The organism is Koromonas soli, assembly GCF_059726265.1.
On record NZ_AP040872.1, the window covers coordinates 1,436,542 to 1,897,914 of the forward strand.

The 461,373-nt window shown below is 56.6% G+C and carries 401 protein-coding genes, 7 tRNA genes, 1 other RNA gene, 1 pseudogene and 1 riboswitch (2 of these 411 cut by a window edge); of the genes and pseudogenes, 207 read left to right on the forward strand and 203 right to left on the reverse strand.

The window, feature by feature from the left end; translation table 11 throughout:
• The 3 genes from AC6IY8_RS06210 to AC6IY8_RS06220 form a co-directional block, all read right to left on the reverse strand.
• A protein-coding gene (locus tag AC6IY8_RS06210; protein ID WP_497777873.1) for a tetratricopeptide repeat protein crosses the window boundary here: on the reverse strand, positions 1-1,036 show its 5' portion. Its footprint begins 260 nt before the window's first position; 1,036 of the gene's 1,296 nt are visible here — the first part of the coding sequence; its start codon is at positions 1,034-1,036; its stop codon lies beyond the left edge, outside the window.
• The gene (gene uvrA / locus AC6IY8_RS06215; RefSeq protein ID WP_497777874.1) at positions 1,033-3,942 is read right to left on the reverse strand and encodes an excinuclease ABC subunit UvrA; all 2,910 of its coding nucleotides are present in this window, start codon (positions 3,940-3,942) and stop codon (positions 1,033-1,035) included. The genes AC6IY8_RS06210 and uvrA overlap by 4 nt, the downstream gene beginning before the upstream one ends.
• Positions 3,943-4,062: 120 nt before the next feature.
• A complete protein-coding gene (locus tag AC6IY8_RS06220) occupies positions 4,063-4,809 on the reverse strand; it encodes a cytochrome c oxidase subunit 3 (protein ID WP_497777875.1) in 747 nt (248 codons plus the stop codon).
• Positions 4,810-4,965: 156 nt separating this feature from the next.
• Between AC6IY8_RS06220 and AC6IY8_RS06225 the strand changes: the two genes are divergently transcribed.
• A complete protein-coding gene (locus tag AC6IY8_RS06225; protein WP_497777876.1) occupies positions 4,966-5,448 on the forward strand; it encodes a PaaI family thioesterase in 483 nt (160 codons plus the stop codon).
• On the opposite strand, the gene rdgB is transcribed toward AC6IY8_RS06225, so the two are convergent.
• From rdgB to AC6IY8_RS06240, 3 genes are all read right to left on the reverse strand, one after another.
• The gene (rdgB, locus tag AC6IY8_RS06230; RefSeq protein WP_497777877.1) at positions 5,445-6,074 is read right to left on the reverse strand and encodes an RdgB/HAM1 family non-canonical purine NTP pyrophosphatase; all 630 of its coding nucleotides are present in this window, start codon (positions 6,072-6,074) and stop codon (positions 5,445-5,447) included. The two genes, AC6IY8_RS06225 and rdgB, sit on opposite strands and share 4 nt — an antisense overlap.
• 80 nt (positions 6,075-6,154) lie before the next feature.
• Positions 6,155-6,231 (reverse strand) — tRNA-Arg (locus tag AC6IY8_RS06235).
• A 313-nt stretch (positions 6,232-6,544) separates the two neighbouring features.
• The gene (locus AC6IY8_RS06240) at positions 6,545-6,763 is read right to left on the reverse strand and encodes a hypothetical protein (protein ID WP_497777878.1); all 219 of its coding nucleotides are present in this window, start codon (positions 6,761-6,763) and stop codon (positions 6,545-6,547) included.
• Between the two features lie 131 nt (positions 6,764-6,894).
• Here AC6IY8_RS06240 and AC6IY8_RS06245 point away from each other — a divergent pair, with 131 nt between their 5' ends.
• Both AC6IY8_RS06245 and AC6IY8_RS06250 read left to right on the forward strand, forming a co-directional pair.
• Positions 6,895-9,681, forward strand: a complete 2,787-nt coding sequence (locus AC6IY8_RS06245) for a heavy metal translocating P-type ATPase (RefSeq protein WP_497777879.1) — start codon at positions 6,895-6,897, stop codon at positions 9,679-9,681.
• Between the two features lie 124 nt (positions 9,682-9,805).
• Positions 9,806-10,756, forward strand: coding sequence for a TraB/GumN family protein (locus AC6IY8_RS06250; RefSeq protein WP_497777880.1), 951 nt, complete (start codon positions 9,806-9,808; stop codon positions 10,754-10,756).
• Positions 10,757-10,825: 69 nt separating this feature from the next.
• On the opposite strand, the gene AC6IY8_RS06255 is transcribed toward AC6IY8_RS06250, so the two are convergent.
• Positions 10,826-11,368: a TlpA family protein disulfide reductase gene (locus AC6IY8_RS06255; RefSeq protein WP_497777881.1), complete on the reverse strand. Its 543-nt coding sequence runs from the start codon at positions 11,366-11,368 to the stop codon at positions 10,826-10,828.
• Here AC6IY8_RS06255 and AC6IY8_RS06260 point away from each other — a divergent pair.
• Genes AC6IY8_RS06260 through folE form a run of 4 tightly spaced genes read left to right on the forward strand, consistent with a single transcriptional unit; the run spans position 11,355 to position 14,026 of the window.
• Positions 11,355-12,494, forward strand: a complete 1,140-nt coding sequence (locus AC6IY8_RS06260) for a glycosyltransferase family 2 protein (protein WP_497777882.1) — start codon at positions 11,355-11,357, stop codon at positions 12,492-12,494. The two genes, AC6IY8_RS06255 and AC6IY8_RS06260, sit on opposite strands and share 14 nt — an antisense overlap.
• A 37-nt stretch (positions 12,495-12,531) precedes the next feature.
• The gene (locus AC6IY8_RS06265) at positions 12,532-12,939 is read left to right on the forward strand and encodes a 6-pyruvoyl trahydropterin synthase family protein (protein ID WP_497777883.1); all 408 of its coding nucleotides are present in this window, start codon (positions 12,532-12,534) and stop codon (positions 12,937-12,939) included.
• 2 nt (positions 12,940-12,941) lie between these two features.
• Positions 12,942-13,364, forward strand: a complete 423-nt coding sequence (locus AC6IY8_RS06270; RefSeq protein WP_497777884.1) for a 6-carboxytetrahydropterin synthase — start codon at positions 12,942-12,944, stop codon at positions 13,362-13,364.
• A 29-nt stretch (positions 13,365-13,393) separates the two neighbouring features.
• Positions 13,394-14,026, forward strand: a complete 633-nt coding sequence (folE, locus tag AC6IY8_RS06275; protein WP_497777885.1) for a GTP cyclohydrolase I FolE — start codon at positions 13,394-13,396, stop codon at positions 14,024-14,026.
• Between the two features lie 95 nt (positions 14,027-14,121).
• On the opposite strand, the gene AC6IY8_RS06280 is transcribed toward folE, so the two are convergent.
• From AC6IY8_RS06280 to truB, 3 genes are all read right to left on the reverse strand, one after another.
• On the reverse strand, positions 14,122-14,286 hold the full coding sequence (locus tag AC6IY8_RS06280; protein ID WP_497777886.1) for a hypothetical protein: 165 nt from the start codon (positions 14,284-14,286) through the stop codon (positions 14,122-14,124).
• Positions 14,287-14,368: 82 nt separating this feature from the next.
• A complete protein-coding gene (locus AC6IY8_RS06285; RefSeq protein ID WP_497777887.1) occupies positions 14,369-15,088 on the reverse strand; it encodes a rhomboid family intramembrane serine protease in 720 nt (239 codons plus the stop codon).
• A gap of 1,887 nt (positions 15,089-16,975) precedes the next feature.
• On the reverse strand, positions 16,976-17,875 hold the full coding sequence (truB, locus tag AC6IY8_RS06290) for a tRNA pseudouridine(55) synthase TruB (RefSeq protein WP_497777889.1): 900 nt from the start codon (positions 17,873-17,875) through the stop codon (positions 16,976-16,978).
• A gap of 215 nt (positions 17,876-18,090) precedes the next feature.
• Here truB and AC6IY8_RS06295 point away from each other — a divergent pair, with 215 nt between their 5' ends.
• Positions 18,091-18,660: a hypothetical protein gene (locus tag AC6IY8_RS06295; RefSeq protein WP_497777890.1), complete on the forward strand. Its 570-nt coding sequence runs from the start codon at positions 18,091-18,093 to the stop codon at positions 18,658-18,660.
• A gap of 46 nt (positions 18,661-18,706) precedes the next feature.
• Here the strand turns inward: AC6IY8_RS06295 and AC6IY8_RS06300 are convergent, their stop codons facing one another.
• The 5 genes from AC6IY8_RS06300 to AC6IY8_RS06320 form a co-directional block, all read right to left on the reverse strand.
• Positions 18,707-19,021 (reverse strand): hypothetical protein, encoded by a 315-nt coding sequence (locus tag AC6IY8_RS06300; protein ID WP_497777892.1) that lies wholly within the window; start codon positions 19,019-19,021, stop codon positions 18,707-18,709.
• 11 nt (positions 19,022-19,032) lie between these two features.
• A complete protein-coding gene (locus tag AC6IY8_RS06305) occupies positions 19,033-20,001 on the reverse strand; it encodes a GNAT family N-acetyltransferase (protein WP_497777893.1) in 969 nt (322 codons plus the stop codon).
• 66 nt (positions 20,002-20,067) lie between these two features.
• On the reverse strand, positions 20,068-21,864 hold the full coding sequence (locus AC6IY8_RS06310; RefSeq protein WP_497777895.1) for a chloride channel protein: 1,797 nt from the start codon (positions 21,862-21,864) through the stop codon (positions 20,068-20,070).
• Positions 21,861-23,126 carry a tetratricopeptide repeat protein gene (locus AC6IY8_RS06315; protein ID WP_497777896.1) on the reverse strand — a complete coding sequence of 422 codons (1,266 nt, stop codon included), beginning with the start codon at positions 23,124-23,126 and terminating at the stop codon, positions 21,861-21,863. Before AC6IY8_RS06315 ends, AC6IY8_RS06310 begins: the two co-directional genes overlap by 4 nt.
• Before the next feature lie 156 nt (positions 23,127-23,282).
• On the reverse strand, positions 23,283-24,272 hold the full coding sequence (locus AC6IY8_RS06320; protein ID WP_497777897.1) for an energy transducer TonB: 990 nt from the start codon (positions 24,270-24,272) through the stop codon (positions 23,283-23,285).
• A 464-nt stretch (positions 24,273-24,736) separates the two neighbouring features.
• Between AC6IY8_RS06320 and ileS the strand changes: the two genes are divergently transcribed.
• From ileS to AC6IY8_RS06345, 5 genes are all read left to right on the forward strand, one after another.
• Positions 24,737-27,598 (forward strand): isoleucine--tRNA ligase, encoded by a 2,862-nt coding sequence (gene ileS / locus AC6IY8_RS06325; protein ID WP_497777898.1) that lies wholly within the window; start codon positions 24,737-24,739, stop codon positions 27,596-27,598.
• On the forward strand, positions 27,598-28,092 hold the full coding sequence (lspA, locus tag AC6IY8_RS06330; RefSeq protein WP_497777899.1) for a signal peptidase II: 495 nt from the start codon (positions 27,598-27,600) through the stop codon (positions 28,090-28,092). Before ileS ends, lspA begins: the two co-directional genes overlap by 1 nt.
• A gap of 17 nt (positions 28,093-28,109) precedes the next feature.
• Entirely contained in the window at positions 28,110-28,685 is a 576-nt protein-coding gene (locus AC6IY8_RS06335) for an ROK family protein (protein WP_497777900.1), read from the forward strand.
• Positions 28,652-29,002, forward strand: coding sequence for an ROK family protein (locus tag AC6IY8_RS06340; RefSeq protein ID WP_497777901.1), 351 nt, complete (start codon positions 28,652-28,654; stop codon positions 29,000-29,002). The genes AC6IY8_RS06335 and AC6IY8_RS06340 overlap by 34 nt, the downstream gene beginning before the upstream one ends.
• Before the next feature lie 434 nt (positions 29,003-29,436).
• Complete coding sequence (locus tag AC6IY8_RS06345; protein ID WP_497777902.1) at positions 29,437-31,905, forward strand: CehA/McbA family metallohydrolase; 2,469 nt, start codon at positions 29,437-29,439, stop codon at positions 31,903-31,905.
• A gap of 47 nt (positions 31,906-31,952) precedes the next feature.
• Here AC6IY8_RS06345 and AC6IY8_RS06350 read toward each other — a convergent pair whose 3' ends face one another.
• Both AC6IY8_RS06350 and AC6IY8_RS06355 read right to left on the reverse strand, forming a co-directional pair.
• On the reverse strand, positions 31,953-34,355 hold the full coding sequence (locus AC6IY8_RS06350; RefSeq protein ID WP_497777903.1) for a lytic transglycosylase domain-containing protein: 2,403 nt from the start codon (positions 34,353-34,355) through the stop codon (positions 31,953-31,955).
• A gap of 15 nt (positions 34,356-34,370) precedes the next feature.
• Positions 34,371-35,453, reverse strand: coding sequence for a hypothetical protein (locus AC6IY8_RS06355; protein WP_497777904.1), 1,083 nt, complete (start codon positions 35,451-35,453; stop codon positions 34,371-34,373).
• A gap of 224 nt (positions 35,454-35,677) precedes the next feature.
• On the opposite strand from AC6IY8_RS06355, the gene AC6IY8_RS06360 reads away from it, so the two are divergent.
• On the forward strand, positions 35,678-36,304 hold the full coding sequence (locus AC6IY8_RS06360) for an RNA polymerase sigma factor (protein WP_497777906.1): 627 nt from the start codon (positions 35,678-35,680) through the stop codon (positions 36,302-36,304).
• Positions 36,301-36,585: an anti-sigma factor family protein gene (locus tag AC6IY8_RS06365; protein ID WP_497777908.1), complete on the forward strand. Its 285-nt coding sequence runs from the start codon at positions 36,301-36,303 to the stop codon at positions 36,583-36,585. The genes AC6IY8_RS06360 and AC6IY8_RS06365 overlap by 4 nt, the downstream gene beginning before the upstream one ends.
• A gap of 156 nt (positions 36,586-36,741) precedes the next feature.
• Here the strand turns inward: AC6IY8_RS06365 and AC6IY8_RS06370 are convergent, their stop codons facing one another.
• Positions 36,742-38,580 carry a tRNA nucleotidyltransferase/poly(A) polymerase family protein gene (locus AC6IY8_RS06370; protein ID WP_497777909.1) on the reverse strand — a complete coding sequence of 613 codons (1,839 nt, stop codon included), beginning with the start codon at positions 38,578-38,580 and terminating at the stop codon, positions 36,742-36,744.
• 335 nt (positions 38,581-38,915) lie between these two features.
• On the opposite strand from AC6IY8_RS06370, the gene AC6IY8_RS06375 reads away from it, so the two are divergent.
• From AC6IY8_RS06375 to AC6IY8_RS06390, 4 genes are all read left to right on the forward strand, one after another.
• Positions 38,916-39,422 (forward strand): DUF6982 domain-containing protein, encoded by a 507-nt coding sequence (locus AC6IY8_RS06375; protein WP_497777910.1) that lies wholly within the window; start codon positions 38,916-38,918, stop codon positions 39,420-39,422.
• Between the two features lie 52 nt (positions 39,423-39,474).
• Entirely contained in the window at positions 39,475-40,482 is a 1,008-nt protein-coding gene (gene lpxD, locus AC6IY8_RS06380) for a UDP-3-O-(3-hydroxymyristoyl)glucosamine N-acyltransferase (protein ID WP_497777911.1), read from the forward strand.
• A 68-nt stretch (positions 40,483-40,550) separates the two neighbouring features.
• A complete protein-coding gene (locus tag AC6IY8_RS06385) occupies positions 40,551-41,348 on the forward strand; it encodes a response regulator (protein ID WP_497777912.1) in 798 nt (265 codons plus the stop codon).
• Positions 41,349-41,398: 50 nt separating this feature from the next.
• Positions 41,399-41,758, forward strand: a complete 360-nt coding sequence (locus tag AC6IY8_RS06390) for a hypothetical protein (protein ID WP_497777913.1) — start codon at positions 41,399-41,401, stop codon at positions 41,756-41,758.
• Here AC6IY8_RS06390 and AC6IY8_RS06395 read toward each other — a convergent pair.
• The 10 genes from AC6IY8_RS06395 to pdxS all read right to left on the reverse strand — a co-directional run bounded on the left by AC6IY8_RS06395 (position 41,733) and on the right by pdxS (position 53,059).
• Positions 41,733-42,464: a lysophospholipid acyltransferase family protein gene (locus AC6IY8_RS06395; RefSeq protein WP_497777915.1), complete on the reverse strand. Its 732-nt coding sequence runs from the start codon at positions 42,462-42,464 to the stop codon at positions 41,733-41,735. The two genes, AC6IY8_RS06390 and AC6IY8_RS06395, sit on opposite strands and share 26 nt — an antisense overlap.
• Positions 42,461-44,320 carry a M61 family metallopeptidase gene (locus tag AC6IY8_RS06400; RefSeq protein ID WP_497777916.1) on the reverse strand — a complete coding sequence of 620 codons (1,860 nt, stop codon included), beginning with the start codon at positions 44,318-44,320 and terminating at the stop codon, positions 42,461-42,463. The genes AC6IY8_RS06395 and AC6IY8_RS06400 overlap by 4 nt, the downstream gene beginning before the upstream one ends.
• Before the next feature lie 2 nt (positions 44,321-44,322).
• Positions 44,323-45,738: a UDP-N-acetylmuramate:L-alanyl-gamma-D-glutamyl-meso-diaminopimelate ligase gene (gene mpl, locus AC6IY8_RS06405; protein ID WP_497777917.1), complete on the reverse strand. Its 1,416-nt coding sequence runs from the start codon at positions 45,736-45,738 to the stop codon at positions 44,323-44,325.
• A gap of 15 nt (positions 45,739-45,753) precedes the next feature.
• Positions 45,754-46,722, reverse strand: coding sequence for a S66 peptidase family protein (locus tag AC6IY8_RS06410; RefSeq protein ID WP_497777918.1), 969 nt, complete (start codon positions 46,720-46,722; stop codon positions 45,754-45,756).
• A gap of 23 nt (positions 46,723-46,745) precedes the next feature.
• Positions 46,746-47,546: a diaminopimelate epimerase gene (dapF, locus tag AC6IY8_RS06415; RefSeq protein ID WP_497777919.1), complete on the reverse strand. Its 801-nt coding sequence runs from the start codon at positions 47,544-47,546 to the stop codon at positions 46,746-46,748.
• 71 nt (positions 47,547-47,617) lie between these two features.
• The gene (locus tag AC6IY8_RS06420; RefSeq protein ID WP_497777920.1) at positions 47,618-48,256 is read right to left on the reverse strand and encodes an MgtC/SapB family protein; all 639 of its coding nucleotides are present in this window, start codon (positions 48,254-48,256) and stop codon (positions 47,618-47,620) included.
• Between the two features lie 87 nt (positions 48,257-48,343).
• The gene (pnp, locus tag AC6IY8_RS06425) at positions 48,344-50,701 is read right to left on the reverse strand and encodes a polyribonucleotide nucleotidyltransferase (protein ID WP_497777921.1); all 2,358 of its coding nucleotides are present in this window, start codon (positions 50,699-50,701) and stop codon (positions 48,344-48,346) included.
• A 257-nt stretch (positions 50,702-50,958) separates the two neighbouring features.
• On the reverse strand, positions 50,959-51,225 hold the full coding sequence (gene rpsO / locus AC6IY8_RS06430) for a 30S ribosomal protein S15 (protein WP_497777922.1): 267 nt from the start codon (positions 51,223-51,225) through the stop codon (positions 50,959-50,961).
• Positions 51,226-51,404: 179 nt separating this feature from the next.
• Positions 51,405-51,986, reverse strand: a complete 582-nt coding sequence (gene pdxT, locus AC6IY8_RS06435) for a pyridoxal 5'-phosphate synthase glutaminase subunit PdxT (RefSeq protein WP_497777923.1) — start codon at positions 51,984-51,986, stop codon at positions 51,405-51,407.
• A 143-nt stretch (positions 51,987-52,129) separates the two neighbouring features.
• The gene (pdxS, locus tag AC6IY8_RS06440; RefSeq protein ID WP_497777924.1) at positions 52,130-53,059 is read right to left on the reverse strand and encodes a pyridoxal 5'-phosphate synthase lyase subunit PdxS; all 930 of its coding nucleotides are present in this window, start codon (positions 53,057-53,059) and stop codon (positions 52,130-52,132) included.
• Between the two features lie 321 nt (positions 53,060-53,380).
• Between pdxS and AC6IY8_RS06445 the strand changes: the two genes are divergently transcribed.
• The 4 genes from AC6IY8_RS06445 to AC6IY8_RS06460 all read left to right on the forward strand — a co-directional run bounded on the left by AC6IY8_RS06445 (position 53,381) and on the right by AC6IY8_RS06460 (position 57,246).
• Complete coding sequence (locus AC6IY8_RS06445) at positions 53,381-54,172, forward strand: succinate dehydrogenase/fumarate reductase transmembrane subunit (protein WP_497777925.1); 792 nt, start codon at positions 53,381-53,383, stop codon at positions 54,170-54,172.
• 21 nt (positions 54,173-54,193) lie between these two features.
• Complete coding sequence (gene sdhA / locus AC6IY8_RS06450) at positions 54,194-55,978, forward strand: succinate dehydrogenase flavoprotein subunit (protein WP_497777926.1); 1,785 nt, start codon at positions 54,194-54,196, stop codon at positions 55,976-55,978.
• Positions 55,979-56,031: 53 nt separating this feature from the next.
• Entirely contained in the window at positions 56,032-56,781 is a 750-nt protein-coding gene (gene sdhB / locus AC6IY8_RS06455) for a succinate dehydrogenase iron-sulfur subunit (protein WP_497777927.1), read from the forward strand.
• 264 nt (positions 56,782-57,045) lie between these two features.
• Positions 57,046-57,246 carry a cold-shock protein gene (locus tag AC6IY8_RS06460; protein ID WP_497777928.1) on the forward strand — a complete coding sequence of 67 codons (201 nt, stop codon included), beginning with the start codon at positions 57,046-57,048 and terminating at the stop codon, positions 57,244-57,246.
• A gap of 51 nt (positions 57,247-57,297) precedes the next feature.
• Here the strand turns inward: AC6IY8_RS06460 and AC6IY8_RS06465 are convergent, their stop codons facing one another.
• Entirely contained in the window at positions 57,298-58,269 is a 972-nt protein-coding gene (locus AC6IY8_RS06465) for an NmrA/HSCARG family protein (RefSeq protein ID WP_497777929.1), read from the reverse strand.
• A 193-nt stretch (positions 58,270-58,462) separates the two neighbouring features.
• Here AC6IY8_RS06465 and AC6IY8_RS06470 point away from each other — a divergent pair, with 193 nt between their 5' ends.
• The 10 genes from AC6IY8_RS06470 to AC6IY8_RS06515 all read left to right on the forward strand — a co-directional run bounded on the left by AC6IY8_RS06470 (position 58,463) and on the right by AC6IY8_RS06515 (position 72,503).
• A complete protein-coding gene (locus AC6IY8_RS06470) occupies positions 58,463-62,110 on the forward strand; it encodes a DUF3683 domain-containing protein (RefSeq protein ID WP_497777930.1) in 3,648 nt (1,215 codons plus the stop codon).
• A gap of 89 nt (positions 62,111-62,199) precedes the next feature.
• On the forward strand, positions 62,200-62,400 hold the full coding sequence (locus AC6IY8_RS06475) for a hypothetical protein (protein WP_497777931.1): 201 nt from the start codon (positions 62,200-62,202) through the stop codon (positions 62,398-62,400).
• A gap of 152 nt (positions 62,401-62,552) precedes the next feature.
• Positions 62,553-63,695, forward strand: coding sequence for an aspartate--ammonia ligase (gene asnA, locus AC6IY8_RS06480; RefSeq protein ID WP_497777932.1), 1,143 nt, complete (start codon positions 62,553-62,555; stop codon positions 63,693-63,695).
• A gap of 971 nt (positions 63,696-64,666) precedes the next feature.
• On the forward strand, positions 64,667-66,877 hold the full coding sequence (locus tag AC6IY8_RS06485; RefSeq protein ID WP_497777933.1) for an acyl-CoA dehydrogenase family protein: 2,211 nt from the start codon (positions 64,667-64,669) through the stop codon (positions 66,875-66,877).
• The gene (locus AC6IY8_RS06490) at positions 66,874-68,751 is read left to right on the forward strand and encodes a hypothetical protein (protein ID WP_497777934.1); all 1,878 of its coding nucleotides are present in this window, start codon (positions 66,874-66,876) and stop codon (positions 68,749-68,751) included. The genes AC6IY8_RS06485 and AC6IY8_RS06490 overlap by 4 nt, the downstream gene beginning before the upstream one ends.
• 51 nt (positions 68,752-68,802) lie before the next feature.
• A complete protein-coding gene (locus AC6IY8_RS06495) occupies positions 68,803-69,612 on the forward strand; it encodes a hypothetical protein (RefSeq protein WP_497777935.1) in 810 nt (269 codons plus the stop codon).
• Between the two features lie 2 nt (positions 69,613-69,614).
• Positions 69,615-70,640, forward strand: a complete 1,026-nt coding sequence (locus AC6IY8_RS06500; RefSeq protein ID WP_497777936.1) for an electron transfer flavoprotein subunit alpha/FixB family protein — start codon at positions 69,615-69,617, stop codon at positions 70,638-70,640.
• 95 nt (positions 70,641-70,735) lie between these two features.
• Positions 70,736-71,044: a thiamine-binding protein gene (locus tag AC6IY8_RS06505; RefSeq protein ID WP_497777937.1), complete on the forward strand. Its 309-nt coding sequence runs from the start codon at positions 70,736-70,738 to the stop codon at positions 71,042-71,044.
• A gap of 182 nt (positions 71,045-71,226) precedes the next feature.
• On the forward strand, positions 71,227-72,120 hold the full coding sequence (locus tag AC6IY8_RS06510; RefSeq protein ID WP_497777938.1) for a hypothetical protein: 894 nt from the start codon (positions 71,227-71,229) through the stop codon (positions 72,118-72,120).
• Entirely contained in the window at positions 72,117-72,503 is a 387-nt protein-coding gene (locus AC6IY8_RS06515; RefSeq protein WP_497777939.1) for a c-type cytochrome, read from the forward strand. The genes AC6IY8_RS06510 and AC6IY8_RS06515 overlap by 4 nt, the downstream gene beginning before the upstream one ends.
• A gap of 117 nt (positions 72,504-72,620) precedes the next feature.
• On the opposite strand, the gene AC6IY8_RS06520 is transcribed toward AC6IY8_RS06515, so the two are convergent.
• Positions 72,621-72,697 (reverse strand) — tRNA-Asp (locus tag AC6IY8_RS06520).
• A gap of 63 nt (positions 72,698-72,760) precedes the next feature.
• Positions 72,761-72,837, reverse strand: a tRNA-Val gene (locus AC6IY8_RS06525).
• Between the two features lie 220 nt (positions 72,838-73,057).
• Here AC6IY8_RS06525 and AC6IY8_RS06530 point away from each other — a divergent pair.
• The 3 genes from AC6IY8_RS06530 (at position 73,058) to bshA (ending at position 75,579) form a co-directional block, all read left to right on the forward strand.
• Positions 73,058-73,432, forward strand: coding sequence for a response regulator (locus AC6IY8_RS06530; RefSeq protein ID WP_497777940.1), 375 nt, complete (start codon positions 73,058-73,060; stop codon positions 73,430-73,432).
• A 72-nt stretch (positions 73,433-73,504) separates the two neighbouring features.
• Complete coding sequence (locus AC6IY8_RS06535; protein WP_497777941.1) at positions 73,505-74,419, forward strand: ChbG/HpnK family deacetylase; 915 nt, start codon at positions 73,505-73,507, stop codon at positions 74,417-74,419.
• 11 nt (positions 74,420-74,430) lie between these two features.
• Positions 74,431-75,579 (forward strand): N-acetyl-alpha-D-glucosaminyl L-malate synthase BshA, encoded by a 1,149-nt coding sequence (gene bshA / locus AC6IY8_RS06540; protein WP_497777942.1) that lies wholly within the window; start codon positions 74,431-74,433, stop codon positions 75,577-75,579.
• Between the two features lie 13 nt (positions 75,580-75,592).
• On the opposite strand, the gene AC6IY8_RS06545 is transcribed toward bshA, so the two are convergent.
• From AC6IY8_RS06545 to AC6IY8_RS06555, 3 genes are read right to left on the reverse strand one after another with little or no spacing between them, the layout of a single operon-like run.
• Entirely contained in the window at positions 75,593-76,948 is a 1,356-nt protein-coding gene (locus tag AC6IY8_RS06545; RefSeq protein WP_497777943.1) for a sensor histidine kinase, read from the reverse strand.
• Positions 76,941-78,230 (reverse strand): alanyl-tRNA editing protein, encoded by a 1,290-nt coding sequence (locus AC6IY8_RS06550; protein ID WP_497777944.1) that lies wholly within the window; start codon positions 78,228-78,230, stop codon positions 76,941-76,943. Before AC6IY8_RS06550 ends, AC6IY8_RS06545 begins: the two co-directional genes overlap by 8 nt.
• A gap of 51 nt (positions 78,231-78,281) precedes the next feature.
• Entirely contained in the window at positions 78,282-79,010 is a 729-nt protein-coding gene (locus AC6IY8_RS06555) for a tetratricopeptide repeat protein (protein WP_497777945.1), read from the reverse strand.
• 53 nt (positions 79,011-79,063) lie between these two features.
• Here AC6IY8_RS06555 and AC6IY8_RS06560 point away from each other — a divergent pair, with 53 nt between their 5' ends.
• The 10 genes from AC6IY8_RS06560 to AC6IY8_RS06605 all read left to right on the forward strand — a co-directional run bounded on the left by AC6IY8_RS06560 (position 79,064) and on the right by AC6IY8_RS06605 (position 87,955).
• Positions 79,064-79,906, forward strand: coding sequence for a Cof-type HAD-IIB family hydrolase (locus AC6IY8_RS06560; protein WP_497777946.1), 843 nt, complete (start codon positions 79,064-79,066; stop codon positions 79,904-79,906).
• A 3-nt stretch (positions 79,907-79,909) separates the two neighbouring features.
• The gene (locus tag AC6IY8_RS06565; protein WP_497777947.1) at positions 79,910-80,614 is read left to right on the forward strand and encodes a lytic transglycosylase domain-containing protein; all 705 of its coding nucleotides are present in this window, start codon (positions 79,910-79,912) and stop codon (positions 80,612-80,614) included.
• 156 nt (positions 80,615-80,770) lie between these two features.
• Positions 80,771-81,880, forward strand: coding sequence for a lysylphosphatidylglycerol synthase transmembrane domain-containing protein (locus AC6IY8_RS06570; protein WP_497777948.1), 1,110 nt, complete (start codon positions 80,771-80,773; stop codon positions 81,878-81,880).
• A gap of 90 nt (positions 81,881-81,970) precedes the next feature.
• Positions 81,971-82,480 carry a transcriptional regulator NrdR gene (gene nrdR, locus AC6IY8_RS06575; RefSeq protein ID WP_497777949.1) on the forward strand — a complete coding sequence of 170 codons (510 nt, stop codon included), beginning with the start codon at positions 81,971-81,973 and terminating at the stop codon, positions 82,478-82,480.
• 38 nt (positions 82,481-82,518) lie between these two features.
• A complete protein-coding gene (locus AC6IY8_RS06580; RefSeq protein WP_497777950.1) occupies positions 82,519-83,565 on the forward strand; it encodes an isocitrate dehydrogenase (NAD(+)) in 1,047 nt (348 codons plus the stop codon).
• Positions 83,566-83,662: 97 nt separating this feature from the next.
• Positions 83,663-84,670, forward strand: coding sequence for a COX15/CtaA family protein (locus AC6IY8_RS06585; protein WP_497777952.1), 1,008 nt, complete (start codon positions 83,663-83,665; stop codon positions 84,668-84,670).
• Positions 84,667-85,602 (forward strand): heme o synthase, encoded by a 936-nt coding sequence (gene cyoE / locus AC6IY8_RS06590; RefSeq protein WP_497777953.1) that lies wholly within the window; start codon positions 84,667-84,669, stop codon positions 85,600-85,602. The genes AC6IY8_RS06585 and cyoE overlap by 4 nt, the downstream gene beginning before the upstream one ends.
• Positions 85,603-85,644: 42 nt before the next feature.
• Positions 85,645-86,661 (forward strand): ATP-binding cassette domain-containing protein, encoded by a 1,017-nt coding sequence (locus AC6IY8_RS06595; RefSeq protein WP_497777954.1) that lies wholly within the window; start codon positions 85,645-85,647, stop codon positions 86,659-86,661.
• Between the two features lie 10 nt (positions 86,662-86,671).
• Positions 86,672-87,514 carry an ABC transporter permease gene (locus tag AC6IY8_RS06600; protein ID WP_497777955.1) on the forward strand — a complete coding sequence of 281 codons (843 nt, stop codon included), beginning with the start codon at positions 86,672-86,674 and terminating at the stop codon, positions 87,512-87,514.
• 9 nt (positions 87,515-87,523) lie between these two features.
• On the forward strand, positions 87,524-87,955 hold the full coding sequence (locus AC6IY8_RS06605) for a DUF420 domain-containing protein (RefSeq protein WP_497777956.1): 432 nt from the start codon (positions 87,524-87,526) through the stop codon (positions 87,953-87,955).
• Between the two features lie 18 nt (positions 87,956-87,973).
• Here the strand turns inward: AC6IY8_RS06605 and AC6IY8_RS06610 are convergent, their stop codons facing one another.
• On the reverse strand, positions 87,974-89,299 hold the full coding sequence (locus AC6IY8_RS06610; protein WP_497777957.1) for a flavin monoamine oxidase family protein: 1,326 nt from the start codon (positions 89,297-89,299) through the stop codon (positions 87,974-87,976).
• Positions 89,300-89,605: 306 nt separating this feature from the next.
• Here AC6IY8_RS06610 and AC6IY8_RS06615 point away from each other — a divergent pair, with 306 nt between their 5' ends.
• On the forward strand, positions 89,606-89,968 hold the full coding sequence (locus AC6IY8_RS06615) for a hypothetical protein (RefSeq protein ID WP_497777958.1): 363 nt from the start codon (positions 89,606-89,608) through the stop codon (positions 89,966-89,968).
• A 34-nt stretch (positions 89,969-90,002) separates the two neighbouring features.
• Here AC6IY8_RS06615 and AC6IY8_RS06620 read toward each other — a convergent pair whose 3' ends face one another.
• On the reverse strand, positions 90,003-90,665 hold the full coding sequence (locus AC6IY8_RS06620) for an HAD family hydrolase (RefSeq protein WP_497777959.1): 663 nt from the start codon (positions 90,663-90,665) through the stop codon (positions 90,003-90,005).
• A gap of 125 nt (positions 90,666-90,790) precedes the next feature.
• Between AC6IY8_RS06620 and AC6IY8_RS06625 the strand changes: the two genes are divergently transcribed.
• From AC6IY8_RS06625 to AC6IY8_RS06635, 3 genes are all read left to right on the forward strand, one after another.
• A complete protein-coding gene (locus AC6IY8_RS06625; protein ID WP_497777960.1) occupies positions 90,791-91,087 on the forward strand; it encodes a GlsB/YeaQ/YmgE family stress response membrane protein in 297 nt (98 codons plus the stop codon).
• A gap of 131 nt (positions 91,088-91,218) precedes the next feature.
• Positions 91,219-91,545 (forward strand): ComEA family DNA-binding protein, encoded by a 327-nt coding sequence (locus tag AC6IY8_RS06630; protein ID WP_497777961.1) that lies wholly within the window; start codon positions 91,219-91,221, stop codon positions 91,543-91,545.
• 2 nt (positions 91,546-91,547) lie between these two features.
• Positions 91,548-92,342, forward strand: coding sequence for a dienelactone hydrolase family protein (locus AC6IY8_RS06635; protein WP_497777962.1), 795 nt, complete (start codon positions 91,548-91,550; stop codon positions 92,340-92,342).
• A 6-nt stretch (positions 92,343-92,348) separates the two neighbouring features.
• Here the strand turns inward: AC6IY8_RS06635 and AC6IY8_RS06640 are convergent, their stop codons facing one another.
• Both AC6IY8_RS06640 and AC6IY8_RS06645 read right to left on the reverse strand, forming a co-directional pair.
• Positions 92,349-92,537, reverse strand: coding sequence for a hypothetical protein (locus AC6IY8_RS06640; RefSeq protein ID WP_497777963.1), 189 nt, complete (start codon positions 92,535-92,537; stop codon positions 92,349-92,351).
• Between the two features lie 210 nt (positions 92,538-92,747).
• The gene (locus AC6IY8_RS06645) at positions 92,748-93,035 is read right to left on the reverse strand and encodes a hypothetical protein (RefSeq protein WP_497777964.1); all 288 of its coding nucleotides are present in this window, start codon (positions 93,033-93,035) and stop codon (positions 92,748-92,750) included.
• Between the two features lie 343 nt (positions 93,036-93,378).
• On the opposite strand from AC6IY8_RS06645, the gene AC6IY8_RS06650 reads away from it, so the two are divergent.
• The 4 genes from AC6IY8_RS06650 to AC6IY8_RS06665 all read left to right on the forward strand — a co-directional run bounded on the left by AC6IY8_RS06650 (position 93,379) and on the right by AC6IY8_RS06665 (position 100,529).
• Positions 93,379-95,121 (forward strand): hypothetical protein, encoded by a 1,743-nt coding sequence (locus AC6IY8_RS06650; protein ID WP_497777965.1) that lies wholly within the window; start codon positions 93,379-93,381, stop codon positions 95,119-95,121.
• Positions 95,122-95,231: 110 nt separating this feature from the next.
• Positions 95,232-95,789, forward strand: a complete 558-nt coding sequence (locus AC6IY8_RS06655) for a DUF2760 domain-containing protein (RefSeq protein WP_497777966.1) — start codon at positions 95,232-95,234, stop codon at positions 95,787-95,789.
• 38 nt (positions 95,790-95,827) lie between these two features.
• Positions 95,828-97,663, forward strand: coding sequence for an Hsp70 family protein (locus AC6IY8_RS06660; protein ID WP_497777967.1), 1,836 nt, complete (start codon positions 95,828-95,830; stop codon positions 97,661-97,663).
• Positions 97,596-100,529 (forward strand): hsp70 family protein, encoded by a 2,934-nt coding sequence (locus AC6IY8_RS06665; protein WP_497777968.1) that lies wholly within the window; start codon positions 97,596-97,598, stop codon positions 100,527-100,529. Before AC6IY8_RS06660 ends, AC6IY8_RS06665 begins: the two co-directional genes overlap by 68 nt.
• Before the next feature lie 8 nt (positions 100,530-100,537).
• On the opposite strand, the gene AC6IY8_RS06670 is transcribed toward AC6IY8_RS06665, so the two are convergent.
• Positions 100,538-101,593: a helicase-related protein gene (locus AC6IY8_RS06670; RefSeq protein ID WP_497777969.1), complete on the reverse strand. Its 1,056-nt coding sequence runs from the start codon at positions 101,591-101,593 to the stop codon at positions 100,538-100,540.
• A gap of 16 nt (positions 101,594-101,609) precedes the next feature.
• Complete coding sequence (locus tag AC6IY8_RS06675) at positions 101,610-102,299, reverse strand: RecQ family ATP-dependent DNA helicase (protein ID WP_497777970.1); 690 nt, start codon at positions 102,297-102,299, stop codon at positions 101,610-101,612.
• A 53-nt stretch (positions 102,300-102,352) separates the two neighbouring features.
• On the opposite strand from AC6IY8_RS06675, the gene AC6IY8_RS06680 reads away from it, so the two are divergent.
• Positions 102,353-103,489, forward strand: coding sequence for an ATP-dependent DNA ligase (locus tag AC6IY8_RS06680; protein WP_497777971.1), 1,137 nt, complete (start codon positions 102,353-102,355; stop codon positions 103,487-103,489).
• Here the strand turns inward: AC6IY8_RS06680 and AC6IY8_RS06685 are convergent.
• Positions 103,486-103,944 carry a hypothetical protein gene (locus AC6IY8_RS06685; protein ID WP_497777972.1) on the reverse strand — a complete coding sequence of 153 codons (459 nt, stop codon included), beginning with the start codon at positions 103,942-103,944 and terminating at the stop codon, positions 103,486-103,488. The two genes, AC6IY8_RS06680 and AC6IY8_RS06685, sit on opposite strands and share 4 nt — an antisense overlap.
• Before the next feature lie 45 nt (positions 103,945-103,989).
• Between AC6IY8_RS06685 and AC6IY8_RS06690 the strand changes: the two genes are divergently transcribed.
• The gene (locus AC6IY8_RS06690) at positions 103,990-104,919 is read left to right on the forward strand and encodes an NADP-dependent oxidoreductase (RefSeq protein ID WP_497777973.1); all 930 of its coding nucleotides are present in this window, start codon (positions 103,990-103,992) and stop codon (positions 104,917-104,919) included.
• A 268-nt stretch (positions 104,920-105,187) separates the two neighbouring features.
• Positions 105,188-105,874 carry a haloacid dehalogenase type II gene (locus tag AC6IY8_RS06695; RefSeq protein WP_497777974.1) on the forward strand — a complete coding sequence of 229 codons (687 nt, stop codon included), beginning with the start codon at positions 105,188-105,190 and terminating at the stop codon, positions 105,872-105,874.
• 6 nt (positions 105,875-105,880) lie between these two features.
• Here AC6IY8_RS06695 and AC6IY8_RS06700 read toward each other — a convergent pair whose 3' ends face one another.
• Positions 105,881-106,882, reverse strand: coding sequence for an aldo/keto reductase (locus tag AC6IY8_RS06700; protein WP_497777975.1), 1,002 nt, complete (start codon positions 106,880-106,882; stop codon positions 105,881-105,883).
• A 253-nt stretch (positions 106,883-107,135) separates the two neighbouring features.
• Here AC6IY8_RS06700 and bglX point away from each other — a divergent pair, with 253 nt between their 5' ends.
• Entirely contained in the window at positions 107,136-109,439 is a 2,304-nt protein-coding gene (bglX, locus tag AC6IY8_RS06705) for a beta-glucosidase BglX (protein ID WP_497777977.1), read from the forward strand.
• 53 nt (positions 109,440-109,492) lie between these two features.
• Here bglX and AC6IY8_RS06710 read toward each other — a convergent pair whose 3' ends face one another.
• Positions 109,493-110,656 (reverse strand): MFS transporter, encoded by a 1,164-nt coding sequence (locus AC6IY8_RS06710; RefSeq protein ID WP_497777978.1) that lies wholly within the window; start codon positions 110,654-110,656, stop codon positions 109,493-109,495.
• 121 nt (positions 110,657-110,777) lie between these two features.
• Between AC6IY8_RS06710 and AC6IY8_RS06715 the strand changes: the two genes are divergently transcribed.
• The 10 genes and pseudogenes from AC6IY8_RS06715 to AC6IY8_RS06760 all read left to right on the forward strand — a co-directional run bounded on the left by AC6IY8_RS06715 (position 110,778) and on the right by AC6IY8_RS06760 (position 121,897).
• On the forward strand, positions 110,778-111,827 hold the full coding sequence (locus tag AC6IY8_RS06715; protein WP_497777979.1) for a hypothetical protein: 1,050 nt from the start codon (positions 110,778-110,780) through the stop codon (positions 111,825-111,827).
• Positions 111,828-111,829: 2 nt separating this feature from the next.
• The gene (locus AC6IY8_RS06720) at positions 111,830-114,130 is read left to right on the forward strand and encodes a molybdopterin oxidoreductase family protein (RefSeq protein WP_497777980.1); all 2,301 of its coding nucleotides are present in this window, start codon (positions 111,830-111,832) and stop codon (positions 114,128-114,130) included.
• A gap of 6 nt (positions 114,131-114,136) precedes the next feature.
• Positions 114,137-114,205, forward strand: a pseudogene (locus AC6IY8_RS06725) (4Fe-4S binding protein); the annotation flags it as partial.
• A gap of 36 nt (positions 114,206-114,241) precedes the next feature.
• A complete protein-coding gene (locus AC6IY8_RS06730) occupies positions 114,242-114,754 on the forward strand; it encodes a 4Fe-4S dicluster domain-containing protein (protein WP_497778607.1) in 513 nt (170 codons plus the stop codon).
• The gene (locus AC6IY8_RS06735) at positions 114,742-115,281 is read left to right on the forward strand and encodes a QcrA and Rieske domain-containing protein (protein WP_497777981.1); all 540 of its coding nucleotides are present in this window, start codon (positions 114,742-114,744) and stop codon (positions 115,279-115,281) included. The genes AC6IY8_RS06730 and AC6IY8_RS06735 overlap by 13 nt, the downstream gene beginning before the upstream one ends.
• Entirely contained in the window at positions 115,278-115,589 is a 312-nt protein-coding gene (locus tag AC6IY8_RS06740) for a DUF6755 family protein (protein WP_497777982.1), read from the forward strand. Before AC6IY8_RS06735 ends, AC6IY8_RS06740 begins: the two co-directional genes overlap by 4 nt.
• Positions 115,590-115,912: 323 nt before the next feature.
• On the forward strand, positions 115,913-117,940 hold the full coding sequence (locus AC6IY8_RS06745; protein ID WP_497777983.1) for an ATP-binding protein: 2,028 nt from the start codon (positions 115,913-115,915) through the stop codon (positions 117,938-117,940).
• Positions 117,941-118,189: 249 nt separating this feature from the next.
• Positions 118,190-119,551, forward strand: a complete 1,362-nt coding sequence (locus tag AC6IY8_RS06750; protein ID WP_497777984.1) for a sensor histidine kinase — start codon at positions 118,190-118,192, stop codon at positions 119,549-119,551.
• A gap of 347 nt (positions 119,552-119,898) precedes the next feature.
• Positions 119,899-121,068: a hypothetical protein gene (locus tag AC6IY8_RS06755; RefSeq protein WP_497777985.1), complete on the forward strand. Its 1,170-nt coding sequence runs from the start codon at positions 119,899-119,901 to the stop codon at positions 121,066-121,068.
• A gap of 361 nt (positions 121,069-121,429) precedes the next feature.
• Positions 121,430-121,897, forward strand: coding sequence for a single-stranded DNA-binding protein (locus AC6IY8_RS06760; protein WP_497777987.1), 468 nt, complete (start codon positions 121,430-121,432; stop codon positions 121,895-121,897).
• A gap of 70 nt (positions 121,898-121,967) precedes the next feature.
• On the opposite strand, the gene AC6IY8_RS06765 is transcribed toward AC6IY8_RS06760, so the two are convergent.
• From AC6IY8_RS06765 to treS, 3 genes are all read right to left on the reverse strand, one after another.
• Positions 121,968-122,774, reverse strand: a complete 807-nt coding sequence (locus tag AC6IY8_RS06765) for a flagellar motor protein MotB (protein WP_497777988.1) — start codon at positions 122,772-122,774, stop codon at positions 121,968-121,970.
• Positions 122,775-122,777: 3 nt separating this feature from the next.
• Positions 122,778-123,656 carry a flagellar motor stator protein MotA gene (motA, locus tag AC6IY8_RS06770; RefSeq protein WP_497777989.1) on the reverse strand — a complete coding sequence of 293 codons (879 nt, stop codon included), beginning with the start codon at positions 123,654-123,656 and terminating at the stop codon, positions 122,778-122,780.
• A 293-nt stretch (positions 123,657-123,949) separates the two neighbouring features.
• Positions 123,950-127,276 (reverse strand): maltose alpha-D-glucosyltransferase, encoded by a 3,327-nt coding sequence (gene treS, locus AC6IY8_RS06775; protein WP_497777990.1) that lies wholly within the window; start codon positions 127,274-127,276, stop codon positions 123,950-123,952.
• A 310-nt stretch (positions 127,277-127,586) separates the two neighbouring features.
• On the opposite strand from treS, the gene AC6IY8_RS06780 reads away from it, so the two are divergent.
• The 5 genes from AC6IY8_RS06780 to AC6IY8_RS06800 all read left to right on the forward strand — a co-directional run bounded on the left by AC6IY8_RS06780 (position 127,587) and on the right by AC6IY8_RS06800 (position 133,005).
• Entirely contained in the window at positions 127,587-128,222 is a 636-nt protein-coding gene (locus AC6IY8_RS06780) for a TetR/AcrR family transcriptional regulator (RefSeq protein ID WP_497777991.1), read from the forward strand.
• A 25-nt stretch (positions 128,223-128,247) separates the two neighbouring features.
• On the forward strand, positions 128,248-130,047 hold the full coding sequence (locus tag AC6IY8_RS06785; RefSeq protein WP_497777993.1) for an AMP-dependent synthetase/ligase: 1,800 nt from the start codon (positions 128,248-128,250) through the stop codon (positions 130,045-130,047).
• Between the two features lie 174 nt (positions 130,048-130,221).
• A complete protein-coding gene (locus AC6IY8_RS06790; RefSeq protein WP_497777994.1) occupies positions 130,222-130,992 on the forward strand; it encodes a thiazole synthase in 771 nt (256 codons plus the stop codon).
• Positions 130,992-132,113, forward strand: a complete 1,122-nt coding sequence (locus AC6IY8_RS06795) for an acyltransferase family protein (protein ID WP_497777995.1) — start codon at positions 130,992-130,994, stop codon at positions 132,111-132,113. Before AC6IY8_RS06790 ends, AC6IY8_RS06795 begins: the two co-directional genes overlap by 1 nt.
• Positions 132,114-132,219: 106 nt before the next feature.
• The gene (locus AC6IY8_RS06800; protein WP_497777996.1) at positions 132,220-133,005 is read left to right on the forward strand and encodes a carbon-nitrogen hydrolase family protein; all 786 of its coding nucleotides are present in this window, start codon (positions 132,220-132,222) and stop codon (positions 133,003-133,005) included.
• An 87-nt stretch (positions 133,006-133,092) separates the two neighbouring features.
• Here AC6IY8_RS06800 and AC6IY8_RS06805 read toward each other — a convergent pair whose 3' ends face one another.
• Together AC6IY8_RS06805 and AC6IY8_RS06810 are read right to left on the reverse strand one after the other, a co-directional pair.
• Positions 133,093-133,461: an FtsB family cell division protein gene (locus AC6IY8_RS06805; protein ID WP_497777997.1), complete on the reverse strand. Its 369-nt coding sequence runs from the start codon at positions 133,459-133,461 to the stop codon at positions 133,093-133,095.
• A gap of 25 nt (positions 133,462-133,486) precedes the next feature.
• Entirely contained in the window at positions 133,487-134,896 is a 1,410-nt protein-coding gene (locus AC6IY8_RS06810; RefSeq protein ID WP_497777998.1) for a phosphoglucomutase/phosphomannomutase family protein, read from the reverse strand.
• A gap of 171 nt (positions 134,897-135,067) precedes the next feature.
• Between AC6IY8_RS06810 and cutA the strand changes: the two genes are divergently transcribed.
• Positions 135,068-135,388 carry a divalent-cation tolerance protein CutA gene (gene cutA, locus AC6IY8_RS06815; RefSeq protein ID WP_497778000.1) on the forward strand — a complete coding sequence of 107 codons (321 nt, stop codon included), beginning with the start codon at positions 135,068-135,070 and terminating at the stop codon, positions 135,386-135,388.
• A 60-nt stretch (positions 135,389-135,448) separates the two neighbouring features.
• Complete coding sequence (locus AC6IY8_RS06820; protein WP_497778001.1) at positions 135,449-135,844, forward strand: bacteriohemerythrin; 396 nt, start codon at positions 135,449-135,451, stop codon at positions 135,842-135,844.
• A gap of 6 nt (positions 135,845-135,850) precedes the next feature.
• Here AC6IY8_RS06820 and AC6IY8_RS06825 read toward each other — a convergent pair whose 3' ends face one another.
• From AC6IY8_RS06825 to AC6IY8_RS06875, 11 genes are all read right to left on the reverse strand, one after another.
• Positions 135,851-136,633, reverse strand: a complete 783-nt coding sequence (locus AC6IY8_RS06825) for a class I SAM-dependent methyltransferase (protein WP_497778608.1) — start codon at positions 136,631-136,633, stop codon at positions 135,851-135,853.
• Positions 136,634-136,871: 238 nt separating this feature from the next.
• Entirely contained in the window at positions 136,872-138,029 is a 1,158-nt protein-coding gene (locus tag AC6IY8_RS06830; protein WP_497778003.1) for a trans-sulfuration enzyme family protein, read from the reverse strand.
• A 3-nt stretch (positions 138,030-138,032) separates the two neighbouring features.
• Positions 138,033-138,989: a cysteine synthase A gene (cysK, locus tag AC6IY8_RS06835; protein WP_497778004.1), complete on the reverse strand. Its 957-nt coding sequence runs from the start codon at positions 138,987-138,989 to the stop codon at positions 138,033-138,035.
• 298 nt (positions 138,990-139,287) lie between these two features.
• The gene (locus tag AC6IY8_RS06840; RefSeq protein ID WP_497778005.1) at positions 139,288-140,469 is read right to left on the reverse strand and encodes a VWA domain-containing protein; all 1,182 of its coding nucleotides are present in this window, start codon (positions 140,467-140,469) and stop codon (positions 139,288-139,290) included.
• On the reverse strand, positions 140,462-141,880 hold the full coding sequence (locus AC6IY8_RS06845; RefSeq protein ID WP_497778006.1) for a VWA domain-containing protein: 1,419 nt from the start codon (positions 141,878-141,880) through the stop codon (positions 140,462-140,464). The genes AC6IY8_RS06840 and AC6IY8_RS06845 overlap by 8 nt, the downstream gene beginning before the upstream one ends.
• Before the next feature lie 266 nt (positions 141,881-142,146).
• Positions 142,147-142,551, reverse strand: coding sequence for a CoA-binding protein (locus AC6IY8_RS06850; protein ID WP_497778007.1), 405 nt, complete (start codon positions 142,549-142,551; stop codon positions 142,147-142,149).
• A 21-nt stretch (positions 142,552-142,572) separates the two neighbouring features.
• Complete coding sequence (locus AC6IY8_RS06855) at positions 142,573-143,643, reverse strand: hypothetical protein (protein WP_497778008.1); 1,071 nt, start codon at positions 143,641-143,643, stop codon at positions 142,573-142,575.
• A 1-nt stretch (position 143,644) separates the two neighbouring features.
• The gene (locus tag AC6IY8_RS06860; RefSeq protein WP_497778009.1) at positions 143,645-144,253 is read right to left on the reverse strand and encodes an HD domain-containing protein; all 609 of its coding nucleotides are present in this window, start codon (positions 144,251-144,253) and stop codon (positions 143,645-143,647) included.
• 4 nt (positions 144,254-144,257) lie between these two features.
• Positions 144,258-145,359, reverse strand: a protein-coding gene (gene prfB, locus AC6IY8_RS06865; RefSeq protein ID WP_497778609.1) for a peptide chain release factor 2 whose coding sequence is annotated in 2 segments (ribosomal slippage) — positions 144,258-145,289 and positions 145,291-145,359 — 1,101 coding nt in all. Because the reading frame shifts where the segments join, the coding sequence is not laid out codon by codon here.
• A 17-nt stretch (positions 145,360-145,376) separates the two neighbouring features.
• Positions 145,377-146,990, reverse strand: a complete 1,614-nt coding sequence (lnt, locus tag AC6IY8_RS06870; protein ID WP_497778011.1) for an apolipoprotein N-acyltransferase — start codon at positions 146,988-146,990, stop codon at positions 145,377-145,379.
• Positions 146,987-147,925: a RibD family protein gene (locus tag AC6IY8_RS06875; RefSeq protein WP_497778012.1), complete on the reverse strand. Its 939-nt coding sequence runs from the start codon at positions 147,923-147,925 to the stop codon at positions 146,987-146,989. Before AC6IY8_RS06875 ends, lnt begins: the two co-directional genes overlap by 4 nt.
• Before the next feature lie 58 nt (positions 147,926-147,983).
• Between AC6IY8_RS06875 and AC6IY8_RS06880 the strand changes: the two genes are divergently transcribed.
• Positions 147,984-148,889, forward strand: a complete 906-nt coding sequence (locus AC6IY8_RS06880; RefSeq protein ID WP_497778013.1) for a halocarboxylic acid dehydrogenase DehI family protein — start codon at positions 147,984-147,986, stop codon at positions 148,887-148,889.
• Positions 148,890-149,028: 139 nt separating this feature from the next.
• On the opposite strand, the gene lpxD (AC6IY8_RS06885) is transcribed toward AC6IY8_RS06880, so the two are convergent.
• Positions 149,029-150,021 carry a UDP-3-O-(3-hydroxymyristoyl)glucosamine N-acyltransferase gene (gene lpxD / locus AC6IY8_RS06885; RefSeq protein ID WP_497778014.1) on the reverse strand — a complete coding sequence of 331 codons (993 nt, stop codon included), beginning with the start codon at positions 150,019-150,021 and terminating at the stop codon, positions 149,029-149,031.
• Between the two features lie 78 nt (positions 150,022-150,099).
• On the opposite strand from lpxD (AC6IY8_RS06885), the gene ligD reads away from it, so the two are divergent.
• Together ligD and AC6IY8_RS06895 are read left to right on the forward strand one after the other, a co-directional pair.
• Positions 150,100-151,116 carry a non-homologous end-joining DNA ligase gene (gene ligD, locus AC6IY8_RS06890; protein WP_497778015.1) on the forward strand — a complete coding sequence of 339 codons (1,017 nt, stop codon included), beginning with the start codon at positions 150,100-150,102 and terminating at the stop codon, positions 151,114-151,116.
• Positions 151,117-151,259: 143 nt separating this feature from the next.
• Positions 151,260-151,550, forward strand: coding sequence for a hypothetical protein (locus AC6IY8_RS06895; protein WP_497778016.1), 291 nt, complete (start codon positions 151,260-151,262; stop codon positions 151,548-151,550).
• Positions 151,551-151,749: 199 nt separating this feature from the next.
• Here the strand turns inward: AC6IY8_RS06895 and AC6IY8_RS06900 are convergent, their stop codons facing one another.
• Both AC6IY8_RS06900 and AC6IY8_RS06905 read right to left on the reverse strand, forming a co-directional pair.
• Positions 151,750-152,406 (reverse strand): hypothetical protein, encoded by a 657-nt coding sequence (locus tag AC6IY8_RS06900; protein ID WP_497778017.1) that lies wholly within the window; start codon positions 152,404-152,406, stop codon positions 151,750-151,752.
• The gene (locus AC6IY8_RS06905; RefSeq protein ID WP_497778018.1) at positions 152,403-154,580 is read right to left on the reverse strand and encodes a DUF3857 domain-containing protein; all 2,178 of its coding nucleotides are present in this window, start codon (positions 154,578-154,580) and stop codon (positions 152,403-152,405) included. Before AC6IY8_RS06905 ends, AC6IY8_RS06900 begins: the two co-directional genes overlap by 4 nt.
• Positions 154,581-155,169: 589 nt before the next feature.
• On the opposite strand from AC6IY8_RS06905, the gene AC6IY8_RS06910 reads away from it, so the two are divergent.
• The 8 genes from AC6IY8_RS06910 (at position 155,170) to AC6IY8_RS06945 (ending at position 164,752) form a co-directional block, all read left to right on the forward strand.
• The gene (locus AC6IY8_RS06910) at positions 155,170-155,838 is read left to right on the forward strand and encodes a LuxR C-terminal-related transcriptional regulator (RefSeq protein WP_497778019.1); all 669 of its coding nucleotides are present in this window, start codon (positions 155,170-155,172) and stop codon (positions 155,836-155,838) included.
• 340 nt (positions 155,839-156,178) lie between these two features.
• Complete coding sequence (locus AC6IY8_RS06915; protein WP_497778020.1) at positions 156,179-156,868, forward strand: lipid-binding SYLF domain-containing protein; 690 nt, start codon at positions 156,179-156,181, stop codon at positions 156,866-156,868.
• A 121-nt stretch (positions 156,869-156,989) separates the two neighbouring features.
• Positions 156,990-157,889, forward strand: a complete 900-nt coding sequence (locus AC6IY8_RS06920) for a lysophospholipid acyltransferase family protein (protein ID WP_497778021.1) — start codon at positions 156,990-156,992, stop codon at positions 157,887-157,889.
• Positions 157,890-158,075: 186 nt separating this feature from the next.
• On the forward strand, positions 158,076-158,861 hold the full coding sequence (locus AC6IY8_RS06925) for a nucleotidyltransferase family protein (protein ID WP_497778022.1): 786 nt from the start codon (positions 158,076-158,078) through the stop codon (positions 158,859-158,861).
• 20 nt (positions 158,862-158,881) lie between these two features.
• Positions 158,882-159,589: a metallophosphoesterase family protein gene (locus AC6IY8_RS06930; protein ID WP_497778023.1), complete on the forward strand. Its 708-nt coding sequence runs from the start codon at positions 158,882-158,884 to the stop codon at positions 159,587-159,589.
• A 93-nt stretch (positions 159,590-159,682) separates the two neighbouring features.
• Complete coding sequence (locus tag AC6IY8_RS06935) at positions 159,683-161,197, forward strand: M16 family metallopeptidase (protein WP_497778024.1); 1,515 nt, start codon at positions 159,683-159,685, stop codon at positions 161,195-161,197.
• A complete protein-coding gene (locus AC6IY8_RS06940) occupies positions 161,194-163,380 on the forward strand; it encodes an insulinase family protein (RefSeq protein WP_497778025.1) in 2,187 nt (728 codons plus the stop codon). The genes AC6IY8_RS06935 and AC6IY8_RS06940 overlap by 4 nt, the downstream gene beginning before the upstream one ends.
• Positions 163,381-163,570: 190 nt before the next feature.
• The gene (locus AC6IY8_RS06945) at positions 163,571-164,752 is read left to right on the forward strand and encodes a hypothetical protein (protein WP_497778026.1); all 1,182 of its coding nucleotides are present in this window, start codon (positions 163,571-163,573) and stop codon (positions 164,750-164,752) included.
• A 68-nt stretch (positions 164,753-164,820) separates the two neighbouring features.
• Here AC6IY8_RS06945 and AC6IY8_RS06950 read toward each other — a convergent pair whose 3' ends face one another.
• The 7 genes from AC6IY8_RS06950 to AC6IY8_RS06980 form a co-directional block, all read right to left on the reverse strand.
• Positions 164,821-166,068, reverse strand: coding sequence for a radical SAM protein (locus tag AC6IY8_RS06950; RefSeq protein ID WP_497778027.1), 1,248 nt, complete (start codon positions 166,066-166,068; stop codon positions 164,821-164,823).
• Positions 166,069-166,239: 171 nt separating this feature from the next.
• Positions 166,240-167,772: a NapC/NirT family cytochrome c gene (locus AC6IY8_RS06955; protein WP_497778028.1), complete on the reverse strand. Its 1,533-nt coding sequence runs from the start codon at positions 167,770-167,772 to the stop codon at positions 166,240-166,242.
• A 106-nt stretch (positions 167,773-167,878) separates the two neighbouring features.
• On the reverse strand, positions 167,879-169,837 hold the full coding sequence (locus AC6IY8_RS06960; protein WP_497778029.1) for a cytochrome b/b6 domain-containing protein: 1,959 nt from the start codon (positions 169,835-169,837) through the stop codon (positions 167,879-167,881).
• A 91-nt stretch (positions 169,838-169,928) separates the two neighbouring features.
• The gene (locus AC6IY8_RS06965; protein ID WP_497778030.1) at positions 169,929-170,216 is read right to left on the reverse strand and encodes a c-type cytochrome; all 288 of its coding nucleotides are present in this window, start codon (positions 170,214-170,216) and stop codon (positions 169,929-169,931) included.
• A 441-nt stretch (positions 170,217-170,657) separates the two neighbouring features.
• On the reverse strand, positions 170,658-171,152 hold the full coding sequence (locus AC6IY8_RS06970) for a Crp/Fnr family transcriptional regulator (protein ID WP_497778031.1): 495 nt from the start codon (positions 171,150-171,152) through the stop codon (positions 170,658-170,660).
• A gap of 203 nt (positions 171,153-171,355) precedes the next feature.
• Positions 171,356-171,997 carry a Crp/Fnr family transcriptional regulator gene (locus AC6IY8_RS06975; RefSeq protein WP_497778032.1) on the reverse strand — a complete coding sequence of 214 codons (642 nt, stop codon included), beginning with the start codon at positions 171,995-171,997 and terminating at the stop codon, positions 171,356-171,358.
• Positions 171,998-172,412: 415 nt separating this feature from the next.
• Positions 172,413-173,159: a class I SAM-dependent methyltransferase gene (locus tag AC6IY8_RS06980; RefSeq protein WP_497778033.1), complete on the reverse strand. Its 747-nt coding sequence runs from the start codon at positions 173,157-173,159 to the stop codon at positions 172,413-172,415.
• Positions 173,160-173,270: 111 nt separating this feature from the next.
• Here AC6IY8_RS06980 and AC6IY8_RS06985 point away from each other — a divergent pair, with 111 nt between their 5' ends.
• Positions 173,271-174,554 (forward strand): MFS transporter, encoded by a 1,284-nt coding sequence (locus AC6IY8_RS06985; protein ID WP_497778035.1) that lies wholly within the window; start codon positions 173,271-173,273, stop codon positions 174,552-174,554.
• A 59-nt stretch (positions 174,555-174,613) separates the two neighbouring features.
• On the opposite strand, the gene AC6IY8_RS06990 is transcribed toward AC6IY8_RS06985, so the two are convergent.
• Genes AC6IY8_RS06990 through AC6IY8_RS07010 form a run of 5 tightly spaced genes read right to left on the reverse strand, consistent with a single transcriptional unit; the run spans position 174,614 to position 180,251 of the window.
• Positions 174,614-175,153 (reverse strand): hydrogenase maturation protease, encoded by a 540-nt coding sequence (locus tag AC6IY8_RS06990; RefSeq protein WP_497778036.1) that lies wholly within the window; start codon positions 175,151-175,153, stop codon positions 174,614-174,616.
• Between the two features lie 4 nt (positions 175,154-175,157).
• Positions 175,158-176,858 (reverse strand): nickel-dependent hydrogenase large subunit, encoded by a 1,701-nt coding sequence (locus tag AC6IY8_RS06995; protein WP_497778037.1) that lies wholly within the window; start codon positions 176,856-176,858, stop codon positions 175,158-175,160.
• A 29-nt stretch (positions 176,859-176,887) separates the two neighbouring features.
• Positions 176,888-178,153 carry an NrfD/PsrC family molybdoenzyme membrane anchor subunit gene (gene nrfD / locus AC6IY8_RS07000; protein ID WP_497778038.1) on the reverse strand — a complete coding sequence of 422 codons (1,266 nt, stop codon included), beginning with the start codon at positions 178,151-178,153 and terminating at the stop codon, positions 176,888-176,890.
• Entirely contained in the window at positions 178,150-179,082 is a 933-nt protein-coding gene (gene hybA / locus AC6IY8_RS07005) for a hydrogenase 2 operon protein HybA (RefSeq protein WP_497778039.1), read from the reverse strand. Before hybA ends, nrfD begins: the two co-directional genes overlap by 4 nt.
• 2 nt (positions 179,083-179,084) lie before the next feature.
• The gene (locus AC6IY8_RS07010; RefSeq protein ID WP_497778040.1) at positions 179,085-180,251 is read right to left on the reverse strand and encodes a hydrogenase small subunit; all 1,167 of its coding nucleotides are present in this window, start codon (positions 180,249-180,251) and stop codon (positions 179,085-179,087) included.
• A gap of 496 nt (positions 180,252-180,747) precedes the next feature.
• On the opposite strand from AC6IY8_RS07010, the gene AC6IY8_RS07015 reads away from it, so the two are divergent.
• The 3 genes from AC6IY8_RS07015 to AC6IY8_RS07025 all read left to right on the forward strand — a co-directional run bounded on the left by AC6IY8_RS07015 (position 180,748) and on the right by AC6IY8_RS07025 (position 182,152).
• Positions 180,748-181,311, forward strand: a complete 564-nt coding sequence (locus tag AC6IY8_RS07015; protein ID WP_497778042.1) for a L,D-transpeptidase — start codon at positions 180,748-180,750, stop codon at positions 181,309-181,311.
• An 11-nt stretch (positions 181,312-181,322) separates the two neighbouring features.
• A complete protein-coding gene (locus AC6IY8_RS07020; RefSeq protein ID WP_497778043.1) occupies positions 181,323-181,487 on the forward strand; it encodes a hypothetical protein in 165 nt (54 codons plus the stop codon).
• A gap of 221 nt (positions 181,488-181,708) precedes the next feature.
• The gene (locus AC6IY8_RS07025) at positions 181,709-182,152 is read left to right on the forward strand and encodes an SET domain-containing protein (RefSeq protein ID WP_497778044.1); all 444 of its coding nucleotides are present in this window, start codon (positions 181,709-181,711) and stop codon (positions 182,150-182,152) included.
• Positions 182,153-182,358: 206 nt separating this feature from the next.
• Here AC6IY8_RS07025 and AC6IY8_RS07030 read toward each other — a convergent pair whose 3' ends face one another.
• The 4 genes from AC6IY8_RS07030 to AC6IY8_RS07045 all read right to left on the reverse strand — a co-directional run bounded on the left by AC6IY8_RS07030 (position 182,359) and on the right by AC6IY8_RS07045 (position 183,978).
• Positions 182,359-182,628, reverse strand: coding sequence for a hypothetical protein (locus tag AC6IY8_RS07030; RefSeq protein WP_497778045.1), 270 nt, complete (start codon positions 182,626-182,628; stop codon positions 182,359-182,361).
• A gap of 102 nt (positions 182,629-182,730) precedes the next feature.
• A complete protein-coding gene (locus AC6IY8_RS07035) occupies positions 182,731-183,285 on the reverse strand; it encodes an NUDIX domain-containing protein (RefSeq protein ID WP_497778046.1) in 555 nt (184 codons plus the stop codon).
• Positions 183,286-183,420: 135 nt separating this feature from the next.
• Entirely contained in the window at positions 183,421-183,708 is a 288-nt protein-coding gene (locus AC6IY8_RS07040; protein ID WP_497778047.1) for a carboxymuconolactone decarboxylase family protein, read from the reverse strand.
• A 27-nt stretch (positions 183,709-183,735) separates the two neighbouring features.
• Complete coding sequence (locus AC6IY8_RS07045) at positions 183,736-183,978, reverse strand: hypothetical protein (RefSeq protein WP_497778048.1); 243 nt, start codon at positions 183,976-183,978, stop codon at positions 183,736-183,738.
• 611 nt (positions 183,979-184,589) lie between these two features.
• Here AC6IY8_RS07045 and dnaX point away from each other — a divergent pair.
• The 3 genes from dnaX (at position 184,590) to recR (ending at position 187,666) form a co-directional block, all read left to right on the forward strand.
• On the forward strand, positions 184,590-186,593 hold the full coding sequence (gene dnaX / locus AC6IY8_RS07050) for a DNA polymerase III subunit gamma/tau (RefSeq protein ID WP_497778049.1): 2,004 nt from the start codon (positions 184,590-184,592) through the stop codon (positions 186,591-186,593).
• Between the two features lie 5 nt (positions 186,594-186,598).
• Positions 186,599-186,904 carry a YbaB/EbfC family nucleoid-associated protein gene (locus AC6IY8_RS07055; RefSeq protein ID WP_497778050.1) on the forward strand — a complete coding sequence of 102 codons (306 nt, stop codon included), beginning with the start codon at positions 186,599-186,601 and terminating at the stop codon, positions 186,902-186,904.
• Positions 186,905-187,066: 162 nt separating this feature from the next.
• Positions 187,067-187,666, forward strand: a complete 600-nt coding sequence (recR, locus tag AC6IY8_RS07060) for a recombination mediator RecR (RefSeq protein ID WP_497778051.1) — start codon at positions 187,067-187,069, stop codon at positions 187,664-187,666.
• Between the two features lie 66 nt (positions 187,667-187,732).
• On the opposite strand, the gene AC6IY8_RS07065 is transcribed toward recR, so the two are convergent.
• Entirely contained in the window at positions 187,733-188,104 is a 372-nt protein-coding gene (locus AC6IY8_RS07065; protein WP_497778053.1) for a response regulator, read from the reverse strand.
• 241 nt (positions 188,105-188,345) lie between these two features.
• Between AC6IY8_RS07065 and AC6IY8_RS07070 the strand changes: the two genes are divergently transcribed.
• Both AC6IY8_RS07070 and cyaY read left to right on the forward strand, forming a co-directional pair.
• Positions 188,346-189,296 (forward strand): endo-1,3-alpha-glucanase family glycosylhydrolase, encoded by a 951-nt coding sequence (locus AC6IY8_RS07070; protein ID WP_497778054.1) that lies wholly within the window; start codon positions 188,346-188,348, stop codon positions 189,294-189,296.
• Between the two features lie 30 nt (positions 189,297-189,326).
• Positions 189,327-189,656, forward strand: coding sequence for an iron donor protein CyaY (cyaY, locus tag AC6IY8_RS07075; protein WP_497778055.1), 330 nt, complete (start codon positions 189,327-189,329; stop codon positions 189,654-189,656).
• A 270-nt stretch (positions 189,657-189,926) separates the two neighbouring features.
• Here the strand turns inward: cyaY and AC6IY8_RS07080 are convergent, their stop codons facing one another.
• From AC6IY8_RS07080 to AC6IY8_RS07090, 3 genes are all read right to left on the reverse strand, one after another.
• Entirely contained in the window at positions 189,927-190,997 is a 1,071-nt protein-coding gene (locus tag AC6IY8_RS07080; protein ID WP_497778057.1) for a YpdA family putative bacillithiol disulfide reductase, read from the reverse strand.
• A gap of 133 nt (positions 190,998-191,130) precedes the next feature.
• Complete coding sequence (locus tag AC6IY8_RS07085) at positions 191,131-192,696, reverse strand: MFS transporter (RefSeq protein ID WP_497778059.1); 1,566 nt, start codon at positions 192,694-192,696, stop codon at positions 191,131-191,133.
• Positions 192,697-192,827: 131 nt separating this feature from the next.
• On the reverse strand, positions 192,828-193,802 hold the full coding sequence (locus AC6IY8_RS07090; protein ID WP_497778060.1) for a hypothetical protein: 975 nt from the start codon (positions 193,800-193,802) through the stop codon (positions 192,828-192,830).
• A gap of 242 nt (positions 193,803-194,044) precedes the next feature.
• Here AC6IY8_RS07090 and AC6IY8_RS07095 point away from each other — a divergent pair, with 242 nt between their 5' ends.
• From AC6IY8_RS07095 to AC6IY8_RS07120, 6 genes are all read left to right on the forward strand, one after another.
• Positions 194,045-194,446 carry a GntR family transcriptional regulator gene (locus tag AC6IY8_RS07095; RefSeq protein ID WP_497778061.1) on the forward strand — a complete coding sequence of 134 codons (402 nt, stop codon included), beginning with the start codon at positions 194,045-194,047 and terminating at the stop codon, positions 194,444-194,446.
• Positions 194,427-195,332 carry an ABC transporter ATP-binding protein gene (locus tag AC6IY8_RS07100; RefSeq protein ID WP_497778062.1) on the forward strand — a complete coding sequence of 302 codons (906 nt, stop codon included), beginning with the start codon at positions 194,427-194,429 and terminating at the stop codon, positions 195,330-195,332. The genes AC6IY8_RS07095 and AC6IY8_RS07100 overlap by 20 nt, the downstream gene beginning before the upstream one ends.
• Entirely contained in the window at positions 195,307-196,056 is a 750-nt protein-coding gene (locus tag AC6IY8_RS07105) for an ABC transporter permease (RefSeq protein ID WP_497778063.1), read from the forward strand. The genes AC6IY8_RS07100 and AC6IY8_RS07105 overlap by 26 nt, the downstream gene beginning before the upstream one ends.
• 29 nt (positions 196,057-196,085) lie before the next feature.
• Entirely contained in the window at positions 196,086-196,793 is a 708-nt protein-coding gene (locus AC6IY8_RS07110) for an HAD hydrolase-like protein (RefSeq protein ID WP_497778064.1), read from the forward strand.
• A gap of 523 nt (positions 196,794-197,316) precedes the next feature.
• A complete protein-coding gene (locus tag AC6IY8_RS07115) occupies positions 197,317-197,547 on the forward strand; it encodes a hypothetical protein (protein ID WP_497778065.1) in 231 nt (76 codons plus the stop codon).
• A 134-nt stretch (positions 197,548-197,681) separates the two neighbouring features.
• Positions 197,682-198,122, forward strand: coding sequence for a zinc ribbon domain-containing protein (locus AC6IY8_RS07120; RefSeq protein WP_497778066.1), 441 nt, complete (start codon positions 197,682-197,684; stop codon positions 198,120-198,122).
• 70 nt (positions 198,123-198,192) lie between these two features.
• On the opposite strand, the gene AC6IY8_RS07125 is transcribed toward AC6IY8_RS07120, so the two are convergent.
• Complete coding sequence (locus tag AC6IY8_RS07125; RefSeq protein WP_497778067.1) at positions 198,193-198,549, reverse strand: PAS domain-containing protein; 357 nt, start codon at positions 198,547-198,549, stop codon at positions 198,193-198,195.
• Positions 198,550-198,754: 205 nt separating this feature from the next.
• Here AC6IY8_RS07125 and AC6IY8_RS07130 point away from each other — a divergent pair.
• A tRNA-Lys gene (locus tag AC6IY8_RS07130) sits at positions 198,755-198,830 on the forward strand.
• A 55-nt stretch (positions 198,831-198,885) separates the two neighbouring features.
• Here the strand turns inward: AC6IY8_RS07130 and AC6IY8_RS07135 are convergent.
• A complete protein-coding gene (locus AC6IY8_RS07135) occupies positions 198,886-200,019 on the reverse strand; it encodes a tyrosine-type recombinase/integrase (protein ID WP_497778069.1) in 1,134 nt (377 codons plus the stop codon).
• Between the two features lie 9 nt (positions 200,020-200,028).
• On the opposite strand from AC6IY8_RS07135, the gene AC6IY8_RS07140 reads away from it, so the two are divergent.
• The 9 genes from AC6IY8_RS07140 to AC6IY8_RS07180 all read left to right on the forward strand — a co-directional run bounded on the left by AC6IY8_RS07140 (position 200,029) and on the right by AC6IY8_RS07180 (position 206,289).
• Complete coding sequence (locus AC6IY8_RS07140; protein ID WP_497778070.1) at positions 200,029-201,117, forward strand: phage tail protein; 1,089 nt, start codon at positions 200,029-200,031, stop codon at positions 201,115-201,117.
• Positions 201,117-201,404, forward strand: coding sequence for a hypothetical protein (locus AC6IY8_RS07145; RefSeq protein ID WP_497778071.1), 288 nt, complete (start codon positions 201,117-201,119; stop codon positions 201,402-201,404). Before AC6IY8_RS07140 ends, AC6IY8_RS07145 begins: the two co-directional genes overlap by 1 nt.
• The gene (locus tag AC6IY8_RS07150; protein ID WP_497778072.1) at positions 201,397-203,730 is read left to right on the forward strand and encodes a hypothetical protein; all 2,334 of its coding nucleotides are present in this window, start codon (positions 201,397-201,399) and stop codon (positions 203,728-203,730) included. Before AC6IY8_RS07145 ends, AC6IY8_RS07150 begins: the two co-directional genes overlap by 8 nt.
• 5 nt (positions 203,731-203,735) lie before the next feature.
• Positions 203,736-204,050: a hypothetical protein gene (locus AC6IY8_RS07155; RefSeq protein WP_497778073.1), complete on the forward strand. Its 315-nt coding sequence runs from the start codon at positions 203,736-203,738 to the stop codon at positions 204,048-204,050.
• A gap of 10 nt (positions 204,051-204,060) precedes the next feature.
• Positions 204,061-204,402, forward strand: a complete 342-nt coding sequence (locus AC6IY8_RS07160) for a hypothetical protein (RefSeq protein WP_497778074.1) — start codon at positions 204,061-204,063, stop codon at positions 204,400-204,402.
• A gap of 9 nt (positions 204,403-204,411) precedes the next feature.
• The gene (locus AC6IY8_RS07165; RefSeq protein ID WP_497778075.1) at positions 204,412-204,867 is read left to right on the forward strand and encodes a D-Ala-D-Ala carboxypeptidase family metallohydrolase; all 456 of its coding nucleotides are present in this window, start codon (positions 204,412-204,414) and stop codon (positions 204,865-204,867) included.
• A 145-nt stretch (positions 204,868-205,012) separates the two neighbouring features.
• Positions 205,013-205,696 (forward strand): hypothetical protein, encoded by a 684-nt coding sequence (locus AC6IY8_RS07170; protein ID WP_497778076.1) that lies wholly within the window; start codon positions 205,013-205,015, stop codon positions 205,694-205,696.
• Between the two features lie 11 nt (positions 205,697-205,707).
• The gene (locus AC6IY8_RS07175) at positions 205,708-206,004 is read left to right on the forward strand and encodes a hypothetical protein (protein ID WP_497778077.1); all 297 of its coding nucleotides are present in this window, start codon (positions 205,708-205,710) and stop codon (positions 206,002-206,004) included.
• A gap of 90 nt (positions 206,005-206,094) precedes the next feature.
• On the forward strand, positions 206,095-206,289 hold the full coding sequence (locus AC6IY8_RS07180; RefSeq protein ID WP_497778078.1) for a hypothetical protein: 195 nt from the start codon (positions 206,095-206,097) through the stop codon (positions 206,287-206,289).
• Between the two features lie 124 nt (positions 206,290-206,413).
• Here AC6IY8_RS07180 and AC6IY8_RS07185 read toward each other — a convergent pair whose 3' ends face one another.
• From AC6IY8_RS07185 to AC6IY8_RS07205, 5 genes are all read right to left on the reverse strand, one after another.
• A complete protein-coding gene (locus AC6IY8_RS07185; RefSeq protein ID WP_497778079.1) occupies positions 206,414-206,761 on the reverse strand; it encodes a hypothetical protein in 348 nt (115 codons plus the stop codon).
• Between the two features lie 7 nt (positions 206,762-206,768).
• On the reverse strand, positions 206,769-207,146 hold the full coding sequence (locus AC6IY8_RS07190; RefSeq protein WP_497778080.1) for a hypothetical protein: 378 nt from the start codon (positions 207,144-207,146) through the stop codon (positions 206,769-206,771).
• A complete protein-coding gene (locus AC6IY8_RS07195; RefSeq protein WP_497778081.1) occupies positions 207,143-207,913 on the reverse strand; it encodes a hypothetical protein in 771 nt (256 codons plus the stop codon). The genes AC6IY8_RS07190 and AC6IY8_RS07195 overlap by 4 nt, the downstream gene beginning before the upstream one ends.
• Before the next feature lie 19 nt (positions 207,914-207,932).
• Positions 207,933-208,115: a hypothetical protein gene (locus AC6IY8_RS07200; protein ID WP_497778082.1), complete on the reverse strand. Its 183-nt coding sequence runs from the start codon at positions 208,113-208,115 to the stop codon at positions 207,933-207,935.
• Positions 208,116-208,731: 616 nt separating this feature from the next.
• Positions 208,732-209,544: a 3-oxoacyl-ACP reductase family protein gene (locus AC6IY8_RS07205; RefSeq protein ID WP_497778083.1), complete on the reverse strand. Its 813-nt coding sequence runs from the start codon at positions 209,542-209,544 to the stop codon at positions 208,732-208,734.
• A 680-nt stretch (positions 209,545-210,224) separates the two neighbouring features.
• On the opposite strand from AC6IY8_RS07205, the gene AC6IY8_RS07210 reads away from it, so the two are divergent.
• Positions 210,225-211,682, forward strand: a complete 1,458-nt coding sequence (locus AC6IY8_RS07210) for an NAD-dependent malic enzyme (RefSeq protein ID WP_497778084.1) — start codon at positions 210,225-210,227, stop codon at positions 211,680-211,682.
• A gap of 79 nt (positions 211,683-211,761) precedes the next feature.
• Here the strand turns inward: AC6IY8_RS07210 and AC6IY8_RS07215 are convergent, their stop codons facing one another.
• The 7 genes from AC6IY8_RS07215 to AC6IY8_RS07245 all read right to left on the reverse strand — a co-directional run bounded on the left by AC6IY8_RS07215 (position 211,762) and on the right by AC6IY8_RS07245 (position 219,591).
• A complete protein-coding gene (locus AC6IY8_RS07215) occupies positions 211,762-212,760 on the reverse strand; it encodes a quinone oxidoreductase family protein (protein ID WP_497778085.1) in 999 nt (332 codons plus the stop codon).
• Positions 212,761-213,062: 302 nt separating this feature from the next.
• Positions 213,063-214,502 (reverse strand): short-chain fatty acid transporter, encoded by a 1,440-nt coding sequence (locus AC6IY8_RS07220; protein ID WP_497778086.1) that lies wholly within the window; start codon positions 214,500-214,502, stop codon positions 213,063-213,065.
• A gap of 137 nt (positions 214,503-214,639) precedes the next feature.
• Positions 214,640-215,821, reverse strand: a complete 1,182-nt coding sequence (locus AC6IY8_RS07225) for an acetyl-CoA C-acetyltransferase (protein WP_497778087.1) — start codon at positions 215,819-215,821, stop codon at positions 214,640-214,642.
• Positions 215,822-215,889: 68 nt separating this feature from the next.
• Positions 215,890-216,570, reverse strand: coding sequence for a 3-oxoacid CoA-transferase subunit B (locus tag AC6IY8_RS07230; RefSeq protein WP_497778088.1), 681 nt, complete (start codon positions 216,568-216,570; stop codon positions 215,890-215,892).
• A gap of 1 nt (position 216,571) precedes the next feature.
• A complete protein-coding gene (locus AC6IY8_RS07235; protein WP_497778089.1) occupies positions 216,572-217,225 on the reverse strand; it encodes a CoA transferase subunit A in 654 nt (217 codons plus the stop codon).
• Positions 217,226-217,636: 411 nt separating this feature from the next.
• A complete protein-coding gene (locus AC6IY8_RS07240; RefSeq protein WP_497778090.1) occupies positions 217,637-218,413 on the reverse strand; it encodes a lipase family alpha/beta hydrolase in 777 nt (258 codons plus the stop codon).
• Positions 218,414-218,637: 224 nt separating this feature from the next.
• Positions 218,638-219,591 (reverse strand): hypothetical protein, encoded by a 954-nt coding sequence (locus AC6IY8_RS07245; protein WP_497778091.1) that lies wholly within the window; start codon positions 219,589-219,591, stop codon positions 218,638-218,640.
• Between the two features lie 108 nt (positions 219,592-219,699).
• On the opposite strand from AC6IY8_RS07245, the gene AC6IY8_RS07250 reads away from it, so the two are divergent.
• The gene (locus AC6IY8_RS07250; RefSeq protein ID WP_497778092.1) at positions 219,700-220,257 is read left to right on the forward strand and encodes a polyhydroxyalkanoate synthesis regulator DNA-binding domain-containing protein; all 558 of its coding nucleotides are present in this window, start codon (positions 219,700-219,702) and stop codon (positions 220,255-220,257) included.
• On the opposite strand, the gene AC6IY8_RS07255 is transcribed toward AC6IY8_RS07250, so the two are convergent.
• From AC6IY8_RS07255 to AC6IY8_RS07265, 3 genes are read right to left on the reverse strand one after another with little or no spacing between them, the layout of a single operon-like run.
• Entirely contained in the window at positions 220,254-221,024 is a 771-nt protein-coding gene (locus tag AC6IY8_RS07255) for an alpha/beta fold hydrolase (protein ID WP_497778093.1), read from the reverse strand. The genes AC6IY8_RS07250 and AC6IY8_RS07255 overlap by 4 nt on opposite strands.
• Positions 221,025-221,049: 25 nt before the next feature.
• Complete coding sequence (locus tag AC6IY8_RS07260; RefSeq protein WP_497778094.1) at positions 221,050-222,780, reverse strand: wax ester/triacylglycerol synthase domain-containing protein; 1,731 nt, start codon at positions 222,778-222,780, stop codon at positions 221,050-221,052.
• 21 nt (positions 222,781-222,801) lie between these two features.
• Entirely contained in the window at positions 222,802-223,992 is a 1,191-nt protein-coding gene (locus AC6IY8_RS07265; RefSeq protein WP_497778095.1) for a hydroxymethylglutaryl-CoA reductase, read from the reverse strand.
• Positions 223,993-224,392: 400 nt separating this feature from the next.
• Between AC6IY8_RS07265 and AC6IY8_RS07270 the strand changes: the two genes are divergently transcribed.
• A complete protein-coding gene (locus AC6IY8_RS07270) occupies positions 224,393-224,842 on the forward strand; it encodes a hypothetical protein (RefSeq protein WP_497778096.1) in 450 nt (149 codons plus the stop codon).
• On the opposite strand, the gene AC6IY8_RS07275 is transcribed toward AC6IY8_RS07270, so the two are convergent.
• The 5 genes from AC6IY8_RS07275 to AC6IY8_RS07295 form a co-directional block, all read right to left on the reverse strand.
• Positions 224,835-225,869 (reverse strand): alpha/beta hydrolase, encoded by a 1,035-nt coding sequence (locus tag AC6IY8_RS07275; protein ID WP_497778097.1) that lies wholly within the window; start codon positions 225,867-225,869, stop codon positions 224,835-224,837. The two genes, AC6IY8_RS07270 and AC6IY8_RS07275, sit on opposite strands and share 8 nt — an antisense overlap.
• 52 nt (positions 225,870-225,921) lie before the next feature.
• Complete coding sequence (locus tag AC6IY8_RS07280) at positions 225,922-227,592, reverse strand: energy transducer TonB (RefSeq protein WP_497778098.1); 1,671 nt, start codon at positions 227,590-227,592, stop codon at positions 225,922-225,924.
• 103 nt (positions 227,593-227,695) lie between these two features.
• Complete coding sequence (locus AC6IY8_RS07285) at positions 227,696-229,432, reverse strand: pilus assembly protein TadG-related protein (RefSeq protein WP_497778099.1); 1,737 nt, start codon at positions 229,430-229,432, stop codon at positions 227,696-227,698.
• A 14-nt stretch (positions 229,433-229,446) separates the two neighbouring features.
• Positions 229,447-229,908 carry a TadE/TadG family type IV pilus assembly protein gene (locus tag AC6IY8_RS07290; protein ID WP_497778100.1) on the reverse strand — a complete coding sequence of 154 codons (462 nt, stop codon included), beginning with the start codon at positions 229,906-229,908 and terminating at the stop codon, positions 229,447-229,449.
• A 9-nt stretch (positions 229,909-229,917) separates the two neighbouring features.
• Positions 229,918-230,523: a TadE/TadG family type IV pilus assembly protein gene (locus tag AC6IY8_RS07295; protein WP_497778101.1), complete on the reverse strand. Its 606-nt coding sequence runs from the start codon at positions 230,521-230,523 to the stop codon at positions 229,918-229,920.
• A 1,089-nt stretch (positions 230,524-231,612) separates the two neighbouring features.
• Here AC6IY8_RS07295 and AC6IY8_RS07300 point away from each other — a divergent pair.
• Positions 231,613-232,659, forward strand: a complete 1,047-nt coding sequence (locus AC6IY8_RS07300) for a hypothetical protein (protein ID WP_497778102.1) — start codon at positions 231,613-231,615, stop codon at positions 232,657-232,659.
• A gap of 43 nt (positions 232,660-232,702) precedes the next feature.
• Here AC6IY8_RS07300 and AC6IY8_RS07305 read toward each other — a convergent pair whose 3' ends face one another.
• The 12 genes from AC6IY8_RS07305 to AC6IY8_RS07360 form a co-directional block, all read right to left on the reverse strand.
• Positions 232,703-233,113 carry a DUF192 domain-containing protein gene (locus tag AC6IY8_RS07305; protein WP_497778610.1) on the reverse strand — a complete coding sequence of 137 codons (411 nt, stop codon included), beginning with the start codon at positions 233,111-233,113 and terminating at the stop codon, positions 232,703-232,705.
• A gap of 145 nt (positions 233,114-233,258) precedes the next feature.
• Positions 233,259-234,167 carry a type II secretion system F family protein gene (locus tag AC6IY8_RS07310; protein WP_497778103.1) on the reverse strand — a complete coding sequence of 303 codons (909 nt, stop codon included), beginning with the start codon at positions 234,165-234,167 and terminating at the stop codon, positions 233,259-233,261.
• Between the two features lie 2 nt (positions 234,168-234,169).
• Complete coding sequence (locus AC6IY8_RS07315; RefSeq protein WP_497778104.1) at positions 234,170-235,129, reverse strand: type II secretion system F family protein; 960 nt, start codon at positions 235,127-235,129, stop codon at positions 234,170-234,172.
• 23 nt (positions 235,130-235,152) lie between these two features.
• Positions 235,153-236,496 carry a TadA family conjugal transfer-associated ATPase gene (locus tag AC6IY8_RS07320; RefSeq protein ID WP_497778105.1) on the reverse strand — a complete coding sequence of 448 codons (1,344 nt, stop codon included), beginning with the start codon at positions 236,494-236,496 and terminating at the stop codon, positions 235,153-235,155.
• A gap of 24 nt (positions 236,497-236,520) precedes the next feature.
• Positions 236,521-237,729 carry a CpaE/TadZ family protein gene (locus AC6IY8_RS07325; protein WP_497778611.1) on the reverse strand — a complete coding sequence of 403 codons (1,209 nt, stop codon included), beginning with the start codon at positions 237,727-237,729 and terminating at the stop codon, positions 236,521-236,523.
• 26 nt (positions 237,730-237,755) lie between these two features.
• Complete coding sequence (locus AC6IY8_RS07330) at positions 237,756-239,231, reverse strand: type II and III secretion system protein family protein (RefSeq protein WP_497778106.1); 1,476 nt, start codon at positions 239,229-239,231, stop codon at positions 237,756-237,758.
• A 26-nt stretch (positions 239,232-239,257) separates the two neighbouring features.
• On the reverse strand, positions 239,258-240,094 hold the full coding sequence (cpaB, locus tag AC6IY8_RS07335) for a Flp pilus assembly protein CpaB (RefSeq protein WP_497778107.1): 837 nt from the start codon (positions 240,092-240,094) through the stop codon (positions 239,258-239,260).
• Positions 240,091-240,630: an A24 family peptidase gene (locus AC6IY8_RS07340; RefSeq protein ID WP_497778108.1), complete on the reverse strand. Its 540-nt coding sequence runs from the start codon at positions 240,628-240,630 to the stop codon at positions 240,091-240,093. Before AC6IY8_RS07340 ends, cpaB begins: the two co-directional genes overlap by 4 nt.
• A 194-nt stretch (positions 240,631-240,824) precedes the next feature.
• Complete coding sequence (locus tag AC6IY8_RS07345) at positions 240,825-241,016, reverse strand: Flp family type IVb pilin (protein WP_497778109.1); 192 nt, start codon at positions 241,014-241,016, stop codon at positions 240,825-240,827.
• Between the two features lie 95 nt (positions 241,017-241,111).
• Complete coding sequence (locus AC6IY8_RS07350; RefSeq protein WP_497778110.1) at positions 241,112-241,303, reverse strand: Flp family type IVb pilin; 192 nt, start codon at positions 241,301-241,303, stop codon at positions 241,112-241,114.
• A 419-nt stretch (positions 241,304-241,722) separates the two neighbouring features.
• On the reverse strand, positions 241,723-243,339 hold the full coding sequence (locus AC6IY8_RS07355; protein WP_497778111.1) for a hypothetical protein: 1,617 nt from the start codon (positions 243,337-243,339) through the stop codon (positions 241,723-241,725).
• A gap of 66 nt (positions 243,340-243,405) precedes the next feature.
• Positions 243,406-244,728 (reverse strand): ArnT family glycosyltransferase, encoded by a 1,323-nt coding sequence (locus AC6IY8_RS07360; RefSeq protein ID WP_497778113.1) that lies wholly within the window; start codon positions 244,726-244,728, stop codon positions 243,406-243,408.
• 283 nt (positions 244,729-245,011) lie between these two features.
• Between AC6IY8_RS07360 and AC6IY8_RS07365 the strand changes: the two genes are divergently transcribed.
• Positions 245,012-246,832: a glycosyltransferase family protein gene (locus AC6IY8_RS07365; protein ID WP_497778114.1), complete on the forward strand. Its 1,821-nt coding sequence runs from the start codon at positions 245,012-245,014 to the stop codon at positions 246,830-246,832.
• A gap of 65 nt (positions 246,833-246,897) precedes the next feature.
• On the opposite strand, the gene AC6IY8_RS07370 is transcribed toward AC6IY8_RS07365, so the two are convergent.
• Both AC6IY8_RS07370 and AC6IY8_RS07375 read right to left on the reverse strand, forming a co-directional pair.
• Positions 246,898-248,412, reverse strand: coding sequence for a hypothetical protein (locus AC6IY8_RS07370; RefSeq protein WP_497778115.1), 1,515 nt, complete (start codon positions 248,410-248,412; stop codon positions 246,898-246,900).
• Positions 248,413-248,457: 45 nt separating this feature from the next.
• On the reverse strand, positions 248,458-249,246 hold the full coding sequence (locus AC6IY8_RS07375) for a FadR/GntR family transcriptional regulator (RefSeq protein ID WP_497778117.1): 789 nt from the start codon (positions 249,244-249,246) through the stop codon (positions 248,458-248,460).
• A gap of 125 nt (positions 249,247-249,371) precedes the next feature.
• Between AC6IY8_RS07375 and AC6IY8_RS07380 the strand changes: the two genes are divergently transcribed.
• From AC6IY8_RS07380 to AC6IY8_RS07400, 5 genes are all read left to right on the forward strand, one after another.
• Entirely contained in the window at positions 249,372-251,222 is a 1,851-nt protein-coding gene (locus tag AC6IY8_RS07380; RefSeq protein WP_497778119.1) for an L-lactate permease, read from the forward strand.
• Positions 251,223-251,325: 103 nt separating this feature from the next.
• Positions 251,326-251,904 (forward strand): lactate utilization protein, encoded by a 579-nt coding sequence (locus tag AC6IY8_RS07385; RefSeq protein ID WP_497778121.1) that lies wholly within the window; start codon positions 251,326-251,328, stop codon positions 251,902-251,904.
• Positions 251,901-254,033 (forward strand): L-lactate dehydrogenase (quinone) large subunit LdhH, encoded by a 2,133-nt coding sequence (gene ldhH / locus AC6IY8_RS07390; protein ID WP_497778122.1) that lies wholly within the window; start codon positions 251,901-251,903, stop codon positions 254,031-254,033. Before AC6IY8_RS07385 ends, ldhH begins: the two co-directional genes overlap by 4 nt.
• Before the next feature lie 109 nt (positions 254,034-254,142).
• Positions 254,143-255,558, forward strand: coding sequence for an FAD-binding oxidoreductase (locus tag AC6IY8_RS07395; RefSeq protein ID WP_497778123.1), 1,416 nt, complete (start codon positions 254,143-254,145; stop codon positions 255,556-255,558).
• Entirely contained in the window at positions 255,545-256,879 is a 1,335-nt protein-coding gene (locus AC6IY8_RS07400) for a (Fe-S)-binding protein (protein WP_497778124.1), read from the forward strand. The genes AC6IY8_RS07395 and AC6IY8_RS07400 overlap by 14 nt, the downstream gene beginning before the upstream one ends.
• Before the next feature lie 98 nt (positions 256,880-256,977).
• Here AC6IY8_RS07400 and fdhD read toward each other — a convergent pair whose 3' ends face one another.
• Positions 256,978-257,793 carry a formate dehydrogenase accessory sulfurtransferase FdhD gene (gene fdhD, locus AC6IY8_RS07405; protein WP_497778126.1) on the reverse strand — a complete coding sequence of 272 codons (816 nt, stop codon included), beginning with the start codon at positions 257,791-257,793 and terminating at the stop codon, positions 256,978-256,980.
• Positions 257,794-257,967: 174 nt separating this feature from the next.
• Between fdhD and AC6IY8_RS07410 the strand changes: the two genes are divergently transcribed.
• Entirely contained in the window at positions 257,968-258,648 is a 681-nt protein-coding gene (locus AC6IY8_RS07410) for a phosphoribosyltransferase (RefSeq protein ID WP_497778127.1), read from the forward strand.
• Positions 258,649-258,830: 182 nt separating this feature from the next.
• On the opposite strand, the gene AC6IY8_RS07415 is transcribed toward AC6IY8_RS07410, so the two are convergent.
• Complete coding sequence (locus tag AC6IY8_RS07415) at positions 258,831-259,868, reverse strand: aldo/keto reductase (protein ID WP_497778129.1); 1,038 nt, start codon at positions 259,866-259,868, stop codon at positions 258,831-258,833.
• 285 nt (positions 259,869-260,153) lie between these two features.
• On the opposite strand from AC6IY8_RS07415, the gene AC6IY8_RS07420 reads away from it, so the two are divergent.
• Positions 260,154-261,140, forward strand: a complete 987-nt coding sequence (locus tag AC6IY8_RS07420; protein WP_497778132.1) for a BMP family protein — start codon at positions 260,154-260,156, stop codon at positions 261,138-261,140.
• A gap of 41 nt (positions 261,141-261,181) precedes the next feature.
• Here the strand turns inward: AC6IY8_RS07420 and AC6IY8_RS07425 are convergent, their stop codons facing one another.
• Positions 261,182-262,375: an alpha-hydroxy acid oxidase gene (locus AC6IY8_RS07425; RefSeq protein ID WP_497778134.1), complete on the reverse strand. Its 1,194-nt coding sequence runs from the start codon at positions 262,373-262,375 to the stop codon at positions 261,182-261,184.
• A gap of 181 nt (positions 262,376-262,556) precedes the next feature.
• Between AC6IY8_RS07425 and AC6IY8_RS07430 the strand changes: the two genes are divergently transcribed.
• Positions 262,557-263,321 carry a Mut7-C RNAse domain-containing protein gene (locus AC6IY8_RS07430; RefSeq protein WP_497778136.1) on the forward strand — a complete coding sequence of 255 codons (765 nt, stop codon included), beginning with the start codon at positions 262,557-262,559 and terminating at the stop codon, positions 263,319-263,321.
• Between the two features lie 10 nt (positions 263,322-263,331).
• Here the strand turns inward: AC6IY8_RS07430 and AC6IY8_RS07435 are convergent, their stop codons facing one another.
• Positions 263,332-263,568 carry a metallothionein gene (locus AC6IY8_RS07435; protein ID WP_497778137.1) on the reverse strand — a complete coding sequence of 79 codons (237 nt, stop codon included), beginning with the start codon at positions 263,566-263,568 and terminating at the stop codon, positions 263,332-263,334.
• Between the two features lie 347 nt (positions 263,569-263,915).
• Here AC6IY8_RS07435 and AC6IY8_RS07440 point away from each other — a divergent pair, with 347 nt between their 5' ends.
• The 14 genes from AC6IY8_RS07440 (at position 263,916) to AC6IY8_RS07505 (ending at position 276,402) form a co-directional block, all read left to right on the forward strand.
• Positions 263,916-264,443 carry an NADH-quinone oxidoreductase subunit J family protein gene (locus AC6IY8_RS07440; protein WP_497778138.1) on the forward strand — a complete coding sequence of 176 codons (528 nt, stop codon included), beginning with the start codon at positions 263,916-263,918 and terminating at the stop codon, positions 264,441-264,443.
• Positions 264,440-264,748 (forward strand): NADH-quinone oxidoreductase subunit NuoK, encoded by a 309-nt coding sequence (gene nuoK, locus AC6IY8_RS07445; RefSeq protein WP_497778139.1) that lies wholly within the window; start codon positions 264,440-264,442, stop codon positions 264,746-264,748. The genes AC6IY8_RS07440 and nuoK overlap by 4 nt, the downstream gene beginning before the upstream one ends.
• A 2-nt stretch (positions 264,749-264,750) precedes the next feature.
• Positions 264,751-266,241 carry a monovalent cation/H+ antiporter subunit D family protein gene (locus AC6IY8_RS07450; RefSeq protein WP_497778140.1) on the forward strand — a complete coding sequence of 497 codons (1,491 nt, stop codon included), beginning with the start codon at positions 264,751-264,753 and terminating at the stop codon, positions 266,239-266,241.
• A gap of 9 nt (positions 266,242-266,250) precedes the next feature.
• Positions 266,251-266,511 (forward strand): hypothetical protein, encoded by a 261-nt coding sequence (locus tag AC6IY8_RS07455; RefSeq protein ID WP_497778141.1) that lies wholly within the window; start codon positions 266,251-266,253, stop codon positions 266,509-266,511.
• A complete protein-coding gene (locus tag AC6IY8_RS07460) occupies positions 266,508-268,322 on the forward strand; it encodes a Na(+)/H(+) antiporter subunit D (protein ID WP_497778142.1) in 1,815 nt (604 codons plus the stop codon). Before AC6IY8_RS07455 ends, AC6IY8_RS07460 begins: the two co-directional genes overlap by 4 nt.
• Before the next feature lie 29 nt (positions 268,323-268,351).
• Entirely contained in the window at positions 268,352-269,920 is a 1,569-nt protein-coding gene (locus tag AC6IY8_RS07465; RefSeq protein ID WP_497778143.1) for a complex I subunit 4 family protein, read from the forward strand.
• Positions 269,921-269,922: 2 nt separating this feature from the next.
• Positions 269,923-271,326 carry an NADH-quinone oxidoreductase subunit N gene (locus AC6IY8_RS07470; protein ID WP_497778144.1) on the forward strand — a complete coding sequence of 468 codons (1,404 nt, stop codon included), beginning with the start codon at positions 269,923-269,925 and terminating at the stop codon, positions 271,324-271,326.
• 163 nt (positions 271,327-271,489) lie between these two features.
• Complete coding sequence (locus AC6IY8_RS07475; RefSeq protein WP_497778145.1) at positions 271,490-271,882, forward strand: NADH-quinone oxidoreductase subunit A; 393 nt, start codon at positions 271,490-271,492, stop codon at positions 271,880-271,882.
• Positions 271,846-272,376: an NADH-quinone oxidoreductase subunit B gene (locus AC6IY8_RS07480; protein WP_497778146.1), complete on the forward strand. Its 531-nt coding sequence runs from the start codon at positions 271,846-271,848 to the stop codon at positions 272,374-272,376. The genes AC6IY8_RS07475 and AC6IY8_RS07480 overlap by 37 nt, the downstream gene beginning before the upstream one ends.
• On the forward strand, positions 272,373-272,921 hold the full coding sequence (locus AC6IY8_RS07485) for an NADH-quinone oxidoreductase subunit C (protein ID WP_497778147.1): 549 nt from the start codon (positions 272,373-272,375) through the stop codon (positions 272,919-272,921). The genes AC6IY8_RS07480 and AC6IY8_RS07485 overlap by 4 nt, the downstream gene beginning before the upstream one ends.
• A 2-nt stretch (positions 272,922-272,923) precedes the next feature.
• The gene (locus AC6IY8_RS07490; RefSeq protein WP_497778148.1) at positions 272,924-274,081 is read left to right on the forward strand and encodes an NADH-quinone oxidoreductase subunit D; all 1,158 of its coding nucleotides are present in this window, start codon (positions 272,924-272,926) and stop codon (positions 274,079-274,081) included.
• Positions 274,078-275,064 carry an NADH-quinone oxidoreductase subunit NuoH gene (nuoH, locus tag AC6IY8_RS07495; RefSeq protein WP_497778149.1) on the forward strand — a complete coding sequence of 329 codons (987 nt, stop codon included), beginning with the start codon at positions 274,078-274,080 and terminating at the stop codon, positions 275,062-275,064. Before AC6IY8_RS07490 ends, nuoH begins: the two co-directional genes overlap by 4 nt.
• 1 nt (position 275,065) lies before the next feature.
• Positions 275,066-275,608, forward strand: coding sequence for a 4Fe-4S binding protein (locus AC6IY8_RS07500; protein ID WP_497778150.1), 543 nt, complete (start codon positions 275,066-275,068; stop codon positions 275,606-275,608).
• A 317-nt stretch (positions 275,609-275,925) separates the two neighbouring features.
• Entirely contained in the window at positions 275,926-276,402 is a 477-nt protein-coding gene (locus AC6IY8_RS07505) for a VOC family protein (RefSeq protein WP_497778151.1), read from the forward strand.
• Between the two features lie 115 nt (positions 276,403-276,517).
• Here the strand turns inward: AC6IY8_RS07505 and AC6IY8_RS07510 are convergent.
• The 8 genes from AC6IY8_RS07510 to AC6IY8_RS07545 all read right to left on the reverse strand — a co-directional run bounded on the left by AC6IY8_RS07510 (position 276,518) and on the right by AC6IY8_RS07545 (position 292,564).
• Positions 276,518-276,592, reverse strand: a tRNA-Asn gene (locus AC6IY8_RS07510).
• 134 nt (positions 276,593-276,726) lie between these two features.
• Positions 276,727-277,527, reverse strand: coding sequence for a 6-phosphogluconolactonase (gene pgl / locus AC6IY8_RS07515; protein WP_497778152.1), 801 nt, complete (start codon positions 277,525-277,527; stop codon positions 276,727-276,729).
• Positions 277,517-279,088, reverse strand: a complete 1,572-nt coding sequence (zwf, locus tag AC6IY8_RS07520) for a glucose-6-phosphate dehydrogenase (protein ID WP_497778154.1) — start codon at positions 279,086-279,088, stop codon at positions 277,517-277,519. The genes pgl and zwf overlap by 11 nt, the downstream gene beginning before the upstream one ends.
• A complete protein-coding gene (gene gnd / locus AC6IY8_RS07525; RefSeq protein ID WP_497778155.1) occupies positions 279,085-280,536 on the reverse strand; it encodes an NADP-dependent phosphogluconate dehydrogenase in 1,452 nt (483 codons plus the stop codon). The genes zwf and gnd overlap by 4 nt, the downstream gene beginning before the upstream one ends.
• Positions 280,537-280,661: 125 nt before the next feature.
• Positions 280,662-285,311 carry a DNA glycosylase AlkZ-like family protein gene (locus tag AC6IY8_RS07530; protein ID WP_497778157.1) on the reverse strand — a complete coding sequence of 1,550 codons (4,650 nt, stop codon included), beginning with the start codon at positions 285,309-285,311 and terminating at the stop codon, positions 280,662-280,664.
• An 89-nt stretch (positions 285,312-285,400) separates the two neighbouring features.
• Entirely contained in the window at positions 285,401-287,983 is a 2,583-nt protein-coding gene (glnD, locus tag AC6IY8_RS07535) for a [protein-PII] uridylyltransferase (RefSeq protein ID WP_497778158.1), read from the reverse strand.
• 327 nt (positions 287,984-288,310) lie between these two features.
• Entirely contained in the window at positions 288,311-289,594 is a 1,284-nt protein-coding gene (locus AC6IY8_RS07540; RefSeq protein WP_497778159.1) for a sugar MFS transporter, read from the reverse strand.
• Positions 289,595-289,888: 294 nt separating this feature from the next.
• Entirely contained in the window at positions 289,889-292,564 is a 2,676-nt protein-coding gene (locus tag AC6IY8_RS07545) for a PAS domain S-box protein (RefSeq protein WP_497778160.1), read from the reverse strand.
• A 400-nt stretch (positions 292,565-292,964) separates the two neighbouring features.
• Between AC6IY8_RS07545 and AC6IY8_RS07550 the strand changes: the two genes are divergently transcribed.
• On the forward strand, positions 292,965-293,765 hold the full coding sequence (locus AC6IY8_RS07550; protein ID WP_497778161.1) for a phosphatase PAP2 family protein: 801 nt from the start codon (positions 292,965-292,967) through the stop codon (positions 293,763-293,765).
• Between the two features lie 26 nt (positions 293,766-293,791).
• Here AC6IY8_RS07550 and AC6IY8_RS07555 read toward each other — a convergent pair.
• A tRNA-Glu gene (locus AC6IY8_RS07555) sits at positions 293,792-293,869 on the reverse strand.
• Between the two features lie 244 nt (positions 293,870-294,113).
• Here AC6IY8_RS07555 and AC6IY8_RS07560 point away from each other — a divergent pair.
• Positions 294,114-294,707, forward strand: a complete 594-nt coding sequence (locus AC6IY8_RS07560) for a hypothetical protein (protein WP_497778162.1) — start codon at positions 294,114-294,116, stop codon at positions 294,705-294,707.
• 199 nt (positions 294,708-294,906) lie between these two features.
• On the opposite strand, the gene AC6IY8_RS07565 is transcribed toward AC6IY8_RS07560, so the two are convergent.
• The 3 genes from AC6IY8_RS07565 to AC6IY8_RS07575 all read right to left on the reverse strand — a co-directional run bounded on the left by AC6IY8_RS07565 (position 294,907) and on the right by AC6IY8_RS07575 (position 298,039).
• Positions 294,907-295,620, reverse strand: a complete 714-nt coding sequence (locus AC6IY8_RS07565) for an MBL fold metallo-hydrolase (protein ID WP_497778163.1) — start codon at positions 295,618-295,620, stop codon at positions 294,907-294,909.
• Between the two features lie 334 nt (positions 295,621-295,954).
• Positions 295,955-297,127, reverse strand: coding sequence for an acyltransferase family protein (locus tag AC6IY8_RS07570; protein ID WP_497778164.1), 1,173 nt, complete (start codon positions 297,125-297,127; stop codon positions 295,955-295,957).
• A gap of 426 nt (positions 297,128-297,553) precedes the next feature.
• Positions 297,554-298,039: a hypothetical protein gene (locus AC6IY8_RS07575; protein ID WP_497778166.1), complete on the reverse strand. Its 486-nt coding sequence runs from the start codon at positions 298,037-298,039 to the stop codon at positions 297,554-297,556.
• Between the two features lies 1 nt (position 298,040).
• Between AC6IY8_RS07575 and AC6IY8_RS07580 the strand changes: the two genes are divergently transcribed.
• Entirely contained in the window at positions 298,041-298,586 is a 546-nt protein-coding gene (locus AC6IY8_RS07580; protein ID WP_497778169.1) for a hypothetical protein, read from the forward strand.
• Between the two features lie 185 nt (positions 298,587-298,771).
• Here the strand turns inward: AC6IY8_RS07580 and AC6IY8_RS07585 are convergent.
• From AC6IY8_RS07585 to AC6IY8_RS07600, 4 genes are all read right to left on the reverse strand, one after another.
• Positions 298,772-300,012 (reverse strand): IS3 family transposase gene (locus tag AC6IY8_RS07585; RefSeq protein WP_497775837.1). Its coding sequence is split into 2 segments (ribosomal slippage): positions 298,772-299,754 and positions 299,754-300,012, totalling 1,242 coding nucleotides; the frame shifts between segments, so codons are not numbered across the junction.
• 210 nt (positions 300,013-300,222) lie between these two features.
• Positions 300,223-302,922, reverse strand: a complete 2,700-nt coding sequence (ppdK, locus tag AC6IY8_RS07590) for a pyruvate, phosphate dikinase (protein ID WP_497778173.1) — start codon at positions 302,920-302,922, stop codon at positions 300,223-300,225.
• Positions 302,923-303,041: 119 nt separating this feature from the next.
• A complete protein-coding gene (gene glyS, locus AC6IY8_RS07595; protein ID WP_497778176.1) occupies positions 303,042-305,225 on the reverse strand; it encodes a glycine--tRNA ligase subunit beta in 2,184 nt (727 codons plus the stop codon).
• Between the two features lie 187 nt (positions 305,226-305,412).
• Positions 305,413-306,411, reverse strand: coding sequence for a glycine--tRNA ligase subunit alpha (locus tag AC6IY8_RS07600; RefSeq protein WP_497778178.1), 999 nt, complete (start codon positions 306,409-306,411; stop codon positions 305,413-305,415).
• A gap of 173 nt (positions 306,412-306,584) precedes the next feature.
• Between AC6IY8_RS07600 and ypfJ the strand changes: the two genes are divergently transcribed.
• The 3 genes from ypfJ to AC6IY8_RS07615 are packed head-to-tail and all read left to right on the forward strand — an operon-like array spanning position 306,585 to position 308,346.
• On the forward strand, positions 306,585-307,463 hold the full coding sequence (gene ypfJ / locus AC6IY8_RS07605; protein ID WP_497778180.1) for a KPN_02809 family neutral zinc metallopeptidase: 879 nt from the start codon (positions 306,585-306,587) through the stop codon (positions 307,461-307,463).
• Between the two features lie 15 nt (positions 307,464-307,478).
• A complete protein-coding gene (locus AC6IY8_RS07610) occupies positions 307,479-307,874 on the forward strand; it encodes a hypothetical protein (protein ID WP_497778182.1) in 396 nt (131 codons plus the stop codon).
• Between the two features lie 43 nt (positions 307,875-307,917).
• Entirely contained in the window at positions 307,918-308,346 is a 429-nt protein-coding gene (locus AC6IY8_RS07615; RefSeq protein WP_497778183.1) for a hypothetical protein, read from the forward strand.
• 38 nt (positions 308,347-308,384) lie between these two features.
• On the opposite strand, the gene recO is transcribed toward AC6IY8_RS07615, so the two are convergent.
• The 4 genes from recO to dprA all read right to left on the reverse strand — a co-directional run bounded on the left by recO (position 308,385) and on the right by dprA (position 313,745).
• Positions 308,385-309,125, reverse strand: a complete 741-nt coding sequence (recO, locus tag AC6IY8_RS07620; protein WP_497778184.1) for a DNA repair protein RecO — start codon at positions 309,123-309,125, stop codon at positions 308,385-308,387.
• Positions 309,126-309,159: 34 nt separating this feature from the next.
• Positions 309,160-309,648 (reverse strand): hypothetical protein, encoded by a 489-nt coding sequence (locus AC6IY8_RS07625; protein WP_497778185.1) that lies wholly within the window; start codon positions 309,646-309,648, stop codon positions 309,160-309,162.
• Positions 309,649-309,798: 150 nt separating this feature from the next.
• A complete protein-coding gene (gene topA, locus AC6IY8_RS07630) occupies positions 309,799-312,402 on the reverse strand; it encodes a type I DNA topoisomerase (protein ID WP_497778186.1) in 2,604 nt (867 codons plus the stop codon).
• Between the two features lie 170 nt (positions 312,403-312,572).
• Positions 312,573-313,745 (reverse strand): DNA-processing protein DprA, encoded by a 1,173-nt coding sequence (dprA, locus tag AC6IY8_RS07635; protein WP_497778187.1) that lies wholly within the window; start codon positions 313,743-313,745, stop codon positions 312,573-312,575.
• Between the two features lie 156 nt (positions 313,746-313,901).
• On the opposite strand from dprA, the gene AC6IY8_RS07640 reads away from it, so the two are divergent.
• The 3 genes from AC6IY8_RS07640 (at position 313,902) to AC6IY8_RS07650 (ending at position 316,595) form a co-directional block, all read left to right on the forward strand.
• Positions 313,902-314,756 (forward strand): menaquinone biosynthetic enzyme MqnA/MqnD family protein, encoded by an 855-nt coding sequence (locus AC6IY8_RS07640; protein WP_497778188.1) that lies wholly within the window; start codon positions 313,902-313,904, stop codon positions 314,754-314,756.
• 286 nt (positions 314,757-315,042) lie between these two features.
• Positions 315,043-315,410: a transfer-messenger RNA gene (ssrA, locus tag AC6IY8_RS07645) on the forward strand.
• Between the two features lie 111 nt (positions 315,411-315,521).
• Complete coding sequence (locus AC6IY8_RS07650; RefSeq protein ID WP_497778190.1) at positions 315,522-316,595, forward strand: tyrosine-type recombinase/integrase; 1,074 nt, start codon at positions 315,522-315,524, stop codon at positions 316,593-316,595.
• A gap of 3 nt (positions 316,596-316,598) precedes the next feature.
• On the opposite strand, the gene AC6IY8_RS07655 is transcribed toward AC6IY8_RS07650, so the two are convergent.
• Positions 316,599-316,919, reverse strand: coding sequence for a hypothetical protein (locus tag AC6IY8_RS07655; RefSeq protein ID WP_497778192.1), 321 nt, complete (start codon positions 316,917-316,919; stop codon positions 316,599-316,601).
• A gap of 1,167 nt (positions 316,920-318,086) precedes the next feature.
• Here AC6IY8_RS07655 and AC6IY8_RS07660 point away from each other — a divergent pair.
• On the forward strand, positions 318,087-318,761 hold the full coding sequence (locus AC6IY8_RS07660; RefSeq protein WP_497778193.1) for a recombinase family protein: 675 nt from the start codon (positions 318,087-318,089) through the stop codon (positions 318,759-318,761).
• A 116-nt stretch (positions 318,762-318,877) separates the two neighbouring features.
• Here the strand turns inward: AC6IY8_RS07660 and AC6IY8_RS07665 are convergent, their stop codons facing one another.
• Complete coding sequence (locus tag AC6IY8_RS07665; protein WP_497778194.1) at positions 318,878-319,375, reverse strand: hypothetical protein; 498 nt, start codon at positions 319,373-319,375, stop codon at positions 318,878-318,880.
• Complete coding sequence (locus AC6IY8_RS07670; RefSeq protein WP_497778198.1) at positions 319,375-319,587, reverse strand: helix-turn-helix domain-containing protein; 213 nt, start codon at positions 319,585-319,587, stop codon at positions 319,375-319,377. Before AC6IY8_RS07670 ends, AC6IY8_RS07665 begins: the two co-directional genes overlap by 1 nt.
• Before the next feature lie 563 nt (positions 319,588-320,150).
• On the opposite strand from AC6IY8_RS07670, the gene AC6IY8_RS07675 reads away from it, so the two are divergent.
• Positions 320,151-320,873 carry a hypothetical protein gene (locus tag AC6IY8_RS07675; RefSeq protein ID WP_497778200.1) on the forward strand — a complete coding sequence of 241 codons (723 nt, stop codon included), beginning with the start codon at positions 320,151-320,153 and terminating at the stop codon, positions 320,871-320,873.
• Positions 320,874-320,929: 56 nt separating this feature from the next.
• Here the strand turns inward: AC6IY8_RS07675 and AC6IY8_RS07680 are convergent, their stop codons facing one another.
• A complete protein-coding gene (locus tag AC6IY8_RS07680; RefSeq protein WP_497778202.1) occupies positions 320,930-322,144 on the reverse strand; it encodes a hypothetical protein in 1,215 nt (404 codons plus the stop codon).
• Positions 322,145-323,406: 1,262 nt separating this feature from the next.
• On the opposite strand from AC6IY8_RS07680, the gene AC6IY8_RS07685 reads away from it, so the two are divergent.
• The 7 genes from AC6IY8_RS07685 to AC6IY8_RS07715 all read left to right on the forward strand — a co-directional run bounded on the left by AC6IY8_RS07685 (position 323,407) and on the right by AC6IY8_RS07715 (position 329,726).
• Complete coding sequence (locus tag AC6IY8_RS07685) at positions 323,407-323,739, forward strand: thioredoxin family protein (protein ID WP_497778204.1); 333 nt, start codon at positions 323,407-323,409, stop codon at positions 323,737-323,739.
• A 43-nt stretch (positions 323,740-323,782) separates the two neighbouring features.
• Positions 323,783-324,373: a hypothetical protein gene (locus AC6IY8_RS07690; protein ID WP_497778205.1), complete on the forward strand. Its 591-nt coding sequence runs from the start codon at positions 323,783-323,785 to the stop codon at positions 324,371-324,373.
• A 385-nt stretch (positions 324,374-324,758) separates the two neighbouring features.
• Positions 324,759-325,685: a universal stress protein gene (locus tag AC6IY8_RS07695; protein ID WP_497778206.1), complete on the forward strand. Its 927-nt coding sequence runs from the start codon at positions 324,759-324,761 to the stop codon at positions 325,683-325,685.
• A gap of 56 nt (positions 325,686-325,741) precedes the next feature.
• Positions 325,742-325,938: riboswitch (cobalamin riboswitch) on the forward strand.
• A gap of 155 nt (positions 325,939-326,093) precedes the next feature.
• Entirely contained in the window at positions 326,094-326,975 is an 882-nt protein-coding gene (locus AC6IY8_RS07700) for an ABC transporter substrate-binding protein (protein WP_497778207.1), read from the forward strand.
• Positions 326,972-328,069 (forward strand): FecCD family ABC transporter permease, encoded by a 1,098-nt coding sequence (locus AC6IY8_RS07705; RefSeq protein ID WP_497778208.1) that lies wholly within the window; start codon positions 326,972-326,974, stop codon positions 328,067-328,069. The genes AC6IY8_RS07700 and AC6IY8_RS07705 overlap by 4 nt, the downstream gene beginning before the upstream one ends.
• Positions 328,069-328,947, forward strand: a complete 879-nt coding sequence (locus AC6IY8_RS07710) for an ABC transporter ATP-binding protein (protein WP_497778209.1) — start codon at positions 328,069-328,071, stop codon at positions 328,945-328,947. The genes AC6IY8_RS07705 and AC6IY8_RS07710 overlap by 1 nt, the downstream gene beginning before the upstream one ends.
• A 113-nt stretch (positions 328,948-329,060) precedes the next feature.
• Positions 329,061-329,726 (forward strand): dienelactone hydrolase family protein, encoded by a 666-nt coding sequence (locus AC6IY8_RS07715; RefSeq protein ID WP_497778210.1) that lies wholly within the window; start codon positions 329,061-329,063, stop codon positions 329,724-329,726.
• Positions 329,727-329,769: 43 nt separating this feature from the next.
• Here AC6IY8_RS07715 and AC6IY8_RS07720 read toward each other — a convergent pair whose 3' ends face one another.
• From AC6IY8_RS07720 to AC6IY8_RS07730, 3 genes are all read right to left on the reverse strand, one after another.
• Positions 329,770-330,609: an alpha/beta fold hydrolase gene (locus tag AC6IY8_RS07720; protein ID WP_497778211.1), complete on the reverse strand. Its 840-nt coding sequence runs from the start codon at positions 330,607-330,609 to the stop codon at positions 329,770-329,772.
• Between the two features lie 434 nt (positions 330,610-331,043).
• Positions 331,044-332,201, reverse strand: coding sequence for a cysteine desulfurase family protein (locus AC6IY8_RS07725; protein WP_497778212.1), 1,158 nt, complete (start codon positions 332,199-332,201; stop codon positions 331,044-331,046).
• Positions 332,176-332,829 carry a nucleotidyltransferase family protein gene (locus AC6IY8_RS07730; protein WP_497778213.1) on the reverse strand — a complete coding sequence of 218 codons (654 nt, stop codon included), beginning with the start codon at positions 332,827-332,829 and terminating at the stop codon, positions 332,176-332,178. The genes AC6IY8_RS07725 and AC6IY8_RS07730 overlap by 26 nt, the downstream gene beginning before the upstream one ends.
• A 317-nt stretch (positions 332,830-333,146) precedes the next feature.
• Between AC6IY8_RS07730 and AC6IY8_RS07735 the strand changes: the two genes are divergently transcribed.
• The 4 genes from AC6IY8_RS07735 to AC6IY8_RS07750 all read left to right on the forward strand — a co-directional run bounded on the left by AC6IY8_RS07735 (position 333,147) and on the right by AC6IY8_RS07750 (position 338,058).
• Positions 333,147-334,301: an ABC transporter permease gene (locus tag AC6IY8_RS07735; protein ID WP_497778214.1), complete on the forward strand. Its 1,155-nt coding sequence runs from the start codon at positions 333,147-333,149 to the stop codon at positions 334,299-334,301.
• Positions 334,301-335,254, forward strand: a complete 954-nt coding sequence (locus tag AC6IY8_RS07740) for an ABC transporter permease (RefSeq protein ID WP_497778215.1) — start codon at positions 334,301-334,303, stop codon at positions 335,252-335,254. The genes AC6IY8_RS07735 and AC6IY8_RS07740 overlap by 1 nt, the downstream gene beginning before the upstream one ends.
• A 94-nt stretch (positions 335,255-335,348) precedes the next feature.
• Positions 335,349-336,335: a BMP family protein gene (locus AC6IY8_RS07745; protein WP_497778216.1), complete on the forward strand. Its 987-nt coding sequence runs from the start codon at positions 335,349-335,351 to the stop codon at positions 336,333-336,335.
• Between the two features lie 103 nt (positions 336,336-336,438).
• On the forward strand, positions 336,439-338,058 hold the full coding sequence (locus tag AC6IY8_RS07750) for an ABC transporter ATP-binding protein (protein ID WP_497778217.1): 1,620 nt from the start codon (positions 336,439-336,441) through the stop codon (positions 338,056-338,058).
• 300 nt (positions 338,059-338,358) lie between these two features.
• Here AC6IY8_RS07750 and AC6IY8_RS07755 read toward each other — a convergent pair whose 3' ends face one another.
• The gene (locus tag AC6IY8_RS07755; protein ID WP_497778218.1) at positions 338,359-339,219 is read right to left on the reverse strand and encodes a hypothetical protein; all 861 of its coding nucleotides are present in this window, start codon (positions 339,217-339,219) and stop codon (positions 338,359-338,361) included.
• A gap of 360 nt (positions 339,220-339,579) precedes the next feature.
• On the opposite strand from AC6IY8_RS07755, the gene xdhA reads away from it, so the two are divergent.
• Both xdhA and xdhB read left to right on the forward strand, forming a co-directional pair.
• The gene (gene xdhA, locus AC6IY8_RS07760; RefSeq protein ID WP_497778219.1) at positions 339,580-341,031 is read left to right on the forward strand and encodes a xanthine dehydrogenase small subunit; all 1,452 of its coding nucleotides are present in this window, start codon (positions 339,580-339,582) and stop codon (positions 341,029-341,031) included.
• 13 nt (positions 341,032-341,044) lie between these two features.
• The gene (gene xdhB, locus AC6IY8_RS07765; protein ID WP_497778220.1) at positions 341,045-343,378 is read left to right on the forward strand and encodes a xanthine dehydrogenase molybdopterin binding subunit; all 2,334 of its coding nucleotides are present in this window, start codon (positions 341,045-341,047) and stop codon (positions 343,376-343,378) included.
• Between the two features lie 6 nt (positions 343,379-343,384).
• On the opposite strand, the gene AC6IY8_RS07770 is transcribed toward xdhB, so the two are convergent.
• The 7 genes from AC6IY8_RS07770 to AC6IY8_RS07800 are packed head-to-tail and all read right to left on the reverse strand — an operon-like array spanning position 343,385 to position 354,023.
• Positions 343,385-344,977, reverse strand: coding sequence for an N-acyl-D-amino-acid deacylase family protein (locus AC6IY8_RS07770; protein WP_497778221.1), 1,593 nt, complete (start codon positions 344,975-344,977; stop codon positions 343,385-343,387).
• Between the two features lie 2 nt (positions 344,978-344,979).
• The gene (locus AC6IY8_RS07775; protein WP_497778222.1) at positions 344,980-346,170 is read right to left on the reverse strand and encodes a YgeY family selenium metabolism-linked hydrolase; all 1,191 of its coding nucleotides are present in this window, start codon (positions 346,168-346,170) and stop codon (positions 344,980-344,982) included.
• Between the two features lie 28 nt (positions 346,171-346,198).
• On the reverse strand, positions 346,199-348,802 hold the full coding sequence (xdh, locus tag AC6IY8_RS07780) for a selenium-dependent xanthine dehydrogenase (protein WP_497778223.1): 2,604 nt from the start codon (positions 348,800-348,802) through the stop codon (positions 346,199-346,201).
• Complete coding sequence (hydA, locus tag AC6IY8_RS07785) at positions 348,784-350,184, reverse strand: dihydropyrimidinase (RefSeq protein ID WP_497778612.1); 1,401 nt, start codon at positions 350,182-350,184, stop codon at positions 348,784-348,786. Before hydA ends, xdh begins: the two co-directional genes overlap by 19 nt.
• A 39-nt stretch (positions 350,185-350,223) precedes the next feature.
• Positions 350,224-351,597, reverse strand: coding sequence for a PLP-dependent cysteine synthase family protein (locus tag AC6IY8_RS07790; protein WP_497778224.1), 1,374 nt, complete (start codon positions 351,595-351,597; stop codon positions 350,224-350,226).
• A 38-nt stretch (positions 351,598-351,635) separates the two neighbouring features.
• Positions 351,636-352,892, reverse strand: coding sequence for a threonine synthase (locus AC6IY8_RS07795; protein WP_497778225.1), 1,257 nt, complete (start codon positions 352,890-352,892; stop codon positions 351,636-351,638).
• 30 nt (positions 352,893-352,922) lie between these two features.
• Positions 352,923-354,023 (reverse strand): 4Fe-4S binding protein, encoded by a 1,101-nt coding sequence (locus AC6IY8_RS07800; RefSeq protein ID WP_497778226.1) that lies wholly within the window; start codon positions 354,021-354,023, stop codon positions 352,923-352,925.
• A gap of 292 nt (positions 354,024-354,315) precedes the next feature.
• Here AC6IY8_RS07800 and ssnA point away from each other — a divergent pair, with 292 nt between their 5' ends.
• The 3 genes from ssnA to AC6IY8_RS07815 all read left to right on the forward strand — a co-directional run bounded on the left by ssnA (position 354,316) and on the right by AC6IY8_RS07815 (position 358,525).
• On the forward strand, positions 354,316-355,644 hold the full coding sequence (gene ssnA, locus AC6IY8_RS07805; RefSeq protein ID WP_497778227.1) for a putative aminohydrolase SsnA: 1,329 nt from the start codon (positions 354,316-354,318) through the stop codon (positions 355,642-355,644).
• A gap of 61 nt (positions 355,645-355,705) precedes the next feature.
• Entirely contained in the window at positions 355,706-357,094 is a 1,389-nt protein-coding gene (gene uraA / locus AC6IY8_RS07810; RefSeq protein ID WP_497778228.1) for a uracil permease, read from the forward strand.
• A 69-nt stretch (positions 357,095-357,163) separates the two neighbouring features.
• Complete coding sequence (locus tag AC6IY8_RS07815) at positions 357,164-358,525, forward strand: L-serine ammonia-lyase (RefSeq protein WP_497778229.1); 1,362 nt, start codon at positions 357,164-357,166, stop codon at positions 358,523-358,525.
• Between the two features lie 5 nt (positions 358,526-358,530).
• Here the strand turns inward: AC6IY8_RS07815 and AC6IY8_RS07820 are convergent, their stop codons facing one another.
• Positions 358,531-360,435 (reverse strand): glycoside hydrolase family 3 protein, encoded by a 1,905-nt coding sequence (locus AC6IY8_RS07820; protein WP_497778230.1) that lies wholly within the window; start codon positions 360,433-360,435, stop codon positions 358,531-358,533.
• An 87-nt stretch (positions 360,436-360,522) separates the two neighbouring features.
• On the opposite strand from AC6IY8_RS07820, the gene AC6IY8_RS07825 reads away from it, so the two are divergent.
• Genes AC6IY8_RS07825 through AC6IY8_RS07840 form a run of 4 tightly spaced genes read left to right on the forward strand, consistent with a single transcriptional unit; the run spans position 360,523 to position 366,638 of the window.
• Positions 360,523-362,922: a serine hydrolase gene (locus tag AC6IY8_RS07825; RefSeq protein ID WP_497778231.1), complete on the forward strand. Its 2,400-nt coding sequence runs from the start codon at positions 360,523-360,525 to the stop codon at positions 362,920-362,922.
• 26 nt (positions 362,923-362,948) lie between these two features.
• Complete coding sequence (locus tag AC6IY8_RS07830; RefSeq protein WP_497778232.1) at positions 362,949-364,448, forward strand: sodium:solute symporter; 1,500 nt, start codon at positions 362,949-362,951, stop codon at positions 364,446-364,448.
• Between the two features lie 8 nt (positions 364,449-364,456).
• Positions 364,457-365,356: an N-acetylmuramic acid 6-phosphate etherase gene (gene murQ / locus AC6IY8_RS07835; protein ID WP_497778233.1), complete on the forward strand. Its 900-nt coding sequence runs from the start codon at positions 364,457-364,459 to the stop codon at positions 365,354-365,356.
• 52 nt (positions 365,357-365,408) lie between these two features.
• Positions 365,409-366,638: an MFS transporter gene (locus AC6IY8_RS07840; RefSeq protein WP_497778234.1), complete on the forward strand. Its 1,230-nt coding sequence runs from the start codon at positions 365,409-365,411 to the stop codon at positions 366,636-366,638.
• Positions 366,639-366,640: 2 nt separating this feature from the next.
• Here the strand turns inward: AC6IY8_RS07840 and AC6IY8_RS07845 are convergent, their stop codons facing one another.
• The 3 genes from AC6IY8_RS07845 to rlmN all read right to left on the reverse strand — a co-directional run bounded on the left by AC6IY8_RS07845 (position 366,641) and on the right by rlmN (position 369,078).
• Complete coding sequence (locus tag AC6IY8_RS07845) at positions 366,641-367,183, reverse strand: GNAT family N-acetyltransferase (protein WP_497778235.1); 543 nt, start codon at positions 367,181-367,183, stop codon at positions 366,641-366,643.
• 105 nt (positions 367,184-367,288) lie between these two features.
• The gene (locus AC6IY8_RS07850) at positions 367,289-367,858 is read right to left on the reverse strand and encodes a type 1 glutamine amidotransferase domain-containing protein (RefSeq protein ID WP_497778236.1); all 570 of its coding nucleotides are present in this window, start codon (positions 367,856-367,858) and stop codon (positions 367,289-367,291) included.
• A 92-nt stretch (positions 367,859-367,950) separates the two neighbouring features.
• Positions 367,951-369,078 (reverse strand): dual-specificity RNA methyltransferase RlmN, encoded by a 1,128-nt coding sequence (gene rlmN, locus AC6IY8_RS07855; protein ID WP_497778237.1) that lies wholly within the window; start codon positions 369,076-369,078, stop codon positions 367,951-367,953.
• Between the two features lie 178 nt (positions 369,079-369,256).
• On the opposite strand from rlmN, the gene AC6IY8_RS07860 reads away from it, so the two are divergent.
• From AC6IY8_RS07860 to AC6IY8_RS07925, 14 genes are all read left to right on the forward strand, one after another.
• Positions 369,257-370,534: a M16 family metallopeptidase gene (locus tag AC6IY8_RS07860; protein WP_497778238.1), complete on the forward strand. Its 1,278-nt coding sequence runs from the start codon at positions 369,257-369,259 to the stop codon at positions 370,532-370,534.
• A gap of 307 nt (positions 370,535-370,841) precedes the next feature.
• Entirely contained in the window at positions 370,842-371,333 is a 492-nt protein-coding gene (locus AC6IY8_RS07865; protein WP_497778239.1) for a prepilin-type N-terminal cleavage/methylation domain-containing protein, read from the forward strand.
• 216 nt (positions 371,334-371,549) lie between these two features.
• Entirely contained in the window at positions 371,550-372,041 is a 492-nt protein-coding gene (locus tag AC6IY8_RS07870) for a prepilin-type N-terminal cleavage/methylation domain-containing protein (protein ID WP_497778240.1), read from the forward strand.
• A gap of 175 nt (positions 372,042-372,216) precedes the next feature.
• On the forward strand, positions 372,217-373,080 hold the full coding sequence (locus AC6IY8_RS07875) for an ABC transporter ATP-binding protein (RefSeq protein WP_497778241.1): 864 nt from the start codon (positions 372,217-372,219) through the stop codon (positions 373,078-373,080).
• Positions 373,077-373,856 carry an ABC transporter permease gene (locus AC6IY8_RS07880; protein ID WP_497778242.1) on the forward strand — a complete coding sequence of 260 codons (780 nt, stop codon included), beginning with the start codon at positions 373,077-373,079 and terminating at the stop codon, positions 373,854-373,856. Before AC6IY8_RS07875 ends, AC6IY8_RS07880 begins: the two co-directional genes overlap by 4 nt.
• A complete protein-coding gene (locus tag AC6IY8_RS07885) occupies positions 373,853-374,794 on the forward strand; it encodes a tetratricopeptide repeat protein (protein WP_497778243.1) in 942 nt (313 codons plus the stop codon). The genes AC6IY8_RS07880 and AC6IY8_RS07885 overlap by 4 nt, the downstream gene beginning before the upstream one ends.
• Positions 374,791-375,462, forward strand: coding sequence for a LolA family protein (locus AC6IY8_RS07890; protein WP_497778244.1), 672 nt, complete (start codon positions 374,791-374,793; stop codon positions 375,460-375,462). The genes AC6IY8_RS07885 and AC6IY8_RS07890 overlap by 4 nt, the downstream gene beginning before the upstream one ends.
• Before the next feature lie 143 nt (positions 375,463-375,605).
• On the forward strand, positions 375,606-376,808 hold the full coding sequence (locus AC6IY8_RS07895) for a type II secretion system F family protein (protein ID WP_497778245.1): 1,203 nt from the start codon (positions 375,606-375,608) through the stop codon (positions 376,806-376,808).
• A gap of 76 nt (positions 376,809-376,884) precedes the next feature.
• On the forward strand, positions 376,885-378,525 hold the full coding sequence (locus AC6IY8_RS07900) for a GspE/PulE family protein (RefSeq protein WP_497778246.1): 1,641 nt from the start codon (positions 376,885-376,887) through the stop codon (positions 378,523-378,525).
• Positions 378,525-379,406 carry a type IV pilus biogenesis protein PilM gene (gene pilM / locus AC6IY8_RS07905; RefSeq protein ID WP_497778247.1) on the forward strand — a complete coding sequence of 294 codons (882 nt, stop codon included), beginning with the start codon at positions 378,525-378,527 and terminating at the stop codon, positions 379,404-379,406. Before AC6IY8_RS07900 ends, pilM begins: the two co-directional genes overlap by 1 nt.
• A 19-nt stretch (positions 379,407-379,425) precedes the next feature.
• Positions 379,426-380,088 (forward strand): PilN domain-containing protein, encoded by a 663-nt coding sequence (locus AC6IY8_RS07910; protein WP_497778248.1) that lies wholly within the window; start codon positions 379,426-379,428, stop codon positions 380,086-380,088.
• Positions 380,085-380,636: a GspMb/PilO family protein gene (locus AC6IY8_RS07915; RefSeq protein ID WP_497778249.1), complete on the forward strand. Its 552-nt coding sequence runs from the start codon at positions 380,085-380,087 to the stop codon at positions 380,634-380,636. The genes AC6IY8_RS07910 and AC6IY8_RS07915 overlap by 4 nt, the downstream gene beginning before the upstream one ends.
• Positions 380,633-381,202, forward strand: coding sequence for a hypothetical protein (locus tag AC6IY8_RS07920; protein WP_497778250.1), 570 nt, complete (start codon positions 380,633-380,635; stop codon positions 381,200-381,202). The genes AC6IY8_RS07915 and AC6IY8_RS07920 overlap by 4 nt, the downstream gene beginning before the upstream one ends.
• A gap of 6 nt (positions 381,203-381,208) precedes the next feature.
• On the forward strand, positions 381,209-382,117 hold the full coding sequence (locus tag AC6IY8_RS07925; RefSeq protein ID WP_497778251.1) for a pilus assembly FimT family protein: 909 nt from the start codon (positions 381,209-381,211) through the stop codon (positions 382,115-382,117).
• A gap of 64 nt (positions 382,118-382,181) precedes the next feature.
• On the opposite strand, the gene AC6IY8_RS07930 is transcribed toward AC6IY8_RS07925, so the two are convergent.
• Positions 382,182-382,544 (reverse strand): HesB/IscA family protein, encoded by a 363-nt coding sequence (locus AC6IY8_RS07930; protein WP_497778252.1) that lies wholly within the window; start codon positions 382,542-382,544, stop codon positions 382,182-382,184.
• Positions 382,545-382,846: 302 nt separating this feature from the next.
• Here AC6IY8_RS07930 and AC6IY8_RS07935 point away from each other — a divergent pair, with 302 nt between their 5' ends.
• The gene (locus AC6IY8_RS07935; protein ID WP_497778253.1) at positions 382,847-383,116 is read left to right on the forward strand and encodes a hypothetical protein; all 270 of its coding nucleotides are present in this window, start codon (positions 382,847-382,849) and stop codon (positions 383,114-383,116) included.
• A gap of 28 nt (positions 383,117-383,144) precedes the next feature.
• On the opposite strand, the gene AC6IY8_RS07940 is transcribed toward AC6IY8_RS07935, so the two are convergent.
• The 3 genes from AC6IY8_RS07940 to AC6IY8_RS07950 form a co-directional block, all read right to left on the reverse strand.
• On the reverse strand, positions 383,145-384,326 hold the full coding sequence (locus tag AC6IY8_RS07940; RefSeq protein ID WP_497778254.1) for a ribonuclease D: 1,182 nt from the start codon (positions 384,324-384,326) through the stop codon (positions 383,145-383,147).
• 116 nt (positions 384,327-384,442) lie between these two features.
• Positions 384,443-386,011, reverse strand: a complete 1,569-nt coding sequence (gene serA, locus AC6IY8_RS07945) for a phosphoglycerate dehydrogenase (protein WP_497778255.1) — start codon at positions 386,009-386,011, stop codon at positions 384,443-384,445.
• Positions 386,008-387,186: a pyridoxal-phosphate-dependent aminotransferase family protein gene (locus AC6IY8_RS07950; RefSeq protein WP_497778256.1), complete on the reverse strand. Its 1,179-nt coding sequence runs from the start codon at positions 387,184-387,186 to the stop codon at positions 386,008-386,010. The genes serA and AC6IY8_RS07950 overlap by 4 nt, the downstream gene beginning before the upstream one ends.
• A 447-nt stretch (positions 387,187-387,633) precedes the next feature.
• Between AC6IY8_RS07950 and serB the strand changes: the two genes are divergently transcribed.
• Positions 387,634-388,389, forward strand: coding sequence for a phosphoserine phosphatase SerB (gene serB, locus AC6IY8_RS07955; protein ID WP_497778257.1), 756 nt, complete (start codon positions 387,634-387,636; stop codon positions 388,387-388,389).
• 53 nt (positions 388,390-388,442) lie between these two features.
• On the opposite strand, the gene AC6IY8_RS07960 is transcribed toward serB, so the two are convergent.
• The 8 genes from AC6IY8_RS07960 to mobB form a co-directional block, all read right to left on the reverse strand.
• Positions 388,443-389,969: a DUF7305 domain-containing protein gene (locus AC6IY8_RS07960; RefSeq protein ID WP_497778258.1), complete on the reverse strand. Its 1,527-nt coding sequence runs from the start codon at positions 389,967-389,969 to the stop codon at positions 388,443-388,445.
• Positions 389,970-389,992: 23 nt separating this feature from the next.
• A complete protein-coding gene (locus tag AC6IY8_RS07965) occupies positions 389,993-391,048 on the reverse strand; it encodes a PilW family protein (RefSeq protein ID WP_497778259.1) in 1,056 nt (351 codons plus the stop codon).
• A gap of 19 nt (positions 391,049-391,067) precedes the next feature.
• Complete coding sequence (locus tag AC6IY8_RS07970) at positions 391,068-391,652, reverse strand: type IV pilus modification PilV family protein (RefSeq protein WP_497778260.1); 585 nt, start codon at positions 391,650-391,652, stop codon at positions 391,068-391,070.
• Between the two features lie 4 nt (positions 391,653-391,656).
• Positions 391,657-392,244: a prepilin-type N-terminal cleavage/methylation domain-containing protein gene (locus AC6IY8_RS07975; protein ID WP_497778261.1), complete on the reverse strand. Its 588-nt coding sequence runs from the start codon at positions 392,242-392,244 to the stop codon at positions 391,657-391,659.
• Between the two features lie 217 nt (positions 392,245-392,461).
• Positions 392,462-392,545 (reverse strand) — tRNA-Leu (locus AC6IY8_RS07980).
• A 70-nt stretch (positions 392,546-392,615) separates the two neighbouring features.
• A complete protein-coding gene (locus tag AC6IY8_RS07985; RefSeq protein WP_497778262.1) occupies positions 392,616-393,929 on the reverse strand; it encodes an MFS transporter in 1,314 nt (437 codons plus the stop codon).
• A gap of 225 nt (positions 393,930-394,154) precedes the next feature.
• Positions 394,155-395,369 (reverse strand): molybdopterin molybdotransferase MoeA, encoded by a 1,215-nt coding sequence (locus tag AC6IY8_RS07990; protein WP_497778263.1) that lies wholly within the window; start codon positions 395,367-395,369, stop codon positions 394,155-394,157.
• The gene (gene mobB / locus AC6IY8_RS07995; RefSeq protein ID WP_497778264.1) at positions 395,366-396,481 is read right to left on the reverse strand and encodes a molybdopterin-guanine dinucleotide biosynthesis protein B; all 1,116 of its coding nucleotides are present in this window, start codon (positions 396,479-396,481) and stop codon (positions 395,366-395,368) included. Before mobB ends, AC6IY8_RS07990 begins: the two co-directional genes overlap by 4 nt.
• Before the next feature lie 158 nt (positions 396,482-396,639).
• Between mobB and AC6IY8_RS08000 the strand changes: the two genes are divergently transcribed.
• A complete protein-coding gene (locus AC6IY8_RS08000; RefSeq protein WP_497778265.1) occupies positions 396,640-397,518 on the forward strand; it encodes a hypothetical protein in 879 nt (292 codons plus the stop codon).
• Positions 397,519-397,576: 58 nt separating this feature from the next.
• Here the strand turns inward: AC6IY8_RS08000 and AC6IY8_RS08005 are convergent, their stop codons facing one another.
• The 5 genes from AC6IY8_RS08005 to aceE all read right to left on the reverse strand — a co-directional run bounded on the left by AC6IY8_RS08005 (position 397,577) and on the right by aceE (position 405,655).
• The gene (locus AC6IY8_RS08005; protein WP_497778266.1) at positions 397,577-398,821 is read right to left on the reverse strand and encodes a DUF3443 family protein; all 1,245 of its coding nucleotides are present in this window, start codon (positions 398,819-398,821) and stop codon (positions 397,577-397,579) included.
• Positions 398,818-399,291 (reverse strand): DUF2844 domain-containing protein, encoded by a 474-nt coding sequence (locus AC6IY8_RS08010; RefSeq protein WP_497778267.1) that lies wholly within the window; start codon positions 399,289-399,291, stop codon positions 398,818-398,820. The genes AC6IY8_RS08005 and AC6IY8_RS08010 overlap by 4 nt, the downstream gene beginning before the upstream one ends.
• A gap of 187 nt (positions 399,292-399,478) precedes the next feature.
• Positions 399,479-400,900 carry a dihydrolipoyl dehydrogenase gene (lpdA, locus tag AC6IY8_RS08015; RefSeq protein WP_497778268.1) on the reverse strand — a complete coding sequence of 474 codons (1,422 nt, stop codon included), beginning with the start codon at positions 400,898-400,900 and terminating at the stop codon, positions 399,479-399,481.
• A gap of 169 nt (positions 400,901-401,069) precedes the next feature.
• Positions 401,070-402,872, reverse strand: coding sequence for a dihydrolipoyllysine-residue acetyltransferase (gene aceF / locus AC6IY8_RS08020; protein ID WP_497778269.1), 1,803 nt, complete (start codon positions 402,870-402,872; stop codon positions 401,070-401,072).
• 107 nt (positions 402,873-402,979) lie between these two features.
• Positions 402,980-405,655 carry a pyruvate dehydrogenase (acetyl-transferring), homodimeric type gene (gene aceE / locus AC6IY8_RS08025; protein ID WP_497778270.1) on the reverse strand — a complete coding sequence of 892 codons (2,676 nt, stop codon included), beginning with the start codon at positions 405,653-405,655 and terminating at the stop codon, positions 402,980-402,982.
• A gap of 295 nt (positions 405,656-405,950) precedes the next feature.
• On the opposite strand from aceE, the gene AC6IY8_RS08030 reads away from it, so the two are divergent.
• Both AC6IY8_RS08030 and AC6IY8_RS08035 read left to right on the forward strand, forming a co-directional pair.
• Positions 405,951-406,622 carry a hypothetical protein gene (locus tag AC6IY8_RS08030; protein WP_497778271.1) on the forward strand — a complete coding sequence of 224 codons (672 nt, stop codon included), beginning with the start codon at positions 405,951-405,953 and terminating at the stop codon, positions 406,620-406,622.
• Between the two features lie 296 nt (positions 406,623-406,918).
• Positions 406,919-407,734, forward strand: coding sequence for a sigma-70 family RNA polymerase sigma factor (locus AC6IY8_RS08035; protein ID WP_497778272.1), 816 nt, complete (start codon positions 406,919-406,921; stop codon positions 407,732-407,734).
• A gap of 110 nt (positions 407,735-407,844) precedes the next feature.
• Here AC6IY8_RS08035 and AC6IY8_RS08040 read toward each other — a convergent pair whose 3' ends face one another.
• The 4 genes from AC6IY8_RS08040 to AC6IY8_RS08055 form a co-directional block, all read right to left on the reverse strand.
• Positions 407,845-408,894, reverse strand: a complete 1,050-nt coding sequence (locus tag AC6IY8_RS08040; protein ID WP_497778273.1) for an HPF/RaiA family ribosome-associated protein — start codon at positions 408,892-408,894, stop codon at positions 407,845-407,847.
• Positions 408,895-409,127: 233 nt separating this feature from the next.
• Positions 409,128-410,282: an aminofutalosine synthase MqnE gene (mqnE, locus tag AC6IY8_RS08045; protein ID WP_497778274.1), complete on the reverse strand. Its 1,155-nt coding sequence runs from the start codon at positions 410,280-410,282 to the stop codon at positions 409,128-409,130.
• 117 nt (positions 410,283-410,399) lie between these two features.
• Positions 410,400-410,546, reverse strand: a complete 147-nt coding sequence (locus AC6IY8_RS08050; RefSeq protein WP_497778275.1) for a hypothetical protein — start codon at positions 410,544-410,546, stop codon at positions 410,400-410,402.
• A gap of 149 nt (positions 410,547-410,695) precedes the next feature.
• Positions 410,696-411,658, reverse strand: a complete 963-nt coding sequence (locus AC6IY8_RS08055) for an aldo/keto reductase (RefSeq protein WP_497778276.1) — start codon at positions 411,656-411,658, stop codon at positions 410,696-410,698.
• Positions 411,659-411,774: 116 nt separating this feature from the next.
• Here AC6IY8_RS08055 and AC6IY8_RS08060 point away from each other — a divergent pair, with 116 nt between their 5' ends.
• The 3 genes from AC6IY8_RS08060 to AC6IY8_RS08070 all read left to right on the forward strand — a co-directional run bounded on the left by AC6IY8_RS08060 (position 411,775) and on the right by AC6IY8_RS08070 (position 415,066).
• Positions 411,775-412,647, forward strand: a complete 873-nt coding sequence (locus AC6IY8_RS08060) for a UbiA-like polyprenyltransferase (RefSeq protein WP_497778277.1) — start codon at positions 411,775-411,777, stop codon at positions 412,645-412,647.
• Between the two features lie 211 nt (positions 412,648-412,858).
• Positions 412,859-413,437 carry a class IV adenylate cyclase gene (locus tag AC6IY8_RS08065; protein ID WP_497778278.1) on the forward strand — a complete coding sequence of 193 codons (579 nt, stop codon included), beginning with the start codon at positions 412,859-412,861 and terminating at the stop codon, positions 413,435-413,437.
• Between the two features lie 69 nt (positions 413,438-413,506).
• The gene (locus AC6IY8_RS08070; RefSeq protein WP_497778279.1) at positions 413,507-415,066 is read left to right on the forward strand and encodes an ArnT family glycosyltransferase; all 1,560 of its coding nucleotides are present in this window, start codon (positions 413,507-413,509) and stop codon (positions 415,064-415,066) included.
• 63 nt (positions 415,067-415,129) lie between these two features.
• On the opposite strand, the gene AC6IY8_RS08075 is transcribed toward AC6IY8_RS08070, so the two are convergent.
• A complete protein-coding gene (locus AC6IY8_RS08075; RefSeq protein ID WP_497778280.1) occupies positions 415,130-417,634 on the reverse strand; it encodes a DUF6600 domain-containing protein in 2,505 nt (834 codons plus the stop codon).
• Between the two features lie 151 nt (positions 417,635-417,785).
• Positions 417,786-418,247 carry an RsbRD N-terminal domain-containing protein gene (locus AC6IY8_RS08080; protein WP_497778281.1) on the reverse strand — a complete coding sequence of 154 codons (462 nt, stop codon included), beginning with the start codon at positions 418,245-418,247 and terminating at the stop codon, positions 417,786-417,788.
• Between the two features lie 202 nt (positions 418,248-418,449).
• Here AC6IY8_RS08080 and AC6IY8_RS08085 point away from each other — a divergent pair, with 202 nt between their 5' ends.
• On the forward strand, positions 418,450-419,028 hold the full coding sequence (locus AC6IY8_RS08085; protein ID WP_497778282.1) for a hypothetical protein: 579 nt from the start codon (positions 418,450-418,452) through the stop codon (positions 419,026-419,028).
• 18 nt (positions 419,029-419,046) lie between these two features.
• Here AC6IY8_RS08085 and AC6IY8_RS08090 read toward each other — a convergent pair whose 3' ends face one another.
• Positions 419,047-419,559, reverse strand: a complete 513-nt coding sequence (locus AC6IY8_RS08090; RefSeq protein ID WP_497778283.1) for a DinB family protein — start codon at positions 419,557-419,559, stop codon at positions 419,047-419,049.
• Positions 419,560-420,258: 699 nt separating this feature from the next.
• Here AC6IY8_RS08090 and AC6IY8_RS08095 point away from each other — a divergent pair.
• A complete protein-coding gene (locus tag AC6IY8_RS08095) occupies positions 420,259-420,702 on the forward strand; it encodes a hypothetical protein (RefSeq protein WP_497778284.1) in 444 nt (147 codons plus the stop codon).
• Positions 420,703-421,383: 681 nt separating this feature from the next.
• Here AC6IY8_RS08095 and secA read toward each other — a convergent pair.
• The gene (secA, locus tag AC6IY8_RS08100; protein WP_497778285.1) at positions 421,384-424,410 is read right to left on the reverse strand and encodes a preprotein translocase subunit SecA; all 3,027 of its coding nucleotides are present in this window, start codon (positions 424,408-424,410) and stop codon (positions 421,384-421,386) included.
• 204 nt (positions 424,411-424,614) lie between these two features.
• On the opposite strand from secA, the gene ald reads away from it, so the two are divergent.
• Positions 424,615-425,727, forward strand: a complete 1,113-nt coding sequence (ald, locus tag AC6IY8_RS08105) for an alanine dehydrogenase (protein WP_497778286.1) — start codon at positions 424,615-424,617, stop codon at positions 425,725-425,727.
• Positions 425,728-426,034: 307 nt separating this feature from the next.
• Here the strand turns inward: ald and AC6IY8_RS08110 are convergent, their stop codons facing one another.
• On the reverse strand, positions 426,035-427,054 hold the full coding sequence (locus AC6IY8_RS08110) for an ROK family protein (RefSeq protein ID WP_497778287.1): 1,020 nt from the start codon (positions 427,052-427,054) through the stop codon (positions 426,035-426,037).
• Positions 427,055-427,273: 219 nt separating this feature from the next.
• Between AC6IY8_RS08110 and rfbB the strand changes: the two genes are divergently transcribed.
• The 4 genes from rfbB to AC6IY8_RS08130 all read left to right on the forward strand — a co-directional run bounded on the left by rfbB (position 427,274) and on the right by AC6IY8_RS08130 (position 432,098).
• Positions 427,274-428,344 carry a dTDP-glucose 4,6-dehydratase gene (gene rfbB, locus AC6IY8_RS08115; RefSeq protein WP_497778288.1) on the forward strand — a complete coding sequence of 357 codons (1,071 nt, stop codon included), beginning with the start codon at positions 427,274-427,276 and terminating at the stop codon, positions 428,342-428,344.
• Positions 428,344-429,210, forward strand: coding sequence for a glucose-1-phosphate thymidylyltransferase RfbA (gene rfbA / locus AC6IY8_RS08120; RefSeq protein WP_497778289.1), 867 nt, complete (start codon positions 428,344-428,346; stop codon positions 429,208-429,210). The genes rfbB and rfbA overlap by 1 nt, the downstream gene beginning before the upstream one ends.
• A gap of 114 nt (positions 429,211-429,324) precedes the next feature.
• On the forward strand, positions 429,325-430,014 hold the full coding sequence (gene msrA / locus AC6IY8_RS08125; protein WP_497778290.1) for a peptide-methionine (S)-S-oxide reductase MsrA: 690 nt from the start codon (positions 429,325-429,327) through the stop codon (positions 430,012-430,014).
• A gap of 170 nt (positions 430,015-430,184) precedes the next feature.
• Positions 430,185-432,098 (forward strand): hypothetical protein, encoded by a 1,914-nt coding sequence (locus AC6IY8_RS08130; RefSeq protein ID WP_497778291.1) that lies wholly within the window; start codon positions 430,185-430,187, stop codon positions 432,096-432,098.
• A gap of 173 nt (positions 432,099-432,271) precedes the next feature.
• Here AC6IY8_RS08130 and AC6IY8_RS08135 read toward each other — a convergent pair whose 3' ends face one another.
• Positions 432,272-432,907 (reverse strand): acetate uptake transporter, encoded by a 636-nt coding sequence (locus AC6IY8_RS08135; protein ID WP_497778292.1) that lies wholly within the window; start codon positions 432,905-432,907, stop codon positions 432,272-432,274.
• A gap of 812 nt (positions 432,908-433,719) precedes the next feature.
• Between AC6IY8_RS08135 and AC6IY8_RS08140 the strand changes: the two genes are divergently transcribed.
• Positions 433,720-434,169, forward strand: coding sequence for a hypothetical protein (locus tag AC6IY8_RS08140; RefSeq protein ID WP_497778293.1), 450 nt, complete (start codon positions 433,720-433,722; stop codon positions 434,167-434,169).
• Positions 434,170-434,238: 69 nt separating this feature from the next.
• Here AC6IY8_RS08140 and AC6IY8_RS08145 read toward each other — a convergent pair whose 3' ends face one another.
• The gene (locus AC6IY8_RS08145) at positions 434,239-434,793 is read right to left on the reverse strand and encodes an RNA polymerase sigma factor (RefSeq protein ID WP_497778294.1); all 555 of its coding nucleotides are present in this window, start codon (positions 434,791-434,793) and stop codon (positions 434,239-434,241) included.
• A gap of 503 nt (positions 434,794-435,296) precedes the next feature.
• Between AC6IY8_RS08145 and AC6IY8_RS08150 the strand changes: the two genes are divergently transcribed.
• Together AC6IY8_RS08150 and AC6IY8_RS08155 are read left to right on the forward strand one after the other, a co-directional pair.
• Positions 435,297-436,394: an HD domain-containing phosphohydrolase gene (locus AC6IY8_RS08150; RefSeq protein ID WP_497778295.1), complete on the forward strand. Its 1,098-nt coding sequence runs from the start codon at positions 435,297-435,299 to the stop codon at positions 436,392-436,394.
• A gap of 8 nt (positions 436,395-436,402) precedes the next feature.
• Positions 436,403-436,687, forward strand: a complete 285-nt coding sequence (locus AC6IY8_RS08155; protein ID WP_497778296.1) for a 4a-hydroxytetrahydrobiopterin dehydratase — start codon at positions 436,403-436,405, stop codon at positions 436,685-436,687.
• Positions 436,688-436,752: 65 nt separating this feature from the next.
• On the opposite strand, the gene AC6IY8_RS08160 is transcribed toward AC6IY8_RS08155, so the two are convergent.
• Entirely contained in the window at positions 436,753-436,974 is a 222-nt protein-coding gene (locus AC6IY8_RS08160; RefSeq protein ID WP_497778297.1) for a hypothetical protein, read from the reverse strand.
• A gap of 140 nt (positions 436,975-437,114) precedes the next feature.
• Positions 437,115-437,900 carry an NUDIX hydrolase gene (locus AC6IY8_RS08165; RefSeq protein WP_497778298.1) on the reverse strand — a complete coding sequence of 262 codons (786 nt, stop codon included), beginning with the start codon at positions 437,898-437,900 and terminating at the stop codon, positions 437,115-437,117.
• Between the two features lie 152 nt (positions 437,901-438,052).
• Between AC6IY8_RS08165 and AC6IY8_RS08170 the strand changes: the two genes are divergently transcribed.
• Together AC6IY8_RS08170 and AC6IY8_RS08175 are read left to right on the forward strand one after the other, a co-directional pair.
• On the forward strand, positions 438,053-438,955 hold the full coding sequence (locus tag AC6IY8_RS08170; protein WP_497778299.1) for a histone deacetylase family protein: 903 nt from the start codon (positions 438,053-438,055) through the stop codon (positions 438,953-438,955).
• Between the two features lie 121 nt (positions 438,956-439,076).
• Complete coding sequence (locus AC6IY8_RS08175) at positions 439,077-440,009, forward strand: patatin-like phospholipase family protein (RefSeq protein WP_497778300.1); 933 nt, start codon at positions 439,077-439,079, stop codon at positions 440,007-440,009.
• 12 nt (positions 440,010-440,021) lie between these two features.
• Here AC6IY8_RS08175 and AC6IY8_RS08180 read toward each other — a convergent pair whose 3' ends face one another.
• From AC6IY8_RS08180 to AC6IY8_RS08190, 3 genes are all read right to left on the reverse strand, one after another.
• Positions 440,022-441,359 carry an MFS transporter gene (locus AC6IY8_RS08180; protein WP_497778301.1) on the reverse strand — a complete coding sequence of 446 codons (1,338 nt, stop codon included), beginning with the start codon at positions 441,357-441,359 and terminating at the stop codon, positions 440,022-440,024.
• 77 nt (positions 441,360-441,436) lie between these two features.
• Entirely contained in the window at positions 441,437-442,468 is a 1,032-nt protein-coding gene (gene galT, locus AC6IY8_RS08185) for a galactose-1-phosphate uridylyltransferase (protein ID WP_497778302.1), read from the reverse strand.
• Positions 442,469-442,488: 20 nt separating this feature from the next.
• Positions 442,489-442,959: a YraN family protein gene (locus AC6IY8_RS08190; RefSeq protein WP_497778303.1), complete on the reverse strand. Its 471-nt coding sequence runs from the start codon at positions 442,957-442,959 to the stop codon at positions 442,489-442,491.
• Between the two features lie 117 nt (positions 442,960-443,076).
• On the opposite strand from AC6IY8_RS08190, the gene AC6IY8_RS08195 reads away from it, so the two are divergent.
• Positions 443,077-443,829, forward strand: coding sequence for an HAD-IIB family hydrolase (locus AC6IY8_RS08195; protein WP_497778304.1), 753 nt, complete (start codon positions 443,077-443,079; stop codon positions 443,827-443,829).
• 66 nt (positions 443,830-443,895) lie between these two features.
• Here the strand turns inward: AC6IY8_RS08195 and AC6IY8_RS08200 are convergent, their stop codons facing one another.
• From AC6IY8_RS08200 to ilvD, 4 genes are all read right to left on the reverse strand, one after another.
• Entirely contained in the window at positions 443,896-445,038 is a 1,143-nt protein-coding gene (locus AC6IY8_RS08200; protein WP_497778305.1) for an aldo/keto reductase, read from the reverse strand.
• Positions 445,039-445,071: 33 nt separating this feature from the next.
• The gene (locus AC6IY8_RS08205; RefSeq protein ID WP_497778306.1) at positions 445,072-446,418 is read right to left on the reverse strand and encodes a hypothetical protein; all 1,347 of its coding nucleotides are present in this window, start codon (positions 446,416-446,418) and stop codon (positions 445,072-445,074) included.
• A gap of 10 nt (positions 446,419-446,428) precedes the next feature.
• Entirely contained in the window at positions 446,429-448,426 is a 1,998-nt protein-coding gene (locus AC6IY8_RS08210; protein ID WP_497778307.1) for an OPT family oligopeptide transporter, read from the reverse strand.
• A gap of 169 nt (positions 448,427-448,595) precedes the next feature.
• Positions 448,596-450,323, reverse strand: a complete 1,728-nt coding sequence (gene ilvD / locus AC6IY8_RS08215; RefSeq protein ID WP_497778308.1) for a dihydroxy-acid dehydratase — start codon at positions 450,321-450,323, stop codon at positions 448,596-448,598.
• 177 nt (positions 450,324-450,500) lie between these two features.
• Here ilvD and AC6IY8_RS08220 point away from each other — a divergent pair, with 177 nt between their 5' ends.
• The 3 genes from AC6IY8_RS08220 (at position 450,501) to AC6IY8_RS08230 (ending at position 453,130) form a co-directional block, all read left to right on the forward strand.
• On the forward strand, positions 450,501-451,001 hold the full coding sequence (locus AC6IY8_RS08220) for a peroxiredoxin (RefSeq protein WP_497778309.1): 501 nt from the start codon (positions 450,501-450,503) through the stop codon (positions 450,999-451,001).
• Between the two features lie 7 nt (positions 451,002-451,008).
• Positions 451,009-451,551 carry a DsbA family protein gene (locus AC6IY8_RS08225; RefSeq protein ID WP_497778310.1) on the forward strand — a complete coding sequence of 181 codons (543 nt, stop codon included), beginning with the start codon at positions 451,009-451,011 and terminating at the stop codon, positions 451,549-451,551.
• A gap of 295 nt (positions 451,552-451,846) precedes the next feature.
• Entirely contained in the window at positions 451,847-453,130 is a 1,284-nt protein-coding gene (locus AC6IY8_RS08230; protein WP_497778311.1) for a hypothetical protein, read from the forward strand.
• A 180-nt stretch (positions 453,131-453,310) separates the two neighbouring features.
• Here AC6IY8_RS08230 and AC6IY8_RS08235 read toward each other — a convergent pair whose 3' ends face one another.
• From AC6IY8_RS08235 to AC6IY8_RS08255, 5 genes are all read right to left on the reverse strand, one after another.
• Positions 453,311-453,475, reverse strand: a complete 165-nt coding sequence (locus AC6IY8_RS08235) for a hypothetical protein (protein ID WP_497778312.1) — start codon at positions 453,473-453,475, stop codon at positions 453,311-453,313.
• Between the two features lie 137 nt (positions 453,476-453,612).
• Positions 453,613-456,069 (reverse strand): SLBB domain-containing protein, encoded by a 2,457-nt coding sequence (locus AC6IY8_RS08240; protein ID WP_497778313.1) that lies wholly within the window; start codon positions 456,067-456,069, stop codon positions 453,613-453,615.
• Between the two features lie 110 nt (positions 456,070-456,179).
• The gene (locus AC6IY8_RS08245; RefSeq protein ID WP_497778314.1) at positions 456,180-458,549 is read right to left on the reverse strand and encodes a capsule assembly Wzi family protein; all 2,370 of its coding nucleotides are present in this window, start codon (positions 458,547-458,549) and stop codon (positions 456,180-456,182) included.
• 80 nt (positions 458,550-458,629) lie between these two features.
• On the reverse strand, positions 458,630-460,276 hold the full coding sequence (locus AC6IY8_RS08250) for a glycosyltransferase family 4 protein (protein ID WP_497778315.1): 1,647 nt from the start codon (positions 460,274-460,276) through the stop codon (positions 458,630-458,632).
• Between the two features lie 620 nt (positions 460,277-460,896).
• Positions 460,897-461,373 carry the 3' portion of an alpha/beta hydrolase family protein gene (locus AC6IY8_RS08255; protein WP_497778316.1) on the reverse strand. 192 nt of this gene lie beyond the right edge of the window, so 477 of the gene's 669 nt are visible here — the last part of the coding sequence; the start codon falls outside the window, past its right edge; the stop codon is at positions 460,897-460,899.

Sequence of the window (461,373 nt, forward strand, 5' to 3'; positions counted from 1 at the left end):
GTCCATAGGCTTCGCCCCAGTTCGGTTTCAGGCGAATACAGATCAGAAACTCGTTCTCTGCCTCTGCATATTTCAACTGCCTCAGCAGCACCGACCCGAGCCCATTGTGTACCTCCGGGTCGTTTGGAAAATGAGCGAGCAGAGCGCGGTAATTCTTTTCTGCGGCAGTCCAGTCCTTTGCGCGCTCCTGAACGAAGGCAAGTTCCCGCACCGCATCCCAATCGTCGGGCCGAAGCACGACGGCCTTCTGCAATTCAGCCGCGGCCTCTGAGTCTTTCTTTTCCGCACTGAGCACGCGTCCAAGTTGAAGGTGCGTCGCCTCGTCCTGAGGTGTTCGCGCAGCAAGTTTTCTCAAGCTCTCTTCCGCCTGAGCCAAGCGCTGCGTACGCATAAACAGGTTTGACAGTGCCGCGACAGGCTCCATCGAGTCGGGAGCCAGTTCCTCTGCCTTGCGAAATTCCCGCTCAGCTCCCGCATTGTCGCCAGCCTTCTCGAGGGCGGAGCCATACTCCAAACGTATCTGAACGTTGTTTGGCGCAAGTTGAAGAGCATGCGACCAGGAATCCAATGCGCTCTGAGGAGACTTCGCCGCCTGCAACTCCGCCAGCGCGGACCATGCGCGCGAAAGCGATTGCTGAGGATGCTCGCCTGTGGGCTTCAAGTGTGTTGCCGCCTCCAGGTACTTAGATGCATCCGGCTGCTTTTCGTGTGCCAGCATAAGCCCAAGGTTCAGATTGCATTCGAAACTATCAGGCTGGGCTGCTACAGCACCTCGATAGGCAGCAATCGCCTCAGAGTAGTTTTGCTGGGCGTGCATGACGTAGCCAAGGTCAAACCATGCGCGGGCGTCTTTGGGATTGGCCGCTACCAACTTCCTCAAGACTGCCTCTGCTTCGGGCCATCGCTGCTGGTCCATCGCGGCCTCGGCCTGAACGATGGGAGCAGCCTCTTTCGTGCCGCTGTGCTGCGCCTTTTGCGCGAACAGGGAAGTGGCAATCAGCAAAGTCGCTGCGGCAACCGCAACCCGCCTTCTCACGACATCACCGCCGGCAAGGGAAGCACCTTGCGCAGCCACTGTCCGGTATAGGAGCGGGGATTGGCCGCAATCTCTTCCGGTGTTCCGGTTGCCACAATCTCTCCGCCTCGCTCGCCACCTTCGGGTCCGAGATCGATCACCCAATCCGCGACTTTGATGACGTCAAGATTGTGTTCGATCACGATAATCGAACCGCCGGCGTCGATCAGCTTCTTGAATGCGGCCAGCAGCTTGCTTACATCGTCGAAATGTAGCCCAGTCGTAGGTTCGTCGAATATGTATAACGTGTGCGATTTCCGCTTGGCCGTAGTGCCGTCAGGATTCTTATGCAGAGTGTCGCGCGACTGTGGTTGCAGATGGGCCGCCAGCTTCATTCGTTGCGCTTCGCCGCCGCTCAGTGTGGTGGCCGACTGCCCCAGGCGCAGGTATCCAAGTCCCACTTCCTCCAGAACACGCAACTTGTCCATCAGCTTCGGCACGCCGCTGAAGAACCCGAGCGCCTCTTTCACCGTCAGGTTCAAGACTTCGTGTATGTTCTTTCCGCGGTACTTGATGGCAAGTATTTCCGGCTTATAGCGCGTGCCTTTGCAGTCTTCGCAGATTAGCTCTACGTCTGCCAGGAACTGCATCTCGACCGTGACCGTTCCATCGCCCGAGCAGGTTTCGCAGCGTCCCCCCGGAATGTTGAACGAAAAGTGTCCTGCCGTGTAGCCATGCTTCACCGATTCGGGCAGGGAAGCAAAGAGCTCTCGAATGGGATCAAATGCTTTGATGTAGGTAACCGGATTCGAACGTGGAGTGCGCCCAATTGGTGACTGATCCACCAATTGCACGCCGTCGACCCACTGCTCGCCATCGAGTTCCGCACCCGCGCCTTCACTTGGAGTGCCCGTCGGCTGCCGTTTCATCTCAGCCAGGCGCTGATAGAGCACATCGTGTACGAGCGTGCTCTTTCCCGATCCCGAGACGCCTGTGATAGCCACCAGCATGTTGAGCGGGATCGTCACATCCACCCCCTTCAGGTTGTGTCCGCGAGCATCACGCAAATGCAGTGCTTGCTTGCCGCGCTGCCTGCGCTGCTGAGGAATCTGTATCTGCAAATCGCCACTCAGATATCTGCCGGTGAGCGACTTGTGGTTGGCCAGAATATGTTCATAGCTGCCGTTCGCGATGAGCCTTCCGCCATGCTCGCCCGCTCCCGGCCCGAGGTCGAGAATTTCATCGGCCGCCGTCATCACCTCGGGGTCGTGCTCCACCACCAGGATCGTGTTTCCGAGGTCGCGCAGGCTTTTGAGAATGTGAACCAGGCGCGCCGTATCGCGGCTGTGCAGACCGATGGAAGGCTCATCCAGCACGTACAGTGTGCCAACGAGGCGTGAGCCAAGCGAAGTCGCGAGTTGAATCCTCTGGGCCTCGCCTCCGCTTAGCGTTGAGGACAGGCGATCCAGCGTCAAGTACTCAAGCCCAACTTCGTTCAGGAAACGCAGCCGGTCGCGGATCTCCTCAAGCAGTTTGCCGCCTATGTCGGACTCTTCGCGGGTAAGCTTTAGCTCCTCAAAGAATCGCGCTGCTTCCTCGACCGTTTTGCAGCACACCTGGCAAATGTCCAGCCCTCCGATCTTTACCAAGCGCGCATCCTTTCGCAGTCTCGCCCCTCCGCACTCGCCGCAAAGAGAGTAACCACGATATCGGCTGAGAAACACGCGCACATGCAGCTTGTACTTCTTCTTTTCCAGCATCTCGAAGAAGCCGCGGACGCCGTACCAGGTTCCATCTCCTTCGAGAATGAACCTCTGCTGATCCTTGCGAAGATTCGACCAGGGCACGTCCAGAGGAATCCCGGCCGCACGCGCTACCCGGCGCAACTCAGTGCCTAGAGGCCGATACTTCGGCTTCGTCCAGGGCTCTACCGCGCCTTCGGCCAGTGTCTTCGACTTGTCTGGAATCACTAGTTCCATGTCGAAGTCGATGGTGTTTCCAAATCCCTGGCAACGAGGACAGGCGCCGAAAGGGTTGTTGAACGAGAACAGCCTAGGCTCGGGATGCTCGAACCGCAGATGACAGTCCTTGCACTCGAAACGCTGCGAGAACCGCATTCTCTGAGGCTCGCCCTCGCTCGGTGCGGTCTCGAAGATGACCTCGCCAGCCTCGCGGTATCCGCTTTCGATGGCATCTACAATGCGCGAGCGGGATTCAGCATCGACCACGATACGATCCAGCAGAATGTACACCGGCTTGCTGAAATCAATATCCAGCAGCGACTCTGGAGTTGAAAATTCAAAGACCTCGCCATTCTGGAACAGGCGGTTGAAGCCGCGCTTCCTCAACTCGAACAATCTCTCTTTGAGACCCGCAATCGGATCGACTTCCGGCTGTTTCTTCTTTCTGCCGCGAGTTTTCTTCTCGCCCTCTTCTGGCTTCTTCGGTGCCATTTGCAGCAGTGGAAAGAGCGCTTGAATGCGAGCGCCATCACCCAGTGCGAGAATGCGATCTGCGACCTCATCCACCGTGTCGTTCTTTACCTCTTGCCCACACTGCGGACAAAAAGTCCTTCCGATTCGGGCAAAGAGCAGGCGCAGGTAGTCGTAGATCTCTGTCGCGGTCGCGACCGTAGAACGAGGATTGCGTGTCTGGTTTTTCTGGCGGATCGCCACTGCGGGCGCGATGCCATCAATCAGGTCGGCCTCTGGCTTCTCGATCCGTTCCAGGAACTGGCGTGCGTAAGCCGAGAGGGACTCGACGTAACGCCGCTGTCCCTCGGCATAGATCGTATCGAATGCGAGCGAAGACTTGCCGCTTCCGGACACTCCGGTCACAACCGTAAGGCAGTTGTGGGGAATATCGAAGTCGATGTTCTTGAGATTATGAACCCGCGCACCGCGGACTACGATTGCTTCCTTGGACATAGTGGGAACGGTCCGTCGTGCCGAATGCGACGACACATCCCATAGTCGCAATCCGCCGTATACCGAATCTCACTATTATAGTTCGCGCCTTGCAGCCGCTCCAAATTCCGCGCCCAAGTCTTAATCCATCAGTTTCAGAACCAGCAATACGTACATCCACATAGCGGTCATGAAGTGCCAGTACCACGCGGTCACGTCCAGCGTGATGCATCGTCGTTCAAGAGAATGGCGCGGTCCCGAGGCGAGACACGCGTACAGCAGAACAGCCAAGCCGGCCGTCAAGTGCAGAGCGTGCGTCCCCGTGAGCAGGAAGAAGAATGTGCTCGCCGGCCCACTGTCAAGAAATGCTCCGTGTGTATGCAGCGTCTGCCATGCAACATATTGGCCGACGAGGAAGAGGAACCCCGCCGCCGTCGTACCCCAAACCCACATCAGCGATGTTTGCTTGATGGGTTGGACGCCGGGGATGGTGCTCATAGGCACCAGGATGGATTCAATCCGTGCCGCTCGTCTCGCGATTTCCACTGCGAAGCTGCTCAGCAGCAACACAGCGGTGTTGATCAATAAAATCTTCATCGGGAGCGACACGGGATTCCAATCGCTCTGGAAACCTCCGGTCAGCGGATCGAATTTTCCCGCACCCCGGCGCGCCACGAAAAGGGTGGTAAACGAGATAAATAACATCACGATCGAGGCGATCGTGAACAGCAACCCGAGTCTGTAACGCTTCAGTTGCTGCCTGAAACCATGGAAACCATCACCGTCGCCGCGACCGCCACCGCCGCCTCCACCACCAGAAGGCTCAGGAGGAAACGGACCCCGATTGCCGCCACCGGGAACGGGCTTGTTTGAAGAGCGCGAAACCATGCCAGCCATCTCCTTCCTAGATGCTGAAAAAGGCTCCCGCCGCTGAAAATAAATTCAGCCCCGGACAGTTTTCCTCAGTGATTACTGGATCAGAATCCAAACTCGTCTGCGCTGAATCGAATTGTTACACTCTGATCGCGGAGCTTGACGCAAGAGATGAACGCCCATGATCACGACGTACCCACGGTAACCTGGCAGCGAGATGGATGCTTTGGCTGCGGCCCAGGTAATCCCGATGGCCTCCAGCTAAAGTTTGCGCTGGCGCCTGATGGCCAGAGCTATCTTTGCGAGTTCCAACTCGACAGCAGATTTGTCGGGCCTCCCGGCCATGCGCACGGCGGCATTATTGCCACGATTCTCGACGAGGCGATGGGCAAAGCAAATAAGCTGAAGCGCAAGGTCGCACTCACGCGTCGCATGGAGGTGGAATATTTCCGTCCAGTTCCGCTCGATGTTCCTCTCGTAGCCGAGGGGCGCAACCTTCGCGAAGAAGGGCGTGAACTCCATAACACAGGAGAGATCCGCGATTCAAACGGCGCTGTTCTGGCGCGCAGCCGCGGAACCTTCATCGTGATCGATGCGAGCAAAATGTTTGCGCGCGAATTGGAAAGGGAACGCACTCAAGCGCGGCAGGGCTAATTCTGCGGCTGTCGTGCCCACTCGAGGAAAGTTCGCAGCGCAGCTCCTCGATGGCTGTAGTGCGATTTCTCATCTGGCGAGAGTTCCGCAAACGTCTTCCCAATGGAAGGGAAGTAGAACAGCGGGTCATAGCCGAATCCCATGTGGCCTCGGGGCTCGCGCAGGATGACACCTTCAGCTTCGCCCCGGAAATGTTGCACCTCGTGCCCGTCCCGCGCGGCAGAGATCACGCATACGAATCGTCCGCTGCGATCTCCGTCGGACACTGCATCCAGTTCGCGCAGCAGGCGGGCATTGTTTGCCTCGTCCTTGCTGTTGCCATCGAGTTCTTCAGGACCGGAACCGCCAGCCAAAGCAGCGTAACGCGCTGAATGTACCCCCGGTTCGCCCTTCAGAGCATCGACTGCGAGTCCTGAATCGTCGGCCAGCACCAGTTCACCGGGTGCAAACCGGCTGTAGTATTCGGCCTTCTTCCGAGCATTCTCCTCAAACGTAAGGCCGTCCTCGATCGGTTCGGGAATGTTGTCGAGGTTCGCCAGCGCTTCCACCACGATTCCATAGACGGACGTTGCTCCTGCAAAATCACGCAGCTTACCTTTGTTCGACGTCGCGATCAAAACCTTCATTTCGATTTGAATCCAAACCCTCTTCGGGTGATTTTCTTCGCAAAAGCGAAAAGGCCCTCGCGGGCCTAAGCAAACTTAAATGGTGCGCCCTGAGAGATTCGAACTCCCGGCCTACTGATTCGTAGTCAGTCGCTCTATCCAGCTGAGCTAAGGGCGCATCCTGTTTGGCTGCGTCGTTGTTGCCAACGACCAAACTCAATATAACAATACCTTAGCTGCCTTCGCAACCTGCAGGGCCCCCGCTCTGTGGATAACCTTTCAGAGTTGTCTGGCTCGCGAATCTGTAGTCCGGGTATGTCGAATCTACGCAACCGGGCAAAGTTTTCCGGCCAGGAGTTGTACGACCGGCTCTAAGCCATTCATTTTGGGCGCAGCAGGGTTTGGCATGGGGCGTGCAATTACAGAAGGCAAGACGAAGTGGCGCATGAAAGGGCCCTTGCCAACGTTTCAGGCAGGGCCCTTTCTAATTGCTACGAGGGATACTTCAAATCCAGCCCGGAACGACGCAGCAGGTTCGCGATGGTAGCTGGATTCAAGCGCGTCGCATCGTATTCCACGCAGACGGTTCGCGCTTCCTCATTGAACTTCAAACGACGAATCCCATACACCTCGCGGATGGTGTCAATACCCCGCATCACTGCCTCATCGGGCGACATCCCATAGCTATAGTTGACTTCGACGTTGGTCATCCTGATTCCTCGGCATCTTTGCCAGACGATATTCGTCTGGTGTGCTTACGATCTATCATACATTCAGTGAGTAGCGCCGTGTATTGGCTCCAATTCCGGTCCTTACGCGCGTACTGAAAGGGAATTTATCCTTGCACGACATTCATGCAAAAGACCCGGTATGCGGGATGACGGTGGATACCACCTCTCCTCGCGGTGGCTCTTACGTCTATAACGGCACCGAGTATTTTTTCTGTAATCCGAGGTGCAATGAACGCTTCCGGTCAGAGCCTGAGAAGTTCCTTGCGAAGCCCGCATTCAGTCTCGCCCAAATCAATCTTGGAGCAATGAGAGCATCCTCCGACGTGCCCCGTCCTGTTACCCCGAGCGGCAATCCATCTCAGCCGCAGACGAAAGCGAAAGATCCAGTATGCGGGATGATGGTGGACACAGCCTCTCCTCGCGGTGGCTCCTACGTATATAACGGCACCGAATACTTCTTCTGCAATCCGAAGTGCAACGAACGTTTCCGCTCTGATCCGGAGAAGTATCTCGCCCCCAAATCCGATCTCTCGCATATCAATCTCGGCCCCATGAAGGGATCAGGGAACCCGCCCGACATCATGCTCGGCGGAATCCGTCCGGCATCGCAGACCGCCGCACCGGCATTTGCCACGGCCACCATCGCCGCTGCGCCCGGGCCGAAGAAGCAGCAGGAAGCCACCGCATACATTTGCCCAATGTGTCCCGAGGTGCGGTCGCCGGTACCAGCCGCATGTCCCTCCTGCGGCATGGCTCTCGAGCCGGAAACTCTGCAGCCGACATCCACCACCGAGTACGTCTGCCCCATGCATCCAGAGGTCGTTCAAGACCACCCCGGCCAGTGCCCCAAGTGTGGCATGGATCTAGAACCGCGCACGGTGACCGGTGTCGATACTCCCAACCCCGAGATGTTGGACATGACTCGCCGCTTGCGGGTGAGCATCGCCTTCGGAGTGCCTCTGCTCGTGCTTGCAATGCTGCACATGGCGACGCCGCTTCAGCATGCGCTCAACGAAAATAAAGTCGCGTGGGTGCAACTACTGTTGGCTTCTCCGGTTGTGCTTTGGGGAGGACTGCCGTTTTTCCAGCGTGCAATCGCCTCCATCAAATTCCGCAGCCCCAACATGTTTACCCTGATCGGAATCGGCGTAGGCGCGAGCTACTTCTACAGCGCCATCGCAACATTCTGGCCCGAGATGTTTCCGCACCAGGCGCATCATTCGCAGCCTGCCGTGTATTTCGAGTCAGCCGCTGCCATCATCATCCTCGTGCTCGTCGGTCAGGTGATGGAACTGCGTGCGCGTGGACGAACTTCCAGTGCCATTCGTGCGCTGCTCGATCTCTCGCCCAAGATGGCCCGTGTTGTCGAGTCCGATGGACGCGAGCACGACATCCCACTCGATCAGGTCACCGTCGGTCAGTCGCTTCGAGTACGCCCCGGCGAGAAAATTCCTGTCGATGGACGCGTGCTAGACGGGCGCACCATTGTGGATGAATCGCTCGTCACCGGCGAATCGCTACCCGTCGAGAAGAATGTGGGCGATAGTGTCATAGGAGCGAGTGTCAACGGTAATGGCTCCATCCTGATGCGCGCCGAGCACGTCGGCAGCGAAACCGTGCTGGCGCAAATTGTAAAGCTTGTCAGCGAAGCACAACGAAGCCGCGCTCCGATTCAGCGGCTGGCCGACAAGGTTTCGGCTGTGTTTGTCCCTGTCGTTGTTGCCATTTCTCTCATCACGTTCATCGCCTGGCTTGCCTTCGGCCCCGCTCCCGCATTGCCGCATGCGCTGGTGAACGCCGTAGCGGTGCTCATCATCGCCTGCCCTTGCGCGCTTGGACTTGCCACGCCAATGGCGATCATGGTCGGCACCGGACGTGGCGCCCGTGCCGGCGTGCTCGTTAAGAACGCCGAAGCATTGGAAGCTATGGAGCGCGTCAACACCATCGTAGTCGACAAGACGGGCACGCTTACTCAGGGCCGTCCCACGCTCGAGTCGGTCGTTGTTCTCACTCGCCACAACAATGAAGAAGACCTCGTTCAGTGGGCTTCCAGTATCGAGAGCATGAGTGAGCATCCTCTCGGAGCGGCCATTGTTCATGCCGCGGAAGCCGCGCAGCTCCGCCCGCATCGTGTCGAGCGCTTCGAGTCGCGGCCCGGGCGCGGTGTCCTTGGCGATGTCGATGCACGCTACATCGCGATTGGGAACATCACGCTTATGCAGGAACTGGGCGTGACCATCTCTCCAGAGGCTGCCTCCCGTGCCGAAGCCATGCGTAATAATGGGCAGACGGTGCTCTACCTGTCTTCTGATCGTGTGCTGGTCGGCCTTTTCGGAGTGTCCGATCCGCTCAAGCCCACGTCCGCGATCGCACTCGAAGACCTCACACGCGAAGGCCTGCATGTGGTCATGCTTACAGGTGACAGCCACACGACGGCCGAAGCCATCGCGCGCAAGTTAGGCATCCGCGAGTTCGAAGCCGAGGTGCTTCCGGAGCGCAAGGCTGAGGTCATCCAACGCCTGCAAAAGCAGGGAAGAGTCGTCGCCATGGCCGGAGACGGCATCAACGATGCACCTGCGCTTGCTCAGGCAAATGTTGGAATTGCCATGAGCACCGGCACCGATATTGCCATGCAAACCTCCGGCATCACGCTGTTGCGGGGTGATCTGCGCGGAATCCTGCGTGCGCGCCGCCTGAGCCAGGCGACCATGCGCAACATCCGGCAGAACCTGTTCTTCGCCTTCATCTACAATGCGCTGGGCGTACCACTAGCAGCCGGCATCCTCTATCCCGTGACGGGCTGGATGTTGCATCCGGTCTTCGCTGCCGCCGCCATGAGTTTCAGCTCCGTGTCGGTTATCAGCAATGCGTTGCGCTTGCGGCAGATCAAGCTCTAGCCACCGCTGAAGCAGATCTCACGCCATCCGGTCTATTTCTCGGATGGCGTTTTGATTGCGAAAACATTGAGAGGTATACATCCAACTCACAAATGCTAGACTCACACTTCATAGAAGGGATGTTATGAAGCGCTCGATTTCAGCACGCTCAATCATTCTTGTATTTGTTTGCGTGCTCGTTTCTATTGCGGCGTCCGCACAGTCCAGCCCTTACACGCCGGGCGCTCCGTTCATGATGTGGAAGATATCGTCGAAGACGAATAGCGCTTACATCGTCGGCTCCGTTCACGTTGGTGAGAAGTCAATGTATCCGCTGCCCACAGTGGTCGAGAACGCGTTCAACGCGGCCTCCGTACTGATCGTGGAGGTGGACATGACCAAGATCGATCCGCAGAAGATGCAGCAAATGATGGCAACAACCGCCATTTACCCTGATGGAGATGACCTGTTCAAGCACATCGCGCCGGAAACACGCGAAAAGCTTGCCACCTTCCTTGTCCCCTATGGAATGCCCCTGGAGTTTCTCGCACGCTTCCGGCCATGGGCGGTTGGAGTTACCGTTTCGATGCTCCCGATGCTTCGCTCCGGACTCGATCCCAAGGCTGGTGTCGATATGTATTTTCTTCAGAAAGCGAGCGGCAAGCGCATTGAAGAATTGGAGGACGCCTCGTGGCAGTTGAACCTGCTCGCCTCCGAAGTGACTGACAAGGAGGCCGATGCGTTCTTGCTTTCCTCAATTAAAGAGGCCGGAAATTCCAGCGGAATGGCTGCGAAAATCTCCAGCGTCTGGAGCCAAGGCTCCGCCGATAAGCTGGATGAACTCCTGAGTCGCGAAAACGCGGGCGAGAAGAAGCTGTCGCGGCGTCTTCGCGAAGATCGCAATCCGCATATGACCGATCGCTTGGAGAAATGCCTCCAGTCCTCGGATTCATGTTTCATGGTTGTCGGCGCGGCCCACGTGGTCGGCAGCGAAGGCATTGTCAACCAACTCAAGGCGCGTGGTTATCGAGTAGAGCAGGCCATAGTGGACGGGCCAGTGCACAGTGCGCTCGCATCCGGCGCGCAGAAGAATTGACCACTTCTTCCTGCAATAGCAAAAGGCGCGGATCAAACCGCGCCTTTCTATCTTCCAATCTTCTCGCCCTTACAGCTTGCTGAAATACTCGATCATCTCCGGCGAGTTCCACTCCACCGCGCCGATGAATTTCCGCTGGATCTTTCCGTCTCTACCGATCAGGAAGCTCTCGGGATACGCATACGTCCCATAGAGAGAGCTCGACTTGTGATCGGGATCGCGCACAGTCAGCAGGCCCGGCATCCTCTTCGTGGTGAAGTTCTTGTAGGCATCTTCGTCCACGTCCATGCTTACCGCCAGAATCGTAACTTTGTCGCCCATCTTCTGCTGTAGCGCGACCAGCGCAGGAACTTCCTGGACACACGGCGGGCACCACGTCGCCCAGAAATTGAGCAGCACAGGCTTGCCGCGGAACTGGCTAAGCTGTACCGTTTTTTGGCCATCGGTCACCGTAAAGTCCGGTGCCACGGACCCAATCTTTGAGGGCTCCGAACTGCGGCACGAAGCAATGTCGAGCATCAGTCCCAATCCCAGGACGAAAATTGCGAATCGTTTGCTGAATTTCACGTCACTTATAATAAACCGGAAGTAAACATTTATGGACTCCGCCATTTCGCCTAAGCCCGGTCCGAAGGTCTCCGTGATCATTCCGGCTCGCAACGAAGAGGCGAATCTGGAGCGCTGCCTCCGCTCTTTGGTCGTGCAAAAGGGTATCCCCTTCGAGATCATCGTGGTCGATGACGGTTCCACCGACCGCACCCGCAACATCGCCGAGACCTTCACGCGTGTACGGCAGTGCCCCTACATTGCACTCAACGAATTCCTATTGGACGTCCACGTCCTGGATACGTCGGCTCTACCTGACGGCTGGACGGGCAAGACGAACGCTCTTGTTGCCGGGGAGCGGGTTGCAAGAGGCCAGTGGTTCCTGTTCACCGATGCCGACACTGAACACCACGAAGGCTCTCTCTCCGCGGCCGTATGCGAAGCCGAGGAGCAGAGTGCCGACCTGCTCTCGTATTCACCTGGGCAAATACTCACGGGAGTTCGGCAGCAACTTGTCATGCCGCTCATTTTTGGCGAATTGGCCCTGCGCTACAGTCCTCGGCGGGTCAGCGATCCGTCTCTGCCCGATGCCGCTGCCAATGGTCAATATCTGCTTGTCCGCCGAACCGCCCAAGCCAAAATAGGCGGATTCACCTCTGTCGCAACCGAATTGCTCGACGACGTTGCCCTCGCTCGCCTTTACAAGCAGCATGGTTTGAAGATCCGCTTCCGCCACGCAGGCGAAGCCGTACGAACGCGCATGTACAACTCGTGGGACGACCTTCGGATCGGCTGGATCAAAAACCTTGCCATCCTCTTTCCCAATGCTGGCGAGCTCGCAAAGAAGCGCTCCGGAGAATTCATCCGCCTTCTGCTATCACTTTTTCTCGCCATCATGTGGACCACGTTCTACGCCTCACGACGGCAACTTGCCGGCGACTGGTTCTGGCCGGTGATGATCGCGCTATTCTGGTTCTTCGCCATCGTCAACTTTGCTGCCTTCTATGGGCGTGTAGCGCGTGCCCATTTTCCACTCTGGAATACGCTCGCCTCCATTTTGGGCCTGCCTCTGTTTGCGGGCTTGCTGCGCCAGTCAGCAGAGGCGCATGCGAAGGGAACTGTCAGTTGGCGGGGACGTGACTACAGCACAACTGGAGCTTCCCGCCGCTCCAAGGCATCCAATTCAAAGTAGCCGTACAATGATTTCGCCCGAAAATCAGGGAGCTGCAATGATTTATCTCACCCGAAAGGCCGAGTTCTCGGCGGCGCACTACTACCACAACCCGGAGTGGACTCTGCAGGAGAATGAGCGTGTCTTCGGCAAATGTGCCAATCTCAACGGGCACGGACACAACTACACGCTCGAGGTCACAGTCGCCGGAGAGGTGGATTCCGTCACCGGTTTCGTCATTGATCTCAAACTGCTCAAGGACATCCTCAATCGCGAGGTCCTCGAACATCTCGACCATCGACACCTCAACAAGGAAGTCCCGGAGTTCTCCCACGCCCAGCCCACTACCGAAAACATTGCCGTCGCCGTCTGGAATCGCCTTCACGCAAAGCTCGGTTCCGTAAAGCTGCATCGAGTGCGCCTCTATGAACTTCCCGACCTTTTCGTGGACTATTACGGGGAATGACGATGAAGGTCTATCTCACTCGTCGCTACCCGTTCTCGGCCTCGCATCGACTGCATCATTCGGCCTTATCTGACCTCGAGAATCGCGAAACCTACGGCAAGTGCAATAATCCCCATGGCCACGGTCACACTTACTATCTCGAAGTCACCGTCAGCGGCCTGATTGCACCCGAAACCGGAATGGTCTGCGACTTGGCCCTGCTCGATGCAGCCGTTCAACGTGAGGTACTGAGTCGCTTCGATCACCAGAACCTCAACAATCTGCAGGAGTTCCGCGCAGCCGTTCCGACCACTGAGAACCTCACCATCTGCATCCAGCAGATTCTGAGCCAGATCGCGCTTCCGGCTCATCTTGAAAGTGTTCGCGTCGAAGAGACTGCAAACAATTCCTTCGAATACGCGGGAGTCGCCGCGCTCAGGCGCTAGCAAGACGCTCGACTTAAGAAAGAGAGATAATGAAAGCAGTATCTTTCGATAATCCGATGAGTCAAACACAAGAACACGAACTCAGCGCGCTGCAGCAGGCCAGTTTCGAGGACCTCGTGCGCGAAATGATCTCCCGCGTGGGCGACGATCCCACACGCGAAGGACTGCTGGCAACGCCTGCCCGCGTAGTGAAGTCCATGCAGTTCCTCACCAGCGGCTATAGCAAGAAGCCTGCAGACGTCCTCAACGGCGCGTTGTTTACGGTCGATTACGACGAGATGGTGATCGTCAAGGACATCGAGATGTTCAGCATGTGCGAGCACCACATGCTTCCATTCTTCGGCAAGGTGCACATCGCCTACATTCCGCAAGGGAAGGTCATCGGGCTGAGTAAGCTTCCGCGCCTTGTCGAGGTCTTCGCGCGTCGCCTACAGGTGCAGGAGCGACTGACCACGCAGTTGGCCGAAGCCGTACAGGAAACCATTCAGCCGCAGGGTGTCGGCGTCGTCATTGAAGCCCGCCATCTGTGCATGATGATGCGCGGCGTCGAAAAGCAGCACTCTGCCGCCGTCACTTCAGCCATGCTCGGAGTCTTCCGGCAACACGAAACTACTCGCAACGAGTTCCTCTCGCTCGTCCGGCAGAAGTCCAACGGCCTCTGAATGCCATAGCAGGCCTCAAAACGATTCGCCGACACACAAAAGGCCCCACGCCATGTTTGTATGTGTGGGGCCTTCTTATTTCCAGTGAAATGAGGCTAGACCTCGTCCTCGTCTAACTCTTCTTCGTCGTAGAGGTCGGTTTCATCCTCGTCAACCAGGTCTGGATCGAACTTATCTGGCTTCGGTCCATCATATTCTTCGTCGGGTTCGGCTCGGGCGTACACGAACGGGGAGTCGCAGAATTCTCTGGGGTCAGTCATTGTGGACACCTCGGGGATTTGGTTCCTCAGTTTGAGTTACCGCTCCTCCTGTGCGATGCCTGACCTGCGCGATTAGTTCCAGCTACCAGTCGTAACGATAACGCCGCGTCCGGACAGGGAAGAGTCGTACCAGGAAAACGCCAGCCACAAATCCCCCCACGTGAGCCCAGAAAGCCACGCCTCCTCCGGTCGGACCGACCAGCACGCTTCCCACTCCGCTCAGGAACTGCATCACGAACCAGTAGCTCAGAACCAGCCATGCCGGAAGCCACAGGAAAAACACGAACAGAAACGGCACCAGCATCAAAACCCGTGCGCGAGGATATAGGACAAAATACCCGCCCATCACTCCAGCAATCGCCCCGCTGGCGCCCAGCATAGGGACGGATGAGTAGAAGTTCAGAGCCGTCTGCGTGAGGGCGGCTAGAAACCCGCATGCCAGGTAGAAAACCAAGTACCCGAAATGTCCAAGTGCATCTTCAAGGTTTTTCCCGAACACCCACAGAAACCACATGTTAAAGATTAGGTGGAGCCATCCCCCATGCATGAACATGCTGGTCAGAACCGGCAGGAATGCATATCCCGGCGAGAGCGCATAGCCGTGCGGGTGGCCCTGCATCGGAACCCCCTGGAGCGCAGCAAACAACCGTGCTGGAATCAAGGCAAAGGTCCGAATGAAATCTACCTGGGAACGCGAATCAAGCGAAATCTGAAAGAAAAAGACCAGCACACACGCTGCGATCAGAAAGGAGTTGACCAGCGGCGTGGAGAGCCTCGGCGTATCGTCTTTCAGTGGAAACATCGTTCCTCAACTTGCAAACTGCTACTTGGGAGTTTGATGCGGACATGCGAACCGAAGGGCAGCTACTTGCGCCTTCTCAGAAACTAACATCATACACGCGGGGAGTCGTTGCTTTTCACAAACTAATGGGCAAGAGCCGAGCCCGCCAGAGAAATGGCGAGCACGGCAACCGGGCTGGGTAATCTCATTTACGCAAGACCTCCGTCTTCCTATTGATCTTAAAAATGCCCACAGGATAGGCGAGAGCAGTGTTCTGAGCTCTTGAGATAGTACGTCCGATAATGTGTATTCTGTTAAACATGGAGCAAGTGGATGTCACCTTCTCGTGAACCGATAAATTGTCGGAAATCGCATATCTTGGCACCTACTCGAATATCCTGGCACCGGTCTCGCGCGGGTTCCCTTCGGCCTCGAATATCGCCGTTTTAAGCGCCCGACGGATGGGGCCTTCTTCTGGCGGGATTAACTCGTGAAATCCACGTTGAAGGTTTGTCGCCATTCGCAATATCAATGTGGCGGTGCGGTGCGCGGACTCTTGTGTTTCCCGCAACGCCTGTTTGGGGCGGACAGATGTATCACCGCTGTCCTCGATGTACTTCTCGTCCGCTTCGCCACCCTTATGTTCGCACACATGCCGGGATGGAACATGAGTTTGGCAAACTCGACATCTCCTGCGGATAAGCCCTCGAGGATGTCAATATCGAAGATCTCTTTCAAATCGGCGGCCACCGCCTCTAGGTTGTGAAAGCGTCGGTTCTCAAACCGTCCGCGCCTTCTGCTCGTCATCGGTACGAACCGAATCAGTTCAGAAAGTAGCGGATTGTCGGGCTTTAGTTCCAAGCTGAAGGTTGTACCATAGGTCATCCCCAATCGCGAGTCTTATGGCTATAAGGCGTGGATTCGACGCAACCCGAAGAAATCGCAACATCGGCACGGCAAAGCAGGGACACGGTCGAAACAATCGCATGGTCGTCCCGTCCATCTGCAATGCAGAGCGTGTTTGGTGGGAGCAGTTAGGTGAGGCGGAATTTGTGCGCCGCGCAGTCAATGGTCGCGACTTGCTCTTCATACTTGAGAAGACCCGACCAAGTTTCATATATCCCGTCAGCGTGGGTGACGTTTGTGAAGTGCTGCGTAGAATCCCAGACGAACATTGGATAGGATTGGAAACCTTTATCTTCCGCCAATCCACTAGGAAGCAACTGATCTTGAGTCCTTCTTGGGGCCGTATCGCGTTCTCCGCTGACGTCGGGCATCCTGGCAAGAGAAACCTGTACTCCGGCACGGCTGTGCTTCTGGAGGCGGTAAACGTTGGCGCGAGATGGCACTGGAGCAAGTCGCTCACCCCCTCAGACGCACTGGAACTTGAGCGACTACGGCAGGATGGTCATTCGGTGCGGGACATCGGTAACTGCTTCGAGATCATTAGCAGTCCAGAGTCAGCGAGATCAACACAACTGTACAGAACTCTTCTACACGAAATCGGACACTGGGTTGATTGGCAGGATCACGTTGAACGACCTTCTGAGGGAGGGAAGGACTATGGTGACTTGGTGCAGTCGTACTGGTCGCGGCCTAAAGACGAGCGGGAGGCATTCGCTCACAGGTACGCCGAGGAGGCCCGATCGAGACTTGCCGCAGACGGTGCCATTCCCTTCAAGAGGATCGACGTAGCGCAAACCGCGCAGCCATAAAGTTCAGACGGTTGCGGATGGTGCCAGCATTTGCGCGCTTTTCAACGGATGATGCCAAGATATTCGACTCAGCAGTGCCAGCGACTTCGGCTCACGTTATTTCGGATGGTGCCAACTTATTCGACTTCCGACATAAATCGCACACTTTCAACGATGTAGCCGCATCCCTCTCAGGCTCTTCTTCCTCTTTTTGTCACTGCAGGGATTCATTACTTCCCCACAACACGACCTTCGGCTTGAAGAGCGTTCCAGCGATGCGCTGACATATCGCGAGTAACTGCACCTGCCCCGCGAACACTTTTACCAACGGAGCATCTGAGAATTCCGGCAGGTTCACGGCTCGTCCGTTTCGCAGATAGCTAACCGTCTCCGGCATCGCAGTAACTGACGGTAACGCAGCCAACACTCGTCTCGGATGGACGAAGAGTTTTTCCGCCTCCGCTCCTGCCGCTTCGATATCCTCCAGCGTTCGCGCATCCGCCTCTGCGAATTCCGCAAACCTCGTCCGTCGCAACAACGACAAATGAGCCCCAACGCCGATTGCCGCTCCCAGTTCGTGTGCGATGGACCGGATGTACGTTCCGGATGAAACTTCCACCTCGAACGCCACGCTTTGTCCATCCCAATCGTCTAGCGAGAACCTGCGCACCGTTATCCCCACCGGTTTCAGCTCGACTGATTTCTGTTGCCGAGCGAGTTTGTACGCTGGCACTCCGCCAATCTTTTTTGCCGAAAACGGCGGCGGCGCCTGCTGGATCGTGCCAACGAACCCTCTCGCTGCTTCCTTGATGGTGTCCAGCATGAGCCCTGAGACATCGCATTCCGCGCTTGTGGGTTCTCCTTCTGCGTCGTAGGTAGTAGTGGCGAAGCCGAACCTGATTCGCCCGGTGTAGGTCTTTTCAGCGCCGCCATAAAACTGCGCAATGCGAGTCCATTTTCCCAAGACCAGAGGCAGCAACCCCGTCGCCATCGGATCCAGCGTCCCCAGATGCCCAATGCTCTTCTCACCTAGAATCCGGCGCAGGCGTCCCACGACATCGTGCGACGTCCACCCTGCGGGCTTGTCGATCACTATCAATCCATTTCGTTCCATCTACTAACATGCTCATCCGGCGGCAGTGGCCAGGTCAACTCCTTGAATTTTCCGCAGGCCATCCATCAGCGCTTCTGGTTGTTTCGGCCCTCGGGTTACACGTTACAAACGATTGGCATCCCAACTGTAGATCTACAGCCAGGCCAGCCCATTGGGTAAGAGCGACGTTTGTCGTCATGGAACGCTTTTGGCCTTGGTTCTTCGGGAGACAGATTATGAGAATCTTCAGCCGTCGGTTCCTAGCTCCATTCAGCGCAGCAGTGTTGCTCTGCCTTGCGCTTCCGGCGTATTCCAGTCCTCAGACGCAAATTGGCACTCCGGTACTGGCTTCAGATCAGCTTGGGGATGCCTATCAGAACGGGTTCAACCACGGACAGGCCGATGCAGGCAGCGGAGTTCCCCGCAGCGATCAACCCGGTGATAAGTGGACCACAGAGGGAGCTCGTCGCGCCTATCGTGAAGGCTACAACGCCGGTTACGCCAGCGTGCCCGTAGGAAGCACTTCTGCGGCTGCCGCCAGAACCAGCGGTTCTGCCATGGCGAGTGCCGTTGACAGCACAGTTCCTGGTCCCGCCCGCTTTGGATTTGACGACGGCATGGCTGCTGGACGCAAGGATCGTGACCATGGACACTCTTTCAAGCCAACGGACAGCGACATGTATAAGAATGGCGATCATGGCTGGTCCTCGGACTTTGGCGACAAGGATCATTACAAGCAGCTCTATCGTCAGGCTTACACACAGGGATATCAGGACGGATACGGGGCTGTTCAGCCTCAACAGTAACAGCGGCGGGACACGGTGCGCGGCCATTGAGGCGCGCACCGCTGTTTCAAGCTTGCGGAGCCATCAAAGTTTCCAACTCGCGCCGGAAGTGTTCCAATTCATCCAAGCGTTCCTGAGTGGCTTCGATTAGTTCATTCTTGGCTTGGAAAACCTTTTTGCCACCTTTTTCGACCAAAACTCCGAGCACCTCGCCCATATGCCACCCCGGCTGGCCGATCAGCTTTAGTCCATTTGGCAAAGGCTGCACCAAGGCGATGCAGCTTCCCTTCATCAGTCCAACTGTGTTTGGGAACCGCTCAAACGTTTCAATCTCGAATCCTGCCATGTAAAGCGCTCTTAACTGCTGCGCTGGATCAGCCACTATGTCTCCATTCATGCCGCCGGGAGCACTAACCCCAGCGCTCCATTCCATGATGCCATCTGATCTGCCGTCGCCGCCACCCTATATAGAGGAACCATGGCCGTCGCGAGCCGATTCTTGTACGGATACTCTCCGGTCATGAAATCGGTATCCAAACCCTCTTCGAGCGAATGCCGCGCCGCCTCAAAGATGATGACCTGTCCCGGCGAGAATCTCTCCCAACGCGCATCATGGTGAATCGTATAGAGATGCCGCGTCGTGCTATGACGAAAAGTCACCAATGCTGCGGCGATTTCGTCGTCGCGCGTCTCGTAAGTCAAAACGGTTGTATCGAGTACGCGATCACAGACAATGCTTAACATGAAGTTTTGTCTCTGCCTGTCCTGGAACAGGTTCTCGCTGGTTCCGTTCCATTCGGCTTTGCGGCGATAGAGCCATTCCGCCACCCCGCGCAGCCCGCTCTCCCTGCGTACCAGCCGCAGCCCTTCTCGCACAATCCTTCGGCTGGCCTTGGCGGCTTTCTTATGCTCGGTGACGAATTCCGCAGGGTTGATATCCGCTCTGCGCACAATTGGGGCGTTGCAAAAATCTGAAGTAGGAAGAGCCTGCCAGCGCCTCCTGGCTGCGTCTCCTCTCAATGCTGTGATTTGTAGTGAAACTTTCAGCAGCGCCAGTTCGCGCCAGGCTGCATCCAGCACCGCAGGATCTCCCGCGCTCAGAACATCGCGATAATCGAAGAGCGTTTCGCCGATGAAGCCCAGTTCCCTTTTTCGACGTACCGCTGGAATGATCGCGAGCCCGGAGTCGCTCTCCGCCACTACCACGTTCGGAGTTTCACGCGCGGAGAACCACTCCGCTGCACGCCTGTTCAGCTCATATCCCTGAAACAAAGTGAATTCCGGCTGCTTGGCAAGATGTTCCCATCGCGATTTCAGCCGATCGAGTTCTTGGGCGGTACGCAAAGTTTCCAGCTTCAGCAAAGGTCTCTCCCATCACGTGCAGCTCTGCTCATTGGAAGCGACAAAACGCGGCTGGGTTCGCTGATCTCAGGAAACTTCTGCAGTCTCGGGTTCGGCCAAGCCTGCTTTGCGGTACGCCCGCAGGATGTCTTCAAGGCCGACAACTCCGACCAGCAGATCGGTGTTGCCCCGATGCACAACCGGCAGCATCGGACGGTCCTTCATGAACCGCAATGCGACATCCAGTGACTGATCCTGATACAGACGAGGTACACGAGCTTTTACCAACACTCGCACGCACGCTCCCTCGTCGCACGTCGGGTCCATCAACTGTTCGCGCGCAACTACGCTCCAACGGCCTTCGCCCAGCGACACAAGGAAGTTCGCCTCCTGCGTGCTCAAGGCGATGGCTCGTGCTGAAGAGATTGTCTCGTCACCCAGGAGTGCCCTCCCCATCGTGGGATGCATGGCGTCCTCGATCCGCAGAATCGATTGCTCTCGTTCTTCTTCCAGCGAAGGAAGATCGAGTCCATCCTGCCGCGACAGCAGGTCGAAGAGAGGAATCTCCTGGAATCCGCGCGAAATCAAGTACGAAATCGTATTGCAGATGATGACCGGAAGAATGATCGAGTAATTGCCACTGACCTCGAGAATCATGAACACCGAGGTCATCGGAGCCCGCAAAATTCCGGCGAACAGCGCTCCCATTCCCACCAGTGCGTAAGCTCCCACTGGCACCGTCAACGCTGGAAACAACTGCTGCTCCAGCATTGCAACCGACCCACCCAGCATTGCGCCCAAAAACAGCACAGGAGCAAACAATCCACCCGGAGTTCCCGTTGCGAAGCTCAAGGCCGTCGAGATCAGTTTCAATCCGGCGATGATCCCCAGCACTTGCCACGAGAAGCGGTTGTGCATCGCGAGATCGATCCACTCATATCCGGCGCCCATCACCTGCGGAAACCAGATCGCAATGAAGCCGATGAGCAGCCCTGCCACTCCGGGCTGCAGATATTGCGACCAGCTTGGCAGCCGTCGCAATCGTGGCCGCAGGTTCTTGATCACCTTCACGAAGACCAGCGAAGCCACGCCACCCACAATGCCGAGCACAGCATACGCCAGCAGCTCGCCCGGATGATCCAGATGGTATTGAGGCACCCGGAACAGCGGCTCGTCGCCCATGAACCAGCGCTCCACCACCACGCTCGAGATGGCGGACAGAACGACCGCGCCGAGAGTGCCTGCGCTCCATCGCCCAATCACTTCCTCGATGACGAACAGCACAGCAGTGATCGGTGCATTGAACGCCGCCGCCACGCCTGCCGCGGCTCCCACCGGAGCTACTAACCGCAGTCGCTCCTTCGAGAGCTTCAGCCATCGTCCCAGTGCCGAGGCCAACCCTGCGCCGATTTGCAGTGATGGATCTTCGGGACCCAGCGACTGGCCGCTGCCAATAGCGAGCGCACTCAGTACAAATTTCCCGATGACGGTGTCTGCTCCGATATATCCGTCGTAGATATACAGCGCGCCCTTGGTCTGGTTGACTCCACTTCCTCGCACACGCGGAAAGAAGTGAATCACCATCGCCGCTATCACAACACCTGTGATCGCCGGCACCAGCACGACTCGCGGCGCGCTTGGATGCATGGAGCTGCCAAGCAGCCATAGCCGCGCCGTCGCAATCGCAACCCTGAAGATCACCACGCTGAAGCCGGCCAGAACGCCAATGGCTATCGCCAGAACCAGGAAGAACTGTTCCTCGCGAATCGAGATCAGCCCCGAGGAACCCAGCATCCGGCGCAGCGTCTCGAAGTATTTCCTGCGCACCGGAGTCGCCATTTTCTCCAGCAGCGATTCTCGAATTCGGTCGCTACGCGGCTTCATTCGCTAGCCCCCATTCGCTCACGGGCCAGCAACAACAAAGCCTCGTCGTTCAGAGTCGGGGTTCCGCAGGCCTTCTGCGCCGCGGTTTCTGCTTGGAATGCAAATCGCATTGTGCTTTCGATGACGTCGTCTCGACCGCGAAGCTTTTTCTCCGACATCCACGGATCGATTTGCTCTGCCCACTTCGCAAAGCCGCTCCATTGCGCAGGGTCCTTCGGAGTGGCATTTGTCGGCGTGTGACTCATCGATTGAGCAAACGGGACCCCGCAGGCCGCAAGGCGGTCAATTGCAATCCGGAAGACAGCGATCGTCCTCTCCGATCGAATTCTCGGGCTCACATTCTCCGCAAAGGGATCCAGCACCTCCATGCGATCCAGTTGCCTTAGGAGCGACCGCGAATCCGCTGTGGGCGGCTTCACTTCTTCCAGATAGTGTCGCGCCAGCAAGTAGTTCCCTATTGCATAGCTCGCTTTTGCAGCTCCCATCACTGCAGCAGGATTCCGCTGCTTGTGCTGGTTCAACATCAGTTGATACGTATTCAGAGCGTGCGCAGCATCGCCGTTATCCATGAACAATTCCGCGAGTCGCAGATGCTCTGGCGCCCCAGCGGGCAACACCGCCGCGAGCGCCATCAAAGCCGCAGTAGCCTCGTCGTGGCGGCCCTGCTTTACAAGATAGTCCGCCACCTCGAAGCGCACGCCAATGCGCTTAGGAACCGGATCTGTTCCCGCGGGCCATACTCCCTCGATAGCGTTCTGGTAGTAACGCAACGTATCGTCTACGTGGTTGCGCCTGGCTTCCAGCCTCGCCAACTGCAGATTGATCTGCGCATCTCCCGGCCTCTGTTCCCAGAATGTATGCAACTGCCCCAAGGCCTCGCCCGTTCCGCCAGCCGCCACCAGCGCGTCGGTAAGTCGCAGTCGATACTCAAAGTTGTCGTGCGAATACACGAGCGCGGTTTCGAAGTCATCCACCGCTTCGACCGTGCGTTTCGCCTCCATCGCCCGAACTCCAGCGGCGTGATATTCGGAGGCGAGCGCGTTTTGCTTGTCCTTGAAAGTGGTCACAACGAGGCTGGTGAATGAGAATCCTAGTACAGTGATCAGCGCAAGCGTCAGCAGGGGGCGCCAGTCGTGGATCGTCCAGACGTGCGCATCTTCGTCGCAATGCGGACAGCGGCCATCAGCGCTCAGAGGCTGCTTGCAAATCGAGCATGTGGCCGTCTCTTCGTTCATTTGCACGTTCTGTTTCTCGCCGGGCATCTCGCGAGACAACTCCCGACCAAACTGATAATTCCACTACTTACTTGATATCACGCGAGCGGCGTGCGAAATCATTGTTGCAAAGAAAAAGAGAGAGGAATGTTCCTCTCTCTTTCCCTTTCAGCGAAATTTCTCTGGGGCGACCGCCCCAGCACGCTAGTACAGGCGGAAGTTCACTTCCACGTTGATTTGCACCGCCACAGGAGTCCCATCCTTCATCGCGGGCTGGAACTTCCACTGACGAACCGCTTCCATTGCCTTCTGATCGAGTCCCATTCCAAGGCTGCGCGCTACCTTTACATCGCGCGGCTTACCGTTTGAGTCAACGATCAGCCACAGCACCACCGTTCCCTGGTACTTTGCCTTGCGAGCTTCCTCACTGTAGTCCGGGTCCGGTTTTTCAAGTACGCGAGGCGCGCTCACGCCTCCGCCTACGCGGAAGATGCCGCCACCGAGTCCGCCGCCACGTCCCGGACCAACGCCTGGCCCGGTACCGCTTCCAATGCCGCCTCCGCTACCAGAACCGATACCGCCGCCCATGCCGGTGCCATTCGACGCCGGACCCGACGGGAGAACCGATTTCGGATCGCCGAGGTTCAACGCGGCTGCCGAAGCCATCTTCACCTGCGGAGGCACGACCACCGTTGGCTCCACTGCAAGCTTCGGATTGTCGTTGCGCACCACGATTGCAGGAGGCGTAATCTGCTGCATCGAGAATTTTGGCAGCTTGCCTTTTGGTGCGACGAGTTTGTCATGATCGCCGCCGCCGCCACCGCCGCCGATCTGGTCAATCTTCTTTTGCGAGAGCGGCATGTATTCGCTAACGTCCGGTGCGACCAGCGTTACGTGCTCCTGCGGCTTCATCATCACCTTGGCGCCTTTAATCGACAGCACAATCACCGTCGCCAGCACCGCGCCGTGAATGATGAGTGAAACCGATGCGCTCTTCTTGCGATAGTTATACTCGCCCCAGATGTCGTTGACCTTCACCGGGCGAGAAGTCAGTTGCAGAGGTGGGAGCTTTTTCGGAAACAGGCGCTCCCGAACGCTCTCAGCCAGAGACTTCCATAGCGGTGGATTGAGATCCTCCCGCATCAGCAGATTCAGTTCTGGCTCGTCCTTCTTTGGCATTTGTCCATCATTCATTCGGTTCTGCATTGACTCGCCCCTCACCCTCGGGCTACTTCAGCTCCCATCCGTGTCGCAATTCGTTTGCTCGGACTCCCCCCACGGGATCCGTGCAATGATTTTTGCGCCACGGCTCTCGCTTACGTGAGCCGAATTTGTACTACCTGTGATACGCGCTTACGTCCGACAAGTTGTATTGTGCAGCTTACTAACTATGGTTCCCGGAACTCAGATCCCCACAATCTGGCCGGGCCAAGGAGCACCCACACATTCACCTAATGAGATGCCTCAATGCCCTCTAACGAATGTCCAGCTTTCACGTCTTCTCAAAGTATTCACAGTGGAATAAGCATCTCCACGCTTACTTCCACTGTTGCCCTGCCCCACTCGCATCCGAATCTCGGCTTATAATAAGAAATTCAAGCACTTTCTAGAGGCGGAGCAACCTCCCGCTGACTTGCTGATCGGAGACATAGACCCGAGTGGAACTAAAGGCAACCGTAAATCTGCCCAGTACCGAATTCCCCATGAAGGCGAACCTGCCACAGAATGAGCCTAAGATGCTCGATCACTGGCAGAAGATTCGTATTTACGACCTGATCAGAAAGGCGCGAACCGGCGCTCCTACTTACGTTTTGCACGACGGCCCACCCTACGCCAACGGAGCCATTCACCTCGGCCACGCGCTGAACAAGTGCCTCAAGGATTTTATTGTCAAGTCCCGCACCATGGCTGGGCTTGATTCGCCCTACATCCCCGGCTGGGACTGCCACGGCCTGCCCATCGAGATCAAAGTAGATGAAGCTCTCGGCCGCAAGAAGCTCGAGATGGACCCGCTTGAGGTTCGGAATGCCTGCCGCAAGTACGCCGAAAAATGGGTAAAAACTCAGAGCGATCAGTTCCAGCGCATCGGCGTCCTGGGGGACTTCGACGAGCCGTACTCCACGATGAACAAGGAGTACGAAGCCCGCGTCATTGAGAACTTCTACGCCTTCTTCGAGAAGGGCCTGGTGTACAAAGGTCTCAAGCCCGTGTACTGGTGCATTAACGATCGCACCGCGCTAGCCGAAGCCGAGGTCGAATACGCCAATCACACCAGCCCCAGCGTTTATGTCAAATACGCGCTCAAGAGCGATCCAGCGGCCATAGCGCCCGAGCTAGCCGCTTACGCTGGCAAGGTCAGCACAATCATCTGGACGACCACTCCCTGGACGCTGCCCGCCTCGCTGGCCGTGGCCTTCCACCCTCGCGCCGAGTACCAGGCGCTCGAAGATATCGCCACCGGGCAGGTGTACATCCTTGCTACCGAATTGGTCGCGACCGTTCTGCCGAAGCTGGGCCTTGACACTGCGGGCATGAAAATCGTCGCGCGCTTCCCCGGCGAGAAGCTTGAACGCGCCATTTTTGCCCATCCGTTCCTCGATCGCGACGTCCTCGGAGTGCTTGCTGACTACGTCACCATGGACACCGGCACCGGCGCCGTTCACACGGCGCCTTCGCATGGTGCTGATGACTTCTACACCGGCGTCAAGTACGGACTCGATCCCACCACGCACGTCGATGCAGGCGGTCACCTGTTCGATGGACTTCCCGAATACGACGGCTTAAAGGTCTTTGCCGCCAACGAGCCCATTATCGAGTTGCTCAAGTCTCGCGGCGTGCTCCTCGGGCGTGAAAACATCGAACACTCCTACCCGCACTGCTGGCGCTGTCACAAGCCTGTCATCTTCCGCGCTACCGAGCAATGGTTCATCTCCATGGAAGGCAAGATCAACGACGGCACCCTGCGCAGCGAAGCTCTCAAGGCCATTGCAGGCGTCAAGTGGGATCCTGCCTGGGGTGAGGAGCGCATTGCCAACATGGTTGCCACGCGTCCCGACTGGTGCATTTCACGCCAACGCATCTGGGGCGTGCCCATCGCTGTCTTCTTCTGCGAATCCTGCGGCAAGTTGCACGAGGACCCCGCCACCAATCGCGCCGTCGTCAAGTTGTTCGAGCGCGAGGGGGCGGATGCCTGGTACGCGCATCCCGCGTCTGAAATTGTCCCCGCCGGAACCAAGTGCGCCTCCTGTGGCGGCACCGCATTCCGCAAGGAGATGGACATCATCGACGTCTGGTTCGAGTCCGGAGCTTCGCAAGCTTCCGTCCTTCCGCGCATCTTCGGTTCCTGGAAGCCCGCTGACATGTATCTCGAGGGTGGCGACCAGTACCGCGGGTGGTTCCACTCATCCCTGCTCTGTTCCATCGGACTCAATGGCGAGTCGCCATACAAGGCCGTAGCCACCAATGGCTGGACACTCGACGAAAACGGGCGCGCCATGTCGAAATCGCTTGGCAACACGGTTGACCCGGTCGATATCGCCAAGCGCATGGGTGGCGATATCGTTCGCTTCTGGGTCGCTTCCGTGGACTTCCGCGAAGACGTGCGCGCCAGCGAAAACCTGATGAACCGAGTCGCGGAAAATTATCGCAAGATCCGCAACACCTTCCGCTACATCCTCGGCAACCTGCACGGCTTCTCGCCCACTCAGGATGCGATTGCGTTCGAGCAGATGGAGCCGCTCGATCAGTACATGCTTTTGCGCACCGCCGACGTTGCCGGCGAGGTTCGTGGCTGGTACGACCAGATGCTGTTCCATCGCATCTACCAACGCCTCAACGAATTCTTCGCCGTAGATCTCAGCGCGCAGTACTTTGACATTCTCAAGGATCGCCTTTACACGTTCCCGCGCAGCTCGCGCGAGCGCAAGTCAGCGCAGACCGCCCTATGGCGCATCGGTGAGGCGCTACTGCGACTCATCGCTCCCATCCTCAGCTTCACTGCCGATGAAGCCTGGACCTTCATGCCGAAGTTGCTCTCGCGTCCTGAAAGCGTGCACCTTTCGCTGCTTCCAAACGCGTCCGACATCACCGGCCAGATCCGCGATCGCGAACAGGCCGCTCAGGTTCGCGACGACTGGAATTTCCTGTTCTCCGTGCGTGAGCAGGCTCTTCGTCATCTCGAGGAACTGCGCAACAACAAGACGATCAAGGCCAATCTCGAAGCTCGCGTCGCAATCACCGCCTCGGGCGATGATTACAAACGCCTCGCGCAATACTCCGACAAACTGCCCGCCCTGTTTGTCGTATCTCAAGTTGAACTCAAGGCCGGCGAAAAGAAGTCCGAGCTCGCCTTCGAAGTGGGCAAGGCTCTAGGAGAAAAGTGCGAACGCTGCTGGAACTACTCGATCCACGTCGGTGAGGATAAGAAGTACCCCACCATCTGTGAACGTTGCAGTGCCAACGTGGCCATCATCGAACGCGAACAGGCCGAAAGTAGTGCGTCCGGGAGCACCAACGCATAATGTCGCGTGCAAGTCTGCGATTGTTCTATCTCAGCGTGGCGGCGGTCGTAATCATCATCGACCGCCTCACCAAAATCATTGTCGCCCACCGCGTCGAGTTAAATTTCGGCAATGTGCAGGTCATTCCGAACTTCTTCTCCATCACGCACGTCGAGAACACCGGAGCCGCTTTCAGCCTCTTTGCTGACTGGTCGCCCCGAGTGCGCGTCCCCTTGCTGGTTGGCTTTTCCTCGGTTGCAATGATTGTTGTTTGCTACCTGCTCTGGAAGTCTGCCGCCAAATTCACCGCCACCGGGCTGGCTCTCGCGCTCATTCTCGGCGGCGCCATCGGAAACCTCTACGACCGTATCCTGTTTGGCCGTGTAACGGACTTCCTGCACTTCTACATCGGCAATCACATGTGGCCTGACTTCAACATGGCGGACAGTGCAATCGTCTGTGGTGCCACGCTCCTGTTCTTCGACCTACTCTTCGGCCCTAAGACCGCGAGTTAAAACGGACCGGCGACCCTATGCAAATCGGCATCGATCTTGGCGGTACAAAAATAGAAGTAATCGCACTCGACGATTCAGGCTCAACGCTCCTTCGCCACCGCGTCCCCACTCCTGCCGGAGACTACGCCGCCATCGTTGAGGCCATCGCTGGCTTGGTTGAACTCGCGGAGAATACAACAGGTCAATCCGGCACCGTAGGCGTTGCCACACCCGGAGCCATCTCGCCCGCCACCGGTCTGCTGAAGAACTCCAACAGCACGGCCCTGAATGGCAAGCCTCTCGACTGCGATCTTGAAACGCGTCTGCAACGCCCCATTCGCATGCAGAACGATGCCAACTGCATGGTTTTATCCGAGGCTGTTGATGGAGCAGCGGCAGGCGCCCACGTCGTCTTTGGCGTGATTCTCGGCACCGGTGTCGGCGGTGGGCTCGTGGTGGATCATCAAGTCCACGTCGGTCGGAACCGCGTCGCCGGAGAGTGGGGACATAACCCTCTTCCGTGGCCCAATGAGGCAGAACTACCTGGTATTGCGGCAAGCACGGGTGCATCGAAACCTTCGTGTCCGGACCGGGCCTCACCCGCGACTACCTGACCCGCACCACTCAGGAGACGCCCGCAATCGACATAGCCGCACTTGCCGAATCCGGCGATCCTGTCGCACGCGAATGCCTCGACCTCTATCACGACCGACTTGCACGCAGCCTAGCTACTGTCATTGACGTCCTTGACCCCGACGTCATCGTCCTCGCGGGCGGTCTCTCCAACGTCCCCAGTCTCTACACCGCCGTTCCCGCACTACTCAGCTGCTACACCTTCTCCGCCGACCTCGGAACGCCCATCGTCCGCGCCGTGCACGGAGACTCCAGCGGAGTGCGCGGTGCCGCCTGGCTCTGGCCTCGATCACGATAACTCCGCCCCGTCGCCTTTGTCCCGATCTTCGGGACTGCGAACATCTCTAAGGTTTCTGCCATCCCAGTTCGGGAAGTCTCGCAATTTACCGCCAGCCGTCCCCGCCATCTCTCCTCAAAGGTGCAAACATTATGCCCTTCGTTTTCGGGCTGAGACGCGCACTTCTACGACATCGATTGGCTGAATGCTGAGGAGGTAATGCGATGAAACGTCGTCCGACTCAGGGATCTTTGAATAGACTCTCATTATCTGCAGCGCTCACCTTCGTCCTTGTATTCTTCTGCTTAAGCGCAAACGCAGTCGGCAATCCTGTCAAGGGCGACCGATCAGCTCCTACCGTAACTGCTTTCTCGCTCCCGGCAACCTCTACAACGCTCAATGTGCCTATTCTCAATTTTACTGCCACGGACAATATCGGAGTGGCCGGCTATTCTGTGACTGAAACTCAGACTGCGCCTTCCGCGTCCGCAAATGGATGGTCTTCTGCGCCTCCTACCTCTCACACTTTTGCAAGCGCTGGGACTAGAACGCTCTACGCTTGGGCCAAGGATGCCGCCGGAAACCTTTCATCCAAGAAATCCGCAACGGTCGTCATAACACTTCCAGACACTACTCCACCGGTCGTGACTTCCTTCACTGTGCCAACGACGAGTGCTAACCTCACCATCTCCATTTCGCGTTTCACCGCCTCTGATAACTTCGGCGTCAACGGATATCTGATAACCGAGACCTCAACCGTTCCCTCAACGACAAATTCTGCATGGACCGTCAGCGCTCCAACCGCGTACACGTTCTCTACCGAGGGCAGCAAGACCCTTTACGCCTGGGCCAAGGATGCCGCAGGAAACGTATCGGTCAGCAAGTCCGCGTCAACGGTGATAACTCTGGCGGATACCGTTCCGCCTGTACTCACCGCCTTTTCTATCCCATCCACCGCTTCTTCACTCACTGTGGCGATCAGTAGCTTCACTGCATCTGACAACATCGGTGTAACCGGCTATGCCGTAACCGAATCTTCTGCCGCGCCCACCGCATCGTCCAACGGATGGTCCACCCAGCCCCCCACCTCCTACACATTTGCAAGCGCCGGGAGTAAAGCTCTCTACGCTTGGGCCAAGGATGCGGCCGGAAATGTATCTGTCAGCATGATGGCGTCTGTGGTCATCACGCTTCAGGCGTCAGGTCCCGAACCCTCAGGCTGGTACGCGGGAGACATGCATGTTCACCGCAGTTGTGGCGGATCGCCGGAAACTGTCTCGGCCATGTATAACCGAATGTCCCCCCAGAACTTGTCCGTAATTTCTCTTCTCGCTGATATGGGCAACGGTGAGGTTCAAAACGCAACAACAGATCTGCCGCTCGTGAATGGGGTGGATGACCCCATCTCAACGCCCGGACGAATTCTTCACTGGGATGCCGAATGGCATTGGGACGCCCTTTACAGCCAATACCCTCACCAGGCGCTAGGTGGACACATCGTTGCGCTCGGACTCTCTGATGCTCAGCAGATGTGGGACGAATCAACGTATCCGATCATCGACTGGGCACACCGGCAAAATGGCATCGCCGGCTTTGCTCACATGCAGTACCTAGACGGGACCATTCCGCAAACACTCACCTGCTGCACTCCAATCGAATACCCCGTTGAGGTCGCGTTAGGATCGGCTGACTTCATTTCCGAAGATGTTGATGACGTCACTTATACCGGCGGAAACATGTATCCGGAGAATGCTATTCAGGCATACTATCGGCTGCTGAATACCGGCTTCCGTCCCGGCTTCGCTGCTGGCACCGACTATCCCTGCAACTCCGGTGCGTCACTCGGGTCTTTGCTTACCTACGTTCAGGTTTCCGGCGATATGTCTTACCGCAACTGGATCCTCGGTATAGCCAGAGGCAGGACCGTTGTTTCCCGCAACGGACATAACGAGTTTCTTAGCCTCACCGTGAACGGAATTGCTACGCCGGGTGATGAAATCAAATTGCCTGCGGCCGGCAATGTCCAGGTAGCAATTCAGTGGACTGCGAACCAAAGCTACACTGGCACGATTCAGTTGGTGAAAAACGGAGTTGTCGTGGCCAGCACCCAAGGCGCGGTGAATGCTGGTGTTCCTGCCAACCTCAATGCCACAGTCGATATTTCAGCAAGCGGATGGTTAGCTGCGCGCAGGATGGACACTAAAGGACATGTCGTGCACACCGCAGCCATATTTGTAACCGTGAACGCTGCGCCCGTGCGCGCGAGTGCCGTTGATGCTCAGTATTTCGTCGATTGGATGGATAACCTGCTGCAGAAGACCTCGCCCGGCGGCGCTTGGAATTCGTTCTTCGCCACTAGTCTCAGCGCAGTGCAAACGCGATACCAAAACGCCAAGGCCATCTTCCAGCTGATCGAAAAAGAAGCGGCAGCAAACAGCGGCACTGCCTCGGGGCAGTCAATCTTCACTTGGCAGGTCCCCGGCACCTTCGAGAACGATTCGCCTTATGAGCTTGGCACTAAGTTCTGGGCTGATATTCCTGGGCAAGTCACGATGGTGCGGTTGTTCACGGCTCCTGCTGAAGGTGGAAATCATACCGTACGGATCTGGCAAGCCAGCAACGGAGCGCTCTTAGCCGGGCCCTACACGTGGAACATCGCCTCCGGCGTATCGGAATGGAAGACCTTCTCGCTTCCCACGCCGCTCACGATATCCGCGAATATCGACTACATCGTTTCGATATCGAACAGTAGTGATCAGTATTACGCTGGCGAGAACAACGGCTTTTCCAGCCCAATCTCGAACGGCAATCTCCACACCTATGTCGGGAGTGGCGTCTGGACTTCCTCAATGGGAACCATGCCCACCAACACATGGGAAAACAGCAATTACTACCGTGACATAGTATTCGTTCCCGCGAGATAAGTTCCGTGAGAGAAGAGCACGACATTCAACCGTGCTCTTTTCTAGACCTATTGAGAAACCTTGATTGCCCCGGCAGTTGTAGGATACAAGCGCTCGTACACTTTCGCGTTGCGCACAATCGCCTGCACATATTCGCGTGTCTCGGTGAACGGAATCGATTCTACGAATTCCGGCACATCGCGATAGTGTCCCGCCTGCAGCCAGTCGTCCACGCGATTTGAGCCTGCGTTATATGCTGCGAGCGCGTACTCTACCTGCCCGTGGTATTGCGTCACCATCTCCTTGAAGTAGCGCGTCCCAAGCTGAATATTCACCGTCGGTACCAGCAGCGAAGCAGTTGAGAAGTGCTTGATCCGTGCGGCTTTTGCTTCGCCCTTGCCCACTTGGGCCAGCAGTTGCATCAAGCCATACGCTTTCGCATTTGATACCGCTCCCGGATTGAACTCGCTCTCCTGCCTTATCAGCGATGCCACCAGATACGGGTCCAGCGAATTCGCCAACGCGTTCTTCTGCAAGTCCGTCCAGTACGGACGCGGGAACAAAATTTCCCAGTAAGCCCGCGGCAGGTCCGCCAAGTCCACAGAGTAATACCCCGGTAGCGACTTCTTCAGGAACTGCAGTGCGCGATGGCTTTGTCCGCCGTCCTGGTAAATACGCGCAATTTGCAGAGTTGCCCACCGCGCTCCCTGCCCACCTTGTTCGGCCTGCAGTTCGCGAATCGCAAACTCATTCAGTCCCGCATTCAGCAGCAGCTTGCTCTTTTCAGCCCTCAACTGGTTCGGCGGAGGCTCCAATTCCAGCGCTTCGGGCCCCGGCACCTTCACCACGGGAATCTTCGCGAGCCGCGCATCTTCCGTCAGCGCTACGTTCTGCACTGCCGCCGGAAGCTTCTCCAGCCGCTCTCGGCCGAGGTAGCCGTAGTAGTAATTCCGATAGCGTTCACCCAGCTTCGAATACCACGCCCGAGCCATCGCGTAATCATGCTCATCTTCGGCAATTCGCGCGCGCCAGTACAACGCAGCCGGCACCTCGGTGCGTTCGGGATAATACGCAACCTGATCTTCGAAATCTTTCTTGGCGTTCTCCGTCCGTCCCTGACGGTAAGTCAGCCACGCTGCCTTCCAGTGCGCATAGCTCGCCCGAGAACTCGACGGGAACCGCTGCTGCATCTCGCGGAACAGATCAATTGCTCGGTCGTAGTTCTTCTGCAGCAGGTACATGTTCCCTGCCGACAGCAGTGCCTGCTCCAGCCACGGACTTGAGCTAGCTTCCTGCCTCATACGTTGCAGGTTCTGCACCACCGCGCTCTCGTTGTTTTGGCTGCGAGCAATCTCCCCCATCAGGTACAGCCGTTGCGCGTTCGCCTCTCCCGTTGCATTCAACTGCTCCAGCAGTTGCTGCCCTTCCTTGATATCGATGTGCCGCAACGTCGCCGCCAGCGCCACCTGGATGCCAGGAATCTCATTCAGCGGAGCCTTTTCCTCCAACTGGCGATACTCGCGCGCAGCATCGGCCCACCGTCCGGCCTTTGCCAGCAAATCGGCTCGCGTCTTTTCCTCGGTGTACGTTCCTTCCAGCGCCGATCCCGCCGTAGTCAGTTGCGCCGCAGCCTGTGTGGCCTCCGCGCTCGCCGGCATCGTGAAGTACAGGTGCTTCAATATCTGCATCCCCTTTTCGGGATGCTCCGTGTGCATGTATGCCTTGCCCAACGCAAGCTCTACCGAGGCGCGCGTCGGTTCGCGATGCGCCTCAAGGTAAGTAATCGCCTCCTGCGTTTTACCTTGCGCCATCAGCGACGACGCATAGACATCTACTACGTCCTTCAGAAAGATCGATTCCGGAGAATCCTGCTCGAAGTTCTTCAGAGCATCCAGCACCTTGGCGCTGTCGCCTTGTCCCCCATAGGAAATAGCTTCCAGATACCGCACATAATCGTGCAGCTCTCCAATATGCGGTTTCGCCTTGTCCAACGCGGTGATTGCCTGCGGATACTGCTGATCCAGAACGTGGGCGTATCCCACGGCCAGCCACGCCAACGCTCCTGCATCGGTCCCGGCATGCCGACGCGCGTAACCCTCCACGCCCGCGTATGCGGTTGGCGTGCGGTTCTCCACCAGTTGACGCGCCATCACCTTCAGGTCGGCAGACGCCACGAATGCCCGCGTCATGCGACGCATCTTCGCCGGTGAAACCTTCTTTGACTTCGAAGCCGCTGCAGTGACGCGTCCTTTTCCCGCCTTCTTGCTCGTGGCAGTCTTTCCGGCAGCCCCCTTGGCCGAGGAAGAACTCTTTGCGGCAGAGCTCTTCGCAGCGCTCTTCTTTTTAGCGCTCTTCGTCTGTGCCTGGGTCTTGTGCGTTGAGGATTTTGTCGCATCCGCGGCGGGGCGCGCCGCAGCCAAGGTGGTAAGCGTCAGGAGGAGTATTGCGATAGAACGAGACTTTTTAAGCATGACCGCTAATTCAGTTTACCCCGGAAAACCTGGTCCCATGACCGCTCGGTTGTTATCCGCAAGGATTCTTATGAGCTCCTGAGTGAAGAAATCAACATCTCTCACGGATTCACCGTAGCGTTTTTGATAAGCGGCACGGCTCTTTTCGATATCCTCGTGCAGCCTGCTGTAGAGATCGCCTCGTGCGCGTCCCTCTGCGACTTTGTTCTGGTTGTACAACTTGATTTCGTCCACCAGCAATTTCGCAAATCGCCGCGCTTTCTCGTGAGCCTCATCCAGCGCAGGCGTCGCGGCAACCGCCGCCACCCTTTCACTTTCGCCGCCCGCTGCTGATAGTGTATTGGGCGTCGCGTAAGCACTTGCATGCCTCACGCCGTGCATTCCAGGAGAATCCTGTCCCTCCCCTGCTGCATACGAAGCATTCTGCTGCTGTGCCGTTGCCACCTGCGGCTCGGGTGCCCGCGCAGCTTCCGCCTGAGGATGGGGCGGCGCTCCCGCCGGTGAAGCTTTTCGATACACCAACAGATCCAGAGTAAGTTGCGCGACCTGCGCCAGTACTTCCAGCTTCGCGACATCCTCGCTACGTTCCGAAACGCCCAGCAGTATTGCTGCAATCCTTTCCTTCAGAGATACAGGAACAAGCAGCACCCGTGCGCCGCTGCCCAATCGAAGCCTCTGCGAAAATGACGGCTCGAATTCCGAAGCATTTGCCACTACCGCTGCTCCCGAAGCCATAACCTTCGCCACAGGCCCGTGAGCGGGGTCAATCGTTACTTGTCGGAACTCCTCCGCGCTCGCAAGCCCATGACAATTCCAACCTACCGCCTGTGCTCCTCGAAGAATCAAAAGACCGCACCCGGACATGATCTTCGAACTTGCTGCGAGCAACGCCTCCAGTGCCTCGGTCTGTGTGCGGGCTCTGGAAATCAGGGCTGTTCCGTCACGCAACTCGCCTGACCGATCACTTTGCTGAGGAGTGCCACTTTCCAATGCGGATCTCATCCGCCGCGCGACATCCTCCGCGAGCTCTTCTAAATAGTCCTGTAGCGCCTCGCGGCAGGCCTTTGTGGCAATCTCGCGGATCAGGTCGTTTTCCATGGCGTCGTTCGGGGGTCTCTCCCGGCAAAATATGGGTAAATGAGCTCTGCTCGGATTATGGTGGCCCACCTGGGCCATGTCAATGTGCTGGCCTCAACTTCAGCATGAGCCCGGAATCTCAAGGGCTACGTCCTCTGCAACTCACGCTTTGTCATCTGCTCCCGCACCTTATACAATGAGCCACGCAGCATATTTAAACGCGGAATTTCTGAATCGACGAACGAATGGAAGCCATCGAAAACAAAGTAGGAGAACCACCGAGCGAAGAAAGCACCCTCGTTGAAGCTGCTCGCTCTGGCGACATCGGTGCCTTTGAATCGCTTGTACGGCGGTACGATCGGAACGTATTCCGCATCGCTCAGCACATCACTCAAAATCGTGAGGATGCTGAGGACGTAGTCCAGGACGCGTTTCTGAAGGCGTACCAGAACCTTGGCCAGTTCCAGGGGCAGTCGAAGTTCTACACCTGGCTGGTGCGAATTGCGGTGAACGAAGCCCTCATGAGACTCAGGCGGCGACGCCCGGAGCGGATGGTTTCGATCGACGAAGATGTAAAGACGGAAGAGGATTCCATGCCGCGTGAGATCGCGGATTGGTCTCCGAATCCCGAACAGCAGTACACGCAGGCGGAACTGAAGGAAATTCTTAGTAAGACAATTCAAGGATTGCCCCCCAGTTTTCGAACGGTGTTCGTCCTGCGTGATGTGGAAGGGCTCTCAACCGAAGAGACGGCATCTGCTCTCGATTTGAGCGTCCCGGCTGTGAAGTCGAGATTGCTTCGCGCGCGTCTGCAATTGCGTGAGCGTCTCAACAAGTATTTCAAACGACGCGATGGAGACACCCGACCGTGAAATGCTCTGATTTCCTCAAAGAGCTGACTGACTATCTCGACAACACCATGGACTCACGAACCAAGGCTGAACTCGAGGAACACTTACAGTGGTGCCATAACTGTTACGTCGTCTGCAATACAACCAAGAGCACGATCGAAATCTATCGGGATTCCAAGCTCTACGAACTGCCTGACGAACTTCGAACCCGCCTTCATTCCGCCATCATGACCAAATGTCAATGTCATCAGGATGACGTCGAAGCCGCCGGCACCACCTCCGAAGACAAGCCCTCGAAATAGCGAAAGAGTATCCAATAACTTCAAGGAGGCCCCTTATTGGGGGCCTCTTCGTTTGCTTGAAATCATCACGCTCGCCGACACACGCAGAAGCAAGTACAACAGGGTGGCCCAGAGTTGGCGTTTTTCCAACTCTGGGTTCCGGAACTGATCTTAGAACTACCGTTTCTTCGCCAATTTCTTTACCGCCACCTTCTTCACAGGCTTGGCGATCTTCTTCGCCACGGGCTTTGATTTCGGCACAGCCTTCGCGGCTACTTTCTTATGCGCAACCTTCGCCAACGGTTTAGCCGATTTCGCGACAGGTTTTCCTTTAGCCGCGACTTTCTTCACCGGCTTGGCAGATTTTTTTACCACTGGTAGCGGCTTCCCTTTCGCAACCTGCTTGACTGGAGCTTTCGGCTCTGGCTTCGCAACTTTTGCGGACTTCTTTGCTGGGGCCGCCATCGTGACTTTCTTGGCTGGCGGGGCTGCCTGCTTCACAGGCTTCTTCTCCACAACCGCAACTTTCTTCTGCGCGGATGCCTTACTTCCGGCGTTCGCTGCTGCCGCAGCCGCAACCTGCTTCTCTGCCGGATGCTTCTCCTCTACAGCCTTTTCGGCGGGAGCTGGCGCCTCGGCAACGGCCGCCGGAGGAGTTGCAGGAACTTTTACTGCTGCCCCCGCCGCGGCTTTCTTCGCTGCAGCCCTTCCCCGGCGCACCGGCGTCGGAGGCGGTGGCGGAGGAGGTGGCTCATAAGGAGCCAGAAACTTCATGATTTCGGTTTCGGAACGCAGCTTTCCATCTAGGATCAGCATGAAAGCTTCCTGACAAATCTGCTGATATTCCGGCAACTGCGGAGTAATCCGCAGTGACGCCATCTCTGTTACAGGAATCTTTTCCTGCAGTTGACGCCACTTTCCAAAGAAGTTCTTGATCTTGTCGTCAACCGTCTTGTTCTTGCCGGTCACGTCAAGATACAGCAGCGCCTCAGGCTTTGCCTCAGCCAGAGTCTTCCAGGCCCCTGAATTTGACGCAGCTTCCTTCGACAGCAACTTCTTCGAGAGTTCCTTAGCATCGCTGTCCAGCCGCTTCCACGATTCCACAAACTCACGGTGTGGAATCAGTTTCTGGATCTCGGCAATCTCATCATGCCCGAGCCTGTGCGTCAGAAAGTGCATTACTGCTGGAGCCGCATCCACATTGATATTGAAATCCGCCATAGTGGCGCGCGTTTTTAGCAGCTTTGCCAGTTCAGGATCGTCTGCCTTAGCGGCCGTCCACTTCGAGCACAGAACCTTCAGCCAGCCCTCGCGCTCCAGCGCGTACATAACGGCCACCGGGCTCTCTTCGTGTGCAATCTGCTCGATTTCGTATCCGATTGCACGTTGCCCAAGGTACTGAATATACTCACCTTCTTTGGCAGACTCGTAACGTGCGCGGGTTCGCTCTTCCAGTTCCCAGCCAAAACGGGCGGCAAAACGTGTCGCGCGAATCAATCGCGAAGGGTCTTCCAGGAACGAGTAGCTGTGCAGCACTCGAATCAGCCGTGCTTCGATGTCGGCAGCGCCATTGAACGGGTCGAGCAGCAAGCCTCTGGAGCCGTCATTCAGCGACAACGCCATGGCGTTAAAGGTGAAATCGCGTCGCTTTAAGTCCTCATTGATCGTCGCAGGTGTGATGGCTGGCGGTTTGCCGGGCTTGTCAAACACCTCTGACCGCGCCATCGCAATCTCCACAGGAGTCCCCTGGAAGACGGCATGCAGCATCCTGAACGTGTTATCGACCATGTCGATAATCGCCCCTGCTTCTTCCAAGTCCTTCTTGAGTTCTAGTGGATTCCCCTGAACTGTAAGATCAAGGTCGCGGATGGTGAATCCAGTGAGGATGTCGCGGGTCGCCCCTCCGGTCAAATACACATTCATGCCGTGAGACCGGGCTATCTGCTGAACCGTGTTGACCGTCCGCAACTGGTCGGGGGTCAGCCGGCTCTCCATTGTGTAGATGTAATCGGCCATGGTGTTTAACGCACTGCTATCAGATACTTAAATGCACAGAGTTACAAAAACACTTGAAACAATTAAGAATTCTGTGACCCAAAACATCCAGTCATTAACTCGTTCACGGCAAGCTACTTACAGCGAACTGCAACATTCCCGCTACAAACTCCAGACAATATCACAAGCGCGATACGCTTGGCTACTCTGAATGCCAGACGGCTGTTGATATTCTAGTGAATATGAAACTAAGGCGTTCCACGGTAACTCTTCAATTACCTCTTCGGTGGATTTTGTTTCCTCCTGAACCAAGGGAGTGCGACAATCAATCGAGGATTAGGTACTCTCTCTGAGAATTGGTATCTAAGAAGATGGCGTCCACGCACAAGAAGGTCATCGTCCGCAAGGTGGACCGCGACAGCGTACAAGGCTACGTTGCGTCCGAAGACTTTCTTGTCGGGCAAAAGTTCGAGCTGCTCAACACCGCCGGAAACGTTGTTCTCATCGATCTCAACGAGATCAAGGGAGTGTACTTCGTCCGCGACTTTGCCGACGCCAACTCTTTGCAGCGCAAGACGTTCACCACTCGGCCTCGCATCGAAGGGCTCTGGATCCGCCTGCGTTTCCGCGACGCTGAGACGCTTGAGGGTCTCATGCCCAACGATCTCACCCAGGTACGCGCTGAAGGCTACTTCCTTAATCCTCCAGACACACGCGGCAACATCCAGCGAATCTTTGTTCCGCGTTCCGCACTCTCCGAAATCACCGTATTAGCCGTGATTGGCTCAGCTGCCCGTAAACGTCGGCAACCGGAGCCGGAACAGCAAACTCCGCTTCTTTTCACCGAGGCTCCAACCGAGTAGCGTTTTGTTTCTGCTGACTTCTGAGGTGCTGCTCCTGTAGGCTAGACCCAAGATGAAACTGTCAGATATTGCCCAGCGCCTGGGCGCAACCCTTGAAAACGCCTCGCCTGAAGTTGAGATCACCGGTGTCGCCGGAATCGAAGAAGCTGGCCCCCAGCAAATTACCTTCATCTCCAACCCCAAGTACACTCCGATGGCGAACACCACCAAGGCTGCCGCGATTCTCGTGCCACCCGACTTCCCTGCTTCGCAGCATCCGGTATTGCGCATCGCTAATCCCTACCTGGCGTTCGCACGCGCGCTCGAGTTCTTCTACCAGCCACCTAGATACTCTCCGGGTATTCACCCCACTGCCGTCATCGACCCTTCAGCCAAAATCGCAGCGGGGACTCATATTGGTCCTTATGTCGTCATCGACGCTGATGTGGTCATCGGCGAGAATGCCGTGCTACTGGCGCATGTCGTCATCTACCGCGGAGTGAAAGTCGGCAACCGGTTCTTCGCGCATTCCCATGTTCAGGTTCGCGAATTCTGCGAGTTAGGCGACGATGTCACGCTCCAGAATGGAGTTGTGATTGGAGCCGACGGTTTCGGCTTCGCCCGGGATGGCGCCCGCGGATGGCACAAGATCGTGCAGTCCGGCACCACTCGCCTTGCCAACCGCGTTGAAGTGCAGGCAAACTCGTGCGTGGACCGCGCCAGCATCGGTGTCACCAGCGTGGCAGCCGACACGAAGATAGACAACCTGGTGCAAGTTGGTCACGGCTGCAAAGTTGGCGAACACACCATGCTCTGCTCGCAGGTGGGACTCGGTGGCTCCTCTCACGTAGGAGACAATGTAATTCTGGCGGGTCAGGTAGGTGTTGCCGGACATCTGACTATAGGAGATGGCGCCATCGCCACGGCGCAAACCGGTATTCCCCACGACGTCGCGCCGGGAACCATGGTCAGCGGCTATCCGGCGATTGAAAATCGTCAATGGTTGCGGGCCGTCGCAGTATTCAACAAGCTTCCCGAGCTCGCTAAGGCGCTCCGAAAGTTAAGTCGCGGTACCGAATAGCGCAATTTGTGCCCCAAAGTTCTAGTTTGCATCCGATATCAACAGGTTCGAAAAGGTGGAGACAGCGGATGGATGAATCGAAGCAGTTCGAACTGGTAGAAGGTGGCAAGTCCGAAGATCAGAAACCGATTTGCGTGTTGCTCCTGGATGATCGCGAAGAGAACCTGCTGTTGCGCTCCACCATTCTTCGGCAGAAGGGCTACAAAGTCGTTACCGCAATTTCGATCGAAGAAGCTGAAACCAAGCTGAACGACATCGACATCGCTGTCCTCGACTACCACCTCGGCGCGGGCAAATTTGGTACCGAGGTCGCTAATTCCCTTCGCGTCAAGCGCCCCGAAGTGCCCATCATCATTCTTTCCGCGACGCTCGAGCGCAAGTTCGGCGGCATTGCGGACATGCATCTGCTCAAAGGCAACAGTTCCGTCGAAGAATTGGTGCAGGCCCTTCGCAGCTTCGAAGCCAAGCGCCGTGGGCGTCCTGTCGTGGTTGATTCGCGTGACTTTTACTATTCGCGCATCATCCTGGCCATGGGCGACGACATGGTCATCGAGATTCTCGATCGCGAGGGCAACTGGCAATACGTCAATGACTATTTTGCCGCCCTCAGTCACCAGCGCCGTGGATGGTACGTCGGCCGCAACATCTTCGACCATTTTCCCGAAATGCGCGACGAGTGGGGAGAAATCATCCGCACCGTTGCCGACACCCGCGAAACCTACATCGACCGCCGCAACAACCGAGCCATGCCCCACCTCCCTGCCGAGTCGCAGCACTGGCAGTGGAACGTGCTGGTCTTCCCCATCAAGTTGCATGACGGGCGCGATGGTGTCGTCCTCAGTGCGCGGCTAATTGAGAGAAAGTAAGCACGCTGGTGGCGTGCAGATTCGCCGCTTTCCAGCGTAGAATGTCAGCCATGAAGAGTGCTGCTCGCGTGGTTCTCGGCTGTCTCTCGTCGATGGCGCTGTTTTCCGCTGGGTGCAACTATTCCAAGCCGGTGATGTATGTGGATATTTTCAATCACTCCGGCCATACCATGCAGAACGTCGAGATCAAGCACCCCACTGGCATCTTTGGGCTGCCCGAACTGCGTAACGAGCAGACACATCGCCACATGGTAGTGCTCGGCGCGCCCTGCAAGTTCAACATTGCTTTCGAAGACGAGACTGGCCGCAAATACTCCAGCGCCTACGACCTCGGCTCCAAGTGTCCTACCGAGGTTGCGTTTGAGGTCGGTGTCGGCATGTCGATCAGTGAGAGGCGGGTTCGACCGTAGTCGAGTCGCGATACTGTTCTGGAAGCCCGCTGTAGATTGACGCCCGAACAGCCGCAAGCAGTTCTTCTTTGCTCGCAAACAGATGCGGGTCAACCGGCTGGTGTATCTTGACTGTGACCTCGCCTTTGCGCATCACCATCGCCCCCTTCGGCCACGCCTCGTGACTGCCGACAATGGTGATTGGCACTACCGGAACGCCTGCCTCCATCGCAAGGTGAAACGGTCCTTTTTTGAATGGCAGCAAGCGCCCATCACGTGAACGAGTGCCCTCCGGAAACACCAGCATCGGCGTGCCCGATTGCAGTACGCGTGCCGCGCCACGAACGCCTTCGATCGCCGACTTTCGGCTTGCCCTATCCACTGCGACGAAATTCGCAGCCCGCATCCCCCGCCCAAACAGCGGAATCTTGAAGAGTTCCTGCTTTGCAATGATTGAGATTCGCCGGTTCAGCGCCCGCGTAATAATCGGAGGGTCCAGGTTCGAAACATGGTTTGCCATGAAAAGATAGGCGCGATCTTCCAGCCGCTCCATACCCTCCGTGCGCACTCCTATCCCCGCCAGACGATAACCAGTCGTCGCCGCCCACAGCGAGATATTCCAGAGCACGTCGATTCGCCCGGTGATATACAGCGCCGGAAATCCAATCAGCGCTGCTACTATCGCCAGCACGACCCAGCACAAGACACAAAAAAACAAACGGATCACTGCGCCACTCCCGCGTCCGCTTCACCGCGCAGGAATGCCGTACGGCGGCTCCTAATCTGCTGCGAGAGATTCGGCAAATCCTCAAATTGATATTCGTCGATCTTCTTTGTGCTTACAGGCAAGTCAAGCTCTCTTACTTCTCCCGAAGCTGCTCTCACCTTCAGATGAACCGGCTTCTTCGGCTCGCGCTTTTGGAGTACCTGGTTGAAGTCGCCCGTGACTTCAACGCCATCCGCCTCCATGATCGCATCTCCGACGGCCAAATGCATCCGCCCCGCAGCCGAATTCTCATCGACACGCGTAATCGTCGTTGGCCGCCCCAGCCCACGTGAACTCGTGAATCCCACATAAGGCTGCTCGCCTTGCCGATGGCCGAGGTTCAGTCCCACGTAAGCGAATGCCTGCTGATACGGAAGTTCGTCCGTGCCTGAGATATATTTTCCAAAGAAATCCCTGAAGTCACTTCCCGTCAAAACCTCCAGTGCCAGCCGCACGCCTTCCGAATCGTCGAAGTACGTTCCCGGCTTCGCGTAGCGCTGATTCATGTACTGGAACAGGTCACGTAAGCAACGCCGCCCATTGGTCAGCCTGCGCATCTCAAGATCAATCAGGAAACCAAGTATCTCGCCCTTCGTGTAATAAGAGATGCTGCGGTCAGGACGATGATATGCGGCATACACATCGAACCACGTATCCAGGCTCGACTCCTCCGCCGATTGTGTCAGCCGTGCGCTGCGAGCCTGCAACGTTCCAATTACTCCCGCCAAATGCGTCAGTGCTCGCTTCTCGTCCTGCAACCCAGCGCGGACCAGCAGAATATCTGCCGCTGTGCTCGTCATGCCCTCGCTGAACCACAATGCCCGCGTGTACTGTTCTTTCGTGTAGTCGATCGGCTCCAGCGACTGCGGTCTGATTCGCTTCACGTTCCAGAGATGAAAAAACTCGTGCGCCGAAACCCCGGCCGCGCTGGTCACGTCCTGTTTCATGCGGTCGCCAGCCACATCGATTGCGGTTGAGTAGGCGTGCTCCATGCCGCCGCTCCCCGAACCATGAGCCACCATGTAGAGAAAAGTGTACTGGTCATACGGACGGTCCTGCATCCAGTCCACGCCCGCCGCAGTAATCTTCTTCAGCATCACGCGAAGAGCAGCAAGATCGACATCTGGCGAATCCACCACAATCTCGTACTTCGCACCACCCTGCTCAAATCCGCTCTCGTACAACTTCCCCACCATCACCGGTGAATCCACCAGCCGGTCGTATTTCGGCGCGGTCGCAGCATTGGCGAGTTCGTCGCCGGTTCGTGCTCCCAGCACACCACCGTCATGCAGTCTCCACCCGGAAGGAAGATCCATCAGCCGAATCGATACCGGAGCCGCGCGATCTTCGGGTCGATACACCAGCACCTGCGCCCAGTTAAAGAAACCATGCTGCGCATCAAGCGCCGCTCCAAACGTTCCTTCATCATTCGTTAGCACGTCATAACTGAAAGTCACGCAGGGATGGTTGCCAGAGGTCGTCAGCTTCCAGGTCGTCTTGTCTGATTTCTCTGCACGTGCGTCTTTCGTATCGCAGCGGTCACACATCCACTCCGGAACGCCCTCGTATGCTCTTACATGATTCACGTTCACCGCGAAATCGCGAACCTGGTACAGCGCATTCCACACAGGAAGCTGGAATTGTCCGACTGGTTGATGCGCCACTGCGTCCACATGCACCATGTGCTCGCTCGTCCGCTTCAGCGAAACGCCATACGCTACGCCCTGTGCCGGGCACCAGTAAGGAGAATCCTGTGCTGCGAGCGAACCCGCCAGCACTGTGAGAGCTGCGATCAGTAGTCCACGTCTTGCTAGCATCGTCACCTTGACTGCACCTGCAGCGCCGCCGGCAACTTCTCGTAAATTCCGCCAAAACCACCATTGGAAAGAATGGCGACGACATCTCCGGACGCCAGCTCTGGCGCCACCTCGCGCACGATTGCGTCCACATCCGGCAGCTGCCGTGCCATCACTCCACGCGCCTTCAGCTCGCCGACCACAGCATCAACGTCGAGTCGCTCTTCCGGCTTGAGCGCGTCAGTAGTCTTGAAAAACACACTGGCGATCACAACCTGATCCGCCTGCGACAGGCTCCCCACCAACTCATGCTGAAAGACATTCCGCCGTAGCGTGTTCGAGCGCGGCTCCAGAATTGCCCATAGCTTGCGGCCTGCATAGCGGTCTCGCAGCGCTCTCAACGTAGCTGCAATCGCCGTTGGATGATGCGCGAAATCGTCAATCACCGTAATGCCGTCAATCTCCGCGCGCACCTCCAGCCGCCGCTTCACACTCCGGAACCCGCGCAGCGCTCCCGCGATGGTCTCTGCTGGAATGCCATACGAATATGACAGTGCCGCTGCCGCTGTTGCGTTCAGCACGTTGTACTCACCCGCCAGTGCAAACTCAAAATCCGCGAAGTGTTCGTCTCCGCGATGTACCGTCCACTTCGTGCTGCTCGCTCCATAGTTCACGTTGCTGATGTGCCAGTACGAGTCCGCGCCAAAGCCATAACGTTCTACCGGACAGAACGCGCGCTCCACGCACTCCGAAACATTCGCGCTTCCGTCCCAGGCGATCACTTTCCCGCGCCGCGGCACAAGGTTCACCAGCCGTTTGAATGCGAACTTCACCGCCTCGAGGTCGCGATATATGTCGGCGTGGTCAAACTCAACCGATGTCAGAATCACCGCATCCGGAAAGTAATGCAGGAACTTCGGCCCCTTGTCGAAGAACGCCGTATCGTATTCATCGCCTTCGATGATGAATTCCTTGCCGTCCGTCACCGCAAAGCTGGAGCCGAAATTCTCCGCAATCCCTCCCACTAGAAACGACGGATTGCGCCCAGCATATTCGAATATCCACGCGGTCATACTCGTCGTAGTGGTCTTGCCATGCGTTCCGGCAATCACCAGCGAATTGTGTCCGCGAATAAACTCCTGATGAATCACCTCAGGCATCGACACAAACGGCAGTCGCTGATCCAGCAGATACTCCAATTCAGGATTGCCACGCGAAATCGCGTTCCCTACAACTACGACATCCGGAGCCGGCGTCAGATTCTCCTCTGCAAACGGCTGCATTACGGGAATTCCCAGCGACTCCAGGAACGTTGACATCGGCGGATATGCTGCCGCGTCCGAGCCGCGCACATCGAGCCCACGTGCTTTCAGCATCCCCGCCAGTGACGCCATCGCCGTGCCGCAAATTCCAATCAAGTGAATCGAGCGAGCTTTCATCAATGCCACTAATCCTTATAAATTTCCAACTGTCGCTTCGAGCTGCGAAGACGCCTCTACCCGCAACCGCGCACCACGCTCGGAGCTCTCCAGCATCGACGGCACACCAAACGGCATTGTGAGATTCCTTGCCTCGACGTGCCCTGACGGAACGCCAAACACCACTGGCACCCGCAGAGGTGCAACGATGTGCTCGACCACCTCGCGTACCGACTCGTCCTCCGCGCAACCCGAAGAACACTTCAGCATCTCGCCGAACACAAATCCGCGGACGCCTTTCAATTTCCCAGCCAGTGAAAGCTGCATCAGCATTCGATCGATGCGATACGGCTTCTCGTTCACATCTTCCAGAAAGAGTATCTTTCCCTCAGTATCGATTTCCCACGGTGTTCCCAGCGAAGCCACTACAACCGACAGACACCCACCGATAATCTTTCCCTCGGCGGTTCCGCTTACGATCGTGCTCACGCCCGAGCCCACTGCAAATTCAAACCCAAGCGCCTCACCGCGCAAAGCCGCGCCGAACGAAGCCACATCAGCGCGGCCGCACGCAAAATCGCTGGCCACCATCGGCCCATGGAAGGAGACGATGCCAGCGCGATCCAATGCGAGCAATAATGACGTGTTGTCGCTATACCCTACAAACGGCTTTGGCTTCTGTTTAAGAAATTCGAAGTCCAGCAGTGGCAGCAGATAATTCGATCCATATCCGCCCCTGGAGCAGACAATCGCATCCACGTCATCGCGCCGCCACATCTCCATCAGCGCTGCCGCTCGCGCTCCATGAGCACCGGCAAAATCGCCGTCGCGTTCCAGCGCTATCGGAGAGATCTCAACCTCGACCCCGAGCGCAGCACTTAACTCTGCCGCACCTGTTTTCAGCGCATCGCCATCCACACAACTCGCCGCGCTCACTACGCCAATCTTGCGCAGCTTCCGCAATACGGCAGGACGATTGCCAAACTGAATGGGCTCTGACTTCATGCCATGATGTTAAACGAAAACCGCTACAGGAAGTATTCTCCCGAGCAGATTAGAATCGCCGACCCTTCCAGCATCAGCGAACTGCCCGATTTCCACTGCACGCGCTGTGCGCCTCCGGGGGCAACCACCATCAAGTTCTCCGAAGCTCCCCGCATTGCGATGGCCGCCGAAGCCGTAGCCGAGCTCCCGGTACCCGACGACTGGGTCTCGCCCGCGCCACGCTCGTAAATGCGAATAGCGATCTTCCCGGCGCTCTTCACCTGCACCCACTCCACGTTCACGCCCTCGGGAAACAAATCTGAGCGGGCCTGAATCGCCTGCGAATCCTTCTGCCATTCCGCCGGAAACTCCTCGACGAAAATCACAAAGTGCGGATTCCCCATCGACACAGGCACACCCTCATAACGAGCGTTGCCAGCGTCAACACGAAATGGCTGCTCTACCTTCGGCGATCCCATGTCGGTCAGGAAGTCATACTTATTCCCGCTCTGCCCAGTGAGCTTGCAGCGTTTCGAACCCGCATCAGTGGCGATCAGCAGATCGTTTGCGCCCCCGCTTGCAACCAGGTGAGCCGCAACGCACCGCGTGCCATTTCCCGATAGTTCCGCAAACGAGCCATCCGCGTTAATCAGATGAATACGCGCGTCATGACCTTGCTCGTCGCTCAACCACTCCACGCCATCTGCACCCACGCCATTGTGACGGTCGCAAATTGCCCGAGTCAGCGCAGCTGCGTCTTCTCCCTGCAATTCTTTGCGCACGATCAGGAAATCGTTCCCGTACGCGCTTGCTTTGACGAATGGAACTCCAGTTCCCCTCTGCAATGCTTACTCCCGTTCGCTTGAACTGAATGAAATAATCTTGCGGCTGGCGAAGCCATCCCGCAGCGTCTTCTCTAAATCGGCGTGCGTCTTCGGCTGTGCCTCCAGCGTGAATCAACCTGAGCTAACGTACGGTCGTGTGACATCTTTAGTTGTTCAATCCTGCTGGCATTATCCGCACGTCCCTGATTCACCAGCCGATAGAGTTCATCCGTGTCCATCGCCTCTACTCTGTACGTAGCCGGATACGGTCGCACGAATACCCTCTTCTCCAGGATTCCCAGAATCAGCAGCCCGAAGATGACAAGCACTGTCGCCATCGCAGCTGGAAACATCAGCCCTGCACCTGCGCACATCCCAATCGCAGCTACAACGAAGATCGTCGCCGCCGTCGTTACACCCTGCACACCCGCTCGATGATGCAGAATCGAACCTGCACCAATGAATCCAATGCCTGCAATGATCTGAGCCGCAATTCGCGTCTGATCCTGCCCGCTTCCGGCCAGCAACGAAGACAGAATGGTAAACATTGCCGAGCCGAAGCACATGAACATGTTGGTGCGCAGTCCTGCTGGCCGATGCTTCACCTCTCGCTCGAGCCCGATTGCACCGCCCAGCACGGCGGCGACCGCCAGGCGAACCAACACAGTGCCCACCGTATCTGCAGGAGTGGCCTGCAACGTTCTCTCCAGAAACGGAAGCGATTCCAGCATTTACACCTCGCATCAGGAGCTTCGCAGGATTGTACACCGCAAAAAGGCCACGGCATCGAACCGTGGCCTCCTTACAAACCAACTTCCTTACTGACGGGGACCGCGGGGCCCGCGAGGACCACGACGGCGGCGGCGGCGTGGATCTCCGGCTCCCGCCGGTTTTCCGCCCGCTACTGCATGCGTCGGAGCTTCATTCGGAGTGTCTTCCCGATTGAAGTTCTCGTCGCTCTCCTCTTCCCCTTCTTCAAAGCCTCCCTCGAAGGTCACTGCCGAACCTTCCAGCGAGCGCTCAGGCGCGGGTGCTGCCGCTACTTCCGGAGCGGGACTAACTCCACCACCCTGTGCTTCCAACTTCGCGCGCTGCTCTTTCAGAATTGCCTTGCGCGACAGCTTGATGCGATTACCTTCGACGGCCAGCACTTTCACCAGCACCTGGTCGCCTTCCTTCAGTTCGTCCTTAATGTCTTTAATGCGGTGCTCAGCCACTTCGCTGATGTGCAACAGACCGTCAGTGCCCGGGATGATCTCAACAAACGCTCCGAACTCGGCCAACCGCGTGACCGTGCCCAGATACGTCCGGCCAACTTCCGGCACAGCCGTGATGTCGTTGATCATCTGCAAAGCTTTCTCGGCCGCAACAGAGTCACTCGAAGCCACGCGAACCTGCCCGCTGTCTTCCACGTCGATCTTCACGCCGGTGGCATCCACGATGCCGCGAATCACCTTTCCGCCCGGTCCAATCAGGTCGCGAATCTTGTCCGTCGGAATCTGCAGCGTGTAGAACCGCGGAGCGTGAGTGCTCACAGTCTCGCGGCCCGAAACAATGGACTCAGACATTCTGTCCAGGATGAACAGGCGTCCACGCTTGGCCTGGGCCAGCGCTTCACGCATGATCTGCGGCGTGATGCCCATGATCTTGATGTCCATCTGCAGAGCGGTAATGCCCTCGCTCGTTCCGGCCACCTTGAAGTCCATATCGCCGTAGTGGTCTTCCGCGCCTGCGATGTCCGTCAGGATGGCGTAATCCTCGCCTTCCTTCACCAGTCCCATCGCGACGCCTGCAACCGGAGCGCGCAGCGGCACGCCGGCATCCATCAAGCTCAGCGATCCACCGCACACGGTCGCCATCGAAGACGAACCGTTCGACTCAAGAATGTCGCTCACCACGCGCATCGCGTAGGGAAAATCATCTTCGCTCGGCAGTACGGCGGTCAGTGCGCGCTCGGCCAACGCTCCGTGGCCAATCTCGCGGCGGCCCGCTCCGCGCAGGAATCCAACTTCGCCCACCGAGAACGGCGGGAAATTGTAGTGCAACATGAAGCGCTTCTTGGTCTCGCCTTCGAAGCGTTCCAAACGCTGCATGTCATCGCTCGTGCCCAGCGTGGTCGTAACCAGCGCCTGGGTCTCGCCGCGCGTAAATACCGCTGAGCCGTGAGTGCGCGACAGCACGCCCACTTCGGTCCAGATCGGGCGAATCTGATCGAATGCACGGCCATCAGGACGGCGGCGGTCCTTCGTCACCTGCTCGCGGAACACAATCTCGCGCAGAATATCGAAGTACTTGCCAGCCTTCGTACGCTCTTCCGGTTGGTCTTCCGGAATTTCAGCCTTCAGACCATCTTTCAGCGCCTTGATTTTGGCGTAGCTTTCAAGCTTTGGATACTTCTCGGTATTCACAGCATCTGCCAGCGCCTCGCCGACCTTCGAACGAATGCTGTTCAGGTATTCCTGATCGATCACCGGAGCCTCGAACGCACGCTTCGGCTTTCCAATCTTCTGCGCAAACTCGCTGATCGTAGCGCAGATCTTCTTAATCTCGGCGTGGGCGAATTCGATAGCATCCACCACGCGCTCTTCGTCCACTTCGTTCGCGCCCGCTTCGATCATCACGATGCCTTCAGCGGTTCCCACCACCATGATGTTCAGCTTGCTCTCGCGCTGTTCGTTGTAGGTAGGATTGATCACGAACTGATCGTTCACCAGGCCCACGCGCACAGCGCCAACCGGACCGGCAAACGGAATATCGGAAATCGTCAGTGCGACCGAAGCGCCGTTGATTCCAGCAACGTCCGGATCATTTTCGGTATCAGCCGACAGAACAAAAGCGATGACCTGCGTTTCGCAGCGGAAGCCATCGGGGAACAGAGGGCGAATTGGACGGTCAATCTGGCGGCTCGTCAGAATTTCGCGCTCGCTCGGGCGTCCTTCACGCTTGATAAAGCCGCCAGGAATGCGGCCGCCAGCATACGTGTATTCGCGGTAGTCCACCGTCAAGGGGAAGAAGTCGATTCCGGCGCGAGGCTCTGTGTTCGCGCAGGCCGTCGCGAGAACTACGGTCTCGCCGATCCGGACAACGCACGATCCGTGAGCCTGCTTGGCCCAGTGACCTGTCTCAAATGAAATGGTTTTGTTGCCGGAGAGGATAACGCTTGTTTCTTGTTTCATTGAATCCTTTCGCCAAGGGGCGCGTCCACGATAGGAGCACTCCACCGCAACAAGCGCGAGCAGTACGCGACAAGTCGCAGTAAGAATGCGAAGAGGAACAGTTCCAGCCGCAACGATTTCGCCAATCACTCCCCACGTAGCACGACATCGTGCTCCAATGCGACAAATTGGGAGTGCGCTGTACGCACCGTTTACGCGAATACGTACAGCGGATTACACGCAAAAACCGGCCATTGAAGCCGGTCTCAGGCGAAAGTTTACTTGCGGATACCCACCTTCTGAATCACAGCCTTGTAGCGCTCGGTGTCGTACTTCTTCAGATAATCGAGCAAGCTACGACGCTTGCTGACCATCATCAGGAGGCCGCGACGCGATGCGTGATCCTTCTTGTGCGTGCGGAAGTGCTCGTTCAACTGACCGATGCGCTCGCTAAGAAGGGCAATCTGTACTTCGGGGCTGCCGGTGTCATTGGTGTGGGTCTTGTACTTTTCGATGATGTTGGTTTTCTGCTCTCGTGCTAACACTGGGAACTGACGCGCTCCTGCTTCTACTTATTCATTGTTGTAACTACATCAAAATACCATGTTTAAGTTGACAGTGCAAAAACGCCCACTACGCACAGCGTCACTCGTTACGCAAAGCCGGATATCTAGTGGCTCCGCGGGTCACAGGCCGCAATATTTGCCCTTCGATGTTTCTGCACTCATGACTGTGCTTTTTTGTTCTGCTCAACGACTTTCAGGAATTCCGCATGCACTCGCGGATCATCGCTCAGCTCGGGATGAAAAGTCGCGGCGATCAATCTCCCCTGCCTGATCAGCACCGGGTAGCCGTCGCGTTCGGCCAGAACTTCCACGGCCTCGCCCACGCGCTCAATCCGCGGCGCCCTGATATAAACCTGCTCAAGTGCTCCGCCAGCGAGTTTGCTTGCGCCCTCCACGATCGTCGAATCAATCTGCCGTCCGTAAGCGTTGCGCCGCACCGTGATATCGAGCGCTCCGATTCCCTTTTGCGACGGATTCTCGATCTCTTTCGCCAGCAGAATGCAACCCGCGCAAGTCCCAAACGCAGGCTTGTTCATCACGAAGTTAGCGAGTTTCTGAAAGCCTTCCTCGCCAAGCAGATTCAAGAACACCGATGACTCGCCGCCCGGAATAATCAGGCCATCGATTTCTTCGAGTTGCTCTGGCTTCCGCACCAGTATCGGTTCCGCGCCCAGCTCCGATATGCGCCGACTGTGCGCCTCAAAATCCCCTTGCAGGGCAAGTATTCCAATCTTCAGCATTGTTCTTTTACTCTACCGCAAAAAGAAGAAGCGCAGCCCGCAAGCTGCGCCCTCCAGTTGGTGGCCCACATACGCTCTCTTTCGGCGAATGTGGGTAAGCAGAACTATCACCCCGCATCATCTAGCGAATACGGGAGAGACTCTTACCAGCCGCGCGTTTGCAGCATCTCGGCTTCAGGGATTCCGGCCACAGCCAGGCCCTTCATCGATCCCGTCATTTGTTCGCTCACTTCGGCCAGCACCTTCGGATCCTTGTAGTGAGTGGTGGCGATCACGATGGCCTTTGCCCTCGACTCAGCTTCCGCGCGTTCCTTGGGGTCTTTCAGATCCAGCGGCGTTGCTCCCTGCTTCATAAAGATGCCGCTGCCCACGAACACCGCTTCTGCGCCCAATTGCATAACGAGCGAAGCGTCTGCCGGGGTCGCAATTCCGCCCGCGCTGAAATTCGGCACCGGAAGCTTCCCAGCCTTTGCCACCATGCGCACTAACTCGTAAGGAGCCTGATGCGTCTTCGCCGCCAGGTAGAGTTCCTGCTCATCCATCACGGTGAGCTGCTTCATCTCTTTGACGATCTGGCGCATATGCTTGACCGCGTGAACGACGTCTCCCGTACCCGCTTCGCCCTTGGTGCGGATCATGGCCGCGCCTTCCGCAATGCGGCGCAAAGCCTCGCCCAAGTTGCGCGCGCCACACACAAACGGAGTCTTGAACGCGTGTTTGTCGATATGATTCTCTTCATCGGCAGGTGTCAGCACTTCGGACTCGTCTATGTAGTCCACGCCGAGTTCCTGCAGTATCTGAGCTTCCGCAAAGTGGCCGATGCGCGCCTTCGCCATCACGGGAATGTTCACCGTTTTCATCACTTCTTTAATGGTCTTTGGCGATGCCATGCGAGCCACTCCGCCTTCGGCTCTGATCATTGCCGGGACACGCTCCAGCGCCATTACCGCGGCCGCTCCGGCTTTTTCGGCGATCTCCGCCTGTTCCGCGCTCATGACATCCATGATCACGCCACCCTTGAGCATTTCCGCGAGGCCGATCTTTAACCGCAGCCCGTTGCCATTCGTGTCCATTTGCTTCTCCGCTAATCGCTTATTTGTTGATCTTGGCCACAGGACAAAGGAGGTGCGCACGCAATGCGTTACGCTGAGCCTGTGCGTCGATGAAAGTATTCTATCGCGTTCCGAGAAACCCTGCCCACGCTCTCTGAACTTGTCTTTCGCCTGCGAAACTCGAAATCGGCTCCCCTCCGCCTCCATTGACATTCCCGCCCGGCACCTCGGTCAAAAACTTTACTCTTGCTTCGCTGTTGAATCTGAGGCATGGTTGACTCAACTTCAGCGCGAAACTATAGTTTTTAGTTCTCGTTACCTACCGGGGTCTAAGGAGATAATGTGGCTTCTACCGCTCCCACAACTACTAGCACTACCCTGCGCCGGGGTGTTCCGCCCTTGCGGGCTGGCGTCGGGCATTCTTTCCTGTGGCGTCGTCTTCAATCGCTGACAGGCATCGTGCCTGTTGGCCTTTTCTTGCTCGAACATTTCATTTCAAACGCCGAGGCGACCAATGGTGTCGCCGCTTACAACTCACAGGTAAAGTTCCTCACCGGCCTGCCCTTCCGCTTATGGCTTGAGATCTTCGGAATCTTTGTTCCGCTGGCGTTCCATGCCCTCTACGGTATCTACATCTGGTGGCGTGGCGAGAATAATGTGATCGACTACCCCTGGGCCGGAAACTGGATGTACACGTTGCAGCGCTACTCCGGCATTCTCGTTTTCCTTTATGTCGGTTACCACATCTGGTACATGCGTTTCGCCGGAGTTCACCTCGTAGATCACTACGACGCCTCGTTTTGGAAGGTACAAAACGAGCTCTCGCATCCATTAGCCTTGGCCGTCTATGTCGTCGGCGTAGTCGCCGCTTCGTGGCATTTCGGTTATGGACTCTTCCTGTTTGCCGCGAAGTGGGGGCTCATCACCGGAGCCAAGGCTCAGAAGCGCGCGCAGGCCGCCGGAGTTGGTCTCTCCGTCCTGCTCATCGTGATCGGACTGATTACCATCTACGCTTTCGTAGCCAAGTTCCCGACCCAGCAGCGCAATCCGGCATGGGATCGCCCCGCTGAGAGCACTCAGGAGCAAAGCGTCATCGTCCCCCAGTATCTTCCCAGCAGCAGACAGGCAAGCTAGGCGAGGCCGAAGAGAAAATCTATGGCAACAACGACTCCTAAGATCATCATCGTTGGCGGCGGACTGGCAGGACTCTCCGCTGCAATCAAAGTTGCGGAATCGGGCGGTCACGTTGATCTGTTCTCGCTCGTTCCGGTAAAGCGTTCGCACTCCGTATGCGCGCAAGGCGGCATCAACGCCGCCAAGAATCTCAAGGGCGAGGGCGATTCCACCTGGTCGCACTTCGATGACACTGTTTACGGTGGCGACTTCCTCGCCAACCAGGCGCCCGTCAAAGCCATGTGCGAAATGGGCCCCGGCATCATCGATCTTCTCGACCGTATGGGCGTGCCCTTCAACCGCACTCCCGAAGGCCTCCTCGACTTCCGCCGTTTCGGCGGCACGCTCTTCCATCGCACGGCGTTTGCCGGAGCCACCACCGGGCAGCAGCTTCTCTATGCTCTCGATGAGCAGGTGCGACGCTACGAGTCCGAAGGCAAGGTCAAGAAGTACGAGTACTGGGAGTTCCTCTCGGCCGTCGTCGATCCTCAGGGTGTTTGCCGTGGTATTTGCGCCATGGATCTGCGCTCGATGGACGTAGTTACATTCCCCGCCGACGCCGTCATCATGGCCACCGGCGGCATCGGAGCCATCTTCGGCAAATCGACCAACTCTGTCGTATGCACCGGCTCTGCACAGGGCGCTCTTTATCAGCAGGGTGCGGCCTACGCCAATGGTGAAATGATCCAGGTTCACCCCACCTCGATTCCGGGCGAAGACAAGCTCCGTCTCATGTCCGAGTCAGCTCGCGGTGAAGGTGGACGCGTCTGGGTTCCCAAGAATCCCAACGAAACCCGCCAGGGAAAGGACGTTCCCGAGGCCGACCGCTGGTACTTCCTCGAGGAGTGGTATCCCAAGTACGGCAACCTCGTTCCTCGTGACGTTGCCACGCGCGCCATTCACAAGGTGGTGCACGAGCATCATCTCGGCATCAACGGCCAGCCGATGGTTTATCTCGACCTGTCTCACATTGACAGTGCCACCCTCGATCGCAAGCTCGGCGGCATTCTCGAGATTTACGAGAAGTTCGTCGGCGATGACCCGCGCAAGGTGCCGATGAAGATTTTCCCGGGCATGCACTACACCATGGGCGGCCTCTGGGTTGACAACGACCAGATGACCAACATCCCCGGCCTCTACGCCGTGGGCGAGTGCGACTACTCCATTCACGGAGCCAATCGTCTCGGTGCCAATTCCCTGCTGAGCTGCATCTATGCCGGATTCGTCGCCGGTCCCAACGCGACAAAGTACGCCAAGAATGGCGCAGCTTCGGGCGATGGTGCCGCTGCGTTTGAAAATGAGCGGAAGCGGCAAGTCGAAGCCAACAATCTGCTCATCAATAACCCGGGCACGGAAAATCCGTTCAAGCTATGGCGTGAGCTCGGCGACGAGATGTCGCGCAACGTAACCGTTTCGCGCTACAACAACAAGTTGCAGGAGACTGATGCCAAGCTGGTAGAGCTGCTTGAGCGCTATCGTAACGTCAACCTCAGCGACAAGACGATGTGGTCCAACCAGTCGTTTATGTTCACCCGGCAGCTATATAACATGCTGCAGTTGGCTCGTGTCATCACCCAGGGTGCCTTCCTGCGCAATGAATCGCGCGGATCGCACTACAAGCCGGACTTCCCTGAGCGTGATGATGCGAACTTCCTGAAGACCACCAAGGCGTTCTTTGCTCCCGATGCTGACGAGCCGCGCTTTGAATGGGAACCGGTCGATGTTTCGCTGATTAAGCCGCGCCCACGGCGTTACGACACCAAGTAGCAACGAGCTAGGCTCCCTGCCTTGGAAGCGGGAGCCAGAGGATTTACAAACTCATGGCGAATAAGAGCGTACTTTTCAAGATCAAGCGTCAGATAAATGCAACCAGCGAGCCCTTCTGGGAAGAGTTCGAACTGGCCTGGAAGCCTGGCTTGAACGTGATCTCGTTGTTCATGGAGGTCGCGCTCAATCCTGTGACGCGCGATGGCAAAGCCACGACCCCAATCAACTACGATTCCAATTGCCTCGAAGAGGTCTGCGGTTCCTGTGCCATGCTCATCAATGGCCGCGCCCGCATGGCCTGCTCGGCATTGGTTGACAATCTCGAACATCCCATCACCATCGAGCCGTTCTCGAAGTTCCCTGTCATCCGCGATCTCGTTGTGGATCGCTCGGTGCTCTTCGAGAACCTCAAGGCCGTAAAAGCCTGGGTGCCCATCGATGGCACCTATGCTCTCGGCGATGGTCCGCGCATCATGCCCCAGGTGCAGGAACAGGCGTACCAGCTCTCGCAATGTATGAGCTGCTGCTGCTGCATGGAGGCCTGCCCGCAGTTCAACGAGAGCACCGGTTTCGTCGGCGCGGCGACCATTGCGCAGGCGCGGTTGTTCAACATGCATCCCACCGGCAAGGTTCTAAAGGACGAGCGCCTTGACGCCCTGATGGGTGACGGTGGCATCCAGGAATGCGGCTACGCGCAGAATTGCGTCGAGGTTTGCCCCAAGGACATTCCTCTCACCAAGTCGATCAGCGATGTTGGTGGAGATGTCATGAAGAAGGCAATCCTCGACTTCTTCCGCCTGTAGTAGTTGGTTTTACTTAGAAAAAATCGAATTGTCCTTGATGCGCGTGGAATTCAGATTTCACGCGCATTTTCATTATCTCAGGGCAAAACTTTAGGCTTGCGTTTCTTTCGAAGTTAGATATACTAAAGCCAATCGAAATCTCGGCTAAGTTTGAACGACGCGATTTTGAGCTGGTACCGCCGAACAACCCTTCCGCGTTCCACCTCAGTAGCATCCGATCTTCTCAGCAGGAAATTTCAATACAAAAGAAAAAGGTACAACACAGTGGAACAAGGAACAGTGAAGTGGTTTAACGACGCAAAGGGATTTGGATTCATCAGCCGCCAGAACGGAGAGGACGTTTTCGTCCACTTCTCCGCGATTCAGTCGAACGGCTTCCGCAGCCTTCAGGAAGGCCAGGCGGTTCAGTTCAATGTCGTGAAGGGCCCCAAGGGCTTTCAGGCAGAGAACGTTACCGTTCTGTAAGAGCTCAAGCTCACAGAGATGCCCGGGGATTATCTCCGGGCATTTCTGCGTTTAGGCAATTGCTTCACCTTGTCCCGACTCAAGCGGAATCCTGCTCTTGTTTACCTTTAGCCACATTTCAAAATCCTGAAGTTCGGGATTCAGTTCTCGTGCTCGCTCCACATTGCGAACCCCACAGAAGTATTCGTTGAAGTCACACTTGAACTGGAATATGTTGCCCAGGTCGTCGGCACCCGGAAACCCGAAGCTGCGATACACCTCTGGCGGAACATCGTTGTAGTGCACCGGAACTCCGAGTGCCTGCGTGAATCGCGCCGCCATCTCCTGGCCCGTCAGAAGTTCCCCTGCGATTCCTACCTTCTTTCCAATGCAATCGTCCCCGCGCTGGAAGATCCCATACGCGCACTTCCCAATATCCTCGGCGGCAATCCCTGGAAGCTTGCGGTCTCCCATCGGCAGCGTTAGCGCCAATTGCCCATCCGGCCCCTTCTTCGGACCCATGCCGAAGCCTATGAAATTATCCCAGTAGAACGAGGTCAGCAAAAACGTCGTTCGCACGCCCGCATCGGCGAAGAATTGATCTGCCTCACCCTTCGCGTCAAAGTGAGGAACCTTGTACTTGCCCATCAGCGTCGGCATGCGCTGATCATTCAGACGGACCCACTTCCGCGTGTCTTCCAGCGTGGACCAGATCACATGAGCCACGTCCTCACTCTTCGCCGCTCGAGCCAGATTCTGCGCCTGTGCCAGTTCCTTCTCCGGCGAGAAATGTTCCCAGTAATTCGTTACGCAGAACGCGCCGTAAGCGCCGTCGAATTCGCGTTTTAAGCTTTCTTCGTTATCCAGGTCGGCGCTCACCACTTCTGCGCCCGCAGCGGCGAGTTCCTTCCCCTTTTTTGAATCCGCCTTCCGCGTAATGGCCCGCACTGCAAACCCTTTACCGCGTCCATTGAGTATCGCGCGAGCCAACCCTCCGCCCTGGGAGCCTGTTGCGCCCACAACAGCGATAATCCTGTCCGACATATGAACCTCCAAATTGTGAGAAGACGGCCATGAGAGAGATGCCGGAAAGGCACTCTCGGCTGTCTGCCGCTGCCTTTGGAAGAATGAGCTGAGTCACCTACGCGCCTGACATACTCGCCTTACACGGTCGTTGCTGCTTCACCGCCGCCCTTCACTTTTGCTACTCTGAACCATGGCGCATCACTCCAGCACAGTGGAAACGGCCCTGTCCCGGCCGCGCGAGATTCCCTACAACTACACCTCCGCCGGCGACCGTCAGGCTGTCTCCTTCCTGCTCGGCGAAGAGATCGTTCGCACCCTCGACGATCTTCGTAGCGTGCGCGTCACCGGACGCTCCGCTCGCATTCTCATGCGCCTTCTCGGCGAGATTCTCATCCATCGCCGCAATCCCTATCTGTTCGAGGAACTGGTCACCTCGGCTCCGCGCCGCAAGCGCTTTTTCGACAACGCCGCTCGCGATCTCGAGACCATCGCTTCCAAGGCCGAAGGAGACACCCGCGTCCTGAACGTGCTTCGGCACTGCCATGCGCTCATCGACTCTTTCCGCGACGAAGTTCATCGCACGCCTGAAGTTCGCGACCGTATCCGCCGCGAACTGGCCCCGATCATTGGCGCGCAAAACGTCCTCTTCGATCCTTTCACGCTCGTCTCGCATGCCACCGACGCAACCGACTGGCGGCTTCACCTGCCGCTCGCCGTTGTCACTCCCGATGATGAAAACACCATTGCGCCGCTACTCCAGGCTATCGCTGGCCTCCAACTGAAAGTTGTTCCGCGAGGTGCCGGAACCGGACTCACCGGCGGGGCTGTTCCGTTGCGCCCCAACTGTGTTGTCATCAACACCGAAAAGCTGAATCACATCCGCACCATCACCCAGCGGGAGTTCCATCTCGCTGACGGCAATTCCAGCAGCGCTTCCGTTATGGAAGTCGAAGCCGGAGTGATCACCGAAAAAGCGATGGAGCATGCGGCAGAGCACGGCCTTGTCTTTGCCACCGACCCCACCAGTTCCTGGGCCTGCACCATCGGCGGCAACATCGCTGAGAACGCCGGAGGCAATCTTGCCGTTCGCTGGGGCACCTGCATCGACAACCTGATCGAGTGGCGCATGGCCATGCCCTCCGGTGAGAACTGGATCATCCGCCGCGCCAATCACCAGCTCCGCAAGATCCTCCCGCAGGACACCGTGATCTTCGACGTCCTCCAGGCCGATGGCACCCCCATCCGTCGCATTTCCCTGCGCGGCACCGAGATCCGTAAGAATGGCCTCTGGAAGGACATCACCAACAAAGCTCTGGGCGGACTCCCCGGCCTGCAAAAGGAAGGCACCGACGGCATCATCACCTCGGCCGTCTTCATCCTCTACCCCGCCTACGCAGCCAAGAAGACGATCTGTCTCGAGTTCTTCGGCCCCGATTTCGACGAAGCCAGCCGCGTCATTCTCGAACTCTCGCGCGACTTCCCCTTGCCCACCGAAAACACAGAAGCCCTGCTCGCCCTCGAGCATTTCGATGACGAATACATTCGCGCCATCAACTACAAGGTGAAAGCGCCTCGCGCCGAAACTCCGAAGGCCGCGCTACTGATCGATATCGCCGGCAACTCCCCAGAGCAGGCCTCTATCGGCGTTGAGCGCATCCGCACGCTCCTCGAGCGTCACCCCAACACGCTCATGTTTGTCGCCGCCGACCCTGTGGAGGCCAAGCGCTTCTGGGCGGACCGCAAGAAACTCGGTGCCATCGCCCGCCGCACCAACGCTTTCAAGATGAACGAGGACATCGTCCTCCCGCTCGACACTCTCGCCGAGTTCGCGCGCTTCATCAACGACCTCAATATTGAAGAAGAGCGCCATACCCAAACGCGCTTCGCCCAGCGCGCTCTCGAAATCTTCAACGGAGCCCACGACCGCGACGACCGCGACCAGATCGCCGCCAAAATTCCCGCCGCCATCGCTCTCTGCGCCGAGTTCACCGCGGAAGTCCAGCATCTCGACTCACGCACGCTCCGCAGCCTCACTCATCTTCAAGAGTTCCGCCACGGACTCGACAAGCTTGTCCGAGGCTATCCCGCGGTCCTGGAATCTCTCGACCGAGCTTTCCAGGAAGTGCGCGACCGCCGCATCGTTCTCGCCACCCACATGCATGCCGGTGACGGAAACGTTCACGTCAATGTTCCCGTGCTCTCCAACGACCGCCCCATGCTCGAGCGTGCCGATCACGTCATCGACCGCGTCATGGAGAAGGTCATCTCTCTCGGAGGCGTCGTCTCCGGCGAACACGGCATCGGCCTCACGAAGCTCAAGTATCTGGAACCCGAGCGCATCGCCGAGCTCTCAGCCTACCGCCGCCAGGTCGATCCCGACGGACTTATGAATCCCGGCAAGCTCGAGGATTACCAGGCGCTCGGACACATCTTCACCCCGTCCTTCAACCTGCTCGAACTCGAAGCCCGCATCCTGCAACACGGCCAGCTCCAGGAGCTCTCGCGCAAGATCGCTCATTGCGTCCGCTGCGGCAAATGCAAGGTGGATTGCTGTGTGTATCACCCGGCCCGCGGCATGTTCTATCACCCTCGCAATAAGAACCTCGCCATCGGCTCCCTCATCGAAGCCCTGCTCTATGACGCCCAGCGCGAGCGTTCCACTCACTTCGAACTCCTGCGCTGGCTCGAGGAAGTTGCCGATCATTGCACCATCTGCCACAAATGCCTCACCCCTTGCCCGGTTGATATCGACACCGGCGAGGTCTCCGTGCTCGAGCGCGAAATCCTCTCCAGTTGGGGATACAAGCACACACCTCTCGCCACGCAGCTCACGCTAAAGTACCTCGACAGCCGTTCCCCTGCGCTCAACTCCGTCTTCCGCACCGCTGTCGTCCAGATCGGCGGAGCTGCCCAGCGCATCGGCAGCAAACTAACCGCTCCTCTCCAGCACTCCGAAGCCGCATCGCAGATCTATCCTCTGCGCCTCCTGCGTTCGTCTGTAGCCCCGGTCCCGTCGGAAACACTTCGCGATGTCCTGCCCTCCTGCGAAGCCGACCAGGCACTCATCTTCGAGCCCGCAACTCACTCCACCTCCGAGGAGCAGAAAACTGTCTTCTACTTCCCCGGATGCGGCTCCGAGCGTCTGCATTCCGACATCTCAATGGCCGCCATCCACCTGCTGCTCCAGACCGGCACCCGTGTCGTGCTTCCGCCGCCATTTCTCTGTTGCGGATTCCCTGCTCACGTCAACGCAAAATCCGATCTCCACTCCGGAACCGTTCTGCGCAACACCATCCTCTTCAGCCAGATTCGCGAGATGTTTGCGTACCTCGACTTCGACGCCTGCGTCATCACCTGCGGCACCTGCCGCGAAGGACTCGGTCACACCGATACCGCGCAGCTTTTCGGTCGCGTGGTCGATATCTCTGCCTACCTCCTTGAACGCGGTCTGAAGGTCCAGACTTCATCCGCATCGACCGGCTATCTCTACCACGCGCCCTGTCACGACTCGCTCGACAACAAAGCGCTCACCGTACTCGAAAACCTTGGCGCCTTCGGCCAAGTGCAGGCAGTCCCCCACTGCTGTTCCGAGGCAGGCACTCTTTCCCTCTCCCGGCCGGACATCACCGATTCCATGCTCCATCGCAAGCAGGAAGCCTTCCGCGAAGCCATTCCCGAGGGAGCCAAAGCTGCCGTGCTCACCAATTGCCCTGCCTGCGTCCAGGGCCTCGGACGCAGCCGCCATCTGGGCGTCCAACCCTTGCACATTGCCGTCGCTCTGGCCCAAAAACTCTCCGGCCCCGATTGGAAATCGAGTTTCATCCAGGCCGCCCAGCGTGCCACGGCTGTTACCTTCTAGGGCCCGAGAGCCTCGCGCGAGTACGAAAGTACTGCCGTGGAACAACGGTTGACCTAGGTCGATACCAGAGTTCCTGCTACACTGCGCTCATGAAGAATGCCGAGAAGGCACCGGGGCTCCCAAACGATGTCGTATCCGTCGCAGACAATGACTCACGCATGGATGCCTACAAGTGGGAGCGATTCGGCCTAGTAGCGGCCATCTTCTTCATCATGCTCATTGTCGTTGTGGTGGTGCAGTACAAGTACCAGCACTTCACGTTCTCCATCGGCCCCAACCCCCTCCGCTAGCCACTTTGCGCGGGATTTTCTACGCACACCGCCCGGTGACGCCTGATACAGACGGCCCGCCATCCCCCGTGTTCTCGTATTTGCCGCGTTTTCTTGATTGACGCCGTTCCCTGTTGTTCATCGTCTCGCGGACTTTCTGAAAGGAGACCGTTATGGCGACCACAGTAGCGGACAAGCGTGCGGACCTTGCCGGACCAGGCATTGGGAACTACACCGACATCGAGCGCATCCTGCCCAAAGACTACATCCCCCTACTCTCACCTCGCGACACACAGAAAGCCATCTTCGAAGTCAAACGCTACATCGAGGACAATCTCTGCCGCGAGCTCAATCTCTTCATGAGCGCCGTCCCGCTCATCGTGGACTCTTCAAGCGGCATCAACGATTTTCTGGATCGTGACGGTTCACGTTCCCCCATTCAGTTCCACGTCTCCAACGACAATAATGAGCACCCCGTTCACGCGCAGATCGTCCAGGCCGCTACAAAATGGAAGAGGATGGCGCTTGCCGAGTTTGGCTGCCATCCCGGCGAAGGCCTATGCACCGACATGCGCGCCGTGCGTAAGGACTACTTCCTCGACCACGACCATAGCTGCTACGTCGATCAGTGGGATTGGGAGCGTGTCATCCGTCCCGAGGACCGCAATCTTGGATTCCTCAAGTCCATCGTGCGCTCCATCTGGAAGGTGATTGTCGGTGCGCAGCGTTTTGCCCAGGAGCGCTTCCCTGCACTGGCGCAACCCGCCTACCCCAATCTCCCTGAAGAGATCGAGTTCATCCACGCCGAAGAATTGCTCTCCATGTATCCCCACCTGCCTCGCAAGCAGCGCGAGACACTCTTGCTCCAGAAGCACCCTGCCGTTTTCCTCATCGGAATCGGCTGGCCTCTGCAGGATGGCTACCCGCACGAGATGCGCGCCGCCGACTACGACGACTGGGTCACCCCCACCACCATGCCCAACGGCAAACCCGCCCACGGACTCAACGGCGACATTCTCGTCTGGAACCCGGTCACTGGTCGCCGTCACGAACTGTCATCCATGGGCATTCGCGTGAACGCCGAAACCCTCAAACACCAGCTCACCATCACCGATCAGCTCAGCTTCCTGTCCTTCCCCTACCACCGCGGAATCGTGAACAACGAGCTTCCGCTTTCCATCGGTGGAGGCATCGGCCAGAGCCGCACCATGATGCTACTGCTTCGCAAGGCGCACCTCGGAGAAGTCACCGTCAGCGTCTGGCCCAAGATTCTCAACGAAATTTGCGAGAGCCATAACATCTACGTCCTCGAATAACTCAAAAGGGAGCGGAAATCTTCGCTCCCTTATTCTTTGCGTCCCTTCGTGCCCAAAACTCTCCTCTTCGCCAGTACGACTCAGGTACAGACGGAAGGTACTCAATCGTATTCTGCGGTCCCGGCGGCTGCGGCGACCCTACAAATGAGGGCGCAGAAAAAACTTCATCACGAAGGATCCGCACTATGTAGTGGTCAGCGAGGATGAACTCAAGGAACAAAGCACGGACGGCTGGGAGACCTATCGCCGGTGCACCAAAGACCCATCCCGTCTTGAAGTACAAGGAGGAACAGTAGCGATCCGGGCTGGCGTGCGGACGAGGCCAGCCTGACTTGGCTGTTCGGAAATCGACATGTCAAGATAGTTTGACGTCTCAAGTGGCCATCGAGGGTCGTGCGCTCGACGTCGGCCGATGCAAGAGAGCCCGCGACTCACCTGCGCCCAGTTCGAGCGTTGAAGGCGTCGGCCTGGTGTGCCATTTACTTTGTGCAAAACACTCTCCGTTCTCCCCTGTACCTTGCAGTCAATTTCCCGCTCAAAATATCGCTCTTCTCGCCACTCATTCGCGCGTTTTACGGTCCGAAATCGACACTTTTTGCCCCGCCTTCCTACCCTGTCAACCCCCTTCCGTACACTTTTCTTCATAACGTTCTGATAACACGCCACATACCGTTATCCTGCCGCCGATGGGAATACCCCTTCGCTCTGCTATTCTGGAAATAGATCAAGAAAGCTCTTTCCATTTGGCCCCAATTAACTCCTTTGTTTCCGAATTTTTAGCGAGATATATAGGGGGAGGGGGTACGGTGTTTCGCTTCTACCCGTGCCAGCTCTCCGGAATTCAGCGATCACCATTCGGGCCTCCGTTTCGACTTCTGCCTCCGCCGCATATCACCTTCCCGACTGACATACGTCACAGCCCTGTTGTTTGCTCCTAAAAGAGAATGTTTCTTCCTCGAAAGGACTTATAAATGGGCACAACTACCGTTCCTCAAGTGGGCGCGATGCTCACTCTTCCCGGAGATGCGGTTCGCCAGATCCTGTGGCGATTTGCAGACCGATTCGACCTACAAATGCTTGTGCAGTCGGCTCGCGCCGTTGCGCGCGGACCTGTCGCACGCATGGTCGCCTCCGGCGAGCGCAACACCCACGAATGGACTCCGGCCAAGAATGACATGATGGTCGCCTTCGATAACGCAGGCATCACCGCTGCGTTCATGGAACCAGAAGAAGGCGGATTCATCAGCGGCCCCAAGAACCTTGCGCTTGCCCTCGCTGCCTTCGAGCTTGCCTGGGTTGACGGCGGTGCTGCCACCGCAAGCCTCGCTGGCTTTCTGGCCCTCGCGCCCATCCACGAGCGCGGTACCGAAGAGCAGAAGGCGCACTACATGGCGCTCGCCGCGCCTCCGCAGCCCGGCGAAGACCGCAAGACCATGCGCGGAGCCTTCGCCCTCACCGAGCCCATTCCTTACGTCGGCGTCGATACCGGCCTGCTCAGCGGCCGCATGCGCATTGCCGAGTGGAATCCCGGCGAGGAACCGATGTTGCAGATCGAGAAGCGCGGACGCTTCATCACCAACATCGCCTGCGCCGACTTCGCCACCACAGCCGTTGAGTCCGGCGACGAGCGCATCAAGGGCAGTTGCGTCGTCATCCTCGAGGAAGGCGACGAAGGCACGTTCGATCGCGGCACGCCCACCAAGAAGTTGGTTCACCAGCTCTCTTCCACCGGCGACCCCATCTTCAGCCTCAAGGTTCCGGCCAGCCGCATCGTCGGCGGCTACACGATCAAGGACGGCCAGATCGTACCGAACTACACCCACAGCGAAGTTATCGAGGCCGTGTTCCGCCGCACCCGCGTCACCGTCGGCCTCATGACCTCGGCCAAGCTGCTCTCCGCCGTTGAGCCGGTCATCCGCTACCAGCGCACCCGCTTCCGTGGCGCCGAGTCCATCAAGGAAGGCAGTCTGCGCTATGAGTTAGGCATCCAGCAGCGCGAGGACGCATTACAGCGCCTCGTGGACGTTTGGGCCTCGGGCGAGGCAAGCGCCTCCCTCGGCTTTGCCGCCGCCCGCCTGTTCGATGAGCTAGACCCCCTCGAGAAGCAGAAGACCCAGATCCTGCTCGAGCGCGGTGTTCAGGGAGGACGTGCTGAGATCAAGGCGCTACGTGAGACCGAGGCACGCGCCCTGGAACTGATGGCCAACCACATCTCACCCGAGCGTCGCGCCGAGTTGGAAGCCGATCCTCTGGTGCAATACTCCTTGATTGACGCCGCGGCTAACGTGCTCTGCCCCGCCACTAAGCTCTGGAATACTGGGCAAGGCGCCATCATGATGCGCGAAGCCGTGAGCCTCATGGGCGGCTACGGCATCACCGAGGACTGCCCCGGCTTCCTGGCCAACAAGTGGATGGACGCCCAACTGGAGGCCACCTACGAGGGCCCCGAGGCCGTACAGCGCCGTCAGTTGACCATCACCATGACCAGCGAGCTCTTCCTGGCTCAGTTCCGCCGCTGGATCAAGGATATGCGCGGCATCGCCTCCGAGCGCCCCGGCACTGGCGCCTGCACCTTGGCAACGGCCATGACCATGTGGCTCTGGACACTCAACTACACGCTCCACTCCAAGGACGCCAACGGCGACAAGCTCTACCACGGACAGCGTCAAGGCGTAACCTTCGCCCTCGCCGACGCCCTGTGCTGGCTATTGGCCTCACGCTGCCAGATCCTCGACGTGCAGGCCTTAGAGGCCTGCGGCTCAAGCGATGCCTCGGTATCCGAAGGACTGCCCGCCACGCTCCAGTTCCTGTCCGATCTCTGCCACGTGCAGGCAGCTCGCGCCTCTGGTGAAGTCTCCCGTATCTGTGCCGAGCTGGTTTACGGCTACAACCGCCATCCAGCCTGGGACGCAGAAGGACACAAGGCATGCTTCCAGAGTGACGAGCTAGACGAGTTGGAGGGCCTCATTCCGGGACTCGCCGCCTGCGCCACTGACGTAGTCTCCAGTGGTGTCCACCCGATAAAGGCTGGCCCGTGCGCCGGATGTGTCGGTTCGGTGGACTTCCTCCGCCTCCAGAATAAGCTGGCTACATGCCTCACCGGCTCCCGACTGGCTAAGGATCGCGCCGCCGAGACTGTATCCAAGGTGATGATCCCTGAAGCGCAGGATTACCCCGCATGAGCGACATAACCATGCAACCTGACACTTCCGAGGAGACGACCGCACGGCCCCAGATGGACGTGGATATCGCCTGTGTCGGATTCGGTCCGGCAATGGGCGGCTTCCTCACTACTCTGAGCCGTGAGATTGCCGCCAATACCGGCGATCCCGCGCTGGAGAGCAAGACCTGCCCCGGAATGCCCCTGCAGGTGCTCTGCTACGAGCGGGCCGACGACATCGCCGCCGGAGTCAGCGGAGTCGTGACCCGTGGCTCGGCCATTCGCGCCAGCTTCCCCGACCTCAACCCATCGGAGGTCCCGATGATGGTGCCAGTGAAGGAGGAGAAGGTTCTATACCTTCTCGACCCCATCGGTGCCAGCCGCCGCTCATGGGCTCTACGGGCAGGAGATGCTGCGATACGAGCACTCAGTTCCCTGCTCCCAGTCGAGCACCAAGCGCTCGACCTGCCCTATACTCCGGCCTTCCTGCAGAAGCATGGCGGCCTGGTGATGTCCATCGGACAGTTCAACCAATGGGTCGGAGGCCAGTTGATGGCCGGCGGTGTCGCCCAGATATGGCCAGGGACCCCGGTCAGCACGGCCCTGTTCGAGGGTGAATCCGTCAAGGGCGTCCGGTTGCCTGACCAAGGCGTAGATCGCCATGGCACGCCGGAGCCCGGTTACATGCCCGGCATGGACGTCTACGCCGCCCTCACCGTCGTCGCCGACGGCCCGGTTGGCTCTGTAGGCCGCAGTATCGACCAGACCCTCGGCATGCCACCGGGCCACCACCAGTGCGAGTGGGCCTTGGGCATGAAGATGGTGGTAGAGCTACCCCAGGGTACCCCCCTCCAACCTGGCACCGTCTTCCACACCTTCGGCTTCCCCGAACCAGAGATCTTCGGATTCTTCTACGTTCATCCGGACAATCTGGCTTCGGTCGGAATCTTTGTACCATCCTGGCTTGCAAATCCAACGCGCAGCTCCTACCGATATCTTCAGCACTTCATGCAGCACCCATATCTGTGGCGCTATCTCGAAGGCGGCACGATGCGTTCGTGGGGCGCGAAGTCCTTGCAGGAGTCAGGCGCGAACGGTGAGCCATTTCTTGCAGGCGATGGCTACGCACGCATCGGCGAAGGGTCGGGCAGCACGAATATGCTGACCGGTTCCGGAGTGGACGAGGCTTGGGCTACTGGGGTGCAACTGGCGGAATCCGTTGCGGAACTATTACGGGCTGGCAAGCCGTTCTCACGCGAGAACCTACAAACCACGTACATTCGACGTCGACGAAACAGCTTTGTCGAGCAAGGTACGCAAGCGGCGAAAGACGCGCGCAATGGTTTTCACCAGGGCGTAATCCGCGGACTCGTGGGAATGGCGCTGGCGGGTTTGACGGATGGAAAGTTGTCGCTCGGAGCGAATATTCGACCTACACACAAGCAGATTGAATCACTTCAACGCTTTTACTCCGATCGTCTTCATGTAAACGCCTTGCAGAACTCGGCAAAAGCTGCATCCTCCGGCGGTCCACTCCTGAGCGATGCCATCATGGACGCCTGCGGCTGGCCGCAGATCCAGTGCGATGGCAAGCTGCTCGTCTCCCATCAAGATGCATTGCTGATGGGAGGTAAAGTGCAGGCCGCTCCGGGGTTCGGCGATCATGTGATCTTTCGCGACTCGAGCCTCTGCGAACGTTGCCAGGAGCGAACATGTATTTCCATGTGTTCGGGTCAGGCAATCACGCATGGTGAAGGTGCGGTTCCTGCATTCGATCGCGAAAAGTGCGTGCACTGCGGAGCATGCCTTTGGAACTGCATGCAATCGCCTGACGGAGAACATTCAAACATCGACTTTCGTGCAGGCGCCGGCGGATTTCATTCCGCGGAGAACTGAGTCAACGGTCAAGTCTTCAAGCATTCATTTAGGAATTAGGAATTAAAACTCATGGCAAATAGTTTTCAAATTGTGGTCTGCGCAAGCATCGTTCCAGATCCCTTGCAAACCTTGGAACCTGCGGTCGGAACAAATGGTCCCGCATTGAAAAACGAGATGATGCTGCCTGCAGTGTTAGATCCGTGGGCAGCTTCCGCTCTTTACGAAGCAGCTAATCTTGCAGCGAAGCATGTTGGCAGCAAAGTCTGGCTCGTAAGTCTCGGTCCCAAGGCCAAACTCCAACAAGTGATGATGACGGTGGCGCAGAAGGTCCCGTTTGAACTTGTGGCCGTGGACGGGCCGCTCGGTGGTTTCACAGATGCGCATGCCACTGCAGCTGCGCTAGCCGAAGCCATCACGGCGATCCCCGGACTCGACCGCGAACGCCTGCTGATTTTCGGCGGTTGGGAATCGGCTACTCGCGGGGCCTCCGTCACTATGCAGGTGCTCGGTGAGCGGCTCTCCATCATCGATCAGTTTCAAGGGGTTGACCAGATTACCGTGAAAGCTGACGGCTCTTTCGAAGTACTTGAGCGCGTTGAGGGCGGTAAACATCAGGTCTCGGCCTGTGCGGGAGCCCCCGCAGTGCTGGGATGGGCGACGGGAAGCCTGCCTGAACCTCGCAACAATCCTCAGGTGGGCATGGCAAATATGCGCGGTATTATGCCCGCGTTGCAGAAGGCGAAGAGTGTGAAGCTGGACTCGAACGGCCTGGCCTACGCCTCGGTGAGTTTGCCTAAGCAGCGCCGTGAAACGCGCCTCGTGAAGGATATGCCCGAAGACGAGATCGCTCGCGAGATCGTGGAATGGATTGCGGAGTAATCATGGAAAACATTCTTGTATTGACACATGTAGATGAAGCAGGCGCCGACCTGACCAAGGCATCGCTTGAGTGCGTGAATGCTGGTGTGGAGCTTGCCGCCGCCATCCAGGCGCAGTTAAGCATCGGAGTTCTCGGTGCAAATACGACTGTGGCTGCGCAGGCGTTAGCTGGCGCGGCGAGCCGAGTTCTAGCAGTTTCGGGCGAAGAGTTTGCACAACCGAGATACGCAAGTGATGCAGCTGCTTGTGAGGCTATTTGCCGCGCTAGTGGCGCTACCATCATTCTCACCCCTGAGAACTCGCGGCTTGCTCGCGTGATGCCAGGGGTCGCATATCGGCTTGGAGGTTTTGCCGACACGCACATCACCTCCCTGCATAAGGGTGACGCGCTGCAGGCCACGCGGTGGTTCTATCGCCAACGTATTGAGGCTGTATTGCAGCGCGAGAGCCGCCCCTGGGTTCTGCTGCTTGAGAGCGGCACACAGGAAGCCTGGACAGCAAAAGGCAGATCAGTCCAGCCTGAAGAAGTAACAGTCAACCTTCCCCCACTTAGAACGAATGTCGTTGGCTTACAGGCACCCACTCAGGATGAGCAGACAATTCGGCCTGGAGCAAAGGTGCTTTTTGTCGCCGGCGCCGGCTGGACCAAGAAACAGGCAGACGGACAGGTTCATGCGCAAGACGCCGAAAAGCTGATCCTGGGCTTCCTGCATTCGACGGACGCATCCTTGGGAAGTAGTAAGTCACTGGCGGACCAGACGGGCGAAGGCCAGCAGGCGCTGACATTCATGAGCCATATGAACCAGATCGGACAAACGGGTGCAACACCTCGCCACCCAAAGGGACTGGCGACCTGCTGCCATGGTGAAGAGCCGCACGTCGTGGGATGGCGTTTTGTCAACGAGCGCCGCGCTATCAGTCTCGATCCGAACTGTGGCTGGGCTCGCGGCAAAGCAGACGTGGTCTACGTTGCCGACGCTTTCAAGGTGATGTCAAAGGTGAATGCATTGCTCACTGAAGGAAAATAGGGCTACTGCTTTTGCAAGTCATTGCGCCGCGTCATGCACGCGGCGCTTCTCTTTATAGCCCGCTGTAGAATACCCAAATTGGAAAGGAGGTTCACATGCTGGCGAGTTTTTCGGTCGTTCCGATGGGAGTGAGCGAAGGGGTCAAGGATATTGTCGCGGAAGCGTTGGCGATCGTGGACAGTTCCGGACTTCCCTACAAAGCAGGCGCGATGCAAACGACGGTCGAAGGAGAAGAAACGGCGGTATTGGAGGTTATCCTCCGCTGTCATCATCGGGTTCGCGAACTAGCGCCGCGAGTCTTGACCCATATCACTCTTGATGACCGCAAGGGAGCATCCGGGAGGCTCGAAGGGAAAGTAAAGGATGTGGAGGATGTTCTTGGCAAACGCCTGTCACGCGAATAGCTCGCATGCACGCGTTGCATTGAAGGCACCCATCTTCGAGATAGAGGCAAAAGACAAAAGTTTTACATATCAGGAAGTTTGTCACCATCCCCGGTTTGCTATGATTCTGCTTAGCTTGTTGAATTTGCTTTTCATTTTCATTTGAGGCTTTACCCTACTCAGTAGGGTTGGGGAGGACTGTGGTGAGTTTAGCTGTTTCACAATCGCGGAATGCCTGGGCGTTCCGTTCCGTTACTATCACCGTAATTCTATTCATCCTGGCAACCTGCGCGGTCGCGCAGGAGCGTCCGTACTTCATAACGTACACGCATGACATGGAAGAACCGGGAAACCTGGAGATCGAATTCAAAGGTGTTACCGGCAAGCCTGATCTTGCGAATCGATTCACGGCTGCCAACATGGAGTTTGAATACGGAGTGACAGGCTGGTGGACGAGTGAGTTCTATCTCGACGGACAGTCCACATTGCACGACAGCACGATCTTCACCGGATACAAATTCGAGAATCGTTTCCGTCCCCTGATGCGCGAACACTGGATCAATCCAGTGCTTTACGTGGAGTTCGAAAACATCAGTGCAGATAAAACCATGCGCGAAGTAGTTGGCCACGATGGCCAACCCGACTTCGCAGACCGCAACGCCGAGGCTCGAGCCGAAAAAGAACGCGAAATCGAATTGAAATTGATCCTGTCGAGCAATTTCAGGGGATGGAACCTCAGTGAGAACATCATTGCCGAAAAGAATCTGTCCAACGAACCCTGGGAGTTTGGCTATTCAATCGCCGCCAGTCGTCCGCTGCGCCTCAGGGCAAGCGCGAGAAAGTGTGCGTTCTGCGGCGAAAAGTTTGCCGCAGGCGTAGAGATGTACGGAGGGCTCGGTGACCGATATTCCTTCGGCACCCGATTGACCTCGCAATACCTTGGCCCCTCCATCAATTGGACTTCTCCTAATGGCACCACGTTCACATTTTCGCCAAACTTTGGTCTCAACAGCTACAGCGTGCCACGACTGTACCGCTTCGGCGTTGCATACGAGATCCCCCAGATTCTGAGCGCATTTCGCAAGGGTGCCCGATGAAGCCGAAGACCAGCTTTAAACCTATCTTGCTTCTACTCGCACTTGGCGCTCCTACCCTGCTTTTGGCTTCGACCTTGTGGATTGACCGGGTTCCGGCGCGTGAACACGGAAGAGAAAATCCTTTTGCCTCCAGTCCCGACGCACGAGCTGCGGGCCAACTGCTTTATGAGGATCACTGCGCGAAGTGTCACGGCGAAGATGCAAATGGAAAGGGGAAGCGGCCTTCCCTGCTCACCGACCGGGTTCAGCACGATGCCACGCCCGGCGATTTGCATTGGTTGCTGGTGAATGGGAGCCTGCGGAAAGGAATGCCTTCCTGGTCAAAATTGCCCGACCAGCAACTCTGGCAGATTATTTCGTACGTGAAATCTCTGAAACAATAAGCCTCAAGAAAACAGTAAGCGCGCCTCTCCGGCGCGCTTTTTTTGATGCGTACGATTGCTTACAAAATAGAAAACCCCCATTCGGGGGTATCTAAGCCATAAAACTCTTAAGTTATATGGCGGGGTCGACGGGACTCGAACCCGCGGCCTCTGCCGTGACAGGGCAGCGTTCTAACCAACTGAACTACGACCCCGCGTTGTACGCGGATACTACTCGACCATTTAGGTCGGCGAACCATCCCCGGAAAGGCCAGGAGTGGTGGGCAGTGAGGGACTCGAACCCCCGACATCCTGCTTGTAAGGCAGGCGCTCTAACCAGCTGAGCTAACCGCCCTTACTCGGCTCCCAAACCGTTGTCACCCGGTCTTGGGGGCGGCCCTCTTCGGAACCAACTCGCAAATTGAGTATATGAAACGAAGAGGCTTCGGTCAAACTGTACTGTGGAAAACGGTCGTATAGCACAGGCATCCTACATAGGAGCATTGGAATCATACTCATACGAGTTAGAAGTAGTCAAAGCTCTGTCCTTCCACGGTTTCTGGGCGCGGTGACATATGAAAGCCATATTATTTGTAGATGATCACGAAGTTCTGGCGCGGTTAAGCTGCGAAATTCTTCAGATGCAGGGATATCGCGCGGAGTACGCCTACAACGCAAACGATGCATTGGCAAAGTTTGATCGCGAGAAGTTTGACATGCTGGTTACGGACTATCGGATGGAAGGTATGAACGGTCTGGAGCTGGCTAAACTGGTGAGGCAGAAGGCACCCGACACCCCTGTAATTATTGTGACCGGCTATCCTCCGGTTGAGAATAGCGGCGAGGTTGACGCCTGGCTTGAGAAGCAGGATCTATTCCCTGCTCTTCTCGACAAAATCAAACTATTTCTGGGCGAGAACGACAATGAGGAATCTCTGAGGAGTGCCTAACGGGAGTTTGGCGCTCTTTCACAAAGCTGTCCCCCAATAGCTTCGTTCCATCCTGCCTGCTACACTTTCCAAATGAAACGGCTGATTGTGAACGCCGATGACTTCGGCCTTACGCATGGAGTGAATCGTGCGATCGTCGAATGTCATGAACGTGGGATTGTGTCATCAACAACGTTGATGGCTACCTCCGCGCAGTTCAATGAGGCGGTCGCCAAAGGCTTGAGCATGCCGGGACTCAGCGTCGGCTGCCACGTTGTCCTGGTTGATGGCGAACCGTTGCTGCCCCCGAGCGATGTTCGCTCACTGCTCGCTCCGGGAACGAATCGGTTTTACCACTCCATCGGCGAGATCTTGGGAGCAGTTGCACGAGGACGTTTTCGCGAGGAAGAAGTAGAAGCTGAAGCGTCTGCACAAATCGCGCGTGTGGTGAGATCAGGGCTGCCGATTTCTCATTTCGACTCCCACAAGCACACTCATATGTTCCCCTCCATACTTAGGCCAGTACTGAAAGCAGCATCCGCTCACGGCATTCAGAACGTACGCAATCCGTTTGAGTGCCCGGCCGCGGTCAGTCTGAGCCAAGCGCTTGCAAATCGCACGACGCTGGTGCGCAAGGCACAAACTGCCGGCCTGCGCGCAGCTCTGCAGAAGCGCTGGAGAACAACGGTCGAGCGAGCAGGATTCACGACTACGGATGGTGCTCTCGGCGTGACGGCGACAGGAGCTCTGGATGACGCGAGTTTGCGAGCAATGCTCATCCGGATGCCGCGAGGAACATGGGAGCTGGTATGCCATCCCGGGTACAACGACACAGAACTGAACGGCGTGCGCACGAAGTTGCGCGCGTCACGCGAGGTCGAGAAGCAAGCACTGATTGCGATTACGCCCAGTGAGCTGCTGCAGCAGTATGGAATTGAGCTGATCTCGTTTCATCTTGATGCGCCCCGTTCTGCAACAACGGCCGGAGTTCAAGGCCAGAAAGACTAGAGATTTCCGCAATGCGAATCGGCATTACCTGTTACCCGACTTACGGCGGCAGCGGTGTCGTTGCGACCGAACTTGGAATCGAACTTGCCAACCGCGGGCACGAGATTCATTTCATCTCGTACTCCCAGCCGATCCGGTTAACGGAACCCCACCCTCACATTCACTTTCACGAAGTGGAAGTTTCGCAATATCCGCTGTTCGAGTATCCGCCTTACGATCTGGCTCTAGCAACACGCATGGCCGAGGTTGCAGAGATCTACGACCTCGACCTGCTGCACGTGCATTACGCCATCCCGCATTCGGTGTCGGCGATGCTCGCCAGGCAGATGCTCAGTCAAGACCACGTGCGCCAGCCCAGGCGCTTGCCATATGTGACAACGCTGCATGGAACGGACATCACGCTGGTGGGACTCGATCGCTCATACCTGCCCATTACACGGTTCTCCATCGAACAGAGTGATGCGGTGACGGCGATCTCCAGCGACCTGAAACAGTCAACGATCGAGAAGTTCTCCATCACGAAACCCATTCACGTGATACACAACTTCGTGAACTGCGATCTGTATCGCAGAACGGACGAAGCCGCCGAGCGCCGCTCAGAATACGCCAACCCGGAGGAGCGCTTGCTTGTGCATCTCTCGAACTTTCGCCCAGTAAAGCGGGTCACGGACGTGATTGAGATCTTCGATCGCGTGCAGAAGAAAATCCCCGCTCGGTTGATGATGATGGGCGATGGACCGGATCGGCGGGCGGCAGAACGCCTAGCCTGCGAGAAAGGTATTCACAAGAAGATTCACTTCCTGGGCAAGCAGGACATGATCCACGAGAAGCTTGCTGTTGCGGATGTGATGTTGCTGCCCAGCGAAATGGAATCATTCGGATTGGCCGCATTGGAGGCAATGGCCTGCGAAGTTGTTCCTGTCGCGTCGCGTGTTGGAGGCGTGCCCGAGGTCATCACCCATGGCGTGGATGGCTTCATGGCTTCCCCCGGAGACGTGGACACCATGGCCGAATGCGCACTGGAGGTTCTGGGCGATGATGCGCTACTCGAGCGCATCCGAAAAGCGGCGCGGAAGAAAGCGCAAGCAAACTTCTGCACCACGAAGATCATTCCGCAGTACGAAACGCTGTACCAGGACATGCTGAAGGGCGGACAGTGATTCCCCAACAACCCTACTGCGGAGTGTTGGACCGAAGGTCGTAATTGATACCGTCCATCTCGCCCATGCGAGGAATCGGGAGAACGATGCGGACGACAGTTCCAGCACCCGTTCGACTTTCCATTTCAACCCGTGCCGCGTCACTGAAGAGCACATTCAACCGCTCGCGAACGTTCGCCATTCCAATGCCGGTGCCGTGCTGCGGAGTATTCCACTCGCTCTCGTCGGAACCAAGTTCCACAATCCCTACGCCATCGTCCTCGACCTCGATTACCAGCACGCCTTCCAGGATGCGGCTGCGCAGATAGATTGTTCCTCCGGTGATTTTCGGAGAGATGCCGTGCTTAATCGAGTTCTCGACGATCGGCTGAATGAGCATGCTCGGGACGACGATGTCGAGGCTCACTGGGTCTAGTTCCTTCACGACTTTCAGCTTGTCTCTACCAAACCGAATCACCTCGATGTCCAGATAGTCGTCGATGAACTCTAGTTCTTCGCGAAGCTCGACGAAGGAGTCGCCCTTCTTAAGCAGGCGCCGCAGAATCTTCGACAGTTTCAGAATCATCTCGCGCGCGGTGTCCGGGTCAAAGCGTACGAGTGAGGCGACAGAGTTCAAGGTGTTGAACAGGAAGTGCGGATTGATCTGGCTTTGCAGAGCCTGCATCCGTGCCTGCAGCAAGAGGCGCTCCTGCTCTTCCAGCTTCATCTCGATTCGCGTGTTGTTCAGCACCTTGAGTGCGATTGCGACCGTCATCACCGTGGTGATGTATATGGCGCAGCGCACCAGCCAGTTCGGCGAATCAAGAGCCCATGTGTAACTCGGGAACAGTTCCTTGGTTTCAAAGCGCAGGAACTGCAGAGCAAGAATCATGAAGAAGAATGACGTCTGCCAGTCGATGAAGGCCTTGGCGATGCTTCGTCGAATCCACCGATAGATACTCAGGTCGAAGAGCGGGCTGAAGGACCAGATGGCTTCGCGATCCTTCGCCAGATCGCGGAGAAATCCAGCACTGAGGCCTGCAATGGTATTCAGTGGCAGGTTCATGTACTGGTGCATCAGCAGATATGGCAACGAGACAAGAATCCCACCACAGACACCAGCGGTCCTGCCAGCGATCACGCCCAGCAGGATGGCGGCCTCAAACGAAACGTCCGCGGCGAGAAAGTTCTTCACAGTGCCACGCACTAGCACGCCCAGCATGAAGGGCCCGCCAATGAACAGCACCATCTCAAGCCGTTCCCAAATGTCGCGGTCCTCGTGAAACAGCAGAACGCGGAACCGCCTGGAACGCGCGAGTACGCTGCTCACCGCGGCCGAAACGCCGAGTTGGATGAGGAGCGTGATGAGAATGATGGGCTGCTCAATCATCGGATCTTCCGGACTGCACGCCGTCCAGTTTGCGAGCGGATTGCGCGGCACGCTCGAGAAGTTCGGGGATAAGCTCCGCCGAGGGTACGCCACCCTGTGCAAGGTCTCGCGTGCCACCGCCTCGACCTCCAGCCGACGTCACTATTGCCTTGAGTTGCGCTCCCGCATCGAACGTCCCGCCGGGAGATTGCGCAAACACGAGCGCCGGCGTTCCCTGCCCTGCACCAATCAGTGCGAGTACATTCGGTTCTGAGGCGACCAGTTTCTGTGCATACAGCTTGGCGAACCCCATGTCGCGATCTGACAAGTACTCAGACACAATCTTGCGTCCGTTATCGACCTGTGTACGCAAGAGAGTTTGCACCGCTCTGAGTTCGGCGATTTCAGCGAGCAACGCTTGTTGCTGCTTTTGCGCGCTCTTGATCGAATCGAGAACCTTCGTGGTTTGGGCCGGAACTTCCCAGATATGGGAGGAATACAGCGCGCCGGTTTCCGTAAGTATCTCGAAGTCTCTGCGCGCAACCTTGAGCGCACGGCTCCCGCACACGAACTCGACGCGAATTCCCTGCTTCACCTTTTCCACCTTGCGTAACTGAATGTTGCCGATTTGCCCGGTCGTGATGACATGCGTTCCGCCACAGGCACACAGGTCAATACCGCGTACCTCGATCAGGCGCAGCGTGTCACGCGCAGCCTCAGGAATCTTTCGCACGCCTGCTTTGCGAGCCTGTTCTGGAGTGGCCTCATGCATCAGCACCTGGCGGTCTTCCCACACAACTTGGTTCGTCTGTCTCTCAGCCTGCTCAAGCTGTGCGGCACTCAGGCTCTTCACATCGAGATCAATCGTGCTCGTCTCGGCACCCATGTGGAAACTCAAAGTGGGCGCATTGAACAGCTTGAGGAAAACAGCCGAGAGCACATGCTGTCCCGAGTGCTGCTGCATGTGGTCTTGGCGGCGTTCCACGTCGATAAAGCCTCGAATGCTAACTGGCAGCTCGGGCATTGATTCGAGCCCTTCGACGATATGTAGCACGGTGCCATCCGCCTCATCTTCGAGCACTTCGGCGACGCGTACCTTTGGCAACGAGGGACTTGGCTTTTCGCTGTCCACGGAAACAAAGTCGATCCATCCTGTATCGAACGGCTGTCCACCGCTGGTTGCGTAAAACGCGGTGCGGTCGAGTACAAGCGCGCGACCGCCGTCCGCAAGATCGCGAACGCCCTGCAAAGAAGCGCGAAAATCATAGAGGAACGAGTTCTGGTAATAAAGGCGTTCAGTCATGTCCGTAAGTTGGAATGATAACGCCAAGGCAGGGTGAAGAAGAACAGCCGCTTACAGCTTGCGAAGAAGAGCACTGTTTTCGCGAAACAGCTTGCGCTCTCGCCTGCGCTGGAATCCGGGCATGATGGATCGCTTTTCCTTGATTCTCTGTGCCTGCCGTTTTGCTTCATCCTTGCGGTCGATTTCGGCTAGGAATTCGGCATAGTGGAGCTGCGTTTCGGTGAGCGTTGAAGTCCGAAGCACCTGCTCAAAGAGGCGCTGTGCACGCTCGAGATCGCCGGTCTTCCATAAGGCATAGGCAAGCAGTCCGGCCGCGCGCTGGAAGTCGTATCCGGGGTCGGCGGCGACCACGCGTTCAAGATCGTTGCGTGCGGAGGCGAAATCCCCAAGTTCTATCTCCGCAAGTCCGCGGCGATAGAAGGGGTCCAGCGAGTCGGTCCGCTGCGCCAGAGCCTTGTCAAAACATTCGCGCGCACCAACCCAGTCGCCTTTATCCAGACGCAACAGCCCGAGTTCCTCGTAATTTCCAGCCGATGGATTGTGCCGAATGGCCGCCTCGACCTCTCGTAAGCGGCGTCCGCGCTCCAAAAAGCGAAACGCACCGGGATCAAACAGTTCGGGCAGGCCTTCCACGGCCAGATAGATTAGGGCACCAAGGGGACCAAGAAAGATGATGAGATAAAGCCAATAAAAGCTTGGCTGGCGCCGCGCAAAATGAACCAGCGCCAAAGCCATCAGCACAATGCCGAAAACGCCCCAGGACAAATATCGAGATAGCATTGAAAGCATCCTAGCATCCAGAGTAGGAGAGTAGAAGTTGTAAAATCTCCATAATGCCCGTTCGCCTGATCGCCATTGACATCGACGGAACACTGCTCGACTCCAATTTTCAGGTGAGCGCGCGCAACCTCGCCATGCTGAACAAGGCCCACTCCTTGGGGGTTGAAATTCTGCTAGCGACCGGGAGAAGACACACTTTTGCTCTCCCCGTGGCAAAAGCCTTGGGATTTGAGACCACACTAATCAGTTCCAATGGCGCGGTGACAAAGACAAGCGATGGCACTCTTTTCCATCGCGATCCCCTTGCGCTGGGAGCAACCCTGGACTTGGTCGCGCGGATGTCAGATTTTCGCCGCAACCTGGTGATTACCTTCGATGAGAACGAACACGGATCCCTCCTGCTCGAGACATTAGACGAGCTGAACTTATCCATCCAGAGATGGATTGAAAAGAACCGCCAATTCATCCGGGTGGTGCATCCAATCGAGAGCGGAATCAAAACCGACCCCATCCAGGCAATGTTTTGCGGCACAGTCGCCCGGATGAACGAGGCACAAAGGCAGCTCAAGCAGAATCCAACATTGCTGACCCGCATTACCGCCCTGAAAACTCAGTACGACGAGCGCGATCTCTGTATCGTGGACATCCTGAACAAAGGCTGCACAAAGGGTGCGGCACTCAAGCGCTGGGCAGAGTTCAAGGGTTACGACCGGAGCGAAGTAATGGCCATAGGCGATAACTACAACGACATCGAAATGCTTGAATTTGCAGGGCACGCCTATATCATGGGAAACGCCAGCGAGGAACTCCGCGACCGCGGCTGGAAGACTACGTTGAACAACAACGAGCACGGTGTGGCCAACGCCATCGAAGCCGTCCTGAAAGGTGTCAATTAACGCATGAAAGCCTTGCGCCTGTGCGCTGTAGCTCTGCTGCTTACGACCGGTTTGTATGCCGTCGAAGTAGCCGAGTTGCGCAACGGCCTCGCGATTCGGCATCGCACCCGGGAGAGCCACGAGGGTTTTGTTCGTCTATACATCGATGACGGAAAGACGAGCTTTATCGACGTACCCTCAGATGAGGTCGAGACTTACTCCACCGAGCCCGACCCCAAGCCGACCATCGCTCCAGAGCCTGCAAAGAGCACGCAGCAGATCGTGAAAGAGGCTTCCGACAAGCATGGTGTGGACGCCGATTTCATCGGCAGCGTGATCAAACATGAGAGTTCAGGAAACGCGAAGGCGGTTTCGCGTGCGGGAGCGCGGGGCTTGATGCAGCTCATGCCGGCAACAGCAATGAAACTGGGCGTCGCCGACAGTTTCAGTCCAGAGCAGAACGTTCGCGGCGGAACCCAGTACCTTCGCGAACTATTCGAGCGTTACGACGGAGACGCGATCAAAGCCCTTGCCGCCTACAATGCAGGCCCCGCAGCCGTGGACCGCTACAAGGGCGTTCCTCCCTACCGGGAGACTCAGCGGTACGTGCAAAGCGTGGTTCACGACTACAACAAAAGCAAGCGAAGTGTTCGGACCAGGACTGCCGCGACAAAGACCCACACCGCATCGGCGCAGGCCAGGAGAAATCAAGCGAAAATGAATCCGTAAGGGATTGTTTGCTTTGGGTTTGTTTCCTCCCCCTCTAGTACAATAAGAGCGTCACGCGAATCCATGCGGGTTAGCTTTGTGTCCTTGCTGCCGCAGCATTCGGTCGAACCATCTACGTTTGAAAGGCTCCCGTAAAGCTCCGGCCAGTTCTTCCCTATGAAGAAAAAACAGTTGTTTTCATTGGTTATTGTTGCGGCAATTTTGGCGGTTCTTGTTTACTTTCAGTTTCGTTCGTGGCGTTCATTCGACTGGGCCAAGTTTCGTCAGTACACCGGGGGCGTGAGCCTGTGGCACATTGGCGCGGGTGTAGCACTCATCTACCTTGCATACATCATGCGGGCCATCCGCTGGGCCATTTTCCTGAAACCGACCGCGCCCACCAGCTTTCGCCGCCTTGTAGCGCCCCAGATCATCGGTTTCGCCGCACTGGGCCTCTTTGGCCGAGCCGGAGAGTTTGCGCGCCCCTACCTCATTGCGCGGAAGGAAAGACTCACCTTCACCTCGCAGCTTGCCGTTTGGACCGTGGAGCGCTTCTTTGACCTCGGCGCTGTCGCCGTGCTCATGGGAACCTTCCTCGCGCTGAAGGGCGGTACGCTTGCGCAAGTTCTACTTCAAGCAATCCAGAATGGTATCCATGCAGCAGCGCGTAACGCGAGTCACAAATTGCCTCTACTGCTGGCCTCATGCATCGTTCTCGTAATCGCCTTCATGCTGTTGCGCAAGGCCTCGGGGCAAGCCGCAACCGCGCTTCGGACAAGGCTTCAGTCCTTCAAAGAAGGCTTCAACACGATTCACGACACGAAGTCATTCGTCCTGCTGGTCGTAGTCTCGCTGTGCATGTGGCTTATGATCGCCGGAGCATACATCGAGGTCTTGCATGCCTACCCGCAGATTCCGGTAGTGACCGCTGGAGACGGAATCGAGCGCGTGGCGCGCATGAACACCATGAAACTCGAGGATGTCCTGCTCGTTATGGGTTCCAGCATGCTAGGCTCCGTGGTTCAGCTTCCAGGTGGTGTTGGAGGGTCGCAACTGGCGGTTATTGGAGTTTTACAATCCAGCCTCTTCAGCAGCGAACCGTACAACATTACCCGCGAACTTGCCGTTAGCTGCGGAATCATGCTCTGGCTGGTGACTTTCATGTCGGTCATTCCGGCAGGACTTCTATTGGCCCGTTTCGAGAAGATATCCTTCATCAGGCTTTCCGAAGAAAGCACCCATGAGGAAGAAGAGGTCGAGGCAGGCACAACGAAAGCACCCAGATAGCCCTGCTGCTGATACAATCCCGCTGTTGCAGTTTTGGGCGATTTTGCTGCTAGAAAGGCTTTGCGGCCCAACCGTTGGGGCAAGACCAAGATGAAGTGTCCTTTTTGCGGATTTGATCAAGACAAGGTAGTTGATTCGCGCGAAAGCAAGGAAGGCGAATCCATTCGCCGCCGGCGCGAATGTCTGCGCTGCGAGAAGCGCTTTACCACCTATGAACGGATCGACGAAATCCCCTACATGGTGGTCAAGAAGGATGGGCGTCGAGAGAAGTTTGAACGGCAAAAGGTGTTGAGCGGCCTGCTCCGTGCCTGCGAAAAGCGCCCTGTCCCCATAAGCAAGCTGGAACAGATTGTGAACGAGGCCGAAAGCTTCGTGATTGACTCGCCTGAGCGTGAACGCCGAACTGGCGAACTAGGCGAGTTGATCATGAACCGCCTGCGCACTCTGGATAAGGTCGCTTACGTGCGATTTGCCAGCGTCTACCTGGATTTCAAAGACGTACATGAATTCATGTCGGAGTTGCAGGATCTGCTTCGCTCCAAAGACGTGCGCGAGGCAAAAGCGGCGTTGATGGCTGCGGATCAGGGAAAACAAAAGTAGCTTCGAATTTTCGCGAAAATTGCTCCAGGTGAGAGTGAATGGCTCATAAAGTTACTTTGATTCCAGGCGATGGCATCGGCCCCGAGGTCACAGCAGCAGCGGTTCGCATAATTGAGGCCACCGGAATTCAGTTTGAATGGGAGAGCTTCTCGGCAGGAAAGGACGCCTACGAGAAATACCACGAGTACATCCCCAAAGAGCTGACGGAATCGATCGAACGCACATGTGTAGCGCTCAAAGGCCCGGTAACCACGCCCATTGGCGGCGGATTCAGCAGCATCAACGTACAATTGCGCAAGCAGTTCGAACTCTTCTGCAATTTTCGTCCGATCCGAAATCTTCCCGGCGTCAGCACACGATATCCGGGCGTCGATCTCATCATCATTCGAGAGAATACGGAGGGACTCTACTCCGGCATTGAGCACGAAGTCGTTCCCGGAGTAGTCGAGAGCCTCAAGATCATCACCGAGAAGGCATCCACCCGAATTGCCCGCTGGGCCTTTGAATATGCCCGGAAGTTCGGGCGAAAGAAGATTCACGCCATTCACAAAGCCAACATCATGAAGATGTCGGATGGATTGTTCATTCGCTGTTCGCGGAACATCTCACGGGAGTACCCGGAGATTTCCTACGGCGAACACATCATCGACAATACTTGTATGCAGCTTGTCACAAACCCTTATCAGTACGACATGCTCCTGCTGGAGAACCTCTACGGCGACATCGTGAGCGACTTATGCGCAGCTTTCGTCGGCGGACTGGGACTGGTGCCAGGAGCTAACTTTGGCGAACACTGCGCCATCTTCGAGGCGGTGCATGGATCGGCTCCCGACATCGCTGGCAAGGGCATTGCCAACCCCACTGCGGTGATCCGCTCAGGCATTCTGATGTTACGTCACCTTGGCGAGCAGGATGCCGCAAACAAGGTTAAATATGCCGTGCACGCGGTCTATCGCGAGGGCAAGCACATTACGCGCGACATGGGCGGCACTGCCAGTACATCACAGTTCGCCGATGCTGTAATCGAAGCCATGGAAGGCACTGTCTGGCGCGAACAGGCTGCCAAGGAGACCAACCCGGTCTAGCTCCGAAAATAGACGGATTACTGGAAATTGTTGCCATAACAGTGACAGCCTGCATCGTTAGCCGTTGAATTATCATCTTTATTCTTGTGCAGTTAGAATGGAACGCCGGAGGACAGGGCCGAAGTATTCCGGCCCTGTCCTCCGCATCCATCACTCAAACTCCATGCCACAAAGCACCCCATACAATCGCGCGCATCATCGCTTCACGGTATTCGCGGCATCCTGTGTCTTCCTGCTGATTGTCGCCGGAGCCCTGGTGACGAGCAATGATGCTGGCCTCTCGGTTCCAGATTGGCCTACTTCGTTCGGTTCGCTCTATCGAATTCCGCCACTCGTCGGCGGGGTCAAGTTTGAGCATGGCCACCGCATGCTCGCCGAATTTATCGGTCTGCTCACAATCGGAGTCGCTGTCTGGACTCAGAAGGTGGACAAGCGCCGATGGATGCGGATTCTGGGCTGGAGCGCTCTCGGCACGGTAATTGCCCAAGGGGTGCTCGGCGGCCTCACGGTGTTGTTCTATTTACCCCCTGCAATTTCGACTGCCCATGCCACTTTGGGACAAACGTTCTTCTGCATCATGGTGAGCATTGCATTCTTCACGAGCAAGAGCTGGGTTGAGCAGCCTCACAGACTTGACGAGTCCGGCACTGGGCTGCAGTTGACTGCTCTGTCGCTTGTGACCGTTGGCGCCGTTTGGTTGCAGTTAATCATGGGCGCGGCATTCAGGCACTCGGGAATCCGCTTGCTCCCGCATCTCATCGGTGCATGCCTCGTGTTCGTGCTCGTGAACTGGTGCGGATACGTGACCTTGAAACGCTATCGGCACATCCAACAGTTAAGCGCACCTGCGACCACGCTGCTGGTCCTGCTCGCAATCCAGATCCTGCTTGGCCTTGCAAGCTACATGGCGCGCGTACTCTGGAGTCAGAATGCTGCTGCCCCACTCCTGAGTGTCGTTGGGTTCACGGTTGCGCACGTGGCATGTGGGGCTCTGCTTCTGGTAACTACCGTGATTTTAGCGATACAGGTCCATCGACACCTTGCTCCGCAGCGCAGTGACGCGGCAGCGGACGTAACCTCAGCACGCAGAACGGCCCAAGCATGACGACAGCACCCATTGAAGCATTGGCCATCCCGAAGCGCGGCGTCGTGGACCTTGTCCGAGATTACGCACAACTCACCAAGATTCGGGTGACCACCCTCGTTGTAATCACGGCTTGGTGCGGCTTCTACTTCGGCCAACACAAGGCAGGGATGCCCGTTCTCGGCATGAAGCTCATCTGGGCGCTTGCCGGCATCGGTATGATCTCCGCCGGCACCGCTTGCATGAACGAGATCATTGAACGCAAGACGGACGCCTTGATGCGTCGGACAGCACTGCGCCCGCTCGTGAAGCAGTCCATGACGCTCGCCCACGCACTGGCGGTCTGGGCGACGTTAACCATAGGCGGCACAGTTGTGCTCTGCCTAAAGTTGAATCTCCTCACGGCAGTGCTGACCTTGCTGACCGCGGCCTGCTACTTGATGATGTACACGCCGCTCAAGAAGATCAGCCCGCTCTGTACCTTCGTCGGAGCATTTCCTGGAGCTATGCCCGGAGTGCTGGGCTGGACTGCAGCACGTGGGCAGCTTGAGTTCGAAGCTTTTGTTCTGTTTGCGATTGTCTTCTTCTGGCAGTTCCCACATTTTCACTCCATCGCGTTGCTCTATCGCGACGACTATGCCCGGGCGGGCATCCGCATGCTTCCTGTAGTGGAGAGTGATGGTCGCTCCACCGCCCGCCAGATTCTGATGTATGGCGCTGCCCTGTTGCCAACAACGCTGGCCCCAACCATGCTTGGAATGGCTGGATTGCTGTACTTAGTCGGTGCTGCGATTCTCGGCCTGAGCTTGTTCTATTTCTGCGCGAGGATATGGAGAGAGTGCCTGCCTCCCTCAACCCAACGGTCGAAGATTCTTGCGCGTGCACTACTGAAGGCGAGTGTCACATATCTTCCGTTACTGTTTGCCCTGATGGTACTGAATAGCGCTGCCTAAATCTGAAGCTTACTGGAGAGGTTTTTTGCTTTGACCACCAGGATGCAAGTACAAGAATTCGACCCGACATCCAGCTCCGAGTCTCAAGCCGTCATTCGGATCGAGGCGTTGCGACACCAATACGGCGATCGCGTAGCGTTAAATGGCGTCTCGTTTGGTGTGCAGCGCGCCGAGATCTTTGGCTTGCTCGGCCCCAACGGCAGCGGCAAAACCACCATGTTTCGGATTCTTTCGACTTTAATGTTGCCGACCGCAGGGCGCGCCTTGATCCTGGGACACGATGTTGCCCTGGACCCGAGCGGAGTACGCAGGCAGATCGGAGTCGTCTTCCAGTCGCGCAGCATTGACATCAAACTCTCCGCCGAAGAGAACCTGATCCATGTCGGCCATCTCTACGGAATTACCGGAGGTCCCCTCAAGAAGCGCGTGACAGAGATGTTGGAGCGAGTTTCCCTGACCGACCGCGCCAAGGATCGCGCAGAATCGTTCTCCGGCGGCATGCAACGCCGGTTGGAATTAGCGAAGGGGCTGTTGCATCATCCGCAGGTGCTACTACTCGATGAGCCAACCACGGGATTAGACCCCGGTGCACGTCGCGATCTTTGGCAATACCTTCAAATATTGCGTGATCAGGAGGGTGTAAGCATCCTCGTCACGACGCATTTAATGGAGGAGGCCGAGAAGTGCGATCGGCTCGCGATTCTGAGTCACGGCAATCTCGTCGGACTTGGCACGCCGGCTCAACTCAAGAGCGAAATTGGCGGCGATGTCATCTTGCTCGATGCCCACGACCCTCAGCGGCTTGCGGCTTCCATTACGGCGCGTTTTGGTGTGGACGCAGTGGTACTCGACGATGGTCGGTTACGAATCGAGCGCTCAGCCGGACATCGCTTCGTAACCGATGTAGTCGAGTCCTTTCCAGGCGAGATTGAGTCCGTAAGCGTCAGCAAGCCAACGCTTGAAGATGTATTTATCCGGCGCACCGGGCACCGCTTCTGGAACGAGGACGCCCAGGCTCTTGAACAGCGCTCCGCCGCAAGCAAAAACAAGAAGCACTGAAGGATTGAATTTGGCCACTCAAGCAACTTCGAAACCGTCCTCGACGGAACCCGGCACAATCATCGGAACCACATTCAGCCTCATGCCTGCGCTGTCGCTGTGGCGTCGCGAAGTGGTTCGCTTCTATCGAAACCTGAGCCGAGTAGTCGGAGTCATCGCATCTCCACTGCTTTTCTGGATCGTAATTGGCGCAGGGTTTGGAAACTCGTTCCGGAACCCTAGCACCGGCACCGGGCAGAACTATCTCGACTTCTTTTTCCCGGGAGCACTGATGATGATCGTGCTCTTCACATCGATCTTCGCCATGATGTCGCTGATCGAGGACCGCAACGAGGGATTCCTTTTATCAGTGCTTGTCGCACCAGTGCACCGCTCCGTCATTGTGCTTGGCAAGGTTCTCGGGGGAACAACGCTGGCAACACTGCAAGGGCTTCTCTTCCTCGTCCTTGCTCCGATTCTAGGAATCCACTTCACAATCGCACAGCTAGTACTGATTGTGCTGGATATCTTCCTGGTTTCGTTCTCGCTGACCGCACTGGGATTCATCATTGCATGGCCCATGGACTCGACTTCTGGGTTTCATGCCATCATCAATCTGTTTCTCATACCGCTCTGGCTGCTCTCGGGTTCGCTCTTCCCTGTCAGTTCCGCCTCTCGCTGGATGGCATTTCTGATGCGGATCAATCCCCTGACTTACGGAACCGAAGCTCTTCGCAACCTGCTGTTCCCTGCCTCAGCTTCAAGTGATTTCCCTTTGAGTCAATGCCTTGTTGTACTGACCGTTTTCACCGTTATCATGTTCGCATTAGCATTTGTTGTTGCAAACCGGCGCAGCACCAAACCCGCCGCCTGAGGATTCGCAATGGAAGCGTCAGCCCTGTCTTATTTCCCTGCAATTAACGCAACACTCAATGGAGCAGCCGCCGTCCTGCTGGTCACTGCACGGCAATTCATCGACCACCGTAGAGTCACCGCTCACAAGCGAACGATGCTTGCGGCTTTCTTCACTTCAGTTCTCTTTCTCATCTGCTACTTGTACTATCACGCGCACGCAGGAGTATTGCACTTCGCTGGACAAGGTTGGAGGCGTCCGGTGTACTTCACCTTGCTTACCAGCCACACTATTCTGGCCGTTGTGATCGTCCCCCTCATTCTGATGAGCATGGTTCGCGGTCTGAAAAGTCAGTATGCAAAGCACGTGAGGATAGCGCCTCTTACCTATTGGCTCTGGCTTTACGTGTCCGTTACCGGAGTCGTAATCTACTACCTGCTCTACCATCTTTGGCGAGCATGAATCGACTCTCATCCGCTCCTAGGTTTTGTGAATCAATATTTCACGGGCCGCCCTTCGTCCAGTCGCGATGGCACCATGAACGGTCGCATGATGGCCATCGCTATTGGTGGCTTCCCCTGCAAAGAACAGCGTGTCCATGAGTGATTGCGCCAGCACGCTTTGCGCATTCTCCCCTCCCACTCCGACATAGCTGTACGACCCACGCGCATACGGATCAGACTGCCAATCATGAACGTGACAACTGCGTAGATGCTCACCCAGAGTTTGCTTGGGGACCCCGAACAACTCGGATAGGGATGAAATGGCGTGAGTGCGAACAAACTCATCCGACCGTCCGCTCAAGCGTTCTCCGCGGCGCGACGCAGCCCAACCTGTGAGTATCGGCGCCGAAAACGACCGCGTCCACCACGTCGGAAACCACTCCTGGTGCGAGAAGACAAAACCTAAGTCGCGCAAAGCTGCCTTACTATATCCATCAATGTCGATTTGTTCCCACCATGGCCGGTCAAAGATCAGCGACACCCGGATTACTTGGCCCATATAAAGTGAAAGCAGGGCTGACGATTTTTCGACCAGCGCAGGCTCGAATTGCACCGCACCGGGACTATTGTGAGCCGCTTGCAAGACTCCAAGTGGCAACGTGATGATAGCGAAGGGAGCAGAGTATTCGACACGCCGTCCACCTTTCTGCGCGTACACTCTCACCCGATGCTTCTCCCATCGCACAACATCCACCACAGTGCTCAGCTCACAATCCACCAGACCTGGAGCAAACGCGCCGACAATCACGTCGAGTAATGCCCTATATCCATTCGGAATGCGATACGTGCGATCACCCTCTGCTTGTTCTTCCGCCCGCATGCCGCGAATGAGCGAGTGAACGCTTATGCGCTCGGCTAACGCGCCATGAAATCCCTCCACGTACTCCAGGCCCCATAACTTCGCTTCTTCGCTATCCGCTTCATTCTCCTCCAGGAAGTTTGCAAATGAGCGATCTGGTTCATGCTCGTTCATGCGATCGAGAACATTTTGCGTGTGTTCGAAGAAATCATCGCAGCGTTGTAGCCCGCTATCTGTCTGTACCCACGGACTCGCATCGAACTCCTGCAGCTCAAGATTGCCAGAAGCTGCAAGATCCAGGATCTCCTTCGGGCGGCCATGAACGAATTCAGCGCCAAGTTCGACCTTTGCACCCGACTCTGATTCGATTGTCCAGATACGACCTCCAATCCGATTTCGTGCTTCCAACAAGGTGACACGCACGCCAGACTCAGCCAGTAACCGCGCTGCGCTCAGGCCAGCAACTCCGGCTCCGATGATCAACACGTCCGTGGATTCGCTCATTCCTCTTTGGATACTGTTTCAGGCCCCTGAGCGGCACTCAGATCGCAAATACCTGCTCCTGACATGAATGTTTTACGACGCAGAACTCAGTCGCATCAGTACAGGGAGGATCTTCTTCGCATGCACATTGCAGGGTCTTACATACTACTGATCTTTGCTGCTGTCTCCACGAGTGTCATCTTGCTCGTTCTTCACCTTACAAAACTAGGCTTGCTAATTCACCAGCAAATCCCGGATCGGCCCCAAAGGCGACTATTTCTGGCCTCGATTAGCTTCTTCATAACCTTCCTGGCAGTACGACTACTTGTGGCCTCCATCACTCACCACATCGGGCCATTCGGCTATGTCGAGATGGGTGGCAGGCACATTCATCATCTTGTTTGGGGAATTTTCCTGCTGCTCATCGCAGGTTACGCAGAGATTGCGGATGTTGGCGTCAGCGACGATCCGGTCTCCATTCTCCTGAGCCGCTTGCTGGCATTGACGTATGGCATAGGAGCCGCCCTGACACTGGATGAGTTCGCGCTCTGGCTCAATCTGGATGCGGCAGCTTATTGGTCTCGTCAAGGGCGAGAGAGCATTGACGCCGTCATTCTGTTCGGGTCACTTCTTGCAATCGGAACATGGGGAGCGCCACTGTTTCGCAAGCTTTTTGGCTCATCTACTTAGCCGCCGACAGACAAACGGTCGCAACTTGCAGTGCTCACTTTGCGAGGAGCGATCTATCGAAGTGGCGCAAAAGGTCATCCGGATCACGGTACACTTCCACGCACCCAGCCTGCATAAGATCGTCTCGCTTCCAACCGCCGCACGTCAGGCCAATCACCGGAATGCCAAGTTTTCCGGCAGCATCTGCGTCATACGGTGTGTCACCCAAAGCGATGGCCGTCTCTGGCGGCACTCCTACCTTGTGCAGTGCTGCGGCGAAAATATCCGGCTCCGGCTTCGAATTCTTGGCGTCACCCTTTGACGATTCTTCTTCAATGAGATCATCCATGCCCACTATCTTCTTGTAAACAGCCAGATCTTCCGGATCCGAAGAAGTAGCCAAAGCAATCTTCAGGCCCTGCTTCCGCACCCGCACCAGCAGTTCACGCGCGTGTACGAAGGGCACGATCCGAGGCATGTAATCTTTGTGGAAGATCTGTTTTCGAAATTCCTGCAGCGGCTTCTCTATTCGATCCCGTTCAGCTTCAGAAATAAATACAGGAATCAATTGATCTCCGCCCTTTCCAATCTGCCGCCATATTTCATCCATTCCGACCTGAATACCGAAATTCTCGAAAGATCTTCGCCACGCCTCCGCATGGAGTGTGTTGCTGTCCACGAGAGTGCCATCAATATCGCTTAATAACAGCTTTGCCATTCACCTCACCATTCCACTAGCTGCTCACGACAGATCTCGAAGTCTGCATAGAGCTTACGTTCAGATGGTCGGATCAAGCATCCAGTTTCATCGCTTCGCATCCTACAACCCAAAGGGGGAAAACTATGGGAATACTGTCTTGGATTATCGTGGGCTTGATTGCTGGATGGGCTACCGGCAAGCTCATGCAAGGCTCCGGATACGGCGTGATCATGGACATCATTGTGGGCATCGTCGGAGCGCTTGTCGGCGGGTTCATTATGAGGAGTCTGGGATTTGCGGGCCAGGGTGGGATGATCTACACAATCCTGGTAGCGATCGCGGGCGCCGTGATTCTCACCTGGATCATTCGCATGGTCACGGGAAGGCGCAGCACAAAGTTCCCGACTGATAAAGATTCCAACATCCGTCGAGCAGCATGATCGGCAACAGCACGATCGAGCCATCTTCTGGGCGCCGCCACGATCGTGCCCCCGGGAGATGGCTCACTCTATTTCAATCGAGTCTCCTGTGCAATAAGCGCCACTGCACCGTCTGTATATCGTCACTGCTTATGTTGATCCCCGCCGTGGCTTGCACACCTAAAGCCGACAACCCGGCCGCAGTGCGTGAAAAAGCAGCCGATGCAACTGCACAGATCAAGCGCGATACAAAGGCGATAGCTCAAGGTATCCGCGAAGGCTGGACGCGAGACAAGCCAGCTGACTTGAATACCGCAAGCAGAGAGGAACTACAATCGCTGCCTGGTGTAAATCAGCGTCTGGCCGAAAGTATCATTTCTCATCGCCCGTACTCGCGAGTATCCGAGCTTCTCGATCGGCACGTCATGAGTAAAGCTGAGTACGACAAGATCGAATATCGACTTACGGTAAAGCACTAGACATGAAGACCCGACTAGTACTTCTGATCGCGCTGTTTCTACTTCGTCCACTCGCCTACTCGCAGGATTGGGCCAAAGCGTCACTGGAGAAATCGCCACGCCATCAGGAGTGGGTGCAGATTTCGCGTGGTGATCGTTCCATTCGAGCTTTTGTCGTCTATCCCGAAGTTAAAAGCAAGGCGCCTGCGGTGATTGTGATCCACGAGATCTTTGGGTTGACGGACTGGGTGCGCAGCGTAGCCGACAGGCTCGCGTCCGAAGGATACGTGGCAATAGCCCCCGACCTCCTCTCCGGATTTGGACCTGGTGGAAAAGGCAGCGAAGCCTTCCAGAGTACTCAGGACAGCATGAAGGCTGTTTCCGACTTGAACCCAAAGAGCGTAACGGATGATTTGAATGCCGTGGCCAACTACATTCTGAAAGTACCTGCAGTGAATGGGAAGCTGGCAGCGGCCGGGTTCTGCTGGGGCGGTGGAACCGCGTTTCGCTTCGCTACTTCACGTGCTGATCTGAAAGCTGCCTTTGTCTTCTACGGTCCCCCTCCTGACGGCGTCACTACGATCGCCGCTCCGGTCTACGGCTTTTATGCAGGAAACGACAGTCGCATCGACGCCACTCTACCTGACACTCAGGTTGCGATGAATAAAGCCGGAAAGGTATTTGATTTCCACGTCTATGACGGCGCAGGACACGGATTCATGCGTGCCGGCGAGGATCCGTCCAACACGACTGAGGCCAACAAGACAGCTCACGATCAAGCCTGGCGTCGTTGGCTCTCACTGCTGAAGCAGATGTAGTGTCGTTCAACCAGCGGCGCGTCTCTTGCTTTCATTTTCGCGATTGGAGCAGCAAAGCACCTTCTTCGAGCTCGGAGGCTTCGCCTCGCGATACGAAGGGTGTACATCCTCACCCTCCTTGCAGATAAAAAAGAGCACGGCAAACGTGATCTGTCCACCGACGATCACCATAGCGAGAGCAAACCAAATCGTCATATTTCAGAGCGCGTTCCGAATGAATGACCGCACGTGCAAGCAGCATTGCTTGTACAAATAGACGATGCTTTGAGTCGCTCGGCTACAACAATTAGGTAAAGTTTTTGCTCAAGACCAACGACTATCGCGGAGCACTTTTACAGATTGATCGTTCTGTGACCAGTTTCTTCGCAACACGGGCTAGCAGTTCTTCTCAAGAACATGATGCGACTACTGCCAGCGCTGTTTATGACGCTCCAGCCACCAGCATGGCGGATTCAGGACCGACTGAGCATATTGCGGCAATGCAGTACGCGAACAACTCTGCTCCGTAGTGCCAAGATAATCGTACTCAGCCTTATTTCCCTTGAGTTGCATCCGAAGGTACTGCTCCACCTGAACCTTTGCGATTCCCTCGCCCCGTGATACACGTATCTCGAAAATGATCCAATCCGCTGCGTAGAACAGCACGAGCCCGAGAAAGAGATAGAGCGCCATCCGTCCAATCTGTCTTACCATTTCAGCCTCTACTGTGCATTTGATCACGAACCGCCATTGTTGACAGCGTCTTCGCCTACAGTGACCGTTCAGTATAGTCCCGGTCGCCTGATCCTTATGAGCCACCATGGGCTGTGTTGATTGCTAAATGCATAGCCTGAGCAGCATAGAGCGTCTTCACGACATCAGAGCAAAGTAGCGGGATTCTCCGAATCCGTGGCGTGTGGAGCGCAAGGGCTTGAAACGGCAGACCGACAAGTTATCTGGGCGGCATTTCGCGAAATCCATGGCAGTTTCATGTGTGTGTTTATTCGCCGCATGCATTTTTGCTAATCCTAAGCCCCCGCTTGAGCACTCCCACAAGGTGAGCGTCCTGACTCAACGGAACGACAACGCTCGTTCGGCGGCAAACACTTCCGAGCGCGTCCTGAACGTCCGCAATGTGGACGCCAGGTCGAATACCTTTGGCAAGTTATTCTCCATCGCGGTCGAAGGCAATGTCTTTGCACAGCCTTTGATAGTCGCCGACTTGAAGTTGAGGAATGGAGCCATTCGCGACGTTCTCTACATTGCAACCGAAAAGAATAACGTTTACGCGGTTGACGCTCACACCGGGGAGCAAATCTGGGCTCGAAATCTCGGGCCCTCCGTGCCGGCGCTCGATATTACAATCTTCGGTCGCGGTGCGCTTCAGATGGGAAACAGTTGGGACTATAAGGACCTGTATCCCGACATCGGAATCACATCCACGCCAGTCATCGACCGACGCACTGGAGTCCTGTTTGTGGTTGCAAAGACCAAGGAAGGCCCGGCGAGCCGCCCGTCGTACCACCATCGTTTGCACGCTCTCGACATTCGCACAGGATCGCCACTGCAAGCTCCAGCAGAAATTGAGGGCAGCGTTCCTGGTACAGCAATCGATGCGCGGAACGGCCTGATAACATTCGATCCCTTTATTCAACTCAACCGTCCGGGACTATTGCTGCTCAATGGCTACATCTACGTGGCGTTCGGCTCACATGGAGATGCCGGCCCATTTCACGGCTGGATCTTTCGTTACACTGCGGCCGATTTCAAGCAGAAGGCTCTCATCTTCTGCACGACACCCGCCCACGAGCAGGAGGATACTCTTGACGATGCGGAGCGAGAGACGTACGAGTGGAACAGAGGCGGAGTCTGGCAATCTGGAGTAGGTCTCGCTGCTGACGGCAACGGCGCAATCTATTTCACTACCGGGGATGGTGCGTGGGATGGGCAGCACAATTTCAGTGATTCCATCCTGAAACTCAATTCAGATCTGCAAATCCTCGATTGGTTCACCCCATGGAATCACGAGAAATTGGACAATGAGGATCTCGATGTTGGATCAGGTGGAGCAGTGCTGCTTTCCAATAACACGTTGGTCGCTGGCGGCAAAGAAGGCAAGCTCTACCTCTTACACACGGATCACCTCGGCAAGATCAGTTCCACCAGCAGCGCGGAAGTGGCAAATGTCGTGCAGGAAATACAGGCGACTGTATTACCGACAAATCCACTTCCCTCTTGCGCTGGTTGCTACCACCACCTGCACGGAGCTCCGGTAATCTGGCCAGCTCAGGATGGCCTTCGCTTTTACATCTGGCCCGAGATGGAGAGCTTGAAAGCTTACAAGCTCGTGAATGGCATGTTCGTCCCCAATGGCGAGAGTCACATCTCTGCCCCCTTGCCCACCGCAGGAATGCTTACGTCCATGCCAGGTGGTTCCCTATCGCTATCTTCCAATCGTAGTCAAGCTGGAACGGCGGTACTCTGGTCGTCCATGCCAATCAACGACAACGCAAACCGGCAGAATGTGCCCGGCGTCCTGCGCGCCTTTGATGCTTCCAACGTGCGCGACGAGCTCTGGAATAGCGAGATGAATGCCTCCGATCGGTTGGGAAACTTTGCGAAGTACTGCCCGCCGACAATAGCCAACGGAAAGGTGTATATGGCAACCTTTGCGCCCGAGACCGGATATCCCGCAGCCGTCCAGACTGGGCCAGCGCATATTGTTGTCTATGGTCTGTTTGGAGGAGCTGGAAGAAAGCCAGCTCCAGAGATAAAGACGTTCATCAACCCCAACAACTGAACGCAGCAGCTCTAGTCGTGCGAGCAAAGTTGATCGTGGCTGCGATCAGCGCGTATCATCTCCAGACTTGGCGCGCTCGCTGTAGCGCGCAATTCTATTGCGGAGTCATTATGACCGGCTGGGAGCGAGTAAGTTTCGCGTTTCGGTGTTTTTTCTCAATCCTGTTTGATGGCGAAATTCCTACAGATATTGCGGAGCAACTCTGCAAGCCCCGCACACCAGCAACAGAAACGGCTCCAACCCCCACCGTACTTTCCTACACACAGGTCCACGCTCCTGCGGATCGAGAGTATGACCGCGCTGTTCAGATTCTGGGCCTATTCCAGCGCGACGGACGTCTTATCGATTTTCTTAGCGAAGACATCTCTCCTTATCCGGATGCCCAACTCGGAGCTGCTGTTCGGAGTATCCACGAAACCTGCCGGCAAGTGCTGGATCAGTACGTGAAGCTTGAGCCGATTCTCAATTCGGAAGAAGACCAACCTGTCTCCCTTGAGTCCAGCTTTGATGCTGCCACCATCAAACTTATCGGAAACGTTACAGGCAAGCCTCCGGTTCGCGGCTTCCTTCGTCATAAAGGCTGGCGCGTGAAAGAGGTACATCTTCCACAACTGCCGCAGGAATCGGGTCGCATGATTGTCGCACCGGCAGAGGTCGAAGTGCAGTAGTTTCCGTAACCGACAATTTTGGCAAAAGGGAGATGTAAGTGACTGCCAAATACATCGTAGGCATCGATCTTGGCACTACGAACTCAGCCTTAGCATTTTGCAGTGCATCGGATGAAGAAAACGCGATTAGCGTTCATGCTATTCCGCAGCTTGTGAATCCCAACGAAGTTGCGGATCGCACTCTCTTGCCCTCATTCCTATACATCCCCGGTGAATTCGACTTTCCTCAAGGCAGCCTCACACTACCCTGGCAGGCTGAGCCCACAGTTGTCATTGGTGAGCTAGCCCGCAAGCGTGGCGCAGAAAGTCCCAATCGTCTCGTAGCCTCCGCCAAGTCTTGGCTATCGTACGCAGGCGTTGATCGTGCTGCGCCCATTCTTCCATGGCAGGCCCCGGACGAAGTTCCCAAGTTATCTCCCGTTGACGCATCCTCACAGTATCTGCAGTATCTCCACACCATCTGGGACCACGGTGACATTGCAAACGGTGCGCCTTTATCGGAACAAGATGTGCTGCTGACTGTCCCTGCCTCCTTCGACGAAGAAGCTCGCGAGTTGACACGTCGTGCCGCGGAGCAGGCTGGATATCATCAGGTCACATTGCTCGAAGAGCCCCAGGCGGCCTTTTATGCGTGGCTCGAGAGCCAGGGTGAGAGTTGGCGCGATCAAATCAAGTCCGGCGATCTGGTTCTCGTCTGTGATATCGGCGGCGGGACTACTGACTTCAGCCTCATTCTCGTTTCAGAAGACGTTGAAGAACTGGTACTGAAGCGCGTTGCCGTTGGCGATCACATCCTGCTCGGCGGCGACAACATGGACCTGATGCTCGCCCGAGTGTTGCAGCAACGTCTGACCGAATCGGGATACAAAATTGACAATTGGCAACTACACGCGCTGTGGCACCAAAGCCGCATAGCGAAAGAAAAGCTGTTCGAATCGCCGGACCTTCAGAGCTATCCCATCACGCTGCTTGGCAAAGGAACGAAACTGATCGGCGGAACCATCAAGACTGAACTTGCGCGCGCCGATCTGAATCAGGTACTCATTGAGGGCTTTTTTCCCCGCATCGCGAGTAACGAAATGCCTATGCGTCAGCGGCGAGTAGGCTTTCAGGAACTCGGATTGCCGTACGCCGCCGACGCCGCAATTACAAAGCATCTGGCACGCTTCTTGTCCGAACAGGCGCGCAACAGTCCCGAAGCTCAACAGATTCGTCGCGGCCCCAGTGGACTCGCCTGCCCCACGCATCTGCTCTTCAACGGCGGCGTGATGAAGGCACCAACTCTTCGCACCCGTGTGATTGAAGTCCTGAATACATGGTTGCAGCAGGAGGGTTTCAATGCGCTCGAACCCGAGCACATACTACAAGGCCCCGACCTGGAGCATGCCGTTGCACGAGGCGCCGCCTACTACGGCAGGGCGCGTCGAGGCCGTGGCGTTCGCATTCGAAGCGGAGCCTCGCGCACTTACTACATCGGAATTGAAAGCGCCATGCCTGCCATCCCCGGCATGGAAGCTCCTCTGAAAGCGCTTTGCGTTGTTCCATTCGGAATGGAGGAAGGCACCGAGGCTACCATTCCGAACAGAGTATTTGGTCTGGTCGTGGGCGAGCCAGCAGAGTTTCGTTTTCTCACTTCCAGTATCCGAAAGCAGGATCAAGTCGGGAGCCTCCTGGAGGACTGGGCAGATGAACTTGAGGAGTTGAGCCCCATGGAGGTAACTCTTCGCCTTGACGGACAACAAGGAACAGTTGTCCCAGTCCGCCTCGAGACTCGGGTGAACGAACTGGGAACCCTCGAAGTTTGGTGTGTATCTCGCGACGGCAATCAACGCTGGAAACTGGAACTCAACATTCGCGAGAAAGCTACAGGGTGATCCGGCGATGGCTTCGCGTTATCTCATCGGCATCGATCTGGGAACCACCAATTCTGTTCTCGCATACATCGACACACATGAAAGCGACGAGACCCCACAGCGCGTTCATGTGTTTCGGATTCCGCAATTAGTAGCGCAAGGCGAAGTTCGCGCGCTCCCCTCACTTCCTTCCTTTCTTTACTTCCCTACCAAGGAGGAGCTTTCGACGGGCGCAGTAAGCGCTACTTGGGATGAAGTCCCGCCCATGGTCACAGGCTTGCTCGCCCGCGAACAGGGCGCCCTCGTCCCAGGTCGTCAGGTATCCTCTGCAAAGTCGTGGCTATCCACTTCCGGCGTCAGCCGAAGAGCCAAGATATTGCCCTCGCAAGCTGAGCCTCCTCAGCCAATGATCTCTCCTGTAGAGGCTTCGACCCGGTATCTCATGCACCTGCGCGATGCATGGAATGGCGCAATGGGTCGCGATGCGGCAGAGCGCTTTGAACAGCAGGAAGTGGTCCTCACCGTCCCCGCATCCTTTGACGAAGAAGCACGCGAGCTTACGGTGGAAGCCGCTCGCGCGGCCGGGATCATTCATCTCACGCTTCTCGAAGAACCCATCGCTGCGTTCTATTCGTGGATGGAGAAACACACTGCTGTGCAAGGCGCTACTTCCTCCGCGCCGAAAGAAACCAATCTCAAAGATGGCGATCTCGTCCTAATTTGCGACATTGGCGGAGGCACAACAGACCTCAGCCTCGTGCGCGCCTACGACCTAGATGGAGAGTTGCGGTTTGAGAGAACCGCCATTGGAGAACATTTATTACTCGGCGGAGACAATCTTGATTTAGCTCTCGCCAAGCACGTCGAGCAGAAACTTGCAGGCACGAAACTCACCATGCGCCAGCGCTATGCACTACGGGGCGTTTGCTCCTCGGCCAAAGAGCGCCTGCTCGATAACAGCGCGCCAGTCAGCCTGCCGATCACAATTCTCGGAAGCGGCAGTTCCATTATCGGACAGGCGCTCACCGTCGATCTGACTCGAGATGACGTCCTGCAAATTCTGCTCGACGGTTTTCTCCCCATCGTCTCGCCGCAGGAGAAGCCCCGACAGAGCCGCACCATTGGCCTTCGCGAGATCGCATTGCCTTACGCAAGCGACCCGGCCATCACGAAACATCTTGCTGCATTCCTCTCGCAGGCTGCCGTCGCCATGACGACATCATCCCAAGGCAACATGGTTCGTCCCGATGCGGTGCTCTTCAATGGTGGATTCTGCATTCCTCACGCTGCACGGACACGAATTGTTGATGCGCTGTCGCATTGGTTTCGCGCATCCGACCCGAGTTGGAACCTGACGATCCTTGACAGCCCTGACGCAGAGAGTGCTGTGGCGCGCGGTGCCGCATATTACGGGAGCGTGCGCAGGGGCGCCGGGCATCGTATTCGCGTCGGGAGTGCAAGAAGTTACTACATCGGATTGGAGAGCACTGATGGCCTCGTTGGTATCTGTGTGCTTCCGGCCGGAGTTGAAGCGGGCACCTCTCTGCCAGCGCTTGACCGTCAATTCTCTGTGTTAGCAAACCGTCCCGTATCTTTCACTCTTTACAGTTCACTCACACGACATAGTGCCCATGGCGAGACGGTCTTGCTGAGCGAAGACGATGTGCATCGTCACGCGCCGCTCGTTTCGCTTCTGCGCTATGGCAAGAAGTTGCGGGAGATTCGTCTGGCTGTGCGCCTCCGAGCCAGTCTCACTGAAGTTGGCACGCTCGAACTTTGGTGCGAGTCGCTGGACACCTCCCACCGATGGCGTTTGCAGTTCGAACTACGCGGAGAGGATTCCGCCGAGGAATTGCAACATCCCCGAGAGGCCCGATCTACAACGTCGATCGATCCACCTTCTGATGCAGCAGTCGAATCTGCCACTAAGTTGATCGAGAATGTCTTCGGCCACTCCGGCGACGGCGACCCGGTCGCTCTCATGAGCCAGTTGGAAGCCGTTCTCGGGAGCAAGAGAGATTCGTGGTCTGCTGCGGTTCTTCGCAAACTCGGCGATGTACTGCTCAACAACTCTGACGGACGCACGAAGTCTCCTCGCCACGAGTTTCGCTGGATGAATTTGGCCGGCTTGTGCCTGAAACCTGGCTTTGGCGTGGATGGCGACACATCGCGTATAGATGCGGTCAAAGCTCTTTACACGAGCAAACCCAATTTCAGCAACGACCTGCAATGCCAAATAGAATGCCTATCATTACTACGCAGAGTAACAGGAGGACTCAACGCCAGTGTCCAACAAGCGCTGTATCGACAATTGACGAACCAACAAGACGCAAGGAAAGCTGCTCGGCGCAACCGGCAACTCGACTACGAACATTGGCGTTTGCTAGCCAGTTTGGAGCACCTCCCTGCTCGCACCCGACTCGCACTCGGCAAAGAACTCCTTTCGAGAATAGACAAGAACAACGAAGACACAATCTGGCTTTGGGCTCTGGGGCGCGTTGCTGCCCGCGTGCCCCTCTACGGATCGCTGCATTCAGTGGTTCCCCCCACTAATGTTGTCGAGTGGTTGGACGCCCTGCTTCGATTGTCGCTCTCAAACAAGGCATTCGTGAGCGCCGTAATTTCCATGGCGCGCATCACCGAGGATTTTTCGCGCGATATCGATGCACCCACCCGTGACAGAGCGATCTCTTATCTGCGAGAGTTGGCTACCCCGGAAGAAGAACTTCTGCCGCTACAAAAGTACGTCGCTCCCGATCGAAGCGACGCTATCTCCAGCTTTGGCGAGCCGCTACCAGCCGGAGTGCAATTAGTGAGTTCCGCAAACTGTCTGCTGTCCGTTCCCGCCTTCCACGGCTCCGATCCCATCGTTTCGCGACGCGCGTAGCATTCGCCTCAAGCAGCTCTCTCTAGGAACTCGCCCCGCACCTGCTTCGCGCCTGGAGAGAAACGGACAGTCACATTGCGTCCATTGATTTCCAGCACCTTCCCGGCTCCGAACTTTTTGTGGCGCACTTGTTCACCGATGTTGAACGCTTTAACCTGTGAACTCGCAACCGGCCTTAACGCAGAGCGCGTAAACGGCTGCGCCGAGTCGAACGCTACTGCGCAGTGCTCGCCCACTTGTGGCTGCGGGGTCGCCGTGCTGTCGAACACTCGTGAAGAGAAAACTCCAGCTTTGCAATTGTCGCAATGCCAGCACTGGGCCGTTTCCCTCCCGTCGTTTCCGAGAAAGTACTCCTTCAGGAACTCCGTGCGGCATCGCGCTGTCTCGGCGTAGTTCATCATCGCTCTCAGGCGATCGCGGTCTGATTGTGTCAACCGTTCGTACTCGCTTAGAAACTGGTCGAATTCCTGGCTATCCGAAAACTCTCGCTTTCTCACGATGTGCCTGGCCTTACGTGTGACAATTCCGCTCGCCTCGAGTTGCGACACAATCACCTTCACCTTGCGCTGCGGAAGCCCCGATGCGGTTATTAGATCGTGAATGTTGATTACTGCGGGTTTCTGGTTTGCCAGTGCCAGCAGCGCTTCGTACACCTTGAGCGAGTGCTCACGACGCGGATATTTGCCGCCGAGAAAATAGCCCTGTATCCGTCGATCCTCCAATCTATACAGCAGCGCGCATTGCGCCTCCTCACCATCTCTCCCGGCCCGTCCCGCTTCCTGATAATAGCTTTCGAGCGAATCAGGAAAGTTGTAATGCACCACAAAGCGAATGTTGCTCTTATCAATGCCAAGACCAAAGGCTTTGGTCGCGACGATTACTTTTAGTTCATCATTCATAAAGCGCTGCTGCGTTTCCTGGCGCTCTCTCACCTTGCACTTGCCGTGATATAGACCAGCATTGATTCCTTCTTCTTTCAGCCACTTGTGCAGTTCGTTTGCCAGCCGTACGGTAGCCGTGTAAACAATCCCGACGCCTTCAACTCCTACAATAATGTCTCGCACTCTCGCCCGCTTTGCTTCACCGTTTTACCGTTCGGAATACCTCGAGAAACAGGTTCGGACGTTCAAGTCCGGTATTCACAGTAACCGCGTGCTCTAGCCCGAGTTGCTTCAGAATGTCATCGGCTACATCCGGCGGTGCTGTTGCGGTAAGGGCCAGCACTGGAGGATGTCCCAACGTCTGAATCGCATGTCGCAAGCCGAGGTATGCAGGGCGAAAATCATGTCCCCACTGCGAAATGCAATGAGCTTCATCGACCACAAACAGCGATACCCCGGTACTACGCAGAAGTTGCAGGTAGTCAGGATTCTCCAACCGTTCCGGCGTCATGTATATGAGCTGATGCTCATTGGCCCTAATTTCTTCGATGGCCTCTTTCGTCTCTGTTTTCGTCAGCGTGGAATTTAGAGTAGCTGCATCGATTTCTGCGGCTTCAGCCTTCTCTTGCTGATCCTGCATAAGCGCTATTAAGGGAGACACTACAACGGTGGCCATTGGCATCAACAAGGCAGGAAGCTGATATGTCAGCGACTTTCCTGCGCCCGTGGGCATAATTACGAACGCATCGCGGCCATTCAAAACAGCTTCGATCGCCTCACGCTGACCAGGACGAAAGCTATTCACGCCAAAGCGGTCGGCAGCTTCACGATGCAAACGCGACCAGTCAACGTTCAGTTCTTTCTTCGCAGTATTAGACTTCTTAGCCATGAGTGAGCTCGGTTAGATGCGAGGCCGTAGGTTCCACCAGCATCCAATCCCTCATGCTACGGTCACGCAAAGTATCCATCGCAGAGAAATCTCACACCATAGAGGACGGCGTCGTTCCAGCCGAACATCTGGAAGCCAGTTTCCCGCAGCTTCATCTACCGATTCAGGCGCCATTCGCACCCATGGAGGCCAAGTCTGTAGACTCCATTCCCTCCGGATCAGAGTGGCAGTACGAGCCCAAGTGGGACGGCTTTCGTTGCCTCGCATTCCGCGATGAAGACCTGATCGTATTGCAATCGAAGTCAGGCCAGCCGCTCTCCCGTTATTTTCCTGAGCTGGTCGATGCACTTCGAGGCCTGAAGGCAAGGCGCTTCATACTGGATGGAGAGATCGTGATCTTTCGCAATGAGCATCTCTCGTTTGACGACTTATTGATGCGAATTCACCCCGCAAAAAGCCGTATTGATAAGCTCTCGCGAGAAACTCCGTGCAGCTTCCTTGTCTTCGATTTGCTGGTCGATGCTGATGGCCGCTCATTCCTCGACACACCACTGCACGAGAGACGTCTGCATCTGGAGCAGTTCATCGCGCGATTCGGCAACTCGCCATTGCTCAAACTTTCTGCCTGCACCCGCGAGTTATCCCTGGCTCGCCGCTGGTTCTCCGATCTCGCCGTTACAGGATGCGACGGCGTGATTGCGAAACTTCGTAACGAGCCGTACACATCAGGCGAGCGCGCCATGCTGAAGATCAAACGCATACGATCTGCAGACTGTGTCGTCGGAGGATTTCGTTTCGCGTCCAAGGGCGGCGGAGTTGGCTCACTCCTGTTAGGGCTCTACGGATCTGACGGTCTGCTGCATCATGTCGGCTTCACTTCCAGCTTCAACAAGGAACAACGCACTGAACTCATCGACATCCTCAATCCATACCTCGGTGGCGCTGGTTTCACCGGCAATGCCCCTGGAGGGCCGAGTCGATGGAGCACGGAGCGAACAGGCCAATGGGAGCGCTTAAAGCCGAAGCTCGTTGCTGAAGTCAGCTACGATCATTTTTCAGGCGGCCGATTCAGACATGGAACCAAGTTCCTTCGCTGGCGCCCGGAAAAGCGCCCTGAGAGTTGCACCATGGAACAGGTAAAGGCGCCGGCGAAAGTCACTGGTGGGTTACAAACGCTGTTGGCGGCCTAAGCCGCCAGCGGGTCGTCCTCACTTTGTTGATTTCTCCGTTGACGGTCACCAGGATCCTGATCCTGCATATCCGCTTCTGCGTTTGCGTCCTCGTCGCGATTGCGGTTGATCTCTCCAGTGTCTTTTCGGAGCTCATTCTCGCTCTGCTTTTCCATACTGTACTCCGGTGTCTGCCCTGTTTCAGCCATGCCAGCATCATTTGATTTGTTTAGCGGGTCCTGAAAACGATGGTCCAGCTGCAACTCCGGTTCAGCTACATTGCTATCGGAAGCATCCTCGGGACGATAGGCCTCAACCGCCCCCTTTGCAGCGTTTTCGTCTTCCTGTGTTTCACGAGTCCGTGGTTCGCCATTCATAGTGGCGAAGATGTTGCTCCGCACCGTGACGTTGCCATCACTCTCAATTTGGTGACTCAGCATCGCAGCTTGGGTCGATCGGAGGCTGAGCGCATCCAATGAACATACCAATTGCCGATCTGGAGATGCACTGGGGAGAAAGCAATGAAAGCTGTTGTCTTGCGCGAGTACGGCGGTCCCGAAAAGTTGCACTATGAAACTGATTTCCCCGACCCGGAGGTAAGGAGCGATACCGTTCTTATCGCGGCCTCCGCCGCAAGCGTGAATCCAATCGACTGGAAGGTTCGCTCAGGTGCGCGCCAAAAGGATTTTCCGCTTACATTTCCGGCAATTCTTGGTCGCGATGTTAGCGGTATCGTTCGGGCTGTCGGCTCCAGCGTAAGAAGTTTCAAACCCGGAGACCGCGTTCTCGCGTTCACCAATCGAACGTATGCCGAGTTGGTCGCCGTTCCTGAGGACTCCGTTACTCATCTGCCAGATGGGTTGGACCTCACGGATGCTGCCGCCATTCCGCTGATCTCCCTTACCGGGGATCAACTCGTGCGCCGCGCAACAAATCTCCGCAGCGGGCAAACGATTCTCGTTACAGGCGCCGTTGGCAGCGTGGGTCGTGCGGCTGTGCACACGGCCAAGAAGATGGGTGCGCGAGTAATTGCCGGTGTCCGCAAAGAGCAATTCGACGATGCACGCACGCTGGGAGCGGCTGAGATTGTGGCGCTCAACGATGACGATGCACTCCAGAACATCGAGCCACTCGATGCCATCGCCGACACGGTTGGTGGAGAGCTTGCGACCAAGCTTATCGTCAAGGTAAAAGAAGGCGGCTCGTTTGGATATGCGTCCTTCGTCCCCGACAACAGTTCGACATTGAATCCAGGCGTCACAATCAAGCGCGTCTTTGCGCAGTCAGATCCCTCCAAGGTGCGGGAGTTTGCGGATGACCTGCGCGATGGCAAGTTTGTGCTGCCGATCGGTCGGCGGTTGCCACTCGAAAAAGCCGCCGAAGGACAGGTTCTAGCCGAGAAAGGCGGAGTAGGAAAAGTAATCCTGCTCACCGGAGATTCACATCCCTAATCCAGTTACGGAACTGAGATGAAGCTGCAAGGGTCGTGTTACGAAGGAAGAAAAGCCGACGAGCGCCCCATACGCTTTCGCCTCGACGCGCATGAATACCTGATCGAAGAGCTGATCGATCAGTGGTACGGCCCTGACAAGTCGTTCTTCAAAGTACGGGCAAGCGACGGCAATCTGTACATTCTCTCGAGGCAGCATTCAATACCGGACGGCCTATGGGAACTCGTGTTCTTTCGGCAATCATCCAGATCGCACAAGGGTGAGCAACATGAAGCCAAAGGTACTTGTGTTCGATGTCAATGAGACTTTGCTGAACCTGGCGGGCCTGCAGCCCGAGTTCGTCAGACTCTTCGGTGACGACGCCGCATTGAAGGAATGGTTCAGTCTTGTTCTTCAGTATTCGTTGATTACAACTGTAGTGGAGAAGTACTCAGATTTTGGCGTGCTCGGCAAAGCCGCTTTGCAAATGCTTGCTAAGTCACGAAACGTCCAGCTCTCTTCCGAAGACGAGGCGCGCGTTAGCCAAGGAATGCAGTCCTTGCCTCCGCATCCAGAGGTGCGAAAAGCGCTGACCGACTTGCAAGGCGCTGGATTCAGATTGGCCGCTCTGACGAATTCCAGTCCTGCCATGATCCAGGCGCAACTAAAGAATTCAGGACTCTCCGAGTTCTTCGAGCAGAGTATTTCTGTCGAAGAGGTCAAGCGCTTCAAACCTCATCGCACCGTGTATGAGCGAGCCGCGCAGCGTTTGAATGTCCTGCACAGCGATGCATGTCTGGTTGCCGCACATGCGTGGGATGTGATGGGCGCAATGAACGCAGGCTGGTCTGCTGCATTTGTCGCCCGCCCCGGAAAGGTTCTCTTCCCGCTCGCTGCAACACCACAGTACATAGGTGCAGATCTGAGGGAAGTTGCGGACCAACTAATCCAGCGGCACGTCACTCCTGCGGTGTGACTACAACTATCCCAACCATTGCGGGTTTTGATAGGTGCCATCGAAGTGGTGCGTTGTCTTATAAGCCTCGTACTCTCCCGAGCGGGCGGCCTTCGCTGTTTTGGCGAGCAGGGCCGCAACCTCTTTCTCCGCCATGGGCTTGAATCCTCGTGCGGCATCCAGAGCCTGCTGCAAAATCGCCATAGAGTCGCAGCCCGTGATAACGACGCTGGTTGGAAGATTCATTGCATAGTGCAGGCACTCGACCGGGGTCACAGTCTTGCTCTGCAGAATCATGCTATCGCCCATCGATTTCATTCCAAGCACGCCGATATCTTTCTGGCGCAACACTGGAAGCACCTTCGCTTCGAAGCTGTTGAAGTGATGATCCATCACGTTCAGCGGCATCTGCACCGCGTCGAACACGAATTTGTGAGCATCCGCCGTCGATAACATTTTCAAATGCACATCTGGACTCTTGTGCCCCGTAAAGCCGATGTACCGCACCTTCCCGGCCTTTTGTGCCTGGACAACAGCCTCCATGCCACCACCTGGTGCAAATATCCGGTCAGGATCATTCTCTCGAATCACCTCGTGAAACTGCAGTAGATCGATATGGTCCGTTTGCAGACGCTTCAACGACTCATTCAGCTGATTCATCGCTGTTGTCTTATCGCGTCCGTCAATCTTCGTCATCAGGAATGCTTTGCTTCGATAGCTGCTTTCATGAAGCGCGCGCCCTAATCTGATCTCGCTCTCTCCTCCGTTGTAATCCCAGCAGTTGTCGAAAAAGTTGATCCCTTCATCCAGCGCGCGATGAACAATTCGTATGCTTTCCTGCACAGGTAGATCGGACTTTCCGAGGTGATACCCGCCAATGCCGATAAGCGAAACACGCTCACCCGTTCGCCCTAGCGTGCGATACGGCATTCCACTCTTTATTTCCGCACCCCAGGCACTCCGGTCCAACGTCGCGGCTGCCACTGTTGCGGTTGCAATCTCCAAGAATTCGCGCCGAGTCTTCTTCATCTTGCTGATCCCTTTCCATTCGCAATTCTTCAAAACATTATCAAGCGATCATGCACTAGTCGCCGACACTGATTTAGATGCTCACGTGCTTGCTTCGAATTGATTCGCCTCACTTCTACATTCAGGCAGATGCCTTCAGCCCCGCCCCAAATGACCATTCTTAACATTCGAATCCAGCTCTCGATGTGATTTAATTCAGGGGACGTAATCATCGACGCAAATTTTGCGCGCAATCCCTTGCCTTGGAGCTGCGATGGCGAACCCTCGTTCAACTGCTTTGTTACGTACTACACACCTCATCATCCTACTTCTTTCTTACATCTCTACCTCACTTCTGGCCCAGTCACAGCCTGCAACCCCACTCAGCGACAAAGATGTAAACGCCCGCGTAGAAGCACTGCTTAAGCAGCTGACCTTGCGCGAAAAGATCGGGCAACTTACACAGCTAGGGGCCGGCGACAGTGGTGATTTCGGCAAACCAGAAGACCACATCCGCGCCGGGGAGGCCGGCTCAGTCCTATGGACAGTGGACTCAGCGTACATTCATAAGCTGCAAAAGGTTGCCGTCGAGGAAAGTCGTCTCAAGATTCCACTTCTCTTCGGATACGATGTCATTCATGGTTATAACAACACCTTTCCTAATCCTCTCGGCATGGCCGCTTCCTGGGATCCGGCTCTGGTCGAGAAAGCTCAGTCCATTGCTGCCCGCGAGGCTGCGGCAGCCGGAGTCAACTGGAGTTTCGGCCCCATGGTCGATATCGCACTTGATGCGCGCTGGGGCCGCATGATCGAGGGTGCCGGAGAGGATCCATATCTCGGAGCCGCCATGGCGCGTGCTCAGGTGCTCGGCTTTCAAGGCCCGCAACTCGGCTCTCCCAACCATGTCGTCGCCAGCGTAAAGCACTTTGCCGGATATGGCGCTGCCGAAGGTGGTCGCGACTACGACGGCGTGTACATTCCCGAGATGCAGTTCCGCAACGTCTATCTGCCTCCCTTCCAGTCCGCCATCGATGCAGGCGTAGGCACCGTGATGAGCGCGTACATGGATCTCAATGATGTCCCTGCCAGCGGCAATCGCTGGCTGCTGCACGACGTGCTTCGTCAAGACATGGGCTTCAAGGGATTCGTCATCAGTGATGCGTTCGCCGTCTTCAGCCTCGTCGCCCACGGCTATGCCCGTGACGATCAGGATGCCGCGTACCGCGGTCTCCTCGCTGGCGTGGACATGGACATGGGCTCGCAGACCTATCTGCGAAACCTCGAGAAGCTCGTGCAAAGCGGCAAGCTCCCCATGTCCGTCATCGATGACTCTGTGCGCAATGTCCTCGCCATCAAGGTGCGAATGGGTCTCTTCGAGCACCCGTACGGTGATCTTGCGAACATGAAGTCGATCCTTAACGATCCCGAGCACCGCAAAGCCACCCGTGATGCCGCCCAGCGGTCGATGGTACTGCTGCGCAACGCAAACAACACTCTTCCTCTGAAGAAGGACATCCGCTCCGTCGCCGTTGTTGGTCCCATGGCCAACGCTGCCAAAGACATGCTTGGCTCCTGGACCGTCAACGGCTGCGCTCCCGGTGTTACCGTCCTCGAAGGCCTCAAGGCCAAGCTTCCAGGCGCTCACATCGAATACGCTAAGGGCGGAGACATGCAGCGCAAGTACCAGCAGGTCTTCGAGCTTTTCGATGGCAAGCCCGAAGAACCGCGCCTCGTGGATGCTGACATCAAGAAGATGCAGGACGAAGCTGTTGCCCTCGCTCAGAGATCAGACCTAGCCATTGTCGTCGTCGGCGAGAAGCCGTACATGAGTGGCGAGGCCGCATCCCGCGCCAGCTTGTCTCTCCCCGGCAACCAGCAACAGTTACTCGAAGCTGTTGTTGCTACCGGAAAGCCCGTCGTTCTCGTGGTTATCGCCGGACGTCCTCTCGATATCACCTGGGCTTCCGAGCATGTTCCCGCAATTCTCAACGCCTGGTTCCCCGGCACCGAAGGCGGCAACGCCATTGCCGATGTCTTGTTCGGCGATGTAAACCCCGCAGGCAAGCTGCCCGTATCCTGGCCTCGCACGGTCGGCCAGCTCCCGATGCACTATTCCAAGAACCTCACGCAATTACCCGAGACAGCTTCCCAATATCGCTCGTTCTATTGGGACGAATCCACTGCTCCGCTCTATCCCTTCGGCTACGGCCTCAGCTATACCAGCTTTGAGTTCGCCAACCTCAAGCTGAGCAAGCCCTCCATCAAAACCAGCGAAACGTTGCAGGTTTCCGTCGACGTCAGGAACAAGGGCAACGTAGCTGGAGATGAAGTCGTACAGCTCTATCTTCACCAGCGCGCCGGATCAGCTTCGCGCCCGGTCCGGCAGCTTAAGGGTTTCCAGCGTGTCTCCCTTACCCCCGGCGAGAACAAGACCATAACTTTCAAGCTCGGCAAAGACGAGCTGAAGTTCTGGAGTCCCGAAACGAAGAGTTGGGTTGTTGAAACAGAACACTTCGACCTATGGGCGGGCGAAGATTCCAAAGCCACTCTGCACGCCAACTTCGAAATCACTAACTAACGCATTCCCGTTCACGGAAGCAGCCCTGAGCATTTTCCCGGGCTGCTTCTCTTTTAAACAGCTCTTACGACTCTCGCTCTAGCTCCAAACATCAGCACGAGCAGACATATCACGCAGAAGCCCGCGAGCAGCACGAACCCGAGCGTGAACGTGCCGGTACGTTGCTCAATTGCACCCAGCAAAAGCGGCGGGAAGAAGCCTCCCAATCCGCCAGCCGCTCCCACCAGTCCTGTTACGCTTCCCACGGATTTAGGAAAGTACTCGGGAACAAGCTTGAACACGGCTCCATTGCCAAATCCGATTGCAGCAGCCATACTCAGTGCGCCCAACGTGAACCAGATGATGTTCGGAATTGCCAACAGCAACGCGGCAATAGCCGTGAGCGGAAACACGTAGCGCAATACGGTTGCACCACCGACTCTGTCGGACAGAATGCCTCCAATCGGACGCATGGCCGTCGCAAGCACAACGAATCCTGCTGTACGGAATCCGGCATCCTGCGGGGTCAGCTTGTACATTTCTGTCAGGAAAATCGGCAGGTAAATCGACATTGCTACGAAGCCGCCGAACGTCAAAAAGTAGTACAGGCTCAAGATCCAGCTACGGGCATCTCCCAATGGGCGCAACATCTCAGAGAATGACTTTGCAGCAGCGCGCCTTGGCGCGTTACGTGCGCTCGCATAGAAAATCACCATCCACACACATAGCAGGATTCCAAACAGCCAGAATCCCCACTTCACCCCGTAAGCCTTCGCTATGAAAGGAGCTCCAAATGCTGCGAGAGACTGGCCAATATTGCCCGCCCCATAGATCCCAAGCGCGGAGCCCTGCTTCTCTGCCGCAAACCATCCGCTCACAAACGCAACGCCAACCGAAAAACTTGCGAGCCCAATTCCGATAAGAAAACCGTACGCGAGCAGATGCGTGTAATCCTTCACGCCGCCCATCAGGAACGCTGGAATCGCTGAGGCGAGCATCACGACTGTAAAAACGATGCGGCCCCCGTACCTGTCTGTCAGCATCCCAAGCGGAATGCGCCCCAAACTTCCAAGCAGCACCGGGATCGCCACAGCAATGCTTTTCTGTACGGACGTTAAGTGCATTTGCTTGCTGATGATTGGCATCATCGCCGACATCGTGCCAAATACAGCAAAGCACAATGCAAAGGCGCCCGTGCCGAGTGTCAGCTGAACAGACGGAGACGTTCTCTCAGGCATGCGGACTTTAGATGCTGCACCTTCAGCCGCCGGAAATCGGCTGCGAATTTTAACTCTCGGTGCACTCTGCGCCCAGTCAGCACATCAAAGCCGAGATACATGCAACGCCAACGGGTGAAGTGTGCGCAGTAAGGGGCCAGCAGCGTTCGCAATCTTATCGGCTCTCGTGCTTCTCGCGCTGATCTATCTCGGTTCGCGCGGATTCCGGGACTTCGATCCTGCCCTAATTGGCTACGCTGTGGCCACCATCTTTGCCACCGCTGCCATCGTGTATCGCTACTGTGTGTGGATTACACGTCCTCCCACCTGGCGATATTTCCGCGCAGGTTGGCTCAACTTCTTCTCGTGGCAAAACTTTCGTAGATACACTTTGCTCGTGCCGCTCACATCATGGCGCGACATCTTCGGGCAGACTTTCCTGTTGCATCGGAGCTTTGAACGCTGGCTGATGCACATGTGTATCTCCTGGGGCGTCGTACTCTCGTGCTTCATTACATTTCCGCTCACGTTTGGCTGGATGCGATTCACCTTGGTTGGCTCCGATCGATATCAGCTCTGGATGTGCGGCTTCCCGATGTTCCGCTTCGCCATAGAGGGTCCTATCGGATTCATGCTCTTCCACGGTCTCGATATCACCGCCATCATACTCATGGTTGGTCTCGGCATCGCGCTCAAGCGCCGTCTTGAGGATGTCGGATTGCGAACGACACAACGCCTCGGCTTCGATCTCGTGCCGCTCGTTCTGCTGTTCGCAATCGCTGTCACCGGACTTGCTTTGACTGCATCATCCACTTGGTGGCAAGGGCGCTACTACTGGTTCATTTCGCTCACACATCAGGTGATTGTCGTCGCGTGGCTCCTTTCGATTCCGTTCGGAAAGTTCTTCCACGTCATTCAGCGCCCTGCCAGCGTCGGCGTGACCTTGTACCAGACTGTGAATCAGGGCCTTGCGGAGAGCGAAAGAGATGACGCGCACACGGTCGGTTGTCGCAGGTGCGGCAGAGAGCTTCCTTCGAAGCAATTTATCGAAGACCTCAAGGCCACTCTCGGCGAACTCGGCCAGCGATATCAATTGGCGGATGACAGTGTCCTTCAGGACTTCTGCCCAACCTGCAAGCGACTCGTGCGTGGTCAGTCGTACTACAACTCAGTCGGAAGAAAGTTCGTGTAGCAATGACGGTCAACAAAGATACTTTTGATCCGCAACGGGAACCGAATTACGACTTTCAGTCCACAGGCAAACCGCCGAGTGGCTGGGCCAAGTCCGATGAGCTTCCCGAAACACTGGTACCTACTCACTGCTGTTTCTGCGGCGTGCAGTGTGGCATGTATCTTCGCGTAGCCAATGGACAGGTCACCGGTGTTGAGCCACGAGACTATCCTCACAATCGCGGAGCATTGTGTCCAAAGGGTGTTGTCGCTTATCAACAGGTGAACCATCCAGATCGCCTTCGCCACCCCATGATTCGTCGTGGCGGCAAAGGCGGCAAACTTGAACGCGCCAGTTGGGATGAAGCGTACGAATACATTGTCCAACGTTGGAAGCAACTGCAGGAGCAGTACGGAAAAGACTGCCTTGCCGTTTACAGCGGCTCGTCCATGACGAATGAGAAGTGCTATCTCATGGGGAAATTCGCCCGCGTAGGCCTGGGTACACGACATATCGATTACAACGGGCGGCTCTGCATGTCTTCAGCAGGAGTCTCATACGCGAAGGCGTTCGGACTCGATCGCTCACCAATTCCGATGCCAGATATTGCACTCACCAACTGCATTCTCGTCGCCGGCTCCAATGTTGCCGAGTGTTTCCCAGTGATGATGCAATGGCTTTGGCGAGCCCGGGACAATGGGGCAAAGCTCATCGTCATGGATCCCCGTGAAACTCCGACCGCTCGCACCGCCGACCTCTGGTTGCCATTACGTCCCGGAACAGATGTTGCCATACTGAATGCAATGCTTCGCCACATCGTCGCAGAAGGACTCATCGATGAGGAGTACATCGCGAACCGCACCCGAGATTGGGACAAAGTAAAGCAGGTGATCGAGCCGTTCACGCCTGAGGTCGCCGAACGAATCGCAGGCGTCCCAGCAAAGCGAATCATAGCGGCAGCCGAGATATTCGGACGTGCGCCACGCTCCATCGTCATGCATGCCCGCGGAATCGAACATAGCACGCACGGCGTGGACAACTGCCTTGCATGTATCAATCTCTCGCTGGCACGTGGACAAGTAGGAAAAGTAGGCGGCGGCGTGATGATGATCACCGGCCAGGGCAACGGCCAAGGTGGAAGAGAGCACGGACAGAAGGCTAACCAACTGCCGGGCTATCGCCACATTGACGTTCTCGCAGAACGCGAGGAAATTGCGAAGATCTGGGGAATCCCCGAATCCGAAATCCCCGGCGAAGGCGCGGCCGCAACCGAGATGGTGAAGCTGATGGCCACAGGCGAAATCAAGAGTTGCCTCATTGTTTGCTCGAATCTCATGGTCAGTCTCCCAGACAATGCTGTTGTCGCAAAAGCACTCGATAACCTGGATCCCCTGATTGTCATCGACTTCTTCTTGTCCGAGACTGCTGAGCGCGCCGACGTTGTTCTTCCCGGCTCTGTGTGGTGTGAGGATGAAGGAACGACCACCAACCTTGAGGGTCGCGTCGTCAAGATCAACCGCGCTGCCGCCCCTCCGGACGAGGCGCTTCGCGATTGGGAGATCGTTTCAGAGTTGGCACGCCGCATGGGGCGCGGCCAGTTCTTCGATTACAACTCGAGTCGCGAGATCTTTGATGAAATCCGTCGCGCATCCAAAGGCGGTGTCGCCGACTACTCCGGCATCACCTGGGAGAAAATCGACCAGCAGAACGGCGTCTTCTGGCCATGCAAAAGCGACGACGATCCGGGGATTCCGCGACTGTTTGCTGAGCGCTTTGCGCACAAGGATGGCTTAGCGCGATTCCATCCTATCGAGTACCGCCCCGCTGCCGAAGAACCCAGCGAGGCGTTTCCCTTCCGACTCACTACCGGTCGAGTCGTCTATCACTACCTCAGCGGAAACCAGACACGTCGCCTGGGTTTCCTGAATGATCAAGCTCCCGAGCCGTGGGTGGAGATTCATCCCAAGGCAGCGGAAAAACTAGGCATCGCGCACGATAGCCGTGTTCGCGTGCGAACTCCGCGAGGATCCATGGAACTCAAAGCGGTCGTAGCACCCACCATTCGGCCCGATACGTTGTTCATCCCTTTCCACTACGGCCACAAGCAGGCGGTGAACCAGCTTACAAATCCCGCCGTTGATCCGACTGTGAAGATACCGGAATACAAGGCGTGCGCAGCTACCGTGGAACCAATTGGCTCGTCGATCCCGACAACTGCGCAGCACGCCACCGAGAACTTCACCGCAGAGAATGCTCCGAGGATGTTTCCATATTCCGTCGGGGAGACCAAATCGCCGCCCGAGAAGCAGGGAAAGGAATTCTAGCCAACAATGCCAATCGATACTCTGTTCGTCGATCCGTCGCGATGCATTGGCTGTCGAGCCTGCGAAGCGGCGTGTCGTGAATGCGACTCTCACAAAGGAGAAAGCATGGTCATGGTTGACTTCATTGATCGTGCCTTCAGTGTCGCAACTCAACCCACGGTCTGCATGCATTGTGAAGACCCCGTCGCTCCGTGCGCGCAGGTCTGCCCCGTCATGGCCATCCTCATAACTCCAGACGGAGTCGTGCAGCAAGCTGACACGTCGCGTTGCATCGCGTGTCGCAACTGTGTTTACGCATGTCCCTTCGGTGTTCCAAAAATTGATCTATCTGCGAGGCTGATGAAGAAATGCAATCTCTGCTACGACCGCACATCGCAGGGACTACAGCCCTGGTGCGCGCAAGCCTGTCCCACGGATGCGCTCTGGTATGGAACCTACGAGCAATTTGCGAACGAACGAAACGGAACAGCACTTCGTCGAACAGAGTTTGGAACTCAGGAGGTTCGCACGCGTGTCTATCACGTTCTGCCAGCGCCAGCGACGAACCTGCAAGTCACGCCTGAGGCCGAGGGCGTTCGAATTTCCGGTGCAGGTGCTGAGGAGGAAGAGCCGTGGGTAGTCTAGACAACATGAAACCAGTCGAGCAGCAGCAACCAGAGCATGACAGCACACAACAAGCACAATGGCCGTCGCAGTTTCCTTACCATTGGGACTCCGATGAACTTGTGTCCCGTAGAGAGCTGCTGAAGTTTGCCGTTTACACCTCCGGCACTCTGTTCTTTGGCACTGCCCTGCTCGCCCTACTTGGACGTCTTCATCGGTCCCCAGAAACCAGCCAGCAGGCAATCGCCTCCATTGCAGAAGTGCCACAGGGCGAAGCGGTGTACTTCCATTATCCCGGCCCACAGGACCAAGCTGTGCTTCTGCATCTCAATGATGGGCGGTTTGTTGCCTATAGCCAAACCTGCACACACCTTTCCTGTTCTGTCTATTACCAGAAAGATCGAAACCGGCTTTACTGTCCCTGCCATGAAGGCGTGTTTGATCCTACGACTGGTCAACCCGTAGCGGGGCCACCCGTTCGTCCATTGCCCAAGGTCAAACTCCAGTCCGACGGCACGCGTCTCTACGCAATCGGAGTCGAACAGTGAGTGGACTTACTCGTCGCAACAATTCTTCGGGACGAGAAGCTCGCAGGCAAGTTTCGCCTCCGCCCGGTGAAAGCAGCCTAGTCGGAGCCGCGCTGGCCATCGGCATTTTGCTTATGGGAATTCAGCTTTGGCTGCTCACCGTAGCACTCGAAGAATTCGAGCGGCACAACTATGGCCAAATCTACGCTCTGGCTGCCATCTCAGCCCTCATTTTCCTGGGCGGAGTCATCATGCTGCGAGTCCTCCACAGAGCACCTTCCGTGCGCCGTACCTCCGTGCCGAGCCCCTCTTCCGACCGGGCCAACTGAGCGGCCACCCACGGTATACACGCTCCAACCGCTACGGCAGGACGCACTCCAGCCATCCTTTTCGATTGCCAAATTCGAAACTGCTGCTCGGCGCAGGCACTCTGGATTGCAACCAATGTGAAGTGCTCAGCCAATTCGGCTGACGGATATTGCATCTTAGACCTGCATGTTTGTGCAACAACCCGCTATTAGTACGAGTTGTGCGGCGCCTGAATAGTTCTCACTCTTCAAGCCTCCAATTGATCCCGCCTGAATCGGGGAACGCGTTGATGCATCACCAAGATATGGCAAACCGGTTACCTATCCACGTAAACAGAGAAGAGATGGGCCTTTTGCAGGCTGCACTCATCGAGATTGGGTTTGCTCACGATGTTTCATCCGCGTGCACAGCGATGCTGCGTCTTGTATGCGAGGAGACCGGGTGGAGCCTGGCTCAGGCGTGGCTCCCTAACGAGGCAGGAACTGTGCTTGAGCGTCATGCGCTCTGGGTCAACAAGGAGAACGGCAAATTCGAGGAATTCATAAATACCAGTGCTGGCATCACTTTTCAGCCTGGAAAGGGACTCCCCGGTCGTGTCTGGTCTCTTCGGTCCCCTCTCTGGATCACCGATCTGAGTCAAGAGACGAGTTTCCCTCGATTCGCCGTCAGCAGGACCGCTGGCGTCAAAACGGCACTCGGAGTTCCAGCGCTTGTTGAAGGTGAAGTAGTAGCCGTGCTTGAGTTCTTTCTTCCTGAGAAACGCGATCAGGATGACGAAATGACGGTGCTCATCGCGACGGTTGCTGCCCAACTTGGGTGGGCAATCCGTCACAAGCGGGCGGTGGACCGTTTGCGCTGCAGCGAAGAGCGGTACCGGGTGCTGGTGGACAACGCTCCGCTTTGCATTCATGAGATTGATCTGCAGAGAAGATTGATAAGCATCAATCCTGCCGGTCTGAAATTGCTCGGCGGGTCAGAGGCAAGGGACGTGTGTGGGATGTCTGCTCTGAACCTGGTTTCTGTTGAAGACCGCCCCAGGGTGGCAGCGTTGCTGGATCGTGCTTTTGTCGGAGAATCTTGTGAATTCGAATTTGCCACTGCTGATGTGCGTGGCGAGCCCCGGGCTTTTCTGTCTTCTTTCATTCCGCTTCGCGACACAGAGGGCAGGGTGCGTACAGTGCTCGGAACATCTCAGGACATCACTAATCGCAAGAGGGGTGAAGAACAACTACGGCAGTCGCAGAAGATGGAAGCAGTGGGGAGACTGGCAGGAGGAGTGGCGCATGACTTTAACAATATTCTGAATGTAATCATCGGCCATGCCTACTTGCTGCAGAGCGCCATCACTCCTGAATCGAGTCAGAGCATTACTGAGATTCGCAAAGCCGCTGAAAAAGCCACCTTACTCACTCGACAGTTGCTGGCCTTCAGCCGAAAACAGGTAGTGCAACCGCAACCTCGCGACTTGAATGACATTATCGCGGGAATAGGTGAAATGTTGCGACGTCTAATCGGCGAGGATGTGGAACTGCGGATCAATCCTGGGCGTGATGTGCCTTGCGTTACGGCTGATGCGGGCGAAATTGAGCAGATCATCATGAACCTCGCGGTAAACGCGCGCGACGCGATGCCGAAAGGAGGAACGCTGAGCATCTCCACCGATCGCGTGGACATCGCGGAAGACCGCGCGATAGGCGTCGACGTCTCCCCGGGAACATATGCCGTAATGACAGTGGCCGATAGCGGTCAAGGCATGGATATGAAGACTCAGGCGAGAATCTTCGAACCTTTCTTTACCACGAAAGATCCCGGAAGAGGGACGGGGATTGGCCTGGCGACAGTCTCAAGAATCGTGCGGCAGAGCAATGGGCACATTTCAGTAGATAGCGAAATCGGGGCAGGCACTACGTTCAAGATCTATTTCCCGGCGACTCACAATTCCGCGGCCGCAGTCGAGCAACCTGCCGAGGTACGATCTCAGAACACAGAATCCGAAACGATCCTGCTCGTTGAGGATGACGAGAGTGTTCGCAGATTGACTAAGCAACTGCTGGAGGCGCAAGGCTACAAGATCATCGAAGCAGAAAACGGCATGTCAGCTCTTGAGCTCGCTTCCTCGTATTCGCGAACAATACACCTCCTAATTACCGACATGATCATGCCAGGAATGCAGGGGCGCGAGGTAGCAAGCCGTCTGCGACAACAGCGGTCCCGAATGAAGGTGCTTTACGTAACGGGGTATGCGGATGAGAGTGCGATGAACAATGACGCCACGGTTCTGGAGAAACCTTTCACGCCTGACGAATTGGTCAGAGTTGTCCGAGATGTTCTCAGTTGTTCTGACGATATCGAGATGTCACAAATAGGCTAAGCTCCTTGCGCATGACATCGTAAGCTTCACGCGAGAGTGACATTCATGGCCCCGGGCGAGTCGACAAATCGATCGGCAGAGGTCCAGCAAGTTGGCAGCAGGACAAGCGACATCCTGTCTGCGCAAATCGCACTGTTATATGCAAATTCAAATCTCGCGGCTGGAACCTCAATCATTGCTGCGACAATTCTGAGTGTGCTTCAGTGGCCAGTCGTGCCGCACTTCGCAATCCTCGCGTGGTGGCTTTACATGATCTTGGTATGGGTGGCAAGGCACGCACTCGTACGACGGTATTTGATTCGTTCTGCAACCCACATCAACAATACAGTGTGGCTTTCGGCGTTTGCTGTCGGCAGCACTGCGGCGGGCGTGGGATGGGGTGGAGCAGCGGTTCTCTTGTTTCCGCGAGGGCACCTCAGCCATCAGGTCTTCCTTGTTTTCGTTCTAGGCGGAGTGATGCTTGGTGGCTCATCTCTGCTTGCGTCCAGGCCTGAGGCATTCCTGACATTTTTGATTCCTGCGGGCCTCGGTCCCACTTTGCGTCTCATCCTGCAAGGCGATGAGACACACGTTGCCATGGGATTGCTGACAGGCGTGTTCACAATTGCCACCATCATCACCACGCGGAGGATTTATCACACAATCCTTTCATCGCTCCGATTGCAGTTCGAGAATCGTGACCTGTTGGAAGATCTTCAGATCGCAAAAGACCAAGCCGAGGCACTCAACCAGAAACTGGAATTCAAGGTTCAGGAACGCACCGCCGAACTGCGCAATTCCACCGAACTGCTGAGAGAGGAGGTTGCAGAACGCAAGCAGGTAGAAAAAGATCTGCTGCGCGCGCAACGGGCGCTTCTTGACAGCGAGAAGTTATCTGCAACCGCGAGACTCGCCGCGACCATGGCCCATGAGATCAACAACCCACTAGCTGCAATCACAAACCTGATGTACTTGCTTGCTCCGCTGCAGACCTCCCCCGAGGCGCAGAAATATGCCTCCATGCTGCAAGATCAGGTAAAGGGACTTAGTCGCATTGCCACCCAGATGCTCAAGTTCCATCGCGATAGCAATCGGCCTACAGAGTTCAAGCTCAGTGCTGTGCTCAAAGACGTATTGGAGTTCTATCGTCCACAGGCTGAAAAACAAGGAACCGTTGTTAACCTTCGCACCGAGACAGACGCGCCATTTGTAGGCTTCAAAGGCGAAATCGTTCAAGTCATAACCAACCTGGTGCTCAATGCTCTCGACGCTACACCCGTCGGCGGACAGATCACCGTTCACTTGTACTCGGCCCCACCTTGGCTTTGCGAACTTCATAATCGTTGCGGGTATTGCATCTCCGTCGCCGACAACGGCAGGGGTATTGACCCTCAACACCGTGCGCGAATCTTTGAGCCTTTCTTCACCACTAAAGGGGACAAAGGAACAGGTCTTGGGCTGTGGGTCTGCAAGGGCATCGTGAACCGAGTCGGCGGCACAATGCGCGCCTGGAGCTCTCGCCATGACGGCAATTCGGGCACATGCCTCTGGGTATTTCTTCCCGCCGAAGGGACAACATTCACACACCATCGTCGCCGCTATGAAATCGACGCGCACGAGACGAAAGCATGAGGCTGCGACTCTGAAACCATACCTTCGCGCCGATTTGATCACCCGTTTCCCCGCAATCTTGTCATAGCCCATCTTCCCGAAACACCTGCCTCAATCTTCTGGCTGAACGTTATCAAATCTGTTTGAGCTTTTTACCTGGCCTTAACAAACCACAACATCAAATCTAGAGTTGCCGCCGATAAATCGTGTCCGTGTCTTCGATGAGTTAGCGTTGCAGCGATATCCGCTGAGTTTTACTCCTATTGCCAATAGCTCTGAACCGTGATTTTCACCGTGGAGGTAACAAATGGGTCAGCTTTCGACTGTGCTCCAACCATTCCGCAAGTTCGTCATGTCAGCTGTCGTACTTGCGTTTATCACCTTGGCCATCAGCGCGCTCAACGGCCATCAGCGCGCTCAACGCAGAGAATGGGATCAGCAACGCCACTGGCAAGAACAAGGAATACCCATATGGGGTTAACCAGCAGAGCAACCGCCGCTACGCAATCGGTCTCTGGGGTGACCTGCCTTATTCCGCCGAACAGGCCGCTGTTATCCCGAAGCTGATTGGCGACATGAACTCGCAAGATCTCGCCTTCACCGCCCATGACGGTGATCTGCGCCAAGGCAGTGGGTCGCCGAACTGTGCCGATGGCAGCATTTATGCCCGGGGTCTCTCATACTTCGATAGCCTCCATGCTCCCGCCATCTTCACACCAGGCGACAACGACTGGACCGATTGCGATCGCAAGAGCCTCGGCATAGACGGAAGGAACTCTCTCCAGGAGCTCGATGCCGAGCGCGCATTATTCTTCAACACGCCCTACACACTAGGCCAAACCCATTTCCTCCAAGAGGTTCAGGCAACACCGCTGTGCAAGGGCTTCGGAAGCACCAATGGCAATCTAGGCCCTTCTAGCGACGTCACCAAAACGCAGACTGCCACCTATACCGACGTTCCTTGTGTCGAAAACCGCCGCTGGATTGTTGGAAGGGTGATGTACGCAACGATCAACATTCAGGGCTCCTGCAACAATCTATGCGACGACTACCCGGATCCTGTGGAATACGCTGTCCGCAACGCGGCGGACATCCAATGGATGAAGGACACATTTGCCAGGGCCGTCGAGCAGAATTGTGTAGCCGTGATGTTCATTACGCAGGCAGATCCCGGCTTTGATGATACGGACGCCACCCGTGCACCGACGCGAAACGCCAACACCCTCGTCGAAGACGATGCGCAAAAGCTCACCGACGGATTCCATGACTTTTTAGTCGCGCTTCGCGCCCAGGTGATCGCGTTCGCCAAGCCCGTTGCCTATGTGCACGGCGACTCGCACTACTTCCGCATTGACAAGCCGCTGTTGGACAGCACGGGCAAACGCGTGACCAACTTCACGCGCGTCGAAACCTTCGGCGACCACCAACCCAATCTCGGCGACGTGAATTGGCTCAAGGTCAACGTCGACCCGTCCAGCCGTGAGGTGTTCTCTTACGAGCCACAAATTGTGAACAGCGATCCCGTGCTCGCCCCCTAAGAATTCTCCTCTGCTATAAGGAACCTGCAGCGAACCGCGTCCGAGCGCACACTTGGCCCGGTTCGCTGATGTATTTCCCTGCCACCCTCCCGACAGCCCAGCTCCATTCATTTCTGAAATCACAGCAGAATCGCTGCAACTCAGTACAATCAGAGGAGGTTACGCTTGACTGTGCGTGGCGCAGAAATGTCCTCCTGCCGATCCGCCGGGGAGGCTTTATACTTACGGAACGAAGAATGGAATTCTAGGGAAGGGAAAGTCGGATGCGATAGATTCCTGAGAGAATTCTTGCTCAAACAATATTGGCGTTATCGCCAAAGGGAAATGGCATCCGACAGACAGAGAGAGAGAAGAGGCAATCATGGCTAAGAGCGTAAACAAGGTGATTCTCGTAGGGAACCTTGGCAAGGATCCGGAAGTCAAACACACCAGCAGCGGCACCGCAGTCGCCAGCATGACCATCGCCACAAACGAACGCTTCAAGGACAAGTCCGGCGAATGGCAGGACAAGACAGAATGGCACAACGTCGTACTCTGGGCGCGCCTCGCTGAGATCGCTGGCGAATATCTGAAGAAGGGCCGCACCGTTTATATCGAGGGCCGCCTGCAAACCCGATCCTGGGAAGATAAACAAGGCCAGAAGCGTTATACGACCGAAGTTGTAGCCAGCGATCTCGTTCTGCTAGGCGGCGGGCGCGGCAGCGACGATAGCGGCGGTGGATACCGTGGCGCATCGCGCAGCAACGATTTCGACCAGAGCGGCTCCAGCGACTTCGACACCGCACCTTCTCGCGGCACCGAAATCACCGACGACGACATTCCGTTTTAGATCTGACTTCATTGCAAATTGGAACAAGGCTCTGAGAAATCAGGGCCTTGTTCTTTCTAATTCCGATTCGTTACTCTCCGGCTTTCCTGCCTGCCTCGGGCTTCTCTGGCGCAGTTCCCTGAGCCGTCTCCTGTGCACTGTCAACGTTCTCCGGTCCCGGCTTTTTTAGATACTCCACAATCAGCGAAATCCTGCGGTTTGAAGCGTCTTCGGGATTGTCTTTCAGCCGTGGTCTCTGGTCGGCGAATCCGCGCACCTGCGAAACCTGTTGAGCCGCGAGCCCCGAGCTTTGCATGATCTTCCGCGCCGCATTGGCGCGATCGACCGAGAGTTCCCAATTGCTATACCCGCTCAACCCGCCCGAATACGGCCGCGAATCCGTATGCCCCTCGACGGACACATGATTTGGCAGTTTGCCGACTTCTTCCGCCAGCATAACCAGCAACTCCCTCCCGCTCGCGCTCGGCACAGCACTTCCCAGTTCGAAGAACGTCCCCTTCTCATCCTCCGTCATTTCAATCCGCAAGCCTTCTGAGGTAATCGTAATATCGATGTGCTTCTTCAGTTTTTCGAAATCCGGCAATGACTTGATCTGCGACTCCAGCGCTTCCTTGATCTTTTTCATGTCGTCTTTCTTCAGTTCAAGGTTCTGCCCTGAGCCATCCATTGCACTGCCGACCTGCTTGGCCGCTGCCGTAGGATCCTTGAAGTACCCTCCCACAGCCTGCTGCACCTGCTTGTTCGAATTCATCAGCCACAGCACAATGAACAGCGCCATCATCGCCGTTACGAAATCAGCGTAAGCCACCTTCCATGCTCCTCCATGGTGGACGCCATGCCTCGCGACTTTCTTGATGATGATTGGTCCGTTCGGCACGTCTTAAGCTCCAGCAGCAGCCGCAGGCGCTCCGCCGCCCTTGCACGATTTCTCCATCTCATTGAAGCTCGGCCTCACATTGCCTGGGATCGCTCTCCTGCCAAATTCCAAAGCCTGTATCGGCGCCGCGCCCTTGATAAACGAAATCAGCACGACCCGCAGCACGTACTCGTACGCGTGCTCCTCGTCAGCCATCTTTGCCATGTTCGACGAGAGTGGTCCCACCAGCCCATAGCACAGCAGAATACCCAGGAAAGTTCCGACCAGCGCCGCAGCCACCTTGTGACCAATTTCTTCCGGAGGCCCACCCAGAGCTCCCATCGTCACCACCACTCCCAGCACGGCCGCGACGATTCCCAGGCCCGGCAACGAGTCCGCAATCGTGCTCAGAGCCGAAATTGGCGCGCTCTGCTCCCTGTGCGTCACCTCCATGTCGAGGTCCATCATCTGATCCAGGTCAAATGGATCGATACCGCCCGTCACCGCCATTCTCAGCGTATCGCAAACAAAATCCCGCGTGTGATGATCATTCAAAAACTTCGGATATTTCGTAAACACCTGGCTCTTATCTGGCTCTTCGATGTCCGATTCAATTGCGAGCAGTCCCTCCTTCCGCGCCTTATTCAGCAGTTCGTAGCACATCTTCAAAGTTTCCAGATAAAACCCCTGATCGAAGTGCGAGCCCTTCAGCGTTCCCAACACTCCCGCAATAATCTTCTTCAGCACATGCATCGGATTCGCAATCAGCAACGTCCCCACCGCCGCGCCTCCAATGATCAGGAGTTCCGCCGGTTGCAACAGAACCTTGATGTTGCCATGCTCTAGAAGATACCCACCTACGATTGACCCAAACACCACGACAATGCCAATGATGATGAACATCGTTTACTCTTCCCTGTTCATGGCATTCTTCATCTCTTGTTCCACTCCTCGCATCGACTCGTCGACCAGTTGCGATCGCAAGCCACTTCAAACACAGGAGACCCCATGCGCCAGCGTCGATCGCTCAAGCTCCGAAAAAGTTCCTCTGCAGCATCCAGACCAATCCTGAGGGCCTTATCGGCAAATCTCGCCTGGACCTTGAGCATTGCGAAAAGCTGTTTGCAGCATTCCATTTTGCAGGCACAAAAGAAGGGCCTGCCTCGATGGCAAGCCCTCGTCACCAGGTCACCGCTCTACCACTTGAGCAGTGCTATCAATCCATGCACCGGAATTCCAACCCAGTCTGGCCTGTACTCCAGCTCAAATGAAATCTCCAGCAGTGCTTTCTCGATCAGGTGAGCCCTCAGCAGTATCTGCTTTTCTATATCCGTCCTAGGCAGGAATTCCGCGTCCTGCGACGTCTGCAGATAACCTTGCAGGAACATCCCTGAAACCCAGCGGTGCCAGTGCTCTGCCCATCGATCGATTCGCTCCTCCTGGTCGCGTCCTTTCACAATGCCCGGCACATACCCAAACGACACTGCGTGAGCCGCGTAATGCAGCGATCGAATCATGCTTGCCACGTCGCGTAATGCCGAACGCTTGATGCGTCGCTCGCTCAGCGGTCTTCCCGCTGGCCCGTCGAAATTTCGAATGATCACGTCGTTGCCCGTGAACATCAGGTTCCCGAGCTGATAGTCCCCGTGAATGCGAATCCTCGCGCCCGAAATGCGTTGATCGCGTAGCGGCAGTAATCCGTTGCGGATCTCCGTCTCGCTCGCTATCAGCTGTTCCGCTCCCGCACGTACATCTTCCGGAAGTGAACTCAGCCTCGTTCTCAATCCTTCAAGTGAGCGTCCCATTAGCCCGAGCATTCCGTGATACAGCCCATGCCGATAGAAATCCGTGAATGGCTCCGGAGCAAAGTCCTGCACCTCCGGATGGCTGCACAATGCGGCATGCATTTCTGCCGTGCGAATACCCAGCAGGTGCACCATGTTGTCGAAGCTTCCCAGTAGCTCCGCCGCCAGCGGCGACATCTTGTGTTGCTGCAGCGTAAGTGGACTATCGTCCACCAGTTCCTTAACTCGTGAGTCTTCGCCATTCAGCGCCAATGCGCGTTCGAAGTACAAGCTCAAGTGATCGATCGCATACTGCCATCCGAGCGTTGCGTTCCGTACGTAGCTGGTCAACAACCCCAATGTCGTCCGCTGTTCTTCATCGTCCGCGCGCACGCAGTAATCAATCCACCCCAATGCTCTTGGCATATGTGAGAAGCTGGTCTTGTCTGTAAGGAACTCTTCAACTTCGCGATCCGGGTTCACCCCCGACTCCACCGAGCGATACAGTTTCAGCACAAAGTCTTCACCCAGATTGACGAACGTATTGTGCGAGTCCTGCTTAAGCACCTGCGGTTCGCGGTTCGATCGCACCAGCGACCACGCTTCTCGGAATGCCTTCGTATGCCCCGCCACCAACTCTCCATGCATTCCCTTGAACTTGCTGCGCTTCAGCACCGCCGTCAGCAAAGCGTCGCTGAAACTTCTTTCCAGCAGCGCACTGTACAGCAGGCTCCAACTCTGATCGGCAAACTCCAGCCGTGCAAGGATCGCGTCTGGATGATCGTGCAGAATCTTTTCCGCCTGCTCTCCTCTGGCCATCGCAATCGGCGCGACATATCTTTCGTCCTCACCGTCGCGATACTCCACCTTGATCACCATGATCACGACATCGGTTCTGCGCAGCGGAATCACCTCTTCCACCGCAACCTGCGTGATCGTTTTATGGCGTCCCAGAAACCACCGTCGTTTGCGCAACAGCCTTGGCAAAATGCGAGACATCCTCTCCAGCGTCGCTTCGTCCCACACATCCGCATGAGAGTCCAGCAGCAACGTCGCAACCTTTCCGTCTCCCTCCGAAACGAGTTCGTCGCCGACCTCCTTCGGCACCATCTTGAACCAGTAGAACGAGTACGGCGCCAGCGATAGAAAGTACGGCTGGTCCCCAATTGCCGGGAATCGGCTCACTCCAAAAATTTCCATCAGCGTCGAGCCGTGATACTTGCTCAGGTCCAGTTCCACCCCCTGGCTGAATCGCGACAGGTTCGCCACCACCAGGATGCGCTCATCCTCATACTGCCGGAAGAAAGCCAGCACCTTGCGGTTTGCCGGATATAAGAACTCCAGCAAACCTCTTCCAAATGCCTTGAACTGCTTTCTCTGCGCAATCGATCGCTTCATCCACCACAGCAACGAATGTGGATTCCGCTGCTGCGTCTCCACGTTCACCGCTTCGTAGTGATACTCGGGGTCGATGTTCACCGGAAGGTACAGCCGCTGCGGGTTCGCCCTCGAAAATCCTGCGTTGCGATCCGCGCTCCACTGCATTGGCGTACGCACGCCATTGCGGTCGCCCAGGTAAACGTTGTCACCCATCCCGATCTCGTCCCCGTAGTACAGGATCGGTGTCCCCGGCAGCGAAAACAGCAGTGCATTCATCAGCTCAATCTTTCGCCGATCATTCTCAAGCAGCGGAGCAAGCCTGCGCCGAATCCCGAGATTAATTCTCATCTGACGGTCGTGCGCGTACGTCCGGTACATATAGTCGCGTTCTTCGTCCGTCACCATCTCCAGCGTCAACTCATCATGATTGCGCAAGAACAGCGCCCACTGGCAATTCGGAGGAATCGCGGGCGTCAGCTTCATAATGTCCGTCAGCGGATGCCGATCTTCCATCTGCAGCGACATGAACATCCGTGGCATCACCGGGAAGTTGAATGCCATGTGGCATTCATCTCCCTTCCCGAAATACTCCACCGAATCCTCCGGCCACTGGTTCGCCTCTGCCAGGAGCATCTTGTCGTGATAGCGTTCTTCCACATGCGCCCGCACCTCGCGTAGCGCCGCATGCGTCTCCGGCAGGTTCTCGCAACTGGTGCCTTCGCGTTCAAAAAGATACGGCACTGCGTCCAGCCGCAGCCCATCCACTCCCATGTCAAACCAGAAGTCCATTGCCGCAAGCATCGCCTGTTTTACTTCTGGATTGTCCCAGTTCAAGTCCGGCTGGTGCGAGTAGAACCGGTGCCAGTAATACGACTTCGCAACCGGATCCCACGTCCAGTTCGACGCTTCGAAATCCTTGAAGATGATTCGGGCTTCCGCGTACTTCTCCGGCGTGTCGCTCCACACATAGAAGTTTCGCCAGCGGCTGCCTTTTGGCGCCCGTCGCGAGCGCTGGAACCACTCATGCTGATCGCTGGTATGGTTCAACACCAGTTCGGTGATGACCCTCAGCCCACGCCTATGCGCTTCCTTCAGAAAGCGGTGAAAGTCACGCAGCGTTCCGTACGAGGGATTAACGTCGTTGTAGTTTGAAATGTCATAGCCATCGTCGCGCAGCGGCGAGGGGCAGAACGGTAGCAGCCACAGTGCCGTCACTCCGAGGTCTTCCAGGTAGTCCAGCTTTTGCGTCAATCCGCCGAAATCGCCAATTCCGTCGGTCACGCTATCGTAGAAGGCTCTAACGTGGGTTTCGTAGATGATTGCGTCTTTGTACCAGGTAGGATCTGAGCGCGATGCCATGTCTGAACAGTGTTTCCTTTCCCGCCGTTGATCGGCTTCTGACGAGCCGTTCCAGCAAAAAGCCCAGCCGGTTCCTCCAGTTGGGCAACGCGCGATCCAGGTACTCTCAATCCTTCCTTTCGAAACCGAAATCTACGCGATTTTTCTTGGATGAGCACGTCTCTGCTCGGGTTACCCGAACCGTCCTCTCGGGCGCCCTCCCCCTGTTCTCTTTTTACGGAATCTATCTTCGTAACAGAACAGTGCTTACGGTTGGTGAACAAATCGTGATACCCTTTTCCGCGCTGTTTCAGCATCAAAGAAAACAGCCATGAAAGCTCCGAAGCGACCGCAACTTAAACTCGCTGACAGGCCCCGCATCGTAGGCGACAAATACCAGCGCATCCTCGACGCTGCCGTCTCAGTCTTTGCCGAAAAGGGATTCCACACTGCTCGCGTATCCGACGTCGCCGAGCGCGCGTCGGTAGCCGACGGCACCATTTATCTCTATTTCCGTAATAAAGAAGAGTTGCTCATGACGGCCATCAATACCGCATTTGATGCTTTCATGAGCCGCGCTCGAACCGAACTTGAAGCCATTCCCTCGCCCGCCGCGAAGCTTCGACGCCTCGCCCGGCTGCATCTTGAGGCGCTAGGCTCCAATCGTGATCTCGCCGTCGTATTCCAGATGGAGCTACGGCAGAGTGCCCGTTTCCTCGAGCCCTTCTCTCACCAGCACATGGTGGAATACCTCGGCCTCGTCCGCGAGGTCATTCGCGAAGGCCAACTTCAAGGCGTCTTTCGCCCTAACCTGCGCGAGAAAATCGCCGCCAATTGCTTTTTTGGAGCCCTCGACGAGATGGTCACGTCCTGGGTGCTTGATGACCACTTTTATCAATTGTCCGAAGTAGCCGATTCCGTTGCAGACATCATCTTACTTGGCATGCAAAACGTAAGCTCCTCGTAGCCGTGAGCTTCCGAAGGGGACCGCGATGACCGCTCAACCGACACCAAGCACTCTGGCCGATATCTTCTTCGAGATCGTGGACCGCGATCAGCCGCGAGTCATGCTGTACGAGCGCGACTCCGCATGGCACCCCATCTCCTCCGCTGAGCTCTATCAGCGTGTGATGGGCGTTCTCCAGGCTCTGCGCAATCACGGCATCGGCCCTGGCGACCGCGTCGCCATCCTGTCGGAGAACCGTCCCGAGTGGGCCATCGCCGACTTTGCCATTCTGCTGCTGGGTGCCGTCACCGTTCCCATCTACGCTACGCTCACCGGCGAACAGATCGCCTTTCTCTTGCACCACTCCGGCGCCCGAACCGCTTTCGTCTCCACCGAAGCTCAATTGGCCAAGCTGCGTTCCATTCAGGCGGAAACCAGCATTGATACCGTCTTTTTGATGGATGATCCGACTCCGGAATCCGGAGCGCTTTCCATGTCCGCCACCATGGAATCCGGCCCTCGCCAGCGCGTCCCCGAACTCGACGCTCTTGCCCGCTCCATTCGTCCCGAAGATCTCGCCACCCTCATCTACACCAGCGGCACCACCGGCGTCCCCAAGGGAGCGATGCTCTCCCACGGCAACATCGCCTCCAACATTTCGGTTTCGCTGCAGGAATTCGATTTCAGGATGAACTCCGACCTTGCCGTCAGCTTCCTGCCGCTCTCGCACATTACTGCGCGCCATGTTGACTTCGCTGTGCTGTATCGCGGAGTCACCATCGCCTACTGTCCAAATTTCGACGATCTTCCGCGCATCATCCGTCAACTGCACCCCACCATCTTCGTCGCCGTCCCGCGCGTTTACGAAAAGATTCACAACCAGGTGCAGCGCAGCGTCGCCATGGGATTCAAGAAGACAGTCTATCGCTGGGCCATGTCCGTCGGCCGCGCCAACGTCCAGACCATTCTTTCCTGCAAGATCCCGTCGTCCATTAACTGGAAGCTTGCCAACCGCATCATGTTTTCCAAGGTTCGCGAAGCCATGGGCGGAAAGGTACGCATCTTCATCTCCGGCGGTGCTCCGCTTGGCCGTGAACTCGCCGAGTGGTACGCCCACCTCGGCATCCTCATCCACGAAGGCTACGGCCTCACCGAAACTTCGCCAGTCATCGCCGTCAATTCGCCTCGTGCCCACCGCATCGGCACCGTTGGCCGACCTCTTTCCAACATCGAGGTCCGTATCGCCGACGACGGCGAACTGCTCGTGCGCGGCCCCAGCGTGTTCAAAGGCTACTGGAACATGCCCGAAGAATCCGTTGCCGCCTTCGAAGGCGACTGGTTCAAAACCGGAGACATCGGCCACCTCGATCCCGACGGCTTCCTCTCCATCACAGACCGCAAGAAGGATCTGATCAAAACCTCCGGCGGCAAGTTCATCGCCCCGCAGCCCATCGAGAACTCGCTCAAGTCCAACCGCTTCATCGCCGAAGCGGCCATCATCGGAGACCGTCGCCGCTTCCCTGCCGTCGTCATCGCCCCCGCTTTCGCTGCTCTCGAGGATTGGGCCAAGGAAAGCGCCATCGCCTTCCATAACCGCGCCGAACTTGTCTCCGACCCCCGTGTCCAATCGCTCTACGAAGGCATCGTCGAGAAGGTCAACCATAACCTCGCCAAATACGAGCGCCTGAAAAAGGTTCTCGTGATCCCCGAGGAACTCAGTATTGAAAACGGCACTCTGACTCCCACGCTCAAACTGCGACGTCGCCACGTCGAGGCCCGTTATAAGGACCAGATCGAAAAGCTCTACGCCGACGCCGCCCCTGCCGACATCGCCCGGACCGCCTAGCAACAGGGCGGCCCAGGGTTGTGGACCAGAGTTGGCTTTTCCAACTCTGCATTCCTCCCATGACGTCAACTGCGGGTACTGTCACTGTTGCATTCGAAATCGTGAATCTATGTTTTCCCGTTCCCTCCGCAGTATTTGAGAAGTTTTCCCGCTGAAAACATTTAAAATATCTGCATGGACTCGCTCGTAATTGCAGGGAAAGCTTTTCAATCTCGGCTCATCGTAGGCACTGGAAAGTACAAAGACGGCCCACAGACCGCCGCCGCCCTCGAAGCCAGCGGCGCCGAAATGGTGACTGTTGCCGTCCGCCGCGTCAATCTCGACCGCAGCAAGGAATCGCTGCTCGACTACATCGACTCGAAGAAGTACTTTCTCCTGCCCAACACTGCCGGATGCTACACCGCCGATGAAGCCATCCGCGTCGCCCGCCTCGGCCGCGAAGTCGGCCTGAGCGACTGGGTCAAGATCGAGGTCATCGGCGATCAAAAGACGCTTTATCCCGACGTCGCCGCCACCATCGAAGCCACCCGCGTCTTGGTGAAGGAAGGCTTTACCGTTCTCCCCTATACCTCAGACGATCCCGTAGTTGCGCTCCGCCTCCTCGATGCTGGAGCCTCCGTCGTCATGCCTCTCGGCGCGCCCATCGGCAGCGGCCTTGGCATCCAGAACGTCGCAAATCTGCGCATCCTCCGCGAACTCATAACCTCCGTTCCGCTCATTGTGGATGCCGGAGTCGGCGTGCCTTCCGACGCTGCCCTGGCTCTCGAACTCGGCTTCGACGCCGTGTTGATGAACACCGGAATCGCCGCAGCCAGCGACCCTGTCCTCATGGCCTCTGCTATGAAGCACGCCGTCATTGCTGGACGCGAGGGCTATCTCGCCGGACGCATGCCCCGCAAGCTATACGCCTCGGCCAGCTCGCCCACGGAAGGAATTTCGCGCTAGTGGTATCGGCAGTCACGGCCGCCGCCGGTGCCGCAGGCCCCAGGCCCTCGTCGCCGCGCCCCTCGTGGCTGCCCGCTTTCATTCCGGCTTTTGACGGACTCCGCGGCCTCGCCATTCTCGCCGTGGTCCTCTACCACTGCCATCCACGCTTTCACGGCACCATCTTCGAACCATTCATTGTCTGGGGATGGTGCGGTGTTAGCCTCTTTTTTGTTCTCTCCGGATTTCTCATCACCGGCATCATCCTCGACGCCAGTGACTCGCCTAGCTTCTATCAGAACTTTTTTGCCCGACGATTCCTTCGCATCTGGCCTGTTTACTGGCTCCTGCTCGCGCTCTACTACGGATTTTTTCCGCTCGTCTTCAAGGGCCCGCGCGCAATGTTTCATGACATCGCTGCCGCGCCCTGGCTCGTCCTTCTTTTTTTCGTCCAGAATCTCTGGCACACATCTCTGCCCGGAGCCATCGGCCCCACCTGGAGCCTCGCCATCGAGCAGCAGTTTTACGTTTTCTGGACGCCAATCGCCCGCCGTCTGCCCTCGCGCTGGCTCGTCTTCGCCGCCATCGGGATGCTCGCCACCTCGCCGCTCGTGCGCTTCTACTTTGGCGATCGCTTCACCGCGACTCACACCCTCACGCACCTCGACGGACTCGCCGTCGGCTCGCTCATCGCCATCTCCCTGCGCACTTTCGACGTCTCCCTCGCGGCCTGGCGCTGGATCGCCCGCTTTGCACTCGCTGCCGGAGCTTCCGGAGTCTCGCTCATGCTCCACCACGGCTCCGCCTTCACCGACACTCTTCTTGCTCTCGGCTTTGGAGGCATGCTCCTCGCCGCTCTTCTCGGACAAGCCAGCCCCCGACCCAATCTCTATTCCCGCGCCCTCAACTACCCTCCACTGATCTTCATCGGAAAGATCAGCTACGGCCTCTACGTCACCCACATCCTTGTCTTTTCGGTCATTGGCGGCTATGTCGATCTCCCACTCGACCGCTTCGGAGTCCCCGGCAGCATGGCCATCATCGCCATCCGCCTCGCCACCTCCATCGGCTTCGCGGCCCTCATGTGGTATCGCTTCGAGAAACCCATCCTGAACCTGAAACAATACTTCAACTTCAAATAAACAGCCCAAAACGAGTCGTCCTGCGCGCTGTGCATCCAGCTGCCACTCCCACTTTTCTCGATCTCGCCTGTTACCAAATCTTCATCCCAGCTACCATGTATGGGTCATGACCATCGTCCGCATTGCGCTCGCCAATCTTCGCTTCCCCAGCTCTCCTGAAGACTCCGTTTCCCGCGCAACCTCGGCCATCTCGCAGGCCGCCCGTGAGCGCGCCTCCATTGTCTGCTTCCCCGAGTGCTACGTCCCCGGATACCGCATCGGCAAGTCCGTCCCCCCACCCGACGAAGACTTCCTCCAGCGTGCCTGGAGCACAATCTCGGCCGCCGCCCGTCAGTCGCACATCGGCGTCATACTCGGCACCGAACGCATCGCCGAAAAGGCCCTGATCCCCACAGCCCTCTTCATCAATCCCGATGGCACCAACGCTGGCTTTCAAGATAAGGTTCAGCTCGATCCCTCCGAGGACAACCTCTACTCCCCCGGAACCGCGCGCCACGTCTTCCATTGCGGCCCGCTCACCTTCGGCGTCGCCATCTGCCACGAAGGCTGGCGCTATCCCGAGACAGTGCGGTACGCCGCCTGCCACGGCGCGCAGCTCGTATTCCACCCGCATCTCCACGAAGCCGAACCCGGCAGCTATCGCCCCACCAGCTTCGCCGAGCCCGCCAATACCTTCCACGAAAAAGCCGCTCTTTGCCGCGCCGCCGAAAACACCATCTACTTCGCGACCGTAAACTACGCAAGCGAAGGCTCGCCCACCACCTCCGCCGTAGTCCGGCCCGATGGAACGCTGCTCAGCTATCAGCCATATGGCAAAGAAGGCCTCCTGGTCGCGGATATCGATCTCACCGCCGCAACCGGCCTCCTCGCCTCTCGCTGCAAATATGTCTAGCTCGCGGGTGGTCCACATCCGCCATCCTTTGGCGAATGTGGGAATCCAGCTTCGATGTGGGAAAGTAATCGGGGATTGTTCGAGTGCTTACTTATGTGCCGACTGCGTCGGCTGAGGAGTCTGCGCCGTCTTCTGCCCGCCCTGCTCCGGCAGCAAATAGATCACTTCGCCCGGCTTCGCATACCGTAGCTGTTCGCGGGCTTCCTTTTCAATCGCTTTCGGATCGTTCTTGAGCTGCCTGATCTCCGAGTCCAGCTTCTGGTTCTGCTCGTCCAAACGCTGCACTTCCTGCTGCAGTTTCTGATACTCCGCCTTCTTCTGGCGATACGCCACCCAGCCGTTATTACCAAGCAGCACATGCGCACATAACCCAATAGCAATCAGTGCAAATGCAGCGCTGGCCAGCAGTCTGCGCCGCTGTACCAGCTTTTCCACGAACTCTCGAAACCAGTTCACCGAATCGAAGTCCTCTCTACTGCAACTAATCGTTTACCCAGTGCTTGGCCGCCGCGCTCAGCTTCGCCAGGTCTTCTGCGCTCCGAGCTTCCGTGTAGGCCCTCACCACCGGTTCCGTACCGCTCACGCGATAGCACACCCACGAGCCGTCATCCAGCACCAGCTTCAGACCATCCGTCCGCACGACCTGCGCAACTTTGCGTCCTGCAAAATCCGTCGGATTGGTCTCCAACTTCGTAGTGAACTTCGTTTTAGCTGCGTCCGTCAAGCGAAAGTTCTGTCTTTCCGGATAATAGGAACCAACTTTGCCAAACAGCTCTTGCAATAGTGCACCAAGACTCTTGCCGCGCTTCGCCACCATTTCGCACATCAGCAATCCCGCGAGCACGCCGTCTTTCTCCGGAACATGGTTTCTGATCGTCAGCCCTGCGCTCTCTTCGCCGCCAATCGCAATCTTGTCCTGCTTGATCAGCTCGCCAATGTACTTGAACCCCACCGGCGTTTCGTACAACGGCACCTTGTAATGCTCAGCCACTGCGTTGATCAGGTTCGTCGTAGCCACGCTCTTCGCCACGCCATTCTTCCACCCGCGCGTCTCCACCAGATAATCAAACAGCAGTGCGATCACATAGTTCGGCGCGATATAAGTCCCATCCTCATCCACAATGCCGAATCGGTCTGCATCGCCATCGCACGCGATTCCTATCTTTGCTCCGGTCTCCTTCATCTTGTGGCGCAACTCATCCAGCAGTTCGCCATCCGGCTCCGGAGCGTGCCCGCCAAACAGCACGTCGCGCGTGTCATGCACCACCGCACACTCGATGCCCTCTTCCGTCAGCACCTCGTTGCTATAGCCACGCGAAGCACCCCACATCGGATCAAATGCCACCTTCAGCCTGCGATCCTTGATTGCCTCGAAGTCCACAAGCTCCTTCAGCCGTTTCAGGTAGTGCGACTTCACCTCGATCGACTGCCGCTGCGCCTTCTTCGCACCATCCGGAGGCGCCCCCCCATCCTCATCCGCCTTCAGTACTGCCGCTTCAATCTGCTTCGTGAATTCCGGCAAGGCTGGAGCTCCGTCCGGAGTCGAGAACTTGATGCCGTTGTACTCGGCCGGATTATGCGACGCCGTAAAGTTGATCGCGCCATCCGTCTTTTGCCGCATCACTTCCCATGCAATCGCCGGCGTCGGTGCCGGCTCTGCGATCACCAGCGGAGTAATTCCATAGCTCTCCAGAATCGTCGCTGCGATATCTACGAAGGTCTCGCCCATGTACCGTGGATCACGCCCCACAACCAACTTCGGATCAGCCTTGCCGGTCCCTGCCACATACCGCGCAATGCCCGTCACCGCGCGCTTCACGTTTGCCACCGTGAACTCATCGGCAATCACTGCTCGCCAGCCCGACGTCCCGAACTTGATCTGCGTAGCCATGTATTCGTTCTCCGAAAATGATCTATACCGCTCTAATTCGAACTCAACCTTTGATCCAAACGTCGATTCTATCAGCGCACTACGCCTCCGGCGCCTGATTCCTGCTCAAATACACTTGCCCGCAAGCTTGCACTTCGGTAGCGTATTGCTGCTCACCACGGGAGCACTCGAATGACCAACAAACGCCTCATGCTCACGACCGCATCCTCACGCAATGAAGCCGACACCATCGCCTCCGAACTTGTCTCCCGCCGTCTCGCCGCCTGCGTCAACATCCTCGGGCCTATCTCATCCACTTATCGGTGGCAGGGTGACGTCGAACGCGCCGAAGAGTTCCTGCTTTTCATCAAGTCCACCGAAGCGCAGTTTCCTGCTGTGCAGGCTGCTATCCGCGAACTGCACTCCTACGATGTACCCGAGCTAATCTCGTTCAACATTGAAGACGGCTCCGCATCCTACCTCGACTGGATCGCCGCCTCCGTTCGCAAATAAGAGGGTTTTAATTCAAGAGTCCCTGCTTATCGTCCGTTTCATTCCACAGCGAGGACTCACATGCTCATTCAGTGGAATGACTCTTGCAATCTCGGCATCCCTGCCATCGACCGCCAGCACGTCGAGCTCTACAACATGCTTAACCTATTGAGTTCCGCCATGGCCCAGGGACGTGGCCGCGTTGTTGCCGCTGACATCATGCCCCGACTCGCCTCTCTCGTTCGCGACCATTTCGCCGAAGAAGAGAAAACGCTGCGCCAGCTAAACTCTCCCCAATACGATGAACGTTGCCGTAAACACCAGCAGGACCTCGCAGCAATCCATGACTTCCTTCGCGAAAAGAACGCTTCGGATCCCTCCGCCGTCATCGACCTGCTTTATCTTCTTGATCACCTGCTCGATGGCCACATCGATTCCGAGCGACAGGCGCTCTGCCCGAACCAGCAGGTCCACTAGGCTTGTTTATGCACGCGCTCGCACCGTCAGCCGCACATAATCCAGCGAGTATTCAGCCTCATCACGCCAAGTCCTGCCCGAAACCTCCGCCAGGAACTCGCCTCTAATCCCCTCAGGCAGCTTCGCCACGGCCTCTCTCATCACCACCGTCTGCAGAAATGCCTCATACCGCTCCTTGCGCTCAAACCTCGGCACCACCGTGTGCAGCTTCGCATCATCTACCTTGAATCCGGCGGCCAGCATTCGCTCCCGCGTACTCTCCACGTCCTCGAAATGCGCCGATTCCCTCTCGCCGCTTAGATACTCCCGAAACCTCGGCAACTCCGCCGCCGCATGTGCCCGCCCATAGATCTTCGCCAGATTCCCCACGCCACCAAACTGTGCGACCAGCCACCCACCCCGTTTCAACGCCCCGTGCAGCGAGCGGAACATCGCCGCATGAGCCGGCACCCAGTGAAACACGGCATTGCTGAAAACCCCATCCACCTTCCTGTCGAGCGCAAACTCCTGCAAACTCGCCTCCACAAATTCGACCCGCTCCCCAAATCTGCTCAACTTCTGCCGTGCCTGCTCCAGCATCTTCGGCGATGAATCCAGTGCTACTACTTCACCCTGCGGCAATCTCCGCAAAAGTTCTTCCGTCAGCCTCCCGCTTCCGCACCCCGCATCGAGCACGCGCTCCATGCCCTTCAGCTCCACGGTATTGAGCACGGCCATGCCCCACTCGAACATCGGATCCGAGAGCTCGTCATAAGCCGCCGCATTCCACTCCGTCCCGCCCACACCCATCGCCACCTTGCGTGCTACCCCGCCTCGCAGTCGCTCTTGCTTTTGCCTTTGTTTTTGCTCTTGTTTGTTTTTGTTCTTGAGGTGTCATCCTGAGCGAAGCGAAGGACCCCGGGGTTGCTCTTGCTCTTAGTCTTGTTCTTGGTTTTAGGGTGTCATTCTGAGCGCAGCGAAGAATCCCAGCAGGCCACTGCATCTCCACCACCGCCCCAGGAAACCTGCCAGAACCATGTACGCGAACTTACATCGCTCCCAACGCCTGCTCCAGATCCGCCACAATGTCTTCCACTTCCTCTATCCCCACGGAAACCCTCACCATCCCATCCGTCAGCCCGATCTTTGCTCTTCCTTCCTCGCCCAGCGCCGCATGCGTCATCGTCGCCGGATGCGATATCAGCGACTCCACGCCTCCCAGCGATTCACCCAGCACGCACAGCTTCACCGCCTTCAGCAGCTTCTTCGCATTCTCCAGAGACCCGGTCTCAAACATAATCATCGACCCGAAGCCCTTCATTTGCCGCTTCGCCAGCTCGTGCTGTGGATGCTCTTTCAGCCCCGGATAAAACACCTTCTTCACCTTCGGATGCTTCTGCAAGAACTCAGCCACCGCGCGCCCATTCGCGTCATGCTGCTTCATCCTGATCGCCAGCGTCTTCACTCCGCGCAAAATCAACCAGCTTTCAAACGGAGACATAATCGCCCCCGAAGCCTTCTGTATAAAGGCAAGATCCTCCGCCTGCTGCGGCTTCGAACACACAATCACGCCGCCCAGCCCATCGCTGTGCCCATTCAAAAACTTGGTCGTCGAGTGCAACACCATATCCGCACCCAGCTCCAGCGGACGCTGAAAGTAAGGCGACATGAACGTATTATCGACAATCACTTCAGCCCCACCCTTGTGCGCCACCTCGCTCACGGCTGCAATGTCGGTCAGCGACATCAGTGGGTTCGTCGGCGTCTCCAGGAACACAAACCGCGTATTCCCCTTCATCGCCTTCGCCACATTCTCCGGATTCCTTGTATCGACATATGAAAATCCAATGCCGAACTTTGCCATCACCTGATTGAAGAATCTCGGCGTGCCGCCATACAAATTGTCTCCGGCCACTACGTGATCGCCCGCCTTCATCATCTGGCACAGTGCCGTCACCGCTGCCATGCCGCTGGCGAAGACGCGCGCCGCCACGCCGCCCTCAAGCGACGCCAGATTTGCCTCCAGCCTGTCCCTCGTTGGGTTTGAAACCCTCGAGTATTCATACCCGAGTCGCGGTTTTCCCAACTCATCCTGCTGATACGTCGAAGTTGCATAGATCGGCACGCCCACCGCGCCCGTCAGAGCCTCCGGCTCCTGCCCATCGTGAATCGCCCGCGTCGCAAATCCCTTGCGTTCTTTCGTCATCGCCTAATCCGACACTTCCTGCGGCTCAGGATCCACCGCGCCTTTGTAGTTAAAAATGTCCTTCGAAAGATACCGTTCCGCCGAATCCGGAATGAGCGTCACCACGCGCTTGCCCTTGCCCAGCCGCTTCGCAACCTGTATCGCGCCACACACATTCGCGCCGCTGCTCGAGCCTCCGAGCACGCCTTCCTCCACCGCCAGCCGGTTCACCATCGCAAACGCCTCAGCGTCGGTCACAATCACCGTGCCATCGCACACCGTCCTGTCAAAGGTCTCTGGAATGAAGCTCGCTCCGATTCCCTCGACATCGTGAGGCCCCGGCGTTTGCCCACTGTACATCGAGTTCTGCGTGTCGCTCAGGATTGCCACCACCTTCGGGTCCTGCTCCTTCAGATACCGCGCCACGCCCGTAAACGTCCCCGCCGTCCCCGCTCCGCAGACGAACGCGTCGATCCGCCCCTCCGTCTGCTCCCAAATCTCGCGCCCTGTAGTGTCGTGATGAATCCTGGGATTCCCCTGGTTCGAGAACTGCGCCGCGAACCAGTAGTGATCATTCTCGGCTACCAGTTTCTGTGCCTTCGCGATCGCTCCCTCCATACCTTCGTCCGTAGGAGTCCGATACACCTTCGCCCCGAAGCACTCCATCAGCATCACTTTTTCCTTGGAGAACTTCTCCGGCACAAAGAACACTACCTTGTAGCCCTTCTGCACCCCGACCAGCGCCAGTCCCACTCCCGTGTTTCCCGCCGTGGCCTCCACAATCGTGTCCCCCGGCTTCAGGATGCCGTCCCGTTCCGCCTCTTCTACCATTCCCAGTGCCGCCCGGTCCTTGATACTGAATCCCGGATTGAACGCCTCCAGCTTGACCCAAACTTCTGCTGCATCCTCCGGCACAACTTTCTTCAACCGCAACATCGGGGTCGAACCAATCAGATCCAGTACGCTATCCACTACTCGCATCGAGCATTTCATCCGAGAGTCCTATTTCTGGTTTAACGAACCATTCAGGCTAAAGGCTTACCTTCCGCACCGCAACAGAAAAAGGCTCTCAGTGAGAGCCTTTCCAAACAACTTTTGCTTCGATGTTGATCTTGATCTTGCTTCGACTAGGTGTTGATCTTGCTTTTGTTCTTATCTTTCATTCTGGTGTCATCCTGAGCGCAGCAAAGGATCCCAGGGCCGCCCAACCTACGATGCCGTTCCAGGTCACCTACCTCAACCCCGAGTCCCCAACCTGACCACGACCAACACCGCGCCCTTACCGGCTGCTCGTTGCCGCTGCCCTCTCGCTCGCCGGATAGTATCCACTGCGCGTCCGTACCTGCAATCTGCGATACCCGCGAGCCACGGCGTCCACCCGAACCTGCCGATAGCCACCTGCGTTCTTCGGCGTTGTAGGCTTATACCCAATCGTGTACTGGTTGCGGATGTCGTGCGCGATCTGCTGCGAGATTGTCTCCACCTCGTTCACATCCGTCGGGAAAAACGCCACTCCTCCGGTCTGTTCCGAAAGTATCCGCAGAGCCCGTCGCGCCTTCTTCTCAGGTTCGCGCCCCATCAAACCAATGCAATACACCGTGGGACCGCCGTCCACCGCAATCGCCCTTACCGCTTGCTCCAGCGTGTCCCGGCTGGCATTATCTTCGCCGTCCGTCACAACCAGGATGATCTTCTTCTGCAACTTAGCCGATTTCATCAGGTGATCGGCCGTCGCCACCACTGCGTCATACAGCGCCGTCCCGCCCCGCGACTCAATCCGTTCCAGCGCATCATGCAGCAGCGGAATGCTCCCCGTGTAGTCCTGATCCAGGTAGTACTCATTATTGAAATTCACCACGAAAACTTGATCCTGCGGATTGCTTGACCGCACAAGGTTCAGTGCCGCTGCATTCACGCTCGGGCGCTTCTCGCGCATCGACCCCGAGTTATCGATCACAATCCCCAGCGCCACAGGAATATCCTCGCGCCGGAACGACGTCACCCTCTGTGGCCGCCCATCCTCATACACTTGGAAAGCGCTGCGATCCAGCGTCGTCACCGGACGCTGCCTGTCATCCACCACCGTTGCGTGCAGCGTCACTTCCTGTACGTCGGTTCTAAAGACGAATCCACCGCCTGCGCTGCGCTCCGCCTCGCGCCCCTGTGCCTGCGGAACGTTCACTGTGTCGCCCGGCTGGTTCGGCGGTTGCGGTGCCGCAGTCTGCCCTGCTGCGGGCTTTGCCGCACCCGGCTGTGAATACACTGGAGGAGGTGTTCTGTCCGGATTTTCACCCTCGGGCGGCAGCAAAATGTCGTCACTGCTCTGCCCTTGCGGCGCTGGCGCTCCTTGCTGCCTTCGCTGTCCGCTCGTACTCTGCGCAATAGCAATGCTGCCCAGCACACCGCAGAGCAGCACAAGAACTGCCAGCCATTCAATTCTGCTACGTCTTCCGCTACTCACTTGGAGCATAGTACCCCGTCTTTGCATATACCGAGAGCTGTGGCAATCCCTTTGGAGTATTTAATTTCACCTTCAATTTGCGCCACTTGCCATCGTGAGTCGCTTTTGTTGGACGGTATCCGAGTACATATTGGTTGCGCAGCTCTACTCCTATCTTCGTTGCCACGTCCGTCAATTCGTTCGGATTATCCACCGTAAACGTGCGTCCTCCGGTCACATCCGTTACTTCGGCCAGCAATTGCGGCCCAAACCGTTCCTCATCGCTGCGTGGAGACGAGTCGAATATTCCAATCGCATATATCTGTACATCGGATTCCTTGACCATCGACTTGATTTCGTTCTCCGTGTAGCGGCTGCGATTATCGCCTCCATCGGAAATGATAAGCAGCGCCTTCTTTTGGTGCTTAGCCTGGCGCATTTTTGCCATTCCCAGATAAATGGCATCCAGCAGCGCCGTCCTTCCCTTCGGCACCGTATACACCAGCTGAGATTGCACCTGCTCCACGCTGTTCGTGAAGTCGCAAATTAATGTGGGCTTGTCATTGAAGGCGATCATGAAGAACTCGTCTTCCGGATTCGCCGTCTTGAAGAACTCCACCACCGCGTCGCGCGCCTTCTCCAACTTGTTTGACATCGAACCGCTCATGTCAAAAATCACGCCAAGCGAAATAGGCGCGTCTTCGCTCGAGAAATGCTGAATCTTCTGCTTTTCTCCGTTATCCAGCAGTACAAAGTTTTCCTTCTCCAACCCTGTCACTAGCCTGTTCATCGGATCGGTGATCGTAACCGGAACCAGCACCAGGTCCACATCCACCCTGATCGGCTTCGTGTGCGTTTTCAGCGACGGGTCCATCGCCGACTCCGCTGCAGCCGTCGAATTCGGATCGAACTTCGCAGCTTCCTCCGACTTCACCATCGGCTTCACATGCACTTCGTCGTAGTTCGTCTCCGTCGGAATCTTGCCCCGGCTCGCCATTGACGGCGGCAACACCACGGGCGCCGCAGCCTCGCCCTCCTGCTTCTTCGCCTCCGACTCTCCTTCTTTCACCTGCCCGCTTTGCGCCGTAGCGTCCGGTACAGCCGCGCTGTCCTGCGCTGCTGATTTTGCAGAGCTCTCCTGTGCGGGCGCAGAACTGCTACTCTCCGCCGCCGGGGTTGCGTTTTGGACTTGTGGTGCGGGTTGAGCTGTTTGAGTCGCCGCTTGTTGTGTGGATGCAGACGCCGATTGAACGTCAGCAGGGGTTGCGTCCTGCGCATAACCTGCCGGAACCGTCACTGCCAGCATGACAAGGAGAAGTGAAAGACGAACCGTGAGCATTCTCATCCGCTCATCGCGGAACCGCTCGCTGCTCACCCCCAACCGCACTGTGGTGCGTGCGGTCCTGCACCCGGAAATCTTCTCGCGGGACATGGTGACCCTCTTTTTTCCATCATCGGATAAACTTGCGCCTCCACGCCTTCACCGCATGCGAACCCGTTTCTGCGCGACATGCTCATCCGTAACAAGCTTGGATGTGACACAAGCGACGATGGTTACTCTGCTTCGCAACACAATACCGCGAATTTACAATGCTCTGACATAAAAATGCCCCGCCGGGAGTTCCTGGCAGGGCATTTGAAATTCGGTGGCCCACATCCGCCCTCTTTTGGCAGAGCTGGGAATCAGGACAAGTCCGATTACGCGGCCAGCTTACGATGCTCCTTGAATATGCATCGATCCATCACCACCGTGACTCCGGCTTTTCGGGCCTTTTCTGCCGCTTCTTCGTGTACGACACCTTCCTGTAGCCATAGCACCGGCAGATTCAACTGAAGCACTTCATCCACAATCTCAGGGACCGCTTCCGGACGCCGGAACACATCGACAATATCGATCTTTTCGGCTTTCGCCGCTTCCGTCAGCGTCGGATACGACTTCTCGCCCATCACTTCCTGCACGTTCGGGTTTACCGGAATGACCCTGTATCCCTGGCCCTGCATATAACTCGAAACACCGTAACTTGCCCGGCTCGGATTATCCGTCAGCCCCACAACAGCGATGGTCTTCGCTTTCTTAAGAACGTCTTCAATGCGATCTGCCACGTGCTTCGCTCCCCTGTTGCTCTAGGTTGGCTTCTTCTTTTCCGTGTTCTGTCGAGAGATCCTGAGTGCCATCTTGCGCAGCGTCTCGTTCACGTTTTTGTTAACCGAAAGCGCCCGCTGGTCCTTAACCTGTAAATGCGCGATAAACGGCATCGCCACATCTAGCGGCGTCTTAGGATTATTCACCAGCGCTCGCAAAACACTGTAATTCTTGATGTAGTTTCGCTTCTTCGAGATTGCCCGCAGCACTGACTCCTGGATATTCTTCATTGCCGCAAAAGCTTCCATCTCCGACTCGTTCACCTTAGGTGACTCAAGCACCGCGATCGCCACCAGCTTCGATCGGTCTCGAATCAGCAACATACGCTCTTCGCGGTTGCCGCGCATCGCCAACTTGATCCTCTCGCCCACACGCATGCGTGCGACCTTCTGGTACATCGAGAGCTTCTTGACGTCTTCTTCGTTAGCCGGCTTCTCGCCTTTTTTTGCGCTTTGCAGCGCGTTGTCCAGCGCGTCTTCCTCGCCGTCGCTCGCCGCAACTAGTTCAAACGGTTGCAGGTCCGTCCGTGCCACCTCTTCCGCGTTCCGTACCAGGAACTCGGCGGTAGCATGCTCGGCCTCGGTTTCTTCCGCCGCCTCCGCGCGATGCGTCAGCTCTCCGCGCATCACCTCTGCTGCCGGATTCGCTTCCATCAGCTTCAGCAGCCGCCCTGATCCCTGCACGCGCGAGCTTCCGAGCATCTCTCGCAGCATCGCTCCATCGGCCCGCGACGCCAGCGACTCCAGCATGCTCATCGGCAACGCCGGATTGTCGCAAAGCGCGCGCAGCACTCCATCGCGTTGTATGCAGTTTTGCATCAGATACTTCAGCACCTCGGGCGAGGTCGCGTGCCTACAGGCCTCGGCTAGTGAGGCTTCATCCCAACTCGCCAGCGTCTGCTCCGCCTCAACTCCAACCTCGCGGTCTCCCGCCAGCATTACGAGCAGTTCCACGGCCTCTTCCGGCGCAACCGACAACCTGCCTTGCGCTGCCCGTCTCACCATGGAAGCCGGAGCCGTACCCTCGCGGATCAGGTCCAATAGCCGCGCCATTTCAGTTCAGCTCCTTGATCTGCCGCACGCACTCCGCAAGCGTGTCATACAACACCGGAGAGAGCGAGCGATCGAAGACATCCAGCAGCGACTCGTAATACCAGACCATCCGCTCTTTCGGTGCGCTAAATCGCTCCCACACCGCCGTTCCCACCCTCGCGTGGTCGGCAACAATCGACCGTGCGTTGTGAACCTTGTCGGCCAGCATAATCAATCGCGCCTCGCGATCCGCCCGTGGAATCTCTTCCAGATGCTGCTGCTTGCGTGCCTCCCATTCCGGCTTCGGAAGCACAAAAGTATCGCTCGCCTGCCGCACCCAGCGCGCCACGTGATCACCGAAAGCTTCCGCAATGATCACCAGTGTTTCCTCGCCGCCTTGGTCTTCTGCGGCATCGTGCAGCAAGGCTGCGATGGCCATATCCTCGCTGCCTCCGTCCTCAAGCACCAGCGAAGCCACCGAAAGGAGGTGCGAGACATAGGGCACACCGCTTGCCTTTCGCGCCTGCCGACGGTGCAACGACGAGGCCAGCATCAACGCCTCGTCAAATCGCTCGCTGAGCGGCGCTTTCAACTGCTTGCGTGATTCGAGAACCGGTTGCTGCTTTCCCATCGTCTTACCTCTGCTCAGCTCTCCGCATTAGCAGGTAGGCGCGAATGAATGGGTCGATATCCCCATCCAGCACGCGGTCCACGTCGCCCACTTCCAGCTTTGTCCGGTGATCCTTCACCATCCGATATGGCTGCAAAACATACGAACGGATCTGCGATCCGAAGTCGATATCCAGCTTCGAATCCTCCACCTTCTTGCTCGCTGCCCTCTTCTTTTCCAACTCAAATTCGTAAATCCGCGAACGCAGCATCTTGAACGCGCGTTCCCTGTTGCTGTGCTGCGAGCGCTCGTTCTGGCAAGCGACCACGATTCCCGTCGGAAAGTGCGTAATGCGCACCGCCGAGTCCGTCGTGTTCACGTGCTGTCCGCCCTTGCCGCCAGATCGATATGTATCGATCCTTATGTCTTCCGGCTTGATCACCACTTCAATGTTGTCGTCGATTTCCGGCGACACATACACACTCGCAAACGACGTATGCCGCCTCGCCTGCGAATCGAACGGCGAAATCCTCACCAGACGGTGCACGCCGATCTCGCTCGTCAGCATCCCATACGCGAACTCGCCCGTAACGCTCGCCGTCACCGACTTGATCCCAGCTTCATCACCAGGTTGCAGATCGTTGATCACGGTTGCAAAGTTCTTGCGTTCACACCACCGCAGGAACATCCTGAGCAGCATTTCGGCCCAATCCTGCGACTCCGTTCCGCCGGCTCCCGGATGAATCGTGATAATGGCATTGCTGCGGTCCAGCTCACCGCTCAGCAGAGTCTGAGTTTCGAGCCTTTCCACCATCTCTCGCAGCCCGCCCATCTCCCGCGAGATGTCTTCATCTACCTGCTCGCCTTCGCTGGCCAGCTCAAAATAAGCGGAGATATCCTCCACGCGCCGCCCCAGCTCGCTGTCGGTAGCCAATGCATCTTCCAGCCGCTTGCGCTCGCGCATTACCTTCTGTGAATTTTCGGAATCGTTCCAGAGATTCGGATTTGCGACCTGCTCTTCTACTTTCTCCAGCTCAGCCTTCAGCTTAGGCGAGTCAAAGATACTCCTGTAGCTCGCGCACCTTGCCCCGCAGAGCTGAAAATTCTTGTTCCAATTGTTGATCGATCATCTGAAATCCTGCTCCTACACAGGCAATGGATGCGTCATGTGCGCACCCGTGCGGTCGCGCCACAGCAATCCGGTGATTGAAATTATGGCACACAGCGCCGGGAACCAATCGCCATAGCGCGTGTAGAACGTCGTCTCCGCCTCCAACCCATAAGGCGCATCAAGCGCCACTCTCTTGTTTCGCGGAACCTCGGCAACCACCCGTCCCAGCGGATCGATCGCCGAAGTCACTCCCGTATTCGTTGAGCGCAGTAGCCAGCGATGATTCTCCACCGCCCTCATTCGGGCCATATTCAAGTGCTGCCACGGAGCTCCCGACTCACCGAACCACCCGTCGTTCGAGATGTTCACAAACACCTCTGCCCCGTGCACCGCAAACTGCCTTACCTCATGCGGAAACACCGACTCATAACAAATAAAGGTCCCGTACTTGTGCCCGCCCACATCCAGCGGCGCTCTCCCGCTGCTCGAAGCCGAGAACGCCCCCACTTCATGTGTCAGTGCCTTCGCAAATCCAAAAGCCCACGAGAACGGAACGTACTCTCCCCACGGAACGAGGTGAACCTTGTCATATCTTTGAACCGCCATTCCAGCAGGCGAAACCAGCTCCGCCGAGTTATAGAACTGTTCTGGTTCACCCGGCTTTGGTGGCGACTGTACCGCTAGCGATCCCGCCAGCAGCCAGGACTGCTGCCTTCTAGCCAACGCCGAGGTCGCCTCTGGAAACACCTGGTCGTCAGTCTCAAACGGTGCTGGAGATTCCGGCCATACAATCAAAGGCGCAATGCTCGGGTCCTTCGCCGCCGACGGAGCCATGCTCATCGCGCTCAATTCATCCGTCAGCGCTTTGTATCCTTCAAACGTCCATTGCCTTTCGATTGGCACATTCTGCTGCACCAGAGTAGCGTGAGCCTCTACCGCGCTCGGGGCCGCCTTCACCAGCACCGTTGATTGCAGAGCCACGGCTCCCGCCAGAGCCGCAATCAGCGTTGCCATGCGGCGTTTCTTGTTCACCAGCATTGCCGCGGCAAAAACCGTGTTCACCAGCGCGATTTCAAATGACAATCCATACACGCCCGTCACGCTGGCCAGCTTCGCCAGCGGCAGATTGTCAATCTGCGCCGTTCCCAGCAGCATCCACGGAAAACTCACCAGATAAGATCTCAGCAGTTCCACCGCGACCCACAGGAAAGGAGCCAGCACCAGTGCCTTCCTGCTGAACCCCACTCTGGACCGTCCCGCCACTGCCACCAAAACGCCAAAGACTCCGTGATGGAGTCCGATATACAGCGAGAACAGAATCAGGAGCAGAAACGATACCACCGGCGGGAGTCCGCCATGGATGTGCATCACCGAATAAACCCAGTAGCACGTTCCAAAATAGAAGACCGTGCCCGACGCCCATCCCAGCAGGAATCCCTGCCGCGCCCGTGCTGGAACCAGAAACGAGTCGCTTTCCTCGTTCAGCAGCTCCGTCGCGTCGCCCTCTCGTGCCCGCAGCAGCGCATAGAACAGCGGTGCCAGAGCGATCCAGCACAACCAGTACAAATTCGGTCGAGGAAATATCAAGATTTGTAGCAGCCCGGAACCTACTGCTAATAGCCAGGCGTTCTTATGAATACCCTTCACGATTCAGAGTCTAACAAATGCTTGCGACGGAATCTGTGGAACTGATAATCGCCGACCTTCCTGCAACTCAGCCACTCCCATCGCACCGCGTCCTGCTTCGTGAATCCCACGTTCGGCAACACCGTCGGCCTCGTCCCATATTCGCAAGCCTGCCCCACTTCGATCGGCGAAATCGTCACAAACTTCTCATCGATCAGCCCAGCCTTCAGCATTCCCGAGTACAGCGCCGGGCCGCCCTCGCACAGCAGATACCGAATTCCATACCGCTCCTGTAGCACCTCGACGGCTCTCCGCAGATCTACCCGAGCTTCGTCTCCGCCACCCACCACAACCACATCCACCTTCGGATGCTCCGCCAACTGCGGCTCCAGCCTCCGCGCCCCCTCTTGGGTAGTCACTAGCGTCACATCCAGCAACTCTCCATCGAACACCGCGTAGTCGCTCATCCTGAAATCTGCTCGCGCTGTCACCAGCACATTGCGTTCACGCCCTCTGCGCAGCTTCGTCCTGAGCTCCTGCATCGCTGGGTCCATAATGCGGAACACCGGCCCCCTCGGCCGCGGACGTCCCATCCTCTGCTCTTCTCGCAGTGTCCCCATCCCAAGTATCACCGCGTCTGCGTGAGCCCGTAGCAAATCCATCAGCCAGCGGTCTTCTGCCGACTCCGAAATATCCGCCCCTCCCGCCTCATCTCCCAACAGTGAGACGATGCCGTCCAACGTCTGCACAAAGTTTGCATAGATCCACGGCCTCTCGCCCGGATGGGGGAATCCCAGCTTGCCGTACAGTGCCATCCCCGGATCCAGCAATTCCGAGCGTTCGCCATGATCAAAAAGAACCTGGAAGTCGTGCATAAGCTCGTAATAATGACATGACTCACGCCAAGGGCCAACCCAGGCCTGTTCCCCGACTCTTCCCACTCGTGAAGACGACATATTTTCGGTCGCCAATTTGTGAATCTGAGTAGCAGGGATTTATCATCTCAATTGACCTATGGGCTGGAAAAAAGGACAGGCTGTTCAGTTACTCCCGCTCTCCCAGGCAACTGGCCGCGTTCTGGAAATCTACCGCGACGTTCAAAGCGTCTTCGGCGTTCCCCACATCAGCAGCTTTTTCCAATTTCTCGGCACCCAGCCGCGTTTCCTGGAAAGCTTCTGGACGACCGTTCGCCCCATCGTGCAGTCGCAGGCTTTTTTTGATTGCGCTCATCGCCTGCGCGCCGACAGCTATTCACGCGTCCATTCCGCATTCGAAGTGCCCGACCTCAAGAGCGAGGTCGCCCGTCAGGAGTTCAGTCTCGGCGCCCGCGAGGAGTTGAAGAACTGCATCAATTTCTTCTGCTACTCCGTGCCTATCAGTCTTCTGCTGTCGTCGGTACTCTACGAGTCGTTCATTGGCCCCGCTGGAAGCGCTGACATTCCGATGACACCGGCCCCTCGCCCAAAGCCTCACGGCCGTATCGTGCTGGTGGATGAAGATTCAGCTGGCCCTGTCGTGAAAGGCATTTTTGCTGACATCCGTAACGCGACCGATGCCGACGTCGTGCACACCGTATATCGTGCTTTTGCGCGCTGGCCCGATTTCCTGCAACTCTACTGGGCCGCAGTGAAACCCCTCACCGTTTCCGAGCTTTTCCAGGAGAGCGAAAACGCACTGCTTGAGGACGCTCGTCAGGTCGTCAAGGAAGTCCCCGGCCCCGTCCAGTTCACATCCGAGGACCTCGACAAACTTGGCTACAACGAGTCCGAAGCCACCTCGCTCATCCGCATCGCGGAAATGTTCTTCCATAGCCTCTCGGCAGCCATGCTCAACGTGAGCGTCGCCCGTATCGCGATGGAAGGTGGCAGCATCCGCCTCAAACCGACCGAAGCGGAAGTCCCCTCCATCCAACCCTCATAAGAACGCACCGCCCCACCCTAAGCTCACCGGTGCCCCACCTTTAAACTCGCCCGCGAGTTCAGGGTGGGGTAGTTGCTCTTGCCGTTGCTCTTGTTTCTATGGTACCTACACCTGCGCCGTCCCAGGTCACCTACCACCCCTACTTTTTCTTCCTCGTCAACTTCCCTAACGTCGCCAATTCCTTCAAATACTCCGCGATCGGCCGCGCAGGAGTGCCCCAGAACACCACGCCTTTCCCTCTCACTACCTTCTTGCTCGGAACCCCGCTCTGCGCTCCCAGAATCACTCCCTGCTCGATCCGCACATGATCGGCAATCCCCACCTGCCCGCCGACGATAACTCCGTCCTCCAGCACCGAACTCCCACTAATCCCCGTCTGCGAAGCCACCACCACATTCTTGCCGATGCGAACGTTATGTCCCACCTGCACCAGGTTGTCGAGCTTCACTCCGTCCTCAATCACCGTGGCGTCCAGAGCTCCCTTATCGACCGTCGTGTTGGCTCCGATCTCCACATCGTTCCCAATCTCCAGCCGCCCAATCTGTGGAAATTTGTGATACTTCCCTGTCGCCGGGTCTGGTACAAATCCAAATCCATCGCCTCCCAGCACCGCCCCTGCCTGCACAATCACGCGGTCGCCCATTGTCGTCCCGGAATAAACCGTCACTCGCGCCACCAAATTGCAGTCCTCGCCGATCACGACTCCTGCACCGATCACCGATCCCGGACCGATATGCGCCCTTGCGCCGATCTTCGCTCCCGCGCCCACCACGGCCAGCTCGTCAATGCATGCCGTCGGATGCACCTCTGCCGAAGGATCTACTATGGCCGAAGCATCCAATCCTCCTTCACAAGCCGCCGACCGCCTCAATTCCTCGGCCGCCAACGCGAACCCCAGCCGCGGATGCCGCGCTCGCAGCAAGGCCTTACCGCGCACATCGGCGATCTCTGCGTCTGCCGCTACGATCACCGCTCCAGCCGCCGAAGCCAGAGCTGCTTCCAGAAACCGCGCCTGCTCCACAAAAACCACGCTCTGCGCGGTCGCTGTGCCGAAGCTCGACACTTGGACCAGCTCAACGTCGCCGCCTTCGCACACCGCGCCAATCCGCTTTGCCAATTCGATTGATTTCATGCGTCCGTTGTACCACTTCCTAACATTCTCTACCGAGACTTTCTTCGCGGAGTGCTTTCTGCTGCATCTAACCTCCGCATGCCACGCCGCGAATCCATTGTCGCCATCGAGGGCCGACGTCTTTCGCTCAGCAATCTCGATAAAGTCCTCTACCCCGAGGCTGGTTTCACCAAGGGGCAGGTCATCGATTATTACGTTCGCGTCGCGCCATTTATTCTGCCTCATCTTGCTGGGCGCCCGCTCACTCTCAAGCGCTACCCCAATGGCGTCTCCGGCATGTTCTTCTACGAAAAGAACTGCCCCCGGCATCGTCCTGAGTGGGTACCCACCGCTCCCATCTGGAGCGAAGGTAACCATCGATGGATGGACTATTGCGTCGCCGAGAACCTCCCTACTCTCGTCTGGGCGGCGAACCTTGCTTCTCTGGAGCTGCACACCTCGCTTTCCGTGGCATCCGCCATGCCGCATCCGTCCTTCATCGTCTTCGACCTCGACCCCGGCGAGCCTGCAAACATCGTCCAGTGCTGCCAGGTCGGACTCCGGGTTCGCGATGCCTTCTCCCGCTTCGGTCTCCGCAGCTTCGCCAAGACCTCCGGCTCCAAGGGACTGCAGATCTACGTTCCGCTCAACTCCGGCGCAACCTACAACGAAACCAAGCCCTTCGCCCACGAACTCGCCATTAAGCTCGAGCGTAAGCATCCCGACCTCGTCGTCAGCGACATGAAGAAGTCCCTGCGCCCCGGCAAAGTCCTCGTGGACTGGAGCCAGAACGACGAGCACAAGACCACGGTTAACGTCTATTCACTCCGAGCTCGCCCCTACCCGACCGTTTCCACGCCCGTCACCTGGGCCGAAGTCACCCGATGCCTCGAATCCGGCAATCCAGACGATCTTCGCTTCACCTCTGCTCAGGTGCTTGAGCGCGTGGATCGTCATGGCGATCTTTTCAGCCGTGTCCTTACCATGCACCAGCAGCTTCCCGAGTTCTCTGTGCTCGAAGGTACGTCTCCGGCTGCCAGCGCCGCCTCTCCCGTTCGCAAGCCGGTGCGATCCACCAGTAAGCGCGCCGGTGCACGCTCCCGACGAAGCGCCTGAAGCAAACGTTTACTAGGTGCTGAAACGACTTGACGTCTCTTTCCCGGACTTGCCACGGCAAGCAACAGTCATCGGGCTTTCGCAGTCTAAGTTCGGGAATCGTGTCAGATTGATGAGCCGGTCTTTTTCCGGCGGAGGAGATTATGCAGAATTGGAAGAAAGTCGTGGTTTGCAGTGCCGTTGGAGCCGGAACCCTGCTGGCCCTCACCGGGCGCCGTAACGTCGGCATTGCATCCATCGCCGGAGGCCTCGCCCTGCTCGCCAGTGAATACCCCGAGCACTTCGAATCCATCTGGGAGAACGCCCCCGACTACATCAATCGGGCCACGCAGATCTTCGCTACCCTCAGCCGCCTCTCCGAGCGGTTTGCCGAAGACGCCGAGCGCCGCAGCGTCGCCGCCTACCAGCAGTTCCGCCACGAATACAGCGACTGACGTGTTGAACTCATGGTATGAGACGAAACCTTGGTGACCCACCTCTGCCATCCTTCGGCAGAGGTGAGTCTTTAGATTTTAGATTTGAACTTGGTTTTTCAGTGTGTCATTCTGAGCGCAGCGAAGAATCCCAGCTCAGTCCCAGCCTTCGCATCCGCTCCAGGTCACCTACCACCGTAGCCCCAGCTCACGCCAAACCCTACTCGCCGACCGTGTTCCACCCCGCCTTGGCCATCATGTCTTCCGAAGCCGGAGAAGCCTGCAAATATGGAGTGTTGTTCTTCCGTCTTGACCCCGAATTCGGCGGCAAGATCGCCACCCGGAACGGTGCTGCCTTTGCGGTGAACTTCACCATCACCAAGTGATATCCGCTCTCCACGTGAACCTTGGCGCGCAGCGCACCATTTGCGCTCTGTCCTCGCGCCACCGCCCTGCGTCCATCAACGAACACCACTGCTTCCGCGCCGCTCTCCAGATACACATTCCAATCGCCGCCGCTCGTCAGGTACGTGCTCGAAACCGCATAGAACACGCCACCCTCCGCTTTTACTTCCTTTGGCAGCGTAAAGGTTCCATCGGCAAATACGAGTTCATACCTCTGCCGTTCGAAACGTCTGTGCGCGCCCTTCTGCGTCAGCTTCGCTGCTTCTTTCTCTGGTGCAAACTGCCGCGAGAAGTTCGTTCCCTCGCGCCCATATCGGCCGCTCAAGTGCCAGTCCGTCAGCAATCCGGCATCGCGCGACTTCTCCAGTTGAACCGCCTCGCTCATCCGCTCATCCTGCTCCTGAGCCTGAGCGCCCACAACGGAGCTCACTGCAAAAAGCGCGGCTGTTGCGATCCAGAGTTTCATCTTCATGGCAGTTTAATCCTGACTTCGCGCTGCAGAGCCTCATCAGCCGACTTGCAGAACGCGCGAAATGCCGCATAATCCTGCGTCTTCACCGTCAGCGGTTCCAGCTCCGTATAGGTCTCTACCCGCAGTTTGCGACCATTCCGCACATAGCTCACTTCCACCTTGCCGAAAGCTGTCTGAAATTTCGTGTTCACCGGCAGCACCGCCTCCGCGCCCTCCGGCAGTTCGTAATCAAAAACTTCATGCTCGCTCGGCGTCACCGGCACCAGCACCGGGTTCAAGCGAATCCGTTCTGGCGCATACTTTCTCGTCATCCCCGCCGTGTTCAGCGAACTCCGCAGCGTTACTTCGTGATCGCCCTGCGCCGCGTCGATCGAGCCTTCGATCTTCAGGTCCACCGCATGCGAAGCCCGCGCCGTTCCTTCGGCTACCGCATGAGCAATCTTCACCGTGGGATAAAACTGCGCGAGCGTAGCGCGATAATTTCCAGCCAGGTCGCTCGACTCCGAATTCCGCCGCTGCTCTGCTGCAAAGTATCCCTCAAACTTGGTCTGCGACTCAAACTCAACCCGCCCGGCCTTGTCCACCCGGGCCCGAACCTCGCGGCTCACGCGGTTTGACTCCGGCAGGGAAAACGGCACCGTCCGCCGCGTCGCCTTACCTTGGTCGTCCACCGTAATCGCCAGCGCGCCTTGATCGTCTCCCGGCAACTCGCCCAGCGCGGCCCACTCCGCCGTCCCATCCAAATACAGTCCCAGCGAAGGCACATACGCTACCGCGTGATTGAACAACTGTACCGAGTATGCATTCGCCGCCACGTCGCCTGCCGAGCGCGTCCTCACCATTGCAAACTCTGCCGGAACGCCTACCGCCCGCAGCAGCGCCACGATCATCGCCGCCTTGTCTTTGCAATCGCCAAATCCGCGCCTTCCCACGGTGGAAACCGGATAAGGCTGGTAGCTGTGCACGCCAAACTCAAAGGCTATGTACTTCGTGCTGCGCTGTACCGTCTCGTAAACCGCCTGTACCTTGCCTTGCAAGCTCAAGTCGCGACTGCGAATCTCTTCTGCCGCGGCGAGCATCTTGCCGTCCAGCTTCAGGCTTGGCTCCAGCAGCCCGCTGTACCACTTGCCGAACTCATCCATTGTGCCGATGCTCGACACATGCAGATAAGGTGCCGACGCCGTACCGCCCGGGGATAGTGCCTCAAACGGCTGCGCCGTGATATCTCGCATCTCCCACACGCGCGTCGTTTCGCCGCCGCTCTGCTTCACCGAAGCCGATTTCACTCCATGCTCGACGGCATAAAGCTTCATGTCGCTCGGAGAAATCACCACTCGCCTGCGCAGCCTAGTCGGGAAGGAATCGCGGAACATATCCAGCCGCGCATAATATCCTGCCCACGGATTCACATCCGTCGCGGGGAGCAAATTGTATTCGACTTCGACCACATCGCCTGGTTCCAGTTGCGAGAAGTGCAGATCGCGCGAGCGTGAATCGAAATACATCGATGTACCGCGCTCGATCACCGGCTGATCTGCCGAAATCGAAGCCATCACTTCGCGTCCATCCTGCTTCAGCACCCGCGCATGCAACACGTCGAGCATTTCGCTCATCGACGCATACATAATCGACCTCGGCGAGAAGCTTCGCGCTCCCTGCGCCGTGTTGATTCGCCATATCTGCTGCACGTGCCCGGTCGTCAATCCATTGCGACCCAGGCTGTCCTTGCGCAGTCGATCTATGTGGATATCTGCCAGCATTTCCACATCGCCGTTCGCGCGCTTCGCCGCCATCGCCGCGCGTCGCGGATTCATGAAGAACGCTGCATCTTTCTGGAGGTCGCTTCCACTCATCTGGCGCAGCACACCCGCTGGGTTCAGCGAACCGATGCGCAACAGCTCGTCTGCTTCTTCGGCCGTATCCGCAGCAGGCAGCATCGCGGAAATCGCTGCATTCAGCGCCCTCGCGTCTTCCGCTGCGAAGCACTTGCCCTGAGCGGAGAGCTCTTTCAATTGGCTTACGAGTGTCTTGCGCTGTTCAGGATTTTTCGTGGACAGGAACTGCAGTTCAAGAGCTTCGATTTCACGCGAATGGCTTTGCGCCTGCGCTGCAACCTGCGCTGTCGGCAAAACTGCTAGTAGCAAAATTCCGGCGAGTAAGTGGCGGCTCGTCATGTCTCCTGCAAACCAAGGGGACTCTGAACGCCTTCGTACGAATACGACAGACCACCGGCAGACCGATTCGTCTCCGGCCAGTCTTTCCTTGAACCCCACCCTCCCCGTGGCTTACTTTCCTGCACGGTTCAGAGCTCGGTTCAAAAGCTTCGTTCAGGTATGGAAAGATTCTGCCCTACGCCCGACAGAGCGGGAATGCACAGTTGCACTTAGTAACCTGATGAGATTCTCCTTAGTACAACAGCCCTTCGTTTCCGCCACCTACATTCATTACTCGCGAGTTTTCAATCACCTGCTGCAATCCAGTTAGCGTCCGCCCCAAGTTCGACCCCATACACCTAAGGAGGTTTCTCAGGCCCATTCAGACCTCTCCGCAGCGCCACCATTCGGTGCGTTCACGTCGCCATGGTCCTAATTCGCCTCATCTCCGCGCGGCCTCGCTTTTCGGACGTGTCCCTGCGTACAATGTCGAAGGTTCAATTTGTCTGTTTTTTCCCGAAAAGCTGAGTATCCTTACTTCATGGTGAACGCTTCGGGAACCAAGCATGCTGCGTCGGGCTCCGCCCCGGCCAAGAGGAGAGGTGCGGAAATGACTGAATCTGAAAACTCCGCCTCGACGTCTGCAAATAAGATCAAAATTGCGGTCGTCGAGAGCGACCCGCTTCGTTTCATCGGCTTCCGGGCACTGTTTGATATGGAGCCGGACATGGAACTCGTCTCCGCCTCCGCTAGCGACGTCCTGAACAAACTTGACGCCGACCTCATCCTGCTCGGCAGCCGTGGCAATCAGAATCTCTTTGACGTCATGGCCGGACTCAAGGCCCAGCGTCCCGACCTTCGCATCATCGTCACCGGTGCCGGTGCCGACGACGAGATGATCCTGAAAGCCCTTGCCGCCGGAGCCAAGGGTTACGTCGATGAGGCCGCCAGCCCCAACGAATTCGCAATGGCCATCCGCATCGTCAACCAGGGTTCCGTCTGGGCTCCTCGACGGGTCCTCTCAACCTTCATCGAGCGGGTCACGTCCTCCCCCGGGCGCATCTTCCCTGCCGGCCGCGTCACCTTCACCGACCGCGAAAAGGAAGTCCTCGAACTCCTCGTTGCTGGCCGATCCAACAAAGAAATCGGAGCCGCCCTAGGAATCGAGGAGCGCACGGTAAAAGCGCACGTTGCCAAACTCATGCGCAAAGTCGGCGTGCAAAATCGCATTGCCCTCTCCGTCCACGCCATCACCCATTCTCTGGTTTCAAGCAGATAGACACATATCAATCTCGCCCCACATCCTCGGATGTGGGGATTCTCTTCTGCTTCAGCCCCCTCCCTCGCAGTCTTGCTCTTGTTTTTGTTTCTGAATTTCGGGTGTCATCCTGAGCGAAGCGAAGGACCTCGGGGTTGCACTTGCTGTTGCTGCTCTACTTGGTGTTGCTGTTGCTCCTGAGGTGTCGTCCTGAGCGCAGCGAAGGCCCCCACCCTCAACACCACCGCCCCAGGTCACCAACCTCCACCCCTTATCTCTTCAGTTTCCCACCGGAACTTTCCTCTCTCTCCCGCGTTATGATCTTTCAGGGACTCACTTCACCGACCGGAAGGAAACTTCATTGAATAAGATCCTGATTGCAATCGTTGTGCTTCTGTCCACCACCGCGGCATTGGCCGGTGATCGCGCCGACGACGTTGAGCGTCTGCAAACCGGCGCCGACGTCATCAAGGAAATCATGGCCGCGCCTGACAAGGGTGTACCCGAGGAAGTCTTCTCCAGCGCTAAATGCGTTGCCGTCATTCCCAGCATGTTAAAGGCGGCTTTTGGTGTAGGGGGAGCCTATGGCAAGGGCGTCGCAAGCTGCCGCACTGATAAAGGCTGGAGCGCTCCGGCGTTCTTCTCCGTCCGCGGCGGAAGCTTCGGATTCCAGATCGGTGGCCAGGCTGCCGACATCATCATGCTCATCATGAATGACCAGGGCATGAACAACCTGCTGCAAAGCAAATTCAAGCTCGGAGCCGATGCCAGCGTCGCTGCCGGTCCAGTGGGCCGTCACGCCGATGCATCCACGGACTGGAAGATGCGCGCCGAGGTCCTCACCTATTCCCGCACCCGCGGCGTCTTCGCCGGCATCTCGCTCAACGGAGCCGTCATCACGCAACATCGCGATGACACCCGCGACTTCTACGGCCGCATGATCCCCTTCAGAACCATACTCACCGGCAACGTTGAATCGCCGAAGGAAGCCGCCCCCTGGCGCGACACCCTCATCAAGTACGCTGGCACCACCATCGCCGTAAAGAAATAGCCAAACCAACCCAAGCTCCACATGCGCCCCACTCAAGCTCCTTTGCTTGAGTGGGGTTTTTGCTTGTGCCCGCCTCCCATTGACCATGCAACTCGCAATTTGATACGTTCAGCTTCTACTCATGCGCTATTGGTTGGAGTTCCTTCCTGTGTGGCTCATCGCACAGACGCTGCGATGGTCGCCGCGTCCGGTGGCGCGTGCCTTTGCGCGCGCAATTGCCATGCTGGTCTATCACGCTCACCCGCGTCTGCGCCGAGTAGGCATGCGCAACCTCGAACTCGCCTTCCCCGAGAAATCCATCGCCGAGCGCGAGCAAATCCTCAAAGGCGTTTACCACTCGCTCGGACGCCTTTTATCCGAAGTACCCAAGTTCCCTGATTACACGCTCGACACCGTCGACCGCATCGCCATCTACGACGGTCTTGAGAACTACATCGCCGCTCGCGATCGAGGCAAGGGCATCCTCTTCATGACCGCTCACCTCGGCGGATGGGAGATAGGCTCCTTCGTCCACTCCATGCACGGACACTGGCTGAACATCGTCGTGCGCAATCTCGACAATCCCCTGCTTGACCGCTGGGTTCGCCAACTTCGCACTTTGCACGGCAACAAAACACATGACAAAGATGAGTACGCCCGCGGCTTGCTCGTCGCCATGAAGCGCGGCGAAACTGTCGGCGCTCTCATGGATACCAACATGACGCCGCCCCAGGGAGTCTTCGTCAACTACTTCGGCGTGCCCGCCTGCACTGCCGGAGGCATCGCTCGCGTCGCCATGCGCACCGGCGCCGCCGTCCTTCCTGCCTTCACCATATGGGACGAGTCATTGGGCAAGTACCGCATCCGCTTCGAGCCAGCCATTCCGACGGTCTGCACCGGGAACGATGAAGCCGATGCCATCGCCAACACCCAAAGCTACACTGCCGCCATCGAGAAAGCCGTACGTGCCCATCCTGACCAGTGGTTGTGGGTGCATCGCCGCTGGAAAACCCGTCCCGCCGGAGAGCCTTCCCTCTATTAACTCTGCATCGATTACCGGATTCGACACCGTCGAACCACCTTGGCTAATCGAACAGTCAATGCTCCAGATCACCTCAATCGCATTTACCACCAAAGCAATAGGCCACGGTGACCCCGTTCCCAATCAGTCCCGTCTTTCCTGTCTCTGAACCACAACACGTTCGCCCTCTTGAACATCAAATGGCTCATGGCTGAGGGCGAAAAAGCACTGCCGGTGAGCAGCTCCACTCCTCCAGAATTCGCTCCGGAGCAGCGCCAGATGTTCATCGAGGTGCTCACCCTCTTTATCAAGCGCAAGATTCCATTCGCCGTGAGTGGCGCATTTGCTCTGCACGAGCACACCGGCATATGGCGTGACACCAAGGATCTCGATCTATTCATCGCGCAGGAAGATGTTCCTCGCGCTCTCGATACGCTTGCTGCCGAAGGCCTCGCAACTGAAGTATGCGATCCCGTGTGGCTCTGCAAGGCCCGGCGTGGCGACTACTTCGTGGATCTCATCACCGGCATGAGCAACGCTGTCATTATCGTAAAACCTGATTGGATCACGCGCGCCAGCGTGGCTGACGTGCTCGGATTGCCCGTGAAAGTTCTAGCCGCCGAGGAACTGATTGCGTCCAAGCTCTTTGTAACTCGGCGCGAGCGATTCGACGGAGCCGACATTGTTCACGTCATTCACGGCACTGCAGGCAATCTCGATTGGGGCCGCATTCTGCAACTCGCAGGTGAGCACTGGATGGTGCTGCTCTGGGCGCTTGTGCTCTATCAATACATTTATCCGGCTCACTCCAGCTATGTTCCGCGAGCACTCTGGAATGACCTGCTCTCCCGCTTGCGCAATGAACTTGATCACCCCAACTCACGCGCGCCATTCCGCGGAAGTCTCATCGACGACAAGATGTTTGCCATCGATGTGAAGGAGTGGGGCATGGCGAATCTGAACGACCGCATGCGTGAAGAGCGCGGACAATAACACAGACGCGAGGGAGTTGAATGAGGATTGCAGCTGTCGCAGATCTTCACTACAGTCCACAAACTTACGACAAAATCCGCGAGCAGATGTTGCGCGTGCGTGATGACGCAGACATGCTCGTGATTGCTGGCGATCTCACCAACTACGGCAAACCGTCCGAAATGGATTCTCTGCTCACCATGCTCGTACGACTGCGCGTGCCCATCGTCGCCGTACTTGGCAATCACGACTACGAGAGCGGCCAGCAGGAAGAACTCATGAAAATGATGGCCGCCGAGGGCATCAAGATCCTCGATGGTAGCGGCTACGAGCGCGACGGCGTAGGGTTCGCAGGGACCAAGGGGTTCCTCGGAGGCTTTGGACGCGGCATTCTCACCGCTTTTGGTGAAGCCGAGGTAAAGGCTTTCGTTCAGTCGTCAATTGACGAGGCGCTGAAACTCGAGCGCGCAATGTCGCAACTGCGAACCCAAAAGCGCGTTGTCGTGCTGCACTATGCTCCGATTGGCGACACCGTCAAGGGCGAGCCTGTAGAGATTTATCCTTATCTCGGAAATTCGCGTCTCTCTGAAGTAGTCGACCGCCATGGCGCGAACATCGTATTCCATGGACATGCCCACCATGGCTCGCCTGACGGAAAGACAACTGGCGGAACTCCTGTACATAACGTAGCGCTTCCCATACTGCAGGCCACGGGAATCACTACGCCCTACCGCATCTTCGAGGTATAGCGAAAACCGCGTCCAGAGCGTACGTTCGACAGCATCTGTGACCGGGCTGTAAACTCGTGAATTCGGAAGCTACGAGGCTTCCGCGGAGGCACGATGATACGGCTGAAGGCCTACCTTCCTTTGCTGGTTCTGTTCTGCGCAATGCAGACAGCGCTCGCGCAGGATCTCGCGTCGTTTGAGAAACGAGTTCACGTAAAGACTCTTCCCAACGGACTGACGGTGTTGCTGTTGCATCGGCCGGAGGCGCCCGTCTTCTCTTTCTTCACCATCGTGGATGCTGGCGATGCTCAAGATCCCATGGGCAAGACGGGGCTGGCGCACATGATGGAACACATGGCCTTCAAGGGCACGGACAATATCGGCACCACCAACTTCGTTGCAGAGAAAACAGCATTGGAGAAGGTTGAGCAGGCTTATGCCGATTACGACCGCGAACGAAATCGCGTTGTGAACTATGACGAGAAGAAAGTAGCCGAGTTGAAAGCCGTGTGGGAGAAAGCGCGCCAGGACGCCGACCAGTACGTCGTCAAAAACGAGTTCGGCGAAATTATCGAGCGCAACGGAGGCGTGGGACTCAACGCCTCGACCGGTCTCGACAGCACACAATACTTCTACTCTCTCCCGGCAAATCGCCTTGAGTTGTGGGCCTATCTTGAGTCGGAGCGCTTCCTGCACCCAGTCATGCGCGAGTTCTACAAGGAGCGCGACGTCGTAATGGAGGAGCGCAGAATGCGCACCGATTCGTCGCCCACAGGAAGGCTTGTCGAGCAGTTCCTCTCTACTGCCTATGACGGCAGTCCATATAACCGACCTGGCATTGGATACATGAGCGACCTTCAGCATTTCTCTGCCACCGATGCGCAAAACTTCTTCAAGACTTACTACGTGCCTAGCAACATGATCGTCGCCGTCGTGGGTGACCTCGATGCCGATAAGACCTTCTCCGTTGTGGAGCGCTATTTCGGACGCATTCCTTCTGGGCCCAAGCCCGAGGAATACGTCACAGCGCAAACCAAGCAGAATTCCGAGCGCACCGTGCTGCTCCACGATCCTTCGCAGCCGTTCTATGTTGAGGGATATCAGCGGCCGAACTTCCGCGACAAGGATGATCCAGTGTATTCAGTCATCAGCAGCGTGATGAGCGAGGGTCGCACGTCACGACTTTATCGTTCGCTGGTAAGAGACAAGAAAGTTGCTGTCGCCGCTGCAGGCTTCAGCGGATTCCCCGGAGATAAGTACCGTAATCTTTACGCGTTCTATGCGGTGCCTTCCCAGGACCATACCGCAACGGAGATGGCTGACGCGATTCATGATGAGATCGACAAATTGAAACGCGACGGAGTGACTCCTGAAGAGTTGAAGATGGTGAAGACACGTTCCAAGGCTTCTCTGCTGCGCAGCCTTGCAAACAATCAGGGACTCGCGATTAACCTCGCCGAGAATCAATTGAAATACGGAGACTGGCGCGAGTTGTTCCGTCGCATTGACAAGATTGATGCAGTGACGAACGAAGATGTGAAGCGCGTAGCCAATGAGGTGTTCGTGAACACGAATCGCACTGTGGGAATTCTCGAGAACAAGGGCGCCGCCAAGGGAGGCATGCAATGAAGACGAGATCGCTCACAGTTTTGATCAGTGCCACCCTGCTGCTCGGTTCCCTGCATGCGCAGGAACCGACAAAGAACGACGCCGCCAAACATGAAACCGCGCCGAAAGCGGCTCCGGCGACTACGCCTGGAGTTGCGACAAACTGGAAACAGATTGCGATTCCTCCTCTGCCGCCTTTCCAACCCAAGGAACCGAGGCGTGTGGTTCTCTCAAATGGCATGATCATTTTCCTTACGGAAAACCATGAACTGCCGCTGATTTCGGGGTCTGCATTGGTGCGCGGTGGAAATTCTTCTGAGCCGGCAGAAAAGACTGGACTAGTCGAGATCTACGGTGCGACGTGGAGAACAGGTGGAACCACCAAACTTTCAGGTGATCAGCTTGATGATTTTCTCGAAGCTCGCGCTGCCAAGGTTGAAACCAGCGGCACGGAAGAAAACACGTCGATCAGCTTCAACTGTTTGAAAGCTGACTTCAACGATGTACTCGGAATCTTCGTGGATCTCCTTCGCAATCCGGCATTCCGCGAAGACAAACTGGCGCTGGCAAAGAAGCAGATGAACAGCAGCATCTCTCGCCGCAATGACGAGACGGATGACATCGCGGCCATGCAGCAGGACATCCTCGGCTATGGCAAGCAGAGCGCCTATGCGCGTGTTCCTGAATATGCCACGGTAGCCGCCGTGACGCGCGAAGACCTTGTGCAGTGGCACAAGCAGCACACGTCTCCCAACAACATCATCCTCGGCCTGGTCGGCGATTTCGATTCGAAGGAGATGGAAGCAACACTGCGCAAATCCTTCGGCGACTGGCCCAAAAGCGAGAAGGTGCAGGATCCCAAAGTAGCAATCGATCCTGCGAAACCTGGCATTTACGTCGTCGATAAGAGCGATGTGAATCAGAGCGAGGTCCGCATGATCGGGATGGGCATCGTGCGCAAGAACCCCGACTACTTTGCGCTGCAGGTGATGAACGAAATTTTCGGCGGAGGTTTCTCGTCGAGACTATTCAGTAATCTGCGCACCAAGGCGGGTCTTGCTTACTCTGTGGGCGGCGGCGTTGGAAGCTCGTGGGACCATCCCGGGCTCACCGTACTTGAGATCGGCACAAAGACCGAAACTACGTCTGAAGCAATCCGAGGGCTCTGGGAACAAGTCGATCTGCTGAAGAAGGAGGCGCCTAGCGAACTGGAATTAAAACGCGCAAAGGACGCGATCCTGAACTCCTTCATTTTCAATTTCGACACTCCCGCCAAAGTCCTTCGCGAGCAGCAGACGTATGAGTTTTACGGTTACCCGAAAGATTTTCTCGAACAGTACAGAATCGGAGTAGAGAAAGTTACCGCTGCTGACGTTCTGCGCGTCGCCAACAAGTACGTGCACAAAGAGGACCTCAAGGTTCTGGTCGTCGGCAACAGCGGCGAGTTCCAGAAGCAGCTTGCTGCACTTGGCCCTGTGACCCCAATCGATATCACGATTCCTGCGCCAGAGGTGAAAAGCGGCGCGGTGAAGACGCCGGGCAACACTGCGGACGGCAAAGCCGCCATTTCCAAACTGGTGGACGCATTGGGTGGAGCGAGCCGCATAAACGCAATCAAGACGCTGCACCAGACGATCTCGCTGATGCAGCAGGGCATGGAAGTGAAAGTCGATCAGAGCATCGTCTATCCCGACAAGCAGGCGCAAAAAATGAGCCTGCCGCAGGGAGAATTGGTGCGCATCGTCACTCCTTCCGCAGCCTTCATGGCTTTGGGCGCGCAGGTACGCGATCTTCCGCCGAGTCAGCGCAGTTCTGAGACCGACTCCCTGAAGCGCGACTTCGTTAACGTTCTGCAGCACGCAAACGATCCGAAGTATTCATTTGCGGTAAGCGGCAAGGAGAAGGTCGGGGACACCGAAGCAACTGTCGTGGACGTGAATGCCGACGGTGCTAAATCGCAGTGGTGGATTGCGCCGGATGGAAAGCTACTGCAAGAACAATTCTCCGAAGTAGGCCAGTCCGGTCCGACTACTACCACGATGAAGTACTTTGATTGGAAGAACTTCGACGGACTGGAGTACCCGACTCGTTACGAGGTCGAGAACGGTGGTCAACCAGTAGCCAAGATGAGCTTGAATTCGATGGAGGTTAATCCGGCGATCGATCCGAAGCTGTTCGAAAAGCCGGCACAAGCTGCCCGGTAGTGACTTAGCAAATGGCTTGGGTGCGCCTTGTTTGAGGGGGCGCACCCGCCTTCCCTTCCAATTCGGGATAAGTTCTCTAATTACACAGCCATCCTTTCTGCAGAGTCTCACTTCCTACATCATGGCCCAATCCGCCGACCCTGCACTGGCCATTCCACTTGCAGAGTCGAAGCTCCCGATGGAGGATCGAATGAATCTTCGCTCAAGGATGCGATTGCCTGTCCTGATCTGCCTGCTCTGTATGGTGGTTGTAGGCGCCAGTGCGCAGCAGGTCGTCAGCGGAACAGCCGACGATGGCTCGTTGTACCAGATCGTCAAGCCGTCGACCTGGAATCACCAACTCGTGCTTTACGCGCACGGCATTGTTGACCCTCAAGAACCGCTTGCGCTGCCCCAGGACAGCGGATTCACCGAATTTCGCGACGCTCTCGTCGCACAGGGGTTTGCTGTTGGATATTCCAGCTTTGCGGCAAACGGCTTCGCCATCAAGGAAGGCGCACTCGACACCGATCACCTTCTAGGCACGTTCACCGACCTGTTTGGCAAGCCCACCAAGACCTTCCTTGTCGGTGTATCGCTCGGCGGTGGAGTTGTGATCGATCTGGCCGAGCGCTTCCCTCATAAATATGCAGGTGTGCTGCCGATGTGCGGTCTACTGGGTGGCAGCCCGCTGGAAGTAGAGTATGTCGGAAACGCCCGCGTCCTCTTCGACTACTTCTTTCCTGGAGTGATTCCCGGAACGCTGCTGCACACAGCTCTGCAAACCTACGATCCGTTCACTCCCGGAAATGTCGGATTCAATGTGGCCGTGGCGTTGCTGAACGGCCTCACTCCGACAATTGCCAGCCCAATTCCACCCACGGTGCAACTTGCGACCGTGCTGCGGCTTGAGGCTGCATCGCCGGAAGAAATCCTGACCGGACTTATCGAGGTGCTTGGCTTTGATGTGCGGTATGTGAACGATTTGCTGAACCGAACACACATGGCTAGTCCATATGACAATCGATCCTTCTGGTACACCGGCTCGCTCAACGATAAGGCGCTGAACGCGGGAGTGGAGCGGGTGTCCGGTACCGTGGAAGGATTCGAGTACCTGTTCCGCTACTATCAACCCAGTGGCAAGATCAGCATTCCGGCGGTAACCCTACACACCACACGCGATCCGCTTGTTCCTTTCTGGCATGAACAGGCGTACCTCCTGCTCGTGTCGCAGCAACATCGCGACAACCTGCTCGTGCAACAGTCGGTGAACCGCTTTGGACACTGCGAGTTCCAGGCAGCGGAAGTTTACAACGCGTTTACCGGACTCGTGAAATGGGTGAACTTCGGCCTAAAACCCACCGGCGGAGATGTGACTGTACCCTCAAACTAACCTCGTTTAGGCAAGAGAAACGGCGCGGAGATCATCCGCGCCGTTCGTTTTAACAGTCGGTCTTGACTCTATTCCTTGCTTGCCATTGCCTTCGGCTGGTACACGCAGAAGGGCTCGGAAGCCATGTAGTTTCCGGTGGCAGCAAATGCGCGAGCGCGGCAGCCCATGCAGACGTTGCGGAACTCGCAGCAGCCGCACTTCCCTTCCAGCTTATTAGTATCGCGAAGGTCCGCGAACACAGCCGAGTCGTTCCAAATCTCCGAAAATGGCTGCTTGCGTAGATCGCCAGCGACTGCAGGCAGGTATCCGCAAGGATAGATTTCACCCTCGAACGAAATGAAGCAGACGCCCGTACCCGCGAGGCATCCCTTCGTCATGGCATTCATCGCATTGGGATCGCCGCCAGGATGTCCGTGCGGATGTGGCATTCCGTCATGACGGATGCCGCTCTTGCCGAACTTTTCATAGTCGGTTTTGAAAGCGATTCCCGTGGAACCGGGCATTGTCATTTCGGTTGCGCCGATGGCGGGTGCGGGTGCAGCCGCAGCAACTACACCGTAGCCCTCTTCCTTACGCTCCGCCGCGCGACGCTGGCGCACTACGCGGAAATAATGCGGGGCACAGGTGGCCTTCAACTCGATGTCGCCCACGGCCGCCTGGTCATAGAACCAGTTGAGAATCTTCTCGTACTCTTCGGGAGAAACCATCTGCGAGTCAGCGATATCCACACCGCAACCCACCGGAACGAGCAGGAAGGTGTGCAGTGCGTCGGCGCCAAGACCACGCACCATATTCAGAACGGCGGGCAACTCGCTTGCATTGTGCTTGGCGATCGTCATGTTGATCTGCACTGGCATGCCCAATGCCTTCAGGTTCTTAAAGCCGTAGACCGCAGCATCGAAAGCTCCGGGAATCTTGCGGAAACTGTCGTGCGTTACAGCGTTGGCACCGTCGAGCGAAATAGATACGCGCTTCACGCCAGCATCAACAACCTTCTGCGCGATTTCCTTCGTAACCAGCGTGCCATTGGTGGCCAACGCTACGCGGAGGCCCTTGTCCGTCGCATACCGTGCGAGTTGGAAGATATCCGGACGATAAAGGGGCTCGCCGCCTGACAGTACCAGGATAGGGTTCGCAAATTCAGCAATCTGGTCGATGATGTTGAGTGCTTTGTCGGTGGGGAGGTCGGAAGGAGACGCAAGCTCGGTAGCGGTGGCGCGGCAATGCACGCAGCGGAGGTTACAGCCTTTTGTGACTTCCCAAAAAATGAGGCGCGGCAGATGTTTTCCGGCGCCGGTATGAGGGCTCGCGTTCATGAAGTCTCCTGACAGCAATCTATCGTCTGATTGCAACTTAAAGATACGAGGCTGGATAAACACAGGGCCATGACTCTTGTCACAGTACCGTTGTGATACACGTCACTCTTCGCTTTTAGCCCGAAAAAAAGCCCGACAGAGCTGATCTGCCGGGCGAGAGTTGCTTGAAGACTACGGTGCAACGCCTCCATTGTGGCAATCGGAGCAATTCACGGCGGTCAAGTCGCCCAGGTCCACCGGGTGCTTGAACGTCATTGCAGTGTTCACCACCGCCGCGGGAAGCACGCCTTCCTCCTGGTTGAGCACGGTGTGGCACGAGTTGCAGTCTTTCGTGATCACCTTGCCATCCTTGCTGGTGTGGTTACCGTCATGGCAGCGGAAGCAGCCATTGAAGTAGTAATGGCCTACGTTGTCCGGATGCGTGCGCCAATCAACCTTCATCTCCGGGAAGATGTTGTTGCGGAAGATGCGCTGGAGTTCCAGAACCATATTCTGGACATCGCCAGAACGCGCGCTCGCAATCTGCGGATACTTCTCTTTGTAGAAGGCCGGGATCTGCTGAGCGATGGCATTCATTGCCTCCGCGTTGGTCTTGTACTGCGCGGTCAGCACCTGGACTCCCTGCTGCTTCGCAAAAGGCAGGCTGGGGTTTATGCGCTGCGACGCCAAGGCCTGATCGACTGCGCGGTCCGGCGGCGTGTAGACGTGCGTAGGACGATTGTGGCAGTCGATGCAATCCATACGGCGCTGCTCGAGTTTGCCGAACGAAGCCGCGTCAGCTCCAGCCGCAGTGTACTCGGTGACCTTGCCATTCGGGTCAGTCAGTCGCACCCACGAGATGTTCTGGCGCTTCGGATCGCTCTTGTACTCGATCTTGTTGGCGATGTTCATGTGCCAGTGAATACCGGCAGATTCGCCAGCGCTCGGTTCTCCGCCGCCGGTCTTGATCAGCAAGCGGACCTGTCGAGGACTGTTGGTCTCGTCGGATGCGAAGTGGTTGAAGACTTTCAGCTGTGCTCCCCAGAATCGGCGCGGCCAGTGGCACTGCTCGCATGTCTGCGAGGCAGGGCGGAGGTTGGCAACAGGCGTCTCAATGGGATGAGGATAGGTGCCGAGCGCGGTCTTGAACACCTGGCGCATACCTGACATCTTCGATTTCACATACCAGCTTGCACCGGAGCCGACGTGGCACTCCACGCAGCTCACGCGCGCATGCGCCGAGTGGGCATGAGCCGTGTGCTCAGGATGCATCACAGTGTGGCAAAGCTCACCGCAGAACGTCGTCGAGTCTGTGAACTCATACGCCCGGTAGCTTCCAACAGCGCTCAGCATCATGAAGACGACAACAAAGCTCACAAACGTAATCAGGCGGCTGCGCTGCCCGGGCTGGTTCAAATCTATGGTAGGCAGTCCCGCTGTGCCGTGTACCGCTTGCAGTCGTCGATTGCGTTCGCGCCAGATTCCCAGCGCGGCAATGAGCAACCCAAGAACGAGAAAGCCCGGCAACACCATGTATGCCAGGATCCCCACGTAGGGAGCAGCCTGAGCCGACGTGATGTCGATCAGGAACAAAACGATGATATTGGCCAGAGCAATAAAGGCCAATGCAAGTCCGGAAAGGCTGATGTAGTTCTTCGCCAGGGACCTGTAAGAGAAACCCTCGTGCTGAGGGTCTTTGGGCGTGTTCGGCCCGGGGTCGGTCATTCGAATCTCCTGCAACGGTAGTGCGGCAATACAACGCTGTCCTATCTTGCAGACTTGGCGCTAACAGCACGGCAGCAGGCATAACCTGCTGCCGTGCACTGCCACACTACTTTGTCACTACGTGATGGGTTTTGGCTTTGTCTCCAGCTTCGCCTGAATACTCAGCCAGGGTTGCTGAATCGAGCCCGTGCTCTTCCTGATAATGCTCGAGCGACATCTTTCCATCGAGGAACGCATAGTTCACCGGGTAGGTGTCGGGATCGAGTATGACCTGGTAGAAGTGCCATACGATGATTGCCAAAGTAGCTAGAATCGCTTCATAGAAGTGGACGGTAATGGCCACGTCGATCCACCAGCGCGGTACGAAGCTGGCGAAGATGACCTTGAACCAGGCCGCCACGCCGGTAAGCGCCATCACGAACGTGCCCCAAACCAGTGCCCAGTATTCCATTTTCTCAGCGTAATTGAAGCGCTTGAACTGCGGCTTCTTATCAGAGAATCCGAGATAGTAGGCGAAGACGTCCACCATATCCGTCGCATCCTTGAGTTCCGGCAGCATGTCAATCAACATGCGACGGCCCTCACGGTAGAAAGCCAGATAGATGACGTGGTACAGGCTGACGACGATCATCAGTGCGCCAGCAAAGCGGTGAACGTAGCTGCGACCAATTTCATTGACGAACATGAAACGCGTGGCCGCACCCGGATACTTAAGAGCGAATCCGGTGATCACCAGGGTAAAGAACGACACGAACAGCAGGAAATGCTGAATTCGCTGGTTCTTCGTCATGCGCACAACTACGCGAGGACCGCTCGCATGATGTGCAGGATGCTTGCGGCGATCGGCCAGCTTGCGAACGAAGATCATCATGTTGTGCAGCAGCATGAAGCCGATGACACCGATGATCATCAGGATATAAGCATTGCGAACCCAGGTATTGACCTTGACGCCGAAATCAGCCTTAGCGGCAGCAACAGGATCCAGGTGAACCTGACCCTTCGCGAAATTCGCGTTCGCTCCAGGATGGCACTGACCGCAAGTCGTGACGAGGTTTGCAGGGTTGGTCTTCGATTGAGGATCGCTGGACGGCAGAATGCCGTGCGAGCCATGGCAGGAAGAGCAGCTAGCAGTGTTCTTCGAACCCACTGCGTTCGCCATACCGTGATAGCTGGCGTTGTAGCTGTCCGTGCGGCCACCCGGGATACCGAATTCCTGCGTCATGCGCACATTGTTGTGGCACTGCGCACACGCTACGTCACCCTGATTCTTGCTGGATACGGACGACAACTGATCCTTGGTCGCCTTGATGGTGTGAACACCGTGGCAATCAATGCAAACCGGGGCATGAGTGTTGCCGGCCGCGAGAGACTTGCCGTGGATGCTGTTCGCAAACTGCGCCTGCTCGCCGCTGTGGCACTTGGCGCAGGTCTTGGGAACGTTCGCGCGGAAGATTGGCGAAGTGAAGTCGCCAGCGCGGCGGACATCATGCGCGTCGTGGCAATCAGAGCAGACTGCCGCTTTTTCGTTTCCGGCAGCTATGAGTTTTCCGTGAACCGACTCCTGATATGCAAGAGCAGGCTTGCCGGCCATCCCTGGCATCGACTGGGAGTGGCACGAGCCGCACATCTTCGGAATGTTGACCTTGGCTGAACGGGACTTGGGATCGCTGGCCGGTAGGATCTCATGAATATTGCCGTGGCAGCTTTCGCAATTTGCAGCTTTAGCGTTGCCGGCAGCCAGCGCCTTCCCGTGCACACCGTTGTCAAACATCTTCTGCTGATCGGCATGGCAGGTAGTGCAGGTGGGTTTTGCAAGACCCGCATCGTGCGGAAGGGCCTTGATATCGGTGTGGCAGTCAACGCAGGAGAACATGGAGCCGTGGATGGACGCCTTAAACGCATCCCCATGCACAGCCTTGCCATTGACCATCGATGCATCGCTATGACACGCGAGACAATCATCGTTGGTTGGCTTTGACTGCGCCGCAGCACCGGTTCCAGCGTATGCAAACCCGGCGCAGACAAACACCAGGCACATAATCCAGACAAGTCTTAAATTCTTCACAAGCCCTTCACCTTCGAGTTCAGCATAAGCAACTCAAGTAGCTGCCCGAACGTTGGTCCGGGCAGCCCAATGAAACAAAACTTCCAGTTTCCTACTTAAGAGACTTCACGAACGCTGCAACAGCCTTTGCTTCGTCTTCGCTCACGTTCTGAGGCTTCATCTTTCCCTGCCCCTTCGTCACTACCGCGGCAAGCTGTGCCTCAGACTTCCCCTTGACCTCCGGCGTATTCAACGGCTTCACGCCCATGGCGGGAATCGACTTTGATCCATCAGCGCCGTGACATCCAGCGCACTTCGCCTTATACACGGCGGCACCATCGGCGGCAAAGAGAGGCATAGCCATCGTGGCAACGATCGCGACTGCAAAGAACTTTTTCATTGATTCTCCCTGATACTGATAAGGAACATCCTGAAGGCAGCAAAAAGACTCAGGTACACTGCTCTTCGCTTTTTCAGGACTTTATGGTTTTCGCATCCGCAGCGCACCGGGGGCAGTGAGTGTACTCACGAATTCCCGTGACTTAGATCACATGAGAGTGGCTGCGACATCGTACGAGCAGCGTTTCTGTAACGCAAATGTTGGGGGAGGACGTTCTTTTCGCGCGGAATCAAACACCTGCAATGGCATTCAGGACACTCCTGAAGGATTGTGTGTTTCTAGATGAATCCCCGTTACGACGTTGTAAGCATCATCGAGCCAGAGTGACGCAAAATGCAAGAGTTTTGAGGAATCAAAGTGATTGAGCTCAGGGGCAATTTGCCGGTACGTGCAAAGGGCCGCTTGGGGCGGCCCTCTCTTTTGCACGTGAGAATTTACCGATTAGGACGCAATTGGTCTGGTGCGCTGCGTGCGAGTTCGGCGCGCACGCGTCAATCCGATGGACCGCACGCGCTCATAGGCGCCGTGCAGATCGTCGCTGAGGCTGCGTACCACCTCCATGCAAACCATTGGGTTCTCGCGCAGGAATTTCACCAGATCTTTGCGCTTGATAAATGACACTTTGGCGGAATCCAGCAACTCGGCTGTGACCTCATAGGCATCGCCGCTCAACGTGGCGCCCAATCCTAGAACTTCCCCAGGACCGGCCACGCGAAGCAACAGGCGCTTGCCACTCTCCGAACAGATGGAGAGTTTGGCTCGGCCCTCGCAAAGAACATAGGCTCCACGCGATGGACGACCCTCGGAAAACAACAGCGCGCCCTTTACTAGCTGGCTCTGCTCCTTGATCCCATCAAAGCTGCTGATAGCGTCCGCCGCCATGTCGCAGAAGGGGCGATCCGTGCGGAATGCGCATTGTGTGCAGCTAGACTGCATATCACTCTCCATGGAAGGGTTGTATCTTTTATGCCATTTGCAAGCTGTGATTCGAGTCACCCCATATCGTGAGTCCCGCCACAGGGCCTCCAACCAGGCAACCGGGATTCAGCGTCAACGAACACAGCACGAAGCAGTACAAGCAAGAAAAGAATGGTCCGGCTGAGGGCCGGACCGTGTATGAATGCTTACTGTAAACGGATCTAAGCAGTCGACAACGCCTTGAGTGCTGCTTTGTTTCTGATTACCAAAGTGGAACCTTTTGATTGCACTATCTGCCGCTTCTTCATCTCAGCGAACAATCTTGTGACCGTCTCGCGTGAGGTGCCAATCATTTGAGCGATCTCTTCGTGAGTCAATGCCAGCTTGATGCGCGGTTCCTGCTTAGCACCTTCGCCGTTCTTTGAAGCCCATTCCAGAAGGAGCTTCGCGAGTTTTTCTGCCGCAGAGTGCGATAGGCCCAAAGACCGGATCTCGCGACACGCCGCATTGTACTTCTCGCTCAGTTGCTCTGCGACTCTTAGGCATGCTTCCGAGTGCTCCTTGAGGAGTCGCAGAAAGTCCTCACGCTTCACGAAATTGATTTGGCAGGGGTCAATGGTCTCAGCAGTCAACTCGTAAGGCTTGCCGCTGACGGATGCACTGAGGCCAAGAACTTCTCCCGCTTCAGCGATTTTGAGGATAAGAGTTTTACCGTCCGTCGAGCAGATGGACAGCTTTACACGCCCTTTGCAGAGTACGAATATGCCTCGCGGCGCCTGGCCTTCCACAAAAAGAATCGCACCCTTGGGATAAGCGGTCGCATATTTAATTTGTTCGAAGGATTGGAGCGCGGCGTCAGGCAAATCGCAGAAAATTTGATCTGCCCTCATCTTGCAGGTGAGGCAGCTCTCGATTATGTCCAGACCGTACGGTGTAAGCACTGGTTCCCCCTGTGTCACTCTTCGGGCTAGACACAGGCCCGAATGGGGCGGCTTCTGTTATGAATTGCCGCACTTTCACATCTGCACGATGAACCGGTTTTACGTTGCATCCAGCTTGCAACATGCCCCGGACACACACATGCCTCGCCTAAGCTTGTACGGTTTACAATGCACCTAAAGGAAGTACACCCATCACACACAATTGTGACGGCATCACATTTCAGTGATCTACCGCACACTCGAAAGTTTGCCACCGGCCCTGTTCGCCCAATCCTTACAAAATGCCTTGTAATTCGCAGACTACATGTGAGTTACGAGGAACCAGCGCCAATCGGAATCAGCCTAGTTCAACGCGATAGAGCTGATATTGTGCGTCCTCGTACAAACGGCGGAGTTCAGGAAAGGACGCAAACTCCTGCTGTTCGAAAGGAGCGTTGTAAAGCACCAGGATTGAGCGTGGTTCTTGCCGCGCCGAGCTCGTGAGATTCCGCAGAACCTCACGCAAAACGTAATCGGGGAAGGGATTGAACAGGTACAGCACGATGTCCGTTAAGGGAAACTCGTACTCCCTGGCATCGGCGCACACCGTCTCAATGTTATGGCATTGCTGCCCCGGTTCTTGAAATCGCGCGATATTCTCGCGTGCAATGGCGTCGAGTTCGGGCTGAACCTCAACCCCGACAATCCGCGCAAACGGATACATGGAAGCCATCAGTAGGACTCTTCCTTTGCCCGATCCGAGGTCGATGAACGTGTACGACTCGAGATCGACAGTCGCCAGATGCAGCATGATCGCGTTGAATTCCTGCTCGACAGTAGGCTGATAGAGCCGCTCGCTGAAGACTTCGCGCAGTCTCACCGAGATTGGCAATCTCGCCCACGTTGTATCAACCGCATGGTCGCAATCGTAATCGATATCGCCAAAACGGCTACGACGTCGCTGCGGCATAGAGTCCCTGACGCACTCGATGAATTGGGTGGCCAAATACTTGATCGAGCCAATGACGCCTCGCACGCGAACCGAGTCACGCTGCCAACGCAGGACAGCGGATGCGAGCGACTGCGGCTTGATAGTTGGAGGCATACGCATATTATGGCATCCAACAAGCGTTCCGAGAGCATGTGAGATTCGAAGCGTCGCAGTCGGTCGTCGATTTCGCGCACACGCCTTCAATGTGTCAAAGTAGAAGCAGTCATGACTGCAGTCGGCGTCGAACATCGTGCGGCAGGGGCCGCATTCCACTATCCCAATTTCAGACTGTTTCAGGCAGCTCGCTTCTTGGTCGTCGCGGGCCTTGAGATGCAATCCGTTGCCGTGGGCTGGCAGGTCTATGAGATCACGCGCAGACCGCTCGATCTAGGATTGGTGGGACTGGCGCAGTTCCTTCCCGGATTACTGTTCTTTCTGGCAGGCGGCCACGTGGCGGATCGGTTTGATCGCCGTCGTGTCCTACTCGCCTGCTACTCAAGCTTCGCCCTCTGCTCGATCGCTTTGCTCATGATTACCTTGCGCGGGGTTCATAGCGTCGCCCCGGTGTATGTCGTTCTCGTCGCAATGGGCTTCGTGCGAGTCTTCAACGGGCCCGCAGGACAGGCGTTCTCTCCTCTGCTGGTGCCTGCCGAAGTGTTTCCCAATGCTGCGGCCTGGGGATCATCGATTTTCAATACTGCCACCATCCTCGGACCGGTGATCGGCGGCGTCTGCTATGCGCTCCGTGGCAGCCCTGTCATGGTGTACGTGATAGCCGCATCGGCTCTCGCGGGCGCGGTTGTTCTGACGTTCGCAATCAACATCAAGGGTGTGCAGCAGATCAGTCAGGGACGCGACTGGAACGCAGTTCTGGCGGGTTTCCGCTATGTAGTGCGCAACAAGCTCATCCTCGGCACCACAACATTGGATCTTTTCGCCGTACTGCTAGGAGGAGCCGTTGCGCTGCTGCCGGTGTTTGCGCGCGAGGTTTTAAATGCGGGCCCGCGCGGTTTGGGGCTCTTGCGTGCCTCACCCGGAATCGGGGCAGCGATCATGGCCATCGCTCTTGCATATCGTCCGTTACGGCGGCGAGCAGGCGTAAAGATGCTGTGCTGCGTTGCGGCGTTCGGGGGAGCGACTGTCTTGTTCGGCCTCTCTCGAAATTTATACTTGTCGATGTTGGCCCTGCTCATGGTCGGATCGGCCGATATGGTATCTGTGATCGTGCGCTCCACCGTGGTTCAGCTCGCCACGCCAGACGAGATGCGTGGACGTGTGAGTGCCGTGAACATGCTGTTCATCGGAGCGTCGAACGAGTTCGGTCAATTTGAGAGCGGAATTACTGCGCAGTGGATGGGGGCGGTTCCGGCCGTCGTTGCCGGGGGGATTGGCACTCTGCTGGTTGTCGCTCTGTGGAGTTGGTTCTTCCCTGCATTGCGACGAGTCGATCGACTCACTCCGGATTCCCTGGCCATCGCCACAGAACGAGACTTGACCGAGACACAATAAAAAAGTGGCCGCCCCATGTCGGTCGGCCACTCGGGAACATAGAAGTTCCTACAAAACTCTTATGCAGTCGCACTCATCGTCGTGTCTTCCCACCAAATCTGCAGGTCTTCAGCAGTTTCCCGCTTCTTGAACGTGCCTCCATGCAGAGCCACGCGTTCCAGGACCTTCTCCACCGTCAGCGGAACTGCGTTGCGAACGGAGTCGCTGAGAGGAGCTCCAACCTCGAGTTGTTCTCCGGTTATGCCGATCAGATACACATCTTCGGGGCCGTCCCCAGCAAGTTCTGCGACAAAGATTGATTCTGTGATTGCAGGTGAATGGGGGTCAAGCCGGATTGCCGGCCGCTGGCGAGTGATTTCCGCCTTGTCATAGACGGTCACTGTGCCAGCCGAGGCGCTGTTATCCACCGAGTCGATCAGGATCAGCACATCGATTCCGGTCATATACGCGATCAAATCGAGGCCGGGGGTGCCGAGGTCTTCGACCTCGACACCTTCCCCAAACTCGTAATTGGCCGCGATCCAACGTGCCGTATAGGGTCCCACCGCATCATCGCCAAGCAGGACACTGCCGACGCCGCAGATCTTGATCTTCTTCATGTGGTTACAGCACCTTTACCGTCGCGATTGCCTTGCCTTCGGGGTCGAAGGTGTGGCAAGCGCACGCCATGCAAGGATCGAACGAGTGAATGGTACGGATGGCTTCCAGCGGACGAACCGGATCAGCGATCGGGTTCTTGAGCAGCGAGGCCTCATATGGGCCATGCTGTCCCTTTGCGTCGCGAGGAGAGCCGTTCCAGGTGGAAGGTACGACAGCCTGGTAGTTGACCAGCTTACCGCCCTTGATCACCGACCAGTGCGATAGCAAACCGCGCGGAGCTTCGTGCACACCAACGCCTTCGATCTCGCCAGAGGGGAACTTTGGCTCATTGTGGATGGCAACGTCGCCCTTCGCGATATTGTCAACCAGCAACTGCCAGTGCTTCTCTCCGAGTTCGGCCAGCATGGAGGCGCGGATGGCGCGGGCAACGTGGCGGCCCATCGTGGACTGTAACTGCGCTACGCCAATGCGGCGGCCAGCGACGCTCGAGATGAGATCCAGTGCCTTGTCCGTGTGCTTGCGGGTGAGCGGATCGCCCGAAGCATAGCCGACGAGAACCTGGGCCAGCGGACCAACCTGCATCGGACGTCCCTGGAAGCGAGGCGCCTTGACCCAGGAATACTTGCCTTCGGCCTGCCAATCCGTGTATTCCGGATCGGTGACACCCTTCCATGGATGGAGAGGATCTTCGCCCTTGTACCATGCGTGCTTCGTCTCTTCCGTGACTCCATCGACAAATGCCTTGTCGTTGAAGCCGTTGAAACGATGAACGCTGGACAGGTTGCCGTCCATGATGTATCCGCCGACGAGGTCGAACTTGGTGCTCTTGCCGTCAAGAGGCAGGTCCGGCGATGCCAGGTAGTTGGTGACACCGGCGCCGTAGTTGAACCAGTCGGCGTACATGCCGGCAATGGCGCACACGTCAGGCAGATATACCTGCTCGATGAACGGCTTCACTTCGTCCATCAGCTTCTTGATCATCACCAGGCGATCCATGTTGAGGGTCGCAAGGCTGTCAAGGTTGATGGCGTTCGAAACGCCGCCCACGGTGAGGTTCTGGATGTGCGGGCTCTTGGAGCCGAGGATCGCCACTGCCTGCACGGCCTTGCGCTGATATTCGAGCGCCTGGACATAGTGCGCGAACGCGAGCAGGTTGACCTCGGGGCTCAGCTTCATGGCCGGGTGTCCCCAGTAGCCATTGGTAAAGATGCCCAGCTGACCGCTGGCGGCAACAGCCTTGACCTTATCCTGCGCGGCAGCCATCGCCTTCTTGGAGTTTCCACCCCAATTGGTGAGGCTCTCGGCGAGAGCGCTGGTCTTAGCTGGGTCAGCTGCCGGGATCTTCAGGATGTCAACGAAGTCCAGGGCCGACAGATGATAGAAGTGCACGATGTGATCGTGCAATCCGTGATTGATAAGAATCAGGTTGCGGATGTACTGAGCGTTCAGAGGAATCTCGAGATTCAGAGCATTTTCCACCGAACGGACGGAGGCCATTGCGTGCACCGTGGTGCACACGCCGCAGAAGCGCTGTGTGAACAGCCAAGCTTCGCGAGGATCGCGGCCCTTGAGGATGTTTTCAATGCCGCGCCACATTGTGCAGGAGGCCCAGGAATTAGAAACCGAGCCATTCTCCACTTCCACGTCGACGCGGAGGTGTCCTTCAATCCTGCTGATGGGGTCAATCGTTATACGTTTCGCCATGTTTGAAACCTTCTAGTCGGTGTCGTGGATTAGTGTTCCACTGGTGCGTAGCCAGTCAACTGGATTCCGGGTTTAACCTGCTCCTCGTATTCAGCCATCTTAAGCCAGTCGGCATTGGAACCGGGCAGAATCGCCAGTTTCTTTACCGCGACCAGATAGCCGAGTGCAGCGATGGCAATGAAGCCTACGCAGACGAGGAACTCGATGGCAGACGGGAAATAGAACGCGCCGGTCTTGGCCTGGAAGGCCAGAGTCGTCGGGCTGAAGCGATAGATCATGCCGCCAAGAGCGCAAACTGCGTGCGCCAGGAACATGGTCTGAAGTTTCTTGCCCTTCTCCGTGCTCAGCACGTATACGGAGCCAAGAATCAGCGCCGTTTCGAGCCAGAACAGCAGAGAGTAAACGCCGTCAATGAACAGATACTTGAACGCTCCGCGAACCAGGATGTCTAGGAAGCGGAATGCGGTCCAAGCGTACACAATCCAGACGGTCAGCTTGTTCAACTCGGCCATGACCTCCATGTCGAGAGCGCGCTTCCACGCGACCTTGGCAAGCAGGAGGCAAAGCACAACGCAGTTGTATCCCAGGAACGCCGCTGCCCAAACGTAAATCAGGGGTAGGAACGGCGTTTGCCACAGCGGACGAACGCGATCGCCACCCAGCAGCATCAGTGCGCCCAGCGAAGACTGGTGCATGATGGGCAGGATGTAGGCGAGGCCGATGATGAAGGGATAAACCTTCGCCATGGCTTTTTCGCAGAACTCCGCGATACCGCGCCATTTGGGGAACTCGTAAACGACGTACTCAAACAGCGGCGGCAGGTTTTCCAGGAACAAGGGCACGGATGCATAGAGAGACATGCAAACCGCGATTTCCAGCAGAGGAGACTTCAGGTTCCAGTGCCAGGGCATCACGACCCAATAGAAGTTCCAGGGACGGCCCACGTCAACGCCAAGCATGCAAAGACCGGTGGCATATGCGAGGAAGCTGGTAAGCAGCGCAACGCGCATCACCGAATGCAACTTGGTGCGATTGAAGATCCATGCGGCAATGCCCACGGCGAAACCACCGGAGCCAAGGCCAGTCAGGACCATTACGTTAAAGGTTTTCCAAAGACCCCACGCGTAGGGATCAGACATGCCCGACATAGTCAGGCCGGATCCAGTACCGATGCCCACTACTTCGCGGATCGCGGTGAAGATCAAGCCGATCGCGATTACGACCAGCAGCCCCCAGAATCCGCGGTTGAGCACGGGGACACCATAGACAGGAACACTTCTCTCCCAGCGTGTCATAGTTGTGGCCTCAATCCGGTCTTCTTCTGCTCTTCGACCAAGTGATGGGAGTGGTGCTTGAAGTTCTTACCGGCGAATGCGACCATGCCAGCATAAAGAGCGATTGGCAGAGCCAGCCACTTGTAAATCTTGTGCTGGTACTTCAAGCGCTCAGGCACCGACTCTTCGCCAAGCTCAGGCAATCCGAGTTTGTCGAAACCCACGCGCGACAAGTACAAAACCTGCGTACCGCCGCCTTCAGTCTCGCCGTAAACCTTGTTTTCAAAGTAACGGCCAGGATTTGCGGCGATGCGGCGCTTGGCTTCCTTCAGCAGGTCTTCACGCTTTCCGTAAATGACCGCCTCGGTCGGGCAGACGCTGGTGCATCCAGGTTCTTTGCCTTCAGCAATGCGGCTTCGGCAAAGTTCGCACTTGACGATTTTTGGATTGAAACCATCCCATTGGAACGTAGGGACGTTGAAGGGGCAAGCGACCTCGCAGTATCGGCAGCCAACGCACTTGGAGCCTAACCACCAGACGATGCCATTGTTTTCATCCTTGCGGAGGCCACCGAACATGCAGGCCGACACGCAGGCCGGATCAGCGCAGTGCATGCACTGCTGCTTGAAGTACGAGTGATCCGAACCGTCGGCCGTACGGTACAGCTTGATAATGTTCTTTGTGAAGTAGTTGAGCTCGGGAGGAGCCTGATGGATTCCATCGATGCGGGTGTCGGGCTTCAGATCATTCGCCTGAGAACACGCAACCATACACGATTTACATCCAACGCACCGGGTCGCATCATACAGCAGACCTAGTGCTCCTTTCGGCATCGGAGCTTCTTCAGCGTGGGCAACCTCTGGAAGGGCGGTGGACACGCAACCTGCCGCAAGAATCGGCAGACTGCCCTTGGCGAGATTTTTTACAGCCTCGCGGCGTGTCATTGCCATGGCTACTTCCCTCCGACGGGCGTCGTCTTCCGTTCCTCGGCAATTGCTTCCTCGCTGCTCTGAAGCTTCTGCGAAGCAGCCCAGGTCGCGCCACCCAGAGCACCCGCTGCGATACCAACCAGTCCGGCAGCAGCGGCACCAAACTTGCCGATGGAACCAGAGATGGGAGCATACGTGTCAGGCGGAGTAGCAAGGTGAACATCCACACGGTCGAAGGCGGGAATGCGGAAACCAACAGACTTCTCGGTGCAGCCAAAGCAGGGAGCGCCAATTCCGATCGGCCATGCGTCAACGACTTCATTGAAGTGGCGAGTCGAACAACCGGCGTGCGTGACGGGGCCCTTGCATCCCAGTTTGAAGAGGCAGTAGCCCTCACGATGTCCGGCGTCACCAAACTGCGAAGCAAAACGTCCGGCGTCGAAGTGTGCGCGACGCGGGCAGTGATCGTGAATCAGGCGGTCGAAAGCAAACTTGGGACGCTTCAATTCGTCAAGGCCAGGGAGCTTGCCCATAACCGCAAATTCAAGCACGACGCCCAGGAGTGAGTAAGGATTCGGCGGGCAGCCAGGAATGTTGACGATCGGCTTGTCGGTGATGATCGAGTCAACGCCAGTCGCACCAGTCGGATTCGGATCGGCCGAAGGAACTCCGCCCCACGACGCGCATGAACCCATCGCAATGATTGCCGCAGCCTTGGAACCCACTTCCTTGAGAACTTCGAGCGCCGGGCGGCCACCGAGCTTCATGTAATTGCCCTGCTCTTTGGTCGGGATCGCGCCTTCAACGACGAGCACGAACTTGCCGGCGTTCTCGGAGACGGCCGACTTCAGGGCGTCTTCGGCCTGCTGTCCGCAGGCAACCATGAGAGTCTCGTGATAGTCGAGAGAAATAACGTTAATGATGAGGTCTGCAACGTCGGGCTTCGTTGTGCGAAGAAGCGTCTCAGAGCACCCGGTGCAGTCTTGGAAGTGAAGCCATACGACAGAGGGTTTCTTGGCTTTTCCTACAGCCTTGGCGACTTCCGCTGGGGTGGACTTCTCAGTAAGAGCCAATCCCATAGGAGCAGTTGCCACGAGAGTAGTACAAAGCTGCAAGAAGTCTCGACGTGAGTAGCCCGCGTTTTTCAAACTCTGGGCTATTGTTTCCTTTTTGATAGCATCTTTTGCCATGTCATTTCCTGTGCGGTGACATTTGCCTGCATCAGTACTTCCGGCCGAACGAGCATGCACCGGGTACAGTCTGGTCCATGCCGTCGGGAAGGCCCGGCGGGATACACGTATACTGTGTATTCAGCGCTCTGTTTATCTTTCATTACGCCTCACCAGGCAGTGATTCCTCTCACTACAAATTGTGATACTCGTCTCACCCCCATGTGAGCACTGATTTCTATCACTTGATGTCGTGACCTTTGTCACACGATAGCGCTATAAGAGCGGGTTTCGGAACGGATTGGATCGAAATAGCTGCCATCTAAATCGCTTCGCTTCCATCGTTTACGTTGCCCCGCAAAATGATGGGCACTTTCGTGTCACCATGCACACAAGTCGTGTCTCGCCACCCACAGGCGCGGTCCATCAATCGCCGCTAACTTCCCTGTTTTCAATATCCATCGGTGTGGTTGGGGGCATGCACTTGTCGAGTGCGTAACCGACGAAAGGCACGGCAATGAAAGCTCTCGAACTTCACAACCTCAGCAATCGGGCGACTGCACAGGCGTTGGTTTGGATTGCACTGATGTCTCCTTCAATAGCGCAGACGCGACGCATTGTGGTCAGCGTCCCGGATCACAAATTGGTTTTAGTGGAAGAAGGCAAGGTTAAGAAGGTGTATGTGGTCGCAACAGGACGCAGTGAGACGCCGAGTCCGACGGGGAGTTTCAAGGTTGTGACGAGGGTGACGAATCCCACGTACTACCACAAGGGAAAGAAAGTCGAGCCAGGGCCGCAGAACCCAGTAGGCACTCGGTGGATTGGACTCAATGAAAAAGGCTACGGGATTCATGGGACGAATGCGCCGCAATCGATTGGCAAGAGCGCGTCGCATGGATGCATTCGTATGGCGAAGAAGGATCTTGAGGAATTCTTTGAGTTGGTGCGGCCTGGAGATGCGGTGGAGATTCGCGGCGAGCGCGATGAGCAGACAGCGGAGTTGCTTGGAACCGCGACAGAACAGAGCAAGCCGTTGGTGATGGCCGCGGCAGCGGAACCTGCGGCTCATGTAGGTCAGTAGAGGAGGAGGATATGGAACGGACAATGACGCTGGTGATGGCTGTGGCGGCTCTGATGCTCTCGATTGGGCTGGCGGTCGTGGTGGAAGAACTGATATTCGGGTGGCTGTTCAAGATTTTTGCGGCGATCGGCTGTTTAAGAGACAGCCGGACAGTGAAGGCGGGGCAAGCGCGATAGGTTAACTCCCAGGGCAACCGTCGGATATAAACCGGTAAACAGCAGGGTGACAGAGGCGAAGATTGACCAGTCGGTGAATACAAAAGGGCAACGGATTACTGGGTTGGCAATGCTTTTCGGCTATAACACGGTCACCGGCTTGAGGTTCAACTGAGGCGAACACCTTAAAGAGGGTCGCCTGGATTTTTTCACTTCTGTGACAACGTTTACAATTCGACATCATGCGCCTCATTGTTCGCTCTTCTTCTATTCATGCCGCCGGAGTGTTCACGCTCGATCGTATTCCAAAAGGGACCCTGGTGGTGGAGTACACAGGCACTCGTATGAAACACGACGACGCCGACCATCTCTATAACGAGCGTCCTTATACCTACCTGTTCGGCGTTGGGGATGGGACCTATGTAGTCGATGGGTACGGAATGGCGATGTATTTGAACCACTCCTGCGCGCCGAACTGCGAAACAGAAGAGGATGAGGACGAGCGCGTGTGGATACGTGCGACGCGAGACATCGAACCTGGTGAAGAGTTGGTGTATGACTACTACCTCTACGATGGTGAGGGAGACGCGCCGTGCACCTGCGGCGCGAAACAGTGTCGCGGAACTATGTATGGGCCGAAGGAGTTGGCGAAGAGAAAGAGGGCGGATCGGAAGAAGAAGCGGTAGGTGTGTTTGCTGCCAGAAGACGCATGCGAACAAGCCAGAGCGAGAGTTGCGGACGAAAAGTCTTTGGGCGGAAGTTGATATTTGAGCGGTGATGGAACCTTCGCTGCGCTCAGGATGACACCCAAAAATAAAGTCGAAGCTAAACGCCGGAGTGGATCGGTGTGGCTCCCCACATATGCGAGGAGCCAGAGGTTATAAGGATTGGGTTACTTTTCGGCAGGCTTTTCTTTTTTGCGAGCGGCCCAGCGAGCGCGGGCAGCTTCGGACATCTTCTTGCGAGCCGCAGCGGATATCTTGCGTTTGGGCGCTTTCGCGGCTACGCCAGGTTTTCTGCCTCGCTTGGCGGGCGCTTGCTCGAGTTCTTCGACACTTCCTAAAACAGATAAGGCCTCGTCCACTCTCGCCAACTCTTTACAAAGCCGGATGTGCTCCTGCTTCAACTGATTTACCGCAGCAGTAATTCCCTGATTCGCCATGTACATAGTGTAGCAAGAAATAACTCGGTATAAAGCACTAGCCCCACTCACAAGTGTGATGTTCCAAAGTAAGGTAACCCTGTAACAAGTGGAGAAACAGACTTACTTTGAGCATGGGTCTCCGGCCAACTCGGGGCACTTAAGGCGGAGCAATGAGAGAGCTGCGAGGGTTTGTGCGTCAGCGATCTGTCCTACGTTTACCATCCGATAAAAGTCATCCCAAGTGAACAAGCCACGGACGATGTCCTGCTCTTCATGCTCGGGCTGGGCATCGAGTTGAGTGAGCTGGGTGGCTACAAAGACGTGCATGGGTTGGCTTAGGAATCCGTAAGCAACGTGAATGCGAGCCAGGAAATCGAGGCTTCCCGCGATGAGTCCTGTCTCCTCGCGGAGTTCGCCGCGCGCGAGGTCCTCGATGCTATAGTTCGACGCCTGCTCCCAGGTGCCTTGAGGAAACTCCCAGAAGCGCTCGCCAGCGGGATACTTGAACTGCTGAACCATGTGAACACGTCCGTTCTCGATGGGAATGACCATGGCGCAGTCGGGCTTTTCAACCACCCCGTAGATGCCGTTGGAACCGTCGGATCGGCGGATCTGATCTTCGCGGACGGTCATCCACCGGTTGCGATACACGACGCGGGAACTGAGGGTCTCCATGGAGTCTCCTGGTGGAGAACATTCAAAGGGAAAGGCCAAGGAAAGTAAAGGTCGTTCGTGTCTTCGAAAAGCCCCACCTCTGCCAAAAGCGGGCAGAGGTGGGGCTCCGATGAGGGTGGCGATGAGGAGAGGCGGTCAATGATGCTTGAACCGCACGCCCTTTCGATAAAGGCCGTCGCTTCCGACATCGAAGACACGGTTATATCGGGCACGGTAGTTCTCTTGTGCCGCGGTGGCCGCGAATTCGATCAGTTCGTCTTCAGAAAAATGCCGCCGCAATTCGGCATAGAGTTCCTCGCTCACGTTGGACGGCGTTTCAGCCATAGAGTCGGTCATGCGGAGCAACGCTGTCTCCAGGGGTAAAAAACCATCGAGACGGTTCTCGCGAATCGCGGTGATTTCATCGTCGCTGAGCCCGGCCATTCTGCCACCGGCAGAATTAGCGTCGATTCAAAACGGGCAACCAACACGCACCGCGGTCCGGAGCAGTATCAGCGAGCGTGGACGCTGCGGGACTCTCGCCTTCTGCCCAAGCAGAAACTCCATGAGAACGTTGACCCAGAAGACGCGCGGCACCCGTGCCTGAATCTTCTGTGGAGTGAGGTCGCGGCCGAGCATCCTGCGCACCTTCTTGAAGACCTGCCTCATGAGGAATGAGGTTTTGTCGGGATTGACTCCTTCTATTCTGGGCAACGTATACCCCCGGTAAGATTCGATTTGAGACGTGAAGGGTAGGGTGCAAAAAAGCAGGTCTGTGCCTGAGGGGATGGAAGTGGCGGTAGGGGGTCCTTCGCTGCGCTCAGGATGACACTAAACGCGAGAAAGGCAAGAGCAAGGGCGCAGACAAGAGCAAAGGCAAAGACAAAGACAAGGGCAAGAACAAAGGCAAGAGCAACCCCGAGGTCCTTCGCTGCGCTCAGGATGACACCTCTAAAAGCAAAAGCAAAGGCAAAAACAAATTCAAATGCAAACTTTACATCAACAGCAAAGTTAACTGCCCCACCCTAAACTCGCAAAAAGCGCGAGTTTTTGGATGGGCACCCGGATTGGTGGTTGGTGACCTGAAGCGGCGGTGGAGATTGTTAGGGCGCTGGGACCCTTCGCTGCGCTCAGGATGACACCCCAAACAACTCCAGAGAATATAGACAAATACAAGGTCGAAAACAGTGCAAGATCAAGATCAGAAGCAGTGCAATGTCCAGATCGGAAGCAGGTGCAAGATCAAGACTGGGAGTGGATACGGGATTGGGACCAAAAGCAAAGGCGAGGGCGGGGGCGAAGCTTCGATATAATTGGAATCTCTCATGAGCTATACAGTCCTGGCGCGCAAATACCGTCCCCAGAAGTTTGCTGATGTGATCGGACAGGATCATGTCGTCCGCACTCTGAAGAATGCACTGGAGCAACAGCGCATTGCCCACGGCTACATTTTCAGCGGACATCGCGGGATAGGTAAAACGACGATTGCCCGAATTCTGGCAATGGCCCTGAACTGCCAATCGAGCGACCGTCCCGTGGCGGAGCCTTGCGGCGTGTGCGACTCGTGCCGGGAGATTCGCGAGGGGTCGGTAGGCGCGATGGACGTGATCGAGATCGACGCCGCCACGAATCGCGGCATTGAAGAAGTGCGCGGGCTGATTGCAACAGCAACGGCGGAACCAGCGCGCGACCGGTACAGGATCTTTATTCTCGACGAAGCTCACCAGGTGACCGATGCGGCTTTTAATGCCCTGCTAAAGACCTTGGAAGAGCCGCCATCGTGGGTGGTTTTCATGATGGCGACGACGCAGCCGGAAGATATTCCGCAGACGATCCGGTCGAGGTGCCAGCACTTCAGCTTTCACGCGGTGAAGTATGACGAAATCGTCGATCATCTTCGCGAGATCAGCAAGACAGAGAATCTGAAGGTCGATGAAGAAGCTCTGGCGCTGCTGGCAGAGGCGGGCGATGGATCGATGCGCGACGCCCTGAGCATAATGGACCAGGCGATCTCATGCTGCGGCGACGTGCTGACGGCAGAGCTGGTGCGCGGGTTGATCGGAAACGTCTCGACCGAGGTGCTGGAACGCGTGATGAACGCGGTGCATGAGAATTCCAGCGAAGAGGTGCTGCGGATTGTTGACAAGCTGATGGTGGAAGGCCAGAGCGCAACGCATTTTGCGCGGCAGACAGTACGATTCCTGCGAAATGCCCTGGTGGTGAAGGTTGCGGGAACGGAGAGCCCGATACTGCAGATCAGCACGGATGAGAAGAGCCGCGTGGGGAAGGTGGCCGGGAAGTTTTCGGAAGAAGAGCTGACGCGATTCCTGCAGATCATGCTCAGAACCCACGGCGACGTGAGCTATAAGCAGGAGCAAAGGTTTCACCTGGAGCTTGGACTGCTGAAGATGGTTCATGCGCAGCGGTTGCTGCCGCTGGAGCAGTTGCTGAGTTCGGTGAACCTGACGGAACCAGCCGCGGCAAGCACTTCCACCGCGGCACGGCCAAGCGCTCCGGCAGCGAGATCGGCTGCGCCTGCTACGGCTCCTCCGAGCGGGCGCCCTGCGGCGCCACCGCCGAGTTTTGCGCCGCGCCCTCCGGGGGTGCCTCCGATGGGCGGAGGGGGATCTCCGTTTGGACAGCCAGCGTCGAAACCATCACCGTTTGAGGCAGACAAGGCGAGAAAAGCTCGAGAAGAGATGTCGGCGGAACAGGGTCCTGCTTCAAGCACTCCATTTAGTACGGCGCAGACCTCCAACGCAACAACGGGATTTCAGCGCCCGCCGATAGCGTTTGGCGGGAGGCCTCCGGCGATGGGGCCACAGGCGGTTTCGGCGGCTCCGGCGAGCATGGCATTTGACAATGGAGGAGCGCTGGCAGTGGCTCCACGGATGGAACGCGCGGCAAGCACGAACGAGAGCTCAGCCCTGGATGCTGACGCCGTGCGCGATGCCGTGTTGCAGGCAATGGAAAAGGGCGGCTCGCAGATGTTGAATGCCGCGCTCGAAGAAGGTGCGTGGGCGGCAGACGGGAACGTAGTCACGGTTTCGGTCGAGATGTCGGCGGGAATGATTGACTTGAGCTACGGCAAGGATCAGGAACGGCTGGCAAATCAGGCCGCGAGCAGGGTGGCAGGGCGTCCCGTAAAAGTCAGGCTGGTGACCGGCACAGCGGCGACGGAGGAAAATCGTCCGAAGAAGACGAGCACGATGAGGGCAGGCAGCTCGGAAAACATCAAGACGCGCGCACTGGAAGAACCAGTGGTGAAGCGCATGATGGAAAAGTTTGGAGCAGAAATTCGCATCGTTATGGACCGCTCAGAAAGGTGACGTTGATGGATCCGAAACAGATTCAGGAGATGATGTCGCGCGCACAGGAAATGCAGCAGCAGATGCAGCAGAAGATGCGCGAAACCCAGGTGGAGGCATCTGCTGGAGGCGGCGCCGTAGTGGTGAAGATGAACGGCGAAAAGCAGGTACTCTCGGTGAAGATCGACAAAGATGCGGCAAGCGATGTCGAGATGCTGCAGGACCTGGTGATGGCCGCAGTGAACGAAGCAGCACGCAAGGTGGACGCCTCTATGCAATCGCAGCTTGGAGGCTTGCTAGGGGGAATGGGGCTGCCGCCGGGGCTGTTCTAGCGAGCTAGGTGCGTAGTTCCGACGAATACACCCACCTCTGCCAAAGGATGGCAGAGGTGGGGCACCAAGCAAGAGCGGGACGTTTGTCTTACCCCGGATATGCCAAAGCAAGGCATATGAGGGTCATTAAATGTTGGGCGATCGTGGAGATCGATGTAAGTCATGGCCAAGTTTGCCGAGCCGATGGCTCGATTGATCGATGAACTGAAAAAATTGCCCGGGGTGGGCAGTAAAAGCGCACAGCGCTATGCATTCCATATTCTGCGTAGCTCGGACGAAGATGCTGAGCTGCTGGCCGATGCCATTCGCGAAATCAAAGCGTCACTGAGACTGTGCTCCATTTGCAACAACATCACGGACGTGGACCCCTGTGTGTACTGCTCGAATCCGACGCGCAATCTGCGGACAGTATGCGTGGTGGAGGAGCCTACGAACATTGCGGCGGTGGAAAAGGGGCACAGCTATAACGGCGCTTATCATGTGCTGCACGGAACGCTGTCGCCCATCCATGGCGTGGGGCCGGAGCATTTGAGGATCACGAACCTGATGCGTCGGGCAGAAGGCGGCGAACTGGATGAGGTGATTCTGGCGACGAATCCCACGGTGGAGGGCGAGGCGACGGCCGTGTATCTGGCTAAGCAGTTGAAGCCGACGGGAGTGAAGGTCACGAGGATCGCAACAGGGATTCCGGCGGGAAGCGATATCGAATATGCCGACGAAGTGACGCTGCAGAGAGCTTTGGAAGGTCGTCGCGAGATGTAAGCAGGAATTGAAGCAAAACTTAGCCCCGCTCAGCGCGGGGCTTTATTATTGCGGGCTGAATGAGGATCAGCCTCGGAGTTTGGCAAGCAAATCTTGCGGATGGACGGGCTTGGCCAGGATTTCGAACTCGTGGCCACGGGCGCGGGCGTTTTCGAGGAGGTCGGCGGTGGCAGCCTGTCCAGAGAAAAGAAGAATTTTGCAGGTAGGCAGGAATCCGCGGATGTGGATGGCGGCTTCGATGCCGTTCATGTCAGGCATGATGACATCGCTGATGATGAGATCGGGTTTGTTGTCGCGGGCAAAATCTACAGCATCGTTTCCGGTATAGACCGCGGAAGCATTGAATCCTGCCTGGTTAAGAATGATCGCTAGCGTATCGGCGATGACGTGTTCATCGTCGACAACCAGCACACGAGGCTTTGCCTTGGTGTCCGTCATGTACCCTCTTCGATGCAGGAACTTAGAGCCGCGCTGCAAGACTCCCAATTATAGAGGGAGAGATGGTGTTCTGACGCGGTTAAAGATGTCCTTTACAAATCTAAACCCTTATCCAGGAAGACTAGCTCGGGGCGGGCGAGTTCGCGAAACCAACACTGCTGCGCATCCACTCATCTAATCGTACTTGCGCCACACCCTTTGAATGTCGATGGATATGCTACTAAAAAGTGCAAAAAACTTCATGATTGCGTCGGGGCTGGCGGCTTTGATGGCCGTATGCCAGGGCTGTAGCCATACCGATTATAAGCACTCGCTACGAGCTCAGAGCCCTGGGTCGTCGTCGCGGCAGCCGATGATGCTGGCTGCCTATCAGCCGTGGTTCGGAGCAACGGGCCACATCAACGTAGGCTACTCTTCGCAGGACCGGACAGTGCTGGAGAGGCAGATCAACGAGGCCAAGCAGCTTGGGATCGCAGGCTTCGTGGTGAACTGGTACGGGAGGCAGCACAGGTTTGAGGACAATTCCTATTCCCTGCTGCAGCAGATTGCGAACTCGGACCCGGACGGCTTCAAGGTCGCACTGATGTATGACGAGAATGACAGCGATCCGGCGAATGCGACTGAAGTGATCCTGGACGACCTGAACTACGCGTATCACCAGTACATTGCGCAGGGGGCAAGGGTTCCGAATTCGTCGTATCTACGGTACAACGGGCAGCCGGTGATTTTCATTTTCCCGAAGGGCTGTAGTGCGGACTGGAATCGCGTGCGGCAGGTGGTGGACACCTGGGAAGAAAGGCCCCTGCTGATTTACAAGGACCCGGTGGCGAAGTGGGCGAACGCTTTTGATGGCTTCTACGCGTGGGTGCAGCCGGGTAGGTCGGGGTGGCAACGCGATGGGAGCAACTGGGGACGCGAGTATCTCGACTATTTCTACTCGACGATGACGAGGAATTACCCCCATAAGCTGGCGGTCGGCGGAGCGTGGCCCGGATTCAATGACTCGAGGGCTTCGTGGAGCCGTAACCGGCATATGGACCCGCGTTGTGGGAGGACGTTGGAGGAGTCACTGCAGATGTTCCGGCGCTACTACGACTCGAGCAGACCACTTCCCTTCCTGATGATCGAAACATGGAACGATTACGAGGAAGGAACGAACGTTGAGGGTGGCACCCACGCGTGCAGGGGCTGAGCAGCCGTTTCTGACGTATTATTTTCGGCTATGGACGAAAAGACTTTTCAGACCCATGCTGAGCAAGCAATGGAACAGTTGAAGCGCGCCCTCTACGATGTGGAGGAAGCAAGCGGCTTCGAGGTGGAAGAACGCGGCGGAGCACTGCATTTGAACTTCGAGGAACCGCCGGGAACATTCGTCATTTCGCCGAACTCGGCGGCGCGGCAGATATGGATTTCAGCATTGTCAACGAGCTTCAAGCTGGATTGGAGCGAGTCGTACGCGGACTTCGTGCTGAAGGATTCGGGAGAGCCGCTGATGATGGTGATGTCGCGGTTGGTCTCGAAGCAGACGGGGGATGCGGTGAAGTTGGGGTAAGGGCTGATATCTCAACACAAAGGCAAGAGCAAGGGCAACCCCGAGGTTCTTCGCTGCGCTCAGGATGACACCGCAAAAAGCAAAGGAAAGATCAACAGCAAAGGCATCTACCGGGTTGGTGATTGGTGACCTCAAGCGGAGGTGGAGAATGGTAGGGCGCTGGGATCCTTCGCTGCGCTCAGGATGACACGTTCACAGCAAAGGCAGGAGCAAGAACAGGGGAAGAGTGAGGCCCGCATTGGGATGCGGGCCGTTTATTTTAGGCGCGGGCTACTCGGCGTTGCGGAGGTGAGTGGGAGGAGCGACGGCGGTTTCGGGGCGGCGTCCAGTTTCGGGGATGAATGGCTCCATCGTGGGTTCGCCAAGTTTGCGGCTGAGGTCGTCGGCGATCTGGCGGCCGTGGAAGCGGCCGTTCTCAATGAAAATTTCGTTGGTGTTCATACCGGCGATGATCACTCCCGCAAGGTAAATTCCGCGAACGTTGCTTTCGAGCGTCTTGGGCTCGACAACAGGCTTCGAGGATGGCTGGTCGGAAAGCTGCACTCCGAGCGCACGAAGGAAGCTGAAGTCGGGATGATAGCCGGTCATGGCGAGGACGAAATCGTTCTTCAGCCGCACTTCGCCAGTGGGCGTTGCGAGCAGGATCAAGTCAGGAGTGATCTCACGGATAGACGTATTGAAGTAAGCGGCGATCTCGTGATTCTTGATGCGGTTCTCGATGTCAGGCTTGATCCAATACTTTACGTTGCCGGAGATGGCGGGACCGCGGTGTATGAGAGTAACGCGCGCGCCATGACGCCACAGTTCAAGCGCGGCGATGGCGGCAGAGTTCTTCGCCCCGACGACAACGACATCGGAATCGTAAAACGGATGAGGCTCGCGATAATAGTGCGTGACCTTGGGAAGCTCTTCGCCTGGTATTCCCATGCGGTTGGGCAGGTCGTAATAACCGGACGCTACCACGAGTTTGCGGGCAAGGAACTCGACAGGGCGCGAAAGCGCATCGGTGCAATGTACAAGGAATGCGCCGTCAGCTCCCTCGATGCGCGTGACGGTGTGGTACTGGCGCACCTGAAGCCGATAGAACTCGGCAACCTTGCGATAGTATTCGAGCGCCTCAAGACGCGAGGGTTTTTGCTGTGCACTGACGAACGGGATGTCGCCGATTTCGAGAAGCTCCGGCGTGGTGAAGAACGTCATGTTGGTCGGATAGTTGTAGATCGAGTTGCACAGGCATCCCTTATCGAGAGCAACGGCAGTGTAGCCAGCCCGCCGTGCCTCGATGGCACACGCAAGCCCGGTAGGTCCAGCGCCAATTATGAGTACATCAAATTGTTCCATGGTCGTTCCTCTAATCCATAGATGTTACATCGATTGAACAGGCTTCGGCGACCCAGGCGGGAGGGACACACGTCGTTTACGGTGCGTCGCAATGAATCGCTCTGTGTGTAGCTGAATGCTGGAACTCGCGAGTTCACGCTCTGCGATTCGGCTTTGGAATCGTGTGCCACGCAGTGACAGAACTTGCGAATGCAAGCCCGGCACAAATGAACATGATCAAGCGAAAGCCGAAAACAAAGGACCGTTTCACAATGTCCTGAATTGATGATTGGGCGTCGTGGTCAAGCGAAGCGGGAACCTGCAAGCCCGCGAGTTTGATCTCCTCGGCTTGAATCTGCTGTACAACGATGGCGGGCAGCGAGAGATGCGACATGCTGCGATTCATATGCGAACTGAACGCGCTCACCATCACGATTCCAAGCACTGCGATGGACAGAACGCCTGCTACGCGAGCAACGGCGTTGTTGATGCCGGATGCTACTCCGACCTGGTCGGCGCTCACGGCGGTCATGACAACGGTGGTGAGTGGAGCGACGGTGACCGCCATACCGAAGCCCAACACAAGCACTGCGGGGAAAAACGATCTCCAATAGCTAGTGTCGATGGAGGGCGCGGCGAAGAGGAGAAAGCCAAGGGCGGCGATGAGAGGCCCCACGATCAATGGATAACGCGCGCCGTAGGTGACGATTAGTCCGCCGGACCAACGTGAAAGAGCGAACATGAGAAGGACGAAAGGAAGTACCGCTGCTCCGGTGGCAGTCGCTGAGTATCGCTGCACCTGGATGAGATTCAAGGGAAAGAGGAAGAAGAAGATTCCAATCGCCGAGTAGAGAAATAGCGTAAGGAGGTTGGCGCCGGTGAAGGTACGCGAATTAAAAATGTTGCGAGGAATTACGGGAGCGGCGACACGCTTCTCCAATAGCCAGAATGCGGCTAAAGATATGGCGCCAAGGACTGCGCTGGCAAGAACAGTTGGACGACGCCAGCCACCGCCAGCGGATTCGATCGCGCCATAAACGAGTCCGCTGAGGCCGAGACTAACAAGAAGAGTTCCGGCCCAGTCGATGCGTTGCGCGGCGGGATTGCGGCTCTCGGGAATACGCCAGAGCGAAAGCACGACTACGGCTGCGGCCAATGGCAGATTGATGAAGAAAGCCCAACGCCATGAGGCTTTCTGGATGAGCCATCCGCCGAGAACAGGGCCTAGGGCAGTGGTGATCGCGGTGAAGCCAGACCATGTTCCGATGGCACGCCCGCGACTCTTCTCGTCAAAAGATGCGCTGATGATGGCGAGACTGCCGGGAACGAGAAGCGCCGCGCCGATTCCTTGAACGATCCTGGCAGCGATGAGTAGATGGATGCTTGTTGCGAACCCACATGCGGCGGAGGCAAGCGCAAAGATGACCACTCCGGAGACGAACACCAGTCGCCGCCCGAATAAATCGCCGAGCGATCCACCGATGAGAATCAGGGCGCTCAGAAAGAGTCCGTAGGATTCGACGACCCATTGCACATCCAGCACGGTGGCGTTGTAGGTGGCCTGAATGGCAGGCAACGCAACGTTGACCACAGTGCCGTCGATGAACGCCATGCTGGAGGCAAGAATGGTTGCGATAAGAACACAACGCCTCGCATTCGTGGCGCAAGGAGACTCGGCGAGAGCAGAACGGATGACAGCTTCGTCGCAAGGCGATCTCATTGCCGTATGGATGCATGCAGGTGAACGAAGAATTCGGCGAAGTTTGCAGCGGAACAAAACTTGAGTTCGCCAGAGTCTGAAGCAAGAGGCCGCCGCAAGCGACAGCCTCTGATTCCAGTGTGCCAAGCCGATCAGTAAGTCAAGGTGATCTGGTGTGGAGTTGCCCTTACTCCGTATCCGCATTGTGGAGTGGCTGCAGTGTTATACGTTGTGTGCCATTTCGGCCGCGCGACCAGATGCAAGTTCTGATCGAATAGCATGACGTTGCTGAAGGTAAGCTGCGTATTTGCCGGGAAGTCGGTGCAGAGTTCGACATAGTAAGGTTCGAGCACTCCTCCGAAAGCCCAGTTGAACATCTGTCCATCACTGGGAGTGTTGCTCAGGGCTGTGGTTTGCCGCGTCGCGGTGTCGATGCTGACTATGTTCCAAGTCGGACAGGATAACGTTCCAGGCGAGCAGTTGTTGGTGATGGAGGAAAGTATCCGGTCGCCGGCCGTGACGCGGATGAACGGACTGGTGTTGATGGTGTTGGCGAGGCAACAGTTCCAATTGGCTACGGTCCACTCGCCGAGCCACCACTGCAGCACAGGCTGAAGAATGCTCTGTGTGTTGGCTATGTCCTCAAGACCAGGGAAGAAAAACAAGACCTGTCCCTCGTCCGTGGCGGGGTTTGGAGGTACGGTCCAGCTTGCAATCAACGCACCGTACGCCTGATTGAGAGATCCAGTGAATACATTGGCATTCTCGAGCCAGCCATTCACTTCGGGCTGCGCCGAAGCCGAAGCGGCCGGACCACTCGGGATGCGTTTGCCAGAGTGGCTGTAACGAGGGTAGATGCAAGCCGCGGCGCTCTCTTCTGCTCGTCCATCTGAATGCTTTACACGACCATCTCTCAGCAGAGTGTCGCCAGACTGAAGAACTCTGACGCATGAGGGATGGAAATAGCCTGCGGGGGTAACAACGTATTCGGCCGGCACACCAGCGGGCCTCCTGAGGCCTGCCGGGGGTAGATGGTTGGCGCTCGCGGCGCTCTGGGCCCAGGAGGACAGAGCTGCCGTGATCAAAAGGGCCATGGTGGTGAGTGCGCGCATTGAGCTTCGCTGCATGGTTTGTCTCCAAAGGAATGAGCGAGCGTGAATGTTCAGGCCTGCGAACAGGGGGTGACACAGACCTCGGCAGGAGGGAGCCCGGCCACACATAATGCGCTTGTATTTCGCGGTTATCCATCCCCCAGATGGATGAGGGCGCAACTATTTTTTTCAAAGTTGCAGGCGTGAACAGGGATGGTGCAAACGTGTGACGAAGATTCGTCTTGACCTATGTACTGTACTGTTGTATTAGTACAGTCATGCTGCTACACGTTAACGCGTCTTCGGGAGTTCCGATATACCAGCAGATCGTGGGACAAGTGAAGAATGCCGTGGCTTCAGGTGCGGCGATGGCTGGGGATTCTCTGCCCTCAGTGCGCAAGCTCGCGGCAGACCTTCGGATTAATCCAAACACAATTGCCCGAGCGTACCAGGAGTTGGAACGTGAGGGCATTACACGCAGCGTTCCCGGCGGCGGTACGTATATCGCAGATGCAAAGCCGGGGTTGCTGAAGAGCGAGAAGATAAAACGGCTGCGACCGTTGGCTCGGCATCTTGCGGTGGAGTGCGTGCAATTGCGTTTCTCGGAGCGCGATTGCCTGGAGATGTTGAAGGAAGAATTTGCAGAACTGGGGAAAAACCATGAACGAGTGGGCGATTAAAAGCGAAGGGCTCGTGAAGCGCTATGGGGACGTAAACGCGCTCGACGGGGTGGACGTACATGCGCCAGCAGGTTCTGTATATGGATTTTTGGGACGCAATGGCGCGGGAAAAACTACGGCGATCAAAATTCTGCTTGGGCTGGCGCGGGCAACGGCGGGAACGGCGACAGTGCTGGGCGAGAAGGTTCATCCGGACAATGTCGAGATCCTTGAGCGGACGGCGTACGTGGGGGAAAACAAACCTCTGTATGACTGGATGACTCCGGCAAAGATGGTGAAGTTCAATCGCGGCTTCTACAAAACGTGGTCGGATGAGGCGGCGCGTCAATATACGGAGATGCTGGACATTCCGATGGAGCGGCGGATTAAGAAACTCTCGAAGGGAAACCGGACGAAGGTTTCTCTGCTGCTAGCGCTGGCGCAGAGGGCGGAGTTGATGATTCTGGATGAGCCGACATCGGGACTCGACCCGGTGTATTTGGACGAAGTACTGCGGACGCTGGTGCAGGATCACGTGAGCGAAGGGCGCTCGGTTTTCTTTTCGTCGCACGATCTGGCAGAAGTGGAGCAGGTAGCGGATTGGGTAGGGATCATTGATAACGGAAAGATGCTGCTCGAAGCGCGGCTGGATGACATTCGCGAGAACTATCGGATGGTGATCGCAAGCGGAAATGGGCTGCCGGATAAGGCTGGCGATGTTGTATCCGTGCTGAGCGAGGGAGACTTCAAAAAGTACGTGTTGGCTCGCGGAGGAGAGGCGTTTGCTGAGGAATTGAAGCATCAGGGTGCGGCGGTGCTGGAAGTGAAACCAATGAGCCTGCGCGAGGTGTTTCTGGCTCTGGTAAGAAAGGAGACCAGAAATGTATCGATGGAAGTGCTGGCATGAGTATGGGAAGTTTGCGCTGGGAATGATCTTGCTCTTCGCTCTCTTCGTTTGCTGGATGGACTCGCTGGTGATTGCCGGCAGGTACTACTCGAACGGAGCACCGCAACCTAGACTGCAGCACATGTCGCAGATGAAGCATGGACTGCAAGATATAAACGCAGGACTCATTTTGCTGAGTGGCTGGATCGCGGCACTATTCAGCGTCAGCACGGCAGGCATCGCAACGGAATACGACAGCAGGACTACGGAATTTCTGTTTACGCGTCCAAAGAGGCGGCGATGGCTGATGTGGACAAATTGGCTGAGCGGCGTCATCGCCATTGCATGCGTGATGCTGATTCCGCTGATTATCTCGGCTGTCTACTGCTATGTGCGCGCGCGGTGGGTTTTGGATGCACGAATGTTCGCTGTGGTGTTGGCTGCGGCACCAGTGAACCTGATGCTCTTTGGACTTGCACAGTTTGGAGGAGTGGTGCTGAAGGGCGCAACGCGTGGAAGCATTTTTGCATTGATCGTCTATGGTATTTACACGACCGTGCAAACGCTGCTGCGGAGTCACTTTGGATTGCAAACTCCTCAGTGGTGGTTCGACAAATTAATAGACATTCTGAGAGTTTCGGGTGTGACACCGTTCTTCTGTGAGGTGGTGGCGCTCTGGCTGCTGGTGGCGCTGGCGATTCCGTTTGCGACGCAGAAGCTGCTGGAGCATCGTGACATGGCGTAGCGATTTTGCGGTAAGCTGAAGGGAGGTGCATGACTCGATGTGCGCACCTCCCTTTCTTTATGCACGAACTTAAGCTGGCAATCTTTGATGTGGCAGGGACCGTGATCGAGGATCACGGAGAGGTGGTGTCTTCGCTGGTGGATGCGCTGGCGGCGCACGGAATTGGTGTGCAAAGCGAAGAACTGATGGAGTTCAAGGGCGCATCGAAGCGCGAGGTGATTCGCTTCTTTGGCTGGCGCAAGCGACACGAACCGCTGGATGAAGCCGCGGTCGAGGCAGTGTATGCGGATTTCGCTCGCATGGTGAACACTCGCTATGAAGAACTGCTGGCGCCGATCGCGGGCGCGGAGGAAGTGTTCGATTCCCTGCGCAAGCGTGGAATGCAACTGGCGCTCACAACTGGATTTGGCCGGACGACGCTGGAGATGGTTGTGCGACGGCTAGGGTGGCAGGAGTGGTTTGGAGCGATGATTTCGAGCGATGAAGTCGAGGTGGGGAGGCCTGCTCCGTATCTGATCTTCCGAGCGATGGAGCGGTGTAGGTGCCGTTCGGTACACGAGGTGCTGAACGTCGGGGATACGCCGCTGGATCTGCAATCAGCAGCAAATGCTGGCGTGGCGCTGAATGTGGGAGTGCTGACGGGCCAGTATCGGCGGGAAAGGCTGATAGGAGAACCTCAGCACGCGCTGCTGGCTTCGGTGGCGGATTTGCCGACATTGCTGGTGCAGAGAGAATAGGCGGAGAGCACGGTAGGTGACATGGAGCAGCAGAGGAGCGATACAGGGCGCTGGGGTCCTTCGCCTAAAGGCTCAGGATGACGAACGAATAGCAAAGCAACTACCCCGCCCTAACCTCGCAAAGAGCGCGAGTTTAAGCAGCGTTCGTGCTAGCCCACATATTAAACAGAAGGCATACATGGGCCGCCGGAAGGTTCAAATACAAAAGCAAAGGCAAAACACCCGTCTCTGCCAAAGGATGGCAGAGATGGGGCACCAAGCACCATGGCTATGCTGCGCAGATTAGTCGCTCCGATCCGGGTACAACCTCTTGATCATCTACAGGCACCCCGGGAGTTGCGGCACGGCATTTATGAGAAGGGCAAGCACAGGAATAAATGCAAGGAAGAATGAGGGAGCTTTGGGTACCAGAGTTACGTCTGTAAGTAGCTGGAGTGTGTACGTTTGAGGAATTTACCTAATATGAGTGGGTGGCGCGGCACGGTACAAAGAATTGTCCCAAGAAGCGCAAGGACGCCACTCAATGCTGACACTAAAAAAACCGATCAAGCAGTACTACAGCGAAGCTGAGGCCGCGCACACACTGTGCATTTCTTTAGAGGCCCTACACGAGATACTCGACAAACACGTCTTTAACGAAGAACATCCACGTCCGGAAGTTCTGGAACTTACCCACGCTGAGCTGTTGTTGCTATCTGTTTGGGCTGAGCCTGTGAATTTCGGCAACGTTGTTGCCATGCCGTCGCGCAAGTAGCCGGGTAGCAGTTGTTCATGGGTCAGGTAATTTATTCACATCCGGCATGGCAGCGAACCTGCTCCATGCCCGTAAATCGCGGTGAATCGGTTTGGCGAACGGTTTGCAAGCTCCCAGAGAAAAGGGAGAAGGGCATGGCCGATTTATCGAAGGAGCTGTCACAGGAATATTGGCGCCCTGCGCCAACTCCGGGCAGTCAGTTCCAGACACACGGTTTTCAAATGCAGGGCGCGGAGGCATTCTGCTCGACGTGCGGCACTAAGTATGCGCCGGGAGCCCGCTTCTGCCATGTTTGCGGACTGGGGCGCGAGGACGATCTTCACGCAAACAGGCGCAACATGGTGATGGAGTGGCTTGATATTGAGCGAATCCGGAAAGAGTCCGGATTATCGAGCACTTCCCTGGTGCTGGTGGCGGTCGCTGCGCTTTTTATGTTGGCAGCGGTAATGACCGGGCTGGTGTACAACACTTCGACCATCGCGGAATGGCAGGCAGTGCAGACATGGCGGATCGAGTGGCTGCTCGCAACAGTGGCACTGTTGCTGGGGGCATTACTGTTTAAATCGAAAGCTTAAATACAAGAGAAATAGGAAGGAATAAGGCGCCTCGCGGGGCGCCTTCGTTTTGCAAGCAATACTGCGGATATCACGTTGTCGGCGGGTTGCATTCGCACTCGTCCTCAGGCAGTATGTCGAAATCTTTGGCGGCTCCGGCGATGAGAACGCAATCGCAGCGAGTGCCGCGATATTCCCCCTGATGCCAACGAAGATCGGCTTGAAACAAGCTGCCGTCTTTGCGAACCAATGTAAAAGTTCCCATATCTCCCCACTTTTCCTCCTTGCGAATAGCGGACATCCTTTTGACGTCGGACGCGGCAAGCAAGTGCATGGAGTCCATTCCAATAAATTCCTCGGGAGTGTAGCCAAAAATCTTCATAGCTTCTGGACTTGCGCCTTTTATTATCAGCGTTTTAGAGTCGGAATACCAGCATGGTACAGCCATAGACATCCCCCTCAATGCGGCCATAGGCAGCAGAAACCCGTCGCAAATGTCCGCGCAGTTTTCTTGCAGAAAAGAATCGGTCTGTAGTCCATGGATAGATTGCAAATGCCCTGCCACTTGAGGGCAGAAACCAGTGCCGCGCAGAGCAAAAGCAGAGTGGCACATTGCGGGAATAGGCGGGGTTTGTGTTACGCTAGACTTGCGTGGGCGCGTAGCTCAGTTGGTAGAGCAACGCCCTTTTAAGGCGTGGGTCCTGGGTTCGAGTCCCAGCGCGCTCACCATGTATGTGTTGCATCTACGCCACTTACTGAACTTCCAAGGGTACACTAGGGAACACTAATGTACCCCCAATACTTCCCTGACTACCATCGCGTGCGCGGCGCGCATATCAGACGAGTAAGAATCGCTGTACAGGTTCAAGGTCGTTCCGATATCTGCGTGCCTCATCAATTCCTGCTGCACCTTCACATCCACGCCAAGTTGCCTGAGTAAGCTCGAGTAGGTACGCCGGAACGTCTGCCACCCGATCTTCTCACCAAGTCCTGACGCTTTGGCCGCCGGCCACAGGTGATCTTCAGCTACGTGGCGCGGGCTGTAGGGATGTCTCCCGTTGAAATATGGGCTGGCGAAGATCCAATCTCCGTCGCTCCGGTAAGGCGTGTTGCTTCTCCAGTCACGAAGCAGATCCAGCAACTTTTCGTGCACTGGCAGCGGGGCCTCGCGGAAAGCGTTCTTCGCGCCGCCTACGTGATTTCGAACAATTCCCCGCTGAATCTTTAATGTTTCGGTAGCAAAGTCTACATCTCCCCACTTGAGCCCGAACAGGACCGAAGGTTCTAGTCCCAGACAGAGCGCAAGCTTGGCGGTCGTGCGAAATGGTTCCCGCTCGATGTGATCGATGAGCGTCCATGCTTGTTCGGCTGTCAGCACCGCTGCTTTCTTCCGCCGCTTTGAGACATCGTGGACGCGCACCAGCTTCATCGGGTTAGCCCCGACGGGGAGAAACTCCCAACGCATCGCGCAATTAAAGACATTTCGCATGATCGTCTTGATGTGCCCTTTGCTTTTCGGAGCCAGCTTGAGAGCCTTGAGCCACTGCTCAACTGCGAATGCTTTGACCTCTCGCAAATCATAGCCGCTCCACTTCGGGCGGATATGCTTGCGAATGTACGAGCCATAGGAGTCCGATGTGGAGAACCTGCTCGACATCTCCTCTGCTACATACCGATCAAGCAACGCTCCAAACGTGACCGGACGCGATGCCGCTACGTCCGGGTTGGCTACGAGCCGCAGACCATCAGCGGCGCGCAGAGCTTGTGATTTCGATTTCAGTTCGAGCACTGTGCCCACTGGAACCGAACGGTGCTTCCCTGCTTGATCACGATACCGATACACCCAAACGTCCGGCCCCGAAGTGCGTGGTTTGCGCTCTACGCTGCCGAACTGGAACCGCTGCCGTTCTGTCTTCACTGTATCCCTGTGGAATATTGGGATCGGCAAGACTCCTATAACGTTGTTCCAGCACTCGATCCAGAAGCTGCCGACGTCTCCATCAACGGGATGAAGCAGGACTCGGCTGTCACCTTGCACATGATTACGCGCAGCAGCCACGCGCTGCAGATCAGCAAGATCCTCGCGCAGCGTAACGTGTACGTCCGCAACACTTACACCTTCAAAGTCGGCTGGAAATACATGCTGCTTGAGCCGATGGACCTCGTGACTCTCTCTGACCCGATCACCGGACTGAACAAGAAGATCGTTCGCATTATCTCCGTTGAAATGCCGGACGAAAGCAGTGAGGAAGATGGTCTGACGATCACGGCTGAGGAGTGGCCGTTTGGCATCGGTGCGGCCACGCTTTACAGCACACAGATTCCATCCGGAGTCATCCCAAACACGGGACAGACAGCTCCCAATGCAAACGCTCCGGTTATCTTCGAGCCACCCGTCTTTATGACCCAATCTGGCGGCCCTGAAATCTGGCTCGGCACCAGTGGCACTCCGAACCTCTGGGGTGGATGCGACGTGTGGGTGAGCAGCGACAGCGGGGCGAGTTTCCAGCGCGTTGGTTCGGTCACACTTCCCGCGAAGACTGGTGTACTCTCGGTGTCCCTCCCCGCTGGAAGCGATCCTGACACTACCAACACGCTGTCCGTAAATCTGGCGGCGAGCAATGGAACGCTGAGCGGCACAAACTCAGCCGGGCGTGATTCCTTCGCAACGGCTTGTATTGTGGATAACGAGATCGTCTCTTTCCAGACCGCCACGCTGACCGCGGCGAACGCCTACAACCTGACGTCGCTACGCCGCGGTGGTTTTGGAACAACCATCGCGGCGCACAGTTCCGGAGCACGCTTCATGCTCCTCGACTCGGCAATCTTCAAGCTTCCCTACTCTCCGAGCCTTGCTGGTGTGACGCTCTATATCAAGCTGGTGAGCTTCAACGTCAATCAGTCCGGCTATCAGGACATCAGCACCGTTCCGGTGTACACGTTCACGCCCGCCGGCGTGCTCTATCCGCAGCCTACGAGTGTGACACTGGCTGTGAGCACAGCGAGGCCAAACTGATGAGACAGGCAGCCAATGACTGGAGTGATTCGATTTCGTACAACGCTGGTGCGCCAACGGCGCTGCAGAAGGTCTGGCTCGACATCAACTGGACCTTCCCGGCGAATGCTCCGACGCCGCAAGGCTTCGACGTCGTGGCTTTCTCGGGCACCGATGCAACGAACACGGCCAACTATCTCTTCGCACCGGTGCGAGCGGAAGCAACAGACCGTCGCCTGGTGATAGCCGTCACGCCAAACGCCTCGCTGACCACGATCAACGCAGCCGTGAGGGCCGTCTATGCATGATTCTAAGTGGACAGTGACAACTTCGGGCGGAAGCCTAAGTCCGGTCTCTACGCCTATTGCTCCACAGTCCGGACTCGATCAGATCAACTCTGCTTCGTACCTGACAAATGGCGACAAGATCGCGCTTCTGCAGCAGTGGAATTCCGAGCTGGCCACACAGACCTCGCTCGATGCACAAGCAAACAGCTCGAGTGTGAGCCACACCGCGTACGACAATGCCATCACCGCGCTTTCCGCTGGACTCGTCAACGCTGGCGCTCCATCGAACTGGGCTTCCATCTGGCCGGATGGAAACACGTTCGGGCCTTCGGCCAACGTGCAGACCTCGCTCACAAACCTGTGGGCAAATATCGCGACGGCGCGCACGGCGCTACAGAACTCCATCGCTGCGCAGCAGGCTGCAGCCGCGCAATCGGCAGCGATCAGTGCAGCCGCTACCGATGCGACCAACAAGACTAATGCTGCGATTTTAGTAAGCCAACCTCATCAAGTTGACTGGGCTTACGCGTCGAAGCCAGCGCTGCCTTCCAGCAGCTACCCGGCGGGATACTATGCGATCACGTCGGACAATCGCACCGTGCAGGTCAACACCGCAGGGACAGTGTGGAATGACGTGCTGGTAGCCACCACGGGGCTATTTGGTCAAGTCGTGGCCTCCCAACTAACGGTCATAAACTTCGACAACCTCTTCGCAAATCCTAATGGAACTCCGCCCCCTTCTGGATATAGGTCAAATGGCCAATATGACCAGTACAGATGGGGTCAGGTTGATAGCGGCTCCCCAACAGGGTTTTCACACAACCTCAACAGTAGTCCTGGATATGAGAAGGGGATCGGATTTCACGAGGTTGACGGAACCGCGCTTCCAGTCAAAGGAGGCGAGCAGTTCTATGTCGAAGCTCTCATCTATGTGTCGAGTGCAGCGGGCGGCGCGCCTGGAATCTATTGGTACACGAGAAACAAGTCTGGCGTGGTCACTGCTGCAAGTGGCGTATATGCCGGCGGAATGGCATTCAACAAGTACAGCACGACCATCATTGTTCCGACGGATGCGGCCACTCTCAACGTGTACGTGTATTGTCAGAATACCTCTCAGGCGAACGCCACAGGCCTATACTTGCGCCGAATGGCTGATTCGTCGGTGATTGTGGATGGCACGATCACGACACAGAAGCTCAACGCAAACGCCATCCAGACCAGTAACTACGCGGAGTCGGGAGGTAACCCGACTGTCGGCGCAAAGATGGACATCAGCTCCGTCGCACTTAAGGTTGCGCCAGGCAATCTGCAACTCGGATCGTCGATCTTCAGCGACTACCTGTTACCACGTATCAACCAGGCACTGGATGGCTCAGCCTCGACCGGGCGTGTCGCTTATCGCGGCAATGTCGACGTGACGATCAGGGGAGGAGCTCCTAACATCGCATGCCTTACCATCACGCGAAAACGATGGGATATCTCGCATTACACTGGCCGCTTTGACCTGAAAATCCAGCCCACGCAACCGAGCGACAATCTCGACGCGCTTAGGTATGTAAGCATCCAACTTTTCTCTCAGAGCGCCGCTGGAACGACTGCGACACTGACTCCAATCGACACTTTCTATTTTCCGATTAGCGACCGCTCCTACTTCAACTGGACATCTGACTCGGACGCAAACAATAAATCTATGTTCACAATCAGCATGGGCGACAGCCAGATCAACACTGGGTTTCCGGCGATGTTGGCCACGCTCTTCAACTGCTACGGGCCGAGTGGAACGAACTGCTTCTACAGCGCATCGGTAGCTGGCGACGGTATTGCGCTGGCGAACAATGGGCTGTCATGGCCTTCTGGATTCAGTGCAAGTGGTGGTGGAACGCCGAGCGGGGGTGGAACTGGCGGCGGGGGTGGAACCGGCGGTGGCGGATGTCCCGCGCCATGGGTTGAGATCACGCTCGCATCTGGCCTCATTGTTCATGCGGCTGACCTTTATGACGGCGCTGAAGTTGTTGGTGTGGATGACATCACGGGAACTCCATTAACGGGAACAGTGCGCGGACCGCGCAGGATCTGGCGTAAACGCATGGCGGTCGTTTTTGAAGATGGCCGCTCTCCTGAATTCAGCGTCGATCACAGGGTGTTGACCGATGACGGCTGGATAGCAGTCCAACTGTTGAAGCCAGGACAGCAAGTTCTTGGCCCGAAGGTCGGAACAGTGAAGGCACTCGGCTCACCTACCCTCGCAGAAGTTGTGGATTTCGTAGTTGACGGATGCCACACGTACGTCAGTGGCGGAGTTTTATCTCACAATAACAAAGTGGTGCTCACGGATGGAGGTTATTAGCCTAAATGGATGACACAACAGCAAACGCACTTGCGAACGAGTCGCGTAGGCAGGCGGCCAAGCAGGCGATTTGTAGCCTGCAAGGAAGAATCGACAACGCCTCCAGCCTTATGGCCGTCATCAGCACCACACTGACCGACGCCCAGCAATCACTCACGACAAAGCAAGCTGAGCTTGCGGCCATCGAGGCAGGAGCGGGTCCGGGTGTGACAGACACATTTGGCGACCGTACGACCTTCATCAACGCCTTCATTGCGAAGGCCCAGACCGCGGGCTTGATCACCTCTGACACGCTCGCAGCCTTTCAGGCGTTGATCTAGGAGACGCGGGATGCCAGCACTAGCCACGAGTGAAGCTACGAATTCTCAGGGAGCCGAAATCCTCTCAGTCGCTATGGATCTTATCCGCCGGGTCGATGAGCGGATGGGCCGCATGGAAGACAAGCTGGACACGCTCGCGACCGAGCGCCTGTCTGAGGCGGAGGATCGCGGCGATATTCGTGCGCGTGTCTCTCATCTCGAGGACTGGTGCCAGGCGCAGGATACCAGCACAGCCGCGAACCGCAGGCTCTCGCTCGGTGCGCTCATCACCGCGTCCCTCTCAGTTATCGGATTTTTCGGCTATCTGATTTTGAAATTGGCAGTACAGACTCCGCAAGTTCTAGCGAAATAGGAGGCTTTCGTGACTGCTCTATCTGATCATTTCACGCTTGAAGAGTTAACCTTCAGCTCGACGGCTGTTGCTCGCGGTATCAACAATAAGCCTGACGCTGAAACCATCGGGCACCTACGCGTCCTATCCGCTGGACTGGAGACCGTCCGCGACATTCTGGCTGGTCCAATTCATATTGACTCTGGCTATCGCTGCCCGGCTCTTAACTCCGCTGTGCGCGGTGTTCCAACATCTGCACACACTACTGGCTACGCCGCGGACTTCATCTGTCCGGAGTTCGGAACGCCGCTGGAGATCGTCCAGCAGATCGTCTCGAAAGCAGCAGAACGAGGATTGACGTTCGACCAGCTCATTCAGGAAGGCACTTGGGTTCATATCAGCTTCGCGCCGACTATGCGCGGTCAAGTTCTGACAGCGCACTTCGTCAATGGCAAGGCGAACTATCGGCAAGGCATTTCGGCGTGATTCGCTGCCCAAAATGTGACGCCATTCTCGCGGTACTGCCCGATGGACGTGCAGCTTGTGGGCACTGCCACAAATTCTATCTGGTTCATATTGAGGAGATCGCGGATCCGCGGGTGATCGCAGTCAAGAAGAAAGGAACGTCCGCATGACGGCAAAACAGAAAGTCTTGTTAGTGGCAGTAGTTACCGTGCTCATTCTATCCAGCCTTTTTGCTCTCCATGTCGTCGATAAGCAACAGGCTGTCAGCAGCGCCCGCGCCGAAGAACAGGACAAGGCTTCAGCCGCAGCGGAGGCGAAAGCCGACAAGGATATTGCTGACCGTGACGCTAAGCTCAAGCAGTACGAAGAAGCCATCAGGCTGCAGAAGTCCGCTGTGACAACTCCACAGGCGGCGGTGAAGGTAATCGATCATTACATTCCTGCTGGCGGTTCGTCCTCCACCGTGAATCGCGAAGACTTACCCGAGAGTACAAAGCAGAAGCTACCGGACGCACCCAGCTACGTTGTCGAGACAGATCAGAAGGCCGAAGAGACAGCTAATGTGCTGCTGACCTGTGATGCAACCAGTAAGGCTCTGGAAACCTGCAAGGCCGACCGTGCGGACGATGCTACGAAGCTTAGTGCGGTGAGGGATGACCGCGACGCCTGGAAGAACACGGCCAAGGGTGGCACGCGATGGCAGCGCCTCAAGGCAGGCCTCGGTCATGTGATGTGTGGAGGAGTTTCCGTGGGCGCCGGAACATTGGTTGCACAGAAGATGGACTCAAAAACGGGACTCATCACAGGCGGCAGCGTACTGATCGGGTGCGAGCTGCTCAAGGTTCGGTAAGGAGGAACAGCATGCGTGAATTTGTGAAAGGACTGTTATCCGACAATGGTTCCCCGAGCTCTTCTCGCGTTTATCTCCTTGGCATGGGTGGCTTCATGGCGGTCCTCCTCGCGTTTGCGCTTCGCCACGTAAGTAAGCTGAGTGACCCGGCTCTTGTCTCGGCATGGATGTCGAACCTTCCAATGACTCTCGGCGGTATGGCCGCACTGGTCTCTGTCCCTTATGGAATCAATCAAGGATCGAATGCTTTTGGTGCTCTGATGGACAGGTTGAAGGGAAAGAACGATAAGGACGTGGTGCAGGGGTGACCCCATCGAAAGAGAGATGGACGGAGAAGGCTGTGATAGTCATACGTTGTGACACCCGAGCAGTTCGTCTGGTACTCTCGTGTTCGGGCCATGCCAAGAAAGAAGGACGCTAGTAAGACAAAGAAGCGCCCCGGAATCTATATGTACTGCTCGCCAGAATTAAAGAAGCGCGTCGATCGAGCCCGCCGATTCACCAACCGCACCGTAACTGGGTACATGCAGGAGGCGGTGATGAAGCAGCTCGCAGCCGACGAAGCTGACATGGCGAAAACGGGATACATGTAGGTTTTGAAGGGGGTAAAGAGCGACACCTTCTGAGTTCTGGAAAGTGACTGTCAATTGACAGTATCAATTACAAAAGCCAGTTGGGGGAGACTGGCTTGTTATGTACGGGGTTGAATACAGCGGGTTAGAATCGATTATCGGGCCAGTCGGCAAGTCCAATTTTGTCGCCAACCGTTTTGAACTTCGAAGCTGCTTTGCCGATTGTGCGCTGGAAGTGTCCTCTCGCAACGGCCGTATCGGGCCATCCCTTCACAGATGCCACAGCCTGGAAGAGTTCATCAATGCTCATAGGCCCCGGAGACTGTTGGAGCTTCTCAACTGCAATCAGCCACGGTCTACGACGATCCACTTCGCCTATGATTGCGTCGAGAGCCTTCCTGTACTGTTGGATCTTCTGCTCGGCGTGCGCGATCTTCTCTTCCAGCATGGATACCAGCTCCAATTCGTCTGGAGTAAGGCCTGCTCTTTTCATAATTTCCTCAGTCACACGTCAGCGCGTCAAGGGCTAGAGTGAGAGATGGATTAGCAAGTTCGCAGAGTTCGCGCAGTCCAATGGAAACCTGTGATAATTGCGCGCAAAGCCTGGGTACGACCTCGGAATACATCTGCTTTCGCTTCGTAGTCCTGATGAGCGATTTTAGGAGCAACGCATCCCGCTTCAATTCAGACAGGACGAATTCTAATTCCTGGCGCCCTTGAGTATCAAACTCGACATCTCCGGCGCCATACGACAAGGCGAGAACATTGTCACAGAATTGATTGATTTCGCACAGCTTGCACTCGCTAAAAGTGTCTGGTGTCATCTGCACGGGCAGAACATGGAACACCGCGACAAGTTGTGAAACTAAAGTCTTCAAAACTTTTCTCCCACGGTCTCCGTAGTGGAGAACCTAGATTTCAGCTCGTTCATACGTTGTGAATTAGCAACTAGGTTGGCTGGCACAAGCTGTGGTTCCGGAAGGCTGAATGTGACCCACCAAATCACGAGAGCCAAGTAGTAAGAAACAACCCGCAACAAGTTAAGCCTCGCCGCCAATGATGCCGGCGCACTGATGTAAAACGGCTGAAGCGCCGCCAGTGCTCCGAACTCAACCACCAACCCGGCTACAATGCCGAGTAGCCGCTTACGGAGAGGCACGCCGAGCCATGTGGCTGCAGAAAAAACAATCACGATTAGACCCCAGAAAAAGAAGGTCTCAGCGCTCTCAATCTCTCTTGCAACCGCGATGACCCAAATGGGATAGGCGCTCGGAAACAGGTAGGCTACAGCCGAACACGCTACCCCCAACACAACTACCCAGCAGCACAGAGCTTGGTACGACCTGCCAGGCAAAATCCACGTCGGGCAGAACAGTTCCCGAAACATCTCGTGTAGAAAACCAAGAACAAAGCCCATTTCAAGGATGATTCCGAAGTAATACAGCCAGAAGTGTAGGGTGTATGCCCCGAACCAGTTGACCCCGAACAGGATCACAGAGCGCACACAGCAGAATGTGAGATAGGCACGAAAGGCGGGATAAAACTTGCGACCGGGAACCATCCAGAGCCGAGTAATCAGAGCAATCTCGGTGAGGATCATGAATGCCCAAACAATTTCAACAAGTCCTTGTGCTGGGGGCCTCATTGGAGACCCCCTAATTGCACTAGCGACCTACCGGCGCGGGATCGCCACCCGAATCGACGATTGCCTGATTTTGTGGAGTGGCAGAGGTGCTCTGAAGAGCGCTGAACGATAGCGCCGTTGCGAGTGCCGCAATGAGAAGAGTGAACTTGACGACGATCATGCACAGGTCCTGGTGGCTGGTTGCCACCGGAAAACGGTACATGAGCGATAATTCTATTCCGCATGGTTTGGAGCATTGTTCGCTTTTTTTTTGCTTTCCGCAATGACCTGAAAAACGAAAGCCACTGCCTTTTAGCTCTCAGCAATGCACTACAACCGCAGACTCCCGAACGGGAGCTTTGATCCAGGGGTTTTCTTTAGGATGGTATTAGGAAGGGGGAACAGTAAGGGAACAATGAACACGTATTCAACGAAAAATGCCGTAAAAGGACGCAAGACGCGGCAGGTTATCTCATTGAATATTAAGTAAGTGCATGGGTTCGAGTCCCAGCGCGCTCACCATTTGTTTAGAATGACTTACGCCGAACCTCACCTGCACGAATCAGTATTTCCCTCACAATAAATCCTAAGATTCCGCTGGTTGTGGAGTTGGACTTCAGCTTCCAGAACAGGCGCTTGTGAACGCAATGCGTCTTTCGGATCGGCTCTTCTCGAAACGTGCAAATTCATCACAGAAGAAGGCGCTCTCGACTAGATACATTCGGTGAATGCGAACCGGAGGTGGGTGGTGTTGCAGTTTGGTGGATTGCTGCGGTGTTGGACAAGTTAGTAGCGCAGGGGCGGCGCAGAAGGCCGCCCCGTGAACAAGACTTCCAGGTTTACATCAAGACGCCGCCGTTCACGTTCAGTTCGTGACCGGTGATGTAGCTTCCGTCGGCGACCAGGAAGGCTACGGCCTTGGCAACTTCTTCCGGTTTGCCCAGGCGCTTCAGCGGAATCTTCGAGGCGATGTTCTTCAGCACTTCCTCAGGCATCGCGGAAACCATGTCGGTGGCGGTGTAGCCAGGCGCAATGACGTTGGCAGTGATGTTGAACTGTGCGACTTCGAGAGCAACGGTCTTGGTGAACGCGATGATGGCTCCCTTGCTGGCCGCGTAATTGGCCTGACCATATGCGCCAGCCTGGCCGACAATCGAGGCGATGTTCACGATGCGGCCAAACTTGTTCTGAATCATCGAGGGCAGTGCCGCACGCGTGCAGAAGAAGGTTCCGTTGAGGTTGGTCTGCAAGACCTCGAACCATTCTTCGTCGGTCATCTTGCGCAGAGTGCGATCGCGCGTGATGCCAGCATTGTTTACGAGAATGTCGAGCTGCTTGTAACTATCCATAACGGCTTCTGTCACGGTCTTGGCTTCGGTGCTTGATGAAACGTCGCCTTTGATCAGCAGGCTTTCTGATCCGAGTTCATTGAGCTCGGCAGCCAAGTTTTCGGCCTCTGCGCTGCTGGAACGATAGTTGATGGCGACAGTCGCACCCTTCGCGGCAAGCTCTCTGGCGATGGCACGACCGATTCCACGAGCGCCTCCGGTGACCAGCGCCACCTTTCCTTCAAGAGGCTTCGGGTGAATCAAGTTATTGGCGTAGATCTTCGGTTCACTGTTTCCAAACTTGCCGACGGCTACTGTTGCCATTACCTAATCTCCTAAAGTAATAGTGAATTTCCAGAAATTCTCTGTGACGTTTTTTTGCCGAGTTGGCACAGTCCGGTTCAGGGCATGAAAGCTCAAACCAGAAATAGGCATGCGACGGCTCTCAGATGTGAGACCTGCTGCCTAGCTGTACATGTAATCGGTCTTACTACAAGAAGGCGCTGAATCTGCGAGGGCTGCTCAATAGGCCTCGCAACATCGAAGCGTGTAAACGATACTGGCAGAGGGAGTTCCAAATCCTCTGTGACGCTAGTCACGGATAAGAGTGAGCGCTGCCGGACAACCATCCAACTTTAGAAGTCATCCCGAGCACACATTTCCTGCTGATTCGAAGCTAAGAGCGAGCCTTCAGCTACGTAGCGCGCAAGCAACTACGAGTGGGACAGCGGCACCCTTCTCTCGCTGTTTTGCCGTGGCGCATAGATGCAGTGAGCGGCGTGTTGTAAAGAACACAACGGCGAAAACGAGAGGCGAGGTTTTGCTGCTTCGCAGACGAATGCGGGTGCATCGTTTTGGACCCGACGGAGAGGAAAAATTGTTCGGAAAACGCAATGGGGATTGCGGAGAGGCATATCATTGTGTCAAGTGCCCGGTGTAGTTCATCACGAGCGCTTTTATTCCTTTTGTTGCTCAAATCATATTCGCATTCATAAGGAGTTTCCGTGAACACACTCGCAAAACCCAGTGCAAGTTACAGCTTGACGATTCGGTTGAGGATCAGCAGCAAGCCCGGCAATCTCGGACGGGTGACAGCACTGATCAGCGATCTCGGTGCCGATATCGGAGCGATCGATATCAAGGGCGTAACAAAGACACACAAAGTTCGAGAAATCACGCTGGCGGCCCGCGATGAGAAGCATGGGGAGTTGATCGTTGACGCACTGAAGTCTCTCGACATCGTGGAGGTCCTGAGCGTTTCAGACCGCACGCTGATGATGCACATGGGAGGCAAGATCCGCATCAACAGCAAGGTTCCTCTTCTGACGCGCGAAGATCTTTCGATGGCGTATACACCGGGAGTTGCGCGCGTGTGCATGGCGATCCACGACAATCCGGAGAAAGCGTTTCAGTTGACGATCAAGGCAAACACGATCGCCGTGGTGAGTGATGGAACGGCGGTGCTGGGATTGGGTGATATAGGTCCGGAAGCGGCGATGCCGGTGATGGAAGGAAAGGCGCTGCTGTTCAAGGAATTTGGCGATGTGGACGCCTTCCCTCTTTGTCTCGACACGAAGGATACGGAAGAGATCATTCGCACGGTGAAGGCAGTGGCACCGGGGTTTGGCGGGATCAATCTGGAAGACATTTCAGCACCACGGTGTTTTGAGATTGAAGACCGGCTGAAGAAGGAACTGAATATTCCGGTGTTTCACGACGACCAGCACGGAACGGCCGTCGTGGTATTGGCAGCGCTGACGAATGCTCTGAAGCTGGTGAAAAAAGACATCGGCGATCTCAAGATCATCGTGACTGGCGTAGGCGCGGCGGGCGTGGCGTGCTCGAAGATCATCATGAATGCGGGCGCGAAGAACATCATCGGATTCGATCGTACGGGCGCGATTCACAAGGGGCGCACGGGGCTGAACTACATGAAGCAGTGGTTTGCCGAACACACGAATCCGACGAACTTTGCGGGATCTGTAAAGGAAGCGCTCGAGGGTGCGGATCTGTTCCTGGGACTCTCAGGGCCGGGTGCGGTGGAACCGGAAGACCTGGCGAAGATGAACCGGGACCCGATTGTCTTTGCTATGGCGAATCCTACGCCGGAAGTCATGCCGGAAGATGCGGCTCCGTATGTTCGCATTATGGCGACGGGACGGTCGGATTATCCGAACCAGATCAACAATGTGCTGTGTTTCCCGGGAATCTTCCGCGGAGCACTGGACTGCGGTGCGACGGACATCAACGAAGAAATGAAATTGGCTGCCGCCAAGGCTATTGCCGAGATGGTCAAGCCAGAGGAGCTAACGGAGGACTACATCATTCCGGGCGTGTTCGACCGGCGCGTGGCGAAGGCCGTGGCAGCGGCAGTAGTGAAGACTGCGATTGCAACGGGCGTGGCGCGTAGGACGGCAGGAGCGGAAGATCATCCGTATGAGGCTGCGGTCGCTTCAAAGTAAGAGGCTGTGATGCAACGGGAATGAGTGCTATCCCACTATGAGGGGATTGGGAGAAGCTTTGGGCTTCTCCCTTTTTGTTTTAGGCTCCGACTTTGACCAGGACTTTACCCATCGGGCCTTCGCCAAGGCGGGCGAAGGCTTTCTTTACATCTTCGAAGGAATAGATGGAATCGACAACGGGGCGCTTGCCGAGTTTTCCGAGCCGCTCGACGATTTGCGAGAAGGCTTGCTTGGCCTGCTCGGGCGAGTAGTCGGAGACGGTGACGCCGCCAATGCGGTTGCGACGAAAGAAGAGCGTGGCGGTGTTGAATTCGGGCACAACGCCACCGCTGCGACCAACGACGCTGATGCGTCCAGCATAGCCAAGCATGGAAATGACTTCGTTGAAGAATGCGCCTCCAACACTGTCCACGACGATATCGACGCGCTTGGGTTGAATCGCGACAAGGATCTGCTTGCGGATTCCCTTCTCGGACGGATCGAAGACGAAGTCGGCACCGAGTTCTTTGAGCTTCTCGCCTTTTTCCTTGCTGCGAGAAAGTGCGATTACGGTGAGGCCCATAGATTTCCCGAGCAGAACCGCAGAGGAGCCGACGCCGCCGGAGGCTCCGGTAACAAGCAGGACGGAGCCGGGAGCGGGCGGCGCGGCAGGATCACTCCACTGGGTGAGAGCCTGCCAGGCGGTCAGGAAGACGAGAGGCGCGCCGGCAGTCTCCTCGAGCGTCCAGCCCTGCGGAACTGTGTTGACGTGGGACGCATCGACGATGGTCTTCTCGGCGAGGGTTCCCCACTTTTCGACACCGGTATCGCCGCGAAGAATGCTGACGGTGTCGCCGGTTTTTACGCCGTTTACTCCGGGGCCTACGGCGATGACTTCGCCGACTCCGTCGCGACCGAGAATGTGAGGAAGTTTGGGCTTGGCAGGATATTGATTGACGGCAAGAAAAGCGTCGGCGGGATTGAGCGCGGCGTACTTAATCTTAATCAGCACCTCTCCCTGCGAGGGCTGCGGGTCGGGAACCTCATCGAGACGGAGCTTTTCATAACCTTCATAAGAATCCATCAACCATGCACGCATTGAGTCTTTCCTTTCGTGGCTGAGCTAGGGGAATCCTAACTAGAGATGCCGGGGGCACCTTGCGGGTTCGGAACGATGGTAGATGGAGGAGGCGCAAGATTCAATGTCGGCCATCGAACTCGTGTACATCCTGCTCGGCAATTCGAAAGAAGGGTTGGGTGGCCGAAAAATCTGGGGCGGCAGAGGAGCAAGAAGCGGCGCTTGGTTCCTCCGCCTGCGGCTCAGGATGCCACCCTTACCTCAAACAGCGAAGCGTGATGGCGACGAACCATCACGCTTATAAAGAGCACTTCCCTCTGCCGCTATTTCACTGGCGGGATGTAGGGGATGGCGTGGGCGAAGTACCAGCAGAGGAAGAAGACCACGGGAACGTGGACAATCATCTGAAGCACGCCGTAGCCGACAAGGTCACGCGCTTTGAGGCGCAGGATTCCGAGCAGCGGAAGCATCCAGAAGGGGTTCACAAGGTTGGGCAGAGCTTCGGATGCGTTGTAGATCTGCACGACCCATCCCAGGTGAACGTGGAGGTTGTTGGCGGCCTGCAAAACATAAGGCGCTTCGATGACCCACTTGCTGCCTCCGGAGGGCACAAAGACTCCGATGAGGGCTGAGTAGAGCGCGACCAGCAACGGGTAGGTTCCGTGGGTGGTGACGCGCGAGAACAGATTGGCCATCCAGTCGGAAATGCCGCTGCCGACGATCATGCCGAAAATGACGGCGTAGAACGGGAACTGAATCAGCACGCCGCCGGTGGCCGGAATGCATTCGGCTACGGCTTTGACGAAGCTCTTGGGACGCCAGTGCAGAAGCAATCCAGCGGTGATGAAGATGAGGTTGTAGTTGTTGAGGTCCAGCGCGGCTAGAGCGCCTGTGGGCGACTGCTTGAAGAAGGTAATGAGGTACCAGGCGAGCAGGCCAGCTACGAGGATGCTGAGCAACGGACTGTATTCCAGCCACTCGCCGGGACGGGTGCGCGGCTCAAGAACGCGTTCGGAGGACTCGTAATCGATGCCGTAATCCTGGGCGGTGCGGGCTCGCTCGGCCGGAGGTGCGGAGGCGTAGGCGATGACCGTCGAGAGGATGATGAGTACGACGGCGGTAGCGATGCTCTGCCAGAGGAAGAGCGTCTGCCGCAAAGGAATGACGCCAGCGATCTGCAAGAGCCCGGCAGGAATTGCAGACTTAGTGGCCATCATCATAGCTGCCGAGGACGAGAGGCCCAAGGCCCAGACGGCACCTAGTCCGAGGTAGGCGGCGGCACCGGCGGCACGGATATCCATGCCCTTGATGCGCTTGGCGAGTTCGCGAACGAGGAGTCCGCTGAAGATGAGGCTGAGGCCCCACGAGATGAGTGAGGTCAACATCGAGAGGAACGCCACAACAGCGATGGCGTTACGCGGGTTCTTGGGGAATTTTGCGATCCAGGCGATGAAGCGGTTAACGATAGGTGCGGTGGCGACGACGTAGCCACCGATGATGATCATCACCATCTGCATGGTGAACGGGACAAGGGTCCAGAAAGCTTTGCCGCCCTGGAAGGCGAGATTGCCGGGCTTCTGGCCGATGCAGAGTCCGAAGATGAATACGAGAACGACTCCGGCGAGGGCAAATACTAAGGGGTCGGGGAACCAGCGCTCGCTCCAAGTGGAGAGTGCTAGTCCAAAGCGAACGAGCGCTCCGTCAGCGACGCTGCTCGTGGGAGCCGGTTTTTTCGCGGTACTTGTAGGTCCGGGGTTTGCCATAACCATGCGCTCCGATAATTCGTAATGTTTGATTCGCGATAATCGATACTTCACCTGCTAGGACTTTCCAATATTGAAACGAAAATGGGCCTCGGTCGTGTGACCGTGGCCCATTCTGGAGAGAATGCAAAAGCTACTTAGTCGCGTTCCACCGTGAGGGCCACGCCCATGCCGCCACCAATGCAGAGTGAAGCAAGACCCTTCTTGGCATTGCGACGCTTCATTTCATAGAGCAGCGTGACAAGAATGCGAGCACCGGAAGCTCCAATGGGATGTCCGATGGCGATGGCTCCGCCATTGACGTTGACCTTGGAGAGATCCCAGCCCATCTCCTTGTGAACCGCACAGGACTGTGCTGCAAAAGCCTCGTTGATTTCCATGAGGTCGAGGTCTTGCACCTTCCAGCCGGCACGCTCGAGAGCACGGCGGGATGCCGGAACCGGCCCCATACCCATGATCTTGGGATCGATGGCAGAAGCGGCGTAAGAGGCAATCCGCGCCAGAGGCTTGAGATTGAGCTCGGCTGCACGCTTGGCAGACATGACGACCAAAGCAGCAGCTCCGTCGTTGATGCCGCTGGCATTGCCGGCGGTCACAGTTCCAGCTTTGTCGAACGCAGGCTTCAGAGCTGCCATGCCTTCGATAGTCGCTCCGTAGCGGATGAATTCATCGGCATCGAAATTCACCGGCGGGCCCTTACGCTGCGGAACCGGAACGGCCGCAATCTCTTCCTTGAACTTACCGGCTTTCTGCGCTGCCTCGGCCTTGTTCTGCGACGCAACCGAGAACTCGTCCTGCTGCTCGCGCGAGATGCCGTATTCCTTGGCAACGTTCTCGGCCGTAATGCCCATGTGGTACTGGTTGTAAACGTCCCAGAGGCCATCCACGATCATGCTGTCAACCAGCTTGGCGTCTCCCATGCGGAAGCCGTCACGCGAGCCGTTAAGCAGGTGCGGAGTGGCACTCATGTTCTCCTGACCACCAGCTACAACAATGTCAGAATCACCGGCGATGATGCCGTTAGCCGCGGTCATGACGGCCTGAAGACCGGAGCCGCAGACGCGATTGATGGTCATGGCCGGAGTGGATACGGGCAGACCAGCTTTGAGGGTGGCCTGGCGGGCAGGATTCTGTCCAAGACCGGCTGCCAAGACATTGCCCATGATTACTTCGCTGACCATCTCAGGCTGTACGCCCGCACGCTGCAGGGCGCAGCCAATGGCCACAGCGCCAAGCTGAGGCGCGGGGACGCTGGCCAGAGATCCAGCGAATTTTCCGACGGCTGTGCGAGCCGCGGAAACGATAACTACGTCAGTCATTTCATTCCCCTTTGAATCCGTTACATTTGCCGCTGAAGCAGGTTAATCGCTCGATGGCAAAGATTCAATTAAGCCTTTGCCGCCGTAACGGTCGGCTCATCGAGAGGCATAACCTCGACCTTTTCAGGAATGATGAGCGTGGCTTCTGTGGCCGCAACGACTTGCTCGACGGTGACGCCAGGAGCAATTTCCTTGAGCACCAAACCGGCTTCCGTCGGCTCGATCACGGCCAATTCGGTCACGATGAGGCTGACACGGCGGACCGACGTCAACGGGAGCGTGCAGCGCTTGAGGATCTTGGGCTTGCCCTTGGCGGTGTGAGTCATGGCGACGATCACTCTCTTCGCGCCGCTGACCAGATCCATGGCTCCGCCCATGCCGGGCACCATCTTGCCGGGAACTACCCAGTTGGCGAGATGACCGAGTTCGTCAACTTCAAGGCCGCCGAGCACAGTCACATCGAGGTGGCCGCCGCGAATGAGTCCAAAGGACAGAGCACTGTCGATGCTGGCTGCGCCGGGGATTGCGCCAACGAAACCGCCGCCGGCATCGGTGAGGTCGGGGTCAACCATTCCCTGCTCAGGAGCCGGGGCCATGCCAACGATTCCATTCTCAGACTGGAAATACACCTCGAGACCAGGAGCGAGGTAATTGGCAACCGTGGTCGGCAAACCGATGCCGAGGTTGACCAGGGAGCCGCTCTTCATTTCAAGGGCGACGCGCTTTGCGATAAGTACTTTCTCGTCCATGTTAATTGCACCTCTCGATGATGTAGTCCACGCAGCAGAAGGGCGTTGCGACAGCGTCAGGCGGAATGACTCCGACGGGAACGATGTGGTCAGGCTCAACGATGACGTGGTCGGCAGACATCGCCATGACGGAGTTGAAGTTACGCGCGGTCAGAGCGTACTCAAGATTGCCGCGATAGTCGGAACGATGCGCCGCAAGAAGAGCGAAATCAGCACGTAGCGGGAGTTCAACCAGGTACTGCTTGCCGTTGATCTCGATGGTCTGCTTGCCTTCAGCAACGGTGGTTCCGATGCCGGTGGCGGTGAGAACTCCGCCCAATCCAAAACCGCCGGCACGAATCTGCTCGGCCAGGGTGCCCTGCGGAGTAAGCACGACTTCCAGTTCGCCGGCGATCATCTGCCGCTGAGTCTCAGGATTCGTACCAATATGGCTGACGATCGCTTTCTTCACCAGCTTGGCAACGATCAACTTGCCGATTCCGAGAGCAGGGCGACCGGTGTCATTCGCGATGACGGTAAGGTCTTTCTTACCCTGGCGGATGAGTTCCTCGATGGCCCGGTGGGGAGTTCCGACCCCAAGGAAGCCGCCGATCATCAGCGTTGCGCCGTCAGGAATCATCTCGACAGCTTTAGTGCAGTTGGTGGCTTTTTGCATGGATGCCTCGTTCGAATAGGTATGTATTGTTCGAAAATGCCTTGAGATTTTCTATGGAAGAGCTAAGAAAAAACAGGCGAGTTGATTGTTGTGTGCTGGGGAATAAGGGAGGAATACAGCGAGGCCTCAGGATTGCGGGGCCCTGCTGCAAGAGATGGTTGAGTTGTCTCCGGGCCTGAGCTCCGGAAGGGCATCTCAGAAATCGGTCCATAGGTGGCAACCAGCTTGTTATACGTCAGTTCGCAGCAGGAGAGTAGCCAGCCGTTAACAACAAGTCAACAGCAAAAACCACTTAATACCTCAGTAACGGTACTATTCGGAACCCCACGTGCAAAGTCTCAGCCCAGAGACAATGCTCACAGAGTGTACGTGGTCAGCGCGAATGCTGCAAAGAAAAATCTAAGTAGGCTTCTAGGCTTTTTGACGCGAGGACGCGAGGGCTAAACGCTCCGCAATAATCTTGTAAACCGACGCGTTGAAAGCAAGGCCGATGTGTGTTCCGGGGACCTGGAAATCGCAATCGCAGTTGCCGGTGCGGCAATAGCGCGGATCCACGACGCCATCATCAAGGGTATAGATGGCGGTCTCCATGACCGAGTCGGGAACCTGACGGCGGAGGGAGTCGAGGAAATTGCAAGTGCAGCGCGAAGTGTAGCAGTGCGGCAGAACATCGGACCCGTGCTGCGTGAGAATGTGCTTGCGAACAACCTCAGCGGCGCGGAGGATCGTGCGGTGTGCAATGGTTCCGCGGAACGGTGAGGCGAGGGTTATGACTGACGCAATGTCGTCCGGACGTTGCGCAGCAATGGAGCGCGCAATGATGCCGCCCAGGCTATGGCCTATGAGATGAATCTTGCGACCGGTGGCTTTGACGGCATTGTTGACTGTTTCGTTGAGACGGTGCTGGATAAGAAGATTGGGACACTCTGCGTTGAGCGTAATGCCTGAAAAGTATGGCTGGTAGCCAATGTTGCCGATCCAAAAGCGAAGCTCCGCCAGATAATGATCGCTGCCGAGGAAGCCCGGAATAATCACCACACCGGAACCATCGCCGTGAGGAATGCCTAGTCCGTAATAAACGGGAGAGGCATGGAGAAGGAAGAGTTCAACGGCAAAGAGAGCTTCCTTCCAGATGGAAATATCAGCTTCACCTTCGTCCTCTAACAGCTTTACGAGCGGAGTTTGCATAATCGACTTTCGGCCGCGCTTCCGAGTGCATTCGTGTCTCAGCCAGTAAACAGGACTCACTGACGTCCACCAGTCTTTGGCCAAGGACTTTGATGCTTATAGACGGCGAGAAGGCATGAAATTCCGCGGCATTCGCATCTCCGAACAAAACAATGCAAAAAGCCGGCGCGCCAGGCTGCACCCCCAGCACACCGGTTCCTTAAATCATCGAATCGTAAGAAACGTTACGCTTTCGCAGCACGCGCCTTCGCCCGAGGACGACGGGCAGCAGCACGAGTACGCTTCGGGGCCGGAGCCTTATGCGGCTGCTCTTTTGGAACTTCGGCAGCAGCATGAGCGCGGGTCTTCATCATCGATTCAACCAGCGCCTTTTCGGCGTCCACAAAACTCTTCACGCTCTCGCCAGCGATGTCGGCAACAGGCATCAGGCGGATTGGCATACGGAGATCAAGAGCGCGAGTTGCAGCCTGCAAATTCACATTGACCTGCTGTCCAGCAAGATCCAGCAGTTTCTTCTGCGCGTCGATGAAGGCGTCAGCAGCCTCGCGAGCAAGCTTCTGCAGATCTTCACGCTCAGACTTCTTGATGTATTCCTTCTTCTCGTTCTCGATGGTTTCTTCGGAGATGACATCGAGGAATTCCTTCTGCGCGGCGATGAACTGATCCATCGCATCATTGGCAAGCGAGATGAGGCTGTTTGCGTCCTTGCCCTTGCGATCATCAGGCTGCAACATGGCCTGCGTGCGCTTGCTGGCGAGAACCAGGAAATTCTGCTGCATCTCAATGAACGTTCCGATACTGCGGCGAACAACGTTGGTCACCTTGATGGCCGGACTATAATCGCCGACACGTTCACCAACACCGTTCATTACAATCTCATTTTCCTGCTGCGCCATATCGAGAAGAATGCGTTGTGCTTCGATGTAATTGGCAGTACCTTCTACCGCCAATTCGGTGAGGATCTTGGTGGGGGTGTCTTTGCCATCTACTTCGGATTCAGAGATCCCTTGGCGAATGGACTTGATGGCTTGGGTGTTCTGACGCATTGCCAAGTCGACCAAAATCCGTTGCGTGGCGAAGAAGCTCTCAATTCCCTGCTGCACCCAACCAGACAGCAGAGACACAAAGGAAGAAGGCCGCTCATGTACGACGGAGGGGCCATTTGCATCTTTACGCATACCAACCTCCTTTTGCTGCACTGCAGCATTGGCGACATGGTAGTATTCCCCGGTCGGCGTGTCAATACATCCGCAAACTTTATTGCAGTGCAACAAAGGGGTGGTTTTTTGGAAGAGCAAAAGGTCGTCATCAAGAAGTACGGAAACCGCAGACTGTATGACACTTCGACGAGCCGGTATGTGAACCTGGATGAAATTGCAACGATGGTCCGAAATGGAACTGAGCTGCAGGTTGTCGATGTGAAAACAGGTGAGGACCTGACGAGAGTCACACTGACCCAGATCATCACGGAAACAGCCAAGGACCGACCAGCAGTGCTTCCGCTTGAGCTGCTGAGGCAAATGGTGATCGCCTCGGACCACGTCGGGCAGGAATTCATCACGTGGTATCTGAAATCGGCCTTTGACACCTACCAGAGGGTGCAAACCGCAATCCAGGGTGGGCTGACCGGAATGCAGTCGGCAGCGCTCTCGCCGCTGTCGATGATGAAGCGCTTCGTGCAGAGCACGTCAGGACAAGCGGCAGAACCCGCAGCGGATAACAACGATTCGACAGAGAACGCGGAAGCGGAGGTCGAGCTCCTAAGGAAGCGCCTGGCGGAATTGGAAGAGATGCTGAAACAAAAGGAAACCTCTGCGAAGCAAAACAAGGCGGGATCTGATTAACGGTTGCGGTTGTGGCTCGCCTGGAAAAGTCTGTTTGCGATGATTGTGTAAACGCTGGTATTGAAAGCAAGTCCGGCGTGAGTGCCACCTACCTCGACATCTATGTCGCTATCTCCTGTGCGGCAGCGGCGCCAGTCGACAACTCCATCATTGCGGGTGAAAACAGCCGTGGTCGAGATGCGGGCAGGAACTCCGTGTCGAAGCGCTCGCATGAAATCACATTTACAACGCTCGGTGTAGCACTCGGGCGGAACGCAATCGCCATGCTGACTTTGTATGAAGCGACGAACGGCTTCGGTTTCACGCAGAATGCTGCGATGTACAACCGCTCCTGAAAATGGCGAACCGAGAGTAATAAGCGAAGCAACGGCATCGGTTCGCTGCGTGGCCAGAGAGCGTGCGATCACGCCTCCGAGGCTGTGACCAATGAGGTGAACTTTCTTCCCTGTTTCGCGACGAGCTTCGTCGAGCAGCGGGTTGAGTTGGCGCTGGATGAGCAGGTTGGGACACTCAGCATTGAGATCGATTCCGGAGTAGTAAGGACTGTAGCCGATGCGCTTGAGCCACGCATACATCACGACGAGATACACGTCGCTGTGCATGAACCCGGGAATCATGATGACCGCGGAACCGTCGCCGTGAGGTACACCGATGCCCCAATAAACCGGAGTGGCATGAAGCATGAGGAGATCTACTCCAAACAGCGATTCATGCCACTTGGTCAGCCATTCGCTTGAGTCCTCTTGCAACTTCGTTTCAATCATCATTGCACCGCGGTTTCCGCACAACTACTCAGTCACCGGCTGCTGTCGCCATGGCAAGGGGCGCGATCTCGAAGCTCTCGGACGACGGTGCTTCGATCGGCGCGGGAACGATCTCAGAGATTGGAACGACCTCAGCGGAAGTCGCTTCCGCTTTGGAGGTTTCGACTGATGGAGCTGACGGCGGAGCGCTTGCACTTGCTGAGCGGGCGCGGCGAGAACGTACGCGTCGAGGCTTCTCAGGCGCAGCGACCTTCTTGCGAATGCGAGGCTTTCTCGGTTTTGCGATGTGGATGCCGACCGAATCGCGGAGTTCATTGAAGCTCTCGACAAAGAGCTTCGAGAGCACTCCGATATCTGGAATGCACTGGGCGTCTCCAGTGAAGCCAATGAAGAGCGAACCGTCGTAGCTCAACACCGCGCAGTTCATGCCCATTTCTCCGCCACGAGGCACACAAGGATAGCTGGCGACCATCCTGTGGCCCATGAGGTAGAGAGGAACTCTTGGCCCGGGCACGTTGGTGCAGATGGCGTTGCACACGCTGATAGGTAGCTGGCTGAGAATGTTTGCGGCGATGGACTGCAGGGCCGTTGGAAGCGCGCTTAGTACCATTCCAATCAAGCCGACCAATTCGGCGCCATGAGCGGTCTTTGAGAACTTGACTCTCTTCTGAACGACAGAGAGGAATTCGCGCGGATTGCGATAGCTCCACGGGATATCGACGGGAAGGAACGTGATCTGGTTTCCAACCATCTCCTTGTCGCTCTCCTCGCGCACGTTGACGGGAATCACGAGGCGAAGTTTACGGCCCTTGACGTTAACGCTGTGCAGCTCTGAATAGCGGCGGAGAGCCATGCTGAGGGTCGTGAGCACAACATCATTGACCGTGGTTTCGCAGGCTTGCTTCACGGCAATGATCTCGTCCATCGAAACCCTGGCCCAATCGAAATTCTGTGGGCCGTGGCTAAGCTTGTTGAACGGCAGCTTCTGAGTGGGCTCGGCGAGTTCGGCAAGAAGGCGAGCCAAGTCTCCGAGCGGAGCGATGCGCGCCAGAGGAGTGACGGACTCCTGCACAGAAGCAGCGTGATCCTTCTTTGCACCTTTGCCGTTTGAAGTAGGCATGGTGGCCTTCTCGGCCATGCGCAACAGTTCGGAATGCACGGTCAGGAATGCCTGCGCGGTGGAGAAGCAGGAGTTGATCAGGCTGTCGAGTATAGCCACTGGCTCGGAATGCTCCGGAGGTGGCGGCACTTCGAGCCTTGTGCGATGAATCGTCGGTGGCGCAGGGCTGGGATCGAGCAGCACGTTGAGCATGGCGACTCCGGCTATGCCGTCAACCAGTGCATGGTGCAATTTGACGATTACGCCGGTGCGTCCGGACTTGAGGCCATGAGCTATGGTGAGTTCCCATAACGGATGACTGCGATCGAGATGGCGGCTGAGAGTTTCCGAAACCAAAGCCTTCCACTCGGCCTCTGTGCCGTGCTTCAGGGTGACGTCGCGGAAATGATTGCGAAGATCAAAATTCTGATCGTATTGCCATGTCGGAGTTCCAACGAAAAACGATGGCATGACAACACGCATCAGGAATCGAGGAATCAGCGGGAGCTTGGACTCTACGAACTTCATGCAGCGTTCGGAGGAGATGTCCCCTTCGAACTCCGCGATGGACGCGACATTGAGAGGCGCTCCAGGCTGCTCCAGGTACAGGAAGAACGCGTCCATGAAGGAGAGTGGACTGTTCGCAATGGTCTCTAACATGTTTGTTCCTCCTCCTCCTCCTTAGGGACGATTGCGTCCGTACTTTTCGTGAGCGGTAACCCAATCGCCGTGAAGTATGGCAGAGACCAGAGATGTTTCGCCCGCCAAAACTACAGCAGCGCAAATTTCGGCGAACTTGAGCACCTTGCCCTTGCCGTAACAGCCGAGCATCTGAAGGCACTCACGCTGCGTGGCCAAGCCCGTGCCTCCACCGTAGGTAGCAACGATGAGGGACGGCAGCGTGATGGACCAGTAGAAGTCACCGTTTTCGAGCACACGCGTGTAGGTCATGGCGGAATGCGACTCGGCAACATTGGCGGCATCCTGCCCGGTGGCGATGAATAATGCGGCAAGAGCGTTGGCGGAGTGGGCACCGTTATTCGATGAACCGGCGAGTACAGCTCCTGCCATCTGAATGTCGCGAGCGCCGGCGAGATCACCGGCAGTGATGTGCATTGTCTGCTGCAGGAACTCGCTCCGCAGAACGGCCTCGGCCACAACCCGTTTGCCGCGACCAAGGATGAGGTTCATGTAGGAGTGCTTCTTGTCGGTATCGATGTTTCCGGTAAGGAAGTACTTGGGATGCTGCGAGTAGTTGGCCTTGATCCACTCGCAGGCAGTATAGGTGGCCTTGCTTGCCATGTTCTGCCCGGCCGCGTCGCCGCACTGATAGTTGAAGCGTAAGTAGCGCAGCGGGCCTACTGCGAACTGATCGATATTGCGAAGCTTACCAACGCTTGTTGTTGATTCGGCAATCTGCTTTATCGCGATGAAATTCTCGTCAATCCATTTTCCGAATTCACGGGCGTGAAGAGCGTCCGGAAAACTGAAGACTGGCGCCCGCTGCATGGAATCTTCCACAACCGTGGTCTTGACTCCACCACACTCGGTGAGCAGACGCATACCGCGGTTGTAACTGGATATGAGAGTACCTTCAGTGGTCGCGAGTGGAACATAAAACTCGCCCTGCGCGTGCTCACCCTTGATGAGAAGTGGACCCGCTACGCCGATTGGAACCTGGGCGACTCCGGTGAAGTTCTCGACGTTGCCCGGAAGGATAGCAGGATCAAACGAGTACTTGGAAACGTGTGAAAGGTTCGCGCCAGTATGTTCCTGGATGAAATCTCTCCGGGTGGCTGCTATCTCGTTTGTGTAGTCATTCTCGGCGTCCCGAGGAATGCGGATCCGTTCAGCTTTGATTGCGCTCTTCATTGACAATCTCCCGCGCTCAGAATTCTTTGCAGGCATAAATTCCGTAACAGCATGATGAGGATTTTGACTTCACGTACTCGAGTGGAAACCGGTGCGCAGATATGTAAGTAATTCGCAGAGAAGCAGAAGACTGAGAGTACGAATCGCAGTCGTAAGTTGGACGCCAGTCCCGTTGAACGCCCGGGACAGAGGACGACTTACCCATCGCACCGTGATCGTAAGACCTCATTCACCGCTCCCGTCAAACAGACGCACCGGCACAGGCCTAAATATTCGTTCGGAATGTTACACCTATTCAGCTCGCGGTAAAGCACATTTTTGCTGCCGAAAACGAAACAAAGCACTAGACGATCAGTGGGTTGTGAGTTATTGTCCCCTTTTTAAGGAGGCCCTTCGTTTTATGCTGAATCTGCGAGAGGTTGAAGAAGCCAAGGCAATCATGACCGAGGCCGCTCGATGGTCAGTGATGAAATGGCTCACGGAAAAGAAGCGTGTGCGCAAAGCCGCCGATGACGCGAATCATGTGTTGGACGTGCTTGACCAAAAAGTTAAAGCAACATGGGGCGCCGAACTAAAAGCCGCCTATGAGGAACTAGCTACAGGTGAAAAGTCCAAGGTGAAAACTGGTGCCGACGTGAAGGCGCTCGCGGCTACGATCAAGCAGGCCGATGATGAAGCATACAAAGCTCACATGGATGCCGAAGACACATTTGACGTGGCAGAAAAGCGGCTGAGCACAAGCACGGCAAGAGAAGGGACACACAAAGCAATCCTCTCCTGGGATTTGCGCGAGAAGGCCATCATGCTTTCGCAATCAGCTGTCGAAGGTAAGACGTCAAAAGCTAAGTAGAAGTGGGTTGTAACTTCATTCCGGGTACATGAGAGGCAATCACGGCGCCGATACGCTTGATTGCCTCTGCACTTTGTGGGACGTCGTACCCAAGTCCCTGAAAATCGTGATTCATCTCGGGCCATGTTTCCAGCACGACGTCGGCTCCCTGCTCCTTCGCTCTCTGCACAAATATTTGAATGCTTGGAAGGAGTATCTCCGCGCCTCCGGCTTGGATGTAGATGGAAGGAAGTCCCCGCAAATCTGCGTTGATCGGAGACACTAGCGGATTGCAACGCTCCTCAGGAGTGCAGAACCACTGAGCCCACTCGATAGCCATCTCCTGCGTGATCCAGTCGTAAGGAGAACTAGCAGGAGCACCAATTCCCTTGCCTTCGAAATCTGTCGCTGGTGACAAGCAGATTGCGAGTGTCGGTAGCGGCAGGTTGGAGTCCCGTAAGGACAAGAGCAGAGCCAACGTAAGATTCCCTCCAGCGGAATCACCAACAATGACCAGATCGCGAGCATCAATACCGCTGCGCAGCAACCACTGATAGCCTGCGAGAGCATCCTGCAGTTGCGCAGGGAAACGGTGCTCGGGAGTGAGGCGGTATTCGAGGGCGAATGTGCGAACACCGGAAGAGACAGCAATCATAGAGCCCAGATTGCGGTAGAAGCTGTGCGGATTGAAAGCGTAACCGCCGCCGTGCAGAAACAGAATTGTCTGAGTGGACTTGCGGGTGTGCGGTGTGATCCACTCACCCTTAACTTGAGGTTCGGAGAGCTGTATGAATGTGACACGCGAAAGCGCGCTGGAGTGGATGGACAGCGAATCAAGATAGAGCCGAGCCCGCGCGATGTCGGGCATGCGAAACGCGGTGAGCAACTGACGTCGCAACAACTCGGTGCCGAGTTCGGCAGCGAAATTCCAACAGGGAGACAACGGTCCACGACGCATTCGGCGTAGTGTGACATCGGCACTGGCCCTGCACAAGGTCGCGGCGCTCAGCGCCCGATACTGCGGAGGACCACTGAAATGTACCTTCATCCTGTCTCCTCGGTTACTGGGAGCCTACCAGATGTCCGGCACCGAATGATTCTCATGCGCGCGGAATGGAATTCACGGGAATTCCAAGAAGGAACTTTACAGGAACGTGCGCGCCGTCCATTTCGGCTGGCTGGAATGTCCATTTCGTGAGCGAATCTAGTAAAGCTTGGTTCAACTTGGGATCGGGGCTTTGCATGACCTGCAGGTCCTGCAACTTGCCTTCAAGATCCACGACTCCGAAAACAACAATCATCGAACCCGCTGCTCGCCTGGCAAGTTCGGCGGAAAAGTGTGGAACCGATTTCGTAACCGCGTAAGGGGGCGAAAGCAGTCCGTGCGGAACGTGAACCATGTGCGCAGATCCGGGCAAGCGACGCGTGTAGAGCGCGTATTGCAACGTCCAACTCGCGGTCATTGCCTCGGTACCGCTCATATCGAGATAAACGGTGTAAGAAGCTTCGTCCTGAAATACGCCAAAGTCCTTGAAGCCTCCGCCGCTTGCGCCGTTCGCGACGATGGTGATGCCATACGAGGACGGCCTCTTGGGGTCAGGAGGCTTCGACGTCCCTGCGTTCGTTCGCGACGCGCTGCTCCCGCCTTGGATTGTAATGCCAGAGAAAGGGCTGTTGCCGTTGCCGGAACCAGTTCCGCCACGATTGATCGCTATTTGCAGGCCGCCGTTTCCAGAACCATTGCCAGTCTTACCCGGCCCGGTTCCATGGCCGGGACCGTTGCCGGAACCAGCAGCGGCACGAGTTCCCTTCCCGTCTCCGCCTGATGTGCCGGTGCCCGAGTTTGCTCCCGTGCCGGCGTTGCCGGAGAGTGACGTACCACCGCCCCCGATTCCGCTACCAACGCCTGGAGCGCCGCTGGGCTCTACGCCTCCGCTGGCGAGTTTGCCAACGCCAGGACGCGGAAGTGCTGGCTGAGGCGAAACCATGAAGACACCGGATATCTCACCGGGAGGAATTGTAGGAGGAGGTGGAGCAGCTACGGGCTGCGCATTGACTACAAGAACGTTGTGAGCATCACTACCGGATCTCGTTGGTTGCACGGGACGCGCAAGTCTGGGCAGTTGCGCGGGAGCGGCATTCGCAAGTGAGTGAAGCGATTCTGGCGAGTTGGCGGGTAGGGGCAATTTCGGGGCGTCAACTCGCGGCTGCTCCGGGGCGACTCGGATCGGTTGAGCCACCGCCTTTTCAATCGTGCGAGTGTCTGGCGCGGTGGGCTCGGGCTGCGGTACGGGCTTCGGAGCAGGTTGAGGAGCAAGCTCGGGTTTGGATGGGGCGACCGCAACGAGAGACGGGATGGGGAGTGGCGCAGGCAGTTTCAGCTTGTGCGCAAGATCGGGCTGCTGGATGGTCTGGATGAAATTGTCAGGATGGGGCGGGGCGGAGATGATGAGTTGCGGCCCCTGATATACGACTCCTGCTATCGCTTTTTGAGAAGCCGGGGCGGAGCTATGTGAGCTTTCTCCGGCGTTGCCGGGCGGCACTGGCGCAGGACTGCTCGCCATGGACTCTAGGTTTGGAAGGAGCAGCACCTCATGCTGCTGCATGTGCTCGGCTGAAACAAGATGCACCCCGGTGGGCATCCAGTAGTCCCATGGTACGTAGAGGGCAATCGACGCAATCAGGCAATGAACAAGCGCAGAATAAAGCAGTCCGCGAGCGGGCAATGACGTTCTGCCGAGGTCAGTGCTGAACATCCTTGGAACAGACAAGGCCCGCCTCCCACGTTAATTCCTTTTGCCGCTTTCAAACTGAGCTATCGCGAAGCTGCTGAGCAAAGCGCGTTTGCCCAGCAGCGATGTTGCGATCCTGATGTTAATGGAGCAGAGCAGCCTTCAGGACGCTATATGTAGCGTTGGGATTCAGCACCATCTTGATACAAGGAGTGCCGCCGAAATCGAGCCGGTCGGTTACGATCTCGCCTAGGATGTAGCTGCTGGAGCAAGCATTCCCCTGAAGCGTGAAGTCAGCGTCAAAGGCAGTCGAATGGAAATAAACGTTGCCGGCGAGCAACGACATGCCGCCACCATTCCATGCGCCCTGTGCGTTGCTACCGGTAATTGAGTGGTCAAGGAATAACAGCATTCCTCGAGCCTTGCCAGTTCCTGACGGATCGCCGTAGTTGTAGCTCTCGGTACCCTGGGAGCATGGACCGAGCAGAAGATTTCCATCCAGATTCGTGTAAGTGGCATGGATAGAATCGAGCTTCTTAAGCAGGTCCGGATCGATAGCGGTTCCACCTGGACATTGCGCGGCGTAGATATCGAATTTGTCGATGGTGTGTCCGCCAGCAGCTTTGCCGCTGTTTGAATCGACACAGATCATTGCTTTGCAGGAACCAGTTCTCGGCGGAGTGCCCGAGATGTAGAACATCACGCCGCCGCTGTTGTTCCCTACAGCTTTGCTCATTCGCACTACAGAGTTGGAATCGAGAATGAGGCTGCTTTGCAAATAGTAAATGCCAGGAACGAAGACTGCCGTGCCACTCTTTACTTCAATGCCGTTGGGGTACAAGCCAGGGGCATATACTGTGCATCCCTTGTCGTCTGGACAGTAGTTCATCGGATCGTGCTGGAGAACAGTGCACTTGCCACTCTGAACGTCGGCCGACAGGCATACACCGGCTGGATCAACCGGCGCTGACGGCACGTCTGGCGCGGGATATTTCGAGAACGGATCATCTATCGTTTGCGCCCTCATCCATCTACCTGGAGGGTTCGTGGAAAATCCCGACGGCGCGGTTAAAGGCCCGCCATAAAGTCCGAAACTACTGCCGCTATACTTCGGCCCTCCCATCGTAAGGTCGATGGTGCCGCCATAACCTGTGGTCTTACCAAACTGGCCTGAAACCGAATGAGCGCTTGTAGAGTTCACCTCGACGCTCTGGTTGGGACCGCCAATGATTTGCAGAGTTGCGGAGCCGTTGCCGCTCAATGTTCCCTCATGAGTTTTGTCGAGAATAACGAGCGGGATGGGCGCTTTCGCCAGTTGCAGACCACATCCACTCACGGCAGGAACATCAATCGTGTTAGGACCAACCAAGGATAAAAAGTACACAGGAACACGTTCGACTACCTTCACCTGAAGAAAAGGCGCCGTACCCGCAAGATCAAATCCGGTGTCGCCCGGCTCAGTAACAGCCCCCCACGTGGAACCACTCGACATCAAGGTGAGCGTCACGTCGTTAGAAGCGCCGGAGGTTAGTCCGGGGCTCGTATAGCCATTCTTACTTGCATACCAGCAAGGCGATGGAACACTTGTGCCTGTGTTCGGCGATGTGTCACTGCACTTTACGACCGTGCCGCCTGTCGCAGTTGCGGACCACCAGGAGGATGTCATCCCGCCATTTGCGACGGCAAGCATATCCATCGCTCCAGCCGTGCACGCCGCGTCGGCCGCGCTCTGAACATTCTGCCGATGAAACCAGACATTGGCCAGGTCAACACAGATGCCGAGAGTGGCGAGAAGGAACAGTCCCAGCGCAAGCGCCACCATGATCAATGTCTGGCCGCGCTCAGATCGTCGCGCTTTGATTCTGCCGATACGGACCATCGTCTGTCTCCTCCCTAATTAACTATGTACCCCTGCGCCGAGGCATGAACGGTGGGGTTTGACCATGGCAAAGAGATATATGGAATCAGCGGGTAAGAAATGTTTACAGAAACTCTTCCGGTCGGTTGATTTGATCCGTCGAGATAACAGACCTGCACTGTCATGCCTGTCACATCGTGCATCGACATGCCCGCAAACTGCTGAACTCGCGTATAGACCGCTCCACTGTTTGTGTAGCATGTGGAAGCAGAACCGAGCACATCAGTTGGACCGGCAGGCGAGGCGTTTGAGGAACCATGTACGATCGCGTAACGCAGGCCTTCCTTCGCGGAGTCGGCCAGAATGTTGTAGGCGTACATCGTCATAGAGAACTGAACGATGATGAACATGAGAAGCACTACGACCGTTACGCAGATAGCGAACTCAATGATCGCCACTCCCTTGCTGCCTCGCTTTCCTGCATGCCGTGTTCGCATATGTTCCCTCTAGTTCATTGAACGCATGAAGACCTGTCGATGGAAGTTGCACGTGCCTGGGCACGGAGTGACCAGATTGAACGCGTCGCCGGGAATGAGAGGAGTGAAGCTATACCAGATATCGACCTGCTGCAGCAGAAACGATGGGGATTTCGGATCCGCAATGGCGCTACCACTGGAAGTAAAACTGCTGCTAGATCCCTTGACGCATGGCGAGACAGGATTTCCGCTGGCATCAACAGGTGGTCCAGTTACAGGGGAATACGATGGGCTGCAGATCTGCACTGTGCTCGAGGACGAGGAAGGCAGTTTGAAATCGGCAACTGCGGCATTGCTCACATAGCAGTTCGTGTTCCAACTCGGACACGGATTGGCAACACCGCTGAGCGGCGCTACCGGTGGCAACGGGAGCGTGCCCGGTGTCGCTTCTCCGGTGATCGCATACTCCGTCGCGCTTCTGGAGGCAGAGGAAAGATTCAGTGCGACGAGGAAGTAGTATCCGAAGTTGATCGCATTGAGCAGGATCATGATCAACAACGGCAGCACCAAGACCGTCTCGACCAGACTATAACCACCGCTTCTCTTGGACGTGCGCGATCTCGTTATAACGATCATCGGCAAGGCTCCAGATCAATCGCACCACAAGGAATTGAAAGCTGGTGTAGGTTCATTCCTCAACACCTCAACCCGCGCGGCGCTGCTGCGTGACGGGAATTCTAGGAACTCTGTCCAGTAGAGTCAACGCAAAAACCTGCAGATAAGAACAAAATGAGTTCGCAACTAGCGTTCTATTGTGTTAGTTTTTGCATCCTAATCCAGAGCTGGACTGCTTCTTAGGATGCGCAAAACGTTGCAGCCGATGCTCCTGTAAGGGAAATAAGTGTGGCTAACTTTTCCAAGATAGAACTAAAAAGGGGATAGGTATGCGACCTACTGATGGGAGGTTCAGCCTCTGGCCATTAGGAGTAGGGTTATTCTTACTCGTCATTGCAGTTGCTTCCTGTCAGCCGACGGTAACCCTCAACAGTAACGCACCTGATGACTTCCTCAAGCTGCGAGTCGGTCGCGAACCGCAACCAGAAATTGCCAAACGATACTGGAAGATCGCAGAAGCAGTATTGCAATGGAAATATAACCGCACAGCGGAACTACCTGAGAGGGCTCCGGCTGAGTTTCTTGTTGCGGAGAATGTAAGCAGCGGAGACAGTATGCAGGGTCGAAGCAATCGCGGAGCGTATTGGGCCAAGCTAAGAGAAGAATGGATGAAGCCGGACAATTGGCATACTACTTACTCGTTCAGCTTAAGTTGGATTGTTCGTGACCTTGAAACCCTCGGCCGAGGAATCAAGGGTCTAGTTAACCAAACATAGGCGCAAGGCGAGACATTTTTATACCTTCACAGTAGGATTACACCGTGGCCGGGGACTACGACTTATGAGTGCAGAGACGAACTTAGATCACTGGAAAGATGGCACTGATACGCTCGCGATGTGCATGATCTGCGGCGGCGAGTATGCGTCTGATACCGAGACCTGTCCTGATTGCAATGTCACCCTCTCTAAGGTACGCCGCTGCCCCACTTGCAGCCGCGTGGTCTCTTTCCAGCATACGAAGTGCGTTTATTGCCGCACCCCGTTCCTTCGGGAAACACGAACAAGCCTGGCGGCCTCCGACATTATCCCCGAGATGCCCAGGGCACGGAACATGGCGCAGCGCCGGTTGCGGGCTGGTGCGGTAAGTCTCGTTACATTCATCGTCGTCTTCTCACTCGGAACACTGTATTTCGGAAAGATAAACCACAGCCGCGTCACGCCCCGGGCGATGGCTCAGTCCTACGCTATGCGGCCAATATCGTTGCGGCATTCGCCAAGCGTAAGTGCTTCCACTGTGGACGAACTCGCAGCGGGAACCACGCTGGAAATATTCGGGTTCGCGGACGGCGATGCAAGCCATCGATGGATGGCCATCTCATGGAAGAATGGCCGCGCCTATGCTCCGGTGGTGGATTTGGCACCGCCTAAGATTCTTGCACCCGAAGGGGCCAACATCCTCAAGTTATATTTGGCGGGGATGGAAACCACGGAAGTCGTTGACGAGGCTGAGAAAGCCGTGGATTACTACGTGCGATCTTACCCTGGCGATACGCACCAGGACGAACTGAGATGGGTTCTGGCCGAGCGCATAAGGTATCTCTCGCAACACGGCGGGGCGGAAGCTGCCGCATTGCGCCGCAGGGCAAATCAGCAGTATGAGTTATTGATCGCTTCCAATGGTACGTACGGCGCAAAGGCTCGCGAGGCTATGAATAAGTCGGGAGCCACAGCCTCGCCGGAGCCAGAAGCGCCTGCGCGTCCGCATGCGCGCAAAGGAGATGCGCTGGAAGTCGTGGGAGGCTCGGGCACACAAACCCTCACGAACACCGCCACAGCTCACGAAGTACTGGTGCTCAGCCAAGCAGATGTAATCGTCAGGGCTGGGAATTTAGCCCAATTAACAGCAGGAACGGTTGTTTCGGGTCGGGTGGCACATTCGGTGAAGGCCAATGGCATCACAGCCATCCCCGCCGGAGCTATTTGCCAGTTGAAGGTTACAAACGTAGATAACGATCTGGGGCTGAATTTGACATCGATCGCCATTGATCGCCGAACTTATGCAGTTTCATCGCGACCGGTTGAAATACCCGTGAGCGAACGTGCGGCAGATCGCGCGCTAACCTTTCATCTCGACGCTCCGCTGGTTATCCAGCGATGACAGCGATGCTCAGGTTATAGGTATAGGACGGAGTAAGAAGTCTCTAGGCTGAAGGCTGCTGAACAGTGTCGAGTTCTCTCGTGTAGTCGCACCTAGATGAGGATACCTTTTCAATCCTCAACTGGTCCCCTGCTTCGGTTCGCGAGGCCGCTATCGTGCCGGATGGAAGTTCAATAACGCCGAGTGCTCTCCAGAACACACGGGAGAAACGGTGCGGGCGCACGGCTTCGCGCACGCCCACCACCCTGTAATTCTTGTCTACGAAGACTACATCGATTGCAAATGCCATTCCAATGGTGTGAATGGCCTGTGACGGCACGATAAAGAGTCCACATCCAGGTTCAAGAGAGGGTCGGCCGAGCAGACCGACCATACGTCGACGACTAGTGTCGGCGATCTCGATCTGCTCCCCAAGACAGGTTCCCCTACTCGTGTTGTGAACACGAAAAGGCACAGGACCGCTCAATGGACTCTCCTAATGACCTACGAAACCCGGTTCTTGCGACGCTGGATCAGGATGAAGAGCACGATGACGAAAAGTATGCCGGAAATCACTCGAATCATTGTTACGTTATCCATGGATCTTTTCTCCCTTGTCGTTAGTGTCCAAAGTTTTCCATAAAGCTCTTGCTAATCGCAAGAATCGCCGGAACCAGCAATACGATAAACATACTCGGAAAAATGAAAAACACCAGAGGAAAGACAAGCTTTACGGTGGTCTTCGCCGCTAATTCTTCAGCCTGCTGCCGGCGCCGCGTTCTGATTGAATCCGCGAAGTAGCCGAGGGATTTTGAGAGAGGCGTGCCGAACCGTTCGGTCTGAACAAGCATGTTAACGAATGAACGGAATACTTCCAGTCCCGTTCGATTTGCCATGTTTCGCCATGCCTCGATTCGAGGCTTTCCTGCGCGTTGTTCCAGGCGGATGAGTAATAACTCATCGCTTAGATCTTTGTGACTGAGACGAAGCTCCTCACCGATACGGATCAACGCCTGGTCCATACCGAGTCCAGCCTCCATACAAATCACCAAGAGGTCGAGCGCATCGGGTAGGGCCAATCTTATCCGCTCCCGTCGCCGAGTTACGGCACCGGTGAGCCAGAGGTCCGGCCCGAGGAATCCGAGGGCGCCTAAGATCAGAAAATACAAGATCGCATTCTCACCGCGCAGCAGAAACCCTGAGATCAATCCGGCAACAACAGGACCAAGTAACTTCACCGTGTAAAAAATGTCCACGTAGCCGTGCTCGCGATATCCTGCCGCCGCGAGGCGAGTGGCAATCTCAGTGTCATTTGCCAACCCAACCATCTTGCGCACCGGCGTGAGGAATTGCGTGAACCGGGATGCGACTTCCAAGCCGGACTTGGTTGGTATGGTTGGAGCCTCGACCGGCTCGGCCGAAATGGCGGTCAATCTGGCGGCCAGAGGGGACCGGTCGCTTAACAGTACGAGCAACAGTGCCAGACTGAGGACGAACGTCAACACGACCACTACAATCATTCCGACCATATCTACACCTTGATATCAACGATTTTGCGGATGAGGTAAACGCCTATTGCCATCAGGCCAAGCCCAAGCCACACAGCTTTGCGTCCCATTGGGTCGCTGAGCAGAATGTGGGCATAGCCAGGATTCATCAGGTTCATCAGTACAAAGACGATGAATGGCAGAAGGCCGAGGATCCAGCCTGTCATTCGTCCCTGGGCGGTGTAGATACGTAGTTGTCCTAATAGTCGAGCGCGCTCTCGGATAACCGCACCGGCCTTATCCAGAACCTCGGCCAGATTGCCACCTGTTTCCTTCTGCACCAGCATTGCAGTGACCAGGAATTGCAGGTCAGGAATTGGAACACGCTTGGCCAGATGGATGAGTGCCTCGCGGATCGGTAGCCCAAAGTTCTGCTCTTCATAAACACGACGGAATTCCATCCCCACAGGATCCGGCACTTCGCGCGCAACCATGTCAATGGCAGCAGTGATGGCATGTCCGGCACGAAGCGCACGAGCCATCAGATCGATCGCGTCTGGCAAGACGGTTGCAAACTTGCTCAGTCGCGCTGAACGCTTTACGCGCAAAGAGATGTACGGGATGTTGGCGGCGACCAACCCCAGTACGATACCCAACGCGGTGCTATGGAACCAAGTCCCTGTAAGCACGCCAACAATCACAAGGCACGCGAGAGCGCTGAAGACAACGCGCCCAACTGTCCAGTTGGAATTCGCCTGCTTGATGAGTACATCGATATCTGCCGCAAGCTTGATTCGCTGCAACAGAGCATTGATGATCGGAAGGTCGCTATATACCTCGCGCTTCAGAATGTCGGGACCAACGTCCTGTTGAGCGTCAAAGTTATCGCGATCAAGCCCGGCGAGGCGCTTTCCTAGCTCGGTTTCTTTTTTGCTTGGTGTGGTTATAAAAAGAACAACCACAAACGTCGAAACCAAGAGCACCAAAAACATTAGGATCAGCATCGGTGAACCCTTTCGAGGCAGCGCTACACTTCAACGGTCATATCGAAAAGATTGGGCGGAATGGGAATGCCGGAAGCGACAATCTTTTCCGCAAACCTTGGGGTAACGCCAGTCGAATAGAACCGGCCTAACACTCGGCCATTGATTCCAACTCCGCGTTTTTCGAAGCGGTACACATCCTGCATACTGACGATATCCTGATCCATGCCGGTGATCTCACTGAGGTGAGTCACTCTTCTGCTACCGTCACTCATGCGCGAGATCTGCACGATGATGTTGATGGCAGAAGCAATCTGTTGCCTGACGGCCTTCTCTGGCAAATTCAGGTTTGCCATCAACGCCATGGTCTCCATGCGCGCGATTGCGTCGCGAGGACTGTTCGCGTGGATGGTAGTGAGAGAACCATCGTGGCCCGTGTTCATGGCCTGCAACATGTCGAGAGCTTCTTCGCCACGAACCTCACCGATGATGATGCGGTCAGGACGCATACGAAGACAGTTGATGACAAGTTCGCGCTGATGAACCGCTCCCCTTCCCTCGACGTTTGGTGGACGGCACTCGAGGCGGACTACGTGCTGCTGCTTCACCTGAAGTTCAGCCGAGTCTTCCACGGTGACGATGCGCTCTTTGTCGGAGATAAAACGGGAAAGCACGTTCAGTAAAGTCGTTTTTCCGGAGCCGGTGCCGCCGGAGATCACAATGTTGAGCCTGGCGGCTACGGCACCTTGCAGAACATCCCGCATCTGCGGCGTCATGGTGTGGTTCGCAAGCAGGTCCTCGATCTCCAAGGGGATCGCACCGAAGCGGCGAATCGACAGAATTGGACCATCCACCGCGAGGGGCGGGATGATCACGTTGACGCGGGAACCGTCTGGCAGGCGAGCATCAACCATGGGCTGCGATTCATCGACGCGCCGGCCAACGCCTGACACAATCTTGTCGATGATGTGCATCAAGTGCACATTGTCTTTGAATGCGACATTAGTCTCTTCGAGCAATCCTCCACGTTCGACGTACACGTTGGAATATGTATTGACGAGAATGTCACTTATGGTTGGATCTTGCAGCAAAGGCTCCAGTGGTCCCAGGCCGAATACCTCGTCCAGAACCTCACGCGAGAGCCGTTCTCGCTCGGAGGCGCTCAATGGTGTGTTCGAGTGGGCGACGAGGTCCTGAATGACAGCTAGTATTTGGCTGCGGGCATGGTTATCGTCGAGATAGTTGAGCTTCTCAAGATCAATGCGACTGAGAAGGTCCCGGTGAATTGCGGACTTCATCTCCTGATAAGCCTTGGGCTTCAAGTCGCGCCGGGTCGCTTGATCGAACTCCAATACGCTGGTCTTCGCGAGATCGCTAAAAGTTCCCATTTTCCCTCTTCAGTGCCTCGATAGTTACAGGCCAAGTATCCCAAGCAAACGTTTCGGTTCCTGCTTGCCCGCGACCTGTGCCGACCTTTCGACCAATGTCTCCAGCCAGCCGCGCAGTGCAACGGCCAGCTCTGATTTCGCCGTGTGCGAGATGGGTGAGCCACTGTTAATCGCGTTCACCACTTCGGCATAGCAATTGGGAACAACCAACGCGACAGGCATCCGGATCGTCTTCTCGATTTGATCCTGGCGTATCGCTGAGCGCTTGTCGTAACGATTGATGACGACACGAGTCTTTTCCTGCGGGCAGTTGAAACGTTTCAAGTGCTCAAGGTAACGGACGAGATTTCGGATGGATGGAAGTTCGGGAGATGCCACAAGGTAAACGGCGTCTGCACGATCGATTGCCCCTACGTTGTAGGCATTCAGCCCAGGGGCACAGTCAACAAGAACAAGCTCGTACTCTTCCCGAAGAAACTCAAGCGTGTTCTCCAATGCGGTCTCCGAGGCTTTGGTGCCTGCTCCGAACGAGTCGGGAGCAGCCAGTACATGGAGACCTGAAGAATGCTTGGTCACAAAACCTTGCAGGAGTTCGGCGTCTAAGCGATGAATGTTATGCACGAGCTCAAAGAAGTGGTACTGATGCTTACCCATACTGAGGTAAACGGACACGTCGCCCAGATCTGGATGCTGGTCGATCAACAGCGTCTTGATTCCGCTCTGTGCAGCGAACGTACCGAGATGAGTGGCCAGAGTGGTTACTCCGGTGCCACCCTTCACGCCCACAAACGCGAAGACTTTTCCCTTCTTCGCTTGAGGCGCGCGCTCACGCTTCTTTTGTTCGTGCTTGACCAGTGCTTCGACAACCCGCTCGCGAGCAAGCGGTTTTAACAAATATTCCGAGCACCCCGAACGCATCGCTTCAATGATGCGATCCGGGTGCGAATCAGAGGAAAGCGCAAACACAGCAGTAGTGGGAAAAAGATTCCGTATCTGCTCCGCGCGACGTGCAGCTCCCTCTCGATTGTTATCGAAATCCATGACACAAACGTCGGGCTGCCTCTGCTGCAGATCCCCCAGAAGCGCTGCATCGTTCGCGGCAAAATGATCAAGCTCGCTGGTAATCTCAAAGCCGGGAAGCGAATCCACAATTTCTCGTAGCCCAGCAGTGGTCCGCTTGTCAACGGAGACGGTCACGATGCCCAACGTGCGGCGAGATGTCTGAGGAATCATGGTGCTCACGTTACGCTACCTCGTGATTACTTACTGTTGTTCGTGCCTTGGGTCGGACTGGACTTCTTGATCGTGCGATCAAAGTCTTTTTGAGACAGATTATCGACTGCCATCTCGGGTGTCTGAGGAGTTCCAAACTTTGCCGATTCATTCACAGGATCGACGATGACCGGCGTAACCATGACCAGGAGTTCCGTGTTCGTCCGGTTAATCGATTTTGATTTGAACAGATTTCCCAAAACCGGGATATCTGCAAATCCGGGAAGCCTACTCATCTGTAACGTGGTCCGCTTATCAATCAAACCGGCGATTCCGAAGCTCTGGCCGCTGACGAGGTCAACTTCAGTTTCTGCGCGCCTCGTTGAGAGAGCCGGAATTTGAAATCCGGAAATTGTTACGCCATTGGTGAAATCGAGCGTACTTACTTCTGGAGATACCTTCAGACGAATCGTATTGCCATCAATGGTTCCCGTAAACTCCAGCCTAACTCCGAATGGCTTGAACTGAATGGTAACCGCGGTCGCAGATCCGGCCGTTCCGCCCTGAACCACGGGGAACGGAAATTCACCGCCTGCTAGAAATCTCGCGGGCTGCCCGCTGCGGGCCATGATGTTCGGCTCTGCAAGGATCTGCAGCACGTTCTTCGATTGGAGATCCTGGATAGTTGCGCCCAGATTGAGATCAGGGCGAAACAGGAAGACGTTCAACAGACTCGATGGCGTGAGACTTGTGGTGGTGCCCTTCAGCGAACCACCGATCACACCGGTGATCGATCCACTTATTGCCGTCCCGCCGAACTGTCCCGTACTAATAACACCCGGAGTGTTTGCGGCACCAGTACTGAGGATATTGAACGCGTACTGATCCAGTTTAACTCGATCAACTTCCGCGAATTGCACCTTGAGCATGATCTGCTTCTCGTGTGGCAGATCGATGGTCATGGAGTCAACAACATCCTTAGAGTAGATCGTTGCCATACGCAGGACGTCGTCAGCAATGGCCTTGCTGGTCGCAGTACCACTTACCAGCACACGTCCCTGCTCGGCCTCGACCCGGATGTTCTGCGTTGGATATGCAGATTTGATCCCCTCCCGCAATCCAGACACATCAACATCGGCATACACGTCCAGAATGCGAGCGTTGGATCCCTCGTCCCACATTACGAGACTGCTGCTGCCTGGTCCCTTGGCCGTAACAACTACCTGTGTGGTGCTGACCGTAACGGTGTCGAGCACATTCGGATTGCTTACAACAATGCGACGCAAACGCGATTGGGTGTTCAGGACGATGGAGCGGCCCACTTGAATATGTAGCGACTGCGTTTCGGGGGCCAACGTTGGCTGCGCGACCTGCTGATCCTGATCCAGCGTCTCGACCTTCGCGGCAGGTGCGGCGTTGGGAGCTTGTGGAGCAGCAGGGGTTTGCGCCTGTGCGATCCCGAAAGCAGGCATCATTAAACAGAGAGCAACTGCCGAATGAATCACATTGTGAAGTGCTCGCATCTTTGAGTTCCTCTTAGGGGAATCAGTTACTCAAACTTATCAACGGACCTCTTACTGCCCGCAATGGTTTCCACTTCATAGAAAACAGCGGGTTTAACGACCCGAGGAGGAGCCTTCACCACAACAACCTTCTTCTCCGAAGGTTGACTCGCTTTCATGGCAGAGCCAGAAATAACATCCGCCATATTTACCGGCTTGGCGTCAGTCTGTTTCTGATCCGCCCCATTGCGCAATACGAACTGGATCGTGCCTTGAGACGAAGCAAGCACTAACTTCTCTCCCTCCTGCGGTTTGAGAAGCAGAGTTACGACGTTAACGGTCTCTGGTTTCCCCTGTGGGTCTGGTTCGATTCTTTGGCCGGCAACGAGAACTTCCACATTGGAAAGGATCGTTTGAGTAATTGGATTCGGAGAGTTATCGAGCCTCGATGTCACAAGGACATCAACATGTGAGCCTGGATAAAGGAAACCGGCAACCCCAACTACATCATTGGATCGCACGGAAACGGCTCGCATGCCTTCTGGGATCTTGACTGTTAGTCCGATGCCCGATCCAGCCAGCGCAACATCGTGCTCAAGAATTGGCTGATGCTGATCAATAGGGTAGATGATCGATCGTCCGATCACGTCCTCGACCTTGGTGTATGCGCCGGTAAGCGGCATGCTGGAGGGCCAGTCAACAAGGGCCACACTATCAGCACTGATCGGGGATCCTGCACTCAAAGGCTTCGTCGCTGCCACCACCTTCACGGTCGTACAGGTGACTGCCTGCTGGGAACGCATACGCGAGTAGAAGGCGTAGCTCACAACTCCCGCGATGGCTACGGCCAGGACAAGTGCCAGTGCAATTCTCTTTGAGTTCATAAGCCACCTCGGCAGTAGAATCCAACAGCTGAATACAGAACGCCTATCGCTATCGCAACACCATAAGGCAAGCGAAGCGCGTCCGGATTAGAGAGATTTAGGGTTGGATGAACCTCGGCCCCCGCCACTGCATGGAACTTGATGAGACCGCTCACGTTCACAAGTGTCGTGCGCAGCCTTCGACGCCAGATTGCGCACATCAGTGCGAGGACTCCGCCGGCCATAGCTGAAACGAGCAGAATTGATAGCGACAACCCGGAACCTGCGAGCGCACAAACCGCCGCGATCAACTTGACGTCGCCAGCACCCATGGCGTGAATAAGGAAAAACAAGAAGAAGATGCCACCGCCGACTAGACATCCTGCCACAGCCGTTGCCAAGCCGTGCCAACCCTGCAGCGCGAATCGTCCGACGATGGCCACGAGGATCGCGGCATATGTGAGCCAATTGGGAATCTTATGACTGGCAACATCGATGGCACCGCCAATCACGGCAACCACCAAAGCACATCCGACAAATAGATGCTCAGTTGTCATCCGAATCCCAGGCCCACTTTCACAGAAAATTCGTATAGATTCAGACTTCAAATCGTTTAGAGGTGACTCCAAGAGCGCCTTGCCATACTGCAAAGCGCTCCCCGGAAAACCTCCGAACCACCTTGCGACGCCTGACGTAAGCGGCGTGTCAACAATGGCCGGACGTGTGCGCACTACCGACCAGTGGATGAAGTTTAGTTACCCGCCGCGCTCGAAACTTTCGAACCGATAACTGAGAATGCTTTGTTGATGTTGCCAGAGAGGGTCGTCATAGCAGCGACAGCACCGAATGCGATCAGGGCTGCTACCAAGGCGTATTCGATCAAGTCCTGACCGGACTCGTCATTGTGCAGCGCGTTAAGGATGCGCAAGAGATTTGCTTTCATTCGGAGATCTCCTTTGAGCGTTGTTTGGGTTGAACTTGAGCCCGGATATCCGAGCCAGAAACTTCGACGAGAATCGACAAACTTACCAGGCGCGACTAGCTTCCCGCAGCGCTGCTCACTTTTGATCCGATCACTGAAAAAGCAGTGTTGATGTTGCTGGACAGCGTGCCCATGGCAGCGACCGCGCCAAATGCAATGAGAGCTGCAACCAGTGCGTACTCGATCAGGTCCTGGCCGGACTCATCACGATGTAGGTTTCGGAGTAACTGAAAGAATTTTGAGGTCACTTCACTCCTCCTGAGGGTGATCGTGAAAGGTTAAAGCGAACTACGTAATTCAGATGAGAGTTCCTGCTTTCGAGTTGCAATGACCAAGAAAAACTTTGCAGACGGCGCATGTATCTCGGGAGAGCTGATGGGTGCTACCAACCGTGTCTGGCCGAGAAAAGGCCACCACATAGCAGCTTCCCCATAAGTGAATGGGTCTCTCCGTAATACGCAAATCAATGCGCAAACAGCACGCAATCTGCGTATCGCGAACTATCCAGCAGAAGCTCTGGAAAGTCAACCCTCATCTTGGGACAGCTCTGGGCTCGTCATACCTTTGGTGCAATCGCGTAGTTTCGAAAGTAATAACGAGTAACAAACTTTAGAATTGGGCAGAGGAGATTGTTAAAAGAGGTCGAGGATTATTGCTGCCGAGGTCGTTACGGAACTGCTTGACGTCTCTCGAACACGATGGCCACGCCGTCATCGTACTCAACACGCCAGTCGCGGCTCTCCTTGAGAATGCTTGATAGTGCTGAATTGCTGGATATGAGAACCCAATGAATTCGAGCGTTCTCGATGGGATCGCGCCATTGCCAGCTTCCGCTATTCGCCTTCAGGTAATCCTTTACGTAATTTTCGCCATAGAAATCATGCCGATCGTCAAAGTACAGTTTCAACGAGGGATAGAACCGATATATAAGGTAGCCGCTCCAATAATCTGTGCTAAAGAGGTGATCGTGGATGCCTTTTTCGGCTACGAAATCAGTCGCTCTTACTGGAAATGTTTTGGGATCGAAATGCGCAGACATGACCTGCGTAGATGAGAGACGACCTCCGTTGATAGCAACTACCAGAGACGCGCAAAGTAGTACTAGTGGAACTGCATGCCCCTTGAACCGTCTCTCCATCATCCCCATGTTTCTCGAAATCTCACCGATAGCTTCTATGGCGGAACTCACTCCGTGCGGAAGCGCGATCGGAGTGGTGACATCGTTCGCCGAAAAGATAGAAAACAAGTGGGCTCCTGCCATAACCATCAAGATGGCTGAAACAGGTATGTTCCTCGCGGCATACAGTCCAGCGTGGATGGCGAACAGTGTCAGAAGAACGTCAATCGTACTTAGCTGATGTTTCTTGAAGAATAGCAACAGAACAGCCGCGAGGATAAACACTTCGAAATAGCCAAATCCATCAACATGGAAATTCGGCGACATAAACTCGTTGATGGTGTTCATCAAGAAGCTATTTGATAGGTACTGAGTTATGTGAATGTGCAGCTTGTACCCATAAGGCGTGCACAGAGTCGTTGCGGCACACGCGAGGAAGGCAAGGAGCAGGTCAGTAGCCCTCTGACGAGCTTCGGGACGCTGGGCGCAGGTGTAATCCCAGACGTCTGCGCATGCGAACAACGCAATGAGAAAAAGTCCAATTATGAAGCCGCCGTGCATGTTGACCCATATCAGCATCAGCGGCGCGAGCCAAAACAGTGCACGGCGTTTGCCTTGCTCATTACGAAACAATATCTCCAGGTATAGTACCGAGAACAGCCAGCTCATCACATGGGGGCGAGCGAGCATATGGATCTGCGCGGCAGCGGCCGCCAGCAAAGTGGAACCGACAGCGAAGGCGAAGTTGCCGCTACGCCGGAAAGCGAAGATGAAAAGAAGCGAAAAAGTGAATGCGATCACGGTAGCCGTGAACAATACGACGCCATTTAGTCCGGCAACGTGATGCACGGCTGCGATGAGCGCATCGTAGAGCCACTCCCATGCATACCAAGGCTGCCCGGCCCTGGTGTATGAAAACAAATCCGTCCTTGGCACAGAGTGAGAGGACAGAATGAACTCGCCAGCGCGGATATGCCACCCCGTATCGGCATCCCCGAGCAGCGCATTGCTCATAGGCGTAAAGGCGAGAATGCCAAGCAGCACTGCAAAGAAGATATCAGCGATCGACGGCAGCACGAAGCGAGTCCACGCACTATGCTCGGGGAGGCCGCTGGCGGATGGAGATACAACGAGCGCACGAGAAGTTGTCGAAATCTGTTCGGCCATGAATTCAACTCGGGTCACTTGTATCAGACAGGACGCGAACACACAAGTAAACGATCGAACGCACCCCTACCGGGAAGGTGATTCATTCAGCGTTCGAGGACTGTGCTTGGCTGGCAAGACAGCTTCTGCGATTGTGACGCATGCATACACGACCATGAGCGTCATAATCGGATCAATTGGGTGTCGATAGAACGGTTCCGCTAAGGTCACATAATAAGGAAGCGGATATAACAACAGAAGGCCCGCGAACACGCTGGCGCTTGATGGACTGTGGCGAAACATCAACACTACCCCAGAGAAGGCCAGCATCGACCAGATAGCAGGAGCGAGGCCAGGGCCTATGCCGCCCAATCTTGAGGACCAGTAGAAGATTATTCGATTTCTCGTAAGCCGCAGAAACTCGGCGGGGTTGTGTCGAATGTATTGCACCGCCATAGACTGGCGTGACGCAGCGTACTGCGCTTCACCCAGGCTTACATAGGCTTGAAGTTCGTCAGTATTCTGTGTCGGATCTAGGGTCTCGTCCGTCGGCGTCGCACCGGGATGATTACCATACCAGAGGTTGGGTCCGAAGTTTCCGCGGATTGGGATGAGTTTGTGGAAGACGATGTAGTTTCGGACTGTCCAAGGAGTGAGCATACAAACAAGAATGAGGGAGGCAATCAATAAGCTTTGCTTTAATCGACCACTCCATTGACGCCAGAGTGCGAAGACCGCTAGAGGCATCATCAGTGCAAGAGTCGTATTGATGAGAGCGGCGATCCCCCAGAACAGACCATATACAACCCAATCGCGACGCTTAGGAGGAGTCTCCTGTAAATGCAGGTAAAAAGCAATGGAAAGCGTTGCTAGAAGCGCAGACAGACTCGACTCCCAAACACGCACCGAATAGAGCGCGACGTTCCAATCCAGGGCCCAGAGTAGTGCTGCCGCAAATGCAACTAGAGGATTGAAACAGCGTCGGCCAATCCAGTAGAGCACCGCAGCAGTAAGAGTCTCACAAGCTATGTTGAGCGAAAACAGAGCGCAAGCCGCTGCAGTTGAGAAACTGCCAAACACTTTGAAGATCGCAGCTACTATCAATGGATAGATGGGGGCTAGCCATGCGGTGGGTCCGCTTGGAACCCCGTAGAGAGAGCTGAAGCCTTGCCCTTTTGCGAGGGCAGCACCGACAAACGCTGGTTCAAACCCGCCATAGATTGTGTGCAGGTCAAATTGTGACAATGCCAGCCACACGCAGACAATTCGAAGCGCTACCGAGATGCAACAAACAACAAGAATCAGCCAAATAGAGGAGACCAATCGAGAATCTTCTGCCCTAGTGGAACACGGTTGACGAGATTGTTTGGATTCCTGATCTTCTGATAGGCCTTGATCGACTCGAGACATCGACCCTCCGAATCAGGCAGCAACAATTTGCGTTGAGAGTACACCGATTCCTGCGTGTGGGCAAGTCACCACCCACGATTGTCAGAGAGGCTTAGCGTGGAGCGGTTGACCAAGTAACATCCCAAAGTTACTGCCCTGCAGATTTCAGGAGGGTCTGTAATCATTAGGCCGAATCAAACTGTTGAGAGAAGCTAGTACGACGACCGAACCCGAGACCAATGTGAGGGCAACTTTGAGCGGAGTGGTAGATCACGCACCGGGCATCCAAAGCGATTTAGGAGCGATGAGCGAATCGAGAGTGCAAGCCAAACTCATCGTTTGCGCCGTTGTGGTACTGATCAGCGTGTCATACGCGGGAGCGCTGGTACGGTCGAACTGGATATCGGGTGATGATGGCTTGCTTGCGTCCAGTGCTCTTCGGGTCATGAATGGCGAACTGCCTCATCGAGATTTCGTAGAGAACTATAGCGGCGGCTTAGATTACATTCATGCGCTCGCATTTCGAGTGCTTGGTACAAACCTCGTCTCAATGCGAGTCGCTGTGCTTTGCGTATTTGCGATCTGGGTGCCTGTCATTTTCTATCTCGCTGCGATATTCTCATCCCCGATTGTTGCCGGGGCCTTCACGTTGTTGTCGGTTGCCTGGAGCCTTCCCAACTATCCAACTCCGATGCCGTCCTGGTACAACCTCTTCCTCGCTACGTTCGGGGCCGCAGCTTTGTTCCGCTATATAACGACCAAACATAAAGGCTGGTTGTTTCTTGCCGGAGTCGTTGGTGGAATTTCTATTCTTGTGAAGATTATCGGGCTCTACTATGTGGCAGGAGTGCTGCTGTTCTTCGTGTTTCGAGAAAGCGAGATCAATCGCACAGATGGACGAGAGGATAAACGCTCGTCCCCAAGTTATGTGATCTTCGTTGCCGTCTCGATTTCGTTGTTTCTCATTGCGGTTGTGAAGCTGGTGCACCCATTCGTCTCAAGCGGGAGAATCGTGAACCTGCTAGTGCCAGTACTGTCGGTTGCCATACTCCCGGTCATTTCTCAGAGTCATGCTTCCCGGGCGACCAGCAGCCGGCGCCTGGCAACACTGTTCGGCATGTGCACTCCTTTTTCGCTCGGAGTGTTGTCACCAGTGCTCGTATTTCTGATTCCCTACATTGAGACAGGCTCCGTAAAGACGTTTATTGCGGGGGTATTCCCTGCCTCTGTAGCACGCGCCAGTAGTCTCGCTGTTTTTGATCCGCCTTCGGCGGTCTGCTTTATCTTCACCATTCCGGTTTTGATTGGCTTGGCAGTGGCTTATCAGGCGCATCCCAAAATTGCTCGATCGGGGACCATTGTTATCTCCGTATGCGGAGCAGCCCTTCTAATTGGCGCAGGAAAGCATCCGCTGATTACGCAGCTGACCTTTCAGTCGGTCGAAATGCTGGGCCCGGTTCTGGTGGTCGCGGGGGTGGTACAACTCAGCTGCAACCAGCAGTTGGACACGAGTGTGCGGCAGCGGCTGATGTTGCTTCTAAGTTTGGCGGCTCTATGTGGACTTGTGCAGTATCCTTTTTCAGCCCCTATTTATTTCTGTTACTACGCTCCTCTGCTGATCCTCGCTCTTGTTGCCTCAAGCTCCCAGTGGCCTAAGCCAGCCAGCTCGTCAATGCTTAGTGCATTGGTCGTGTTTTACATTTTGTTCGCGGCAGCGCGCTTCACGCTTCCGGCGTCGCTGCATCGCGGATTCATACCTAGTCCGGCTACCGCGCCGCTCACTCTGGAAAGAGCGAATCGGATTCGCGTGGTGAGGCCGGCAACGACGACCACGATGGTTGAGCTCGTGCAGCGACATGCATTGAACGGGAAGGCCTTGGCATTCCCAGAATGTCCAGAGGTCTATTTCCTAAGCGGGATTCAGAATCCGACGCGAAATGATGGCGGCGTCTCGCAAGAGGATCTGTTGCGCGTGCTCAAAGCCAAGGAAGTGAATGTTGTCGTTATCAATCAGAAGCCGTTCTTTGATTCGTCTCGCCCCGCGCAGGAAATGCTTGCGCAAGTGGAGCGCGAGTTCCCTAATTCAGCCGTATCTGGGAAATATTTGATTCGCTGGCGCGAGTAGTTCACGTGAAAGGAAAGTAGGTGCGGAGCAAAGTGTGAACCAATTTTCCGGGACAGCGACGTAATTCAAGTCAGAGAAACGACAGGGCGCCTGAGTAGAACGCTCGTCTTGTCTTGGTAGAGCACAGTCCACTTCGCCTCACTCTGCAAATATTTCGCAAGGGTACTATCGGTAGGCATTAGAACGTACTGAACCTGATATTTGCTCAGTACCTCACTCGAATCCTGATTTGTAACGACCGACCAGTAATCTTTGAAGACGCCGCTGGGAGCGTAGGGATCAAAGCGGCCATCCACAAACACCTTTATCTCCGGCGCATGCCAGATCAGGTATCCTCCCCAGACATATTCATGAAAGACACGGTCCTTGATACCGTGAGCCTTCATGAAGGCGACTGCCCCGTCTGGATAATCCACTGTTCGAACGAAATTGGAATCGCGAGGCATGCTTACCATGAACAAACAAAACAACACTCCGAGTGCAATTGCATTGTTGAAGCGCTTGTCTGACCGAGCATCGTACGGGCCCATCAGATCAAGCCGCCTTGCAAAGATCGGAGCAAGTAAGATTCCAGCCAGAAACATGAATCGAATGTACGTCAGCGAGAAATAGAGCGCCACAATCGCAAACCCTATTTCGTCCAGTCGCCAACGGATAGACGAGAAGATCGCGATGAGCAAGCAGCCAACGATCATGAGGATGGCGACCTTGCCCCAACTGGTATGGAAATTGATCGAGGCAAATTCCTCCACACTATTGACACTTGCATGCTTTCCAAACATCGCCTGGAAGGGATAGAAGACCAGTTGGTACCCGAGCGGGTTCAGAAAAAGCGCACAGACCGTTACACCAGCCGTGAGGAAAAGACTGCGCAGTTGCTTCGGTGACCATAGCGTCGCGAAAGCATTTCCCCACTTCCCTTCCAATAATCCGGAAGCGATGAAAATGCCGAACACCACGATTCCCATTGGCCAGGAACCATGCGAGTTTATCCAAGCACAGAAAAGCAGTGGAACCATCCAGAGGCGACGCAAGTTCCCCTGTCGTGCGGACTCAAGAATGAGCAGTAGGGCAACCAGGAACAGCCAACCGAACAGAAGGGTTCTGGCGCCGATGGATACGGCTGCCATCACCGCTGCGCCTACGGAGATCACAAATGAGTTTTTAATATCGCGACTTTGCAGATAACTGAGGCGAAATATGCCCAGAACTATCGCAGTGCAAAGTACAAAGACCAACACAAAGATTGCATTGAGCCCACCCCACTTGTAAGCGAGGTAGTAGGGGACCTCCGACAACCACTCGAACGGAACAATAGGCGCTCCCGGAACCGTGTACGAGTAGAGATCTGCAACCGGAAGATGACCTGTTGAGAACAGCCGCTCAGCGTTGCGTAAGTGCCACCACAGATCAGGATCTGCAATATTACGGCGACAAAGAATGAAGACAAGGTATGCCAGGGAACAAGTCAGTACTGAAGGAAACGACAGCAGGGACCATCGCTTCGGTAATTCGGGGCGAGGTTCCGAGTTGGGGGTGGTCGATTGAGACACCCTGAGCTTCTCGATCTCAGTACTCATCAAGTTTGAAGATATCCTATTTATTGTTCTTGGGAACTCTGATCTTCAAGCGGTCTTTTTCGAGTCCGCCCCATCAAACAGAACCTGATAACCACGTTGGAACGATTGCAGGTGATGGCGCATGGCTTCGCGGGCTCTGGCAGGACTGTGCTGCCGGATTGCCTGGACGATCCGGGAATGCCCACGCAGAGCAGTATCCATCGCCTCCTCGACGAGCAGGCTCTTGGCAATCAACTCCATCGTCCTCTCGCGCACCCCGCAAAGAATTGAGTTGAGCGCTTCATTCTTGGCACCCTTCCCGATTGCAAGGTGGAAAGCAAGATCTAGCTTTGCGAATTCAGATGAGTCTGACATCGCGGTCTTCATGCGTCGCAACAATAGCTCGAGTTCCACTAGCTCCTGCTGAGTAATGCGCTCGGCACAAAGCGCGGCAACCTCACCTTCGAGAATCAGGCGAGCCTCGACAAAGTCGGACAGTGTTTCTTTATCCGCAAGCAGTCCGGAGTTTAGCCATGGTGTTGTGAAGTAGGCGGAGGGCGTTTCGGCGACGTAGCTGCCGCCACCTGCGCGAACACGGATAAGCCCGATGAAAGCCAACGAAGTAAGTGCCTCGCGGAGCGTCGAACGACCTACGCTGAACGCAGAGCACAGTTCCGCCTCGGAGGGAAGCTTCTCACCCGCCTTCCAATCTCCGGTGGTGATTCGGGTGGCCAACTGCTTCGCTACCTGTTCGCTCAAGGTAGCTCGGGTAACCGGACCTAGTGCATTCAATGACTTGGAAACCATAGGCTCAACCCGGTCAGGATAGGTATAAAAAATATTTTGGTCAATCATAAATTCATCTTGTCTGACAACCTGACGTGTAGTAATGTCTCCGCAATTGTCAGGCGACCTGAGTGATGGAAAAAGGGTTTTGGAGGACGGACCCTGCCCCACAGGCCTGCAATGGAGGTTCTTACTTGAGCGCCACGACCGTATCCCCAAGTTCAGCTCGAAAAGCCCCCACGCCATCTCAGCCCAAACCGAATTACGTTGCAGCAGCACTCGTTGTGGTGCTGGGCGTAGTCGCTTCCGTAATCATTCTGCGGGCACCTGCTCTAAGTAGCGCCTGGCAGCAGAACTACAATCCAACAGGGCACTGGTTCCTTTCCACTCTAATCGCCGCGATTCCAATCGTGGTGCTGTTGGGCACTCTCGCTTTCGGTCACGTCAAGGCACACTATGCTGCACTTGCTGGATTGACCGCCGCCTTACTTACCGCAATCATCGGCTTTCATATGCCAGCGCGGCTCGCGGCGGCCACCGCTGTCTACGGTGCAGGCTATGGGTTGTTCCCTATTGGCTGGATCGTTCTCAACGTCATCTTCATGTACCAGTTGACGGTAGAGTCGGGCCGCTTTACGGTCCTGCAGCATAGCTTGACGGGCATCACAAAAGATCGCCGCTTGCAGTTGCTGCTGATCGCTTTCTGCTTTGGCGCATTCTTTGAAGGCGCCGCCGGGTTCGGCACTCCTGTCGCAGTGACGGCAGCGTTGCTCATCGGACTTGGCTTCCGTCCGCTACAGGCTTCCGGTCTGTCGCTGATCGCCAACACGGCACCAGTTGCTTTCGGTGCATTGGGCACCCCGATTATTGCTCTTGCCAAAGTTACCGGCTTCAGCGAAGTGGTGCTGTCGGCAATGGCGGGACGCATCCTGACCCCGTTCTGCATCCTGGTTCCCTTCTGGCTCGTCTGGGCCTTTGCCGGCTTTAAAGGCATGATCGAAGTCTGGCCCGCGATCCTGGTCGCAGGTGTTACCTTTGCAATTCCTCAGCTTCTCGTATCCAACATGCATGGCCCCTGGGTGGTAAACGTCACCGCAGCGGTTGTGTCCATGGTCTGCCTCACTGGGTTCCTGCTGATCTGGAAGCCGAAGAAGATTTGGAAGTTTGAAGGGCAAGAGGAAGAAGAACAGGCCGCAGCTGAAAGGGGTCATGTTCAGCCGGTTTACTCCCGCAAGGAAATTACGCAGGCATGGGTTCCCTGGGTCATTCTCAGCGTGATTGTCTTCATTTGGGGTACGCAGACCGGAAAGCTCTACATGAACACGCCGGAGAAGGTTTTCACCTCAACGGCAAGTTGGGCCACGAAGCCAAGCGAAATCACCAACCCACAGTTCAAAGTCACAGTGCTGCACAATGCAGTGGAACGCGTTCAGCCTGTGGTGCCAAAGCCAACTAAAGAAGGCGCGATCTTCGGCTTGAACTGGGTAAGCGCCACCGGTACCGGCATTCTGCTGGCGGCGATCATCTCCGGCCTGATCATGGGACAGAGTTTGGGAAAGATACTGTCTGTCTTTGGCCACACAATCGTGAAGGTACGCTTCTCCCTTCTGACAATTGCGGCCATGCTCGGGATCGGCATGCTCACACGCTACTCGGGTCTGGACGCGTGCCTTGGCTTGGCATTCGCACGTACAGGACACCTATACCCATTCTTCGGCACGATGTTGGGCTGGATGGGCGTGGCGGTGACTGGTTCCGACACCTCGTCCAACGTGCTGTTCGGCAGTCTACAGAAGATCACGGCGCAGCAGATCGGCGTCTCGCCCGAGCTGATGGCTGCCGCGAACACGACTGGCGGCGTCATGGGCAAGATGATCGATGCGCAGAGCATCGTTGTCGCCTCGACTGCAACGCAGTGGTATGGGCATGAAGGCAGCATTCTGCGTTACGTCTTCCTGCACTCTCTGGCGTTGGCTGCCTTGGTGGGTGCGCTGATCTTCATGATGGCGTACGTGTATCCGTTCACCCAACTCGTAGTGCACTAAGCAAAGAATCGCAATTTCCCTTTCTCCCCCAAGGGGGATTGCGGTGCACGGGCAAGTGATTTCGGCGGGCGGCGTAGAGCTGCCCGCCGATTCAGAGGATTCCATGAGCGCAATTGCAGAGTGTCCCGCACTGTTCGAATCGTTCAAAATGCGTGCTGAAGCCGTCAGCGCACAGGTACAAAGAGTCGCGACCAAAGAACTGGCGATGGAATTGATCGTTAGCCTCCTGCATCAGGAAGGCGTAAGCGATGAGCCCCATTCCTACGCTGTGTGGGCCGCAGGTCCCATGCTTAAGGAATCTGAAAAGCAAAAACTTGAAAGTGCCGTTCCAGGACTGACGTTCGCTGTTACTCGCGAACTCGCGGCTGACGCAAAAGTCGGCATCAGCGAGATGGAGTGGGCGCTAGCCAACACCGGAACTCTCGTACAAGCATGCGATTCGGTGGAAACCCGCCTGGTGTCAACTCTTCCATTGGTTCATATTGCAATCATTCCTACGGCTGCTCTGCTCCCGGATATTCCCGCAGTGCTCACGCGCATTGATCCGCGTAAGTCTGCATATCTTTCGTTCATCACCGGGCCTAGCCGTACTGCTGACATCGAACGCGTGCTGACAATTGGCGTGCATGGCCCTGAGCGGCTCGTAATCGTCATGGTGGACGATATGGAGGTGGCGGCGTGAAACAGGAATTCAAGCAACAGATTCTCGATGCTTTGTCGAATCCCAGCCTGACAGGAGCTCTGGGAAACTTCTCGGTCGCTTATCGCGCCGGACGCGCAAAGGCATATGAAGGTATCGATTTTGAGGCGCTGCGTACACAGATTGCTGGCGTGAAGTCCGAAGCTGCCGGGCACCTGGATGAACTAGCAGACAAGTTTGCTCGTGCCGCCGAGGCGCGCGGGACAAAGGTATTCCGCACGAACAGCCCAAAGGAAGTGAAGGAGTACATCCTCCGCCTTGCGCAGGAACGCGGCGTAAAGAGCATCGTCAAATCGAAATCGATGGCAACGGAGGAGATTCATCTCAATAAGTACCTGGAGCAGGCAGGAATCGAAGTGCAGGAGAGCGACCTTGGCGAATGGATCATCCAGCTCGCGGGCCAGACTCCCTCACATATGGTGATGCCCGCTATCCACATGACGAAGGAAGAGGTCGCTGAAGTCTTCAGCGACAAGGTCGAGGACGGCCAGAAACCAGACATTCCAAAGTTGGTGAAGTTTGCACGCGGGAAGCTGCGTTCGAAGTTCCTTGCGGCAGACATGGGAATCAGCGGCGCAAACATTGCCGTGGCCGAAACCGGAAGCATCGTAATCGTCACCAACGAAGGCAACGCGAGACTTACAACCACACTGCCCAAGATCCATGTGGCCGTTATCGGGTTGGAGAAGCTGATCGAGCGCTTCCAGGACATCGCGCCGATTCTCACGGCCCTTCCGAAGAGCGCGACCGCTCAGCTTCTCACGAGCTACGTGTCGATCATCAGCGGACCAGTGCCGAATACAGATGGCACGCCGAAAGAGCTGCACATCATCCTGATGGACAACCGTCGGACGGAGATGGCGGCAGATCCGCAGTTTAAGCAGGCGCTGCAATGCATCCGCTGTGCATCGTGCCTGAACGTGTGTCCAGTGTTCCGGCTGGTTGGCGGGCATGTTTTCGGGAAGGTCTATACCGGCGGTATCGGAACGATTCTTACCGCGTGGTTCGGCGCACTGAAGGAGTCGGATGAGATTCAGAGCCTCTGTATCCAGTGCGGGAACTGCAAGGACGTTTGTCCAGGCAAGATCGACATCCCTGATCTCATCCTTGAACTGCGTCGCCGCCTTGCGGTGGAGCAGGGTCAGCCGATGGTGCAGAAGGCGATCTTCTCCGTAGTGAACAACAGACGCATGTTCCACACGATGTTGCGGGCCGCCTCAATCGCACAGAAGCCTTTTGCAAAAGAAGGATTCATTCGGCATCTGCCAATGTTCCTGAGCAACATGACCGAGTTCCGGTCGTTACCGACGATTGCCGATGAGCCTTTCCGCGACCGCATGAAGAAGATCAAGCAGCCGAAGTGCTCAGAGAAGGCCGCATTCTTCGGAGGCTGCTTGGTGGACTTCGCTTATCCGGACATGGGCGAGTCAGTAGTGAAGGTTCTGAACAAGGCTGGGATTGAAGTGATATTCCCCGAAGGTCAGACCTGCTGCGGTGCTCCGGCGCGTTACAGCGGCGCATATGAAGTGGCGGCGCAAAACGCAGCGGACAATATTCACGCGCTGCTTGAAGATGACGTGAAGTATGTGGTCTCCGCTTGTCCTACCTGCACGGTGGCACTTAAGCAGGACTTCATCGCCAATCTGGAAGCTACAGGACGGACAGAAGAGCTGGAAGCCGCACGCAAATTGTCAGCCAAGACCAAGGACTTCTCCACCCTGGCAAGCGAACTCGTAGAGCAAGGGAGACTGAAGTTCAAGGCCGGTGTCGATACTACGAAATTCACCTACCACGACTCGTGCCACTTGAAGCGCACGTTGCGAGCCGAGCAGGCTCCGCGCAAGCTGATGCAGCAGGCCGGAAACGAACTCGTGGAGATGCAGGAAAGCGATATGTGCTGCGGCATGGGCGGGTCTTATACGCTCAAGTTGCCCGAGATTTCCGCTCCGATCCTCAATCGCAAGCTCGACAACATTCAGCAGACGGGAGCACCGTTGCTGCTGATTGATTGCCCTGGTTGCGTGATGCAGATCAGAGGCGGGCTCGATAAGCGTGGGGCGGACGTGAAAGTCCAGCACACAGCACAACGCCTGGCAGAGAGCTTGGAATAACGCTTGTCAAACGAGGAGCGTCAAGTCGATCTGGCGCTACTCATGATCAAAGATCGCAAGTCGATTGCACGTTGCATAGCGAACGTTGAACAACTGAAAGGCAAATCCTATGTTGGATCATGCACTCATCGAAAAGTTCCGCTCTATTCTAGGCAAGGACAACGTACTTACGAGCAAGGTCAACCTGGCCACCTATAGCTACGACGCCACGGCCGACGTGCCAAAAGGAACTCCTGACATAATCGTGCTGCCCACATCAACTGAGCAAGTACAGGCAGTGGTGAATCTTGCGCGCGAAAACGGAGTTGCAATTTATCCGCGCGGCGCTGGGACAAACCTGAGCGGAGGCACCATTCCTGTCGAGCGCGGAATCGTGCTTTCGCTGCAGAAGATGGACAAACTTATCGAAGTCGATGCGGAGAACCTTACGGCCACCGTGCAACCGGGCGTCGTCATTCAGGACTTGAACAATGCCGCCGCGCCGCATGGCTTGATGTATCCACCCGACCCGGGAACGGTAACAACGGCCACGATGGGTGGATCGGTCGCCGAGAACTCCGGCGGACTGCGTGGCCTGAAATATGGCGTGACGAAGCACTACGTCATGGGCATGGAAGTGGTTTTGGCCAATGGTGACCGTGTTCGCTTTGGCGGTAAGACCGTCAAGAACGTTACTGCCTATGACTTCTCAAACCTGTTTGTCGGCTCTGAGGGAACGCTCGGAATCATCACTGAGATCACCTGCAAACTGCTCCCCACCCCGAAGTTCCGTCGCGCAATGCTTGCCACCTACAAGACAGTGAAGGACGCTGGTAACAGTGTCGCCGGCATCATCAAAGCGCAGGTCATTCCGGCGACGCTCGAGATCATGGACAACATGACGATCCGCACGGTTGAGGATTTCGCACATGTCGGGCTCCCAACTGACGCTGAAGCCGTGCTGCTGATCGAAGTCGACGGAATGGCAGAGGAAGTTGTCGCACGCGAAGCAGAAGCCGTGGTGAAAGTGGTGAATGAGAATAACGGAGTGCTCCGCGTGGCGAACTCCGATGCGGAACGCGATCAGGTTTGGGCTGCACGGCGCGCCGCATTGCCTGCTCTGGCTTCGCTGAACAACACTGTCGTGTTGGAAGACGCGACGGTTCCGCGCAGCCACATCACTGACATGCTGCTGGCGCTGACCGAGATTGGTCGCAAATACAACCTGGTGCTCGGGACTTTCGGACATGCGGGTGACGGCAATCTCCATCCCACAATCCTTGCGGACAAGAACAACGCGGACGAGATGTCTCGCGTGCATAAGGCTGTCGATGAAATCTTTGCGACCGCGCTGAAGTTTGGCGGCACACTGTCGGGCGAGCATGGCATTGGCATCGCCAAGATGAAGTATCTGGGCAACGAGATTGGCGACACCGGACTCAACCTGATGCGGACGATGAAAAACGCTCTCGACCCGCACCATATGCTGAATCCCGGCAAGCTGGTTCCGGCGGAAACGAAAGAGGTGGCCCATGCAGCCCGCTGAGCAGTCAGGCGAACTTCGGGCAATCTACGACGACCTGAAGGCGATCCAGAAGGAACTCGAAAAGTGCATGCACTGCGGCTTCTGTATGGCGGTTTGCCCGGTGTATGCCACGGAAAAGACCGAAGCCGGTGTGGCGCGCGGAAAGATAGGTGTGGCCGAAGCGGTACTCGAAGGCAAGTTGGCGATCGACGATCAGGAAGTCATCGATATGCTCTTCAACTGCCTGGTCTGCAAGTCGTGCATGCAGAATTGCCCGACCAAGGTGAATTTCGACCGCATCATCCTGTCATTGCGAGCGGCAATCGTTCGCAAGAACGGATTACCATGGCTGAAGAAGGCCATCTTCGCAACGCTGAAACACCCTGCGCTCTTCGATACCGGAATGAAGGCTGGCGCGGCCTTCAGCGGCCTGGTGTTTCGCAAAGCTGGGCAGCAGACAATTGCACCACGCTCGCCTTTTGCCATCATCGGTCAAAGCGTTGGCTTTGACGAGAACAGACTCCTTCCGGCGTTAGCGAAAGAGCCTCTGCGCGACCGTATTCCGGAAGTGACTCCGGTTGCGAACGCCAAGACGAAGGCGGCATTCTTCACCGGATGCTCGATGAACTATTTCTATCCTGATACAGGGATGGATGTAGTTTCGGTGATGAAGGAGAACAACGTCGAAGTCACGGTGCCGAAGGATCAGTGCTGCTGCGGCATTCCGGTGTTCGTACATGGAGATGTGGAGTCCATACGCGAACTCGCGAAGAGAAATCTCGACGCAATGGAGCGCAGCGGAGCCGAATACATCATTACAGCCTGCGGCTCGTGCGGCGGCGCGTGGCAACACGAGTACAAGGAGATTTTCAGCGGCGACGCGGTGTATGGACCCAAAGCCGAGTACTGGAGCAAACGCACATACGACATCTCAACCTTCCTGGTTGATGTGATCAAGTATCGTCCACCGCAGGGCAAAGTCGAAGCGAGCGTCACTTACCACGACTCGTGCCACCTTAAGAAGACGATGAAGGTTGCGCGTGAGCCTCGCGAGATTCTGAAGCAGATCCCGGGTGTGACTCTGAGGGAAATGTCAAAGCCCGATGCCTGCTGCGGAAGTGGCGGATCTTACGTGCTCACACATTTCGGAACCTCGACTGAGATCGCAAAACGGAAGATTACGGACGCTAACAAAACCGGAGCGGAAACAGTCACCACGGGCTGCCCGGCTTGCATGATGCAGTTGACGGACAATGTTAGCCGCTTTGGAAAAGGCCAGCAAGTTACGCACTACGTTTCCCTGCTTGCCGAGTCCTATCGCAACGAAAAAACCTCGAGTTAAACAAGAATCGCGCTGCCGATGAGATGACGGCAGCGCGATTCTCTTTCCTGTTTTGTAATTCCCTTCTCTGAGCTTTGCTATTCTCGCGCAGCTATTGCTTATTTCTGCAGCCTGTCTGCTCCTGAATAGATCACAAACCGCTGACCGCGAAGAAAACCTATTAAGGTCATTCCGAATTCGCGGGCGAGGTTGACGGCAAGATCAGATGGCGCGGATACGGACGCGAGCACGGGAATTCCGGCAACCAAGGCTTTCTGGACGATTTCAAATCCGCCACGACCGCTCACCATCAACACCGTATCTGAGAGTGGGACTCTATCGTTGGCGAGCGCCCATCCTACGATCTTGTCCACGGCATTGTGTCGCCCTACATCCTCGCGCATGACGAGCAGTTCGCCATCGTTAGTAAACAACCCGGCAGCATGCAAACCTCCGGTGCGCTCGAACACCTGCTGGGCGGCACGCAACTTTTCAGGCAACCCATACAGTACCTCGGGACGCACGGCAGATGCACCGACAGGAGGCTTCATGCTTCGCACGCGCACGGCATCAATTGAGGCTTTGCCACAGACGCCGCAGCTTGACGCAGTGTAGAAGTTGCGATGACCTGCCTCATGGTCGAGTTCTACTCCCGCAACCAGATCGATGCGAACCCGGTTTGCTCCGTTCTGCCGATCATCGGCTTCGTTCCGAACAGAGGCAATCTGCGAACGTCCCGTGATCAGTCCTTCGGTGAAAAGGAATCCTACGGCAAGTTCCAGATCGTGTCCCGGGGTGCGCATGGTCACACTCATTGGCCTGAGACCAACGCGAATTTCTAGCGGCTCTTCTGCCACTACATAATCGTTAACGGGACGCAGTTCACCGTTGTTCCATTCCTGGACGCCGGTAACAGACAGCATTCGTGGAATCACAATCACCTCAAAACGAAAAGGGCCTGCGCTTGCGGGCAAACTAGATAACTGAGCATACACGCGGTTCGTCTGTCGCAACAAACACCCTCAGGGGTGTGCTGCTCCCGGCATCGTCGCAGGATGTGGTTCGCATCTCAGGCACTACAAGATAATCCTGATCAAGGCGTCATGCCTATGTACAACGCTGATCGCATTCTTTTTGAAGACCGCGCTGACGCAGGGCGAAAATTGGCAAGCCGGTTGATGCGTTTCCGCGCGGATACTGAGGCGATGCTGCTTGCATTGCCTCGCGGCGGAGTTCCGGTGACGTTTGAGATCTCGCGAGCGTTGTCCATTGCAATGGATGTATTGGTGGTGCGCAAGCTTGGTGTGCCGGGCCAGGAAGAACTCGCCATGGGAGCCCTCGCGAGCGGCGGAATCATTGTTCTGAATGAGATCGTCATACGGCGACTACCGATCGCACAGGAATACATTCAACAAGTGATAGCGCGCGAAGGCGCAGAAGTACTCCGGCGCGAAGCGAATTTTCGGCAGGGTCGTCCAGCCCCGGATTTGCGTAACAAAACTCTAATTCTGGTGGATGACGGACTTGCGACCGGATCAACAATGCTAGCAGCAGCGCAGGCAGCGCGGTCATGTGGACCACGCAGTGTAATCGTCGCTGTACCCGTAGGCGCGCCGGATAGCTGTGCACGAGTTCGCGCCGAAGTGGACGACGTGATCTGCCTCGCAACTCCGCGTGATTTCGGATCAGTTGGAGCCTTCTACCGGAACTTCAACCAGGCGACGGACGAAGAGGTTCGAGCCTTGCTCGAACAAGCGCATTCAGGAACGAGGATGCGGAACTCGGCGTGATGGTGGAGAAAGTACAGCCCGGGCGCTTATTCGGAAGGAAAGGTACAGAAAAACTCAAAGGAAGGAAGTTAGCGGCGGACCAAAACTACCGAAGAGTGATGCAAGGAGCGTCCGGGCCTTTCCGTACTTCAATCATCAAGATGCCTCGGCAACCGTCGAGGGTTGCCGAAGCGTTAAGAATCTTATCTGTAGGACGGTGGCAACGGATTTCTGTCCCGGAACTGCCGCTGATGCCAGTAAGGATAGGCCACCTGAGGCTCACTAGCACTGTCGAGTTTTGCAACCTGCTCAGCAGTGAGTACAAAGCTCGCTGCGGCAAGATTGTCACGAAGCTGCTGCTCGTTTCTGGCTCCGATGATCACGCTCGAAATGGTGGGTTTGCGTAGCAGCCAGTTCAGGGCGACCTGAGGGACCGCTTTACCCACCTCGGCTGCCACCTCGTCCAACGCGTCCACTACCTTATATAAGTATTCATCTGCAACCATGGGGCCACCTTTTGCGGCCTCGTGCAAGCGGCTTACTTTTGGCAAGGGCTGCCCTCGTCGCAACTTTCCAGTGAGGCGTCCCCAACCCAGTGGGCTCCAGACGAGAGCGCCGAGACCTTGCTCGTAAGCTTGCGGCATCAGTTCCCACTCGTAATCGCGTCCCACCAGTGAGTAGTAGACCTGGTGAGCGACGTACCGCGTCCAGCCATAATGTGCGCTGATGTCGAGCGATTTTTGTAGATGCCAACCAGAAAAGTTTGAGGCAGCGATATAGCGAATCTTGCCTGAACGTACGAGGGTGTCGAGCGTACTCAGGGTCTCCTCCATTGGGGTCAACGCGTCGAAACCGTGCATGTGGTAGATGTCGATGTAGTCCGTTTTCAGTCGCTTGAGACTTCCCTCGACCTGCTGCAACAGATGATACCGTGATGAACCAGCACTGTTTGGGCCTTCGCCGAATCCGAAGGTCGCTTTCGTTGAAATCAAAACGCTCTCACGGGGTAGATGCTTAATGGCCTCTCCCAGAATCTCCTCGGACAAGCCCTGCGAGTACACGTCGGCGGTGTCGAAGAGATTGACGCCTGCCTCCATGCAAAGATCAATCAGGCGGATGGCCTCTGCCACATCGGTTTCGCCCCACGCGCGAAAGAACTCCGTTCCGCCACCAAACGTCGCCGTTCCGTAGCACAGAACCGGCACTTTCAATCCACTGCTGCCTAGCTGTCTGAATTCCATGTAGGATTTGACACTCGGAGGTGTGGCTTGGTCGCAACGATTTGCCCTGGCTCTCAGGTTAGGCAAAGGAGTTTTGGAGTGAAAGTGCTACGCGCGCCAGAGCAGGCTCCTGTATCATTGAATCATCACTCCACAATTTCTTAGAGCTGCCGGCTGAAGATTTTAGTGTTATTGGCCGGGCATTCACAACTACTTTCAACTGTTCCCGAACGCGTGCTAGTGGAGTCGGTACTGGGCACAGCAAGTGAAGTTCACCCCAAATCCAACAGTGAGGAATGACAAAGGATGAAAATTCGTAACCTGTCGATTCTGGCGATTCTTGCCTTGGCCGTCGCTTTCGTGAGCCCCAAGCCGGCCCTGGCGGCTGGACCGCTGCGCATTGCAGTGATCATGCCGAGCTCCACCACAGATATGGCGTTCAGCCAGTCCATGTGGGACGCGTTGAAAGCCGTGCAAAGGGAAATGGGCGGCGAGTCCGCTATTAAACTCGCGCACTCGGACAACATGTTCCGGACACCCGATGCCGCGGCAGCCATCCGAGACTACGCCAGCCAGGGCTACGACATCATCATTGCCCACAGCTCACTGTATGAATCTTCAGTAGAAGACGTCGCGCGTGAATTTCCGCGCACCACGTTTGCCTGGGGTACCGACGTGAAGACCTTTGGCCTCCCGAACGTGTACGCCTATACGGCAGCCGCGGAAGAAGGTGGTTTCGTGAACGGCGTGCTGGCGGCCAAGTTGACCAAATCCAAGGTAATCGGTGTGACCGGACCTTTGAATGTGGGCGACGCCAAGACTTACGTTTCCGGCTTCGTGCAGGGTGTGGCCTCTGTCGATCCGAAGATCCGTGTGGCGCAGAGCTGGACCGGCTCGTTCTCCGATGTGGGCCAGATGGCACAGGCGGCGAAGACGCACGTGGCTGCTGGCGCTGACGTTCTTACCGGAACATCGGAATCAGCAATTGGATCTATCGGCGTAGCAAAGGCAAGCGGCAAAGTTCTGTGGTTCGGCACGCAGCAGAATCAGGCGTCGCTGGCTCCGCAGATCGTCGTTGCTTCACAGCTGTACGACTGGACGGGCGTGCTCAGGCAGATTATCAACAATCGTAGAGCTGGAAAGCTTGGTGGACAGAGCTACGTGGCTCACCTCAACAACGGCGGACTAAAGATCATCTACAACCCTCAATACAAGCTGAACCCGCCAGTCAAGGCAGCCGGAGACAACGCTGTTAAGGCGATCAGCACCGGCAAAACGCACGTGAAGCCGTAATGTCTTGTCCCGCTCCCGTCCTCACGGCGGGAGCGGATTCCTCACTGCCGACGCACGGCATTCTGTGGCAAGCCATCCCAAAGTACCGAAGAGTCAATCTCGGCAATGCTCCGCCTTCCAAGCAGCCCCATGGCCATCTCCAACTCATTGCGAAGAATCTGCACGACACGCTTCACGCCTTCGGATCCAGCCGCTACGAGTCCATAAAGGTAAGGTCGCGCGATAAGTACCGCGTTTGCGCCGAGAGCCAGAGCCTTGACCACATCCGTGCCCCGACGAATACCTCCATCAGTCAAGACTGCAATCCGGCCCGCGACTTTATCGGCCACGTAGGGCAATGCGTCCACAGAAGCTGGTACGGTATCGAGGTTGCGCGCACCATGATTGGACACAATGATTCCGGCAGCACCTTCTTTCACGGCGCGATCTGCATCATCGGGATTGAGGACGCCCTTGAGTAGAACGGGCAGTTTGCAGATCGAGCTCAGCCATCCGATGTCGCGCCACGTCAACGCAGGCTCAACCCAGTCGGCAAACACCTGAAGCTCGCCTGTCTGCGCCAATTTGGCTGGAGGCGGAAGATGCGGGCGACAGAGTTCGGGCTTGAGCGCGTATCCAGCGCGCGCCTGCCGATTGCGGGCACCAAAGACAGGAGTATCCACCGTCAAACATAGAGCCTTGCAGCCCGCCGCCTCTGCCCTCTGTACGACATCTCGAGTGAACTCTCGATCACGCTGCATGTACAACTGGAACCACAATGGACCGCGCGCCTCTCTGGCGACATCCTCCAGTTGGGTATTCGTGAAGGAACTGAGCACAGTCACGCATCCTGCGTCGCCCGCGCCACGCACCGTGGCCAGTTCGCCCTCGGGATGCAGCATACATTGATCGGCCGCGGGGGCGAGCAGGATTGGGTGCGGTAGTTGCTGACCGAGAAGCTCTGTCCGAGTATCAAGCTGCGAGACATCAACCAACACCCTCGGGCGCAGCCGAACGCGGTCGTACGCCTCGCGATTCCAGCGCAACGTAATTTCATCCGCAACACCGCTGTTGAAGTATTCCCAAGCCATGTGCGTCATGCGCTCTTGCGCCACAGATTCGAAATCCATGAGGCTGACGCACTCCGAATATCCAGCGGCAGCAGCGAACTCGCCCGCTGGCGCACTCTTCCCCTTCTCGGGCGAGACGGCTTCTAGTTTTGGCTTTGACTGCAGCACAGAAGACCTCTTCATCATTCCCCCAATCCGGCTCTACACCCAGGACTGAACCGGAGACGCTATCTGTTGAAGGCAGCCGAGCCCTTTAGAGATGCCCGAAGTTTCTCGTCGGCAGATGAGTCGGAAGTTTGCCTCATAGAAAGCAAAGTCACCCGGCGGGAGTTGTGATTCAATCGCATCGGCTCGTTAGAGGGCGAGAATGAGAATCAATCCTTCGCGGCAAAAGCGCGCCACGTTTCGGTTCTATGCCGAGCTGAACGATCTGCTATCCGCCGACCGTCGTCACCTCAGTTTTGCTTATGAGTTAGAGCTGTCTTCGTCGGTCAAGGACGTTATCGAGTCAATGGGGGTGCCACACACGGAGGTTGCACTAATTCTGCTGAATGGCGATGCGGTTCACTTCGGAGAAGCGTTGAAAGACGGCGATCGAGTTGCGGTCTATCCGGTGTTTACGGGGATTGAGATCAACTCCATTGCGCCCCTGCGCCCACCGCTTGCTGAACATCGCTTTGTTCTCGACACCCACCTCGGTCGGCTAGCAAGGTATCTGCGGCTTCTCGGCTTCGACTCTCTTTATGAGAATGTCGCGGAAGACAAATCACTGGCGCAAGTTTCACATCGTGAGCGGCGTATTTTGCTCACGAGAGATATCGGCCTGCTAAAACGATCTGAAGTCGTTTATGGCTACTTCGTGCGATCGGACAAACCCAGCCAACAACTGATAGAGGTGTTGCAGCGTTTTCGCCTGAGCAATGCTTCCCTTCCTTTCAGCCGCTGTCTGGAGTGCAACTTTCTGCTGCGGCCAATACCAAAGGAAGTCGTGTTCGAGAGACTGGAGCCGAGGACGCGGGAACATTACGAGCAGTTCCTTGCCTGTCCTAATTGCGATCGCATCTACTGGGCAGGATCTCACCAGAAGCGGATGACGGCATTTCTGAACTCGGCTTTACGGCAAGCTCGTTGAACAACGCCACTCAGGCGGCGTGATCTCTAACGTCCGCTGAGGTCGCCGTACGGGCGCAATGAGCAGAGCAGAAGAAACGCCCACCCACATCGACACCATGGCCGATTACCCGGCATTTGCAGTGTTCGCAAATAGGTGCCATCGCCTGAATTGCGCATTCAAAGCTGTCGAATGTGTGTCGCACACCGGCGGCGATCAGGTCAAAAGCCATATCGTATTCGTTACCGCAAACTTCGCACTTGGACATAGCGTTCCTCCGCTCACAACCGAATTCTCGGCTCGCTTCCGAAGTGTTAATTGTGGATGTTCGGCAGGTTCTTCTTGTTGTCACTCGAGAGCGGAGAATTCAAACGAAAACGCGCGGTACAGGCGAGTGATGACCCAATAATAGGAAAGCCTTAGCGAGCACCAACGCCCATCCCACTTTGATAAACAAAACTGATCGGCGCTATACAAATTAGGAAACCTATCAGACAACTGTGTGGTATAACAAAGAGCAGATACTCACTCAAAACAATTCAAATTGAGAGCCTGGCTGCTCAACCTGGCAATTGCGAGTTCCTGCTTTCAAATTTATGGTTCGGAGGCTGTAGATTGGCCCGTTTGAACTATATCTCTGCTCTTGGCCCGATTGCATTTGCCCTCTACTCCCTCATCATCCTGATCGGCGGGGGGCTTGCAGTGACGTCACGTAGTCTGGTGCGCGCCATGGTGGGTCTAGTCGTTTCCCTGTTTGGCGTGGCTGGGCTGTACCTGCTGCTTCTGGCTGAGTTCGTCGCGCTGATGCAGATCCTGATCTACGTCGGAGCTGTCAGCGTACTCATTTTCTTCGCCATCATGCTAACCCGCGCTTCGGCCGATGGTGGCGAGGCTGCGGGACCCGGCTGGCGAGGCATCCTGCGCGCCATACCTGCCTTTCTCTTTCCGACCGTCCTGATGATTCTCATGCTGCGCACGTACGGAGTTCGTGGAGCCGACACGCCCAAGAACATTTCCGTTTCTGAGCTGGGCGCAGGACTGCTCGGGGCATACACCCTGCCCTTCGAACTCATTTCAGTAGTGCTGCTGGCCGCAATCGTCGGCGCGGTGCTACTAGCCTTTGAAAAGCGAGGCGCCAATTGAATCCGCTTCTCTATTACCAGACCGTGGCCGTGCTGCTCCTTGGCCTCGGGTTTTTCGCCTTGGTTTCCCGCCGAACTCTCGTGGGAATGCTCATCGGAGTGGAGTTGATGCTCAATGGTGCAGGGCTCTCTATCGTGGCCGCCGCCCAGCTCACGCCGACCGACGCAATTCTGGGTCAGCTTGGCGCTCTCCTCGTCATGGGACTGGCCGCAGCTGAAGCCACCCTTGTCCTCGCCATTGTGCTTGTTGTCTCAAAGCGATTTGGGAATGCCGATAGTGACAGTCCCCGGGAGCTTAGGGGATAGTCATGGCCGCATCTCAGACAATCGAAAGCACCCGCGTACTGGTTCCTCTTGGTATTACCCTCCTCTCCCCTTTTGTCTTGTGGCTCTGCCGAAAGGACATTAATCGGCGCGAAGCAGTCTCTTTCATCGCCGCGGCTCTCTCATTTGCCAGCGTTCTTTCCATGGTGCCCGCAGTACTGCGTGGCTCGGTTTGGACCTGTCAGCTATTGAGTTTCTTCCCCGGTGTCTCCATCCGCTTTGCCGTGGATGGACTGTCGCTAATCTTCGCGCTAGTCGCGACCTTCCTCTGGTTTTTCGCGACCTGCTACAACATCGGTTACATGCGCTCGCTGAACGAGCACGCGCAGACCCGCTATTACTTCTGCTTCGCGCTAGCCATCTTCGGCGCAGTAGGTGTGGCCTTCTCAGGCACGATCGTCACGCTCTACCTGTTCTATGAGGTGATCACGGTCTGCACCTATCCTCTCGTCGCCCACCATCAGGACGAAGAGGGTTTTCTCGGCGCGCGCAAGTACCTTGTTTATCTCATGGGCACGAGCAAGCTGTTCCTGCTGCCGGCCATGATCCTGACCTACGTCCAGTGCGGCACCTTGGACTTTAATCTTACGGACATTTCCAAGGGCATCTTCCCGCCGGACGCGAATCCAACGCTGGTAACCATCACCTACTTCCTGTTCCTGTTTGGTCTCGCCAAAGCCGCTTTGATGCCTCTGCACAACTGGCTGCCCTCGGCCATGGTGGCTCCGACACCGGTCTCGGCACTGCTGCACGCGGTCGCCGTCGTGAAGGCAGGCGTGTTCTCCGTCTCGCGAATCATGCTCTCGGTCTTCGGTGTGGATCTGTTGGCGCGACTGGGGCTCGGAGTTATTACGGCATACCTGGCGGCCTTCACCATCGTGGTGGCCTCGATCATCGCGCTAACAAAAGATGACCTGAAAGCCAGGCTGGCGTACTCCACCGTGAGCCAGCTCTCCTACATCATCATTGGTGTGGGTATGCTCACTCCACTGGGTGTCAAGGGCGGACTGCTCCATATCGCACACCACGCTTTTGCGAAGATAACGCTGTTCTTCGCGGCTGGTGCCATCTACGTCGCAACACACCTGAAGAAGATTCCGCTGATGGATGGCCTCGGACGCAAGCTGCCTTGGACGTTCGGTGCATTCGCTGTTGCGTCACTCTCTATGATCGGGGTGCCGCCGGTTTGTGGCTTCGTTACGAAGTGGTATCTCGCCAATGGCGCTATCGACATTCACAACAACATCCTGCTGCTGGCCTTGCTTGGATCGACGCTGCTGAATGCTGGCTACTTCGTGCCTGTGATCTACCGTGCGTTCTTCCGGCCGCCAGCGCCCGGTGTAGATCACTCCGAGTTCAAGGAAGCTCCACTGGTGATGGTCGTTCCCCTGTGCTTGACGGCGGCTATCTCCGTAACGCTGGGGTTCTTCCCACAGATTTTCACATCACTCGTGAACGCCTTTGGCCGTTTCTAGGAGAACGCGATGCAGGAACCTAAAGCATTAGGAAGTTGGCTGGAAACGGCTAAAGAGAGATCAGGGGCGTTCAAGACCTTGCTCTACATCGTGCTGGCGGGGCTGGTGTTGCTTAACCTCCTCATCAGACCGCACGAGCCTGAATTCGCCGCGGAAAAGCTACCTGGATTCTGGGCCCTCTTCGCCTTGATCGGAACAGTCGTGATGGTAGTAGTGCTCAAGAAAATTGTTTACCCCATACTGGCTCAGCCCGAGGAGGATTCGAAATGACCGGTCTTGAGCATCTCGGCATCCACTTCTTCCTGCATCCGGCAATTGGCTTTCTGGTCTTGGCCGTGATCATGGCGTTCCTCAAGAACAGCCATTACCAGACTTGGCGCTGGCTGCTGCTGGTACCGCCGGTGATGGCAATTGCAGTCGTGGTCTCGCTGACGTTGACAAACTCCGGACCGCGCGACTTGGCGACTCTCTCCTATCTCGGCCAGACATTGCATTTGGGACGGGTCGACACACTCTCACTGGTCTTTGCCCACGTCTTCGCCATCCAGTCTCTGATCGGATTCATCTACGCCCTTCACGTTCAGGATCGCGCACAGCACATAGCGGCCTGCCTCTATGTGGCTGGAGCTTTCGGCAGCGTGTTTGCCGGAGATTACCTGACGCTGTTCATCTTCTGGGAACTCATGAGTATCGGCTCTGTGTTCCTTGTGTGGCTGCGCCGTACACCTTCTTCGACGGCTGCAGGCTTCCGTTACTTCCTGTTCCACATCTTCGGCGGACTCTTCTTGCTCGCTGGTCTGCTCCTGCGCCATGGAGCACTTGGAACCTTCGCATTTACGGCCGTGGCCCCCGACGCGGCTCGCTACTTCGACTACATCATCCTGCTCGGTTTCCTGGTGAATGCCGCGTTCGTGCCCCTGCACGCATGGCTTCCTGATGCGTATCCCGAAGCCACCGTCACGGGTGCGGTCTTCATGAGCGCATTTACGACAAAGACCGCGGTCTATGTCCTGGCGCGCGGCTTCGCTGGCTTCGAGTTACTCGCCATCGGCGGCTGCGTCATGTGTCTCTATGGCGTGTTCTACGCCACCATCGAGAACAACGCCCGACGCATCCTGTCGTACCACATCGTGTCCCAGGTCGGATACATGGTCTGCGGTATCGGCATTGGTACCGCGATGACCGTGGACGGAGCCTGTGCCCACGCCTACGCCCACATTCTGTATAAGGGCCTGCTCTTCATGGGCGTCGGATGTCTGCTCTACTCGGCGGGAACGGCTAAGCTCACAGAACTCGGCGGGCTCGCAACGCGGCTGCCGCTGGTCATGATCGGTTACATGGTTGGCGCCGTGTCCATCTCGGGCATGCCGCTGTTCAATGGCTTCGTCAGTAAGACGATGACAATCGCGGGCGCGGCCGAAGATCATCACATCTGGCTTGCGCTTGCGATGGAACTCGCGGCCGTGGGCACATTCCTTTCGGTCGGCATCAAGCTCCCTTACTTCGCATTCTGGGCCAAGCCGAAGAGCGACATGCCGTTGAAGCCCATTCCCTGGAACATGTATCTCGGCATGGGCCTTGCTTCTCTGCTCTGTCTCTTCATCGGACTCTTCCCCGGAACGCTCTACAAACTGCTGCCGTTCCCCACGGAGTACACGCCTTACACACCATGGCATGTGCTCCAGTCCTCATTGCTGCTCGGATTCACGGGCCTTGGGTTCTACCTCATGCGCCGAATTATCCCGCCGCATCCCAGCCGGAATCTTGATTTTGACTTCCTGTATCGACTGATAGGCCGCGGCTTTATCAAGCTCGTAAGTGTTCCAGCTGCGGCGGTGGATAACGTCTGGACCGAGGTTTACGCCCGCGTCGGCCTGCGAGGATTACTTGGCATCGGGCGCGGCACCAGTATCTTCGACAGCAAGGTGATTGACGGCGTGTTGGACGGCTCGGCTCGCGCGGTGCGCGAAGACGGTGGCGCCGCCATTGCTCGAACCGAGACCGGTCGGTTGCAGGACTATCTGGCGGCTACCGTGGGCTTGGGCCTGCTCATTTTCGTGGTTGTCTGGTTTGTGAAGTAATTTCGCCGAACTCTTGAGGGATTGATTACATGACGATGCAATTCGGCTTTCCTGTGCTGACGATGCTGATCGTCCTGCCCTTGGCGGCGGCCGCAGTTCTGCTGTTTCTGCGCCAGGAAAAGACCATACGCCTGATAACCATGGTGGCGGGCATTCTTGAGTGCTTGCTGTGTGTGCCGCTGTTCTCCTATGCTCCCCACGGTGCCGCCTTCCAATTCGAGGAAAAGACCGACTGGCTCCCCGCGCTGGGCATGACCTACCACTTAGGTTTGGACGGTCTAAGTCTGTACATGGTCCTGCTGACCGCGCTCATGCTGCCCCTTTGTGTGCTCGGGTCGTGGACATACATCAGCAAACGCGTGAAGGAGTTCCATTTCTGCCTGTTGTTGATGACCTCGGCCTGCATTGGAGTATTCGCGGCCCTCGACTTCGTGCTCTTCTATGTCTTCTGGGAAGCGATGCTCGTTCCCATGTACCTCCTGATTGCCGTTTGGGGAGGCCCGCGTCGGCGTTACGCGTCCATCAAGTTCTTCCTCTATACACTCGCAGGCTCAACATTACTGTTGGCGGCGATCGTAGCTTTCCGCCACGTTGGCGGCACCTTCTCCATCCCCGAGCTCATGGAGAAGAGCTATTCCTTCAAGTTCCAGATATGGGCCTTCTTGGCGATGGCCTTGGCATTCGCCATCAAGGTTCCCATGTTCCCCTTCCACACTTGGCTGCCCGCAGCACACGTGGAAGCTCCAGCCGCTGGTAGCGTGCTTCTCGCCGCCATCCTTTTGAAGATGGGCACCTATGGTTTCCTGCGATTCTGTCTGCCATTGACTCCCGCGGCTTCAGTCGTTGCCGCGCCGGTCATGATCGCCATCTCCATCGCCTCGATCCTGTACGGCGGCTGCATAGCGCTTGGGCAAACAGATATCAAGAAACTCATCGCCTACTCGTCGGTAGGACACATGGGCTTCGTGACGCTGGGCATTTTCCTGTTCAGCGTGAGCGGCATCTCGGGCGCGATCCTTCAAATGCTGAACCACGGCATCACCACCGGCGGCCTGTTCATGATGGTGGGCCTGCTCTACGAGCGCAGCCATAGCCGCGAGATCGCGGACAACCAAGGCTTGGGCAAACACATGCCGGCGTTCATGTTCCTGCTAGGGCTGTTCTCGTTCTCGTCGCTGGCATTCCCCGGCACTAACAGCTTCATTGGCGAGATTCTCGTTCTCATCGGCGCTTTCAAAGGCAATGTCTGGGTCGGCTTCGCCGCAGTACCGGGTGCCATGCTGGCAGCAGCCTACATGCTGCGACTGCTACAGCGAGTGACCTGGGGCGCTCCCAGCTCGTTCAAGCCGTCGTGGTGGGATCTGCGTGTGCGCGAGTGGGCGACACTGGTTCCGCTGGCTGCTCTTGTTTTCTACATCGGTCTCGCCCCATCGCTGGCTATCAACACCATGGAACCTTCAATCCAACGCGTCCTTGCCACCATGAAGACCAAGAACCTGGCTCTTGCCCTCGAGGACCCACACGCTGCGCAACGTTTGCACCTGCCTGCCGCCACCGTGGCGGATGGTCGTGACCAAATTCAGAAGGAGCGTCCGTGACCATGATCACGACCAAGCTTTTGCCTGAACTGTGGCTTCTCGCCACTGTCTTCGCGCTGTTCGTAGCCAGCCTGAGCGGCCTGAAGCGGTCCGTGCTCTCGTGGTTGCCCTGGGCGGCTATCGTTGGCGTGGCCATCGCTGCCCTGTCGCTCGGCGTGCGCGGTCAGATACTGTTCGGCGTTTACACCCTGGACGGACTATCGCAATTCTTCAAACTCGCTATCTCTGTTGGATTCGCGATTGTGGCAGGCATCGCAGCGGGCAAACGTGATTCCCAGGACTTCACCCCCGACTTTTTCATGCTGCTCGGCGTTTCTGCCTGGGGACTCATGCTGCTCGCCTCATCGGTGGAGCTCATCACGCTCTATCTGGCCCTGGAGCTTTCCGCCTACAGCCTCTACGCTTTGATCCCCATTCGAGGCAAAGATCGGCACGCCGCCGAAGCCGGCATAAAGTACATCATGTTCGGCGCAGCCGTAACGGCGATCTCGCTTTTCGGTCTGTCCTACATCATGGCCAGCAAGCACACGACGTATCTTGCGGTGCTGGCTTCCTCGTCCTGGAGATTCGCTGACGCGCCTCTCGCGGTCATCGGCTTGACCCTTTTTCTGGCCGGATTCTTCTACAAGTTAGCGCTATTTCCTTTCCACTTCTGGTGCCCGGACGTATATCAGGGTGCGAAAAACGAGACCGCTGCATATGTGGCCACCATTCCAAAGCTCGGCGCTGTTGTAGTGCTCGTGCGGCTGGCCGCCCTGTTCACCCCGGGCATGGAAGTGACGAACCTCTTCGCTGTTCTTGGAGCGCTCTCCATGACGGGTGGCAATCTGGCCGCCCTCGTCCAGCGCGACCTTAAGCGCATGCTGGGCTACTCGTCGGTGGCTCACGCCGGCTATGTCATGCTCGGTCTGGCTGCTGGTTCGGCTGCAGGACTGGCCGCCGCCAGCTTCTACGGCCTGGCCTACATTCTCATGAATCTAGCCTGCTTTTATGTCGTGTGTGCGATTTCGAAATGCGGTGAAAATCCGACACTCGATGATTTGGATGGTCTCTACCGCCGCGGGCCGGCTCTGGCCATGATTCTGGCAATTGCGGCCTTCGCACTAGTCGGCCTGCCACCCACGGTTGGGTTCACGGGTAAGCTGCTACTGCTATCGGCCGCATGGGACCAAGGCTACCACTGGCTGGTGATCGTGGCCGTACTCAACACAGCCATCTCGATTTACTACTATCTCGGCATGGTACGCCATGCCTACACTGGCGAGTCCGAGGCTCCGGCGCTCAATCTATCCAGGGGCCATCTCGTCTTGGGTGGCGTGCTGGCTGCGATCGTGTTGCTCGTAGGTATGCTCCCCGCCTCGCTTTACGGCTTGGCTGCAAGGGCTGCAGCAGCGTTGCATCCGTAATCGGGCGAAAGATAAAGGCGTCCGGCGAGAGTTGCTTGAGCGCCAACGTGATACGAATCACATGAGCATGTGACTAGAATCAGTGCTCACCAAAGCCTTCAGCGAGTATCACAGTATCTAGTGATGCAGATCACCACCGCTAAGGCAAAGGAGGAAGGGTCGTATGGTGTTTAGCTGGTTTCAAGCGGCAATTCTGCTCTTTTTCGTGGGCGGCTTGCTATTCGCCAGTGGACCATTGATGGCCGGTGTGCTCTTGGCGCCCCGGGCATCGGGCGGAGCCATGGGCGAGCCCTTCGAGTGCGGCGTGCCCACTCATGGACAGGCCTGGGGACGGTTCAGCGTCAACTACTACTTGTACGCGCTGATCTTCCTGGCGTTCGAAGTGGACATCCTCTACCTGTTTCCGGTGGCGGCTTTCTACGGCACACCTCAGGGTTTTAGCTCGAGTATCAAGTTACTTATCTTCATCGCGGTGTTGGCCGCCGCTGTCCTGTATTTCAAGCGCAAGGGAGTATTCACATGGCCCCGCAAGATTCAGGTTTCCTCAAAACCGTAAGTACGGTCGAACCGCCCTTGGTGGCCGTACCGGCGGTTCAGAAGTTTGTTGACATCTGCCGAGCTATGTCCATCTGGCCCATGACGTTCGGCATTGCATGCTGCGCTATCGAAATGATGGCAGTAGGCATGGCCCGCTTCGACATGGCCCGTTTTGGCTTCGAGGTGTTCCGTCCCTCGCCTCGCCAATGCGACCTCATGATTGTGGCCGGCACGGTGAATAAGAAACTAGCACCTGTCGTCAAGCGGCTGTATGAGCAGATGCCTGCTCCGCGATTTGTCATAGCTTTGGGCAACTGCGCGATCTCAGGCGGCCCCTTTGCAATCGAAGGCCAGTACAACGTGGTTACAGGCGTGGACAACATCATTCCCGTGGACATCTACATTCCCGGCTGTCCCCCAAGGCCCGAGGCTCTTCTCGAGGGTCTCTTCTACATCCAGGAGAAGGTAACAGGGCGGCGTTGGTGGCCAGAACCTGCGGGAGGCCAGCGATGATTCCCGAATTCCTCGCCGCCACGAATGCCACGCACATCGTGGCTATGGATTATGCCGCCACGGGTGTCGTGGCCTCGGTTAGCCTCACCCCGGAGACGATTCTTGACGCGGTCGCCATCCTGGACAAAGAAGGCTACCTTCTGGAGGACGTCACCGCCTCGGATCTGAAGGAAGGCTTCGAGATTACCTACCATTTCAGTTTGTTCGAGGGAAAGAATCGCCTGGTGCTGCGAGTGATGGTGCCTCATGACGCGCCGAAAGTGCCGAGCATTTCAGCCATCTATCCCGGAGCCGACTGGCACGAGCGCGAGTGCTTCGACTTCTACGGAATCGACTTCACCGGTCATCCCAATTTGCATTATCTGTTGCTGCCCGAAGACTTCGAAGGACATCCGCTGGTGAAAGCGGAAAAGGATCGCAAGGGGCTAGTGGATGTTATGCCGCAACCTTGGCTGGTGGCGGTCGGACTCGCCCAACCCGAAGCGCCAAAGCCCGCAAAGCCTGAAGTACCACCTCCTGCGGCTGTCGCCGAGGCGAAGGAGTAGCCATGAAGACCTTGGATCCCATTACCATGCGCGGCGATCTTTCCGCTTCCCGCTTTGAACCGGGTCCCACCGACGACAAGATGATTCTCAGCATGGGTCCACAGCACCCCTCGACTCACGGTGTGTTGCGTATCATGCTGGAGCTTGAGGGCGAGTATATCCTGCGGGCTGAACCCATCCTCGGCTACGTCCATCGCATGCACGAGTGGATCGCTGAGCGGGGCACCTACATTCAGTTCATGCCCAACATGGGACGAGTGGATTACCTGCACGCTATGGCTTGGAACTGGGCCTATGCCGGCGCAGTAGAGCGTCTGGCTGGAATCCAGGTTCCCGAACGCGCCGAGTACATCCGTGTTGCAGTCACCGAGCTCAACCGCATCGGCTCCCATCTGCTATGGTGGGGCGCCTACCTGCTCGATCTGGGCGCGTTTACACCCGTGATGTACGCCTTCGACGACCGTGAGCACATTCTGGACATTCTCCAAGCGGTGACTGGTTCGCGCTTGACGTATTCGTATTTCACCATCGGTGGAGTCTACGATGACGTGCCGACTGACTTCAGCGAACGTTGCATGAGTTTCGTGCAACGGCTGCGCTCTCGGCTGCCGATGTATCGCGATCTTGTTACGGACAACGTGATCCTGCGCGGACGGTGCGAAGGTATCGGCGAACTCCCTGTGGATGTTGCGCGACGTTACGGCGCGACAGGCCCAGTGCTGCGCGGCTCCGGTGTGGCGAGCGATGTTCGCAAGAGCGAGCCGTACGGCGTCTATGATCGTTTTGACTTCCGCGTGCCCACCTACAAAGAAGGTGACGCAATGGCTCGGTACCGAGTACGTCTTGACGAGCTTGAGACGAGCTGCGACATCATCGAGCAGGCTGTGACTAATCTTCCAGAGGGCCCTGTCGCGGCGAAAGTGCCAAAGATCTTCAAGGCTCCGAAGGGCGAGGCCACTATGGCCGTGGAAGGCGCACGAGGCAAGATTCTGGTGCATGTCCGCTCCGACGGCGGCGTCAAGCCCTACCGGGTCAAGCTGCGCGCGCCTGGATTCTCTAACATGAGCCTTTTCTGCGAACTAGCCCGGGGAACCCTGCTGTCCGATGCCGTGTCGATACTGGGCAGTCTTGACCTCGTTATTCCGGAGATCGACCGATGAACGCCTTCTTTTCTCTACTCGCCCATCCGGCAGCGCGTCTGGCGCTGTGGCTGGTGCTCATGTTCGCTTTCATCGGGCTCAATGCGCTCGTCCTCGTGTGGGTGGAGCGCAAGGTGGCCGGCTATGTGCAGAATCGGCCCGGCCCGCTCCATGTCGGGCCCCAGGGACTGCTGCAGCCTCTGGCCGACGCCGTCAAGCTTATGGGAAAGCAGCTTGTAACTCCGGCTGCTGGCGACAAAATGCTGTTCTGGGCCGCTCCGTTGCTGGCATTTGCTCCAGTCACGGTCTGCTTCCTCCCTATGCCCTTCGATGCTCGGTTCAACCCGTTACCGACAAACCTTGGACTGGTTCTCATCCTTGCGTTCTCAGGCCTCGGAGTGGTTTCGCTCTGCCTGGCGGGATGGAGTTCCAATAGCAAGTGGAGTCTCCTCGGCGCCGCCCGCGCAGTTGCACAGGCAGTAGCTTACGAGGTGCCGCTGCTTCTCTCGGTAATGGCCGTTGCCATCTGCGCCGGGTCGCTGGACCTTTATGCCATTGCCGGACACCAGGGCGGCTGGCCTTGGCAGTGGTACGCGCTCAAGAATCCATTGGCTTTCATCATCTTCCTGGTGTGCGCCGTAGCCGAAACCAACCGCGCCCCGTTCGACCTGCCTGAAGCCGAGTCTGAACTTACGGCAGGTTTTCATACCGAATACTCAGGCATGGGCTTTGGCATTTTCTTCCTCGCCGAATACGCCAACATGGTGATCGTCTCGGGTGTAGCTGCTGCACTGTTTTTGGGCGGCTGGCACGGACCATTCCTGCCCGGAGTCTGGTGGTTTCTCCTGAAGATCTACTGCATCTTGTTCTTCATCATCTGGCTGCGCTGGACCTTCCCCCGTGTGCGTTTTGATCAGCTTTTGAACATCAGCTGGAAATGGTTGACCCCGCTGGCCCTGCTTGATCTAGCACTGGCCGTTGTGGTCGCCGGTCTGGGAGCATGATATGAGTCTTGCAAAGGTTAACAACGTCCTGATGGGATTGAAGAGCTTGGCAGTAGGCCTTGGCATTACTGGAAGGGCTTTTTGCGCCCCCAAAATCACCGTGATCTATCCCCAACAGGAAGTGGATAACCTGTCCACTTATCGGGGGCACGTGGAGCTTGTCGGCAAGGAGGACGCCCCGGACACGCCAAAGTGCGTTGCCTGCGGTGTCTGCGCCAAGGCATGCCCTTCCAGTTGCTTGAACGTTTTGTGCCCGATTCCCGCCAAGGAAGGGGAAACCAGCGAGACTGTGCAGATGGGACCGGCTCCGCAAAAGGGCTCAAAGTCTCCAGCTCAGTTCAATCTCGACTTTTCTCTTTGCAGCCTCTGTGGTCAATGTGTGAAAGCCTGTTCGCACAATGCGCTACGCTACTCCAACGAGGCATATCGCGTGAGCTCTGATCGCAAAGAGTTCAAGATGGACCTCATCGGAATGCTGCGTGCCAAAGCTGCAGAGTATTTGCGCAGCAAGCCCGTCGAGCAGAGCCCTTCAGCGAACGAGTAAATCCTCTTTCATCTTGGCCGGGGTTGATTGAAGAGCCCGGCCAAGATCGTTTGCTTTTTCGTTCTTCCCTGCCTGCGTTTCTGCTTCACCCCTCTTAAGCGCCTCATCGTTAGATCTGCTGTGTTCTCACCACACCCTCTGAAAACACGCCCTTATCGATGCACTATGTAATCGTGCAACTGAGGTGATTTATCTGAAAATTTATACGACGTGAACACCGAGCTTCTTACATGGCGAATAGAATGTCACCTTGTTCAGATTTGAAGCCGCAGAGTCGATAAGCAGAGTTGGCTTAAATTTCAAATGGAGATCTAGGGATGAAACCAAAGAACACGATTTGCCTCTGGTTCGAAAAGGACGCACTTGATGCGGCGCGCTTTTACGCCTCCACCTTTCCAAGCAGTGAAGTAACTGCCGTCCACAAGGCGCCCGCGGATTATCCGAACGGCAAGGCGGGCGATGTTCTAACGGTCGAGTTTACCGTGATAGGTATCCCATGCCTCGGACTCAACGGCGGCCCCGCGTTCAAGCACAGCGAGGCCTTCTCCTTCCAGATCGCAACGGACACCCAGGAAGAGACAGACCGCTACTGGAACGCAATCGTCAGCAATGGCGGTCAGGAGAGCGCGTGCGGCTGGTGCAAGGATCGCTGGGGCCTCTCGTGGCAGATCACTCCACGCGCGCTGACAGATGCGCTTTCAGCTGGCGGCGCTGAAGCAAAACGCGCATTCGAAGCCATGATGTCGATGAAAAAGATCGATGTTGCCGCTATCGAGGCCGCGCGACGCGGATGATTACCTTGCAGCGTCTGCGCTTCACATCGTGAGTGACTGAGGTTGAGAACGGTAATTGAACTTAACGGGAATGGATAGCGAATATCAAGATGGGCGAAACCGGCGGACAAAAGAATGGCTCCTCAGGTAGGACTCGAACCTACAACCCTTCGGTTAACAGCCGAATGCTCTGCCATTGAGCTACTGAGGAGTATGGCGACGCTGGCGCGTCTTTCATTGAGTTACAAGAAGATTCTAACCAGCGGTGAACCCGAACGTCAAACGCTCAATCGTGGAAAGTTGTGGAATTCTGCCGATTGATGTTTTCCATACGCTAATTCTTAGCTAATTCTCCGTGGTTGCGGGTTCCGCAGTCACCTTTGGCCGCGACAACTGTCCGGCTGCGGCGGAATCCAATACCCACGTGAGCGCGCCATTAGCGGGCACAATCAGTTGGGCAGGAGTGGTCTGGGGGTCACGTTCGCCTTCGATCACACGTTTCACGACCCCGGCCTTATCCTCGCCGACGACGAGGAACGTGATTTGCGTTGCGTTGTTGATCACCCGAGCCGTGAGTGTCACACGCCAGGAGTTCACTTCGTCCACGTGATCCGCAACCACCAAACGCGTGGATTCCTGAACCGTCGGACGACCGGGAAAGAGAGATGCTGTGTGGCCATTCGTCCCCAGTCCCAGCAGCATGTAATCAAACCTGGGCAGCCCGTTCATCGCAGGTACTTTTTCACGCAGAATGCGCTCGTAAACGTCGGCGGCTTCCACGGCCGTTCCGTCCCCTGTTGGTATGCGATGGATATTGGAAGGCTCCACGGGCACACGAGAAAGCAGCAGTTCTCGCGCCATTCCGTAATTGCTCTGTTTATCCCCAGGAGGCACGTTTCGCTCATCGCCCCAGAAGAACTGAATCGACTTCCAAGGCACTAGCGCGGCGAATGGCGGAGCTGCCAAGGCCTGGAACAGGGCACGAGGAGTGCTGCCTCCGGAAAGCGCGACCGATGCCTTTCGGCCTTCGGCGGCAGTCTTTCGCATAAGGGCGGCGAACTGCCCTGCGGCAATGCGAATAGTCTCATCCACATCGACGCCGACCAGTATCTCCGCCCCACGAAGGTGAAATCGATTAGGCAGCATCGGCCAGTTCCTTGCGATTGTCGGCAATAGAGAGCCATTGATGGCCCGCACTCTCAAGCAGTTGACTCGCTTCGGCAGGACCTTCGGACCCCGCCGCGTAGTTGGGGAACACTGGCGCGGGAAGCTGTGCCCATGCTTCTTCAATGGGCGTAATGATCTTCCACTCCGATTCCACTTCATCTCCACGTGTGAAGAGCGTAGCGTCGCCTCTCATCGCATCGAGTATAAGCGTTTCATAGGCGACCGGCGTATTACCGCCGAATGCATCCGCATAGGAGAATCGCGCCATTACCGGAACGGTGCTCATGTGAGTGCCGGGCCGCTTGGCGCCGAACGACACCGAAATCCCCTCGTCAGGTTGCAGACGCAAGCTCACCACATTTGTCCCAATGCTGCCGCGATCGGCTTCCGCGAAAAGCGCCTGCGGAGTCGGTTTGAAGTGCACCTTGATTTCCGTAACGTTATTCGCCAGGCGCTTGCCCGTGCGCAGATAGAACGGAACTCCGGCCCAGCGCCAGTTCTCGGTGTTCAGCCGCAGCGCCGCGAAAGTCTCGGTCACGGAGTCGGGCTTCACTCCACGCTCCTGCCTGTAGCCCGGGACGGCTTCGCCGCCGATGTGTCCCGGACCATACTGTCCCCGAACCGTGTTCGCCGCGACTTCGTCGATCGACATCGGTCTGATGCTGCGAAATACCTGCACTTTCTGTTCACGCACCGAATCGGCGTCAAAAGCTATCGGCGGCTCCATCGCCGTAAGCGCTACGAGTTGCAACATGTGATTGGCAACCATGTCGCGCAACGCGCCTGTCTCTTCGTAGAACGAGGCACGACCCTCAACACCGAGACGCTCAGAGGCCGTGATCTCCACGTAATCAACGTAGTTGCGATTCCACACCGGCTCGAAGATCGAGTTGGCAAATCGAAATACCAAAATGTTCTGAACTGTTTCTTTGCCGAGATAATGGTCGATACGATAAATGTTCTTCTCGTCGAAAACCTTGAGCACGGCCTCATTTAGAGCTCGTGCACTCTTTAGATCGCGTCCAAAAGGCTTCTCGAGAATGATGCGGGACCATCCCTTTTCACCGTGGTTAAGACCTGCAGATTGCAGACCTGAGACAATTTCGCCCGCCAGCGAAGCCGGAGTCGAGACGTAGAACAGCGTATTCGGACTCGACCCGTTTTGCTGCATGTTTTCAAGGTAAGACCGCAGTTCAGAATAGAACTCGTTCTTCGACGGATCTCCGACGACATATCGCAGGCGTTTCGCAAACTTCTGCCACTTCTCTTCATTGAAGTTGCGCACATCCTTCGACGACTTCGCGGCTTCTTTCATCGACTCGCGGAATTGATCGTCGGTCATCTGAGTTCTGCCCGTGCCCACTACTTCGAAGCGTGCGTGCATGCATCCAACGCCGCACAGGTCGTAAAGCGCAGGAATCAGTTTGCGGCGCGTGAGATCTCCGCTGGCGCCAAAAATGACCAGCGTACAAGGATCAGCTCCGGGCAATGCCGGGCGTTGCAGTTTTTGCGAAACTTCAGCTTCGATTACAGGTGTCATCGACTGCTCCTGTTGATCAGCGCGTTCCAATCCGAATGCACAAATCCTGCTTCGGGACGATCAGTTCGCTGATAAGTGTGTGCACCAAAAAAGTCTCGTTGTGCCTGCGTAAGATTCTGCGGAAGATTGGCGGCAGTGTATGCGTCGAAATACGCCAAAGATGCCGAGAATGCTGGAGCAGGGATTCCAAGCGATGACGCGACTCCAATCACGGAGCGCCACGCTGGCAGCGACTCAGTAATACGCGCCTGGAAATCGCCATCCAGCAGCAGATTGGTCAACGAAGGATCGCGATCAAACGCCTGCATGATGGGATCGAGCAGGAGAGCGCGGATGATGCAGCCGCCCTTCCAGATGCGGGCAATTTCGCGCAGACTGATCTTCCAATTCCATTCCTTTGCGCCAGCTGCAATCAGGCTCATGCCTTGCGCATAAGAGCAGATCTTGCTGGCATACAGCGCATGACTGATTGAGTTGATGAGTTCCTTTGCATTGCCCGAGTAGCGTCCCGGAGTTCGCTTGTACTGTCCGCTTGCTGCGACTCGCTCGTCTTTCATGCTTGAGAGCGCGCGTCCATCGAGTGCCGCGGAGATCGTGGGAATCGGTATACCGAGGTCGAGCGCAATCTGCGCCGTCCACTTCCCTGTTCCCTTCTGCCCGGCTTTGTCGAGGATTACATCGACGAGCGGCTTCTTTGTCTCGGGATCAATGGCCGTCAAGATTTGCGCGCTGATTTCGATAAGGTAAGATGCGAGGGGACCGCGATTCCATTCAGCGAAAATCTCTGCGATTTCCGGTGCAGAGAGCCCAAGTGCATGGCGCAACAAATCGTAGGCTTCGGCGATCAATTGCATGTCGCCGTACTCAATTCCGTTGTGCACCATCTTGACGTAATGCCCGGCTCCATCAGCGCCGACATACGTTACGCACGCGCCAGATGAAGTCTTCGCTGCGATTGCCTCAAGCGTTTTCTGCACGTGCTTATAGGCATTTTCGTCGCCACCGGGCATCAGAGATGGACCATTTCGCGCGCCTTCTTCTCCGCCGGAAACTCCCATGCCAAAAAAGTTCAGGCCGCGTGCTCGCATCGCTGCTTCACGTCTTTGCGTGTCTTTGAAGAATGAGTTTCCGCCGTCGATGAGAATATCGCCGTCTTCAAGCAGAGGCGCAATGCGCTCAAGCATCTGGTCAACCGGATCGCCAGCCTTGATCATCATCAGCATTCGGCGAGGCCGCTCGAGCGAGCGTACGAACTGAGCCAAATCAGTGTTGCCGATGATCCGCTTTCCTTCATTTGCGTCAACAAAGCGTTTCACCCACTCCGGTTCAAGATTCCATACGGCTACGCTCTGTCCATGATCTTCGATATTAAGTGCAAGATTCTGGCCCATGACTCCAAGGCCGATCACTCCAAACTGCGCCAGCTTTGTCGCGGAGATTGTTGACATGCATTCTCCAGTGGATTTTGTCACAACGACCAGCGCACCTCAGCAACCACCATGCGCTACTGCTATGAAAGATTCCGAAAACAGGCCAAGGGATTCAATCGAGATTGCACGAACTGTCACAAACGTCAGACGCTCTCATGCCGCTCATCAGAGCTGGACTGCTCATCCTCTTCTTCGTCGGACTGCACCATAATGTTTATACGCCGCATTTGGTAACCGAGTGCGGTAATTGCAAACCCGGCTTGCTCGAGAAAACTGCCGAGAAAGTGCTCACTTGCGGGTCGCCCGTTGATCTCGGATATGAGCAATCCTGAGCGTGGAGATTGTCTCGCGATGGCAACACGCGCAAGCTCCTGCGCTGTAACTCTGGCCACATCCGTTCGCTCCGGATCGGACTCCGGTAGCCACAGTTTGATTGCAGGATTGCCGCGTCGAACATAAGCGACAAGCCTACCGTCCACCAGCAGCACACTTGCTCCGCTGCTTCGGGACATGCCATGAGCTCCGCTTCCCTGCTGCTCTCGTTCCCCGTCCTCTGCCCCATCGTTTACGCGCGGCCACGGTAGCAATGTGCCGTACGGATTCGCCGGGTCCACGGCAGCAAGCATGACGGCCCTCTTCTTCGGAGACGCACGTCTTGCCCGGAGCGATTCTACTGCCGCGTTTGTCGCAAATTGCGATCCCCCAAGCCCGGAGATGAACATGCCTCGTCGAATCCACCCGCGCTCTTCCATTTGCCGCAGCGCTGGATAGAACGCACTGAACCCTCCTGGCAGATCTTCCGCCGCTGCCATTTCGCGCACAACCAAGCCATAGCGCAGCAGCAGTTGCTGCGCCATGCTCGCGCTCCACTCCGTCACGCTCGGCTCATTGGGTATTCGCGAGCGTACCAGCGACCACCTGCCCTGGGCCATTGCTCCGCCCTTTGAGCGTGCGCGAAACTGTTTCAGAAACTCCACAGAGCCCGGCCTCGCGGAATCGCTTGTTCTTCGCGCGCGGCCTTCGCGCTCCTGCCCGAGGTACCTGCGAAGAGCATGAAACGTGTCGTTGGTGACCACGCCCTGCCACACCAGTTCCCAAAGCGCGTCGTTTGTGTCGCCCGAGAATCCATCGCCTGCAGCCTCATGGATCGCTGCAAAGAACGAAGCACCACGCTCCGCCAGGAAGTCGCATATCAGCTTTGCTCTTCCTTCAAGAACAGGAGCTGATTGCAAGGCAGTCGGTGGCAGCAGCGCTTGCAGATTTTCAGCAATGTAAAGCGCCACTCGGCCGTCGTGCTCTCCCACTCGACCGCGCCCCACCCACACAACTTCGCCCGCAGCCATTAAGGCATCGAGATCACTCGGGTCATAATCCCTGATGCGCGCTGGCAGAATCTCCCGCTCCCACTCGGAAAGAGGAAGCGCCACCCCCTGCAACGTCTCGATAGCGTCGAGCAACGGATCGAGTCCGCGACGTTTGTTGCCAATTCCTTGCCAGCGCGGCAGAAAAGCGCCAAGTGCGTACGGCTCGAGTGGCTCGATCTGCTTTCGCAATTTCGCCAGCGTCTTGCGCCGGAGCTGCTGCAACACTTCCGGATGCACCCACTCGCGATGTGCGCCACCGGGCCGGAACTCACCCTCGAGCAGCCTTCCACTGCGTACAAGCTCAGCCAGTGCCGCCTCAGCTGTTTGCTTCGGAACCTGATACCGCTGCCATAGATCCTGTTCAGCGAACGGTCCATGGGTGCGCGCGTAGCGGCTGAGCAGTTCAATGGATGCGTTCGGCTGTGGCTTGAGCCATGTCTCCGCAACATTCTCCGGCAATGCCACGTTCAGCGCGTCGCGATACTGCGCCGCATGCTCTATCGCAATGAAACGCTGCTCGCCGCCAATCGTCACCAGCAGCGCACGCTGCGAGCTCAACAGTTCCTGAACATGCTCAAGAGCCTCATCACTTGCAGATCGGGCGCGCAACTCCTCGGCATTCAGGTCACCGAGTCTCAACAACAGGTCGTGAATACCATCGGCGTTCCGGGCCGGGTGCTCGCCTCCGAGCAACTGCAGACGCGTTTCGACTTCCTGCACTACACTCGCATCAAGAAGCTCACGATAGTCTGCATCCCCAAGCAGATCCTGCAACTGCGACTGATCGATCGAGAGAGCCTGCGCACGACGCTCCGCCAGCGGAGCATCGCCGTCGTAGATGTAATTGGCGACATAACTGAAAAGCAGCGATGCCGCGAACGGTGATGGCTTCTCGGAATCTACAGTGGTTACCCGAACTGCACCGCTTTCGACCCGCCGCAGCAGATCGGTCAACGCGGCCAAATCGAAAATGTCGCGAATGCATTCGCGATACGTCTCCATCAGCATGGGGAATGACGAGTAGCGTGCTGCAACATTCAGCAGGTCTGCCGCACGCTTTCGCTGCTGCCACAATGGCGTTCGAATACCAGGCCTGCGCTTCGGCAATAGCAAAGCGCGAGCTGCATTCTCTCGAAAGCGTGCCGCAAACAATGCCGTTGACGAGAGCTGGCGCATGACTCGGTCGTAAATGCCGGCTGACGATGGCAGCAATTCCTTTGCCTCAAGTGCGCGATCACTCTCCGGACGCCGGATTACGAATCCATCGTCAGCCCACATCGTCTCGGGGACGATCCCAAGCTCCTCGCGCAGCTCTGCGGCTACGGCCATGCACCACGGCGCATGAACACGGCTGCCATGAGGCGAGAGCACACAGATGCGCCAGTCGCCTAGTTCATCACGGCAGCGTTCTATCACGATGTCTTCATCACTCGGGACGACGGTCGTTGCGACCTGCTGATCGCGCAGGAAACGCAACAAGTTCTCCGCTGCATTCGGCTCAAGCGCGTGCTCTTCCGTTAGTTGCGGAAACGCCGCTTGCGCGGGCATTGCAATCAATTCGCGCGTGAGTGCACCAATGTGTCTTCCAAATTCCGCTGGCCGTCCGATACTGTCTCCGTGCCAGAACGGCATCTTCCCTGGCTCGCCTGGAGCAGGTGTCACGAGCACCCGATCGTGCGTAATTTCGGCAATGCGCCACGTAGACGCGCCGAGTATGATCGCCTCGCCCGGCTTACTCTCAAACACCATCTCCTCGTCGAGTTCCCCGAGTCGGATGGGCTTGTTAGCGCCTTCGAGAAACACCCCATAGAGTCCCCGATCCGGTATGGTGCCACCATTCACGATCGCGATGCGCTGGGCACCCTCGCGCGCAGTGAGCCTGTTACTTACGCGATCCCACGTGATACGCGGACGCAACTCTGCAAATTCATCGGACGGATATCGTCCTGAAAGCAGATCGAGAATGCTCTCGAAGGATTCGCGCGAGAGCCCTGCGAAGGGTGCCGCTCGCCGCACGGTGTCGAACAAATCCGTCGCTGAAACCGCATTCATCGCAACCATCGCAACAACTTGCTGCGCGAGCACATCGAGCGGATTGCGCGGATAGCGCACGGCCTCCACTAAGCCTTGCTGCATTGCACGTGTTGCAGCGGCACACGCCAGCAGGTCGGCTCTGAATTTTGGGAAGATCACGCCATTGCTGGTGCCGCCGACATGATGTCCTGCTCGCCCGATGCGCTGCATGCCACTCGCTACCGACGGAGGCGCCTCGATCTGCACCACAAGGTCGATTGCGCCCATGTCAATTCCTAATTCAAGTGACGATGTAGCGACCAGCCCCTTGATCGTCCCCTCCTTCAATCGATCTTCAATTTCCTTGCGCTGCTCCGGAGCCACGCTGCCATGGTGTGCCAGCACAAGCGTTTCTCCAGCAAGGTCATTGAGGGCTCCGGAGATACGTTCTGCGAGGCGACGGCTGTTGACAAAGATAAGCGTTGACTGATGTGTGCGCACAAGTTCGAGTAGCTCGGGATGAATGGAGGTCCAGATCGATTGACCACCCGGAACGGCACTCCCTCCATTCGCCCGAAGCGCCGATTCACCCAGCTTCGACATGTCCTCAACCGGCACTGTTACACTCAGTTCAAGCTGCTTCGGAGCACTCGCATCTAGCACCGTCACCGGACGATACCGAGTAGAGGCATCTATCTCGACACTTTCATCCAACGCTTCCTGAGCACGCACCGCCGGCTGCTCAACCTGCTCCACTCCACCCAGAAATTGCGCAACCTCCTGCAACGGGCGCTGCGTGGCCGAGAGTCCAATCCGCTGAAGGGGTCTCCCGCAGAGCTTCTCCAGCCTTTCGAGCGAGAGCGCCAGGTGCGCTCCGCGCTTCGTAGGCACAAGCGCGTGGATTTCATCCACGATCACCGTCTCCACTGAGCGCAACGCCTCGCGCGCATTCGAGGTAAGCATTAAATACAACGATTCGGGCGTGGTGATGAGAATGTCAGCAGGCATGCGTTGAAACTTCGCACGCTCTCCGGATGGAGTATCACCCGTGCGAACAAAAACCGCAGGCCGATGAAATGAATCCCCGCGCTGCGCTGCCACCTCGGCGATGCCTTCCAGTGGAGTGCGCAGGTTCCGTTGCACATCGACCGCAAGCGCCTTCAACGGCGAGATATAAACCACTCGGCAGCGCTTCGCCTTCTCAGGAAGCGGCGAGAACATAGCCCGGTTAAGACACCACAGAAATGCAGCCAGAGTCTTACCGCTTCCGGTCGGCGCAAGTAGCAGTGTGGATTCTCCCCTTGCAATGGCAGGCCAGCTTAGCCGCTGCGCAAGAGTGGGCGATGTGAAGTGGGAGGCGAACCATTGCCGAACGGCGGGATGAAACGGTTCCATCGCGTCACTGTTACTAGACACGGCAGGTTCGTGATTGGATTTCGAGGCGCGCATCCGTTCTGAGATAGTCTAAGCTCAAAACTGTAGATGCACGAGTGCGCGCGCGGAGCTTAGGAGTCGAGTTCCATTTCGAGTGCGGCCTTCACTTGAGAGCACTCCTCTGAGGCTAACTTTCTTCCGCCGATCCTGAGGTAGAAGGTGTCGATTGCCATTTCGCCTTCGGTATCGACGAGCGCGATCTCGATATTGCACCCGCACTCTGCGATTACGGCAGCAATACGGTGCAGAAGACCGGAGCGATCCTGTGCAATCACCTCAACGACCGTGCTGTGGCTCGAGGAGTTCTGATCGAAGTTGATACTGGTCTCGACCTTCACCTTGGGAGGCTTGCTGCTACTCCCGAGCCGCTTATTTGCCAGTTTCTCCAGCGGCACGGCTCCGCTCAAAACGTCGTTAAAACTCTTCTGGAACCGGTCCCACTCCTGCACATTCATCTCGAGGGTGTGGAAACGGTCCGTGAAGATAAACCGGTCCACCACAACTCCCGAATCGTTCGAGAATGCATCAGCCTTGAGAATGTTCATTCCCCAGCCAGCCAGGACGCCCGCAAGGGTCGCGAATAACGCGGGCCGATCGTGCGTAATGACCGTGAGGGCGAAGTCTCCGCGAAGGCGCTTAAGGTTCGTCTGCACAGGCTTATTCTTCAACTGCGACGCCATCTCAACGTCGCGAATGATTTCATCGGCCGAATGCAAACGCAGATAGCGCTGCGGTAATCCTTCCAGGAAATCGCGAAGCCTACGTCCAAGCTGCGGAGCCAGCAGCCGAACGCGCGCAACCTGCTCATCATGCCCAGCCTCATGGAAGCGATCGTCGTCCACGGTGCGATTCATGTGATTGGCCGTAATGAAATACACGCGCCAAAGATTCTCAGCTTTCCACGGAGACAACGAGTTTGTGTTGACCGCGCCAATATCAGCGTACGTAAGCAGCGTCAACATTCGCAACCGTTCAGGACTGCCCAGCCGCTTTGCTAGTCCCTGGATCGTTTCGGGATCAAAGATGTCTCGGCGCATCACGGCGGAGATGTCCAGGTGATAAGCAACCAGGAAGCACACCATGTCTTCGTCTTCTGGAGGAAGGCCGAAATTGCGGCACACCTTAATCGCAATCTCGAGGCTGGCGCTCACGTGGTCGTCGCTCGGTATTGCCTTTCCGAGATCATGCAGCAAAAGTGCGAGCATCAGCAGATCCAGACGCTCGATCTCACTGGCCAGACTTGCCAGCGTGTGCTTCTCATTCTTTGCTTTCTCGGAGCGTAGTTCGTGAATCGATTCGATGGCCCGGAACGTGTGCTCATCCACTGTGTAGCGATGATAGAAGTCGCGGATGACCAGCGATTCCACGCTGCGGAACTCCGGCAGCAAAATACTCAACACGCCAAGCTCTTGCATTGTGCGCAGTGCCTGTGCTGCATAAGGGCGTATCAGAATCTCTCGCAGCTCGGCCCAGCGTTGTGTACCGCTCAACTCTCTTGCAGCAATCATCGGCAGCGCCTGCTCAATGCGCATATCGGTGCTGGCCGCCAGCCGGAGACCATGTTGCGCGACGAACTCGAAGCAGTCGAAGAAGTGTTCCGGCGAAGTCAGCGACGACGGCTGTTGCAGGAAAATGCGCCCATTCACGCATGAGAACTCATCGGTAGAGAGCCTCGAGCGCCAGTTCTGGAATTGCTGAAACAACGATGAGCGGGCAGGCACAACTTCATCAGTCATCGTAGTAAACAGGCGATTGACCACTCGCGCCTGTCGATAGTAGTAGCGCATCCATTCCGCGGCATCCGAACCGCCATCGAACCCGACGTGAGCTTCGGCAGCAGCTTGCTGCGCTTCCCAGCTAAGCTGATTATCATCGCGTCCGGCGCGATAGTGCAGGAAACAACGCACGGAAATCAGGAAGTCTCGCGCTTCTTGTGCACGATCGCGCAAGGACGCCGGGAAGTAGTCAAAGGGGCTCTTCCATTCGCGTGCGCGAGAAAATCCGTTCAGCAGCGCCAGCCAGCAGGACACATTGTAATCTCGCAGTCCTCCAGGCGCCTCCTTGATGTTCGGCTCAAGATGGAAGATCGTGTCGCCCGCGACATGATGGCGCGCCTCGTTCACTTCGGCCAGCAACAGCACGAGTTCCTGCCAATCGCGCAGTACCGAGCGCGGAATCACCTGGTCGTGCAATCGCCGGAACAATCCATAGTCGCCGGCGAGCAGACGGCAATCAAGCAGGGATATGTTGAACTCAGGATTGTCGCGGTGAAGACGATCGCAATCTTCAAGCGTGCGAGTCGTGGGACTGAGCCGCAAACGCATGTCCCAGAGGTCCTGGCACATGGAACGGATCGCATCTTTTCGTTCCGCCGCCGGGCCTTCTCCATCGCTCAGGAACAGCAGATCCACATCTGAGTACGGCGCGAGCACGCCACGACCATAGCCGCCGATGGCAACCAGCGCGATCCCAGCCGGCCCATTCAGGTCAGGATCGATGTGATGCCGCCACAACTGCAAAGTCAGTGAATCGACTAACTCGGTGCGTCCCTGAAGTACGGCGCGCCCGGATCGTGTGCGCTCAAACTGAAGCTGCAAACGCTCTGTGCCAGCGAGGTACTCGGCTTTCAGATTTTGCGCTATCCCCGGTATCATCAAAAATCCTCATCCCGGCATACTTGCCCAGGAAGAACAGAACTCCAGAAGTGCTTCCACGATTGCAGCGATCCTCGGCAGTTCGCGTTCCCGAAAACCATTTGCCCTTGCGCGCGAACGCTTCCATCGACAAACAACCCCAACCATAAATAGATGGTTGTGAGCGGGGATGGAAATCGATAATTCTTATGGAACCTATGCGGCAGGATTATGCGTTGCAAAGCATTGTAACAACGATAGGTTCAGCATTGGATGTCAGTAGCGGTCATAAATCACAAAAACGAAACCCTCCCGCACGCGGAAGGGTCCGGTCTGTAGTCCAACGATCTAAGCCAGCCGTTTCGTCGGCTTGTGGCCTACGAATCCGTAGAAGGCAATGAAGAGATAGCAGAACACGGGCAGAATCGAAGAAGCGCGGAATCCAAACGCGTCCGTCAGACCGCCCAGAATCACGGGAACCACCGCTCCGCCCACGACTGCCGTCATGATCAAACCCGATCCCTTGCTTGTCATCGGTCCCAAGCCAGCAATGCCCAAGGCGAAAATGCTGGGGAACATGATCGAGTTGAAGAACCCACAAAGCAACAGGCTCCAAATCGCGATATGGCCGGTGGTGCAAACCGAAAACACCACGCTGCCGGCCGCAAGCAGTCCGAAGAGTCCAAGCAACAAGCCTGCGTTCACCTTGGTCAACACAGCGGAACCGAGCAAGCGCCCAACCAGCGCGCCACCCCAGTAGTAAGCAGTCAAGCCAGCTGCGGTTGCCGCGGCAAGGCCACCCAGTTCTTTCAGACCAAAGTAGCCAATCATAAACTGTGACAGGCCAACCTCAACTCCGACATAAAGGAAAATGGCAATCGTCGCCAATACCGTGTGACGGAAGCTCCAAATGCTATCGGTGCTCTTCTGCGAGCTATCCTTCGCGGCTGCCGCAATGGTCGGCAGGCTGGCAAAAGACACCGCCACCGCCAGCAACAGGAGAGTTCCCGCGATCACCAGGTAAGGCGTTCTGACCGTGCTCGCAATGATGACCTTGTATGCCAGTTGCTCCTCGGCCGTCTTCTGAGCCAACGTAGCAGCATCCAACACAACATTGTGCTTCAAGATCAGGGCGCCAGCCACGATGGGCGCAAGCGTTGCGCCAATCGAGTTGAAGGCCTGCGCGAGATTCTGCCGGACAGGGGCACTGGATTCAGGTCCCAGAGCTGAAACATAGGGATTCGCCGAGGTCTGCAGAGCCGCGACACCGCCGCCTACAACGAAGACCGCAGCCAGGAACAACCAGAAGTTTGGAAGGCTCGCCGCAGGAAGGAACAACAATGCGCCAACCACCTGCACAAGCAGCGAAACCACCATCGTCTTCTTGTAGCCAATGGCGTCGATCAGTTTGGAGGTTGGAGCGGAGCAAACGAAATATGCCGTAAAGAATGCAGCCGTTGCCAACGCTGCCTGCAACCATGTCAGATTGAAGACCGATTTCAGGTGCGGAACCAACTGCATGTTAAGTGTCGTGATAAATCCGAAGATGAAGTATAGGCCGGTAACGGTGATAAAAGGGCCAACGTAGCTGGGCGTACGTGATGTGATCGGTGCCTCTATCTGTGTTGCCATTAGCTTGTTCCCCGCTTCCTTTGAATGTGTCCTAAAGCTCAAACTTCCCGAAAAGAAGCGAATGAAATGCATCAGCATGCGCGCACCCCTGCGGTGGTGCAACGACGATCTGCGACTGAACAGACAAGATTGCCATTGTGTCGAGTCTCGCTTCTTCAGTCAGACCTCTGCGGGCCTGTGAGTGTTTTCGTGTGACTTGCAAAAGCACTCACATTGTAGGACAAGCAAAGCATTTCAGCACATAGCTAAGTACAAACTGTGGAGAGGTTTTTGGGAATTGGAATGGGAAAGGGGTCAGGCGCTTGCGGCGCTTCGGGAAGAGCGTTCATCGAGTTTCTGCCGGATCGCCCTTAGCAGCACTTCGGCCGTATAGGGCTTCTCAACCAACGTAAAGCCGGAGACCCCATCTGCTTGGGCGATCACTTCCTCGGTATAGCCGGATAGAAACACCACCGCAGTCGCCGGGCGTTGCGCAAGTATCAGGCGCGCAAGATGTGGCCCCCGCATACGCGGCATCACCACGTCGCTGAGCAGCAGCTGAATCTGCCCTTGGAACTTAGCCGATATCTCCAGTGCGGCGATGCCGTCCTCTGCTTCCAGCACGTTGTATCCATCGCGCAGAAGAATCACCTTGGTCAGTTCGCGGAGCGCAGCCGAGTCCTCCACGAGCAGGATCGTTTCTCCTCCGCAAATTCTCTTGCCCGCAGCATGGGCTGAATCCAGTTGCTTTACAGGCTCACTGCAGAGCGGAAGATAGATTTTGAAAATGGTGCCGACGCCTGGCTCACTGTAGACCCAGATATCGCCGCCATTTCGCTTCACAATGCCATAGACGGTAGCGAGCCCTAGCCCTGTGCCTTTGCCCGATTCCTTTGTGGTGAAGAACGGTTCGAAGACGTGGGCCACCGTGTCAGGATCCATCCCTATTCCCGTATCGCTGATGGCGAGCAGCGCATAGGTTCCAACACTCAACATGGGATGATGCTGAATGTACTCCTCCCCTATCTCTACCGCTCTCACCTCTATGCTGAGTTGGCCGCCATTGGGCATCGCATCTCCGGCATTGGCCACCAGGTTCAGCACCAACTGCTGCACCTGACCAGGATCAACTTTGACCGTGCATGGCTCCTCAGAGCATTTCACATTCAGCTCAATATCGTCCCTCAGCAGACGTCCGAGCAGCGGAGTCAGCTTTGAGGCGACATCGCGCAAATCCATCACTTCCGGAGCAATCGACTGCTTGCGACTGAACGCGAGTAACTGCCGCGTAAGCATTGCGCCAGTTGTGCCGGAGTTCTTAATCTGCAACACTCGCTCGCGACGCATATCTCCCGGGGGAAGCTCCGATAAAAGAATCTCGGAGTAGCCAAGAATCACATTCAGCAGCGTATTGAAATCGTGCGCCATTCCGCCAGCGAGCCGGCCAATGGCTTCCATTTTCTGAGCTTGCTTCAACTGTTCTTCTGTGCGCTTGCGCTCGGTTACGTTTTGGATGACCGAGATCCGACAAACCGGCTCTCCTGCCTGGTCCCTTACCACGGACGAAGTGACATTGACCCAAACAGTGGAGCCGTCGTGATGGAGATAGCGCTTCTCAATTTCGTAGGATTGTCCCCCGTTTCGCACAGTGGTCTCAAAAAGAGCAATCTCTCGTTCAAGATCGTCGGTGTAAGTGATCTCTGCGGTTTTCTTGCCGAGCAACTCTCTTTCCTTGTAACCAAGCATGCGGCACAAGGCAGAGTTCACCATCAGCAGGCGTCCATCACAAGATACCTGCTCGATTCCTACGGCAGCTTGCTCGTAAATGGAGCGGAATCGCGTTTCGCTTTCCTTTAACTTCTCTTCTGCGTGTTTGCGTTCGGTTATATCCCGCAGGATCACCGTATACAGCATCTGTCCCGCAACCTGCACGTGAGAGATCGTCGCCTCGATTGGAAACTTTTCGCCATCGGCGCGCAATGCCATCAGTACTCCGGGTGAGGACATTGAGTGTGTAGTGCTTCCAGATTGCCCGAACTGAATGATCTTTTCCGAATGATGCGCCCGGGCATTTTCGGGGAGAAAGCGACCCAGAGGCTTGCCGATAGCATCGGAAGTTGAACAGCCAAACATCTTCTCGGCAGCCTGATTGAAGACAAGGATCTTTAAATTATGGTCGAGCGTGATGATGGCATCCATTGCTGAGCCAACAACACTCGCCAACCGTTCCGTACTGATCCTCAGTTCACTTTCGCTCTGTTTGCGCTCAAGTTCAATCCGGTCGAGCAACGACGCGCTGATCAGGACTAAAGGCACAAATACCACGATGGGCGCCACAACAAAGAGGAATACCATCGCCGCCGTGCCATAACTTCCCGCCTGGTTCATCTTCAGGATGATCAAGCTGACTGAAAACGGGATAAAGATCGCAGCCGGCAACAAACGGCGAGCAGTTCTTCCTCCCAATTCCGGGCTTAGCACAATTGCAGCAATGCCTCGCTTCGGGCGCTTGAACATGATTGCCAGGCACAACAGCAGAAACGCAAACGCCGTGGGAAGCGAAACCTGTGAGAACATCGGCAACCGATACAGGCTGCTGCGGTCGTAGGCATACCACGTGAGGCTGGCAAACGACAGACAGCTCGTAGCCCATGTCAGGATGAGCGAAGGCGGGAACCCTAAGATGTATGTATCGATCAGGAGAATCGAACATCCCAGCAGAACGAAGTTCAGCGCTGTGACCGGAGACATGCGGTGAATCTGCAGATTGGCAGAGGCAAAAGACAATACTCCATCAATGTGCAGATCGAAACCAGTGAGATGTTCCAGTGAAATCAGGATGCCGATTATGACGGCGCAGACCGCAAACGCGCGAGACGCAATGCGAGCCTGCCAACGTGAGTGATCGATCAGCAGCAACGACGTCGCGAGACAGAAGAGTCCGATTGCGGAAGTTGGCTTTACATACCCAACGGATAAAAAGATCCGCACGAAACTTTCCGGAAAGAAAACCCAGCCGGCAAGAGCGCAGATTGCAACCGCCATAGCACCGTAAATCGGCAACAGTACTCCGTAACGGTACCCAGCCGCTTGCGCATATCCTTCTCTGCTGTGATCGATAGACAATTCGGGCAACCCCGACAAGAATCAGGCAGTTATCCTAATCCGGCAATACCGCGATTATAGTCCGAGCACACGCGATCTGCACCTGTTTGTGCCTGATTTCATGCGGCTCAGAGCGTAATCAGATGGAACTAGAATTGCTCCCAATCGGGATCGCTGATTTGCATGATCCTTTGGGTATGAACTAAGAATTTTTCAGCGGCAGAGACATGCGCTGTTCTTTATTCCTCTCCTGTGGCAAAGTGCATATTACGCGAGGTACGAGCAGATGGGCGTGTTGTTTTTCGCGCAGTATCCACAGATGATCGCTGTGCCACTTGTACTTCTATATTGCCTCTGGCGATACACCTTTGTACCTTCGGACAAGAAGCACACAGATTGGTTGATCGGGGCAGCAGCCGTCTTGATTCCAGCGGAATTAAGCGCACAAGCGATCGTGACGTGGATATCCGCTCTGCGCCCCTACAAGTACGACCTTTATATCTCGTGCATAGACGGAATTCTTGGATTTCAGCCAAGCTTTGTAATCGGAAGACTTGCCGAACATTATTTCGCGATAAAAGTACTGCTTGCGTTTACCTATGGTGCATGTTCGCTGGCGATGCTTACCGTGTTCGCCGCAACGCTGTGGCTCAGAAGCGAAACCGAAACCGTGGCCCTAGTCAAAACGTTCGGGTTGAACCTCTTCGCTGCTCTGCCGATCTACCTTCTTGTTCCTGTCTGCGGACCAGCTTTCGCCTTTCCACATTTTCCTGACTCTGTGCCATCGCTCGCTCCGCATCTGATTGCAATCACTGCACCACCGAATGGAATTCCTTCCGTTCATTTCGCAACCGCTCTCTTAGTCGCGTGGTTTGCCAGACATTGGCGTGCTGGAAGAATTCTGGGAGTTGCGTTTGTGTTTCTAACGATGTGCGCCACACTAGGATCAGGTCAGCATTACTTCTTCGACCTCATCGTCGCAGTGCCATACGCCATTCTGGTACGCAGAGCGTTCAGTCAAAGAGTTGCAGAACGTGTCGAGACACACGAAAGTTCGCTAACGGGCGTTTCCGGACGTCTACTGTAATATGCGACTAGGTTGTTTAGAATGTTTGGCGTCCCCGGCGGGATTCGAACCCGCGTTATCGCCGTGAAAGGGCGGTGTCCTAGGCCGGGCTAGACGACGGGGACGCAGCTAGGCAGGGTGTATGACCTGATTCATAGTAGCAATCACGGGAGGACGTGTCAAAGCGGAGCAGGCCAAGAACAGCAATCTTCTGTGGAAATAAGAAAACATTCTTTTCTGCTGGCGTGCACGCGACACAGCGATTCGCAGCTCATGAGTGCGATACGTTAGCATGGACCAGTCAATTGTCGCTACATCACGCGCCGTCAGTGTTGGCGCGGATACGGCAGATATGAAGAGGGTTGGTGTATGGCAGATTCGTTGAACCTGAGCCTCTGGTTTCCTGGCTTTGATCCGGAGATGATGTTGCCTCGTCTGGTTGAGGTGTTGAAGTACTTCCCTTTTTCTGAGTCACGCAGCGGAGTGCAGTACGCGCTGGTGCAACCCGTGGATTGGTCGGAGGCCACGGTGCTGGAGGAAAGTTTCTCGCCGGGCGTGAGCGCGGAGGAAGCGGCACAAGCTCTGAAGGAATATGCGCAAGCGGACTATGCGATCGGTGTGGAGGCGTATTGGGATTTGTGGGTGCTTGATGGCGAGAGCAAGCAGTGGGTACTGCGTCCGGAGAAAGTGGTTTTCACCGCGCAGGGACTGGACTTTGATGAAGGTACGTTTGCAGAGAACGGACACATTCTAGTGGACTTTGGGTTGGACTATCCGTTTCTGCATGAAGGCGTGGATCTGAGTTCAGATGATGCGCTGCGGGTAAAGGCGAATGTTGCGGCGCTGATTGAGTTTACGCATCGGGTAGAGAAGAACACGAATGCGACGGGGCGCGTACTGTGGTCGGAGAGCGATGAGAACCTGGCGCAGAAGCTCATCGCGAGGCTGCAAGAGGTGCAATAGCTCCTGAACAGAAGAGGTTACACAGCCGGCCTTGAGCCGGCTTTTTGTTTCGGGCTGGAGTTGATCGATCGAGCTACGGGCTGGGCGGAGCCAGTTATGAGGTGAACAATAGCCCAAATAAAAAGGCGAGGATTGACTCTCTCGCCTATACCAGCCGGGTCTGCGTTTACTGTTGGGTAACTCCTCACGCCTTCGACCGCTATTTGGGATACCAATCGAGGAGACGGACTTCGATTCCGGTTCCGGCGAGGTGCTGCTGAAACACTTTCAGGTCGGAATTCCGGTAGTGATACGGGATGACGATTTTCGGGTGGAAGGCCTTTACGGCGTCGGCTGCTTCCTCTGGCGGCATGGTGTAAGGGAGATTCATGCAGACGAAAGCTACATCGATATTCTTCAATGAACGCATTTCGGGAATGCCTTCGGTGTCGCCGGAGAAATAGAAACGCTTGCCTCCGTAAGCGAGAACGTATCCGTTGTCGCGTCCCTTGGGGTGGAAGAGTTGTCCGGCGGCGGGGCCGCGCTTGAGGTTGTAGGCTGGAACGGCCTCAATGGTCCACTGCTGCCATTGTTTCGTTTGATCGTTGGCGATGGGTTTAGCAGCAGGGAGCTTCTCAACAACGGAAGCGGGGGCAAAGATCTGAGTGCCCGGCTGGCTGATCTGAGCAATTTCTTCTGGATCGAAATGATCGGGATGGATGTGGGTGATCAGGATGAGGTCCGCCTTCGGGAGTCCTGCGAGTTTGGCGGGCTTGGCCGGATCGATGTAGATGGTTTTGCCTCCAGCCTGAACGAGGGTGCTGGCGTGAACGAGGGGGGTGATCTTCACATCTCCGGCAGAGGTGGAGAAGGTCTGCGTCTGGGCAAAGGCGGTGAGAGAGGCCCCGAGCATTAAGGCGAGCAAGGTTTTCATGCAGGAAATAGTAAGAAGAGCATGCGTGGAGTGTCAAAGCTGCGGGCCGGGTGCTTGGAAACGCAGGTTCGGTGGTTGGTGACCTGCGGCGGAGGCGAAGGCGTGGAGGGCGGCTGGGGTCCTTAGGCTTCGCCTCAGGATGACACAAAAGACAAATACAAGAAGAACAACGGCAAGGGCAAGAACGACTGCAAGAACGACAACGACAAGAACAGGCGCAACCGCAAGACCAAGGATAATGGCAAGAACAACAGACCCACCTCTGCCAACTACGGGCAGAGATGGGGCACCACGGCGCGCTTGGCCAACGCATGCAGCACAGCGCGCTCCAGGATCAGCGGGAGTGGACGTGGGTGAAGCGTTGCTTGAGGGTGAGGAATGGTGTTTCGAGGAAGCGGTAGCTGAGGGCGGCGAGAACGATGGTGACCGTCATGGCGACGGCAAGGCGAACGAGGTAGCGCCCGAGGCTGGTCTCGGGATGATGGACGATGTATTCGCTGATGAGAAGGCCGAGGATGTGGAAGACGTAAAGGCCGAAGGAGATTCGGCCAAGGTAGATGAATGCGTCCGCGATTGAACTGGGCCAAACGCGAGATGCGTCCTTGGCGGAAGCTGCGCGGGGACGCAGGGTGGCAATGAAGAGCGCTACGGCACCGAGGGCGGCGACGGGGTAGCCGAGCATGATTCGTGCGATGGTGAGCGGATCGGACTTGATGCGGAAGTAGTTTCCGGCGAGTACGAGGCAGGTGAAGCCTCCGATGAACAGAGCCGCGCGAGTGAGGCGCGGAAGGCTCGGGGCGCGTCCGGCGAGAAGGACGGCGATGATGATGCCGAGCGCAATTGAGTCGAAATGAACGAAGGTGTTGCACCACACCTTCGATTCCCAAGTGTGTGACGCGCCGAGATACCAGCGTGTGGCACCGGCAACGCCGAGCATGACGCCTGCAGCGATGAGCATGGCGCGCTCGGTGAGGCGTCGCATGATGGACGGCCAGAAGATGTAGAACTGCTCTTCGACCGAAACGGCCCACAAGGGGAAGATGACAGACGAGGGAAAGCCTACGAGGACAATCCACCAGTTTCCGCCTAAAAAGAGGAAAGCAAGGAGGGCTCGCCATCCGATGTGCTGTCCGGGGACGAACCACTGCATGGCCCAGGCAAGCGCAAGAAAGAAGATGTAGAGCGGCCACATGCGGAGGATGCGGCGAATGTAGAAGGAACGGAGGTCGATGTGTCCGATGGTGGCTCGCTCACGGATGAGAAGTTCGGTGACGAGGTAGGAGCTCAGGAGGAAGAAGACGTTGACACCGTAGGCGCCGGTGGCTCCGAGAGCGGCGAGAATGGTGGCGGCAAATGGGGGCATCCCCATGTTGAGGTAGAAGCCGGGATCGTGCGGCAGCGAATGATGCAGGAAGATGAGGAAGAAGGCGAAGAAGCGAAGGATATCGAGTTCAGGATGATAAAAGCGCTCGGTCACAGAGCGCACAGCAAGTGGGTTCGAGGACACTTGGCACTTTCCGAAATAAGGCGATGTGAACATCGTAGCAGAGTGGCTTTGAGAGCCGGTCAGAGGGCTTGTGCAATCCCATATCTGCGCGCGAATACCTGTACCCTGCACTCGTCAAATGCGCTTTTCACTGACGTCAAGTGTTGTTCAAGTTCGCGCCCGAAAGATGCGGCACAGTGGCGCCGTTCGGTAACCGGAATAGTAACAAGATAACGCGAAGTTCTGAGGGAGACTCGGTCACGATCGTCGGTAGACAACGGTTCAACGGCGGAATTCCCAGGGCGGAAGTGCTCGCTCGTTACGGCTGTACATGACCTGTTAAAGCACACGACATGTCTTTGGTGAACGATGTAAGTGGTCTTGCGTATTCACGCGGTGGTTACTCACGCTTAGTGTTAGGTGAATTACGCATTCGACTGGGCAGGTTCACCGTATGCCAAAGCAAACTGCTGTGTTGCCCGTTCTCTTCGCCGCGCTCACTCTCGCGTTCGGCGCATCCTGTGCCGCTGGACCGCAGACGCAGACATCCTCCTTACAATCGACTTCCAGCAGTTCGAGTTCCTCCAGTTCTAATTCAAGTTCGACATCAACACAGAATTCAAGCTCAACATCCAATTCCGGTTCAACCTCCAGCTCTGGTTCAACTTCCGGTTCTGGCTCGACATCGAATACTGGGTCTACATCTGGTACAGGGAGCAGCTCGGGGTCCGGATCAACGTCTGGATCGGGTACGGGATCTACGTCTGGATCGGGATCCACGTCTGGATCGGGATCCACGAATCCGACGCCGACGAGTCCGCTGCCTACGCCGCCATCGACGGCAAAGGTGTTCACAAACATAGACCAGTTGAGCGTGTGGGGATCGTGCAATACGCCGGCGTGTGCAGGCGGATCGGGAGCAGGTTCGTACACGATGTCTCTGAACCAGGCGTCGCCTGCAATGGACGGCAACAGCATGCAGGTTTTCAACTCGGGCGTGTGGGCAAACGCGCTGTGGTGGAACAAGCTGGGCCCGCAGAATGGGGCGACGAATTTCCTGTGGGACTTCTATGCGCAGGTGGATTCGACGGCTTCGGCGCAGGCGCTGGAGTTTGACGCTTTCCAATTCCTGGATGGGTACAACTACATGATGGGTACCCAGTGCAATCTGGCTGCGGGCAAGTGGGATGTGTGGGATGAAGCGAACGGCGATTGGCTGCACACGACAATTCCGTGTAAGACGTTTACGCCGGGAGTTTGGCACCACATTCAGTGGTACATGCAACGCGATCCAAGCACGCACAACTACACATTTGTGACGCTGGTGGTGGATGGAACGGCATACACGCTGAACCAGACGTATTCGGCAAAGTATCTTGGGTGGTCGAATCAGGTTGGAGTGCAGTATCAGTTGGACGTGAATGCAAGCGGTGTTGGATATCACGAGTGGATCGATCAATCGACGTTCACTGTGTGGTAAGGGAGTTAGTTGGAGAAAGCCCCACTCGAAGGAGTGGGGCTTTTGCTTTTGGAGGAGGCTTGCGAGGGGGTAGGGTCCTTCGGCTTCGCCTCAGGATGACACATCAAAAACAAAGGCGAAAGCAAGAGCAAGGGCAAGAACAAACCCGAGGTCCTTCGCTTCGCTCAGGATGACTGACCTTGCCCTCAGAATGCGTACCCCGTAGTCGTCGTGGCTGTGGGAAAGTTGGAAAGCGTTTTTTGCTTTCCTGCTTTTCCATAGCCTGCTTTGGTTCGTGTTTGTTCGAACTGAATCGGGCTGAGGTAGTTCAGAGCTGAGTGCAACCGGGTTTGGTTATACCACCGTAGCCAGTTCAGGATTTCATCTTTCGCTTGGCGATGGGTGGCGAAGCGTTTGCCGTGCAGCCGCTCTACTTTGAGCGAGGCAAACAGGGTTTCGCTCACGGCGTTGTCCCAGCAGTTGCCCTTGCGACTCATGGACGCTTGGATTCCATGCTCTTTCAGTCGCTGACTGAACTCATCGCTGGCATACTGGCAGCCCCGATCGCTATGAAAGATCAGCCCGCTGTGTTTGCCCGGACAGCGCTCGAACCAAGCCATTTCGAGAGCGTCGATCACCAGTTCGCTCCGCATATGATCGCGCAGAGACCAACCCACAACACGGCGGCTGAACAGGTCGATCACCACCGCCAGGTACAGCCATCCTTCGTCGGTTGGAATGTAGGTGATGTCTCCAACCCAGACTTTGTTCGGAGCGGCGGCCGCGAAGTTACGATCCAGAAGGTTCGGCGCAATCGGCAGGTTGTGCCGGCTGTTCGTAGTCATCACTCGGAAGCGCCGTTTGCCGCGGGCTCGAATGCCGTGCTGCTGCATCAGTCGTTGGATCCGCTGTTTGCCGACGCGCACGCCCTGCTCGCGCAGTTGCCGCCAGATGCGCGGCCACCCGTAGGCTCCGCGATGCTCGGCATACACCGCGCGGATGTGCACCAGCAGTGCTTCGTCGCTCAGGTGGCGGAGAGCGTTGCGTCGACGGGCAAAGTGTTCATGGTAGCCGGCCACGCTCACCCGCAGTACCCGGCACTGCACACGGATCGGCCAGACACGCCGGTGGCGTTGGATGAAGGCGTATTTCATTTCTGGCCTTTCGCGAAGTACGCCGTCGCTTTTTCCAGGATGTCGCGCTCCATCTTGACCCGCGCCAGTTCGGCCCGCAGACGGCTAATCTCCATCTGCTCGGCGCTGACCGCCTTGCCATGGTCGGCGCCCTTGAGTTTGCCCTCCCGGTGCGCTTTTACCCAGTTGGACAGTGTTTGCTCAATCAGACCCAGACTTCGCGCCGCCGAAGCGATACTCTGGCCAGACTCAACCAGTCGCACCGCCTCCTGCTTGTACTCCAGCGTGTACCGCGCCCGTCTCCCCTTCCCCATCTCCGCTCTCCCTACTGCGATTGGATGATCGCTCAGCATGGGGTACGTTTGGCAGGGGCAAGATCAGACACCTCAAATACAAAAGCAAGATCAAGAACAGAGACAGGAGCGCAAACAAGGAAAGAGCAAAGGAAGGGGGATGCTGACGCATCCCCCTTGGTTTTGTAGCAATACATTGACGAAAGCCAATGTATTGCGTGAGGCGACCAGTTACTTGGTGGCTCCGCCGGAACCGCCCTTCTCCTCGAGTGCGGCCTGGGCGGCTGCGAGACGAGCAGTGAGGACGCGGAACGGAGAGCAGGAAACATAGTTCAGTCCGACGCGGTGGCAGAACTTCACCGACTCGGGCTCGCCGCCGTGTTCGCCGCAGATGCCGACCTTGAGGTTCGGACGAGTCTTGCGGCCGCGCTCGGTGGCAAGCTGGACGAGCTGACCAACGCCTTCCTGATCGAGCGAGGCGAAGGGATCCTGCTTGAAGATTCCCTGACGCGTGTACTCGGGCAAGAATTTGTTGATGTCATCACGCGAGAAGCCAAAGGTGGTCTGCGTGAGGTCGTTGGTGCCGAAGCTGAAGAACTCGGCTTCCTGCGCGATCTGATCGGCAACCAGCGCGGCGCGGGGAAGTTCGATCATCGTTCCGACCATGTACTCGACCTTGTCCTTCTTCTCGGCGAACACTTCTTCGGCGATGCGGTGGACAATGTCGGCCTGATTCTTCATCTCCTTAATGCCGGTGGTGAGAGGAATCATGATTTCGGGGATGACGGTGATTCCCTGCTTCTTGAGCACGAGAGCGGCCTCGATGATGGCACGCGCCTGCATCTCAGTGATCTCCGGATAGGTGATGCCGAGACGGCAGCCACGATGGCCAAGCATGGGGTTCTGCTCGTGCAGTTCCTCGACGCGAGCCAGGGTGATGCGGAGGTCCTTGAGCTTGGGCGAGCGAGGCTTGGTGAGTTCAAGTTCCTTGATCTCAACGAGCAGGTCTTCGCGCTTGGGCAGGAACTCGTGCAGCGGCGGATCGAGGGTGCGGATGGTGACCGGGAAGCCCTTCATCGCCTTGAACAGACCGACAAAGTCGGCGCGCTGCATGGGGAGCAACTTCTTCAGCGCGAGGCGACGGTCCTTCTCATTGTTGGCCATGATCATGGCACGCATGTGAGGCAGACGGTCCTCGGCAAAGAACATGTGCTCGGTGCGGCAGAGGCCGATGCCTTCGGCGCCGAAGGCAATGGCGGTCTTGGCGTCGCGAGGAATGTCGGCGTTGGCACGGACCTTGAGCTTGCGCTCGGGGTCAGCCCAGGACATGAACTTGACGAGATCCTTGTCGCCAGCGGAGGCTTCGAGGGTGTTGAGCTTGCCCTTGATAACGCGTCCAGTGGTGCCGTCGAGGGAGAGCCAATCGCCTTCGCGGAAGGTCTGGCCCTTAACGCGCATTTCCTTCTTCTTCTCGTCAACTACGATGTCGCCGGCTCCGGCGACGCAGCACTTACCCATGCCGCGGGTGACAACCGCTGCGTGCGAGGTCATGCCGCCACGCGAGGTGAGAATGCCGGATGCGATTTCCATGCCGTGAATGTCTTCAGGCGTGGTTTCGCCACGGACGAGGATGATGGACTTGAACTTGCCCTTCTGGTTGATGGCAACGGCGTCGTCGGCGGTGAAAACGATCTGTCCGACGGCAGCGCCAGGAGAGGCAGGAAGTCCGGTGGCGAGGACTTCGACCTTGCTTCCCTTCTCATCGAGGCGCGGGACGAGGAAGTCATAGAGCTGGTTGGGCTCGACGCGGAAGATGGCTTCTTCCTTGGTGATGAGGCCTTCTTCCACCATGTCGATGGCGACCTTTACAGCAGCGAGACCTGTGCGCTTGCCGTTGCGGGTCTGCAGCATGTAGAGCTTGCCATCCTGAATGGTGAACTCGAAGTCCTGCATGTCGCGATAGTGCTTTTCCATGCGCGAGGTGATTTCACGAAGCTGGTCGTAAACCTCGGGCATGATCTTCTGAAGTTCGGTGATGTGCTGCGGAGTGCGAACGCCGGAGACGACGTCTTCACCCTGCGCGTTGAGCAGGAACTCTCCGTAGAACTCCTTGGCGCCGGTGGCCGGGTTGCGGGTGAAGCCCACGCCGGTGCCGGAGGTTTCGCCCATGTTGCCGAACACCATGGCCTGAACGTTGACGGCCGTGCCGAGCATGTCGTCGATGTTGTTCATGCGGCGATAGTGCTTGGCGCGATCGTTCTGCCAGGAACGGAACACGGCGTCGCGGGCCATGACGAGCTGGTCATGCGCGTTTTGCGGGAAGTCGATCTTGGCGAACTTCTTGACGACCTTCTTGTAGTCGGCGATGACTTCCTGAAGCGCCTTGGCGTCGAGATCGGTGTCGAGCTTGGCCTTCTTCTGCTTCTTCTTTCCGTCAAACACTTCTTCGAAGTGCGACTTCTCGATGTCGAGCACGACGTTGCCGAACATCTGAATGAGGCGGCGATAAGAGTCGTAGGCGAAGCGGGGATTCTGAGTACGGTTGGCAAGAGCCTTGACGCTCTCGTCATTGAGGCCGAGGTTGAGAATCGTGTCCATCATGCCGGGCATGGAGAACTTGGCGCCGGAACGGACGGAGACGAGCAGCGGATTGTCGCCAGCGCCGAGCTTCTGTCCCTGGAGGGCCTCGAGCTGCGCAAGAGCGGCGTCCATTTCCTTGTCAACGTTGCCACTGACTTTGCCACGCATGTATTCGCGGCAAGCTTCGGTCTGGATGGTGAATCCCGGGGGAACTGGGAGCCCGGCGTTGGTCATTTCAGCAAGACCCGCGCCTTTGCCGCCAAGGGTGTCCTTCATCTTGCCATTACCCTCGGCCTTGCCTCCGCCGAAGGAGTAAACGTACTTCACTGCACTAATTGTGGGAGTAGCCATAGCCTCACTCTCTTAGGGTTAAAGAGATTACCTTCTCGTTTTTCACTACGCAGCCCGAAAACAGGCTGCCTATCAGTACGGTTTAAAAACTACTCTGGAACAAAAGAAAAGGCTTCCGGTTAGGAAGCCTTCCTTTCTGTAACAACTTCGCTGAAATCAGCAATGGACTGGAATGTGGATGCCACCATACCGAGGAGACAGAGACGAGAGCTTCGGACCGCCTCGTCATCCACCATGACCATTACCTTGTCAAAAAATTCGTCGAGCGGCCGCCGAATGGTGGCCAGCGCGGCGAGAGCTTCATCGTACTTCTTCTGCTTGCAGAGCTCGGCAGTGGTCGAAGCGAGCTCGGCGGTGCGCTTGGCGAGCACGCCTTGCGGATCGTCACCGCGGAAAGCTTCGGCCGCGATGTCGAACGTCGCGTACGCTCCGGCGGGGGACTTCCCTGCCTCGCTGGCCTGACGCAGGATGTTCTTGATGCGCTTGACCGACGCGGCAATGGCGTCGAAGTCTTCAGTGCCGCGAACCTTGGCAACAGCCTCGGCGCGGAGAACCGCGTCCACAACATTGTCGGCACCGGAGGCGAGCACGGCGTTCGTAACGTCGTAGGCGAAGCCTCGGGCCTCGCGCAGGTAGAACTCGATGCGCTCGCGGAAGAAGGCGGCGACGTTCTGTTCATATTGCGCGACGGCGTTGAAACGCGATTCGGCTTCGCTGCCCTTGTACTGCCGCAGCGCATCGGCCATGAGGTGGCTGAGGCTGATGGGCATGTTGTGTTCGACCAAGGTGCGAACGATGCCGTTGGCAGCGCGACGGAGCGCGAAGGGATCCTTGGAGCCGGACGGGATCATTCCGAGCGCGAACATGCCAGCGATGGTGTCGGCCTTGTCGGCGATGGAGAGGACCGCTCCCTCAAGCGTGCGCGGAACATCATCTTCCATCGAGGCGGGCTTGTACTGGTCGTAAATGGCCTGTCCGATGGCGCGCGCGGAGGCTTCGGGGATCTCCATGCGATCGGCCTGATGCACGAGGTAGAGGCCGCCAATGATGCCCTGGAGCTCGGTGAACTCCTTCACCAATTCAGTAGTGAGATCGCACTTGGCCATGAGCGCAGCCTTGTAAACGATTCCCTGACGATGGTTGGGATGAAACTCGGTGACTACGGCTGAGAGCAGGCTGCCGAGGTGCTGCGTGCGCGTCGCCTTGTCGCAATAGGAGCCGAGCTCCTTCTGGAAGGTGACATTCTTGAGCATGGGCACGCGGTCGCGAAGCGTGAGCTTCTGATCAGTGTTCCAGAAGAATCGTGCATCGTTGAAGCGGGCGCGCAGAACGCGCTCATTGCCGTGGCGCACGATGGCTTCGCCTTCGGCGTCAGTCACTGTGTTGAGAACGGCAAGAAAGTGAGGCAGAAGCTTGCCGTTGGCGTCCTCGATGGCGAAGTACTTCTGATGATCGCGCATCACGGTAACGAGAACTTCTTCGGGGAGCGCGAGGAATTCAGGATCGAAGTTGCCAAGGATCACCGAAGGCGACTCAGTGAGATTGATGACCGTGTCGAGCAGGCCCTTGTCTTCGCGCCAGCGCGCGCCGGGAATCTGGCGGGTGACGGCATCGAGAGCCTTGCGAATTTTGTGTTCGCGCTCGGCGTAGCTGGGCAGAACACCAGCGGCGCGTAGTTTCTCGGCGTATTCAGCAGGCGTGTTGAGCTCGACGAGAGCGGAGGAAAGGATGCGATGTCCGCGCGAGGTGCGTCCAGCGGTGATGCCACCGAATTCAAGAGGAACGACCTTGGAGCCAAGCAGCGCAACCAGCCAGCGAACAGGGCGCACGAAACGCTCGGGCTTGCCGGGACGCCAGTACATATTCTTGGCCCAATAGATCGACGAGATCTCCTTGGGTACGAGTTCGGAAAGCAGCTCAAGGGCGGGCTTGCCTTTCTTGATCACGTTGGCAGCGAGGTATTCGCCTTTGGGCGTGGTGGCGCGAGTGAGCTGATCGAGCGAAACTCCGACCTTGCGCGCAAACGCTGCGGCGGCCTGCGTGGGCTGGCCGTCCTTGTAGGCATGCGCGGTGGCGGGTCCGAGGACCTGCTCGGCAACATCGGGTTGCGATTCCTGAATGCCGCGCACGAGAACGGCGATGCGACGCGGAGAAGCGAAGGCTTCCGATGCGGGTGTCTCTGTGGTGGAGAGGCGTTCGCGGCTGACGAGATCACCGATGCGACGCTGCAACTCATCCGTGGCAGAGGCGATCATGCGCGCGGGGATTTCTTCGGTACCGATTTCTAACAGGAAATCTGACATGAGGTCGAAAGCTTCCTTCTATTTTGAGGCCAAACGCTTGCTGGCTGCGGCGAATCGGAAAATTTTATGTGCGACACAGCCTCAGTTTTGCTGCTCTCCCACATTCCCAACTGCGGAAAGGATGTGGGCGATCAGTTTTGTTGCTCTCCCACATTCGCCAAAAGATGGCGGACGTGGTCCACCCTGTCTAGACCTTGGCAGCTGTCGCGCTGACTTCGCGGGAAGACTGCTGATCGACCCAGGCGCGTGCAACTCCAACGGCAAGATTACGGACCCGCTGGATGACTCCGACACGCTCGGTGACGCTGATGGCGCCGCGAGCATCAAGCAGGTTGAACAAATGCGAACACTTCAAACAAAGGTCGTAGGCCGGCAGCAGCGGGAAACGACGGCGCTGCTCGGGCGTGAACTTTGGCGAAGTCACCGTGGGCTCGGACTCCTTCTTCTTTGAATCCTTGCGCGGCTGAGCGGTTCCGGCGACGTACTCGTTGATGAGCGCCTGGCACTCGGCTTCGTAGGCGTTGAGGTGCTGCCAGAGCTTCTCGACATCGGCCTTCTCGAAGTTGTAAACCGAGAACTGCTCTTCATCTGGAAGACGAATGTCTCCGTAGGTGACATTCCCCTGCGGGCCGCGAACCCAGACGATGTCGTAGATGGACTCGACATCCTGCAGGAAGGCCGCGATGCGCTCGAGACCATAGGTGAGTTCGGCGCACATGGGATCGAGATCGATGCCGCCACACTGCTGGAAATAAGTGAACTGCGTGATTTCGAGACCGTCGAGCATGACCTGCCAGCCGACACCCCAGGCGGCAAGAGTGGGAGCTTCCCAGTTGTCTTCTTCGAACTTGATGTCATGGCGCGCGAGGTCGATACCGATCGCTTTCAGCGATTCAAGGTAGAGCTCCTGCACGTTCTCAGGCGGTGCCTTGAGAATGACCTGGAACTGGGTGTGCTTGTAAAGACGATTGGGGTTCTCACCATAACGTCCATCGGCAGGACGGCGCGAAGGCTGCACGTAAGCAACACGGTAGGGCTTGGGGCCAAGAACGCGAAGGAAGGTTTCGGGCGACATGGTGCCGGCGCCAACCTCGACATCGAGCGGCTGCTGTAAGACACAGCCCTGGCGGGCCCAGAAATCCTGCAGCTTTAGGATGAGTTCCTGAAAAGTCAGTGGTTCAGTCATGAATGCGATCCGATCTGGAGAGCATTGTAAATGCTTGAGGCAGTACGACGAAAGAGTAGGCAGGCAATTGTGAGCGAAAGAATTTGAAAACGTCACTCAGGGGCATGTTGGTGGGCTGAGTTGCAGGCGGACCGGTGGACAAAAGGGCGCGGGTTCCACGCATCGGAGAGAAGATGCAATGGGAAGATCGTGGTAGAAGCGGTGATCTGGAAGACGATCGTGGCGGTGGCGGCGGAGGATTCTCAGGCGCGGGACTTGGGTTCCCTTTGATGATGCTGCTGTCGGGACGGCTGGGAATCGGCGGATTTCTGCTGGTTCTGGTGCTGGCGTTCGTATTTCGCGGCAGCTTTCTGTCGCTGATTGGGGGTGGATCGTCGGCGAATAACACAAGCAGGGTTTCGCGTCCGGTGAACGATCCGGCGGAGGAGCCGAAGGTCAGGTTTGTGTCGTTCGTGCTGGACGATACGCAGCAGACGTGGGACCGAATTTTTCAGGAACATGGCAGGCAGTATTCGCACGCGAAGCTGGTGCTGTTCCGAGACGCAATAAGGTCGGGATGCGGAGTGGCGCAGTCGCAGAGCGGGCCATTTTATTGTCCCGAAGACAAGAAGGCATACATCGATCTGGGATTTTATGACGAATTGCGCAGCCGGTTTGGAGCCGATGGCGACTTTGCGCAGGCTTACGTGTTAGCACATGAGATTGGCCATCACGTGCAGGACTTGCTGGGAACAGAACGCAAGGTGAGGCAGGCGATGGAGCAGAATCCGGGTGCGCAGAATGCACTCTCGGTGAGGCTGGAATTACAGGCCGACTGCTACGCGGGAGTATGGGGGCACTCGACAGAACAGCGAAAGCTGGTGAATGAAGGCGATATTGCCCAGGCACTCCGTGCAGCAGCGGCGATTGGAGATGACCGCATTCAGCGAATGGCGGGCAGAAGCGTGAGCCCAGAGTCGTTTACGCATGGGTCATCGGAACAGCGGCAGGCGTGGTTTAAACGCGGCTTGGATACAGGTCAGTTGGAAGCGTGCAACACGTTTGCGCAATAGCCATAAGGAGATCCGATGTTACGAGCACGAATTGCATTGCTACTGGTTGCTGTGATGATGGCAACCGGACTGAATCTGCAAGCACAGGACCGGGGAAGATTTTATGACGGCGTGCGCGATGGTGCGCGCGGCGAACGCTATGATCGCGGCCATGACCACTACTACCGAAATGACCGTCACCATCGCGACCGCTATTACGATGACCGTTACTACGAAGATCGACGCGGAGGCATTGGGCCGGGAACGGGCGCAGTAATTGGCGGAGCAGGCGGGGCGGTGCTGGGTACGCTGATTGGCGGTGGACTGAAAGGCACACTGATCGGTGGAGCGGCAGGAGCAGGCATTGGCGCCATCGTGGGGCAAGCGCACCAGAATAACGAACGCGACGACTACTACTATCGCCGTCGGTAATTGGGATTTGAATTCGAAGATAGAGCCAGGAAGGACGAAGCGTATGAAGGTATTCCGCGGAAGCGCGTGCTGCATGGTGATGGCAGGGATGTTGATGAGCGGCATAGGCGCAATGGCACAGAGCAACGATCAGCGTGCAAAGCAAACCGCCGAGCAGGAAGGTAAGCCCGCCTGGACGACCGATCAGCTGATCACCAGCACCGTGCATGACGCGTGGGTGCTGAGCGGGAGAGACGAATCGAAGTTCTTCGAAATGGTGAAGACGCTGACTGAGATTTCGGCGAGGAATCGAGGCATAACACTGCCGGACACGAAAGAAGCCGGAGAACGGATGGGAAACTACATCAAGCAGACGGCGAAGGCAGACACGGATCAACTACTGTATGCGGTGGTGGACCAGGCGGTGAGAGTTGCGTCCGGCAAGGGGCCGGTGCCGGCAGGGACAAGGTCGCAGGCGGAGAAAACGAAGTAGCAGTCAAAGGCACATCGACAAGACACCACAAGACAGCGCTAGTCGAGGCGTTCGAGTTGGGACGACGTTTGGAGCTTGCGGTCGAGATGGCGGTTAATGATCTGCATGAGGAACTTGCGTAGGTCGGCGAGACGCGAGGTGGGGACGGGCGTTTCGGCGAAGTGATCGACGGGGTTGCGAAACATGCGGGCGGCGAGTTCGCGGGACTCAATGGACATTTCGGAACTGGCGATGCGGCGGTCGCGGGCGCAGACAAGACCGTCGCGCAGAGCATGGAAAAATGCTGGCTGTCCTGCGAGCGGATCGCCGCACTCGATGCACTGATCGAGCGGCGGAAGGAAGCCCATGAGGCGCACCATCCAGAGATCGAAGTAGGTGACGGGGATCCAGATGGGGTCGGTTTCGAGGGTTTGCAGGACTCCCCAGGCGAGGCGGAAGATGCCGTCGTTGGCTTCGCGGTCGGGGAGGAGTTCGTCGAGCATTTCGGCGATGTGGGAGAGAGCGACGCAACGCGGGTAGTCGATGGTGGCCGAGAGAGGCGATAGCAAGACATCGCAGGATTCGAGGCGGGCAAGTTCGCTGCCTTCGCGGTCTGTCCAATAGGCGCGAACGCAGGTGAGCGGCTCGAGCGCGCCTCCAAAGCGCTTTTGAGAGCGCTTGGCAGATTTGGCGACACCTTTGACTTTGCCTTCGGAGCGCGTGAAGAGCGTGACGAGCAGGTCGGCCTCGCGGAGAGGATAGGTGCGGAGGACGATCGCCTCAGAGTGCTTGGAAGGCATACGGGGGATTGTAGCAAGAGAGGGGTTCGACTTCTTAGTTCACGGACGTGGCAAGCGGCTGTCCCCACTCTCTCGCGAGGTCGCTCCACTCAGAGTTATCTGATTCGATAAGCTCGATCTTTTTGAATCGCAACCAGCCTTTGATCTGCTTCTCACACGTGCAATTGCGGCTTGGACGCTTGAGTGCTCCTCGAACCAGACGAGGCGGGTGCAACTGTACTTCTTGGTAAAACCTGGGACGAGGTGGTGTTTGTGTTCGAATACTCGGCGATCGAGGCTGGTGACGCCGGTGTAGAGCGTGCGGATTTTGCTCGACATGATGTAAACCCAGAAGCGGCGGCGAATTTGGGAAGGAAAACATAGGAGCAAATGCGCGGGCAAGAGCAAAAGCAACTGCAAGAGCAAAGACAGAAGCAACCCCGAGGTCCTTCGCTTCGCTCAGGATGACACCTAAATCAAAATCAAAATCAAAGGCAAGAGCAAAGGCGACAGCAGAGCAATAGCAAAGGCAGGCAAAGAGCAACTACCCCACCCTAAACTCGCGAAGAACGAGTTTAGGGTGGGGCACCGTCCCTAAACTCGCGAAGAACGAGTTTAGGGTGGGGCACCGTCCCTAAACTCGCGAAGAACGAGTTTAGGGTGGGGCACCGTCAGATGGTGGTGGAGCGGGCCGTCAGGCGACGGTTGGCTCGGTTTCGGGTTGGGGTTCGGCGATCTTCTTGGAGAAGTCGCAGGTGATTTCGGGGGCTTCTTCGGTCTTCTTGGATGACTTGGCTTTGCCCTTTGTGGCTTTCTTCTTGGCGGAGCCTTTGCTATTGGGGCAGACGAGGAAGGTGCCTTCCTTCGTTACCTTCTCAAGCAGGTAGGGGCTGCCGCACTCGGGGCAGGCTTCGGCAACGGGCTTGGTCGCGGCCGTAAATTCGCACTTCGGGTAATTGTTGCAGCCGTAGAAGAGATTGCCGCGACGCGCTTTCTTCTCGACGATTTCGCCTGTCTTGCACTGCGGGCATTTTACGCCGATGAAGTTCTGCTTGATGTATTTGCACTCGGGATAGCCGGAGCAGGAGACGAACTCGCCAAAGCGGCCATTGCGCAGGACGAGGTTGCGTCCGCACTCGGGGCACTTCTCTTCGAGAGGCTGGTCGGGCTTCTTCTGCGCGGAGTCGAGGCGGCGCGTGGTCTTGCACTCGGGGTAGCCGGTGCAGGCCATGAACGTGCCGAAGCGTCCGCGCTTGAGGACCATGGGACGTCCGCAGTTTTCGCAGAACTCTTCTTCGTTGTTGGAGGAGATTTCTGCCTCGCCGAGATCGGTGAGGTTGATGGGGTTCTCCTTGGTAAATGTGCAGGAGTTCGGATCCTTCTTGTCGAAGGTGGAGCAGGCGAAGAAGGAGCCGTGCTTACCCCACTTGAGGACGAGCGGCGCACCGCAGCGTTCGCACTTCTGGTCGGTGGCCTTCTCCATGCGCTTGATGTTTTCCATATGCTCGCCGGCATATTCGAGATCGCTCTCGAACTTGTCGTAGAACTCATGGAGCGCAGCGGTCCACTTGATCTTGCCGTCCTCGATTTCGTCGAGGTCCTCTTCCATGCGCGCGGTGAACTTGTAGTCGAAGATGTCTTTCAAGTTCTCGACCAGGAGTTCGGTGACAACGAAGCCGATCTCGGTGGGGAAGAATTTTCCGCCACGGCCAGGGGTCTTCTGCACGTAGCCGCGATCGACGATGGTCGAGAGGATGGCGGCGTAGGTGGAAGGACGTCCGATGCCACGCTCTTCGAGTTCCTTGACGAGCGAAGCTTCGTTGTAGCGAGGCGGCGGCTCGGTGAAGTGCTGCTCGGGCTTGAGGTGTTCGAGGCGCAGGGACTGACCTTCTTCGAGCGGCGGCAGCTTGTGCTTGAGCGACTCGTCTTCGTCGTCCTTGGCGTCCTTGGACTCTTCGTACACCTTGAGGAAGCCGTCGAACTTGAGGACCGATCCTGTGACGCGGAAGTTGTATTTGGCCGAATCCTTCGACGAGGAATTGGATATAGCTACGCTGCCAGCCGCAGGCGCCTGGGCATCAATATCAACCGTGGTCTGGTCGAAGATGGCGGCAGTCATCTGGGAGGCGACAAAGCGCTGCCAGATGAGCTTGTAAACCTTCAGTTCGTCATCCTGCAGGTAGGGCGCGACATCGTCGGGAGTGCGAAGAACGGAGCTGGGACGGATGGCTTCGTGCGCTTCCTGCGCGTTCTGAGCCTTGGTCTTATAGACGTTGGGCGACTCGGGCATGAAGGGCTTGCCATAGTCGCGCTCGATAAGCGTACGCACCTCGGCCAATGCATCGTTGGAGACGCGGACGGAATCGGTACGCATGTAGGTGATGAGGCCGACGGTGCCTTCGGGACCGAGTTCGACGCCTTCGTAGAGGCGCTGCGCGATCATCATGGCGCGCTTGACGGTCATGCCGAGTTTGCGCGAGGCGTCCTGCTGGAACTTAGAGGTGGTGAAAGGCGCTACCGGGTTGCGACGGCGCTCGGCCTTCTTGACCGAACTGACGGCCCACTTGGCAGCCTCAAGAGCATCGACGATGCGCTTGGACTCTTCCTCGTTATTGATCTCCTGCTTCTCGCCATTGACGCCAAGGAAACGGGCATCGAACGCTGGAGCTTTGGCGGCGTGGAGGCGGGCATCGAGAGTCCAGTACTCTTTCTTCTCGAACTTCTGGATCTCGCGCTCGCGCTCGACGATGAGGCGGAGAGCGACGGTCTGGACTCGTCCAGCGGAAAGACCACGGCGGACTTTGTCCCAGAGAAGGGGCGAGACCTGGAATCCGACGATGCGGTCGAGGATGCGGCGCGTCTGCTGCGCATCGACAAGATTCCAGTCGATTTCGCGCGGCTTGGAGAAGGCTTCCTGTACGGCCTTCTTGGTGATTTCGTTGAAGGTGACGCGGTAAACGGGCTTGGCCTGGGCCTTCTTGCTGCGGCCTCCGTCGGCGCTGCCAAGTTCCTCGGCGAGATGCGCGGCGATGGCTTCGCCTTCGCGATCAGGGTCAGGCGCGAGGTAGATGGCATCGGCGGAACGGGCGAGCTTCTTGAGGTGAGAGACAACTTTCTCTTTGCCCGGGATCACTTCGTACTCGGTGGAGAAGTCGTTATCTATGTCGACACCGAGGCCCTTTTTGGGCAGATCTTTAATATGTCCGAGAGAAGCTTCCACTTCGTACCCGGCGCCAAGATACTTTTGAATCGTCTTAGCCTTGGCGGGGGACTCGACGATCACTAAACCTTTAGGCAATGGAACCTCTTCTGAATCTTTGGAAACTGGAACGTAAGCTAGCACGAAGAAGGCCGCATGGCAAAATTCGAGAGTTGCGGAAAAGCACCAATCGTGCGACTGAAAGCTCTGTAAATCATTGATCCACTAAGGAAGATCAGAAATCTTTACCGACAGGCGGAAAACCCCGGTCAAAAGACTCGAACGTAGTTCTTGCCCGGAAGGCAGCGAATCTTGGCGCTCATCTCTAGTTCGAACAGGGCGGCAAAGATTTCGGAGCTCGAAAGCTGCGACTCGAAACGCTCAATCAACTCGTCGATGTGAATCGATTCATCGGCCTTGATTTGGCCGAAGACCTTCTGCTGCGCGTCGGAAAGTCCGGGCGGCGAAGGCGGAGGATCGAACAGTGATGCAGCCCGAGGCTCGGGTGATTTTGACTGGCGCTCCTGTAATTGGATGCGGATGTCGCTCGGAAGTTCCTCGAAGACGTCTTCCCAGGTGGCGACGAGCTTGGCGCCCTGCTTGATGAGAGTGTTGGGCGTCCATGCCTGTTTATTGGTGACATTGCCGGGGACCGCAAAGACTTCCCTGCACTGCTCGAGCGCGCAGCGAGAGGTGATGCGGGTGCCGCTGAACTCTCCTGCTTCGACGACGAGAACGCCGCGCGAAAGGCCGCTGATGATGCGATTGCGCAGAGGAAAATTGTGCGGGTTGGGGCCGGTGCCAAGAGGAAATTCGCTGACGAGCGCGCCACCGAGTTCAAGGATCTGCTCGGAGAGCTTGCGGTTTTCGCGCGGATAGATGATGTCAACGCCGGTACCGAAGACGGCGACGGTTCGGCTGTGAGCCTCGACAGCTCCCTTGTGGGCGATGGAGTCGACGCCTCGGGCCATGCCGCTGATGATGACGAGTCCGCAGTTGGCGAGGTCGATGGAAAGACGCTCGGCCATGCCGAGTCCGTAGGGCGTGGGGTGACGCGTGCCGACGATGGCAATGCCGGCCTGAGAGAGGACGCGAGCGTCTCCGCGTACATAAAGGATAAGAGGCGGATCGTAGATTTCGCCGAGATGCTCGGGATAGAGGGGCGAGCCGAAGGTGACGAGCGACACTCCGGCATTCTTGGAAAGCTTCTTCAACTCTTCATCGGCGAGTCGAAGTGAGTTGCCGAGCGCGATGGACTGCGCACTGGCCGCGGGAAGTCCGACGGCTTCGAGTTCCGTGAGCGAGGCGCGGAAGATGTCTGCCGTGCGGGAAATGCGCTCGAAAAGCCGACGCACACGAGTGGGCCCAAGTTGCGGAGTGAGCGCGAGAGCAAGCATCTCGCGATCGTGCGAGGAGATGGTGGAAACGGCGGATTCAGACATAAAGGTTTGTTGATGGCGAGTGTAAAGGAGGGCGATGGGGTGAGTCACGGGATTTGTGAGCGATTTGCGCGAGGAGACTATGCGTGGACTCTCGAGATGGCGAGACTTGCGCGGGAGAGTACGATCTGTAATGGTAGTGGGTCGGGTAGAGGACTTATGCGGCCATTGAAGATTTCGGCTATATCGTTTCTGAATACGGTTCCGCTGATGTGGGACTTTGAACACGAGCCCTCGCGGGAGATTCGCGAGAACTTTGAGATTGACTACACCGTACCCTCGATGTGCGCAAAGGCGCTGCGAGAAGGGACGGCCGATATCGGCATCATCCCGGTGATTACGACGGCGTACATTCCGGGGCTGGTGGTGCTGCCGGATGTGGCGATTGCGGCGCTGAACAAGGTTTGGTCGATTCAACTGGTGAGCAAGAAGCCGATCGAGGAGATTCGGACGGTGGCGGTGGATACGTCATCGCGGACCTCGGTGGGGCTTACGCAAGTGTTGCTGACGAAGTTCTTCGGTGGGCAGCGCGAGTTTACGCCGATGCCTCCGGTGCTGGGGCCAATGCTGGAACGGTGCGACGCGGGGTTGCTGATTGGCGACCCGGCGCTGATGGTCAAAACGGACGGACTGTATGCGTACGATCTGGCCGAGGTGTGGCGCGCAAAGACGGGGCTGCCGTTTGTGTTTGCCGTATGGACGGTGCGGAGGCAGGCGTTGGCAGAGATGCTTCCGGGGCTGGACTTGGCAGGGATTTTCAGGCGGTCGCGGGATCATGGATTGCGCGATGAGAGCGTAGAGGAAGTCGCGCGAAACTGGTCCGGGAAGCTGGGGCTGAGCGAGGCAAGCATCAGGAACTATCTGCGTGAGAACATTCACTACCAGCTGGATACGGAGTGCAGAAAGGGACTCGAACTGTTCTTCAAACTGGCGGCGGAGTGCGGAGTGATTGAGCGCGCGCCGGAGTTGGAGTTTCTGGAACAGCGGACGCCGACGGAGATTTCTGCCGGGTGAATCCTTCATAAGACTTGTAGCATCTATGTATTAAGCAAGCGGATGTACGTAAGCTTCCACCTGAACACCGAACCTGATGTAGGATGGGAGAAGCTCTTTGAAACGGTCATAGACCTTTCGGGCTTGCAGCGCAAAGCAGCAAGCCAGCCGGCAGCGCAGCCGAACAAGTTCGGCAGTGTGTTGCAACGACGCATAAGTTTGCCGCAAACCGCAGACCAAAACTGGCGCGGGGAGTGGAGCCCGACCGAGACTCAAAAACTGGGGTCTCGGCTGGGTGTAGTTTTATGGGGGCGTCACGGCTTCGACGGAAACGGTTGCGGCCAGGAGGCATGCAGGGGCGCAGGCACCCTAAATCGACTGCAAACAAAACAGTTGCCAACACTGAACTGGCTTACGCAGCTTAATTAATTAAGTTGCCGTTCTCCGCGGCTTCGCCTACGGGCTGCGGTCAGAACGTCGCACAGTAGGCTGGCTCTACGCCCTACGTCTGGGGGCCAGAGCGAGATCAACAGGCTAGCCAGTGGCGTTTCTTGCCGATTCTTAGCGTGACTGGCGAACGTTGTGGTTAATGACCACGGCAGGAATCGAATAAGCATGTAGGCTCCTCGCTTTCAGCGTTTTCGGACAGGGGTTCAACTCCCCTCGCCTCCACCATCTTACCAAGTTAGTTTTCAGTAGTTTAGATACAGCAAAATCTAGTGTACCAATAGCGTACCAAGAGAATAGAATGTGTGTCGCTGGCCAGAACAGGCCCCAAAGGACACCATGCTAAGGCTCTACCGCCGCCACCTGACCGACTGTAAGCACGCTGCCAAGGGAGCCTCCTACCTCAAGTGCTCCTGCCCGATCTGGGTTGACGGGATGCAGAACGGCAAGCGCGCCCGTTACAGTCTCGACACGACAAATTGGGAAAAGGCCAGTAAGACACTGCTGGAGTTGACCGCAGGGGCAGATAAGCAGGAATCGTCAGTAGTGGATGCGGTGAAAGACTTCCTAGCAGACTGCGAGACGCGCAATCTCAACGCCTCCACCACTGGCAAATACCGCGAGACTCTAACGCCTCTGCAACTGTTCGCAGAGGGCCGCGCGATCACGACCGTTCGAGCCTTGGCTGATTACGCCACGCTGAAGAAGTTCATTGACACGCTGAATGATTCACCGCTGACGGTTGGCAAAAAGATCGAACGGCTAAGGACGTTTATTCGGCACTGTGAGGATATGGGTTGGTGCGACAACAACCCAGCGCGGAAGATCAGGAAGCCAAAAGTAACAAACAAACCAGTGGTCCCGTTCTCAGTTGCCGACTATAAGTCCATCCTCGAAGCTGTGGACCAGTACCCCACCAAGAACAGTTTCGGCTATGACAATCGTAAGCGTGTCCTGGCGTTCGTGTTGGTGCTCCGCTACACGGCGCTACGCATTTCTGATGTAACCAAACTTGAGCGAGCAGCCGTGAATAATGGCAGAGTGCTGCTGCGAACCATGAAAACGGGTGCGTCTGTACACCTACCCTTGCCGTCTGCGGTGATTGAAGGTCTGAACGCAATCGAACGCAAGGACTGCCCCTATTATTTCTGGAGCGGTGAGGGCCTGCTGAAGTCAGCCGTTGCAGACTGGCAACGCACGTTGACGCGACTATTCACCCTCGCCAAGGTGAAAGGGCATCCGCATATGTTCCGACACATGATGGCGATTGAACTGCTGGAAAAGGGCGTCACTGTGGAGCAAGTTGCTGCCATCCTCGGAAATACACCCACGATAGTTTACAGGCACTATGCGCCGTGGATTCCTGCGCGACAGAACGCTCTAGACGCTGCCGTGATGTCGACTTGGGCCTAGCTATCACCGCACGCTCAAACGTTCATGCACCCGCAGCGCGACTGATTCCGGTATCCGGTAGGTGGTGCGGGTACGAGTGCCATTACGCGCCGCCCTGCGCATCTTGAACACGCCGGGTTCATCCTCGAAGAGGCTGATAATGAAATCATGGGAGACAGCCCACATCTCTGCAAGCTGCACAGGACTGTAATGCTGCTCACCCCATGATGGCTTGCGCTTGGATTTCGGCGGTGTGGCTGTAAGCTCTCGCTCTAGGCTGCTGAGAAAAGATTGCGTGAGTGATTGGGTAGACGTGAATTGAGGGCGCGGGACTGCTGACAACATAACTCTCCATGACTCCTAAACGTCGGCGTCCTGCAAGGGTTATGCCGCTAACAACAGAAACAGTCTATCAGCTTTTGCCTTAATTGTCAAGCTTAACCTCTTTCTCTAGAATGACTTACACCCTCTAGGACTAGAGCCTTGACGCACTCTCTAGAATCTGCACACTGTGCTAACGATGCCCCATGCTTGAACTCTAGAACTGCCCTAAGATTCTAGAAGGGCACTGCCTCATGTATCTACATCGTAGAAGCTTTTGTCTTACTCTCTGCGAAGGGTGAGGGGCTTAGATACACGTGTGACCTAACCGTAAGCCACACCTGTCAAATCGTCGAAATCTCCTGCGTTACGGAGCCGGGATGAGATGACCGTATGGAGGGGTTCCCAGAGTTTGTTTGACATCCCCCTAGTGGATGTTTGGTCTATCGAGCACTCTGGAGGTATCCCAACAAGCATAAAGGCGTGATGCGGCTAATTCCCTGCACCATCTTGCCCCTCACTTGTCCCATGTCGCGTCCGCGAACCGCACCCGAACCCGTACCCAGCTAAGTACGGAGGGCCGTCGCCGTGTGGCTTCCGCCTGTCAGCGCGACATCAACACAACCTCTAACCACCCGCCTACGGTCACCCGCAGGATTCACCCGGTACGTCGTCACACGCAACGAATGTTGGAACAAAAGAAAGAGCGGGATTTCTCCCACTCACCAATACAGTGTAGCAGATTCAACGTCAAATGTCAAGCACGCTTCACGCCGTCTGTCAAGTCTTAAAATATGTAGACTCTTACTCCTGGCCCTGAAAAAACTTTCAGGGCACCTACGCAGAGCGCGGGTTGTGATCGAACCCCTACCATGATCTAAGTATCACAAACTTATGGACTTAGAATTGATTATGACTTTCGCGCTAGATGCTACCCGTAAGTCGTTGAACACGAACAATGTTTACCAGACGGTTACGAGTCGGAGAGCGTTTACCTATCTGTTACTGCTTGGGTAACTGCGGCACCGCCCTCGCACTCCATCTGCATTAGCCCCTTGTAGAACACTCAGGCACTCGCTGCCTTTGCGCGTTCGTTCGCACTCTCTGCGTTTTGGGGTCTTGACACCCTGCCCGGTCACCTGTTACATCTCATGCAACGTTCGTTGCTAGAAACGTTACAGGAGCAAGAGCATGGCAGAGGGCCGTTACATCTCGTACATGAGGGTATCCACGAAGAGGCAGGGCAAGTCCGGCCTTGGACTAGAAGCGCAGCAAGCAGCAGTCCGTGAATACTTGAATGGTGGGCGCTGGAAGCTAATCTCCGAGTTCAAGGAAGTTGAATCCGGCAAGGTTAACGACCGTCCTGAACTACAGAAGGCCCTCGCAGCTTGCCGATTACATCGGGCAACGCTTCTGATTGCGAAGCTAGACCGCCTAAGCCGTGATGCTCACTTCCTCCTCGGACTGGAGAAGGCGGGTGTGGACTTCATCGCGTGCGATATGCCGCAAGCGAATCGCTTCACCGTGGGCATTATGGCCCTCGTTGCTCAGCAAGAGAGGGAAGCTATCAGCTCTCGTACAAAAGCCGCTCTAGCGGCTGCTAAACGCCGTGGCGTGCAGCTTGGCGGGGACCGTGGCAACATCTTGAAGATCGGTGCCAAGGGCCGCACAGCCTCTGCCCTGAAGCGTTCCGCAGAGTGTGCGAGGCGAGCACGCGACCTAGCGCCCGTTATCGAGCAAGCGCGTAACGAGGGCGCTACATCGCTTCGCCAGATAGCGGCATACCTGAATCAACGCGCAATCCCGACACCCCGCGATGGTCAGTGGAGCGCAGTGCAGGTGCAACGCGTGCTTCTAGCTCTCTAGAGCAGGTTGAGGGTGTGAGCGCAAGGAGTAGAACGCCTACACCCTCCAGAACGCAGTAGCCTAACCCTCGGCGCTGCGCCTACGCTCTACAGTTCACCGCGAAATGAACGAGGGCGCTAGTAAATGCGGAACTCCCTAGCTACTGACCGAAGATACCTATAGCGGCCTTGGTTGTATTTGGCTAGCTGGTTGGCTTCCAGCGCGCTTGAACCACTTCCAAAGTAACGCCGGGCCTCTGCAATTTCTGCCTCAGTAGCAGCTTTCTCGCCTAACAGTTTCAGACGATCATTTGAGGGCAGCGCGTGAAATCTGGCGTTACCCATCGCTACGATGGCCTTATCGCGCGCCATCTCATACGAGGCGCTGGATGGCTTCGTCGTGGGAGTCTTCGCCTCACTGACCGCCGCGCGAAGATTCGCGCCTTGTGCCTCTTCCTTAGCTGCTAATGCCTGAGCGCGGGCAATGTCTAGCCTCTGTTTCAGTTCTGCGACCTGGGCTGCCAATTCTATTTGAGTGGGCTGCTTTGGAGTTTGCTGCTGTTCAGACTCCGGCACCGCTGCGCTTGGCAGGTTCTCCGGCAGCGGTGCCGATTGAGTAGTCTTGGGGGAGTCCACTATGCGCGCCCCTTTGGAACAACAGGTACACCGTCCATGTAGGCTTCAATTTCGGATTGCAAAAAGAACAGCTTGTTTCCAACTTTGCGAGCATTTAGTTTCGACTGCCGCACGAGTCGGCGCACATGATCTGTGGTCACGTCTAGCGTCTGTGCTACCTGCTTGATATTGAGTTTTGAATTGTTGGTCATAACGACAAAAGACCCGCGCATGATTTCATGCCGGGCCTATCCTTTTCTAGATTCTTGAGTTGCAAAAGCAAAACCACGGCGGGAGCCGTGGCAGAGGCAACGAGTGCCTATCTCAACTATGTAATAATTATACAGCCAATGCCCTAAATTGTCAATGCCTGCGCGTCTACACATTTCCGGTATGCTGTTGATCTAGCTAGGTTTAACACTGATTTAGAAGTGCAAAGATTTTTCCCAACTGCGCCTTGCGAAGTCGTAGAAAGTGAGACTATGCCTCAATCAGCCGCTTAGACAAGGCGGAATTTCCGAATTGTGCTCTAGAAGCTATATCCTGTTGCTCTGCCATTTTGTGCATCACGCCAGTAACTACCTTACTTTCTACAACTTAGAATCATTTTCTTGCGCAGACACCATCACGATCTAAAAGCGCGGAAACTCTAGAATTTCCACCATGCAGGACTGGACCGAAGTGCGGCCCTAGTCTAGGCTGCGCTAGGCGTTCTAGGCCCTCCCTCCATTAATTTGGCGTTGACTCGTGGGGAAAGCCGGGAATACGGCAATTAGCGCCACCGAAATTTGGTCTGATGTGGGGTGATATTGGCTATTCTGTTCCTATGTCAGAAACTCAGGTCCTCCCGAAAGCATCCGGCGAACTCAAGACCAGTTCATGGGACAACCTACAAGATGTGGTAACAATGCTGGAATCGACTATGATGCCCCTGCTCAACAGAGATGGGGTGCCTCCTGAGAGTAGAGAGAGGTTTGAGGCAATGATGAGCCTTATTAAACTCACTCGATTCTATGGCAAGGAAACAAGTTCCTGCATGGGGATTGGAGCTTTCTTTGCGGCGAATGTCATGGGTGCCGCGACCTTGGAGGCTCTGTTAATGCTTATGTGCATTTGCAAAGAAGGTGATGTCCGCACAACCCGCACTTGGCAAACAGTACTAAAGGGGCAAGGAAAGCCAGTTCTCAAGGTTCTTGGGAAGGGTGACCTGGAGAAAATGTTATCTATTGCTGATGAACTTGGCTGGTTCTCAGATGCGGACATTCCTGCACTCTTCTTAGAGACTCTGAACACCTCCCTCGGCCCGGATACAGGCAGCAAATTCAAAGGGTTTGTGCCAAAAATAAGCGGAAAGATAGCGGGGGACATTGTGCGCTCTGTTCGCAACAGGGTTCATCCGGCTAAGGCTCTACGAGAACCTTTTGAGCTTTCAGACACAGACAGTCAGATTGCCAATCTTTTTCTGCTACTTACGTTTTCTTCTGTTATAGAAAGAGCATTTGGTTTCAGAACAAGCTAAGGGCCGGGGTGGTTGTGCCCGGCCTAGTCTGTCGCTAGAACTTCTAGAAGTCCCCTCTAAATCTTGGCTTTCGATGCTTTGCTTGCAAAATCGAACTTGTACGGCGCAAGAGGCACCTTGTTACCAATCTTCGACAGATTGATCGCTAAGCCTCCATTGCTTAGCGTAGTCAGCGCGATGTGCCAATATGATGACTCGCCACGGTCCGTGATATTCAAATGCGGTGTGTTCTCTTTCACCCAGGCGTAAGGAATCGCGAAGGCTTCGTCCCGGTCCATGCACGCAAGCAGGAAGTAACTCTCCTTGCCTTCAGCAAGGAACTGTTTCCATGCGGGATGGAGCGCGTACCAGTAGGGCTGATAGTCTCCCTCATATCGCTTTGACACAGCGCAGCAGAGCCGGAAGGACTTGTCGGGACTAGAGAACAAAGTCCTGGTTCTCTTCAATAGTTCAACCTTCTTCGTTAATGCGAAGGCGTCGGCGGCCTGCTGGCGCTTCGCGTTCAGCTCGTCAGGAGAAGTACGAATTTGCTTGTTGGTTTCTGCGGGAGAGTCCTCCGGGGGCGGCTGCTCGTTTACCTGACCAGACTCTACATCGGCAGCGGTGCTGAATATCACTTCTATGATTCTGTCTACCTTGGTGTATTCAAACGGCTGAAGCAGTTGTCTTATCTGTTGAACAGTAGAGGGCGACTCGGACTTCTCTTTGATCTGCACCAGTTTAATCAAGCTCTCAACGCTGATGAGCCTCATATCCCAGGCAAATCGTGAACCACGAACTTGTGCTTCTAACGCGCCAGTGTCCTCACGTCCAACCACAACGAGCATGACAGCATCGTGCTTCGTACTTCCCGCCGCTACGAGTTTCTGCTTGTACGCTGCCAGTTTATCTAGCGACACCGTCACATAATCGGTGGTCTTAACTTCCAGAATGAGGTCGGGCTGCTCAGGTGAACGCCACAGCCCATCGTTCCCAATGGCGTTCTTGCGCCCCTGATAAAGCCCATCTTCCACATCAAAATCGAGCCTGCGGCCAAACTCATTGACCAGGTCCTGAAGGACGAATCCACTCTTGTTGAATGAAGAGTCGAGGCAGTGGCGAGCATACGAGAACAAGCTCTCGCTAGGAGCCAGTTGGAAATAAGAACGCAGTTCTGACGAGCAGGTGCTATCGTCTCTCAGCAGCCCATCACCTGCATTTGAAACTACTTGCTCCACTGTCAGCTTAAGAACATCTTCCTTATTGTTCTTCCAGAAATTGAGTAAGGGCACGATTCACCTTGCGTGATAATGACGCAAGAAGTCTGACTCAGTAGGAGTCTGTGGGCAAGAACTTTGTGCCGCATGGTTGTTCCAGCCGCGCGCTATCGTCATGCCAGGCATCACCGCCTACATCCTCCCCTTGCGCAGAGTGTGCGACATTCGACCCAACTTGGGATGGATTGTTGCCCGTCCTGCTCCCCAACGACAACACCTGTGAAGAAGAGTCTTAGAGGACTTCGTCGACGCTGCTGCGCTAGTTAGGCTGCGGACCTGGCGAGTGCGCAAAACTAGATACTTTGTAAACCAAAACAGAAAGCGTACAGTGCATCGCAGTGAAACCTACGAGGGAGACAACATTGTGGTTTGGCCATGGCAAGAATTTAGTTGGGGTATCTTCTGGGCAGTTTTAGCTGCCTTCATTGTTCGAGGTGTGGTTCGAGGACTCATCCAACTCGTCATTCATTTGATAGAACAATCTTAGGCTGAGGGGAGTGACGTGGAAGAGATTTCCTACTTCTGTCCGAGGTGCGGTTTGACAGACGGCATCCTCGATTATTCACGCTATGACCTGCCCGGCGTGCATGAGAACGAAACGCCGATGTTCTGCCCTGAGTGCCGGGTTACAGGCAGCAAAGAGGAGTTCACGAAGATTCCCCGATTTTGGGAATGGCGGCACTGGAGATTCAAGTTGATTCCGCTCCTATTGGCCTGCTTGATCTCACCCTTTCTGCCCTTTGGATTGACGATGCGGCTTATTGCTGGAATGGCTCTTTGCCTGCTTTTAGAGTGCATCACATGGAAGCGCGCAGACGGAAGCAGGGTATTTCCACCGTACCTATGGTGACTATTCTCACGTACCAACGGCGTACCAAACCCCGGCCATATCATCGACTATACCGACTATTTGAGGCTCGATTTTCTGTAACTTACTGATTGTGCGAGAGGCTGTGCAAAACAACTCCCCTCGCCTCCACCAATCCTTTCCTTTTACTTCTGATTATCCAATTTGTGTATAGGTTCCTCTACGCACCAGTGCCTGCGCCTGGTGCGAGTTGCGGAAGTGTCCCCAACTTGCTGCGTGCGGTTGAATGCGCGCCGGTGCGGGCGTGTAAAGGATCGCATCGAATAGGTGTGGGGCTGATTGGTATGAGATTGGTAATAAGTCGGAGAGTGACATGGATATGATTCGTACGTGCAGACACTGTGGACAGCGCAATCGAGTGTCTGTTGGCAGGCTGAATAGCGGACGATGTGGGGCGTGCAAATCAGATTTGGGACCGATCAGCAAACCGCTGGCGGTAGATCCGGAGCTGTTCGACAGCATCCTCAAGGAGTCGCGGATTCCGGTGCTGGTCGATTTCTGGGCTGCGTGGTGTGGGCCGTGCCGGATGGCTGCTCCTGAAGTGGCGCGCACGGCGGCGGATATGGCTGGAAAAGCCGTTGTATTGAAGGTGGATACGGAAAGGTATCCGGAGCTCGCGGCCCGCTATAACGTTCAAGGAATTCCGAATTTCGCTGTGTTCATGGGTGGAAGGCTGCAATTTCAGCAGGCCGGGGTGGTGGGTCATCAGCAAATGGAGAGCTGGCTTTCACAAGCTGCGTGAGAGTGCGGAGTAGCGCTGCGCGGGAAGTTTGAATCTTACACGCATGCGCGCACTTCATCTCTGGGCACAGCCATGGTGGGTGAATCTTCTGCTACTGGTGCCTGCACTCTCCTACATCTGCTGGCGGCGCACTGGAGTGCGGCTGAATCGAACGACACTCGCTACGCTGGCCTGCTTTGCAGTCGCATTCGGATTCGTTGAAGCTGCAGTTGTCGTGTATCTGCGAGGTACGTTGGCGACCTTGGCGCAGACCATGGCGATTGTTCCGCCGGCGCAAGACACACCCTCTACTTATGAGCAATCGGTCTCGCTGATTGCACTGATTCCACAAAATCTGCGCACGATTGAGGTCTGCCGTGAGGCGGCCACGATGGTGATGCTGATTGCAGTGGCGGTGCTTGCAGGAAGTGGAACGAAAGAACGCTGGGCTGCTTTCCTGTGGAGCTTTGCTGCGTGGGACATCAGCTATTACGCGGGACTGTGGGCAACGTTGCGGTGGCCGGTTTCGCTCTATGACTACGACGTGCTGTTCCTGATTCCGGTTCCCTGGTTCGCGCAAGTTTGGTTTCCGGTGCTTGTCAGTGCACTGGCGATGGTTGCAGTCGCACTTTCGCGCAAGCGAACTCCGACGTAGGCATGAGAGTTGCGGCTCAGCATCGGCGGCTCTAAATAGTCATCGGCTCAGGGAGCGGCGTCTGCGGAACAACGTCCGGATCAGAGCCAGGCTCCGGTTCCGGATCGGGAGCGGGCTGTGGATCGGGATCAGGTACTGGAGTCGGCGGTGTTGGTGTTTTAAGAAACAGGCGGGCCATCGATTATTCGATGCGAACTCAACACGTTCAGAGTTGGACTTCTGACACCGAACCTGTCGCGATCTTTCGAGTATTAAGGTCTCACGAGAAGGGCTTAAGTTGCTTTTGGAGAACTGAACGCAGCATGAGTGATGGAACTCACTGAAACGCATAAACAGCGGACGTACGTTATGGCGCGGGAAATCGGCTCCGAATGGAGGAACTCCCATGTCGAGTGTTACAGCAACGTTGAAACTTCCCTCACTGAAGAACCTAATGTTTGCGACCGACTTCTCATCTTGTTCTGAAGCTGCTCTTCCCTATGTGCGCGACATCGCTGAACACTACGGTTCGACGATACACATGGTGAATGTGATTGCTCCTGAATCGATGATGGAGTTGCCTTTGACGACTCGGCCGGAAGTAGATGCCGACCGGGATGTCGCGCTGAAAGCAATGAAAGAGCTGCTTGCCAGAAAGCCGTTTGGCAGGGCTCCGTGCGTAATGAGCGTGGAGCGTGGGCCATTTGAGCAGGTGCTTGCTAAGCTCATTAACGAACAGAAAATCGATTTGATCGTGGTTGGTACACACGGGCGGAGAGGCTTCAAGAAACTCGTGCTCGGCTCGATAGCTGAACAAGTGTTTCGCATGGCTGAATGTCCGGTGCTCACGGTGGGGCCACAGGCAATCGAGAGCAAGGAGATTGGTCACGCAAACATCCTGTTTGCGACTGATTTCTCCCCCGGAACGCAACGGGCGCTGGAATATGCGATCGGAATGACACGAGTTTACGATTCTCATCTGATCATGCTGCACGCCGTTCCGGCGGATGTTGAAGTTGAGCCCGTGGATCCGGAAGTGGTGGGCAAGACAGACCCGGCGAGCGTGGACCAAGACATAATGGCTGCCCGCATGAAAATGAAGAAACTGCTACATCCGGAAGCCATGCAGGCATTGCAACCTGAAATTCTGGTTGGCTGCGGCGCCGCTGCGCAGATGATTCTGAGAGTGGCAGAGAGCAGGCAGGTGGGCCTGATCGTTATGGGTGCGCACCACGCGTCACAGCGCGCGCTCGCAACACATATTCCGTGGGCGACTGCGTCGGAGGTAGTGCGCCAGGCTCATTCCCCTGTGTTGACGGTTCGAAGCGAGTGATCGAGGACCCCAAATGGGCCGAGAGTGGCTGAACCTCCGGCCCGAGGGGTTGCAATAAGCAAACTGATTGACTAGGCTTCAAAGAAGGTATATATCGAATTCGTCTGGCTAAGGGAAGGCGGTGCGAATCCGCCACTGTCCCGCAACTGTAAGCGCCGAGGATCGGACGACAGGCCACTGGAGTGATTCCGGGAAGGCTGTTCGAGTCCAGCGACGCGCAAGTCAGGAGACCTGCCCAGACGCTTATCTTGGCTAGTTTGGCTTCGATGGGAGAGCCGACGTGCGTCCTAATCTGACTTCTGTTTACGCAGTAGGAAGCTGCCTTTGAATCCCGCCGACGCGTAGAACGCGTTTGGTCGAGGTATGGCGATTTTTGGTAACAAAGCACGCACATTCAGCAGGACCAAAATGTATCTGAGTGTGACTCGCGTGGTGGCGCTGGCGGGGCTGATGCTCTCTCTGTCTCTTCAATCGGCGGCGCTGCGAGTTATCCAGGATGAAGCTGGACGCACGGTGAAGTTGCCGGATCAGGTCCACCGCATCATCTGTCTGACTCCGAGCGTGACTGACACGGTGTTTGCTATCGGCGCCGGAGCCGACGTGGCGGGCGTAACCCAATACGCGATTTATCCACCCGAAGCACGACAGAAGCCGAGCGTTGGAGACATTCTGCATCCGTCGCTGGAGCGGATTGCTATGTTGCGTCCGGACCTGGTGATCGGAGTCGGACCGCTGAACAGCACAGAGACGATTCGCGGGGTGGAGCGACTGGGGATTCCGGTTTTCCTGGTGAACGAAACAGGGATCGAAGGACTGTATCACTCCATTGAGAGTATTGGGCAGGCGATAGGACGTGAACGCGACGCTGCAGCGCTGGTCGCACGGCTTCGTGCCCGCGAGGCGCGGGTGCGCGTGGAGGCCGCAAAGAGGAAGCAGCCTTCGGTCTTCTTCGCGATCTCGATGGACCCATGTATCACGGCAGGAAAGCGCGCATTCATCACCGAGCTGCTAGCGGCGGCAGGAGCACGCTCGGTGACGGGAGACTTGCCACAGGAATGGATTCACCTCAACATCGAGGCAATCCTGCCGAAGCAGCCGGAATATGTACTGGTGGCGCAGAATTCTCCTTTTGACATTCAACAGATGAGGCAGCGTGCCGGATGGAATTCGTTGGCGGCAGTGCGTGCGGGCCGTGTGCTGCGCGTGGATGACCGATTGCAATTCCCAAGCCCAATAGCTTTTGACGCTTTGGAAAATCTCGCACGTCAACTGAATACGGTGGTGCGATGAGCGGACTGGGTGTGGCCGACAATGCGACGAAACGCCGCGAAATTAGTAACACTGATCTCGCGAGTCCACGTGCACGATGGCAGAAGAGATCCGCTCCCATGCTGGTGCTGGCGACGGTGTCTCTCGTGCTGGTGACGATTGCGGCAGCGGGAATCGGACCGGTGAGAATTCCATTCGCTGAGGTGGTGCGGGCATTCTTGCATCCTTCGCTGGCTGGGGATGCGGGTGTGATTCTGTTTACACTGCGACTGCCGCGCGTGCTTGCAGCAGGACTCGCGGGTGGAGCGTTGGCGGCAACGGGAGTCCTGTTTCAGGGACTGTTTCGAAATCCGCTGGCAGATCCATTTGTGCTGGGCGCCTCGGGCGGAGCAGCGTTGGGTGGCGCAGTTGGAATATTCTTCCTCCCTACCTTATCGCTTGCAGGTGTGGGAGCAATCGAGTCGCTGGCGTTTGTCGGATCACTGATGGCGATGGCGCTGGTATGGGCCTTGGCAAAATCGGGCGGACGCTTTGCCGTGGAAGACATGCTGCTCGCAGGATTTGCCATTGGCACGATACTGAACGCCGCGACAGGAGCGCTTGAGTTGCGGCAGGAAGTAAGCAATCCAGCGGTGAGGATACTGACGGCGTGGCTGCACGGTGAAGTGACGGTGCCCGCGTGGTCGCAGATCGCGGTGGTGGCAACGATAGAGCTTGTAGTCATCGCGCTGGCTCTGCCGCTGGCGCGGAAGTTAAACGCACTGGCATTGTCAGAGGAATACGCTGCACAGCTGGGAGTTCACGTGGAGCGGCTGCAGATTTTTGTTGTGCTCGCTGGTTCCCTGCTGACGGCGCTGGCGGTTTCCATGGCGGGGTTGATCGGATTTGTAGGGCTGCTGGTGCCACACCTGCTTCGGCTGATGATGGGGCCGGACAATTTCCGCTTGCTTCCAGTGGCGGCGCTGAGCGGCGCGGTGTTCCTCATCATCGCCGACACGTTGGCACGCACTATGTTTGCGCCTTCAGAGATTCCGGTGGGGATGCTTACCGCGTTTCTCGGCGGTCCCGCGTTTCTCTATTTGCTGAATCGCAGCCAAAGGAGAAACTGCAACTAATGTCCACCATTCTGGAATTCCGCCATGTTGGATTTGCTCATGGCGAACGCACGATCTTCGAAGATTTGAATTTTGCAGTTCATGAACGCGAGATGACCGCGGTGATGGGCCCGAATGGTGCTGGAAAAACAACGCTGCTCCGGCTAGCCTCTGCGCTGCTGCGTGCCAACGAAGGCGAGATCCTGCTGCATGGAAAGTCGCTGAGCAGCTGGACGAGAAAGCAAGTATCGCAACGCATTGCGCTGGTGCCTCAGGAACTAGATGTCCCCTTTGCGTTTACGGTGGAAGAAGTAGTGGCACAGGGCAGGGTTCCGCATCTTGGCTTCTTTGGCGGCCTGTCGGTTGCGGATATCGACGCAATCGAGAATGCAATGGAGTCCGCCGATGTGGCGAAGATGCGCACAAGGGTCTTCTCCGAACTCTCGGGCGGAGAGCGCCAGCGAGTGAAGATTGCGATCGGCCTGGCACAGCAACCCGAACTTATGCTGCTGGATGAGCCTACGCAGCACATGGATCTGGGACGGCAGATTGAACTGATGGCCTTACTGGAAAAGCTGGTGAGGCTTGGAATCACAGTGGTGGCAGCTGTGCATGATCTGGGATTGGCGCGTGAACACTTCTCTTCGGGATTGCTGCTGACGCCGCGGGAAAATGCCGTGTCGGGCGGCATCGAGGAAGTTCTGCGACCGGATCGGCTGGAACGTGCCTTCGGAGTGAAGTACGCAGACCTGAACCGATATCTAACCTCATCCGCTATGGCTAGTAGTCTACCAATCCAGGAGACGCACGTGACGGAGGAGCAGACACCGCTGCGGGGAAATCTGCATCACTTGCGCAGGAAGTTCCGATTGCGCAAGCGGGACAAGGAACAAAGCTGAGAGGCCAAGCGCATGCAGGAAGCGCTGCGACGACTTCATATTTCAGTTGAGGTTTCGAGCGCAAGCACCTGCGTAACCTGCTTCTTCTTTTTCTGCTTGCGCATCTATCGAAGGTGAACTTTTTAGGGACTGATATTCAGACTTCCAAGGCGACCTTCGAAAGTGAGGGCCACCAGATTACGGTTGAGCAGTTCTTGCCAAATGGCGGAGGAAGGCATCCCGCCATTCTGGCTCTGCATGGCTCGGGCGGCATTCGCGAGGGTTGGTCAGAACAACCGTCGCGGTTGATGGCGGCTCAGGGCTTCTCCGTTTTCATCATTCATTACTTCGAGCGTACGGGAACGATCTGGGCAGATCATGATACGACGCGAAAGAACTTCCCTCTATGGATGAGAACCGTGAGAGACGCCATAAGCTTCGCTGCGAAGCAATCTGCTGTGGATGCAGATCGCATTGGCCTGTTAGGGTTCTCCCTGGGCGGCTATCTCGCGCTGTCAGTGGCGTCGGTTGAACCGAGAGTCAAAGCGGTGGTGGAGTTCTTCGGGGGAATGCCGCAGGAACTGCACGGATTCAAACGAATGCCTCCTGTGCTGATATTGCACGGCGACCAAGACAGGGTGGTTCCCGTCAGCGAGGCAACAAAATTACAACAACTGCTGGAAGCTTCGGGAACGCCATACGAGATTAAGATTTATTCGGGCGCGGGACATGGCTTCGCCGGATTCCAGTTACTGGATGCCGGGCAAAGGACAGTGCAGTTCTTACAGCGGTATCTTTGAATTACGGTGCCTTCTGAGAAGGCACCGTTTTTATTTCTTCGCGTTAGGCTGCGACTTGTTGCGACCGCTTGAAGAAGGCCAGCAAGTCCCGGTTGATCTCATCCTTGTTCGTGGAACACATGCCGTGAGGTTGGCCGGGATAGACCTTGAGGGTTGCGTTCTTAACGAGCTTTGAGGAGAGCATGGCGGAAGCCTTGATGGGAACAATCTGATCGTCATCGCCATGCATGATGAGTGTGGGGACATCGATCTTCTTCAGGTCTTCCGTGAAATCCGTCTCGGAAAAGGCCTTGATGCAGTCGTAAGCACCCTTGATGCCGCATTGCATTCCCTGCATCCAGAACGAGTCGCGCAAGCCTTGCGAAACCTTGCTGCCGGGACGGTTGGCACCATAGAACGGCGCGCTTAACTCCTGAAAGAATTGAGAACGATCATTGAGCACTGCGGAGCGGATTTGATCGAACGCTTCCATGGGCGTCCCATTTGGGTTTGCACTGCTCTTGAGCATGACGGGAGGAACCGCGCCGATGAGCACCGCCATGGAAACACGCTTTGTGCCGTGACGCCCGATGTAGCGAGCGACTTCGCCTCCACCAGTGGAGTGGCCGACGTGGATGGCGTTCGTGAGGTTCAAGGATTCGGTGAGAGCCGCTAGGTCGTCGGCGTAGGTATCCATGTCATTGCCGTTCCATGGCTGGCTGGAGCGACCGTGTCCACGGCGATCATGTGCGATGCAGCGATATCCCTGCCCTGCGAGAAACAACATCTGATCCTCGAAAGCATCTGCACTCAAAGGCCAGCCGTGACTGAATACGACGGGCTGTCCGGAACCCCAATCCTTGTAATAGATCTGCGTGCCGTCCTGCGTGGTGAACGTGGGCATAGAGAGTTCTCCTGAAGGTGGTTTGCTGATGGTGCGTGGAACACGAGAGTGAAAGCTGCGGGTGTGTGTCTCTCAAACACACTGTCAATGTAACCATGAGAGCGTTGCGACGAGGGAAAAGTCAACTCACGTTGAGAGCTGCACAAGCTGGCGCATGTCGTAAAACTGAGGCTTCAGCTCAGCTATGCGCGGCAGGTATTTGCGACACAATACGTTACGAGATGCGGAATGACGAGAGCAGCTCGCGTCGGCGTGGCACAATTTATCCATTATTCATAAAGCGAGAGGATGGACTTGCAAACAGTGGCAGCAGCAAAAGCAGAGCAGCAGAAGATTTGCGCTCTTGCGCAGACAGTTGTGGCGCTGAAGTGTCCGCGACAGGAACATCAAATGTGAGCGGGGATCGGTTCAGGCTCAGCAGTTCATTTTTTGGCCTAAGTGGTGCTGGAGCGAAAGGCACGCGTTTGGCGCAGACGACCTACAACGTCGGGTAATACCGTGAGCAGGCGGTCGATATCCGCTTCAGTGTTTGTCTTTCCGACGCTGAAGCGCACGCTTGATCGCGATCGCTCGCCACTGAGCCCCATGCACATGAGGACGCTCGATGGATCCGCCTCAGAGGAATTGCAGGCTGCGCCTCGAGAGGCAGCAATGCCGTGCTCGTTGAGGGCCTGCACGAGTGCATCAGCACCGACTCCATCGAAGTACAGGTTGGCAGTATTTGGCAGCCGAGGAGCATCCGCGGCATTCACTCCGGCTTCGGGAATTTGCTGGACGACATAGGATTCGAGTTTGTCGCGTAGGGCTCTGACGCGGTCAATGGAGCCGTCTGAAAATCCTTTGGATGCGACTTCGCAGGCCAGCCCGAGCCCGGTGATGCCGGGGATGTTTTCGGTTCCGGGACGGCGCCCTCGCTCCTGATGTCCGCCGAAGAGTCGCGCACGGAGAGGCGTACCGCGGCGGACGAAGAGCGCTCCAGTGCCTTGCGGGCCATGCATCTTGTGCCCGGTGAGGGTCAACAGATCACAGCCAATTTCGTTGACATCGATGGGGATCTTTCCGGCGGCCTGGACGGCGTCGGTGTGAAACCACGCGTCAGCCTCGGCAGCGATGCGACCGATCTCCACAAAAGGTTGGAGAACGCCTGTTTCATTGTTGGCCATCATGATCGAGATGAGGCTGGTGTTGGGACGCAACGCGCGGCGGATGTCATCGGGGTTCACCTGTCCATTGGAATCGACTGCAAGCCTTGTGACTTCACAGCCTGCCTGCTCGAGTTCCTGGCAGGGGCGAAGGATGGCCGCATGTTCGGTGACACAGGTGATGATGTGATCTCCGGGAGAGGCGAGGCCGAAGAGAGCGAGGTTGTCGCCCTCGGTGCCTCCCGAGGTGAAGACGATCTCGGTTGAGCTGCAACCGATGAGACTCGACACGGAGGTGCGGGCTTGCTTGATGGCAGCAAGTGCGCGTTCGCCAGCGAAGTGCGCAGAGGAAGCATTGCCGAACTGCTCGGAGAAGAATGGGAGCATGCCCTGAAGCACCGCAGGCAACAGCGGCGAGGTCGCGTTATTGTCGAGATAGACGAACGGCATGAGGTCCTCTTAATTTCTCGGTGGCCAGGGCGCAGATGTTGGCGTAGTCCTCTGGCGTATCCATATCTATGTGTATCGCGTTGTCTGGAACCGCGACGTTCGCGGATTGAGCTTCGTGCGAGGCGAGCAAGGTGGAAAGGCGCGAATCGGAGGGAGCGGAAAGTATCTCCTGAAAAAGAGCGCTGGCAATTAGCGTGGGATGACCGCGACGATCGCAGGAGACCGGATAGAGAATATCCCTGCGCATTTCGGCGAAATGCAGAGCCAGTTGGGAAATCGTTTCCGGTGCGACAAGTGGAATGTCAGCAGGAATGACAAAGCACGCGCTCGTGCCGTTAGGGAGCGCGGCGACTCCCGCCTGAACGGACGTAAACATTCCTTGATCGTAGCGTGGATTGACTATGCAGCGCGCGCCAGCCGACTCGGCAATGGGGCGAATTTCGTCAGCACGGTAGCCGAGGACAACCGAGACCTCTGCGATGTCGGCTGCATGGAAAAAGTCGATGACGGCTTCAAGGGCTGTGCAAGGACCGATGGACAGAAGGGGCTTCAACTGGCCCATGCGCGTGGAGTATCCGGCAGCGAGAATGATGGCTGACAGCTTTGGAGGCTGCGGATCCCGACACATGATTGGGGATTTTAGCATCCTGCGGGGGAGGGCGGCGGGTGGAGCGAGGTGGACGTCAAGGGGGGAGGTTGGTGACCTGGGTCGGTGGCGAAGGACAAGAACAAGAATAGGAGCAATAGCGAAGGCGATTTTATGACGCAAAAGTGCAAGCGACCTTAATCCCAACACTTAGCTGGCAATAAGATTTTTTGATAGAAGCCATGTCTTTAACCTTATTGCGTCCAGCGCTGAATGGGTGGTATTAACCAAGTAGCTCCTCCACAAAAGACTCGATTCTGATTCGCCGCACATGGTGGGGGCGGATGGGTTATTTGCAAATGTCGTCAGACACAGCCGAAGCGACGCCTGTAGCTGAAGCAGCGCCTGTTGCTTCTTTATCCTCCCGCAAACTTGCGTTCGATTGGCGAGATGCTGGCCTGCGCGTGGCACTGCCAATCACGGCAATGCTGATCGCGCTGGCAATCGGCGCTGGCATGTTGGTGCTATTGAAGGCCGATCCTCTCACGGCCTATGGCGCACTGGCGCAGGGTGTATTCGGAAATGTGTACGGGTTCACACAATCCCTCGCAAAAGCTACACCGCTGCTGCTCGTTGGACTTGGCATCTGTATCGCATTTCGCGCAAGCGTGATCAACATCGGCGGCGAAGGCCAGATCATTGCGGGAGCGGTGATGGCGACGTGGTTTTCCCTGCATTTCCGCACGTGGTCGGGATCACTACTGATTCCAACAACGATCCTGATGGGATTTGTGGCAGGCGCGGCGTGGGGCTTCATACCGGGCATTCTGAAGGTTCGCTTCAACGTGAACGAAATTCTTAGCACGGTGATGATGAACGCGATCGCGATTCAGTTGATGAACTACCTGCTGCGTGGACCGCTGATGGACCCAAGAGGAATCGAGCAAGGCACGTTCCTGCCGCAATCGGAACGCGTTCCCATGCAAGTGTGGCTGCCGAAGATTGTTCCGCAAACGTTGTTGCATGCCGGAGCGATTGTGGCGGTGGTGTTGGCTCTGCTCGTTTATGTCTTCCTGTGGAGGACGACAATCGGATACCGCATTCGCGCTGTGGGTTTCAACCATGAGGCGTCACGTCATGCGGGGATCAACGTCCCGGTGTATCAGGCATTGTCGCTGACACTGGCTGGCGGATTCGCTGGGTTGGCCGGCACCTTTGAAGTGATCGGAGTGCAGCACCGCCTTGTAGATGGCATCACGAGCGGATATGGCTTCTCTGGAATTGTGGCAGCGCTGTTTGGCGGGCTGCATCCGCTGGGGCTGATCCCGGCGTCGTGGCTGTTTGGCAGTTTGCTGGTGGGCGCTGACAAGATGCAGAGGGCGGTGCAGGTTCCCTCGGCGCTGATCGATACGGTACTTGGCCTGGTGGTGATGTTCGTTGTCGGATCGAATCTGCTGTCTCGCCGCTGGTCTGCTCGCCGCGTAATTGCGGCAGCAAAGGCGGAGGGAGAGTGATGATGTTCCAGGCTGGCGCTGAAGATTCTGTATTACGGCTTCCGGTAATTGTGGGAGTGCTTGCCGCTGCGGTTCGCATGGCAACACCGTACCTGTTTGCCGCAGTGGGTGAAGCTATCGGCCAAAGTTCGGGAGTGCTGAACCTTGGCGTCGATGGTGTGATGCTGCTGGGTGCGTTCGCTTCGTTCTATGTTGTGCTGACGACTGGCAGTTTGTGGCTTGGTGTGATGGCCGCGGTGGTTGTGGGTCTGCTGATGGGACTGCTGATGTCTTTCATCAGCGTGACACTGAAAGCAGAGCAAGGCATCAGCGGCATTGGCCTGTATATGTTTGGCCTGGGACTCTCTTCCCTCCTATTCAAGGTGATGGTTGGCACGGTGAAGACCGTGGTTGGATTCCAGCCGATCAAGATTCCCGTTCTCGGCAACATTCCTATTCTCGGGCAGGTGTTGTTCCAACACAGCCTGCCGGTATATGCGGCATTCCTAACGGTGCCGCTCGCGTGGCTTCTGCTGGACAAGACTACCTGGGGCTTAAAGATCAAGGCAGTCGGGCACAATCCGGCAGCGGCAGACTCGCTGGGCGTGAACGTAAACCTGGTGCGCTATGTCAGCGTCACGATTGGATCAATCATGGCGGGCCTTGCCGGCGCATCGCTTTCACTCACGCTGGTGAACCTGTTCCAAGAAAATCTGACGGCAGGTATGGGCTTCATTGCAGTAGCACTCGTGTACTTCGGCGGATGGCGTCCTGTGGCAATCATGGGCGGCGCACTGCTGTTCAGCACGGTGAATGCTTTCCAGCTGTGGATGCAGGTGCTGAACGTGAAGATCCCATCGGATTTGGCTGTAATGCTCCCTTACGTCCTGACGATTGCGGCTTTGACGTTGTCTCCGAAACTGATGAGGCAACCGGTCGCATTGAACAGGCCGTTTGAACGTGGCGAGCACTAAAGCGATTCGCAATACAAATGCGACGCGAGCTTGTTTGAACTCCGACCCAGAATATTGGGCGGGGCTGCAAGAACCTTGAACAGGAGAATAGGGAATGAACTTTCGCAGTCTGAAGATTGTTGCACTTGCCATGGCGCTGATGGCTATTACATTCAGCGGCTCCCCTGCACAGGCTAAAGCGTTACGCGTCGCAGTTGTAATGCCGAGCGCGACAACAGATATGGCATTCAGCCAATCGATGTTCGCAGCGCTGAAGACGATCCAAAAGGAAGTGGGCGGCGAGTCGGCGATGCACATCTCGTACTCCGAAAACATGTTCAAGGTTCCCGACGCCGCCGCCGCGATTCGCGATTATGCCAGCCAGGGCTACGACATTGTGATTGCCCATGGTTCGCAGTACGGCTCCTCGGTGGATGACATTGCGCGCGAGTTCCCGAAGACGACGTTTGCCTGGGGCACGGATGTGAACACCTTCGGCCTGCCCAACGTTTATGCCTATACGGCGGCAGCAGAGGAAGGCGGGTTTGTGAACGGCGTGCTTGCCGCGAAGCTCACCAAATCGAACGTGATCGGCGTGACCGGCCCGATGGAAGTGGGCGATGCGAAGACCTATGTTTCCGGATTTGTGAAGGGCGTGGCATCAGTGAACCCTAAGATCCGCGTGTCGAAGACGTGGACCGGTTCGTTCTCCGACGTGGCACTGATGACGGCGGCGGCGAAGACGCATATATCCGCGGGTGCCGACATCCTGACCGGATCATCGCAGGCAGTGGTGGGCTCGATTGGCGCGGCAAAGCAAAAGGGACAGGTGCTGTGGTTTGGAACGCAGCAGAATCAGGCTCCGATCGCTCCGGGACTGGTGGTGGCTTCGCAGCAGTATGACTGGACCGGAATTCTGCGCCAGATCATCAACAATCGCAGAAGCGGCAAGCTGGGTGGCGAGAGGTTTGTGCTGCACCTGAACAATGGCGGACTGAAGATTGTGTACAACTCGGCTTACAAGCTGAGTCCGACGGCCAAGGCAGCGGGCGACAAGGCGATCCAAGGGATTTCGAATGGATCGATCAAAGTTACTCCGTAAGTGTTGTTGAGCAGTAATTGGAAAGAGAGATCTAACTCCCTGCTGGATAACGCTGGGAGTTAGATCTGTTTAGAAGCACGTTGAAAATGCGAGGTATGGCAGGATGAAATCATCGTCAGCGTCCACTCCGAAACGCCAGTTGCAACACGTGGAAATGCGCGGGATCACGAAGCGCTTCCCCGGCGTGCTGGCTAATGACAATGTTTCGTTTGACGTCAAGGCTGGCGAAGTGCACTCACTGCTGGGCGAAAACGGCGCAGGCAAGAGCACGCTAATGCGCATGCTGTACGGCCTGTATCGTCCCGATGTGGGCGAGATCCTGGTGGACGGCGTGCCACAAGTGTTCCGGTCGCCGGCCGACGCGATTCGTGCCGGGATCGGAATGATCCACCAGCACTTTATGCTGGTGCCTCACCTGACAGTGGCCGAGAACGTTGCGCTCGGGTTGGCATCCTCTCGCGAACCGATGCTTGACCTGAAGGTAGTGACGCAGCGACTGCGCGAGTTGTCGCAGGCATACGGACTGAAAGTCGATCCCTCTGCGCGCGTGTTACACCTCTCGGTAGGAGAACAGCAACGAGTTGAGATTCTGAAAGCGCTTTACCGCGAAGCCAGCCTCATTATTCTCGATGAGCCGACCGCGGTGCTGACTCCGCAGGAAGTGAATGACCTCTTTACGACGCTGAAGCGCATGGTCAACGAGGGACATGGGCTTGTATTCATCTCGCACAAGCTGAACGAGGTAATGGCCATCAGCGATCGCGTTTCGGCGCTGCGCGACGGCCGCATGATTGGAACGCGTCCGGTGGAAGGTGTGACGCGTGATGAATTGATCACGATGATGGTGGGACGCGAGGTAAAGCCTCTCGCGCCCCAGCCACTAAAGGCTGGGGATGTGATGCTGAAGGTCGAGGATCTGCACGCAGACAGCGACCGCGGTACGGAAGCGCTGCGCGGGGTGAGCCTGGAGATTCGCGCAGGGGAAATCGTGGGCTTGGCGGGAGTTTCCGGCAACGGGCAGCGCGAGCTGGCGGAGTGCCTGGCGGGATTGCGCAAAGTGAAAGCGGGCGAGGTTTCGACCGAGGATAAAGACATCACCCATACGCATGTGCGCCATCGGATGCAGACGGCGGCATATATTCCCGAAGAGCGGATGCGCGATGGCGCCATCAAGGAATTCAGCGTACAGGAGAACCTATTCCTGCGCGATCATTCCTCAAGGAAGTTCCGGTTCGGGATTTTCATGAGCATGAAAAAGATGGCTTCACATGCTCGCGAACTGATACAGGAATTCAACGTAAAGACTCCGGTGTTAGAAACGCCGATCAAGAATCTCTCGGGCGGAAACATTCAAAAGCTGATTATGGCCCGCGAGCTATCGCGCGATCCGAAGTTGCTCATAGCAGCCCAGCCAACACGCGGCGTGGACGTGGGTGCAACTGAATTCATCCATCAGCGGTTGCTGGAACAGCGCTCGGCAGGTAAGGCGATCCTGCTCATCTCGGAAGACCTTGATGAGATACGCAGCCTTTCCGACCGTATTGCGGTGATCTATGAAGGCAAGATCATGGGTGTAGTTGACCGCGATGAAGCGACGCTAGAAGGCATTGGACTGATGATGGCAGGGATTCCCTATGACGAAGCAATGACGAGTTCCGCGCCCGAACCCGCCACATATGGACGCGCAGGGGAGCAGTCGTTTTCTGTCACAAGCGGCGCGTAAGACATCAGACTTTTCGTGGCAGGAGGGCTCACGCTATGCGTGGGCCTTCTCCATTTGCAGGACCTCGGGACTAGAGAGATCGCAATGCTGGAGTATCCATAGGCGTTTTGCTCTCCCACCTTAGCCGCGCAAAGAACGCGCGCCGAAGGCGGGGAACCCGCGGACGTAACAATCTAGAAACCGCTCTAGAGCGGGATGTGCGCCGGTTGGGACCTATTCTGTTCGCGCAAAATGTTGAGTGCAAAAGAACCGGCGGCTCCGTGGAGCCGCCGTAGGCAAGCAGTCGTACAGCACCTCGGATTAGAGGTGAATTGCAAGCTCGACGAAAGGTGCGTTAGCAAGCGATCCATTGTTGTAAGGATGGAGATGGAGGTCGTTGCCGAACTTGTTGCGCCAGTATTCGTATCCAACGCCGATGGAGTAGTTGTGCTTTTCACCGAGGAGCGAGCCAACGTTGTACATCAGCTTGGGGTGGAGCAGGGTTTCCGGCTTGGTACCGTTGCCGAAGCCATCCCGGCCCTTGGTGCTGTTCAACTCGGCGAAGCCTTCGAAGGAGAAGGGTGCCTTGCCGACCTTGATGGGAATGCCCCATGCAGTGGAGATCATCGCGGCACTATTAAAGGTCACACCCTTGGAAACGATTCCGTTGTTATTCCACTCTTTATCCCACAGCAGCGAAACATCCCAGAAGCCCTTCGGAACCTTGATGGCAAAGGTGGGTCCGAGGACAAGCATGCGCTTGGCGGAGGCGAATGCGTTGTTCTTGGTGTTCAGATCGGCACCGGCGGTGACAAGCACGTCCTTCACAGGGCCGAACGAGAAAGCTTTCGTCTTCAAAGTGCGGTTCAAGCTCACATCGTGGCGATACACAACGTAGACCTCAACAGCGCCTTCCTTAGTGTCGGTGCTGGAGATCGGATCGGTGTGATTGGACTTGAGCATGTCGATGTTGAGGAAGTTATTCCCCAACTTGTTGCCGCCATCTACGTGGGTGAAGGAAAGGATGTTCTTCGAAATGTTTTCGCCGTTGTTGGTGCCTGGTTCGCGGAACGAGTTGCTGTACCAATAACGGATCTGATTGTCCTGGAACTGCGCATGAGCTAGTTGAGTACTGAAAGTCGCACCGAATAGAACAGCCGCCGCTAGTAACCTCTTGAACACTTAAACCTCCAATAATCCCCGTTGATGGGGTAAAAAGACATCGGAGTAAAGGGGTCCGATGACAGATTTGGCCACACAGCATCCCACGTGAGTTCCTGGGCGCTGACAGTACTCTGCGCTATTGTTTTTACAGTTCTTACAGTTCTTTACTTGACTTGAGTAGTGATGGGAGAGTAGCAGAATTCGGGAACTTTGACCTACCACAATCTTCTTATCAGCTTTATTAAATGCTCTTATACCTATAAGGAAGGAACTAGGAGGAAGTACTGCGCGGGAGCAGGAAAGCTCAAGGAATCACCACTTAAGCGGTGAAGGCGCGATTGAGAGATGCTACACTGTGCGCACCGGAAACACAAACGCATGCGCGATTTTATTCTCCTCTACATCAACGGGCAAAGCCATGAAATCCGCGGCGACGCTGCGTTTCACACTATTGCGGATTACGTGCGGCGCGACCTGGGATTCACCGGCACAAAAGTGGTTTGCGCGGAGGGCGACTGCGGATCCTGCACCGTGCTATTAGGACGGCCGCATGATGGCGCAGTTGAGTATCGCTCAGTTTGCTCGTGCATCCAGTTCGTGTTTCAGGCGGACGGTTGCCACGTAGTGACGGTTGAGGGTCTGTGCAAGCATGACTCCGCGCTTGGCCCCGTACAGCAAGCGCTGGTCGATCACAATGGAACGCAGTGCGGTTACTGCACGCCGGGAATCGTGATGTCGATCCATGCGCTGCTGGAGACGGACTCCGTGCTAACGGAAGAGCGATTGCGGCAGGGATTGGTCGGAAACCTGTGCCGCTGCACGGGATACGATTCGATTGTGCGCGCTGGGATGAACGTGAACACGCAACGCGTCGCGCGCATGAACGAGTTGTTCAACTCGACTGTGATGCGGGATGAGTTGATGAGCGCGGGTGGAAGTGCAGTTTGCGTGGAGGCTTCGGGTAAGACGTTCTATAAGCCGGTTCTGCTGAAGGAAGCTGCAACCTTTCGGGCCGCGCATCCGGAATGCGTGATCCTCTCCGGCGGGACAGATCTTGGCGTGCAGGTGAATAAGGGCTCGCGCCAACTGAGGACAATCCTGAGCACCACGGCGATTGCGGAGTTGCGGGAACTGCGAGTGGAGAACACGGAAATTGTAGCCGGGGCAAACACGTCGGTCGCAGAGTTGGAGGCCGTTACAGCAAAGGCGCTCCCGGCGTATGCAGAATTGCTCGGCAGGTTTGGGTCACCGCAGATTAAGAACGCGGCTACGATAGGCGGCAATATCGCCAACGCCTCTCCAATTGGTGACACAATGCCGGCATTGTTCGTGCTGAATGCTGAAGTCGAATTGTGGGGACCACGCGGCTCGCGGCGGGTCAACATCAATGAGTTCTACACGGGGTACAAGAAGTCTGTTGCTACTGCCGATGAACTCATTCGCCGAGTGCGTATTCCGCTGCTCGGGGCCACGGAGAAGTTAAAGCTGTATAAAGTATCAAAGCGTGCGGACCTCGATATCTCCACATTCAGTGCCGCGATTTGGCTGAAGATCATGGGCGACAGAATTGAGGATGTGCGGATTGCGTATGGAGGCGTGGCGGCGACAATTGTTCGCCTGCGCAGCACGGAAGAGCGCTTGAAGGGTTCTCAGTTCTCGCTCGAATCATTCGTCGCGGCAGGAGACGTTGCGCTCTCAGAGGTCGCACCGATCAGTGATGTGCGAAGCTCGGCAGACTATCGGAACCGGTTGGCAGCGAACATCCTGCAGAAGATGTACTACGAGTTGGAATCCGAGAACTCACGCGCAAACACGGTGAGTGCCCACTAGAGAGGAACGACAAATGCCATCGGTTGGCAAGAACATTCCGCATGACTCCTCTGTGGGGCACGTGAGCGGGCGCACAATGTTTCTCGGGGACGTGCTGCCGTTGCGCAACGAGTTGCTGGTGGACTTTGTCGGAAGTCCGGTAGCGCATGGACGTGTGCGTTCGATCGATTTATCGGCGGCAGCCGAAGTGCCGGGGGTGGTGGCGTTGCTGACGCACAAGGATGTCCCCGGGCACAATCGTTTCGGCAGCATCATGAAAGATGAGCATCTGCTTGCCGAGGATACCGTAGACTACGTTGGCGATCCTATTGTGCTGATTGTCGCGGGGAGCCGAGAGGCGATTGAGGCGGCAAGGAGAGTAGTTCGGGTCGATATTGAAGTGTTGCCGCCGATCCTTTCCATCAACGAGGCGATTGCAGCCGAGAGCTTTATTGCCAAGACTACGAAGATCGAACGAGGCGATCCCATGGGGGCGCTAGCACGGGCTGAGCATCGGTTGGATGGGACACTGGTCACGGGTGGGCAGGAGCACTTCTATTTTGAATCGCAGACGGCGATTGCCGAGCCCGGCGAATATGGGCGAATGACCATTCATTCCTCTACGCAGCATCCCACGGAAACTCAGCAGGTCGCGGCAGAAGCGCTGGGCGTTCCTTTCAGCCATGTCGTGGTGGTATGCAAGCGCATGGGTGGAGCGTTTGGCGGCAAAGAGACACAGGCAGCGGCCCCGGCGGCACTGGCAGCTATTGCGGCCCGAAAGACAGGTCGTCCCTGCCGGATTGCCCTGAGCAAAGATGATGACATGCGCTACACGGGGAAGCGTCATCCTTTCCAGAGTCGATGGTCGGTGAGCTTCGATTCAACGGGACGAATTACCGCGCTGTCGCTCGATCTCTACGCAGATGCTGGGTGCGCGTGCGACGTGTCTCCGTCAATTCTGGAGCGGGCATTGCTCCATTCCGATAATGCATACTTCATTCCGAACTTTCGTGTCACGGGCCGACTGTGCAAGACGAACTACGCCAGCAATACGGCTTTTCGTGGGTTTGGAGGACCGCAAGGCGTTGTCAATATCGAGAACATTATCGAAGAGCTCGCACTGCACCTTGGCAAGGATGCGCTCGACATTCGAGAGATCAACTGCTATGGAGAAGGTGAACGCGACATCACGCCTTACGGACAACAGGTCACGAACAACACGCTTCCAAAGCTACTCTCGGAATTGAGGCTCGCGAGCGACTACGACGTGCGGCAGAACGCGGTTGCCGAATTCAACGCTAAGAGCCAAACGCAAGTACGCGGGCTTTCGCTGACACCAGTGAAGTTCGGCATCTCGTTTACGACGAAAATGCTGAACCAAGCGAACGCGCTCGTCAACGTGTACACCGACGGAAGCGTGATGGTTTCGACGGGCGGCACGGAAATGGGGCAAGGTCTGAACACGCGGCTACGGCAGATAGTGGCCGATGAGCTTGGCATCGCATTTGCCGACGTGATCATTGCGCCAACAAGTACGGACAAGAATAACAACACATCGGCTACAGCGGCCTCGACCGGAACTGACCTGAATGGTGCTGCCGCACAGGACGCATGTCGAAAGCTTCGTGGAAGATTGGCGCAGTTCGCGGCGACGCTGCTGGCAAATGCGAAGAGCGGGTTGAGTCCTGAGCCTGAGCAGGTCCGATTTTCTGATGGCGTGGTGTATGACGTGCGCGAGCCTGAGTCGCGGATCAGTTTCAAGGAACTTGTGGCAAAGGCCTATCGAGAGCGCATTAACCTGGGCGAGCGCGGCTTCTACGCGACAGCGGGAGTTGAATTCGATCGCGAGGCCGGGCGAGGGACACCATTCCTGTATTACACAAATGCTGTGGCGGCCTCGGAAGTAGAGGTCGATCGCTTTACTGGCGAGTTGAAGGTCACGCGAGTGGATCTGATGGTAGATGCGGGAGAAAGCATCAACCCGGGAATCGATCGCGGCCAGGTGATTGGCGCATTCATGCAAGGGCTTGGGTGGGTCACGAACGAGGAATTGAAATATTCGGCACGGGGAGAACTGCTGTCGCATTCGCCCACGACGTACAAGATTCCGAATATTGGCGATCTGCCGAAGGTTCTCAATCTTGAGTTTCTGGCAAACACCGAGAACACACCCAACCTATTGCGCAGCAAGGCTCTTGGCGAACCTCCGTTTCTGCTTGGGATCTCTGTGTGGACAGCGGCGAAGCGAGCACTGGCGACCGTGAATCCCACGGCGGCACGCAAGCTGGCACTGCCGGCCACGGCGGAGAGATTGCTGCTGGCGATGGAAGAACGACAAACGAAGTCGCAACCTGCATCGGCAAGCTAAGGACAGCTAGAATCGGCACTTTCGCAGCACACTCCCAGCGAGTTTGCGATCGTACACACCAGAGCTAAGCACAACCTCTCCGTTGATGAGCACATGCTCGATTCCGGAGGGAGACTGCACGGGATCGACGAAGGTACCTCTATCAAGCACCGTTTCGGGATTGAACACCACGATGTCGGCGTAGAAGCCCTGCTTGAGCAAGCCCCGGCTGGTGTAACCGAAGACCTCAGCAGGCTTTGAAGTCATCTTTCGAACAGCGTCTTCCAATGTAAGAGCCTGCTGCTCGCGAGCGTACTTGCCGAGCACGCGTGGAAACGAGCCAAAGACGCGAGGATGAGGCCTACCTCCGAGAAGACCGTCGGTGCAGACGTTTTGCTCAGGGCGGGTGAGAAAGCGGACGACGTGCTCTTCGAGTCCGTAGAAATCCACCATACCTACTGCGTTCTCTTCAGCTAGGAGAAGATCGAATGTTGCGTCATAGGCGTTCTTGCCTCGAAGCTCGCCAATCTCGAGAAGATTCTTGCCGATAACGTCCTGATTTGCTTTGGTCTTCACACTGGTAACAAATATCTGGTCTAATCCGGCGAAGTCCACGAAGTTGTCCCAGCCGGGAATTCCCTGCTCCATGTCGTGAACCATCCGGTTACGTTGCTCAGGGTCGCGCAGACGCTCGAGCAGTCTGTCTGTGCCTCCATCGTGAGCCCATGGCGGCAGTATGACGCCGAGCATGGTGCTTCCAGCGACGTAGGGATACTGATCAAACGAGACGCGGATGCCTTCTTCTGTAGCGCGGTCGAGCAGCGCCAGAACCTGATCGATGAGACCCCAATTCTTGCGCCCGCATACCTTGAAGTGCGAGAAGTGAACTTTGACTCCGGAACGGCGTCCGATTTCAAGGACTTCCTCCATGGAGGCGAGAATTGTGTCGGCCTCGCTGCGCTGATGCACAACGAATGCGCCATCGTATTCGGCAACGACCTTGCATAGCTCGATCAGCTCGGCTGTTTCAGCATAGGCGCAGGGCATGTAGATGAGGCCGGTGGAAAGGCCGAAAGCACCGGTCTCCATCTCGCGGCGGGTGATGTCCTGCATGTACCGCAGTTCCTCTGCTGTGGGCGACCGGTTGTTGAGCCCCATGGCCTCCATGCGCACGTTGCCGTGCGGAATGAGATAGCTTTCGTTGAGGCCTACGCCTTTTGTTTCGAGAGCGCGCAGGTAACCGTCCGTCGTCTCGTAATCCCAGTCGATTTCATCACTGACACCGTCGAGCCCGGCAAGGTTCTTGCGCCATGGAGAGATGTAGCGCAGGGGTAACGGCGCCATGGAAATGCCGTCCTGCCCGAGCAGCTCCGTCGTGACGCCTTGTCGAATCTTTGCCTCGACGTAGGGATTGACCATGACCTGCAGATCGGAATGGCTGTGCGTATCGATGAATCCAGGCGCGACGATGAGCCGGCCAGCATCGATAACACTATCGAATTTACCGGAATCGATGTTGCCGATATGCGAGATGCGATCGTCGTCGACAACAAGGTCTGCCGCATATCGCGACGCTCCGGAACCATCGATGATGGAGCCATTCCTGATCAGAATCTTCATCGCTAACCCTTGTGATACACGGACCGCAAGATGCCGTAGTATCCCGCAGTTGCTCTTAAAAGCTGGTCGATTTCGATGTACTCGTCGATGGTGTGCGCGAGATTCTCGCGCGAGGGGCCGAAGCCAATGGTGCGGATGCCGGCTTCGCCAGCGTAGTGGCTGCCATTGGTGCAGAACGAGTATTGCGTGACTTCGGGATGGAGTCCTGCACGTTGCAGTCCGGTCAAAACAGCTTGAACAAACTCGTCGTGCTTGTCGAAAACCCAGCCAGGGAAGAATCGCTCTCCACCAATTTCGTTGCCGGTGTAGCAGCGCTGCACATCAGAAGCGAAGCTTACCTTCGCTTCGAACTGCGGATCCTTGGCTTTCATCTCACGAATAAGCGCGATGAGCGGCGCGAGAACCGATTCCTTTGTTTCGCCGACTAACAGGCGACGGTCGTAGGTGGCGCGGCAGTAGTCGGGAACGACAGAAGCTCCAGGATAAGGCGACGACTTGATATCAGTTAGTTCGAGAATGCCGAGTCCGAGGACAGGATGAGTGGGAGCCTGCAACTTTGCAATCTCGCGGATCAGTTCGGCCATTTTGTAAACGGCATTGATGCCCTTGTGCGGATTGGCAGAGTGCGCTGGCTTGCCGAAGGTTTCGACAATAATCTCGGCGCGGCCGCGTTGTCCGCGCTTGAGATTCAACTCGGACGCCTCTCCGATGATGACGTAGTCGGGCTTGATGCGCTCGCTTATCTTGCGCGCGGCGATGCCCTCGAAGCACTCCTCGTGCACGACTCCCGAAACGTAGATCTCACCTGCGAAGTCCTTCGCGGTATCTGCGGCGAAAAAGGCTGAGGCTGCAATCATGGTCGCGACCGCGCCCTTCATGTCCGAGGTGCCGCGTCCGTAGATCTTGCCGTCCTCGATTTCTCCGCCGTATGGTTTGTGCTTCCATTTGGATTCGTCGGGCACAGGAACGGTGTCGATGTGGCCGTCTAGAAGAATGATCTTGCCGGGGCGGGATCCCTTAATGCGTCCGAGGACGTTTCCGTAGTCGTCCACAATAGCCTCGTCGTAGCCAAGCTCCTGAAAGGCCTGCTTCATGCGTGCAACGACGCCGTCTTCTTGTCCTGAGTAGCTCTGTTTTTGAATGAGGGCCTGGCACAAGCCAATGACCTGTTGCTCCCGCTCTGGTGTCAACATTGAATGCGATGTCCTTCTATCGAGGATTCTAGTTTTGTCTGGCTTGCGCCTGTTTTGCGCGAAGCTCTTTGCGTGCGGCGCGATCAGCGCTGTATGGAGTTTCCTGCAACGGAAGACTGGTGCGCAGCTTCTTGTCGCGCAGGTAGTAGGCGCAGGCTACTGCGGGAGGCGTGGCGACACACACAATCTCGCCCATGCCCTTCGCACCATAAGCCAGCTCCGAAGGATTCTTCTCGATGATGATGCTCTCAATTTCAGGTACGTCAATAGAACGGAACAGTCCGAGTTCCGACATCTTGCCGTCGGGCACGCCTTGATCGAGTGCGTACTCTTCAGTCAATGCGTATCCCAAGCCCATGACGACTCCTCCTTCAATCTGGCCTTCGACGCCGTTGAGATTGATGGCTTTGCCGACATCGTGAGCAGCAATGACCTTCTTTACTCTGCCCTGCTCGTCCAGTAGCACGACTTGCGTTGCGTAAGCATAAGCAACGTGCGACATGCGATGAGGCTTGTCGGAGGTCATCGGATCGGTAATGGCGTGGTACTCGGCGTAATATTCGCGGCCTTCCAACTCGGCTAGCGAGTGCTGTTCGAGATCGTTGCAGAGATCGACTGCGGCGCGACGTGCGGCTTCTCCGGTGACAAGCGTCTGGCGCGACGCGGTGCTGGTGCCACTGTCGGGCGTGATGGCCGTATCAGGCGTATGCACACTGATTGCTGACTTTGGCAGGCCAGTGGCTTCGGCCACAATCTGAAGGCATACGGTGGCAATGCCCTGCCCCATGCAGGCAGCGCTGGTGCAGATGAGGACACCACCATTCTGCACTTTCAGCTTCACTCGGCCGACGTCTTTCACGCCCACACCCTTACCGCTGTTCTTGAACGCACAGGAGATGCCTGCGTCGGGGTGCGCATCGATGAAAGGCTTCACCGCGTTCAACGTTTCCTTCAACGCTGTTCCGGCATCGGCAATCTGTCCGTTGGAGAGCACAGCGCCGGGCTCGACTGCGTTGCGGAAACGAATCTCCCACGGGGTGATGCCGACTTTCTCTGCCAGCAAATTCAGGTTGCTCTCCATAGCAAAGCAGGTCTGCATAACTCCGAATCCGCGGAACGCGCCCGAAGGCGGATTGTTGGTGTAATAGGCGCGGCCATCAATATCGACGTTCTCGACTTGATATGGCCCGGCGGCGTGGGTGCAGGCGCGCTGCAGGACTGGGCCTCCAAGAGAGGCATAGGCGCCGGTGTCGGCGAGGAGGCGAACCTTGACCGCCAGCAACTTGCCATTCTCGTCGCACGCTGCTGTGCAATCCATCTCCATGGGATGACGCTTGGGATGAACAGCAAGGCTTTCGGCACGGCTCAATTTGAGCTTCACCGGACGTTTGCTATGCCAGGCGAGCAACGCTGCATGATGTTGCACGGCAAGATCCTCTTTTCCGCCGAAGCCGCCACCAACATACTTGCTGATGACGCGAACCTTTTCACCAGCAATGCCGAGCATTTGCACTATGCCTTCGTGCTCGTCGTAAATGCTCTGGCCGCCGGTGTAAACCGTCAGCGATCCGCACTCACCGGGAATAGCCAACGCACTCTCAGGCTCAAGAAATGCGTGCTCCTGATGTGGTGTTGAGTAATGCTGCGTCACAACGTGCGCAGCCGACGAGATGGCAGCATCCACATCTCCACGCTTCATGACGGTCTGCGAGAGTAGATTGCCTTTGGGATGAAGGCTTGGAGCGTCGTCAGCCATTGCCGCCTCGATAGTCACGACGGGCGGGAGTTCTTCGTACTCTACGCGAATGAGATCGAGTGCCTCGCGCGCGAGTTCCTTTGAGGTGGCGGCAAGCACTACGAGTGCATCGCCGACGTAGCGGGTCTCTTCGCCCTCGGCGATCATCACCGGCCAGTCATGCACGATGTGGCCGATGAGTCGCTCGCCGGGAACATCCTTGGCCGTGAGCACGACCTCAACGCCTGGACAGGCCTGCGCGGCGGAGATGTCAATCTTCTTCACCAGTGCGCGAGGATAACGTGCACGGAGGACGGCACCATACAACATTCCCGGAACTTTGAGATCGTCAACGAACTCGCCGGTACCTAAGACTTTTTCTTTCGCGTCGGGTCTTGCCACACGTGAGCCGATTCGCGCGTTTTCTTCGACGACTAGCGGACCGCCATCGCGGAAGGCCTGCGCTGCCATGTGAATTGCGCGCTCGATTTTTATGTATCCGGTGCAGCGGCAGAGATTGTCCTCGATGGCCTTCTTCACATCGAGATCGGACGGTGAAAGATTACGATCAAGCAGGCCCTTAGCGCTCATCACCATGCCGGGAATACAGAAACCACATTGCACGGCGCCAGCTTCACTGAACGCCCATGAATAGACGTCTTTCTCGCGAGGAGAGAGGCCTTCGACCGTGGTCACGGTCTTCCCTTGCAGCTTGGAAATTTTCAATCGGCAAGCACGCCAGGTCTTACCGTTCACCAGCACGGTACAACTGCCGCAGGTTCCCTCGGCGCATCCGTTCTTTACCGACATCATGCGTGCGTCTTCGCGCAGGTATTCCAGCAGATTCTTGTCGGACTCTACCGTTACGAGCTCATTATTCAACGTGAACTGGAACACTGGGTTGACTCCTTTGCAACATGGGGCTGCCGCTTGAGATACCTGCCCTGCGGGGTGCTCGATAAAACCCTGTCTGTGACGATCTGGGTTCCGCGTAGAAAGACATGGCGCGCAATTCCCTGCTGGCGGAAACCTTCGTAGAGGTTGTAATCGACTCGCTGAATCTGCGTCTGAGATGAAATGACGGATTGCGCAGTCGGATCCCATACAACTACGTCAGCATCGCTGCCCGGAGCGATGACGCCTTTACGCGGATAGAGACCAAACAGTTTTGCGGCGTTGGTCGATGTTGCGGCGACAAATTGATGTATGTCGATCTTCCCCGCGACAACACCGTAGGTGTAGAGCAGTCCTAAGCGGTTCTCTACTCCGGGGCCGCCATTTGGGATGCGGGAGAAGTCGTCGCGTCCAAATTCCTTCTGCCCGGCAAGGTTGAAGGAGCAATGATCGGAGCCGACGGTGAACAGGTCGCCCGAGTGCAGTCCATCCCACAGTTGCTCTTGATTCTCGACCGAGCGCAACGGAGGTGACATGACGTACTTAGCCGCGCCGAAGTCTGAAGCATCGTAACGGGAGTCATCCAGGAGAAGATACTGCGGGCATGTTTCGCCGTAGATCGAAAGCCCACGCGCGCGGGCTGCCGCGATTGCTGCAAGCCCCTCGCCGGAACTTACGTGCACGACATACAACGGGGCACCCGCGATCTCTGCCAGGGCGATAGCGCGGTGAACTGCCTCACGCTCGATGGCCACAGGACGAGTGAGTGCGTGATATCTCGGCGCGGTGTGCCCTTGTGCCTTGGCCTGCTGCACGAGAACGTCGATGACGTCGCCGTTCTCGGCGTGCACGCAAACGAGAATGCCGAGTTCTCGCGCTCTCTGCAACGTACGCAGCAATGCGCCGTCGTCCACCTGCAGCACACGCTTGTAGGCCATGTAGAGCTTGACCGAGGTGACGCCTCCACGGGCAACGATGGATGCGAGTTCGTCCAACACGGCTTCGTTCAGATCGCTGATAGCGATATGGAAGCCGTAATCGATGTAACTCTTGGAATCAGCTTTCGCGTGCCAATTAGCGAGGGCTTCGCTGAGTGTTTCGCCGCGATTCTGCGTCGCGAAATCAATAACGGTTGTCGTGCCGCCAATGGCGGCAGCACGCGTTCCGCTGTCAAAATCATCGGCTGTGACCGTGGAGCCAACGTCCAAGTCGAAGTGCGTGTGAGGATCGATTCCGCCGGGAAACAGATAGCAGCCGGTCGCGTTCACGTACGCATCGCCAGGCCGGAGAAGATTCACACCTATCGATGCAATCTTCTCCCCCTCAATGCGCACGTCAACCTTGGAGTTACCGGTCGCGTTCACAACCGTTCCGCCTGTCAGCACAGTCGCCAATGGACGTTGACCCCTTCTGTTCAGCTACGGCTAGACTGTTTTTGCGAGAGCCCGGGACGCAGCGATTTTCTCGTTGTAAGTGGGCACTTTCGCATATTGCGCATCCCAGAAATCCATCGTGCGCATCGAGTCCAGAAACTCCTTGGTGTAACCGAACTTGATCCAGTCGGCTTCCTTCTGCTGGAAGAGTTGCTCCTTCACGCTCGCCTTACGGAAGTCGAACACATGCTCATCAGTCGCGCCGAGGAAGATGTCGCTTGTCCAGCGATCAAGGACGACGGGCGCCAGTTCGAGATAGCGGCTGTTCATTTCTTCTAAAACAGAGTTGTAGCGATCGAAGCCATCGGTGGCAACGGTAACGACGTTGTCTCCGGGGCCAAGGCGGAGGTGCTTGGCGAGCTTGATTGCGCCGAGGACGTTGCAGACTCCCGAGGGGCCGAACCATTCGCGAATGCTCAGTGCGAAATCGCGGTCAACGCCGAGCTTTACCAGAGACTCGGTGCCGTCGTGGATGATCTTCACACCTTGCACGGTCTCTTCGTCGTTGACCAAGATGACGAAGTCAGTGTTGAGCACATTGTGAATCAGTGTGCACATCTTGTCGCCGATGCCTTCGATGCGATGCTGGCCCCGGCCGCCATTGGCAAGCGTGGAGCATTCATACGGCTCAAGAGCGGCGATCTTCGCTTCAGGGAATGCCGACTTGATCTGGTCGCCGGCGGCGAGCGTACCTGCCGAGCCCGGAGCAGACGTGAAGCCAGCGATGCGGCCATTGCCGACGCCCTTCACAGCCTCAATGGCGCTGTTGCCCGTGACATGGCGGTGGAAGCGATAGTTCGGAAAGAGTTCAAACTGCGCCAGAGCCTTGTTCTTCGGATTCTGCATCAGCTCGCGAGTCTTCTCGAGCGTGAGGATCACGTCGGATTCTGAGCCGGGAGTGAGTTCGAGTTCTCCGCCGTACTTCTGAATGCGGGCGTAGCGCTCTTTGCTCATGTTGTCAGGCATGATGACGATGGCGCGGAAGCCGAGCAGTTTCGAAATGTAAGCGGTACCGATACCGAAGTTTCCAGTCGATGGCCCAAGGATGGTGTGCTCGCCCGGAACGATTTCGCCATCGACCAGACCTTCGATTAGCGTGCTGTAGGCGGGTCCGACTTTGTGAGAGCCCGAGGGAAATCCGCAGCCCAGCATCACGACTACGTTCGCGTCGATTCCGGTCATTGCAGGAGGCAGCACAACCTTGCGGACCTGGTTGGTCGCGTCCTTCCAGGTTATGTTGAACAGGTTGATCGGATTTAGCTCATCCTGCTTCAACGCGGCCAGTGCCTTTGCACGTACTTCTTTGTCGAGAAGCCCGGGGTTGAGCATCTCGTCGTAGTTGGGGCCAAACGGAATCTTCGCCATCTTCAACTTTTCTCCACTTCTTATTGTGCGCGAACTGATCAGCTTACGGTGACTTCTACTGCCCTGCGAATCGCTTCCATGTCAGGCGCGACCGAGATCGGACGTCCAGCGGCGCGGATGGCACTCTGAATGTCCTTGAGGCCGTTTCCGGTGACGATGATAGCGACAGATTCCGAGCGGTCGATAATGCCTGATTCTACAGCTTTCCTCACACCTGCGGCGCCAGTAACGCCGGCAGGTTCGCCAAAAACTCCAGCCTTGCGTGCCAGCAGGGGAATGGACTCGAGGATGTGTTCATCGCTGACGGCGACGAATGCGCCGCCAGATTCGGTGACGGCACGCATGCCCTTCGCGAAGTTGCGCGGATGACCGACAGCGATAGAGTCGGCAACAGTGTTGCCGTCGCACGGGATGAGGTCGGTGCCTTCTTTCCATGCGGAGAGAAACGGCTTGCAGCCCTCCGCCTGCACACCAAGAATGCGGGGCAGCTGCGGGATAAAACCGAGTGTGTGCATCTCGCGCAAGCCTTTCCAGACGCCGCCGATCGTGCAACCGTCGCCGACGGAAACCACGACCCAATCGGGGAAGCTGCCGGGTGTGAGTGTCGTGAACTGCTCGGCCAACTCAAGCGATACGGTTTTCTTGCCTTCGATGAGGTATGGATTGATCGCACAGTTTCGGTTGTACCATCCGAACTCAGCTGCGGCCTGCATACACAGTTCCCATGCTTCGTCATAACTTCCCTGCACCGAAAAGACCTGCGCACCGAAGACGAGTAACTGCGCGACCTTTGCCTCAGGCGCGCGCGCAGGAACGAAGATGGAAGCCTGCAGTCCGGCGGCAGCAGAGAAACCCGCAAGCGAAGAAGCAGCATTGCCGGTCGAGGCACATGTAATATGCGATGCGTTCTGCTCAAGTGCCTTCACAACGCCCATGGCACTGGCGCGATCCTTGAACGATGCGGTGGGATTGCGTCCCTCATCCTTTACCCAGCAGGTCTGCACGCCTAGTTCAGAGGCAAGTCGCGGTGCCGAGTAAAGAGGCGTCCAGCCGACTTGCAGATGCGGAATGAGTGAGGGATCGGCTACAGGCAACAGCGGGAGGTAGCGCCACATGGAGCGATCGGGATTGTGCGAGAGCGAGTCCGGATTTAGTTCCTTCCGGATCGCATCGTAGTCATACACAACATCCAGGATGCCGTCGTGGTAACCACAATCGAGACAGTAATACGCGACTTCATTCGTCTTGTATTCGCGGCCGCAGTGAACACAGCGAAGGCCAGTGAAATAACTCATCGATTTCTCATTCCATGCGGCGCAGCCGCGCTACTGTCCCATGCTGAGAGCGAGCTTCTTGCAACGCGAAACGCACAAGCCGCAGACGAAACATTTATCTTTGTCGATGTTTAGGACGCCGCCATCTTTGAGGCTTCCCTCGTGCGAAATCGCACCATAGGGGCAGCTCGTTTCGCAGACGCCACAAAGGACGCATTTCTCCATCGCAACTTCTGGTGCGTGCAGGCCCGCGAGGTCGCGCTCGGCCATCTTGCGAATCGTAAGGCCTTTGATGTCATCGACGGAAGCGTAGCCATGCTGATCGAGCCAGGTGTTCAGCTCGCGTGCGATCTTTCCATACACGGTGGGACCGCGCAGAATGGCCTCGGTACAAACTTGTACGGCCGAAGCGCCTGCCATGAACATCTCGACAACATCGCGGCCGTTGCTGACGCCGCCTACGCCGAAGATAGGGATCTTTACCGCCCGCGCAGCGTCATACACGCACCGCAATGCCAGCGGCTTGATGGCCGCGCCGGAAAGCCAGCCGAATCCCTCTTTGCTCCCCATCAGAGGCAGTCCGGTTTCGAGATCGATGCTGAGACACGGGCCGAAGGAGTTGATCATCACCAGTCCGTCGGCACCAGCCTGCTCGACGGCTTTGGCGATCTCCTGAATGTTGGGGTGCGGGCTCATCTTCATGAACACCGGAACGTCCACCGCATCTTTTGCAGCGCGCAGCGCGTCGATGATCGGCGAGATGTCATTGCCAACGTAATGCGTCGAGAGTTCCAGGGCATCTGCGTAGGGCCGGACCATGGGAGCCAGTTCGCGGATCTGGTCGGCTGTGTAGCCAAGGCCGACGATTACCGGGAGTCCGGTGGCGCGAACGAGATCGTATTCCTTCTCGATCCACTGCTCTTTAGAAAGCTCAGACCAAAGCTCCGTGTTGAGAAAGCCTCCGCGAATCTCTGCCATGCACGGATGCGGAACTACGGCAGGGTTCACCGAAATGGTCTTTGTCACAAGTCCGCCGGCACCGCCTCTGGCTGCGGCCTGGCAGATTTCACCGTCCTTGGTAGGGGGTCCCGCGGCGGGCAGTACCGGATTGGCAAACTCGATACCGCAAATCTTTACACTCAGATTAGCCATTGCACTTCCAGTTCTTCAGAGATACCAAGCTTTGAGCGCACTTGAGGCATGCAGCGTAACTGGCGTGCTGCAAATGCAATCAACTGCGATAAGAATCGATCTAACAGCTTTCCAGAGTAAGGCGTGGAGCGATTTTCATCGAGCCTGATCGAGCATGCAGTGATGCAAATCACAAACGCCCTTAACCCTGATCATCTTTATCTATAGTGGTAATCAGTTCTTACTATATGGAACACCCGATAGAAACACCTCAGGTAAATGTTAGAATTCGGCAACACTGGAGACAATCTGAATGCTGTTGGTCGGAAACGGGCGGCTAATCACCCATGACGAGCGCCTGCCTCTTGTCGAAGACGGGTGCATCGCCATCCAGGACGGGCTGATTGAGGACCTCGGCTCGACGCAGGAGCTTCGCAGCCGTTATGCTGACGCAAAATTTCTGGATGCGGGCGGCAAGGTCATCATGCCCGGCATGATCAACACGCACATGCACCTCTACAGCACCTTCGCGCGTGGAATGGCGCTGAAAGACGATGCCCCAGGGAACTTTCTGCAGATACTCGAGCGTCTGTGGTGGCGGCTGGATAAAGTTCTGACGCTTGAAGATGTTTACTACAGCGCGATGGTGCCACTGATTGACTGCATCAAAAATGGCACAACCACCATCTTTGACCACCACTCCAGCCCCGGTGCCGTGAGAGGCAGTCTCTTCCGAATAGCAGAAGCCGCTGCCCAGGCCGGAGTGCGAAGCTGCCTTGCCTACGAAGTTTCCGACCGCGATGGCGAGGACGTGGCGAAGGAGAGTATTGAGGAGAATCTCGACTTTCTGAGGCACTCCAAAAGTGCCGAGAGTGCAACGCTGCGCGGAATGTTTGGACTGCATGCATCCTTCACCTTGAGTGACGAGACACTGGAGCGCTGCGCAGAAGCAGCAGCAGAACTCGATGCAGGGATGCACGTTCATACCGCCGAGGGGCCGGAGGACCTAGAGCAATGCAAACACGAGCATGGAAAGCGAATCGTTGATCGATTTGCGCAGTTCGGGATTTTGGGCGAAAACACGATCGCGGCGCACTGTGTTCACGTGGATGATCGCGAGATAGAGCTGCTGAAATCCAGTCATACGAACGTGGTACACAATCCCGAGTCAAACATGGGCAATGCCGTGGGCTGCGCTCCTGTGCTCGACATGATGAGCCGAGGCGTGCGAGTGGGCTTGGGGACGGATGGCTATACCTGCGACATGTTCGAATCGCTGAAGGTTGCTAATGTCCTTCACAAGCACCAGAAGCGCAATCCCAGCGTGGGATGGGCTGAGCCGCCGAAAATGCTCTTCCGCGAGAACGCCGCCATTGCCAGCGATTGTTTTGGAGGCACGGTGGGCAAGCTGGTTCCTGGTGCACACGCCGATGTCATCGTCGTTGACTACGATCCACCGACTCCGATGTGCGCAGGTAACGTGAACAGTCACTTTCTGTTTGGCATGTCGGGACGCGCGGTGGACACCACCATTGTGGCCGGGAAAGTTCTGATGCAGAACCGAAAGCTCGTCATGCTGGACGAAGACGAGATCATGGCCAAGGCACGCTGCTGTGCCACTAAGCTGTGGCAGCGTTTTTAGAAACGGCTGAGCACAGTCCCCTATTTTTTTACACCTGAGTATTCCTCTGAAGGAGTCTAACTTGGCAACACAAACTGAACCTGCTACGCGGCAATCGGCGGCGACTCCCAAGCTCGATCCCGCAAACATGCGAGAGACCATCCAGGTCGACCAGAAAGTGCCTCTGCTCAAGGGTATTCCGCTGAGCTTGCAACATCTGTTTGCGATGTTCGGGGCCTCCGTTCTGGTGCCTATCCTGTTCAATCAGGCAGCGGGAACGACGGTAATCGATCCGGCGCTCGTGCTGATGATGAATGGAATTGGAACTCTCATTTACACATTCGTCTGTCGCGGCAAAGCTCCCGCGTTCCTCGGATCCAGCTTCGCTTTCATTGCACCAACCATCACTTGCATCACTTTGGCAAAGACACCCGGAGCTGGATTCCAGCACGCTCTCGGTGGATTCGTCGCCGCAGGCCTGATCTTCGCGCTGGTTTCGCTCATTATCCGTTTTGCTGGCCGTGAGTGGCTTGACGTCGTACTTCCTCCCGCAGCAATGGGCCCTATCGTCGCGCTGATTGGACTGGAACTCGCTCCTGTGGCGACCGATATGGCATTTCACAAGGGCTCGGCCATTAGCGGAACCGCTACACTGATTTCGCTATTCACGCTGGCCGTGGTCGTGATCGGGTCGCTGATCTTCCGAGGATTCTTCGCAGCGATTCCTGTGCTGATCGGCGTCATCGCGGGATATGCGATGGCAGTGGTCGTCAACATCTTCGTACCGGGGACGATGGACTTTTCACCGCTGCACGGAGCGTCGGTGTTTGCCGTTCCTCATTTTGTCGTGCCGGTATTCGACTGGCCTTCGATCCTGATCATTATGCCCGCGGCGCTGGTCGTCATCTCCGAGCACATCGGACACCTTTATGTGACGAGCAACATTGTCGGACGCGATCTACTTAAGGTTCCCGGCCTGCACAACTCATTGCTGGGTGACGGCCTCTCGACGATGCTCTCAGGATTCACCGGATCATGCCCGACCACGACGTATGGCGAGAATATGGGAGTCATGGCTCTCACTCGGGTTTACTCAGTGTGGGTGATCGGCGGTGCAGGCGTCATCTCGATTGTGATCGCCTTTTTCGGCAAGGTAAGCGGAGCGATTCGCACGATTCCCGTCCCTGTAATTGGGGGCGTGAGCATGATGCTCTTTGGTGTGATTGCCGCTTCCGGTCTGCGCATGCTGATCGAAGCCAAGGTGGATTATTCGCGCAGTAGAAACCTGCTGCTCTCTGCGATCATCCTGGTGGTCGGCATCTCCGGCGTGTCATTCAAGATTGGACAGACGCAACTCAAAGGCATGGTGCTGGCGACCATCGTTGGCATGCTGCTGAGCCTGTTTTTCTTCATCCTCGAAAAGGCAGGACTGACCGCGGAAGACTCCAGCGTATTTAGCGAAGAAGAGTAATTCCTTTCGATTCACTCCGCGCCGCTCAAATCAATAGCATCTGCGGCGCGGAGTATCATTGACCCATCCGTGAATACCAGCATTTTTGAAATCTTCAAGATCGGCATTGGCCCATCAAGTTCGCATACCGTTGGACCGATGCGGGCGGCACATGCATTCGTCGCTGAACTTCAGAATCGCGGCAAGGTGGAATCTATTGCTCGCATCTGCGTGGAACTGTTTGGCTCCCTTGCTCTGACCGGAAAAGGCCACGCGACGGATCGCGCGGTGACCCTTGGCTTGCTCGGACTACTGCCAGACAGCGTTGATCCTGAAGGCATTGACGCTCATCTTGTGCGTGTATGCGACACGGGCAGGCTTGAGGTGTGTGGAACTCACACGATCGAGTTCGATCTGGACCGCGACATCATCTTTCGCAAGGAGGATGCGCTTCCTGCCCACCCGAACGGAATGCGATTTTCAGCATTCGAATCGAAAGGAAGAATCGTTGGCAGCACAATCTACTACTCCATCGGAGGCGGGTTCATTCTCAAAGAGAGCGAAGAGCTTGCTGGAACAAGTCGTAGCCCTGTTCCCTTTCCATTCTCAAGCGCCGCTGAACTGCTGAGCATCGGGCAGAGCCGTTCGATGGCGATTTGGGAGATAGCACTCGCGAATGAGAAGGCTTGGCGTAGCGCTCCGGAAATTAGCGGCGGACTCGAACATATCTGGAGTGTTATGCAACAGTGCATCGAGCGCGGCATGCGGACGGAGGGCATTCTGCCGGGAGGCCTGAAGGTGAGGCGGCGTGCTCCAAGTTTGTACAAGAAGCTGGGTGCCAACTCGCGTCACGATTCGCTCGCTGCACTGGATTGGGTGACCGCCTACGCGATGGCCGTGAATGAAGAGAACGCTGCCGGGGGACGAATTGTCACGGCCCCCACGAATGGCGCTGCTGGAATTATTCCAGCAGTGGGACAGTACTATCTCACTTTCACACGTAGCGCCTCGGAGGAAGGCATTCTGCGCTATCTGCTTACGGCCGGGGCAATCGGCATTCTATATAAGGAGAACGCTTCCATTTCAGGTGCGGAAGTCGGATGCCAGGGCGAAGTGGGCGTGGCTTGCTCAATGGCTGCTGGAGGGCTTGCTGCGGCACTGGGAGGGGACAATCGCCAAGTGGAGTATGCCGCAGAGATTGGCATGGAGCACAACCTTGGAATGACATGCGATCCCATAGCCGGACTAGTGCAGATTCCTTGCATTGAACGGAACGCGATGGGAGCGGTGAAGGCGATCAGCGCATGCCGAATGGCGATGAACGAAACGGGAGAACACAAGGTTTCGCTCGATCAGGTGATCGAAACCATGTATCGCACCGGATTGGACATGCAGATGCGCTACAAGGAAACGTCACTCGGCGGCCTGGCGCTCAACACGATCGAGTGCTGAAGCGCCTACTGTGCTGAAGTGGCCTTTGCCACTGGGACCGGAGCGCGGCTGGCAATGCCCGGAATACTCACCGGAAGATGCCCGCGCGCCGGCATCTCGCCGAACAAGAATTTCGCCGCACTCACCTCGGATACCGGCACATTGGAGTACGTGCAAACGTAATTCTGAATCGCCGGATACTGCGCAATCAGATATGGACTTCCCATGGCGACGACTACCATCTTGTCTGCCGCTGCCTTAATAACGTTGGACAATATCGTGGAAGAACTCTGGGCTAGTGAAGGCTCGCCTCCCGCATTGCGGCCTGCCGAAGGCGTAACATACACGGCGGCTACGATGCGTTCCGCATTCACTGCTGCTTCCAGAACGTGTGGAGCCAGCACGGGAGCAAGAATGTCGTCCACATAGACGACTCGCACGTCCGGCACACGCGCACGGACCTCGCGAACCAAGGCGCGACCATTCTCGCTGCGCGCATCATCGGTGAAGATCAGCAGCAAAAGCCGGTTCCCTGCCGCAACGCCTGAGTGATAGGTATATTGTGAGTTCGTCGCTGTTCCTCGCGTAAGCGGCAGGACAGGGCGCGAGGGACGTCCCGCTTCGTGGTTCCCCTGGCGAATTACGGTAACGGCGTCATCGGCGGTCTTCTGTGCCAGCAGGACGTTCTCCGGGCGGCTTACCTCGCTGCTCACAGCATTGAGGTCAACGAAGCGATTCTTGTGCAGGCCCAGCGCAGCCTTCGCGCGAAGTATCTTGCCGACCGAATCATCTATACGACTGACAGGAATGTCGCCACGTTTCACGGCCTGGAGTATGCCGTTGTAAGCTCCGTCGAGATCACCTGGAATGAGGATGTAGTCGGCACCGGCCTTGATGGCCTCGACCGCCGCTCGCCCAGCACTCTCCGGCGTGTTGCCGCCGAACATGCGCGTGACTCCGTTCATGTCCATGGCGTCGGTGATAACGATGCCCTTGAACCCAAGCTCATTCTTCAGCAATCGCGAGCTGATGTTGTAAGAGATTGTCGCTACCTTGCCCGGATCCAGATCGAGCGACGGCACGGCGAGGTGGCCGACCATGACGGAATCGACACCCGCGCCAATGGCCGCCCGGAACGGAGCAAGTTCAACCTGCTCGAGTCGCTCGCGCGTGGCGTTGATGCGCGAAACAGCAAGGTGCGAGTCGGTGTCAGTGTCTCCATGGCCGGGGAAATGTTTTGCCGTCGCCATGCCGTGGCCATCGTGGACGCCGTTGATGAACGCCTTCACCATCGCGCTGACTTCTTTCGGATCTTCTCCGAATGCACGCGCATTGATGATGGGATTGTTGGGGTTGGAGTTCACATCGGCATCGGGATAGAAATTCCAGTGCACGCCGATGGCTCGCGCCTCTGCGGCAGATATCCGCCCGAACTGGTAGGCATACTCGGTGCTACCTGTCGCACCGATCGCCATTGCGTGCGGAAATACAGTGCCTCCATGGAAGCGCATTGGCAAGCCGCGTTCGAAATCGGCGGCAAACAACAGCGGCAGATCGCTATCACGCTGGAGTTGATTCGTAAGCGCGGCCGCATCGAGAGGACTTCCCTTGATCAGCAATCCACCATCCATGGGAGACGTGATGCCAAAGGCTCCCAGGTGATAAGCCTTCATTTGATCGCGAAGTTTGGCGTAATCGGGGCCGCCGAAATTCATGAAGTCAACCCGCGCCCAGACCATGAGCAATTGCCCGACCTTCTCCTCGAGCGACATCCTGCGCAACGTCCGCTCAGCCCAGCGCGTGCCAGAGGCATCGGCTTCCGAGGCGGCGGATACATCGTCGTTCGCACTGCGCGCCGGCTTCGGCGTGGCACCTGCGGCCATTCCGATGGTCGCCAGGAGAATAAGACAAATCCAGAATCTATTCCGCATATTGGAAACCATAGCACCTAAAATAGCTTTGGTGACATGCTTCTTCTTCGGCCCAGATACGAATCTGGTCCTCGCTGGGAGATTCGGGTGAAGGTTCGTCGCAAGGTTCTAATATCGGTTCTGATTTTCATAATGGCTGGCGCATTCCCGTCCGGGATCGCGGCGCAGAACGCACGTTCGGGTGGCAGCGCGGCTGATCATGCCTTCGCCAGCGTCGACGAGATCATGAATGGTGCGGTAGCCCGGGGCACGATCCCTGGCGGCGTCGTCCTGGTGGGGCACAACGGTCAGGTGGTTTATCGCAAGGCATTCGGCATGCGCTCGCTTGAACCGGTCCGCGAGCCGATGACGGCGGACACCATATTTGATATCGCATCGTTGACGAAATGCGTTGCGACCGCAACTTCGGTGATGAAACTGGTGCAGGAAGGGCGCGTTCGACTAAACGATCCCGTCGCGACCTATCTGCCTGAGTTCGCCAGAAATGGGAAGGAGAACGTCACCGTAAGGCAACTGCTCACGCATTTCTCGGGACTACGCGAAGATCTCGACCTGGATACTGCCTGGCACGGACGCGAGATGGCTTACCAGATGGTGATGGAGACCCGTCCGATGTTTCCCCCGGGCTCGCGTTTCTTGTATAGCGACATCAACTTCGAGACTCTCGGATTCCTGGTGGAGAAGGTCTCAGGGATGAGCCTCGATCAATACGCGGCTAAAAACATCTTCGCGCCAATCGGGATGCTGGAGACGCGCTACCTGCCTCCGGCGTCATGGCGGGCCCGCATCGCGCCGACCGAATATGACTCGCACCATCAGATGATGCGCGGCTCGGTGCACGATCCAACCGCGAGCAGGATGGGAGGGGTCGCCGGTCACGCCGGTGTGTTCTCGACAGCCGACGATCTCGCACGCTACGCGCAGGACATGCTGACCGGCTTCCACGTGCTGTCGCAGCTTAGCGTGGAAAAGATGTCCACGCCTCAGCAGCCTCCAACGGCATCTGTGCAACGCGGGCTCGGCTGGGATATTGACTCGCCATTCTCCAGCAATCGTGGAGAGTTCTTGCCTGTTGGCTCTTTCGGACACACGGGGTTCACCGGAACATCGATGTGGATCGATCCAGTGACCAACAGCTATGTCATCGTGCTGACCAATGCTGTGCATCCGCGGGGAAACAACTCGGGGATGGTGTCGCTGCGCTCGCGCATTGCGTCTGCTGTGGCGCAGAACTTGCAACTTGCGATTTCGGAAAGCGAAAAGCTGCGGCTGACAAGAATCACCGGTTACAACGAGGCTTTGTCGTCTTCACGACTGATAACCGCCCGTAATGGAACTGTTCGCACTGGTATCGATGTGCTGGAGGCTCAGGGGTTCGCCGAACTTCGCGAGCCCGGTCGCGCCAAAACGCGAATCGCGTTGGTCACGAACCACACGGGGATTGATTCGCATGGCAGCCGCACCATCGACGTGCTAAGCAACGCACCGGGCCTGGAGCTCGCGGCAATTTTTAGCCCCGAACACGGCGTCACTGGAAGCGTGGACACGACGGCAATCTCCGACACGCGAGATGTCAAAACCGGTGTTCCGGTGTACAGCGTTTATGGCGACACGGACGCAAGGCGGCGTCCGTCGCCGACGGTGCTGAACTCGGTCGATGCCATGGTGTACGACATTCAGGACATCGGAGCGAGGTTCTATACCTATGAGACGACTCTGGGGTATTTCCTCGAGGCGGCGGCGAAAACTGGCAAGCGAATCTTCGTCCTCGATCGTCCGAATCCCATTACAGGCGCTTACGTGCAGGGCCCAATCAGCGATTCTGGGCGCGAGAGCTTCACGAATTACGCGCAGATTCCGGTGCGGCATGGCATGACAATCGGCGAGTTGGCACGCTACTACAACGTGGAGAAAAACATCCATGCGCGGCTTACTGTGGTCCCGATGGAAGGTTGGCAGCGTGGCGACTGGCTCGACTCGACAGGTGTCCTCTGGATCAATCCATCGCCCAACATGCGCAGCCTCACCGAGGCTACGTTGTATCCCGGGGTCGGTATCGTGGAGGCAACTAATGTTTCGGTGGGAAGAGGTACGGACACGCCATTCGAGGTTGTTGGAGCACCGTGGATTCAACCAGCGGAACTTGCCAGTTATCTGAATGCGCAGGGCCTCAGCGGGGTTCGCTTCGTTGCCGTCGCATTCACACCGACCGCCGATGTTTACGCACAGAAGAGGTGTGGAGGCGTGAACATCATAGTCACAGACAGGAACGCGCTGGATGCACCGCAGCTTGGAATCGAGATTGCCTCAGCGCTGCACACGCTCTATCCGACACAGTACGACACGACTAAGCTCGACCGATTGATGCTGAACGACGCAACTACGAAAGCAATTCTTGCGGGACAGGATCCGCGGCGCGTGTGGTCCGATTGGCTTGAGGCGATCGAGAGCTTCAGGAAGATTCGTGCGAAGTATCTTCTATATTGAGCTGACGCCACTGGAGGCGACACGACTTGGGACTCAATGCGCTTGATGTCGCGGTAATCATCGTGTACCTGACCTGCGTCACGCTTTTCGGCATGCGCTTCCGCAAGAAGGAACGCACTCTCAAGGGCTACTTCCTCGCGGAAAAGACAATCCCGTGGTGGGCGATTTCTCTTTCGATTGTCGCCGCTGAAACCAGCACCTTGACCATCATCAGCGTGCCGGGAATCGCGTATGAGAAGGACTTCCGCTTTCTCCAACTTGTGTTGGGATACCTTGTGGGCCGCGGAATCATTTGCCTGCTGCTCATACCTCACTATTTCCGCGGAGAGCTCGTAACGGCATATCAGTTGATCGAGCGCCGCTTCGGCCAAAGGCTGCGACTGCTGACGGCGGGGTTGTTCCTGACGACTCGCGCCGCTGCAGAGGGCGTGCGGGTATTTGCAGTGGCGATTGTCGTCGGCGTGGCCCTATCCAATCTTTTCAGCGGATTCAGCGATTTTGGGCGCGATGTTGCGGCCATTGCTATCGTCTCGGTGCTCACGCTCATCTACACGTTTGAGGGCGGAATGGCGGCGGTGATCTGGACCGACGTTGTGCAGTTGGCGGTTTACATCAGCGGAACGCTCGTGGGTTTCTTCACGATATTGCATCTTGTTCCAGGCGGTTGGAGCACGATTCACTCGCTCGGCGCGACGGCAGGCAAGTTCCGTGTTTTCGATTTCTCATGGAATTTCTACGCTACTTACACGTTCTGGTCTGGAGTGATCGGCGGAGCGTTCCTGACCACAGCCAGTCATGGCACAGACCAATTGATTGTGCAGCGGTTGCTCTCCTCGCGCAGCGAACGACAGTCGAAGATCGCATTGTTGAGCAGCGGAGTGATCGTGCTATTTCAGTTCGCGCTATTCCTGCTGATTGGAGCGATGCTGTTCGTGTTCTATAAGCTGTTCCCTCCGGACGTGGCGTTCAGCAGGGCTGACAGGATTTTTCCCACATTCATTGTGACGCGCATGCCGCACGGCATCAGCGGGCTGCTGATCTCGGCGATTCTTGCCGCAGCCATGGCCAATTTGAGCGCTGCCTTGAACTCGCTGTCCTCCACTACCATCGTTGACTTCTACTCGCGCTTGAACCCCGCCGCGACGGAGCAGAGGCGGGTGTTGCTGTCTCGCTTTGTGACTATCTTCTGGGGTGCAGTGCTTTTCGCGCTTGCAATCGTAGCGCGGGGCGGCGGCAAAGTATTGGAAGTTGGATTATCGATCGCATCCGTGGCGTATGGATGCCTGCTCGGAGTGTTTCTGCTGGGTGTGTTGACACGACGCGCATCGGAGAGCGGAGCGATGATCGGTATGCTGTGCGGTTTTGTTTTGAATATTTACATGTGGCAATTTACGAAAGTTCCATTCACCTGGTACGTCGCGCTGGGCAGCATCGTGACATTTGCTATTGGATATGGATGCAGTATCGTTTTGCCGCAAGCGCAGCCGGACGTCGCAAAACCTATGGTGAATTTGGATAGGAGGTAGTCGCTCGGATGCGGCTTAGCTTTCTAAAGACGGAGCAGCAAAACCGCGTCTCGTCAAACCTGGACAGGTTAAGCGCGGCTGACATCGCCGCATTGATGAATCGCGAGGATGCGAAGGTCTTGCGAGCCGTTCGCAAGGTGACACCTCAGATCGCAAAGGCGATTGATGTGATTTGCGAACGCCTGTCTCGTGGTGGACGCCTCATCTATGTCGGCAGCGGAACAAGCGGCAGGATTGGTGCACTCGACGCAATCGAGTGTCCGCCCACGTTCGGCACCGATCCGGAAATGATCCAATACATGATCGCCGGAGGCGAAGATGCGCTTGCCAGCGCACGCGAATCAAACGAAGACTCCGCTGAATCAGGCGAGCGGGACATAGCACGGCGCAAGCCCGGCAAGAAAGACGTCATCGTAGGACTTTCGGCGAGCGGACGCACTCCCTACACAATTGCGGCGCTTCGGTACGCTGCAAGAAGGAAAGCCGCCACCATAGCCATCGTCTGCAATCACTCCTCGGAGTTGGCGAAAGTTTCCCAGATTGCGATCGAAGCCGAGGTCGGTCCCGAGGTGCTCACCGGATCGACGCGCCTGAAAGCGGGCACAGCGGAAAAGATGATCTGCAATATGCTTACGACGGGAGCAATGGCGCGTCTTGGGTATGTTTACGACAACCTCATGGTCAACATGCGGTTGACGAACGAAAAGCTTGTGGAGCGCGGAATCTCCATTGTCGAGATGGTCGCAGGGGTAAACCGCGCGACGGCTCTGGAGACCATTGAGGTGGCAGACATGCATGTTTCCGTCGCTCTCGTGATGCTGTGCAGAGACACTACTCGCCTCAAGGCGGAACGCCTCCTCAGGCGAGTTCGCGGCAGCGTACGTGCCGCAATTGACTCGTGCTCTTGAGCTAAAACGCCACAGGAGTGCCGCGCTGGCGCATGGCTTGATAAACTAGGGTGTGACGCATTCATCCCGCACCGAATCAGAACATCCTCATCGCGGTCTGCTTCGCTTTCTCGGAATGGCGAGCGGTGCCAGTGTTGCGACCATCTACTACAACCAGCCTCTTCTGCATGAAATGAGTCACACCTTCCACGCTACCTCCAGCCAGGTGGGCGCTGTGGCCGTGGCAACACAGATGGGCTATGCCGCTGGCATTCTCATGTTCGTTCCCATGGGCGACGTAATGGAGAGGCGCGGGTTGATGGTGAAGCTCTTTGCCGCCGTTACGCTTGCGATGATTATCGCGGGATTCGCGCCATCGTTGTGGACCTTGGTGCTGGCAAGCGTCGCCATCGGGATGACCGCTTCAGTGACGCACGTACTGGTCCCGATCGCTCCGGAACTGGCCGACCCCGGCGACAGCGGCCGAGCCATCGGCACGGTGATGACCGGACTGCTGCTTGGAATTCTGTTGAGCCGCGCCGCCAGCGGCATTGTGGCGGAAATGCTGGGATGGCGTGCAGTGTTTCTCGTCGCGGCTGCCGTGACTGCGGTCTTTGTTCCTCTGCTACGCTGGAGACTTCCTCCGCTGCCGGCAGTAAAAGCTGTGCGCTACAGCGAAGCACTGGCGTCGCTATGGAAATTGGTGAAAGAGCAGCCCACGTTACGCGAGGCGTCGATTGTTGGCTTCTTGTCGTTCGCCGCGTTCTCTTCCTTTTGGACGAACCTGGCGTTCCTGCTCGCAACACCCCACTACAAATTGGGCGCGGGCGTTGCAGGAAGCTTCGGCGTGCTCGGTGCTTCGGGAGCCCTGATCGCCTCTACCGCTGGCCGCATGGCGGATCGCAGAGGAGCCCGGTGGGTGATAGCCTTCGCGCTCGCCGGCCTGAGCATGGGATACCTGATCTTATGGGTGTTCGGATACCACATGGCCGGGCTGATCGTTGGAGTGATAGTTCTCGACCTCGGGCAACAGGCGATGCAGATTGCGAACCAGACACGGATCTTCAGTCTTGTTGAAGGCGCTCGGAGCCGCATTAACACCATTTACATGATCACTTTTTTCCTCGGCGGCGCTGCCGGTTCGGCGCTCTCGACGGCGGCATGGTCAAAGTGGCAATGGAATGGAGTTTGTGCGTTGGGACTGCTCTTGCTCGGGACGGCGGGGCTCACGCACGCAATTGGTTCGGCGCGCAATCCAGTTGCCCCGACCAATGGGCTCACCGGCGTGCAGGATGAAGCTTAGAGCTAGAGGCGCTTGGTCATGAAGATGGCGTCAACTTCGCGGTTGTAATAACGCTGAAGGATCTTGATGCGCTTGAATCCGTGCTTGTCGTAAAACGCCAACGCAGACTCGTTATTGACCGCCACTTCCAGCACCACCATAAAAGCAGTCATCTTGCGAAGTCGTTCGCAGGTAGCCTCGATGAGCATGGTTCCCAGCCCATGACGACGCGCGTCAGGATGAACATCGATGGTGATGACGTGTCCGTATCCTTGCCGCTGGTAATGGAAGGTCACAAAGCCCGCGACGGGTCGTCGAGGCGTGGGTGCTGTTGGTTTCTGTTTGCCCTGCGCCAAAGACCCTGCAGGTGCACCTTCAGCAGCCTCTGAGTCGTTTGCCCACTCTGCGACGATGGTGTAGGACCGGCGCTGCTCGATGAAGCTGGCGAGTTCTGGTCGGCTGTACGCAATTCCGGGGTCGAAGCAGAGCCGATCCAGCTTGAACAGCGACTCGAAATCGCGCTTGTCATAATCGCGCAGGGTGAATATTGGAACTGTCAGGGGCATGAGGACAGTCTTCATCTTAGCAGATGGGAAATGAAGAGAGTTGCCGAGGAATAACTGACACTTCACGGGAGGCGCGCTATGCGCCTCCCGCTTCGGACTCCGATATCAGGCCGCCACACGCGCGCGGACATGATGATCGATGAACATCTTGATCATCTCCTGGTTGAATCGTGCGATGTCAGAGGGTTGACGGCTAGAGACCCAGTTCCCTTCGCGCACGACCTCTTTGTCGGTCCAAAAAGCCCCTGCGTTTTGCAGGTCGTCCTGAATAGTCTTGTAGCTCGTCATATGGCGCCCCTTCACCAGACGGGCTGAGGTCAGCAGCCATCCGCCATGGCAAATCACCGCAATGGGACGACGCGTCTGGTCGATCCGGCGCACAAACTCCTGGGCCAGCGGCTCACTTCGAAGCGCGTCCGCATTCATAGCACCGCCGGGCAGGAGTACCGCGTCGAACTTGTCAGGATCAGCCTCGGCAAGTGTCTGATCTACCTGAATTTTCTGTGTTTTCTTGTCGTGCTGCACGGCTTGAATCTCACCGCCGTGAGGAGCGATCACAACGGTAGCTGCTCCTGCATCGTCCAGTGCTTTGCGGGGTTCCATGAGTTCAGCTTCTTCAAACAGATCGGTGGCAAGGATTGCCACCCGGAAACCTGAGAGGCGCTGTTCAGGCATACTGTTCCTCCATTCCCTTCGGGCATTGGGATGCCCGCGAGGTCGTGTGAGGTTTCACATTTCACGGAAGCATAAGCCACAATGCCACGGATTCACGCGATGGAAACAATGTCCTTGGTGCGCTTGAGTTGCCCGCACGCGGCGTAAATGTCCAAGCCGCGAGGCCGACGCACATACGCTGGAATACCACTGGCAATCAGAATCTGCTGAAATGTCTGTACCGCTTCCGGCTTGGGCGTTTGGAATGGGATTTCCGGTCCGGGGTTGAGCGCAATCAGGTTGACCTTGGCGCGAATTCCATTCAGTAAATCAACAACTTCGCGGGCGTTCTCCGGCGCGTCATTCACACCTGACAGAAGGACATATTCGAACGTCAACCACTCGCGCGAACGCAGTGGAAACTGTCGCGCAGCTTCCAGCAGTGTCGCCAGATTCCACTTTCGATTGATCGGCATCACCCGTTCGCGCACTTCGTCATTGGATCCATTGAGAGAAATCGCAAGGTGCGGTCTCACCGGCTCACGACCGAACTCGGCAATGCGTGGCACAATCCCCGACGTCGAGACCGTCATGCGCGACTCTGAGATGCCAACCCCATGCACAAGAAGTCGAACCGCGCGCATGAAATTGTCATAATTCAGAAAAGGCTCGCCCTGGCCCATGAACACCAGGTTGATCCTATCGCGCCCAATGACAATGTCGTGATCGCTTAGAATCAGCAGTATCTGACCGACGATCTCGGCAGCCGTCAGGTTGCGCTGCAGCCCCAGGAGGGCCGTCATGCAGAATTTGCAATTGACCGCACATCCTGATTGCGATGACAGGCAGATCGTCCCGCGGCGATAGGTGTTGTCAGTCGAGGACCGCACGTCGGATGATTCCTCGGACGCAGGTTCATCTTCAGCCCCGTCGCCTTCCGGCATCCAGACAGCCTCAACAGTTTGAGCATCCGAAAACCGTACCAGATAACGCACCGTGCCGTCCCGGGACACAAATCTCTGATCAATCTCCGGGAAATTGATGCTGTACCCTGCCGAGATCAGACGGGAACGCAGAGACTTTGGGAGAGTGCTAAATTCCTCTAAGGTAGTTCGGCGCTGGGAATAGACTGCATCATACAATTGTCGCGCACGGAAGCGGGGCTCACCTAAGGACTCCATCAGCGATGTAAGTTCCTCAAGCGTTAACCCCAGTATTCCGAGTTGTTGAATCTGTGTCATGCATCTAATACTGAAGCGCGTCTGACACCCCAGGCATCTCTTAATTCTACGATTGTACAGTGAGTGATCTGTAAAGCTGGCAGCAGGCTATGGAATCTGTCCTGACGGCATCTCCAGCCGTGTGCAAATAGTTTGAGGCATTTGACCGGAAGGGGTCCCAATGTACGATGGAAAAAGTATGAATGCATCACTCCGGAATATACGCAGGACTGTTCTGCCCAATGGACTCACCGTTATCACCGAGGAAATGCCCCACATCCGTTCGATTTCCGCTGGTGTCTGGATTCGAACCGGCTCAAGGCATGAAGAACCTGAAGTGAACGGTATCTCTCACTTCGCTGAACACATGGTTTTTAAAGGCACCACAAGCCGCACGGCAGAGATGATCGCGCGCGAAGTGGACTCATTTGGAGGCAATCTCGACGCATTCACCGCAAAAGAATGTGTCTGCTTCAACGTGCGAGTCCTTGACGAGCACCTCGGTAGTGCTATGGACGTCCTTTCCGATCTCGTGCTGAATCCGTCTTTCAATGACACAGATGTGAAGAAGGAACGTAGCGTCATTATGGAAGAGATCAAGATGGATGAGGACAATCCAGACTATCTCGTTCACGAAATATTCGTGCAAAGCTTCTGGAAGGATCACCCGCTCGGACGTCCTATCCTGGGTACTCGCGAGACGGTGAAGAAGTTCGCACCTCCGCTGCTATTCGACTACTACAAACAGCGCTTCCATGCGGGCAACATGGTGATCGCGGCGGCCGGAAATCTGAATCACGACGCCTTCCTCGAATTGGTCACGAAGAAGTTTTCGCATTTACCCGCCGTGACTAGCGAATTGCAGGATCTCGCGCCGAAAGCGACAGCCAGGATTTCCATGCGCAATAAGAAGTCGCTGGAACAGGTTCAGCTCTGCATCGGCGTGCCGTCGTATTCCATTTCGCATGAGAATCGATACTCGTCCTTCGTTCTGAACACGTTGCTCGGAGGGGGAATGAGCTCCCGGCTTTTCCAGAATGTGCGCGAGAAGCAGGGCTTGGTCTATTCGATCTTCAGCGAGCTAAACCCTTACCGCGACACTGGCTGTCTGGCCGTTTATGCAGGAACCTCCAAGGAATCGGCACCGAAGGTTGTGCAGTCTGTATTAAAGGAGTTTCGCGACCTAAAGGAAGTACCGGTTACGGGAGAGGAACTTTTTCGCGCCAAGGCCCAACTCAAGGGCAGCCTTATGTTGAGCCTCGAATCCTCAATGGCGCGCATGAGCAACCTAGCCAGACAAGAAATGTACTACGACCGTTTTTACGGGATGAACGAGATTACGGATAAGATCGAGGCTGTTCGCGTAGAGGACGTGCAGCGTGTGGCGCAGGAGTTTTTCATCTCCGATCGAATCGCAGTAACCATTCTCGGCAACCTGACCGGCCTGAAGATCTCTCGCGACCAAATCGAGTGTTAACGCCGGTATAAGGGCGAGTACTACTCGTGCTTGCCCCTTTACCCGGTGAAAGCCCTAGCTTGGTTGACACTTTTCGTCATTTTACGATGCCGTTTTGTGTCAACCACAAGTTGACTTTTCAATTGCATCTCCCCGACACTCTCTCACGCTTCTATTTCACACTCCTCCAAATACAATCTTTTGCTTGGCTTATGTCCCACTCACGTTCGGATAACGAGCGATGGAACACAATGGCAAGAGAGTTGCCATAGACCTCTGTAGACAGACACAGATCTGTTCAACTCGGACAGACGGAGAATAAGAAGAAATGCGTAAACAAAAAGGCTTCTCGCTGATTGAATTGCTCATCGTTGTCGCGATCATCCTGATCATCGCCGCAATCGCCATCCCGAACCTGCTCCGGTCGCGTATTGCCGCGAACGAAGCCTCCGCTGTGGGCTCCCTGCGTACCATCAACACTGCCGAAGTGTCTTTCTCGACCAGCTATCCTAATGTTGGATATGCGACCACTCTGCTGGCGCTGGGCGATGGCGGAACCGCCTCGGTCTGCCCTGGGACACCCGACCAGACTCATGCTTGCTTGATCGACTCCGCAGTCGAAAATGCCAGCGCAAGCACCTCTGGCAAGAGCGGCTACTGGTTCACTTTGGCCTCAGATTCCAACCTCGGGTACACGCTTCTTGGCAAACCGGTAACCGCAGGTACTACTGGCAACAAATACTTCTATACCGATTCGACTGGCGTGATCCGCTACAACCTGAACTCTGTCGCCAGCGCGTCCAGCACCGTGATTCAGTAACGTACACTTCAGGCAATTTCGAAGGGAGCACCTCCGGTGCTCCCTTCTTTTTCGTGATCCTCATTGTTCTATGGCTTCCACTATTAGCTTCGGATCCGAAACCTACGTCCCTTCACTATCGTCACTACGGGAATGAGACAGTTTGGCCAAACAGTTGCTTTGATTGAGACTAGTCACACAGACTGTTCTATATGGACAGACGGAGAAAAAGAAGAAATGCGTAAACAAAAAGGCTTCTCGCTGATTGAATTGCTCATCGTTGTCGCGATCATCCTGATCATCGCCGCAATCGCCATCCCGAACCTGCTCCGGTCGCGTATCGCCGCGAACGAAGCCTCTGCGGTGGGCACCGTGCGCACAATCAACACCGCCGAGGTGTCGTTCTCGACCAGCTATCCGAACGTAGGATATACAACCACACTTCTGGCGTTGGGCGACGGCGGAACCGCTTCGGTCTGTCCTGGAACTCCTGACGCAACTCACGCTTGCTTGATCGACTCCGCAGTCGAAAATGCCAGCGCAAGCACCTCTGGCAAGAGCGGCTACTGGTTTACTTTGGCTAGCGACGCCAATCTGGGATATACGCTCACAGGCCAGCCCGTTACCTCCGGTACGACGGGAAACAAGTACTTCTATTCCGACTCGACTGGCGTGATCCGCTACAACCTGAACGCCGCCGCCACCGCATCCAGCACCGTGATTCAGTAACATACGCTCAGGCAATTTCGAAAGGAGCACCACTCCGGTGCTCCTTTTTGCTTTGCTTGTGAAACTTGTTCGGCCGAGCAATCGTTCTATAATCAGGCAAATGTCTGCCATCGAAATACAGGGACTTGAGAAGTCCTACAGGACTGGTTTTTTTGCAAACAAGCTGAAGCGAGGTTTGCTGCCACTAACCCTGTCCGTCGAAGATGGCGAAGTCTTTGGGTGCCTTGGCCCAAACGGAGCAGGAAAGACTACAACGATCAAGCTGCTCCTTGGGCTTGTGTTTCCCAGCGGCGGTACCGCTACCATTCTCGGGCGTGACATCAGCGACATCGAAGTTAAGCGACACATAGGCTTCCTGCCCGAGCAGCCCTACTTCTATGATCATCTGACTCCACTGGAGTTGTTGGACTATTACTCAAGGCTAAGCGGTGTCGACCCACGCGAGCGCAAGCGGAACATTGATAAGGCTCTCGCCCGCGTAGGGATGGCAGAAAACCGCAGTACCGCCCTGCGCAAGTTCTCCAAAGGCATGCTGCAGCGGGTGGGAATTGCGCAGGCGATTGTTCACGATCCGAAGATCATTATTCTCGATGAACCTATGAGCGGGCTCGATCCGGTTGGCCGTCGCGAAGTGCGCGACCTCGTACAGGAGCTGAATGAGGAAGGAAAAACCATCTTCTTCTCCACGCACATTCTGAGTGACGCCGAGACCCTTTGCGACCGAGTGGCCGTGCTGAATAAAGGTGAACTGAAGGGCGTCGGTGTAGTCGCGGACTTAGTCCGTGAAGTTAGTGGCGATATAGAAGTTGTGTGGAGTGGAGCGCAGGCGATTCCGGCGCTGTCGGCGCTTGGTGCGCGATGCCACGCCGCGGGAGATGTCGTGAGGGCCGTTCTTCCGGAGCGTTTGCTCGATTCGGCTCTGGAGGCTCTCCGCAATAACCACGCACGCCTCACAAGCGTTACACCCGTACGCGCCACGCTTGAGGACTATTTCCTGTCGCGCATTGCGCAGCCGAACCCGCACGAGGTGCATGCATGATCGCTCGCCTTTGGGCTATTGCATACAACACCTATCGCGAGGCGGTACGCGACCGCGTGCTCTATAACCTGATTCTGTTTGCTCTGCTCATCGTCGGCGCTTCCCTTCTTGTCGGCCAGATATCGATGGCCATCAACCGAATCGTCTTAATCAATCTCGGGCTGACCGCGATCTCGCTCTTCGGTATCCTAATCGCGATTTTCATCGGTATCGGGCTAGTCTCCAAGGAGATTGAGAAACGGACTTTGTACACCGTTCTGGCGGCTCGCCCCGTGCGCCGATGGGAGTTCATCACCGGCAAGTTTCTCGGCCTGGTGATGACTCTGACGGTGAACGCCCTACTGATGAGCATCGGATTCTTTGCCGCCGTTCTTTATGTATCGCGTGGGCTGGGTCGAGTGGATCTTCAGCTGTTGACCGCAATCTATTTCATCCTGCTGCAGTTCGTAATGATCACGGCATTGGCCCTGCTGTTCTCGACGTTTTCGACTCCGGTGTTCTCATCGATATTCGCCTTCGCTGTTTTTGCCGTAGGCACCTTTGCAGACGACCTGCGCGGATTCGCTCACATGGCCAGCGGCCTTACCAGTTGGGCCATGACCGCCGCAGCTTACCTCATCCCGAACTTTGCTTCTCTGAACGTGATCAGCAGAGTGGCTCACGATGTCGCGATCGATCCGAAGCTGATATTGCTGAATACAATTTACGTTGTCGTTTATACAGCCGCGGTGCTTACCGCCTCCGTCTGGATTTTCGAGCGTCGCAACCTGAAATGACCAGAAACGCGCAAATGCAGGCGAGCTACACGGTGCTGCTGGCGATTCTGCTTTCGGCAAGCGTATTGCTAGTGCGCCAGATTGACCGTACCCGGGACACGCAACCTCTGCAGGAAGTGCTCTACATTCCCTCGCCAAAAGTCGTACAGCGCCTCAGTCTCGGCTACTCCGGCCTGCTGGCCGACATCTACTGGACTCGTGTCGTGCAGTATTTTGGCTCCAAGCACAAAGCCAGAGCTCAGGAATATCGAATTCTGGAGCCACTGTTGGACATGACCACCACTCTCGATCCCAAGCTCCTTCCCGCCTATCAGTTCGGATCAGTGTTCTTGGCGCAAACGCCGCCTGAGGGCGCAGGTGATCCCGCGGCCGCCGCACGCCTCGTAGAGAAAGGCATACGGCAGAATCCGCAGGAGTGGCGGCTGTATTACGATCTCGGCTACATCTATTGGCTAGAGTTGAAGGACCCTGCGAAGGCCGCCGACGCCTTTGAGCGAGGCTCTCGTGTCCCCGGGGCGCATCCATGGATGAAGGTGATGGCCGCCGCCTTACTTGCGCATGCGGGTGAAACCGAAACCGCAAACTACATGTGGACGAACATCCTGAACAACACCGAAGACCCGAACCTACGAGCCAACGCGATCAAACGGCTGCGCTGCCTTCGCGTAGATAACGATGTCAAAATTCTCCAGGAGCGGATCGATCAATTCACTCGCCAAGCCGGGCGGCTGCCATCGAATTGGGCAGAATTGATCTCTGCCGGACTGCTGCACCGTGTTCCGCTAGATCCTGCGAATAGCCCTTACCAACTGCAAGGAGGGCGGGTAGAAGTCGCACACCCGGATCAGTTCCCTTTCATTACGCGTGGTCTGCCTGAGGGCAAAGAACCTCAAGATCTGCCCATGAAAGGCGGCGTCGACGCGTCGAAGCCTCTATGAAAAAACTCAGTACCGCATTCATCCTCTTTCTGATAACTCTTTGTTCATCGCTCCTGGCACAATCCCGTCCGGGGGACGTCCGGAGCATCGCTTCTGCTGTGGACGCCCGCTACAACAATATGAAATCGCTTCGAGCCGACTTCACCGAGGTATATTCGGGCGGAGGCATCAAGCGGAGCGAGAGCGGAACGCTGTGGATCAAGAAGCCGGGAAAAATGCGCTGGGACTATAGTTCTCCGCAGAAGAAGATCTTTGTAACTGACGGTTCCACGGCATGGTTCTATGTTCCAGGGCAGCAACAGGCACGACGCACTTCTGTGAAGAAGCTGGACGACCTCCGCTCGCCGCTCCGCTATCTTCTGGGCCGTTCCAAGCTGGATAAGGAGTTGCGCGGCCTTTCACTGGCCCCGGACGTTCGCCCTGAGTTCCCCGGAGACATCGTTCTTCGTGGCGTGCCCGTGGGCATGGAAGACCGCATCTCACAAGTGTTGCTGGAAGCTGATGGCCAAGGCTATCTGCGGAGGATTGTGATGGACGAACTCGACGGCAGTAAAACCGAGTTTCGCCTTGAGAATCAGAAGGAAAACCTGGTTATCCGTGACGCGGAGTTCAGTTTTCGGCCTCCTGCCGGAGTAGAGGTACTACAAACTAACCAGTTGGAACCCTGAATTCATTGAAACTTTAAGTCCAGTTCTGCGGATACCCTATGTGGGATGCCAACCAAGTTCTCAGGACAGCAATCCCTAAGGTTTCATAGTGTTACACTGAGGGCCGGGCTCGCGCTCACGGTGCGGGCCGTGGATGATACCGTATGGCCGAGTTTGTTGTTCGCGCAGCTGATGAACGCGGCAAGGTTCTTGAACGGGCCGAAGCCGGGTTCTCTGCGGCAGAAATCCGAGACCGTTATCAGCAGTCGGGGTACCTGGTTTACTGGGTGAAACCGCGCGGATTGATCTCTGGCGGCCAAATCCGGATGCCACAACGGCGTCGTGTAAGCCTCGAACAGTTCGTCATATTCAATCAACAGTTCCTGACGCTCATTCGCGCCGGCCTGCCCATTGTGCAGGCCCTGGATCTGCTATCGAAGCGACAGCGTAACCAGTACTTCCGCATGTTGCTCGAAGATGTGCGCGACAGGGCCAAGGGCGGCGAACTGATCTCTGAAGCTTTCGAGAAGCAGGGCGCTTTTCCGAAGATCTACTCCACCACGCTAATGGCCGGGGAGAAGAGCGGCAATCTCGACGAAGTGCTCTCGCGCTACGTGTCTTTCCAACGGCTGGCGTTGTCGTTCCGGAAGAAGTTGCTTGCTTCGCTGGTCTATCCGGTCATTCTGGTTCTGGGCGTCATTGGATTGATCACCATGCTGGTGACGTTCGTGATTCCAAAGTTTGCCGATCTGTTCACCGATCTCGGTCACAAACTGCCTGCAATGACCGAATTTACGATCACGACGGCGCTGTCGATCAAACATTCGTTGCCATTGATCCTGGTAGTTCTGGTTGCGGCTTTCCTGCTGCTGAGAAGATGGTCGCAAACGACGACAGGGGCGGAGACCCTCGACAGGTTCAAGCTCAATCTGCCAGTGGTCGGAAGTATATGGCAGCGGTACCAGATCGCGGTTTTCTCGCGCATGATGTCCACTCTGCTTTCTGGTGGATTGCCGCTGGTGACGGCGCTGGAGACCGCGGGGCAGTCGATGTCCAGCCGACTAATCGTGCGCGGCATCGAAGAATCGACAAAGAGCGTGCGCGAGGGACAGTCTCTGGCACAAAGCCTTGAGCATACCGAGGTCTTCCCCGCCCTAGCGGTTGAAATGGTCGAGGTCGGCGAAGCAACAGGCGCTCTTCCTACCATGCTCAGTTCGGTTGCGGAGTTTTACGAGGAAGACGTACAGTCGGCGCTCTCCGCGGCAATGTCGTTGATCGAACCAGCGATTCTGGCGGTCATGGGCATTGTCGTCGGCTTCATTCTGATTTCGCTTTACCTGCCCATATTCAGCTTCACCGCCGGCTAATCGACACACGTAGGCAGAGGCAGCGCCGCGCGACCAGCGCGCGAAATTCAAAGCAGTAAGTGCAGTTAAGAGGGTTATGTCACAACAGCTATTTGTAGAACAACAGATCCCCGATGCTAATGAAGAGCAGAAGCGTGCTCACGAACTTGCACGGCGATATCGCTGCGAGTACATCGAGCTGAAGGGACACAAGATCCAGCATGAGCTCTTCCGCAAGGTGAAAGTTGAGCTGATGTTCCGCTTCAACTTCATCCCGCTCGAGGAACTGCCGGACGGGCGTCTGGCCATCGCCGTCGCCGACCCGAGCCAGCTCATGGTGATCGATGAAATCAGCCTATTGCTGAACCGCCGGGTCGTTCCGCGTGTGGCAACTCTGACCGAGATCACGGATGTACTGAAGAAGACCGAACAGTCACAGCGCGTACTCGACGAGGCAGGCGAGACATTCACGCTCGACGTCATCCACGATGACGAGGGCAATGGCGACGAGACCATCTCGATTGAGAAGCTGACCGCCGAAAGCGACATCAGCCCGATCATTCGCCTGGTGGATACTACGATCTTCACAGCCCTGCAGCGCCGCGCCAGTGACATTCACATGGAAACGCGCGATGACTCCGTGGTGATCAAGTACCGCATCGACGGCGTTCTGCAGGAGGCGATGAAGCCCATCGCGAAAGAACATCACTCGACCATCATCTCGCGTATCAAGGTAATGAGTGAGCTGGACATCGCCGAGCGTCGCGTGCCGCAGGACGGACGTTTCCGCGTGCGTTACAACGGGCGCTTCATCGACTTCCGCGTCTCGATCATGCCTAGCATTCACGGCGAAGATGCCGTGCTACGCGTGCTCGATAAGGAATCGATGAGCGAGAAGTTCCACAAGCTCACGCTCGATGTTGTCGGCTTCAGCGATTACGATCTGAAGAAGTTCCGCCAGTACATCATGGAGCCCTACGGCATGGTGCTTGTCACCGGCCCCACCGGCTCCGGCAAAACGACGACGCTCTATGCCGCGCTCAACGAGATCAAGTCCGATGAAGACAAGATCATCACCATCGAAGATCCGGTCGAATACCAGCTCAGAGGCATCACGCAGATTCCGGTAAATGAGAAGAAGGGCCTGACCTTCGCTCGCGGCCTCCGGTCAATTCTGCGTCACGACCCTGACAAGATCATGGTGGGCGAAATTCGCGACCAGGAAACAGCGCAGATCGCCATTAACTCGGCTCTTACCGGACACCTGGTCTTCACCACTGTGCACGCAAACAACGTGGTGGATGTCATCGGGCGCTTCCTCAACATGGGCGTGGAGCCGTACAACTTCGTGTCCTCGCTCAACTGCATTCTTGCCCAACGTCTCGTGCGACTCATCTGCGAGCATTGCAAGAAGCAGGTGCGCTACACTGATGCGCAGCTCGAAGCGGCTGGCCTGCGTCCGGAAGAGTGGCGCGACGTGCCGTTCTATGAGGGACCGGGCTGCATGGAATGCGGCGGGACCGGATTCCATGGCCGGACCGCGATCCACGAATTGCTCGACTTGACCGACCATATTCGTGAGCTCATCCTGGAGCGGCGTCCCAGTTCCGAAATTCGTCGCGCGGCACGCGAAGAAGGTATGCACTTCCTGCGCGAGTCAGCGCTCGACAAGATCAGGGCCGGTATCACGACCCTCAAGGAAGTCAACAAAGTCACGTTCATTGAGTCAACGCGATAATGACAGAAAGAAAGAACGCAATTCGCCTGCCTCACATAGCCTGCGAAGTCACTCCGAAAGGGGTGGCAGCGGTTCGCTCGGAAGGAAAGTTAAACACCATCGAGGCGATTCACTCGCGGTCGTTGGCCTCCGGAGTCCTGACTCCAGCGCTCAATGGGCAAAATGTGCAGGACTCCCACGCGCTGACGGAAGCGATTGAGCAGGTCCTCTCCGCAATCGGAGCACGTGGCGGAGATGTAATCGCGGTTTTGCCGGACTCGGCCGTACGTGTCACGATACTTGACTTCGATTCACTGCCCGAGCGGCGCCAGGAAGCGGACGCTGCCGTGCGCTTCCGTCTGCGCAAGTCTCTGCCCTTCGACGTTGAGAAGGCGCAGGTGAGCTTTGACGCACAGCCCACTGCCAACGGTCTGCATGTGGCGGCTACGATCATCCTGCACAATGTGCTCGAAGAGTATGAGTCGGCTTTTCGCGCCGCTGGCTGTTCGCCCGGAGTGGTGTTGCCATCGAGCCTCGGCGCGCTGGGAGCGGTCAATGACGACAGTCCGACCATGTTGCTGAAAGTCGCACATGATTCCACCTCGGTTGCAGTGGTGAACGACGGCCAATTGCTACTGTTCCGCACGCTCGAGGGCGCGGACACAGGTTCGGTTACCGCAGAGCGAATGGCCGATGATATTTACCCCTCGCTTGTCTACTTTCAAGACAACTATGGCGTCGGGATCGACCGGCTGCTTGTAAGCGGAGTGCAGGATCTGGACGAGTTCAGCTCGGCCCTGCAATCTCAAACCGGAGTCCCCGTGAAAGAATTGATCGGGCGAGGAACAGTGGATGGCGCTCAGCGAAACGAGTACGCTGGAGCCATCGGAGCGCTGCTTTAAACGAAAGAGGAACGTAACAGTGCGACTCAACATCAATCTGGCGACGAAGCCGTACCAGGATATCCGCCGCGTGCTGCTGCAATGGGGTGGACTGGTGCTGTTGCTGGCGATTGCCACCATTGCGCTGGTCTCGTACGCAGTTTCGTCCTGGCGTCAATCCCGTGACGTAAACGCACGGATCGCCGTGGTGCGGTCGGAAATTGCCGCACTCGACCGACAGCAGGCAGAAGCAAGTGCGCTGCTGCGCAGCCCGCAAAACGTTTCCGTCGTTGAGAACTCAAAGTTCTTGAACAGCCTGATTGCGCGCAAATCATTCTCGTGGACGCGGGTGTTCATGCAGCTTGAAGAGATCATGCCGCCACGCCTGCATGTTGTTTCGGTCGTGCCCGAGTTGCAGCCGCAAAACACCGTTCTGGTTCATTTGACGGTCGCGGGCACCTCGCGCGATGCCGCCCTGGAACTGGTAAAGCGATTGGAACAGTCACCCTCCTTCCGGCAAGCCCGCATCACCGAGGAGCGCGAAGTCTCTCCTGATAAGGAGAGCAGCGACACTATCCAGTTCCAGCTACTCGCCATGTATGTGCCACGTCCTGCCTCCGAGGTAACGACGCGCACTGTAGCTGATTCCGATGCCGCAGGGCATCCGGGTGCACACGTCACGCAGACGGGAGGTAAGCAATGATCGGCGATCTCCGCGACGTTCGTACACAGTTGTTGGGTGTTGTTGTTGTACTCGTGCTGCTCGACATAGCAGCCATCGCTCTCCTTATGTCTCCCGCCGGACGTTCGCGCTCAGCACGACAGCAGGAGTACGAGCGCCTGCGCCTGGAAAAAATAGAGAAAGCCAAAGTGTCGTTACCGGCGATGGGAATGGACAAGAAGATTGCCGACACTCGCGAGCAGGAAGTTGCATTCACCAGCGAGCGTATGCCGCAGCGCTATTCCACCATGTCCGAGCAGCTCGCGCGGCTTGCCCGAGAGTCTGGCGTTGGCGTCTCCAACGTGAAGTACGATGAGCGAAAGCCGGAGAAGACCGTTCCCGCGGGATATGACAGCATCGGCATCACTATCCAGGTACACGGCACATACGATCAGGATATGCGTTTCATCAATGACGTGGAACGCCAGAAGATGCTACTGCTGATTGACGCGGTCAGCTTCGGTGGAATGAAGGGCGATCAGCTAACCGTCTCCGTTCATCTCTCGACGTATCTCAGGAGTGCGGCATGAAGACCGGAGCCGAAAACAAGACCAAGGTTCGTCTGGCAATTGCGCTCTGCGTTCTTGCCGTTCTGGTCGTCACCTGGACCTTGATGCCGGGCCGTTCGCCGGCGCCCGCATCTTCTCCGACTACGGCTGCACCCGCCTCCGCTCCAACCCGAGCTGGAAGCGCCGCCTCAAAGCCGATGGAAACGCTCGATCCACGCCTGCGTCTCGATCTTCTTGCAAACTCGGAGAACGTCCGATACCAGGGTAACGGCAAGAATATCTTCCGTACGTTCGTTCCTATTGAGCGCCCGGTTGTTCCGCCCTACCAACCGAAGACCGCAACTCCGGTGAACAACGTCAACATTCCTCCTCCGCCCCCGCCCATCAACCTGAAGTATTTTGGGCTGACCAACACTCGAGGAGAGAAACCCTCAGTCTTCCTCGCTCAGGGCGACGACGTTTGGATCGCGCATGAGGGAGACGTCGTCAACCGACGCTACAAGATCGTTCGTATTTCCCCGAACAATGTCGAGGTCGAGGACCTTCTCAACAACAATCGCCAGAGCATTCCGCTTACGCAGGGATAGAAGTTCATGAAGATCAGGATGCGGCGTCAGAGCTTCCGGCAAAAAGAGTCCGGATACATGTTGCTAGTGCTCATGCTCGCCGTGGCTGTGCTGACCATCACCATGCTGCAGGTAGCACGCGAATACCGGCGCAGCATCCAGCGCGACCGCGAAGTTGAGATGATCCATCGTGGCGAGCAATACGCACGCGCTGTAAAACGCTACTACAAGAAGTTCGGACGTTACCCCACGACCGTCGAGCAGTTGGAAGACACAAACAAGATCCGATTCCTGCGCAAGCGCTACAAAGATCCCATGTCGCCCGACGGCACATGGAAGATCGCCCACGCAACCGATATCAAACTGCCCGGAATCGCTAGCGCCAATGTCGGCTCCATCGCGGGCGGAGCTGGGAACAATGCATTGGGCACTCCAACAAGCTCTGCATTCGGAGGGGGCCTGAACGCGACGAATCCTCTGAGTGGCACAGGAAGCCAGCTCGGAACCGGACAGAACGCGGACGGAACCGTCGCTGGGTCCACATCCAGCACGAACTCAGGCTCCACTTCGGGAGGCGACACCGGCTCCCAAGACACGAGTACGAGCGGCAGCACCAACGCAACTGGCACGGGTAACGCTACCAACCAGGTACTTGGCGGCGGAGACATGCTGGGCGTGGTGAGCAAATCGAAAGCCGAGGGCATTCACTCCTTCGGCGACAAGAACAAGTACAACGAATGGTTCTTCATCTACGTGCCCACCCAGGATGTCGGCAATGCGCTGATCACCGGACCTTACAATCCCAAGATGTTCATCGGTGCTGCCAATTCCGGCCTGAATAACTCCAACAAGCCGGGCACGAGCTCAGGCCCTGGTTCTCCGACGTCGGCAACGCCCTCAAGTCCTTCGGCAACTACTCCGGTTGCGACTCCCTAGACTATTTCCGAGCAATGAAAAACCCCGTCGCGAAGACGGGGTTTTTGCATTCACATCATACAAACTACACGTTGAACGAAGATCCGCAACCGCAGGTGCTCTTCACATTCGGGTTCTCGAACTTGAAGCCTGCGCCTTCCAGCGTCTCGATGTAGTCAACGCTTGCGCCCTGCAGGTACATGAGCGAAGTCGCGTCAACGAAAACCTTCAGGCCGTCGAACTCAAAAGTCTTGTCCATGGCTCCGGCGCCATTCTCAAACTGCATGCTGTACGAGAATCCAGAGCAGCCGCCGCCGACAACGCCCACGCGCAGGCCAGTCGGAACCGGGGTCTGCTGAGCCATGATCTCCTTGACCTTGCTGATAGCTGCTGGAGTTAGGGTAAGAGGAGCGGTCTTGACTCCCGGGGTGGTTGTGGTGGTCGACATTGAATTGTTCTCCTCGCAAACCTGATTATAGCAAATCGGCCAGCGCAGGCGACACCCGCGCCAGAGTGAATGCCGCTACCCTGTTGGATGCAAGCACTGCCGGGCGGTCGCAAAAATCCGGCCGATGATGCCGATAAAATTACGCCGGTTGCCATAATCCAGAGCAGCAGCGCGAAATATATTTCAGCAAACAGGGGCTAAAACTGTGCTTATAATGCCATCCACTCCGGCGCTTTCGCCTACGCGAAGGCACGGTGAATCTACCCCATTCAGGCGCCGAGCGCCGTTAGGTGGTGACAGGTATGGAACCGATGTCCGTGATGATGGTTGTGTGGGCCGTGCTGACAACAGTGCTCGTTGTTCTGCTGATCTACCGCAGCGCGCTCTCCATGCATGAGGACGATCAACTTTTCCTCGACAGCTCAGAATCGCATCTTGAGCGCGAGCAAAAAGAGGTGATGGCGCGAATGAACCGTGTGCGTCCCTTCGTGAACATCCTTGGCGCATCGAGCGGATTGCTCGTGCTGCTGATGGTAGGCCTCTGGGTGTGGCGTGGATGGAATAGAGTCTAGCGACTCAGTGCACCATCGCACAGGGCGATCATTCTTTGGAGAATGACTCGAACACAAGCGGGTTGGGACGCCGCACGTTCCCGACCCGGACCACCCTCTTCCCTTCCAGGAAACCGATCAAAGGCTCTCGAAGAATTTCGCCGCGCCATCCCTCCAACACCTCTGGCTGCGGCACTTCATTCTTGTTCAAGAACCAGCGAACAAATTCCTGGATGTCGCTCGTCGTAGCCAGCAGAGCGGTATCGACCTCAGCCTCTGCCGCAAGATTTCCAACCGCTACCGACAATAGCTTCGTCAGCACCGCCACCTGCGGAGGATCGTCACGCCGCTCGTTGTTGGGCAGCTCCGAATCAGGGAGTGCACGTGCCTGCTGCACCGCATCTACAACATCCTGCTCCGCTTTGCGCAGCAACCGGCTGTCGAGTCCACGAATCGAGAACAGATCTTCCACCGTCGCCGGAGATCTTCGCGCAACCTCAATCAGCATGCTATCACCAAGCACGCGTGCCACCGGGACGTTCAGGCTGCTTGCCTGGTGATCGCGCCAGCGCCACACTTCCCGCAGCACAGCAAGCTGACGTCGGCTCAAGCGCGCGCTGCCCGAGATTCTCCAGCGTTCATCCTCACGCATCACGGCCTTGGTCAGACGATCGCATTCACCGCGAATCCAGCTCGTGCGGTTCATCTTCTGCGCGCGCGCCAATAGCTTTTCGCGCATCGGCAGCAGATGCCGCACATCGTCGGCAGCGTATTCCAACTGCATGGGACGCAGTGGGCGCTTGCGCCAATCGGTGAAACTTTCTCCGCCGTTCACCTTTGCGTTGATGACGCGCAGGCATAGATTCGTGTGCGACAGCGGATAGCCGTAGCCGAGCAATCCCGCGGCAATCTGCAGGTCAAGCACACATGCAGGCGCGATTCCGGCGCCCTTTGCGCAGAACTTGATCTCCTGTCGTGCAGCGACGGTTACGACCTCGCGTTCAGGCGATGCCAGCAACTGCCACATCGGCCGCAGGTCATGCAAAGCTATGGGATCGACAATGTAGATCGCGTCAGCAGTTGAGAGTTGAACCAGGCAGAGCTCTGGCTCATAACGGCCCTCGGAGATGAACTCCGTATCGAGGCCTATGACCTGTTGCGAAGAGAGCTGACCAAGCAGAGTTTGAAACTTCTCGGCTGTATCGACGTAGATAGGTTTGTCCGTTGACATTACGAGATGAGCGCCCGATCTCAATTCTAAAAGATGAACCGCTCTGCTGACCAGAGACACCGGAGAGAATGTCGGTTCCATAACCGACATTCTCAGCCTCGCACTTGATCGATCTGCTAGACCTTCACGCTCGCGACGCTTTGAACACCCGGCACTTTGCGCAATTCACCCAGCGCGTCGGCCGGTACGTTCTCATCGATTTCGACGATGGCTAGCGCCTGCTTCCCTTCGCGTCCCAGTGACAGGCGAGCGATGTTGATATTCCGCTTGCCCAGCAACGTACCGATGGATCCAACCACGCCGGGCGCATCGAGATTGTGCACCACGATGTAGTTGCCCTCCATGTGCGATTCGATATCGATGCCGTTCAGATGAACGAGCCGCGGGGACGCCCCATGAACAATCGTCCCACTGCACTCCACCGAACCCGTTGGACCGCTGAGTTTCAGGTTTATCTGGTTAATGCGTGCATTCGGCTCATCGCGCGTCTCTCGAACCACTACGCCGCGCTCCTCGGCCGCAGCCTGCGCATTGATGATATTCGTGGGCTCGTCGCTATCGGACTGTAGGATCGCCGCAACCGCTGCGCTGCGAATCAGTTGCGTCTTCCACGCCCCGATCTCGCCTTCGAACTTCACGTCGATTTCGGCCAGGTTTGAGGCAAACAACTGCGCCGCGAATCTTCCCAGCTTGCCAGCCAGAGCCATGTACGGCTTGATCTGCTTGTACTCCACATCCGAAAGCGATGGCAGATTCACCGCGTTCTGAGCAATTCCTTGCAGCAGGTAATCCCGAACCTGCTTTGCAATCTGAATCCCGACCGCCTCCTGCCCTTCCTTTGTCGAGGCACCAATGTGCGGAGTCGCGATCAGGTTCGGCGCACCAAGCAGCGCTGTGTTGTGGGTTGGCTCTTCGCAGAAAACATCCAGCGCCGCTGAAGCGATGTGCCCCGAGCGCAATGCCGACACTACGGCAGCCTCGTCCACCAGCTCACCACGCGCACAATTCACAAGCCGCACACCGGGCTTCATCTTTGCGATCGCCTCGGCATCGATCATTCCGGCCGTCTGGTGCGTTAGAGCGAGGTGCAGCGAGATGTAGTCTGCATGCGCATAGAGCGCATCCGTCGAAATCAGCTCAATGCCCAGTTCCTTAGCGCGCGCCGGGGACAGATACGGATCGCTGCCCACGACCTTCATCCCAAATGCGCGTGCTCGCTGCGCAGTCTCCGTGCCAATCCTGCCCAGCCCAATAATGCCCAGCGTCTTGCCCGCGAGTTCGGTGCCCTGCAGGCTTTTCTTCTCCCACTTCCCCGAACGCGTCGTCTCGTCCGCACGCGGAATATGCCTGGCCATTGCGAGCATCAATCCGAGCGTCAACTCCGCTACGGAGATCGCGCTCGCACCCGGCGCATTCATCACAACGATGCCTCGCCTCGTTGCAACCTCGACATCGATGTTGTCCACACCAACGCCAGCGCGGCCAATGACTCTGATGTTTCGTGCGGCGTCGATCAGTGCCGCGTCGGCCTGCACTGCCGAGCGCACGATCAGGGCATCGGCGTCCGAAACCGCCGCCGTAGGATCGAGCGCGAACTGTTCAGGAGTGATAACCGTGCTGTTAGGAATCGCCTCCAGCACTTTCATCGCGGCCCCGGCAATCTTTTCGGCTACGACGATCTTCAATGTTTTGCTCCGTTCTCGCGCGCTTCCGCATAGACCTGTTGCGCCGCGCGAAGTCCGTCTCCAAGCTGGAAGCTACCAGGTTTCAACTGCGACAGCACCTGCTCCAGGCCCGCAATAATTGCAACGCAATCGAGATAGTCGAGGAATCCGATGTGCGCAATGCGCAGGATCTCCCCTTTCATCTCACCCTGCCCATCCGACAGCACTCCTGCAAACTCTTTCTTGAACCCCTTGACCAGGTCGCTCGAAGAAACACCCTCCGGAGCCTTGATGGCCGTCACCGCCGCCGAATGCGCGCAAGAGAACAGTCCCAATCCCATTGCTTCCACCGCCGTACGCATGCACAACGCACTCAGTTCGGCATTCTGTACGAGCAGGTCGCGCCCCTTCGCAAGATCGCCCTCTCCCTGCTGTTCCAGGTATTCGAGCGCCGCTCCCATGGCCGCAATCAGCGCCACTGCCGGCGTGTACGCGCTCTCGCCCTTCGCCGCCGACTTCCTCTCCTTGCGCAGATCGAAGTAATAACGCGGCTGCTTGCTCGTCTCCATGCGCGCCCACGCACGGTCGCTCACAGCCAGATACGCAAGTCCCGGAGGAATCATCAACGCCTTCTGCGAGCCGCCGATGATCACGTCAATGCCATCGCCATCTACGTCGAACTTTGTCGTTCCCAGGCCGGTGATGGCATCCACAACCAGCAGCGTATCCGTTCCTTTCAACAGACGTCCCAGCGCGCCCACATCATGACGCACACCGGTCGAAGTCTCCGTGGCCTGCACAAATACGGCTTTCACGTCCGGAGTCAGCGCGGCCTGCACTTCCTTGATCGAAAATGTCTGCCCATAGGGCTTCGAGATCACCACCGACTCGCACTGGAACGCTTTCGCCAGCGACACCCAGCGCTCGCCGAACTTTCCTGCGCTCAGCACCAGGACCTTGTCGCCGGGGCTCGTCAGATTGCTTACCGTCGCCTCCATTGCGCCTGTACCCGATGAGGCCAGCACCACCACATCATTCTTTGTGCCAATAAATGTCTTCAATTGCGCGAGCACTTTCAGATACAACGCGCGGAACTCCGCCGTGCGATGATGCAGATCAGCAGCAGCCATTGCAAATTGCGCAGCAGGAAGAAGTGGCGTGGGGCCCGGGGTAAATAGACGCGTCTTACGGAACATGAAGCATTCTCCAAAGGGGATGTGCGGCGTGCCGCAGTGGAAAGAGGAATGCGCGTTCAGCAAACCAGTGCTGAATGCCATATCATAAACTTTGCGGGGACCCTACTGCTCGAAATCGTTCACGATCGCGCCGAGACGCGGCCTGACCATGATCGCTGGCAACTCTGCGCTTTGGGCGTAACGTTCAGCAAGAGAAAACTCCGCGCAATCGCCTGAAGTGCGCTCGTCCGGGAAGATGAGCTTGAACCGAATTCTAACAAAGTGCTATTCCTCAAAGGAAACCCATTTCTAAGGCGGCCACCGCGAATGTCATCCACTTACGTCTTTACACTCCTCGCCAGGGAATGGAACGACGAGCGCGCTCAATCATTTCTTTCGAGCGCGGAAACTCGCGGTCTTTCGCTGAAGCCCTGCCAAGTCACTTTGCTTGATGGCCCTGATGTTTGGATGCAGCGAGTCTGGGCCGAGTCGCATGCACCGCTCACGGCAGAATCGCTCGAGCACCTGCGCGAAGGTGCGGAACGAGAGAAACTAGACCTGTTTGTCGAATCCGAACAACTCTTTCACACTCCTCGCCGCCTCTTCGTCTTTGACATGGACTCCACCTTGATCCAGGCGGAAATCATAGATGAACTTGCGGGCTTGGCTGGCAAGAAGGATGAGGTCTCGGCCATCACGGCTTCAGCTATGCGAGGCGAGATCGATTTCCGCACCAGCCTCACCCGGCGGGTAACCCTGCTCCGCGGCATTCGCGAAGATCGCATCCACGCGCTCAAAGACCAAATCGCACTGGGCGAAGGCCTTGAGAGCCTGATGCGCAAACTGAAAGCCGCAGGTGCGAAGACCGCAATCCTGTCCGGCGGTTTCACGTTTTTCGGAGCCTACCTGCAACACAACCTCGGCTTCGACTACCTCTTCGCCAACGAACTTGAGATCGCGGATGGCACACTCACGGGCCGCCTCGCCATGGAAATCGTTGACGGCCAGCGTAAAGCCGCCGCGCTGCGTGATGTTGCCGAACGCGAGCACGTTCCGCTCGCCGAAGCAGTCGCTGTCGGCGATGGTGCCAACGACCTGCCAATGCTCGCCCTCGCCGGCACCGGAGTCGCCTATCACGCCAAGCCCATCGTGCGCGCCTCCGCCGCCTTCCGCCTCAACTACTGCGGCCTCAACGCGCTCGCACACCTGCTCAACAGGAGTTGAACAAGAAAACGCCCGGCGCGTTGCCGGGCGAATCTCGGTTCTGGCATGCGAGTCTAGTACTTCGTCCACGTGAATGACGTCACACTCCAGCTACCCGGTACCTGGTATGTCTTCGACAGGTTGACGTCGTAGTGCACGTTGGCATTGCCCTTAGCAAAGGTTACGGATTTCGCAACGATTGCGCCGTACCAGTCAAAACCGCCATTCACTTGAACACTAAGGTCGGCATTCGGCGCGTACAACACACCGTAGAAGCTGTTATTTCCATTCAGTCTCTGGACTGGAGCCGTTCCGCCGTAGAGAACAGTTAGATATTCGGGTGTTGTACCGTCGGCCTTCGTATAGTTTCCCGTGAAGTCAAACGGCAGCGAAGCAGAGGTTGTGCTCGTCACCTGTATATAGATCGGTGGGTGGTCAATAATGATCGTGCCGTTGTTTGCAACCAAGTTGTCCATGTAGTACGTGCTGCCAGCGGGGGCCGTCAGGTGAACCGTCGTTCCACTATTTACAGTAAGGTCGCCATACGGCTGGTTCGAGTCCGCCCCTAGATAGTACGTGGTTTTCGCGCTTTTGCCTGATCCGGTTGTCGTGCTTGTGCATACGCCAGCAGGCATATTGCCGGGGCAACCTGTGTTGTCTGCGTCGAGCGCATACGATTGGTCGGTCGGAGGCAATGGATTCGGTGTGCTCGGGGGAGGATAGTTAACTGGTGAGGCCAAAGTTACAATCTGGTTCACGGCGCTGATGTTTCCACTAAAAGCGTCCGGCGATCCACTGGTGCATGTTCCAACGCCGGTCAACGGACTGTAGTAATTTCCGCCCACCTGCGCGCTGCCGCCGATGTCGAGATTTCCGTTCGAACCTACGTTTCCGCCCGAGGCTGTGTTCTTGGAGGCTAAATAGCCGAGCAGAGAGTTGTAGCTGTCCGTCGCGAAGTTACCGCCAAACAGCAGTGCGTTGCATCCACCTGCGGTTGCGAAAACCGCATTTCCAAGCGCGGGAGCAGTCCCTTGCTGTACTCGCTCGATCACTTTCACCTGCACTGGTTTTGTAGCCTGAACCGAGCCCGTCGATTGAATCTCCCAGGTCTGCACAAACACAGTTCCCGATAAGCTGTTCGGAACTTGCTGCATACTAAGCAGTGTCGCAAGCACCTTCACCTTTGCTCCGGACATCAGGGTGCCGCCATTGAGTGTCCCATTGTTCAGGTTCGTCATCATTGTTTGAAATGAGGTTACCAGCGTCGAATCAGGGTACGTGCTGGTTCCATCGCTCGCATTTCCGTAGATGACGACTGGAGTTCCGGAAGCGGTAGTGACCGGAGACGTTGAGATGTTGAGTGTGCCGGCGCTCGTCGGAGTTGGAAGAGAGTACATGAACCAGTTCGCTGCCGTCTGAGCTCCAGCTTCAGCGGTAAAACGGGCCTGGGTTACGAAGCGGTAATTCGCTAGGGTGCTGATATCTGTTTGATTCGTAAGCATCATTCCGGCAGCGAGCGCCGAAAACATGAATACGACAATCAGTGCAATGATCAGCGCTACTCCGCGTTCCGATTTCTTCGATTTATTCGTGCGCGCCATGATTCATCGTCCTCTCTGGCTTCCTAGTTCAAGGGAATGCTCAAAGGCGTTGGCTGAAGTGAGTCGGTTGAATTGATGGAGGCCAAGTTATACGCCGTCACAACGTTTCTGGGACTAAGCTGCAGGAATGACTTGGTCAATTGGCCATACTGATGTGTTTGAGGATCAGGGTTGGGGCTCTGCACACTGATCAACAACTGAATCTGTGTACTCGTGGTGTAGGTGATTCCGTCCGTCGCAGGAACTGAATACGTCGTGTACTGAAAGCAATACTGCGGATTTGTGCTCGAAACCACATAGCCGCTCGGTGCCTTCCAAATAAGGTTGTCAACCAGCACATCCGCGGCAACACCACTCAGATCCATTTGAGTGGTGGACAACAGATTCACCGCTACGCTCTTGCGTGTCAGAGTACCCACGCCTCCATTGACGAAGTTGCATTGATATTCCACGTAGGAAAGGGTGCCGTCTCCGTTGACGTCACCAAACAACTTCAATTTCGTCGCTGTAGAACCTTGAGTTGGTGTGGGATTGAGCGGGTCATTGGGATACCCGGGAGTCATGACTCCTTGCGCGAAGACCCCCTGCCCCAGGACCACCGCAGTAGCCGCGTGGCTGAACGACATGACATTTTTGAGGGTGACCCACCCGGTACCTGTGTTGATCGCACCAGCAACGGCCGCAATCTGCACCACTTCCTGGTTCGCACCGGAATCAGCCAAGATCGTTAGCTTCTCTCCAGGAAATAGTCCCAATGTGGAATTCAACTTAAGCAGGTTACTGCCAGCTACAGCGCTGGAAACTCCGTTGCTCACGCTCGTGTGAAAGCAACCATTGTTGTCGGTGCCGCACAGGGCGCCTGCCTGTCCGATTTCCTGGGCTATCAACTCCGCAGCGCTGCGAACGGACGTGTACATGGTTGAATTATTCGAATTTGCGACGTAAACCTTCTGGTGCTGGTTCATGGTGAGAAATGCCGCGCTCGACAATACCAGCATGAGTCCAAGAGCAAACATCAATTCCAGCAGGGTAAACCCACTCTCGTTTGCGCGATGTATTCTCACATCTCTATGTCGCATTCCAATTCTCACAATCCGTTTAGTTCGACTTGGTCTTGATGCAAACCAACGTCGTCTGAACCGGAAGCGTTGATTTGCTGAGGCTCTTCGCTGTCACGGTGATTGTCTTCAGGTTCCCACTGCCGTTTTGCACGATGCTCCAGACGCGAATATATGCGGCATTGGTTGCGTTTGTCTGGACATCACCAGCAGCGGTCAGATAGTCGTGATATCCGGTCGCCGGGTTATTAGGGTCTGAAGATCCCCCGGGCGACAACCCCGTGAGATTCACCGTAGGCAAGCAGGCTGGCGTTGAAGTTCCCGGCAGGTATACGGTCGGGTCGCAATATGGCCAAACCGTGGTGTTTGCCGAGGTGTTTGCATACTGAAGCGCCAGCAGCGACTCCATTTTGTCCTGGGCGTATTCCACGGTTCGCGTGCTCGTGTCGCCTTGCCAGAAGTTCATTTTGAACGTCGAGGCAAACAGTGCAGCCACGCCTGCCATCGCAATCGTCAGAATCGCACACGCCGCCACGGTCTCGATCAGCGTGAAACCCGCAGCCGATCGCTTATTCAGCAACTTACGTCCATCGTCACAAACGGCCAGAGCCTGCGTTGAGTTCATACAATTAGTACCCTGTCGCGATCCAGGCGGAACCCGTGTATCTATAAATGTCAATCTTTCCAGTATTATTCACCGCAATTGCGTAATACAAGCCGCTCGTATCCGAGAGGTAAATAGCACTGGATGGGGTGGGTGTGGCGCTGCTGATGCAGTTGCTCGCAAGCGTAATTGGAATTCCTCGCGAATTGAACGTCACAGTCGTGCTTTGCGAAATGGTGCTCTGGTTGGGAGTGGGGACAGTGATGCTTCCATATCCGAACCTAATGCCAGCCGAGAGTGGAATGTCCGTGCCCGTCTCGTTGGTGAACGTACCGAGCGTCTTATCGCAGACGTTGATGTGAAATGTGTTCGCGGTCACGTTGATAGACACTTGCTCGCGGTTGTAGTCGCCCGCGGAACGCATGCGTGCCAAGGCAATCTGGCTCGCGATCCTTTTCGCATCTCCCGCGATTCTGTATGTCCGCAAAGTTGTCCTGAGATAGGGATAGCTGATTACTCCGGCGGTGCAGATGATCGCCACCGCGATCATCAGTTCCAGCAGAGTGAAGCCCCTGCTCTGCGGATTCTTCGATCTATTAGCGCCAGTCAGCACTCACCTTCTCCTCTTGAATTTCATACGCCAGATGCGCGACCCGCTGCCACAGACCTAAGTCATCCTGCCTATGATGAAGTAAACGAAGCCGTTAGTCACGTTACCAAGGTCCAGATACAAACATTACTGAATATCTGGCATTTTGGTGACGTAGAAGGAGATTTGACCTGAGTGAATATGTACTGATTGGGAGAGGCTTATAGAACGAGGATGAATATGGTGCGGGGAGGGGGACTTGAACCCCCATGCCTTGCGGCGCTAGCTCCTAAGGCTAGTGTGTCTGCCATTTCACCATCCCCGCACACTTGTGGGTGGCAAGCACAACGAGAACACCATTGTGCCACATGCGCGTGGTTCAACTCCAGCGCCCATCAATTTGGCAGGACGTCGCCCTTCGTCTCATGGCCCAAGGGAATCAACAGCAGCCCAATGCCGAATGCGATTGCCGTTAGCGCGACCGGCTTCCCGAGTGTCCCCATGTTTCGCACCATCGCACCCAGCAGGAAGTTCACACCTGCGCCGAGGAATCTCCCAAACGACGTTGCAAACGAGAAGGCCGTAGCGCGCACCGTCGTGTCGTACTGTTCCGGCAGCCACAAGCTGAACATCGTGAAGTTTCCGCCGAAGAATCCCAGCACGAAGAGCGCCGCAATAAACGGGTACAGCGCGTTGTGCAGATAGAAAGCCCATCCGAAGCTCAGCAGGATGCTCAATCCCATTCCAGCGAAAAATATTGCGAGAGTCGCTTTACGTCCCAGTCGCTCCGCCAACGGAGGTACCGAGAGGCAGCCCAAAATCGTTCCGATCGAGAGCAGGGCCGTGCCAAACGACGCCATTTTTGCCGCCTGGGGTGCCGCCATGCCAGCCTTCTTCGCCAGGAAGATGATTGCCGTCGGCTCATACACGGCGCCAGCCCACAGCCCGATGATTGCCACCGTCAGCAGCGCGGTGTTCACCAGCGTGCGACGGCGATAGTGGCCGCTGAAGATCATCCACAGCGGAGACCGCTTCCGAATCGGCTGCACTTGCGAATGCTCGGCCACTCGCTTCCATCGCTCCGGTTCGTTGACGCGCAGCATGATCAGCACCGAGAGGATTACTGGCGACAGTCCGCACCAGAACATCGCGCGCCACCCGTAGTGCGCTCCCACGGTGAAGTTCAGCGCCGCCGCCAGAAAGAATCCCGCATAATACCCAGTCTGCAGATACCCTGCCCCCATCTTGCGTCGGTCCTCGGGCCATGCCTCGGCCACATAGGTTCCAGCCAACGCCCATTCGCCGCCGATGCCCATTCCCGCGATCAGGCGAAACACTGCAAGCTGATACACGTTCTGCGATAGTGCCGCCGCTCCGGTAAACAGTCCATACACGAGGATCGTTCCTGCCAGCACGCGCGTTCGACCGTAGCGATCCGCAATCGGCCCCCAGATGAACGACAATCCCCATCCGATCAGGAACAATGCAAATAGGATCGAGCCTGCCAGCCCCACATTCCCCGGAGTATTGGCAATGCCCGATTTCGGCAGCAGCTCCGTCAGCGCCGGTGCCAGTACCAGCGCATAGATGAACGAATCCATGCCATCCAGTGTCCAGCCGCCCCAGGCGGCCCAGAACCCGGTAATCTGGTCGCGGCTCAGCTTTGTTCTTGCAGGAATCTGCGGAAAGGGTATCGCTCGCTCGGCCACCGTATGCTCCTGATTCAGAGAAGTCGGTGTGATTGCAGATGCGGAGTAGGAACGGGTCGGGCGGCAGCGCAAATCACACGCAGCCTTCGATGCACCGAACGAACGGAAGTTGGCCTGATCAGAAGCTGGGCTGCAATTGTCTCGCCTCAAGCGAGCAAACAAGGCCAAAATGCCTCATTGGCTCGCTCGCAGAGGCGAACCGAAGCTCGCAGCCCAGATTGAGTGTCACACCGTCGTCATGCCGACCGTCTCGTCAAGCAGGTGCACCAGAATTTCCTCCCCTGCTTCGAACGTGTCACGATCGGCCGGCAGCACAGCGAGACCATTGGCCTGTAGCAGAGTCTTTATACGTCCTGTGTCCTGCTTTCCGGAGCTCCACGCCAGATATTTACCATCGGCGTATTCCACTCGCACGCGGATCAAGTGAGTCTGCCCGGCAGGTTTCTTCAGCGCTGTTTGCAGCACGGCCGGAAGCAGCGGCTTCACAGTTTTTCTGTGTCCCATCATCCTGCGTAGAGCCGGAGCCACAAATTCCTCAAACGTCAGCATGCCCGACACGGGATTTCCCGGCAGCGCGAATACCAGCGTTTCGCCTTTCCTGCCAAATGCCATTGACTTCCCCGGACGGACCTTTACGCGCCAGAACACAATTTCGACGCCTAACTGCTCCAGCACCGCACGCACCAGGTCGCGATCTCCCACCGAAACGCCAGCCGATGTGATCAGCACGTTCGACTTCAGCCCTTCAGCCAGCTTTTCGCGAGTGCTCTCAAGGTTGTCGCGCGCGATTCCCACCACGACCGGCACCGCGCCTACGTCGGCGATTGCCGCCGCCATCGAGTACGTATTGCTGTTCACGATCTGGCCCGCCTCTGGAGCGGTACCCAGTTCCACCAGTTCGTCTCCCGTCGCCACCACGGAAACGCGCGGCCTGCGCACAACCGAAACCTGCTCCTGCCCGAAGCAGGCGAGCATGTTGATTTCATAAGGACGCACCACGGTACCGGCCTTGAGAACCACCTCACCTTGCGCCACGTCCTCGCCCGCGTGCCGCAGGTGCTGATGCAGCGAGACAGCCTGCACCACTCGTACCTGTCCGTCTCTCTCTTCTGCATGTTCCAGCGGCAGAATGGCGTCACAGTCTTCCGGCAGCGGCGCACCGGTCATGATCTTGATTGCCTCACCCGCCTTCACTGCTTTCGTTGCGTGACCGCCTGCCGGAACGTAGTCCACAATCCGCAGCACGCTGCCCTCGCGCGCATCCTCCGCCCGCACGGCGTATCCGTCCATTGCCGTGTTGTCGAATGACGGCAGGTTCCACGGGGCTATAAGATCTTCGGCCAACACGCGCCCGACCGATTCCAGCAACGGCACCCGCTCACCTCCAAGCGAAGACACATGATCCAGGATGATCCGCCTCGCCTCTTCGAATGCGATCATCGGCTTCCCTGCCCTCTTACTTCGCGTGCAAGCTTTTCCTCTTCCAAACGCAACTCCTCAGGAGTATTCACATTCCTCCATCCCTGTTCCAATTCTTCCGGCAATTCCACCTGCGCCACTCGCGGCAGCCTCAGCAGGTTCCTCGGACGTACATCCCGCTCGCCTTCATCCAGTGCCCGTCGCTCCAGATACTCCAGAGCCTGTGGTTCATAAAGGGCGAACACCAGGCACGGATGCCCATCTCTCTGCTTCGGAACCACTCCCCATCTTCCCGGGCGACGCTGCGCCAGCAACCATTCGACATGGTCCGCCTTTATCCACGGATGGTCGCACGCGCACACGATCCACGCGGCATTCGGCGCCCAGCGATGTGCCGTAATCAACGCCGCACCCGGGCCGCCAAAATCGCTTACATCCGGCAGTTGCGGATAGCTCTTCAGGGATTCCGAAAGCGTTCCCCTTCCCAATGCGACAATCTGAGAGGCGCTCTTTCCCTGCGCACCACCCAGGGCTTCCGCCGCAATTTCACCTAGAGTCCGCCCGCCGAACAATACTGCCTGCTTCGGTGTCCCCATGCGCGAACTCATCCCGCCTATCAGCAGCCCACGATATATCCTACGAGCGTTCCACGCCTGCGGAAGCCACTTCTCGATGTATCCAAGCAGCGCCGGCACACGATCCGAGTCCCACTCAAGCGTAAGCACCACATTCCTCACGCCTTCCGGAACGTCGGGCTGTCCTTCTGCCTTAAGCCACACCTTCGGCAGCGGAGTGTCTTTATGACCCTCCACCAGCAAGAGATCGTGATCTCCCGCTAAACGTCGTAGGGTCGAACCGAGCGATAACAAAGCCCCTTCTCCTCGGCGCTCGAACTGCTGCTGGGGACCTCGTAACGTTGTGGTAGCTCCTGCACGGAACAACCGGTCTGAATCCTTCCCCGGCTTATCTACCTCGAATCCATGTGCGTCGTGTTTGACTACAGACACTGCGAGTCCGCGCCCAACCAGTTGCGGAATTACCGCTTCCAGCAAAGTAGTCTTGCCGGAACCGGAAAACCCGCACACCGCGAGCACCGGAGCTCCATAGTTGTTCATCTCAGCTTTCAGAACCATCGATCCAAATCCATCCGAATCAGGACTCCCCCAGTGCCTCTCCCAAGAGTAGCAAATCGACTAACCCGATCGTGAAAACCTCACGAGGACAAACGAATTCTTCTGATTTGCACTCCAATGGTTGAGAGCAGCATCGACATCCTTGATAATCGAGGAACATGAGTTTCCAAGTAGCTCGCAGCAGAGTAGAAAAGACCACTATCCGGCTTCGCACGGGCAATCTGATTTGTGCACTGATTCTCGCCCTCGCGTCTCCAGCCCTCGCCATGCACCCGGACATAGAGGCGTCCGTCAAGGCAAACGATCTGCTAAGGCAGGCTGTCGCAAACGAAAAGATCGCCAACACAGACGAGTACTTGGCCTGGACAGATCGACTGCAGAAACCCCGCGGCTCCGTGACCAAGATCATGGTGAAAACTCCCGAGGGAATTCTCGCCCGCACAGTTGCCTTCAACGACAAACCCCTGTCTGTCGCCGAGCGTCAGCAGGACGACGAACGCATCAACCGCCTGCTCGACCCGCAGCGCATGCGTGAGAAGGCAAACAAGCAACGCGAAGATCAGCAACACATCGAGCGCATCATGATGGCGCTGCCCAATGCCTTCCAATGCGAATACTCGCCGACAGCGCACGACGAACATAACGCCCGGCTTGAGTGCTCGCCCAATCCGAACTACTCGGCTCCCAATTACGAGTCACAAGTGCTCCAAGGCATGAAGGCCGTCATCCTTATCGACCGCGAAGACAAGCGCATCAGCCGACTGGAAGGCACTCTGTTCAAGGATGTGAATTTTGGATGGGGGTTCATCGGCAAACTCAATCGTGGCGGTCACATTGAAATCACTCAGGCCAGAGTCACAGGTAAGCACTGGGGCATGACTCGAATGCAACTCGTTTTTGATGGCCGCGTGATCGTAGTCAAGCCTCTCCATATCGAGCAGATCGAAACCTGGACCGACTACCGCATCATCCCCAAAATGAATGTCGCGCAGGCGCTGGACTTCATGCGTTCCGCGCCTACTCGCGCTTCTCGCTAGCCTCCAAACAGCGATGCCCCAGTTCGCCGTACAAAGCGGAACTGGGGCGCTCTGATTGCTAGTAAGCCCAGTAAGGCCCTGCCGTTCCTCCTGCACTCGCTCCCTCAAACGCGATAAACACCGTGCGCCCCAGGAAGAACGGGAAGCCCCAATCGAAGTACGGCCCAATCTGCGAATCTGTTCCTGCTCCTGCGAGTTCCGAGAAGATGTCGTTGTTCGTGTTAAGCAGACTGTCGGCTGCGGCCACCGTGAAATCCACCTTTGACGTCTTACCGTTCTTTCCTTTGTTCGTAGCGCTCACATTCTGCGGTGTCGCCGGGCAATAGAAGCCGGAAAGGCTCGTGCTCGTACATTCGGCCAGACCTGATGTCGCCGCGCTCAGGAAGAACAACGCGCTGGAACCGCTGTCGATGAACCCGACATTCGTGGTCGTCCCGTTCATCGTGGTCGTGAAGTTTCCTGAGTTGTCGGGCGTCAGCACTGTCGCACTGCCCAGTTGATTGTCCGCCTGCGTGGCAATCCCAAAGGTGAGCGTTCCATTCACGCTCATGGCGCCCGTAGCCGGAATGCTCGGGAACGTCAGCACGACACCGTTATTGTCCGTGGCAAACTTGCTCACAGGATTCTGCACCTGCTGTGTCAGTGCGGCCGTGGTCAACGTGCAAGCCGTCGTGCTGCATTGGTAGTAGCTGCCACCGTTAAAGGTCGTCCCCGGCGCACACGCCGTGCCACAGTCCTGCAGGAAGAAACTTACCCCCAGAATTCCATTGGCCAGCAGAGTATCCACCGTGTTGTTTGCCGTACCACCGCAGCTCGAGGGCGCCGCAGGAAAGCTATCTGCCGGCTCCGCAATCACCTGGATTGGCACCGATTGCGCGACTTCTCCGCCCATCTGCACGTCTGCTGTCGCCACCGCACCCCAGTTGTAGCTGTTGTCCAGATATTGCACGCAGTTCGTCAGTGTTCCGCTGCCTGAGGCCACTTTCGCCAGCCCCAAACCGGCCACAGTGCTCGACAACAATCGCAACCCGCTCGATCCCGAGTCGAGAAGCACATCCGGAACCGTGACGCAGGTGCTCGTCCCCGGCTTGCACACCGTTACGCTCACGAACACGCCATTTGTGTAAGAGAACTTCGTGGATGGTCCTGCGTTTGCTGAAACCGTAACCGTGTTCGCCGTTGTACTTACCGGCACTCCGCCTGTGCTCGATTTAGCAGGTGAATTCCCCGACCCGCATGCGAATGCAAACATCAGCAGAACACTGCTTGACAGTGGCAGTGCCAATCGCATTGCTCGCATCATCGAATCTCCTCTGCGAGAACCCCTGCTGGCACCATCGACGGAACATAAGCGCGGCCCGAGTAAAAACGCATGTGTCCGAAGGCGGAGAACACAAACCCGTCCTCCTCGATATGCAGCGGCGCACGATGATCGTGCCTTGCCTCCGCGGCTTTCTTCAGCTTGTCAGCATAGCTGCCCAGCAGTTCCGAATACTGCGGAACAAACTGGGTCGTCCACGCCACGCCGAAAACATTGCCGTCCGGGGACACGTATTCACGCACCACGTTCTGCCCGTCCGCTTGCAGTTCATGAATCTCAAACCGTCCGTGCGAGGTGACCTTGCGGCTCGCCTTTAATCGCGACTGATCCGCTACGACGGAGGACACCTTTCCGCCAAGCACAGCAAATGCCTGCCCCGAACAACATAGAAACACCGCCGCAGCCAACAACGCCAACAACGGCTTACAAGCCAGATCTCCGAAGCTTCGCATCCTAGCCTTTCTATTGCGCAGTTACCGGACACGCCACAGCTATATTCAAGATGCGGGGAGCAGGACTCACGTGCACCTGCTTTATGCAATTCGGAATAGAAAGCATCTCTGGTGAGTACTGCGCCTCATCCCAAAACAGAGAAGCCCGGCATCCACTGCCGGGCTTGAGACCTGCTGTTCATTCCACTTATTTGCGCTTCGGCCGATACAGGTCCGTCGATGTCCCATAGAACACCTCCGAGGCCTCCATGATCGTTTCCGAGAGCGTCGGATGCGGGTGGATGGTGTGCCCGATGTCATATGCCGTCGACGCCATCTCGATGGCGTGCACGATCTCGGCAATCATGTCTCCGGCGCCGACTCCAACGATCGCGCCACCCAGTATGCGCTCTGTCTTCTTGTCGATCAGCAGCTTCGTGAGGCCTTCCGTGCGGTCCAGTGTCACAGCGCGTCCGCTTGCTGCCCAAGGGAATTTCACAATGTCAACTTCAATTCCCTTGGCTTCGGCTTCCGTCTGCGTCAATCCTGCCCACGCAATCTCCGGATCGGTGAACACCACCGCCGGGATCGCATACGGCGCAAACTCCACCTTGTGACCGGCAATATGCTCCATCGCCGTGCGCCCCTCATGCGAAGCCTTGTGCGCCAGCATCGGATCGCCGGCTACATCGCCGATGGCGTAGATCGAAGGATCGTCGGTCTGCAACTGCTTGTTCACCGCGATGAACCCGCGCTCGGTCACCTTCACCTTCGTATTCTCAAGGCCCGGAATCTTCGAGTTTGGCCGCCGTCCCACCGACACCAGCACCTTGTCGTAGGTTTTCTCTTCCACCTTGCCTTCGGGATCCTTCAACGTTACCTTCACTCCCGAAATCTCATCCTTCACCGCGGTCACTGCCGTGTTCAGCATGATCTTGTTGAACAGCTTCTCCAGCCGCTTCTGCAACGGCGGAATCAGATCGCGGTCGGCGCCCGGCAACAGTCCGGGCGTCATTTCCACCACGTCCACCTTCGAGCCGAGCGTGGCATACACCGATCCCAACTCCAGGCCGATGTAGCCGCCGCCGATCACGAGGAACGTCTTGGGAACATCCTTAAGATCCAGCGCGCCCGTCGAGTCCAGAATGTTGGTGCCAGCCGCAGCCAGCGGTCCCGGACGCGCAGGAGATGAGCCTGTGGCGATGATGATCTTGTCGAACTTCAGCGTTTCTTCGCCGCCCGCAGCCTTCTTCACTTTCAGCGTAGTCGAGTTCACGAAGCTCGCTTCGCCCTGAATGTAGGTGACCTTGCGCTGTTTCGACATCATGCCGAGCCCGCCGGTTAGCTTCGCCACCACGCTTTCTTTGAATGCGCGCAGCTTCGCCACATCGATCTTCGGCTCCGCAAATTCCACGCCCCACGACGCTGCGTGCTTCGACTCCGTAATCAGCGCTGCGACGTGCAACAGTGCCTTTGATGGGATGCAGCCGCGATACAGGCACACGCCGCCGGGGTTCTTCTCCGCATCGATAAGAGTGACGTCAAGGCCGAGATCGGCGCCTAAAAAGGCAGCAGCGTATCCACCTGGGCCGCCGCCAATCACCGCAACTTTTACGTTCGAGTTCGACATTTCTCGCTTCCAGATTCCTTGAATTGTTTCGAGCCACACAGGCCCTTGGTCTTCCCTGTTCAGAACGCTACTTATACAGAGCACCGGAACCAGCTAAAAGGTTCACAGCTCAGTCGGGTGCCCTACTCTTCCGCCCAGCGCTGGGCAGAAGAGTGGGGCCGTTTGATTCCTAACCCTGAACCGACAGCAGGAATGGTTGCTCCAGCGCGTCCACGATCCATCTCGTAAAACGCGCGGCATCCGCGCCATCGATAATGCGATGATCATAGGATACCGACAATGGCAGCATCGTGCGCGGCTCAAACCGGTCATTGATCCACACCGGCTCCACGTGCGAACGCGACATCCCGAGGATCGCAACCTCCGGATGGTTCACAATCGGCGTGAACGATGTGCCGCCAATTCCGCCCAGGTTGGTGATCGTAAACGATCCGCCTTCCATGTCCTCGGCCGTTAATTTCTTGTCGCGCGCCTTCTTGGAAATGTTCGCTAGCTCAACCGCCAGTTCGATGATGTTCTTCTTGTCTACATCGCGAATCACCGGAACGAGCAGCCCGCGATCCGTATCCACCGCCACGCCAACGTTGATATAGCGCTTGTAAACGATCTCTTCGCTGGCCATGTCGATCGAGGCGTTGAATTGCGGGAAGGCCTTCAATGCCGACGCGACAATCTTCAGCGCGATTGCCGTCATTGTCATCTTGCCGCCCTGCTTTTCAGCCTTCGGGGCGAAACGCTTGCGCAGTTCTTCCAGTTCGGTCACATCGGCTTTATCGAACTGCGTGACGTGCGGTATCACATTCCACGCCATTGCAAGGTGTTCTGCCGTCTTGCGTCGAATGCCCCGCAGCGAAACCTTCTCCACCTTGCCCCAGCGGCTGAAATCGGGCAGCTTCGGAATTGCCGCGGAGACGCCTGGAACCGCTCGTGCGGCGGCCTGCTCATCCGCCATTCGCGCGAACACACCCTTGGCGAAGGCCTTCACATCGTCTTCGCTGATGCGTCCACCCGGGCCCGTTCCCTTCACCATGTAGATGTCCACACCGATTTCGCGTGCCAGCTTGCGCACAATCGGCGCTGCGGGAACCGTGCGATGCTCGGTCCCTGCCGTCTTCTCCAGCCCTCTCGGATGATGGTCATGCTCGACTTCCGGCGGAGCATCCGGAGGGAATGCCTCCTCCTCGCTCTTGCCTTCCAGCGTGCGCGCCGAGCGGAACGTATGCCGCGCCATCGCCATCGAGTTCATGTCCGCAGGATTCTCTTCCGGCTTCGGTTCGGGCTTCTTCGTAGGAGTCGCAGCAGGAACTGCCGCCTTCGCCGGAGTGCCACCACTCGTAGCCGCCACGGTAAAGACCAGGTCGCCTACTTTCACCTTCTGTCCCGTCTTCACCTTCACTTCGCTCACCGTGCCGCTCACGTTGGAGGGCACTTCGACCACGGCCTTGTCTGTCTCAAGTTCGAGCACCGTCTGCCCCGCACTCACCTGGTCGCCCGGAGCCACAGCCACACGCACCACGTCGCCGGCCTCGATGTTTTCGCCCAATTCCGGCAACACAAATTCCGCGCTCGATGCGTTCACTGCCGAGCCGCGCAATTCCGGCACGTTCTGCGCCGCCGTCTGCGCCTCTACCTTCGGCTTTTCTTCCGGAGACGCTTCGGCCACCTCGGGCTCTCGGGTGCTTGCTTCCGGCGTTTTCGCCTGAGCCGCAGGCTTCGCCTCGGCGGTTCCACTATCCCCAGCCGAGTAAGTGAACAGTACATCGCCCACTTTCACACGCTGTGAAGGAGTCACGACAACCTGATCGATCACGCCGCTTACCGTCGAGGGCACTTCGACCACGGCCTTGTCTGTCTCCAGCTCAACAACGGCCTGCCCTTCCTTGATCGATTCCCCAGCGGTAACCGCGATTCTTACCACGTCGCCGGACTCGATGTTTTCACCAAGTTCGGGAAGTTTGAATTCTGTTGGCACAGCGTTTCCTTTCGATCGTTGCGGGCCCAGTGGACCGCGCCTGTCATTTCGTGCCCGGGGCGGACGCGTCGCGGCCGCTCCCGGGCGAATCTAATCAACGCAGACCACTACACGTAGAACGGATCCGGCTTCTCGGCATCAATGCCAAGGTCGCTCACGGCTTTCTTCACGTCTGCGGCCTTCATCTTGCCATCGCGAAGCAGCCCCGTCAGCGCCGCCAGCACAATGTGCTTGGCATCCACCGCGAAGAAGTCGCGCAGCGAAGCGCGGCTCTCCGAGCGTCCGTAGCCGTCCGTGCCCAAGGCAATCAGCGGACGCGGCATCCACTGCGAGATCGACTCCGGCAATGCCTTCACATAGTCCGAAGCCGCCACTAGCACGCCCTCCGTATCCTTCAACTGCGAAGCGATATACGACTCGCGCGGTGTTGAGCCCGGATGCAGCATGTTCCAACGCTCACTGCTGTTGCCTTCCTTGTAGAGTTCCTTGTAGCTGGTCACGCTCCACACGTCGGCGGCCACTTTGTACTTTTCTTCAAGAATCTCCGCAGCTCTCAGTACTTCCATCATGATTGCGCCCGAACCAAACAACTGCGCTTTCAGCTTGAAGTCCTTTTTGTCCGACTTACGGAAGCGGTACATGCCTTTCAGAATACCTTCGCGCACTCCTTCCGGCATATGTGGCTGCGCCCACGGCTCATTCATCACCGTCAGGTAGTAGAAGACGTCTTCCTGCTCCACATACATCCGGCGAATGCCTTCCTGCACGATCACCGCAATCTCAAACGCAAACGCCGGATCGTAGGCCAGCAGGTTCGGTATCGGATAAGCCAGCAAGTGGCTGTGTCCGTCCTGATGCTGCAACCCTTCGCCCGCCAGCGTCGTGCGTCCTGCCGTGCCTCCGCACAGGAAACCTTTTGCTCTCTGGTCGCCCGCAGCCCAGGCCAGGTCGCCCACACGTTGCAGACCAAACATCGAGTAGTAAATGAAGAATGGAATCGTGTTGATTCCATGATTCGCCGGCGAAGTTCCCGCCGCGATGAACTCCGAGATCGCTCCTGCCTCGGTGATTCCCTCTTCCAGAATCTGACCGTCCTTGGCTTCCTTGTAGTACAGCAAGGTGTCCATATCCACCGGCTCGTAGTTCTGTCCTACGCTCGAGTAGATACCCACCTGCCGGAACAGCGCTTCCATGCCGAACGTGCGCGCTTCATCGGGAATGATCGGCACGATCAGCTTGCCGATCTTCTTGTCGCGCAGCATTTTGGCAATCATGCGCACCAGCACCATGGTCGTGGAGGCCTTGCGGTCCTCTGTGCCGGTGTAGAACTCCTTGAACAGCTCTTCGTCTACTGGCTCCAACTTCGGCGCGCGCATCTTGCGCTCGGGCAGATATCCGCCCAACTGCTTTCTACGCTCGCGCATGTACTGGACTTCCGGGCTGTCATCCGGCGGGCGATAGAACGGCGCATCGTGCAGCTTCTCATCCGGAATCGGAATGCCGAAGCGCGAGCGGAAGATCAGCAACTCTTCATCGTTGATCTTCTTCTGCTGGTGGGTAATGTTCCTGCCTTCACCGCTCTCACCGAGTCCATAGCCCTTGATTGTCTTCGCCAGGATCACCGTCGGCGAACCCGTGTGCTCGACCGCCACCTTGTAGGCGCTGTAAACCTTGATAGGATCGTGGCCGCCCAGGCGCAGCTTTTCAATTTGCTCGTCGCTCAGGTGCTCCACCATCTTCAGCAATCTCGGATCCACGCCGAAGAAGTTCTGCCGGAAGTAGGCACCGCTTTCAACGAACAACTTCTGATACTGGCCGTCGCACATTTCTCCCATGCGCTTCACCAGTAGTCCATCGCGGTCCTTCTGAATCAACTGATCCCAATCGGTGCCCCAGATGACCTTGATTACGTTCCAGCCTGCGCCGCGGAAGATCGCTTCCAGTTCCTGGATAATCTTTCCATTGCCGCGCACAGGTCCATCAAGCCTTTGCAGATTGCAGTTGACGACGAAAATCAGGTTGTCGAGCCTTTCACGCGAAGCCAGCGTGATTGCGCCCAGCGACTCCGGTTCGTCCGTTTCGCCATCGCCAAGGAATGCCCAGATCTTTCCCTGGTTGCAGTGCTTCAATCCACGATTTTCCAGATAGCGGTTGAAGCGCGCCTGGTAAATCGCCTGGATCGGCCCCAACCCCATCGACACCGTCGGGAATTCCCAGAAGTCCGACATCAGCCACGGGTGGGGATAAGAACTCAGTCCACCGCCCTCAGCCATCTCGCGCCGGAAGTTCTCTAGCTTCTTCTCCGAGATGCGCCCTTCCAGAAACGCTCGTGCATAGATACCCGGCGCCGCGTGCCCCTGGAAATACACCAGGTCGCGATCTCCGTCCGGAGTCTGTGCGCGGAAGAAGTGGTTGAACGCCACCTCGTACAGCGTTGCCGCCGAAGCATAGGAGGAGATATGCCCGCCGATGCCTTCCTGGCGCTTGTTGGCCCTCATAACCATCGCCAGTGCATTCCAGCGAACAAGGCTCTTAATGCGACGCTCCAGTTCCTGGCTCCCCGGAAAGGGCGGCTGCTTTACCGATGGAATCGTATTTTGATAGGGAGTAGTGGCTGAGAAAGGAAGCCGGTAGCCGGATCGGGCGGTATGCAGAGCCAGCTGTTGTAGCAGTCGCCCTGCCCGCTCCGGTCCACCGTTTTCCAGAACGTAGTCTAACGAATCAAGCCATTCACGCGTTTCCAGTACTTCCTGTCCTACTTGCTCGCGATTATCGGAATTCACTCTATGTTCCTCTTATGGTGCGGACTCGAACCTCTTATCCTACATCTCGACGTTGTAAGAGTGAAACCGCCACCTCACAATTTAGCTTTTCCCGAAGCTCCGTTTTCCACTCCGGCCCGCAATTTTCCTACCTCCTGGCGCATTCCTGCTCTGCTCCTGAAGCGGGAATTAAAACTGACACACAGCCGCGAATATTTCTTCGCCACCTAACCCAAACGGGCATATCATGTCGCCGGCGGAGCTCTGGGCTCTGCTGATGAAAGTCGTAAGCGGTCCCACTTCGGAGGGTACCAACATGTTTGAACAAGAAATCGAAATGGAGAAGAGGGAAGGTTCCGGTTTTGGTCCAGTATTAATCGTCCTACTGCTGGTTGGACTCTTCGTCGGCGGGTTAGGCGTCGTTATCTATCAGGGTAAGCAGAAGCCGAAACCCGAGGAGGCGACTGCAGCAGTACAAACCAAACTCAAGAATTTCGACCCCGTCACAGTAACCTTCCATACCGGAAACGTAAGCTACTTCGCGGCGGATGCTCCCACAGAGCCTCACTACGTTCTCTTCGAGAAAGCTGGAATTCTCAAGATCACAAAGAGCAAGGGCACAACCGCCAAGGTCGATCTGACACCTGCTGGAAAACAGCTCATCTCTGACCTGAACGTAAAAGGCGTCTCCAAGGACGACACTGTGGCTTACACACTGCCACTTGCCACGCGCAAGCTCGTTGCGGTCGGCACAATGACCCGCCTCAACCAGGAAGCGTTCAATGTCCAGTACTCCTGGGAGTGGCAAACCACCAAGGCTGGCGAACTTTTCGACATTAACGGGAAATACGTCCAGGCTCTGCCAACCTATCAGCGCAGCATGCTAATCGATCAGCACGGCGCCAAGTACTACCACGCCGCTCCCACACAGGGCTCCATTGTCTTGATTAAGGGCGACCACGGTTGGGAGCTCGCTCCCCGCAGCTAACTTCTCAATTAGATTCATTGGTGCCCCACCTCAGCCATCCTTTGGCAGAGGTGGGTGTTTTACCAGTTGCCCCACGCCCCTTGTCTTGCGATGGGGTAACGCAATTACCAGACATTCCTTTCCATCCCCGTTTGCCCCTCCAATGCCCTTCCCCGCGTTCCCTCTAAAGTTCTTCCTGCCTCCGCCGATAAAAACCTCAACGGGTGTACCGGACGAAACCGCCGCCCCCAGAGGAGTCGCATGAGCACACAATCCGATTCGCTCTCGACTCATCCGCTTTGCGAGAGGGACGCCCTGTGAGTAGCACTCAGCACATACCGGCGTCTGTATCGCTTCCTCTTCCCTGGGTGCCCCAGCCGCACCCCGGACCGCTCGTCCCCATTGCGCTCTCCCCAGACGAGCAGGAACAGCTCGTTCTTAGCCATCTCGATGAGGTCAAGCAGGTCGCGCGATCCATCCTGCGCCGTCTTCCCTCCTCGGTTCAGCTCGACGATCTCATCCAGGCCGGCTCCCTTGGACTGATCGACGCCGCTCGCCGCTTTGGCCCTCATCGCAATCTGCCCTTCCCGCAGTACGCTCGCATTCGCATCACCGGAGCCATCTTCGACAGTCTTCGAGAACTCGACTGGGCCTCGCGGTATTTCCGCACCCGCCAGCAGAAGCTCGACAGCGCCACTCGCGTTCTCGAATCCCGGCTCGGACGCAAGCCCGACAGCGACGAAGTCGCCGACTTCATGGGCATGGACCTCAATACCTTCTACGAGTTCGCACAGGCCGTGCAGGAACATCAGGAAGTCGAGTTCGAACCTCAGGAAGACACCGACCGCCGCGGCATACAGGACACAGTTGCGGACGATCCCGAAGGTCGGCCCGACGCCATCTGCCACCGGCGCGAGTCCCGGAACGAACTCGCCCGCTTCATACGCGAACTTCCCGGCGACGAGGCCTACGTCCTCACCTGCTATTACTTCAAGGAGTGGACCATGCTGCGCATCGCCCGCAGCATCGGCAAAACCGAATCCCGCGTCTCACAGATCCACAGCAAAGCTCTCGCTCACCTTCGCACGCGCCTTGGCCGCCGCGCCCACGAACTCATGTCGCGCCTGCTCTGATCAACAGAAATGTTTCAGGATTCTTGCGAACTGCAGAAAACATTGCGGGTGCCCCACTCAACGCTCTTTTCGTTGAGTGGGAGTGTGCACCCATTCCAATCAGAACGTTTCTAGGCGCTTCGCTCTGCTCGGTTATTCACCAGCTTCTGCCTGCGCTCTCCGGCCATCACCAACGAACGCCTCAGATGCTCGCGAGCCACTGTTACGTCGGCCTGCACCTGTTCCGGCGTACGCTCGGTGATCGCAGCAATTTCGCCCAGCCTGAAGCCTTCCAGCGTAAACAGCAGAAACGCCTCGCGCTGATGCTTCGTCGCGCCGCGCAGCGCTTTTTCCACCATCGACATCAGCTCTTCATGCGATGCCTCGTCTTCCGGCGTAGCTCCTCTGCGATCCGCGATCAGATTTTCGTTCGTCAGGCTCTCGTCAGGATGATAGAAGTCCATCATCTCTTCGCCATCCGAATCCGGTACTGGAAGCGAATCAGAATCGTTCAGCGGAATCGATTTATCGCCGCCATCCAGCTGGTTTGCGAGCCTGTCCATCGCCGAGCGAGAAAGCCTGTACAACCACGGCTCCAGCGCAATCTTTTCTGGGCGCGGACGATGCTCATCGAGCGCCGTTGCGATCACTTCGTCCAGCACTTCCTCCGCACTGATCTCTTGCAACCTGCGCTGTCCGCTGTCACGCCGGAATCGCAGTTCGCGCTCGATGTAGCGGCGCAGGCGTTCCAGGTTTGCATTCACAAATCCGGTCACATCTCCGGCTGAAATTGTCTCGGGCTTTACCGCCGCCACCGTCTTTTCAAACGCAATCGTTGGCTCTACTCTGTGCCGTTCCGCCCCGCGCACTCGCGGATACCTGTATTCGCTCCGCAGGTGCTCCTTGTGCTTACGAAGCTGATCTGTGAGGTCTTCAAATGCAATTCGGATGGCCGCCTGCAACGTGTCGCCGTTGCAGCGCGCGGCCATCTGTCCTGCAGGCAATCGCAAATTCAGCGAGACCGTGTAGCCCGATTTCGGTGCCTCCTCAAACAATCCCCGTAGCGATACCATGTCCGGATTGAACACTTGCAGCCGCGGTTTCATCTTGTCGATTTGGGTTTGGAGGAATTCCTCAATCTTAGAGGACTTATTCAGCTTGTAGGTAAAATGGACGTTCATCTGCGAGCCTCGTTTACTTCGATGCCTTCGACAGGTACGGTCTCTGAACCCGTGGAATTTATCACTGTTTTCAAAAGAGGCAAGCAAAAAGAATGCGGTTGCACCTCTAGGGTGATTAACATCACATCATCGCCGGAATCCTGAATCGCTGTTCAGCAATGCATAAAAAACAAAACCGTCATCCTTATCAGATGACGGCTTATTTTCTATTCCTGACCCGTTTACGACACGCGTTACACCGAAACCGTGACCGATGTTTCCGTGCGCGTCACAGGACGATACAGCGTATCGCGTTCCACTGGCACGCGCCCCGCAGCTTCAATCAACCGGATCAAATCCTGCCGTGTCAGGCCCTGCGGAGTCGTCGCGCCCGCGTCATGATAAATCTTTTCTTCCACCACCGTGCCGTCGATATCGTCGGCACCGAATCGCAAAGCAATCTGCGCGATCTTCGGCGTCAGCATCTGCCAGTACGCCTTGATGTGCGGAAAATTATCCAACACTAATCGCGCAACTGCAATCTGTTTCAAATCCAGCATCCCCGTCGTCCACGGCAAGTGCTGCAACACCGTGTTGTCAGGATGGAACGACAATCCGATAAACGTCTGGAAGCCCTTTGTCTCATCCTGCAGCGCCCGCAATTTCAGCAGGTGATCAACTCTGTCCTCATCGCCCTCGATGTGCCCGTAGAGCATCGTCGCATTGGACTTGATGCCCAGCAGATGCGCCTCACGCGCCACCTCCAGCCACTCGCTGCCATCGATCTTGTGATCGCAGATGATCGCCCGCACGTGCTCCGAGAAAATCTCCGCACCGCCGCCCGGCATGGAATCCAGTCCTGCTTCTCTTAGCTTCAACAGCACGTCCCGGGTCGACATCTTGTTCAATTTGGCGAAGAACGCAATCTCCACCATGGTGAACCCCTTCAAATGCACCTGCGGGAACCGTTGCTTCAACCCGCTCAGCATGTCGAGGAAGTATTGCAGCGGAAGCTCCGGATGCAACCCGCCGACTATGTGAAATTCGGTGACCGCTTCCGTGTAGCCCGATGCTGCCGAATCAAACACTTCCTCGAGCGCCATCGTGTAGGCGCCTTCCGTTCCCTTCTTGCGCCCAAACGCGCACAGCCTGCAAGCGGCCACACAAACATTCGTGTGATTGATGTGGCGGTTCACATTGAAGTACGCCACATTGCCATGCAACCGCTCGCGCACATAGTTCGCAAGCCAGCCCACAGCCAGCACGTCGCTCGTGCGATACAGAGCCAGTCCGTCGCTCTCATCGAGACGTTCACCGGCCATCACCTTGTCGTGGATCGATTTCAGCCGCGCATCGTCAGTCGAGAACTCATGCCGCGGAGTCGCAATAGGGAAACGAATATCCGACATATTCCTCAATGATATCCCATGCCATACCCAATCTGTCGCGGCAAAAAAAGGCATGCGTGCAAGGAAGTGGCCCCAGATACCTCGCACGCATCCTCAACTTCTTGTTTGTATGTCGGATCAGGCAGCGGAGTGTGTATCTCCCCAAGCTTCTCTTAGCTTCTCAGCAGCTTCTTCGGCGGGAACAACATTGCGATCTTTCGGATTCTGAGACATCATCCAGCCCACCAGTCCCCACAGGCCAACCAACAACAGCAAACTCTTCATCCAGAGCACCTCGCGTAAATATCACAGGCAATGCACCTGTGGCGGCACTACCGCGCCCTGTAGGATGCACCTGCCGTACAACTCGCCTCTCCTCTTCAGAACAGGTGGCCCGCTCAACGTTCTTTTTCATTGAGTGGGGATTTTTACCTTTACGCGGCCACCGTCTCCGCGCTCGCCTGGTTCAACTTCTCCACCACCTCTGCCGAAAGCTCCAGCTTCGTGGCTTCCACCAGTTCCTTCAGCTGATCCACCTTCGTCGCGCTCGCAATCGGAGCCGTGATACTTGGCCGCGCCATCAGCCACGCCAGCGCCACCTGCGCAGGCTTCGCATTCAACTCACGAGCAACCTCGTTGAGAGCCTCAACAATTCTCATCCCGCGCTCGTTGAAATACTTCTTCAGCATCCCTGCCCTCGGCACGCTCTCTGCCTGCTCTGCCGACGTGTACTTTCCGCTCAGGAATCCGCTTGCCAGCGAGAAATACGGAATCACACCCAGCCCGTGCTTGAGGCAAACTGGTTCCAGTGTCGATTCATACTTGCTACGATCGTAAAGGTTGTACTCTGGCTGCAGCGTTTCATACCGAGGCAGATTCAGCTTCCTGCTGATCTCCAGTGAAGACTCAATTCGTTCCGCCGTGAAGTTCGAACACCCAATCGCGCGAACCTTTCCTTCCTTGATCAGCTCCGCATACACACCCAGGGTCTCCTCTTGCGGCGTGCTCTCGTCATCGCGATGAGATTGATACAAGTCGATATAGTCCGTCTGCAGCCGCTTCAGCGACTCTTCCACTTCAGCGCGAATATACTTCGCCGACAGTCCCTTCTTCCCTTCGCCCATCGGCGAGCCCACCTTTGTTGCCAGGATCACCTTGTCGCGATTGCCGCGCGCCTTGAACCACTTCCCGATGATCGCCTCCGACTCTCCACCTTTGTTTCCCGGAGCCCACGTCGAATACGAATCCGCCGTGTCCACAAAATTCAGACCGCTCTCCAGCAGCGCATCCAGCAGCTCAAAGCTGCGTTTCTCATCGGCTGTCCATCCAAACACGTTTCCACCAAAGCAAAGCGTAGGCACTTCGATTCCAGAATGACCGAGTTGTCTCTTTTTCATCGAACCTGTCCTCTTTCTTTATTCTGATGACACGCACACCCCTGCGGTGCAGAACTTTGCGGGCACGATACAATACCCATAGCCCTGAATCTCTGTTTCCGAGTCGCGCCTTAAGCATGGTTCACAACGTCTTACACAACATCCGCGTTACGCTCGAGATGATCAAGTGGGAACACTCGTTCCTCACGCTTCCATTCGGACTCACCGGCGCCGTCATCGCCGCCAACGGCATCCCTCCGCTTCATACGCTCGGCTGGATCTGCGTTGCGATGATCGCCGCGCGCTCTGCGGCCATGGCCTTTAACCGACTGGTCGATGCCGACATCGATGCGCTGAACCCGCGTACCTCCATCCGCGCTATCCCCGCCGGACTGCTCACCCGAGCGTTCGTTCTTGGCTTCACCCTCGCCACTTCGCTTATTTTCTTCTTCGCCGCCTGGATGCTCAACCCTCTCGCATTCCGGCTCTCTCCCATCGCGCTCATTATCATCTGCGGCTATTCCTACACCAAGCGTTTCACCCGATGGGCGCACCTGTTTCTCGGACTCGCCATGGGCATCGCTCCTACCGCCGCCTGGGTCGCCGTCCGCGGCACGCTCGATCCCCGCATGCTCATCGTCACCGCTGCCGTCATGTTCTGGGGTGGAGGCTTCGACATCCTCTATAGCTGCCAGGACTACCACTACGACATTGCCAGCGGCCTGCACTCGGTCCCATCTTCTTTCGGCATCGCCGGAGCGCTTCGCCTCGCGCGCGTCTTCCACATCATCGCTTTCGTCTTCTTTGCCTGGATGCTCTGGAGCTTCGGCCTCGGCCACCTCGCCATCGCCGGCGTAGCGATCACCGGCCTCGCCCTCTTCTACGAGCACACGCTGGTCAAAGCCAACGACCTCAGCCGTCTGAACGCGGCTTTCTTCACCACGAACGGCTTCATCTCCATGCTCATTCTCTTCGCCATCACCGCCGACCGCCTTCTCCACAAAGCGTAGCCCAAAGTCCGGTGGCCGACATATAGCGCCTTCGCTCTTGCTCCTTGCTCTTGATTTTGGGTTCGGGTTTGCTTTTACTCTTGGGTTTAAGGTCTCATCCAGAGCGAAGCGAAGGATCCCAGCCGCCGCCCAAATATCAGCTGCCGCTCCAGGTCACCTACTACCACCACCCTTCCCACGATCCTCTCCTTTCCTTTATCCTTTCCATCTCATGACGGCCCACAACAACGACGAAGTCGAAATCAAGTTCCTCGTCCACGACGCAGAAACCCTTCTTCAGTCCCTACGCGCCTCCGGATTCCGCGAGTCCACTCCCTCCACCTTCGAGTCCAACACTCTCTACGACAACGCTTCCGGAGACCTCCGCCGTGCGGGAGAAGTCCTCCGCCTTCGCCTTTATGGAGAAAAGTGGCGCATCACCCACAAAACCCGTGGCACAGCTACAAAACACAAGAGCCGCACCGAACACGAAACCGCCGTTGCTAACGGTGAAGAGATGCACGCCATCCTTACCGCCCTTGGCTATCATCCATCATTCCGCTATGACAAATATCGCGCCGAATACACCGACGACGCGGGCGAAGTCGTACTTGACCGCACACCCATTGGCATCATCGCCGAAATCGAAGGCTCGCCCGACTGGATCGACCATACCGCCAAAGCTCTCGGCGTCCACGAGCAGGATTACATCACCGTCTCATACGCCGAAATGTTCTCTCAATGGAAGCAGCGCACCAACAGCCCCGCACAGAACATGACCTTCGAAGAATGTGGCACAACCCGTCCCTGACTGGCGGAACCCTGCAACAGGATTCGACGTATCCTCCGCTGGACTCATTGGCGACTTGCAAGGATATTCATGAGCACACTTCCCTCGACTTCAACGTCCTCCGTCTCCCGTTCCATTTCCAACGACGGCACTCCGCCCGCCGTGTGGATTATCTCCGCGGCTTTGTTTGTGCTGTTGATGGCCATTGCTCCGCGTTATGGCTATTTTCGCGATGAACTCTACTACCTTGCTTGCGGAGAGCACCCCGCCTGGGGCTACGTCGATCAACCTCCGCTCATCTGCTGGACCGCATGGCTGCTCGAGCACACCATCGGCACTTCGCTCTACGCGCTGCGTCTGCTGCCCGCACTCTCTGCCGCCGCCAGCGTGTGGATCACCGCCCGACTCGCCCGCGAACTCGGCGGCAATACCCGCGCACAGGTGCTCGCGGCTGTCTTCATCGCCGCCATGCCCCTCATGGTCGGCATCTCCCACCTGTTCACCATGAACGCGTTCGACTTCGTTCTCTGGACGCTCCTTGCGCTTATCCTCGTCCGCATCGAGAAGACCGGCAATCCGCGCCTCTGGCTGTTATTCGGCGTCGTCACCGGCATAACGATCCTGAACAAGTACGTCGTGATCTTCTTCCTTGCGGCGCTCGTCCTCGGAACCCTGGCCACCTCCTGGCGCCGCTGTTTCGCCTCCGCCCATTTCTGGATCGGCATTCTTCTTGCTGCCCTCATCTCGCTGCCCAACTTCCTCTGGCAGCAGCAACGTCACTTTCCATTCCTCGAACTCATGGCCAACATCCGCCGCAACGGTCGCGATGTTGCGCTACCTCCGCTCGGCTTTTTCCTGCAGCAGCTCCAGACGGTGAATCCCGTCTCCATGCTGGTCGTCTTCTGCGGTGTCATTTACCTCGTGCGCAGCAAGCGATACCGCGCCCTCGGTATCACATTTCTCGCCTTCTACGTAATCATGATGCTGCTCAAGGCGAAGAACTATTACCTAGCGCCCATCTACCCGATGGTCTTCGCAGCCGGAGCCATTGCTGTCAGCGAATGGTGCGACCGCCCGCGCCTTCGCTGGATTCCCATCACTGTCGCGACGCTTGCCGCTGCCATAGTGGTCATCGCCATGCCCATTCTCATCCCCGTGCTCACCGTACCTCAGTTCCAGCGCTTCGTTGAGGTCACCGGACTCAAGCTTCCCGAGTTTGAGCATCACCGTCGCGCCGTCCTGCCACAGCTCTACGCTGACATGTTTGGATGGGAGGAGATGGTTGCGAAAACCGCCGCGTTCTATAACTCGCTGACACCGGATCAAAAGAAAACTACTGCCATCTTGGCCAACAACTACGGGGACGCCGGCGCCATCGACTTCTTCGGCCCGCGCTACGGTCTTCCCAAGGCGCTTTCCGGCCATCAGAGTTACTTCGTTTGGGGACCGCGCGACTACCATCATCCCGACCTCATCGCTCTCGGATTCCACGATGATGAAACTTTTCGCCACGAATGCCGCTCAGTTCGCGTAATCGGTCAGGCCGATCATCCCCTCTCGCGAACTGAAGAACACTTCGACATCTACTACTGCCAGGGGCTTCAGGTCGATGCTCAGCAGGTATGGCCAACGGTTAAGCATTGGGACTAGCCAGCAGTCCTCCCCAAAAAATGCGGGCCATCTCAGGCCCGCATTCTTTTGCGATGGAGGTGTTCACTTGTCCTTCGGCGCTTCCTTCTCCTTGTTATCCCTCGCCGGAGGGGCATTGTGACGTTCCGCTTGTGGACGTTCCGCCTGCACATTCCTAACCGGCACATTCTCCCTTGGCGGAGCCGCTTCTCTCGTCTGCGGTTGCGGCCTTGCAGGTGCGCCCTCGCGTGGCGGCGGAGGCGTATTGCGCGAAGGAGCTGCCACCGGCTGCTGTCGCGGAGGCACCGGCTCGCGCGCAGGAGCCACATCGCGATTTGGCATCGTGTTGCGCGGTGGAGCCGCCGGTGCTACCTCGCGTCCGGGAGCCACGTCTCGAGCTGGAGTCGTATTGCGTCCCGGCGGCGCCGGTGCTACCTCACGCGTCGGAGCCACATCGCGATTCGGCATCGGATTGTGCGCTGGCGTGTTCGGACGCACCGGAGTCGGCGTGTCCCTCACCGGAGTGCCACGCTGTATGTCGGGCACGTTCGCTGCGGGCGCCTGTCCTCTGCCGTTCCCATAGCCGGAGGCCGGAGGCTGCGGCGTACCACTTGCCTGCGGAGGCCGCGGCACGTTACGCCCTGGACGGTTATCTCCCGGGTTCACGTTTGCCTCAGGGGCCTGCTGTGCCGGACGTCCACCGATGTTCGGAGTCGTGTTCGGCGTTGGCTGATTTGCGACCGGAGGTCTGCCTGTCTGCTGATTCGGCGGCACAGGCTGATTTCCATACCCCGGTCGTCCCATCTGCCTGTTGTCCTCAGGCCGATTTACAACCGGAGGCCTGTTGCCTTGCTGATTCGGTGAGCCGGCTGGTGAGTTTCCATACCCCGGCCTTCCCATCTGCCGATTGTCCTCAGGCCGGTTCGCCACCGGAGGCCTGCTCCCCTGCTGATTTGGAGCAGACTGTCCTGCAACAGGAGGACGTCCCGGTTGTGCATTCGGCTGGCCTACTCCCGGCAGTCTTCCTGCATTCGGCGGAGCCCCTGCGGGCTGTCCGCCCCGAGGAACCGGAGGATTTGCCCTCCGCAGCTCGTTACGAGTCGCCACATCGAGTGGAACTCCGCGCGATTTCTCCAGCAGAGGCCGCTGCTGCTCAAACCTCACTGGGCGCGGCGGCGGAGCAGCTCTCTCCACAACCTGCCTTCTCGGCACAACTACATGCGCTGGCACTCGAGCCGGAGGACGCCCACCAAGCACTGCTTCCTTCGTCGGCACAACATCTGCTGCCGTCATCACACGTGCCCGTCCAATCTCCTGCGCAGGAACAACCACGGCTGCGCCCCTCAGCGGTCTTCCCGAGGCAAGCGCTCCGCTCGGAACCCCCGTAACAGCGCCGCGCACCACCGCATTCTCATAGTGAATGTTATTAATAGTCGTGTTCCGCACATTCACGTTGTTGGAGTAGTAGTTGTTGATGACCGTCACATTCACCACGCGAGAGTTCGAAATATTCACTTCGCGCGCATAACGCGGGCTCACCCGATATGCCGGAATGTACGGATCATGCCAGCCCAGCGGAAACCATCCCACTCCCCCGCCAATCCCGACGGAAACTCCAAAGCTTGGACCTCCGACCCAGGCGACCAGCGCCGGAGCATACACCGGACGCACTGCTACCGGTCCCGGCACCCATCCCCAGCGGTCGCGAACACAAATCCAGCGTCCATAGTGGAATGGTGCAAATCCCCACGGGGCATCATCCACCCAGGTCCATCCCCAAGGCTCGATCCACGCCCAGTGTCCTTCGCGATACGGAGCCCATCCCGCATGCACCCGCGGATACCAAACGGTGCCATAGGTCGGCGTCGGTTCCCAATTTCCCGCATCGTCCAGGTCCTCGTACCCAACCGTTCCTGCCGCTACATACCTGGCTGAGCCCGAAGACGTCTCACGCCGTTCGCGCACCTCGCACCAGTCGTCAAATCCATCGCGATCCGGAACGCGCCCCGGCGTAAACGAAAGCGACTGTCCTCCGCTGAATCGGAACTGTTCTCCGGAGCGCACGCGGACAGCGTTTCCCTGGCCCGTTGCTTCGCCATCGCCGCGACGCACAGTGATCCAGCTCTGATCCTGATCCGGTACAACGTCAAATCTGTAATCCCCCGGACGCGTAATGGTGTAGGCAAAATTCGGCGTATCCACCTCGACGATTTCGCCCGCTCCCAGATACCGTACCGTCAGGTTCAACACGCCCTGATCGAGTTCGATCTGGGCCGTCTGATCATTCAGGTTCGTTAGAGTGAGGCTCGTCTCGCTCCCCATGCGCAGTGCAGCCGAAGCCATTGTCAGTTCAGCGCGCGCGTCGCGATCCGTCCATATTCTGTCTGCCGTCGTCAGTGGCCGATTGACGTTCGCCGCCACCCAATCATCCACCCCGCCCGGCTGCATCGAAACGTCACCCTGCACGTATTGAAGTCGCATCACGCGACTCGGCGGATCTCCCGCCATATCCTCTTGTGCGAGTGCCAGTCCGCTGATCGCCAACACGGCAAATGCAACTAGAATCTTGAACCGTAGCGATGACTTCATCGTCTTCTCCTTACTATGACTACAGCTGGTAAGCAGCATGAATCACTCAATCACCTGTGACCATTAAACACGGCAACTCCTCTTGAGTTTTGTTTCACGCAAAAAGAATCGCCCCGCAGGGCGATGTCCTTCTGGCGAATGCTACCGACTGTCAGGCAACCCGCTCCGCCACTGTCTCACGGTTCCGGTAGCCCTTCATGCAATAGAAAATCGCATCGTCGAAGAAGTGACTCACCGCCACCACGAACTCAAGTTCACCGAATAACTCTACACCCTTTCCGTCCATTGATTCTCTCGTGGCTTCCTGTCTCAAATAGTTCACCAGATAATCGCGGCAGCTCAGCATCGCCAGCACGCATTGCTCCTGTGGAACCCCCTGCCGCGCCCGTGCCGTTCCTATTCTGGTAAACGTCTTCTCGATGTCAGCTCCTGTCCGGTACAGCAGCCATTCCGTCAGGTTCACGAAAAATTCCCGATACTCTCGCTCAAGTAGCTCGGGCTCAAGCGCCGCATACGCCGGAGTTCTCGGAGACTTCCGTAGTTTTCGAACCAACGAACTCGCCAGTTCACCGCTGTTCCGCTCTGCGATACGCGAAAATCCCACACCGACCATCGATCTCTCCCCTTGCTGTTCGGCAAAGGAGAAAACGGCTGAGCCACCCCCCACTCTGAAGAAGAAAGTACATTGCTCCGCAGCCCCCACCCGATTCGGTACGCGGAACAGTTCGCGTTGCGCAGTCTAGGCCAGCCCACCTGCCTCACCAACCGCAGGCTCGCGGACGGCATCTCACATCAGCGGAAAGGAGTGCACCTCCATGACCTCGCCAACACCGCGACCTGATCCACGCGAGCCAGATCCCGCTCACGTCCCCATGACTGAGGAGTTCGACAGCTTCAAGCACACCATGCCCAATGCTGTTCCCATGGTCATTGCCATGGTGCTTGTAGCCGCTGCCCTCGGCGTAGTTGCCTTCCTGCTGCGCGCCAAGCCCGTCGCCTCCGGATCGATCGACGATGCTTACGCCGTCACCATCCCCACCCAGAACAACTCCATCGCCGTCGTCAATCTCACGTTTCAGAATGTCACGGAGAAACCCCTGCGCCTCATGAACGTCAACATCGCCGTCCACGCCAAGGGATCGGATTTCAAGGACGATTTCGGATCAGCCACCGATTTCCCGCGCTACTTCGCTGCTTTCCCCGAATTGCAGCAGCACGCTCGTGACGGCCTCTTCCGCGATCTCAAACTCGCGCCGAATCAGCGCGCCTCTGGCTCTGTCATCGTCGCCCTCCCGCTCACGCAGCAGGAGTTCGACGCGCGCGACTCCATGACCGCCACGCTGAACTTCGATAACCATCCACCGGTGAAGATTACGACCGGAAAGAGACCGTAATTCGAAAGGAATGTAAAACTAGCGCTCGATCATCTCCCATATCCGTGCCAGGTGATGATCATCATGCTCGGCGACGAAGTACAAATGATCTACCAGCCGCATCGGCTGCTTCAGCCGCGGATGCACCATAGAATGCTCCATCAGCGCTGGCTCAAGTCCCTCCACGCGCTCTATCAATCGCCGCCTCGCCGCGCGAAACTCGCGCAGTAACTCAGCCACCTCGCGCTCATTGTGCTTCGCCTCAAACGTCTTTCGATTCGTTAGGTCCGCCACGGTCAGTGTCCCTCGCCCATCAACAAAATCATCGACCCGCGCCATCCACAGCGGCTCCAAATCCAGCAGATGCCCCGCATGCTCCTGCGCCGACCACTTCTCCGCCCCCGGCCTGCGCACCATCACCTCGCGCGACACGCCTCCCAGCATCTCTCCCATCCGCGCCGGAGTCCCCCTCAGCCTCACAAACACGTTGGGATAAAGCTCCACCGGAAACGCAAACTCAAACTTCCTCTCAAACCAAATCGTCGTCTTCATACCGTCTCATTCGATGAAGAATGTAGCCTGAAGGAACCTCAGCCGCCTTAATTGAGTGGTGTAGAAAGCGGCTCGGGCAGGCGCCCAGAGTTGTATCCAACTCAGGGCTGTTCGCTTCTCATTGGCGGGTGGCTGTGATCTTTCAAGTCGTTTTCCGTCGAAGGACAACGTGAAACATCACAGGTGCCCACTCAACTCTCCTTTCGTTGAGTGGGGTAGTTCATCATCGCCCCAAATGGGGATATGGAGCGATAAGGCGATTTTTGGACAGGTATCCTCTTTCGCAGAGTTGAATCCAAATGTGAGAAATTGAGAACCCTAGAGGGTTTATGCGTAGAACGACACTCATTCTGTTCTGTGGCTCCTTTTGACGACATGTCTTTCATTTTGTGCGTCCATGACGCAAGAAGAAGCAGCAGTTTGACGGGCCTATGCAAAAGTGACGCTCGCCGTTCAACTCCGAACTCTTGTCCAAACGACTGAACCGGGGATTCGCAAACCTAACCAAACCGCAAACTCTGCGTCTATTTACAGCGTGATGGCAACAAAAAAAATCATCGTTCGCACTGAGCCTTTAGGATTGGAGATGTTTCTGATCTAAAGGAACTCAAGTACGGAGACTTGGTTACAAAGCCGAGCGGTGGCGATGCTCTGTTTATCGGAACAGTACGTCAGACATTAACGGAGGGGGATTGGAGCGTGTTCACTGATATGGGCGATGCGCGATGGATGAAGGAACAGACCGTATTGGAGGACTGGAATATTCCCGTGTCCGAAGCCGTGGCATATGCGGAAAAGGTTAGTCAAAGTCACTTGACCCGTTATGCGTGCTACTCAGTTACGGCTACTTTCGAGGGCCGCATGCGCCGCTACCTCGCTATGTTTTTGTTTGGGACAGACGCACGCGGCACCACATACACCCACCCGATAGATACGGTAGTGAATCTAAACGGCGGAGCGCTCGGATACTTCCTCACTCACCCTATCCGTCCGGATGTGTTTGTTGTTTCTGGCGCGCAGAACTGGTCAGATGCTCGCAATTGGCTGAAGAATAACTCTTCTCCTGAATGCCCCTACGACGCTGTAGACGCTTGCTGTAACCTGAACTCAATCGAGTGCGCGATCAATTTGGATGTTCGATAATTGGCGCTGTTAGACTCGCATGCAATGCGGTATACCTGTCGGAAACAGGGCTTCCTCCGGAACAGGATGCTGAGCGGAAAGGCGATTATCCGTCAACAATCTGAGAAAATGCAGTCATGATCGATGAAAAGCCCGTCACGTATGGCAGAGACTCGTACAGTATTTGCATTGTGCTGCGCCACCCGGAGCGCGACGCAGAGAGCATGTCCCTTGCTCTGTCTCTGAACCCAGACATAAAGCTCTCGAGAGCCAAGAGAAATGTATTCTATGCATCGTTGCAAGCTGGCGATGATGCCTCGGACTACGGGAACGCACTCGCAAAGGTGGCCCAATTTCTCGATGCTAACACTACGTATTGGCCCGATTTCATGCGAAGTGGCGGCGAAGCAGAGATTGTACTCAACAACACAATGGCACTGCCTGAGTCCGGTGATAAGTGTTTAGAGCTTCAACTCGCGCCCAGTTTCATTCAACAGCTTTCATCCATTGGTTTCGCGCTGCGAATACAAGGATGGCAAGGCTAAGAGAGAACCCGGGGATTGGTGAACAATACAGGGCTTTCCGCTCACTGTCCCAGAACCGGAAGATAAATCAGCTCAATCAACGTAAGCGTTTCGACCCTCACCCAAACAAAGAAAGCTCCGGAGCCGCGCTCCGGAGCTCTTAATCCAAGGCGACGCTTTACGCATTCGCCCCGTGACACTTCTTATACTTCTTGCCGCTGCCGCAGTAGCAGGGATCGTTGCGTCCAATCTTGTCTCCGCCGCGAACCACCTGCTGCACGCCGTCCGTCGGACCTGCGCCTGCCATGCGTGCCTGCTGCAATTCCCGCTCTTTCTTGCGCTGGAATTGCTTCTCGACATCGTCCAGTGAAGTCTGCATCCGTCGCGGAGCTCGCTCCATAGGCTCGGCCTCCACCGCGGGCCCCGAATACTGCAATTGTTCCGCTCCCGAGCTGGCCATCGGACTCACCGGGCTTCCACCCACTGCCGCCGCGTAGCTGATCTCGTCTCCGTTCTCGTCCACCACGCGCATCATGTACAGATAACGAACCGTCTCCTCCTCGAAGCGCTCCATCATTTCTTCGAACAGGTTGAACGATTCCCTCTTGTACTCCACCAGAGGATCGTGCTGCCCATAGCCGCGCAGTCCGATTCCTTCCTTCAGGTGGTCCATCTGCAGCAGATGGTCCTTCCACAACTGGTCCAGCACGCTCAGCATGATCACGCGCTCGTGCTGACGCATTGCTTCCGAGCCGATCAGCTTTTCCTTCGCTTCGTAGCGCGCAATCAGCCGGTCGAAAATCGCATCGCCCAGCTCGTGATGATTCAGCGTCTTTGGATCGACGCCTTCTGCCAGGATGTCCACGCCGAAGCGGCCATAGACCTCGTTCTTCAGCCCGGTGATATCCCAGTTTTCTGGGTGCACTTCTTCACCGGCATACTTTTCCAGAATTCCGCCCAGCATGTCGCGGACGTAATCCTGCTGAATCATTTCCTTCTGCTCGCTGCCTTCCAGCAGTTGACGACGCAGGCTGTAAACCGCCTCGCGCTGCTTGTTCATCACGTCGTCGTATTCGAGCAAATGCTTACGGGCTTCGAAGTTCTGGGCTTCCACAGCCTTCTGCGCTGCTTCAATGCGCCGCGTTATCAGCCCCGACTCAATCGGAATTCCCTCTTCCATGCCAAGCTGACGCAGAAGGTTCGACACCCACTCCTTGGCGAAGATTCTCATCAAGTCGTCTTCCAGCGACAGGTAGAAGCGCGACGCACCTGGATCGCCCTGGCGTCCCGCGCGGCCTCTCAACTGGTTATCAATACGCCGTGACTCGTGCCGTTCCGTGCCCAGAATGAACAACCCGCCCGCGCCGATCACCTGCGCGTGCTCCACGTCCGTCTCGGCCTTGTACTTCGTCAGCAACTCCGCCCAGGTTTCCGACGGAATACTGAATTCCTGTCCCTGGTAGTACCAGTACGCTGTCGTCGGATCGTCCGGCCTTGCCTCGACTCCACCAGCAACAGCCTTCACCGCCGTCGCCAACCCGCGCTTCAGCGCTTCCTGCTTGGCCATGAATTCCGGATTGCCGCCCAGCAGAATATCCGTACCGCGGCCTGCCATGTTCGTCGCAATCGTCACCATGCCGTAGCGACCGGCCTGAGCAACAATCTCGGCTTCGCGCTCGTGGAACTTCGCGTTCAACACAACGTGCTTGATGTTCTTCTTCTTCAGCAGCTCACTCAGCCGTTCCGATTTCTCGATCGAGGTCGTGCCAACCAGCACCGGCTGATTGCTTTCGTGAATGCGCGCAATCTCGTCCGCCACGGCGAAGTACTTCTCCTTCTCCGTGCGATACACCACGTCCTTGTTCTCAACGCGCAGCAACTGCTTGTTCGTCGGAATCACCACTACTTCCAGCTTGTAGATCTTGTCGAATTCGGCCGCTTCGGTCTCTGCCGTACCGGTCATACCCGCCAGCTTGTTGTACATGCGGAAGTAGTTCTGGAAGGTGATCGTCGCCAGCGTCTGATTCTCGCGCTCGATCTTCACGCCTTCCTTGGCTTCCACCGCCTGGTGCAGGCCGTCCGACCAGCGGCGTCCCGGCATCAGTCGTCCGGTAAACTCATCGACGATGATGACTTCGCCGTCCTTCACCACGTACTCCACGTCGCGCTTGTACAGGTTGTGCGCCTTCACCGCGACTTCCACGTGATGCTTCAGATCCCAGTTTTCCGGATCTGCAATGTTCTCCACTCCAAGCAGCTTTTCAACCTTCTCCCAGCCTGCTTCGGTGACCATTGCGTTCTTGTGTTTTTCATCGACAACGAAGTCGCCGGTGTAGATCTTCTCGTTCGGCTCTGCCCCGGGCAGTTCTTCGCCCTTGGTCAGCTTCGGAATGATCACGTTCACCCGCGCATACTTATCGGTTGACTCCTCGCTCGCGCCGCTGATGATCAGTGGCGTACGCGCTTCGTCGATAAGGATCGAGTCAACTTCGTCCACGATGCTGAAGTTGTGCCCGCGCTGCACGCAGTCGCGCATGTCAAACTTCATGTTGTCGCGCAGATAGTCAAAGCCGAATTCGTTGTTCGTGCCGTAAGTAATGTCGCTGGCATAAGCCGCCTGCCGCTGCGCATCATCCAGGTCGTGGACGATCACGCCCACCGTCATCCCCAGGAAGGTGTACAGCTTGCCCATCCACTCCGAGTCGCGCTTTGCCAGGTAGTCGTTCACCGTGACTACGTGCACGCCACGCCCCGAGAGCGCATTCAGATACACCGGCAGCGTCGCGACCAGCGTTTTGCCTTCGCCGGTCTTCATTTCGGCGATGCGCCCCGAGTGCAGCACCATACCGCCGATCAGTTGCACGTCGAAGTGCCTCATGTTCAGGACGCGGCGTCCCGCTTCCCTCACCACGGCAAAAGCTTCTTCCAGAATCGAATCCAGCACTTCTTCGATTGCCTGTTTCTGCTCTTTTTCCCAAGCTTTGCGGCGGTCAGCATCCAGCTCTTCGGCCGAGGGCTCCTGCAACTGTGCCAGGCGATCCTGCACCTTCTTGCGGAACTCGTCGGTCTTGGCGCGCAATTGCGCATCCGTCAGCTTTTGTATCTCGGGCTCCAGAGCATTGATGCTCGCCACGCGCGGCAGCAGCTTCTTCACTTCGCGCTCGTTATGCGTCCCGAAAACCTTTGCAATCAGAGAGTTAATCAATTTCTATGTTCCTTCAGGTGCTTACCGGCCCCATCTCTCGGCAGAACAGCTTCTTTGCATGCCCAAGGCACCAGTGAAAAGCCTACCATACCGCGTGCAACCCGGCTCGGCTACTCGCCTCCACTCTCGTCAGATGTGAGTAGAGTAGTATGGACACGACCCGGAATCGTTCGGATGACTTCAAACCCCTGAGGTAGATGTATCTTGATAGTCGGCGTTCCCAAAGAAATCAAAGACCACGAAACCCGTGTAGGAATCACTCCCGCAGGCGCAAAGGCCCTGGTCGATGCGGGCCATAAAGTTCTTGTCCAGGCTTCCGCCGGAGAACTCTCCGCCTTCCCCGATACCGAATACGTCGCCGCCGGAGCCGAAATCATCGGCACCGCCGCCCAGGTCTGGGCCTCGGCCGACATGATCGTCAAGGTCAAGGAGCCCATCGCGCAGGAAATTCCTTACTTCCGCGAAGGCCTCGTCCTCTTCACCTATCTGCACCTCGCCCCTGCCCCGGAACTGACGGACAGCCTGCTCAAGAAGAAGATGACCGGCATCGCCTACGAGACCATTCTCGACAAAGCCGGCACCCTTCCCCTGCTCACGCCCATGTCTGAGGTGGCTGGCCGTATGGCCGTCCAGATCGGAGCCACCTACCTCGAGAGCGAACACGGTGGCCGCGGCCTTCTTCTCGGCGGCGTCCCGGGCGTTCCCCCTGCCAACGTCTGCGTCATCGGCGGAGGCATCGTTGGCACCAACGCAGCCAAGGTCGCTCTCGGATTCGGCGCCAAAGTGACCATCGTCGATCTCAACCTGAACCGTCTGCGTGAAATCGACGACATCTTCAATGGCCGCGTTTACACCCTGGCGTCGAACTCCTACAACGTGACCCGCGCCGTGCAGGAAGCCGATCTCGTCGTCGGAGGCGTTCTGATTCCCGGCGCCACTGCTCCCAAGATCGTCACACGCGACATGGTCAGCAAGATGAAAAAGGGTGCCGTGATCGTCGATGTCGCTATCGACCAGGGTGGCTGCGTCGAAACCGCGCGTCCCACGACTCACAGCAATCCGTCATACACCGAGCACGGCGTCGTGCACTATTGCGTCACCAACATCCCCGCCGCCGTCCCACACACCTCGACGCTCGCCCTCACCAATGCGACTTTCCCTTACGTGATGAAGCTTGCCAAGAACGGCATTGAAGCCACGCTCCGTTCCAACAAGGAAATTCACGAAGGCATCAACACCTTCCAAGGCAAGCTCACCTACAAAGGTGTCGCCGACTCCCAGCACCGCGAATGGTCCCCCATCGCCGAACTGGTCTAGCAAACGCTCTATCCCGAGATCCCCGATCCGGGCACCCCACCCTTAAACTCGCGGTTCACTCGAGTTTTGGGGGTGGGGTGTTAATTTGCCCTTGCCTTTGCTCTTGCCATTGCCTTTGTGGTTGACTTTGCCTTTTGGTTTTAAGGTGTCAACTTGGTTTTAAGGTGTCATCCTGAGTGTAGCGAAGGATCCCAGCACAGTCTCGGGCCACCAGTGCCACTCCAGGTCACCTGCCACGCACCAAGAGGCTCTTTCCTCTAAACGGAAATCGGCCGCCCGCAGGCGGCCGACTCCACTTCCACGAAACCTAAATCAATCCACTCTCCCGAGCCATCGTCAACGCCTCGATCGCGGCGCCTCTTGCTCCAGCAGTATCTCCATTTGGCATCGCGTAAAGAGGAATTCCGACCTGCTCTTCGCGCTGCGTCGGCATTCCCTTTTTCACTTCGTCCAGGAACCACTTCTGGAACTTCTCGCTTGCCTCCAGGACTCCGCCGCCCAGAATGAACGCATCCGGATCGAACGTGTTCACCATCACGTCGAAGAACAGTCCGAGCGCATGTGCCTGTACTTTGAAGATCTCCAGGCTCATCTCATCGCCCTTGTCGGCATAGCCTCTCACGAGCTTCGCCGCTTCGTGAATGTTCCCCAGCTTGCCCAGTTCGTGATCGGGATACTTCTTCAGGAAGTGCGGCAGCAGCGTGCGCTCAATTGCCGTCAACGATGCCAGCGATTCCAAATCGCCAATCCTTCCGCAGTTGCAGTGCGGAGTCACTCCGTCGATGCTCTTGATCGACTGGTAAGGGATGAGGCAATGCCCCAACTCGCCGCCAAATCCAACCTTACCCTTGAGCACGTTGCCTTCAATGATCACTCCGCCGCCCGTTCCAGTACCGATCACGACCGATACCGAAGTTTGATTCCCCGTGCTGCCGAAGATCGAGAAGTGGCCCCAGAGCGCGCCTGCGTTGGCGTCGTTCAGATAGGTAACGGGTTTCCCAAGCTTCTTCGCCATGTGTTCCCGGATATCGAAGCCCTTCCAGTTTTCATGTACGAAGTTTGTCGAACCCCGCGCGCTCAGCACGCCAGCCGAGCTTGCCGGTCCCGGAGTATCCAGTCCCACTGCGACGATGTCCGCCAGATCCACGCCGCATTTGTCGGCCACAATCTTCAGTCCATCCGCAATCTGCTGCAGGCAAACATCGGGCCCTAGCTTTGTCTTTGCCGGATGCTCGCAAAGTCCTTCGACCAGGAACTTGTTCTCTTTATTGACAAGCGTATAGTTGATCGCTGTCCCGCCTAGATCGACTCCCGCAACTACTTGCACTTGTATGATCTCCAATTATGCCGAGATTACTCACCCCGAGTAGCCTAGCAGAAAATACCTAGGACATGTCCCTGAGACAGAACAGTTTTCACACGGATTCCCATCTTCGGCCACACGCAACCTCCACAACTTTCGACATCCCCCATCGCGATATTCGCAGTTCAATGTTCTCTAAACAAATTAGAATGATTCAGCACTGATAACTGGAGGCCATAGCAAGTGGCACGGACCATTCTCGTAACAGGTGGAGCAGGTTTCATCGGCTCCAACTTCGTTCTGCAGCGAATCGCCGCGGGTGATCGCATCGTCAATCTCGACAAGCTCACCTACGCAGGCAATCTCGGAAACCTTGCCACCATCCAGCACAATTCGAATCACATCTTCGTCCAGGGTGGCATCGAAGACGCCTCGCTCGTCCGCTCGCTGCTCCAGCAGCACCATCCCGACGCCATCGTGAACTTCGCCGCCGAGAGCCACGTTGACCGCTCCATCGTCAGCCCCGAAGAGTTCATCTTCACCAACGTCGTCGGCACCTTCCGCCTCCTGCATGAGTCGCTCGACTACTACCGTTCCCTCTCGCCCGAAGCACAGTCGCGATTCCGCTTTCTTCACGTCTCCACCGACGAAGTGTATGGCTCGCTGTCCAAGGACGACCCGGCCTTCGCTGAGACAAAAGCATACGAGCCGAACAGCCCTTACTCCGCCTCGAAGGCATCCAGCGACCATCTCGCCCGCGCCTACCACCACACCTACGGCCTTCCGGTGCTCACCACCAATTGCTCCAACAACTACGGCCCTTACCAGTTCCCTGAAAAGCTCATACCCCTCGTCATTCTCAACGCCCTCAATGGCCGCCCTCTCCCCATCTACGGAGACGGACTCAACGTCCGCGACTGGCTCTATGTCGGCGACCACTGCGAAGCCATCGCCCTTGTGCTCGACAAGGGCACACCCGGCCAGACCTACAACATCGGCGGGAACAGTGAAAAGGCCAACATCGATGTCGTGAAGACCATCTGCTCCATCATGGACGAGGCTCATCCCTCCGGCGCGCCCCACGACCGCCTCATAACATTCGTAAAGGATCGTCCCGGCCACGACCGCCGCTACGCTATCAATGCCGGTAAGCTCCAGCGCGAGCTTGGCTGGCAGCCGCGCGAAACCTTCGCAACCGGCATCCGCCGAACTGTCGAGTGGTATCTCGCAAACTCTGCATGGATCGAGCAAGTGACCAGCGGAGACTACCGCAAATGGATCGCAACCAACTATGAAGCGCGAGGTGCCAAGTAATGAAAGGCATCATTCTCGCCGGAGGCTCCGGCACGCGTCTTTATCCCGCCACCATCGCGGTCAGCAAGCAGCTCATCCCCATCTACGACAAGCCGATGGTCTATTACCCGCTCAGCACCCTCATGCTGGCCGGAATCCGCGACGTCCTGCTCATCTCCACCCCAACCGACCTGCCGCGCTTCCGCGAACTCCTCGGCAACGGTTCGCAGTGGGGCATTAAAATCCAGTACGCCGAGCAGCCTCGTCCCGAGGGCCTGGCCCAGGCCTTCATCATCGGCGAAGAGTTCATCGCTGGCGACCCTTGCGCGCTCATCCTCGGCGACAACATCTTCTACGGCCAGAGCATGTCCCAGCTCTTGCAGCACGCCGCCTCGCTCGAACGCTGCGCCACCATCTTCGCCTATGCCGTGCAGGACGCTCGCTCCTACGGTGTCGTCGAGTTCGACTCCGAAGGCCGCGCCATCAGCCTCGAAGAGAAGCCTGCGCATCCGAAATCCCGCTTCGCCGTCACAGGTCTTTACTTCTACGACTCCGAAGTCGTCTCGCTCGCCAAATCTCTCAAGCCCTCTGCTCGCGGCGAACTCGAAATCACTGACCTCAACCGCCTTTACCTCGAGCGCAATCGCCTCAACGTCGTCACCTTCGGACGCGGCACCGCATGGCTCGACACCGGCACCCACGACTCCATGCTCGAGGCTTCCAGCTTTATCGCCACTCTCGAAAAGCGCCAGGGCCTCAAGATCGCCTGCCCCGAAGAGATCGCCTACCGCATGGGGTTCATCACCTGCGAGCAGCTCTGCGAACTCGCCAAGCCCCTTATCAAGAGCGGCTACGGCAACTACCTTCTCCAACTCCTTGAGAGCTAACCGGCTCTCAAGGAGTCATTTCCGAATCTCGGATTCGCCCCGCCCGCACCAGCACAGGATGGCTTGTAACTTTTAGCGCCCCTTGGAATCCAACCTCGTACTGGGGTGTGGATTATGAGTCGCTGTCTCCCGTTTCGCGTCGTAAGTGTCTTTGCAATCCTTATAGCAATCCTGATCGTTGGAATGTCCTTCGGGTGGGATCGCGCAGAAGCATCCCACGGCAGCGCCGTACTGCCCGATCCTGCCGTGGATCAGCATCCCGCGGCCTCAGGACGCGAGACCGCCGTCTTTGCTGGGGGCTGTTTCTGGGGAGTTCAAGCCGTCTTCCAGCACGTCAAGGGAGTCCAAAGCGCCGTCTCCGGATACTCCGGCGGTTCATCCAACACCGCTGAATACGAAACCGTCAGCACCGGACAAACCGGACATGCCGAATCCGTGCAAGTCACTTTCGATCCCTCTCAGGTCTCCTACGGACAGCTTCTGAAAGTGTTCTTTTCCGTTGCCCACGATCCCACTCAGCTCAATCGACAGGGCCCTGACACCGGATCGCAATATCGCTCGGCCATCTTTTACACCAACGACGAGCAGAAGCGAATTGCCGATGCCTACATCACGCAGCTCACCCAGGGAAGATTCTTCCCCGGTCGCATCGTCACCGAGGTAGCGCCTTTAAAAGGGTTTTACGCTGCCGAGTCCTATCACCAGAATTACGCCACTCTGCATCCTGATAACCCGTACATCGCCATCAATGACGCTCCCAAGGTCGAGCACCTTCGCCAAGAATTCCCCGCCCTCTACAAGTAGCAACAGCCTCAGCATGTAACCCGAGTGTCGAACCCATCCGTCGCCAATCGGATGGGGATTCAGTGTTGTTCCATTCTGATCCTTCGCTATCCTTTCTCCGCGCTCTTTCCTTGTCGCCGCCACACTATCGAGCTACTCTGATTTCGCTGTGTTCTAGAGGGAGCTCGCCTATGCCGACCCGCCTCATAGCTTTCCTGTTCATTGCATGTTCTCTTACTTTCACGGTTGCATGCGGCGGCGGAGATCACCGACAGACGTCCGCACCATCTCCCATCTTCATCAGCGCAGCTCCCACCGCGGCTCACGAGGGCGAAGCATACACATACACTGTCGCCGCAGCCGACCCTCAAGGCGGCAGCGTCACTTTTTCTCTGCAAACCTCTCCTGCTGGCGCGACCCTCTCCGGCAACACCATCACGTGGACGCCGACTCACGCGCAGGCCCGCCAGTCCAATGCATTCGCCGTGCTCGCCACCACTTCACACAGCGGCACCGCCACGCAGTCGTTTTCCGTTACGCCCACCGGAGACATCCACGGCAGCCGCATCAGCACTTACTGGGGAGCCAACGGCAAAACCGACGTGCCCTACGACTTGTCCACCCTCAGCTCCATCGCCGCCCTCGTTCCTGACTCTGCTGGCAATCTCACCACCATCGCCGGACACGGCTCTGCCGACGGCACATTTGTCATCCCCAACGTCCCCGCGGGTTTCTATTGGCTGCGGACCTATCCCACCGACTTGTTCTGGACCAGCAGCAGCGATTTCGACGCTGGCTCCGATTTCGCGACCAGGTATTCACCCGCAACCTCTGCCGCCATCCAGTTCACGGCCAACATGAACATCTCCGGCCTGAGCCCATGGACCGTCAACAGCGGCCTGGCTGGCATCGCTCCAAACCTGCTGGCAAGTATCTCTTTCCTGCAGCTCTCATCCTCAGGCACAATCCAGCCCCTCCTGGACGTGGGCGCAACCTCCTTGAATGGCCAGCGCTCCGCCGCCGTGCTGCGCGAAATCGATCCCTCCAAGGGCGACAGCACTTACTTCCTGCAGATGGAGCCGACCGCCACGTTCGGCACCTCTCTCGCCGCTAACGGATTCTTCCCCAGCAGGCACAGTGTGACTGCTCTCGGCCCCCAGTCTCTGTCCGTGAATTCCGGCACCGCCGCCGTGGACATCGCTGGCGCCTTCACGACCTCCAACACCGCTTCCATGCGCGCCAAGGTTTCCGCCGCCGGGTTTGCCGACTTAGCAGCCGGCGCTGAGTCCTTTGGATTCGGAGCGTCGGTTGCCTACGTCCCCATCGCAGACCGGTTCATGGGGAATTCCATGGCCACCCCACTCATCGGTCTACCTCTCGCCTCCGTCGCCTCCGCAGCGCCGTTGACCACCGATATCGACGCGGGAGACATCTCCTACGTCAACCCGTTCCCTTCCTCGTGGGTGCCCATATACTCCGCTTATCAAATGACTGGCGTTCGCATCGACACTGGAACGGGTTCCGCCGGTTTGCTCGTGCAATCCGGCTACAGCACCACCACTCCGCCCACGGCGGAGAAGCCTTTCCAAATGTCGATGGGAAATATCCAGAATGCGTCGATCAATGGCACAAGCCTTTCCACGGCCACGACCGCTGCAACCCCTATAAAACTCGCCTGGGCTGCCCCCACGGGATTGGCTCCCGCGACTTACTTTTTGTATGTGATCAAGCTGCAGCAGGTTACTTGCAATCCAGTGCCTGGTGGGTTGACGACGTGTTCTGCTCCCCTTGTGTTAGCCGGACGCTTTGCAACCACCGCCACCACGCTCACTCTGCCTCCCGGCATGGTCGAAAGCGGCAGCCAGTACCTTTTCCAGATCGATGCCATTGCCGATTCCAAGCTGAATCCGCAAACCGCCCCGTACCGCCGCTCATGGAATCAAGCAACGACTAGTGTTCTCTCCAACTCCGTTACGATCTCTGGCACGGGATCAGCTCTTCAACCCGCTCCCGTGCGCAACGAAGCGACTTCCGAGCCCCTCTCCGACTTCTACCTCCTCACCCCCGATGGCCCTCGCCACATCAACCGACCTAAGCCTGACTAGACTCGCGTTGCTCTCAAGAATTCCTGCTGCGAGGTGCGCGGGTGCGTTGCGCTCGGGCACCCATCCTGGCTTGCCTTTCTTGGCAAGCCAGGATGGAGTCTGTTCAGATCGGGCGAAGCGCGTTCCGAGCTCCTGCTCTTTCTTCATCACCTCATCCCGCTTCTCACCCCGCCTCACCTTCCCACTGCGCGGCTCAGCACGGGTCTGCTCTCCGGCTTTCTTACAATCGGATTTCCCACCGGCAACACGTCCCTCCCGAAAACCTGGGCGAAGATCGCATGCCCCATCATGTAAAGCGCCAGCGAAGCGCACACAATTAAGTCGATTGCCGTCACCGTAAGCACCGACTTCATCCCCAGCAGGAATACCAGGTCGAGTCCCACAAAACCCAGCAACAGCGTCAAAAACGTAAGAGTCATCGCAAGATGCACCGCCAGCGACCCCACGAACATAATCGCCGTGTACACCGTGTACACCAGCAGGAAGTAGCCAATATCCGTGCCTGTAATCTTCAGCGGTGCACCGATGATTGAGTTCGGCAACGCCTGTAGATCCAGCAGCAGATAGATGAAAGCGAGCGCGATCCAGAACGCTCCATAAGCCGTGAATGCGCTATAACCGAAGTTATTCCCTGCCTTGAATTCCTGGAAGCCGGCAATCAGTTGCGCGCCTCCACCAAACATCAGTGCCACACAGAACACCACGCCACTTCCACACCACCCGAGGTTATGAAACTGGAGCAATAACGTCGTCACACCAAAGCCGGCCAATCCAACGACTGCCGGGTTCCCACGGATCTGACCTTCCATTGGCAAATCTCCTTTGTCCTTCTCACGGTTAGTAATCGGCTCAGCGCGCTTCTCACCCCACGTCCAGCGATGGAACGCTCAGCCGTCGTACGCATGAATCCAGCGGATACACTTTCGCGTCGTTCTGCAGAGCCCGAAAGGCAATGGATCGTTATTCAACTTTCTGCTTAAGTACCAGGTATCGCTTCGGAACGTTCACCCCAACGCTCCGGCGTCGCAACCGACTCTCCGCGTTTCCTCAATCGAGAAGAGCCATTCCCTCACCCGCAAGGCTGCTTAGACGCGGATGCATTCTGCTTTCTTTTCTTCCATTCGTAAAGAGAAATCCACACCGAAGAAAAACTCGCTGCCTCTCAACTCGCGTCCGGGAATTTCACTCCTTCGAGTTACGCCTGAACCATTGCCTACGCGCTCACCTGCGACCGCAAGAGATTGGTTTCCTGCTAATACCTGGAAAGTTCATGACGGGCAGACGGTCTTGTCATACTGACCAGACCGTAACGATGTAAAAACTTCCATTGATACCTGAGTTAACTCCGGCGGGCATTCAAACGAAGATCATCCGGGTGCCGGAGCGCGGCCTCAAGCCGTCTTAAATCCCCGCCAGACTCCGTTGCGCGCGGAGAACGTGGACTTGCGGGATAGGAATGAAGGCAGCGAGTACGCTCCGGCCCCTGGGGACGTCCGTCGTGACTATATCCCCGATTCCAAGCTGCTCAACCAAAATATCGCTGCTGCTTCCCGCATTGGTCCTGAGCCTCCGCCCAGCGCGTCTTGCTACAATTCATCCCTACAAACCTCGGAGGCTGCGCATGCGCAAACTTGCTGCTGTTCTGCTGTTCACGACCATAGCCGTGCTCTCAACCCTTGCCCAGGCACCGCCCGCGCCTGCTCCCGACAAGCCCTACGTGATGGAGTACTACTACAAGGTTCACTGGGGTCACCAAGATGAGTTCCTCGATCTTTTCAAGAAGAATCACTACCCCGTCCTGCAGCGCGAAATCCAGCAAGGCCGCATTCTGTCTGTACGCCTCGACACGCCTGCATTTCACATGCCTGAACAGGAGCGCTGGGATTACCGCGTGACCATCACCTTCAAAAATGCGCAGGCCGCCTACACGCCCGTCGACGAGCACGCCATCCAGCTTCAGCTCTTCCCCGACCAGGCGACATTCAAGCGCGAAGAGCAGCGCCGCTTCGAAATCCTCGAGGCCCACTGGGATCTTGCCATCTCTCCCATCCCGCTCGAAGCCGCGAAATAATCTGCTCCAAGCAAAAGCCCCTCGCGATACGAGGGGCTTCTTAACACCTGATTTAAATTTATAAAGCCGTTATGCTGCGACTTGAGATGCGTCGGAACCTTTGGATTGGGCCATCAGTTCGCGAATTCTCATCCTTGCCTGATGCAGTCCGTGTCGGGACTCGTCTTCGCTGATGCCGAGTGTTCGGGCGATGCGGGCATGGTCGTATCCATCGCCATCATGCATGCAGAAGATCATTCGCTCTGTGTGCGGCAACTGCATGATCGCTCGCTCCATCTCCACGCGCTTCGTATTCCGAGGCATCGAGCTAACTTCCCTCACGGTCGCGCACTTGAGTTTCGGGGGCTCGAGCGAAACGCTCTCTTCTTCGCGCAGCTCGCGCAACAGAGCCTTATCGATCATCTCTTCCGTAGGCTGATCGCTCACAGAAAAAGCGCGCAAGAACGTCCGCTCCGAAATATCTTCCGCCAGCATCTCGTTGTCTGTCATCCAGAACGCAAACGAGTAAACGCGATGCCGGTTCGCCTCGTAAATGGCCTTGTACTGCTCCAGCCGCTTGCTCTGGGCGCTGGGGCGAAACTGCACGATTGCGATTGGCGGCAAAGCTTGAAAACTATTCGACAATTGAAGCTCCCTCGATACCCACCCAAAAGAAGAGTCGGGTTGAAACACTGCTGAAGTCGAGCAGATGTTGGTCACTGCAAGACAACTCAGACTTAATCCTTAGGCACGGATATACTGCAATCACTCTGCCCAAGTAACCCTCGAACTCATGTTCCCCTTGTGGAAACTTAGATAACCTGCTCATCCTGAGTTACTTGGAGCCTGATTTATATTTGTGGGGTGACGGATTTGAGTAGATATTTCGCCTTACGACGTACTATCAGAGGGATCTGTAGATTCATAATAGTGGAATCTCTATTCCACTATTGAGCTCAGACGAGAAATTATTACCAACGATGCAGTACCTTCGAACTGCTTTCTGGTTCTTCCATAGCTAGGATGCGTTCCGCGGGCCCAGTGATGCGCCTCTATTAAGTACAAGGAGCTGTTGAGGTCTTCTGTGGAGTGTGGGTTCCTGTATTTGCAAGTACAATAAGGGCAGTGTGCGTTGCTGAATCACTTTAATGAAACGAATCTTAGTTGTTGACGATGAAGGGGCTGTTCGCGAGGTAGTCTGCGCCATGTTGCGCCACGCCTCGTACCAGGTGGAACAGGCTCGCTCGGGCAGAGAAGCCCGGGATTTCCTACGGCAGGACCCGGACATTCACCTCATCCTGACCGACATGATGATGCCGGACATGGATGGCCTGCATTTGCTTGATGCGGTCAAGAGCGAGTACCCAGACATTCCAGTTGTAATGGTAACCGCCGTTCACGACATTTCCATTGCGCTCGGCGCCATCCGTCGCGGAGCCTACGACTACATTCTGAAGCCGTTCGAGAGAGAGCAGTTGCTGGCTGTTGTGAGCCGCGCGCTCGAAACGCGAAGGCTCAGAATCCAGAACCGCATGTATCAGTCCAATCTTGAAGCGCTCGTAACGCAGCGAACGTCGGAACTGCGCAACACGATCGCCGAGCTGGAAAGATCCTACGACGTCACATTGGAAGCCTTAGGCGATGCGCTCGATTTGAAAGATGCCGAGACTGAGGGACATTCGCGCCGGGTCATGGCCTACACCATCGAAATTGCGCGCGCCATTGGATACCCTGCCGAGAAGATGCGTGTCCTCGCCCGTGGTGCATTCCTCCATGACATCGGCAAAATGGCCATGCCTGACGCAATTCTGCGCAAGCCGTTCCCGCTCGACCGGAAAGAGCAGGAACTCATGCGCGAACACAGCGTCCTCGGCTATCGCATACTGAAAAAGATCCCCTTCCTCGCCGAGTCTGCCGAAATCGTGTACGCCCACCAGGAACGCTGGGACGGCAGCGGATACCCCCGTGCTTTGAAAGGTGAAGAGATTCCGCTTGGCGCTCGAATATTTTCGATTGCTGACGCTCTGGATGCGATTACATCCAATCGTCCCTACCGCCCAGCGCAGAGCATCGAGGTGGCACGCAAAGAGATCGCGGCATGGTCGGGCCGCCAGTTCGATCCCATGATCGTGGATGCGTTTCTCGCGATCCCTGGCTCTTTTTGGGAGCAGCTGCGCATCAACTCCCAAAAAGAACGAGTCTGGTATAGTGATCATCCCTTGGAGGCCAAGGCTAACACCGTATAAGGAGCTGCATGGCAACCAAACTGGAAAGACAATTAGTGGCTGAAGGTATGCAGAAGCTGCCACGATGGACGCTTCAGGGTAATCAGATCGAGCGCGTTCTCGAGTTCCCCAATTTCGTCGATGCCATGATCTTCGTGAACAAGGTCGCCGAGCTTGCCGAAGAAGAAGGCCATCACCCCGATATTCGCATCGTGTACAACCGCGTCACCTTGGCGCTTACCACGCACGATGCTGGAGGTCTCACGCAAAAGGATCTGAGCATGGCAGCGCGGATCGACTCGATCCCCACATAGAGTGCTCTCGGAAAAGCAAAACCGGCGCTTGCGACGCCGGTTTTCTATTTCATTCGGATAATTGCCTAAATCGTATTACGAGTGCTGAATGAGTGCTCCAGCTCTGTCACTGCCTGCTGGATCCGTTGGAGTTCGTTCTTTGCTGCATCGTTCCAGGCCACCATACGACCTTTCACCTGGCTGTGCTGTGTCCTGAGTCGCACGACATTCCGCGCACGCTTCGAGAACAGCACAGCTCCCAGTCCGCCTAGTCCGACGAACGTCAAAGGTACAGTCCACTTACGCATTCTCACCTCCGAGTCGGTGTCTCTCATTTTTCCCCAACTCTTCCTGAGTAGCAACAATGAATTTCGAGACAGTGGGATGCGTCACTTGAAGAAGAACGCTTCAGCGGCTACGGCGGGGAAAGCAGTGCAACTCGATGAATCTAAGTACGCTTACGATCCCCGGCATGAGTGCGCGATGCCTGGCCTGCAGTGTGGCTTTTGCGATCAGAGTTCGGCTCACGCTGATGTGCTTGCCCGGAGGTCTTTGCTGCTCCTCCATTGGATGGATGCACCGGAACACGAGGTGAGAACGTCGCGCGCTGCTGCGCCTTAGGACGCTGCGGGGAAGGCAGCGGAGCCGGTTGTGCCGAAACCGGCGGCGTCAGTCGCTCCGGGTGTTCGCGCACGATCTTCTGGGCCAGCTTTAGAACTTCGCGCTCGCCTCTGTAAGTAAGCTTGCGGTGAGCTTTGTCCAGAGGGAACCAGAACGCCTTGCGCACCTCATCTCGCATGTCTGGACTGATCTGTCCCAGCCGCCCTGAAGAGTAGAGGAAAAGGTAGAAGCTGACTGCCTTCGAGACGTGCTCGCGGCCTCCCCATGAGCGCACATAAAGATACCGGATCGTTGTGAGCCGGAACAGCCGTATGCCACGAACACCGGTTTCCTCGAAGACTTCGCGGTCGGCACTCTGCTCCGGCGTTTCTCCCTCGTCCACTCCACCTTTGGGCAATGCGAACACCGTGCCCTCCGGACGGGCTTTGGCACGTCGCGTGATCGTATCGGCATTGATGATGTTCGGCTCGATGATGGCCACTTGCCAGGCTCCGCGCATGTGCCTGAGTACGACACCGCCAGCCGACGTCTCGTACACGGTCTTCTGCGACGACTGCTGGTTGGCAGTCCCGGATTCATGCTCTATCTTCTTCGGAGCGGACGAATTAGACACCGTTGAGAGACCTGACTATAAAGGTTTGCGCATCCCATGTTCGCAAATATTGATGCCTATGGGCAAGAGTTTGCTCGTTGCGGGAGCTGGATTTGAGAGTATCAGAAGAGAGCGACTCGAACCCGGGCTGCTCCCAAAAGTATCAAATCATCATGTCTCATCTGCTCTTCTATTGCGATCATCATGAGATCGTACTACCTGCCGGACATAAATTCCCCATGTCCAAGTACCGGCTGTTACGGCGCGCTCTTGAGATGGATGGCGATTATTTGCTCACCCCTGCCTCTCCCGCCGCTCGCGAAGCCATCGAGCACGTTCACGATCCTTCCTATGTGGAGGGATTTCTGACTGGAACGCTACCACATCAGTCCGTTCGCCGCATCGGCTTTCCCTGGTCGGAGTCGCTCGTGAGCCGTACCCTGTGCAGCGTTGGCGGAACCCTCGCTGCCACCTCTGTCGCCCTGGAGCACGGATATGGCGGAGTGCTGGCTGGCGGCACGCATCACGCCTTCCGTGGTGAAGGTTCTGGTTTTTGCGTTTTCAACGACATTGCGATTGCCGCAAGCTGGCTGCTCCGCGAGCATCGGTTCAGCCGCATAGGAGTGGTCGATTGCGACGTTCATCAGGGCGACGGCACCGCCCAGATCTTCGAGGCCGATCCGCGCGTCTTTACTCTATCGCTCCACGCCCGGAAGAACTTCCCTTTCCGCAAGCAGCGTTCGCGCCTCGACGTCGAGTTAGAAGACGCGACCGGCGATCGTGAGTACCTCTCGGCGCTCGACGACGCGATGCAAACTGTCCTCGCGTGGAAGCCGCAGATCGTCTTCTACCAGTCCGGTGTGGATGCTCTGGCCTGCGACCGCCTGGGCCGCCTTGCGTTGACTCACGACGGGCTTCGCAAGCGCGACCGACTCGTGCTCTCCGGCTGTCGCCAGTACAACATCCCGGTGGTGGTCACACTCGGGGGTGGCTATGGGGATCCCATCGAGGCCACGGTTGAGGCGCACGCCAACACCTATCGCGTCGCGCTCGAAATCTTTGGCGATGGCCGATAAGCCACCTGTTTACGAGACACTACAACTCGGAATGCTTATTCATGAATCTTATCGACACCGCCGCCCCTTGGGGCGCAACTTCCCCTTCGGCTGACGGGCTGTTACGGAGAGGAATATGCGCATGAATCAGCTATCTCAAGTGGTGCGTTCCGTCCAGGTGTTCTTCCGCAATCTGAGCGGGACGCCCAAGACAGAAACGGCTGCACCGCGGAGGCGCACGCTGGGCGTAGCACTGGGCGGTGGCTTTGCACGCGGAATGGTCCACATCGGCGTGCTCAAGGTTCTCGAAGAAGAGCAAATCCCCATTGCTGCGATTGCCGGGACAAGTTCTGGCTCCATCATGGGTGCCGGGTTCTGTAGTGGGGTTTCTGCTAAAGAACTGGCGGACATTGGCCGCCGCCTTCGGTTCAAAGATATCGCTCGCTGGACACTGGACCGAGGTGGATTCTGCTCCAACGATCGGTTGGCGACCGTGCTTGGCCGCACGTGCCCCTGCAAAGACTTCTCGGAAATGCGCATTCCTCTCGTGGTCGTCGCCACCGAATTGATCAGTGGTCAGCCCGCAATCTTCCGCACCGGATGCATAACAGACGCAATCCGCGCCAGTTGTGCTTACCCGGGTATGTTCACCCCCGTGGAGATCAACGGAGTGCTGCACGTGGATGGGATGCTCAGCTACGAGGTCCCAACAACTCCGCTGAAAGAAATGGGAATTGACTGCGTACTGGGTGTTCAACTGAAATCCCGCTGGACCCAACCGGGAGCCCCGCGCCATTTCTTCGATGTCATCGGCCAATGTTTCACGATCGCGCAGGTGCGCATGAGCCTGCAGTGGGCCAAGGACGCCGATTTGCTGTTGCAACCCAACGTGGACGGTTTTGCCTACGACGACTTTGCCCGAGCCGATGAATTGATCGCCATCGGCGAAGAGTCCATGCGAGAGGCCCTGCCGGAGTTGAAGCAAAAACTCGGAATCGTTGACGTGAAGGAGACTGTACCAAGAAAGGTGGCGAACACAACCTTGGCAAAACCTTCGCCTGTTCAAGCGGCATGAGATTGAGTGCGCTTACGAGCGAAGCGCACTGAGCTCAGGGTTCAACTTGTAGATCACGCTGTTGATCACGATAGCGGCAAACGCCATTGCGCCAATCGAAACCGGAGCAGTGAAGGTTTGCGCCAGCGATCCTGCCATCAGGCTACCGAGCGGTGCGAATCCGAGGAACGCCGTGGCATAGATGCTCATCACGCGCCCTCGCATCTTGTCTTCCGACAGATGCTGCAGCATCACGTTCACCGTCGCAATCATCAGGATCATAGAATATCCAGTGCACACCAACATCAGCGCGCTCAGCCACTCGTTTTGCGACAACGCAAAGAACACCACGAACGCATAGAAGGCAATCGAAGCGCGAAACACCACGCGCCCGCGATGTTTCACGTTATGCGTGAACGCCATTGTGATCGCAGCCAGAAAAGCTCCCGCACCGTTTGCCGCCATAAGCAATCCAAAGCCGCGCTCATCCAGATGCAGGATCTGTTTCGCAAACAGCGGAATGAATGTGACGTATGGAATGACGAGTATCGATGCCACAGCAGTCATCGAGAGCAGTGTGAACAGGTCCTTGCGCTCGAATACGTACCGCAGCCCTTCCTTCAAGTCTTCCCACATCGTGTTCTTCTCTGCCGCATACAATGGCGGGTAGCTGATCTGCATGAGCGCGACCAGCACGGCGACAAAGCTGAGCGCGTTCAGCAGAAAATTCCCCTGCACTCCAAACCACGCCATGGCAAACCCGCCCAGCGTAGGTCCCACGACGCGAGACATGTTGAACTGTGCAGCGTTGAGTGCGATGGCATTGGCCAGGTCTTCGCGCGGCACCAGTTGCGGCACCAGCGCTTGATAGCTCGGGTTGTTGAGCGCCATTGCGATACCAGTGGTGAATGACAGAAGAACGAGCAGCGGCAGCGTCATGCGATGAGTCGCGGTCACTCCCCACAGAATGAACGCAAAGATCATCATTGCCGATTGTGTGACGAGCATCAGCTTGCGACGGTCCACGCGGTCTGCGATGACTCCGCCGAGCAGTGAAAACGCCAGCATCGGCGCGCTCGAAGCAAAGCCGATGAGGCCCAGCCAAAACTCCGCGTTCTGCGTCGCGAGTTGCAGCACCAGCCAGCCCATAGCGACGTTCTGCATCCAGGTACCGATGTTCGAGAGAAAGTTTCCGCCCCAGAACCAACGAAAATCGCGATTGCGCAGAGCGCGAATCATCTTCGGCATATCGCCGGTCGTGCCCCCGACCTGCGGGGCCAAGGGCTCGCTCGAAGCCACGGTCTCCAGCGGTTGCGAAGCGCGCTCCTCGCTTTCGTGCTCGTTCCTCAATTCCTGATCTTGCTCGTCCATCCACTCTCTCTGAAATGCTGCGCTACAAAAAACAAGAGCAGGAGAAAACTCCTGCTCATTCACAAAACTGGCGCCCGCTATCGAATGCGCTCAAGCCCTGCCGGTATTTCCGCCTCGCGCAGGAATTTAGCGCTCTCCTCCGGCGGCGTTGGGTTGATGTAGAAACCAGTTCCCCACTCGAATCCCGCGGTGTTGGTCAGTTTCGGAATGAACTCGAGATGCCAGTGGTAATACTCCAGCGAGTTCTCCTGCACGGGAGCCGTGTGCAAAGCCAGGTTGTATGCAGGACTATCCAATGCAACTTCACTCTTCATCAGCAGTTGCTTCAGTGCAGCGGCCAGGTTGATCATCTGGTGCGATGAGAGATTCTCGAATGCCGACTCATGACGCTTTGGAAAAATCCAGGTCTCAAACGGGAATCGGGGCGCAAACGGAGCGAACACCAGGAAGTCATCATTCTCGCTCACAACGCGCACAGGATTTTCCATCTCCTGTCGCATGATGTCGCAAAAGATGCAGCGCTCCTTCATCACGAAGTACTGGCGCGCGCCCTCGAGTTCCTCGCTTACGTGCTTAGGCACAATGGGCAGCGCGATCAACTGCGCGTGAGGGTGTTCCAGCGTGGCGCCAGCGGCTTCGCCATGATTCTTGAAGATCATGATGTACTTGAAGCGGCGATCCTGCTTCAGATCGACAATGCGGTCACGCCACGCCCACAGGACGCTCTCAACATTCCTCTGGGGCTGCATCGCAAGATGAAGCGAGTGCTCTGGCGTTTCCACAATCACTTCGTGCGCGCCGAGCCCATTCATCTTGTCAAACATGCCTTCGGCCTGCCGGTTGAGAGTACCCTCTATTCCGAGCGCCGGAAACTTGTTGGGCACCACGCGCACAGTCCAACCTGCCCCATTCTTCTGCGCATTACCATTCGAGTTCGGACGATAGGCGAGCACCTCGGAAGGCGTTTTGGCTTCGTTTCCGGGGCAGAATGGGCAAAACCCGCCCTTCTGCACAACCCTGCTACGCATAAAATCGCTGGGCCGCTTGGCGCGGTCGGTCGAGATAATCACCCAGCGTCCAACGATGGGATCTTTTCTGAGTTCAGGCACGCACGTTCCCCTTACGCCGCTTATCGCGGAAAGCGGCGCTGTTCACTCATACTACGCCTACCAAACGCATCTTTGAAAAGCTCGATCTGAGGCTTCTTGTCCGGTTCCAGGTAAACGCTCACCACATCGAAGCGGAACTGTGGACAGTGCCGCTGCGTGCGTAAAAACAGCGCTGCCATCCCGCGCAGTTCGGCTTGCTTGGCGCGATCGACCGCAATCTCGGCAGCAACCATTCCTCGGCTCGTTCGGGTCTTCACCTCGATAAAGCAGAGCGTCTTCCCTTCCCAGCCAATCAAGTCCACCTCGCCCCGTCGTCCTTTGCATCGCCAGTTGCGCGCGACCATCGTGTAGCCATGCCGGCGCAAGTAGCGGTAGGCGACTTGCTCTCCCTTGCGACCCGTTCGCAGGTGAGCAGGCGCGGTGCTCCGAAAGCGCCGAAATGCACTTGCGACCCGCTGCAACATGGCGGCAATCCGCTCTGAGATGCTCAAGCTATCCACGTGCAAAAGTTTATCGCACAACTTTGCCTCCGCCGAGTGTCTCTGCCTATGACGAACGCGATGATTTAAGATTGAGAGCAGATCCCGTCTGAAAAGGTGGATGAAGTTTTGAAGAAGCTGATCGTATTTGATCTTGATGGCACTCTGGCGCAGAGCAAATCGGCTCTGGATTCAGAGATGTCCGTCCTTTTGAATGACCTGCTTGGAGTCGCCAAAGTAGCCGTGATTTCCGGCGGCGACTGGCCCCAATTTGAAAAGCAACTGGTCGCGAATCTCCCTGCTGGCGGACGTATGCAGAACCTTTTGCTCCTTCCCACCTGCGGCACAAAGTTCTTCCAGTCGTCCAACGGGAACTGGAATAAGCTCTACTCCGAAGACTTCACCCCTGAAGAGAAACAGAAGATCATCAATTCGATGAATCGCGCGCTGGAGTCGACCGGCTTCAAGCCCGAACAGGTTTGGGGAGAAATCATCGAAGACCGCGGCAGCCAGATCACATTCTCCGCCCTCGGACAGCAGGCGCCTCTCTCGGCCAAGCAGAACTGGGATCCGGACTTCGCCAAACGCACTAAGATCAAATCACTGCTCGACACGTACATTCCTGAGTTCTCGGTCGGAATGGGCGGCACCACCTCGATCGACGTGACCAAGCCTGGCATCGACAAGGCCTATGGAATTTACAAGCTCCGCGACGTGCTCGGCATCGCGCTCGATGAAATGATCTTCATCGGCGACGCCATCTTCCCCGGCGGAAACGACTACCCACCGAAAGCAGCGGGCGTACTATCCATTCAAGTGCGCGACGTACAGGAAACCAAGCGCGTCATCGAGGCAATCGTAGCGTGTCTTAGCGGCAACTAGTCTTCAGCAGCGAACTCAAAAGGAAACGGCATCCCCCACGCGATGCCGTTTTCACATCTCCACTCCCTACGCCAGTAGAGCCGTAACCTTCGGCATCCACTCCATAATTGGAATCTGCTGCGGACACAGTGACTCGCATGTTCCGCACGCGACGCACGAACCCGAACGCTGATCGGGAGTGAGAAACACCTCGTAGCGGAATCGCGCACCCTGCACATCATCAAACAGGTGAGCATGGTTGAAAAAGTCAAAGTTCGTCGGGATGTTCACACCCGTGGGACAAGGCATGCAATAGCTGCATTTCGTGCACGGCACCGCGGTGCGTGCGCGATACATCTCCCTTACTTGCGCAATCAGCTTATGCTCTGCATCCGTAAACGCCTCTGGCTGCGACGTGTCGGCTGCCTTCAGATTCTCGTCCACCTGTTCCACCGCGCTCATGCCGCTGAGCACAACGGAAACCTCGGGCTGATCCCACAGCCATTGCAGCGCCCACTCCGCTGGAGTGCGGCGAACCGCGAAGTTCTCCATCGCCGCGAGCACATCCTTCGGTGGATCAACCAGGCGCCCTCCGAGCAACGGTTCCATAATGACGACCGCCAGCCCCTTGCTCGCTGCTAGCTTCAGGCCGCGAGTGCCAGCCTGATTCTCGATGTCCATGTAGTTGTACTGAATCTGGCAGAATGCCCAAAGATCGCTGCCGTTCACAATCTCTTCAAAGCACTCGTAATCGTCGTGCATCGAGAATCCGAGATGGCGAATGCGTCCATCCGCGAGCGCCTTTTTGGCTTCTGCCAGCAGATTGTGCTTCAGCACGACATCGTGCCACCGGCTCTTGTTCAGCGAGTGCAGCAGGTAGAAATCGATGTGATCGGTCTGGAGCTTTTGTAATTGTTCATTGAGCAGGCGATCGAAATCTGCTGCGCTCTGTACCTCCCAGATCGGAAGCTTCGTGGCAAGCCTTACCTTGTCGCGATATCCATCCTGCAACGCTTTTCCAACAACAATCTCGCTCTGTCCGCCATGGTACGGGTACGCCGTATCCACATAATTCACGCCGCTGTCGATGGCATGACGCACCATGCGAATTGCCTCGGCCTCGTCGATATTCGGGCTCATCCGATCGCCGTCGTGCGTCGGAAAACGCATGCAGCCGAATCCAAGTGCAGACACTTTCCAGTCGAGCTTTCCAAACCTGCGGTATTGCATTTCGATCCTCTTCGTTCCGTATTTCAGCAACAGCTATATTGTACTCTGCAGAATTTCCTCAGCCGTGCAGACGTCCACCATTCCTTTGCAGCCGTATATCACCGGAAGCGCTTTCTCCGCGGGGTACTTCTTCCGCCATTCCGCAACCTTCTCCGTTCCCGCGCGATAAGCCGGAAGATACATGCGCCCAAGCAGCGGATGCCGTCCCCACGCACCGCTCAGCTTATCCGCGCGTTCTTCGCTCACAAGGAAATCGTGGCGCAGCACCTTCGCCACCTCTGCCTGCGGCTTACCTTCGCCCCACGTAAGGAAGCTCGACTGATTTTTCGCATCGTCCTGCAATAAAGCCAGCAAAGCCCCGATCTGCATATCTTCGTCCGGCAACTGCTCCAGCTCCGTTGCGCCGTGCGCAATCAGGATCGCGTTATTCGCAATGCCCTCGAAGAGCGCAGCCGCACGCGTGTTCATCGTCAGCACCGTCGCTTCGAATCCAGCTTCGCCCCTCACGTACCGGTTCTGCAGGTAAGCAAACGTCGTGACGTGCCCCGGAACGACCTCGTGGCTGATCAGCTGGTAGAACTCCGGCACCGAGATCTGCAGCGAAGCATTGATCTCGTACGTCGCTTCGTACTCCGGTTCGCGCTTCGCATTCCTCGCGCGTCCCACGTAGTTCATGGAACCCGAAAACCACGCCTCCTTGATGGGAAGGAAGTCGATGTTTGCTCGCGGCACATCCGCCAGTTCCTTCGGCAGATACGGCGAGAGGTGCTTCGCGCTCAATTGATCGAAGTAGGCGATTACCGCCGAACTCAGTGTGCGCACGCTCGCCATGGGCGTCACGCGATCCTTGCGCCACGCATCTACTGCATTCAGCAGCGATGCATCATCGTGCGACTCATGCCCTGCGCGCCCTAGCAATTCCGCTACACGCTCGCGCTTTGCCTTTGGATCCGAGGGCTCGGGCTTGCGGCCTGACGAGGCCAACACGCAGCGTTCATAAGGCACGGCCGGTCCATAGCCCAACATTTCCATCGCCAGGTCCCACATCACCTGCAACGACTCTGCCAGACCTGCTAGATATTTCCCTCGCAGTCCGCCGATCTTCGCCGCTTCGCCCTTCAGTCCAGCAATGGCCGCAGGCAGATCGACTTCCTTCAGGTATGCATCCACCGCCGCGCGATCTATCTGCTTCGCGCTGACGCCGCCAGTTTCGCGCACGCGAGCCGCCGCCGGAGTTGTGTACGCCAGCGGCAGCGGATCGTCGCTGAACCACGAGTCCGCGATGAACCGTCCCGTGCCCGAGGGGCACATCACATCTCCGCCCCATAGTGTGTCGATTCCGATCACCGCATCCGCGCAAAAACATCCTGCTGCGTCCATAGCCGCCTCCTTACTGCTTCGCTTTCTTCACCGAACTGAACCACACGTACACGCACAGTGCCACGAACATCAGTGCCGATACTGATTCCGAAACAGAAACCGTGTCATACCAAGGCGTCTTCACCAGGCTCTCGCGATACCACGGGAACAGGCGCAACGCCGCGCCGAAGACTCCGCCGAGAGCGCCACCAGCCATAAGACCAGAAGCGATGATGACGCCGCGCTCGCGAATGCTGCGCCCCGCCTCGCCTCCCTGCTTCTCTGCCTTCTTGTTGAGCAGATGCGAGAGAAATCCACCGACCAGAGCGGGAGTGTTCAACTCCAGCGGCAGATACATGCCCAGAGCAAAGATGAGCGACGGCTGCCCTAGCATCTCCATCGCGATGGTGATCATCGCGCCCACGCCAAACAAAACATAGGCGACCGGTTGATGGCTCATGAAGCCCTCGACCAGCGCCTTCATGATCGACGCCTGCGGGGACGCCAGCACCGGACGCAGATCGCCCGGGGCAGCTTCGCCAAACTGGAACGTGCCCGCCAGCATCACGATCGTGAGCCCTGCGGCAATCGACGCGGCGATAACACCGAGAAACTTCACCTTCTCCTGTGCTGCTGGAGTCGAGCCAATCCAATAGCCCGCCTTCAAATCCGTAATCGTCTGGCCACTCACCGAAAGCGCCGTGCATACCATTCCCGCGATAGCCATCACGAAGAACATTCCCGTCGTGCCCGAAACACCAAACCTCAGCAGCACGATGGACGAAATAATGATCGTCAGCATCGTCATGCCGCTCACTGGATTTCGCGCCGTCGTGGCGATAGCATTCGCCGCAACAGATGCGAAGAAGAACGAGAACACAACGGTCAGCAGCACGCCGAGCCCCAGCACAGTCCACGACACCTTGAGGCTGCCAAGCAGCATCGCCACTGCAATCGCGCTCAGCACCACACCGAGCAGAATGGAGATCATCGGAACGTCGCGGTCGGTGCGTTCCATGTTCGCGTCTTCTCCGCGCTTGAACGCCTTCAGCGCTATCCCAAACGAACCCGCAACAATTCTCAAGCTCTTCACGATACCGAAGATTCCGGCCGTTGCAATTGCACCCACGCCAATGAAGCGCACGTAACTGCGATAGATCTGCACGGCCGACATGTCGCTGATCGGCAACACGCCCGGATAAACCGTGCCGACCACGTGCTGTCCGACAAAGAACACCAGCGGCACGAGCACGAGGTTGGCCATCACACCACCCGCGCAGAGAATCAGCGAACTGCGCAGTCCCATGACGTAACCAAGGCCCAGGATGAAGCTGATTGCATCGAAGCTGACGGCGATGCGCGCCTTCGTTCCAAGCGTCTTAACCAGCGGAACCCACTGGAAGCTAACCGTCTCTCTCCACACCTCAAACGTCGTGACAAAGAAGTCATAAATGCCGGAGATGAGTGTCGCTTCCAGCAGCAACTTGGCTTGCGAGCCGCCTTTTTCCCCCGTCACCAGCACTTCCGTGATGGCCGTTGCCTCGGGATACGGCAGCACCCCATGCATCTGGCGCACGAAGTACCTGCGCAGCGGAATCAGGAACAACACGCCAAGACATCCGCCAGCGACACAGATAAAGATCGTCTGCACCGGCTTGGGATCGAGTTTCAGGATGTAAAGCGCGGGCAGGGTGAAGATCGCACCCGCCACAACCGCTCCGGCGCACCCGCCAATCGCCGTCATGATTACGTTTTCGAGCACCGACGAGCGCCGCGCGTACACTCGCGCCAACCCGATAGCCAGGATCGAGATCGGGATGGCGGCTTCCATCACCTGGCCTACCTTCAGTCCAGAGTAAGCCGATGCGATGCTGAATATGACGCACAGGAATGTGCCCCAAAAGATCGAGCGCCACGTCAGTTCCGGTTCACGGGCTGCGGCTGGAACGATGGGACAGTAGGTTTCATCTTGCGCCAGCGGCTTGTAGGCATTTGCAGGGAGTGACTTTGTTTCGGCTTCGGCGGCCATCAGGGGGAACCTTTCATCGCGAGACTACTTCGCTGGCATTGGGACTGGCAGCGTTGGGCTCCAGTGATCTCGTTGCCAAACGTACTGCAAAACACTACACAACACACGAAAGCGCGCGCCGTGATCCAGCGCACGCTTCGGTGATTTCTCTAACGAGCCATCTTGCGCGCTAGATCTCAAACACCGCGCCCATATCAGCGCTGGTAACATGCAGCAGGTAACGAGCCAGCCATCCGCGTTTTACCTTTGGCTCAAACTTCGGCAGTGCTTTCAGCCGCTCTTCCAACTCGGCATCGCTCACCTTCAACTCAAGCTGGCAGGTCTTTGCATTGATGTAAATGTGATCGCCTTCGCGCACCGCCGCAATAGGACCTCCCGCCGCAGCCTCCGGAGACACGTGCCCGATACACAAGCCGCGAGTTCCGCCCGAGAAGCGCCCATCCGTAATGAGAGCCGCGCGAATTCCCGCGCCCACAATGGCCGCCGTCGGCGATAGCATCTCCTGCATGCCGGGGCCGCCGCGTGGTCCTTCGTATCGAATGATGACGACATCGCCGTCCTTCACTTCCCCGGCCAGAATGCCCCGCAGCGCGTCTTCCTGGGATTCGTAAATCTTCGCCGCGCCTTCAAATTCCATCATGTCCGGCAGCACACCGGCGACCTTTACCACCGCGCCCTTCGGCGCGAGATTGCCGAACAGGATTGCCAGTCCACCTGTCTGGGAGAAAGCCTTCTCCGCCGGGCGAATCACATCTCCATCCGCGTTGGGTGCCGCGTTCACCGCATCAGAGAGATTCCCCGCCACAGTCGGCACATCCAGCTTCAGCAGATCGGAATCAGCACGGGTGAGTTCCTTCAGTATCCCCGGAATCCCGCCAGCACGATGCACGTCCTCGATGTGAACCTCCGGACGGCTCGGCGAAACCTTACAGATATTCGGTGTACAGGCCGAAATCTCGTTCAACCGCTTCAAGTTGAAGTGAATCCCTGCCGAATGCGCCAGCGCCAGCGTATGCAGAATCGTGTTCGTCGATCCACCCATCGCCATGTCGAGCACAAACGCATTCGTCAGCGCCTGCTCGGTAATGATGTCCAGCGGACGGATGTTCTGCTCAAGACAGCGCTTCAACGCTTGCGCCGCACGCTTTGAGAGCGCAACACGCTCCGGATTCAGCTCGGTCTTTGTATATGTCTTGTCAGTCCAGCGCTCTGCGGGAGTGGTCCCTGTCCCCGGCACCGCCATTCCCAGCACTTCGCCCAGGCAGTTCATCGAATTCGCGGTGAACATTCCGGCGCAGCTTCCGCAGCCAGGACAGGCTTTTTCGGCCAGCGCGCGGAGTTCTCCGTCGCTCATCTTGCCGACGCTGTGCTTACCCACGCCTTCAAACACCGTGATCAGGTCCGTTCCTCCCGGGCCTGCAAGCATCGGGCCGCCGCTCAGGTACACAGCCGGAATATTGATCCGAGCCATGGCGTTGTACATCGCCGGAACGATCTTGTCGCAGTTGGCAATTCCAATCCATGCATCGCAGGGATGCGCGCCAATGATGGTCTCGATCTCATCCGCAATCAGCTCGCGCGAGGCCAGCGAATACTTCATGCCGTAGTGGCCCATCGCGATGCCGTCGCAAACCGCGCCACCCACATTCGCGTACCACACATTGAATCCCAGTGCCTTCAACTCGTCGCGCACAATCTCGCCAATCTTGTCCAGGTGCGCATGTCCGGGAATCTGCGTGGTGTACGAGTTGATCACCGTGACGAATGGCTTCTTCAGGTCGTCCAGTGAATCAATCAGCCCTTCGGCCATCATCAGGGAAGCAGCCGGAAGCATGTGTGCGCCCTCGGCCACGATACGGCTACCGCGTTTGCGAATGTTTTCGATTCCTGAATTCATTTACATTTCAGTTTACTTGAACAGCTTGCATCAGCCCACCCCTGAATTCCTGATCGAGCACCTCCCGCCGGGGCTTCACCAGAAAAACAAACGCCTCTTAAGCCCTGCCCGCATCCATTCAACGAGCAGCAGTTGTACTCCGCCCAGCTCAGGAGTGTTTCCATCCAGGAGGACCACATGGCCGTCTCGACCAACAATGAGTCTCAAGCCGCTTCCACCCTGCTAGCGCCCGGAACCAAAGCGCCAGATTTCACCCTGCCGTCCTCGCCACAGGAGAAAGTCACCCTCAGCAGCCTGCGCGGTAAGCCCGTGATCATCGCGTTTTATCCTGCCGACTGGAGCCCGACCTGCGGCGACCAGATTGCCCTGTACAACGAGGTGCTTCCTGAGTTCAAGAAGTTCAATGCCGAGCTGCTTGGCATCTCCGTCGATGGACCCTGGTCTCACAAGGCCTACTCCGAACAGCGCAATCTCCACTTCAAGTTGCTTTCCGACTTCGAGCCCAAAGGAGCCGTATCCCGCCAATACGGAGCCTATCGCCCAACCGACGGCATCTGCGAGCGCGCCCTGTTCGTGATCGACAAAGACGGCGTAATTGCCTGGAGCTATCTGTCGCCTATCCGCGTAAATCCCGGCGCTGACGGTATCCTCGACGCGCTCGAGAACCTGCCCAAGTAGGAGAGCCATGGCCACCCTCAGAGCGCCCATTACGCACGACGACCACGCCCAAGGCCCCGAGAACGCTGAAGTTACCCTCGTTGAATACGGCGATTACGAGTGCCCTCACTGCGCCCGCGCCTGCGGCATCGTCAAGCGCTTACAAAAGCACTTCGGCGATCGCCTTCGCTTTGTCTTCCGCAACTTTCCGCTGGCCGAATCGCACCCGAACTCCCAGTCCGCTGCTGAAACCGCCGAATTCTCCGCGGCCCACGGCAAGTTCTGGGAGATGCACGATCTGCTCTTCCAAAATCACGAGAAGCTTAGCGGCGCGCTGTATCTTGACCTTGCCCGGCAACTGCAACTCACTCCTGCCGCGCTCAGCCAGGCGCTGGAAGAGAAGCAATTCGAAGATCGCATCCGGGCGGAATTCAGTGGCGGCGTCCGAAGCGGCGTTAATGGCACGCCAACGTTCTTCATCAACGGAACTCGGCACGACCAACCATTCGAGTATCCATTTCTCCTGATGGCCATCGAAGAGGCGATCGGCACACCTACCGATCATCACTAACTGACGCATGTGTTGGCTGCCGCGAGCCCTTCGGCAGCCGCCTCCGCTACCCGCACGCATCCTTCACAATCCAAAGTGCTCTGCCAGCCGCCTAATAGTGCATGTACTGCAGTTCCCCTTCAAGCTGAACAAACACCTCTCTCGGTGATCCGCCTTACACCTACGGTTCTTATCTCGTAATCCTCAGGGTTTTTGCTGCGCTCGCAGATATCGACATTGCTCGATATTGAAAAGGTCAGCCCCTGCTCGACAGGACTTCTAGAACGAGCTGGCAAATTTCCTTTTTGAGGATCTGATGAAGAAAACCCTGCTCGGAGCCCTTTGCCTTTTTGCAGCTTCAGCTTTCGCCCAAGTCTCGGTAAAGGCAAGTGCGCCTACGGCCTACTCCACTGGTACCTCCCCGATTCACGTTCACGCTACGGCCTCCAGCTCGCGGCCAATTACCGGCTGGCACGTCTATCTCGACAACAACGACGTATACACGGGACCGGCAAGCGGAACGATCGATACTTATATCAAGGCATCAACAGGCACCCACCAGCTCGTCATCCGCGCCTGGGACACCAGCGGAGCCTACGGTACGCAGTCTGTGCAGACGACGGTCGCAGCGGCTACCACCGGAGTTTCCGTCCAGGTGGCTTCTCCCGTCGCTAGCTCCTCCACCGCTTCTCCGCTGAGCATTTCCGCCACCGCTTCCAGCTCTCAGCCCATCGTGGGATGGCACGTTTACCTCGACAGCAAGGATGTTTATGTCGGACCGGCCGCCAGCAGCATCAGCACCAGCATCAGCGCCGCGGCGGGTACGCATACTCTTGTGATTCGCGCCTGGGACGCGACCGGCGCTTTTGGGGACAAGACCGTCACAACAACGATCTCAAGTTCCACTTCCACGCCCACACCTTCGACCGGCTTGCCAACCCCGCCCTCAACCGCCAAGGTCTTCACAAAGATTGAAGAAATGAACTCCAACTGGGGCTCCTGCAATACTGCGGCGTGTGCAGGCGGCAGCGGATCGGGCGCTTACTGGCAGGCTTTCAACCAGAGCTCTCCCTCGATGGACGGAAACAGCATGCAGCTGTATCATGACGGCGTCTGGGGCAATGCTCTCTGGTGGAAACATCTGGGATCGAACAACACCGCCACCAACTTCCTCTGGGACTTCTACGTCCAGGTGGATGCCAACACTGCCAAATACGCGCAGGCACTCGAATACGACGCCTTCCAGTTCGTTAACGGCTACAACTACATGATCGGCACTCAATGCAACTACGCCGCGGGCGTGTGGGATACCTGGAACGAATACACCGGGCATTGGCTGCACACCACCATCCCCTGCACCAAGTTCACCAGTGGAACCTGGCATCACATTCAGTGGTACATGACGACCGATCACACCAACCACACCTATACCTACAAAACTCTCGTGGTTGATGGAAAGGCCTACACCGTGAACCAGACCCAGCCTGCGAAGTACCTTGCCTGGGGTGATAACGTCGGCGTCCAGTGGCAACTCGACGTAAACGCCACCGGTGGCGGCTACCACGAATGGGTCGAGAACTCCAAACTCACCATCTGGTAACCATCACCAGAAGACAACCAATGGGCTGGCCACCGGGCCAGCCCTTATTCATTTTGTACGAGCCGGTCATGATTCTGAATTAAGACCGAGCTTTCTGATCCGCCGCTTAGCTTCGAGCGTTTTGGCAAGTCGCCAGTTATGCCAATGTTGTCGGTATTGCCAAGATCGCGCAGTGCGTACTCATTCCACGCGAAGTCCATCGAAAACATTGCGCGTCCCTGCGCGTTGCGGAATCCGTCGTGCGTGACCGAACATATTCCGCCAGCCCGACCGGCTTCTTGAGAACATCACCACCTTGAGCAGAACGGGGTTGCTCGCGCGCGCCCGCTCCATGGAGGCGATCATTTGATTCCTCTTCAACATCACTCAATCCGCTATGCAAGGAGGCACAAACAAATTCACCCTCTGCGCTTGCACACAGAGGATGAGGATGAGAAGTGAATCTTACAAACTCTTTATTTGATTGAAACGGAGGCCGTCCCTTACCTCAACACATTGATCGCTGCGGCTCCAAGCCCAATCTGTCCAATGATCTGTGACCAGTCCTTGATTCCGCGCATGACAGCTCCTTTATCGAGCCGCGTTGGAACCACGATCGTATCTCCCGGAATCACGCGCATCGATCCAAGGCTGGACGACCACATACCCGATGTGTTCGCCTTGCTGAGCACGCTCCCATCAGCACGGATGACGAAGACATGCTTCATGTCAGCATCCCGCGTCCCGCCGCCCGAGAGCTTCAGGTAATCGGCGATTCTGCGATTGTCCCGATACATCAGCGAGTTCTGGTTGTAAACCGCTCCTACCACGTTCACCATTACAAACTTGTGTGGCACCAGCAGGTCGTCGCCATCTTCCAACTCCATGTCCGGAAAGGAATCGACTCCCGTCCGAGTCGGCGCAATCTCAAGCACAATGCGCCCAGTCGCTTTCACATCGCGGAGCTTGTTTATAAGGGCTCGTTGTGCTTCCACCTGCGCTGTCAAAGCGCTCTGCTGATCCAGAGAAGTCTTCGACAGGTTCAAGGCTTCCCGATTCGACTCCAGTTCCATCTCGCGTACTAGTTGATCCAAACTGTCTTGCTGCTGCTTCTGCGCAGATTCGCGAGTAAATTGCGATCCGAAAACAAAAGCCTTGTCCGTCAAGCCTCCTGCGCGCGCAATCAGTGAGCGTAGAGTCTCACCCGGGTTCACCTTGTACACACCCGGAGCCTTGAACTCTCCTTCGAGCTTCACAAATTTCGACTGATGCTCATTCGGTACGGCCATGTCGTACTGCGAGAAAATCGTAATGACATCGCCCGCTTGCAACGGAATGTTCTGTTCCTCGTTGCCTTCAAGAATTACTTTGCCCAGGTTGAACGGAATCAGCGATGTCGACAGGTCAACCGGATTCAGGCGCTGAATCACTGCATAATCCCAGTTGATTTCGGGTGCGCTCCGTTTCACATCGTTGCGAAGTCCTGTCTGCCCTGCCACAAATGGCCGGCGAGAGCCATTCCGAAGATCACCATTTGCATTCGTCGAGGACGAATCGGAACCAAGCTGTCCTGCACCGAGCTGGCCTTCACCAAGTTGCTCGGCACTGAGCTGTCCTGCATTGGGCTGTCGTGAATTCTGTGTTCGCGACGCACCCAAAGCGAGCTGTTGTGAGTTATACAGTTGAGAACTAAGTTGTTGCGAACCGCCGTCTTCCTCCGACTCCAGATCGGTTCCCAACTGACGCCCTCCTCCCCGGCGGGTCTCGGTTCCAAAGTCTGGTTTTTGTGGATTGCCGACGGCGTTCTGCATGTTCCAGAAATTGCGGGTAAGAAGGAATTCCTTATTCGGAATCAGGTCACGTATCCTCATACCCGGACGCATCGGATAGCGGCCCGGTTCTGCGACGTTTCCGCGCAGCGTAACAGCGTTTTCAAATCTTGGTGATATCGAAAGAACGCGAACCAAGTCGCTGTCGTGCAGCTCGCGGGTAAGGCCAGTGGCATCGAGGGTAAATTCATCCACTTTGCGGGTCGTGCGATTCTCGATGCGTTCAACGACTACGCGCTGCCCATCCGCCACATTGCTCAAGCCACCCGCGACTTCCAACTCTTCACCAAGAGTCGCTTTGCCCCTCAGTTCATAGATCGCAGGGAAGTTTACGCTCCCCGAGATAGCGATCTGCGGACCGCGGGCCGGGATATAAATCACGTCGCCGGCTTGTAGAACTACGTCCTTCGACTTGTCTCCCTTCAACAACAGGTCATAGATGTCGAATTCCGTGATGACCCGATCACCGCGCTTTAACTCGATCCGTCGCATCGATCCGTGATTGGAAGGACCGCCCGAAGCAAACAGCGCGTTCACCAACGTACTCAAGGAGCTTACGGTGTAGCTTCCCGGCCGCCGCGCATAACCCACAACAAATACCTGAATCGAGCGTAGTTCTCCAAGTGTGACCCTAAGCTCAAAACGCTTGAAAACCTGTCCCACAGCGGCCGTCAGATGCTGCGGCAACTTGTCATAGGAGACACCCGCTACCGAAACCGCTCCGACCTTAGGCAGATAGATTTGCCCATTGCGATCCACTCTCACCTTTGCATCGACATCAATCTGTCCCCAGGCGCGAATCATCAATTCGTCGCCGGGCCCGATCACGTAATTTGCTGGCACTGCGATATGGTCCAGCGGAGCGAATGTGCTTGGGACACCTTGGAACAGGTTGTATCCGAATAACCCAAGCCGTTTGCCCACTGAGCTCTCCACAAGCAGTTGGAACTCGGTTGGACGCTCGGGCGGAAGAATTGTTGTCCCCTGTGTCTGCTCACTGCCATTCAACGGTTGCTGCGTTCTGTCATCCACGCGTATCGTCGTCTGGCTTGCAGTACTCGGTGTTGTCGTTCCCCTCTCAGCCAACCCTGCCAAGGCAGAATTCGGCTGAACCGAGATCTGCGAAGGCATTTGAGTGGTTCTCTGATCCGATAATTGCGCGAGTCCCGTACAGAGACCCAACAGTAGTGTGCTTGCCAGCAATAAACGATTCTTAGATGTACGTAACACGATATTCTTCGCTATCTTTCCGGTGAATGTCTGGGTAGGCCCCAATTACTCGGACGAAATGAGATCTGAATCTGACTTACAAAGTTAATCTGTGGCGTTGACGCTATCGCCGGAGCGTTCCAGCGTTCGCCTTGCAGCAGATATTGCAATACCAGACCGTTGTGCCGTTGATAACGCAATTTCGCAAAGACATCGGTCTGACTTATTCCCTGCGGCACAAAATACTGAGAAACCTTGGCTGTCTTGTAACCGACGACGAGCGTGCTTTCCGGGTTGAACCAGTAGGTTGCCCACGCCTGCCCGCCCGTTCCTTCACGCCCCAGCCAGGAACTTAGCAAGTCCCCCTTATTCGTGTAGCCATCGCGGTAAATGCCTTCGTAGTAATAAAGCTTTCCGCCTTTGGCACGCGGATCCGTTGTATCCGTCGTCCCGCCTTCCACGTGTAAATCAAGTTTCGGAATACCTGGTATTTTCGCAAGGTAAATCCCGGGTGTCACTACAGCGTTCTGCGGAGCAGCGACAGGCGAAACATCATCATGAATCGCTGAGTCCGCATAGATCGTCACCCGGTCCCTCAGCTTCGGCACCCGGTAGCGAAAATCGAAGCTTGCGTGGCGCATTCCCAGAACGTTGCGTCCTGTCGCCTGATAGGTTCCGCTCGATGTGCTCGTGAAGCTTTTCCAGAAGTTTCCAAGCGTCAGCGGAGAGCCGCCCGGCCCTTGTCCGGCAATCACAGCATTCCGCGAGAACCCAAACTCCAGATTCCTCGTCGGGGTGAAATTGATCTTCTGCCCGTAGAAGAATGGCTGACCGGGGAACTGGTGCCCCGACAGCTTGCCGAAGAAGTTGTCCCAGCGGAAAGGCCCAACCAGGCGCGACAGTAGCGGTATATACAGTGGAGTCGTGCGATTGATCCTAAGAGAATAGAACGGCTCAGCGTTGTTGCTCAGGATCATCGAAGTGCTATCGTCCGTTCCCCACCAATAGCTCTGCTTTCCCACCGAGACTTCATGCCCGAGCAAATGCATCGAGACATACGTATCCAGCAAGCGAAATGAATTCGACGCCGGCTGCGCGCTGTAACTTTGTACCGGAGTGTTGTCCTGCGTAGCAATGATCTGCGCCACATCGCTCGAGTAACCAGGAACTGCCGGGGCGTGCTGATATTCGCCACGCACGTAGTAGGAAAAGCGACCCTGCTCTGCTCTAGCCTCGAAGCCGTTGATCTGCTGCCAGCCATGACCATAGCGCCGCCCGAAATCGTCGGCGATCGTCTGCCCAAAGTGAACACCATCATTGAGCGGCGTTCCTGAAATGTACTGTGTACGGCTGTACACCTCATCGAGCTCAATTCCACGATTGAGCTTGCCCTCTGCAAGTCCGGATTCCCTTTCCAGTTCGCTCGTCAGCGAATCCACCAGCGCAGCCGATTGCTTATCGAGAGTCTGGCGGTTGATGTCAGCCAGCATGCGATATACCGACAGCCGCGTCCACGGACGCAGTGCTATATACTCGCCACGCACCACTCCCTGCGCAGCCAGGCGCTCTACCGCCGGATAGATCCAACTATCCAGCTCTATGTAGGTTGAGCTCATGCTTGAGAGCGCCAGTGGCGAAGGTTCATTTTCAAAGGTTCCGAAGCGGTCGAGTGAGGCATCATGATGCCGTTTCTGCACACTGCGCCCGATTAGATAACCCATTGTTCCGCCAACCAGCACGTCCGCGGGGAAATGCTGTCGCGCGCTCACCCTCGCCAGGCTCACGCCAGCCGCAGTTCCATACGCCAGCAGCTTTGTCATGGGGCCGGGATATTCGGAAGCAATTACGGTCGCAAGCGCAAATGCCATCGCCGCATGTCCGGAGGGAAAGGACGCTCCGCCTGATTGGAAGAACCGTCCTGTGCCGTTTCCGTCCAAAGGCCGTTGACGGCGGAACGCGTACTTCAAGGCTTCATCAACGCCCAATGCATCGACGCCCGCTTCCATCGAGAGCAGCCCCGTCTCACGCAATTGACTGTTCCCGTTGCGGAGTCCGCTCACATACATGGATCCGGCTGCCAGCCCCAGCACTCCAAGACCGGCATTCGAGAAGTCGTTGCTCAGCCGTTGATGTCCATTGCGAACGATCTCGTGCGAGGCGGTCCGATCCGTCATGATCAGCCCGGTCGTAATTCCGGCCATCGGAACCAGCCAACTAGCATCCTGAAGTTTCAGCCGGAATGGGCTTGTCCAGATGAACTTCTGGTCATCCACGATGTTCAATGCAAAACGCTTGGCGTCGCCTCGAACACTGCCTTGGTACTGTTGTCCTTGAGAATTGCTCGCGTCTTCACCATTGGACTGAACCTGCCCAACGACTGCTCCACATAGTAACGACAACATCAATACAAAACTCGAGACTTTAGAAAACACCGATCCCCCGACTCACTTGCTTATATCCTGGCAGGATTCCCTCGAGTTTCTTACGAAGTGAATGATTGCCCGCGTACTTGCCCTAACCTGGAGGAGCCTTCCGACGAATGCTCGCCATTACAACGCAAATTGACCGACATAACACTGCTTGCAGCAGCGCTCGACACTCCGACTGGCTGAGGAGACAACGGCGCCATAAAGCCAGGCGAAACTGTTCTTGACACGGCACCCTCTTTGCAAGAACCTTCCATGCAATGCTCCAGTCCGGAGACGATCGACGGGACCAGTTCCCGCACGAGCACCTGGGAATCAAACAGCACGTTCTCCCGATCCAACCTGCGTGAAAGAATCACCCAGCCAAGCTTTCCGTATCTTTCGCTCTTCAAGTCAAAACCAACCCTGAAGCAGGCAGGATCGTACGGGCGTGTTTCCTTCGTGTAGCCCCACGTCATGGATTGGGCTCTGGCCTTACAGGATGGAATGCCCTTGACAACCGCCGGATTGAAAATCAGTTGACACCCGTCAAAATCGATCGTCTTCAGGGAAGCAGCCAACTCATCCCCAATCATGGCCAAACATCGTGATTTCTTAATGCGCTGTCCCAGATGCCTCAATGCCACATCATTTGCCAGCACTTTGCGCTGGTCGATCAGCCTGCAGAACATGCGCCCGACTTCACGAAACTCCATATAGCCGAGCGATACCACTCCGGTCACGAGCACCGCGACCAACACGACACAGCACACGATCTTTACCACAATGTGTCCCGTCGCGATTCCGATGCCTGCTAGGCCACACACAAGCGAAACGGTGTGAAGTACCAGCGCGGTTTGCCGCTGCGAGAATCCTTTGTCCAGCAACTTGTGATGGATATGCTCCCGATCGGGCTCAAAGATTCGACGTCCGCTCAAGAATCTGCGAGTAACCGATACTCCCGTCTCAGCCAAAGGCAAAGCAAGAATCGCCACAGCAACGATCACCGTGGCCGCTGCCGCTTGCGAGCCGCTCCAGGAAAGCCCCAAAGCGCTGATCATGAATCCTAGGAACAGACTTCCTCCGTCCCCAAGGAACATGCTCGCCGGATTCAGGTTAAATCTCAGGAATCCGAGAAGCGATCCCACTAGAACGACCGATGTGAGCACGATGCCCCATTGTTCGGATCTGATCGAGACGATGGCGACAGCAGCAAGAGAAAGTGCCGCTGTCCCGCCTGCCAGACCATCGATCCCGTCAATCAGGTTAATCGAGTTGCTGACAAGGACGGTCCAGATAATAGCCGCCAACAGAAAAACAATCGGACGGTGCCCGCCAAACGTCTGTCCCAAAGGAGTGCCGTGAACTACCTGAAACAGAGCAGCCCCACAGCCGATCTGAACCAACAGCTTAACCTTCGCCGACAATGGCCGGATATCGTCCCACAGGCCTACAGCAAACATCGCGGATGCCGGTATAAATGCCGCTAACACAAACCGTGGAACCGATCCAGGCGCCAGCAGCGACATGCCCGAGATGGTGATAAGCGACGATACAAAAATCCCGACTCCACCCAGCCGGGGTATCGGCTTGCGATGGATGTGTCTTTCCGAGCGGGGTCCCGTGGCCCAGCCGTATCTCTTTGCCAGCCAGCGAATAGCCGCATTCGTGACCAAAGATAAGATTGTGGAGGTCACTACCGCGAAAACTAATGTGATCGTCATGTTCTCTTTCGGAGCAGCGAGCAAATCGTGATTTTCGCTACACTTCGGTTGGTTCCAACCGAACCATGGCCCGAGTGATTCCCAGTGAAATTGGAGGCGGGGGGAGCTCCACAGAACCGACAAACTGGTTTTTTCTGTTCGAGAGTAGCTGAAAGCATAGAACTTGACTGCCCTGACGTCAACTTAAACAAACATGAAATTGACTACGTAATCCCGCCTAGTGCCTGCAACCTGCTTGATCAGATTTACAACTCCAGCTCAAGCCCGCAAAAACCAGATTGTTCAACTTACATCCGTCGCAATCTCGCCATGTCACTCGAGTGGGCTCTTGTGACCTGGCCCTTACCTGCTGTACACGACTAAGAAATACCGACTGCCCGGTCAATGGGGGAGTTGACCTTCCGCAGAGCGCTATGGGCTTAACGATTAAGTAACCACCCATCAGTGAGTTGTCGGTAACTTGAATATAGCACTTGTAGGGAATGTCTCAAAGTAACAACGCAGGGCTAAAAACACGAAAGGACTATATTCCCAATACGACTTTCCGACGCACAAATGCCCGCAAAGGGAATCGGACTTTACTAATTGACTGTTACAACTCTTGACAAGTTCAACTCACTTCAGCTTGCAACAAAGAACCGCAAAAACGCCTCGACTACTTGTCGCGTCACATCCTCCGCGGTCCGCGCTTTCACCAGCTCGTGCCCAGCAGCCTGCACCGTCACCAGCTCGGTCCTGGCTGGAATCAGTTTCATCGCCTGCAGCAATTCCGCGCTCGTTCCCATGCCATCGCGGGTTCCCTGCACGAACAGCGAAGGCGTCCTGAGTTCGGGAAAATGCGCGGTCCTCTCCTGATCCACTTTTTTCGGTGGGTGTAGCGGGTAGGAGAGGAGCAACAACCCCTCGGCGACGTCCGGTTCGTCTGCCGCAAGCATCGTTGACTGCCGGCCTCCATAAGAATGGCCACCCAGGAAGACTCGCCCCTGCACCTCGCGCCGCAGGGCTTCCGCCGCAAATCGCAGGCCCTGTCGATCGCGGTCCGCGCTGCCCCGCATAGGAGGTCCCGTCGGACGCTTCTGCCTGAACGGAAGATTGAC

Bases quoted from the DNA above. Each gene is read 5' to 3' on its own strand.
- AC6IY8_RS07470 (WP_497778144.1), top strand. From the start codon at position 269,923: ATGATCACGACCAAGCTTTTGCCTGAACTGTGGCTTCTCGCCACTGTC.
- AC6IY8_RS07235 (WP_497778089.1), bottom strand. From the start codon at position 217,225: ATGCAAAAAGCCACCAACTGCACTAAAGCTGTCGAGATGATTCCTGAC.
- AC6IY8_RS07915 (WP_497778249.1), top strand. From the start codon at position 380,085: ATGATCGGCGATCTCCGCGACGTTCGTACACAGTTGTTGGGTGTTGTT.
- AC6IY8_RS07690 (WP_497778205.1), top strand. From the start codon at position 323,783: ATGCGCGCACTTCATCTCTGGGCACAGCCATGGTGGGTGAATCTTCTG.
- AC6IY8_RS07430 (WP_497778136.1), top strand. From the start codon at position 262,557: ATGAGAATCAATCCTTCGCGGCAAAAGCGCGCCACGTTTCGGTTCTAT.
- AC6IY8_RS06515 (WP_497777939.1), top strand. From the start codon at position 72,117: ATGAAGCCGAAGACCAGCTTTAAACCTATCTTGCTTCTACTCGCACTT.
- AC6IY8_RS07725 (WP_497778212.1), bottom strand. From the start codon at position 332,201: ATGCCGTTCGTCTATCTCGACAATAACGCGACCTCGCCGCTGTTGCCT.
- AC6IY8_RS07930 (WP_497778252.1), bottom strand. From the start codon at position 382,544: ATGTCGACCACCACAACCACCCCGGGAGTCAAGACCGCTCCTCTTACC.
- AC6IY8_RS06555 (WP_497777945.1), bottom strand. From the start codon at position 79,010: ATGCTATCTCGATATTTGTCCTGGGGCGTTTTCGGCATTGTGCTGATG.
- AC6IY8_RS08200 (WP_497778305.1), bottom strand. From the start codon at position 445,038: ATGCAATACCGCAGGTTTGGAAAGCTCGACTGGAAAGTGTCTGCACTT.
- AC6IY8_RS07365 (WP_497778114.1), top strand. From the start codon at position 245,012: ATGAGCGAATCGAGAGTGCAAGCCAAACTCATCGTTTGCGCCGTTGTG.
- AC6IY8_RS06270 (WP_497777884.1), top strand. From the start codon at position 12,942: ATGAAGGTCTATCTCACTCGTCGCTACCCGTTCTCGGCCTCGCATCGA.
- AC6IY8_RS08235 (WP_497778312.1), bottom strand. From the start codon at position 453,475: ATGATCGCCTCCATGGAGCGGGCGCGCGCGAGCAACCCCGTTCTGCTC.
- AC6IY8_RS06830 (WP_497778003.1), bottom strand. From the start codon at position 138,029: ATGACGAAAGAACGCAAGGGATTTGCGACGCGGGCGATTCACGATGGG.
- cyoE (WP_497777953.1), top strand. From the start codon at position 84,667: ATGACGACAGCACCCATTGAAGCATTGGCCATCCCGAAGCGCGGCGTC.
- AC6IY8_RS06990 (WP_497778036.1), bottom strand. From the start codon at position 175,153: ATGAAGAAGATCAAGATCTGCGGCGTCGGCAGTGTCCTGCTTGGCGAT.
- AC6IY8_RS06910 (WP_497778019.1), top strand. From the start codon at position 155,170: ATGACTGAATCTGAAAACTCCGCCTCGACGTCTGCAAATAAGATCAAA.
- AC6IY8_RS06420 (WP_497777920.1), bottom strand. From the start codon at position 48,256: ATGCTGGAATCGCTTCCGTTTCTGGAGAGAACGTTGCAGGCCACTCCT.
- AC6IY8_RS06285 (WP_497777887.1), bottom strand. From the start codon at position 15,088: ATGTTTCCACTGAAAGACGATACGCCGAGGCTCTCCACGCCGCTGGTC.
- AC6IY8_RS07610 (WP_497778182.1), top strand. From the start codon at position 307,479: ATGTTACGAGCACGAATTGCATTGCTACTGGTTGCTGTGATGATGGCA.
- AC6IY8_RS07500 (WP_497778150.1), top strand. From the start codon at position 275,066: ATGAGTCTTGCAAAGGTTAACAACGTCCTGATGGGATTGAAGAGCTTG.
- AC6IY8_RS07890 (WP_497778244.1), top strand. From the start codon at position 374,791: ATGAAAAAACTCAGTACCGCATTCATCCTCTTTCTGATAACTCTTTGT.
- AC6IY8_RS06760 (WP_497777987.1), top strand. From the start codon at position 121,430: ATGGCTAAGAGCGTAAACAAGGTGATTCTCGTAGGGAACCTTGGCAAG.
- AC6IY8_RS06790 (WP_497777994.1), top strand. From the start codon at position 130,222: ATGGACTCGCTCGTAATTGCAGGGAAAGCTTTTCAATCTCGGCTCATC.
- AC6IY8_RS06655 (WP_497777966.1), top strand. From the start codon at position 95,232: ATGACCGGCTGGGAGCGAGTAAGTTTCGCGTTTCGGTGTTTTTTCTCA.
- AC6IY8_RS06265 (WP_497777883.1), top strand. From the start codon at position 12,532: ATGATTTATCTCACCCGAAAGGCCGAGTTCTCGGCGGCGCACTACTAC.
- nuoH (WP_497778149.1), top strand. From the start codon at position 274,078: ATGAACGCCTTCTTTTCTCTACTCGCCCATCCGGCAGCGCGTCTGGCG.
- AC6IY8_RS06580 (WP_497777950.1), top strand. From the start codon at position 82,519: ATGGCTCATAAAGTTACTTTGATTCCAGGCGATGGCATCGGCCCCGAG.
- AC6IY8_RS07465 (WP_497778143.1), top strand. From the start codon at position 268,352: ATGACGATGCAATTCGGCTTTCCTGTGCTGACGATGCTGATCGTCCTG.
- AC6IY8_RS07710 (WP_497778209.1), top strand. From the start codon at position 328,069: ATGTCCACCATTCTGGAATTCCGCCATGTTGGATTTGCTCATGGCGAA.
- mpl (WP_497777917.1), bottom strand. From the start codon at position 45,738: ATGAAAGCTCGCTCGATTCACTTGATTGGAATTTGCGGCACGGCGATG.
- AC6IY8_RS07860 (WP_497778238.1), top strand. From the start codon at position 369,257: ATGAATGCATCACTCCGGAATATACGCAGGACTGTTCTGCCCAATGGA.
- AC6IY8_RS06295 (WP_497777890.1), top strand. From the start codon at position 18,091: ATGAGAATCTTCAGCCGTCGGTTCCTAGCTCCATTCAGCGCAGCAGTG.
- cysK (WP_497778004.1), bottom strand. From the start codon at position 138,989: ATGCGAGTAGTGGATAGCGTACTGGATCTGATTGGTTCGACCCCGATG.
- msrA (WP_497778290.1), top strand. From the start codon at position 429,325: ATGAGTCGCTGTCTCCCGTTTCGCGTCGTAAGTGTCTTTGCAATCCTT.
- AC6IY8_RS07205 (WP_497778083.1), bottom strand. From the start codon at position 209,544: ATGGCAACAGTAGCCGTCGGCAAGTTTGGAAACAGTGAACCGAAGATC.
- AC6IY8_RS07640 (WP_497778188.1), top strand. From the start codon at position 313,902: ATGCGGCCATTGAAGATTTCGGCTATATCGTTTCTGAATACGGTTCCG.
- AC6IY8_RS07185 (WP_497778079.1), bottom strand. From the start codon at position 206,761: ATGAAAAGAGCAGGCCTTACTCCAGACGAATTGGAGCTGGTATCCATG.
- rdgB (WP_497777877.1), bottom strand. From the start codon at position 6,074: ATGAAGGTTTTGATCGCGACGTCGAACAAAGGTAAGCTGCGTGATTTT.
- AC6IY8_RS06495 (WP_497777935.1), top strand. From the start codon at position 68,803: ATGGCAAATAGTTTTCAAATTGTGGTCTGCGCAAGCATCGTTCCAGAT.
- recR (WP_497778051.1), top strand. From the start codon at position 187,067: ATGGCCAAGTTTGCCGAGCCGATGGCTCGATTGATCGATGAACTGAAA.
- AC6IY8_RS07490 (WP_497778148.1), top strand. From the start codon at position 272,924: ATGAAGACCTTGGATCCCATTACCATGCGCGGCGATCTTTCCGCTTCC.
- AC6IY8_RS08150 (WP_497778295.1), top strand. From the start codon at position 435,297: ATGAAACGAATCTTAGTTGTTGACGATGAAGGGGCTGTTCGCGAGGTA.
- serB (WP_497778257.1), top strand. From the start codon at position 387,634: ATGCAGCGAGTCTGGGCCGAGTCGCATGCACCGCTCACGGCAGAATCG.
- AC6IY8_RS08205 (WP_497778306.1), bottom strand. From the start codon at position 446,418: ATGGACGCAGCAGGATGTTTTTGCGCGGATGCGGTGATCGGAATCGAC.
- AC6IY8_RS08220 (WP_497778309.1), top strand. From the start codon at position 450,501: ATGGCCGTCTCGACCAACAATGAGTCTCAAGCCGCTTCCACCCTGCTA.
- AC6IY8_RS07660 (WP_497778193.1), top strand. From the start codon at position 318,087: ATGGCAGAGGGCCGTTACATCTCGTACATGAGGGTATCCACGAAGAGG.
- AC6IY8_RS06855 (WP_497778008.1), bottom strand. From the start codon at position 143,643: ATGGCGCGGCTATTGGACCTGATCCGCGAGGGTACGGCTCCGGCTTCC.
- AC6IY8_RS07795 (WP_497778225.1), bottom strand. From the start codon at position 352,892: ATGAGTTATTTCACTGGCCTTCGCTGTGTTCACTGCGGCCGCGAATAC.
- AC6IY8_RS07230 (WP_497778088.1), bottom strand. From the start codon at position 216,570: ATGGACGAGAAAGTACTTATCGCAAAGCGCGTCGCCCTTGAAATGAAG.
- AC6IY8_RS07480 (WP_497778146.1), top strand. From the start codon at position 271,846: ATGGCCCCGCAAGATTCAGGTTTCCTCAAAACCGTAAGTACGGTCGAA.
- AC6IY8_RS08230 (WP_497778311.1), top strand. From the start codon at position 451,847: ATGAAGAAAACCCTGCTCGGAGCCCTTTGCCTTTTTGCAGCTTCAGCT.
- AC6IY8_RS08240 (WP_497778313.1), bottom strand. From the start codon at position 456,069: ATGCCTTCGCAGATCTCGGTTCAGCCGAATTCTGCCTTGGCAGGGTTG.
- AC6IY8_RS07700 (WP_497778207.1), top strand. From the start codon at position 326,094: ATGTATCTGAGTGTGACTCGCGTGGTGGCGCTGGCGGGGCTGATGCTC.
- AC6IY8_RS07435 (WP_497778137.1), bottom strand. From the start codon at position 263,568: ATGTCCAAGTGCGAAGTTTGCGGTAACGAATACGATATGGCTTTTGAC.
- AC6IY8_RS07745 (WP_497778216.1), top strand. From the start codon at position 335,349: ATGAACTTTCGCAGTCTGAAGATTGTTGCACTTGCCATGGCGCTGATG.
- AC6IY8_RS06940 (WP_497778025.1), top strand. From the start codon at position 161,194: ATGAAGACGAGATCGCTCACAGTTTTGATCAGTGCCACCCTGCTGCTC.
- nrfD (WP_497778038.1), bottom strand. From the start codon at position 178,153: ATGACACGCTGGGAGAGAAGTGTTCCTGTCTATGGTGTCCCCGTGCTC.
- AC6IY8_RS07055 (WP_497778050.1), top strand. From the start codon at position 186,599: ATGGATCCGAAACAGATTCAGGAGATGATGTCGCGCGCACAGGAAATG.
- AC6IY8_RS06465 (WP_497777929.1), bottom strand. From the start codon at position 58,269: ATGTCGGACAGGATTATCGCTGTTGTGGGCGCAACAGGCTCCCAGGGC.
- AC6IY8_RS07800 (WP_497778226.1), bottom strand. From the start codon at position 354,023: ATGGCTAATCTGAGTGTAAAGATTTGCGGTATCGAGTTTGCCAATCCG.
- AC6IY8_RS07315 (WP_497778104.1), bottom strand. From the start codon at position 235,129: ATGCTGATCCTAATGTTTTTGGTGCTCTTGGTTTCGACGTTTGTGGTT.
- dprA (WP_497778187.1), bottom strand. From the start codon at position 313,745: ATGTCTGAATCCGCCGTTTCCACCATCTCCTCGCACGATCGCGAGATG.
- AC6IY8_RS07320 (WP_497778105.1), bottom strand. From the start codon at position 236,496: ATGGGAACTTTTAGCGATCTCGCGAAGACCAGCGTATTGGAGTTCGAT.
- xdhA (WP_497778219.1), top strand. From the start codon at position 339,580: ATGCGCGATTTTATTCTCCTCTACATCAACGGGCAAAGCCATGAAATC.
- AC6IY8_RS07355 (WP_497778111.1), bottom strand. From the start codon at position 243,339: ATGGCCGAACAGATTTCGACAACTTCTCGTGCGCTCGTTGTATCTCCA.
- AC6IY8_RS07425 (WP_497778134.1), bottom strand. From the start codon at position 262,375: ATGATGAAGAGGTCTTCTGTGCTGCAGTCAAAGCCAAAACTAGAAGCC.
- AC6IY8_RS06505 (WP_497777937.1), top strand. From the start codon at position 70,736: ATGCTGGCGAGTTTTTCGGTCGTTCCGATGGGAGTGAGCGAAGGGGTC.
- AC6IY8_RS07030 (WP_497778045.1), bottom strand. From the start codon at position 182,628: ATGGCGAATCAGGGAATTACTGCTGCGGTAAATCAGTTGAAGCAGGAG.
- glnD (WP_497778158.1), bottom strand. From the start codon at position 287,983: ATGATACCGGGGATAGCGCAAAATCTGAAAGCCGAGTACCTCGCTGGC.
- AC6IY8_RS06695 (WP_497777974.1), top strand. From the start codon at position 105,188: ATGAAGCCAAAGGTACTTGTGTTCGATGTCAATGAGACTTTGCTGAAC.
- AC6IY8_RS06720 (WP_497777980.1), top strand. From the start codon at position 111,830: ATGACGGTCAACAAAGATACTTTTGATCCGCAACGGGAACCGAATTAC.
- pdxT (WP_497777923.1), bottom strand. From the start codon at position 51,986: ATGCTGAAGATTGGAATACTTGCCCTGCAAGGGGATTTTGAGGCGCAC.
- AC6IY8_RS07925 (WP_497778251.1), top strand. From the start codon at position 381,209: ATGAAGATCAGGATGCGGCGTCAGAGCTTCCGGCAAAAAGAGTCCGGA.
- AC6IY8_RS06550 (WP_497777944.1), bottom strand. From the start codon at position 78,230: ATGACTGAACGCCTTTATTACCAGAACTCGTTCCTCTATGATTTTCGC.
- lpxD (WP_497777911.1), top strand. From the start codon at position 39,475: ATGAAACTGTCAGATATTGCCCAGCGCCTGGGCGCAACCCTTGAAAAC.
- glyS (WP_497778176.1), bottom strand. From the start codon at position 305,225: ATGTCAGATTTCCTGTTAGAAATCGGTACCGAAGAAATCCCCGCGCGC.
- cyaY (WP_497778055.1), top strand. From the start codon at position 189,327: ATGGACGAAAAGACTTTTCAGACCCATGCTGAGCAAGCAATGGAACAG.
- AC6IY8_RS07105 (WP_497778063.1), top strand. From the start codon at position 195,307: ATGTATCGATGGAAGTGCTGGCATGAGTATGGGAAGTTTGCGCTGGGA.
- AC6IY8_RS07265 (WP_497778095.1), bottom strand. From the start codon at position 223,992: ATGAAGAGCGCAATCAAAGCTGAACGGATCCGCATTCCTCGGGACGCC.
- AC6IY8_RS06965 (WP_497778030.1), bottom strand. From the start codon at position 170,216: ATGAAAAAGTTCTTTGCAGTCGCGATCGTTGCCACGATGGCTATGCCT.
- AC6IY8_RS07240 (WP_497778090.1), bottom strand. From the start codon at position 218,413: ATGCAAACTCCGCTCGTAAAGCTGTTAGAGGACGAAGGTGAAGCTGAT.
- lpdA (WP_497778268.1), bottom strand. From the start codon at position 400,900: ATGTCGAACTCGAACGTAAAAGTTGCGGTGATTGGCGGCGGCCCAGGT.
- AC6IY8_RS06880 (WP_497778013.1), top strand. From the start codon at position 147,984: ATGGGCTGGAAAAAAGGACAGGCTGTTCAGTTACTCCCGCTCTCCCAG.
- AC6IY8_RS07950 (WP_497778256.1), bottom strand. From the start codon at position 387,186: ATGTTCCGTAAGACGCGTCTATTTACCCCGGGCCCCACGCCACTTCTT.
- AC6IY8_RS08155 (WP_497778296.1), top strand. From the start codon at position 436,403: ATGGCAACCAAACTGGAAAGACAATTAGTGGCTGAAGGTATGCAGAAG.
- AC6IY8_RS06920 (WP_497778021.1), top strand. From the start codon at position 156,990: ATGCGCTATTGGTTGGAGTTCCTTCCTGTGTGGCTCATCGCACAGACG.
- AC6IY8_RS06565 (WP_497777947.1), top strand. From the start codon at position 79,910: ATGAAAGCCTTGCGCCTGTGCGCTGTAGCTCTGCTGCTTACGACCGGT.
- AC6IY8_RS07455 (WP_497778141.1), top strand. From the start codon at position 266,251: ATGCAGGAACCTAAAGCATTAGGAAGTTGGCTGGAAACGGCTAAAGAG.
- AC6IY8_RS06745 (WP_497777983.1), top strand. From the start codon at position 115,913: ATGGGCCTTTTGCAGGCTGCACTCATCGAGATTGGGTTTGCTCACGAT.
- AC6IY8_RS06970 (WP_497778031.1), bottom strand. From the start codon at position 171,152: ATGCAGTCTAGCTGCACACAATGCGCATTCCGCACGGATCGCCCCTTC.
- AC6IY8_RS07065 (WP_497778053.1), bottom strand. From the start codon at position 188,104: ATGACGGACACCAAGGCAAAGCCTCGTGTGCTGGTTGTCGACGATGAA.
- AC6IY8_RS08210 (WP_497778307.1), bottom strand. From the start codon at position 448,426: ATGGCCGCCGAAGCCGAAACAAAGTCACTCCCTGCAAATGCCTACAAG.
- AC6IY8_RS07360 (WP_497778113.1), bottom strand. From the start codon at position 244,728: ATGTCTCGAGTCGATCAAGGCCTATCAGAAGATCAGGAATCCAAACAA.
- lspA (WP_497777899.1), top strand. From the start codon at position 27,598: ATGTCGCGTGCAAGTCTGCGATTGTTCTATCTCAGCGTGGCGGCGGTC.
- AC6IY8_RS07615 (WP_497778183.1), top strand. From the start codon at position 307,918: ATGAAGGTATTCCGCGGAAGCGCGTGCTGCATGGTGATGGCAGGGATG.
- AC6IY8_RS08225 (WP_497778310.1), top strand. From the start codon at position 451,009: ATGGCCACCCTCAGAGCGCCCATTACGCACGACGACCACGCCCAAGGC.
- AC6IY8_RS07180 (WP_497778078.1), top strand. From the start codon at position 206,095: ATGCCAAGAAAGAAGGACGCTAGTAAGACAAAGAAGCGCCCCGGAATC.
- AC6IY8_RS06730 (WP_497778607.1), top strand. From the start codon at position 114,242: ATGGTTGACTTCATTGATCGTGCCTTCAGTGTCGCAACTCAACCCACG.
- motA (WP_497777989.1), bottom strand. From the start codon at position 123,656: ATGTTCATCATCATTGGCATTGTCGTGGTGTTTGGGTCAATCGTAGGT.
- AC6IY8_RS07295 (WP_497778101.1), bottom strand. From the start codon at position 230,523: ATGATCGTTATAACGAGATCGCGCACGTCCAAGAGAAGCGGTGGTTAT.
- AC6IY8_RS06905 (WP_497778018.1), bottom strand. From the start codon at position 154,580: ATGACGAGCCGCCACTTACTCGCCGGAATTTTGCTACTAGCAGTTTTG.
- AC6IY8_RS07085 (WP_497778059.1), bottom strand. From the start codon at position 192,696: ATGAGATCGCCTTGCGACGAAGCTGTCATCCGTTCTGCTCTCGCCGAG.
- AC6IY8_RS07330 (WP_497778106.1), bottom strand. From the start codon at position 239,231: ATGCGAGCACTTCACAATGTGATTCATTCGGCAGTTGCTCTCTGTTTA.
- AC6IY8_RS07820 (WP_497778230.1), bottom strand. From the start codon at position 360,435: ATGCGGAATAGATTCTGGATTTGTCTTATTCTCCTGGCGACCATCGGA.
- AC6IY8_RS07920 (WP_497778250.1), top strand. From the start codon at position 380,633: ATGAAGACCGGAGCCGAAAACAAGACCAAGGTTCGTCTGGCAATTGCG.
- dnaX (WP_497778049.1), top strand. From the start codon at position 184,590: ATGAGCTATACAGTCCTGGCGCGCAAATACCGTCCCCAGAAGTTTGCT.
- AC6IY8_RS06780 (WP_497777991.1), top strand. From the start codon at position 127,587: ATGAAAGCTCCGAAGCGACCGCAACTTAAACTCGCTGACAGGCCCCGC.
- AC6IY8_RS06595 (WP_497777954.1), top strand. From the start codon at position 85,645: ATGCAAGTACAAGAATTCGACCCGACATCCAGCTCCGAGTCTCAAGCC.
- xdhB (WP_497778220.1), top strand. From the start codon at position 341,045: ATGCCATCGGTTGGCAAGAACATTCCGCATGACTCCTCTGTGGGGCAC.
- AC6IY8_RS07375 (WP_497778117.1), bottom strand. From the start codon at position 249,246: ATGATTGACCAAAATATTTTTTATACCTATCCTGACCGGGTTGAGCCT.
- AC6IY8_RS08075 (WP_497778280.1), bottom strand. From the start codon at position 417,634: ATGAAGTCATCGCTACGGTTCAAGATTCTAGTTGCATTTGCCGTGTTG.
- AC6IY8_RS07145 (WP_497778071.1), top strand. From the start codon at position 201,117: ATGAGACAGGCAGCCAATGACTGGAGTGATTCGATTTCGTACAACGCT.
- AC6IY8_RS06640 (WP_497777963.1), bottom strand. From the start codon at position 92,537: ATGACGATTTGGTTTGCTCTCGCTATGGTGATCGTCGGTGGACAGATC.
- AC6IY8_RS06360 (WP_497777906.1), top strand. From the start codon at position 35,678: ATGGAAGCCATCGAAAACAAAGTAGGAGAACCACCGAGCGAAGAAAGC.
- AC6IY8_RS06925 (WP_497778022.1), top strand. From the start codon at position 158,076: ATGGCTGAGGGCGAAAAAGCACTGCCGGTGAGCAGCTCCACTCCTCCA.
- AC6IY8_RS06750 (WP_497777984.1), top strand. From the start codon at position 118,190: ATGATCTTGGTATGGGTGGCAAGGCACGCACTCGTACGACGGTATTTG.
- AC6IY8_RS08010 (WP_497778267.1), bottom strand. From the start codon at position 399,291: ATGCGAAGCTTCGGAGATCTGGCTTGTAAGCCGTTGTTGGCGTTGTTG.
- AC6IY8_RS07035 (WP_497778046.1), bottom strand. From the start codon at position 183,285: ATGGAGACCCTCAGTTCCCGCGTCGTGTATCGCAACCGGTGGATGACC.
- AC6IY8_RS07850 (WP_497778236.1), bottom strand. From the start codon at position 367,858: ATGCCTGAACAGCGCCTCTCAGGTTTCCGGGTGGCAATCCTTGCCACC.
- bglX (WP_497777977.1), top strand. From the start codon at position 107,136: ATGGCGAACCCTCGTTCAACTGCTTTGTTACGTACTACACACCTCATC.
- AC6IY8_RS06930 (WP_497778023.1), top strand. From the start codon at position 158,882: ATGAGGATTGCAGCTGTCGCAGATCTTCACTACAGTCCACAAACTTAC.
- AC6IY8_RS07195 (WP_497778081.1), bottom strand. From the start codon at position 207,913: ATGAGGCCCCCAGCACAAGGACTTGTTGAAATTGTTTGGGCATTCATG.
- pdxS (WP_497777924.1), bottom strand. From the start codon at position 53,059: ATGGACACGAATGGCAACGGGCTGCGGTTAAAGATCGGCCTCGCGGAA.
- AC6IY8_RS07080 (WP_497778057.1), bottom strand. From the start codon at position 190,997: ATGGAACAATTTGATGTACTCATAATTGGCGCTGGACCTACCGGGCTT.
- AC6IY8_RS07415 (WP_497778129.1), bottom strand. From the start codon at position 259,868: ATGGAATTCAGACAGCTAGGCAGCAGTGGATTGAAAGTGCCGGTTCTG.
- AC6IY8_RS07870 (WP_497778240.1), top strand. From the start codon at position 371,550: ATGCGTAAACAAAAAGGCTTCTCGCTGATTGAATTGCTCATCGTTGTC.
- AC6IY8_RS07740 (WP_497778215.1), top strand. From the start codon at position 334,301: ATGATGTTCCAGGCTGGCGCTGAAGATTCTGTATTACGGCTTCCGGTA.
- AC6IY8_RS07450 (WP_497778140.1), top strand. From the start codon at position 264,751: ATGGCCGCATCTCAGACAATCGAAAGCACCCGCGTACTGGTTCCTCTT.
- AC6IY8_RS06860 (WP_497778009.1), bottom strand. From the start codon at position 144,253: ATGGGAAAGCAGCAACCGGTTCTCGAATCACGCAAGCAGTTGAAAGCG.
- AC6IY8_RS06630 (WP_497777961.1), top strand. From the start codon at position 91,219: ATGTTGATCCCCGCCGTGGCTTGCACACCTAAAGCCGACAACCCGGCC.
- AC6IY8_RS07090 (WP_497778060.1), bottom strand. From the start codon at position 193,802: ATGCAGCGAAGCTCAATGCGCGCACTCACCACCATGGCCCTTTTGATC.
- AC6IY8_RS07400 (WP_497778124.1), top strand. From the start codon at position 255,545: ATGCAGCCCGCTGAGCAGTCAGGCGAACTTCGGGCAATCTACGACGAC.
- AC6IY8_RS07550 (WP_497778161.1), top strand. From the start codon at position 292,965: ATGGGCGTGTTGTTTTTCGCGCAGTATCCACAGATGATCGCTGTGCCA.
- murQ (WP_497778233.1), top strand. From the start codon at position 364,457: ATGCGGCTTAGCTTTCTAAAGACGGAGCAGCAAAACCGCGTCTCGTCA.
- AC6IY8_RS07845 (WP_497778235.1), bottom strand. From the start codon at position 367,183: ATGCCCCTGACAGTTCCAATATTCACCCTGCGCGATTATGACAAGCGC.
- AC6IY8_RS07475 (WP_497778145.1), top strand. From the start codon at position 271,490: ATGGTGTTTAGCTGGTTTCAAGCGGCAATTCTGCTCTTTTTCGTGGGC.
- AC6IY8_RS07275 (WP_497778097.1), bottom strand. From the start codon at position 225,869: ATGAAGGTACATTTCAGTGGTCCTCCGCAGTATCGGGCGCTGAGCGCC.
- AC6IY8_RS06490 (WP_497777934.1), top strand. From the start codon at position 66,874: ATGAGCGACATAACCATGCAACCTGACACTTCCGAGGAGACGACCGCA.
- AC6IY8_RS07095 (WP_497778061.1), top strand. From the start codon at position 194,045: ATGCTGCTACACGTTAACGCGTCTTCGGGAGTTCCGATATACCAGCAG.
- AC6IY8_RS06385 (WP_497777912.1), top strand. From the start codon at position 40,551: ATGGATGAATCGAAGCAGTTCGAACTGGTAGAAGGTGGCAAGTCCGAA.
- AC6IY8_RS07220 (WP_497778086.1), bottom strand. From the start codon at position 214,502: ATGGCAAACCCCGGACCTACAAGTACCGCGAAAAAACCGGCTCCCACG.
- AC6IY8_RS07750 (WP_497778217.1), top strand. From the start codon at position 336,439: ATGAAATCATCGTCAGCGTCCACTCCGAAACGCCAGTTGCAACACGTG.
- AC6IY8_RS06635 (WP_497777962.1), top strand. From the start codon at position 91,548: ATGAAGACCCGACTAGTACTTCTGATCGCGCTGTTTCTACTTCGTCCA.
- mobB (WP_497778264.1), bottom strand. From the start codon at position 396,481: ATGGTTCTGAAAGCTGAGATGAACAACTATGGAGCTCCGGTGCTCGCG.
- AC6IY8_RS07485 (WP_497778147.1), top strand. From the start codon at position 272,373: ATGATTCCCGAATTCCTCGCCGCCACGAATGCCACGCACATCGTGGCT.
- AC6IY8_RS08040 (WP_497778273.1), bottom strand. From the start codon at position 408,894: ATGAACGTCCATTTTACCTACAAGCTGAATAAGTCCTCTAAGATTGAG.
- AC6IY8_RS07880 (WP_497778242.1), top strand. From the start codon at position 373,077: ATGATCGCTCGCCTTTGGGCTATTGCATACAACACCTATCGCGAGGCG.
- AC6IY8_RS07885 (WP_497778243.1), top strand. From the start codon at position 373,853: ATGACCAGAAACGCGCAAATGCAGGCGAGCTACACGGTGCTGCTGGCG.
- ilvD (WP_497778308.1), bottom strand. From the start codon at position 450,323: ATGAATTCAGGAATCGAAAACATTCGCAAACGCGGTAGCCGTATCGTG.
- AC6IY8_RS07655 (WP_497778192.1), bottom strand. From the start codon at position 316,919: ATGTTGTCAGCAGTCCCGCGCCCTCAATTCACGTCTACCCAATCACTC.
- AC6IY8_RS07270 (WP_497778096.1), top strand. From the start codon at position 224,393: ATGCTGAATCTGCGAGAGGTTGAAGAAGCCAAGGCAATCATGACCGAG.
- AC6IY8_RS06945 (WP_497778026.1), top strand. From the start codon at position 163,571: ATGAATCTTCGCTCAAGGATGCGATTGCCTGTCCTGATCTGCCTGCTC.
- bshA (WP_497777942.1), top strand. From the start codon at position 74,431: ATGCGAATCGGCATTACCTGTTACCCGACTTACGGCGGCAGCGGTGTC.
- AC6IY8_RS06240 (WP_497777878.1), bottom strand. From the start codon at position 6,763: ATGACCAACGTCGAAGTCAACTATAGCTATGGGATGTCGCCCGATGAG.
- AC6IY8_RS06530 (WP_497777940.1), top strand. From the start codon at position 73,058: ATGAAAGCCATATTATTTGTAGATGATCACGAAGTTCTGGCGCGGTTA.
- AC6IY8_RS06895 (WP_497778016.1), top strand. From the start codon at position 151,260: ATGCAGAATTGGAAGAAAGTCGTGGTTTGCAGTGCCGTTGGAGCCGGA.
- hybA (WP_497778039.1), bottom strand. From the start codon at position 179,082: ATGGCAATGACACGCCGCGAGGCTGTAAAAAATCTCGCCAAGGGCAGT.
- AC6IY8_RS07965 (WP_497778259.1), bottom strand. From the start codon at position 391,048: ATGCGACATAGAGATGTGAGAATACATCGCGCAAACGAGAGTGGGTTT.
- AC6IY8_RS07720 (WP_497778211.1), bottom strand. From the start codon at position 330,609: ATGCCCACGTTCACCACGCAGGACGGCACGCAGATCTATTACAAGGAT.
- AC6IY8_RS07650 (WP_497778190.1), top strand. From the start codon at position 315,522: ATGCTAAGGCTCTACCGCCGCCACCTGACCGACTGTAAGCACGCTGCC.
- AC6IY8_RS06260 (WP_497777882.1), top strand. From the start codon at position 11,355: ATGGACTCCGCCATTTCGCCTAAGCCCGGTCCGAAGGTCTCCGTGATC.
- AC6IY8_RS07170 (WP_497778076.1), top strand. From the start codon at position 205,013: ATGACGGCAAAACAGAAAGTCTTGTTAGTGGCAGTAGTTACCGTGCTC.
- AC6IY8_RS06680 (WP_497777971.1), top strand. From the start codon at position 102,353: ATGCTACGGTCACGCAAAGTATCCATCGCAGAGAAATCTCACACCATA.
- AC6IY8_RS07110 (WP_497778064.1), top strand. From the start codon at position 196,086: ATGACTCGATGTGCGCACCTCCCTTTCTTTATGCACGAACTTAAGCTG.
- AC6IY8_RS07540 (WP_497778159.1), bottom strand. From the start codon at position 289,594: ATGGCAACACAGATAGAGGCACCGATCACATCACGTACGCCCAGCTAC.
- AC6IY8_RS08175 (WP_497778300.1), top strand. From the start codon at position 439,077: ATGAATCAGCTATCTCAAGTGGTGCGTTCCGTCCAGGTGTTCTTCCGC.
- AC6IY8_RS06370 (WP_497777909.1), bottom strand. From the start codon at position 38,580: ATGGCCGATTACATCTACACAATGGAGAGCCGGCTGACCCCCGACCAG.
- AC6IY8_RS07895 (WP_497778245.1), top strand. From the start codon at position 375,606: ATGGCCGAGTTTGTTGTTCGCGCAGCTGATGAACGCGGCAAGGTTCTT.
- AC6IY8_RS07705 (WP_497778208.1), top strand. From the start codon at position 326,972: ATGAGCGGACTGGGTGTGGCCGACAATGCGACGAAACGCCGCGAAATT.
- AC6IY8_RS06825 (WP_497778608.1), bottom strand. From the start codon at position 136,633: ATGGGTGTGGGCGGGACGGAGTGGAATGCGGCGGCTTATGACGAGCTC.
- cutA (WP_497778000.1), top strand. From the start codon at position 135,068: ATGACCAACAAACGCCTCATGCTCACGACCGCATCCTCACGCAATGAA.
- AC6IY8_RS07345 (WP_497778109.1), bottom strand. From the start codon at position 241,016: ATGAAAGCAAATCTCTTGCGCATCCTTAACGCGCTGCACAATGACGAG.
- AC6IY8_RS06400 (WP_497777916.1), bottom strand. From the start codon at position 44,320: ATGCTAGCAAGACGTGGACTACTGATCGCAGCTCTCACAGTGCTGGCG.
- AC6IY8_RS07245 (WP_497778091.1), bottom strand. From the start codon at position 219,591: ATGCGTAAAGATGCAAATGGCCCCTCCGTCGTACATGAGCGGCCTTCT.
- AC6IY8_RS06560 (WP_497777946.1), top strand. From the start codon at position 79,064: ATGCCCGTTCGCCTGATCGCCATTGACATCGACGGAACACTGCTCGAC.
- AC6IY8_RS07120 (WP_497778066.1), top strand. From the start codon at position 197,682: ATGGCCGATTTATCGAAGGAGCTGTCACAGGAATATTGGCGCCCTGCG.
- AC6IY8_RS07865 (WP_497778239.1), top strand. From the start codon at position 370,842: ATGCGTAAACAAAAAGGCTTCTCGCTGATTGAATTGCTCATCGTTGTC.
- AC6IY8_RS06320 (WP_497777897.1), bottom strand. From the start codon at position 24,272: ATGAATGATGGACAAATGCCAAAGAAGGACGAGCCAGAACTGAATCTG.
- AC6IY8_RS07560 (WP_497778162.1), top strand. From the start codon at position 294,114: ATGGCAGATTCGTTGAACCTGAGCCTCTGGTTTCCTGGCTTTGATCCG.
- AC6IY8_RS07175 (WP_497778077.1), top strand. From the start codon at position 205,708: ATGCGTGAATTTGTGAAAGGACTGTTATCCGACAATGGTTCCCCGAGC.
- AC6IY8_RS06500 (WP_497777936.1), top strand. From the start codon at position 69,615: ATGGAAAACATTCTTGTATTGACACATGTAGATGAAGCAGGCGCCGAC.
- AC6IY8_RS06675 (WP_497777970.1), bottom strand. From the start codon at position 102,299: ATGGCTAAGAAGTCTAATACTGCGAAGAAAGAACTGAACGTTGACTGG.
- AC6IY8_RS06225 (WP_497777876.1), top strand. From the start codon at position 4,966: ATGAACGCCCATGATCACGACGTACCCACGGTAACCTGGCAGCGAGAT.
- AC6IY8_RS06350 (WP_497777903.1), bottom strand. From the start codon at position 34,355: ATGCTTAAAAAGTCTCGTTCTATCGCAATACTCCTCCTGACGCTTACC.
- AC6IY8_RS06570 (WP_497777948.1), top strand. From the start codon at position 80,771: ATGAAGAAAAAACAGTTGTTTTCATTGGTTATTGTTGCGGCAATTTTG.
- AC6IY8_RS06625 (WP_497777960.1), top strand. From the start codon at position 90,791: ATGGGAATACTGTCTTGGATTATCGTGGGCTTGATTGCTGGATGGGCT.
- AC6IY8_RS07125 (WP_497778067.1), bottom strand. From the start codon at position 198,549: ATGGCTGTACCATGCTGGTATTCCGACTCTAAAACGCTGATAATAAAA.
- rlmN (WP_497778237.1), bottom strand. From the start codon at position 369,078: ATGACACAGATTCAACAACTCGGAATACTGGGGTTAACGCTTGAGGAA.
- AC6IY8_RS08070 (WP_497778279.1), top strand. From the start codon at position 413,507: ATGAGCACACTTCCCTCGACTTCAACGTCCTCCGTCTCCCGTTCCATT.
- AC6IY8_RS07070 (WP_497778054.1), top strand. From the start codon at position 188,346: ATGATTGCGTCGGGGCTGGCGGCTTTGATGGCCGTATGCCAGGGCTGT.
- gnd (WP_497778155.1), bottom strand. From the start codon at position 280,536: ATGTCAACAATCTCCGCGACAAAGCTGGCGCAGTTTGGAGTGATCGGC.
- AC6IY8_RS07935 (WP_497778253.1), top strand. From the start codon at position 382,847: ATGGAACCGATGTCCGTGATGATGGTTGTGTGGGCCGTGCTGACAACA.
- truB (WP_497777889.1), bottom strand. From the start codon at position 17,875: ATGGAACGAAATGGATTGATAGTGATCGACAAGCCCGCAGGGTGGACG.
- AC6IY8_RS07020 (WP_497778043.1), top strand. From the start codon at position 181,323: ATGGAACGGACAATGACGCTGGTGATGGCTGTGGCGGCTCTGATGCTC.
- AC6IY8_RS07675 (WP_497778200.1), top strand. From the start codon at position 320,151: ATGTGGGGTGATATTGGCTATTCTGTTCCTATGTCAGAAACTCAGGTC.
- treS (WP_497777990.1), bottom strand. From the start codon at position 127,276: ATGGCATCGCGCTCAGATCCTACCTGGTACAAAGACGCAATCATCTAC.
- AC6IY8_RS07410 (WP_497778127.1), top strand. From the start codon at position 257,968: ATGTACAACGCTGATCGCATTCTTTTTGAAGACCGCGCTGACGCAGGG.
- AC6IY8_RS06985 (WP_497778035.1), top strand. From the start codon at position 173,271: ATGACTGCAGTCGGCGTCGAACATCGTGCGGCAGGGGCCGCATTCCAC.
- AC6IY8_RS06810 (WP_497777998.1), bottom strand. From the start codon at position 134,896: ATGGCTACGCAGATCAAGTTCGGGACGTCGGGCTGGCGAGCAGTGATT.
- AC6IY8_RS06700 (WP_497777975.1), bottom strand. From the start codon at position 106,882: ATGAAGAAGACTCGGCGCGAATTCTTGGAGATTGCAACCGCAACAGTG.
- folE (WP_497777885.1), top strand. From the start codon at position 13,394: ATGAAAGCAGTATCTTTCGATAATCCGATGAGTCAAACACAAGAACAC.
- mqnE (WP_497778274.1), bottom strand. From the start codon at position 410,282: ATGTCGGATATTCGTTTCCCTATTGCGACTCCGCGGCATGAGTTCTCG.
- AC6IY8_RS06900 (WP_497778017.1), bottom strand. From the start codon at position 152,406: ATGAAGATGAAACTCTGGATCGCAACAGCCGCGCTTTTTGCAGTGAGC.
- AC6IY8_RS07900 (WP_497778246.1), top strand. From the start codon at position 376,885: ATGTCACAACAGCTATTTGTAGAACAACAGATCCCCGATGCTAATGAA.
- ypfJ (WP_497778180.1), top strand. From the start codon at position 306,585: ATGCAATGGGAAGATCGTGGTAGAAGCGGTGATCTGGAAGACGATCGT.
- AC6IY8_RS07010 (WP_497778040.1), bottom strand. From the start codon at position 180,251: ATGGCAAAAGATGCTATCAAAAAGGAAACAATAGCCCAGAGTTTGAAA.
- AC6IY8_RS06875 (WP_497778012.1), bottom strand. From the start codon at position 147,925: ATGTCGTCTTCACGAGTGGGAAGAGTCGGGGAACAGGCCTGGGTTGGC.
- AC6IY8_RS07940 (WP_497778254.1), bottom strand. From the start codon at position 384,326: ATGTCAACGGACAAACCTATCTACGTCGATACAGCCGAGAAGTTTCAA.
- recO (WP_497778184.1), bottom strand. From the start codon at position 309,125: ATGCCTTCCAAGCACTCTGAGGCGATCGTCCTCCGCACCTATCCTCTC.
- AC6IY8_RS06620 (WP_497777959.1), bottom strand. From the start codon at position 90,665: ATGGCAAAGCTGTTATTAAGCGATATTGATGGCACTCTCGTGGACAGC.
- AC6IY8_RS06585 (WP_497777952.1), top strand. From the start codon at position 83,663: ATGGAACGCCGGAGGACAGGGCCGAAGTATTCCGGCCCTGTCCTCCGC.
- AC6IY8_RS07420 (WP_497778132.1), top strand. From the start codon at position 260,154: ATGAAAATTCGTAACCTGTCGATTCTGGCGATTCTTGCCTTGGCCGTC.
- AC6IY8_RS07025 (WP_497778044.1), top strand. From the start codon at position 181,709: ATGCGCCTCATTGTTCGCTCTTCTTCTATTCATGCCGCCGGAGTGTTC.
- AC6IY8_RS06485 (WP_497777933.1), top strand. From the start codon at position 64,667: ATGGGCACAACTACCGTTCCTCAAGTGGGCGCGATGCTCACTCTTCCC.
- AC6IY8_RS06690 (WP_497777973.1), top strand. From the start codon at position 103,990: ATGAAAGCTGTTGTCTTGCGCGAGTACGGCGGTCCCGAAAAGTTGCAC.
- AC6IY8_RS08055 (WP_497778276.1), bottom strand. From the start codon at position 411,658: ATGAAAAAGAGACAACTCGGTCATTCTGGAATCGAAGTGCCTACGCTT.
- AC6IY8_RS08140 (WP_497778293.1), top strand. From the start codon at position 433,720: ATGCGCAAACTTGCTGCTGTTCTGCTGTTCACGACCATAGCCGTGCTC.
- AC6IY8_RS07775 (WP_497778222.1), bottom strand. From the start codon at position 346,170: ATGTTGACACCAGAGCGGGAGCAACAGGTCATTGGCTTGTGCCAGGCC.
- AC6IY8_RS07310 (WP_497778103.1), bottom strand. From the start codon at position 234,167: ATGGTCGGAATGATTGTAGTGGTCGTGTTGACGTTCGTCCTCAGTCTG.
- AC6IY8_RS08160 (WP_497778297.1), bottom strand. From the start codon at position 436,974: ATGCGTAAGTGGACTGTACCTTTGACGTTCGTCGGACTAGGCGGACTG.
- sdhB (WP_497777927.1), top strand. From the start codon at position 56,032: ATGGCGAATAAGAGCGTACTTTTCAAGATCAAGCGTCAGATAAATGCA.
- AC6IY8_RS06535 (WP_497777941.1), top strand. From the start codon at position 73,505: ATGAAACGGCTGATTGTGAACGCCGATGACTTCGGCCTTACGCATGGA.
- lpxD (WP_497778014.1), bottom strand. From the start codon at position 150,021: ATGAAATCAATCGAATTGGCAAAGCGGATTGGCGCGGTGTGCGAAGGC.
- AC6IY8_RS07015 (WP_497778042.1), top strand. From the start codon at position 180,748: ATGAAAGCTCTCGAACTTCACAACCTCAGCAATCGGGCGACTGCACAG.
- AC6IY8_RS07290 (WP_497778100.1), bottom strand. From the start codon at position 229,908: ATGCGAACACGGCATGCAGGAAAGCGAGGCAGCAAGGGAGTGGCGATC.
- AC6IY8_RS07395 (WP_497778123.1), top strand. From the start codon at position 254,143: ATGTTGGATCATGCACTCATCGAAAAGTTCCGCTCTATTCTAGGCAAG.
- AC6IY8_RS07215 (WP_497778085.1), bottom strand. From the start codon at position 212,760: ATGCGTGCATGGTTGATGGATTCTTATGAAGGTTATGAAAAGCTCCGT.
- AC6IY8_RS06800 (WP_497777996.1), top strand. From the start codon at position 132,220: ATGACCATCGTCCGCATTGCGCTCGCCAATCTTCGCTTCCCCAGCTCT.
- AC6IY8_RS07325 (WP_497778611.1), bottom strand. From the start codon at position 237,729: ATGATTCCTCAGACATCTCGCCGCACGTTGGGCATCGTGACCGTCTCC.
- AC6IY8_RS06255 (WP_497777881.1), bottom strand. From the start codon at position 11,368: ATGGCGGAGTCCATAAATGTTTACTTCCGGTTTATTATAAGTGACGTG.
- zwf (WP_497778154.1), bottom strand. From the start codon at position 279,088: ATGACACCTGTAATCGAAGCTGAAGTTTCGCAAAAACTGCAACGCCCG.
- pgl (WP_497778152.1), bottom strand. From the start codon at position 277,527: ATGCTGCCTAATCGATTTCACCTTCGTGGGGCGGAGATACTGGTCGGC.
- cpaB (WP_497778107.1), bottom strand. From the start codon at position 240,094: ATGAACTCAAAGAGAATTGCACTGGCACTTGTCCTGGCCGTAGCCATC.
- AC6IY8_RS07960 (WP_497778258.1), bottom strand. From the start codon at position 389,969: ATGGCGCGCACGAATAAATCGAAGAAATCGGAACGCGGAGTAGCGCTG.
- AC6IY8_RS07370 (WP_497778115.1), bottom strand. From the start codon at position 248,412: ATGAGTACTGAGATCGAGAAGCTCAGGGTGTCTCAATCGACCACCCCC.
- AC6IY8_RS08085 (WP_497778282.1), top strand. From the start codon at position 418,450: ATGACCTCGCCAACACCGCGACCTGATCCACGCGAGCCAGATCCCGCT.
- AC6IY8_RS07670 (WP_497778198.1), bottom strand. From the start codon at position 319,587: ATGCGCGGGTCTTTTGTCGTTATGACCAACAATTCAAAACTCAATATC.
- AC6IY8_RS08030 (WP_497778271.1), top strand. From the start codon at position 405,951: ATGTTTGAACAAGAAATCGAAATGGAGAAGAGGGAAGGTTCCGGTTTT.
- AC6IY8_RS06410 (WP_497777918.1), bottom strand. From the start codon at position 46,722: ATGAAGTCAGAGCCCATTCAGTTTGGCAATCGTCCTGCCGTATTGCGG.
- uvrA (WP_497777874.1), bottom strand. From the start codon at position 3,942: ATGTCCAAGGAAGCAATCGTAGTCCGCGGTGCGCGGGTTCATAATCTC.
- ligD (WP_497778015.1), top strand. From the start codon at position 150,100: ATGCCACGCCGCGAATCCATTGTCGCCATCGAGGGCCGACGTCTTTCG.
- AC6IY8_RS07695 (WP_497778206.1), top strand. From the start codon at position 324,759: ATGTCGAGTGTTACAGCAACGTTGAAACTTCCCTCACTGAAGAACCTA.
- AC6IY8_RS07990 (WP_497778263.1), bottom strand. From the start codon at position 395,369: ATGATCGCATTCGAAGAGGCGAGGCGGATCATCCTGGATCATGTGTCT.
- AC6IY8_RS08245 (WP_497778314.1), bottom strand. From the start codon at position 458,549: ATGTTGTCGTTACTATGTGGAGCAGTCGTTGGGCAGGTTCAGTCCAAT.
- AC6IY8_RS07160 (WP_497778074.1), top strand. From the start codon at position 204,061: ATGCCAGCACTAGCCACGAGTGAAGCTACGAATTCTCAGGGAGCCGAA.
- AC6IY8_RS07260 (WP_497778094.1), bottom strand. From the start codon at position 222,780: ATGTTAGAGACCATTGCGAACAGTCCACTCTCCTTCATGGACGCGTTC.
- AC6IY8_RS07790 (WP_497778224.1), bottom strand. From the start codon at position 351,597: ATGGCGAAGATTCCGTTTGGCCCCAACTACGACGAGATGCTCAACCCC.
- AC6IY8_RS08000 (WP_497778265.1), top strand. From the start codon at position 396,640: ATGAGTTTCCAAGTAGCTCGCAGCAGAGTAGAAAAGACCACTATCCGG.
- AC6IY8_RS07970 (WP_497778260.1), bottom strand. From the start codon at position 391,652: ATGAACTCAACGCAGGCTCTGGCCGTTTGTGACGATGGACGTAAGTTG.
- AC6IY8_RS06310 (WP_497777895.1), bottom strand. From the start codon at position 21,864: ATGAAGCCGCGTAGCGACCGAATTCGAGAATCGCTGCTGGAGAAAATG.
- AC6IY8_RS06980 (WP_497778033.1), bottom strand. From the start codon at position 173,159: ATGCCTCCAACTATCAAGCCGCAGTCGCTCGCATCCGCTGTCCTGCGT.
- AC6IY8_RS08080 (WP_497778281.1), bottom strand. From the start codon at position 418,247: ATGGTCGGTGTGGGATTTTCGCGTATCGCAGAGCGGAACAGCGGTGAA.
- sdhA (WP_497777926.1), top strand. From the start codon at position 54,194: ATGGCAACAACGACTCCTAAGATCATCATCGTTGGCGGCGGACTGGCA.
- AC6IY8_RS06785 (WP_497777993.1), top strand. From the start codon at position 128,248: ATGACCGCTCAACCGACACCAAGCACTCTGGCCGATATCTTCTTCGAG.
- AC6IY8_RS06845 (WP_497778006.1), bottom strand. From the start codon at position 141,880: ATGTCCCGCGAGAAGATTTCCGGGTGCAGGACCGCACGCACCACAGTG.
- AC6IY8_RS07285 (WP_497778099.1), bottom strand. From the start codon at position 229,432: ATGGTCCGTATCGGCAGAATCAAAGCGCGACGATCTGAGCGCGGCCAG.
- AC6IY8_RS06995 (WP_497778037.1), bottom strand. From the start codon at position 176,858: ATGGCGAAACGTATAACGATTGACCCCATCAGCAGGATTGAAGGACAC.
- AC6IY8_RS07155 (WP_497778073.1), top strand. From the start codon at position 203,736: ATGGATGACACAACAGCAAACGCACTTGCGAACGAGTCGCGTAGGCAG.
- nrdR (WP_497777949.1), top strand. From the start codon at position 81,971: ATGAAGTGTCCTTTTTGCGGATTTGATCAAGACAAGGTAGTTGATTCG.
- AC6IY8_RS06475 (WP_497777931.1), top strand. From the start codon at position 62,200: ATGAAGAATGCCGAGAAGGCACCGGGGCTCCCAAACGATGTCGTATCC.
- ppdK (WP_497778173.1), bottom strand. From the start codon at position 302,922: ATGGCTACTCCCACAATTAGTGCAGTGAAGTACGTTTACTCCTTCGGC.
- AC6IY8_RS08250 (WP_497778315.1), bottom strand. From the start codon at position 460,276: ATGACGATCACATTAGTTTTCGCGGTAGTGACCTCCACAATCTTATCT.
- AC6IY8_RS07100 (WP_497778062.1), top strand. From the start codon at position 194,427: ATGAACGAGTGGGCGATTAAAAGCGAAGGGCTCGTGAAGCGCTATGGG.
- AC6IY8_RS08170 (WP_497778299.1), top strand. From the start codon at position 438,053: ATGTCTCATCTGCTCTTCTATTGCGATCATCATGAGATCGTACTACCT.
- pnp (WP_497777921.1), bottom strand. From the start codon at position 50,701: ATGAAACAAGAAACAAGCGTTATCCTCTCCGGCAACAAAACCATTTCA.
- AC6IY8_RS06645 (WP_497777964.1), bottom strand. From the start codon at position 93,035: ATGGTAAGACAGATTGGACGGATGGCGCTCTATCTCTTTCTCGGGCTC.
- AC6IY8_RS07300 (WP_497778102.1), top strand. From the start codon at position 231,613: ATGGCGCAGCGCCGGTTGCGGGCTGGTGCGGTAAGTCTCGTTACATTC.
- AC6IY8_RS06250 (WP_497777880.1), top strand. From the start codon at position 9,806: ATGAAGCGCTCGATTTCAGCACGCTCAATCATTCTTGTATTTGTTTGC.
- AC6IY8_RS08060 (WP_497778277.1), top strand. From the start codon at position 411,775: ATGGTTCACAACGTCTTACACAACATCCGCGTTACGCTCGAGATGATC.
- AC6IY8_RS08005 (WP_497778266.1), bottom strand. From the start codon at position 398,821: ATGATGCGAGCAATGCGATTGGCACTGCCACTGTCAAGCAGTGTTCTG.
- AC6IY8_RS06220 (WP_497777875.1), bottom strand. From the start codon at position 4,809: ATGGTTTCGCGCTCTTCAAACAAGCCCGTTCCCGGTGGCGGCAATCGG.
- AC6IY8_RS06950 (WP_497778027.1), bottom strand. From the start codon at position 166,068: ATGAACGCGAGCCCTCATACCGGCGCCGGAAAACATCTGCCGCGCCTC.
- AC6IY8_RS06710 (WP_497777978.1), bottom strand. From the start codon at position 110,656: ATGCCTGAGAGAACGTCTCCGTCTGTTCAGCTGACACTCGGCACGGGC.
- pilM (WP_497778247.1), top strand. From the start codon at position 378,525: ATGACAGAAAGAAAGAACGCAATTCGCCTGCCTCACATAGCCTGCGAA.
- AC6IY8_RS07770 (WP_497778221.1), bottom strand. From the start codon at position 344,977: ATGAAGATTCTGATCAGGAATGGCTCCATCATCGATGGTTCCGGAGCG.
- AC6IY8_RS06545 (WP_497777943.1), bottom strand. From the start codon at position 76,948: ATGATTGAGCAGCCCATCATTCTCATCACGCTCCTCATCCAACTCGGC.
- AC6IY8_RS07580 (WP_497778169.1), top strand. From the start codon at position 298,041: ATGTCTCTGAACCAGGCGTCGCCTGCAATGGACGGCAACAGCATGCAG.
- AC6IY8_RS07040 (WP_497778047.1), bottom strand. From the start codon at position 183,708: ATGGCCGGGCTCAGCGACGATGAAATCACCGCGATTCGCGAGAACCGT.
- AC6IY8_RS07340 (WP_497778108.1), bottom strand. From the start codon at position 240,630: ATGACAACTGAGCATCTATTTGTCGGATGTGCTTTGGTGGTTGCCGTG.
- AC6IY8_RS07150 (WP_497778072.1), top strand. From the start codon at position 201,397: ATGCATGATTCTAAGTGGACAGTGACAACTTCGGGCGGAAGCCTAAGT.
- AC6IY8_RS08065 (WP_497778278.1), top strand. From the start codon at position 412,859: ATGACGGCCCACAACAACGACGAAGTCGAAATCAAGTTCCTCGTCCAC.
- AC6IY8_RS06280 (WP_497777886.1), bottom strand. From the start codon at position 14,286: ATGACTGACCCCAGAGAATTCTGCGACTCCCCGTTCGTGTACGCCCGA.
- AC6IY8_RS06935 (WP_497778024.1), top strand. From the start codon at position 159,683: ATGATACGGCTGAAGGCCTACCTTCCTTTGCTGGTTCTGTTCTGCGCA.
- asnA (WP_497777932.1), top strand. From the start codon at position 62,553: ATGGCGACCACAGTAGCGGACAAGCGTGCGGACCTTGCCGGACCAGGC.
- AC6IY8_RS07385 (WP_497778121.1), top strand. From the start codon at position 251,326: ATGAGCGCAATTGCAGAGTGTCCCGCACTGTTCGAATCGTTCAAAATG.
- AC6IY8_RS06820 (WP_497778001.1), top strand. From the start codon at position 135,449: ATGCTCATTCAGTGGAATGACTCTTGCAATCTCGGCATCCCTGCCATC.
- AC6IY8_RS07505 (WP_497778151.1), top strand. From the start codon at position 275,926: ATGAAACCAAAGAACACGATTTGCCTCTGGTTCGAAAAGGACGCACTT.
- AC6IY8_RS06335 (WP_497777900.1), top strand. From the start codon at position 28,110: ATGCAAATCGGCATCGATCTTGGCGGTACAAAAATAGAAGTAATCGCA.
- AC6IY8_RS06355 (WP_497777904.1), bottom strand. From the start codon at position 35,453: ATGGAAAACGACCTGATCCGCGAGATTGCCACAAAGGCCTGCCGCGAG.
- AC6IY8_RS07225 (WP_497778087.1), bottom strand. From the start codon at position 215,821: ATGACTGACGTAGTTATCGTTTCCGCGGCTCGCACAGCCGTCGGAAAA.
- AC6IY8_RS06955 (WP_497778028.1), bottom strand. From the start codon at position 167,772: ATGACCGACCCCGGGCCGAACACGCCCAAAGACCCTCAGCACGAGGGT.
- AC6IY8_RS06610 (WP_497777957.1), bottom strand. From the start codon at position 89,299: ATGAGCGAATCCACGGACGTGTTGATCATCGGAGCCGGAGTTGCTGGC.
- AC6IY8_RS08050 (WP_497778275.1), bottom strand. From the start codon at position 410,546: ATGAAGAGTTTGCTGTTGTTGGTTGGCCTGTGGGGACTGGTGGGCTGG.
- AC6IY8_RS08090 (WP_497778283.1), bottom strand. From the start codon at position 419,559: ATGAAGACGACGATTTGGTTTGAGAGGAAGTTTGAGTTTGCGTTTCCG.
- AC6IY8_RS07735 (WP_497778214.1), top strand. From the start codon at position 333,147: ATGTCGTCAGACACAGCCGAAGCGACGCCTGTAGCTGAAGCAGCGCCT.
- AC6IY8_RS08135 (WP_497778292.1), bottom strand. From the start codon at position 432,907: ATGGAAGGTCAGATCCGTGGGAACCCGGCAGTCGTTGGATTGGCCGGC.
- AC6IY8_RS06605 (WP_497777956.1), top strand. From the start codon at position 87,524: ATGGAAGCGTCAGCCCTGTCTTATTTCCCTGCAATTAACGCAACACTC.
- AC6IY8_RS07255 (WP_497778093.1), bottom strand. From the start codon at position 221,024: ATGATGATTGAAACGAAGTTGCAAGAGGACTCAAGCGAATGGCTGACC.
- AC6IY8_RS07460 (WP_497778142.1), top strand. From the start codon at position 266,508: ATGACCGGTCTTGAGCATCTCGGCATCCACTTCTTCCTGCATCCGGCA.
- AC6IY8_RS07730 (WP_497778213.1), bottom strand. From the start codon at position 332,829: ATGTGTCGGGATCCGCAGCCTCCAAAGCTGTCAGCCATCATTCTCGCT.
- AC6IY8_RS08180 (WP_497778301.1), bottom strand. From the start codon at position 441,359: ATGGACGAGCAAGATCAGGAATTGAGGAACGAGCACGAAAGCGAGGAG.
- ssnA (WP_497778227.1), top strand. From the start codon at position 354,316: ATGCTGTTGGTCGGAAACGGGCGGCTAATCACCCATGACGAGCGCCTG.
- rfbA (WP_497778289.1), top strand. From the start codon at position 428,344: ATGAAAGGCATCATTCTCGCCGGAGGCTCCGGCACGCGTCTTTATCCC.
- AC6IY8_RS08130 (WP_497778291.1), top strand. From the start codon at position 430,185: ATGCCGACCCGCCTCATAGCTTTCCTGTTCATTGCATGTTCTCTTACT.
- AC6IY8_RS06390 (WP_497777913.1), top strand. From the start codon at position 41,399: ATGAAGAGTGCTGCTCGCGTGGTTCTCGGCTGTCTCTCGTCGATGGCG.
- AC6IY8_RS07600 (WP_497778178.1), bottom strand. From the start codon at position 306,411: ATGACTGAACCACTGACTTTTCAGGAACTCATCCTAAAGCTGCAGGAT.
- AC6IY8_RS07565 (WP_497778163.1), bottom strand. From the start codon at position 295,620: ATGAAAACCTTGCTCGCCTTAATGCTCGGGGCCTCTCTCACCGCCTTT.
- AC6IY8_RS06315 (WP_497777896.1), bottom strand. From the start codon at position 23,126: ATGCCCGGCGAGAAACAGAACGTGCAAATGAACGAAGAGACGGCCACA.
- AC6IY8_RS07200 (WP_497778082.1), bottom strand. From the start codon at position 208,115: ATGTACCGTTTTCCGGTGGCAACCAGCCACCAGGACCTGTGCATGATC.
- AC6IY8_RS07115 (WP_497778065.1), top strand. From the start codon at position 197,317: ATGCTGACACTAAAAAAACCGATCAAGCAGTACTACAGCGAAGCTGAG.